The organism is Pseudomonas sp. FIP_A4 (assembly GCF_036701605.1).
In the GTDB taxonomy this organism is placed as follows: domain Bacteria; phylum Pseudomonadota; class Gammaproteobacteria; order Pseudomonadales; family Pseudomonadaceae; genus Stutzerimonas; species Stutzerimonas phenolilytica.
The window spans coordinates 111891-566377 of sequence record NZ_JAYDXP010000127.1 but is presented as its reverse complement, the minus strand read 5'-3'; the positions used below and the strand labels follow the sequence as shown (position 1 = coordinate 566377).

Below are 454487 nucleotides of genomic sequence, written 5' to 3'. Positions count from 1 at the left end.
GGGCATCTTCAGCCTGCTACTGCTGATGCCGCTGGGCATCCTGTTCGCTGCCTGGAGCTGGAGCCGCCTGCCCGAGCGCGTGCGCCTGGGCGTGCCGGAAGGCTGGGAAGCGCTGCTGCTGATTCCGGTGGTGCTGCTGGTGGGTGTCGGCTCGCTGGCGATCAGCGGGCATCTGGAAAACTGGCTGTTCGGCGGCGACATGCGCCTGTGGCTGTCCAATGACCTCGGCATTCCGTTCGACCAGCGCAACGCCCTGGTGGTCGGCCTGGCGATGGGTTTCGCGGTGATCCCGACGATCTATTCGATCGCCGAGGACGCGGTGTTCAGCGTGCCGAAGAGCCTGACCCTGGGTTCGCTGGCGCTCGGCGCCACGCCCTGGCAGACGCTGACCCGCGTCGTGCTGCTGACCGCCAGCCCGGGCATCTTCTCGGCGCTGATGATCGGCATGGGCCGCGCCGTGGGCGAAACCATGATCGTGCTGATGGCCACCGGCAACACGCCGATCATGGAGGCCAACATCTTCGAGGGTATGCGCACCCTGGCGGCCAACGTCGCGGTGGAAATGCCCGAATCCGAGGTCGGTGGCACCCACTACCGCGTGCTGTTCCTCGCCGCGCTGGTGCTGCTGATGTTCACCTTCGTGATGAACACCCTGGCCGAGCTGATCCGTCAGCGCCTGCGCGGCAAGTACGCCAGCCTGTAATGCACGCGCCGCCCGCGGGCGGCTGCGCCGAGATTTTCGAAAAGGTATCGATCCGTGAAAAAGGATTCGTTGAACACCTGGGTCAAGAGTGGCACTCCGTGGATCTGGATGAACGCCGGTGCGGTGGCCATCGCGGTGATCATGACCCTGGGCCTGCTGGCCGTGATTGGCGTGCGCGGCCTGGCGCATTTCTGGCCGGCCGATGTGATGGTCGCCGACTACCAGGTTCCCGGCGAGGCACCGCGCGTGCTAGCCGGCGAGGTGGTGCAAGCCGAGGAAGTGCCGCGCGCGCGGCTGGCGGCCAGCGGCCTGCCGGTCAATGTCGAGGGTGGCGAGTTCATGACCCGCGAACTGCTCAAGGTCGGCAACCGTGAAGTCTACGGTGCGGATTTCTCCTGGGTGGTCGGCGAATGGCTAAGCAACCCGCGCACGCCGCACCACATGGTGGTGCTGGAGCGCCGCGAGTGGGGCAACTTCTACGGCGAGCTGCTCAACGTCAAGGAGGCCGGGCAGCTGGTGGCCGAGGGCGACGCCGCCTGGGCCGAGCTGCAGCACCGCCTCGAACGGGTCGAGCAGTTGCACGGGCAGATCAGTCAGGTGGAGAAGGTCGAGATCGGCCGGATCAACCACGGCCTCGAGCGCCTGCGCCTGAAAACCCGCAAGCTGGAGCTGGACGGTCGTCTGGATGCCGCGGCACAGGCCGAGCTGGACGCCGAGCGCGCCGAATGGGACGCCGAGTACCGCGTGCTGGAGCAGGAGCTGATCGCGCTGCAGCAGCAGTTCAACCGCGACAGTATCACCGTGCGCACCGTCGACGGCCGCGAGCAGCAGATCAGCATGGGCAAGGTGGTGCGCGCCTACCGGCCGAACGCCATGTCCACCACCGACAAGCTGGGCTTCTATGCGGCCAAGCTGTGGGAGTTCGTCAGCGACGAGCCGCGCGAGGCGAACACCGAAGGCGGCATCTTCCCGGCGATCTTCGGTACCGTGCTGATGACCCTGATCATGGCGGTGATCGTCACCCCGTTCGGCGTGATCGCGGCCGTCTACCTGCGCGAATACGCCAAGCAGGGCGTGCTGACCCGCGTGATCCGCATCGCGGTGAACAACCTCGCCGGCGTACCGTCGATCGTCTACGGCGTGTTCGGCCTGGGCTTCTTCGTCTACGTGCTGGGTGGCTCACTGGACCGCATCTTCTACCCCGAAGCCGCACCGGCGCCGGTGTTCGGCACGCCGGGGCTGATGTGGGCCTCGCTGACGCTGGCGATCCTCACCCTGCCGGTGGTGATCGTCGCCACCGAGGAGGGCTTGGCGCGCATCCCGCGGATGATCCGCGAAGGCTCGCTGGCGCTCGGTGCGACCAAGTCCGAGACGCTGTGGCGCGTGGTGCTGCCGATGGCCAGCCCGGCGATGATGACTGGCCTGATCCTCGCCGTGGCGCGGGCCGCCGGTGAAGTGGCGCCGCTGATGCTGGTCGGCGTGGTCAAGCTGGCGCCGAACCTGCCGCTCAACGGCAACTACCCCTATCTGCACCTGGATCAGAAGATCATGCACCTGGGCTTCCACATCTACGATGTCGGCTTCCAGAGCCCCAACGTCGAGGCCGCGCGGCCGCTGGTGTACGCCACCGCGTTCCTGCTGGTGCTGGTCATCGCAGTGCTGAACTTCAGTGCGGTCGTCATCCGCAACCACCTGCGCGAGAAGTACAAGGCGCTCGACCATTAATTGAAGCGGCACGCTTCAGGCCAGCCTCCGGAGGAACGGGGCCGCGGCCGAGGCGTGCGGCGGTAGCTTGCAGCTTGCAGCTGCGAACGGAGTGAGCACATGCAAAGCAACACCCATTCCATCGATATTTCTTCGCTCGGCCGCGACAAGCGCGTGCTGGACCTGGCCACCGAACCAGTGGCCATCGAGGTGCCCGACCTGAGTCTGTTCTACGGGCAGAAGCAGGCGCTGTTCAACGTCAGCATGAACATCCCGCGCCAGCGCGTGACGGCCTTCATCGGCCCGTCCGGGTGCGGCAAGTCCACGCTGCTGCGCTGCTTCAACCGGATGAACGATCTGGTCGACGGCTGCCGCATCGAAGGCGCGATCAACCTCGACGGCCACAACATCTACCGCAAGGGCGAGGATGTCGCCGACCTGCGTCGCCGCGTCGGCATGGTGTTCCAGAAGCCCAACCCGTTCCCCAAGAGCATCTACGAGAACGTGGTCTACGGCCTGCGCATCCAGGGCATCAAGCAGAAGCGCGTGCTCGACGAGACCGTCGAATGGGCGCTCAAGGGGGCGGCGCTGTGGGACGAGGTCAAGGATCGCCTGCACGAGTCGGCGCTCGGCCTGTCCGGTGGTCAGCAGCAGCGTCTGGTGATCGCCCGTACCATCGCCGTGCAGCCGGAAGTGCTGCTGCTCGACGAACCGAGTTCGGCGCTCGACCCGATCTCTTCGCTGAAGGTCGAGGAACTGATCTACGAGCTGAAGTCCAAGTACACCATCGTCATCGTTACCCACAACATGCAGCAGGCCGCGCGCGTCTCCGACTACACGGCATTCATGTACATGGGCAAGCTGATCGAGTACGGCGACACCGATACGCTGTTCACCAACCCGGCGAAGAAGCAGACCGAAGACTACATCACCGGCCGCTACGGCTGAGGCCATGGGGAAATCTCCCCTGGCTTTGTCGGGCGCGCTTGGCGTACTAGATGTACTGTCTGCGCACGCCCTCCGCGCCAGCGAAGATTTCCCAAGGGCCTCAATGTCGACTCGACTATTTCCAGGTGCGCTGCGCACCAGAGCCGCCTAGCGGCAGTCTCCTCGGAGCGAGAACAATGATCAGCAAAGACAACCACACCCAACACATCTCCCAGCAGTTCAACGCCGAGCTGGAGGAAGTGCGCAGCCACTTGCTGGCGATGGGCGGCCTGGTGGAGAAGCAGGTCAACGACGCGGTCACCGCGCTGATCGAGGCCGATTCGGGCCTGGCCCAGCAAGTGCGCGAGGTCGACGACCAGATTAACCAGATGGAGCGCAACATCGATGAGGAGTGCGTGCGCATCCTCGCCCGCCGCCAGCCGGCGGCCTCCGACCTGCGCCTGATCATCAGCATCTCCAAGTCGGTGATCGACCTCGAGCGCATCGGCGACGAGGCGACCAAGATCGCCCGCCGCGCCATTCAGTTGTGCGAGGAAGGCGAGTCGCCCAAGGGCTACGTCGAGGTGCGCCACATCGGCGACCAGGTGCGCAAGATGGTGCAGGAAGCGCTCGACGCCTTCGCCCGCTTCGACGCCGACCTGGCGCTGTCGGTGGCGCAGTACGACAAGACTGTCGACCGCGAGTACAAGACCGCGCTGCGCGAGCTGGTCACCTACATGATGGAAGACCCGCGCTCGATCTCCCGCGTGCTCAGCGTGATCTGGGCGCTGCGCTCGCTGGAACGCATCGGCGACCATGCACGCAACATCGCCGAACTGGTGATCTACCTGGTGCGCGGCACGGACGTGCGGCACCTTGGCCTGGCACGCATGGCCGAGGAAGTGGAAGGCACCAAGGAGCGTTGAGCCGCCGCTCGTAGGGTGGGCTTAAGCGTCTGTCTGCGCACCACTCGGGTGGGCTTCAGCCCACCAGAGGCTTATGCGCAGACCAACAGCCTGCCTGTCTCAGCTGTGTCGTAGCTCGGCTTGCAGCGTGTCCAGCGTCGCCTGGCGCTCGGCATCCTGCAGACGCGCGCCGGGGTTGAGCGACGACCACTCGGGGTGCGCGCGGCAGCGTTGCAGCGCCTCGGGCAGGCGGCCTTCGCGCCAGCCGTGATCCTGCGGGCCGCTCAGACGGATCGCGTCCAGCGCGGCGTGGCCGCGCGCGGCGAGGGCGGCGAGCAGCTGGCGCTGGCGCAGCGCGAGGAGACGCAGCACGGCATCGTCGACGCTCAGTTCGCGCTGGCCCTTGAGCTTGCCCAGCAGGCGGTTGCCATAGTGCCGTGCGGTCTGCGCGCCGCCGCCGGCCAGCGCGCCGAGCAGCGCCGCGGCGCCGAGGGTGATGCCGCCGACCATCAGGTCGACCCCGGCCCCGGCCGCCGCACCGGCCGCCATACCGCCGCCGATCTTCACGCCGAGCTGTTTGAGTGTCTCGGGGTTGAACAGATCGTCGCCCCAGCGGCCGTCGAGCAGCGGCAGTTCGCCGGCGGCCGCGTCGTCTTTGCCGAAGGCGTACAGGCGCAGCAGTGCTTCGACGCAACGTTGTTCGCGGCCTCGCACCGCATCGTGCAGGTCGCGGATGGCGCCGCGCTCCAGTTCCGGCTGCGCCGCCACGCTGCGTCGGCAGGCGGCGACATCCACCAGCAGCTCGGCGATCAGCCGCTCGCCGCTGGCCCGGCGTGCGGCGGCCTGCGCTTCGTGCTCCTCGATCAGCCGCTGCAGGCGCGGCCGCGCCTGCTCCAGCAGCAGCGCCAGGCTTTCGTACAGGCGGCGCTCGCCGTCCACCGGCGGCGCCACGCTGTCGAAGCGCACCAGCGCGTGCAGGCCGAGCCGCGCCAGCGCCTGGCGCCACTCCTCCTCGCGATGCCCTGGCTGGGCGACGAAATTGAGCACCGGCAGCAGCGGCTTGCCGCAACCGGCCAGTACCGCCAGCTCGTCCTTGTACTTGGCCAGCACCGGCTCGCGCGCGTCGATCACGTACAGCCCGGCGTCGCTGGCCAGCAGCTGGCGCAGCACCTTGGCTTCCTGCTCGAAACGCTGGCGCGCCTCGGCGCCGTCGAGAAAACGCGCCGTGCGCGCCGGGCCATCGAGGCGCTCACCGGGGCGCTCCAGCCGCTCGAGGTAGTCGAGCAGGGCGATGGCGTCCTCCAGGCCGGGGGTGTCGTAGAGTTCGAGCAGCGCCTGGCCATCCACCGACAGCCGCGCGCCCTCGACGTGACGGGTGGTGCTGGGGCGGTGCGACACCTCGCCGAAACTGCGGTCGCGAGTCAGCGTACGCAGCAGCGAGGTCTTGCCGACGTTGGTGTGACCGACCACGGCGAGCTTCAGCGCATCAGTCATGTCCGTTCTCCAGCCAGTTCAGCGGCGCAGCGCTCGAATGAGCCAGGCCCAGCGCGTCCAACGCCTGATGCCAGGCGTCCAGCCGGGCGCTGTCCAGCGCCTCGCCGGCCGGCGCCTGCAGCAGCCAGACGCGGGTGGCGGCGGCGCAGCGCGACAGCTCGCCGAGCAGCGCCAGGGTGCCGCGATCCGGCGAACGCCGCGGGTCGCAGGCGATCGCCAGGCGTGCCGGCGGAAAGCGCGTGAGCTGATCGAGCAGGCGCCGCCGGCCTTCGCGATCATCGAGCACGCCGGCATCGGCCACGCCCTTGGGCAGCGGCGGCGGCCACGCGCGGCTGCCGTCCAGCTCGACGGCCACCAGCACGGCGCCGGCGCCGGCATCGAGCTGCGCGCCGGCGCTCGGCGCGTGCAGCTGTGCCGGCGCGGCATCGCGGATGCCGAGGCGTTCGCTGGGTGGCTGCAGACGTTCGCGCAGCAGGCGATAGCTCGGCTGTTCGAGATCGATCGCCAGTGCGGCCCGGCCGCGGTGCCAGCGCCACAGGCACAGCGCGGCGAGCAGCAGGCGCGGCAGCAGGCCATAGACCAGCACCACGCCGACCAGCCAGCCGGCCCATTGCCGACGCGCGCTTTCCAGATCGCCGGCGAGCGTGCCGCTGGCGCGAATCTGCTCGGCATCCGGCACGCCGAAGCCGAGCAGCGCGGGCAGCGCGCCGAGCGCCTGGGTCAGGCCGAGGAAGGCGCTGTCGCCGAGGATGGTGGTTTCCCAGACGAAGCCGTAACGGCGGGTCGCCAGCAGGGCGAGCAGCATGAGCAGCGCGCAGGCCATCGCCAGCAGCCACATCCCATGCACGCCGAGGCCGAGTAGCCAGCGGCCGAGGCGCTGGCGCCGCAGCAGCACCGGCAGCGCCGGCGCCAGCTGAGCGGCGCGCGCATCGCGGGCAAGTTTCTCGCTGAGCCAGAGCCACAGCCGGCCGAGCGCGCCGCCGCTGTCGCCGGCCAGCGTCAGGCCGAGCAGCCAGCCGAGCAGGGTCAGCAGGTTGAGCCCGAGCAGGCTGCCGAGCGCCCAGAACACGTTGACCGGGCGCTGGCCGTCACCCAGCGCGGCGAAGGCCAGGCCGGTGCCGGTGAAGACCGCCAGCACGGCGAGGGCGACGGCGCCGAGCCGTGCGCCCTGGCGCCAGTGGCGCAGCGCTTCGAGCAGGCCGTCGCGGCGGGCCAGCCACAGCGCGCGGCGTTCGATGAGGGTGGGCAGGTCGCCGCCGCCGACGCGCGCCTGGCGGTTGGCTTCCTCGTCGTCCAGCGGGCCGGCGTGTTCCTCGCGCAGGCGCACGGCTTCGGTAAGCCACAGCCGATCGACACGGGACAGCGAGGGGAGGGGAATGCGGGGATCGCTCACCGGGGGCTCCGCGGCCGGGGATGAGCGCAGAGCATAACCGCAGCCGGGCGGGCGGTGCACGGCGCCGCCCGGCCGCTGTGCTCAGCTGCTGCCGGAGCTGGCGGCGTGCATCCGCGGCTGCGCCGGCGGTTCGGGCTGGTGATGGGCATCGACCACCGCCACCTCGTTGCCATCGATGTCGTACAGCTTGCCGTTGCGGAAGTAGTCGCCCTCATGCAGCGCGGCGATGTCGCGGTAGCGCAGGCTGCGCTCGCTGCCGGCGACGAACACCGATTGCTGGTCGGAGTTGCCGGCCTTGAGGTGGTTGAATGCCAGGTTGAGGAGGATCGCCATGATCGCCGCCGAGCTGATGCCGGAGTGGAAGATGGTCTCGAACCAGGCCGGGAAGTGATGGTAGAAGCTCGGCGCGGCGATCGGAATCATGCCGAAGCCGATCGAGGTGGCGACGATGATCAGGTTCATGTTGTTGCGGTAGTCGACCTGCGCCAGGGTGCGGATGCCGCTGGCCGCCACGGTGCCGAACAGCACCACGCCGGCACCGCCGAGCACGGCGGTGGGTACCGCGGCGATCAGCCGGCCCATCACCGGCAGCAGGCCGAGGGTGACCAGGATCAGGCCGGCGGTGGCTACCACGTAGCGACTCTTCACGCCGGTCACCGCGACCAGGCCGACGTTTTGCGCGAAGGCGCTCTGGGTGAAGGAGCCGAACAGCGGCGCCAGCGAGCTGGAGATCATGTCGGCGCGCAGACCGTCGCCCAGGCGTCGGGAGTCGACCTTGGTGTCGATGATCTCGCCGACGGCGAGGATGTCCGCCGAGGTCTCGACCAGGGTGACGATGATCACGATCAGCATCGACAGGATCGCCGCCAGCTGGAACTCCGGCGCACCGAAATGCAGCGGCGAAGGCAGCGCCATCAGCGGACCGTCGAGTACCTGGGAGAAGTCGGCCATGCCGAAGAACACCGCCACCACGGTGCCGATGACCATCGCCAGCAGGATCGACAGGCGCGAGATGCTCGCATTGCCGACCTTGCTCAGTGCCAGCACGGTGAACAGGGTGAAGGCCGCCAGGCAGATGTTGGCCACGCTGCCGAAGTCCGGCGCCTGGCTGTTGCCGCCCATCGCCCAGCGTGCGGCCACCGGCATCAGCGTCAGACCGATGGTGGTGATGACGATGCCGGTGACCAGCGGCGGAAAGAATTTGGTGATGCGGGAGAACACCGGAGTAATGAACAGGCCGATCAGCGAGGCGGCGATCACCGCGCCGAACACCACCGGCAGGCCGCCGGCACCGTCGCTGCCGATGATGGCGATCATGGTCGCCACGCCAGCGAAGGACACGCCCTGTACCAGCGGCAACTGGCAACCGAAGAACGGCAAACCGAGCGTCTGCAGCAGGGTCGCCAGCCCGCCGGCGAACAGCGAGGCGGCGATCAGCAGGCCGATGTCGGCGGGCGACAGGCCGGCGGCCTGGCCGACGATCAGCGGCACGGCGACGATACCGCCGTACATGGTGAGCACGTGTTGCAGGCCGTAGGCCAGGTTGGCGCCGACACCGAGGTTTTCGTCCTCGGGCCGTCTTTCGGGGGCGGACACAGTCATGGGTAGCTTCTCCCGTTCGTTTTTATTGTGTCGGCCACTGTAGACAATTGGATGCGAGTTACGCCAGTGGTTGTATACAACTTTTCTTTTGAGCGCGTCGGATGAGAACCCGAGCTTTCGCCTGGCCCGCGTCGGCACGGCGTTACAGGTAGCTGCGCAGATTCGCCGAGGGCGAGAAAAGCGACGAGCGGTCGGATCGGTTAAGGGCGGCCGCGTGGCCGCCCGTAACGCTTAGCGGGTCTGACGCAGACGCACGGCCACGTCCGGCTGGTCGATGAACAGCCCGTCGATACCGGCGTCGAGGAAGGCGCGGATCTCCGCCTCGACGTCGCCGCGGGCCTGGGGTTGGTCGCTGCTGCGCAGGCTGGTCGGCAGGAAGGCGTTCTCGGCGCGGAAGGTGTACGGGTGCACCTTGAGGCCAGCGGCGTGGGCGTCGGCGACGAAGCGGGTCGGCGCACCGAGGTTGCCGCCGGCGTCGCGCGGGATGATGTAGCCCTTCTCCGGGCCGACGCCGCTGGCGTAGCGGGCAATGGCCTTGAGGCCCGCCGGCGTGGCCATCTGCGCGTAGGTCAGCTGGCTGCCGCGCACCTGCTGGTCGTAGGGCTGACCGGAGCCGAACAGCTGCACCAGGCGCAGGCGGGTGAGGCCGCTCAGCGTCTTGAGGTTGTCCACCTCGAACGACTGGATGTACACCGGCGCCTGCCGGCCGACGTAGCCGTTGCGCGCGAGAATACGTACCAGCGGCTTCTCCATCGCCAGGCCGAGCTGCCGGAAGTGGGTCGGATGCTTGGTTTCCGGGTACAGGCCGATGCGCCGCCCCTGGCTGAGTTGCAGCGTCTTCACCAGATCGATGATCTCTTGCAGCGTCGGAATCTCCAGGCCGCCGTCGAGGCGGGCGTTGCCCGGACGGATCTCTGGTATGCGCTCGATGGCGCGCAGGGTCTTGAGTTCGGCGAGAGTGAAGTCCTCGCTGAACCAGCCGGTGAGCGCCACGCCATCGACCTGCTGGGTGCGCTTACGCGTGGCGAACTCGGGGCGCTGGGAAACATCGGTGGTCAGGCCCAGCTCGTTGTCGTGGCGGGCGACCAGCTGGCCGTCGCGGGTCATCACCAGGTCCGGCTCGATGTAGTCGGCGCCTTGCAGCACCGCCAGCGCATAGGCGGCCAGGGTGTGTTCGGGCACATAGCCGCTGGCACCGCGGTGGGCGATCACCAGCGGTGCCGGTTCGGCGCGTTCGGCATGGCGTTGTGCCTGACGGTCGTCCGGCGCGGCGACGCCGGCGAGCGGCAGCAGCAGGCCGCAGGCGGCCAGCCAGGGGCGAAGGGAAACAATGGTGCGTGCCATGGGTGGCATCTCCTCGGGATGGGAAACCCCAGGCTGCGCGACGCGAATGACCGTAGCTTGACGCTTCGCGGTCGCGCCTGTTGCAGCACCATGAAACCGACAAACGGTTGGCGCTGCAGCGCGCCGGGGCGCTCTGCTATGCTCGCCGCCATGAATCAGACCCGCCTGCCCCTCGCCATGATCGCCGCATTCGCGCACAACCGCGTGATCGGTCTCGACAACCGCATGCCCTGGCACCTGCCCGCCGATCTCAAGCATTTCAAGGCCATGACCCTCGGCAAGCCGATCATCATGGGCCGCAAGACCTGGGATTCGCTCGGTCGGCCGCTGCCGGGACGGCTCAATCTGGTGGTCAGCCGCCAGACGGATCTGCAGCTCGATGGCGCGGAGACTTTCACCGAACTCGAGGCCGCGCTGGTGCGTGCCGAGCAGTGGGCGCGCGAGCAGGGTGTCGACGAGCTGATGCTGATCGGCGGCGCGCAGCTCTACGCGCAGGCGCTGGGCCGGGCGCAGCGGCTCTATCTGACCCGCATCGATGCGCAGCCGGAGGGCGATGCCTTCTTCCCGGCATTCGACGAGAACCAATGGCAATGCGTCGACAGCCAGGCCCATCCGGCCGAAGGCGAGGCGCCGGCCTACCGTTTCGAGACCTGGACGCGGCGCTGACTTTCGGGCTCGCTTGATCGGCGCCAAGGTCCTCGGCCGGCCCAGCTTCTATCCTTGCGCAGCCATCATTGCGAGACCATCCGATGCAGACCCGCGAATCCGACGTACCGCCAGCCGGGCGCGTATCGGCGATCTTCGTTCGCCACCCGCTCTGGGAAGATGCCCTGGCGCTGCTCACCGGCACGGCGCTGGTCGCCCTCGGCATCGCCTTCTACGCCCACGCCGGGCTGCTCACCGGCGGCACGGTGGGGCTGGCCTTCCTGCTCAAATACCTGGCCGACTGGTCGTTCGGCCCGGCGTTCTTTTTGCTCAACCTGCCGTTCTACGCCCTGGCAATCTGGCGCATGGGCTGGAAATTCACCCTGCGCACGGTCTGTGCGGTGGCGCTGGTGTCGCTGTTCGCCGAGCTGACCCCGCAGTGGGTGCGCTTCGCCGAGCTGAATCTGGTCTACGCCGCGGTGTTCGGCGGCTTCGCGATGGGTGTCGGCCTGCTCATCCTGTTCCGTCATCGCGCCAGCCTGGGCGGGGTGAATATCCTTGCGCTGTTCCTGCAGGAACGCTTCGGCCTGCGCGCCGGCAAGGTGCAGATGGCCATCGATGCGCTGATCGTGCTGGCGGCGGTGTTCGTCGTCGCGCCGGAGCGGGTGCTGCTGTCGGTGCTGGGCGCGGTGGCGCTGAATCTGGTGCTGGCGATCAACCACCGCGCCGGTCGCTACATGGGCGTCAGCTGAGGCTGATGAGCTCGACCTGCGCTTGACCGCCGTCCAGCTCCAGCACGGCGAGGCTGATCGGCAGGCTGAAGCGTCGCGGACCGGCGCTGCCCGGGTTGACATAGAGCACGCCGTCGCGCCGCTCGACCTTCGGCTGGTGCGAGTGGCCGGCGATGACTACATCGATGCCGGCGGCGACGGGGTCGCGATCCAGCTGCTTGAGGTCGTGCAGCACGTGGATGGCGAGCCCGGCGATGCGCAGGTCCAGTCGTTCCGGTAGCGCCTGCGCCCAGTCCCCGTGGTCGACGTTGCCGCGAATCGCCGCCAGCGGCGCAACCGCGCGCAGCGCGTCGAGCACCGCGGGCTTGCCGACGTCGCCGGCATGGATGATCTGCGTGCAGCCGCGTAGCGCCGCCAGCGCTTCGGGGCGGAGCAGGCCGTGGGTGTCGGCGATCAGGCCGATGCGCATTGCGGTGCTCCTCGCGGTCGGGCGGCTCAGGGTAGCAGGTCGCGCCAGGCCGGCAGCGTTCCGGCCCGGCTGGACCGGCCTCAGCGCTGCTCGCTCTGCGGCGTCACCCGCAACACTTCCTCGAGGGTGGTGAGGCCGGCGGCGACCTTCTGTGCGCCGGACAGGCGCAGGCTGCGCATGCCGTCCTTGAAGGCCTGGCGGCGCAGGGCGACGAGGTCGGTGTCGGCGGTGATCAGCGGCTTGATCGCATCGTTGAGCAGCATGATTTCGTAGACGCCGGCGCGCCCACGGTAACCGGTGTCGCGGCATTCCAGGCAGCCCACTGCCTGCTGCGCATGGGTGGGCAGCGGCGCGTTCCACGGCTTGGTCAGCGCGGCCCAGTCGTCGGCGTCCAGCTGCGCCGGCGTCTTGCAGTGCGGGCAGAGCGTGCGCACCAGACGCTGGGCCATCACGCCGAGCACGGTGGCCTTGAGCAGATAGTGCGGCACGCCGAGTTCGAGCAGGCGGCTGATGGCGCTGGGCGCGTCGTTGGTGTGCAGCGTGGAGAGCACCAGGTGCCCGGTGAGCGCGGCCTGGATGGCCATCTCGGCGGTTTCCAGGTCGCGGATCTCGCCGACCATGATGATGTCCGGGTCCTGGCGCATCAGCGCACGCACGCCGCTGGCGAAGGTCAGGTCGATGTTGTGCTGCACCTGCATCTGGTTGAAGGCGCCCTCGATCATCTCGATCGGGTCCTCGATGGTGCAGACGTTCACCTCGGGCGTCGCCAGCTGCTTGAGCGTGGTGTAGAGCGTGGTGGTCTTGCCCGAGCCGGTCGGCCCGGTGACCAGAATGATGCCGTTGGGCTGGCAGGTCATGCTCTGCCAGCGGCGCAGGTCGTCGGCGGAAAAGCCCAGCTGGTCGAAGCCCTTGAGCAGCACCTCGGGGTCGAAGATGCGCATCACCATCTTCTCGCCGAAGGCGGTCGGCAGCGTCGACAGGCGCAGCTCCACCTCACCGCCATCCGGGGTCTTGGTCTTGACCCGGCCATCCTGCGGCTTGCGCTTCTCGGCGACGTTCATCCGCCCGAGCGTCTTCAGGCGGCTGACCACTGCCATCGTCACCTGTGGCGGGAACTGGTAGACGTTGTGCAGCACGCCGTCGATGCGAAAGCGCACGGTGCCCTGCTCGCGCCGCGGTTCGATGTGAATGTCGCTGGCGCGTTGCTGGAAGGCGTACTGGAACAGCCAGTCGACGATGTTGACGATGTGCGAGTCGTTGGCGTCCGGTTCCTGGTCGCTGGCGCCGAGGTTGAGCAGCTGCTCGAAGTTGCCGACGCCGCTGATCTTCTGGTCCGTGGCGGTGGCGCCGCTGACCGACTTGGCCAGGCGGTAGAACTCCACGGTGAAGCGCTGGATGTCTGCCGGGTTGGCCACCACGCGCGTGATCGGGCGCTTGAGCACGTGCGTGAGGTTGGCTTCCCAGCCTTTGACGAAGGGCTGGGCGCTGGCGATGGTCACGCTATGACCGTCTACCGCCACGGCGAGAATCTTGTGGCGCTGAGCGAAGGCGTAGGACATCAGCGGGGTGACGGCGGCGACGTCGATCTTCAGCGGGTCGATGCGCAGGTAGGGCTGGCCGGCCAGCTCCGCCAGCCAGGCGGTGAGGGTTTCCAGGTCGAGCTTCTTGCCGGCGCGCTGGCGGTCGTCGAGCTGCTGCGCGGCGAGAAATTCCAGCGGATGCTGCTGGTTGTTCACCGCGCTGCGGCGTACCGCCAGGCACTGCTCGGCGCTTTCCTGGTCGACGCGACCCTGGGCGACCAGCTCGCGCAGCAGGTCGTTGAGGTCGAGCGGTCGGTCGGCGAGGGACGGGGCGAAGGCGGACATGAAAAGCGACTCCTGGGCAAAGGCAGCGGCGGGCCGTGGGCCGACTCCGCTTCGGCGGCGCAGGGTCGGTGGCGCCGTTGGCGCCGGCCTGACCCGCGCTGCGCAGCTTACTTCTCGAGCAGTTTCCAGGCCTTGAGCGTCCACACAATATGCGCCTGCTCGGCACGCAGCTGGCGGGCCTCATCGGTCAGCGGCTGGCGTGCCAGCTCATGGAGCTTGGCCAGTTCGCCATACAGGCGATCGGTTTCCGGCAGTTCCAGCAGCACGCCGCGGGCCAGGTGCAGCCAGACCAGCAGGCGCTCCATGCGCGGGCTCTGCTCGACCAGGTCTTCGGGCTGGCGCTGGTAACGCGGCAATTGCAGCGCCTTGGCTTCCTCGGCGAGCAGGTGCATCAGCCACTTGTCCAGCTCGGCAGCGCCTTGGCGATCGCCCCGTGCATTGCGGCCGACGGTCCAGCCGCGCTGCAGCAGCCATTGCGAGGCCTTCAGCGAGAACAGGCCCCAGCGAGTGCGGCCGAGTTCGGCGGCGAATTCTGCCGGTGCGGCCTGGCGGATCGCCTCGTCATCCTGGCCGGCTTCCAGGCGCGGGCGCCAGTCGCCGATCAAGGCATCGAGCAGCTCGCGCAGCTCGCGGCTGCTGGCGCGCGGCGCGGCCTGGCCGAGGCTGCCGAGCAGCGCGCGCAGCTCGATCAGTTGCGCCAGCCAGTCGTTCAGCAGCTTCCAGTGACCATTGAAGCGGTATTGCTCGGCCAGCCGCTGGCTGTTGCCGAGCAGCTGCCAGCCGAGCGCGGGCACCGCGTCGTCCAGCGGCATGCTGGCGTCCAGCACCGGTGCCGGAAGATTGAGGCCATAGCCTTCGGCATCGTAGAGACGGTAGCCGCGCTCGGCCTTGCTGATGTCGCAGGGCATCAGCGGCAGGTCGGCGGCCAGTTCGATGGCCAGCTCCAGCAGCGCTTCGGGCTCGCCCTGGCGCAGTTCCAGCTCCAGCTCGCAGATTTCCTCGGCGCGCTTGCCGGCCTTGACCTGGCCGAGGTCGAGCGCGGCCTCGATGACCACCTTGGCCTTGCCGCGGCCCCAGGCGATCTCGGCCTTCTCGCGGACGAAGTCGGTGCTGAAGATGGGCTTGAGGGTCTTCTTGTCCAGCTCCGCCAGTTCGGCCGGCCAGCAGTCGTCGGTGAGCTTCTTCAGGTCCAGCTTGGCCTTGTCCAGGTGCCAATCCCACTCGTTACGCTCGGACAGCCCGGCAACGCTCTGGCCGCGGCTCTTGAGCGTCTGGATGATCTGCTCGCCGTCGCGGCGCAGGCGCAGGGCGACCCGGGCGCGCGCGAGGGCGCGGTCGGCGCTGTCGTAGTACTGGTTGAACAGCTCGTGGCTCGCCCAGCCGCTCTTGTTGCGCTTCTTCAGCAGCGGGTGCTCGCGCAGGGCCAGCAGCGTTTCACGGCTGGCGCGCAGCTTGATTTCGGTTTCCTTGGCCATCTTCGACTCGCAATAGGGTGGATTCGGGTGCCGCTGCCAATGGCAGAGGGGACCGAAGTCCCCTCTTTGTAGCACGCACGGGCGGCCGGGTCAGACGAACAGCTTGGTCCCCAGCCAGAACAGGCCGGCGGAAAGCGCGATGGTGGCCGGCAATGTCAGTACCCAGGCCATCAGGATCGTGCGGATGGTGTTGATCTGCAGCCCGCTGTTGTTGGCGACCATCGTACCGGCGACGCCGGAGGAGAGGATGTGCGTGGTGGAAACCGGCAGGCTGTAGAGGTTGGCCATGCCGATGGCGAACACCGCGGTGACCTGCGCGCACATGCCCTGAGCGTAGGTCATGCCCTGCTTGCCGATCTTCTCGCCGACGGTGCGCACCACGCGCCGCCAGCCGACCATCGTGCCGAGGCCGAGCGCCAGAGCCACGGCGAGGATCACGCCGAACGGCGCGTATTCGGTGGTGGCGGTGAGGTCCTTGCGCAGCTTGTCGAGGTCGGCCTGCTCGCGCTTCGGGATGCCCTTCAGCTTGCCGACCTTCTTCGCCGTGTCGTCCAGGCAGAGCAGGTAGCGGCGCACCTCGATGCGGCGTTCGGCCGGCATGTCGCGGTAGTTGGTGATTCCGTCCAGGCTGCCCAGCAGTGCATCGATGGTCGGCTCGGTGAGCTGCGGGTCGCAACGGAAGTGGCGGGGCAGCTCGGTCTGGCCGTTCTTGCCGAGCGCCAGGTAGTCCTGCAGCGCGTCGTGGTTGCGCGCATAGAACTGCTGCAGGTGGACGGCGGCGTGACGGGTCCGTTCGATCTCGTAGCCGGTGCTGGTCTGGTCGAGCACGAACTTGGCCGGGACGATGCCGATCAGCACCAGCATGATCAGGCCGATGCCTTTCTGGCCGTCGTTGGAACCATGCACGAAGCTCATGGCCATGGCCGAGACGATCAGCACCAGGCGGTTCCAGAACGGCGGGTGCTTCTTGCCCTTGTGCTGCGAGCGGATGTGCGGGGTGTCGTGCATCTTGTTGACCGGGAAGCGCTTGCGCAGCAGCCACAGCAGCAGCGCGCCGATCAGGAAACCCGCCAGCGGCGAGAAGATCAGCGACAGGCCGATATCGATGGCCTTCTTCCAGTTGACCCCGTCGGCCACCGAGATATCGGTGAGCATGGCATTGGCCAGCCCGACGCCGAGGATCGAGCCGATCAATGTGTGTGAGCTGGAGGCCGGGATGCCGAAGTACCAGGTGCCGAGGTTCCAGGCGATGGCCGCGGTGAGCAGGGCGAACACCATCACCAGGCCGCGCCCTGTGTCGACATTGATCAGCAGTTCCACCGGCAGCAGGTGGACGATGGCGTAGGCGACCCCGACGCCGCCGAGCAGGACGCCGAGAAAGTTGAAGATGCCGGAGAAGACCACTGCCAGATGCGGCGGCATCGCATTGGTATAGATCACCGTCGCCACCGCGTTGGCGGTGTCGTGGAAGCCGTTGATGAACTCGAAACTGAGGACGAAGAGCAGGGCGAGGACGAGGCTGGCTGCGACCCAGAAGTCGAGTCCGCTGAAGAGATCGAACATGAAAGTGTCCGCGGGGGGTCTTTGGAGGCGCGGGATTATGCCAGAAGGTTCACATCATGGCCTTTTGGATATGTAACCGACGCCCGGCACCCGCCCCGGCCAAGGTTTTTCCGCCAGGCGGTCACATTAGTTTTATAATTGCGGCTTCCTTACCGAAAGGCGCTGTCTATGCCAATCAATCCGTTCGTCAGTCTCTTCGGCCGTTCGCCCATCGGCCCGATGCAGCAGCACATGGCCAAATCCCACGAATGCGCGGCGAACCTGGTGCCGTTCTTCCAGGCGGTGATGGCGCAGGACTGGGAACGCGTCGAACAGATCCAGCAGGAAATGGTTCAGCTGGAGAATGAGGCCGACAAACTGAAGAAGAGCGTCCGCCAGCACCTGCCCAAGAGCCTGTTCCTGCCGGTACCGCGCTCGGACCTGCTCGATCTGCTGAGCGTGCAGGACAAGATTGCCAACCGGGCCAAGGACATCGCCGGCCTGATGCTCGGCCGCTGCATGAACATTCCCGCGCAGCTGCAGCCGCAGATGCTGGCTTATGTGCAGCGTTGCGTCGACGCCAGCACCCAGGCGCTCAAAGCGCTCAAGGAACTCGACGCCCTGCTGGAAACCGGCTTCAGCGGCCGCGAAGCCGTACTCGTGGAAAAAATGGTCGAGGAGCTCGAAGACATCGAGCGCGACACCGACCGCATGCAGGTTGCCGTGCGGCGCGCCCTGTATCAGCTGGAAAAGGACCTTCCGCCCGTGGATGTGATCTTCCTCTACAAGATCATCGAATGGGTCGGCGACATCGCCGACCGTGCCGAACGTGTCGGCAACCGACTGGAACAATTGCTGGCGCGCTGAGCGCCAGCATCCTTTCTGGCTTCAACAGGTAATCCTTATGTCTCTTCTCTCGGAATACGGTTTCGTACTCCTCGTGCTCGCCTGCATGTTCGGTTTTTTCATGGCCTGGGGCGTGGGCGCCAATGACGTGGCCAATGCGATGGGCACCTCGGTCGGCTCCAAGGCACTGACCATCCGCCAAGCGATCTTCATCGCCATGATCTTCGAATTCTGCGGCGCCTACCTGGCCGGTGGCGAAGTGACCGAGACGATCAAGAACGGCATCGTCGATGCGGAGATCATCACGCCGGACCTGATGGTGCTGGGCATGATGTCGGCGCTGCTGGCCGCCGGCACCTGGCTGCTGATCGCGACCTCGCGCGGCTGGCCGGTATCGACCACGCACTCGATCGTCGGCGCGGTGATCGGTTTCGCCGCCGTCGGCATCTCGATGGATGCCGTGCAGTGGGGCGCCATCGGCCCGATCGTCGCCAGCTGGGTGATCACCCCGTTCCTTTCCGGGCTGGTGGCTTTCGGCCTGTTCATGAGTGTGCAGCGGCTGATCATGGATACCGACGAACCGTTCCGTAACGCCAAGCGCTATGTGCCGCTGTACATGTTCGCCACCGGCTTCATGGTCGCGTTGATGACCGTGACCAAGGGCCTTAAGCATGTCGGGCTGCACCTTTCCGGGGCGCAGGGCCTGCTGCTGGCGGTGGCCATCGGTCTGCTGGTGATGTTCGCCGGGATCGCGCTGCTGTCGCGCATCCAGGTCGACGCGGAAGCGGATCGCACCTTCCACTTCGCCAGCGTGGAGAAGGTCTTCGCCGTGCTGATGGTGTTCACCGCCTGCTCGATGGCCTTCGCTCACGGCGCCAACGACGTGGCCAACGCAGTCGGTCCGCTGGCGGCCATCGTCGGCGTGATCGAGTCCGGCGGTGCCGGCGACATCGCCGCCAAGTCCGCCGTGCCGGGCTGGGTGCTGTTGCTGGGTGCGCTGGGGATCGTCATCGGCCTGGCCACCTACGGTTACAAGGTGATCGCCACGGTCGGCAAGGAAATCACCGAGCTGACCCCCAGCCGCGGCTTCGCTGCCGAGCTGGCGACGGCGTCCACCGTGGTCGGCGCCTCGGCCATCGGCCTGCCGGTGTCGACCACCCATACGCTGGTCGGTGCGGTACTCGGCATCGGCATCGCGCGCGGCATCGGCGCGCTGAATCTGGGCGTGATCGGCAAGATCTTCGTTTCCTGGATCGTCACGCTGCCGGCCGGTGCGCTGCTGTCGATCCTGTTCTTCAGCATTCTGCAAGGCCTGTTCGGCTGATTGTGGCGCCGCCCGCTGGTCGCTGGGCGGCGCGATTTCGGCATCGCGACGGGTTTCATGCTTCACTGCACGCGTCGTTCGCCATGCCGAGGAGCCGTCCGTGTCTATCCCTTCTCTCAAGGAGCAGTTCGCCGCGCTGATCGCCGCGTCGTCGGTGAGCTGCACCCAGCCCGTCTGGGACCAGAGCAACCGCGTCGTGATCGAGCTGCTGGCCGGCTGGCTCGGCGAGCTGGGTTTCGCCTGTGAGACTCCCGAAGTCGCTCCCGGCAAGTTCAACCTGCTGGCCGCCTACGGCTCCGGTCCGGGCGGCCTGGTGTTGGCCGGACACAGCGATACCGTGCCCTACGATGCCGGTCTGTGGACGTCCGATCCGCTGCGCCTGCGCGAGGCTGACGACCGCTGGTACGGGCTGGGCAGCTGCGACATGAAGGGCTTCTTCGCACTGGTAATCGAGGCCGTGCGCACGCTGCTCGACCAGCCGTTCCGCCAGCCCCTGCTGATCCTCGCCACTTGCGACGAGGAAAGCTCGATGTCCGGCGCCCGCGCGCTGGCGGCGGCCGGCCAGCCGCTCGGGCGGGCTGCGCTGATCGGCGAGCCCACCGGCCTGCGCCCGGTGCGGCTGCACAAGGGCATCATGATGGAGCGCCTGGAAATCCTCGGGCAGAGCGGCCATTCGTCCAACCCGGCCTACGGCCACAGCGCGCTGGAGGCCATGCACGCGGCGATGGGCGAGCTGCTGGCGCTGCGCCGCGAGTGGCAGGCCGAGTTCAACAATCCGCTGTTCGACGTGCCCGGGCCGACGCTCAATCTCGGCTGTATCCACGGCGGCGACAATCCCAACCGCATTTGCGGCCAGTGCGCGCTGGAATTCGACCTGCGTCCGCTGCCGGGCATGGACCCGGCACAGTTGCGCACGGCGATCCGCCAGCGCCTGCAGCCGCTGGCCGAGCAGCATCGGGTGAGCATCGAGCTGGCGCCGATCTTCCCCAGCGTGCCGGCCTTCGAGCAGGCCGCCGACAGCGAGCTGGTACAGCTTGCCGAACGCCTCACCGGTCACGCCGCCCACGCGGTGGCGTTCGCCACCGAAGCGCCTTATCTTCAGCAGCTCGGCTGCCAGACGCTGATCCTCGGGCCAGGCGACATCGCCTGCGCGCATCAGCCGGACGAGTATCTTGAGCTGGCGCGTATCGAGCCGACCGTGCAGCTGCTGCGGCGGATGATCGCGCACTACTGTCTGCAACCGGCGCGGGCCTGACGCCGCGCCTCTTCGTCAATCCCACGGGTTCATCCATGCACGACTACGTCACCTGGCTTCGCGACTCCTCGCCCTACATCAATTCGCACCGCGACCGCACCTTCGTCGTCATGCTGCCGGGCGACGGCCTGGAGCATGCCAACTTCGCCAACATCGTCCACGACCTGGTGCTGCTGCACAGCCTTGGCGTGCGCCTGGTGCTGGCGTTCGGCTCGCGGCCGCAGATCGAGGCGCGACTGGCGGCGCGCGGCATCGAGCCGCGCTATCACCGCGACCTGCGCATCACCGATGCGGCGACGCTGGAATGCGTGATCGATGCGGTCGGACAGATGCGCATCGCGCTGGAAGCGCGGCTGTCGATGGACATGGCCGCCTCGCCGATGCAGGGCGCGCGGCTGCGCGTGGCCAGCGGCAACTTCGTCACCGCGCGACCGATTGGCGTGCTTGACGGTGTCGACCTGCACCACACCGGCGAGGTGCGGCGCATCGACCGCAAGGGTATCGGCCGCCTGCTCGACGAGCGCACCATCGTGCTGCTGTCGCCGCTGGGCTACTCGCCGACCGGGGAGATCTTCAACCTGGCCTGCGAGGATGTCGCCACCCGGGCCGCCATCGACCTGCAGGCTGACAAGCTGGTGCTCTACGGAGCCGAGACCGGGTTGCTCGACGAGAGCGGCAGGCTGGTGCGCGAGCTGCGCCCGCAGCAGATTCCGGCCTACGTCGAACGCCTCGGCAGCCAGTACCAGGCCGAGCTGCTCGACGCCGCCGCGCAGGCCTGCCGCGGCGGTGTGCGGCGCAGCCACGTGGTCAGCTACGCCGACGACGGCGCGCTGCTCAACGAACTGTTCACCCGCGACGGTGCCGGCACCCTGGTCACTCAGGAGCAGTTCGAGCAGCTGCGCGAGGCGACCATCGAGGACGTCGGTGGGCTGATTGACCTGATCACCCCGCTGGAGGAGCAGGGCATCCTCGTGCGCCGCTCGCGCGAGGTGCTGGAGCGCGAGGTCGAGCAGTTCAGCATCGTCGAGCGCGACGGGCTGATCATCGCGTGCGCGGCGCTCTATCCGATCGCCGATTCGGACGCCGGCGAGCTGGCCTGTCTGGCGGTCAACCCGGAATACCGCCACGGCGGGCGCGGCGACGAACTGCTCGAACGCATCGAGGAGCGTGCGCGCAAGCTCGGACTGAAGAAGCTCATCGTGCTCACCACGCGCACCGCGCACTGGTTCCGCGAGCGTGGCTTCGAGCCGATCGGCGTCGAGCACCTGCCGGCGGCGCGCGCCTCGCTGTACAACTTCCAGCGCAACTCGAAGATCTTCGAAAAGGCGCTCTGAGGCGCTGGCGGCGGGCAGCGCGCCCGCCGCAGACAATGCTCAGGCGTCGAGGCTGCGCTGGTAATCGGCGACGAAACTGTCGAAATCCAGGCGATCGGCCGCTTCCATCGCGGTCTGCTGTTCCAGCGATTGCCGCGCCGCAGTTTCGAAACCGGCCATCACCTCGGCGGGCAGTGGCTCTGCGCGGAAATGCCCGGCATGGAGGAGCGTCTGGCGCATGGCGAACCGGCTGAAGCTCTCGCCGCTGCGGCGCAGCTCGTCGAGCACCCGTGCCGACGGGGTCAGGCGGCTGTCGGCGACCTTGGCCCGCTGTTCGGCGAGCGCCTCGGCATGCCGCGCGTCGCCGTGGCTGCGGTCGAGCAGGGCGGCGACACGGCCAATGCCGTCGAGCAGTTCGCCGGCCCAGACGGTGAGGGGCAGGTTCTCGCCGCGGCGGCGCAGTTCCAGGCCGGGGCGCCGGCCCTCCTTGACCACCTTGAGGAAGTTGTCGGTGGCGGTGCCGCATTCGCCTTCGGCCAGACAGGGGCTGTCATCCAGCGCGCAGAACAGCAGGAAGGCATCGAGGAAGCGTGCCTCGCCGAGGTCGATACCCAGCGGCAGGAACGGATTGATGTCCAGGCAGCGCACTTCGATGTACTGGATGCCGCGCGCCCGCAGCGCCTGCAACGGCCGCTCGCCGACCGCAGTGACGCGCTTGGGGCGGATATTGGAGTAGTACTCGTTTTCTATCTGCAGCACGTTGGTGTTGAGCTGCTGCCAGTTGCCGGCGGCGTCCTTGGTGCCCAGCGCCACGTAGGGTGCATATGGCGTGGAGACCGCGTGATAGAGGCTTTCGGTATAGCTTGGCAGGTCGTCGTAGCAGGGCGTCAGGCCGGCCTGGGCGTTGTTCTGGTAGCCCAGGTCGCTCATGCGCAGGCTGGTCGCCCAGGGCAGGTAGAGCGTGTGCTCATCGAGCTGTTCGAGCTGATGCGCGCGGCCGCGCAGGAAGCCGACATCCAGCGCCGGCGAGGCGCCGAACAGGTACATCAGCAGCCAGCTGTAGCGACGGAAGTTGCGGATCAGGCTGATGTAGCGGCTGGAGCGATAATCCTGCGCGCTGCGCTGATCACCGTCGTCGGCCTGCAGCACCGCCCACAGTTGCTCGGGCAGCGAGAAGTTGTAGTGAATGCCGGCGATGCACTGCATGGTCTTGCCGTAGCGCAGCGCCAGGCCCTGGCGGTAGACGTGCTTGAGCCGGCCGACGTTGGAGCTGCCGTACTCGGCGATGGGAATGTCCGCCTCGTCTGGCAGCGGACAGGGCATCGACGGGCTCCAGAGGAATTCGCCGTCGAGCTTGGCGTAGGTGAACCGGTGGATGGTCTCCAGCTCGGCCAGCGTGTTGCGCGGGTCCTGGTCGGTGCCGGTGATGAACTCCAGCAGCGCCTCGGAATAGTCGGTGGTGATCTGTGGATGCGTCAGCGCCGAGCCGAGGGCACGCGGATGCGGGCTGTGGGCCAGCTGCCCGTGCGCATCGACGCGCAGGCATTCGCGCTCGATCCCGTGCAGGCATTGGCTGAGCAGCGGCAGGTTGGTTTGCTCGGCCAGCAGTGCCAGACGATGAGAGAGAAGATCGCTCAACTTGTGGATTCCTTCACGCGACAGTCGGCCCAATATGGGGACGCAAACGCCGCTGCACAAGAGCGGCGTTTGCGTGCGGACACGATGGGCGCGGCGTTACAGGCAGGCGAAGGTGGCCTGCGCCTTGGCGATCAGCTTGTCGCCCTGGTGCACCTCGGCTTCGAGCACCTGGGTGCGCCGGCCGCCATGCACCACCCACGCCCGGCAGCGTAGCTCGCCGTCGGTGACCGGGCGGATGTAGTTGACCTTGCATTCCAGCGTCACGCTGTTCGGCGAGCCGTCGCCGAGGCTGTGGCTGGCCTGGCCCATGGCGGTGTCGATCAGCGAGAACAGCGCGCCGCCGTGCAGCTTGCCGTGCAGGTTGCGCAGACCGTCGTGCATGGTCAGGCCGAGCACGGCCTCGCCATTACCGACCTGGTGGATTTCCAGGCCGAGCAGACGGCCGAAGGCGCTGGAGTTGCCCACCGCCTCTACTTGCATGCTCATGCTTATTTCCTCAGCTGCTTGGCGTTGGCGAACAGCGCGGCCATCGCCGCGTTGGCCGGCGCGGGCTTGTCTTCCCGGGCGTGGCGTTCGCTGCGCGGGGCGTTGCCGCGTGGCTTGCTGCCGCCGCGCGGGCCGTCGGTCTTCTCGCCTGGGGTATCGCTCATGCGCATGGACAGGCCGACGCGCTGGCGCGGGATGTCCACTTCCATGACCTTGACCTTGACGATGTCACCGGCCTTGACCACCTCATACGGGTCCTTGACGAACTTCTCGGAGAGCGCCGACACGTGCACCAGGCCGTCCTGATGCACGCCGATGTCGACGAAGGCGCCGAAGTTGGTCACGTTGGTCACTACGCCCTCCAGCACCATGCCGGGCTTGAGATCGGCCAGCGTCTCGACGCCGTCCTGGAACTCGGCGGTCTTGAACTCCGGGCGCGGGTCGCGGCCCGGCTTGTCCAGTTCGCTGAGGATGTCGGTGACGGTCGGCAGGCCGAAGGTTTCGTCGGTGAACTTCGCCGGGTCCAGGCGCTTGAGGAACGCCGAATCGCCGATCAGTGAGCGGATGTCGCGGCCGGTGTCGGCGGCGATGCGCTTGACCAGCGGGTAGGTTTCCGGGTGCACCGCGGAGGCGTCCAGCGGGTTGTCACCGTTCATCACGCGCAGGAAGCCGGCGGCCTGCTCGAAGGTCTTGTCGCCCAGGCGCGGCACCTTCTTCAGCTCGCTGCGCGACTTGAACGCACCGTTGGCATCGCGGTAGGCGACGATGTTCTGCGCCAGGGTGCCGTTGAGCCCGGAGATGCGCGCCAGCAGGGCGGCGGAAGCGGTATTCACGTCGACGCCGACGGCGTTCACGCAATCCTCCACCACCGCATCCAGCGAGCGCGCCAGCTTGAGCTGGGACACGTCGTGCTGGTACTGGCCGACGCCGATGGATTTCGGGTCGATCTTCACCAGCTCGGCCAGCGGATCCTGCAGGCGGCGGGCGATGGAGACGGCACCGCGCAGGGACACGTCCAGATCGGGGAATTCCCGGGCGGCGAGCTCCGAGGCCGAATACACCGAGGCGCCGGCTTCGCTGACCATGATCTTGGTGAGCTTGAGACCGGGTACTTTCTTGATCAGCTCGCCGGCCAGCTTGTCCGACTCGCGGCTGGCGGTGCCGTTGCCGATGGCGATCAGGTCGACCGCATGCTTGGCGCACAGCTTGGCGAGGATCGCCAGAGTGCCGTCCCAGTCGTTGCGCGGTGCGTGCGGGTAGACGGTGGCGGTTTCCAGCAGCTTGCCGGTGGCGTCGACCACCGCGACCTTGCAGCCGGTGCGCAGGCCCGGGTCGAGCGCCAGCGTCGCACGCGGGCCGGCCGGGGCGGCGAGCAGAAGGTCGTGCAGGTTGCGGGCGAACACCGAGATGGCCTCGTCTTCGGCTTTGTCGCGCAGCTCACCGAGCAGATCGGTTTCCAGATGGGTGTAGAGCTTGACCTTCCAGGTCCAGCGCACCACTTCGCCCAGCCACTTGTCGGCGGCGCGACCGCGGTTGGCGATGCCGAAGCGCTCGCCGATCATGCCTTCGCCCGGGTGCATGCTGCCCGGGGTCTCGTCACCGACCTTGAGGCTGACGCTGAGGATGCCTTCGTTGCGGCCGCGGAAGATCGCCAGCGCGCGGTGCGACGGGGTGTTCTTCAGCACCTCGTCGTGTTCGAAATAGTCGCTGAACTTGGCGCCTTCGCTTTCCTTGCCCGGCACCACGCGGGCGCTGAGGGTGGCGTTGTGCTTGAGGAACTCGCGCAGCTTGGCCAGCAGGTCGGCGTCTTCGGCGAAGCGCTCCATGAGGATGTACTTGGCGCCTTCGAGCACGGCTTTCACATCGGCAAAGCCCTTCTCGGCGTCGACGAAGCGCTCGGCTTCTTGCTCTGGCGTAAGGTCCGGGTTGCCGAACAGCGCATCGGCCAGTTCGCCGAGACCGGCTTCCAGGGCGATCTGGCCCTTGGTGCGGCGCTTCTGCTTGTAGGGCAGGTAGAGGTCTTCGAGGCGGGTCTTGGTGTCGGCGAGGTCGATCTCGCGCTTGAGCTCGGGGGTCAGCTTGCCTTGTTCCTCGATGCTGGCGAGGATCGAGACGCGACGCTCGTCCAGCTCGCGCAGGTAGCGCAGGCGCTCCTCCAGATTGCGCAGCTGGGTATCGTCGAGGCTGCCGGTGACTTCCTTGCGGTAACGGGCGATGAAGGGCACGGTGGAGCCCTCGTCGAGCAGCGCGACGGCGGCGGCTACTTGTTGCGGGCGCACGCCCAGCTCGTTGGCGATACGGGAGTTAATGCTGTCCATGTGATGTCCTGCGGGCGGGATGACGGCCGGCCGGCCAGAAAAGCGCGCAAGTGTAACTGAGAGCGCTTCAGCTGGGTCGGTCAGCCGACGGCTTCCTCAGCGGAAGTCCGCGTAGGGCGTCAAGGGCTCTACCGGCAGCGGCAGGTCGCCGCGCCACGGCGCCAGGTTGTAGCGCAGGTAGAGCAGCGCGCGGCTTGGCGCATAGTCTTCGCTGTGCAGCAGGCTTACGCCGCCGCCCAGCACGAGATGATCGCTGAGGCGCCGTTCGAACAAACCCTGCAGGCGATAGCTGATGCCGCGACTGGTGGAGCTTTCGCTTGCGCCGTTAGCGATGTCTGCATCGCTCGCTTGCAGCCGGCGCCGTTGCGAACCGAGCGGGTAGTCGGGGCCGCCATCGCTTTGCGACACGGACCAGCCGACGCTGCTTTCCAGCAGTACGGACCAGTCTTCGTTACGCCAGGCGTAGCTCACCGGCACGCCGATGGAGTTGTAGGCCTGCGGGCTCCAGTAGCCGCCCTGGCCGAGGGTGTAGCCGCTCAGGTCCTTGTCGTAACCGAAGTGGATAAGGGTCAGACCGGTGCGCACGCGCTCGCTGGGGGTGTCGGCCAGCTTGTAGTAATAGCCGGTCATCGCCGTGGTGCGATTGTTGCGCGCGACGTTGTCGCCAAGCAGCCAGTGGTAGCCCAGCGAGGCCCAGACGCCATGGGCGCCACCCTGGTCCCAGCTCAAGCCAAGGCTGCTACCGTTTGCGGTCACCGCACCCCATTGTTCGCCGGTCACCGGGTCGCGACTGCCGCCGTAGGACAGCAGCGAGTTGCTCATCGGTCGGCGCGACGCGCTGAGCGACAGACCGAAAGGCCCGGCGTCGCCCCGGCCGGTGATGCCACCGTAGAAGTTGTTGATCTCGAAACCCTGGGTCAGGCCCAGATCGGCTTCCCAGCGTTCGTCACCCCAACCGCCGGCCAGCAGCGCCGCTTCGGCCTGCTGGCGCTTGCCGGCGCATTTGCCATCGACGAACGCGCAGGCGCCAAAGGGGGCATCGTCTTCGAGCGTGCCGGCATCCAGCGCCAGTCGCTCGGCGCGAACAAAGCTGCGCCCATTGGCTGCCGGCCATTCCACGTGTAGCAGCGTCGTGTCGGTCAGCAGTTCGGAGATGCCCGGGGTGCCGTCGTCGTTGCGCCAGCCATGGTCATGCAGCAGCGTCACGGTGACATCCTGCTGCTGGTGCAGGTTCGCCACATCGTTGCGCAGGCTGCGGATCAGCCAGTCGTCCGTCTCGTTCTCACGGGTAGCCTGGGTCAGATCGGCGTCGCTCGCGCCTTCCGGCATCAGTTCGGCATCGACCATGGCCTTGCGGTAGTAAGCCATCGCACGGTCCGGCTCGGTCCTGGCCAGCAGGCGTGCCGTATCGCGGCGCAGCAGCGGGTCCGGCTCCTCGACCTGAGCCTCCAGCTGCTCGAGCATCTGCCGGGCCTTTGCCACTTCGCCGACCGCCGCCCAGCTGTTGGCCAGGCGCCGAATGGCGTTCGGCTCATCGTTGCCGAACTGTGGCGGTGCGTCATGCAGGGCCTGGCTGGCTTCGTTCACCTGTCCCGTGGCGAGCAGCAGCTCGATCTGGGCGAGTCGTGCCGCGGCGTGTTCCGGATCGATGCGCAGCGCGCGTGCCAGATAGGACTGTGCTGCGGCTGGCTCGCCGCGCTCCACCGCCCAGTCGGCCAGCAGCAGGAGGTCGTCCACCGAGTCTCCATGGCTGCGCAGGCGCTGCTGCATCAGATCGGCCGCCGCGGTTTCTCGCCCCGCCGCGCGCAGCTTGGCTACACGCGACATGAATTCGCGCCGCTCGACACGCGCCGCAAGCGTGCGGATGTCATCGTTCCAGTCGCTCGCGGGGATCTGTTGCAGGCTGGTCAGGGCCTGGGCGTCGCGTTCGGCCGCGGCGAGATAGAGCGCATGTGCATAGCGTGTGGTCGGATCAGCGGGCTTGCGCGCGAGCAAGTCATCGAAGGTGCTGTCCGCCTCGTAGAAGGCGCCCTGCGTACGTAGCGAATTGGCCAGCCGGTAGGTCAGCCAGGGGTCGTTCGGGTCGAGCCTGCGAGCCTGGCGCAGTGCCTCGCTCGCTGCAGCCTGGTCGCCGCGCTCCAGTGCCTGGTCGGCCTGGAGCTGATAGCGAGCCAGGAGCAAAGCATTGCGCAGTTCGTTGAATTCCTGGCGCTGGGGCGCAGCAAGGGTTTCGATGAATGCCAGCGCACGCTCCGCGGATTCTGCTCGATAGAGGCGCACCAGCCCGCGGATCGCGCCGCCGTTGGCCGGGTCACGCGCAAGCAGGCGGCGATAGGCGGCTTCGGCTTCGTCGGTGCGGCCTTCGGCTTCGGCGACCTGGGCCAGACCGAGCGCGGCGAAGATGCTATCGGGTTGTTGCCTGAGCGCACGGGTATACAGCGCCGCCGCTTCGCGGGGCCGCTGTTGTTCCAGCGCCTGGTCGGCCTGCTCGAGGGCGAGCCAGTAGCGGGTCGAGTCGATCAGGTCGCTCCACTTGCTCAGGTTGTCGATGTCCGCCTCGTTGTCCTTGGCGCGCTGGAAGTACACCAGGGCTTCCGGGCGGTGACCGGGGCGCATGAGGGCAAGGCCCAGGCCGCCGAGCAGTTCGGGGTCCTTCGGGTAGCCGCGCAAGGCCTGGCGGAGTTTGGCTTCCGCGGCTTCGTCCTGGCCCTGATCGAGCAAGCGCAGGCCCTCTTGGCCAGCCCGCCAGAGCGGGTCGGCGAGCAGCCGCTGCTGCCGCTCCAGGTGTTGCCGGGCGTCACCGGCGAAGCGCCCGTTCGGATAGCGCTCGAGAAAGGCCTTCCAGGCCTTGGGTCCGTTGTCGTCGATCCGCCTGGTAGCCAGGTACTCGAACTCCCGCTGTGCCGCGGCATCGGTCGCCACCGGGTTTCGGCCCAACTCGGCCAGCAATGCCAGCGCCGCCTTGTCCTGCCCATCGGCAAACAGCAGATTCGCCAGCAACTGGCGTAGCTGGGGGTTGCCCGGGTACTCGTCGTCCAGGCGGCGCAACGCACCGATCGCCGACGTGCGCTGCCCCGGCTGGGCGCTGCGCAGGCGCCAGTATTCGACGGCCAGTTCCAGTGTCGGTGGCTGGTCGCCATAGAGGGCTTTGAAGCCCTGCAGCGCGTCATCCGGCCGGCCGGCCAGGGCTGCCAGACGGGCCTGCTGCAGGCGCTGTTGGCCGGCTTCACTGCTCAGTTCGACGAGCACCCGCCCGGTGCGCTCGGCCTCGCTACCGGCAGCGGTCTGCTGCAGGTTCTGCTGCAGCGTCGCCAGCTGCGGCAGGTCGCGCTGGCGCAGGGCGAGCCGCATCTGCGCCAGCGTCGCCTGCGTATGGCCGGGCGCGACACGTTGCAGGCGTGTCAGCGCGTCACGAACCAGCTCGTCACGGTTGACGGCCTCGGCCGCGCGCACCTGGGCGAGCAACCACTGGGTCTGCTCGGCGCGGTCCGTCGGGACCTCGGCGTGACTCAAGATCGGTAGCAGTGCGGCGAGCAGTAGAAGCGGGGCCTTGTGCATCGCGCTTACCCGGCATCGCTCAGGCGGCGCCGGGCAGCCCAGCGCAAGGCTCGCCACAGCACGATGGCGAACAGCACGACACTGGCTGCGGCCAAAAACGCCAGCAGCACCGGGTGCGCGGAAAGGTGGAACCACAGCAGCAGCCACCAGGGCAGCGTGCCCACATAGTAGGGTTTGCCGACGACATGGCTGCTGACGCCGCTGGTGCGAATCAGGGTAACGGCGCCAGCGAAGGCTTCCTGCTTGCCCGAGTCGGTCAGGGCGTCGCGCAACAGGTCGTAATCCGCCGGTGTCGAGGCGAGCAGTGCGACAAGGCTGCGCTGGGCGTGGAACGGAGACTGCTGACCGACGACCGCCGCCAGCGGGCCGTTGGCGCTCATGCCCAGCTTGCCGCCGGCGGATTGCTCGGCCGCACCGTGCTGCAACCAGCTGCGTGGCGATTCGAGCAGGAACGGCAGGGAGGCGTCGTTGACCAGCTCATTGGGCAGAGGGCCCAGCAGCAACAGGTCGGCGTCGGCCTGCGCCGCGGACTTCCAGTTGTCGGTGATGCGCGCGCCGAATGCCGGGTAGCCGGTATGAGAACCGATCAGCGCAAGGGTATCGAGCAGGGTGCCGACCTGCGCCTCGTCGGGCTGGGCCGAGGTCAGCACCAGGGTCTCGGAAAGATCAGCCATCCGGCTGAAGGGGAAGCCGCTGCGCGAGAAGGCCTTCAGGTCGGGCATGGCCATGTAGTGGTGATAGCCCGACAGGTCGATCGTCGATTGCTCGTCGATGGCGGCCTGGATGTTGGTCGGCAGGTAGGTCTGGCAGCGATCGCGCTGGGCATTGCCCAGTTTGCTGGCGAAGTTGAATTCGAAGCGCACTTTGTTGCGCATACCCATCTTCAGCGCAGGCACCAGCAGCTTTTCGCTTTCGGCGGTGGAGTCCGAGGCAAGAACGGTTAGGCGCAGGTTTTCCACGCTGCTGCGGCTGTCGCTGCCCTGCAGGGGGATGCTGCTGATGTACTGGTCGTTGACGCTGATGTTCAGGCGGGACTCGTCCGTCGTCACCGGCGGCGTATAGCGATAGCGCGTCTGCAGCGGGATGCCCTGGTTGCGCCAGACGAACAGGTCCGGCGGCAGGTTGATGTCCAGCGTGATGGGATAAGGCTGAAGGCCGCTGACCTGCAGCTGTTGCGGGTAGTCGATCAGCTCCGAAAGCTGGACTGCGCGGTCGGTGCGAATCCAGTTGGGGGCGTCGTAAGGCTTGCGTGCCGGCGGTTCGACCTGTTCCAGGCGAACCCGATTTCCGCGCAGCTGGCCGCGATCCAGTGCCAGCGCCGTCGCCGCGACCACCAGATCGTCGTCGTTACGGCCGGTAATCAGCAGCAGCTTGCTGTAGCGGTCCTGAGGATGGTCGATCAGTTCGACGGTCGGCCCTTCCGCCGCTGGATGCTCGGCGAGGAACGACGGACGACGGTCGTTGGTGGCGAACACCAGCGCAGGTTGCGGACGCTCCTGCGTCGACGGCAGGGCATCGAACAACACCGGGAAGGTCGCGCTTCGCCAGGCGGCCAGGCTGCCGAAATAGGACGAGAGAATGCCTGCGGCCCGCTGCTCGCCAAGGGTAGGCGTGCCGGTGAAGACGACCGGCAGATTGAGCTGCTGGGTGTCGCGCTCGTCGAAGAAGGGCAGCGGGAACCAGGCCAGGTCGCCGGTGACGTCCAACGCCTGTTCATGCAGGCTGACCCGGCTCTGACGACCCAGGTTCAGCCACAGGCCGCTGTGCGCGGGGTCTTCGCAGACATCGCTGTAGTGGCCGACGAATTCGATTCGCACCCGGTTGAAATCGCCCAGCAGGCGCGGGTCCAGGGCCAGCTCTTGACGAACACGCTGGCCGATCTGCTCCTGGGTGATGGGCAGCGCGCCCATCAGCTCATCGTTCAGGTACACGCGCAGGTGCGACAGCACCGGGATCAGCGCCGGCGATGGCGTGTAGTCCAGGTGCAGGGTGGCGGCGGTGGCGATCCGGTCATGACGCAGGCGGAACTCGACCTGCTCCGCGTTGCGTATGCCAAGCAGCAACTGGTCGCGGGGACGGCCCAGGTCGCTGAAGCTGCGACTGGAGTTCCAGCTCGGCGGCGTGCTGTCGGCGTCGAGGCTCGGCTCAGCGAAGGCGGCAGCGCTGAATGCCCACAGCAAGGCGGTGAGCAGCGTCCGGGAATAGGTTCGGGTGATCATGACGGGGTTACCAGGGATTTAGAGGCTGGAGTACGAGGGCAATAGCTCAGTAGCCAGGCGGCTAACCGAAGAAGCGGGCGAAGGGGTCTGCTCAGGACGCTCGGCAGTTGTTCGTAGAGGCGGTGGTAGCCGCGTCCGCCGATACGCAGCACTTCGATGAAGCTGTGCAGCGGCCGGTCCGTCTCGAAATCCTGATGGCGGTTCAGCCAGACGTCGGCCCGGGCGAAGGTGCACTGGACCAGGTCGATCTGCTGCGCGAGGTCGAGGTTGTCGAGGCGGATACCCAGGCGCTCGCCGATCTGCCGGGAGGCTTGACCAGGAAACATGAACGAGCGATCCCCGCGCTGAAGGATCAGGGAGACCGGCTGATCCATGTCCACCTTCAGCCCCGGCGGGATCTGCAGGCCCGCACCGCCTTCGGCGAAGTCCAGCAGCGTGCAGGGGTAGGCGTGACCGTCGGCGAGCTTGAGCGAGGCCGGCAGCTGGGCCATGACACGGTGGGCGCGACGGATCTGCCGGACTTCGGATGCGACGGCCACCGCGGCGCCGATGATGAGCAGGTTGTAGATGACCCAGGCGGAGCTGACCAGAACCGTGCCGATTTCACTGACCGGACCGGTGAACAGGCGCCAGACAGCGAATCCGAGACCGGCCACGTTCAAGGCCGCCAGAACCAGGTAGGGGCGCGCGATGCGCCAGTCGAACTGATCGTGATCGATCAGCCCGCCTTTGGCCGTGACGTTGAACTTGCCCTTGCCCGGGTTGAACAGCGCCACCGTGGTGGGCCGCGCGATGTACCAGGCCAGTACCGTCTCGTACACCTCGCCCCAGAACGAATGCCGGTACTCGCCCTGCATCCTGGCGTTGGTCAGGCTGGCGTGAATCATGTGCGGCAGCACGTAGAGCACGATCATCAGCGCCGGCGCGTAGATGATGTAGGCGTGCAGCAGGAGAAACGCGAGCGGTGCCGTCAGGTAGATCAGGCGGGGCAGGCCCGCGAGAAAATGCAGCATCGCATTGGCGTAGCAGAGGCGCTGGAAGATCGTCAGGCCCGGACCGAGCAGCGGGTTGTCGGTGCGGAAGATCTGCGCCATGCCGCGTGCCCAGCGTATCCGCTGGCCGATATGCGCCGAAAGGCTCTCGGTGGCCAGGCCCGCCGCCTGCGGCGTGCCCAGGTAGGCGGAATTCCAACCGGCACGATGCAGGCGCAGCGCCGTGTGGGCATCTTCGGTGACGGTTTCCACGGCGAATCCACCGATGCTTTCCACTGCGTCGCGGCGCAGCACGGCGCAGGATCCGCAGAAGAACGAGGCGTTCCACATGTCGTTGCCGTTCTGCACCAGGCCGTAGAACAGCTCGCCTTCGTTGGGCTTGCGGCGGAAGGATCCCAGGTTGCGTTCGAACGGGTCGGGCGAGAAGAAGTGGTGCGGCGTCTGCACCAGCGCCAGTTTCGGGTCGCGCAGGAACCATCCCGTGGTGACTTGGAGAAAGGAACGCACGGGTATGTGGTCGCAGTCGAAGATGGCGATCAGCTCGCTGTGGGTCACGGTCAGCGCATGGTTGAGGTTGCCTGCCTTGGCGTGCTGGTTGTCCGGGCGGACGATGTAGCCCACGCCGACTTCCTCGGCGAACTGCTTGAAACTGTCCCGGCGGCCGTCATCGCAGATGTACACGTGCAGCTTGTCGCGTGGCCAGTCCAGGCCCAGCGCCGCGAGCACCGTGGTGCGCACGACCGAGAGGTCCTCGTTGTAGGTCGGGATGAAAAGGTCGACCGACGGCCAGCTGCTGCTATCTTCCGGCAGTGGCGCAGGCTTGCGATCGAGCGGCCAGCAGGTCTGCACGTAACCGAGGATTAGCACGACCCAGGAGTAGGTTTCCGCCGCGAGCAGGACGATGCCGCAGAAAAGGTCGAAATAGGAATCCCAGTGCAGCGTGGCAGTGTAGCGCCACCACAAATAGCGGCAGGAAATGATCGCCGACAGCACGATTAGCATCAGCACCGCGAAGCGTCCGGGGATGCGCCTGACCAGCAGGGCCAGGCCCCAGAGCAGCAGGACGAAGATGATCTGCGCCGTGTAGCCGAACGGCTCGGTGATGCAGAGGATGCCGAGCAGGATGGCCAGCGCGCCGATGGCGATGCTGAAGGTGTATCGCACGGGTTTCGATAAGGTGGCCAGCCAGCGTTCGACTCGCCCGACGCGGGCCTCGGCGCTGCGTAAGCCGGGCAGTCCGGACACGTGCTGTTGCTTCATGCGCGGCGGCCTGGGCAGCTTTTGCGCGACGCTGCGCAGTCGCTGTGATGCCGAGCGCAGCCTGCTGCTCAGCGAGCGTGCCGGCGTCGCCCTGGGAGCGCGGGCGACGAGCAGCCAGATGCTCTGGATGACGATCCGCAGCGGGTCGCCGGCGCTGGGGCGCTTGCCCGATATGTGCGGATATAGCCTGCGGCGTTCGGCCATCACCCACTGCCAGCCAGGGGCATCCAGGCGCAGCAGCAACCAGGCCGCCATGTAGGCGACCAGCCAGCTCAGCGCGGCGAGAGGGCCCGCGCCACGCTGATAGCGCAGGTACTGGTAGTAGCTCAGCGGATTGGGCATGTCAGCACGTCGCTCGCTGGGCCAGACACCAGATCGCCAGGCTCCGCAGGTCGCTGGCCGCCTGGCTCCGCGGTGCGTAATGGCCGATCGGCAGCTTGTGCGCCAACGCCTCCGGCAATGCTTCGTCCTCATGGATCAGCTGCGGCTGACGGTTGCTCGTCGGCTGGCTGCGCCAGAGCATCAGCAGGTCGCGTTGCAGCTGGCTTGCCGGGTTGAAGCGGTTGACCAACAGCAGATCGGCGTCGGGCCGCGGCCGCTGCTGCAGCAGCACGTGGCAACCCGGGTCCGGTGTGGCCAGGTCGATCAGCACATCGGCCCGCTGCGCTTGCGACACGGCGAAGCGATGGCCGGGCAGACGCTGCGGCAGATCGAACAGCACCCAGTCGTAGGCGTGTGCAATCAGGTCACAGCGCTGCGCCCAGCAGCTCGAATCCGCACAGAGCTGGCCTTCGACGTGGGATATCTCCGTGGCGCGCAACTGGCCGTACGGCAGCAGGTGCAGGCCCGGCAGCAACTCCAGGGCGGTCTCGTACCAGGGCGTGGCATCCAGCTGCGCGCGTGCCCAGCCGGATGCATGGGCGACGTCGACGTTGAAATGCAGGCGCAGCATGTTGTCCGGGCTGAGGTCGACCAGCAGGACCCGCTCGCCCTGGTCATGCAGGGCGAGGCCGAGCCCGGCCAAGAGCGAGGTGGCGCCGATTCCGCCGCGCATGCCGCGCAGCACGAGCTGCTTCATGCCGGACGCCGACTGACGCCGGCCGCGCTGGCGTTCTCGAGCGAGACGCTCTCAAGCGCGCTATTCAGGTGGCTGATGACAGACAGCTCGCTCAGCAGCGGCCAGCGCTGCACGGCCTTGTCCAGCTCCAGCGCCGCGGAGATGTCCTGATAGCCGAGTTTCGGCATGCCCAGGTGGCGTTTCAGGTTGTCGACATCGTCCTGCTGCGACGCCAGGGCCAGCGTTTCCATATGCGTGCTACTCGAACCGATTGGGGTAAGGCAGCCAGATGGTCTGGCCGCTGAGACGTACGTAAGGTTTTCCCGCGCGCTCGATCACCTGCGCGCCAGCGGTTTCGGAGACCAGCTCGGTCTGCGGCAGGTCGGCGATCAGTGCGTTCAGGTCCGGTGTGCTGGCCTGTTGGCGGGCGGCGTAGAGCCGGGAAACCAGCTCGGAAAGCGCGAGGAAACTCGTTGGTTGCTGGATATGCACGGGCTGCGCCTCGCGGGGCGCGCCCATCCCGATCAGCTTCAGCCCGACGGGCACCTGGGTGATGGAGGGACGTGGTATCTCGCGCATGCCGGCGATCTGCATGCGGTCGCCGTGCAGGGCGGCGCCGTGCTCGGGCACCAGCAGCAAGGCAACCGGCCGACCGCTGCGCTCCAGTTCGTCGATGAAGCGGTTGAGGTCATCCAGCAGCCGCTGTGCCCGTGGCCGGTACTCCGCCGATTGGGCATTGCCCTCCGCGCCGACGATGCGGTTACCGTCGTGCAGGCTGATGCTGTTGTAGAAGAGGCTGACCTGGGGCTGCGGCAATGCCTGACGACGCTCCCACCAGCCGTTGAGTACGTCGAAATCCCTGGCGATCGGCGAGCCGTCGAAGCCTGCCAGCGCGCGCGAGAAGTTCTGGCTCGTCAGCGTTGGCTGGGGCATGCCCTGGGCTTCGATTTCCCCGGCGAAGCCGTCGAACTTGCCGTTGTGGTTCATCAGTGTTGCGGCCTGGAAGCCTAGATTGGCCAGGTTCTGGAACAGCAGGCATTGCTCCGGCGCCGGCTCGTACAGCGCCTGATGGCGGGGCTGGCCGCAGCTGGCGCGCAGCAAGCGGATTGCCGCCGGGCCGCTATAGGAGGTGGCGGAGTTGAAGCGATCGAAGATGACGTCCATGCGCTTGAGCAGCGCGTTGTCGCGTAGTTCGACCGCGTCCAGGTCGTCCCAGGCCAGCGAGCAGACATTGATGAACAGCACGTCGAACGCCGCGGTTTGTTCGCTGCGCAGGGGGAACTGCGTCCGGCGCGTGGCCTCGGTGCGGAAGAAGCTGTCCAGCCAGGTGTCCAGGTCGACGTTGTCCTGAACCGGCCGCACCGGGCTGCCGGTTGCTGGCGCCACGGCGCTGGCGGCGTCTGCATTGGGCGGTGCGAACAGCAGCGGTGTGCTGGCCAGATTCAACCAGATCAGGCCGCCCAGGCAGACCGTGGACAGGCGAATCCAGCTCGCTGCATAGCTGTAGCCAATCACCAGCAGCGCGCACAGGCCGAGCACGGTCCAGTCGACGAAGCGCCCGGCGAGATCCAGCAGATAGGCCGGGGTGAAATCCAGCACACCGGGCTGTGCCAGCAGCCGCTCGAAGGGCGGGAGCCAGGTGTCGTGATAGAGCAGCGCAACCCCCAGGGGGATCGCGATCAGCTGGCGCACGATGCGCCACGGAGCACCCGCAAGGGGCACGACGAGAAACGCGGCGAAAACCAGATTCGGCAGCGGCTGCAAGTTCAGCAGGCCAAGGCCCAGCAGCAGGAACTTGAGCAGGAAGTACAGATTCCACACGCCCAGTCCCGGCCAGCAGGCGGCCGTGGGTGCGGATAGGCTGAGTCGCTCCGGCGCATTCATGGCTTGTCTCCCGACCCCATGGCGCGACGACGCACTGCGGTTCTTTTCAGGTAGCGGGGCGGAAGCATCCGGTCGAGTGCGCGCAGGGCCGGACGGCTGTACCGGGTCAGCAGCCAGCCGATACCGATGCCGATCATCAGGAACAGGCTGGCGACCTCGAGAAGCTGCTCCAGCGTCATGGTCGAGCCACCAGTGCAAGGGTCAGGGGGCGCGGTTGCAGCCGGCGGCCCGGCGCAGGTTCGTTGTTCGCCGCCTCATGGCCGGGCGACCACAGGGCCTGTTCCTGGAAGCTGGGGCCGGACAGGGCGTCGAGCTCGGTCAGCTGTTCGAGGCCGAGAAACAGCTCCTGCCAGGCGACGCCGAAGATGTTGTCCAGTGCCGCTTCGAGCGATTCCGCACGGCAGGCGAAGAGAAACAGCAACAGGGCTTTGTCGGCGATGCAGGCGATGTCGCCGTTGCGCCGCAGATGGGTCTGACTGAGCACCTGCTCCAGGCTCAGGCCGGGCACGGGCTGCAGGCGCACCAGCTGGTGAACGATCTCGCCCGTTGCGCTGCCGGCCCACATTTCCCGAACGGCTTCGGCGAAGGCGCGCGGGCTCTGCTGGCCACGCAGGGGGAGCGGTTTGAGCTTGTCCAGGCTGCTGTCGATGTCGCTCAGCTGGCGCTGCCAGATGTGCCCCTGCACGCTCTCGATCATGGTCAAAAAACGGGGCAACAGGGTGCCGAAAGGCACGACCAGCGTGGCACCGCCGGCGAGCAGTAACTGCTCGTCGCGATAGCGCAGACAGGGCGCCATTTCGCGGATGATCAGTTTCAGCTGATTGCCGCAGACGCGGCGCAGGCGGTTGATCCGGTGGGCCAGTTCTTCGACCTGTTCGTTATCGGTGATGGCGAACAGGATGCTGGCAGCCCTGGCGCTTTCGGCATGCTGTACAAGGGCTGCGCTGTTCTCGAACAGCCGCCACTGCGTGGAAAGGTTGTGCGCTCCTTCCAGCACGCTGCGCTCCGCGTAGAAGCGCCCCTGGTCCGGATGCTCGAGCAGCTCGCCGAGCTCCCCGGAGGCGCTCAGTTGGAAACCGTCGTCCCGGTGGCGGAGGGCAAGCTGGCGCGCGCTGGTCATCCCACGTTCGCTCTGCCAGTGGTGCACGTACAGGCGAGTGCCGGAGGGGGTCTGGCTCAGCGAGGCGATGCCGGCCAGACAATGGCTGAGCGTGTGCAACGGCTCGCTCAGCGCGTCGCTGAGGCCGTCGCTGATGATCAGCAGCGTCGCGCGACGCTCGAGCAACCAGGCGCCGACTCGCGCCAGCCAGGCTGCGAGTCTCGGCTGCGCAAGACGCTCCCAGGTCTGGGTGGGAAGATTGAGCAGGATCAGCCGGCCGCGCATGTTGCCTGCGCGATCCAGCTCGGACTCCAGGCGTTTCAGCATTGCGGCGAAGTGCCCGGGTGCCAGGGTCAGGACCAGCAGCTCGGCAGGACCTGCGTCAGCCGGTAGCTCGGTCAGCACTCGCCGCTGGCGGGTGTCGTCCGATATCATCGCTGCCCGCCGGCTGGCTTCCATGTTCCCCACGACCTGACGGGTCAGTAGCGCTGCATCGCTGGCTTTTTCCGCCATGATCCAGTGCAGGCGTCCGTCATTGAGCGCGAGAAACGGCCATTCGATCCCGTCCAGTCCGGGCGAGTCCGGGATCTGTTGGTTTTGGAAGAGAAGCAAGAAGTCACCTGTGGCGGTTTCTGGCGCGATCAGTAGCGTCCGGGAGCAGCGTGTCGGCCAGGTGCTGACGCGCTTTAAACAGCCATCTAACTGTCCGTCGGAAACTGAATCGTCCTTAATTGATATCAATATGATATCAAGGGCCTTTGGGATTCGACAGAAGGTGTCGATGGCCGGTCACGAGCCGGATCAGCACCCCGAACGAGCGGATGGAAAGATGACAATCGAAACGACCAATGACGCGTCTGCCCTCAAGAGCAAATCAGGTCTCGGGCGCGTCGCCAAGGCGGCCGGCTATTCGCTTGCTGGCCTCGCCGCGGCCTGGCGGCATGAGGCGGCTTTTCGTCAGCTGAGCCTTCTTGCCTGCGTGCTTATCCCCGTCGCTTTCATGGTTGGCGGCACGCCGGTGGAGCGCGCCCTGCTGGTCCTTCCTGTGCTGATGTCGCTCGCGATCGAACTGGTGAATTCGGCCATCGAAGCGGTGGTCGATCGGGTTTCGCTGGAAATCCATCCGTTGTCGAAGCGCGCGAAGGATCTGGGCAGTGCCGCTCAGTTGGCCGGGCTGGTTTCCATCGCCGTCGTCTGGCTTGCGGTTCTGCTCTGAAGTGTGTGCGGCGCGCGGGCAGGACGGCCGCGCGAAAAATCTGCTAACAATGGCTGTCAGTAGGGCCGAATCACACTGCGCAATAATGCGCCGTCAATAAATCCGGGAGTTCCCATGAGCAGCACTGCGTCCGCCAACGAAGGTGAAAAGATCCTCATCGTCGATGATGACGCCCGTCTGCGACGCCTGCTCGAGCGCTTTCTCGACGAGCAGGGCTACCGCGTGCGGACCGTGGAGAACACCGAGCAGATGGACCGCCTGCTCAGCCGCGAGCTGTTCCAGCTGGTGGTGCTCGATCTGATGATGCCCGGCGAGGATGGTCTGTCGGCCTGCCAGCGCCTGCGCGAGAGCAACAACCAGATTCCGATCATCATGCTCACCGCCAAGGGCGACGAGGCCAGCCGCATCCAGGGTCTGGAGCAGGGCGCCGACGATTACCTGGCCAAGCCGTTCAATCCGCGCGAGCTGCTGGCGCGCATCCGCGCCGTGCTGCGCCGGCAGACGCCGCAGGTGCCGGGCGCGCCGGGCAGCGAGGAGGAGATCGTCACCTTCGGCGATTACCAGCTGTCGCTGGCGACCCGCGAGCTGACGCGCGGCGATCAGGTGCACATGCTCACCACCGGCGAGTTCGCCGTGCTCAAGGCGCTGGTGCAGCACGCCCGCGAGCCGCTGACACGCGACAAGCTGATGAACCTCGCCCGTGGTCGCGAGTGGGACGCGCTGGAGCGATCCATCGACGTGCAGATCTCGCGCCTGCGTCGGCTGATCGAACCCGATCCGTCCAAGCCGCGCTACATTCAGACCGTGTGGGGCGTGGGCTACGTGTTCGTGCCGGACGGCAACAAGTGACATTCGCGCTTCACGCAGGCGGCAGGCGGCAGGTGACGCGGGCGGCCTGCGCGTCCACTGGCAGCGCGCGGCGCGAGGCTCGTCGCGGGTGAAAGCGCCGCTGTGGTTCCCGCAAAGCTTCTTCGCCCGCACCCTGTGGATGGTGCTGGTGGTGGTGCTGTTCTCCAAGGTGCTGACGCTGTTCTACCTGATGGCCAACGAGGACGTGCTGGTGGACCGCCAGTACAGCCACGGCGCGGCGCTGACGCTGCGAGCCTACTGGGCGGCGGACGCTGCCGACCGCGCACGCATCGGTCGCGCCGCCGGTCTGCAGACGGTGCCGGAGCTGCAGGTACCGCGCGGCGAATACCACTGGCCCTACACCGACATCTTCCAGCGGCAGATGCGCGCCGAGCTGGGCGCCGAGACCGAGGTACGGGTGCGTATCCAGCCGTCCACCGCGATCTGGGTGCGCGCGCCGGAGCTCGGCGCGGACTGGGTGCGGGTGCCGCTGTATGCCTATCCGCTACGCGGCCAGCGCATCTGGAGCGTGCTCGGCTGGTTCCTCGGCATCGGTTTGCTGTCGACGGCGGCGGCGTGGATCTTCGTCAACCAGCTCAACCTGCCGCTCAAGCGGCTGGTCTACGCCGCGCGGCAGATCGGCAAGGGTCGCAGCGTGCGCCTGCCGATCGGCGATACGCCGAGCGAGATGACCGAGGTGTATCGCGCGTTCAACCAGATGGCCGAGGACGTCGAGCAGGCCGGGCGCGAGCGCGAGCTGATGCTCGCCGGGGTGTCGCATGATCTGCGAACGCCGCTGACGCGCCTGCGCCTGTCGCTGGAGCTGATGGCTGGCGACGACGAGCTGACCGAGGACATGATCCGTGACGTCGAGGACATGGACGCGATTCTCGACCAGTTCCTCGCCTTCGTCCGTGACGGCAGCGACGAGCCGGTGGAGAAGCTCGACCTGGGCGAGCTGATCCGCGAGGTAGTAGCGCCATACAACCAGCATGAGGAGTCGGTGCGCCTGTGCGTCGAGCCGATGCCGGAACTGGCGCTGCGCCGCGTGTCGATCAAGCGCCTGCTGGTCAACCTGATCGAGAACGCCCGGCGCTACGGCGGCGAAGGCGTGGAGGTCGCCGCCTCGGTAACCGGTGACAGCAATGCGCCATACGTGGTGCTCAGTGTGCTCGACCGCGGCCCGGGCATCGCGCCCAGCGAGCTGGAAGGTATCTTCAACCCGTTCATCCGCGGCGACCGCGCGCGCGGTGGCAAGGGCTCCGGCCTGGGGTTGGCGATCGTCAAGCGCATCGCCAACCAGCACGGCGGCATCGTCGAGCTGCGCAACCGCGAGGGTGGCGGCCTGGAGGCGCGGGTCAGCCTGCCGCTGGGGCTGCTGCTGCCGAGGGACGCGATAAAAACCTGATGTCGAGTGCGCCGCCGGCTGTCAGCGCGCGGCTTTCAGCCCTTGCCCTTGGTGCGGGTCAGGTGCGGGCCGCCGTTCTTTTCCAGGTACTCGATGATCAGCCCGGCAACGTCCTTGCCGGTGGTTTCCTCGATGCCGGCCAGGCCCGGCGAAGAGTTGACCTCCATCACCAGCGGGCCGTGGTTGGAGCGCAGGATGTCGACGCCGGCCACGTTCAGGCCCATCACCTTGGCGGCGCGGATCGCGGTCATGCGTTCTTCCGGGGTGATCTTGATCAGGCTGGCGGTACCGCCACGATGCAGGTTGGAGCGGAATTCGCCGGGCTTGGCCTGGCGCTTCATCGAGGCGATCACCTTGTCGCCGACGACGAAGCAGCGGATGTCCGCGCCGCCGGCCTCCTTGATGTACTCCTGCACCATGATGTCCTGCTTGAGGCCCATGAACGCCTCGATCACCGATTCGGCGGCCTTCTCGGTCTCGCACAGCACCACGCCGATGCCCTGGGTGCCCTCGAGCACTTTGATCACCAGCGGCGCGCCGTTGACCATCTGGATCAGGTCGGGGATGTCGTCGGGCGAGTGGGCGAAGCCGGTCACCGGCAGGCCGACGCCGCGCCGCGACAGCAGCTGCAGCGCGCGCAGCTTGTCGCGCGAGCGGGCGATGGCCACCGATTCGTTGAGCGGAAACACGCCCTGCATCTCGAACTGGCGCAGCACCGCGCAGCCGTAGAAGGTCACCGAGGCACCGATGCGCGGGATCACCGCGTCGAATCCCTCCAGCGGCTTGCCGCGGTAATGAATCTGCGGTTTGTGGCTGGCGATGTTCATGTAGGCGCGCAGGGTGTCGATCACCACCACCTCATGGCCACGCTGCTGGCCGGCTTCGACCAGGCGATGAGTGGAATACAGGCGCGGATTGCGCGACAGCACGGCGATTTTCATTGGGCACCGGGGGAAGTGAGAACCTGGGGTTTGTCCTGGATGTAAGAGCGCGACGGATCGATCAGCCACTGCCCGTCGACCAGCGCCTTGGAGCCGAGCAGCAGGCGGTAGCGCATGGTCTTGCGGCAGGTCAGGGTGAATTCGACCGGCCAGACATGGTCGCCGAGCGCCAGCAGGGTGCGCACCACGTAACGCGTCTGCGCCTGGCCGTTGGAGCTCTTGATCGTCTTGTGCGCCACCAGCGGCGCCTCGCAGCGATGGCGGCGCTGGACCAGCGTGCCCAGATGCGCGGTGAAACGCACCCAGGGCCGGCCGTCACGCTCGAATTCGCTGATCTCGGTGGCGTGCAGCGCCGAGGTGCTGGCGCCGGTATCGATCTTCGCGCGCAGGCCGACCACGCCCAGTTCGGGCAGGGCGACCCATTCGCGCAGGCCGATCAGCGTGTGGGGATCGAGACAGTCCAAGCGTGGCATCCGTGAGATTTGCGGGCATTCTAGTCGTGGTGCATGACAACTGCACACGGCTGAGACCACAAGGCGAAACGCAGGTTGAACATGAGCGAAAAAGACGACGACAAGGTGCGCCTGGACAAGTGGCTGTGGGCCGCGCGCTTCTTCAAGACCCGCGCGCTGGCCAAGGAAGCCATCGAGGGCGGCAAGGTGCACTGTCGCGGCGAGCGCTGCAAGCCGGGCAAGGAGCCGCGGGTCGGCGACGAGCTGGTGATCCGCATCGGCTTCGACGAGCGCACGGTGATCATTCGCGAGCTGTCGGCGGTGCGCCGTGGCGCGCCCCAGGCCCAGCTGCTCTACGAGGAAACCGCCGACAGCCTGGCGCGCCGCGAAGAAGCGGCGGCGCAGCGCAAGGCCGGCGCGCTCGGCGTGCAGACCGACGGCCGGCCGAGCAAGAAGCAGCGCCGGCAGATCGAGCTGCTGCGCGCGTTCAAGGGCTGAACGGCAAGGGAACGGCGAGCTGCGCGGCCGGTCCACACCGAATCGACGGCGGGTGCCTCGGGGTGCCGGGGCTTCGTGTAAAATGCACGACTTTTTCCGCGGCCACCTTGCGAGCATCCGGCATGTCCGACCAGACCCAACGCTTTCTCTTCGACGACAACGACGTGCGCGGCGAAACCGCCACGCTCGCCGAAAGCTACCAGCACGTGCTGGCTAAGCACGCCTACCCTGAGCCGGTCGCCCAGCTGCTCGGCGAGCTGCTGGCTGCCGCGGCGCTGCTGGTCGGCACGCTGAAGTTCGACGGCCTGCTGTCGCTGCAGGCGCGCTCCGAAGGGCCGGTGCCGCTGCTGATGGTCGAATGCTCCAGCGACCGCGAGGTGCGCGGTATCGCCCGTTACCATGCCGAGCAGATCGCGCCGGACGCAACCCTGCGCGAGCTGATGCCCGAAGGCATGTTGGCGATCACCGTCGATCCGGCCAAGGGCCAGCGCTACCAGGGCATCGTCGGCTTGGAAGGCGTCGACCTGGCCGCATGCCTGTCGGAATACTTCGCCGCCTCCGAGCAGCTGCCGACCCGTTTCTGGCTCGCCGCCGACAGCCGCCGCGCCTGCGGCCTGCTGCTGCAGCAGTTGCCGGCCGACCGCATCCACGATCCGGAAGAGCGCGAAGCCAGCTGGCAGCACCTGCGCACCCTGGCCGATACGCTCAGCGCCGAGGAACTGCTGGGGCTGGATACCGAGACGGTGCTGCATCGGCTCTACCACGAGGAACCGCTGCGGCTGTTCGAGGCGCAGCCGATCCGCTTCCGCTGCAGTTGCTCGCGCGAGCGCTCGGCCAATGCGCTGGTCAGCCTCGGCCAGCACGATGCCGAACAGCTGCTGCAGGAGCAGGGCGGCACCATCACCGTGGATTGCCAGTTCTGCAACGAACGGTACGTCTTCGATGCCGCCGACATCGGCCAGCTGTTCGCCGGTGGTGGCACCCAGCCGGCCTCGGATACCCGTCACTGATGGCGCGATGCCACAGTGAACCTTTTGGCCATCACGGGCTCATACCCAGCGCGCCGTGTTTTCTGGCATAATCGCGCGCACTTTTTTCGATGTAGTTCACCGTTTGGTGCACTACAACAGCATGGAGGAATCGGCCCAGGGCCGACGGGGACACTCATGACGCAAGCGACCAACGCCGTGTACACCGACATCAGCATCGCGCAATTGATTGAAGAAGCCGTTAAGCGCGGTGAGGGTGAGCTGGCTGCCAATGGCTCTCTGGTGGTTAAGACCGGGCACCGCACAGGTCGTTCTCCGGCTGACCGCTTCATCGTCGAGGAGCCGAGCACCCAGCACCACATCGCCTGGGGGCCGATCAACCGCCCGTTCCCGGCCGGCAAGTTCGAGGCGCTGTGGAACCGCGTCGAAGCCTACCTCGGCGAGCGTGACAGCTTCGTTTCCCACGTGCATGTCGGTGCCGATCCCGAGCACTACCTGCCGGTGAAGATGAGCACCGAAACCGCCTGGCACAACCTGTTCGGCCGTTGCCTGTTCATCGAACCGAGCGCTTTCAACCCGGCTGGCAAGAGCGAGTGGCGCATTCTCAACGCACCGTTCTTCCAGTGCGAGCCGGAGCGCGACGGTACCCATTCCGATGGCTGCGTGATCATCAACTTCGCCGAGAAGAAGGTACTGATCGCCGGCATGCAGTACGCCGGTGAAATGAAGAAAGCCATGTTCTCCGTGCAGAACTACCTGCTGCCGGACGTCGACGTGCTACCGATGCACTGCGCTGCCAACATCGGCGAAGACGGCGACACTACCCTGTTCTTCGGCCTGTCCGGCACCGGCAAGACCACCCTGTCGGCCGACGAATCGCGTTACCTGATCGGTGACGACGAGCACGGCTGGGGCGTGGGTCGCGTGTTCAACATCGAAGGCGGCTGCTATGCCAAGTGCATCGACCTGTCCGAGAAGAACGAGCCGGTGATCTGGAAGGCCATCAAGTTCGGCGCCGTGCTGGAGAACGTCGTGCTCAACGAGCAGACCCGCCTGCCCGACTACGCCGATGCCAGCCTGACGCAGAACAGCCGCGCCGCTTACCCGCTGGAGCACGTCGAGAAGCGTTCCGAGAAGAACCTCGGCGGCGAGCCGAAAGCGGTGATCTTCCTGACCTGCGACCTGACCGGCGTATTGCCGCCAGTGTCGATCCTCAACAACGAGCAGGCGGCCTACCACTTCCTGTCCGGCTACACCGCGCTGGTCGGCTCCACCGAAATGGGTTCGGGCAGCGGCATCAAGTCGACCTTCTCCACCTGCTTCGGCGCTCCGTTCTTCCCGCGTCCGGCCGGCGAATACGCTGAGCTGCTGATCAAGCGCATCAACGCGTTCGGCTCCAAGGTCTACCTGGTCAACACCGGCTGGACCGGCGGTGGCTACGGCGTCGGCAAGCGCTTCAACATCCCGACCACCCGTGCGGTGATCGCGGCGATCCAGAGCGGCGCGCTGGTCGGTGCCGAAACCGAGCACCTGCCGATCATCAACCTGGACGTGCCGAAGGCCGTCGCGGGCGTCGAAACTCAGCTGCTCAACCCGCGCAACACCTGGGCCGACCCGAGCGCCTACGATCTGGCGGCCAAGGAGCTGGCCGGCAAGTTCGTCGAGAACTTCAAGAAGTTCGACGTCTCCGACGCCATCAAGAACGCTGGCCCGCAGCTCTAAGCTGCGATCTGCCGTACCAGAAAGCCGCCTGCGGGCGGCTTTTTCGTGAGCGTTCGTTGTGAAAAATATCGTTTTGTTCGATCGGTTTGATCGGAAAGTACCGGTGGTTTCGATCATTCTGCACCGCTAGCATGGCGGCCATTCTTGACTTGGGAGAGGCCCATGACCATCGAAGAAGCCATCCAGAGCCGCCGTGCGATCAAAGCCTACGATCCTGACTTCCAGCTCAGCCGCGAGGAGAAAGACGAGCTGCTGCGCCTGGCGCTGCACGCGCCCTCGGCGTTCAACCTGCAGCACGTGCGACTGGTCGAAGTCAGCGATCCGGCGCTGCGCGCGCAGATCCGCGAAGTGGGCTGGAACCAGGCGCAGATGACCGATGCCTCGATGCTGGTGGTGGTCTGCGCCAAGCTCGACCGCTGGGAAGCGGATGTGCGCCGGGTCTGGGAGGGTGCGCCGGAGCAAGTGCAGGACTATATGGCGGGGGCCATCGACAACTATTACCGCGGCAAGCCGCAGGTGCAGCGCGACGAAACCATGCGCAGTTGCGGCCTGCTGGCGCAGACCCTGATGCTGGCGGCGCGTGGCAAGGGACTGGATTCCTGCCCGATGGACGGCTTCGATTTCGATGCCGTGGCGCGGTTGATCAACCTGCCGCCCAACCATGTGATCGGCCTGATGGTCGCGGTGGGCAAGCGTACGGTCGAACCCAAGCCACGTGTTGGCAAGTTGCCGTTCGACGAGCTGGTGGTGCGCGACCGCTTCTGAGCGGCCGGAAAGTAAAAAAGGGCGTGCCTTGGCACGCCCTTTTTCGTTGCAGAAGGGAAGCTCAGTGGGTGGTCAGGCCGAGCAGATGGTCGGCGACGCCCTTGGTCCGCCGCGACGTGCCGGCGGTCGCCTCGCTGGTGCTCTGCAGCGCCTGGAGTACATCGGTCAGCGAGCCGACGTCCGCCGACTGGCTCTCGATGTGCTGTGCCACCGCACGTATCGCATCGGCCAGGCGGTCGATGTCGGTGCCGATCTCCTCGGCGTTCCGGCGGGTGATCTCGGCCAGCTTGCGCACCTCGTCGGCGACCACGGCAAAGCCGCGGCCCATCTCGCCGGCGCGCGCGGCTTCGATCGCCGCGTTCAGCGCCAGCAGGTTGGTCTGTCCGGCGATCTGCTGGATGGTCTGCACCACCGACTGGATGCGCTGGCTCGACTGCGCGAGGGCGCGTGCGCTGCCGACCACCGCATCGGCCTGGTCGACCATCTGACTGACCGACGTGCCGGCCTGGTCGATCACCTGCGCCTGCTGGTCGATGGTCAGCGCCAATTCGTCCATCGAGCCGTGCAGGTCGGTCGCGCATTGGCTCAACTGGTCGGCCATGTGCTGGCGCTGGCGGTCGGCATCGAGCAGCACCGCGCCGAGATCGGCGAGGCCGCGGAATACCGGGCGGATGTGCTCGTCGAGGCCGTTGATGTCGAGGCTGCTGTGGTAGTCCTGGCGCTTGAACTGGTCGATCTGCTTGACCACCACTTGGCTCAGGCCGGTGAGTTTCTTGATCTGCCGGCGCAGGAAGAACGCCTTGAACTCGCCGTGGTAGGCGATGAAGTTGTCGGTGTATTCGTCGCGAAACGCCGCCTGATCGCTGGTGCGGAAGAAGAATACCGCCGTCAGCGTCTGGTTCAGGTTCAGCCCGAGGATCTCGCCGAAGGTCGAGTAGCCGAGCACCGGCGTGTCGCCGAAGACCGCGTGCATGCCGTCGAGCGCCTGGGCATTGTTCAACCGGCGCAGGATGCAGTCGTTGAGAATGCCGACCAGCGGTCGGCCGGGCTTGTCGCGCATGAAGCGCTGAAAGTCGCGGCGGGTGGCTTCGACCAGTGGTGTGCGCTTGACCATCACCAGTTCCTCGCCGGGGGCGACATCGCAGAACAGGTGCACGCGCTCGTTGGCGAAATCGATTCGCGCGATCGAGCGCACGAACACCTCCTCGCCCACGCGGATGGCGAAGGAGTAATCCGCCAGCCGCGCCTCCAGATCGCTCGGCGCACAGTGCAGCGCCTCGCAGAGTGCGGCGACCATCGATCGGATGTTGCCGCGCGCGTCAACGACCTGGCTGATGTAGCGATCCTCCAGCGATGCGCTGAGGACGCTGAGGCTGAGCGCGGTCGGCTCGAAGTTCTGGCTCTTGAACACGCCGAAGCGCACGTCGCGGGCGCATTTGAGGAAGACGATCTGCGCATGGTTCTGGTAGGCGCGCGTGCCGTCATGCAGCTGGGTGGCTTTGAAGTCGAGCTTGCCGCCGGCCGAACCGCCGACGAACAGGCAAGGGAAACGGCCGGATTCGTAGAGTGCTTCCATGAAGAACGATTCGGACGCCGAGAGGCCGTCGAAGACGATGTTCGCCAGGGTGTCGCGATAGTCGATCGGCATCTTCACCTGCAGCCGCCGCAGCGACTCGGTCAGCCGGGCGATGCGTTGCGCCATGCTCAGGCGCGTGCCCTGGCCGCGGATGTCCTCGCATTCCAGCGGTACGTGGACGATCTCGGCGGCGGCGATCACGCTCGCGTCGAACAGCTGCAGCGCCACGCGATCCCAGTGCGCGCCGGTGCTGCAGTACAGCTGGGTATTCTGGCTCGACAGCTCGCCGGCGGTGGTGCACAGGCTGATGACCGCCTGTGGGAAGCGCTGGCGGATCAGGCGCGCGACCGCATCGAGATCGACATGCGGCGAGACGAAGCCGGCGATGTAGGTCGGCTCCAGGCGCAGTGCCGCGAGTTGCTCGGGCAACTGCGCAGCGCTGCCGAGCAGGCTGGTGACACCATCGCCCTGACGGGCACCGGAGCGGGATCGAAGAATTGACAGCATGACGGCTTCGCTCGTGAGGGCTGCAGGACGGATGCACTGCTTTCAAGGCGACGTTACGAGCATGCGAGGCGGGCGGCTATGCAACTATGTGGCTGCTACCAAAGTAGCTACCGCCGGTCGGGCTCTGCCGGTTCAATTGCCCCAGAGGAGCTTGCCGACCCCGGTGTGTGCCGGCAGCAGATAGAGGCTGAGGCCGAAGACCAGCAGCAGGCCGAGGATATAACCCAGCGAAACCAGCGCGCCCGCACGCGACCGGCGTGGCGGCGAGGCTTCGGAAGTGGCGCAAGGGCGGTGGCGGTCCATGACGGCTGGCGGCTGAGCTCGGGAGCGGCGGGGCCGCGGCGGTGGCAGAGATTAAACAGTGTCAAGGCAAAGTGCCATCACTGGTTTCGACCTCTCGGTCAGGTGCCTCGCGCGAGCAGCTCGCGGCGGATATGACCGATCGCGCCCATCGGATTGAGCCCCTTCGGACAGACCCAGCTGCAATTGCCGATGCTGCGGCAACGAAACACGCTGAACGGATCGTCCAACGCCGCCAGCCGTTCGGTGGCGGCGGTGTCGCGGCTGTCGACGATGAAACGCCAGGCCTGCAGCAGACCGGCCGGGCCGATGTACTTTTCCGGGTTCCACCACCACGACGGGCATTGCGACGAGCAGCAGCCGCAGAGGATGCACTCGTACAGGCCGTCGAGCCGCGCGCGCTCCTGCGGCGATTGCAGACGCTCGATGCTCGGTGCCGGCTGGTTGTTGATCAGCCACGGACGAATGCGCTCGTATTGCCGGAAGAACTGGCTCTGATCGACCACCAGGTCGCGGATCACCGGCATGCCGGGCAAGGGCCGGATCACCAGGCGACCGGCGCCGTCCAGCGCCTCGGGGACCGGAGTGATGCAGGCCAGGCGGTTCTTGCCGCCGATGTTCATGCCATCCGAGCCGCACACGCCTTCGCGGCAGGAACGGCGGTACGCCAGCGACGGGTCCTGCTCGCGCAGATATTCCAGGACATCCAGCACCATGCGCTGGCGTAGCTCGTCCGGTATCTGCAGTGCCTGCATGTAGGGCACCTCGTCGCATTCCGGGTTGTAGCGGTACAGCTGCACATCGAGCATGGCTGGCGTTCCTCCGCGTGCATGTTTTGCCGAACCCTGAGCATAGTCGGCCGCCACGCGACGGGGCGGAAGGAGAATGTCCGGCCACCGAGGCCGGTCCTGACTTCACGAGGAGAGCCCGCGATACGGAACCGATGGTCTGGTGTCGTCTTCGGCGGCCTGGCGCTCCTCTATATCTGTCGGTGACGCGTATAGTCACGCCGCTACTGTCGCCGCGATCTTCCTCACCGCCGCTGATACTCGACGAAGGCCGACGGGGCATTCGAGCCGCTATGGCAAAAGGCTTACACGCCGTCGCGCCGATGGCTGCTTTGTCCGCCCCGGTCGGCGGCTTAATCTATGCCCGTCTCCGCAGCGCAGGACGCGCTCGGGATCATGGAAGATCGGCCACGCCAGGACGGCAGCTCAAGGAATGAAATGGTCAGAGAAAGCCCGCTTCGGCGGGCTTTCTGCTGTCTGCAGCACAGGAAACCGTCGCGGTGGTCAGTGTTGCGCAACCGCCACCATCTGTTCGATCAGCCACTGCAGGGCCGCATCCTTCTCGCGCGGGGCGACGCTGACGATATCCAGCTGGAAGGGGCCGAGATCGAACGGCAGGTCGAACAGCTGCAGCGGCAGCAGCTTGGCGAAATGCTGCGCGAGCTGGGTCGGCAGCACGGCCGCGAGGTCGCTGCTGGCGACGATATGCGCCGCTTGCAGGTAGTTCGGCGTGGTGTAGACCACCTCGCGCTGTAGACCCTGTTCTTCCAGCCACTGATCGACCATGCCGCGGGTCTGCCCACCATGTACCCAGAGATGGCGCAGGCGCAGGAAGCGGTCCAGATCCAGTCGCTCGCCCACCAGCGGATGATCCCGGCGCAGCACGACCTGCAACGTCTCGCTGGTCCAGCGACGACGCTGAAAACGCGTCGGCACTTCGAGAAAGCGGCCCAGCGCCAGATCCAGCTCGCCGTGTTCCAGCGCTTCGGTCGGCAAGGTCGGCGTCAGATACTCGATCGCCAGCTGAATCCCGGGTGCCACTTTGGCCAACTGCGCCATCAGCGCTGGCATGCAGATCAGCTCGACGTAGTCGGTGACGGCAATGGCGAAGCGCTGGCGGCTGGTCGCCGGGTCGAAGAAGTCGCCGGCGTTGAGGGTGTGCTCGATCTGCTGCAACGCCTCGCGGATCGGCGCTTCCAGGCTCAGGGCGCGCGGCGTGGGCTGCATGGTGCGGGCGACACGTACGAGCAGCGGGTCGTCGAGCAATTCGCGCAGACGATTGAGCGCGTTGCTGACCGCCGGCTGGCTGAGCGAAAGCCGTTGCGCGGCACGCGAAACATTGCGTTCGCGCAGCAGGGCGTCGAGCACGCGAAGCAGGTTGAGATCGAAACTGTTGATATTCATTCGGTGAATCCGAAACATCACAAGACTAAATTTCAAAAATAGTAGCGTCTTCGTCTATGGTTGGTCTCCACCTTTTTCCAGCCTGCGACGAGGACCGTTCACATGAGCCAACCCCGCTTCGATATCCAGACCGCCGCCGTGATCGGTGCCGGCACCATGGGCCGCGGCATCGTCATGAGCCTGGCCAATGCCGGTGTGCAGGTGCTGTGGCTGGACAACAATCCCGAGATGCTCGAGCAGGCGCTGGGCGTGGTGGCCGACACCTACGCACACAATGTGCGTCAGGGGCGGATCGACGAGGCCGAAGCGGCGGCGCGCCGGGCCCGCATCAGCAAGGCCGCGGATTACCCGGCGCTGGCCGACGTGGACCTGGTGATCGAGGCGGTCTACGAGAACCTCGAACTCAAGCAGAAGATCTTCCGCGAGCTGGACGGCATCGTGAAGCCGACCGGCATCCTCGCCAGCAACACCTCGGCGCTGGATATCGATGCCATCGCCGCGGTCACCAAGCGCCCGGAGCAGGTCGTGGGCCTGCACTTCTTCAGCCCGGCGCACATCATGAAGCTGCTGGAAATCGTCCGCGGGGCGAAGACTGCGCCAGCAGTGCTCGAGGCTGCCACGGCGCTCGGCAAGCGCATGGGCAAGGTCAGCGTGATCGCCGGCAACTGTCCGGGCTTCATCGGCAACCGCATGCTCGCCACCTACGTGCGCGAGGCTCGGATGATGCTGCTCGAAGGTGCCTATCCGCATCAGGTGGACGCCGCGCTGCAGGGCTTCGGCTTCGCCATGGGCCCGTTCCGCATGTATGACGTGGTGGGTATCGACCTGGAATGGCGCGCCCGCGAGCTGGCCGGCAAGGGCCAGGACGAGCCCGAGGTGCAGGTGGATAACCGTCTCTGCGAACTGGGCCGCTTCGGCCAGAAGTCGCGCATGGGCTACTACCGCTACGCCGAGGGCAGCCGCCAGGCCGAGCACGATCCGGAAGTGGACGCCCTGGTGCAGCGCGAGTCCGAGCGCCTCGGCTATGAGCGCCGCGAGATCGGCAGCGAAGAAATCCTCGAGCGTTGCCTGCTGGCGCTGGTCAATGAGGGCGCCAAGATCCTCGAGGAAGGCATGGCCGAGTCCAGCGCCGATATCGACACCGTCTACCTCTACGGTTACGGCTTCCCGGCCGAAGTCGGCGGGCCGATGACCTGGGCCGACCGTCAGGGTCTGCCGGCCATTCGTGATCGCCTCAACGCGCTGGCCGAGCAGCACGGCGAGCACTGGCAGCCGGCCGGACTGATCGACAGCCTGGCCACGCTCGGCGGGCGTTTCGCCGACTACAAGAAGGAGGCTTGAGCATGGAATACAAGGCCCCCCTGCGTGACATGCGCTTCGTGCTGCACGAGCTGTTCGACGCCACCGGCCATTGCGAGTTGCTCGGCAACGGCCTGGACCGCGAGCTGATCGACGGCGTTTTGGAAGAGGCGGCGCGCTACACCGGCGGCGAGATCGCCCCGCTCAATCGCAACAGCGACGAGGAAGGGGTGACCCTGGAAAACGGGGAAGTCCGCACGCCGCAGGGCTTCGTCGAGGCCTACCAGCAGTACGTCGACAACGGCTGGGCGAGCATGACCGGGCCGAGCGAATACGGCGGCCAGGGCTTCCCGCAGCTGGTGGCGTGCAACTTTCACGAGATGCTGATGGCAGCGTCGCTGTCGTTCCGCATCTATTCGGGGCTGACCGAGGGCGCGGTGCTGGCGCTGTACAAGCACGGCAGCGACGCGTTGAAGAATGCCTATCTGGAGAAGCTGGTCAGCGGCCGCTGGAGCGGCACCATGTGCCTGACCGAGCCGCAGGCCGGCACCGATCTCGCCCTGCTGCGCACCCGCGCCGAGCCGCAGGCGGACGGCAGCTACAAGGTCAGCGGCAGCAAGATCTTCATCTCCGGCGGCGAGCACGACATGAGCGAGAACATCGTGCATCTGGTGCTGGCACGGCTGCCGGATGCGCCGGCCGGGGTGAAAGGCATCAGCCTGCTGCTGGTGCCCAAGTTCATCGCCAATACCGACGGCACGCCGGGCGCGCGCAACGCGCTGAGCTGCGGTGCCATCGAACACAAGATGGGCATCAAGGGCGCGGCGACCTGCGTGATGAACTTCGATGGCGCCACCAGCTGGATCGTCGGCGAGCCCAATCAGGGCCTGGCGTGCATGTTCACCATGATGAACGACGCGCGCTTCCAGGTCGGCTTGCAGGGGCTTGGCATTGCCGAACAGGCTTATCAGGGTTCGCTGGCCTATGCCCGTGAGCGCTTGCAGTCTCGTGGGTTGACAGGCGCGCAGCATCCGGACAAGCCAGCCGACCCGATCATCGTGCACCCCGACGTGCGCCGCATGCTGCTGACGCAAAAGACGCTCGTCGAAGGCAGCCGCATGCTGGCGGCCTACTGCGCCCGCCAGCTGGACCTCGAGCATGGCCATCCCGAGCCGAGCTACCGCAAGGCGGCGAGCAAGCGCGCTGCGCTGCTGATCCCCATCGTCAAGGCGTTCTTCACCGACATGGGCCAGGAGGTGGCGAGCCTCGGCGTGCAGGTCTACGGCGGCCACGGCTATATCCGCGAATGGGGCATGGAACAGCTGATGCGCGACAGCCGCATCACCCAGCTCTACGAGGGCACCAACGGCATTCAGGCGCTGGATTACATCCGCCGCAAGCTGCTCGGTGACGGCGGCGCGGAACTGTCGGCGCTGCAGGCGGAATTCAGCGAGATTTGCGACCGGCAGATCGATCGCCCGGCGCTGCACGCTCTGGCCAGCAAGGTGCAGATGCGTCTCGGTGAGTGGCGCGAGCTGACGGCCGAGATCATCGCTGCCACCGGTCGCGATCCCCAGGAGATCGGCGCGGTGTCGGTGGATTTCCTGCAGTACTCGGCCTATGTGTTGTTGGCCGGTCTCTGGCTGCAGGCCGCGGCGCGTGCACAGGATGCGTTGGAGCAGGGCGCCGGTGAGGAGGCTTTCTATCAGGCCAAGCTGGCCAGTGCGGATTTCTATCTGCGCCGTGTGTTGCCGCGGGCGAGTGCGCATCGGGAAGCCATTCAGGGTGGCGCGGATTGTTTGATGGCGCTGCCGGAAAGCGACTTCGCGTTTTGAGCTAATCGATCACAGGAGGCACCGATGCATCCGTTCAGCTTTGCCACAACCGCTCAATTGATCTGCGAGCCTGGCTCGTCGCGCCGGCTGGCCAGCCTCTGCAAGGAGCGTGGGGCGCGCTCGGTGCTGGTGGTGACCGACCCGGGCATCACCCGTTTCGGCCTGCTCGACGAAGTCCTGCCGGGCTTCGAGACGGAAGGGCTGCAGGTCGCGGTTTACGATCAGGTCGTTGCCGACCCGCCCGAGCACATCGTCCTGGCGGCGGTGGCGCAGGCCAGGGCGTCCCGGGTCGATCTGATCATCGGCTTCGGCGGTGGCAGCTCCATGGACGTGGCCAAGCTGGTCGCGCTGTTGGCACATCCTGATTGCGCGCAATCGCTGCAGGACATCTATGGAGTCGGCAACGCCAAGGGCCAGCGCCTGCCGCTGATCCAGGTGCCGACCACCGCCGGCACCGGCTCGGAAGTCACGCAGATCGCCATCATCACCACCGGTGAGACGACCAAGATGGGCGTGGTCTCGCCCCTGTTGCTGCCGGACCTGGCGTTGCTCGACGCCGATCTCACCCTCGGCCTGCCACCGGCGGTGACCGCGGCCACCGGCATCGACGCCATGGTGCATGCCATCGAGGCGTACACCAGCGCGCTGAAGAAGAACCCCATGTCCGACCTGCTGGCCCGCGAGGCGCTGCGACTCTTGGCGGCCAATCTGGACGAGGCGGTGCACAACGGCAGCAACCGCGAGGCACGCCAGGCCATGCTGCTGGGCGCCTGCCTGGCCGGCCAGGCGTTCGCCAATGCGCCGGTCGCTGCCGTGCACGCGCTGGCCTATCCGCTGGGAGGCAATTTCCACATTCCCCATGGGCTGTCCAACGCCCTGGTGTTGCCGCAGGTGCTGCACTTCAACGTCAGCGCCGCCACCACGCACTACGGTGAGCTGGCGCCCATCGTGTTGGGCGATCGGCTGCGCACGGATGATCCGTCCACCTACGCCGAGCAGCTGATCGAGGAGTTCGAGCAGATGAGCGCCCGCGTCGGCTTGCCGACCCGGCTGCGTGACGCCGGCGTGCCGGAAGAGATGCTGCCGCAACTGGCGAAGGAGGCGATGCTGCAGCAGCGCCTGCTGGTCAACAATCCGCGCGAAGTCACCGAGGCCGACGCGCTGGCCATCTACCGCGCCGCCTACTGAGGAGCCTCTGCATGTCCGAGCAAGCCCGGCATCTGCGCGACGACTACCGGCATTTCCATACCATCAGCACGCGCTGGCACGACAATGACCTCTACGGCCATGTCAACAACGTGACCTACTACAGCTTTTTCGATACGGCAGTGAATGCCTACCTGATCCACCACGGCGGGCTGGATATCCACGACGGCGGGGTGGTCGGCTTCGTGGTCAGCTCCTCGTGCGACTACTTTGCCTCCATCGCCTTCCCGGATGCCCTCGAAGTCGGCCTGCGCGTTGCCCGCCTGGGTAGTTCATCGGTGCAGTACGAGCTGGCGGTGTTTCGCCGTGGCGAAGACGAAGCCTGCGCTGCCGGGCGTTTCGTCCACGTCTTCGTGCGTCGCGCCGACAACCGGCCGACGCCGATCCCGGATAGTCTGCGCCGCGCGCTCGAAGCGCTGGCCTGAACGACGAAGAGGCCGGGGGATCGATGATCCGCCCGGCCTCTTGGTCATGCCCGCGTGGCTGCCCGCTGACAGTGCTTAGTGATGGTGCTTATGCCACTTTTTCTTGTAGTGGCCCTTGCCAGGGTGACGATGTCCGTCGCGGTAATAGCGCCGGTCACGATCACGGTAATCGCGGTCGTCATCGCCGTAGGCGTTGCCCAGCGCGCCGCCGGCACCACCACCGACCGCCGCACCGATCAGGCCGCCGGTGCTGCCGCCGACTCGCTGGCCGATGACGTTGCCGCCGGCCGCGCCCAGGCCGCCGCCGATGGCCGCTTCGGTACGGTTGCGCCGGTCCGCGCCGACTGCACCGCCTGCCGCGCCGCCGACACCGGCTCCGATGGCGGCGCCGGTGGAGCCGCCCAGATGTTCACCGACCACCGAGCCCAGCGCGCCGCCCAGCGCGCCGCCAACGGCCGCTTCGGTATTGCTTCCGGCAAATGCGGCACTGCTGAGCAGGCTCGCGGACAACAGCAGAATCGAGGAATACTTCATTGACGCAACCTCAGAGTGGATGGCGCCGCGATCCTTACCCGCCGAACCGCAGCGGCGCAAGCGCCCTCCGATGAAAGGTGTGAGCTTGCGCAAACTCCGCAAGTATTTGTTTTGAAAAAGGAACTTCAAACAAGCGAAGCGGTCTAGGACTGGTTGTGAAGGGGCTCCGCGCGGTCCGGCTGGCGATCGGTTTCGGCCAGGATGGCGCTGATCTGTTGCACCAACTGGTCGATGGTGAAGGGCTTGCTGATCATGTCCATGCCGCTGTCGAGGAACCCGCTGCTGGCAGCGCGCTCGGCATAACCGGTCATGAACAGCACCGGCAGCTGCGGGCGCTGCTGGCGGGCGATATCGGCCAGCTGCCGGCCGTTCATGCCCGGCAGGCCGACGTCGGTGACCAGTAGATCGATGCGCTGCTCCGATTCCAGGATTGCCACTGCCGCGGTGCCTTCGGCCGCTTCCAGGGCCTGATAACCGAGCATATCCAGCACATCGAGCACCAGCAGGCGTACTGCCGGGTCGTCCTCGACCACCAGCACGCATTCGCCCTGCTGCGCACGCAGCACCGCGGCGGCGGCGCTTGGAGCCGGGGCGCAGGGCACCGCCTCGGCGTGGGTCGGCAGGTACAGGCACACTTCGGTGCCGGCGTCCGGCTCGCTGGTGATCTGCAGATGCCCACCCGCTTGCCGGGCGAAGCCGTAGATCATCGACAGCCCAAGGCCGGTGCCCTGGCCGATGGGTTTAGTGGTGAAGAACGGCTCGAAGGCGCTGGCCAGGACCTTGGGTGTCATGCCGCAGCCGCTGTCGGCGACTGTCAGGGTGACGTAGGCGCCGGGCGCCAGGTCGCCGACCTGGCGGGCGCGCTCGAGCATCACGTTGGCGGTGCCGATGCGCAGCGTGCCGCCGTCGGGCATGGCGTCGCGGGCGTTGATCACCAGGTTGAGCAGCGCGCTTTCCAGCTGGTTGTCGTCGCTGTAGGCCGGCCACAGATCGGCCTGCAGCTGCATTTCAATCTGGATATGACTGCCGAGCGTGCGGATCAGCAGGTCGTGCATCGAGTCGATCAGCGCGTTGAGTTCGACTCGCTTGAGGTTCAGCGGTTGACGGCGCGCGAAGGCCAGCAGCCGATGGGTGAGTGCCGCGGCGCGATTGGCGGAGGTAACCGCGGCGTCGATGAAACGCTGGGTTTCGCCGTGGCGGCCGGACTGAATGTAGCGCTGGATCAGGTCCAGCCCGCCGATGATGCCGGTGAGCATATTGTTGAAATCGTGCGCGATGCCGCCGGTGAGCTGGCCGACGGCCTCCATCTTCTGCGCCTGGCGTAGGGCGTCCTGAGCCTGTTCGCGGCTGGCCATTTCCTTGAGCAGGCGTTCGTAAACCTCGGCCAGCGCCTGGGTGCGCTCCTGAATGCGGCTTTCCAGTGTCTCGTTGAGTTCGCGCAGGGCCTGTTCGGCGCGCCAGCGCTCGGTGACGTCCAGTGCCATGACGAAGAAGCCGATCACCTTGCCGTGGACGTCGACGCGCGGCAGGTAGTGCACCAGCGAGCGCCGCTGCCCGCCGTCGCGGTGCGGGCTGTGGGCCTCGAAGGTCACCGTTTCGCCGTTCAGCGCGGCGCGGATGTTGGCGCGCCGCAGCTGATAACCGGCCTCGCCGAGGATCTCGCGCACGGTCTTGCCGCGCAGCCATTCCGGCGGATAGCCGAACCAATCCTCGTAGTAGCGGTTGTTGAAGCGGAAACGTTCCTGATCATCGATGTAGCCGATCAGCAGCGGCAGTGCGTCGGTGATCATCTTGATCTCCGCCTCGCTCTGGCGCAGGGCCAGTTCGCTGGCGTGCTGACGGCTGATGTCCATCACCGCGCCGGGAAAGCGCAGCACGCGACCGTCTTCACCATAGTGGCAGCGCCCGCGCGCGTAGGCCCAGCGCGGCTGTTCATCGTCAGTGTGCAGCCGGTAACGCTCGGCGAAGGTGCCGTTGCCGGCGACGCATTGCTGCATCGCCGCCAGCACGCGGGCGCGGTCGTCGGGGTGGATGTGTTCGACAAACGGCTGGACCGAGAGGCTCTGCTGGGGCGTCGTATAGTCCTGCTCCGGCACATGGCAGAGCAGCTCGACCTGCTCGCAGGTCGCGCCGCCCTGCACGTCCCAGTCCCAGATGCCGATCAGGTCACTGGCTTCCAGCGCCAACTGCAGGCGTTGTTCGCTGAGGCGGTAGGCCTCGGCGCTGAGCTTGTAGCGCAGCGCCGTCTGCGACAGGCGGGCCTCGCTGCGCATGCGCTCGCTGGTTTCGTTAAGGCACAGCAGCAGGCCGGCGATCTTGCCGCGGCTGTCGCGGATCGGGCTCAGCGCCATGTCGAACCAGGCATCTTCCGCTTCGTCGTGGCGCTCGATCAGCATGTGGCGGTTGTGCAGCAGGCGCGCCTCGCCGCGGCGCGCGCCGTCGCAGGCGGGCTCGAGCAGTTCCCAAGTGGCGCCCCAGGTGCCGCAGGCCGGACTGCCCAGCTCGGCCGGATGGCGTCGGCCGATCAGCCGCGCGTGGGCGTCGTTGTAGAGTTGGATGTTGTCCTCGCCCCAGAGGATGCACATGGGCCCGGGGGCATCGAGGATCGTATCGACCAGCAGGCGCAGGGCCGCCGGCCAGTCCGCGGGCGGACCCAGCGGGGTGACCTGCCAGTCGTATCGGCGAATCCGTTCGCCCATTTCGCTGCTGCTGTGCGGCCAGCGCTCAGCTGTCGGCATAACCTGTTCCATTCCTTGCACCGTGGTCGGCTGTGTGGCCGGAAGATGAGCCTGTGCGCGGGCCGGCCAACGCGCAGGAGGCGCTGCGAGGCGCGTCATGGTCGTGGCGCTCGCAGCGCGACGATTCTACGGGGTTACTCGCGGTAGAAAAGCGCGCTTTGTCAGGCAGCGCGCCCCTGCAAGCTGCGGATCAGCTCCGGATAGCTTTCGACCGCGGCGAACTCCTCGGTGTCCTTGTGGCCGCGCCGGCTGTCCGGTTCGCGCACGGCCAGCAGATGGGCAATGCCGAATGCGCGGGCGCTGCGCAGGATCGGCAGGCTGTCGTCAATGAACAGCGCGCGCTCCGGTGCCAGCTCCAGATCCTGGCGCAGGGCGTGCCAGAACTGCGGGTCTTCCTTGGGGAAGCCATAATCGTGCGAACTGATCAGACGGTCGAACCAGGGTGCCAGTTCGACGCGCTCAAGCTTCAGCGACAGCGAATCGCGATGGGCATTGGTGATCAGGACCACGCGTTTGCCGGCATCGCGCAGTGCGGCGAGAAACTGGTCGGCGGCCGGGCGCAGGGCGATCAGATGGGCGATTTCGCGCTTCATCTCGCGGATCGGCAGGTCGAGCTCGCGGGTCCAGAAGTCCAGGCAGTACCAGGTCAGCTTGCCCTGGTGTTCGTTGAACAGCGGCGTCAACTCCATTTCGGCCATCGTGCGGCTGATGCCGTGGCGCTCGGCGTAGCGCTGCGGCAGGAATTCGAGCCAGAAGTGATTATCGAAATGCAGGTCCAGCAGCGTGCCGTCCATGTCGAGCAGGACGGTATCGATGGTAGACCAGGGCGGGGCGGCGATCATGGCGGGCTCTTGATGGTCGGATAGGGTTGAGACGGTGGCGTGCAGCAAAGCGTTCACGGCTGCCGCCAGAAGCCGGGTTATCATAGCTGCTCGCGTTTGCAGGAGTGTCCCATGCGCCAGAAACCCACCGTGCTTGCCCGTGAGATCGTTGCGAGCAGCCGCCTGTTCCGCGTCGAGGAGCTGCAGCTGCGCTTCTCCAATGGTGTCGAGCGCACCTACGAGCGCCTGGTCGGCAAGGGGACCGGCTACGGCGCGGTGATGATCGTGGCGCTGGCCGATGCGCACAATGTGCTGCTGATCGAGGAATACTGCGGTGGTACCGACAGCTACGAGCTGTCGCTGCCCAAGGGCCTGATCGAACCCGGCGAGGATGTGCTCGAGGCCGCCAACCGCGAGTTGAAGGAAGAAGCCGGTTTCGGCGCGCGACGCCTGGAACTGCTGACCGAGCTGTCGCTGTCGCCGGGTTACATGAGCCAGAAGATCCAGGTGGTGCTGGCGCGCGACCTCTATCCCGAACGCCTCCCGGGCGATGAGCCGGAGCCGATGCGCGTCGAGCAGTATTCGCTGAATGAACTGTCGAGCCTGATCCAGCATCCGCAGTTCAGCGAGGGCCGCGCGCTGGCCGCGCTGTACCTGGCGCGCGATCTGCTGACCCAGCGTGGGGAGTTCGGCCAATGATTCATCGCTACCTGCCGGCGGTGATCGATCTGGTGCGCGCGGCCGGTTCGGCGACCCTGCCGTACTGGCGCCGCGAACTGGCAGTGCAGACCAAGGCCGACGAGTCGCCGGTGACAGCGGCGGACATGGCCGCGCACCGGCTGCTGTTCGACGGCCTGACGGCGCTGGACCCCGGCATTCCGGTACTGTCCGAAGAGGACTGCGCGCTACCGCTGGCCGAGCGTGCCGGCTGGACGCGCTGGTGGCTGGTCGATCCGCTGGACGGCACCAAGGAATTCATCGCCGGCAGCGAGGAGTTCACCGTCAACGTGGCGCTGATCGAGCGCGGCCGGGTGTGCTTCGGCGTAGTGGGCATTCCCGCCGATGGGCGCTGCTATTACGGCGGCGCCGCGCTGGGTGCCTGGTGTGGCGAGGTGGACGGCACGCTCCGCCCACTGCGCACTCGTCCGCAGCCAGTCGGCGCTTTCACCGTGGTGGCCAGCCGGCGGCACAGCAGCCCGGCGCAGGAACAGCTGCTCGAACGCCTGCGGCAGCGCTTCGGCGAACTCGCGCTGGCGAATGTCGGTAGTTCGTTGAAGTTCTGCCTGCTCGCCGAGGGCTCCGCCGACTGCTATCCGCGCCTGGTGCCCACTTCGCAGTGGGATACCGCGGCCGCGCAGGGTGTGCTCGAAGGGGCGGGCGGCGAAGTGCTGGATATCGCCGGCGCGCCGCTGACCTACGAGGCGCGCGAGGGCTATCTCAATCCGTCGTTCCTGGCACTGCCGGCCGGCGCCGACTGGCGTGACGAACTGCTGGACATGGCGCAGCGGCCCTGAGGCCGGCGCTGCGCTAACGGCGGGATGATCGCAAGGCTGCCGGGCGGGGCTATTTGTGCAGCACGAACTGCCCGGTGAAACGCACCGCGTCGCGGCCATCGGCGGCGAGGATGCGGCTGTGCAGTTCCAGGCGCGAGCGGCCGCGGCGGCGGTAGATCGCTTCGAAGCGCTCCCAGGCTTCCGGCGTCGGCGCGGAGCAGATGGCGATCGCATCGTCGACCACCGGCAGCGGGTATTCGATCTGACCTTCATGGATGACGATGTGGCCATCCTCGATGCCGGCTTCGCGCAGACGCAGATGCAGCCAGCCCCAGCCAGCCAACACCGCGGCGCAGTAGAGACTGCCACCGAACATGCTGCTCTTGTGGTTGATGTTCGGCTGCAGCGGCACGTTCAGGCGCAGTTCGTGGTTTTCCCACTGCGCGACGCGCAGGCCCAGCGAGCGCGTCAGCGGAATGTCGTGATGGAGGATGGCTTCCAGGTAGCGGCTATCGCGGCTCATGCCGGGGAGATTCCTAAAACGTGGCGGAGACAGGAAAGACGCCAAGCATGACTGTTGAGTCACGATTTTGCCAGCCTGGTCATGCTTCAGCTCGGCCGGCGATGCTTGGTCCGGCTGTCTGTGCCGGCGGTGATTCGGCGCTGCGACGCAGGTTTCAGCGGCCGGTGCGACGCTCGCTCTTGCGCTGGTAGGCGCAGTAGCCCGGACGCGGGCCGACGTGCGGGTGGTTGCGGCAGGTGTCCGGGCGCTTGGCGTAGACCGTGCACAGGCGCGTCTGGCGGTCGAGGTAGAGGCAGTCGCCGTTGGCCAGGCGGGTCAGGGTGAAGATCTCGCGCTTGTGGTTGAAGTGCTCGACCACCCCTTCGCGGCTCAGGCGCCGGGCGACCTGCTTGGCCGGTTCGTCGCGCTCGAACTCGTCGACCAGCCCCAGACGGATCAGGTCGTCGATGCGCACCTCCACCGGCAGGGTGCAGCAGGTCGCGTGGCAGTCGCGGCACAGCCCGTTGCTGTAGCGGGCCCAGGTTTCCAGGCGTTCAGGGTCGGATGAGGCGATCAGCGAGTGTTTCACGGCGCGCGTTTCGATGAAAAAAGGTGCGCGATCATAACGGGCTGCGCGGCAATTGCCAGCGGCGTACGCCGGACGGGCGGTCGCGCAGATGTAAAGGAAACCTGCAAACCTGTCTGGACTGCCCGATGAGGTGAACCGGCCGCCCCGCCACGAGTCCCTCTTGTATGTTTTCCAGCCGCGAGGACTATCCATGACGCAGGAATCCGGCGTTTCCCCTTCCGACGAAGTCAGCGCATTCCGCGAGAAGGTCTTGCGCAAGCTGACCTATTCGGTCGGCAAGGACTCCGAAAGCGCATCCGACTACGACTGGTTCGAGGCGGTGGCGCTTGCCGCACGCGACCACATCATCGACCACTGGATGGAATGCACCCGGCAAACCTATGAGGGCGGTTGCAAGCGGGTGTACTACCTCTCGCTGGAATTTCTCATCGGCCGTCTGCTGGTCGACAGCCTGAGCAACCTCGGCCTGTTCGAGGTGGCGCGCGAGGCGCTGGCCGAGCTGGACGTCGACATCGAACGCATCCGCCTGCTCGAACCCGATGCGGCGCTGGGCAACGGCGGCCTCGGGCGGCTGGCGGCGTGTTTCATGGAAAGCATGGCGACGCTGCAGGTGGCGGCGCATGGCTACGGCATCCGTTACGACCACGGGCTGTTCCGCCAGGCCATCGTCGACGGCTGGCAGCACGAGCAGACCGAGACCTGGCTCGACTTCGGCAACCCCTGGGAGTTCGAGCGGCCGGAAGTCAGCTACCTGATCGGCTTCGGCGGCCATGTCACGGCGATACCGGGCGAGGGCGGCGGCGAGTCCCGCCACTTCTGGCACTGGGCCGAGGGTGTGCGGGCGATCGCCTACGACACGCCGATCGTCGGCTGGCGCGGCGCCAGCGTGAATACCCTGCGCCTATGGCGCGCGCGGGCTGAGGCGGATTTCCACCTGGAGCGCTTCAACGCCGGCGACCACATCGGCGCGGTGGCCGAGGAGGCCAAGGCGCAGAGCATCTCGCGGGTGCTCTACCCGGCCGACAGCACCGAGGCTGGCCAGGAGCTGCGCCTGCGCCAGGAGTACTTCTTCGTTGCCGCCTCGCTGCAGGACCTGCTGCGCCGCCACCTCGACCAGCGCGGCACGCTGGACAACCTGCCGGACTACGCGGCGATCCAGCTCAACGACACCCACCCGGCAATCGCCGTGGCCGAGCTGATGCGCCTGTTGGTGGACGTGCACGGCCTGCAATGGCCGCACGCCTGGAAGCTGACCACCGCGACGCTGAACTACACCAACCACACGCTGCTGCCCGAAGCGCTGGAAACCTGGCCGGTGGGGCTGATGGAGCGGCTGCTGCCGCGGCACATGCAGATCATCTACCTGATCAACGCCCATCACCTCGACAGCCTGCGCCAGCGCGGCGTGCAGGATGCCGAGCTGCTGCGCTCGGTGTCGCTGATCGAGGAGGACCACGGACGCCGCGTGCGCATGGGCAACCTGGCGTTTCTCGGCTCGTCCAGTGTTAACGGCGTGTCGGCGCTGCACACTGGGCTGATGCGCAAGACGGTGTTCACCGACCTGCATGCGCTGTATCCCGAGCGGATCAACAATAAAACCAACGGCATCACCTTCCGCCGCTGGCTGTACCAGGCCAACCCGCACCTCACCGGGCTGCTGGTGAGCAGCCTCGGCGAAGCGCTGCTGGACGATCCGCAGCATCGCCTGCGCGATCTGGAGCCGTTCGCCGAGCAGGCCGCCTTCCGCCAGCAGTTCGCCGAGCAGCGCATGGCCAACAAGCGTCATCTGGCGGCGTTGATCCAGGAGCGGCTGGGCGTGAGCGTCGATCCGACGGCGCTGTTCGATGTGCACGTCAAGCGCATCCACGAGTACAAGCGTCAGCTGCTCAACCTGCTGCACACCGTGGCGCTGTACCACGCGATCAGCGCCGATCCGGGCGGCGACTGGGTGCCTCGGGTGAAGATATTCGCCGGCAAGGCGGCCGCCAGCTATCACCAGGCCAAGCTGATCATCAAACTGGCCAACGACATCGCCCGCACCATCAACGACGACCCCACCGTGCGCGGCCTGCTCAAGGTGGTGTTCCTGCCCAACTACAACGTCAGCCTGGCCGAGGACATCATCCCGGCGGCCGACCTCTCCGAGCAGATTTCCACCGCCGGACTGGAGGCGTCGGGCACCAGCAACATGAAGTTCGCCCTCAACGGCGCGCTGACCATCGGCACGCTGGACGGCGCCAACGTCGAGATGAGCGAGCAGATCGGTCGCGAGCACATGTTCATCTTTGGCCTCACGGCGCAGCAGGTCGAAGCGCGCAAGCGTGCCGGCGAATTCAACGCCGAGGCCACCATCATCGGCTCGCGGCGCCTCAGCGAGGTGCTTTCGGCGATTCGCGACGGCGCCTTCTCGGCCGACGATCCGGGGCGCTACGTGGGCCTGATCGACGGGCTCTACTGGCACGACACCTACCACGTCTGCGCCGACTTCGAGGCCTACTGGCAGGCGCAGCTGGAGGTCGAGGCGCGCTGGCGCGATCCGGAGCAGTGGTGGCGTTCGGCGGTGCTCAACACCGCACGCACCGGCTGGTTCTCTTCGGACCGCACCATTCGCGAATACGCCAGCGAGATCTGGAAGGTGATGTAGCGCGGCGCCGGAGTGTAGCGCGGCGGCCAATGCCGCTGCGCTGAACTCCACTGCGGCGGTGTCGGTCTGAGGGGAGTTAGTTTTTTGCCGGCCTGCTAAACTGCGCGGGTTTTCTCCCCTCTCTGGAGCCTTTTCCATGTCACGCGTAACCCTGAGTCGCTACCTGATCGAGCAGACCCGCAGCAACAACACTCCCGCGGATCTGCGCTTCCTTGTCGAGGTGGTGGCGCGCGCGTGCAAGGCCATCAGCCATCAGGTGTCCAAGGGCGCGCTGGGCGGCGTGCTCGGCAGCATGGAAACCGAGAACGTGCAGGGCGAGGTGCAGAAGAAGCTCGACGTGCTGTCCAACGAGATCCTGCTGGAAGCCAACGAGTGGGGCGGCACCCTGGCCGGCATGGCGTCCGAGGAAATGGACAAGCCGTACCAGATTCCCGGTCGCTACCCCAAAGGCGCCTACCTGCTGCTGTTCGATCCGCTGGACGGCTCCAGCAACATCGACGTCAACGTCTCGGTCGGCACCATTTTCTCCGTGCTGCGCTGCCCCGGTGACTGCTTCAGCCAGAACGACTCGCTCGGCGAGGAAGCCTTCCTCCAGCCGGGCACCCGCCAGGTGGCCGCGGGTTACGCGATCTACGGTCCGCAGACCATGCTCGTGCTGACGCTCGGCCACGGCGTCATGGGCTTCACCCTCGACCGCGAGCTGGGCAGCTTCGTGCTGACCCACGAACACCTCCGCGTGCCGCAGAGCACTGCCGAATTCGCCATCAACATGTCCAACCAGCGCCATTGGCAGGCGCCGGTCAAGCGCTACGTTGAAGAACTGCTGGCCGGCAAGGAGGGACCGCTGGGCAAGAACTACAACATGCGCTGGATCGCCTCGATGGTGGCCGACGTGCACCGTATCCTCACCCGCGGCGGCCTGTTCATGTATCCGTGGGACGCCCGCGAGCCGGAGAAGCCCGGCAAGCTGCGGCTGATGTACGAAGCCAATCCGATGTCGTTCATCATCGAGCAGGCCGGTGGCGCCGCCACCGATGGCACCCGACGCATCCTCGACATCGAGCCCACCTCGCTGCACCAGCGCGTGCCGGTGTTCCTCGGCTCGAAGGAAGAGGTCGAGCGCGTCACCGGCTATCACCAGGCCTGATGTGATGCCCGTGCCCTGGCAGCAACTGCTGGACTGGTGGTTCGGTCAGGGCACCACGGCGCGCGAGATCTCGGGCGAAAAGCATGCGCTCTGGTTCGGCTACCGGAGTGCGCAGGACGCCCAGGCGCGCGAGCGCTTCGGCCCGCTGTGCGAGCAGGCGCTGCGTGGCGAACTCGATGCCTGGACGGCCAGCCCCGAGGGCTGGCTGGCGCTCATCCTGCTGCTCGATCAGCTGCCGCGGATGATTCACCGCGGTACGCCGCAGGCCTTCGCTGGCGATGCGCGGGCACAGCAACTGGTACGTCAGGGGCTGGCGCACGGTGGCGACGTGCTGCTGGCGCCGATCCAGCGTGTGTTCGTCTACCTGGTGCTGGAACACGCCGAGGACCTGGCGCAGCAGGAGCTGGCCGTCGCGCACTTCGAGCAGCTGCGTGAGATTGCCGCGGCGGATGAACAGCCGCTGTTCGACGACTTTCTCGATTACGCCCGGCGCCACCGCGCTGTGATTGCCCGCTTCGGCCGCTTTCCCCATCGCAATGCATTGCTCGGGCGCGAGTCGAGCGAAGCCGAGCGCGCATTCCTCGCCGAACCGGGATCGCGCTTCTAGCTTCTAAGTAAGTGATCGCACCGTTCGGCCTCTGGCCGGCACGGCTGCCGGCCAGGCGCTAGTCTTTCCGTACCTGACAAGGAGTTTGCTCATGCCGCTGCGCTTTTCCGCCCTGATTGCCATCGCCTTGCTGCTTGGCGCCTGCAGCAAGATCACCCAGGACAATTTCGCCCAGCTCAAGCCCGGCATGCCGCGCGTCGAGGTCGAACAGCTGCTCGGCAAGCCCGAGGAGTGCGCCGGCGCGCTGGGCATGTCCAGCTGCACTTGGGGCGACAAGAATCGCTTCATCAGCATCCAGTTCGCCGGTGACAAGGTGATGATGTTTTCCGGCAAGGGGCTCAAATGATGGTCATGCGCATGCTGGCGGCGCTGTCGTGCGCACTGTTGCTGGGCTGTGCCGGCGCGACGAGTGGCGAGGCGCCTCCGGCGACTGCCGGCCAGGTCGATCTCGAGCGCTACCAGGGCACTTGGTACGAGCTGGCGCGGCTGCCGATGTTCTTTCAGCGCAACTGCGTGGAATCCGAGGCGAATTACCGTTTGCAGGACGACGCCAGCGTCGCGGTCATCAACCGCTGCCGCACCGTCGACGGTGACTGGCAGCAAGCGGTCGGGCAGGCGGTGGCACAGGAGCCAGGGCGCACCGATCGCCTTTGGGTGCGCTTCGATAACTGGTTCAGTCGCCTGTTTCCGCAGCTGACGCGCGGCCACTACTGGATCCTGTTCCTCGACGACGACTACCAGAGCGTGCTGGTGGGCAGCCCCGATCGCGAATACCTCTGGCTGATGGCGCGTACGCCACAGGTTTCCGCGCAGGTACGCGACCGCCTGCTGCAGGAGGCGCAGGCCCGCGGTTACGTCACCGAATCGCTGATCTGGCGCGGCGAACAGCAGTAGCGCGCCTCACGCGCCCCGCCTGCGAGCGTCATGAGGCGAGGCGGGTCAATTTACGCAGCGGCATGCCCGTGCGCGTGATCCTCGCTATGATGCCGGACATATCCAGGGGCCGACCGCCGGCCACGCAGATCGGGAGTGTGCCATGCAAACCTTGTATCCGGAGATCAAACCCTATGCGCGACACGAGCTGGCGGTGGAGGAACCGCATGTGCTCTACGTCGACGAGAGCGGTACTCCGGATGGCCTGCCGGTACTGTTCGTGCACGGTGGCCCCGGCGGCGGCTGCGATGCGCTGAGCCGGCGCTTCTTCGACCCCACGGTCTATCGCATCATCACCTTCGATCAGCGCGGCTGCGGGCGCTCCACACCGCACGCCAGCCTGGAGAACAACACCACCGCCCACCTGATCGCCGACATGCAGCGCATTCGCGAGTTTCTCGGCATCGACAAGTGGGTGCTGTTCGGCGGCTCCTGGGGCTCGACGCTGTCGCTGGCCTACGCCCAGGCGCACCCCGCGCATGTGCATGCGCTTATCCTGCGCGGCATCTTCCTCTGTCGGCCGCACGACCTGAGTTGGTTCTATCAGGAAGGTGCGAGCCGATTGTTCCCCGATTACTGGGAAGACTTCGTCGCACCGATCCCGCCGGAAGAGCGCGGCGATCTGATGCAGGCGTTCTACCAACGCCTGACCGGCACCGACCAGATCGCACAGATGCACGCGGCCAAGGCCTGGTCGTGCTGGGAAGGCCGCACCGCCACGCTGCGGCCCAATCCGCAGGTGGTGGAACGTTTCGGTGATCCCCATCGCGCGCTGTCGATGGCGCGCATCGAATGCCACTACTTCATCAATCAAGCCTTTCTCGAACCGAACCAGCTACTGCGCGACATGCCGCGGATGGCGCATCTGCCTGGCATCATCGTGCATGGCCGCTACGATGCCATCTGCCCGCTGGACAACGCCTGGGCACTGCACCAGGCGTGGCCGGAGAGCGAGCTGCAGATCATCCGCGACGCCGGCCATTCGGCTGCCGAGAGCGGCATCACCGATGCGCTGGTGCGCGCCGCTGCTGACATTGCGCAGCGCCTGACCAACGTACCGCCGGCGGATGACGCCTGATGAAGGCACTGCTGCAGCGTGTACGGCACGCACGGGTCGAGGTGGCGGGTGAGGTGGTCGGCGCGATCGATCAGGGGCTGCTGGTGCTGATCGGCGTGGAGCGCGAGGACGATCAGGCGCGCGCCGACAAGCTCCTGCACAAGCTGCTCAACTACCGCGTTTTCGCCGATGCCGAAGGGCGCATGAACCGCTCGCTGCAGGACGTCGGCGGCGGTCTGCTGCTGGTGTCGCAGTTCACGCTCGCCGCCGATACCCGCAGCGGCCTGCGTCCCAGCTTCTCCAGTGCGGCGCCGCCGTCACAGGGGGAGGCGCTCTATGATTACCTGCTGGCGCAGGCCCGTCGGCAGTACCCACAGGTCGCCTGCGGGCGCTTCGGTGCCGAGATGCAGGTGCATCTGCAGAACGACGGTCCGGTAACCTTTCTGCTGGAGAGCTGAGGGTTCAGGAGCGCGCCGGTTCCAGGTCGTTGTCGCGTAGCCAGCTGACCGCATATTCGCGCAACTGGACTGTCTGGTAGCGCAACCACGCCTCGCGCACCGCGGGAAAGTCCTCGAGCTTGAAGTCGAAGGTGCGCAGCGGCTTGCGCCCCTTCAGTGCATTGCTCAGCACGGCGTGCGCGATAGGGTCGTGCTGGGTGAACAGGAAGGCCTCGCGCATGGCGATGGCCTGCGCCAGTTCCAGCGGCGCGATGTGCAGGTAGCGATCCTGCTGAATGTCGTATTTATCCATGACGCCGGGTGCCGGATCGCCAGGGAAAATTGCGCGAATCTCGCCACTCTCCAGGTCGAGGTAGTACTCGGCGGTGTCGCGCCCATCCAGCGCGAATTCCAGACGGTGCATATCGATGGTCAGTGGTCGCATGAAAAAGGCCGCTCTCGTGCAGTGATCGTGGGACGCGCCGCCGCAACGGCTGGCGCAGCTGAATGCGGTCGAGCCCTGGCGGGCCTGGAAATCAACCGCATGGGAGGGGCGTCATAAACAGCCTGTAGCGTCTGACCACCCGGCACCGGGTGGGTGCGTCACGCTCATCGGAGAATGCGCGCCGAGCGCTGGCGGCGCCGCCAGCGTGGGCTCAGAACAGGCGGGCCAGCAGCGCGCTGACCGCGGTCTCCACCCGCAGGATGCGCTCGCCCAGCTGCACCGGCTGCAGGCCGGCTTCGGCAAGCTTGTCCACCTCGTAGGGGATCCAGCCGCCCTCCGGCCCGATGGCGAGCGTCACCGGTCCCTCGACGGCGCGCGGGCAGGCCGGATAATCGCCGGGATGACCGACCAGCCCGCGGGTGCCGGCAGCCAGCTGCGGCAGGCGGTCCTCGACGAAGGGCTTGAAGCGTTTCTCGATGATGACTTCCGGCAGCACGGTGTCGCGCGCCTGCTCCAGGCCGAGAATCAACTGCTCGCGGATCGCCGCCGGCTCGAGAAAGGGGGTCTGCCAGAAGCTCTTTTCCACCCGATAGCTGTTGAGCAGCACCAGCCGCGGCACGCCCATGCTGGCGACGGTCTGCAGCACGCGCTTGAGCATCTTCGGTCGGGGCAGGGCGAGCAGCAAGGTGAGCGGCAGTTTGGCCGGCGGCGGCTGGTCGAATTCGACCTCGAGTTCGACCTCGGCGGTCGTCAGGCGCAGCAGCCGGCCGCTCCCCATCGCACCGTCCAGCAGGCCGACCCGCAGCGTCGCGCCGGGCTCGGCGCGGTGCACGTCATGCAGGTGGGTCAGGCGCCGGTCGCGTAACGATACGCGGCGCTCGGCGACGAAATCTGCCGGCTCGAGCAGCAGCAGGTTCACGGGCGCGGAGCGGGCGGCTGGCTGCCGGCGTCCGATGGCTGCTCGTCTGCCAGCTCGGCCTCTGCCTGCTCGCGCTTCTTGACCATGCTGCCGCAGATCACGCCGGTCTCGAACAGCAGCCACATCGGTACCGCCAGCAAGGTCTGGGAGAATACGTCCGGCGGGGTCAACACCATGCCGACGACGAAGCAGCCGACGATCACGTAGGGGCGGCTCTTGCGCAGGGTCTCGACGTCGACGATGCCGACCCAGATCAGCAGGAAGGTCGCCACGGGGATCTCGAACGCCACGCCGAAAGCGAAGAACAGCGTGAGGACGAAGTCCAGGTACTGGCCAATGTCGGTCATCATCGCCACGCCTTCTGGCGTCACGCTGGCGAAGAAACCGAACATGATCGGAAACACCACGAAGTAGGCGAAGGCCATGCCAGCGTAGAACAGCAGGATGCTGGAGATCAGCAGCGGCACGGCGATGCGCTTCTCGTGCTTGTACAGGCCAGGCGCGATGAAGCCCCAGATCTGGTGCAGGATGATCGGCATCGAGAGGAACAGCGCAACCATCAGCGTCAGCTTGAACGGCGTCAGGAACGGCGAGGCGACCCCGGTGGCGATCATCGTCGCGCCTTCGGGTAGGTAGGCGCGCAGCGGTGCGGCGACCAGCGAATAGATCTGCTGGGAGAAATAGAACAGGCCGGCGAACAGCACCAGTATCGCAATGACGCAGTGCAGCAGGCGCTTGCGCAGTTCGGTCAGGTGGGCGATCAGCGGCATTTCCTGATCGTCGAGGGAAGGCTTGCTCATGGCTCTGGCGATCTGTCAGGACGGGAATCGGACGCCGGCTCGGCGGGTTTGGCGGGCTCGGGCGCCGGCGCGGTGGCGGGCGCGCTGTCGGCGCTGACGGCTGCCTCGGCTGCGGGAGTGGTCGCCGGTGTGGATGCTGCGGGGCTGCTAGTGGTCGAAGCCGGCGGCATGATGCTCTGCTTCATCTCGCGTTCGAGGTCGAGGATGCGTTCGTTGTGCAGTTGGCGACGAATCTCGTCGGCGCCGATCTCGCGCTCGACCTCGGCCTTGATGTTGTTGAAGCTGCGTTTCAGGCGGCCGACCCACAGGCCGGCGGTGCGAACGGCTCCGGGAAGGCGCTCCGGTCCCAGCACCACCAGGGCCACCAGACCGACCAGAAGCAGTTCGGTAAAACCGATATCGAACATCAGGACGTGCTCATCAACAGGGGAGGTGCGCGCCGACTGCCCGAGCGAAGCTCAGGCTGCCGGTTCGCGGGCAACTAGTCTTTGCGGGTCGGTTCTTCGACCTTGCGCGCCTGGGCATCGATGGTCTGCCCGGGCTTTTCCTCGACGCCTGGCTTGTCGTCGTCGGTGCCCATCGATTTGCGGAAGCCCTTGATCGCATCGCCGAGGTCGGAACCCAGGCCTTTGAGGCGCTTGGTGCCGAACAGCATGATGACGATGAGCAGGATGATCAGGAGTTGCCAGATGCTAATGCCGCCAAGACCCATGATGTGATACTCCGGAGTGGATCAGGTTTGTGGACGCGCGGCTTTTTCCGCGTGTCCGGAGAGGCCGAAGCGCCGGTCCAGCTCGTCCAGCACTGCCTGGGGATGCTGGCCGAGCGCGGCGAGCATGACCAGGCTGTGGAACCACAGGTCGGCGGTTTCGTAGATGAGGTCGCTGCAGTCGCCGCTGCTGGCGGCGTCCTTGGCGGCGAGGATGGTTTCCACCGATTCCTCGCCGACCTTTTCGAGAATCTTGTTCAGCCCCGTGTGATACAGACTGGCCACGTAGGAGCTGTCCGGTGCGGCGTCTTTGCGCGCTTCCAGCACTTCGGCCAGACGGGTGAGGGTGTCACTCATGCTTGTGCTCCGCATAGATGGCGTGCGGGTCTTTCAGGACCGGCTCGACGGCCTTCCAGGCGTCGTTCTCGAAGACCCGGTAGAAGCAGCTCTCGCGGCCGGTATGGCAGGCGATGCCACCGATCTGCTCGACCAGCAGGATGATCACATCGGCATCGCAGTCCAGGCGCAGCTCATGCAGCTTCTGCACATGGCCGGACTCCTCGCCCTTGCGCCACAGCTTGCCGCGCGAGCGTGACCAGTAGATCGCACGCTGCTCGCGGGCGGTCAGCGTCAGCGCCTCGCGGTTCATCCAGGCCATCATCAGCACGCGGCCGGTCTTGTGGTCCTGGGCGATCGCCGGGACCAGCCCGTCACTATTCCAGTTGATCTCGTCCAGCCAGTTCATCGATACCTCCGCTGAGTGCGCCAAGTGTGCCAGCCCCTATCGAGCCTGGCTATCGGCGCACGACGATGTACGTGCCGGCCACAAGCATCACCCAGGCCGGCCAGGTTTGCGGCCCGACGAGGTGCTCGGCGCCGGCGGCGAGCGTGGCGCCGCTACCCAGCAGCAGCGCGCCGATCAGCCGCAGCGGCCAGCCGCGGTTGCGCTCGCGCCAGGGCGGCGGCGGATTGTCGGCGTGCGGATGGGCCATTCGTTCGAGCAGCTCGCGCGTCATGTGTGCCAGGTGCGGAACCTGCTCGATCTGCGCATGCACGTTCTTCAGCAGCTGGCGCGGGCTCATGCGCTCGCGCATCCAGCGTTCCAGATAGGGCTGGCCGGTGGTCCAGAGGTCGAGCTGCGGATACAGCTCGCGGCCCAGGCCCTCGATGTTCAGCAGGGTTTTCTGCAGCAGCACCAGCTGCGGCTGTACTTCCATGTTGAAGCGCCGAGCAACCTGGAACAGGCGCACCAGCAGCTGACCGAAGGAGATGTCCTTGAGCGGCTTCTCGAAGATCGGCTCGCACACCGTGCGGATCGCCGCCTCGAATTCGTTGACCTTGGTTTCCGCCGGCACCCAGCCCGAGTCGATGTGCAGCTGCGCCACCTTGCGGTAGTCGCGCTTGAAGAAGGCCATCAGGTTGCGCGCGAGATAGTCCTGGTCCTCGGGCGTCAGGCTGCCGACGATGCCGAAGTCCACCGCGATGTACTGCGGACTCCACGGCTGATGGGTACTGACGAAGATGTTGCCAGGATGCATGTCGGCGTGGAAAAAACTGTCGCGGAACACCTGGGTGAAGAAGATTTCCACGCCGCGCTCGGCGAGCTGGCGCATGTCGGTATTCTGCCGCGCGAGCGCCGCCATGTCGGTGACCGGCACGCCGTAGATGCGCTCCATCACCAGCACCTGCGGGCGGCAATAGTCCCAATGCACCTGCGGCACGTAGAGCAGCGGCGAGCCCTCGAAGTTGCGCCGCAGCTGACTGGCGTTGGCCGCCTCGCGCAGCAGGTCGAGTTCGTCGTAGATGGTCTTGGCGTAATCCTCGACCACCTCGACCAGATGCAGCCGGCGGGCGTCGATCGAGGCGCGCTCGGCGGTCTTGGCCAGGAGGAAAAGCCAGGCCAGGTCCTGACCGATCACCGGTCGCAGGTTCGGCCGCACCACCTTGACGATGACTTCCTCGCCGCTGTGCAGCCGCGCCGCATGCACCTGGGCTACCGAGGCGGAGGCCAGCGGCGTGCTGTCGAAGCGGGCGAACAGTTCGCCGACCGGCGCGCCGAGCTGCTGCTCGATCAGCTCGGTGGCATGTGCGGAATCGAACGGCGGCACGCGGTCCTGCAGCATGGCCAGCTCGTCGGCGATATCGGCCGGCAGCAGGTCGCGACGGGTGGACAGCAGCTGGCCGAACTTGATGAAGATCGGCCCCAGCCCTTCCAGCGCCAGGCGCAGGCGCGCACCGCGCGACAGCGTGCTGTGGCGGCGCGGAATCCAGCGCCAGGGCAGCAGATAGCTCGTGGTACGCAGCCACCAAGGCATCGGCAGGTCGAGCAGAATGTCATCCAGGCGGTAGCGGATCACCACCAGCAGGATGCGGAACAGGCGGGCAGTGGCAGCGAACAGCTTCATTCGGCTTGATCTGGTTTCAGGTGGAGAGCGAGGCGTTCGACGCGTGCCTCGAGTCGGTCGAGGGCCAGTTTCAGTGCGTCCAGCTCGGCGAAGCGCGCCTCGGCTTCGGCCTGGCCGACCAGTGCGCGACTTTCCTCGCTGAGGTAATCGGCCAGGTCCAGGCGCAGCGAGTCGGCGCTGTCGCGCGCCCAGCGCAACGGCGCGCGCACGCTGGAGCCGAGCACCTGGCTGGCGACCGGGCCGAGCCAGCGCGAGAGTTCGTATTCCCAATCCAGCTCGAGGTCCTGCAGCACCTCGGCGAGATTCATCAGCACGCCGCTGTCGCCGTCGATCTCGACATCCGGGCCGTGCAGCACGGCGGTCTTGTTGCGACTGACGGCGAGCCGGAGCAGGCTGCTCGCCGGGGCGCGCAGGCGGCAATCGGCATCGCTGGCCCAGCTCGAGGCGAGGCGCAGGCCCTCTTCATCGGCAAGGACGAACAGACGCCAGTTCGGCGCCGTGCACTCGATCTCGATGATGCGGCCACTAAGCCGGGCCAGCCGCGGCAGTGCGGCCGGGTCCAGGCGCAGGATGCCGTTGAGGCCGCGCTCGGCGCTGGCCAGCAGGGCTGTGCGCAGCATCAGGGCTTGATGCCCCGGTGCAGCGCGACGATACCGCCGGTCATGTTGTGGTAGGTCACGCGCTCGAAACCGGCGGTCTGCATCATACCCTTGAGGGTTTCCTGATCGGGGTGCATACGGATCGACTCGGCGAGGTAGCGATAGCTCTCGGCGTCATTGGTGATCAGCTTGCCCATCATCGGCAGCAGGCTGAACGAATAGGCGTCGTAAGCCTTGGAGAACAGCTGGTTGGTCGGCTTGGAGAATTCCAGCACCAGCAGGCGGCCACCCGGCTTGAGCACGCGCAGCATGGAGGCGATGGCGTCTTCCTTGTGGGTGACGTTGCGCAGGCCGAAGGCGATGGTGACCACATCGAAGTGGTTGTCCGGGAAGGGCAGCTTCTCGGCGTCGGCCTGAACGAACTTGACGTTGCCGGCCACGCCCTTGTCCAGCAGCTTGTCGCGGCCGACCTTGAGCATCGAGGCGTTGATGTCGGCCAGTACCACTTCCCCGGTGGGGCCGACGATGCGCGAGAACTGGCGGGTCAGATCACCGGTGCCGCCGGCGATATCGAGGATACGATTGCCCGGGCGGGCGCCGGAGAGCTCGATGGTGAAGCGCTTCCACAGCCGGTGAATACCACCGGACATGAGGTCGTTCATCAGGTCGTACTTGGCGGCTACGGAATGGAACACCTCGGCCACCTTCTGTGCCTTCTGGCTTTCTGGCACGCTCTTGTAGCCGAAATGGGTGGTCGGTTCCGCGTCATGCGCTTTGCGTGGATCGGTCATGTCACTGTCACCGGAAGAATGTGCCGCGCATTCTAAACCCAAAAGACCGCACCTCGCTTCACGTGCGAAGCCGCGCCGACGCGCTAATGCAGGAAAACTTGATTACGGTCGGGTCCGGTGCGGGTGCTGCCGTCCGTCGGTGCATTGGCTGCTGTATAGTGCCGGCCGTTCATCGGCCTGCAGTCAGGAGTCGGCATGTCCCGAATCATCGTCGAGCGTTTCCACAGTCTCGGTCGCGAAGCCGCTCGCGCAAAGGCCGAGCAGCTGGCCAGTCGGCTGGCCAGCGAGTACGGCGTCAGCTATCGCTGGCAGGGCGACGTGCTGGCAGTGCGGCGCAGTGGCGCCGATGGGCAGATCGAGGTCGGCGAGGACCGGGTGAAGGTGCAGCTCAACCTGGGCCTGCTGCTGTCGGCGATGGGGGCGAGCATCCAGGGCCAGATCGAGCGGGCGCTGGACAAGGCGCTGGCGTGAGTCGGCGAAACATCCGGGCCTAGAAGGATGCGGCTTGCCACCCTCCACGCCGCGTCCGCCGCGGGTTTGCGAACTCAATTCACCACCCCCTTGGCAGCTGATCCGGCGGGCAGTCGCAGCGGCTGTTACAGCATCAGCTTGACCACCGATTCGTCTGGGTCGCGCGACTTGCCGGCCTTCTCCAGCGCCTGCAGGTAGTCCTCCCACAGCGCTTGCTGGTCGAGCGCCAGGCGCTCCAGGTAATCCCAGGTGAACAGCCCGCTGTCATGGCCGTCGCTGAAGGTCAGCTTCAGCGCGTACTGGCCGGCCGGTTCCAGCTTGTCCAGCCCGACGTTGAGCTTGCCGGTCTGCAGCACCGGATTGCCGTGGCCCTGCACCTCCGCCGAAGGCGAATGCACGCGCAGGAATTCCGCGCTCAACACGTAGCGCTCGTCGGCGCCGTACTCCAGTTCGAGCGTCTTCGAGGCCTTGTGCAGCTTGATGGCGGTGGGGATACGCATGGGTCAGCTCCAAGCGACAAGCCGCGAGCGACCAGCCAAGGCAGTACCTGTCTGCGGCTCGTCGCGGGGCGGCTCGTGGCTGCAGTTAAAGGATGTAGCGCGACAGATCTTCGTCCTGCGCCAGTTCGCCGAGGTGCTGGTTGACGTAGGCGGCATCGATGCGGATCGCCTCGCCGTCCTGCTTGGCCGCCAGGTCGCCTGCGCTGAAGGAGACTTCCTCCAGTAGGCGTTCGAGCAGCGTGTGCAGCCGGCGCGCGCCGATGTTCTCGGTCTTCTCGTTGACCTGCCAGGCAATCTCGGCGATGCGCTTGATGCCGTCGTCGAGAAATTCCACGTGTAGGCCCTCGGTCTTCAGCAGCTCGCGATACTGCTCGGTGAGCGAGGCGTGCGGCTCGGTGAGGATGCGCTCGAAGTCTTCCGGCGACAGCGCCTTGAGCTCGACGCGGATCGGCAGGCGGCCCTGCAGTTCGGGCACCAGGTCGCTGGGCTTGGACAGGTGAAACGCGCCGGAGGCGATGAACAGGATGTGGTCGGTCTTGACCATGCCGAGCTTGGTGTTGACCGTGCTGCCTTCGATCAGCGGCAGCAGGTCGCGCTGTACGCCCTCGCGGGAGACATCGGCGCCGCCGGTATTGCCGCGCTTGGCGACCTTGTCGATCTCGTCGATGAAGACGATGCCGTTCTGTTCCACCGCTTCCAGGGCGCGTGCCTTGAGGTCTTCTTCGTTGACCAGGCGCGCGGCTTCTTCGTCGCGGATCAGCTTGAAGGCTTCCTTGATCTTCAGCTTGCGGCTCTTCTTTTTGCCCTTGCCCATGTTGGCGAAGAGGTTCTGCAGCTGGCTGGTCATCTCTTCCATGCCGGGCGGCGCCATGATTTCCACGCCCGCCGGGTTTTCGGCGACCTCGATGTCGATTTCCTTGTCGTCCAGCTGGCCTTCGCGCAGACGCTTGCGGAACAGCTGGCGGGTGTTGGAATCGGCCGACTGCACCGGCTCCTCGGAGAAGCCCACCGGACGTGCCGGCGGCAGCAGGGCGTCGAGGATGCGCTCTTCGGCGGCGTCCTCGGCGCGGTGGCGCATCTTGTGCACCTCCTGCTCGCGCAGCATCTTCAGCGCGGCGTCGGCCAGGTCGCGGATGATCGATTCGACGTCGCGGCCGACATAGCCGACCTCGGTGAACTTGGTCGCTTCCACCTTCAGGAATGGCGCGTTGGCCAGCTTGGCCAGGCGGCGGGCGATCTCGGTCTTGCCGACGCCGGTCGGGCCGATCATCAGGATGTTTTTCGGCGTGACTTCCTGGCGCAGCTCGGCCGGCAGCTGCATGCGCCGCCAGCGGTTGCGCAGGGCAATGGCCACGGCGCGCTTGGCGTCGTCCTGGCCGATGATGTGGCGGTTGAGTTCGTGGACGATCTCGCGGGGCGTCATGGACATGCGATTACTCCAGCGGCACGGCTCAGATGGCCGAGTCCAGCTCTTCGATGGTCAGATTCTGGTTGGTGAACACGCAGATGCTGCCGGCGATGTTCAGCGCGGTCTCGGCGATTTCGCGGGCGCTCATGTCGTCGCCGGCCTTCTGCAGCAGGGCCATGGCGGCGGCCTGGGCGAAGCCGCCCCCGGACCCCATGGCGATCAGCCCGAGCTCGGGTTCGACCACGTCGCCGTTGCCGGTGATGATCAGCGAGGCGTCCTTGTTGGCCACCGCGAGCATGGCTTCCAGGCGGCTCAGCGAACGGTCGGTGCGCCAGTCTTTGGCCAGCTCGACGGCGGCGCGCACCAGATGGCCCTGATGTTTCTCCAGCTGACCCTCGAAGCGCTCGAAGAGGGTGAAGGCGTCAGCAGTGGCGCCGGCGAAACCGGCCAGCACCTGACCGTGATAGAGGCGGCGGACCTTCTTGGCGTTGCCCTTCATGACGGTATTGCCGAGGGAAACCTGGCCGTCGCCGCCCATGACGACTTTGCCGTTGCGGCGCACTGAAACGATGGTGGTCAAGGGAAATCTCCACGCTGCGGGGCGATGAATGCCCGAATGCAGGGTGATATGGGGCACCGCCGCAGGCTTTTCAACGCCGCTCGACCATCGGTTAGCGCAGCGCTCGCCTCAGTCCAGGGTGAAACCGAGCTGGCGCCAGGCCTCGTAGACGGCGATGGCGACGGTGTTGGACAGATTCAGGCTGCGGCTGTCCGGGCGCATCGGCAGGCGCAGGCGGCGCTCGGCGGGGAAGGCGTCGCGTACCGCGTCCGGCAGGCCACGGCTCTCGGGGCCGAAGAGGAAGGCGTCGCCACGGCGGAATGCGACCTGATGGAACGGCTGCGAACCCTTGGTGGTGAAGGCAAACAGGCGTGGGGCGTCGTCAGCGCCGGACTGCCCGGGCGGCGCAATGCCCAGCTCGGCGAGGCAGGCGTCGAGGCTGGCATGCCGGCGCAGCGGCGCGTATTCGTGGTAATCCAGGCCGGCGCGGCGCAAGCGCTTGTCGTCCAGTTCATAGCCCAGCGGCTCGATCAGGTGCAGGCTGCACCCGGCATTGGCGCAGAGCCTGATAATGTTGCCGGTGTTCGGTGGAATCTCCGGCTGGAAAAGGATCACGTGAAACATGCGCAGCACCCGATTGGACGACGGCGGCGATTCTACTGCGCCGGACCCGCGGCCGCGCCTGCGGCGGCGCTTTTTCGCCTCGCTGGTGCTGATCGGCCTGCTGGTGGGGATGATGATCGGCCGGCTGACGACGCCCGAGCCGGCCCGGCTGCGCGCCGTCGAGAGCATCGGTGAAAGCCTGCTGCTGCGCTTCAGTGCGCCGACGCAGTACCGCGCACAAACGGTCGACGGCGCCTATGCGCTGCTCTTGCAGGCGCGGGGCGGAGAGCGTGACGGGCAGTTGCAAGTGGACGGGCAGCGCGTGCGCTGGCGCATCCAGGCCATCGGGCAGGACCTGCTGCTGAATCTGGTCGCGCTCAGGCCGCTGCGGGTGCAGCCGAGCGAGCGGCAAGAGGAGGCTGACTGGGTGCTGGAGCTGCGGCTGGCGCCCGCGGACGATCTTCCATGAGGGTGTCTCGAATTACGTCTTCGCATCGATCCCGCGGTTGAGCCGCCGAGCGGCGTCGCGCTGGATGTAAAAAGCGACATCCACGCACGACGCTGCCAGATTATTCCTCCTCCTCTTCATCCCGGCCATCACCCATGCCCAGCTCCTTGATCTTGCGGGTCAGGGTGTTGCGTCCCCAGCCCAGCAGCAGCGCGGCGTCGCGGCGGCGACCGGCGGTGTGCTTGAGCGCGGTCTCGATCATGATCCGCTCGAACGCCGGCACGGTGGTTTCCAGCAGGTTCGACTGGCCGAGCGTCAGCGCCTGGTCGGCCCAGCTGCGCAGCGCCTGTTCCCAGTTGTGCGTCGGTTGGGCATCGGCCGGCAGGCTGAGCAGCTCCGGCGGCAGATCGCTGATGTGCACCTCGCGCCCGGACGCCATCACTGTGATCCAGCGACAGGTGTTCTCCAGCTGGCGCACGTTGCCCGGCCACGGCAGCTGCTGCAGGAAGGCCGCCGTTTCGCTCTTGAGCAGCTTGGTCTCGACGGCCAGTTCCTCGGCGGCGGCGGCGAGAAAATGCTGCGCCAGCGCAGGGATGTCCTCGCGGCGATCGGCCAGCCGTGGAATGTGGATGCGGATCACGTTGAGGCGATGGAACAAGTCTTCGCGGAACTTGCCGGCCTGCACCAGCGCCTCGAGGTCTTGGTGGGTGGCGGCGATGATGCGCACGTCCACGCGCACCGGCGTGTGCCCGCCGACGCGGTAGAACTCGCCGTCGGCGAGCACGCGCAGCAGACGCGTCTGGGTGTCGGCGGGCATGTCGCCGATCTCGTCGAGGAACAGCGTGCCGCCGTCGGCCTGCTCGAAGCGCCCGCGGCGCTGGTTCGCCGCGCCGGTGAACGCACCCTTCTCATGGCCGAATAGCTCGGACTCCATCAGGTCCTTGGGGATTGCCGCCATGTTCAGGGCGATGAACGGCGAGGCCGCACGCGGACTGTGACGGTGCAGGGCATGGGCGACCAGCTCCTTGCCGGTGCCGGACTCACCGTTGATCAGCACGGTGATGTTGGAGTGCGAGAGGCGGCCGATGGCGCGGAACACCTCCTGCATCGCCGGCGCTTCGCCGATGATCTCCGGCGTGTGGGCCTGGCTGGCCGGCGCCTGCAGGCCCTGTTGCTCCTGGGCATGCTGGTTGGCGCGCTTGACCAGCGAGACCGCATCGTCGACGTCGAACGGCTTGGGCAGGTACTCGAACGCGCCGCCCTGATAGGAGGCCACGGCGCTGTCGAGGTCCGAGTGCGCGGTCATGATGATCACCGGCAAGCGCGGGTGCCGCTCGCGGATCTGCGCCAGCAGATCGAGGCCGCTGGTGCCGGGCATGCGGATGTCGGAGATGATCACGTCCGGCTGCTGCTGCGTCAGGCGGCCGAGCACGCTGTCGGCGGTTTCGAAGCTCTGCGTGGCGATGCCTTCCTGCTGCAGCGCTTTCTCCAGGACCCAGCGGATGGAGCGGTCGTCGTCGACGATCCAGACGGTTTCGCTTCGGTTCATGGGCAGGGGGCTCCTTGTTCGAGCGGCAGGAAGATCGAGAAGGCGGTATGCCCGGGATGGCTCTCGCACTCGATCAGGCCCTGGTGCTGACTGATGATGTTCTGGGTGATCGCCAGGCCCAGCCCGGTGCCGTCCGGGCGGCCGCTGACCATCGGGTAGAACAGGGTGTTCTGCAGTTCGGCCGGGATGCCGGGGCCGTTGTCGATGATCTCGATGCGTGCCACCAGCCGGTGGCGGATGTGGCCGATGGTGAACTGGCGCACCGTGCGGCTGCGCAGGGTCAGGCGGCCCAGGCCCAGTTCGGTCTGTCCGGCCAGCGCCTGCATGGCATTGCGCATGATGTTGAGCACGGCCTGGATCATCTGCTCGCGATCCATGAGGATCTCGGGGATGCTCGGGTCGTAGTCGCGAACCAGCACCAGGCTGCCCTGACATTCGGCCTCGATCAGGCTGGCGACGTGTTCCAGTACCTCATGGATGTTGGTCATCTCCAGCCGCGGCAGGCGGTTCGAGCCGAGCATGCGGTCGACCAGGTTACGCAGGCGGTCGGCCTCCTCGATGATCACCTCGGTGTAATCCTGCAGGTGTTCGTCCGGCAGTTCGCGGGCCAGCAGTTGCGCGGCGCCGCGGATGCCGCCCAGCGGATTCTTGATCTCGTGGGCCAGGCCGCGTACCAGCATCCGCGTGGTTTCCTGCTTGGACAGCTGCGCCTCCTCCTTGGTGATGCGCAGCAGCCGGTCACGCGGCAGCACTTCGAGCAGCAGCATGGTTTCGCCGCTGCCGAGAATCGGCGTCACCGCGTAGTCGACGGTCAGCGTCTGACCGGTGGCGGAGGTTAGCGTGGCCTCGCGCTTGGTGAACGGGTGTGCCTCGGCTACCGCCTGGCGCAGGGCAGACAGCGCTTCGGGCGACTCGGTGAACAGCTCGCTGATGAATTGGCCGTGGCTGCGCTGGCCGCTGACGGCGAGCAGCATCTCTGCCGCCGGATTCATGTACTCCAGGCGCAACCGCGCATCGAGCAGCAGTGTCGCGGTGGTCAGGTTCTCGATCAGCAGGCGTTGCAGGGCTTCGGTCAGCATGGCGGGTCTGCATCCTTTGGGTAGGCCGGTAAATGCAAGAAGCAAACCAGACGCGCCAAAACGGCGCGTATCGGCGTGCTGGCGGCATCTGGCGCCCGGCCTGCGTGAACCAAAAGGGTGAGCGGTGAAATTATTCGCCACTCATGTGCACCAAAAAGGTGCACATGATGATCATAGGAAAGGAATGAAGGGGATGTCGCGTTTTTCCGCCGGCTTGTCCTTGAGCGGGCATTCGGGGCGTACGCCGTAGTCGTTCTTGCGGCACGGATTGACCATGCGCCGCTGGGCCAGCGAGGTGCGAATCAGATGAAAGGTGCGCGCCGGGCTGCGCGCCAGCTCGCGGCCTTCGGCGTCGATCACGCGCAGCTGTAGTCGATGAGTGCCGCGGTCGACGTTGTGCAGCTCGAAGTGGGTCTCGGGGCCGGCGGCGCTGAGCGCCTCGCCGTCGAGCAGCAGCTGGTAGCCGTGTCCGGCCTGCGGCGCAGGGTTGCCGCTGGCACTGACCAGCAGATCGCCGGCGTTGCTGCGGATGGTCTCGTCCTCGGCTGGACTGACAATTTGCAACTGGTAGCGGATCGCCGCCGTTGCGGCCGGCACTGGCGCCGCGGGCGCGACGGGCGGCAGGGCCGGCATGTCGTTGGTGGGCTTGAGTTCGATCTGCTCGGCGGCCTGACCGGCCGGGCGGTCGGTGAACACCCGGTTACCGTCCGCGTCGATGTAGCTGTAGATCCCCGCGTTCGCCGGTGCCGCCAGCGCCAGCAGCAGTGCGGTCAGCCAGCGGCCGCTGCGGATCATGGCGCCGCCCGGTGGCGCAGGGCGGGGCTGGAGGTATGCACGCGTTGCACCGTGAATACCGCCGGCTCGCTGCGCTGGATCACTCGGCCATTGCTGAGCACCTCGACCTGCAGACGGTGTTCGCCGCGCTCGACGTTGTTCAGTTGCAGCGAGGTGGCCTGGCTGGCGGCGGCCTGGGGAATGCCGTCGAGGACGAAGCGCAGCTGATGGCCGCGTCGTAGCGGCGGGTCCAGCTCGGCACTCACCACGAACGTGCCATTGTTGGCGCGCAGCGCGGCTTCGTCCGGAATGCCGCTGAGCGCGAGCGAGCGGTACGGTTGTCCGGCTTCTGCGTCCGCCGGCAGGGACGCCGGTGCGGAGGGGGTCTGGATGTCGACGGTGTTGGGCGGCGGCAGCTCGACGCGCTCGGCAGCAACGCCTTCCGGTGGCTGGTTGGTGTAGACGGTGTTGCCCTGGGCGTCGGTGTAGGTATAGATCTCGGCGATCGCCGGGGCGCTGAGGATCAGCAGCAGGCCGAACAGTGCGTGGCGCATGGGAAGCTCCGCGTGAAGGACAGCGAGAGCCTTGCACCGCGGGCGGCGCCAGGCAAGCCCGGGCATGCGGATTTGCGAGCCGGCACAAGCTGCGCGCGGTGACGGCGGCGCAAACGACAGAGGCCGCCCGAAGGCGGCCTCTGCGTACAGGCGGTGCTGCTTAGACGCTGTAGTACAGGTCGTATTCCAGCGGATGCACGAAGGTGCGCACCTTGATCTCCTCGGCGGCCTTCAGCTCGATGAAGGCATCGAGGAAGTCCTTGGTGAACACGCCGCCCTTGAGCAGGAAGTCATGATCGGCTTCCAGCGCCTCCAGTGCCTCCTTCAGGCTGCCGCACACCTGCGGGATCAGCTTGGACTCTTCCGGCGGCAGGTCGTACAGGTTCTTGTCCGCGGCGTCGCCTGGGTGAACCTTGTTCTGGATACCGTCCAGGCCGGCCATCAGCAGCGCGGCGAAGGCCAGGTACGGGTTGGCAGCCGGATCCGGGAAGCGTGCCTCGATGCGGCGGCCGCGGGCGCTGGCCACGTACGGAATGCGGATCGACGCGGAGCGGTTGCGTGCCGAGTAGGCCAGCATGACCGGCGCCTCGAAGCCCGGGACCAGACGCTTGTAGGAGTTGGTCGACGGGTTGGTCAGGGCGTTCAGCGCCTTGCCGTGCTTGATGATGCCGCCGATGAAGTACAGGGCGGTATCGGACAGGCCGGCATAGCCTTCACCGGCGAAGGTGTTCTTGCCGTCTTTGGCGATCGACATGTGCACGTGCATGCCCGAACCGTTGTCGCCGTACAGCGGCTTCGGCATGAAGGTAGCGGTCTTGCCATAGGCTTCGGCGACGTTGTGCACGACGTACTTGAGGGTCTGCACTTCATCGGCCTTGGCGACCAGCGTGTTGAACTTCACGCCGATCTCGTTCTGCCCGGCGGCCACTTCGTGGTGGTGCACTTCGACGACCTGGCCCATTTCTTCCAGGGCGTTGCACATGGCGGTACGGATCTCGTGATCCGGATCGCTCGGCGGAGTCGGCAGGTAGCCGCCCTTGACGCTGATGCGGTGGCCGTTGTTGCCCTGGCCGCCGTTCATGTCGGTGTCGCTGTTCCAGGACGCCTGCTCGCAGAAGATCTTGAACATCGAGCCGGACATGTCGGACTTGAACTTCACCGCGTCGAAGATGAAGAACTCCGGCTCCGGGCCGACGAACACGGTGTCGCCGATACCGGTCGACTTCAGGTATTCCTCGGCGCGGCGGGCGATGGCGCGCGGATCGCGCTCGTAGCCCTGCATGGTGGACGGCTCGATCACGTCGCAAACCAGGATCAGGGTCGGCTCTTCGGTGAACGGGTCCAGCACGGCGCTGCCGTCGTCCGGCAGCAGGATCATGTCGGAGGCCTCGATGCCCTTCCAGCCGTCGATGGAGGAGCCGTCGAACATCTTGCCGACTTCGAAGAAGTCGTCATCGGCGTCGCGAGCCGGCATGGTGATGTGATGCTGACGACCCTTCGGGTCGGTGAAGCGCAGATCAATCCACTTCACATCGTAATCTTTGATCAGTTGAAGCGACTTCGACATGGTGTTCTCCAAATGGTGGAAGCGGCCTGTTCGCTTCCGAATCGAGGGCGGAGCCGGCGGCGATGTTCCGCCAAGGCGACCTGCCTCACAAGTGAGCAAATTGCATGCCAGTGCTCCGAAATGGACCTGCAGCCGCCAAATGGCGCGGCGACGCAGTTTGGCTTCGGAGATTGCAGGCAATCCTCCCGGCGGGCGCGCCTGGATGGTGCGCGCACAATAGGCATTGCACTATTTTGGTGCAATAACGCGTCGCGCAGAAAACCGACTAAATGTTGAACAGTTTCCGCTATACTCCGCGCCCCTCTTTTTCCGCCATGTCGGCGCACGCGCTGTTTCCTCATGAAGCTGATCGTCAAGGTTTTCCCCGAAATCACCATCAAGAGCCCGCCGGTGCGCAAGGGCTTCATTCGCCAGTTGGCGAAGAACATCCGCACCGTGCTGCGCGAGCTCGACCCGGAGCTGCGGGTCGAGGGGGTGTGGGACAACATCGAGGTGGAAACCGCGCTGACCGAGCCGAAGCTGCTGCGCGAGATGATCGAGCGCCTGCGCTGCACGCCGGGCATCGCCCATTGCCTGGAAGTGCACGAGTATCCGCTGGGCGATCTCGACGACATCGTCGCCAAATGCAAGGCACATTACGCCGAGCGCCTGCCGGGCAAGATCTTCGCCGTGCGCTGCAAGCGCGCCGGCAAGCACCCGTTCAGCTCCATGGATGTCGAGCGCCATGTCGGCAGCCAGCTGCGCCAGCAGTGCGGTGCCGCCGGCATCTCGCTGAAAGCGCCGGAAATCGAAGTGCGCATGGAAATCCGCGATCAGCGCCTGTTCGTCGTGCACGAGCAGCATGACGGCATCGGCGGCTATCCGCTGGGCGCGCTGGAGCAGACCCTGGTGCTGATGTCCGGCGGTTTCGACTCCACAGTCGCCGCCTACCAGATGATGCGCCGCGGGCTGATGACGCATTTCTGCTTCTTCAACCTCGGCGGCCGCGCCCACGAGCTGGGCGTGATGGAAGTCGCCCATTATCTGTGGAAGAAATACGGCAGCTCGCACCGGGTGCTGTTCATCAGCGTGCCGTTCGAGGAAGTGGTCGGCGAGATTCTCGAGAAGGTCGACAACAGCCAGATGGGCGTGGTGTTGAAGCGCATGATGCTGCGCGCCGCCACGCAGATCGCCGAGCGTCTGCACATCGACGCGCTGGTTACCGGCGAGGCGATCTCCCAAGTGTCCAGCCAGACCCTGCCGAACCTCTCGGTGATCGACTCGGCGACCGACATGCTGGTGCTGCGTCCGCTGGTCGCCAGCCACAAGCAGGACATCATCGACACCGCTTTCGAGATCGGCACCGCCGAGTTCGCCAAGAACATGCCCGAGTACTGCGGCGTGATCTCCAAGAACCCGACCACCAAGGCCAAGCGCTACCGCGTCGAGCATGAAGAGAAGCAGTTCGACATGGCCATCCTCGAGCGCGCTCTGGCCAGCGCGCGCCAGGTGCCGATCGACCGGGTGATCGACGAGCTGGGCGAGGACATCAAGGTCGAGGAGGTCCACGAGGCGATGGCCGGGCAGGTCATCCTCGACATTCGTCACCCGGATGCCGCCGAGGACGAACCGCTCGAACTGACGGGCATCGAAGTACAGACGCTGCCGTTCTACGCGCTGAACAATCGTTTCAAGGAACTGGATGAAAACCGCCAGTACCTGCTGTATTGCGACAAAGGTGTCATGAGCCGCCTGCATGCTCACCATCTGCTGAGCGAGGGGCATGTGAATGTGCGCGTCTATCGTCCGGCCTGACCCTTCGGTGAAGCAGCCGGGGTTGCTGGGCGGCAGCATCCGCCACCGCCCCCCCGACCTGCACTGATCGCAATGCAGTGCCGTTACAACCTCGGACAGACAGCCTTCGTCCGGACTACTTCAAGCTTCCAGCCTCAGCTCGAAGCTCTCTACAGAGAAACGAATCAGTGATCGAGAATCTCCGCAACATCGCCATCATCGCCCACGTCGACCACGGCAAAACCACCCTCGTCGACAAGCTGCTGCGCCTGTCCGGCACCCTGGACCGCAAGGAAGCCGAAAACGAGCGCGTGATGGACTCCAACGACCAGGAAAAGGAACGCGGCATCACCATCCTGGCCAAGAACACCGCGCTGAAGTGGAACGGCTACAACATCAACATCGTCGACACCCCCGGCCACGCCGACTTCGGCGGTGAAGTCGAGCGCGTGATGAGCATGGTCGACTCCGTGCTGCTGGTGGTCGACGCCCAGGACGGCCCGATGCCGCAGACCCGCTTCGTGACCCAGAAGGCGTTCAAGGCCGGCCTGCGTCCGATCGTCGTGGTGAACAAGATCGACCGTCCCGGCGCGCGTCCGGACTGGGTTGTCGACCAGATCTTCGACCTGTTCGACAACCTCGGCGCCACCGACGAGCAGCTCGACTTCCCGATCGTCTACGCCAGCGCCCTGAACGGCATCGCCGGTCTGGACCACGAGAAGCTGGAAGACAACATGGACCCGCTGTTCCAGGCCATCATCGACCACGTGCCGGCGCCCAAGGTCGACCTCGACGGCCCGTTCCAGATGCAGATCTCCCAGCTGGACTACAACAGCTTCCTCGGCGTGATCGGCATCGGCCGCATCGCCCGCGGCACCATCAAGGCCAACAGCCCGGTCACCGCCATCGGCGCCGACGGCAAGAAGCGCAACGGCCGCATCCTGAAGATCATGGGTCACTCCGGCCTGCAGCGCGTCGAAGTCGCCGAAGCCGAAGCCGGTGACATCGTCTGCGTGTCCGGTATGGACGAGCTGTACATCTCCGACACCCTGTGCGACCAGAGCGCCGTCGAGGCGCTGCCGCCGCTGACCGTCGACCAGCCGACCGTGAGCATGACCTTCCAGGTCAACGACTCGCCGTTCGCCGGCAAAGAAGGCAAGTTCGTCACCAGCCGCAACATCAAGGACCGCCTGGACAAGGAGCTGCTGCATAATGTGGCGCTGCGCGTCGAGCCGGGCGAGAGCCCCGAGAAGTTCAAGGTTTCCGGCCGTGGCGAGCTGCACCTGTCGGTGCTGATCGAAACCATGCGTCGCGAAGGCTTCGAGCTGGCCGTCGGCCGTCCGGAAGTGGTGATCATCGAGAACGAGGCCGGCGAGAAGCAGGAACCGTACGAGAACGTCACCATCGACATCGAGGAGCAGCACCAGGGGCCGGTGATGGAGCAGATGGGCCTGCGCAAGGGCGATCTGACCAACATGATCCCGGACGGCAAGGGCCGCGTGCGCCTGGAGTACACCATTCCGGCGCGCGGCCTGATCGGCTTCCGCAACAACTTCCTGACCCTGACCTCCGGCACCGGCATCCTGACCTCGACGTTCAGCCACTACGGCCCGATCAAGGCCGGTGAAGTCACCAATCGCCAGAACGGCGTGCTGGTCTCGATGGCCACCGGCACCGCGCTGACCTACTCGCTGGAAACCCTGCAGGCCCGCGGCAAGCTGTTCCTCGAGCCGGGCCAGGAGATCTACGAAGGCCAGCTGTGCGGTATCAACAGCCGTGACAACGACCTGGTGATCAACCCCACCAAGGGCAAGAAGCTCGACAACATGCGCGCTTCCGGCAAGGACGAGGTCATCGCCCTGGTGCCGCCGATCAAGTTCACCCTCGAGCAGGCGCTGGAATTCATCGCCGACGACGAGCTGGTGGAAGTGACGCCGAAGTCGATCCGTCTGCGCAAAAAGTATCTCAACGAGAACGACCGCAAGCGCTTCGAGCGCAGCAAGGTCTGATCGGCAGGTAGCTGACCGCAATAAAAAAGGCGCCCAAGGGCGCCTTTTTGCTGTCTGCGGGGTGGCTCGGGTGGCTGCTCGCCGGGGTTACTGACGAACCCAGGTCTGGCTGCGTCCCAGCGCCTCGATGCCGATGTAGCCGCGTACTTCGAGCTTGTCGCCGCCATCGAGCAATGTGGCCTTGGACCGGTAGGTCTTGCCATTGGCCGGGTCGAGGATGGTGCCGTTGCTCCAGACCTGCTCACCGTCCGGTTTCAGGTCCCAGAGGATGGTCATGCCGGTGATGGGCTGGTCCTTGCGCTCACCTTCGCACTCGTCGCACAGCGGGTTCGGCCCGTGCTCCGAATGCAGGATTTCCACGACCTTGCCGGTCAGCGAGCCGTCAGCAGTCTGCTGAATCTCGACGATGGACTTGGGCTTGCCGGTTTCGTCGTCGATGGTCTGCCAGCGCCCGGCTGGCGACTCGGCAGCGAAGGCCAGTGACGAGAGCGAAAGGGGCAGGGCCAGCAACAGGGCATTGAACAGTGGACGCATGATTTCTCCAGTGATTGGGAAGGCGCCGCCGACTCTACCAGCGACGATTCCGCCCCGTTGCGCCTGACCGCCTGACCGGTTGGTTCTCGTCACATATGCCCTTCGAGTCGTCCTGTTTCGGGGTTCTGTTGCGGACGCTGTCGGCGGCGATGCGACCGCGATGATCGCGGCATACGTCATGCCGGGAGGATGCTTGGCGAGCACGCCGCGCCTCGTCGGAAGTGTCGTTTCGATCGGCATTCGCCTGTCGGTCGCAGGTCGGCTGTCCGGGCGCCGCGGTACGACCCTTCCGCCGTGCGGGGTGCCAGCGCCTGCTGCGCCGCCTCGCGCTGCACGCAACCTGTACAAGATATTGAGGGCGTAAAGTTTTGTTTCCTTCTGCTTGCCGCCCGCTTGACGGTTTCTGGCGCTATGCGGCTTTTCTTCGTGTGTACGGCGTGCGGAAAACTTGTACAAAGTAGTGGCAAGGTGACAGTATCTTGTACAGGTTTTTTGCCTCAGGGCCGCCGAGCTTCGTTCGGCCGGTAACGATTGAAGTAGCTAACAGGGGAAACAGCGAATGAACAGGCAGATGTCGGTATCCATGCGCCTGGGGCTGGGGTTCTGCGTGATCCTGGCGCTGATGGTCGCGGTGGCGGTCCTCAGTGCCGTGAAGGTCGGCATCATCGACCGCAGCATGAACCAGATCGGCACCCAGGCAGGCCTGAAGCAGCGCTACGCGATCAACTTCCGTGGCAGCGTGCATGACCGGGCAATCGCTGTGCGCGATGCCGTCAGTGCCGCCGATCCGGTTTTCGCGCGTAGCCAGGTGGCCGAGATCGAGCGCCTGGCGCAGCTCTATGCGGACTCGGCGGCGCCGATGAAGGCAATGCTCGCGCAGTCCGCGGCCGATGCTGTGGAGAAGCAGCTGATGGGGCAGATCGAAGCCATCGAGGCGAAAACCAACGCGCTGACGCAACAGGTGGTCGAGCTGCGCTTCGCCGAAGGCTCGGAGCGCGCCCATGCCTTCCTGCTGGATAACGTCGCTGGCGCTTACACCGAGTGGCTGCGCCTGATCAACGCGTTCATCGACCATCAGGAAGTGAGCATCAACGAGGACGTGACCATCGTGCGCGACACCGCCAGCGGCTTCCTCGCCTTGATCGTCGCGGTGACCGGGATCGCCGTGTTGCTCGGCGCGGCCATCGCCCTGGTGATCATCCGCAAGCTGCGCTCGACGCTCGGCGCCGAGCCGGACGAGGTGGCCCGCGTGATCAACAACCTGGCCAGTGGCGACCTCGGACAGGTGATCGTCACGCCGTTCCCCAATAGTGTCATGGGCGCGACGGCGAAGATGGCCACGCAGCTGACGGCGATCATCGCCGAGGTGCGCGCGGCGGCGAGTGGCGTCGGTACGGCGTCGGGCGAATTGCTCAGCTCGTCAGCGAGCAGCAATCAGCAGATCCAGCATCAGTCTGCCGAGGCCGAGCAAGTGGCCACGGCGATCAACCAGATGGCCGCGACGGTGAATGAGGTCGCGAGCTTCGCGGCCCAGGCGGCGGCGGCAGCGAAGAGCGCGGACGAGCAGGTCGAGACTGGCACACGCATCGTGGGCGAGACGGCGTCGTCGATCCACAACCTTGCCCAGGTGCTGGAGACTGCCACCGATACGGTCAACCAGCTGTCGGCCGAAAGCGGCGACATCGAGAAGATCCTGCAGGTCATCACCGCCATCGCCGAGCAGACCAACCTGCTGGCCCTCAATGCGGCCATCGAGGCGGCGCGTGCCGGCGAGCATGGCCGCGGCTTTGCGGTGGTGGCCGACGAGGTGCGCTCGCTGGCCAATCGCACGCAGCAGTCGTCCAGCGAGATCAGCGCCATGATCGCCTCGCTGCAAGCGGGCGCCGGCCGGGCGGTGGAGGTCATGCAGTCGAGCCGGCAGCTGGCGCAACAGACCGTCGAACAGACGCTGCAGGCGGAAAGCGCGCTGGCCAAGATTCGCCAGGAGGTCGGCTCGATCAACGAGATGAATGCGCAGATCGCCACCGCCGCCGAGGAGCAGAGCGCCGTGGCGGAAGAGGTCAACCAGAGCGTGACGCGCATCCATGACTCGACGGTCGCCAGCTCGGCGGCGTCGAACCAGGTCGCTTCCTCCAGCGCGGACCTCACCCAGCTCGCCCAGGAGCTCAACCGCAAGGTTGGCTATTTTCGCGCTGCCTGACCGGGCAGGTCGCAGCCGCATGCGCTGATTGGCGGAGGGGCTGGAACGAAGCGGGCCGAGGCGCCTTCCAAGTTTCATCCCCTTCTGGAATCGAGCCCATGACTTTTTCGATCATCGCCCGCTGCCCGCGCACGGGGCAGTTCGGGGTGGCTGCGGCCACCGCCATGCCGGCGGTCGGCAAGCTGCTCAGCCATGCCGCCGCGCGCGTCGGCGCGGTAGCGACGCAGGCGCAGATCAACCCTTACCTCGGCATCGACGGCCTGCGTCTGTTGCGCGAGGGGTGTGCCGCGGCCGAGGTGATCGAGCGGCTCAGGGACATCGATCCGTGCATGGAGCTGCGCCAGTGCGCGGTGATCGACCGACGCGGCGAGGTGGCCTGCTGGACCGGCGCGAAATGCCCGCCCTGGGCCGGTGCCATCGCCGCCGAACAGTTCTGCGTGCAGGGCAACCGCCTGGCCGGGCGCACGGTGCTGGAGGCGGCGGCCGAGGCCTATCGCCGCGCCAGCGCGCGCCCGCTGGTGGAGCGGCTGATGGAAGCGCTCGCGGCGGGTGACGCCGGTGGTGGCGACCGCTGCGGCGAGTCCTCGGCGACCGTCTATGTGGTGGATCAGGAGGAATATCCGCTGTGGGACATCCGCGTCGATCATCACCGCGAGCCACTGACGGAGCTGCGCCGGCTCCATCGGGTGTTTGCCCGCGAGGTAGTGCCGGAAATCCTCGCCATGCCGACGCGGGCGAACCCGGCGGGCAAGGCCGCCGAGGAGCCGATCTGACGCGCCCGGCAGCCATCGGCGCTAGCACCGCGGTGAGCAAAAAGGGGAGAGATTTATTTTCCGGACGTGTTCGTCACGCGCGCTACAAACCGCTTCGCGCGTCCGACTGAACCCTGTCCGTGCACGCATGGTGGCCGATCCAAGCGACTATCGCTGGTCTAGCTACAACAGCCGCATGGATGCTGGTGATTCGGCGAGATGGCTGGATACCGACCCCTGCTACCCGGCGTTAGGGAACACTGCGCAGCAGCGGAGCGAGCGATATCGAACGTTCGTTCATGGCGCCGTATCGCAAGCGGAGCTATCGCTGATTTGTGAAGGTCTGCAGCGCGGCCAGCCGACGGGGGATAGCCGCTTCTTTTCCCGCTACGTCTACCACCGGGAGACCCGCAATGGCAGCGACTCGCTGCAGTGCCGCTCGCCTGGGCCGCAGAGCGAGCCGGTATGCGAGCAAACGACAGCCGACGCGAGCTGACCAGACTGCGTGTCCGGCTACTTGATGCCCAGGCGCCTTGCCAGGCGATGCAGATTGCCGGTGTCGAGTTGCAGCTCGCGGGCGGTGGCCGACCAGTTGCCGTTGAAGCTCTCCAGCGTCTGGCGAATCAGGCGCGCCTGGAATTCGTCGAGTGCCTCGCGCAAACCAACGCCGGACAGGCCGGCGGGTGCCGGTGGCAGCTGGCTGACGGTGGCAGTCGGCCCTTCCAGGCAGAAATAGGACGGTTTGAGCAGCACCTCCCCCGTGCCCTGTTCGGCCCGCGCCAGTACCGCCGCGCGGTGGATGGCATGCTCCAGTTCGCGCACGTTGCCAGGCCAGGGGTAGCGCTGCAGCAGCGTCAGCGCGGCCTTGCTCAGCGCCAGTCCGCCGAGGCCCAGCTGGCTGCGGCACCGTTCGCAGAAGAAGCCGCTGAGCAGGGCGATGTCTTCCTGCCGCTCGCGCAGTGCCGGCACCCTGATCGGGAACACGCTGAGGCGGTGGTAGAGGTCGGCACGAAACTCCCCGGCCAGCACCGCGCTTTTCAAGTCACGGTTGGTGGCGGCGAGGATGCGCACGTTGACCTTGAGGCTGCGGTCGTCGCCGATGCGCTGCAGGTCGCCGTACTGCAGCACGCGCAGCAGCTTGGCCTGCAAGGTCAGCGACAGCTCGCCGATCTCGTCGAGAAACAGCGTGCCCTTGTCGGCCATCTCGAACTTGCCGGCGCGGTGGTGTATGGCTCCGGTGAAGGCGCCCTTGACGTGGCCGAACAGCTCGCTTTCGGCCACCGACTCGGGCAGTGCGGCACAGTTCAGGTAGACCAGCGGATGGCCGGCGCGCGGCGAGGCGAGGTGGATGGCCTTGGCCACCAGCTCCTTGCCGACCCCAGTCTCGCCGGTGATCAGCACGTTCAGGTCGGAACCGGCGACCACGCCGATCTCCCTCTTCAGCTGCAACATGCTGGTCGACAGCCCGACGATCTCGTCGGCGCCGGGTTTGTTTGCCGGTGCGTTACTGATGGGTGCCACAGTCTGCTGTTCCAGACGCTCGACCAGCAGCGCATTACTCAGCGCCGCCGAGGCTAGCGCGCCGATCAGGCGCAGTTCCTCGTCGTTGAAGTGATCGAACTGGGCGGGGTCGTAACCGTCGATGGTCAGCGCGCCGATCAGCGTCTGGTTGGCGAACAGGGGCAGGCCGATGCAGGCATGCACCTTGAGCTGCTCGCGGCTCGGCAGGATCAAGTTGTCATAGGGGTCGGGCAACTGACTGTCGGCAGGAAAGCGCACCACGTCACCGGCGCGGGCGATGGCCTCCAGGCGCGGATGCTCGCCGAGGCGGAAGCGCCTCCCGAGCACGTCGGGGGCCAGCCCCTCGATCGCCAGCGGGCGGAACATCTGCCCCTCGTAGCGCAGCAGGGCCAGCGCATTGCACAGCAGCAACTGACGCAGGCTGTTGATCAGTTGCTGGAAACGGTCCTGGTTGGAGATGCCCCACTGCAGGTCGAGTGCGATGCGGGCCAGGCTGTCCATCGAAAGCGCCATCTTCTGTCCTTTTGACTCATATATGTCGATCGGACAATACAAGGGCTTTGTCATTAGGACAAATAGAATGCTAAAAATCGATATATATCAATTGGTTAAGTAATGGCACGGCACCTGCAATAGAGGGTGGGCAGGCTTTTTTATCCACCTCTGCAAGGTAATCCTCCGCATGACGATTTTGCTCAAAGAAAACATCCACTGGGTCGGTCAGCGCGATTGGGAGGTTCGTGACTTTCACGGCACCGAATACAAGACCCTCAAGGGCACCAGCTACAACAGTTATCTGATCCGCGAGGAGAAGACCGTACTGATCGACACCGTCGACCATCGCTTCAGCCGCGAGTTCATCCTCAACCTGGCCAGCCAGATCGACCTGGCGAGCATCGATTACATCGTCATCAACCATGCCGAAGAGGACCACGCCGGCGCGCTGTCCGAGCTGATGGCGCACATCCCGGGCACACCGATCTACTGCACCGCCAACGCCATCGATTCGATCACCGGCCATCACCACCAGCCGCACTGGAACTTCATCCCGGTGAAGACCGGCGACAGCCTGGACATCGGCAATGGCAAGCAACTGGTGTTCATCGAAACGCCGATGCTGCACTGGCCCGACAGTATGATGACCTATCTCAGCGGCGACGCCGTGTTGTTCAGCAACGACGCCTTCGGCCAGCACTATTGCGACGAGCACCTGTTCAACGACGAGGTCGATCAGCAGGAGCTGCTGGAGCAGTGCCTGCGTTATTACGCCAACATCCTCACGCCCTTCAGCCCGCTGGTGACCGCCAAGATCAACGAGGTGCTCGGCTTCAATCTGCCGCTGTCGATGATCGCCACCGCTCACGGCGTGGTCTGGCGCACCGATCCGGCACAGATCATCGGAAAGTATCTGGAGTGGGCCGATCACTATCAGGAGAACCGCATCACCCTGTTCTACGACAGCATGTCGAACAACACCCGGATGATGGCCGACGCTCTGGCCCAAGGCATCCACGAGGCCGATCCGAGCGTGGCGGTGAAGATCTTCAACGTCGCCCGCCACGACAAGAACGAGATCCTTACCCAGGTGTTCCGCTCCAAGGCCATCCTGGTCGGATCCTCGACCATGAATAACGTGATGATGCCGAAGATCGCCGGCATGCTGGAGGAGATCACCGGCCTGCGCTTTCGCAACAAGAAGGCGGCCGCCTTCGGCAGCTACGGTTGGAACGGCGGTGCCGTAGACCGCATCCAGACCCGCCTGATGGATGCCGGCTTCAGCACCTCGCTATCGCTCAAGAGCAAATGGCGCCCCGATGGCAGCGCCCTGGAAGCCTGCCGCGCGCATGGCCGGCAACTGGCGCGCGAATGGGCCTTGAACACACCGCCAGGGGTCAACCCGAGCGCCACGCCCGTCACGCCCGAAGCGGCGATCCCGCCGTCCGTGGTGCGTTCGGGCGACGCCGGCCCGGCCATGCAGTGCAGCGTCTGCCAGTGGGTTTACCGACCTGAACTCGGCGAACCAATCCAAGGCGTCGCTGCCGGTACCCCCTGGAGCGAGGTGCCGGACAATTTCCTCTGCCCCGACTGCAGCCTGGGCAAGGATGTCTTCGACGTGCTGCGGGAGAAAGCCGCATGAGCCGCGAAATCCTCATCATCGGCTCGGGGTTCGCCGCCTGCCAACTGGTCAAGAGCCTGCGCAAACTGGACGTGGAGGTGCCCATCCGCATGCTCACCGCCGACAGCGGCGACGAGTACAACAAGCCGGACATCAGCCATGTATTCAGCCAGGGCCGCAGCAGCGCGGACCTGACCCGTCTGAGCGCCGCACGCTTCGCCGAGCAGTACCAGGTGACCGTGCAGCCCTTCACCCGGGTCGAGTCGATCGACCCGCAGACGCGCCGCGTGCATACCGCCGACGCCAGCCATGCCTACGGCCAACTGGTGCTCGCCACCGGCGCCAATGCCGTGGTGCCGCCCGTGCCGGGTCATGAGCTGCTGCTGACGCTCAACAGCCAGGGCGAGTACCAGGCTGCCGAGGCGCAGCTGCGTGACGCCCGTCGCGTGCTGGTGCTGGGCGCCGGGCTGATCGGCAGCGAGCTGGCGATGGACCTGCACAGCAGCGGCAAGCAGGTGGTGCTGGTCGACCAGGCCAGCAGCGTCCTGGCATCGCTGATGCCGGCGACCGTCAGCGCGCGGCTACAGGCCTGCCTGGTCGGCAGCGGTGTTCAGCTGCGCCTGGGCAGCGGCCTGCAGCGCCTCGAGCGAAGCGGCGACGGCATTCGCGCCTACCTGAACGACGGTCATGTGGTCGACTGCGACAGTGCGATCGCCGCCATCGGCCTGCGCCCCAACGTGGATCTGGCGCGCCGCAGCGGGCTAGCAGTGGGCCGCGGCATTCAGGTCGACCGCCTCCTGCGCAGCAGCGTCGAGCATATCCATGCCTTGGGCGACTGCGCCGAGATCGACGGCCGCGTGCTGCCGTTCCTGCAGCCGACGCAACTGGCAGCCAGTGCCCTTGCCAGGAAGTTGCTCGGTCAACCACAGGCGCTGCAGCTGCCGCCCATGCTGATCCGCGTGAAAACCCCGCGCCTGCCGCTGCAACTGGCCGGCGAGACCACCGGCGACCACCTCGACTGGCAGCTCAGTTTCGACGAACTGGGCATGCTTGCCCGCGCCTTCGATGCGCAAGCGCAACTGCGCGGTTTCGTGGTCAGCGAAGGGCGCCTGCAGGATGCGTTCGCCCTGCTGCGCCAGCTGCCTGGCTGAGGCGCGGCCCGGCTGGCTGCACGATCCAAAGTTTTCTCCTGTGTTGTTGTGGTGCTCCTTTTGGCAGGCTCTTTGAGCCTGCCTTTTTTTATTCCAGCTCGACAAACGCCGTGGGTTTCACCCGCGCGGTGACTTCACTACTGTGCGAAATCCTGCGTGCGTCGTGGCTGCGTTGAACATGAAGTCGAGCCGCTCGGCGTCGCGGATCTTCAGCCGCGTGGCGATGGTGGCGCGCAGCGCCTCGGCACGAGGTCGAGCGGCAATTGCAGTTCGGTGATGCGGACATCGCAGGTGGAAACGGCAAGGCGTGCAGGTTAGCGAGCGGTTCGCGGGCGGTCATTGTGCGGCCGGCCGGGGCGAATTCCTGAAACGCACGGCTATCCTTTTTTATACTTGCCGGCTTTTGCGGGCCGCCGCGCTCGCCATTCAACGAACTAGGGATTTTTCATGCTCAACAACGATGTGCTGCGCAGCCTGCGCTACATCCTCAACGCCAGCGATGCGCAGATGAGCGAGATTGCGGCGCTCGGCGGCTGTGCCACGAGTGAAGGCGAGGTGCGCGCCTGGCTCAAGCGCGAAGACGAGGACGGCTACGCCGAATGCCCGGACCCGGCGATGGCGCGTTTTCTGGATGGCCTGGTGTACTTCAAGCGCGGCAAGGACGACAGCCGTCCGACGCCGCCGCTGGAGCTGCCGGTCAGCAACAACCAGATCCTGAAGAAACTGCGCGTGGCTTTTGAGCTGCGCGACGACGATCTGCAGGCGATCCTGCAGGCGGTGGATTTGCCGCTGTCCAAATCCGAGCTGAACGCGCTGTTCCGCAAGCCCGGGCATAGCAACTATCGCGTCTGCGGCGACCAGCTGCTGCGCAACGTCCTTAAGGGACTGGCGCAGCGCGCAGCCTGATCCAGCGCCCGTCGGCCGCCGGTGACGGGCGCGGTCGACGTCCGGCCTGACTGGCCTATGCTGAGAGTTGAACGACTCATCGGGCACCGTCATGCAGACCATCGCGAGCATCTGCACCTTCTGCGGCGTCGGCTGCGGGCTGGGCCTGCGCGTCGAGGACGGCCGCGTGGTCGGCGTCGAGCCACAACCGGGACATCCGGTGAGCGCCGGGCAGCTGTGTGCCAAGGGCTGGGCCAGCGGTTTCGCCATCGACACCGGCAACCGCCTGCGCATGCCGCTGATCAAGGAGCACGGACAGTTTCGCGAAGCCAGCTGGGACGAGGCGCTGGCGCTGGTGGCCAGCGAGTTCCGTGCGGCGCTGGAAGCAGTCGGGCCGGACGGCGTCGGGGTGATCAGCTGCGCCCACGCCACCAACGAGGATAACTACGCCGCGCAGAAATTCGCCCGCGCGGTGCTCGGCACCGCCAACATCGACCACTGCGCGCGTATCTGCCACAGCCCCTCGGTGGCCGGCCTCAGCCGCACGCTGGGCTCCGGGGCGATGACCAATTCCATCGCCGATGTCGACGAGGCTGACTTGATCCTGGTGATCGGCGCCGACGTCACCGAAAACCACGCGATGATCGGCGCGCGCATGCTGCGGGCGCAGGCCCGCGGCGCCCAGCTGATCGTCGTCGACCCGCGACGCACCCGCCTGGCGCGGCTGGCCGACCAGCACGTGCAGCTACGCGTGGGCAGCAACATCGCGCTGCTCAACGGGTTGCTGCACATCATCTTCGCCAACGGCTGGGAGGACCGCGACTTCCTCGCCTGCCGCTGCGACAACGAGGCGGCGTTGCGCGCCCATGTGCGCGACCTCACCCCGGAGATCATCAGCGCGCAGACCGGCGTGCCGGTGCTGGCGCTGATCGAGCTGGCGCGCACCTACAGCCAGGCGCGGCGCGCCTTCATCGCCTACGGCATGGGCATCACCCAGTTCCAGAGCGGCACGCACAACGTCATCGCGGTGGCCAACCTGGCGCTGGTCTGCGGCCAGCTCGGCCGGCCGGGCACCGGGGTCAATCCGTTGCGCGGACAGAACAACGTGCAGGGCGCCTGCGACATGGGCTGCCTGCCGGACGTCTACCCCGGCTACCAGAAGGTCAGCGACCCGGAGGTGCGCGAGAAATTCGCCCGCGCCTGGGGCGTGGAGCAGCCGCCGGCGCCCGGGCTGACCTCGCTGGGCATGAGCGAGGCGGCGCTGCGCGGCGAGTTCCGCGCGCTCATGGTGCTCGGCGAGGAACTGGTGGTCACCGACCCGGACCAGCACAAGCTGGCCCGCGCGCTACAGGCGCTGGATTTCCTGGTGGTGGTCGAGCTGACCCTGAGCGAGACCGCGCGCTTCGCCGACGTGGTGTTGCCCGCCGCGTCGTTCGCCGAGAAGGACGGCACCTTCAGCAACTGCGAGCGGCGCATGCAGCTGCTGCACAAGGCCATCGAACCGCCCGGGCAGGCGCGGGCGGACTGGCAGATCCTCGCCGCGCTGGCCGAGCGCATGGGCTACGCGGGCATGCGCTGGACCAGCGCGGCGGAGGTGTTCGCCGAAATGGCCGCGCTGGCGCCGCTGTTCAGCGCCATCAGCCACGCGCGGCTGGCGCCGGCGGGCGGGCTGCAATGGCCGTGCGACGAGGCGCACCCGGCCGGCACGGCGATCCTCCACCGGCACTGTTTCCCGCGTGGCCGCGCGCAGCTGATCCCGGTGTCGCAGGTCGAACCGGACGAATGCCCGGATGCCGACTACCCATTCTGTTTCACCACCCAGCGTCTGCACTTCCACTACGGCGGCGGGGCGATGACGCGCAAGTCTCCGCTGCTGGAGCGGGAGATTCCCGCCGGCCTGCTGTTCATCCACCCGCAGGACGCCGCGCGGCTGGGCCTGGACGAGGCGCAGGGCGTGCGCGTGGCGTCGCGCCGCGGCGTCTTGGAAACGCGTGCGCACCTGACCGACGACGTGCCGCCGGGCACCGTCGCCATGCCCTATCACTTCCGCGAGGCGCCCTGTAACCGGCTGACCAACAGCGCGCAGGACCCGATCAGCCACATGCCGGAGCTCAAGGCCTGCGCTGTGGCGCTGACGCCGTTGCCGCCCGGCCAGGTGCCGCGCATCGAGCTGGAACGCCCGCAGGAGGCCGCGCATGCACGCCTATGAGCTGGATCGTCCCGAGCGCCTGCGTGCCCATCTGGCGTGCACGCGACAGCTCTACCAACCGCTGGCGGACGGGCAGGGCACGCTGCGCTGGCAACTGCTGAGCGCTGATGACGATCGACCGTTCATGATGCCGGCCGAGCCGCCGGTGTTCTCGGCCAAGGCGTTCTTCTTCGCCGAGCGCGAGGCGCTGTTTCGCTACGAGAATGGCCAGTTCATCGCGCTGCCGCCGGCGGTGCGTCCGCAGGTGCTGTTCGGCCTCGCCGCCTGCGATCTGACGGCGGTGGCCTATCAGGACCGCTTCTTCGCCGCCGACCCGCATTACCAGGCGCGCCGCGCGGCGACCCTGCTGGTCGGAGTGGATTGCGTGCACAGCTGCCGGCACGGCTTCTGCGCGATGATGGACAGCGGCCCTGAGGTGCGGCCACACACCGCCGATCTGATCCTCTGCCCGCTGGAGCAGCGCTGGTTGCTGCTGGTCGCCTCCGAGCAGGGCGAGCGGGCGCTGACGGGCCTGGCGCTTACGCCCGCGCCGGCGGACTGGGCGCAGCAGCGCGACGCCCAGGCGATGCAGGTGGCCGTCGAGCAGGGCGAACAGGCTGAGATCGCGCTCGGCTGCGCGGCGCTCAATGGCGAAACCGCCGATAGCCAGACCTGGGAAGCACTGGGCCTGCGCTGTCTGGGTTGCTCCGGGTGCACCTCGGTGTGCCCGACCTGTTCCTGCTTCGCGCCGCTGCAGCAGCCAAGCGCGGGTGGCGTGGTGCAGGAGCGCGTGTGGGATTCCTGCCTGTATCAGGGCTTCCAGAAGGAGGCTAGCGGGCACAACCCCAGCGCCACACCGGGCCAGCGCGTGCAGCGCTTCTGGTACCACAAGTTCGGCGATGACTTTCGCCAGCGCTTCGGCCGCGACGGCTGTGTCGGTTGCGGACGCTGCGATGCGGTGTGCCCCGGCGGTATCGGCGTGCACCAGGTGATGAAGAGGATCGGCCAGCCATGATCGACCTGACGCCACGGCCCATGCGCCTGCTGGACTGCTACGACGATGGCGAGGCGGCGCGGCACTTCGCCTTCGCCATCGAACCGCTGGCCGACGAGCCGGTGGTGCAGCCCGGGCAGTTCTTCATGCTTGCTTTGCCGGGCGTGGGCGAGGCGGCCTTCACCTATGTCAGCCCGCCGGATGCCGACGGCCGCTTCAGCGCGCTGATCCGCCAGACCGGCACACTTACCGCGGCGCTGTTCGCCCTCGCGCCGGGCGCCGTGCTCGGCTATCGCGGGCCGTTTGGTCGCGGTTGGCCTGCGGTCGAACCGGGCGAGCGGCTGCTGCTGGTGGCCGGCGGCTGCGGGCTGGCGCCATTGGCCGGGTTGATCGACAGTACCGATGGCGAGCTGCAGTTGATCTACGCTGCGCGCAATCGCGCCTATCAGGTGCTGGCGCGCGAACGGGCGCGCTGGCGCGGGCGCCTGAGGCTGGTCGAGACGCTCGACCAGGGCAATGACGGCCTGCCCCAGGGCAGTCCGCTGGAGGCGCTGGCGTGGGCGCTGAATGAAGCCGAGGTGCCGACCAAGGTGCTTTGCTGCGGGCCGGAGCCGCTGATGCTGGCGGTAGCGCGCCGCTGTATCGACCAGGGCCTGGCGGCCAGCCGGATCTGGCTGTCGCTGGAGCGGCGCATGCATTGCGGTGTGGGGCTGTGCGGGCACTGCTACATCGGCAGCAGCTATGCCTGCGTCGACGGGCCGACCTATCGCTACGATGAGTACCTGCGGCTGCTGGCGGCCAGCGGCCAGGCCGCGGCGACCTGCCTGCCGCCGCAGCCCTGCTGAGCGCGCTCAGTCGCGCTGCCAGTGGATGTCGACGTAGTACTCCTCGTGGTTGTAGTGGATTTGCAATTCACCGTCGTAGGCCGCCTCCAGCGCGTGGCCGATGCGCTGAGCCAGGTGCAGGCCGGTGGTGGTCACATCCAGGCCGTCGGCGCTGTCGCTGATGGCGATCAGCCGTTCCAGCGGATGCTCGCTCTTCTCCAGCTCCTCGGTGTTGCGGACCAGCCCGCACAGCTCATCGGCATGCTGCTTGACGAAGGCTCCGCGCAGGCTGACCGTGCCGGCCGGCACGTTCTCGGCGATGCGCTGGCAGGCTGGGCAGGTGGCCTCTTCCGCGTTGCTCGCGTCGACCAGACCGTGCCAGGTCCAGCGCCCGGCCTGGTAGGCCGCGCCGCACTGTGGGCATAGCGTGTCGCTGCGCTGGTGCCAGGGTCTGAGGTAGGGATCGTGGTGTTCGGGTTTGAGCAGCTTGTCGCTGATGCTTTGACGATGCTTGTCCATGTCGAAGTCTCAACACGGTGTGAAAGGGCTATTTCAGCGTAGTCCAGCGGCGCCATCGTGCAGCTCGTCCGTGGCAGATCGCAGGGTGCCGCGGATTTGCCGACAGCCGTGCATTCCTGAGCCAGACTGAATAGGTCTGTCCGCCGAGGAGGTCTGCTTATGTCACCGACCATTCCCTTCCCCGATCGCGTCGAGGCCGGTCGGGCGCTGGCCGAGCAACTGGCGCAATCCGGCGACTGGCCCGACGCGCTGGTACTCGCCCTGCCGCGCGGTGGCGTGCCGGTCGCCTTCGAGGTCGCTGAACGGCTCGGCCTGAAGCTGGACATCCTCGTCGTGCGCAAGCTCGGCGCACCGGGCAATCGCGAACTGGCGATGGGCGCTATCGCCAGCGGCGGCGTGCGGGTGATGAACGAGGACATCGTGCGTTATACCCAGGCCTCGCAGGCCGAAATCGACGGCACCATCGCCCGCGAAAGCCACGAACTGCAGCGTCGCGAACAGGCCTATCGGGGCCAGCATCCGCGCCCGGCGGTGGAGGGGCGCACGGTGATTCTGGTGGACGACGGTCTGGCCACCGGCGCGACCATGCGCGCGGCGGTACGGGCGGTGCGCGCGATGGGTGCCGGGCGCGTGGTGGTGGCCGTGCCGGTGGCGGCACCGGAGAGCGTTGCGCAGCTCGCGCAGCTGGCCGAGCAGGTCGTCTGCGTGCACCAGCCGCACGATCTCTACGCGATCGGCCGCTGGTATGTGAACTTCGACCAGACCTCGGACGCCGAGGTCGTGGAGCTGCTGCAGCGCGCCTGGAACCGGGGAGGGCAGCGCCCATGAATACTGCTGGCGCGATACCCATGCGCTTTACCCTCGGCAAGGCGCGGCTGCACGGTGAGCTCTGCGTGCCGGCGAACGCCGGCGGCCTGGTGGTGTTCGTCCACGGCAGTGGCAGCAGCCGGCACAGCCCGCGCAACCAGCGCGTGGCGCGGGCGTTCAACACGCGCGGGCTGGCGACGCTGCTGTTCGACCTGCTCACCGAGCATGAACAGCCGCTCGACGAGCTCACCCGCCAGCTGCGCTTCGATATTCCGCTGCTCAGCCAGCGCCTGACCGGGGTGATCGACCAGCTGCGTCAGGACGAATCGTTGCGCGCGCTGCGCATCGGCCTGTTCGGTGCCAGTACCGGTGCCGCCGCGGCGCTGATCACCGCGGCGTCGCGCCCGGCGGACATTGCGGCGGTGGTATCGCGTGGCGGCCGGGTCGATCTGGCCGAGCATTCGCTGGCGCAGGTTGGCGTGCCGACGCTGTTCATCGTCGGTGGCCGGGATGGCGAAGTGTTGGCGCTCAACCGGGCAGCGCTCGAATATCTGCCGGGTGTGCGTCGGCTGGAGGTGGTGGCCGGCGCGACGCACCTGTTCGACGAGCCGGGCACGCTGGATGAAGTGACCCGGCTGGCTGGCGACTGGTTCATCGAGCATCTGGCCGGTGGCGCGCCGGCGCCGGGCTGACACTGCCTCAGGCGACCACTTCGCCTTCGCGCGGCGGCAGCGCGGGTGGGGTTTCGTCTTCCTCCTGCGGCCAGCGGCGTTCCAGCAACGGCTGTTCGACATCGTCGATCCACCAGTGCAGTTCGGCGCTGATCTGGCCGTCCTGCGCCACGCCGAGGCGGTTGCGCAGCGGGCACTGACGGGTGGCGCCGGCCACCAGCGCGCCGGCCTGGTCGCTGCGCGAGGTGCCGGCCCGGCTGTGCGAGCGGACCTGCAGCCGGTAGCGCACGCGCTGACCGCTACCCTGGAAGCACAGCGCCAGCTCCACGCGCTGCTCGGCGACGCCGCGCAGCTCCAGGCTGGCATCCACTGCGGGTGCCACTGCGGGCGCCGTGGCGGCGAGCCACTGGGCGAGAATCAGGTCGAGCATCCGTTCTGCCTCCTCGAAAGGCACCGCTCGGCAGTACCGGGCGGTGCGCAGCCAATCCGTGGCGCGGCGGGCGTGGCGTCACTGCTGGACGATGGTCGCCTGGTTGCCGTTGCCGTTCTGCTGGATCAGGGCACTGTGACCAGTGTAGACGCCGGCCGCCATGCTCTGACGGATGACCGCTTCGTTGGCGCTGCCGAGCTGGCTGATCTCAGCCTGATGGTTCTCGTAGCCCTGCTCGATGCGGGCCAGGTTGTCGTCGCCGTTCTGCACCACGCTGGCGCGGTTCAGCGCATGCGACTGGCTGATCTCGACCGCGTTGCGATTGCCGCTCGTGCTGCCCTCGATGCGCGAGCCGTAGCCGGTCTGCGCCACGTCGAGGCGGTTGTCGTTGCCACGCTGGGCGAAGTCGAGTTCGTTGTGGTAGCTGTCCTGGCGGATCGCCGCGCTGTTCAGCACCCCGCTCTGTTCGAGGCGCAGGCGATTGCCATCGCCTTGCTCGATCACCGCCAGGTTGGCATCGCCATCCTGCGCCACCGCCAGCGTCGAACCTTCGTAAAAGCCCTGCTGGGCGACGCTCAGCAGATTGCCGACGCCGATCTGGCTGACCTCGGCGCTGGCGAAGCCGGTCTGCTGCACGCGGATGAGGTTGTCCTCGCCCAGGCTGCGTGCCTGCAGCACGTTGGCCCGCCCGCTCTGCTCTACTTCGATGGTATTGCCGGCGCCCTGCTGGTAGATGGCGGCTTGGTTGAAATGGCTATCGGCGACCTGCTGTACGCGGGCGTCGTTGCCTTCGCCCAGTTGCTGGATCAGCGCACTGTTGCCTTCGCCGCTCTGCTGGAGGTCGCTGGTATTGCCGTCGCCGGACTGCAGCTGCTCGGCGCGTGCGTCTATGGCCTGGCTTTGCGTCACGCTGGCGAGGTTGGCGCTGCCGTCCTGTTCCTGACGCGCGCTGTTTTCGGCGAGCGCAGCGGTGGCACCGAACAACAGGAGCAGGGCGAATGACGAAGTTCTGAACATGGGTGATTCCTCGGGCGACGGGTGGTCAGGCGCGGCATTCGTCCCAGTCGAGGCGGCTGCGCAGCAGGTAGGCCGCCTCGGCCCGGTTGGATGCACCGATCTTGCGCAGCAGGTTGTGGATGTGACTCTTGATGGTGTGCGGGCTCAGGCACAGCTGCTCGGCGATTTCCGCATTCGACAGGCCCTTGCCGGCCAGCGTGAGAATTTCCCGCTCGCGCAGGGTCAGCGTGGCCTTGCTCTCGGCCAGCCGGCGCATCCGCCGCAGCTGGCCGAGCAGGCGCTCCATCAGCAGACGCGGCAGCCAGTCGCCGCCGGCGAGCAGCATGCCGATGCCCTTGAGCAGATGCTCGCGGGTGGCGTGGCTGTAGAACACGCCGCGTATGCCGGGATGTTTGTCGAGCAGCTGCTCGGCCTGCTGCGGAACGATGTTCACCAGCGCCAGCGGCGCCCGCTCGTCGAGCTGATCGATCAGATCGGACAGCTCTTCGGTCTGCGCCTGGCCGGCATCGACGAGGATCAGATCCGCGCGTGCCTCCGGCGCCTGGCGGAAATCGGCCAGACGGACGTTCAGTTGCGCCTGCTCGCCCAGAAAGTGGCGGAAGAACAGCCCCAGCAGTTCATTGCCGGTCAGCAGCGTGACGGTCGGCGCGTGGGCGTCCTGCGTACGATCCTCATCCATGTTCGGTACCTGGTCAGTCGAGCGGGGAGTGGTGGAAAAAGTTAATAAGCGACCAGCACTCTGTGGCGAAGTTCAGTTGTGGTGCGGGAAACGGTCGCCATCGTGATGGCAATCAGTACCAAGATTGCTATCACCGAGAGCGAACGCTTAAGCCGTCCGCAGACCGCCCGGTCGATTCCGGCGCGATGAAACCTTGTGCGTTCGCCGTTGCCCGAACTTAGGCAACCCCCTCACAGAGGTGACGATCATGAAGCTGATTCAGATGACCGCACTGACGCTTGCCGCCCTGCTGGCCGCTGGCGTGCAGGCCGCTCCCGACAACGCCAACAGCCGCTCGGAGAACGGCCAGGAGGCGATGGAGGAAAGCGCCCACGGCGGCGATTACAGCGGCAAGGGCTTTGGCAGCGCAGCGCAGAATTCCGCCACCGGCAAGGGTGGCAGCACCGATACCCAGGGCACCGGCAACGATGGCTCCAAGGCCACGGAAATCGACCAGGGTGCCGACGGCAAGCCGCACGGCGCGCCGGGCAGCACCGGTACGGGCGGCGAAGGCGGCGCGCGCGGCGCCTATTGAGGCGGGAATGAAAAAGCCGCCCGGAGGGGCGGCTTTCGGTGTGGCCTGGATCAGGGCAGGGTGAACAGCACCTTGACCGAGCTGTTGACCGCGGCGCTGTCGACATAGCCGATGGCATCGGCTTCGGCGCCGACCTTGGTCACCACGGCGGCATCGTCGGCGACGCTGGGCAGCGGCTGGCCCTTGCCGGTGAAGATCAGCCCGGACCAGTAGGACTTCAGCTGCGACTCGTTCTTGCTGGTCACACCGGCGTAGAAGGATTCCTTGACCGGATTCCAGCCGGCCTGGTCGACGCCCTTCATGGACTTGTCCTTGCCGAGGAAGATGTTGGCGACGTCCGACTGCGACGGCGTCTTGGCCGCGGCGGAATTGACGATCACCGCGACTTCGGCCTGTGCCAGGGAAACCGCGCCGAGCAGCGCGGCGGCGGTGAGGATGCGAAGGGATGCTTTCATCGGGACGCTCCTCAGAAGACGAAATCGACGCCGACGGAAACGATGTCGCCGTCGTAGTTGCGGGCCGGAGCGCCGCCGAGTGCACCACCGAAGCGGCTGTGGACTTCGTTGTCGAAGACTTCCTGCGCGTTGCGGGTGAACACGCCGTCGTAGCCGTTCTGGGTGTCGACGCGCTTGTACTCGCCCTTGACCACCACAGTCGGCGCCGCCTGGTAGTTCAGGCCCAGCGTCCAGGAACTCTGGCGACCGCCGTTGTCGTCCAGCTGCGCGTAGGTGACGTGCGGCAGGAAATCACCGAAGCGGCGACCACCCATCAGGTAGAACGAGTCGATCGCTTCCATACCGTCGTTCTCGATCATGCGCGAGGTCCACTCGTTGTTGCTGACCCAGGTGCCGTTGTCGTACTGGTAGCCGATCGAGGTGAACTTGCCCTTTTCCTTGTCCAGCACCAGCAGCGAAAGGTTGTCGTTCGGATTGCCGGTGAGGTAGTTGTTCACGGTGCCGTTGATATCGGTGGTGATATCCGCTTCGACGTAACCGATGCGCAGCGTGCCGAACTGGTTGGTGGCCAGGCTGACGCTGGCGCCGAACAGCTTGTCGTAGTCGATATCGAACTGGTCGTCGTAGGCGTAGTAGTCGCGGTTCTTGGCCTGGCCGCCGGCGAGCTGGAAGGTCACCGAGCCGTAGGACAGCGGCACGGTGTAGACCGCGTCGAGACCTTCGTAGTTGGTCACCTGCACCTGGCTGTAGACCTCGTCGGGCAGGCGCAGCCACGGGTAGCTGTAACCCACGTCGAGGCTTTCGGAATACATGTAGACCGGGCTGCGCAGGCGGCCGGCGCGCAGCATCAGCTGGTCGGTGGTCTGCCAGGACAGGTAGGCCCACTCCAGGTTGGCCTTCCACTCGTCCTGCTGCGCCTTGGCGGTGGCCTGTACGGTCACGCCGACGGTGTCGGTGAGGCCATAGCTCAGCTGCGCGCCGAACTTGGACAGCTGATCGCCGCGCCAGGAATCGTTGGTCTGGCCGTTGATGCCGTAGCTGCGGCCGTCATCCTCACCGCCCAGGTGAGTGACGCCGACGGTCCCGAAACCGTTGAAACGGTGTTCACCCTGTTCCAGGGCGAAGGCCGGGGTGGCGGCCAGGCAGATGGCTGCCAGACCGGCGACACGAAGTGCAGTCATGTGATGCTCCAGAAGGTTAAACGCGGAATTGATTGGTGGCGGCGCGCAGGTGGTCTCCGGTCGTCACCAGCTGCTCGCCCAGGCGGGCGGTGGCTTCGGCGCCGTTGGCGGTTGCTTGTGCGTCCTGCTGCAACACTTGGGTTTCTTGTTGGATGGAACTCGACAGGCCGATCTGCTCCTGAGTGAACTGGGCGATGCCGGCGTTGAGTTCGTCGATCTGGTTGACCGTACGGGCGATGGTTTGCAGCAGCTCGGTGGCCTCGACCGAGCGCTGGATGCTGGCGCGGGATTTCTCGCCATTGCTGGTCATCACGTTGAGCACCGTGTTGGCGCTGTTCTGCAGGCGCTGAATGATCTGCTGAATCTCGGCGGTGGACGCGGCGGTTTTCTGCGCCAGGTTGCGCACCTCGTCGGCGACCACGGCGAAACCGCGGCCCTGCTCGCCGGCGCGGGCCGCTTCGATGGCGGCGTTCAGCGCCAGCAGGTTGGTCTGTTCGGCGATGCTGCGGATCACGGTCAGCACCGAGCCGACTTCCTGGGTTTCTTCTTCCAGCTGCTCCATCGCCTTGACCGCGCCCATCACGCTGTCGCCCAGGTCGCTGATGCCGGTCGACAGGCTGCTGACGTGCTCGCGCGCGCTGGCGGTCTGGCGCGCCGCGGCGTTGGCCTGATCGGAGGCCTGCCGCGAACGCTGCGCCACTTCCTGAATGCTGCCGGTCATGGTGAGGATGTCGCGGGTGATCGAGTCGGTGTGGTGCTGCTGCGACTTGGCATTCTCTTCCGCGCCCTGGGTGAGCTGGTACAGCTCCTTGGAAACCTGGCCGAGCGGGTTGGCTGCCTCGATGATCTGGCGGATGGTGCCCTGCAGCTTGTCGAGAAAGCCGTTGAACAGCTCGATCATGGCGCCGATCTCGTCGTTCGACTCGACGTTGACGCGCTGGCTCAGGTCGCCGTCGCCGCGGGCGATCGATTGCAGCGAGGCGATCACGCCGCGCACGTTGGCCATCACGCTGCGGATCACCAGCCAGGCGCCGAGCCCCACCAGCACCACCAGCACCAGGCTGATGACGATGCCCAGGCGCGTGGTGGCCGCATTGGTCTCGCGGGTCTGTGCCAGGGTCTGCTGGAAGTCGCCGTAGGCCTGCGCGCGGAAGGTGCTGCCCAGCTGCTGGGCCTGGGCCAGCTCGCTGGCCATGCGGTCGAGGCTCGGGCGCAGATCGTCGAACGAGGCGCTGCCGTCGATCAGCTTGCCGGAGGCGGCGAGGGCGTTGTCGGCATAGCCGCGCACCGCCGTGCGCCACTCCTCCAGCGCCTGTTGCTGGGCGCGCTGGTCGGCCAGCAGCGTGGCCAGCGACTGCTGTTGCGTGTCGATCTGCTGCAGTACCTGGCGCGCCTCGTCGAGCACGCCGGGTTCGCCGGCGGCCACGGCGTTGTTCAACAACGCCGGCACGCGGGAGAACTGGAAGATCACTGCGTCGGTCTTTTCCAGCGTCGGGTAGCTGCGGGTTTCCAGCCGCTCCAGCCGGGAGTCGGTCGCCGAGAGTTGCAGCGAGGTGTAGAGGACGTACAGCACCAGCCCGAACAGCGCCACGGCGGGGACCAGGGACAATTTGGCGGTCAGCGAGAAATTCTTCAGCATGCGTCGACTCCGGTGCAGGCCGTGGAAAGTGATAGCCAAAAGCCAGCCTGGTCGAGATTGTGACTGAAGAGGCAAGTCGGGTCACGTTACGGATTGTAAAACGCCTGATATTTAACGCCGGGAAACCGACAGGCATAAAAAAACCGCCCCGGGGGGCGGTTCTTGTGTCGCGTTGATGCGGGTTACAGGCCGTTCTTGGCCTTGAACTCGCGACGGCGGCGATGCAGCACTGGCTCGGTGTAGCCGTTGGGCTGCTTGGTGCCTTCGAGGACCAACTCCAGGGCCGCCTGGAAGGCCACGCTGTTGTCGAAGTCCGGCGCCATCGGGCGATACAGCGGGTCGCCTTCGTTCTGGCGGTCAACCACGGCGGCCATGCGCTTGAGGCTCTCGACCACCTGCTCCTGGGTCACCACGCCGTGGCGCATCCAGTTGGCCACGTGCTGGCTGGAAATGCGCAGGGTGGCGCGGTCTTCCATCAGCGCGATGTCGTTGATGTCCGGCACCTTGGAGCAGCCGACGCCCTGTTCGACCCAGCGGACCATGTAGCCGAGGATGCCCTGCGAGTTGTTGTCCAGCTCGTTGCGCTTCTCTTCCTCGCTCCAGTTGGTGTCCTGCGCCAGCGGCAGGGTGAGGATGTCGTCGATGGACGCCTTCTCGCGCTTGGCCAGCTCGGCCTGGCGCGCCTGCACGTCGACCTTGTGGTAGTGCATGGCGTGCAGGGTGGCGGCGGTCGGCGACGGGACCCAGGCGGTGTTGGCGCCGGCCATGGGGTGGCCGACCTTCTGCTCGAGCATCGCCGCCATCAGGTCGGGCATGGCCCACATGCCCTTGCCGATCTGCGCCTTGCCCTGCAGGCCGCAGGCCAGACCGACGTCGACGTTGTTGTTCTCGTAGGCGCTGATCCACTTCTCGGCCTTCATGGCGGCCTTGCGTACCACCGGGCCGGCTTCCATGGAGGTGTGGATTTCGTCGCCGGTGCGGTCGAGGAAGCCGGTGTTGATGAACACCACGCGCTCGCGCGCTTCCTTGATGCAGGCCTTGAGGTTGATCGTGGTACGACGCTCCTCGTCCATGATGCCGACCTTCAGGGTGTTACGCGGCAGGCCGAGGACGTCCTCGACACGGCCGAACAGCTCGGTGGCGAAGGCGACTTCTTCCGGGCCGTGCATCTTCGGCTTGACGATGTAGACCGAGCCGGTGCGGGTGTTCTTGCGGGTGGTGTTGCCCTTGAGGTTGTGCATCGCGCACAGGCTGGTGAAGAGACCGTCGAGGATGCCTTCCGGCACTTCGTTGCCGTCCTTGTCGAGGATGGCGTCGTTGGTCATCAGGTGGCCGACGTTACGCACGAACAGCAGCGAACGGCCGTGCAGGGTCAGCTCGCCGTTGCCGTCGGCCTTGGTGTAGACGCGGTCCGGGTTCATCGCGCGGGTGATGCGCTTGCCGCCCTTTTCCAGCTCCTCGACCAGGTCGCCCTTCATCAGGCCGAGCCAGTTGCGGTAGACGACGGTCTTGTCGTCGGCGTCGACGGCGGCGATGGAGTCTTCGCAGTCCATGATGGTGGTCAGCGCCGCTTCCATCAGGATGTCTTTCACGCCGGCGGCGTCGGTCTGGCCGATCGGGCTGGACGGGTCGATCTGGATCTCGAAGTGGATGCCGTGGTTCTTCAGCAGCACGGCGACCGGTGCGCCGGCCTCGCCCTGGAAGCCCTGCAGCTGCGCCGGGTTCTTCAGGCCGGTGGTGCTGCCGTTCTTCAGTGCGACGACCAGCTTGCCGCCTTCGATGCGGTAGCCGGTGGAATCGACGTGCGAGCCGCTTTCCAGCGGCGCGGCTTCATCGAGGAAGTTGCGCGCGTAGGCGATGACCTTGTTGCCGCGGATCTCGTTGTAGCCCGGGCCCTTGGTCGCGCCGCCTTCTTCGGAGATCGCGTCGGTGCCGTAGAGGGCGTCGTACAGCGAGCCCCAGCGAGCGTTGGCGGCGTTCAGCGCGAAGCGCGCGTTCATGATCGGCACCACCAGCTGCGGGCCGGCCATGGCGGCGATTTCTTCGTCGACGTTCTGCGTGGTGGCCTGGAAGTCTTCGGCTTCCGGCAGCAGGTAGCCGATTTCCTGCAGGAAGGCCTTGTAGGCGACGGCATCGTGAGCCTGACCGGCACGCGCCTGGTGCCAGGCGTCGATCTTGGCCTGCAGTTCGTCACGCTTGGCGAGCAGCGCGCGGTTCTTCGGCGCCAGGTCGTGGATGACGCGATCAGCGCCGGCCCAGAAGGCCGCGGCATCGACGCCAGTACCGGGAATCGCTTCGTTGTTCACGAAGTCGTACAGGACTTTGGCGACCTGCAGGCCACCGACTTGAACGCGCTCAGTCATTACTCGCCTCACTTGGTTCTTCTTTCAAAACTGTCGGATGCAATTTCTTGTAGTCCGGGTCGGCGGATACTACATGAAGCGCCGGGGAAAATCAGTCCGCTGAAAGTGGCGCTTTCCTGCCGCGCGGCGATGGCCGGTTGTGCCCGGCGCCGGCCGCTGCGTCGCTGCCTGCTATACCTAGAAAACGTCTTTTCATGCGAACCGCTTAGCGTCAAAGGAGCAGGCAATGGATCACCTCGTACTCACCGTCATCGCCGAGGATCAGCCCGGGCTGGTCGAGCGGCTGGCTCAGTGCATCGCCGAACATGGCGGTAACTGGCTGGAGAGCCGCATGTCGCGCATGGCCGGGCAGTTCGCCGGAATCCTGCGGGTGGCGGTGCCGAGCGAAGCCCATGCCGCACTCACCGCGGCGCTGCAGGGTTTGCAGGCGCAGGGCATTCGCGTGCTGCTGGCGCACAGCGGCAGCGAGCCGCCGACCAGCTGGCAGGAAATCGAGCTGGAGCTGGTCGGCAACGACCGTCCCGGCATCGTGCGCGACATCACCCGCCTGCTCGCCGAGCATGGCGTCAACCTGGAGAGTCTTGACACCGACGTGCTGTCGGCGCCGATGAGCGGCGAGCCGCTGTTCCGTGCCGAGGCGCGCCTGGCGGTGCCCAGCGAGCTGTCGCTGGAAGTCCTGCAAGGCCGCCTGGAAACCCTGGCCGACGACCTGATGGTGGAACTCAAGCTGCAAGCGCCGGAGTGAGCGGCGCGGTCGCGGTCAGGCCGTTGCGGTCTTGCGCATCAGCCGCCAGGTATCGACGCTGTACACCGCCAGCCCCGCCCAGATGAAAAAGAACGCCAGCTGCTTGTCCGCCGGGAAGGGCTCGTCGAACAGCTGCACGGCGAGAATCAGCAACAGCGTCGGGGTGATGTACTGCAGAAACCCGAGCGTTGAGTAGGGCAGGTGGCGCGCGGCAGCGTTGAAGCACAGCAGCGGGATCAGCGTCACCGGCCCGGCGGCCATCAGCCAGAGCGCTTCGCGGGTGGTCCACAGCGCCGGCTCGGTGCTCGCGCCGTTGCCGAAGAAGAACAGCCAGATCAGCGCCACCGGCAGCAGCAGCCAGGTTTCCACCACCAGCCCGGGCAGCGCCGCCACCGGCGCCTGTTTGCGCAACAGCCCATAGCTGCCGAAGCTCAGCGCCAGCGCGATGGAGATCCACGGAAACTCGCCCAGCGTCAGCAGCTGCAAGGCCACGCCGGCAGCTGCCATCGCCACCGCCAGCCACTGCAGCGGACGCAGCCGCTCGCGCAGCACGATCAGCCCGAGCAGCACGTTGACCAGCGGATTGATGTAGTAGCCCAGGCTGGCCGCGACCATGTGACCGTGGTTCACCGCCCAGACGTAGATCAGCCAGTTGCTGGCGATGAGCAGGCTGGAGATCGCCAGCACGCCGATGCGCCGCGGGTGTTCGAGCAGCTCGCGCAGCCAGCCGGGGTGGCGCCAGACCAGCAGCACCAGCGTGCCGAACAGCGCCGACCAGATCGCGCGCTGGGTGACGATCTCCAGGGCGCCGAACTGTTCGATGGATTTGAAGTACAGCGGGAACATGCCCCAGATGCCGAAGGTGACGAGCCCCAGCAGGTAGCCTTTGCGCAGGTCGGGGGTGGTCATGAAGTCCTTCTTCGGGGCGGCGGAAAGCGCTCTATTGTGCGCTTTTGTCGCAGTTCGAGAAAGCGCAGCGGCCGCCTCTCGCGCGCCGCCTGGCGGGACGGCGGAACATGCCGGGACGGGGCGCGTCAGAACGGCATGGGCGAACGCCCGCGGTGGAGATCACGCATGAATTTGCATGGCAGGGTCGCACTGGTGACCGGCAGTACCCAGGGCATCGGCCGCGGCATCGCCGTGCGTCTGGCGCAGGCCGGCGCCGATGTCGTTATCAACGGTCGCGAAGACGATGCCGACGCCCGCGAAAGCGCGGCGCAGGTCCGCGCCACCGGGCGCCGTGCCTGCATCGTCGCCGCCGACGTGTCCCGCGTGGAGGATTGCCAGCGGCTGGTGCGCGAGAGCGTGGCGCAGCTCGGGCGGCTGGACATCCTGGTCAATAACGCCGGCATCCAGACGCAGGCGGGCTTTCTCGACGCGAGCTTGGAGGATTACGAGCGGGTGCTGGCGGTCAACCTGCGCGGGCCGTTCTTCCTCGCCCAGGCTTTTGCCCGCCATCTGCGCGAGGCCGGCCACGGCGGGCGCATCATCAACAACAGTTCGGTGCACGAGGAGCTGCCGCACCCCAACTTCGCCAGCTACTGCGCCAGCAAGGGCGGGCTGAAGATGCTCATGCGCAACCTCGCCATCGAGCTGGCGCCGCTGGGCATCACCGTCAACAACGTCGCGCCCGGCGCCATCGAAACGCCGATCAACCGCGAGCTGCTGCAGCAGCCGGACAAGCTCGCCGGCCTGCTGCGGGACATTCCCGCACGCCGGCTCGGCCAGCCGCGCGACATCGCCGGCGCGGTGGCCTTTCTCGCCTCGGACGAGGCCGATTACATCACCGGCACGACGCTGGTGGTCGACGGCGGCCTGCTATGGAACTATCACGAGCAATGACCGACATCGCCCCCGCCGTCGAGCTTGCCGGCATGGCCGACAGCCTGACCCCAGCCGAGCGCTACGAGGAGCTGTTCGTCGCGGTGCAGATGCAGCGCGTGTTCGTCGACAGCAAGACCTTCGTTGACTGCGTGCCGTGCCGCGAGCCGCAGGCGATTCTCGACGACTACCGCGCACAGCGCGATGCCGCGAACTTCGACCTCGGCGCATTCGTGCACGCCAACTTCAGCCCGTACGAGTTACCGCCGAAGGCGTTCGTCGCCAACCCGGACGACAGCCTGGCGGCGCACATCGATCGGCTGTGGCCGGTGCTGACCCGCCAGCCGCGCGAGCATCCGCCGTTCTCCTCGCTGCTGCCGTTGCCGCACCCTTACGTGGTGCCGGGCGGACGCTTCACCGAGCTGTACTACTGGGACTCGTACTTCACCATGCTCGGCCTCGACGAGAGCGGCCACTGCGAGCTGCTGCGCTCGATGGCCGATAACTTCGCCTACCTGATCGATACCTACGGCCACGTGCCCAACGGCAATCGCAGCTACTACCTCGGCCGCTCGCAGCCGCCGGTATTCGCCCTGATGACCGAACTGTTCGAGCAGACCGGCGTGCATCCCGCCACCGACTACCTGCCGCAGCTGCGCAAGGAATATGCCTTCTGGATGGACGGCGGCGCCGAGCTGCGTCCGGGCGAGGCGCATCGGCGCTGCGTGCGCCTGGCCGACGGCTGCCTGCTCAACCGCTACTGGGACGAACGCGACACGCCGCGCGAGGAGGCCTATCGCGAGGACGTCGAGACCGCGCGACACTCGTCGCGTCCAGCACATGAGGTGTATCGCCACCTGCGTGCCGCGGCCGAGTCCGGCTGGGATTTCAGTTCGCGCTGGCTGGACGATCCGTGTCGCCTGGCGAGCATCCGCACCACCTGCATCCTGCCGGTCGATCTCAATGCGCTGCTTTACCAGCTGGAGCGGCAGATCGCCCGGCTTTGTGCGGTCGAGGGGTTGCGTCGCGATGCCGGGCAATTCCACGACTATGCCGAGCGGCGGCGGGCGGCGATGCAGCGTCATATGTGGAACGACGTCGGCGGCGCCTACTTCGACTATGACTGGGCGATTCAGCGCCAGCGCGACAACCTCACCGCCGCCACCCTGATGCCGCTGTTCGTCCAGCTGGCCGACCCGCGACAGGCGGCACGTGTGGCCGAGGTGGTGCGCACGCGGCTGCTGGCACCCGGTGGCCTGCGCACGACCGAGGTGTATGGCAGCGGCGAGCAATGGGACTGCCCCAACGGCTGGGCGCCGCTGCAGTGGATTGGCATTCGCGGCCTGCAGCACTACGGCCATCAAGCGCTGGCGCTGGAGATCGAACAGCGCTGGCTGGAGATCGTCAGCTACCTGTTCGAGCGCGAAAACAAGCTGGTGGAAAAGTATGTGCTGCGGCCCTGTACCGAGGCCGCGAGCGGCGGCGAATACCAGCGTCAGGACGGCTTCGGCTGGACCAACGGCGTGACCCGCAAGCTGATGCAGGAAGACCCCGGGCACCAAGCCAACCGCTGCCGCGCCGGCCGTTGTCGGCCGGACTAACCAGCGCTACGGCAGCGGGCGATACGGATTGGCGACGCCGGACAGGTCCAGCGTGCCCTTGTCGGTGAAGCGCCGCGTGCCGAACAGCCCGCCGCCGAGCTTGCCGCGCAGCACGTAGGGCAGCGCATCGAGCCGGCTGCCATCGGCCAGCCCGAGCGCCTGCCGCGCAACCGACAGCGCCGAGATGGTCACCGGCACGCTGACTACGCGCTCGCCGAAGCGTGGCACGCTGCCGCGCTGGTCGCTGACGCCGCTGGCCAGGCGTCGGTCGTTGACCGAGAGGCTCAGCGCCACGCCGTCGTAGTCCACTGCGGCGTCGTTGGGATTCTGCAGGCGCAGCTTGACCAGCAGGCGCAACTCCAGCCCTTCGCCCGGCAGCGGCTGGATGCCGGCGACCTGCACCTCGAGCGGGTCGTGCGAGGGCAGCAGCGCACAGGCGGACAGGCTCAGGGCGAGCAGCGCGAGGGCAAGCAGGCGCAGGCGCGATAGCAGGGGCTTGGGCATGGCGGTTCCTGTGAGATTTCTGGCGCTCGAGCAGATGACTGCCGCCCGGCCCAGACGTTCCGGTATTCCAGCGTCCCGGCAGGATAGACGATGCGCCGCGCAAGCCGGCCGGGATTCGACCTTCCGCCAATGGCCCAGGCAGTTCTTCTTTGAAATAGTTAGCACGCTAAGCGAACCGCTTGGTCGCGCTGTTCGCCCACAAGGCGGATGGCGCCGGACGCAACAGACCGGCTCCACGACTGGCCGGTCGCGTCCACCCTCACTCCTGCGCCTGTTGGCGCACCCTGGCGACCGACCCGGACGCCTCCCGGAGCTGCCAACCGCTGCCAATCGGCGGCGGTTGCCGTTCCCCTTCCGCGCGAAACGGAACCGTCAGACCTCATTCCGGTCGACTGCACAGGCCGCCAGGCCGTCTTGTAGACCCGACGGAGACCCGACATGGACCTGATCCGCATCATTGTTGCCATCCTTCTGCCGCCCCTCGGCGTATTCCTGCAGGTGGGGTTCGCCGGTGCCTTCTGGCTGAACATCCTGCTCACGCTGCTGGGCTACATCCCGGGCATCATCCATGCCGTGTGGATCATCGCCCGACGCTGAGCCGCGCGCGGACCTGACGTCAGCTACTTTTGTGCTGCCAGAACGGGTTGTGTACAGTCCCCAGCTCGCTGCGCGGAAACCTATTAGCGTCGCGCAACACTCAAGAACATGCCGGAAGATCACGGAATTTCGTGACCGATGGGTCACGCGCGGACAGCGGTTGCCGCGCGCGATGCCAGTGGCCGCCGGAAAGGACACCAGATGAGCGATTCCTTCGTCGAGCAGAGCAACTTCAAACGCATCCTCAGCCGCAACGTGACCGTTCCGCTGGGCTTCGGATTTCTCAGCGCGTTCTTCTTCAGCGTCATCGTCTACTACCTGCTCCAGGTGAGCCACTGGGTCGACGAATCGGTGCGCGGCGTCGCCCACGCCCATGAGGCGGCGAAGATGATGGGTGACCTGGAAGCCTCCATGCGTGGCTACCTGATCACCGGCGAGGCGGTTTTCCTGGAGCCCTACAACCGCGAGCTGCCGCTGATGCGCCAGCAGCTGGACGACCTGCAGCGCTACGCCCGTGGCAACCCGATGCAGCTCAGCCGGGTCGAGCAGGCGCGCTCGGTGTTCGCCGAATGGGTGCGGTTCGCCGAGCAGGGCATCGCCGCGCGTGATCATGGCGAATCGATCCAGGAGCTGGTGGCCACGGCGCGCGGGCTGAATCTGTCCGGCAAGATTCGCCAATACCTCAACGATTTCATCGCCACCGAGCGGCAGATTCGCGCCGAACGTACCGACTTCAGCGAGATGACCACCACCGCGCTGATCGGCGGTTTCCTGCTGTTCAGCCTGATCTTCAGCGGCCTGCTGGCCTGGTTCGGCCGCCGCGATCTGCTCGGCCTGTCGAACACCTACAGCACGCTGCTCGCCGGGCAGCAGGCGCACGCCCGTTTGCTTGAACAACAGGCCTGGTACCGCACCGGGCAAAGCCAGCTGGGCGAGGCGATCATCGGCGAGATGGCGCTGCCGGCGCTGGGTCAGAGCATCCTCCAGTTTCTTGCGCGCTATCTCGACATCGCCGTCGGTGCGCTCTACGTGGTGCAGGACGGCAAGCTGCAGCGCGTCGCCGAGTTCGCCTACGATCCGCAGCGGCTGGACGACAACCTTGTGCTCGAATTCGGCGCCGGGCTGGTTGGCCAGGCCGCGCTGGAGCGGCGCGAACTGGCCCTCGAACAGCTGCCGGCCGACTATCTGCGCGTCAGCTCGGCACTGGGCGCGACCGTGCCGAGCTCGGTACTGATCGTGCCGGTGGAAGACAGCGGCATGCTCAACGCGGTGATCGAACTCGGCTTCCTGCGTCCCCTGCGCGAGCAGGATCGCGAGTTGCTGCGCCGGGTCGGCGCGGCCATCGGCGCGGCCATCGAGGCGGCGCGTTATCGTCAGCGGCTGCAGCGCGTGCTCGCCGAAACCCAGCAGCTCAACGAAGAACTGCAGGTGCAACAGGAAGAACTGCGCGCCGCCAACGAGGAACTGGAGGAGCAGTCCAGCGCCCTGCGCGAATCGCAGATGCATCTGGAGGAGCAGCAGGTCGAGCTGGAGCAGACCAATGAGCAGCTGGCCGAGCAGGCCGATACCCTGGCCCGCCAGCGCGACGAGATGGACGAGAAGAACGGGCGTCTGCGCGAGGCGCAGCTGCTGCTCGAGGAGCGCGCCGACGAACTGCAGCGCGCCAGCCGTTACAAGTCCGAATTCCTCGCCAACATGTCGCACGAACTGCGCACGCCGCTGAACAGTTCGCTGATCCTCGCCAAGCTGCTGGCCGACAATCCGCAGGGCAACCTCAGTGACGATCAGGTGCAGTTCGCCCGCTCGATCTATTCGGCCGGCAACGATCTGCTCACGCTGATCAACGATATCCTCGACATCGCCAAGGTCGAAGCCGGCAAGCTCGACGTGCACCCCGAGGCAACTCTTCTGGCCCGGCTGGCCGACGGGCTGAAGAGCCTGTTCCTGGCACAGTCGCTGGAGAAGGCGCTGGAGCTGCGCGTCGAATTGGCCGACGACCTGCCGCCGAGCCTGTACACCGATCGCCAGCGTCTGGAGCAGATTCTCAAGAACCTGCTGGCCAATGCCTTCAAGTTCACCGAGAGCGGCTCGGTGTGCCTGCGCATCGCACCGCACGGCGACGGCCGGATCGCCTTCAGCGTCAGTGACACCGGCATCGGCATCGCGCCGGAGCATCAAGCGGCGATCTTCGAGGCCTTCCGCCAGGCCGACGGCACCACCAACCGACGCTATGGCGGCACCGGGCTGGGGCTGTCGATCTCGCGCGAGCTGGCGCAGTTGCTCGGTGGCTCGCTCGAGGTGCAGAGCGAGGTCGGCATGGGCAGCACCTTCACCCTGCTGCTGCCGGAGCATTACGCCGCTCCCAGCCGCGTGGTGCCGCCTGCGCCACTGCCAGTCGCATCGCCCGTCGTGCCGCGCGCCGAAGCACCGGCACCGGCACCGGCACCGGCGCCCAGGCCGGTCGTCGCGTCGATTGCCGATGATCGCGACGCCTATCCGTTCACCGCCCGCTCGGTGCTGGTCATCGAGGACGAGCCGCAGTTTGCCGGCATCCTGCGCGAGCTGGCGCACGAGCTGCAGTACAGCTGCCTGATCGCGCAGAACGCCGACGACGGTTTCGACACCGCCGTGCAGTACAAGCCAGATGCCATCCTGCTGGACATGCGCCTGCCCGACCATTCCGGGCTGACCGTGCTCGAACGCCTGAAGGAGAACCCGGCGACCCGGCACATCCCGGTGCACGTGGTCTCGGTGGAGGATCGCAAGGAGGCCGCGCTGCAGATGGGCGCGGTGGGCTACGCGCTCAAGCCCACCACCCGCGACGAGCTCAAGGAGGTGTTCAGCCGTCTGGAGGCCAAGCTGGCGCAGAAGGTCAAGCGCATCCTGCTGGTCGAGGACGACGCCCGCCAGCGCGAGAGCGTGTCGCGGCTGATCGAGGATGTGGATATCGAGATCACCGCTGTCGAGTTCGGCGAGCAGGCGCTCGAGCTGCTGCGCAGCACCGCCTTCGATTGCATGATCATCGACCTCAAGCTGCCGGACATGGACGGCAGCGAGCTGCTCGAGCGCATGGCCAAGGAGGACATCTGCTCTTTCCCGCCGGTGATCGTCTACACCGGGCGCAACCTGACCCGCGATGAGGAGGCGGCGCTGCTCAAGTATTCGCGCTCGATCATCATCAAGGGCGCGCGCTCGCCGGAACGGCTGCTCGACGAGGTCACGCTGTTCCTGCACAAGGTCGAGTCGGACATGCCGCCGGAGCGGCAGAGAATGCTCAAGAGCGCGCGCAGCCGCGAGAAGGCCTTCGAGGGACGCAAGCTGCTGGTGGTCGACGACGACGTGCGTAACGTCTTCGCCCTGACCAGCGCGCTGGAACAGAAGGGCGCCGTGGTGGAGATCGCCCGCAACGGCCTGGAAGCCATCGCCAAGCTGCGGCACGACAGCACCATCGATCTGGTGTTGATGGACATCATGATGCCGGAGATGGACGGTTTCACCGCCATGCAGGAAATCCGCAAGGACCCGCGTCTGGCCAAGCTGCCGATCATCGCCGTCACCGCCAAGGCGATGAAAACCGACCAGGACCGCAGCCTGAGCGCCGGTGCCAACGATTACCTGGCCAAGCCGATCGACCTCGACCGGCTGTTCTCGCTGATCCGCGTCTGGCTGCCGAAAGTGGAGCTGCTGTGACATGCCCGAGCGCAGCACCGATATCGAGCTGAAGCTGCTGATCGAGGCGATCTACCTCAGGTACAGCTACGACTTTCGCGACTATTCCGGCGCTTCGCTCAAGCGCCGGGTGGCGCTTGCGCTCAAGCAGCTGGACTGCGAGAACATCTCGGCGCTGCAGCACCGCATTCTCCATGACGCGCGGGCCTTCATGGATCTGCTGCAGTACCTGACCATCCCGGTCAGCGAGATGTTTCGCGACCCCGGATACTTTCGCGCACTGCGCGAGCAGGTGGTGCCGGTACTGCGCACCTACCCGTCGCTGAAGATCTGGATCGCCGGCTGCAGTACCGGCGAGGAGGTCTACTCGATGGCCATCCTGCTCAAGGAGGAAGGCCTGCTGGAGCGCTCGCTGATCTACGCCACCGATATCAACCCGCGCTCGCTGGCGCAGGCGCGCCGGGGCATCTTTCCCGTCCAGCATCTGAACAAGTACGCCGAGAACTACCAGCAGGCCGGTGGCCGGGGCAACTTCGCCGACTACTGCACGGTCGCCTACGACGCCGTGCTGATGGACAAGGCGCTCAAACAGAACGTCACCTTCGCCGATCACAGCCTGGCGACCGACAGCGTGTTTTCCGAAACGCAGCTGATCTCCTGCCGCAACGTGCTGATCTATTTCAACAAGTCGCTGCAGGACCGCGCCTTCGGGCTGTTCTACGAATCGCTCTGTCATCGTGGTTTCCTCGGCCTGGGCGCCAAGGAAACGGTGGAATTCTCCGCCTGCGCCGGGCAGTTCGAGGCCTTCGACAAATCGGAACGGATCTTCCGCAAGCTATGAGCAGCCAGGCACCCCGGCGCATGGCCGGCACGCGGCGGTCGTCTATCGAGGCGGTGGTCATCGGCACCTCGGCCGGTGGTCTGGCCGCGCTCAGCGTGCTGGTCGCCGGGCTGGAGGCGACGTTCCGCCTGCCGCTGCTGGTGGTGCAGCACATCCCTTCAGGCGTGCCGACGCAGCTGGCGGAGATTTTCCAGCGCAAGACCGACCTGCACGTCAAGGAAGCCGACGAGAAGGAGCGGGTGCGCGGCGGAACCCTGTATTTCGCCGCACCCGGCTATCACCTGCTGGTCGAGCAGGACACCAGTCTGTCGCTGAGTCAGGACGACAGCGTGCATTTTTCCCGGCCGTCGATCGACGTGCTGTTCGAATCCGCCGCCGACGCCTGGGGCGAGCGCGTGGCCGGTATCCTGCTGACCGGCGCCAACGAGGACGGCGCCGCCGGCCTCGAAGCGATTCATCGCGCCGGCGGTCTGACCATCGTCCAGGACCCGGACGAGGCAGAAGTCGACAGCATGCCGCGCGCCGCACTCCAGCGCTTCGCGCCGGACTACATTTTGCCCCTGCGTGACATACACCGATTGTTGCGCGAACTGGAGTGAGTCATGCCCTATCAAACCGATGAGGCGAATCTGCTGATCGTCGACGACCTGCCGGAGAACCTGCTGGCGCTCGGCGCGCTGTTGCAGGCGCCGGGCATCCGCGTGCATCAGGCCGAATCGGCCGAGCAGGCGCTGGAGCTGCTGCTGCAGCACGAATTCGCGCTGGCGATCCTCGACGTGCAGATGCCCGGCATGGACGGCTTCCAGCTGGCCGAGCTGATGCGCGGCACCGAGCGCACCAAACACATTCCCATCGTCTTCGTCAGCGCCGCCGGGCGCGAGCTCAACTACGCCTTCAAGGGCTACGAGAGCGGTGCGGTGGACTTTCTGCACAAGCCGCTGGATGCGCACGCGGTGCGCAGCAAGGCCAGCGTGTTCGTCGATCTCTATCGCAACCGCAAGCGCATGGCGCGCCAGCTGGAGGCGCTGGAAAAGAGCCGGCGCGAGCAGGAGGTGCTGCTCGATGAGCTGCGCAGCACCCAGGCCGAGCTGGAGAACGCCGTGCGCATGCGCGACGACTTCATGTCCATCGTTTCTCACGAGCTGAAGACCCCGCTCAACACGCTGATCCTCGAAGTGCAGCTGCGCAAGCTGCAGCTGGCGCGCGGCAATTTCGCCGCCTTCAGCGAGGACCGTTTGCGCAACATGGTCGAGAAGGACGAGCGGCAGGTGCAGAGCCTGATCCGCCTGATCGACGACATGCTGGATGTTTCGCGCATCCGCACCGGCAAGCTGTCGATCCGCCCGAGCCGCATCGACCTGGCCGAGCTGGTCGCGCATGTGCTGGAGAGCTTCGCCGCGCAGATGGAAGGCCGCGGCTGCACGCTGCAACTGCAGCAGGCCGAGTCGGTCGTCGGCGTCTGGGACGCGTTTCGTATCGAGCAGGTGGTGGCCAATCTGCTCACCAACGCCATGCGCTACGGTGCCGGCAACCCGGTGCAGGTGAGCGTCGGGCCTTGCGCCGAGGGCGCGCGGATCGAGGTGCGCGACCATGGTATCGGCATCAAGCCGGAGAGCCTGGCGCGCATCTTCTGCCAGTTCGAGCGCGCGGAGGGTAGCGAGAGCAGCGCCGGGCTGGGGCTCGGCCTGTTCATCGCCGAGCAGATCGTCAAGGCGCATGGTGGGCGTATCCAGGTCGAGAGCGAGGAGGGGCAGGGGGCGTTGTTTCGCGTGCTGCTGCCCTTGAATCCGTAGGGTGCTGTTGCGGACTGGCAGTCAGGCGTGAGCGGTGTGGGTTGCCCTCCGGCCTATGGTTGGTCAGGCTGATCGTGCTGCTTGTACGTTTTGCTGTCATGCGATTGGCGAGTTGCTTGGAAGCTTGGTTTCGCCCTGCTGGGCGAGTCACTTTTGCCAATCGCGGCAAAAGTAACCAAAACCGCTTGCCCCTACATCCGGCCCCGGCTGCACCGGGGTTCGTTCGCTCCATCGCCGCTCCGAGGGGCGTCGTAAAGGGCCATCCTTGGCCCTTTACGACTCTCGCCGCATCCCTGCGGCTCGCCCCTCTACGCAACGATTCCCCTCACCCTCCTGAAAAGGGGCGGTTGGTGTCGCCTGACAGGCCGCGCACAAAAAAGCAAAGCAAAGCCAAAGCAAGCACAGCGAAGCCCGCTGCTCGATCTGCCAGGCGACTCGGACCCCGATCCTGTCAGGAGGCCGAGTGGAGGTGTCACGCAGGGGGACGCGAGGCATGGACGCCGAGCGAGGAGCGAAGGGACAGGGACGTCCCTTCGTGACGGCCCCCGGAGCGGCACCGGAAGGAGGGAAGTCTGGCCGCGAAGCGGTCAGACCCGGATGTCGGGTGCCCTTCTTCTTTGGTTACTTTCTTGTTGGGCAAGCAACAAGAAAGTGACTCGGCCGGGTGGCCGAAACCAGAATCTCCAGCTCCCGCGGAAAGGGCCCTGATCTCCAGACGCAAATCTGAACGAGCTGGCAAACCACCCAAACGCGCCAACCTGCCGCTGCGATGTGGCAGACGCGCCCTACGACGAACAGCTGATTTCCAGATGCTTGCCCCATTCCGGCGGCCGCTCGGCATAGCGCTGCATGCCCGGTTGCTCGTCGAACGGCCGGCCGAGCACCGCGTGCAGCTCACGCACCGGGCCGTAGTCGCCCTGTTCGGCGGCCTCGATGGCCTGCTGCGCCAGGTAGTTGCGCAGGATGTACTTCGGATTCACCGCGTGCATGCGCGCCTGCCGGTCGGTTTCGGTGGCGTCGCGGGCGCTGCGCGCGCAATAGTCGGCGGCCCAGGCGTCGAAGCCGGCCAGGTCGACGAAGTCCTCGCGCAGGCGTTGCACGGCCTGCGGCGCCGGGCTGTCGCCGAGTTCGCGGAAGAAGCGCGTGTAGTCCACGGCGCTGTCCTGCATCAGTTGCAGCAGGCGGCGCACCAGCCGTTCGTCGTCCGCCTCGGCCCGTGTGAAGCCCAGCCGGCGGCGCATCAGGTCCAGCCATTCGGCTTCGTAGAGTGGCAGGAACAGTTCCATCGTCTCGCGCAGGCGCGCCACCTCGACGAACGGCGTGAGTGACTGCGCCAGCGCGGCGAGGTTCCAGTGGGCGATCGGCACCTGGTTCTCGAACGAGTAGCGGCCGCGGTCGTCGGAGTGGTTGCAGATGAAACGTGCGTCGAAATCGTCGAGGAAGGCGTACGGGCCGAAGTCCAGGGTGATGCCCAGCAGCGACATGTTGTCGGTGTTCATCACGCCGTGGCAGAAGCCGTAGGCCTGCCAGCGCGCGACGAGCGCGGCGGTGCGTTCGAGCACCTCGCGGAACAGCGCCAGGTACGGTTCGGGCTGTTCGCGCAGCTGCGCAAAGTGCGCCTCGAGGCTGTAGTCGAGCAGCTGCTTCAACTCGGCGTGCTGGCGCGTGTAGCAGAAAAACTCGAAGTGGCCGAAGCGCAGGTGGCTGGGCGCCAGGCGCAGCAGCATGGCACCGCGCTCCTGGCGCTCGCGGTAGACCGGCGTGGCCGAGGCGGTGACGCACAGCGCGCGCGTGCTGGGGATGCCCAGCGCCGCCAGGTGTTCGCTGGCGAGGAACTCGCGGATCGACGAGCGCAGCACCGCGCGGCCATCGCCCATGCGTGAGTAGGGCGTCTGGCCGGCGCCCTTGAGGTGCAGGTCCCAGTGCTCGCCGGCGGCGTTCCGCACCTCGCCGAGCAGCAGGCCGCGGCCGTCGCCCAGCTGCGGGTTGTAGACGCCGAACTGATGACCGGAATACACCATCGCCCGCGGCTCGGCGGTCGACCAGAGCTTGTGCCCGGAAAACAGCTCGACGAACAGCGGCTGCTCGGCCTCTGCTGGGTCCAGATCGAGCAGCGCCAGGGCGGCTTTGCTGACCACCACCAGGCGCGGATCGGCCAGCGGCTGTGGCTCGACGGCGGTCGAGAATGCGTCGCCGAGGCGGGCGAAGCGATTGTCGAAGTGCAGCTCGGTAAGGGTCTTCAAGATGGCTCCGCAAGTATGCCCGGCAGCGGGGCGGTGAATGTGCGGCGGCAGAGCGGCGCGGCGTTTTGCGGCACGCTGCACCAGCGGCCCGTTCAGTCAGATTAGGCTCTTACCGCGCAGTGGGGTTCAGCTTGGGTCGGGATCCTTGATCAGCGGGCCGCCCGTCACGACCGGCTGGCTCTTCGGCAGCAGCAGCTCACGTCCGGCGTAGTCCTTCAGATGCACGTCCAGCTGGCGGAAGGCGATGACGATGCCGCGCTCGCGGAATTCGCGATCGACGCGACGGTTGATCTCGTCGATCACCGGGTTGCGGTCGCCGAGGTCGCGCACGTGCAGGCGCAGCTCGTGTTCCAGGCGGCTCTCGCCGAAATTGAGGAAGAACACCTGCGGCTCCGGGTCCTTGAGCACGCGCGGATTCTCCCGCGCGGCCTGGAACAGCAGCTCGCGAACCTGCTCCAGGTCCGAGCCGAATTCCACGCCGATGCGGATGGTGACGCGGGTGACCGTGTCGCTCAGCGACCAGTTGAGCAGCTGGTCGGTGACGAAGGTCTTGTTCGGAACGATGATTTCCTTGTGGTCGAAATCGGTGATGGTGGTGGCGCGGATGCGGATGCGGCTGACCGTGCCGGAGAGGTTGCCGATGGTCACCACGTCGCCGATGCGCACCGGTTTCTCGAACAGGATGATCAGGCCGGAGACGAAGTTGGCGAAGATTTCCTGCAGGCCGAAACCCAGGCCCACCGACAGCGCGGCCACCAACCACTGCAGCTTGTCCCAGCTGACGCCGAGGGTCGACAGCGTGGAAACGATGCCGGTGCCCACCAGCGTGTACGACAGCAGCGTGCCGGTGGCGTAGGCGCTGCCGGGCGCCAGGTTCAGCCGCGACAGCACCGCGACCTCCAGTAGGCCGGGCAGGTTGCGCGCCAGCACCAAGGTGATGACGACGATGGCCAGCGCGCCGAGCAGGTCGTTCAGGCTGATCGCCGAGGTGGTCAGCGTATCGCCGCTGCCGCTGGTGAATTCGTAGAGCGCGACGTTATCCAGGTAGGACACCACCGAGATCAGGTCCGACCAGACCCAGTACAGCGCGACGACGAACAGGCCGAAGGTGGCCAGGCGGGTCAGGCGCAGCGACTGCTGGTTGACCTGCTCGATGTCCAGGCCGGGTTCCTCCAGCGTCTCGGTGTCGGCGTTGCCGTTCTCCTCGCTGCTCTGGCGCTTGGCCAGCGCGCGCTGGTAGGCCAGGCGCCGCGCGGCGATGGTCAGCGCGCGGACCAGCGTGGCCTCCAGCGCGACCCAGAGCATCAGCAGATAGAGCGTGTCGATCAGCCGCTCGGTGAGCTTGAGCGCCGTGTAGTAGTAGCCCATGCCGACCACGCCGATCAGCAGCAGCGGCAGCACGCTGAACAGCATGCCGAGCAGCAGCCGTCCGTGCGGCGCATTCTCGCTGGCCGGTCCCTTGCGCAGGATGCGCGCCATGCGCCAGCTCATCAGCGCATAGCAGGCGATGATCACCAGTAGGCCGAGCACGTCGTCGGCGAGATTGGCCGGCTGCTGCTCGGCGATGCTAACCGCCACCACCAGGGTGAGCACCACCAGCCCGAGGCGGCGTAGCTCGTCGCGCAGGAAGGTCACTTGCGGTTTCGACCAGCGAAAGTGCAGCTCCGCCACGCGCCCCGGCGAGAGCATCCGGTAGGCGGTGTAGAACACCAGCCAGGCTTGGGCCATCTCGTACAGCGCGGCACCGAGGCCGAGGTTCTGCCCACGCGCGTCCATCTGCAGCAGATAGCCGCACAGCGCCAGCAGCAGCGCACCGGGCAGCGCCAGCAGCAGGTTGAGCAACAGCGCCAAAGGCGTATGCAGCTGGCTGTCGTTACGGAAATGGCCGACGTCGCGGCTCAGCGCATCGAGCTTGGCGTTGATCGCCGGGCGCCGCCAGAGCAGCACGGCAATTGCCAGCAGCAGCGGCAGGAACAGCAGCGGACGTTCCTTCAGGCCGGCGCCCAGCTCCCCCAACAGCGAGCGCCAGGGAATGCTGGCGAGCTGGCGCTCCAGACGCTGCGGTGCGCTGGCCAGCCAGCTCAGGTCCAGCGGCTTGTTGCTGGGAATCCAGAACATCTGCTCGTCGAGCGTCGCGCTCAGGGCGCTCGCCGTATCGTGCAGCTGCTTCTGGTTCAGCTGCAGGGTGATCGATTCGTTGAGCAGCGCGTTGAGCGTGCGGTTCAGCCGGTCGAGCAGCTCGTTGCGGGTGTTGAGCAGTTCCAGCAGCGCGGCGCGCAGCTCCGCTGTCGCCTGTTCGGCCGGCTGGCTGGCGAGCAGCTGATCGACGTAGCTCTGGGCGTTGCCGGCCTTCTCGCGCGCCTGGTTCAGCTCGAACTGGTAGAGCCGCAGGTCGGCGATCTCGTCGGCGAGGTTCTTGTCCAGCGTCACCTTTGGGAGGGTCAGCTTCTGCTGGTAGAGGATCTTCGACAGCAACAGACTGCCTTCGAGCACGCTGATCTGCTCTTCCAGCGCCTGGTCGGTCTGAGTCAGCGTGTCGAGTTGCTGGCGGGTGCGCAGGTTCTGCTGGTTGAGGTCGTTCAGCCGCTCGGTGGCGCGCAGCAGGTAGTCGGAGAGCTTGAGGTTCTCCGCGCTTTCGGCGGCCAGCAGGGTATCGGAGCCGGCCTGCTCGGCCTTGGCCGACAGCTCCGCGACGGTCTGCTCGGACTCGGCGCGGCGCTTCTCGTTGATCAGCGCCTGCAGCGCCTGGGTTTCCAGCTCGGCGCGGGCGATGCGTTCGGCGAGCAGGTCGCGGCGTGCCTTGCCCAGGTCCTGCATCAGGCTGTTGCCGGCCAGCTCCTGGCGGCGCAGTTCGATCTGTGCGCCGAGGGTTTCGAGTTCCGCGTTGAGCAGGCTGCGCTGCTCGTCGCCGAGGCTCTTGCCGCCGTCGCGCCCGCTCTTGAGCTGCGCGTTGATCTCCTGGATGCGCGCCTGGGCGCTGCCGATGGCGGCCTGCGCACGCTCCGGGCGGGTCTGCGCGGTGATGATCAGGCTGTTGGCGGCGCTGAGCTGTTTCTGCCACTCGGCCAGCTCGTCGATCCGTTCGGCCAGGCGCTGGTCGAGCGCCGCGACGTTCAGGCCGGCGTAGCGCCTGGCCGGGTCTTCGTCCGGCTTGGCCTTGAGCGCATCGAGCGCGCGCCGGGCTTCGACGATCTCCTTGGGCGCCTGCGCGAGTTGCGTCCTGCGCTCCTCGAGTTGCTGGCGTGCGGTCGCGGTTTGTTCGGCCTGCTGCTGAATCTGTTCGGCGAGCGACGGAGCGGCGGGCTTGGCTTCGGCCTCGGCGGCCGGTTTGCTGCCGGTGATATCCAGCGCCTGAGCCAGCGCCGGCGTCGCGTTCAGGGAAAGTGCGGCCAGGGCCGCCAGCAGTAGGGTGCGCACGGAGGACATGGATGCAGCCGCAAACGAAGGGACTGCTGAGTCTACGGTCTGCGCCGGGCGAGTGCGAGTCCGCGAGACGGGCGCACCGGCGCCCGCCGCGGGATCAGAACATCAGCTGCGGGCCGGGCTTGGCGCCTTCGGGAAACTTCAGGCCGACCTTGCGTACTTCGCCGCCTTCCATCGCGGCGATCGTCCATGCCAGGCCGTTCCAGTCGACATGGTCGCCGACCACCGGCTGGCCGCCGAGCTGCTGGGCGAGGAACTGGCCGATCGGCTGGCTGCCGTCGATGCCGTCCAATTTGAGGCCGTAGAGCGCGGCGATCGCGCCCAGCTCGGCTTCGCCTTCGAGGATGAAGTCACCGAAGAAGCGCAGGTCCTGGCCACGCTTGGGCGCCTGGCTGAACAGCTGGCCGAGGGCCGGCAGATCGTCCTCGTGGCCGATCACGCAGAGGATGTCGCCGACCTGCAGCCGCGTGCTACCGGACGGGTGCAGCAGTTCCTTGCCGCGGAACAGCGCGGCGATGCGCGTGCCGGGCGGCATCTTCAGCTCGCGCAGCGCGGCGCCGATGCACCATTTCTTGCTCGACAGGCGGTAGACGAAGATCTCCCACTGGCTGGTGGTATGCACCTGCAGGCCGGTGCGCGAGATCGGCGACGGCGAGGGCGGCACCTCGACGCGGGCCTTCTTCGCTGCCCAGGTGAGCGTGGTGCCCTGCAGCAGCAGCGATACCAGCACAATGAAGAACGCGACGTTGAAGAACAGCTGGGCGTTGTCCAGCCCGGCTACCAGCGGAAACACCGCGAGGATCACCGGCACCGCGCCGCGCAGGCCGATCCAGGAGATGAAGGCGCGCTCGCGCAGATTGAAGCTCTTGAACGGCAGCAGGCCGAGGAATACCGAAATCGGTCGCGCGAAAAGGATCATCCACAGCGACAGCAGCAGCGCCGGCACGGCGATCGGCAGCAGCTCGCTGGGCGTGAGCAGCAGGCCGAGCACGAGGAACATGCCGATCTGGCTGAGCCAGGCCAGGCCGTCGAACATGTGCATGATGCCGTGGCGGTTGCGGATCGGCCGGTTGCCCAGCATCAGTCCGCAGACGTAGACGGCGATGATGCCGCTGCCGCCCACCGCGCCGGACAGCGCGTAGATCATGATGCCGCCGGCCACCGCCAGCAGCGGGTAGAGGCCGTCGGCCACCGACAGCCGGTTGATCAGCTGCAGCAGCAGCCAGCCGCCGCCCAGGCCGAGGGCGATGCCGATGCCGAACTGCTGCACCAGGCTCACCAGCACCATCCAGGTGAACTCGGTCTGGCCCGAGGCGATCATGCCGATCAGGGTCACGGTGAGGAACATCGCCATCGGGTCGTTACTGCCCGACTCGATCTCCAGCGTCGGTCCGACCCGTTCGTTCAGCCCTTTGCCGTTGAGCAGGTTGAATACCACCGCGGCATCGGTGGAGCCGACGATGGCGCCGATCAGCAGACCCTCGATCAGCTCCAGGTCGAACAGCCAGGCGGCGGCGATACCGGTGAGGCCGGCGGTGATGGCGACGCCGAAGGTCGCCAGCGACATCGACGGCCACAGCGCGACGCGGAAGGTGGATTTGCGCGTGCGCATGCCGCCGTCGAGCAGGATCACCGCCAGCGCCAGGTTGCTGATGACGAAGGCGAGCCTGTAGTCCTCGAAGACGATGCCGCCGATGCCATCGACGCCAGCGAGCATGCCGACGCCGAGGAAGATCACCAGAATGGGTACGCCGACACGCGCCGACAACGAACTGACGAGAATGCTAATGGCCACCAGCAAGCCACCAATGAAAAACAGGTGATTGATGTTGCCGACGTCCAAAAGCGTTCTCCTGTAGATGCAGCCGCGATATGCATGGGCTGTGCCAGCAGGATTCTAACCCGAGGTTTTGACGGTCTGTCAAAAATACCCCGCTCGCGCTCGGCGCGCGTTCGCCTCGCTCAGAACCAGTCGCCCTCCATGTTCAGACAGGTGTCGTCGCGTCGCTCCAGCAGCGCCAGCTCGTGCATGCAGCCCGGTAGCTCCCAGGTGAGGAACAGTCGCGCCGCTTGCAGTTTGCCGCGGTAGAAGTCGGCATCGGCCGGCTGCCCTTCGGTCAGTCCGTGCGTGGCGCGCAGCGCCTGTTCCAGCCAGCGCCAGCCGATCACCGCATGGCCGAAGACCTTCAGATACAGCGCCGAGTTGGCCAGCGCCTGGTTCACCTTGCCGGCCGCCAGATCGCCGAGCAGCGCCTGGGTCACGCGGGTGAGGCGGGCGATATGCTGCTCCAGCGGCTGGCGCAGTGCGGTCAGCGAGTCGTATTCGGCGGCGCGTGCGCAGCTGGCCTGGATCAACCCGAGCAGCTGGCGCAGGCCGGCGCCCTTGTTCTGCATCAGCTTGCGGCCGAGCAGGTCCAGCGACTGGATGCCGTGGGTGCCTTCGTGGATCGGATTGAGGCGGTTGTCGCGGTAGTACTGTTCCACCGGGTATTCGCGGGTGTAGCCATGCCCGCCGAGAATCTGGATGGCCAGCTCGTTAGCCTTCAGGCAGTACTCCGATGGCCAGGACTTGACGATCGGCGTCAGCAGGTCGAGCAGTTCGCCGGCGTTGCGCCGCTCCTCGTCGCTCTCGGCGGTGTGCTCGTCGTCCACCAGGCGTGCCGAGTACAGGCCGAGATCGAAGGCGCCTTCGACGTACGCCTTCTGCATCAGCAGCATGCGCTTGACGTCGGTGTGCTCGATGATCGGCACCTGGGTCGACGCCGGGTCCTTGCCATCCGGCAGGCGGCCCTGCGGACGCTCGCGGGCGTAGTTCAGCGAGTAGAGGTAGCCGGCGTAGCCGAGCATGATCGCGCCCATGCCGACGCCGATGCGCGCCTCGTTCATCATCTGGAACATGTAGGCCAGGCCCTTGTGCGGCTCGCCTACCAGATAGCCGACGCAGTTGCCGTTGTCGCCGAAGTTCAGCGCGGTGCTGGTGGTGCCGCGCCAACCCATCTTGTGGAACAGGCCGGCCAGCAGCACGTCATTGCGCTCGCCCAGCGAGCCGTCGTCGTTGACCAAGAACTTCGGCACGATGAACAGGCTGATGCCTTTAACCCCGGGCGGCGCGTCCGGCAGCTTGGCCAGCACCATGTGCACGATGTTTTCCGACAGCGGGTGGTCGCCGCCGGAAATGAAGATTTTGTTGCCCTTGAGCCGGTAGCTGCCGTCACCGGCCGGTTCGGCGCGGGTGCGGATGTCTGACAGCGAGGAGCCGGCATGCGGCTCGGTGAGTGCCATGGTGCCGAAGAAGCGGCCCTCGAGCATCGGCTGCAGGAAGCGCTGCTTCTGCTCCTCGGAACCGAAGGCCTCGATCAGGTGCGAGGCGCCCATGCTCAGCATCGGGTAGGAACTGGTGGCGATGTTGGCCGACTGGAAATGCGCGAAGCAGGCCCGCGACAGCAGGTTCGGCAGCTGCATGCCGCCGTCGTCGAAGCTGCGCTGGGCGTTGTGAAAGCCCGCCTCGATGAAGGCGTCCACCGCCGGCTTGACCTCGGGAATCAGCACCGCTTCGCCGTTGACGTACTGCGGCTCATGCTCGTCGGACTTGCGGTTGTGCGGCGCGAAGTATTTTTCGGCGATGGTGCGCGCGGTACCGAGAGCGGCGTCGAAGGTTTCGCGGCTGTGATCGGCGAAGCGCTCGCGGCGGGTCAGGGCCTCGGCATCCAGCACCTCGTAGAGTTCGAACGCCAGGTTGCGCGGACAGAGCAGGGTTTCGGTCATGGGACGGCCTCCTTGAGATGCAGCCGAGTCTAGGAAGCGCTGCCGGCCGCTGCCTAGCTCCATACAGATGGGTGATGCCTGCATAAAACCGAGCGTCTTCTGGCATCCTGCAGGCACGCGCAGTAGAGGGGCATGCCATGGCCGACAACGAGCTGACCACACGCAAGAACGATCATCTGGATATCGTGCTGGACCCGCTGCGCACGCACACTGGCCAGCGCGCCGGCTTTGCCGCATGGCGCTTCGAGCACTGCGCGCTGCCGGAGCTGCATCTGGATGCGGTGGACCTCTCCGCCAGCCTGTTCGGCCGCCCGCTGGCCGCGCCGCTGCTGATCGGTTCGATGACCGGCGGCGCCCGGCGTGCGGAAACGATCAACCGGCACCTCGCCGAGGCCGCGCAGGAACTGGGGATCGCTCTGGCCGTAGGCTCGCAGCGAGTGGCGCTGGAATCCGGCGCGTCCAGTCACGGCCTCACTGGCGAGCTGCGCCGGCTGGCGCCGGACGTGCCGCTGCTGGGCAACCTCGGCGCCGCGCAGCTGGTGCAGGGCTACGGCGTCGATGAGGCGCGGCGCGCGGTGGAGATGATCGAGGCCGATGCGCTGATTATCCACCTCAATCCGCTGCAGGAGGCCGTGCAGCCGGGCGGCGATCGCGACTGGCGCGGCGTGCTCGCCGCCATCGAACGACTGGCGCACACGCTGGAGGTGCCGCTGGTGGCCAAGGAGGTCGGCGCCGGGCTGTCGGCCGCGGTGGCGCGGCGCTTGCTGGACGCCGGTGTTGCAGTGCTCGACGTGGCCGGCGCCGGCGGCACCAGTTGGGCGGCGGTGGAGGCGGCGCGGGCGACCACGGCGCATCAGCGTGCGGTGGCCGAGGCGTTCGCCGACTGGGGCATTCCCACCGCCGAGGCGATCCAGACGGTACGTCAGGCCTGCCCGCAGGCCACGCTGATCGGTTCCGGCGGCATTCGCGACGGCATCGATGCGGCGAAGGCCATCGCCCTGGGTGCCGATCTGGTGGCGCAGGCCGCCGCCGTACTGGATAGCGCGCTGGCGTCGCCGGAGGCGGTGGTCGCGCACTTTCGCGTGTTGATCGAGCAGCTGCGCATCGCCTGCTTCTGCAGCGGCTCGGCGGACCTCGCCGCGCTGGCACAGGCGCCGCTGGTCCGCATTCCCGCCTGACTCAGGTGCGCCAGCCGGCGGCCAGCGCGCGGGTCAGCTCGGCGGCCGGCACCTCGCGGCACCCGCTGGCATTCTGCCCGGCCCACAGTGGTGTGCAGTGATCCAGATCGAGGCTTTCGGTCTTGGCGCGTAGCGCGCTGATGGCATTGCCGGCCAGCGGGAAGTCCGGCACGCCATGGGGCAGCGGGCCGAGCTCGCGCATGATGCGGTTGACGATGCCGCGCGCCGGGCGGCCGGTGAATAGCGTGGTCAGCGCGGTGTGCCGGGCACGCTCGCTCTTCAGTGCGGCGCGGTGCAGCGGATTGGTGAGGCTCTCCGGGCACAGCAGATAGGCCGTGCCGACCTGTACGCCAGCCGCGCCCAGCGCCTGCGCAGCTGCCACGCCGCGCGCATCGGCGATCCCGCCGGCGGCGATCACCGGCACGTTCAGCGCTTGGACCAGCTGCGGCAGCAGGGCGAAGGTGCCGAGCTGGGTGGTCAGCTCCTCGCCGAGGAAGATGCCGCGATGGCCGCCGGCTTCCAGGCCCTGGGCGATCACCGCGTCGACGCCGTGCTCCTGCAGCCACAGACCTTCTTCGAGGGTCGTGGCGCTGGCGGCGATCTTCGCTCCGCTGGCACGGGCGTGCTTCAGCAGATCGGGCGTGGGCAGGCCGAAATGGAAGCTGACCAGTGCCGGACGGTGCTGTTCCAGTACGGCGGCCATCGTCGCATCGAACGGCTGGCGGGTCGCTCCGCTGGGAATCTGCGCCGGATCGACGCCGAACTCGGCGAAGTACGGCGCCAGCAGCTGGTGCCAGGCGGCGATGTGCGCCGGATCGGCGGTGGGCGTCTGGTGGCAGAAGAAGTTCACGTTGTACGGGCGGTCGGTCAGCGCTTCGATGGCGCTCAGTTCGCGTTCCAGTGCCTGGGCATCGAGCATGCCCGCCGGAATCGAACCCAGCCCGCCGGCACCGCAGACGGCAGCGGCTAGCGCATGATTCTGCGCGCCTGCCATAGGTGCCTGGATGAGTGGGTGTTCGATAGCGAGAAGATCGCGCAGGTCCATGAGCAACTCCATAGAAATCATAGTGGGATAGGTAACTCTAGTCCTCCGGGACGATAACGGGGAAACCTTAGGCCCGGCCGCCGGTGTGCGGCGCCTGCGGCGCGGGTAAACTGCGCGGCTGCCGAGGAGCGATCACATGAACTACCGCCACGCCTTCCACGCCGGCAATCACGCCGACGTGCTCAAACACTTGGTCCTGAGCCGGATCTTCGCTTTGCTGGCGCGCAAGGAGGCGCCGTTCGCCTACCTGGACAGCCACGCGGGCGTCGGGCTGTATGACCTGGCCGGCGATCAGGCCAGCCGCACCGGCGAGTGGCTGCAGGGCATCGCGCGCATCTGGCAGGCCGAGGCGCGCCCGGCGCTGCTCGACGACTACCTCGGCGTGATCCGCGCACTCAACCCGGACGGCACGCTGCGCTACTACCCCGGCTCGCCGGAACTGGCGCGGCAGCTGACCCGCGAGCAGGACCGCCTGCAGCTCAACGAGAAGCATCCCGAGGACGGCGCGCTGCTCAAGGACAATATGGCCGGTGACCGTCGCGTCGCCGTGCATCTGGGCGAGGGCTGGTTCGTGCCGCGTGCGCTGATGCCGACGCAGGAGAAGCGCGTGGTGTTGCTGATCGACCCGCCGTTCGAGCAGGCCGACGAGCTGAGTCGCTGCGTGACGGCGCTCAAGGAGGCGCTGGGGCGTATGCGCCAGACCATCGGCGTGATCTGGTATCCGATCAAGGACGAACGTCAGCTCAAGCGCTTCTATCAGGACCTCACCCGCAGCGGCGCGCCGAAGCTGCTGCGCGCCGAACTGTTCGTCCATCCGGCCGATGACGCCAGTCGCCTGAGCGGCTCGGGCCTGGCCATCGCCAATCCGCCGTGGGGGTTGGCGGACGAGTTGCGCGAGCTGCTGCCGTGGCTGGCCGAGCAGCTGGCGCAGAGCCAGGGCGGCTGGCGGCTGGATTGGCTGATCGAAGAGGCCTGAGCCGCCGAGATCGCCATCCGGTGGACCGCCACCCGGTGCCTCGATAAGGGGCGATCTACCCTGCTGCCCGATCAACCGTAGGGTGGATGTCGCTTTTCACATCCACCGTCACGGGGCCGCCGCCGCACCATGCCTCAGAACAACCTGAGCGGCTCTTCCTGCAACGCCGACAGCTGCTCGCGCAGGATCAGCACCTGATCGCCCCAATAGCGCTCGCTGCCGAACCAGGGAAAGCTCATCGGAAACGCCGGATCGTCCCAGCGCCGCGCCAGCCAGGCGCTGTAGTGCATCAGCCGCAGCGCGCGCAGTGCCTCGATCAGCGGCAGTTCGCGCGGGGCGAAGTCGTGGAACTCGTTGTAGCCGTCCACCAGTTCGGCCAGTTGGCCGAGCCGCTCGTGGCGCTCACCGGCGAGCATCATCCACAGGTCCTGCACGGCCGGGCCCATGCGGCAGTCGTCCAGATCGACCAGATGGAACGCGTCGTCGCGCGCCAGGATGTTGCCCGGGTGGCAGTCGCCATGCAGACGGATGGGCGTGAAGTTCGTGTTGGCGAAAACGTCCTCGACCCGCTTGAGCAGGTCGCGCGCCACCGACTCGTAGGCCGGCAGCAGGCTGCGGGGCACGAAGCCGCCGTCGAGCAGGGTGTTCAGCGAGGCGTGGCCGAAGTTCTGCACCCCGAGCGTTTCCCGGTGCTCGAACGGCCGGCTGGCACCGATTGCGTGCAGGCGCCCGAGCAGTTGGCCGAGGCGATAGAGCTGGTCGAGATTGCCTGGCTCCGGTGCGCGCCCGCCACGCCGCGGAAACAGTGCGAAGCGAAAGCCGGCATGGGCGAACAGCGTCCTGCCCTCGCGCTCCAGCGGCGCCACTACCGGCACCTCGTGTTCGCTCAGCTCCAGGCTGAATTGGTGTTCCTCGAGAATGGCCGCGTCGCTCCAGCGCGCCGGGCGATAGAACTTGGCGATCAACGGCGTTTCGCCCTCGATGCCCACCTGATAGACGCGGTTTTCGTAGCTGTTGAGCGCCAGCACGCGGGCGTCGCTGAGATAGCCGAGGCTTTCCACGGCGTCGAGGACCAGATCCGGCGTGAGGGTATCGAAGGGATGGGACATGACCGGCTCCGCAGGATAGACCGTTCAGTGTATTGCACCCGGGCTTTTAAACAACCGCGGGTCCGCCGCGATCAGGTCGTAGGGTGGAAATCTCGCGCAGCGAATTTCCACCGCGAGTCGAGCCGCTCAGTCGCCGGGCTTCGGCGTGCGCGCCAGGCAGTAGACATCGACCCGCGCCGCGCCCGCGCGTTTGAGCAAGCGGGCGAGCGCTTCGGCGGTGGTGCCGGTGGTCAGGACGTCGTCGATCAGCGCCAGGTGGAGCCCGCGCAAGTCGCGGCCGGGCCTGAGGGCGAACGCCTGGCGCAGGTTGCGTCGGCGCGTGGCGGCGTCCAGCTGCTGTTGCGGCGGTGTGTCGAGCAGCCGTTCCAGCGCGCAGTCATCGAACACGATGGCCAGCTCGCGGCTCAGCCAGCGGGCCAGCATCTGCGCCTGGTTGAAGCCGCGCTGACGCAACCGGCGGCGGGCCAGGGGCACCGGCAACAACAGGTCCGGACGCGGCAGGCCATCGGCGTAGGCGTGGCGCAGATGGTGCGCCAGTCGCTCGCCCAGCAGTCGACCGTACGGCCAGTGCGCCTGGTGCTTGAAGCGCGTGATCAGCGTGTCGACCGGAAAGGCGAAACGCCAGGGCACCTCGACGTGGTCATAGGCAGGCGGTCGCTTCAGGCATTCGCCGCAGACCAGTCCGCGCACCGGCAGCGGCACGGCGCAGACCGTGCAGCGTGCGTCGAGCCAGGGCAGATCGGCTTCGCAGGCACTGCACAGCGGATCGCCCGCGCAGGGTTCGTCGCAGAGCAGACAGTGTTGTTCGATAAATAGCCACTTGTTCACCATGATTCCGTTCCTGGTTGACAGCGTATCGGGCTTGGCTAACCATTCCGCATCCGTGCCAGGCCGCCGAGCCGCTATTTATTACAAGGATCACCCATGAGCGCCACCGCCGCTTCCGTTACCCGCCACGACTGGACGCTCGCCGAGGTCAAGGCACTCTTCACCCAGCCGTTCAACGATCTGCTGTTCCAGGCGCAGACCGTGCACCGCCAGCACTTCGACGCTAACCGCGTGCAGGTTTCCACGCTGCTGTCGATCAAGACCGGCGCCTGCCCGGAAGACTGCAAGTACTGCCCGCAGTCCGGTCACTACAACACCGGTCTGGATAAAGAGAAGCTGATGGAGGTGCAGAAGGTGCTGGAGGCGGCGGCTGAGGCCAAGGCCATCGGTTCGACCCGTTTCTGCATGGGCGCGGCCTGGAAGCATCCGTCCGCGAAGGACATGCCCTACGTGCTGAAGATGGTCGAGGGCGTCAAGGCCATGGGCCTGGAAACCTGCATGACCCTCGGCAAGCTCGATCAGGAGCAGACCCGCGCCCTGGCCGCGGCGGGCCTGGACTACTACAACCACAACCTGGATACCTCGCCGGAGTACTACGGCAACATCATCACCACGCGTACCTACGCCGAGCGTCTGGAGACGCTGAGCTACGTGCGCGAAGCGGGGATGAAGATCTGCTCCGGTGGCATCCTCGGTATGGGCGAGTCGCTGGATGATCGCGCCGGCCTCTTGATCCAGCTGGCCAACCTGCCGGAGCACCCGGAGTCGGTGCCGATCAACATGCTGGTCAAGGTCAAGGGCACGCCGCTGGCCGAGGAGCAGGACGTCGATCCGTTCGACTTCATCCGCATGCTCGCCGTTGCGCGGATCATGATGCCCAAGTCCCATGTGCGTCTGTCGGCCGGCCGCGAGCAGATGAACGAACAGATGCAGGCACTGGCCTTCCTCGCTGGCGCCAACTCGATCTTCTATGGCGAGAAGCTGCTGACCACCGCCAACCCGCAGGCCGATAAGGACATGCAGCTGTTCGCGCGCCTGGGCATCCAGCCGGAAGAGCGCCACGAGCACGCCGACGAGGTGCATCAGGCCGCCATCGAGCAGGCGCTGATCGAGCAGCGCGATTCCAAGCTGTTCTACAACGCGGCTGTTTGATGTGCGGTGCGGTGGATGAGCCGAGCCTCATTCACCGCGAAGCCGACTTATTCGTAGGGTGGATGGCCCGCTTGCGGCCATCCACCGTTACCGGTTCTGCCCATGACCTTCGATCTCGCCTCCCGCCTCGTCGAGCGCCGCGCCGCGCATCTCTATCGCCAACGTCCATTGCTGCAGACCCCGCAGCAGCCTGAAGTGGTCGTCGATGGCGAGCGGCTGCTGGCGTTCTGTTCCAACGACTACCTGGGGCTGGCCAACCATCCCGAGGTGATCGCCGCCATGCAGCAGGGCGCCGCGACCTGGGGTGTCGGCGGCGGCGCCTCGCATCTGGTGATCGGCCACAGCACGCCGCATCACCGGCTGGAAGAAGCGCTCGCCGAATTCACCGGACGACCGCGCGCGCTACTGTTCTCCACCGGCTACATGGCCAACCTGGCGGCGGTCACCGCGCTGCTCGGACAGGGCGACACGGTGCTGGAGGATCGCCTCAACCATGCCTCGCTGCTCGATGCCGGGCTGCTGTCGGGGGCACGCTTCTCGCGCTACCTGCACAGCGATGCTGCCAGCCTTGGCAAGCGCCTGGAGAAAGCCACCGGCAACACCCTGGTGGTCACCGACGGCGTGTTCAGCATGGACGGCGACCTCGCCGACCTGCCGGCGATCTGCGCCACGGCCAGGCAGCACGGCGCCTGGGTGATGGTCGATGATGCGCACGGCTTCGGCCCGCTGGGTGCGAGCGGCGGCGGCATCGTTGAGCAATTCGGTCTGGGCATCGACGATGTGCCGGTGCTGGTCGGCACCCTCGGCAAGGCGTTCGGCACGGCAGGGGCGTTCGTTGCGGGCAGCGAGGAGCTGATCGAGACGCTGATCCAGTTCGCCCGCCCGTACATCTATACCACCAGCCAGCCGCCGGCGGTGGCCTGTGCCACACTGAAAAGCCTGGAACTGCTGCGCAGCGAGGGCTGGCGACGGGAGCATCTGCGGCGTCTGGTGGCGCGTTTCCGCGAGGGCGCCGCGCAGATCGGCCTGACGCTGATGGACAGCCCGACGCCGATCCAGCCAGTGCTGGTCGGCAGCAGCGAGCGGGCGTTGAGGCTATCGGCGTTGCTGCGCGAGCGCGGCATCCTGGTCGGCGCCATCCGCCCGCCGACCGTTCCGGCCGGCAGCGCACGGTTGCGGATCACCTTCACCGCGACCCATAGCGATGCGCAGCTCGAGCGCCTGCTGGAGGCGCTGGCCGACTGCTGGGCACTGCTGCCCGAGGAGCGCGACGATGCGTGAACGACTGATTCTGCTACCGGGCTGGGCATTCGGCCCCGCGGCGCTCGAACCGCTGGCCGGGGTGCTGCGCGAGCGCCAGCCGCATCTGCAGGTGGAGATCGCACCGCTGCCGGCACTGGAGCAGCCGAGCGCCTGGCTCGACGAGCTGGACGCTCGCCTGCCGGCCGACTGCTGGCTGGCCGGCTGGTCGTTGGGCGGCATGCTGGCGACGCAGCTGGCGGCACGCCGCGGCGACAACTGCCCCGGCTTGATGACGCTGTGCAGCAACCCCTGTTTCCGTAGTCGCGACGACTGGGCGGCAGCCATGCCGGCCGAGGTCTTCGATGCCTTCGAGGAAGCTTTCCGCCTGGGGCCGCAGGACACGCTCAAGCGTTTCAGCCTGCTCTGCAGCCGCGGCGCCTACGATCCGCGCACGCTGGCGCGCCAGCTGCAGGTCAGTCTGCTCGACCAGCCGCAGGCGATCGCCTCTGCCGGGCTGCGCCTGCTGGCCGAACTGGACGGTCGCGCCGCGTTGCAGCGCTACGTCGGGCCGCAGCTGCACCTGTTCGCTGGCGGCGATGCGCTGGTGCCTGCGCGCGCTGCCGAGGCGCTGCTGGCCTGGCTGCCGGACGTCGAAGTCGACGTGCTGGCGAATGCCAGTCACGGCCTGCCGCTGGAGCGCGCCGAGGACGTGGCGACGGCGATGCTGGCGTTCATGGATGAGGGCGAGGATGACTGAGTCTTCCCCCGGCCAGCGCCCGACGGGCGTGCTGCCCGACAAGCGCCAGGTGGCGGCGTCCTTTTCCCGTGCCGCCGCCAGCTACGACAGCGTCGCTGCCCTGCAGCGACGGGTCGGCGGCAATCTGCTGGCCGCATTGCCGGACATGCCGTCGCCGACGCGCTGGCTCGACCTGGGCAGCGGGACCGGCTATTTCTCCCGCGCGCTGGCGGCGCGGTTCCCGCAGGCCGACGGCGTGGCGCTGGATATTGCCGAAGGCATGCTGCGCCACGCGCGGCCGGCCGGCGGCGCGCGGCAGTTCGTCGTCGGCGACGCCGAGCATCTGCCGCTGCGCGAGGACAGCGTCGGGCTGGTGTTTTCCAGTCTGGCTTTGCAGTGGTGCGAGGATTTCGCCGGTGTGCTCAGCGAAGTCCGCCGCGTCCTGCAGTCAGGCGGTACGTTTGCCTTCAGCAGCCTGTGCAGCGGCACGCTGCAGGAGCTGCGCGACAGCTGGCAGGCCGTGGATGGCCTGGCCCATGTCAATCGCTTTCGCCCCCTCGCCACCTATCAGGCACTGTGCAATGAAAGCGGTCTGCGCCCGCTGGCGCTGGAGGTGCGTCCAGAAGTGCTGCATTTCGCCGATCTGCGCCAACTGACTCATGAGCTCAAGGCGCTCGGTGCGCATAACCTCAACCCCGGACGGCCCGGCGGGCTGACCGGTCGCGCGCGTTTGCGTGCGCTGGTCGCCGCCTACGAGCAGCTGCGCCAGTCCGCGGGATTGCCGGCGACCTATCAGGTGGTCTACGGCGTGTTACGCAAGGAGTCATGAGTTGAATCGCGCGTTCTTCATTGCCGGCACGGATACCGACGTCGGCAAGACCACCATCGCCGCTGGCCTGCTGCATGCGGCGCGTGCGGCCGGACTGTCGACGGCGGCGGTCAAGCCGATCGCTTCCGGCTGCACGGCGACGCCGCAGGGATTGCGCAATGCCGATGCGCTCGCGCTGCAGGCCGAGTGCTGCCCGGCGCTGGACTATGCACAGGTCAACCCGTTCGCCTTCGCGCCGGCCATCGCCCCGCACATCGCCGCGCGCGAAGCCGGCGTGACACTGAGCACCGAGGCGCTGGCCGACGCCGTACAGGGCGTACTGGAGCGGCGGGCCGACTTCACGCTTGTCGAGGGGGCCGGCGGCTGGCGGGTGCCGCTGAACGCGCGGGAGACGCTGGCCGCCTTGCCGATTCGCCTGCAACTGCCGGTGATTCTGGTGGTAGGCGTGCGGCTGGGTTGCATCAGTCACGCACTGCTGAGCGCCGAGGCGATCGCGCACGACGGTCTGGTGCTGGCCGGCTGGGTCGCCAACATCATCGATCCCGCCATGTCGCGGCTGGAAGAGAATCTCGCGACGCTCGACGAACTGGTGCCGGCGTCCTGCCTGGGCCGCGTGCCGCGCCTGGCGGAGGCGTCGGCCGCGCGGGTTGCCGCATACCTGCGACTGGCCGCGCTGGCGCATTCGCCTTGCCGTTGACGGCACCATCTGCTTGAATGCTGGCAATCCGCCTTCGGAGTCGACCATGCAAATCTCCAACAGTCTTCTTGGTGCTGGCCTGAGCGCCTACCAGGGTGCCCAGCAGCGAGTCGATCAGGCTGCCTCGGCGATCGCCACCGCCAGTCTGCCGACGGTCGACAGCTCCCAGGCGCTGACCGAGATCAGCGAGCAGCTGATCGAGCTGAAGCTTGGCGAGCACAACGCCGCACTCGGCGCCCGTCTGATTCGCAGCGCCGATGAAGTACTCGGCACGCTGATCGATACCCAGGCCTGATTCCGCGCGGCCCGCCGGCCGCGTCGTTTCCCCTCTTCTTGTTTCTTCTGGCGCGGCTGATTTCGCCGCCGAGCCCGCCCCTGCGCGCGCGTCGCGACTGCCGTCGCAACTGTCCGTTTCGTCCCTCTGCACGCGTTGCGGCATCGCCTAGCATGAATTGCCGGCCGATGAGCGGCTGCTTTGCACCGGCTTGACATCGCCTGGGTCGAAACGTATGTTTCAAACGCCTGTTTGACTCTCCGCGCCTGCAATCGGCGGCCGGAATCGAATCCGCGCGGCCGGCCGCTGCCGACCGCCGCAACCAGAACTCACCGCTGAGGTTTACGTTATGCCCGACTACAAGGCCCCCTTGCGCGATATCCGCTTCGTCCGCGACGAGCTGCTCGGTTACGAGGCGCACTACCAGAGCCTGCCGGGATGTGAAGACGCCACCCCGGACATGGTCAATGCCATCCTCGAAGAAGGCGCGAAGTTCTGCGAGCAGGTGCTGGCTCCGTTGAACCGCGTCGGCGACATCGAAGGCTGTACCTGGAGCGAGTCCGGCGTGACCACTCCGACTGGCTTCAAGGAGGCCTACCAGCAGTTCGTCGAAGGCGGCTGGCCGAGCCTGGCCCATGACGTCGAGCACGGCGGTCAGGGTCTGCCCGAGTCGCTGGGCATGGCGATCAGCGAAATGGTCGGCGAGTCCAACTGGTCCTGGGGCATGTACCCGGGCCTGTCGCACGGCGCGATGAACACCCTGCACGCCCACGGCACCAGCGAGCAGCAACAGACCTACCTGACCAAGCTGGTTTCCGGCCAGTGGACCGGCACCATGTGCCTGACCGAGCCGCACTGCGGTACCGATCTGGGCATGTTGCGCACCAAGGCCGAGCCGCAGGCTGACGGCAGCTACAAGGTCACCGGCACCAAAATCTTCATTTCCGCTGGCGAGCATGACATGGCCGAGAACATCGTCCACATCGTGCTGGCCCGTCTGCCCGATGCACCGGAAGGCACCAAGGGCATTTCGCTGTTCATCGTGCCGAAGTTCCTGCCTACGGCCTCGGGTGAGGTTGGCGAACGCAACGGTGTTTCCTGCGGTTCCCTTGAGCACAAGATGGGCATCCACGGCAACGCCACCTGCGTGATGAACTTCGACGCGGCCACCGGCTTCCTGATCGGCCCGCCGAACAAGGGCCTGAACTGCATGTTCACCTTCATGAACACCGCCCGCCTGGGTACCGCGCTGCAGGGCCTGGCCCATGCGGAAGTCGGCTTCCAGGGCGGTATCGCTTATGCCCGCGAGCGGCTGCAGATGCGTTCGCTGACCGGTCCGAAGGCGCCAGAGAAAGCTGCCGACCCGATCATCGTGCATCCAGACGTGCGTCGCATGCTGCTGACCATGAAAGCCTTCGCCGAGGGTAACCGCGCGATGCTGTACTTCGCCGCCAAGCAGGTGGACATCGTTCAGCGCAGCCAGGACGAGGAGCAGAAGAAAGCCGCCGATTCCCTGCTGGCCTTCCTCACCCCGATCGCCAAGGCGTTCATGACCGAAGTGGGTTTCGAGGCCGCCAACCACGGCGTGCAGATCTACGGTGGCCACGGCTTCATCGCCGAATGGGGCATGGAGCAGAACGTGCGTGACAGCCGTATCTCCTGCCTGTACGAAGGCACCACCGGCGTGCAGGCACTCGATCTGCTGGGCCGCAAGGTGCTGATGACCCAGGGCGAGGCGCTCAAGGGCTTCACCAAGATCGTGCACAAGTTCTGCCAGGCCAACGAAGGCAACGACGCGGTCAAGGAATTCGTCGAGCCGCTGGCCAAGCTGAACAAGGAGTGGGGCGAACTGACCATGAAGGTCGGTATGGCCGCCATGAAGAACCGCGAAGAAGTCGGCGCCGCATCGGTGGACTACCTGATGTACTCCGGCTACGCCTGCCTGGCCTACTTCTGGGCCGACATGGCGCGACTGGCTGCCGAGAAACTGGCTGCCGGCACCGAGGAGCAGGCTTTCTACAAGGCCAAGCTGCAGACCGCGCGCTTCTACTTCGCTCGCATCCTGCCGCGCACCCGCATGCATGTGGAAGCCATGCTGTCCGGTGCCGACAATCTGATGGACATGGCCGAAGAAGACTTCGCGCTCGGCTACTGATCGTCCGTGCTGCACCCGAAAGCCGCTGCTCTTGCAGCGGCTTTCTGCATTCTGGAGCTCGAAAAAGGGTATTTCGAATGTGACCAGCCAAAACTTATCGGTCACTAAAAGACGCTTAGTCCGGCATTCGTTATTGGTTTAGACTCGCTGGAAACGGCCCGCCGAGGCCGCCAATCCGTGTCTTGCGAGGATTTGCACATGGCTGATTACCAAGCGCCGCTGCGCGATATGCGTTTCGTCCTGAATGAAGTCTTCGAGGCGCCGAAGCTCTGGCAAACACTGCCGGCGCTCGCCGAGGCGGTGGATGCCGAGACGGCTGAGGCCATTCTCGAAGAAGCCGGCAAGATTACCGCCGGTACCATCGCCCCGCTGAATCGCAGCGGCGACGAGGAAGGCTGTCGCTGGGACGCCGGGCAGGTCAGCACGCCGGCGGGCTACCCCGAGGCCTATCGCCTGTACGCCGAGGGCGGCTGGGTCGGAGTTGGCGGTGATCCGGCCTACGGCGGCATGGGCATGCCCAAGGTCATCTCGGCGCAGGTGGAGGAGATGATGAACTCCGCAAGCCTGGCTTTCGGTCTGTACCCGATGCTGACGTCCGGCGCCTGCCTGTCGATTCACGCGCATGCCAGCGAGGCGCTGAAGCAGAAGTATCTGCCGAACATGTATAGCGGCGTCTGGGCCGGCTCCATGTGTCTGACCGAGCCGCACGCCGGAACCGATCTGGGCATGATCCGCACGCGCGCCGAGCCGCAGGCCGACGGCAGCTACAAGGTCAGTGGCACGAAGATCTTCATCACCGGCGGTGAGCACGACCTGACTGAGAACATCATCCATCTGGTGCTGGCCAAACTGCCGGACGCGCCGGCCGGTTCGCGCGGTATCTCGCTGTTCCTGGTGCCCAAGGTGCTGGTCAACGAGGACGGCTCGCTGGGGACGCGCAACGCCGTGTCCTGTGGTTCCATCGAGCACAAAATGGGTATCCAGGCCTCGGCCACCTGCGTGATGAACTTCGACGGTGCCACCGGCTGGATGGTCGGCGAGCCGAACAAAGGCCTGGCGGCGATGTTCACCATGATGAACTACGAGCGTCTGGGCGTCGGCATCCAGGGCCTGGCCACCGGCGAGCGTTCCTACCAGAGCGCTATCGACTACGCCCGCGAGCGCATCCAGAGCCGCGCACCGAGCGGTCCGGTGGCGCAGGACAAGGCGGCCGACCCGATCATCGTGCATCCGGACGTGCGCCGCATGCTGCTGACCATGAAAGCGTTGAACGAAGGTGGCCGCGCATTCTCCAGCTATGTGGCGCTGCAGCTGGATATCGCCAAGTTCAGCGATGATGCCGAAGCTCGCCAGCGTGCCGATGCGCAGGTCGCCCTGCTGACGCCGGTAGCCAAAGCCTTCCTCACGGATATGGGCCTGGAGGCCACCGTGCATGGCCAGCAGGTGTTCGGCGGTCACGGCTTCATCCGCGAATGGGGGCAGGAGCAGCTGGTGCGAGACTGCCGCATCACGCAAATCTACGAAGGCACCAACGGCATTCAGGCGCTCGATCTGGTCGGCCGCAAGGTGGTGGGCAGCGGTGGCGAGCTGTACCGCAACTTTGCCGACGAGGTGCGTGGTTTCATTGCTTCTGCCGGGCAGGAACTGGCCGAGTTCGTCGAGCCGCTGCAGGCCGCGCTGGACAATCTGGACGACTTGACCGCCTGGGTGCTGGAGCAGGCCAAGCAGAATCCGAACGAAATCGGCGCAGCCTCGGTGGAATACCTGCACGTGTTCGGCTACACCGCCTACGCCTACATGTGGGCGATGATGGCGCGCGCGGCGCTGGGCAAGGACGAAGTCTTCTACCGCAGCAAGCTTGGCACCGCGCGTTTCTTCTTCGCCCGTCTGCTGCCACGCATCCATTCGCTGACCGCCTCGGTACGCGCCGGCAGCGCGTCGCTGTACCTACTGGCGGCCGAGGAGTTCTGAACGCCGGCTTAATCTGGCGGCCTAATGAAATTAATCGGCCATGTGCGTGGAACGTTTGCGCCACTACTTCGGTCCTAGAAAGCACGTCGCTGTAAGCAATCACCTACAAAGCGAATCAAGGATGACTCGCGTGTAGGAAATTGCTTACAGCGCGTGATGCAAAATGGCTACTACTGCCTCGGCGAGGCGGTCAGTACTCTTCTGCACTCGGACCTCGGCGCAGGGTAGCGCAATCGAAAAGAAGGACGAGAACGGAGTGGCGCCAGGATGGCGCACGATCACGGATGTCAGGATTCACAGTCTGCAAAGCCCCGCCTCGGCGGGGTTTTTCTTTTGGCGCGCAACGGTATCCGTGCCGGCGTCAGCCGGGCAGGCGCACACCGGTACCGCCCAGGCCGCAATAGCCGCCAGGGTTTTTTGCCAAGTACTGTTGATGGTAGCCCTCGGCGTAATAGAACGTCGGTGCCTGCGCAATCTCCGTGGTAATCGCGCCATAGCCGGCCTGGCTGAGCTGGCGCTGGAACGCCGCCTGGCTGGTCTGTGCCTGCTCGCGCTGGCTGTCGTCCAGCCAGTAGATTGCCGAGCGATACTGGCTGCCGACATCGTTGCCCTGACGCATGCCCTGAGTGGGATTGTGCGACTCCCAGAACACGGTGAGCAGCGTCCGATAATCAATCTGCTGCGGATCGAACACCACCAGTACGGCTTCGGTGTGTCCGGTCAGACCCGAGCAGACTTCCTCGTAGGTCGGATTCGGCGTGAAGCCACCGGCATAACCCACTGCGGTCGTCCACACCCCAGGCTGTTCCCAGAAGCGCCGCTCGGCACCCCAGAAGCAGCCGAGGGCGAACAACGCCTGCTGCAGGCCGGCGGGAAACGGCGGTTGCAGCGGGTGGCCGTTGACGTGATGGGCCTCAGGCACCGCCATCGGCGTGGAGCGGCCCGGCAGCGCCTGTTCGGCGGTGGGCAGCGCGTTCTGATGCACGAGAATCTGCGAGCGTAGCGGCATGGTGACAACCTCGGCCGGAGCGAAAGACGTCAGTCAGGCTACCGGAGGTCGGCAGCGTCTTGAAGCGTCAGGCGCCGTCCGGTCGCTGCGGCGTTCAGGCCCAGCGCGGATAGCGCTGTAAGGCCTCGAGCAGGCGGGACGACGGGATCGGCTTGTCGAACAGGTAGCCTTGGCCGATATCGCAGCGCTGGCGGCGCAGGAAGGCCAGCTGGGCGGGACTCTCGATGCCTTCAGCGACGACTTTGAGGCGCAGGTTGCGCGCCATCGCGATGACCGCCGAGGTGATCTCCATGTCGTCCTGGTTGTCGGGAATGTCCTTGATGAAGCTGCGATCGATCTTGATCACGTCGATGGGAAATTTCTTCAGGTAGCTGAGCGACGAGTAACCGGTACCGAAATCGTCCATCGCCAGCGTCACGCCCAGCGCCTTGAGGCCGAGCAGCTGCTGGCGAGTCTGTTCGGTCGCATCGAGCAGCAGGCCTTCGGTCAGCTCCAGTTCCAGCTGCGCGGCCGGCAGCTGTTCCTCGCGCAGGGTGGCGGCCAGGGAGGCGATCAGCTCGGGGTCGGAGAACTGCTTGGGTGACAGGTTGATCGCTACCTGCGGCCGGCCCAGCCCCAGCTCGGACAGCCGTACGCCCATGCGGCAGGCTTCGCGGGCGATCCATTTGCCGATCGGGATGATCAGCCCGGTTTCTTCGGCCACGCTGATGAACTGGTCCGGGCTGATCATGCCGCGGGTGGGATGATTCCAGCGCAGCAGCGCCTCGACGCCTTGCAGCCGCCCCGTGCGCAGGCAGAGCTTGGGTTGGTAGAACAGCTCCAGCTCGTCGTGGGTGAGCGCGCGACGCAGGTTGTTTTCGACGAACAGCTTGTTGTTGGCCTCGGTGTGCAGTGCGTCGGTGAACACCTGGAGCTGGTTCTTGCCGTTGGCCTTGGCCTTGTGCAGCGCCTGGCCGGCATGCTTCATCAGCGTCTCCGGGTCGTTGCCGTGCAGCGGCGCGCAGGCCAGGCCGATCGAGCCGCTGACGCTGATCAGCTGCTTGTCGACGAACAGCGGCTTGTCGAGTGTGCGCAGGACCTGCTGCGCCAGGCGCTGGCCGGCCTCGAGGTCCATGTCGTCGAGCAGCAGGGCGAACTCGTTGCTGGCGAAGCGCGCCAGCACGCCGTCGCGACTGAGGCCGTTGCGCAGGCGCTGTGCCAGGCTGGTCAGCAGTCGGTCGCCGGTCTGGTGTCCCAGGCTGTCGTTGATCCGCTTGAAGTTGTCGATGTCCACCAGCAGCAGGCACAGCTGGGGTGAGCGGTCGCTGGCGAAGCGCTCTTCCAGGCTGCGGATGAAGTACGGGCGGTTGCCCAGACTGGTCAGGTTGTCGGTGTAGGCCAGGCGCTCGATGTGCTGCTGCACCAGCTTGCTCTGGGTGACGTCCTCGTAGATGCCGATGTAGTGCGTCAGCTCGCCGGCATCGTTGAGTACCTTGGAGATCGACAGCTGGCCCCAGTACGGCTCCAGATTCTTGCGTCGGCTGCGGAATTCGCCTTGCCAGCTGTTGCCATGCGCCAGCGAGGAGGCCGTATCCGACAGCAGCGCCCCGAGGTTCTCCAGGCTGGTGAGCTCGGTCAGCAGCTGCCCGCGCACCTCCTCGGCGGAGAACTGGGTGATCGCGCTGAAACTCGGGTTGACGTATTCCACCCGGCCCTCGCGGTCGACCAGGATGAAGGCGCTGGCGCTTTGCTCCACCGCGCGCTGGAACAGATGCAGCATGTGGGTTGCGCTGACCCGCTGCTGGTTGGCCAGGACCTGCGCGTACTGGTCGGCAAGCTCGCCGGCAAACGCCACTTCGTCAGGCTGCCAGCGGCGCGGCGGACCGTCGTGCTGCAGGCAGAGCAGGCCGATCATCTCACCGCCGATACGGATCGTTGCGCTGAGGATGGAGCTGACCCCGCGCGGAATCAGCAGGTTCTGCGCCAGTTCATGTGTGCGCGGGTCGTGCGCGACGTCGCTGACATCGAGGGTGCGACTGCTGTGCAGCGTCTCGAGGTAATGCGGATACGGGGCCAGATCGACCACGGCGGGATACTCGTAGCCGTCGTCGTCGCGACGGAAGGCGGCGACTGCCTCCAGCTGCGTGCCGTTGAGCTGCCAGATAGCGGCCCGGCAGACCTCGTAGGCCTCGCAGGCGGCCTGGGTGATGAGTTCGGCGGCTTCGAGTTGCGGGTTGTCGGAGGCGTAGCGATGACGGGCCAGGCGCACGATCAGCTGCTGCTGCGCGCGCGAGCGCACCAGCTGTTCCAGCTGCTTATCGCGTGCGGGCGGGTCGAGCAGGGTGTGCATGCCGGAGGTGGTGCCATTGAGCGGCGCGGCAGCGGCCGATTTGCCGACGATCAGGTAGCCGGCCAGCAGTTCGCGTCCGTATTTGCGGCAGCGCTCGCCCACTTCGGTCAGCGCGAGCGTGCCACGCGGAGTGTGCAGCTGATATTCGACGCAATAGTGCGGCTGGTTCAGGAGCTGCTGCTGGATATCGTCGTGCAGCTGGTGCCGGGCGTACGGCTCCATCAGGCTCGCGTAGGGCGAGTCGATCAGAGAACACAGCTCGTTGGCCGCCACGTCGAAGTGGCGCTCGCAGGCAGGATCCAGATAGAGCAGCAGCCAGCTGGCCTCGTTCAGGCGCTCGAAACGCAGCATTCCAAGCCGGGAGGGCACTGGCAACTGCATCACAACCTCGGGCGCCAGGCGGCTGGCGGCATCGGGATGTATTTTCATCGAGCGCTTGGCTTCCAGTATGCTGGCCGGACCGGCTGGTTGCGCTGTTGCACTGCTACAGCGGACTTCAAGGATGGCGAAATAATATTAACTTCGGGCAAGGGTGCATCATGCGACAGAGGCTGACAAGTCGGTGGTTGAAGTTATTGGCGGCGTCGATCTGCAGCTATGTCGCACTGCATGCACACGCTGTCGAACCGGCGCAGTTCAATGGCGGCGAAGCCGAGCGCTACCTCTCCGAACTGAAGTCTCGCTACGGTCTTTCCGGTGAGCGCGAAGCGCTGCTGGCGCATGGCAACGGCCTGCTCGACCGCTACGCATTGCGGGTTGCCTATCAGGTCGGTGTCGCCAATCCGCAGGATCTCAGCTATCGCCTGAGCGTCGGCGAATCTGGCGAACTGCAGGTTCGCGAAGAGGTGCGTGGCCCGGGCAACGGCATCGCGGTACACAATCGCAATCTGTCGGTCTTCGGTCTCGATCCCTATCTGAGCTACCGCTGTCCGCCGCAAGGGCGGGTGTGCATCATCGACAGTCCTGCCGACGGCACGCCGCTGGTCACGATCCTGCGCGATCCCGCGGGCGCCGAAGAACTGGCCAAGGCGCTGTCGTTCCTCATCCGCAATCTGCAGAAGGGTTAGCGGCGGCGGCAGAGCCATCGGACGGCAAACAAAAACGCCGCATCCTTGTGAGGGATGCGGCGTTTTTCGTTCCGCGAGTTACAGCAGCAGCGTGCGGATATCCGCCAGCAGTTCCGACAGGCGCTTGGTGAAGCGCGCGGCGGCGGCGCCGTTGATCACCCGGTGATCGTAGGACAGCGATAGCGGCAGCATCAGGCGCGGCTGGAAGGCCGAACCATCCCACACCGGCTGCATGGTGGCCTTGCTGACACCGAGGATCGCCACCTCCGGCGCATTGACGATCGGCGTGAAGCCGGTACCGCCGATGTGGCCGAGGCTGGAGATGGTGAAGCAGGCTCCCTGCATGGCATCCGGCGAGAGCTTCTTGGTGCGCGCCTTCTCGGCCAGCTCGGCGGCCTCGCCGGCCAGCTGCAGCAAGCTCTTCTGGTCGACGTTGCGGATCACCGGGACCATCAGGCCGTCCGGGGTATCCACCGCGAAGCCCACGTGCACGTACTTCTTGCGGATCAGCGCCTTGCCGCTGGGGGCCAGGGAGCTGTTGAAGTCCGGCAGTTCACGCAGTAGGTGCGCACAGGCTTTGAGCAGCAGTGGCAGCACGGTCAGCTTGACGCCGGCCTTCTCCGCAGCAGCCTTCTGCGCCACGCGGAAGGCTTCCAGCTCGGTGATGTCGGCCGACTCGAACTGTGTCACGTGCGGCACGTTCAGCCAGCTGCGATGCAGGTTTGCCGCGCCGATCTGCATCAGGCGGCTCATCTCGACTTCTTCGATCTCGCCGAACTTGCTGAAGTCCACCGCCGGAATCGGCGGAATGCCGGCGCCACCGCTCGCGGCCGCGGTCTGCGGCCCCTGCTGCATCATGCTCTTGACGTACTGCTGCACGTCTTCCTTGAGGATGCGTCCTTTCGGACCGCTGCCGGTGACCGCCGCCAGCTCGACGCCGAACTCACGCGCCAGTTGACGCACGGCCGGTCCGGCATGGACCTTGGTGCCGTCGCGGCTGGGTGCACCAACCGGCTTGGCCGCTTCGGTCTGCGCGGTGGGGGCCGGCTTGCGATCGGCTTCGGCAGGCGTGGCGGCCTTGGTCGGCTCGGTCGGGGTGGTCGGTGCCGCTGCCGGAGCGGGCGCGGCCGCTACGGCGCCCTGGACCTTGAGGGTCAGGATCAGGTCACCGGTGCCGACTTCGTCGTTCAGCTTGATCGCCACGCTTTCCACCACGCCGGTGGCCGGCGAGGGGATTTCCATGCTTGCCTTGTCGGACTCCAGGGTCAGCAGGCTCTGATCGGCTTCGATGTGGTCGCCGGCCTTGACGTACAGCTCGATCACGCGGGCCTTGCCCGACGAGCCGATGTCCGGCACATGGACCTGCTGGCTCTGCTCTGCACCGCCAGCCGCTACCGGCGCCGGTTCGGCACTGGCGGTCGGGGCGCTGGCTGCGGCGGTATCGGGTGCCTGGGCCGGTTGTGCGGCCGGTTCGGCGGGCGCCTCGGCACTGGCTTCGCCGCCGTCGCTTTCCAGCTCGAGCAGCTCATCGCCTTCCTTCAGGCGATCGCCCAGCTTGACCTTCAGCGCCTTGATCACCCCGGCCTTGGGTGCCGGGATCTCCATGCTGGCCTTGTCCGACTCGAGCGTCAGCAGGCTCTGCTCGGCCTCGATGCGGTCGCCGACCTTGACGAACAGTTCGATGACTTCGCCTTCGCCGCTGCCGATATCGGGTACGCGAATCAATTCACTCATGGCTTCGCTCCTCAGCAGTCCAGCGGATTGGGTTTATCGGCATCGATGCCGAACTTGACGATGGCTTCGGCCAGTACCTTGGCTTCCATCTCGCCGCGTGCGACCAGCTGTTCCAGCGTGGCCAGCACGACCCAGTTGCGATCCACTTCGAAGTGATGGCGCAGCTTCTTGCGCGTGTCGCTGCGGCCGAAGCCGTCGGTGCCGAGCACGCGGAATTCCTTGCACGGAACCCACTGGCGGATCTGGTCGGCGAACAGCTTCATGTAGTCGGTGGAGGCCACCACCGGACCCTTGCGGCCGGTCAGGCACTGCTCGACGTACGACTGGCGCGGCTTCTCGTGCGGGTGCAGGAGGTTCCAGCGATCCACGGCGAGGCCTTCGCGGCGCAGTTCGTTGAAGCTCGGTACGCTCCAGACGTCGGCGGCGACGCCGTAGTCTTCGCGCAGCATCTTCGCTGCCTCGCGCACTTCGCGCAGGATGGTGCCCGAGCCGAGCAGCTGGACGTGATGCGCGGCGTCCATCTTGTCTTCTTCGAGCAGGTACATGCCCTTGATGATGCCTTCCTCGACACCCTCAGGCATGGCTGGCTGCTGGTAGGCCTCGTTCATCACGGTGATGTAATAGAAGATGTTCTGCTGCTCTTCGGTCATCTGCCGGATGCCTTCACGGATGATCACCGCCAGCTCGTAGCCGTAGGTGGGGTCATAGGTGCGGCAGTTGGGGATGGTCGACGCGAGAATGTGGCTGTGGCCATCCTCATGCTGCAGACCTTCGCCGTTGAGCGTGGTGCGACCGGCGGTTCCGCCGATCAGGAAGCCGCGCGCCTGGCTGTCGCCGGCCGCCCAGGCGAGGTCGCCGATGCGCTGGAAGCCGAACATCGAGTAGAACACGTAGAACGGCAGCATCGGCTGGTTGTGGTTGCTGTAGGCGGTCGCCGCCGCGATCCAGCTGGACATGGCGCCGGCTTCGTTGATGCCTTCCTCGAGGATCTGACCCTTCTTGTCCTCGCGGTAAAACATCACCTGATCCTTGTCCACCGGCTGATACAGCTGGCCGACCGAGGAGTAGATGCCGAGCTGGCGGAACATGCCCTCCATGCCGAAGGTGCGCGCCTCGTCGGGAATGATCGGGACGATGCGCTTGCCCAGGTCCTTGTCCTTGATCAGCTGCGCCAGCACGCGGACGAAGGCCATGGTGGTGGAGATTTCGCGATCGCCGGAACCGTCGAGGATCGCCTTGAGGGTTTCCAGCGGCGGCGTCGGGATGCTGAAGCTCTTGGTGCGCCGCTGCGGTACGAAGCCGCCGAGCGCCTCGCGCTTCTTCTGCAGGTACTTGGCTTCCGGGCTGTCCGGCTCCGGCTTGTAGAACGGCAGGTCCTTGAGCTGATCGTCGGCGATCGGTACACCGAAGCGGTCGCGGAAGATCTTCAGGCTCTCGACGTCGACCTTCTTGACGTTGTGCGCGATGTTCTGCGCTTCGCCCGAGCCGGTGCCGTAGCCCTTGATGGTCTTGGCCAGGATGACGGTCGGCTGGCCCTTGTGGTGGACCGCCTGGTGGTAGGCTGCGTACACCTTGAACGGATCATGGCCGCCGCGGTTGAGCTTCCAGACCTCGTCATCGGACATGTCGCTGACCATTTCCAACAGCTCGGGGCGTGCACCGAAGAAGTGCTTGCGCACGAACGCGCCGTTGTTGGCCTTGTAGTTCTGGTAGTCGCCGTCGACCACTTCGTCCATCCGCGCCTGCAGCAGGCCGGCTTCGTCCTTGGCGAACAGCGGGTCCCACAGGCGACCCCAGATGACCTTGATGACGTTCCAGTCGGCACCGCGGAAGTTGCCTTCCAGCTCCTGGATGATCTTGCCGTTGCCGCGCACCGGGCCATCGAGGCGTTGCAGGTTGCAGTTGATGACGAAGATGAGGTTGTCCAGCTTCTCGCGGCCGGCCAGGGAGATGGCGCCGAGCGATTCCGGCTCGTCGGTCTCGCCGTCGCCGAGGAAGCACCAGACCTTCTGCTTGCCGGCCGGGATGAAGCCGCGGCTTTCCAGGTACTTCATGAAGCGGGCCTGGTAGATCGCCTGGATCGGGCCTAGGCCCATCGACACGGTGGGGAACTGCCAGAAGTCCGGCATCAGCCACGGGTGCGGGTAGGAAGGCAGGCCGCCGCCGTCGGTTTCGCGACGGAAGTTGTTCAGCTGTTCCTCACTGATGCGGCCTTCGAGGAAGGCGCGGGCGTAGATGCCGGGCGAGGCGTGGCCTTGGAAGTAGATAAGGTCGCCGCCGTGTTCTTCGGTCGGGGCCTGGAAGAAGTAGTTGAAGCCGATGTCATACAGCGTCGCGCTGGAGGCGAAGGTGGAAATGTGGCCGCCCAGATCCGGGTCGGCGACGTTGGCGCGCATCACCATCGCCAGGGCGTTCCAGCGTACCAGCGAGCGGATGCGGCGTTCCATGAACAGGTCGCCGGGCATGCGTGCTTCGTGGGTGACGGGGATGGTGTTGCGGTACGGCGTGGTGATCGCGTAGGGCAGCTGGGTACCACTGCGGGTGGCCAGCTCGCCCATCCGGGTCATCAGGTAATGGGCGCGTTGTTCGCCCTCACGGTCGAGGACGGACTCCAAGGCGTCCAGCCATTCCTGGGTTTCGACGGGATCGAGATCTTGCATGGCTTGCTCCAGGGCGGAAAGGCTTCCAGAATCGGTTGCCTGCTGCGCACCCGCTTTGTGGGCGGGGGCGTATATATGTTCTTGGATATGCCGGGGTAGGCCGGTCGTCTGTAGTTTTACTACAAAACTGCGCGGCGATCAGCCCCCTGCAGCATTCTTTAGTAGTAAAACTACAATCACAGGGTGCGGCCATACTTCCAAAGTGGCGCTTGCGCGGCTCTAGCTCGCGCGATCCGGCTGTTCCGACGTGACAAAAGGAAACGACCTACATGAGCCTGCCTCCACTGGCTGCATTGCCTGTTTCACTTCAGCCTTTTGTCAGCCGGGCGCAGGAGACGTTCCGGCGCGCCCTTGGCGAATCGTCCGAACAGGTGCTGGCGGCGTGGCCCGCTGCCCGGCGCGAAACGTTCGGTCGCGTTTGTGCCGCCAGCGATTTTGTCAGCGAACAGGTTAGCCGAGATCCGCAGATGCTGCTGGAGCTGGCCGAAACCGGGCTGCTGGAGCGCGCCCTGGCGCCCGGCGAGATGCGCGACCTGCTGACGGCGGCGCTGGCCGAGTGCGACAGCGAGGATGCGCTGGCCGTATCGCTGCGCCGCTTTCGCAATCGCCATCAGGTACGCATCGTCTGGCGTGATCTGGCGCGCCAGGCGGACCTGGCGCAAACCTGCCGCGAGCTGTCGGACATGGCCGACGCCTGTGTCGACCTCGCTTACCAGTGGCTCTACGCCCGCCATTGCGAGCAGTTCGGCGTGCCGACCGGAAACCGCTCCGGCCGACAGCAACATCTCGTCGTGCTCGGCATGGGCAAGCTGGGCGCGCACGAACTCAATCTGTCGTCGGACATCGACCTGATCTTCGGTTATCCGGAAGGCGGTGAAACCGTCGGGGCCAAGCGTTCGCTGGACAATCAGGAGTTCTTCGTGCGGCTCGGCCAGCGCCTGATCAAAGCCCTGGATGCCATCACCGTCGACGGCTTCGCCTTCCGCGTCGACATGCGCCTGCGCCCCTACGGTTCGTCCGGGCCGCTGGTGTTCAGCTTCAACGCGCTGGAACAGTATTACCAGGATCAGGGGCGCGACTGGGAACGCTACGCGATGATCAAGGCGCGCGTGGTCGCCGGCGATCAGCAGGCGGGCCGGGAGCTGCTGAAAATGCTGCGGCCGTTCGTCTACCGGCGCTACCTGGATTTCTCCGCGATCGAAGCGCTGCGCGGCATGAAGCAACTGATCCAGCAGGAAGTCCGCCGCAAGGGTATGGCCGGCAATATCAAGCTGGGAGCTGGCGGTATCCGCGAAGTGGAGTTCGTCGCCCAGGCCTTCCAGCTGATCCACGGCGGTCGTGATCTCAGCCTGCAGCAGCGGCCGTTGCTGGATGTGCTGGCGACGCTGGCCGCGCAGGGTTACCTGCCGCCGGCTGCGGTCGACGAGCTGCGCGAGGGATATGAGTTCCTGCGCTACACCGAGCATGCGCTGCAGGCGATCGCCGACCGGCAGACGCAGATGCTGCCGGAGAATGATGTCGACTGTGAGCGTGTCGCCTTCATGCTCGGCTTCGACAGCTGGACGGCGTTCCATGAACGCCTGCTGCACTGGCGCGGGCGTATCGACTGGCATTTCCGCCAGGTCATCGCCGACCCCGACGAGGACGACAGCGAGGATGGCGAGCTGCCCGACGGCGGCGAATGGCTGGCGCTGTGGCAGCAGGACTGGGACGAGGACTTCGCCGCCGGTCAGCTGAGCGAGGCCGGTTTTCGCGACGGCCCGACGGCCTGTCAGCGTCTGGCGCTGCTGCGCAACGGCAAGCAGGTGCGCACCATGCAGCGGCTCGGGCGCGAGCGGCTGGATGCCTTCATTCCGCGCCTGCTGGGGCTGGTCGTCGAGCAGGACGATCCCGATCTGGTGCTCGAGCGCGTGCTGCCGCTGGTCGAGGCGGTCGCCCGGCGTTCGGCGTATCTGGTACTGCTCAGCGAGAACCCGCACGCGCTGCGGCGTCTGCTCGAACTGTGCGCCGCGAGCCCCTGGATCGCCGAACAGATCGCGCGCTTTCCGTCGCTGCTCGATGAGCTGCTCAACGCCGGACGCCTGTACAGCCCGCCGCAGGCGCCGGAGCTGGCGGCCGAGCTGCGCGAGCGGCTGATGCGCATCCCCGAGGACGATCTGGAGCAGCAGATGGAAGCGCTGCGCCACTTCAAGCTGGCGCATCGGCTGCGCGTCGCGGCCTCGGAGATCGCCGGCACTCTGCCGCTGATGAAGGTCAGCGACTACCTCACCTGGCTGGCCGAGGCGGTGCTGAAGGAGGTGCTGATGCTCGCCTGGCGCTACATGGTCGCCCGTCATGGCGTACCGCGGCGCAGCGACGGCACGCCATGCGATCCGGGATTCGTCATCGTCGGCTACGGCAAGGTCGGCGGGATCGAGCTGGGGCATGGCTCCGACCTCGATCTGGTGTTCATCCACGACGGCGATCCGGCGGTCGAAACCGATGGCGCCAAGCCCATCGACAGCGCGCAGTTCTTCACTCGCCTGGGCCAGCGCATCATTCATCTGCTGACCACCCAGACCACCTCCGGCCAGCTGTATGAAGTGGACATGCGCCTGCGGCCGTCCGGCGCGGCGGGCCTGCTGGTCGGCTCGCTGGCCGCCTTCGAGCGCTACCAGAGCCAAGAGGCCTGGACCTGGGAACATCAGGCGCTGGTGCGCGCGCGCGTGCTGGCCGGCTGTGCGCGGCTGACCGCCGACTTCGAGCGGGTGCGTGCCGCGGTGTTGGGGCGTGCGCGTGATCTCGACGCGTTGCGCCGCGAAGTCAGCGAGATGCGCGCCAAAATGCGCGACAACCTCGGCACCCGCTCCAGCCACGCCGGCGTGGATGACAACGCATTCGAGGCAGCGGCCGAGTTCAATCTCAAGCAGGATGCCGGTGGTATCGTGGATATCGAATTTATGGTGCAATACGCCGCTTTGGCGTGGTCGCACCAGCATCCTGAACTGCTGCGCTATACCGATAACATCCGCATTCTCGATGGGTTGGAGCAGGCCGGGTTGATGACCGGCGATGAGGTCCGGCTGCTGCAGGACGCCTACAAGGCCTACCGTGCGGCTGCCCACCGGCAATCACTGCAGAAGCAGCCCGGAGTGGTGAGTGGGGATCAATTCCACGACGAGCGCCGCGCGGTCATGCGTATCTGGCGCGAGCTGGGGCTCGAGTGAAGCCCTTCGTCGGGCTACCAAGCAATTTCGAATTCTGAGGAGCTGGCAACGATGTCGATGGCCGATCGTGATGGCGTGATCTGGTATGACGGTGAACTGGTGCAGTGGCGCAACGCGACAACCCACGTGCTGACCCACAGCCTGCACTACGGCATGGGCGTGTTCGAGGGCGTGCGTGCCTACAACACGCCGCAGGGCACCGCGATCTTCCGTCTGGAAGCGCACACCGACCGCCTGTTCGACTCCGCCCACATCATGGGCATGAAGATTCCGTTCACCAAGGCCGAGATCAACGAAGCCACCCGCGCCGCGGTGCGCGAGAACGGCCTGGAGAGCGCCTACATTCGCCCGCTGGCCTTCTACGGTTCGGAAGGCATGGGCATCCGCGCCGACAACCTGAAGGTGCACGTGATCGTCGCCGCCTGGCACTGGGGCGCGTACATGGGTGACGAGGCGCTGGAGAACGGCATCAAGATCCGCACCAGCTCGTTCACCCGTCACCACGTCAACATCACCATGACCCGCGCCAAGTCCAGCGGCAGCTACGTCAACTCGATGCTGGCGCTGCAGGAAGCGGTCTCCGGCGGTGCCGACGAGGCGCTGCTGCTGGATCCGGAAGGCTACGTGGCCGAGGGCTCGGGCGAGAACATCTTCATCGTTAAGAATGGCGTGATCTACACCCCGGAAGTCACCGCGTGCCTGAACGGCATCACCCGTGGCACCGTGCTGACTCTGGCGCGCGAGATGGGCATCGAGATCGTCGAGAAGCGCATCACCCGCGACGAGGTGTACATCGCCGACGAGGCCTTCTTCACCGGCACCGCCGCCGAAGTCACGCCGATCCGCGAAGTCGACGGCCGCCAGATCGGCATCGGCCGCCGCGGCCCGGTGACCGAGAAGCTGCAGAAGGCCTACTTCGACCTGGTCACCGGCAAGACCGATGCCCACGCCGAATGGCGCACGCTGGTCAAATAAGCCAAGGGCTGGCAGCCGGAAGCTGGACGTGACCAACACTCCGGCGCCGGCTTCCAGCTTCACGCTGATGACTCCCCGCTTATGAATATTCTGATCGTAGGTCCCAGCTGGGTCGGCGACATGGTGATGGCGCAGACGCTGTTCGTCTGCCTCAAACAGCGCCACCCCGACTGCCAGATCGACGTGCTGGCGCCCGAGTGGAGCCGGCCGATCCTCGAACGCATGCCCGAAGTGCGCCAGGCGCTGAGCTTTCCGCTCGGCCACGGCGTGCTCGACCTGGCGACCCGGCGCAAGGTCGCGCAGGGCCTGCGTGGCCAGTATCAGCAGGCCATCCTGCTGCCCAACTCGCTGAAGTCCGCGCTGGTGCCATTCTTCGCCGGGATTCCCAAGCGCACCGGCTGGCGCGGCGAAATGCGCTTCGGCCTGCTCAACGATATCCGCAAGCTCGACAAGCAGCGCTATCCGCTGATGATCGAGCGTTTCATGGCGCTGGCGTTCGAGCCGGATGCCGAACTGCCCCGGCCCTATCCGCACCCGTCGCTGCGTATCGATGCGACAAGCCGCGCGGCGGCGCTGGCGCGCTTCGGCCTGAACGTCGAACAGCCGGTGCTGGCGCTGTGTCCCGGTGCCGAGTTCGGCGAATCCAAGCGCTGGCCAGCCGAGCACTTCGCCCAGGTTGCCGAGGCGAAGATCCGCGAAGGCTGGCAGGTCTGGCTGTTCGGCTCGAAGAACGACCATGCGGTGGGCGAAGACATCCGCGCGCGGCTGATCCCCGGCCTGCGCGAGGAGGCCGTGAACCTGGCCGGCGAGACCAGCCTGGCCGAGGCGATCGACCTGCTCTCTTGCGCCGAGGCGGTGGTGTCCAACGACTCGGGATTGATGCACGTATCCGCCGCGCTTGGCCGTCCGCTGGTGGCGGTGTACGGCTCGACTTCACCGGCGTTCACCCCGCCGTTGTCCGAGCAGGTCGAGGTCGTGCGTCTGGGTCTTGAGTGCAGCCCGTGCTTCGAGCGCACCTGCCGCTTCGGCCATACCAACTGCCTGCGCGAGCTGGACCCGGCTCGCGTGATCGAGGCGCTGGGGCGGCTGTTGCCGCAGCCGGTCGAGGTACGCTGATTGAAGGTGCTGCTGGTCAAGACCTCTTCGTTGGGCGACGTCGTGCATACGCTACCGGCGCTCACCGACGCACAGCGGGCCATACCCGGCATCCGCTTCGACTGGGTGGTGGAGGAAGGCTTCGCCGAGATTCCCACCTGGCATCCGGCGGTGGATCAGGTGATTCCGGTGGCCATCCGTCGCTGGCGCAAGAGCCCGTGGCAGACCCTGCGTTCCGGTGAATGGCGGCGCTTCAAGGCGCGCCTGCGCGAAACGCGCTACGACCTGGTGATCGACGCCCAGGGGCTGCTGAAAAGCGCCTGGCTGACCCGCTACGTCAAGGCACCGGTGGCTGGCCTGGACCGTGATTCGGCCCGCGAGCCGCTGGCCGCGCGCTTCTATGACCGGTGTTACGCCGTGCCGCGCGAGCAGCACGCGCTGGAGCGGGTGCGCCAGCTGTTCGCCCAGGCGCTCGGTTATCCGCTGCCGGCCGGCATTGGCGACTACGGGCTGGACCGCGCGCGGATGGCCGCGCCGGGCGAGCAGCCGTACCTGCTGTTCCTCCACGGCACCACCTGGCCGAGCAAACATTGGCCGGAAGCCTACTGGCGCGCGCTGGCCGAGCGCATGAGCGGTGCCGGCTGGGCGATCCGCCTGCCGTGGGGCAGCGCCGAGGAGAAGGCTCGCGCCGAGCGCATCGCCGACGGCATTGGCAACGCGGCGGTGCTGCCGAAACTGAATCTGGCGGGTATCGCCCGGGTGATCGCCGGCGCGCGCGCGTGCGTGGCGGTGGATACCGGCCTCGGTCATCTGGCGGCGGCGCTGGATGTGCCGAGCATTTCGCTCTATGGTCCGACGCTGCCCGGGCGCGTTGGCGCCTACGGGTGCTCGCAGGTGCACCTTTGCGCCAGCGGGCCGAACGCCGGCAGCGGCGACCGGCACCGGCCCTGTTTCGACGAGTTGCGCCCCGAGCGCGTCGTCGCTGAATTGAATGCCCTGCTGCGGGCCACGGAGTCCGACTGATGCAACTGGCGTTCATCCTCTACAAATACTTCCCCTTCGGCGGGCTGCAGCGCGATTTCATGCGCATCGCCCTGGAATGCCAGCGTCGCGGCCATGCCATCCGCGTCTACGCGATGATCTGGGAAGGCGAGGTGCCGGCCGGTTTCGACGTGCTGATTGCGCCGGTCAGGGCGTTGTTCAACCACACCCGTAACGAGCGCTTCACCGCGTGGGTCGAGGCCGATCTGGCGCGTCGTCCCGTGGACCGCGTGATCGGTTTCAACAAGATGCCGGGGCTCGACGTCTATTACGCCGCCGATCCTTGCTTCGAGGATAAGGCGCAGACGCTGCGCAACCCGATCTACCGCCGTTGGGGCCGCTACAAGCACTTCGCCGAGTACGAGCGCGCGGTGTTCGCGCCCCAGGCGAAGACCGAGATCCTGATGATCTCCGAGGTGCAGCAGCCGTTGTTCGTCAAGCACTACGGCACACCGGCCGAGCGTTTTCACCTGCTGCCACCGGGCATCGCCGCGGATCGCCGCGCGCCGGCCAATGCCGCAGCGATCCGCGCCGAGTTTCGCGAGGAGTTCGAGCTGCGCCCCGACGAGCTGCTGCTCGTGCAGATCGGCTCCGGCTTCAAGACCAAGGGCGTCGACCGCAGCCTCAAGGCGCTCGCCGCATTGCCGCGCGAGCTGAAGCAGCGCACGCGGCTACTGGTGATCGGCCAGGACGATCCCAAGCCGTTCAAGCTGCAGGCCAAGACGCTGGGCGTTTCCAGCATGGTCGAGTTCCTCAAGGGGCGCAGCGACATCCCGCGCTTCCTGCTCGGCGCCGACCTGCTGATCCACCCGGCTTACAACGAGAACACCGGCACTGTGCTGCTGGAAGCGTTGGTCGCCGGATTGCCGGTGCTGGTTACCGACGTCTGTGGCTACGCGCACTACATCGAAGACGCCGCCTGCGGCTGCGTGGTGCCCAGCCCGTTCGAGCAGGCGACGCTCGATCAACTGTTGGCGCAGACGCTCGCGGACGACGAGCAGCGTGCCCGCTGGCGGCGCAACGCACTGGCTTATGCCGAGACTGCGGATCTGTATTCCATGCCGCAGAAGGCGGCCGACGTGATCCTCGGGGAGGGTGCATGATCCAGCCTCGCTGCCTGTCCCGCAGGCTGGATGAGACCCGTAGCGCTTATCTGTCGGCGCTGTCGCACCGCGCCTGCGGTGGACAAGGCTACGTCGTTACCCGTCCGGCGGAGGGGCCGCCATGCAACTGATCCTCGCCGAACCCTTCAAGACCCTGTGGCGGGGCAAGGATGCCTTCGCGGAGGTCGAGCGCCTCGAAGGCCAGGTCTACCGCGAACTGGAAGGCCGCCGCACGCTGCGCACCGAGGTCGAGGGGCGCGGCTACTTCGTCAAGATTCACCGCGGTATCGGCTGGGGCGAGATAGTCAAGAATCTGCTCACCGTCAAGGCTCCGGTACTCGGTGCAGGCCAGGAGTGGCGGGCGATCCAGCGCCTGCACGAAGTCGGCGTACCGACCATGACCGCCGTGGCCTACGGCGAGCGCGGCGCCAATCCAGCCAGTCAGCATTCGTTCATCATCACCGAAGAGCTGGCACCGACCGTCAGCCTTGAGGATTTCTCGGCGAACTGGCGCGAGCAGCCGCCGGCGCCGACCCTCAAGCGTGCGCTGATTGCCGAGGTGGCGCGCATGGCTGGCACCATGCACCGCGCAGGGGTCAACCATCGCGACTTCTATATCTGCCATTTCCTGCTGCACACCGAGCGTCCGGTATCTGCCAACGACCTGCGCCTGTCGCTGATCGACCTGCACCGTGCCCAGACCCGAGCGCAGACACCGCGCCGCTGGCGCGACAAGGATCTGGCCGGGCTGTACTTCTCGGCGCTGGGCATCGGCCTGACGCGCGGCGATAGGCTGCGCTTTCTGCGCGGCTATTTTCAGCGGCCCTTGCGCGACATCCTGCACGACGAGGCGCGTCTGCTCGCCTGGCTGCAGCGCAAGGCCGAGCGGCTATCCAGTCGCTATGCGCGCAAGTACGCACCGGGCGCACAGGCGTGAGTGGCTGGCAGCTCGCATCCGGCATGCCCGTCGAGGCAGCCTCGGCGTTCGCCGATCTGCCGACGGTGTTCGCGCTGACCGGCGAGGCGATTGCCCGCGATCCGTTATCCGAGGTGATTCGCGTCGAGTGCGGCGGCTTGCGCTATTACGTCAAACGTTATTGGGCGGCTGGGAAAGGTTTGCGGCGCTTTCTCGGACGTCCGCGGGTCAAGGCCGAATGGCAGAACCTGCGGCACTTTGCGCGCTGGGGTATTCCCGTCGCGCCAGTCGTGGCCTGGGGGATGGAGCGCCGTGGAGGTGCATTCCTGCGCGGGGCGCTGATCACGCTGGAGGTGCCCAATACCGTCGACATGGCGGCAATGGCGACGAACAACGACCCGCGTCTTGGCGATCGCCACTGGGTCGCGCGCATCAGTCGCCAACTGGCGCATGCCACCCGCACCCTGCATGACCATCATTTCGCCCACAACGACCTGAAATGGCGCAACCTGCTGATCAATGAGGACGGCGAGCTGTTCCTGATTGACTGCCCCTCGGGCAACTTCTGGTGGGGGCCTTTCTTGCGTCGACGCATCATCAAGGACCTGGCCTGCCTGGATAAGGTCGCCAAGTACCATCTGAGTCGCACTCAGCGCCTGCGCTTCTACCTGCAGTACCAGCGGCGTGGGCGGCTGATACCGGCCGATCGAGCGCTGATCGGGCAGGTGCTTGAGTATTTTGAGGGACGCGAATGAGCGAGTTTTTTTCCGTCGCCGATCGGCTCTTGCTCGACATGCACGGGCTGGCTAGCTTCGATGCGCTCTGGGCCGTGCAGCTCGATTCGGTCGATATGCCCAATACCAGTCGCGGCGGCTGGAGTAGCGTGTTCCGCTTGGAATTGGGCGATACGACCTATTACCTGAAGCGACAGAGCAACTACTTGACCCACAGCCTGCGCCATCCGTTCGGCGAGCCGACATTCGCTTGCGAGTTTCGCAACATTCAGCGCTACCAGCGCCTGGGTATACCGGCGCTGCAGGCCGCGTACTTCGGCGCGCGGCGAGTCGCCGGCGAGCATCGTGCCATCCTGCTCACCCGCGCGCTTGATGGCTGGCGGGACCTCGACAGCTGGCTGATCGGTTGGAGTGAGCAACCTTTGGCAACTCGGGCGGCCGTGCTGCGAGCCTGTGCTGAACTCGCCCGCACACTGCATGCGGCCGGTCAGCGCCATGGCTGTTTCTATCCCAAGCACATCTTTCTGCGTCCGGTCGGAGAGCGCTACGAAGCCTGCCTTATCGATCTGGAAAAGACCCGGCTGCTGCTGCCCGGGCGTAATGATCGTATCGTCGATCTCGAAGCGCTGTTGCGCCGTGCCGCGACCTGGAGCCAGAACGAGATGCGGCAGCTGTTGGCGGGCTATCTGCAACGAGATGAGGATGATCCGCTTATCGACACTTGGCTGGAAAGGATCGCCGGCCGCCGACGCAGCAAGCAGGCGCTTGCATGAAACTGAACGAACTCACCCGTGGCGGCCGCTCGCCAACATTACCTCTGACGCTTCTGCTCCCCGTCGGCGAACTGCGCGTGCTGCAGTGGCTGCGTGTACTGCCGGGGCAGCGATATGTAGGTCGGGCCGAATGGCAGGGGCGTACTGTGCTGGCCAAGCTGCTGGTCGGCGCTAAGGCCGAGCGCCATTTCCAGCGCGAGCGCCAGGGCGCTCGCTTATTGGCCGAGCAGGGCATGAGCACCCCGGCGTTGCTCGCTGAGGGCTTCGAGGCCGGGCAGGGTGGCTGGCTGCTCTTCGACTTCCTCGTCGGCGCCGAAAGTCTGGAGCAGGCCTGGCGGGCAGTGGAGCACGAACCGCCGTTGTCCGATCTCCAGCAGACGGTACTGGGCGCCGCGCTGGGCGCCATCGCGCAATTACACGCGCGCGGCCTGTGGCAGGATGATCTCCACCTGGACAACCTGCTGCGACATGATGGCCATCTCTTCATCATCGATGGCGGCGGCATTCAGGCGCAGACTCCGGGCCAACCGCTGGCACGCGATAAGGTACTGGCTAACCTCGGCGTGTTCTTCGCGCAGCTGCCGGCAGGCCTGGAACCGTACATCGAAGAGCTGCTGGTGCACTACATCTTGGTCAATGGTGAGCATGCTCTGCCGTTGGAAGCTCTGCTGCGGGAGATCGCGGGCGTACGTCGCTGGCGACTAAGCGACTATCTCGGCAAGCTTGGCCGCGACTGCTCGCTGTTCAGCGCAAGGCGCAGCCTGAGTGAGCTACGCATCGTTCGTCGCAGTGAGGCGACTGTACTGGAGAGTTTGCTGGACGCGCCGGATATGGCGCTCGAGTCCGGGCGTGCAATGAAGCGGGGCGGCAGTGCCAGCGTGGCGCTGATCGAGACAGCCGGCCGGCCGCTGGTGATCAAGCGCTACAACATCAAGGGCCTGGGCCACTGGCTGCGTCGCTGCTGGCGGCCCAGTCGTGCCTGGCACAGCTGGGTCGAGGGAAATCGCCTGGATTTTCTCGGCATCGCCACGCCACGACCGCTGGCCATGCTGGAGCGCCGTTGGCTGGGCCTGCGCCAACGCAGCTATCTGATTACCGAATACAGCGGCGGCGAGGATATAATTGCGCGTTTCCAGCCATACCTCGCCGGTTCGCCGCCCGAAATCGAGTTGCTGGCGCTTGATCAGTTGTTCGCCGCGCTACGTCGCGAGCGCATCAGCCACGGTGATCTTAAGGGCACCAACCTGCTCTGGAATCAGGGGCGTTGGACGCTGATCGATCTGGATGCTGCGCAGCAGCACCGCAGCGAGGCGGGCTTCAGGCGCGCCTATACGCGTGATCGCGCACGTTTTCTGCGCAACTGGCCGTCAGATTCTGCGCTGCATCGGCTACTGGCCGAACGAATACCGAAGGACAGCTTGGAGCCCGATGCTTGAAGCTGGAAGAACACGCTCTGCGGAGCTGAACTAAACATCCGCTGTTGCTTCAAGCCTCCGGCTTCAGGCGTTCAGCTCGCTTTTCAAGAGGCTTTCATCCGTGGCATTGACGATTCTCGGCCTTTCCGGCGCCCTCAGCCATGATCCTTCCGCTGCCCTCTACATCGACGGCAAGCTCATCGCTGCTGCCGAGGAGGAGCGCTTCGTGCGTGACAAGCATGCCAAGAACCGCATGCCTTACGAATCCGCCAAGTTCTGCCTGGAGCAGGCCGGTATCAAGCCGAGCGACGTCGACGTGGTGGCGATTCCCTTCGCGCCCATCAGCATTTTCGAGAAAGCCCGCTGGCACTATGCCAAGCGCTACTGGTACGCCCCGGACCGCGCGCTCGACGCCATTCTCATGGGCAACCGTCGCTATTATCGCTACAAGAAGCGCATCCAGTGGTGCCTGCAGCAGCTTGGCTTCGATCTGAAAAAGGTCAAGCTGCAGCCGGTCGAGCACCACTTGGCCCACGCCTCTAGTGCCTACCACTGCTCCGGCTTCACCGAGAAGACCGCGATCATGGGCATCGACGGCAAGGGTGAGTACGCCACCACGTTCTTCGGCTGGGGCGAGAACGGCAGGATCCACAAGATCAAGGAATTCTACGATCCGGACTCGCTGGGCGGTCTGTACGGAGCGATCACCGAATACCTCGGCTTCGAGATGCTCGATGGCGAATTCAAAGTCATGGGCATGGCGCCCTACGGCGACGCGGCCAAGTACGATTTCTCTCGCTTGGCGAAATTTGAGAGCGGCGAGCTGATCATCAACACCGATTACGCCAACGTTATCGGTTTCCGTCGCTACAAGGAAAACGGCAAGGGCTACTACTTCTCGCCCAAGCTGATCGACTGGCTCGGTCCCAAGCGCGAAGGCGACATCGCTGACGATCCTTACATCCACTACGCCGCCAGCATGCAGGCGCTGTTCGAGAAGCTGGCGCTGGAGATGATGGACTACTACCTGGGCGACATCATCCGCGAAACCGGCAAGATCGCTTTCGCTGGCGGCTGCGCGCTGAACGTCAAGCTGAACCAGAAGATCATTGCCCGCCCCGAAGTGAAGGAGCTGTTCGTCCAGCCTGCCTCTGGCGACGCTGGTACTGCGGTCGGTGCTGCTGCCTACATCTCCCATCAGCGCGGCGTGCCGGTGGAAAAGATGGAGCACGTCTATCTCGGTCCGAGCTTCAGCAACGAGGACATTATCGCGGCCTGCGCGCGCCACCCTAACAAGCCCGTATGGCAGAAGATCGACAACGTGCCCGAGCGCATCGCCAAGATCATGGTCGACGGCAATCCGGTCGCCTGGTTCCAAGGCCGCATGGAGTTTGGCCCGCGTGCCCTCGGCGGTCGCTCCATAATCGGCTGTCCCAGCGTGCCGGGCGTGGCCGACCGGATCAACGAGCAAATCAAGTTCCGCGAACGCTGGCGGCCGTTCTGCCCGTCGATGCTCGACACCGTCGCGCCGCAGATGCTCAAGGTCGACCACCCGAGCCCGTTCATGACCTTTACCTTCGAAGTCAACGAAGGCTGGAAAGAGCGCGTCGGCGAAGTCGTCCACGAGGACGGCACCTCCCGCGCCCAAGTCCTGAAGCGCGAATACAATCCGCGTTGGTATGACCTGATGCTCGAACTGGAAAAGCTCACCGGCAACGGCGTGTCTTTGAATACTTCCCTCAATCGCCGCGGCGAACCGATGATCTGCTCGCCGACCGATGCGCTGAATATGTTCTATGGGTCGGATCTGCAGTATCTGATCATGGAGGATGTGTTGGTGGTAAAGGATGGGATGAGTCGGTATGAGTCCAGCTGAGCCGCTTATTAGCGTTGTCATTCCAGCTTATAACTATGCTCTGACTCTGCCGCGGGCGGTGGAATCGGTATTGCGGCAGCTGGACACAGCCGTTGCTGAACTGATCGTCATTGATGATGGCTCGATTGATGACACGCCGCAGGCAATCGAAGCGCTTTTAGCCAGCCAGCCCGGGCGGTTCCGCGCGTTGCGCAAGGAAAACGGTGGAGCGGCCTCGGTGCGCAATAGGGGAATTCGTGAGGCCCGCGGTACCTACTTAATCTTTCTCGACGCTGATGACGAGATGGCACCAGGGGCGCTGGAGGCACTGGCGCAGCACATTGCGCAGCACCCCGAGACGCGTATGGTCATCGGTGGTCACGATGCGATCTTGAGCAATGGCAAGCGCCGCTCCTATACCCCTCCCGCTCTGCCGGTTTCCCGTCTGGACAGGCTGCGAGGGTATCTCTTGGACAAGCGGTTCGCATTGTCCAACGGAGCTTGTGCAATGCATCGCGAGGTTTTTTCGCGCGGTGGCTATCCCGAGCAATTCCGTAGTGCAGAAGATATCCCGGTATTCAGTCAAGTGCTGGCCAATTATCAGTGCACAGTGCTGGCCCAGCCTCTAGCTGTTATTCACAAACATCACGACAGCCTTCGGCATCAGTTCAGTCATGCCAAGGCGGGGGGAGTGGCGTTAGTGGATGAGGTTTTTTCACCGCAGCGGTTGGGTAAAGAATTTCAGGGGTTGAAGAAAGAGTTCCTTGTGCAGCGATATCTTTCGTTGTTTCGCAGCGCTTATTTGGTGGGCGATGATAAAGGGGCAAATGAGTACTTTTTCGCGGCGCTCAAACAAGACTGGCGAGTGCTGTTGAAGGGGAGCTATTTGCGCAAAGCAGTTCGTGCTTGGTTGAGGCAGCGCCGCTGAATGAAATCTGCTGTTCATAAAAGAGATAGCTCCGCTGATCAGAAAGCACTGTACAGATTTATTTTGGATGGTGACCCCCGTAAGAAAAAAAAGTTACTTAATTACATCGCCGTACGCACCAAGCTGCTATGGAAAGCGTTATTGTCTGTGATCTTCCAGCAACGTGGGTTGATTGAGCCTGTCGTCTGCGACGTTTTGTTGATTCATCCATCTCAGAAATCTTTTCTGCAGGGGCGTAAAAAGCCCTTGATTGCGGCGCTGAAAGCTCGGGGTCTCAATGTCGAAGAATATGTCGAAATTGATGATCGTGATCTAATCTTGCACCGTAGCTTTTATTCACCTTGCCGGTCCGTGCCATTCTTATTTCGCTGGCACGCGGCACATGCCGAATATCTCCTTAGGCGTTTCGAAACAAAGGTAATGCTGACCGAGCGAAACGGCTGGGTTTTGCCGAGCTTTATCAAGATGTTGCGCCGTGACGGTGCGATAGTCGTGCATCTGGCTCATTCAGTGATAACGAGCCAGTCGAGTCGCTATCGTTATTTTGATTACGACTATTACTTTCTATATGGGCGGAGTTCTCTTGAATATTTGAAGCGTCTTCCTAATACATTTGGACAATGCGTAGCGTGCTATTGCGGGCCTTATTTTTGGGCGGATAAGGATAATTTTTCTAAGCCAACAGTCCCTAGTGAAAATATAGAATGCCTTTTCCTCGCGCCAGGGCCGGCTTACGAGACGCGCTGTGGTTACTTGGAGGTTTGCTCTTGGGTTATGGAGTGGTTGGCTGAAAATGAGTCGATCCATCTCTCGGTCAAGCTGCATCCCCGAGGCGCAGGTAATTGGTGGAGAAGTCACCTGGTGGACAACGAGCGGATATCAATAGTGCCGGAGCATACTTCGCTAGATGATTGCGCGGCTCGATTCGATATAGTGTTGTCTGACTACACGAATGCAATTGTGGATGTGGCTAGATACGCAACGCCATTTGTCTTGCTTGGCTCCAATAAGGATTACTTTTCCGTTGAGAGATTTGGTATTCCTCGTGCCCGTTCGGCTATACAGTTACGGGACGAAGTCGATGCGATATTGGCGGACCCTTCGGCGTATGCGGCGAGATCTTTGAGTTTTTTTGAGTTTCACGTGGAAAATCGCAGGTTTCCATTGGGTTCGATCGTGGACTCTGTGGTTTCTTTGGCTAATAAAAAAGCGCTTCCCGGTATTCGCCTGAAATCCGCTTTGGATGATTTTGATGACGCCTGAGGCGATGTAGGAAGAATTGCATATGTGGATTTTTGCGCTATGAACGTTCAGGTTTGCGCGAGGCTTTGGGCGGTTATTGGGTTTTTTATTTATTTAATATCCATTTACTTTTTAGATTCAAGCCAGCAGAAAACAATTTTCTACCTGGTATGCGCCTTGCCCGGATTGCTTTTGTTTCCACGCTTTTTGGTGCTGCTGCGCCAGCTGCGCTGGCCTGTTTTGTCGGTTTTTGCCTTCTTGATATATTTTTCACTATCGGCGCTTTGGTCGGGGAGTGAGGCTGTCAAGGATGCGGTAAAGTTCTCGCTGTATATACTCTGCTTACTGCTTTGTATTGAGGCGGTGATGCGTTCGGGAGAGCGAAGCGCAGAGCGTGTTATTTGCTTCTTCATAATTTTGGGGGGCATTTCCGCGATTTTTTATTTCGCCGTATTGATGTTGCGTGGGTCGGATTTTTCTCTCCTTTTGGCAGGGCGCTTTTCTTTAAAAGAACTCAGTGGTTGGGGGGAGGATAATCCTATTTCCTCTGCGGTTTATTTTGGTGTTCCGGTGTTGGCAGCGTGGTGGATGTTGCCTGATGTAAGATGGCCGAAAAGAATTGCTTTGGCTTGCGTGATAGTACTTTGTGTGGCGTTGATGTTTATCAGCAAAAGCAGAGGGCCGATGTTGTCGTTGTGGATTACCCTTGGTGCGATATCGCTATATCGCAGAGATAAAGGTGATCTATATTTATGGGGCTCTGTACTACTGTTTTCCTTCGGCCTGCTCATTTTTACCGACGTATGGTCAATTCTTCACGCCAGGCTGGAGCAGCCGAACTATCGCTCAGGAATATGGATGAATGCCTTATCGATCATTCAGGAAAATTTTTGGTTGGGGCAGGGCTTTGGGCGTTCGGTAGAGATCCCTATGTCGAACGGCTCAACGGTCACCCACTCTCATTCCAGCGTCATTGAGGTCTTTCGGGTCGGTGGCGTCATTGGTGGCTGCCTATTCGGGGTGATGCTGCTGCTCTGTCTGGGCAGGTTGTTTCCAAAAGATAGTGCAGGCTGGTTTTTTGCGTCGTGGATACTGTTTGGGCTCCTGTGTTTATCTACCAACGGGCGCCTGCCGCTAGGACGGCCAGCGATTGAATGGTTCTGTTTCTGGATTCCCCTTTTTTTCACGCTTTTCTGCTCTCACCTGAGCCGGAATAGAGAAAGCCAGGAGATGGCTGATAATAGACAATGATATTTCGATAGTGCCGCCAGACTAATTGGTATCAAGTTAAACCGATGTTTTAATGTTTTGCGAGAAAACAATTGTTTAATAACAAGCAGAATAATTATCGTATAGATATCAACGGACTGAGGGCGTGGGCCGTTTTGTCCGTGGTGCTATATCATTTTTCTGTGCCAGGTTTCGATGGTGGATTCGTCGGGGTTGACGTGTTTTTCGTCATTTCCGGTTTCCTCATGGCTAAGATTATTCAGACGGGGCTTGCTTCAGGCAGTTTTTCACTGTGGAGCTTCTATTTCTCGAGAGCGCGGCGGATATGGCCAGCCCTGATCGTGCTTTGTGCTGTTGTGCTGCTCGTTGGCTGGTTAATACTGATGCCGCTGGAATATCGGGCGCTGGGAAAGCATGCACGAGACAGCCTTTTATTTTCTTCCAATCTCCGCTACCTAGAAGAGGCGGGTTATTTCGATGTGGTTTCGAGCGGGAAATGGTTGCTGCATACCTGGTCGTTATCCGTTGAATGGCAATTCTACCTTGTGTTCCCGTTGTTATTGATGTTGTTGCGCCGGATTGGGTCGAGCTGGGCAATAGTATGTTTAACGCTGGGGGCTATTTTATTGGTATCCCTGTTCTGGAGTGTCTGGTTGAGTCTGTCGCAGCCGGAAGAAGCATTTTTTACCCTGAAAAGCCGAATGTGGGAGATGCTTGCAGGGTGTTTAGTATTTTTTTTCTGCGATCGTATCCGACCTATTCGGTCGTTCTGGGCTAGTGTACTGTCTGGCCTGGGTTTCTTGCTTATTCTTGTATCTATCATCCTCCTCGATTCTCGTTTCGCATGGCCTGGTGGTTGGGCCTTGCTCCCGGTGCTGGGCGCCTGCCTCGTTATTTTGGCTGAGAAACAAACCTCGCCATTAATACGGGGCGCTGTTTTCCAGTGGCTAGGTGACCGGTCTTATTCGATTTACCTTTGGCATTGGCCAATCATGGTAGGTCTGGTTTTTCTGGAAAAGCAGGATAACGTGCTCTGGTGGCTGCCGGGCATCTTGCTGTCATTGTATCTGGGGCACCTGTCTTATCTTTACGTAGAGGGCCCGGCGCGTAAGTGCCTTTCCCGCTGGCGGCCGTTCAAGGCCGGTGCAATACTCTTCTTACTGTTGGCGATTGTGCTGGGTGCTGCACAGATCATTCGCAAGAACGACTTTTCGGGGCGTTTGCCGGATGCGGTGGCGGCTATGGAAAGCGAAAGTCGGAAAACCCCGCCGCGGCTCAATGAATGTACCGCTCAACGTGAAGAGTGCGTTTTTGGGACAGGTCCTGTGCGGGGGATCATCATTGGTGACAGCCATGCGGGAACATTGGCAAGCGTAGTCCAGCAAAGTATGGATGATGCTTCCGCGTCGCTGTACATGCGTGCCCGTGCAGGCTGTTTACCGGTTTTTGGAGCGAGGAAAATGAATGGCCGCGGCACCGAGTGCTTGGCCTTACAGAAGTGGGTCCGAACAGAGTTGCCGAATTTGTATCCGGGGCAACCAGTGATCTTGATCAATCGGACGACCGCTTACGTTATGGGTGGCATGCCTGGAGAGGCGGATCAGCAAGAAAATAAGCCTGAATATTTTTTTTCACGCGGATACAACTCGCCCGAGCCGGCATACCTTGAAGAGTTTCGGCGCCACTACATCGATACCGTTTGCGAAATTGCTTCGCATCATCCGCTGTATATAGTGCGGAACTTACCTGAAATGAAGGTTAATGTTCCTTATGCGTTGGCGCGCGACATGCTGCTGAATCGATACAGAAATCTTTCGTTGCCGTTAGATGAGTATCATCATCGGCATGGATTTATGTGGTCCGTGCAGGATGAGGCGAGTGCGCGCTGTGGTGTGAGGATATTGAATCCGCTGCCCTATCTCTGCTCTGCGACGGACTGTCCAGCGACCGAAGATGGTTATCCTCTTTACTACGATGATGATCACTTAGGCGTGCGAGGGAGTTCCAAGCTTTTGCCCATGTTCCAGTCGATATTTAGGGCAGAAGTGCAGAATTAGTATGGTTGGTTCGATCAGGGGGTTCGGCGATACAGTTCGATCAGCTTTCGCAATGGAAATTCGGTGAGTTTTCTTCGGTTGAGGTAGCTCTGGAGGTGACGTAAGTTGCGTTGAACCAGCCAGCGATTGATTTTGCGTCCCTTGAATTGCAAATCAAGAATATCGATCAACCCGAACCGCTCTTGAGTTAGCTGGATAATATTGCCTAGGTGAAGCGAGCGAAAGTAAATCCCGCGCTCATGTAGGGTTCGAATAAACTTGGCGAGTGCCGGAAGCAGAGTGGCTATGTTGTCCGGATTCTGGACATAAATTTCCTCGACTGAGGTGCCGGGAAGTGGCTGGTAAAGGCATGCGCTGATCCCCTTTTTTTTATCAATCCAAAGTAGTTCCTGAACTACTGGTGCTGAGATTTCTAGCAGTTGGAGTCGATGAGCGTTTTCGGCGAAGCGCTTTGCCGCAGGCTGCAAGCGTGCAAGTAATGGGTGCCGCCGGTGTTGGAAGACCTTAAGGAACAAGCCATTTTCTAACGCTACCACCTTCGGTCCCCGGGCATCCTTTTCCAGAACCCTGCCACTGGCCAACCAATCTTCCAGCTCCTGCGCTGATACAATCCGCATCTTGTTCCTCTAGCCATTTCATGGGGCTTGCCGAATGGCCAATTCTACCCAGCAATCCAGCGTAAAGGTGTATCTGAGGTTGCTGCGCTACGTACTCCCCTATTCGGGCCTGTTCGCAATCAGCATCCTCGGCTTCCTGCTCTTCGCCTCCACCCAGCCCATGCTGGGCTACATCCTCAAGTTCTTCGTCGATGGGCTGAACAACCCGGACGCCAGTTTTTTTGCCCAGGTACCTCATCTCAACGAGCTGGAGTGGCTGGCCGGGCTGAAGCTGCTGCAGGCGGTGCCCTTGCTGATCGTGGTCATCGCGCTGTTGCAGGGTGTCGGTTCGTTTCTTGGCAACTATTTCCTCGCCCGCGTCTCGCTGGGATTGGTACATGACCTGCGTGTAGCGCTGTTCAACAACCTGCTGACGCTCCCCAATCGCTACTTCGACAGCCACAACTCCGGGCATCTGATCTCGCGCATCACCTACAACGTGACCATGGTCACCGGAGCGGCGACCGATGCGATCAAGGTGGTGGTGCGCGAGGGTATGACGGTGATCTTTCTGTTCGCGACGCTGCTGTGGATGAACTGGAAGCTGACGCTGGTGATGGTGGCGATCCTGCCGGTGATTGGTGTGATGGTGTCCAGTGCCAGCAAGAAATTTCGCAAGCAGAGCAAGAAAATCCAGGTCGCGATGGGCGATGTCACCCATGTGGCCTCGGAGACCATTCAAGGTTACCGGGTAGTGCGCAGTTTCGGTGGCGAGGCCTACGAGCAGGCGCGTTTTCTCGGGGCGAGTCAGGACAACACCGGCAAGCAGCTGCGCATGGTCAAGACCAACGCAGTTTATACGCCGACGCTGCAGCTGGTGATCTACAGCGCGATGGCAGTGCTGATGTTTCTGGTGCTGTACATGCGCGGCGATGCTTCTGCCGGCGATCTGGTTGCTTACATCACCCTGGCCGGCCTGCTGCCGAAACCGATCCGGCAGCTCTCCGAGGTCAGTTCCACCATACAAAAGGGTGTTTCCGGTGCCGAAAGCATCTTCGAGCAGCTGGACGAGGCCTCGGAAGTCGATGGCGGTACGTTGGAGCGTGAGCGAGTGGCGGGGCGCCTGGAAATCACCGGGCTGAGCTTCATCTATCCGGGCACCGACAAGCAGGTGCTGCACGACATCAGCTTCAATGTCGAGCCGGGGCAGATGGTTGCGCTGGTCGGCCGTTCGGGCAGTGGCAAATCCACCCTGGCCAATCTTATTCCGCGGTTCTACCACCACGATCAAGGGCAGATTCTGCTCGACGGTGTGGATATTGAGGACTACACGCTGCGCAACCTGCGCCGGCATATCGCTCTGGTGACTCAGCAGGTGACCTTGTTCAACGACACTGTCGCTAACAACATCGCCTACGGCGATCTGGCTGGTGCCCCGTTGGAAAACATCCAGCGCGCTGCTCGCGATGCGTATGCGGACGAGTTCATCCAGCAGATGCCGCAAGGCTACCAGACGCTGGTTGGCGAGAATGGTGTGTTGCTTTCCGGCGGTCAGCGCCAGCGTCTGGCGATCGCCCGCGCGCTGTTGAAGAACGCGCCGGTACTGATCCTCGACGAGGCGACTTCGGCGCTGGACACCGAATCCGAGCGGCATATCCAGAGCGCGTTGGACCACGCCATGAGTGGCCGGACCACGCTGGTCATCGCCCATCGTCTAAGCACCATCGAGAAAGCTGATCTGATTCTGGTGATGGAGCAGGGGCGTATCGTCGAGCGCGGCAACCATGCGCAGCTGCTGGCGGCCAACGGTGCTTATGCTCGTTTGCACGAGAAGCAGTTCAAGGACGACGAGCCGGCGTGATCCGCGTGTATGCTGGGCCGCGCGAGCCGCGGCGCGCCGGCATGCTATGATCCGCGGCGTTTTCCAGCGCCCCGGAGCCCTCTCAATGAAGCTGTCCATGCCCCGTTTCGACCAAGCCCCCGTCCTGGTGGTGGGTGACGTCATGCTCGATCGCTACTGGCATGGCGGCACGTCGCGCATCTCGCCGGAGGCGCCGGTGCCGGTGGTCAAGGTCGAGCAGATCGAGGATCGCCCCGGTGGTGCGGCGAACGTTGCGTTGAACATCGCCGCGCTGGGCGCGCCTGCCCGGCTGATCGGCGTGACCGGCCAGGATGAAGCGCGTCAGAGCCTGGTCGACAGCCTCGCTGCCGCCGGCGTTGAAGCGCATTTCCAATGCATCGAGCACCAGCCGACCATCGTCAAGCTGCGCGTCATGAGCCGCCATCAGCAATTGCTGCGCATGGATTTCGAGGAACCGTTCGATACCGATCCGGCCGCGATCCTGGCCGAGGTCGAGGCGCTGCTGGCCGGGGTCAAGGTGCTGGTGCTGTCCGACTACGGCAAGGGCGCGCTGAAGAATCATCAGGCGCTGATCCAGGCCGCTCGGCGGCGCGGGATTCCAGTATTGGCCGATCCCAAGGGCAAGGATTTCGAGATCTATCGTGGCGCGTCGCTGATCACGCCGAACCTCGGCGAATTCGAGGCGATCGTCGGGCATTGCGCCGATGAGGCCGAGCTGGTCGCCAAGGGCGCCGAGCTGATGCGCCGCCTGCAGCTGGACGCCCTGCTGGTGACCCGCGGCGAGCATGGCATGACCCTGCTGCGTCCCGACCACGCCGCGCTGCATCTGCCGGCGCGGGCGCGCGAGGTGTTCGATGTGACCGGCGCCGGCGATACCGTGATTTCCACACTGGCCGCTGCGCTGGCCGCCGGTGCCGAGCTGCCGCAGGCCGTTGCGTTGGCCAACCTGGCCGCCAGCATCGTGGTCGCCAAGCTGGGCACCGCCTGTGTCAGCGCGCCTGAGCTACGCCGCGCGATCCAGCGCGAGGAAGGCTCCGGGCGCGGCATGATGACGGTGGAGCAACTGCTCACCGTGGTCGAGGATGCCCGCGCCCAGGGCGAGAAGATCGTCTTCACCAACGGCTGCTTCGACATCCTGCACGCCGGTCACGTGACCTATCTGGAGCAGGCGCGTGCCCAGGGCGACCGGCTGATCGTCGCGGTCAACGACGACGCCTCGGTCAGCCGCCTGAAGGGGCCGGGCCGGCCGATCAACAGCGTCGACCGGCGCATGGCGGTGCTCGCCGGTCTGGAGGCGGTGGATTGGGTGGTGTGCTTCGCTGAGGACACCCCCGAGGCGCTGCTGGCTCAGGTACGCCCCGATGTGCTGGTCAAGGGGGGCGACTACGGTGTCGATCAGGTGGTCGGCGCCGAGCTGGTCCGTGCCTATGGCGGCGAGGTGCGTGTGCTGGGGCTGGTAGAGAACAGCTCGACCACCGCCATCGTCGAGAAGATCCGCAAGGCCTAGCTGCCGCGCCCGGCCGTCGCCACTCAGCGCGCGACGGCCAGGGCGCGGCCGATCCACCAGTCCTTCCAGCGAATGCGCTCGTCGCGCACCACCCAGCCGTCCTGCGGCGCGAAACTTTCCGACAGCCACAGTCCGCGGGTCGCCACCGGGCTCAGACGGCCGTTGTGCAGCTGTAGCAGCTGCTCCTGCGGCTCGCCATGCTGCAGCGGAATCAGGTAGAGATCGGCCTGACTGCGATCCAGTCGGGCGACCAGTTCGCCGTCCTCGAGGCGCTCGTCGACATGGAACAGGCTTGGCCGATGCACGTCCTTCGGCACTTCCAGACGCATGTCGTAAACCAGCTGCAATGAGGCCGTGGGCAAGTGCACATAGGCACGTGGGCGCTCCATCAGCACCCGCTCGCTGCAGTGCACGGGTCGTGTGGCGCCGGTCAGCGAGGCGAGTGAGAAGTGCGGTGTTTCGCGGTACTGCAGCGGGCCTTCGTATGGCGCCGGCAGCCAGGTATCGCCGAAGCGGCCGCTCAGCCAACCCTCCGGGGTTTCCAGCAGGCACTCCTCGGCAATTTCCTGGATGGCGGTGAGCAGCGGAAGATTGAGTTCGTGAGCCGGCACGTAGCCGGAGATCAGTTTGAGCACCACGTCGCCGCGATCCAGCCGCTGCTGGCGTACCAGCACCCAGTATTCGCGATCCTGCCAGCCGAGGGTGAGGCGCACCGAAACGCCGAGATTGGCCAGCTCGAGGGCGAAGCGGTGGGTGTTGGGGACCTCGACCGGGCGCCGACGCTCGATGACTTCGCCGAAGCTCAGCGGCCGGCCCAGGCTCTGGTAATTGAGGCGGTCCGGGTTGGCCTCGACGTACAGCGGCAGCGTCTTGAAGGCGGTGGGGCTCTTGCGCAGCAGAACGGTCGGCATGCGGTTCCTCCTGGCGGCGAATTCGGCAGTAGCAGCCTTGGGCGGAGGAAACAGCCTAGCCCAGGCGTGCCTCAGTTGCCCGTCAGTACGGCGGCGGCGGTGCGCACGTTGTCGATCAGATGCTGCGGGTTGATGGTACCGATGATCGCCGCGCCGACGCCGGGGTGGCCGAGCAGCAGCTCGAAGCTGCGTCGCACCGGGTCCTCGCCTGGCCGTAGGCAGGCGTGGCCGCTGGCCAGCGCCTTCTTGATCAGGATGCCCTTGGCGTGGGCGGCGGCGTAGTCGAGCACCGGGCGTTCGGCCTGCTCGTTAAGGTTGTAGGTGACCATCGCGCAATCGCCGTCCTGCAGCGCCAGCAGGCCGCCCTCGACGGTCTTGCCGGAGAGCCCGTAGGCGAGAATCTTGCCCTCGCGCTTGAGCTCGGCGAGTGTCTGGTAGACCTCGGCGTGGCGCAGGATATCCACGTCGTTGCCGTCCGAGTGCACCAGCACCAGATCGATGCGGTCGGTGCGCAGGCGCGCGAGGCTGCGATCCACCGAGAAGCGCGTGTGCGCGGCGGAGAAATCGAAGCGCGACTGGCCGTTGTCGAACTCCTCGCCGACCTTGCTGACGATCACCCAGTCGTCGCGCTGGCCGGCCAGCAACGGGCCCAGGCGCTCCTCGCTGACGCCATAGGCCGGAGCGGTGTCGATCAGGTTGATGCCCAGCTCGCGAGCGAGCGCCAGCAGTCGGCGCGCCTGCGCGTCGTCGGGAATGGCGAAGCCGCTGGGGTATTTCACGCCCTGGTCGCGGCCCAGCTTGACCGTGCCGAGGCCCAGCGGGGAGATCGTCAGCCCGGTGCTGCCGAGCGGCCGATGCAGGTCATGCAGCGTCGTGCTCATAGCAGACCTTCCCAGAACGGGCCGCTGACCGGCGGTCGCGGCAGCGCCGGCAGTGGCGGATGGTTGCCCGGGCGGATGCCGTCGCGGGCGAGGGCAGCTTCGACGCGGTCGGAGAAGTCCGGTGACAGTGCCAGCTTGGTCGGCCAGCCGACCAAAAGTCGGCCCTGTTCGGCAAGGAAGGCATTGTCCGGGCGCGCCAGACTGGACTGTGCCGGTTCGGCGCGATCGATCCGCAGCGTAGCCCAGCGCGCGACGGACAGGTCGATCCACGGTACCAGCGCGGCCAGTTCCTGCTGCGCCGCGGCAATCTGCGCGGTCTCGTCGCGCGCCACACCGGCGGCTTCGGCCAGGTCGCCGCCGAGGTACCAGACCCACTCGCCGTCCGCGGCCGGATGGCTGGTCACCGTGATCCGTGGCTTGCTGCCGCCGCCCAGGCAGTGCGCGTAGAGCGGTTTAAGCGTCGGCGCCTTGAGCATGACCATGTGCAGCGGTCGGCGCTGCATGGCCGGCTGCTGCAGGCCGACGGCGGCGAGCAGTTCGGCGGTGCCGCCGCCGGCGCTGAAGACGAGGCGTTGCGCGCAGATGGCGCGGCCGTCGACGCGCAGGCCGACCAGCTCGCCGCCCTCTTGCAGCGGCTCGATCCGCTCACCGGCCAGCAGGCTGTCGCCGGCCAGTTCCGCCAGGCGCGCGATCAGGCTCGGCACGTCGAGCACCAGCTCGCTGAGGCGGTACACCTTGCCCTTGAACTGCGCATGCTGCAGTGCCGGCGGCAGCGCATCGCCCTTGACCTGGCCGACCCGCGAGCGCACCGCCTTGCTGGCGAAGAAGCTGGTGAGATTGCCGGCCAGCGTGCCCGGCGACCACAGGTAGTGCGCATCGGACAGCAGCCGCACGCCGGTCAGATCCAGCTCGCCCTGGCCGTCGAGCGCCTCGCGCCAGCGGCGTGGCATGTCGGCGATGGCTTCCGAGGCGCCGGTCAGCGCGCCGTGCAGCGCATACTTGGTGCCGCCGTGGATGATGCCCTGGGATTTCACGCTCTGCCCGCCGCCCAGTGCGCCTTTGTCGACGAGCAGAGTGGCGAAGCCCAGGCGGCGCAGGCGGGCATTGAGCCAGAGACCGGCGACACCGCCGCCGACGATGAGGACGTCGGTGCTGAGGGATTCGGACATGGCGCGACCTCGCAGGAAAACAGGGCGGCAGTATAACTGGCGACGGCATTGGCGCAGCCATCGGCTGGGTACTGCCGTGCCCGCCGGCCGGATTTGCCGCGCCGGGGCATGCGCGCCGCAATCGCCGCCGTGACGGGCGTTTGCGCTACCGCCGCCTCCGTTTTGCGGCGGTTTCCGCTACCATGCCGCTTTCGTTGCGCCGGGACAGAAGCGATGGAGTTTCTGCTGTATCTGCTGTTGGGAAGCGGTGCCGGCGTGCTGGCCGGGCTGTTCGGCGTGGGCGGCGGGCTGATCATCGTGCCGGTGCTGGTGCTCAGCTTCGGTGCCCAGGGGTTCTCGCCGGAGGTGCTGACGCATCTGGCGGTCGGCACGTCGCTGGCCACCATCGTCTTTACCTCGATCAATTCGATTCTCACCCACCACCGCAAGGGCGCGGTGCGCTGGCCGATGGTGCTGTGGATGACCGTCGGCATCCTGCTCGGCGCGGCGCTCGGCAGCCTGACGGCCGCGGCGCTGCAGGGCGCGATGCTGCAGCGCATCATCGGCATCTTTGCCATCGTGATGGCGGTGCAGATGGCCTTCGACCTGCGTCCCAAGGCCAGCACCGGCCAGCCCGGCAAGCCCGGGTTGTCGCTCGCCGGCGTGGTGATCGGCTGGGCGTCGGCGATCTTCGGTATCGGTGGCGGTTCGCTGTCGGTGCCCTACCTGTCCTGGCGCGGCCTGCCGATGCAGCAGGCGGTGGCGACCTCGGCGGCCTGCGGCCTGCCGATCGCACTGGCTGGGGCTGTGAGTTTCATCGTTGTTGGCTGGCAGACGCCCGACCTTCCCGAGTGGAGTCTGGGCTTCGTCTATCTGCCGGCCGTGCTCGGTATTGCAGCGACGAGCATGTTCTTCGCCCGCCTCGGTGCTCGGCTGGCGCATCGCCTTTCGCCGCGCGTGTTGCGGCTGCTGTTCGCGCTGCTGCTGCTGAGTGTCGGTACCCATTTCTTGATTTGAGGAATCACCATGCTGGCTTACCCGCAGATTGATCCGGTGGCGGTTGCCATCGGCCCGTTGCAGATTCACTGGTACGGGCTGATGTATCTGATCGGCATCGGCGGCGCCTGGTGGCTGGCCTCCGGGCGCGTCGCGCGCTTCGCCCCCGAATGGCCGAAGGACAAGCTTTCCGACCTGGTGTTCTGGGTGGCGATGGGGGTGATCGTCGGTGGCCGCCTGGGTTATGTGCTGTTCTACGACCTGGCCGCTTACCTCAATCAGCCAAGCCTGATTCTGCAAGTATGGAAGGGCGGCATGTCGTTCCACGGCGGGTTGCTCGGCGTGCTGTTGTGCACCTGGTTCTTTGCCCGGCGCAACGGCAAGAGCTTCTTCGAGCTGATGGACTTCATCGCGCCGCTGGTGCCGATCGGCCTGGGCGCCGGGCGCATCGGCAACTTCATCAACGCCGAGCTGTGGGGCAAGGCGACCGACGTGCCCTGGGCGATGGTCTTCCCGACCGATCCGCAACAGCTGGCGCGGCACCCATCGCAGCTCTACCAGTTCGCCCTGGAGGGCGTGGCGCTGTTCGTCATCCTCTGGGTCTACTCGCGCAAGCCGCGCCCGACCATGGCGGTGTCCGGCCTGTTCGCAGTGTGCTACGGCATCTTCCGTTTCATCGTCGAGTTCGTCCGCGTGCCGGATGCGCAGCTGGGCTACCTGGCCTTCGGCTGGCTGACGATGGGGCAGGTGCTCTGCGTGCCGATGATTCTGCTGGGCGTCGGCATGATTGCCTGGGCCTACAAGCACAACCCGCGCAAGGCCATCGCCTGACCGTCCGGCTCCGCCGGCGCGACAAGCGCGGCGGGGCCTCTTACCATTGCCCCTTTTTCTAGTTCCGAGCCCGCGATGAAACAGTACCTCGACCTCATGCGCCACGTGCGCGAGCACGGCACCTTCAAGAGCGACCGCACCGGCACCGGCACCTATTCGGTGTTCGGCTACCAGATGCGTTTCAATCTGGCCGACGGCTTCCCGCTGGTGACCACCAAGAAGTGCCACCTGCGCTCGATCATTCACGAACTGCTGTGGTTCCTGAAGGGCGACACCAACATCGGCTACCTGAAGGAAAACGGCGTATCGATCTGGGACGAGTGGGCCGACGAGAACGGCGACCTCGGCCCGGTCTACGGTTATCAGTGGCGCAGCTGGCCGGGGCCGAACGGCGAGTCGGTCGACCAGATCGCCAACCTGCTGCAGATGATCAAAAAGAATCCGGATTCGCGCCGGCTGATCGTCTCGGCCTGGAACCCGGCCCTGGTCGAGCAGGCCGCGCTGCCGCCCTGTCATGCGCTGTTCCAGTTCTACGTCGCCGACGGCAAGTTGAGCTGCCAGCTGTACCAGCGCTCGGCGGACATCTTCCTCGGCGTGCCCTTCAACATCGCCAGCTACGCGCTGCTGACGCTGATGATTGCCCAGGTCTGTGGTCTGCAGCCCGGCGAGTTCATCTGGAGCGGCGGCGACTGCCACCTCTACGCCAACCATCTGGAGCAGGCCGACCTGCAGCTGTCGCGCGAGCCGCTGCCGTTGCCGACGATGAAGCTCAACCCCGCCGTACAGGACCTGTTCGCCTTCCGCTTCGAGGATTTCGAGCTGGTCGGCTACCAGAGCCATCCGCACATCAAGGCGCCAGTCGCCGTCTGACGTGCGTGGCGGACGCCTCAGTCCTCGTCGTCGCGCCGGGTTAGCCGGCGGCCGAAGCGCGAGGCATAGAACTCGCCGATCATGCCGCGGCGGAACACCAGCACGCAGATCATGAAGATGACCCCGGTGACCAGCGTCACCGGTAGCTCCGACGTGGCGAAGTAGTTGCCCAGCCCCGTGACCAGCGCCGCGCCGAATGCCGGGCCGATCAGCGTGCCGATGCCGCCGAGCAGGGTCATCAGCACCACCTCGCCGGACATCTGCCAGCTGACGTCGGTGAGCGTGGCGAACTGGAACACCAGCGCCTTGAGCCCGCCGGCCAGCCCCGCCAGCGTCGCCGACATGACGAACGCGCCGAGCTTGTAGCGCGCCACCGAGTAGCCGAGCGAGATCGCGCGGTTCTCGTTCTCGCGGATCGAGCGCAGGATCATGCCGTACGGCGAGTGGATCACCCGCCAGATCACCAGCAGGCCGGCGAGGAACACCGTCAGCACGAAGAAGTACATGTACAGCGGCTCGGCGAGATCGAGCAGGCCGAACAGCCGGCCGCGGGGGATGTTCTGGATGCCGTCCTCGCCGTGGGTGAACGGCGCCTGCAGGCAGAAGAAGAAAAACATCTGCGACAGCGCCAGGGTGATCATCGTCGAGTAGATGCCCTGGCGGCGAATCGCCAGGAAGCCGATCACCACCCCGAGCAGCGCGGCGCCGGCAACGCCGACCAGGATGCCCAGTTCCGGCGTCAGCCCCCACTCCTTCACCGCATGAGCGGTGAAATACGCTCCGCCGCCGAAGAACGCCGCGTGCCCGAACGAGAGGATGCCGGTATAGCCGAGCAGCAGGTTGAAGGCGCAGGCGAACAGCGCGAAGCACAGCACCTTCATGATGAAGATCGGATAGAAATAGAACGGCGCCAGCACCAGCGCCAGCACCCCGACGCCGATCAGCAGGGTTTCCAGACGCAGCGCCGGGCGCTTGGTCGTGACGATGCGGGTTTGACTGTTCATCCGGCGTCCCTCCCCATCAGGCCGGCGGGGCGGACCAGCAGTACGATCGCCATGATCACGAAGATCACGATGTTGGAGGCTTCGGGGTAGAACACCTTGGTCAGCCCCTCGAGGATGCCGAGCATGTAGCCGGTAAGGATCGCGCCGAGGATCGAGCCCATGCCGCCGACCACCACCACGGCGAACACCACGATGATCAGGTTCGAGCCCATCAGCGGGCTGACCTGGTAGATCGGCGCGGCGAGCATGCCCGCGAGGCCGGCCAGCGCCGCGCCCATGCCGTAGGTGAAGGTCAGCAACAGCGGCACGTTGATGCCGAAGGTGCGCACCAGCGTCGGGTTCTCGGTGGCGGCACGCAGGTAGGCGCCCAGCTTGGTCTTCTCGATCAGCAGCCAGCTGGCGATACAGATCACCAAGGATGCCAGCACGACCCAGGCGCGGTACTTGGGCAGGAACATGAAGCCCAGGTTGTAGCCACCGGCCAGTTCCTTTGGTACCGCATAGGGTTGCCCGGACGAGCCGTAGAAGTAGCGGAACGCACCTTCCAGCGCCAGCGCCAGACCGAAAGTGAAGAGCAGCCCGTAGAGGTGATCGAGGTTGTACAGCCGCGACAGTGCCAGCCGTTCGACCAGCGCGCTGCCCAGGCCGACGATCAGCGGCGCGAGGATCAATGCCGGCCAGTAGCCGATGCCCAGCGTGGCCAACAGCAGGTAGCCGGCGAAGGCGCCGATCATGTACTGCGCGCCGTGGGCGAAGTTGATGATCTTCAGCATGCCGAAGATGATCGCCAGGCCGAGGCTGAGCATGGCGTAGAACGAACCGTTGATCAGGCCGATCAGCAGCTGGCCGAGAAACGCCTGGATCGGTACATCGAAGATCGTCGTCATCAGACCCCCAGGGCGTCGTTGAGCGTCGCCATGCGGCCGGGCAGTTCGGCGACGGCGAAGCGGTCGATCACCGTGCCGTGGTCGACCACGTAGAAGCGATCGGCGACCTTGCTGGCGAAGCGAAAATTCTGTTCCACCAGCAGGATGGTCATGCCGCGCTGCTTGAGCGTCTGCAGCACCTCGCCGATGCGCTGGACAATCACCGGCGCCAGGCCTTCGGTGGGCTCGTCGAGCAGCAACAGGCGCGCGCCGGTGCGCAGGATGCGCGCCATCGCCAGCATCTGCTGCTCACCGCCGGAGAGCTTGGTGCCGGGGCTCTTGCGGCGCTCCTCGAGGTTGGGGAACAACTGGTAGATCTCCGCCAGCGTCATGCCGCCCTTGGCGATAACCGGCGGCAGGGTGAGGTTCTCCTCCACCGTCAGCGTGGAAAAGATGCCGCGCTCCTCCGGCACGTAGCCGATGCCGTGGCGCGCGGTGCGATGCAGCGGCACGTGCAGCATGTCCTTGCCGTCGAAGCGGATGCTGCCGCTGCGCTTGCGGATAATGCCGACGATGGCGCGCAGCGCGGTGGTCTTGCCCACACCGTTGCGCCCGAGCAGGGTCACGGTTTCGCCCTGCTGCACGTCCAGGTCGATGCCGTGCAGCGCATGGCTCTCGCCATACCAGGCGTTGAGATCGCGCACGCTGAGCAGCGCTTCAGTCATCTTCGGTCCCCATGTAGGCCACCCGCACGCGCTCGTCCTGACTGACGCTGCGGTAATCGCCGGAGGTGAGAATTTCGCCGCGTTGCAGCACGGTCACCTGATGGCAGAGATCGGCAACCACCTTGAGGTTGTGCTCGACCATCAGCACCGCGCGCTCGGTGGCCACCTCGCGGATGATGTCGGCGACCACGTGCACATCCTCGTGGCCCATGCCGGCCAGCGGCTCGTCGAGCAGCAGCACCTTGGGCTCCAGCGCCAGCGTGGTGGCCAGCTCCAGCACCCGTTTGCGCCCGTAGGACAGATCGGCCGCCGGCTCGTGACGGCGGTCAGCCAGTCCCACGGATTCGAGCAGCTGCATGGCGCGGCCGTTGAGCCGGTTGAGCGAGCGCAGCGGCAGCCAGCACTGGCTGGCCAGCCCGTTTGGGCGCTGCAACGCCACGCGCACGTTGTCCAGCACCGAGAGGTGCGGGAACACCGCGGAGATCTGGAACGAGCGCACCAGCCCCATGCGCGCCACCTTGGCCGGATCGGTGCGGGTGATGTCCTGATCGAGCAGATGGATGCTGCCGGCGGTGGGCTGCAGGAACTTGGTCAGCAGGTTGAACACCGTGGTCTTGCCCGCGCCGTTGGGGCCGATCAGCGCATGCACCCGCGCGTGGCGCACGTCGAGGTCGACGTTGTTGACCGCGACGAAACCGCCGAACTCCTTGCGCAGGCCACGCGCCGCAAGCAGCACCGGATGCGCTTGCGGCGTCGCGGGCGCCTCTGGCCGTGCCGCCGCTGCGCTCATTGCCCGACCAACTCGCAGCCGCTGTCGGCCGGCTTGAGGTAGGCCTCGTCGCCCGGCACGGTGGCCAGCACCTTGTAGTAGTCCCAGTCGCGCTTGCTTTCCTCCGGCTTTTTCACCTCCATCAGGTAGACGTCGCTGATCAGCCGGCCGTTGGCGCCGACCTTGGCGTTGCGTGCGAAGACGTCGTCCACCGGCATCTCGTGCATCGCCTTGGCCACCGGCTCGGTGGCGTCGCTGCCGACCTTGTCGATCGCCTTGAGATACTGCATGACCCCGGAGTAGGTGCCGGCATGGATCATGTTCGGCATGCGCCCGGTGCGCTTGAAGAAACGCTCGCCGAACTCGCGGGATTGGTCGTCACGGTCCCAGTAGAAGCTCTCGGTAAGGGTCAGCCCCTGCGCGGCGTCGAGGCCCAGGCCGTGTACCTCGGCGAGGGTGAAGAGCAGCGCGGCGAGGCGCTGGCCGCCGGCGACGATGCCGAACTCCGCGGCCTGCTTGATGCTGTTGGCGGTATCCAGGCCGGCGTTGGCCAGACCGATGACCTTGGCGCCGGACGACTGCGCCTGCAGCAGGAAGGACGAATAATCTGTGGTGGCCAGCGGGTGGCGCACTGCGCCCTTGACCTCGCCGCCCTTGGATTTGACGAACTTGGAGGTCTGCTCCTCCAACGAGTAGCCGAAGGCGTAGTCGGCGGTGAGGAAGTACCAGCTGTCGCCGCCCTGGGATACCAGCGCGCCGCCGGTGCCGACCGCCAGCGCATGGGTGTCGTAGGCCCAGTGGAAGCCGTAGGGCGAGCACTGCTTGCCGGTCAGCTCGGTGGTGGCGGCGCCGGTGACCAGGTTGATCTTCTTCTTGCTCTTGGAAATGCCCTGCACCGCCAGCGCCACGGAGGAGGTGGTCAGCTCCATGATCGCGTCCACCTGCTCGCGGTCGTACCACTGTCGCGCGATGTTGGAGGCGATGTCCGGCTTGTTCTGGTGGTCGGCGGTGACGATCTCGATCGGCATGCCCTGCACCTTGCCGCCGAAGTCCTCGGCGGCCATCTTCGCCGCCTCGTACGACCATTTGCCGCCGAAGTCGGCATACACCCCCGACTGGTCGTTGAGAATGCCGATTTTCACCTTGCCGTCGGAAATCTCGGCGGCGGATGCCGGGGTGGCGAGCGCGGCCGCGAGGGTTGCTGTTGCGATGGCGGAAAGTCTCATGCAGGTCTCCTTACGTGCGGAGCCGCGGCGCAGTGGTTCACTGGCCCGGCAGGGAAGAGAATCGAAGCGGCAAGCGGACGGGTGCCCAGCGGCGGCCGCGCAGGTCCACGGAGGACGGCGCGAGTGGGGCGCAGGCTGGCACGGGTGGGTGACGTAATAGCGCGGCAGCGCTCGCTCGGAGGCGGCGCGTCGGTGCGGCGCGTCGGCATTCGCGACGCTGCGCAGGGGGTGGCGGTGCCGGCCCTGACGAGGCGCATCGGCGATCCCTTGTTGTTCTTATTCGGTAGAGCTAACCGTAGCAGGGGATCGCACGGGCGCAACCGGGCAGGACGTGTGGCGCGTATCGCGCCGCCACCGGCTAGGGTTTTTTCCGAACGCTCATCTGTTTGTCATCTTTGCCGTATAGACTCGACCGGTCAGGTTAGGGAGGTGCGACATGCGCAGGGTGGTGTTCAATCAGAAAGGCGGCGTCGGCAAATCCAGCATCGCCTGCAATCTGGCGGCGGTGAGCGCGGCCCAGGGTTATCGCACGCTGCTGGTGGATCTCGATGCACAGGGCAATTCGACGCACTACCTGACGGGCCTGACGGGCGAGGACGTGCCGACCGGGATCGCCGATTTCTTCAAGCAGGTGCTGGCCAGCGGCCCGGCCGGCAAGAAGGCGCGACCGCCCATCTTCGAAACGCCGTTCGACAACTTGCACCTGATCACCGCGACCGCCGAGCTGGCCGACCTGCAACCTAAGCTGGAGGCCAAGCACAAGATCAACAAGCTGCGCAAACTGCTCGACAACCTCGCCGACGACTACGAGCGGATTTATCTCGATACGCCGCCGGCCCTGAACTTCTACACGGTTTCGGCGCTGATCGCCGCCGACCGCTGCCTGATTCCCTTCGACTGCGACAGTTTCTCGCGCCAGGCGCTGTACGGCCTGCTGGAGGAGATCGAAGACCTGCGTGAGGACCACAACGAGGCGCTGGAGGTCGAAGGCATCGTGGTCAATCAGTTCCAGCCGCGTGCCGCGCTGCCGCAGCAGATGATCGCCGAGCTGCTGGAAGAGGGCCTGCCGGTGCTACCGGTCAACCTGATGAGTTCGGTGCGCATGCGCGAATCGCACCAGGCGTGCATGCCGCTGATCCACTTCGACCCGCGGCACAAGCTAAGCCTGCAGTTCGTCGAGCTGCATGATCTGATCGAAAGCTAGCGCGCCACCAGCACGTCGCACGGCGGTTGGTCGAGGAACTGCCGCGTCAGGCTGCCGAGCAGGGCGCTGCTGAGTTCGCCGCGACTGTGCCCGCCCAGCGCCAGCAACTGCGGATGCAGTTCGTCCAGTGCCGCCTCCAGGCAGTTGTTGCGCTCGCCCTGATGCAGGCTGTAGCTCAGCGTGGCGCCGCTGTCCGGCAGCGTGGCCTGAACATCCTCGACCAGTTGCTCGAACAGTTCGTGCTCCAGCGCCAGCGCATCGGCATCCGCACCGTGAATCTCGGCCACTTCGTGGATATGCAGGGCGTGCAGCTCGCCGCTGGCCGGCAGCAGTCGCCAGGCGATCTGCAGCGCGCGGTTGGCGCAGGGTGAGAAGTCCAGCGCGGCGAGCGCGCAACTGTACGGTTCGACTGCCGGATGGGCTGCCAGCAGCAGCGGCGCCGGGCTGGCCAGCAGGATGCGTTCCAGCGTGGTGCCGGCGAAGCCCAGGCTGGAGTGGCGATGGTGGCGGCCCAGGACCAGCAGGTCGGCTTCCAACCCCTGTGCCTGGGTCAGTACCTCTTCCACCGGCTGGCCGTGTCGCAGCCACAGTTGCGCCGTCGCCGCGCCATTGGCTTGCAGGCGCGCCTGCAGATCGGCGCGCACGAGGGCTTCGTCCTGCGGCTCGCCCCGACTGTCGAGCACATGCAGCAGGCTCAGCCGGGCACCGCTCTGCTGCGCCAGCTGCGCGGCACGGCGCAGGGCGAGGTCGGCTTCGGGGCTGAGATCGTGGGCGACGAGAATGTGCTGAACCATGCTGGCCTCGCGGTGACGGAAAGCCCGAGTATGCCGCGCCCGGCGGGCGCTGTCCCGCGGTGCGCTGCGTCAATCGCGGTGCCTCGCTCGCTGATCCGGCGCAACGGACAGGTGCGGCGAAGGACGCCGTGCTTTTGTTGGTAGGTACGCTGCGGCTATGCTTGCCGGCATTCGCAGGAGGGGATGGATGAGCAAGGTCAGTGTGTTGATAGTGGATGATGCGCCGTTCATTCGCGATCTGGTGAAGAAGGGGCTGCGCGGACACTTTCCCGGCATCGGCATCGAGGAGGCCGTCAACGGCCGCAAGGCGCAGCAGATGCTCGGTCGCGAGCGCTTCGACCTGATCCTCTGTGATTGGGAAATGCCGGAAATGTCCGGCCTCGAGCTGCTCACCTGGTGCCGCGCGCAGGAGGCACTGAAGACCACTCCGTTCATCATGGTGACCAGCCGCGGCGACAAGGAGAACGTCGTGCAGGCGATCCAGGCCGGGGTTTCGGACTACATCGGCAAGCCGTTCACCAACGAGCAACTGACCAGCAAGGTGCGCAAGGCACTCGGCCGCGCCGGCAAGCTCGACGCGCTGGCCGCCAGTGCGCCGGTGCGCGCCCTGTCGCCCGGGATGGCCAATGATTCGCTGGCCGCGCTGACCGGCGGCAAGGCCGAGGTGGTACGTCCCGCATCGGTCGCTGCGCCGGTTGCCGCTTCCCCGCTGCTGCAGCCTGCCGCCGCGCCAGCCGCGAGCAAGCCGGCCGCGGCAACCGGCGGCCGCGGGCAAGGCCAACTGCGTCTGGCGGCCGGTACGCTGGCGTGCGTGATCAAGGCGCTGAGCTTGAAGGAGGCGCTGCTGGTGGTGCGTCGCGGCGAGCTGCTGCCGCAGGTGCTGGAAAGCGCCGTGCTCGATCTGGAGCAGGGCGTGGGCGGCGAGATCGCTCGGTTGAACGGCTACCTGCACGCAGTGGCCGCGCTGGAGCCCAAGCCCGACAGCGAGTGGCTGCAGCTGTCGTTCCGCTTCGTCGACCGCGATGCGCAGAAGCTCGATTACCTGTCGCGACTGATCGCGCGCGGCACCGCGCAGAAGCACTTCGTGCCCGGCGCCTGAGCACGTCGCGCACAGTTCGTCGGCAGGCGCCGTGCACAAGCTGACCGGCTTCACACCCCGACGGTCGGTGGCTCGCGGCGTCCTGGCGGCGCTGCTAGTCTTCGCCCTCCAACAGACTTCACGACTAGAACTGCCGTTATGCTGGGGCGTCTTCTTCCTTTGCTCGGGCTGTCGCTGCTGGCCTCGCCCGCACTGGCTCTGACCATCTACAAGTACACCGATGCCAATGGTGTGGTGACCTACAGCGACCAGGCTGCGCCCGGTTCGCAGGTGTTCGTCTTCCGCGACCGCATGGTGGAGAAGCTCGACAATCAGGTGAAGCTGGAAACCCGCAAGCATGCGGCCGGTGAAACGCTGGTGGTGCGCAACGACCTGTTCGCCCCGGTGGATATCGAGCTGAAGCTGGAGGGGGTCAGCAATGCGGTGGGTGCCCCGGCCGAGCCGATCCGCTGGGTGCTGCCGCCGCGCAGCCAGATTCGCCTGGCCACGCTGGCGCCGCGCGATGCCAGCAAGCCGCTCCGCTACACACCCAAGCTGCGTCATGCGCTGGGCGATCCGCGACTGCTGCCCAAGCCGTACAAATATCCGCTGCCCTGGCGTGGCGGGCCGTTCCGCCTGACCCAGGGCGCCAACGGCCAGTACAGCCACTTCACTCCCAAGGGGCGGCATGCGGTGGATATCGCCATGCCCGAGGGCACGCCGATCATCGCGGCGCGTGGCGGCATGGTGGTGAAGGTGGAAAATCAGCAGAGCGGGCGTGGTACCAACCCGGCCGGCAACTTCGTGCGCATCCTGCACGACGACGGCACGATGGGCGTCTACCTGCACCTGATGAAGGGCTCGGTGACGGTGCAGGAAGGTCAGCGGGTGGCCACCGGCACGCGCCTGGCACGCTCCGGCAATACCGGCAACAGCACCGGGCCGCACCTGCATTTCGTCGTGCAACGCAACGTCGGCCTGGCGGTCGAGTCGATTCCCTTCGCCTTCTCCCAGCCGGTCGACAGCCTGCCGAATTTCGCGGTGGGCGGCGAGTAACCGACGCCGCTGCGGTTGCTAGGACTCCTGGCGAAGTACCTTGGCCAGCACGATCTTCGGCCCGCGCATCTTCTTGACCACGATCTGCAGGCCTTCGACCTGCAGCTCCTCGTTTTCCTCGGGAACCCGCTTGAGGGTTTCGTAGATCAGGCCAGCCAGCGTTTCGGCCTCGACATGGTCGAGGTCGACATTCAGCAGGCGCTCGACCTTGAACAGCGGCGTGTCGCCGCGCACCAGCAGCTTGCCGGGCTGGTAGGCGAGGATGCCGCGCTCGGTCTTGCGGTGCTCGTCCTGGATGTCGCCGACCAGCACCTCAAGCACGTCTTCCATGGTCAGGAAGCCGATCACCTTGTGGTCGCCTTCCTCCACCAGCACGAAATGCGCGCCGCCCTGGCGAAACTGGTTGAGCAGCACGTTGAGCGGCATGTGCTTGGAAACGCGTTCCAGCGGCCGCAGCAGATCGTGCAGGTCGAAGTGCTCGGCCAGTCGTTCGTCCTCGGCCAGCGCCAGCAGCAGGTCCTTGATGTGCAGCAGGCCGACATACTCGCCCTGGCTGCTGTCGTACACCGGGTAGCGGCTGTACTTGTGGCGGCGGATGGTGTCGAGGATGTCGCCGAGCGGTGCGTCGTGCTCCAGCTGCAGCAGATCCTCGCGGGAGTTGGCCCAGTCGACCACCTCCAGCTCGCTCATCTCCACCGCCGAAGCCAGTACCTGAATCTGCTGGTCGCTCGGGTTCAGCGCGCGGTTGGAGTGCAGGATCAGCTTCAGCTCCTCGCGGCTGTAGTGGTGCTCGTGGTGCGCGCCCGGCTCGCCCTGGCCGGCCAGGCGCAGGATGGCATTGGCGCTGGCGTTGAGCAGGTAGATCGCCGGGTACATCAGCCAGTAGAACAGGTACAGCGGCACGGCCGTCCACAGCGACAGCAGTTCAGGCTTGCGGATTGCCCAGGACTTGGGCGCAAGCTCGCCGACCACGATGTGCAGGTAGGAGATGATGAAGAACGCGGTGAAGAAGGCAATGCCGTGCACCAGCGCTTGGTTGTCGATGCCGACCAGCGCCAGCAGCGGTTCGAGCAGGTGGGCAAATGCCGGCTCGCCCACCCAGCCAAGCCCCAGCGACGCCAGGGTGATACCCAGCTGGCAGGCCGACAGGTAGGCATCCAGCTGGTTATGTACGGTGCGCAGGATGTGCCCGCGCCAGCCGTGCTGACTGGCGATCGCCTCTACCTTGGTGGCGCGCAGCTTGACCATGGCGAACTCGGCGGCGACGAAGAAGCCGTTGAGCAGGACGAGGAAAAGGGCAAACAGAATCAGGCCGAAATCAGCGAAATAGGAGGGTGCAACGTAACTGGGGGAAGGGTCCATGGGGTGTTCTGGATGGCAATGGAGCGCTCAGAATGGGGGCGGCGCGCGGGCTTTTCAAGCAACCATCCGACGATCGCGTGGTTGCGCCGTGGGATCCGCCGGCGCCCCGGTCGTCAGCGCTGCGCGATCTGTGACGTCGGAAAATGGCAAGTAAAGGTGCTGCCTTTGCCCGGCGAGCTGTTGATGTCCAGCCGACCCTGATGGCGCAGCAGCACGTGCTTGACGATCGCCAGGCCGAGACCGGTGCCGCCGGTATTGCTCGCGCGGCTGGAGTCGACGCGATAGAAGCGCTCGGTCAGCCGCGGCAGGTGCTTGGGCTCGATACCCAGGCCGGAATCCTCCACGCTCAGGTGCGCGCCGGCCTCGTTGCTCCACCAGCGGATGTGAATATCGCCGCCGCCGGGTGTGTATTTCACCGCGTTGAAGACCAGATTGGAGAACGCACTGCGCAGCTCGGTCTCGCTGCCCTTGAGCCACAGCGCGGCGTCGGCGTCGAGGCTGATGCGGTGCGCGTGGCTGCCGGAAAGGGCGCGCGCGTCGCTGGTTATCGATTGCAGCAGCGGCGCGACGGCGATCGGCTGGTTGTCGGTCGGCCGGTTGCTGGCTTCGAGCTTGGCCAGCAGCAGCAGGTCATTGATCAGGTGTTGCATGCGATCGGTCTGCTGGTTCATCTGCTGCAGCGCGCGCAGCAGGCGCGGATTGATCTGCTCCGGGTTGTCCAGCAACGTCTCCAGATAGCCGGCGATCACCGTCAGCGGCGTGCGCAGCTCATGGGAAACGTTGGCGACGAAGTCCTTGCGCATCTGCTCGAGCTGATGCACCCGCGTGACGTCACGCACCACCAGCAGGCGTTCGCTGTTGCCGTAGCGGGTGATGGTGATCTGCAGGCGCAGGCGGTCGTTGACCGGCGCCGGCAGCTCCAGCGGCTCGTCGTACTGGCCGCCCTCGAAGTAGTCCTTGAAGCGCGGATGGCGTACCAGGTTGGTGATCGGGTGGCCGATGTCCTGCGGTTTCTTCAGGCCGAGCAGGCGGTCGGCGGCGATGTTCCACCATTCCAGATTGCCGTCGCTGTCGAGCATGATCACCGCGTCCTTGAGTGCCGCGGTGGAGCCCTGCACGCGGTCGATCACCGCCTGCAGCTGGCCGCGCAGGCGCAGGTCGCGGCGTTGCAGCTGGTAGAGGTTGTCGAACACCTCGCCCCAGACACCAGCAGCATCGGGGGGCGGCTGGTCGGCATCCTTGCGCTGCAGCCAGTGCTGCAGGCGGCGCAGCTGGTGGAAGGTCCAGCCCAGATAACCGCCCAGGCCGAGCACGAGCATCCAGGCGTATTCGCCAGTGACCAGCCCGAGCAGCAGGCAGGCGCCCAGCAGGAGCAGGAGACGGCGGACGAGGGTGCCTTGCCAGTTCTGGTTCAACCGAGAAGCTCCATGCGGACGGTAGGGTGGCGGTGAGGTGTCAGACCTTGCTGGAGAAGCGATAGCCCGTGCCGCGCACGGTCTGGACCAGGTTCTCGTAAGCCTCGCCGAGCGCCTTGCGCAGTCGACGGATATGCACGTCGACGGTGCGCTCTTCGACGTAGACGTTGCCGCCCCAGACCTGATCCAGCAGCTGACCGCGAGTATAGGCGCGCTCCTGGTGCGTCATGAAGAACTGCAGCAGACGGTACTCGGTCGGGCCCATCTCGGCCGGCTTGCCGTCGATGGTGACGCGATGGCTGATCGGGTCCAGCAGCAGGCCGCCGACCTCGATGGGGGCCTCGCTGTCGGTCGGCGCGGCGCGGCGCAGCACGGCTTTCAGGCGCGCCACCAGCTCGCGCGGGGAGAACGGCTTGGTGATGTAGTCGTCGGCGCCGACCTCCAAGCCCTGGATCTTGTTGTCCTCTTCGCCCTTGGCGGTGAGCATGATGATCGGGGTGTCGGCGGTCAGCTCGTCGCGCTTCAGGCGCCGCGCCAGCTCGATGCCGGAGGTGCCGGGCAGCATCCAGTCGAGCAGGATCAGGTCGGGCTGGCGATCGATGATCAGCGCATGGGCCTGCTGACTGTTCTCCGCCTCCAGGCATTCGTAGCCGGCCATTTCCAGGGCGACGACGATCATCTCGCGGATCGGCGCTTCGTCGTCGACGATCAGTATGCTCTTGCCGTTCATGGTCACGCCTCGGTCATTCTGTCGCTCGGCATTAGATAACGGAATTATTGCAGCGATGTGACAGCGCGAGGGCAGGGGCCGGCGGCGTGCGCCGGCGTGCCATCAAAGCGCTATTGGTTGGCTATTTTTTGCGCGATAGCGGCCTGTTTGCCGCACAATCACGCACGTTGACTCAGCGCAGTTCAGCTCGCCTTGAGCGCGTAATCCGCCACGATGCCGGCGAAGATCGCCAGACCGGCCCAGTGGTTGTGCAGGAAGGCAGCAAAACAGCGTTGGCGGTCGCGCGAACGGGTGTAATGGAATTCCCACAGGTAGCAGGCGGCGGCGAGTGCCAGGCCGAGGTGGAACCACTGCCCCAGCTCGAAGCGCGCGCCAGCCAGCAACAGACAGAACAGCATCAGGCCCTGCAGGCCGAGGATGATCACCCGGTCGGCATCGCCGAACAGGATGGCGGTGGAGCGGATACCGATCTTCAGGTCGTCCTCGCGGTCGGCCATGGCGTAGTAGGTGTCGTAGGCCACCGTCCACACCACGTTGGCGACGAACAGCAGCCAGGCCTCCGGCGGCAGCGTGCCGCGGGTGGCGGTGAAGCACATCAGGATGCCCCACGAGTACGCCGCACCGAGCACCACCTGCGGGTAGTAGGTGTAGCGCTTCATGAACGGATACAGCGAGGCGACCGCCAGCGCGCCGAACGACAGCCAGACCGTGAGTGCATTGGTCAGCAGCACCAGGCCGAAGGCCAGTGCCACCAGCACGGCGAACAGTATCCAGGCCTCGCGCACGCGGATGCGCCCGGTAGCCAGTGGGCGATTGCTGGTGCGTTGCACGTGGCCGTCGAAATTGCGGTCGGCGAAATCGTTGATCACGCAGCCGGCGGCGCGCATCAGCACCACGCCGGCGCTGAAGATGAACAGGTGCGCGAGACTCGGCACGCCCTCGGCGGCGATCCACAGCGCGGTGAGCGTTGGCCACAGCAGCAGGTAGATGCCGATGGGCTTGTCCATGCGCGTCAGCTGGATGAAGTCCCAGGCGCGCGGGTGCAGACGATTGCACGATTGCAGGAGTTTCAGATACATCGGCGGTCTCCGTGCGGAAGATGACGAATCAGGCGCGGGCAGCGCGGCTCATGGCGCGATGCCGGCGGCCTGCCAGAGTTCGGGCAGGAATACTTCCGCCACCAGCACGCCGAGGTGCTCGCGGCTGAAGCGCGAGCGGCGCGCCCACAGGTCAGGCTGGCGATGCTCCGGCGGCAGCCAGGCGGCGGGGTAGCGGCAGGCCTCTAGCGTGCCGCGGGCGAACGCCGGGTCGCTGAACAGCAGTTCGCCGAGCGAGCGACTGCCGAGGCCCTGCAGGTCCATGCCGGAACGCTCCAGCGCGGCGCGCGCGGCGACGCTGCGGGCGAACACCCAGGGCCGGCCGTGGCCGCATAGGTAGACTTCGCGCACCCAGCCCTGGCTGCCGGACGCCACCCCGAGCGCGACGCACTCGTCGTCGCGCAACGGCTCCCAGGCCTGATGCAGCGGGATCACGCTGAAGGCGCCGGCGGCCAGCTCGGTCAGGCGACGGGTCAGCGAGCCCTTGTCGACATAGAGCCAGTCATGCTGCAGCGGATCGAGCGGCGTCGGCAATTGGTTGGCGGTCAGCCAGGTGTGGAGTTCAGGCACGGGCGATAGAGGGAGCGATTCAGGAAAGGCGGGGAGTCTAACAAGAAAGCCGGCAAGCGCGCTGGCTGCGCCGGTTGCGCGGGTTGTCGATCTTGGTTACAACCCTGCGCATGCCCAGCACGGATTGACCGCCATGCACGACTCGATGATGAACGGCTCGATGATGAACGATAGTGCGGTGTACAAGACACTGCTCGAATCGACCAAGGCCATTCCCTGGAAGATCGACTGGGCCACCATGACGTTTGCCTACATCGGCCCGCAGATCGAAACCCTGCTGGGCTGGCCGCAGGGCAGTTGGCTGAGCGCCAATGACTGGGCCGAGCGCATGCACCCGGAAGACCGCGAGTGGGTGGTGAATTTCTGTGTGGCGCAGTCCCAGTCAGGCCTCGACCACGAGGCCGACTATCGCGCTCTGACCCGCGACGGCCGCTATGTGTGGATTCGCGATGTGGTGCATGTGCTGCGCAATGCCGCGGGCGAGGTCGAAGCGCTGGTCGGCTTCATGTTCGATATCAGCGAGCGCAAGCAGACCGAGCAACAGCTGTTGCAGCTGCAGAAGCAGCTGGAAGAACTCTCCTATCAGGACGGCCTTACCGGTGTGGCCAACCGGCGCATGTTCGACAACCGCTTGCAGATGGAATGGAGCAATGCCCAGCGCAACAGCCTGCCGCTATCGCTGATCCTGCTGGATATCGACTATTTCAAGCAGTACAACGATCACTATGGTCATGTGCGCGGCGACGATTGCCTGAAAAGCGTTGGCCAGGCCCTGAGCGGGGCCGCCGTGCGCCCGCGCGATCTGCTGGCCCGTTATGGCGGTGAAGAGTTTGTCCTGTTGCTGCCGGAGACCGATGCCCAGGCCGCGGCCCAGGTTGCCGAGCGCTGTCGCCAGCTGATTCGCGGGCAGAACATCCAGCACGCCCACTCCCAGGTCGCACCGCTGCTGACGATCAGTCTCGGCGTGAGTACCCTCATCCCGGGCCCGCTCGACCAGCCCCAGGCCTTTCTCGAAAGGGTGGATCGCCTGCTCTACAAGGCCAAGCATCAGGGGCGCAACCAGGCGGTACTGGCGTAGCCCGAAGGCGACTCGCCCAGCGCGCCAGGGTGGATGTAAAACGACATTCACCCTACGTCCATCCGTTCCAGTTCGGGTTTACGCCCAGCCTTCCAGGCGCATGGTGGCGCGCACCAGGCGTTGTTCTTCCTGTTCGATCTCCCGCAGGTTGTCGCGAATGCCGTGCACGTGGTCGCGCGCGGCGCGTTGCGCCTGGTCGGGCAGGCGTTCGGTGACCGCGTGGAACAGCCGCGAGTGCTGGCGGTCGATCTGCCGCTTCTGCACCGGGCGGTGATAGAGGTTGTTCACCGAGGCGAACACGGTGGACAGCATCAGGTCCGTGAGCGACTGCAGGGTGTGTACCAGCACCGGATTGTGCGAGGCCTCGCAGATGGCCAGGTGAAAGGCGTGGTCCAGGCGCGCGTGCTCGCGCGGGTCGGCGTCCTGCACGTCGGAATGGGCGGCGAGCATTTCCTCGTAGCGCCGGCGCAGCAGCACGAAATCGGCATCGGTGCCGCGCAGCGCGGCGAGTCGCGCCGATTCGCCTTCCAGTAGCGCGCGCACTTCCAGCAGGTCGTACAACGTGCGCGGCTGCGAATTGAACAGGTGCATCAGCGGACTGGCATCGCGCTTGTCCGACAGCTGCGCAACGAAGGAGCCGCGACCCTGCGCCGTCTCGATGATCCCGCGCCCGCGCAGCACGCGCAGGCCCTCGCGCAGGGCCGAGCGTGAGATGCCGAGTTTCTCGCACAGGCGCCGCTCCGAAGGCAGTGCCTGGCCGGCTTTGAGCACGCCATCGACGATCAGGCGCTCGATCCGCTCGGCGACCACGTCAGCGACTTGACGACGGTCATTGTTCTTTTCGCTCAACATGCAGGCTCTCACTGCTGGTAGGACCAGTTTGCGGACAGTTTACCCCGAGTAGCTTCCTGCGTGCAGAAATGGCGGCTTGCCTGGTATTCAGGTAGTGCTTGAGCGGCTATCACTACAGAAACTGGTAGGACCAGTTGGCGCCGGCATGGACGTGTCGGCGTCGCGCAGGCTAAACATGCGGCATCTCACCGCAGCGGCCGTGCTGGGGTGACCGTACGAGAGCGGCGAATCTGCATGAATATCCTCTACGACGAACGCGTCGACGGCGCGTTGCCCAAGGTCGACAAGGCCGCCCTGCTGGCCGAGCTGCAGCGCACGCTGCCGGACCTGGAAATCCTCCATCGCGGCGAAGACCTCAAGCCGTACGAATGCGACGGCCTGTCGGCGTACCGCACCACGCCGATGCTGGTGGTACTGCCCGAGCGCGTCGAGCAGGTCGAGACGCTGCTCAAGCTCTGCCACCAGCGCGGCGTGCCAGTGGTCGCGCGCGGCGCCGGCACCGGCCTGTCCGGCGGCGCGCTGCCGCTGGAGCAGGGCATCCTGCTGGTGATGGCGCGCTTCAACAAGATTCTCGAAGTGGACCCGGCCGGCCGTTTCGCCCGCGTTCAGCCCGGCGTGCGCAACCTGGCAATTTCCCAGGCCGCCGCGCCCTATGAGCTGTACTACGCGCCGGACCCGTCCTCGCAGATCGCCTGCTCGATCGGCGGCAACGTTGCCGAGAACGCCGGCGGCGTGCACTGCCTGAAATACGGGCTGACCGTGCACAACCTGCTCAAGGTGGAAATCCTTACCGTCGAGGGCGAGCGCATGGTGCTAGGCTCCGACGCCCTGGATTCGCCGGGCTTCGACCTGCTGGCGCTGTTCACCGGCTCCGAGGGCATGCTCGGCATCGTCACCGAGGTGACGGTCAAGCTGCTGCCCAAGCCGCAGGTGGCCAAGGTGCTGCTGGCCGCGTTCGACTCGGTGGAGAAGGCCGGGCGCGCGGTCGGCGACATCATTGCCGCCGGCATCATCCCCGGCGGGCTGGAGATGATGGACAACCTGTCGATCCGCGCCGCCGAAGATTTCATTCACGCCGGTTACCCGGTGGATGCCGAAGCGATCCTGCTCTGCGAACTGGATGGCGTGGAAGCCGACGTGCACGACGACTGCGCGCGCGTCAGCGAAGTGCTGAAGCTGGCCGGCGCCACCGACGTGCGCTTGGCGAAAGACGAAGCCGAACGCGTGCGCTTCTGGGCCGGGCGCAAGAACGCCTTCCCGGCGGTCGGGCGCATCTCGCCGGACTACTACTGCATGGACGGCACCATCCCGCGCCGCGAGCTGCCGGGCGTGCTGCGCGGCATCGCCGAGCTGTCCGAGCAGTTCGGCCTGCGCGTGGCCAACGTGTTTCACGCCGGCGACGGCAACATGCACCCGCTGATCCTCTTCGATGCCAACCAGCCCGGTGAGCTGGAGCGCGCCGAGGACCTCGGCGGCAAGATTCTCGAACTCTGCGTCAAGGTCGGCGGCAGCATCACCGGCGAGCACGGCGTGGGCCGCGAGAAGATCAACCAGATGTGCGCGCAGTTCAACAGCGACGAACTGACCCTGTTCCACGCGGTGAAGGCGGCCTTCGACCCGAGCGGCCTGCTCAACCCCGGCAAGAACATCCCGACCCTGCATCGCTGCGCCGAATTCGGCCGCATGCATATCCACAACGGCGAACTGCCCTTCCCCGAACTGGAGCGCTTTTGATGACGGTTTCATTCGATGCCAGCGAGCAGTTGCTGGAACAGGTCAACCAGGCGCTGGCGAGCAAGACCCCGCTGCGCATCCAGGGCAGCGGCAGCAAGGCCTTCCTCGGCCGCGCGGTCGAGGGCCAGTTGCTGGACGTGCGCGCCCATCGCGGCATCGTCAGCTACGACCCCACCGAACTGGTGATCACCGCGCGCGCCGGCACCCCGCTGGCCGAGCTGGAAGCCGCGTTGGATGCCGCCGGGCAGATGCTGCCCTGCGAGCCGCCGCACTTCGGCGAGGGCGCCACCGTCGGCGGCATGATTGCCGCCGGGCTGTCCGGCCCGCGCCGGCCGTGGAGCGGCTCGGTGCGTGATTTCGTGCTCGGCACGCGAATCATCACCGGCCAGGGCAAGCACCTGCGCTTCGGTGGCGAGGTGATGAAGAACGTCGCCGGCTACGATCTTTCGCGCCTGATGGCCGGCAGCTTCGGCTGCCTCGGCGTGCTCACCGAGGTCTCGCTCAAGGTGCTGCCCAAGCCGCGCCAGTGCACCAGCCTGCGCCTGGAGATCGATCTGGAACGCGCCCTGCTCAAGCTCGCCGAGTGGGGCCAGCAGCCGGTGCCGATCAGCGCCGCCAGCCATGACGGGCGATTCCTCAACCTGCGCCTGGAAGGTGGCGAAGGTTCGGTCAACGCCGCGCGCGAGCGTATCGGTGGCGATGATCTGCAGGCCAGCTACTGGAGCGAGCTGCGCGAGCAGCGCCTGGCGTTCTTCGCCGATCCGCGGCCGCTGTGGCGGCTGTCGCTGCCGAACAACACGCCGGCGCTCAACCTGCCGGGCGAGCAGCTGGTGGACTGGGCCGGCGCCCAGCGCTGGCTGAAGACCGATGCCGATGCGGTGACCGTACGCGGCATCGCCGTCGAGGTCGGCGGCCACGCCAGCTGCTTCACCGCGGGCGCGGCGGCCAATCCGTTCCAGCCGCTGTCCGCACCGCTGCTGCGCTACCACCGCCAGCTCAAGGCCGCGCTCGACCCGCAGGGGATCTTCAACCCCGGCCGCATGTATTCCGAGGTCTGACGACGTATGCAAACGAATCTGAGCGAAGCCGCCAAGCAACTGCCGCGCGCCGAGGAAGCCGAAAGCATCCTGCGCTCCTGCGTGCACTGCGGTTTCTGCAACGCCACCTGCCCGACCTACCAGCTGCTCGGCGACGAGTTGGACGGTCCGCGCGGGCGGATCTACCTGATGAAGCAGATGCTCGAGGGCGGTGAGGTGACCGAGAGCACCCAGCTGCACCTGGACCGCTGCCTGACCTGCCGCAACTGCGAGACCACCTGCCCGTCCGGGGTGAAGTACCACAACCTGCTGGACATCGGCCGCGACTTCATCGAGCGCCAGGTGCCGCGTTCCACCGGTGAGCGCCTGCTGCGCGGCGGTCTGCGCACGGTGATCCCGCGTCCGGGCCTGTTCAAGGCGCTGCTCAGTGCCGGCAATGCGCTGAAACCGCTGATGCCGGCCTCGCTGAAGGACCACCTGCCGCGCGAGATCCGCCCGGCCAAGCCGCGCCCGCAGGTGATGCACAGCCGTCGCGTGCTGATGCTCGAAGGCTGCGTGCAGCCGAGCCTGTCGCCGGCCACCAACGCCGCCGCCGCGCGGGTGCTCGATCGCCTCGGCATCAGCGTCAGTCCGGCGCGTGAGGCCGGTTGCTGCGGCGCGGTGGATTACCACCTCAATGCCCAGGACGCCGGTCTGGACCGCGCGCGGCGCAACATCGACGCCTGGTGGCCGGCCATCGAAGCCGGTGCCGAAGCCATCGTGCAGACCGCCAGCGGCTGTGGCGCCTTCGTCAAGGAATACGGCCACCTGCTCAAGGATGACCCGGCCTACGCCGCCAAGGCCGCGCGTGTCAGCGAACTGGCCAAGGATCTGGTCGAGGTGCTGCGCAGCGCCGAGCTGGAAAAGCTCGATGTGCGCGCCGACAAGCGCATGGCCTTCCACTGCCCGTGCACCCTGCAGCACGCGCAGAAGCTCGGCGGCGCGGTCGAAGACGTGCTCACCCGCCTGGGCTTCCAGCTCACCGCGGTGCCCGATGCGCACCTGTGCTGTGGCTCGGCCGGCAGCTATTCGATCACCCAGCCGGAGATTTCCCACCAGCTGCGCGACAACAAACTCAATGCACTGGAGAGCGGCAAGCCGGAGGTGATCGTCACCGCCAACATCGGCTGCCAGACCCACCTGGATGGCGCCGGCCGCACGCCGGTCAAGCACTGGATCGAAGTGGTCGAGGAATCGATGGGGTGACGCTGGAAAAGGCTGCGCCGTTTTCCACCCTACGACGCGCGAGCCGTAGGGTGGACATCTCGCGCAGCGCATGTCCACCGAGCCACTCCGGCCATCCCGCCGCGCGCCAACCGAACAACCGAAATACGCAGACAGGAGAATCGAGATGAAAAGCAAAGCCGTACTGAGCCAGACCGAAGTGACCGCCATCCTCGCCGCCGCCCGTGCCGAAGCGCAGGCCAACGGCTGGGCCGTGACCATCGTCGTCGCCGACGACGGCGGCCATCCGCTGGCGCTGGAGCGTCTGGACGGCTGCGCGCCGATCGCCTCCTACATCGCTACCGAGAAGGCCCGCAGCGCGGCCGTCGGTCGCCGCGAAACCAAGGGCTACGAGGACATGGTCAACAACGGCCGCAATGCTTTCCTCTCCGCGCCGGTGGTTTGCTCGCTGGAAGGCGGCGTGCCGCTGGTGGTCGACGGCCAGGTCATCGGTTCGGTTGGCGTGTCCGGCGTGACTGCCGCGCAGGACGCGCAGATCGCCAAGGCGGGCGTTGCCGCCCTCGCTCACTGATTCAGGCACAAGGAGAACAATAGATGTCCGAGCGTGTAACCCTGGGCCGCCTGCAGGTCGCGGCCAACCTCAAGCGTTTTGTCGAAGACGAAGTCCTGCCGGGCACCGGTATCGACGCCACCGCGTTCTGGCGGGGCCTGGACCAGCTGGCCCACGACCTGGCGCCGAAGAACCGCGCCCTGCTCGCCGAGCGCGATCGGCTGCAGCTCGAACTGGACGCCTGGCACAAGGCCAACCCGGGCCCGATCAAGGACATGGCCGCCTACCGCGCCTTCCTCGAATCCATCGGCTACCTGCTGCCGGTGCCGGGCGAGGTGAAGATCGACACCGCCAACGTCGATAGCGAGATCGCTACTCAGGCCGGCCCGCAGCTGGTGGTGCCGATCATGAACGCCCGCTACGCGCTGAACGCCGCCAACGCCCGTTGGGGCTCGCTGTACGACGCGCTGTACGGCACCGACGCCATCTCTGAAGAGGGGGGCGCGCAGAAGGGCCCGGGCTACAACGAAGTCCGTGGCGCCAAGGTCATCGCCTACGCGCGCAATGTGCTCGACCAGGCCGCGCCGCTGGCTGAAGGCAGCCACGCCGACGCCACCGCCTACCGCGTGCAGGACGGCCAGCTCAAGGTGACCCTGGAAAACGGCACCGTCACCGGCCTCAAGCAACCGGAGAAGTTCGTCGGCTTCCAGGGCGAAGCGGTCGAGCCCAAGGCTGTACTGCTGAAGAACAATGGCCTGCACATCGAGATCCAGATCGACCCGAACAGCCCGATCGGCCAGACCGATGCCGCCGGCGTGAAAGACCTGCTGATCGAAGCCGCGGTTTCCACCATCCTCGACTGCGAGGACTCGGTCGCCGCGGTGGATGCCGACGACAAGGTGCTGGCCTACCGCAACTGGCTGGGCATCGTGCAGGGCACCCTCAGCGAGGAAGTCGCCAAGGGCAATTCCAGCTTCGTCCGCCGCCTCAACCCGGACCGCGAGTACAGCGCGCCGAACGGCGGCACGCTGAAGCTGCACGGCCGTTCGCTGCTGTTCATCCGCAACGTCGGCCACCTGATGACCAACCCGGCGATCCTGCTCGAAGACGGCAGCGAGATCCCCGAAGGCATCATGGACGGCGTGTTCACCAGCCTGATCGCCAAGCATGACCTGGCGCGCAAGGGCAACTCGCGCACCGGCAGCTTCTACATCGTCAAGCCTAAGATGCACGGCCCGGCCGAAGTCGCCTTCGCCGACGAGCTGTTCGGCCGCGTCGAGGACCTGATCGGCGTGCCGCGCTTCACCCTGAAGATGGGCATCATGGACGAGGAGCGCCGCACCAGCGCCAACCTCAAGGCCTGCATCGCCGCCGCCAAGAGCCGCGTGGCGTTCATCAACACCGGCTTCCTCGACCGCACCGGCGACGAGATGCACACCTGCATGGAAGCCGGCCCGGTGCTGCGCAAGGGCGACATGAAGAACACCCCGTGGATCAAGTCCTACGAGCGCAACAACGTGCTGGTCGGCCTGGCCTGCGGTCTCGCCGGGCGCGCGCAGATCGGCAAGGGCATGTGGGCCATGCCGGACCTGATGGCCGCCATGCTCGAACAGAAGATCGGCCATCCGAAATCCGGCGCCAACACCGCCTGGGTCCCGTCGCCCACCGGCGCGACCCTGCACGCACTGCACTACCATCAGGTAGACGTGCAGGCGGTGCAGCGCGAACTGCAGAAGGTCGACCTGGCCGCCGAGCGCGAGCAGCTGCTCAATGACCTGCTGACCATCCCGGTGGTCGCCGCGGACAAGTGGAGCGCCGAAGAGAAGCAACAGGAGCTGGACAACAACTGCCAGGGCATCCTCGGTTACGTGGTGCGCTGGGTGGAGCAGGGCGTCGGTTGCTCCAAGGTGCCGGACATCCACGATGTCGGCCTGATGGAAGACCGCGCCACCCTGCGTATCTCCAGCCAGCACATCGCGAACTGGCTGCACCACGGTGTGGTGACCTGCGAGCAGGTGCAGGAAACCCTGGAGCGCATGGCCAAGGTGGTCGACCAGCAGAACGCCGGCGACCCGCTGTACCGCCCGATGGCGCCGGACTACGCCAAGTCCATCGCCTTCCAGGCGGCCAGCGACCTGGTGTTCAAGGGCCGCGAGCAGCCGGCTGGCTATACCGAGCCGCTGCTGCACCAGTGGCGCCAGCGCTTCAAGGCGGCCAACCCGGCCTGAAGCGAGCCATGAACGGCAAGGCGGGAGCCTGTCTCCCGCCGGTACCAGACAGGAGCCCCGGACGCCGATTTTTGCGTTCGGGGCTTTCGAGCATGGGGATCTGCCAGGCAGTTCGGCAGGCACCCGGGGGGTCCGCAACTGCGACGGCCGTAGGCTGTGACGGCGCGGGGTTCCATGCAAGGCACCGGGCTTGCCCGGACATAAGAAAAGCGGTTCACAACAAAAACAGGGACTACTAATGAGTCAAACACTACTGTCCATACTGGCCTTCGTGCCGCTGGTGCTGGCGGGTGTCCTGCTGATCGGCTTTCGTTGGCCGGCCAAGTACGCGATGCCGCTGGTTTTCGTCCTCACTGCGCTGATCGGCCTGCTGGCCTGGGACATGACCCTCAACCGGGTCATCGCTTCTACCTTGCAAGGGTTGATCCTCACCGCGGCGATCCTCTGGATCATCTTCGGTGCGATTCTGCTGCTGAACACGCTCAAGCACTCGGGAGGCATCTCGGCGATCCGTCGCGGCTTCTCTAACGTCAGTCCCGACCGCCGCGTGCAGGCGCTGATCGTGGCCTGGCTGTTCGGATGCTTCATCGAAGGGGCCTCCGGCTTCGGTACGCCGGCGGCGGTGGCGGCGCCGTTGCTGGTGGCGCTGGGCTTCCCGGCCTTGGCCGCGGTGGTGCTGGGGATGATCGTGCAGTCCACGCCGGTGTCCTTCGGCGCGGTGGGCACGCCGATTCTGGTCGGCGTCGGTGCCGGTCTGGACAAGAGTGGTATCAGCGCGCAGCTGGCGAGCGTCGGCAGCAACTGGGACGTGTTCTTCCACCTGATCTTCTCACGGGTGGCGATCATCCACGGCCTGTGCGGGATTCTCATGCCGCTGATCATGATCAGCATCATGACGCGCTTCTTCGGCCGCAATAAGTCCTGGTCGGAAGGGCTGGTGGTGGCGCCGTTCGCCATCTTCACCGGCCTGAGCTTCGTAATTCCGTACGCCGCTGCCGGCGTGTTCCTCGGTCCGGAGTTCCCCTCGATCATCGGTGCTCTGGTCGGTCTGGCCATCGTCGTACCGGCGGCCAAGGCCGGCTTCCTGCTGCCCAAGCAGAGCTGGGACTTTGCCCCGGCCAGCGAGTGGCCGGCGGAGTGGATGGGCAAGATCGAGATGAAGATCGAGGACGTGGCCGGCAAGACGCCGGTCTCCGTGCCGATGGCCTGGGCGCCGTACCTGCTGCTGGCGGCGTTCCTGGTGATCTCGCGGGTGTTCCCGGACGTCAAGGCCGCGCTGGTGGGCATCAGCTTCGGCTGGAAGGACATCCTCGGCGAGGCTGGCGTTTCCGGTGCCATCGAACCGATCTACCTGCCGGGCGGGATCCTCTGCATCGTCGTGGCGATCACCTTCTTCCTGCATCGCATGAGCGCGCGCGAGCTGGGTGCGGCGATCAACGAGTCGAGCCGGACGCTGCTCGGCGCGGGCTTCGTGCTGATCTTCACCATTCCGATGGTGCGTATCCTGATCAACTCGGGGGTCAACGGCTCCGATCTGGTGTCGATGCCGGTGGCGATGGCGCAGCTGGTGGCCGACAGCGTGGGTTCGGTGTATCCGTTCTTCGCGCCGGCCGTGGGTGCGCTGGGCGCGTTCATCGCCGGTTCCAACACCGTGTCGAACCTGATGCTCTCGCAGTTCCAGTTCAACACCGCGGGCCTGCTGGGTCTGTCCGGTGCGCTGATGGTGGCGCTGCAGTCGGTGGGCGCGGCGGCGGGCAACATGATCGCCATCCACAACGTGGTCGCGGCTTCGGCTACCGTGGGCCTGCTCGGGCGCGAAGGCATCACCCTGCGCAAGACCATGCTGCCGACGCTGTATTACCTCGTCCTGGCTGGCAGCATCGGCCTGCTAGGCTTCTACGTACTGGGTATCACCGATCCGCTGGTGGGCGTCGCCCGCTGAGTACGCAGCAACCCTGAGCGACGGGCGGCCTTGGCCGCCCGTTTCGTTCGTGGCATGGCAAGTCCGCGCGTGCTCGTATAGCGTGCGGTTCGATGAATACAGTATCGAGGTCCGGAATGAACAAATGGCAGTGCGTGGTGTGCGGATTCATCTATGACGAAGCGGCCGGGTTGCCCGAGGAGGGCATCGCGCCGGGCACCCGCTGGGAAGACGTACCGGAAGACTGGACCTGCCCCGACTGCGGCGTCGGCAAGGTGGATTTCGAGATGGTCGTGGTCGCCTGAGCCACGCTTCGCACTACAACGAGGAGGACAACGTGACAGCACCTATCGTGATCATCGGCACCGGCCTGGCCGGCTACAACCTGGCGCGCGAGCTGCGCAAGCTCGACAGCGCGACGCCGCTGCTGCTGATCACCAGCGATGACGGGCGATCCTATTCCAAACCGCTGCTGTCCACCGGCTTCGCCATGGGCAAGGACGCCGACGGCCTGGGCCAGGCCGATGCCGGCGAGATGGCCGAGAAGCTCAATGCCGAAATCCGCACCCACACCCGGGTCACCCGCCTCGAGCCCGCGGCGCGCCGCATCTGGATCGACAACGAGCCGGTGGCCTATCGCGATCTGGTGCTGGCCTGGGGCGCGCAGACCATTCGCGTGCCGGTCGAGGGCGATGCGCAGGACGCGATCTTCCCTATCAACGACCTGCACGATTACCGCCGTTTCCGCACGGCGGCGCAGGGCAAGCGGCGTGTGCTGATTCTCGGCGCCGGGCTGATCGGCTGCGAATTCGCCAACGACCTGCTGACCGGCGGCTATCAGGTCGACGTGGTCGCGCCGAGCACACAGATCATGCCCGGGCTGCTGCCGCTCGAGGCCGCCACCGCGGTGCAGGGCGGGCTGCAGCAGCTCGGCGCGCGCTTTCACCTGGGGCCGGTACTGCAACGCCTCGATCGCACGGGCGACGGCCTGCAAGCGCGTCTCTCGGATGGGCAGACGCTGAGCTGCGACCTGGTGGTGAGCGCCGTCGGCCTGCGACCGCGCACCGAACTGGCCGCCCAGGCCGGTCTGCAGGTGGCGCGCGGCATCGTCGTCGATCGGCTGCTGCAGACCTCGCAGCCGCACATCTACGCACTGGGCGACTGCGCCGAAGTGGAAGGGCTCAGCCTGCTCTACGTGATGCCGCTGATGAGCGGCGTGCGCGCACTGGCCAGGACGCTGGCGGGCACCCCGACGATGGTCAGCTACGGTGCCATGCCGGTCACGGTCAAGACGCCGGTATGCCCGCTGGTGGTCTCGCCGCCGGCCGTTGGCGCCGACGGCCACTGGTCCGTGGAGGCCCAGGGCGCCGACGTGCGTGCACGCTATCTGGGGCCCTCCGGCCAGCTGCTCGGCTATGCTCTGACAGGCGCGGCAACGCAGGAGCGGATGGCGCTGAATCGGCAGCTTCCTCCGGTATTGGCGGAACTGCCGCAAGTTCTGTCGCTAAAGGCCTGAGCCGGGATCGGACTTGAGTCGTAGAAGACTGGCGCAGGTGCTAGCAGCATGCCATTCTCGACGCGTCTGCCCGGTCTAGAGCCGTCGCAGCGCCTTAGAACGCTGTTCCTCGGAGCAGCAGGACACAACAACAACAAAGTCTCAGAGGCTTCCAATGCGCAAACCGGAACTCGCCGCAGCCATCGCCGAGAAGGCCGACCTTTCCAGGGATCAGGCCAATCGTGTACTCAACGCCGTGCTCGATGAAATCACCAATGCGCTGCACCGCAAGGACAGCGTGACCCTGGTCGGCTTCGGCACCTTCGTACCACGCCATCGCGGCGCCCGCACCGGCAAGAACCCGCAGACCGGCGAGCCGGTCACCATCAAGGCCAGCAACACCGTGGCATTCAAGCCCGGCAAGATGCTCAAGGACGCCGTCAGCTGACGTGCGCCACCCGGAGCCCCAGCGGCTCCGGGTCAACTGACCGTCCGGTCGCTCACCGACCCCGCCGTACCCGCACTTTCGCCTGCCGATCCAGCCTCTACAATGCGGCCTTTTCCTCGTATCGGTCGGACGTCACCATGAAATTCCGTTTCCTGCTTTGGATGCTGGGCCGCCTGATGGCCAAGGCCAGCCGTACCAACCCCGAGTTCCAGCAGCAGCTGGGCGACAAGGACCTGACCTTCCAGCTGCATACCCTCGACGGCAAGGTGGCGCGGCATTTCGTCGTGCGCGACCAGCGCGTCACCAGCAAAAGCGGCCCGGCGAGCGAGCCGGCGTTTTCGCTGGGCTTCAGGGATGCGGACTATGGGTTCGAGACCATGACGGCGAAGAACAAGCAGCTGGCGTTCATGCAGGGGATTCAGGACAAGAACATCCAGATTCAGGGGAATCCGGCGCTGGTGATGTGGTTTCAGGGGCTGACCAAATACCTGAAGCCTCGTAAGAAGAAGTAACCCTGCCGCGGCACCTTCAAGAACCGTAGGGTGGAGAACCGCGTAGCGTTTTCCACCTCGTAGGGCGTCCCTGCCGGCGAACGACGCCGCGCTTTCCTCGGCACGGCCGAGGCACAGGCTCCAGCATTCGCCGATAAGTCGGTCTGCGGCACTATGCCCCGTCCTGCTCCCGCCAAACCCTCGCTTCATCCGTCAACCAGTCCCGAAACGCCACCAAACTCGCCGACTCCACCTTGCGCTCCGGAACCATCAGGTAATAGGCCCGCGTCTCGCTGCGGTAGGCGTGCGGGTGCGCCAGCACCAAGCGCCTCTCGGCCAGCTCGCGCTGGATCAGGAACTGCGGAATCAGCGCCACGCCCATGCCATGCTCGGCCGCCTGCGCCAGCATGGAGAACAGCTCCAGCCGCGGGCCGGTCATGTCGCGGGCGACTTTAAGCCCCAGCGAATCGAACCACTGGCGCCAGGCGTAGGGCCGGGTGGTCTGCTGCAGCAGCGGCAGTTCGGCCAGGGCCTGGGGCGTGAACGGCTGACCGTCGCGCAGCAGGGCGGGGCTGCAGACTGGCTGCAGGTCCTCGGGCATCAGGTAGTACGCCTCGGTACCGGACCAGTCGGCATCGCCGAAATAGATGGCAGCATCGAACTCGGTATCGGCAAAGAGAAAGGGCCGGGTGCGGTTGGTCAGGTTCACCGTGATTTCCGGATGCAGCGCCTGGAAATGCCTGAGGCGCGGCACCAGCCACTGAGTGCCGAAGGTCGGCACCACGGCCAGCTCCAGGCTCATGGCGCCCTGCTGGCCCATCACCGACAGCGTGTCGCGCTCCACCGCGTCCAGCTGCGCGGCGATGCGGCGGGCGTAGGACTGGCCGGCGGCGGTGAGCTTCACGCCGCGCCGCGAACGGCGGAACAGCGCCAGGCCGAGGAATTCCTCCAGCCCGCCGATCTGCCGGCAGATGGCGCTCTGGGTCAGCGCCAGCTCGTCGGCCGCGCGGGTGAAGCTCTCGTGGCGGGCGGCGGCCTCGAAGGCGATCAGCGCGGCGGTACTAGGGATCTTGCGGCGCATTATGCAAAGACCTCACGGGATAAGCCTGATAATGGACCCGGAGCTTATCTCGGAGTGATCAAAACGCACAGCTTGGTGCGAAATCCTCGTTTGCGACGCACCGTCGCGGCGCCTAGGATCAGCTCATCCCGCCCGCGCGCCCGCGGTGCCGAAGACAACAAGAGGAGCCCCCGAATGGCCGGCAAAGCAAGCTTCAACTGGATCGACCCGCTGCTGCTCGACCAGCAGCTGACCGAAGAAGAGCGCATGGTGCAGGCCAGCGCCGCGCAGTTCGCCGCCGACAAGCTGGCGCCGCGGGTGCTGGAAGCCTTCCGCCATGAGCGCACCGATCCGGCGATCTTTCGCGAGATGGGCGAGACCGGCCTGCTCGGCGCGACCATTCCCGAAGCCTACGGCGGCAGCGGGCTGAACTACGTGTGCTACGGCCTGATCGCCCGCGAGGTCGAGCGCATCGATTCGGGCTACCGCTCGATGATGAGCGTGCAGTCCTCGCTGGTGATGGTGCCGATCCATGAGTTCGGCAGCGAGGCGACCAGGCAGAAGTACCTGCCCAAGCTGGCCAGCGGCGAATACATCGGCTGCTTCGGCCTCACCGAGCCGAACCACGGCTCCGACCCTGGCTCGATGGTCACCCGGGCGAAAAAGGTCGACGGCGGCTATCGCCTGTCCGGCAGCAAGATGTGGATCACCAACAGCCCGATCGCCGATGTCTTCGTGGTCTGGGCCAAGGATGACGCCGGCGAGATTCGCGGCTTCGTGCTGGAAAAGGGCTGGGAAGGGCTGTCCGCCCCGACGATTCACGGAAAAGTCGGCCTGCGCGCCTCGATCACCGGCGAGATCGTCATGGACAACGTGTTCTGCCCGGAAGAGAACGCCTTCCCCGATGTGCGCGGGCTGAAGGGGCCGTTCACCTGCCTGAACAGTGCCCGCTACGGCATCAGCTGGGGTGCACTGGGCGCCGCCGAGTTCTGCTGGTACACCGCGCGCCAGTACGTGCTCGACCGCCAGCAGTTCGGTCGGCCGCTGGCGGCCAACCAGCTGATCCAGAAGAAGCTGGCCGACATGCAGACCGAGATCACCCTGGCCCTGCAGGGTTGCCTGCGCCTCGGCCGCATGAAGGACGAGGGCACCGCCGCGGTGGAAATCACCTCGATCATGAAGCGCAACAGCTGCGGCAAGGCACTCGACGTGGCGCGCATGGCGCGCGACATGATGGGCGGCAATGGCATCAGCGACGAGTTCGGCGTGGCCCGGCACCTGGTCAACCTGGAGGTGGTGAACACCTACGAGGGCACCCACGATGTGCATGCACTGATCCTCGGCCGCGCGCAGACCGGCATCCAGGCGTTCTTCTGAAACTGCACCCCTCTCCCAGAAGGAGAGGGTGCTTGCTCCGTCCAATAGCCTTCGAGGTTTCGTCCATGCCCGGCGCCTTGTCCCATATCCGTGTTCTCGACCTGTCGCGCGTGCTCGCCGGGCCCTGGTGCGGGCAGATCCTCGGTGATCTCGGCGCCGAGGTGATCAAGGTCGAGCGCCCTGGCACGGGCGACGATACCCGCCATTGGGGCCCGCCCTATCTCCAGGACCAACACGGCGAGAACACCTCGGAGGCGGCCTATTACCTGACCGCCAACCGCAACAAGCAGTCGCTGACCGTCGACTTCACCCGGCCCGAGGGCCAGCGCATCATCCGCGAGCTGGTGGCGCAGTGCGATGTGCTGCTGGAGAACTTCAAGGTCGGCGGGCTGGCCGCCTACGGGTTGGATTACGAAAGCCTGAAGGCGATCAATCCGCGGCTGATCTATTGCTCGATCACCGGTTTCGGCCAGGACGGCCCCTACGCCACACGCGCCGGTTACGACTTCATGATCCAGGGCCTCGGCGGGCTGATGAGCCTGACCGGCCGCAGCGATGCGGAGGAGGGCGCCGGGCCGGTGAAGGTCGGCGTGGCGCTGACCGATATCCTCACCGGCCTGTACGCCACCGTTGGCGTGCTCGCTGCGCTGGCACATCGCGAACGCAGCGGCGAGGGCCAGCATATCGACACGGCGCTGCTCGACGTGCAGGTCGCCTGCCTCGGCAACCAGGCGCTCAACTACCTCACCACCGGCGTGGCGCCCAGGCGCATGGGCAATGCCCATCCGAACATCGTGCCCTATCAGGATTTCCCCACTGCCGACGGCGACATCATCCTCACCGTCGGCAACGACGGTCAGTTTCGCAAGTTCTGCGAGGTGGCCGGGCGTCCCGAGTGGGCGGCCGATGCCCGCTTCGCCACCAATCGCGCGCGGGTCGCCCATCGCGCCGAGCTGATTCCGCTGATCCGCCAGGTCACGGTGTTCCGCACCACGGCCGAATGGGTCGGTGCGCTCGAGCAGGCCGGCGTGCCCTGCGGGCCGATCAACGACCTGGCCCAGGTATTCGCCGACCCGCAGGTGCAGCATCGCGGGCTGAACGTCGAGATGCCGCACCCGCTGGCCGGGCGTGTGCCGCAGGTGGCCAGCCCGCTGCGGCTGTCCGCTTCGCCAGTGGCGTACCGCAACCCGCCACCACTGCTCGGCGAGCACAGCGAGGCGCTGTTGCAGCGGCTGCTGGGCATGAACGACGAGCAGATCGCCGGCCTGCGCGCGGCCGGAGTGATCTAGCCTGGAGGCTATCTAGCTCAGAAGCCTTCCAGCACGATCTTGCCCTTGGCCTTGCCGCTTTCCAGCAGGGCATGGGCGCGGCGCAGGTTGGCCGCATTGATGGTGCCGAAGTGCTCGCCGAGGGTGGTGCGCAGCACGCCCAGATCGACCAGCTGGCTGACGCGCTGCAGCAGGTGGTGCTGCTCGATCATGTCCGGGGTCTCGAACAGCGAACGGGTGAACATCAGCTCCCAGTGCAGCGACAGGCTTTTGCGCTTGAGCTTCATCACGTCCAGCGGCTGGGCCGGATCGTCGATGAGCGCCAGGCGGCCCTGCGGCGTCAGTGCCTCGACCAGCTGGTCGAAATGCTGATCGGTCTGGGTCAGGCTGGCGACATGGCTGACGCTGGCGAAACCGGCGCGCTGCAGCTCGGTGTGCAGCGGCTGGCTATGGTCGATGACATGATGGGCGCCGAGTTCGCGGGCCCAGGCCTGGGTTTCCGGGCGCGAGGCAGTGGCGATCACGCTGACCTTCGTGAGCTGACGGGCCAGCTGCAGCATGATCGAACCGACGCCGCCGGCGGCACCGACGATCAGCAACTGCTGCCCGGCGCCCTGGCCTTCCACCAGTTGCAGGCGTTCGAATAGTAGCTCCCAGGCGGTGATGGCAGTCAGCGGCAGTGCGGCGGCCTCGGCAAAGCTCAGGCTCCGCGGCTTGCGCCCGGCGATGCGCTCGTCCACCAGATGGCGTTCGCTGTTGCCACCGGCGCGAGCGATGGAGCCGGCGTAGAACACCTCGTCGCCGACCTTGAACAGGCTGACTTCGCTGCCCACCCCGACGACCACGCCGGCGACGTCCCAGCCCAGCACCTTCGGCTGACCGGCCTCGGGCTGGGTGTTGCGGCGTACCTTGGTATCCACCGGATTGACCGAAACGGCGCGCACCTCCACCAGCAGATCGCGCGGGCCGGGCACCGGCTCGGGCAGTTCCACGTCCTGCAGCGCGCGGGGATCGTCGATGGCGAGGGATTCAGAGTAGGCGACCGCTTTCATGCTGTTGCTCCGTATGGATTCGGTGGAGGGGCATGCTCAGCTATTTGACGCGGCGGAAAAACGGGGCGATAAGCGAGGCTCTTTCAACAGGATTTTGAAAATGCTGCGTATCGACGACCTGCAGCTGTTCGTCCGTACCGCCGACAGTGGCAGCCTTTCCGCCGCCGCGCGCGGGCTCGACGTGTCGCCGGCGGTGGCCAGTGCGGCCTTGAAGCGCCTGGAGGCGAGCCTGGGCGCGCGACTGTTCGTGCGCTCCACCCGCAGCCTGCGTCTGACCGCCGAGGGAGAGGCGTATCTGCTGCATGCCCGGGCAGCACTGGCCAGCCTGCACGAGGGCGCCCAGGCGCTCGCTGGCGGGCGTGAGGCGATCAGTGGTGTGCTGCAGCTGTCGGCGCCGTCCGACTTCGGGCGCAACGTGCTGCTGCCCTGGCTCGACGAATTCCAGGCGCGCCATCCGCAGTTGCAGCTGCGCCTACTGCTGGGCGACGGGTTGACCGATCTGTTCCGCCAGCCGGTGGACCTGGTCCTGCGTTACGGCGAACCGCAGGATTCGAACCTGGTGGCGCTGCCGGTGGCGGCTGGCAATCGCCGTGTGCTGTGCGCTGCGCCGGCCTACCTGCGGCGCCACGGCGCGCCGCAGCGGCTTGACGAACTGGCCGGGCACAACTGCCTGCGCTTCATGCTCGCCGGACGTGTGCACGACCGCTGGTGCTTTCAGGAGGGACGGCGGGCGCTCACCGTGCAGGTCAGCGGTGATCGGGTCAGCGACGATGCCGACGTGGTGCGGCGCTGGGCGCTGGCCGGCGGTGGGCTGGCCTACAAGTCCTGGCTGGATATCGCCGACGACGTGGCCGCGGGCCGTCTACAGGTGCTGTTGCCAGACTGTCTCGGCGAGGCGGCGCCGCTCAGCCTGCTCTGCGCCCATCGCGCGCAGCTCGGCAAGCCGGTACGGCTGCTGCACGACTATCTGCAAACGCGCTGTTCGGCACTGCTGGCGCAGGCGCCCTGGCGCAATGGTGCTTACGTTCTGGCTGGTGCCTAGGCGCAGCGGCAATCGGTCCGCCTGAACTCTGCCGGCGCTTGGTTATCCTTATGCAGTAACCCACCACTGAAATGGACGAGCGGATCATGCAGACGCAGCGCTTCAGATCTACCTGGCAACTGGCGATTTTGCTGTTTTTCTCCGCGCTGCTCAGCGGCTGCGGCATCAACAACATTCCGCAGTACGACGAGCAGGTGAAATCCGCCTGGGCGCAGGTGGAGAACCAGTATCAGCGCCGCGCCGACCTGATCCCCAACCTGGTGGAGACAGTCAAGGGCTTCGCCCGCCAGGAGCAGGAAACCCTGACCGCAGTGATCGAGGCGCGGGCCAAGGCCACCTCCATCCAGGTGGACGCCAGCACCCTGGACAATCCCGAGCAGCTGCAGCAGTTCCAGCAGGCGCAGAACCAGCTGACCGGTGCGCTGAGTCGCCTGATGGTGGTCTCCGAGCGCTACCCGGAGCTGAAATCCAACCAGAACTTCCTCGCCTTGCAATCGCAGCTCGAAGGCACCGAGAACCGCATCGCCGTGGCACGGCGTGACTTCATTGCCGCGGTCGAACGCTACAACACCGAGATTCGCACCTTCCCCGGGCGCATCTGGCACACGCTGATGTACAGCGACATGCCGATCCGCGAAACCTTCGAGGCCACCGCCCAGAACGCCGAACAGGCGCCGCAAGTGAAGTTCCAGTGAGATTCGCGTCGGTTCTGCTGCTCGGCCTGCTGTTCTGGGCGGCGGGCGTCGCCGCGCAGCCGCTGGCGTTGCCGGGGCTGAGCGGTCGGGTGGTGGATGGCGCCGAGCTGCTCGACGCCGCGACCGAGGCGCGCCTGACGCGCATGCTCGCCGCGCACGAGCAGGCCACCACCGAGCAGGTGGTGGTCGTGACCGTGCCGGATCTGCAGGGCCGCAGTATCGAGGAGTTTGGCGTGGCGCTGGGACGCGCCTGGGGGATCGGTCAGCGCGGCGAGGATAACGGCGCGCTGCTGATCGTGGCGCGCGACGAACGGCGAGTGCGCATCGAGGTCGGCTATGGCCTGGAAGGGCGGCTGACCGATGCGCAATCTTCGCTGATCATCAACGGCATCATCGTGCCGGCCTTTCGCGAGGGCGATTTTGCGCGAGGCATCAGCGCCGGCGCCGAGGCGATGATCCAGGTGCTCGGCGGCGATCCGCTGCAAAGCGCGGCACTGCGCCCGGCAATGCCGATGGGTTCGCAGGAGCCCGGCGGCCTGGGCATCCTCGGATTCTTCCTGATGCTGGTGGCGATCTTCCTCATCGGCGGCGGTCGTGGCGGGCGCGGTGGTCGCCGCGCGCTGCTGCTCGGCGCGTTGCTGGGTGGCATGGGTCGCGGCGGTGGGGGCGGCTTCGGCGGCGGTGGAGGTTTTGGCGGAGGGGGCGGCGGCTTCGGCGGCGGCGGTGCCTCTGGTGGCTGGTAATCAACGATGGACGCGTAATGACCTTACTGAGCGAGAGCGAGCTGCAACAGGTAGCCGCGGCGATCGAGCGCATCGAGCGCGACACCGATGCCGAGGTGGTGACTGTGCTGGCCGCCCAGGCCGACGACTACCGCTACATTCCGCTGCTCTGGGCAAGCCTGATCGCCTTGCTGCTGCCCGGCGCGTTGCTGTTCTTCGGCGGCTGGCTGAATGCCTGGCAGCAGCTGCTGGTGCAATGGGCGACGTTTCTCGTGCTGGCCGTGGCGTTCCGCGCGCCGGCGCTGACCAGTCGGCTGATTCCGCGCGCCGTGCGCAACTGGCGGGCCTGCAACCTGGCGCGACGGCAGTTCATCGAGCTGAACCTGCATCACACCGAGGCCGATACCGGCGTGCTGATCTTCGTCAGCGAGGCGGAGCGTTATGTGGAGATCCTCGTCGACCGCGGCATCGCCAGCCGTATCGACAATGCCGCCTGGGAGACGATTGTCGCCGCCTTCACCGAACGGGTGAAGCAGGGCCGGGTGCTCGAGGGCTTCCTCGGCTGCATCGAGTCGGCCGGCGCGCTGCTGGCGCGGCATGTGCCGGCCACCCATGCGCGCAACGAGCTGCCCAATCGGCTGGTGGTGCTGGACTAGCGGCGTTCGAGGGGGCCACCGCAGCCATTGCCGCGATGGGCAAGGCTGCGCCGCCGTTGCCCACCCTACGTCCAGGCACAGGTTGCGTAGGGTGGAAAGCGCGCGCAGCGCTTTTCCACCGAACCCGTTCCCGAGGTGCGCCTCGCGCCGGCCTCAGGCCATCCCCGGCCCGTCGTCGCACGGCTTGTCCTGTGGCGCAGGCGAGAGCTCGAAGTGCTCAGCATGCTCCAGCGTGCTGGCGGCGACGCGATCGAGGGTGCCGATCTGGCCGCCGATGCTGCTGATGCTGGCGTCGCGGTGATGCGCGGGCAGCCGCTCGATAGCCGCCAGCACCTCTTCGCCGGGCACGGTTTCGCTGGCCAGCAGCCGCGCGGACACCTCGTCCAGCGCCGGCCGCAGCCGCTGCAGCAGTGCCTGGCAGTCACGTTCGAGCTGGCGGAGCAGATCATCGGCGGCGCGGATGGTGTCGCCCGAGTCGAACTCGATGTGCGCATCACGCACCGCCTGCAGGCTGAGCAGCGAGCCTTTCGGCCCCATGCCCAGCGCGCCGACCATCGACAGGGCGATCTTCGAGGCCTCCTGCAGGTCCTGCCCGGCACCGGACGAGACCTCATGGAAGTACAGCTGCTCGGCGCAGCGCCCGGCCAGCAGCATCTGGATGCGCGCGCGCAGCTCGGACTCCATGTGCAGGCGCTTGTCCTCCACCGGCGTCACCAGGGTCACGCCCAGCGCCTGGCCGCGCGGCAGGATGGTGACCTTCTCTACCCGGCCGACCTTGAGTTCGGCTGCCACCAGCGCGTGGCCGGCCTCGTGCACGGCGATGCGCTTGCGGTCGGTCGGCGACATCGGCGTCACGCCCGACGGCTGTTCGCCGATGCGGCAGGTTTCGACGGCATCGACGAAGTGGCCCATGTCGACCTGCGTGGCGCCCGTGCGGGCCGCCAGCAGAGCGGCATGGTTGACGATGTAGGCGATGGCCGCTGGCGTCAGCCCTACGCTGTTGCGTGCCAACTGGGGGAAGTCCAGATCGCTGGCGGCGCTGATCCGCCCGGCGTACAGGCGAAACAGCGCCTCGCGGTCGTCCAGCCCCGGCAGACCGACAGCGATGCTGCGGTCGAAACGGCCCTCGCGCACCAGCGCCGGGTCGAGCGAGTTGGGGAAGTTGGTCGCGCCCAGCACCAGCACGCCGCTGGCGCCGTCGAAGCCGTCCAGCTCGGCGAGGAACTGGTTGATGATGCGGTTGCTCTCGGCATCGCTGGAGCGTTGCTGTTCGGCGCGCTTGCCGATGCCGTCGATCTCGTCGATGAAGATGATGCACGGCGCCTGCTTGCGCGCGGTGCGGAACAACGCCTTGACTTTCTGGATGCCGACGCCGAAGTACATCGAGGAAAAGTCGCTGCCGGTCACCTGGATGAAACTGGCATTCGATTCGCTGGCCAGTGCCTTGGCCAGCTGGGTCTTGCCGGTGCCGGGCTCGCCGGTCAGCAGCACGCCCTTGGGCGGCCGTGCACCGAGGCGCGCGTAGGCGGCCGGATCGCGCAGGTAAGCGGTGACATCGGCGAGCGCCTGCTTGGCCTCCGCGGCGCCGATGACATCGGCGAAGGTCACGCCGCTGCCCTTGCGCTGTACCTCGAAGCCGCGGGTCTTGAGGATGAAGAACAGCGCGCCGCCGAGCAGCAGCAGGACCATGGGCGAGTAGGGCAGCAGGGACAGGTAGAACGGCTTGTCCGCCGCGGTTTCGAACAGCGTCAACGGAAACAGCTCGCCGCTGCTGGCGTAGTGGTCGAGCAGCAGTGCGGCGACCTGCCCGGACTGCTCCGGCACCCAGTAGCGCTGGCCGTCGCGGGCGCTGATGTAAACCGCGTCGGCGCCCAGTGCGGCGCTGGCGATGGCGCCGTCGCGCAGGTCGGCGAGCAGTCGGGAGAGGTCGCCGCGATGGGCTTCCCAGCTTTCGCGCGAGGTCTGCAGTTCGGCCAGCATGGCGGCCGCGGAACCGGCGGCCGGCGGTTGCACGGGTGTGGCGGGACGAGTCGCCCAGAAAGCCAGCACTGCGAGCAGCAGCAGGGCGAACATGGACAGCGCAAGACCCGGACGGCCCTGGTGCAAACGTGGTTTCTTCATTTCACATCCAATCGGGGCAGGCCCGACGCGTCGATAAAAACACTGCCCGACAGGGCAGACCACAGTTTTCTGATGCGGGCGAAACCCGCCGGCGCACAGCACGCTGTGCGTGCGGTCGCTAGCTTATGGATGCTGTTCTGTGCCAGACCGCTGGTCGGTTTTTAATCAACCGCCAGCGGCGAGGATACGGCAAGCGAGGTCGCCCGGACCGTCACGCGACGAACGGACGGCAGGTTTGCGACGAATGACAGGTCGTCGACGGAACCCTTTCGTGCTCTTGGGAGCAAGAGCGTATGCAGACCCGACACCGCTCGCGCCGGTGCGATTGCATGCGGCGCTGCGGAATCTTTTGCCGATTTCGACTGCCTTAGTGGTTCGGCTTAATCATTGCCGTTCCGCTAGCTGTCGATTCGAGAGACCGATGAACGATCCGCACCTGAAGCTGTTGCGCTGCGTGGCCGGTTTGCCGGCGTTGTGGCTGGCTACGGCCGCTGCAACCGACCTGCCCGAGCCCAGCGGGCATGTGGCCCGCGTCGAGGGCGCGGCCTATGTCAGTAGCCGTGGTTATACCAATGCTGCCCGGGTCGGCCAGGCGATCATCCCCGGGGTAACGCTGAGCACCGGCGAAGGCGGCGCGCTGGGCGTGATCCTCAGCGACGGCAGTGTGCTTTCGTTCGGTCCGCACAGCGAGCTGGTGCTGGACGACTATCGCTTCGCCCCGGCCGAGGATCAGTTGCGGTTCGATGCGCGCCTGCAGCGTGGCACGTTGAATCTGCTCGGCGGCGATATAGCCCGTCTGGCACCGGGCGCCATTGCCGTGGACACCCCAGACGGCCGTGTGCGGCTGCACGGCGGCCAGATGTTGCTGAAGGTGGTGGAACGATGACCGGCTGGCGTGGGTGGGGCTTGGTCCTGCTGGCGGCGGTGCTCGCCGGTTGCAGTGGACGCTCCTACGTGATGCTGCCTGGCGCCGGCAGCGTGGCGCTCGCCGATCAGGAGCCACCGCAGCTGACGCAAGCCGGGCAGGGCATGACGCTGGCCGATGCGCGCCCGTTCAGCGTGAGCGCGTTGCGTCGCGAGCGGGACTTCCAGCGGACACTGGCGGCGCAACCGGCACTGCCGGAGCGCCACATGCTCCAGCTGCGCGCCGACGGCCAAGTCGACGCCGCCGCCGAGGCGGTCGTGCAGCAGATTCTGGAAGCCGTACGGCGTCGCGATTACCCGGTGGTTACGGTGATCGGCCATACCGATACGCTCGGCGCCGAGGCGGCCAATGTGCGGGTCGGCCTGCGTCGCGCGCAGGCGGTTGCCGAGCTGTTGAAGGCCCGTGGGCTGGAGACGATGGAGTTGCGGGTGACCAGTCACGGCGAGCGCAATCTGCTGGTGGCGACGCCGGATGCGACCGCCGAGCCGCGCAATCGTCGGGTCGAGGTCTTGATTCGCTGAGCGCGGTCTGCGCTGAAGAAGGGGGCGCACCGGCTGGCGGTGCGCCAATCAGGTCAGTCGATGACCAGGATCGCGTCCATTTCCACCTGCGAACCCTTGGGCAGCGCAGCGATGCCAATGGCGGCGCGCGCCGGATAGGGTTGCTGGAAGTAACGGCCCATTACCTCGTTGACGGTCGCGAAGTTGCCCAGATCAGTGAGGAAGATGTTGAGCTTGACGACATCCTTCAGCGAACCGCCAGCGGCTTCGGCCACGGCCTTGAGGTTCTCGAAGACCTGCACCGCCTGGGCCTCGAAGCCCTCGACCAGCTCCATCGTCTTGGGGTCCAGCGGAATCTGGCCGGACAGGTAAACGGTATTGCCGGCCTTGATCGCCTGGGAGTAGGTGCCGATGGCAGCGGGGGCCTTGTCGGTGTTGATGACGGTCTTGCTCATGGAAACTCCTCTGCGGAATAGGCAATTGGCCGGTCAGCATAATGGCTTGTGACAACCGCAGCCACCGTCGGCGATGACGTGCGAGTTGGCGGCTCCGGTGCCTTGCGGGACGAAACTCAGGCCCTGAGTCGCGTGATCCGGGTGACGCCCTTGATTGCGCGCAGTTTCTTGATCACCCGCGCGAGGTGCACGCGATCGTGCACGCTGACCACCAGCTGGACCACGCTGACACGCCCGTCGCGCTCGTCCATGCCGATCTTCTCAATGTTGCCGTCGGCGGCGTTGACGCTGCCGGCGAGCAGGGCGATTAGGCCACGCTGGTGCTCCAGCTCGATGCGCAGCTCGACGTTGAATTCGCCGGTGACGTCCTTGGCCCAGGACAGCTGGATGCATTTGTCTGGGTTGTGGCGGAATTCGGCGATGTTCCGGCAGGTGTCCAGATGCACCACCATGCCTTTGCCGGCGGACAGGTGGCCGACGATCGGGTCGCCCGGGATCGGCGTGCAGCACTTGGCGTAGCTGAGTACCAGGCCCTCGGTGCCGCGAATCGCCAGCGGGCCTTCGGCGCTGGGGGCCTGCTCGCCGTCGCTGGCCAGCAGGCGCCGGGCGATCACGTAGGCCATGCGATTGCCCAGGCCGATGTCCTCGAGCAGATCCTCGATGAATTCGACGTGGTACTCGGCGAGAACCTGGCGGATGCGTTCGGCGCTGATCTTGTCCAGGCTGGTCTCGAAGCCGGTGAGTGCCTTGTTCAGCAGGCGTTCACCGAGGCTGATGGATTCCGAGCGACGCTGGAGTTTGAGCGCATGGCGGATATGGGTGCGCGCCTTGCCGGTGACCACGAAGTTCAGCCAGGCCGGATTCGGCCGTGCGCCCGGCGCGGTGACAATTTCCACCGTCGAGCCGCTTTCCAGCGCCTGCGACAGCGGCGCCAGGCGCCGGTTGACGCGGCAGGCGATGCAAGTGTTGCCGACGTCGGTGTGCACCGCGTAGGCGAAGTCCACCGCGGTGGAGCCCTTGGGCAGCTCCATGATGCGACCCTTGGGCGTGAAGACGTAGACCTCGTCCGGGAAGAGGTCGATCTTCACGCTCTCGATGAATTCCAGCGAGTTGCCGGCGCGCTGCTGCAGTTCCAGCACGCCCTTGACCCACTGCCGGGCGCGGGCATGGGTACCCTTGGGCACGTCGTTCTCGTCGGATTTGTACAGCCAGTGCGCGGCGATGCCGTTGTTGGCCATCTCTTCCATCTCGCGGGTGCGGATCTGGATTTCGATGGGCACGCCGTGCATGCCGAACAGCGTGGTGTGCAGCGACTGGTAGCCGTTGGCCTTGGGAATCGCGATGTAATCCTTGAAGCGGCCGGGCAGCGGCTTGTACAGGCTGTGCACGGCGCCGAGCACGCGGTAGCAGGTATCGACCTTGTCGACCACGATGCGGAAGGCGTAGACGTCCATGATCTCGTTGAATGCCTTGCGCTTGCCGCGCATCTTCTTGTAGATGCTGAACAGGTGCTTCTCGCGGCCCATCACCTCGCCTTCCAGGCCATCGCGCGCGAGGCAGTGAATCAACGACTGCTCGATCTTCTCGACGATCTCGTTGCGGTTGCCGCGGGCGCGCCGCACCGCGGCGCGAATGCGCTCGGAGCGCATCGGATGCATGGCCTTGAAGCCGAGGTCCTCGAACTCCACGCGCATCGAGTGCATGCCCAGGCGGTTGGCGATGGGCGCGTAGATTTCCAGGGTTTCCTTGGCGATGCGCCGGCGTTTCTCGCCGGCCAGCACTTCGAGGGTGCGCATGTTGTGCAGGCGATCGGCGAGCTTGACCAGGATGACGCGGATGTCGCGCGCCATGGCCATGGCCATCTTCTGGAAGTTTTCGGCCTGCGCCTCGGCCTTGGTTTCGAAGTTCATCTGGGTCAGCTTGCTGACCCCGTCGACCAGTTCGGCAACGGTTTCGCCGAATTGCGCAACCAGCGCTTCCTTGGGAATGCCGGTGTCCTCGATGACGTCGTGCAGCATTGCGGCCATCAGGCTCTGATGGTCCATGTGCATGTCGGCGAGGATGTTGGCTACCGCGAGGGGATGGGTGACGTACGCTTCACCGCTGCGCCGGCGCTGCCCGTCGTGGGCCTGCTCGGCGTAGAAGTAGGCCCGGCGGACCAGGTTGACCTGGTCCGGGCCGAGGTAGGTCGACAGGCGATCGGCAAGCGTATCTATGGCTGGCAAGGCTGTGCTCCTTGCCGGCGCGATGTAGGCTCGGCGGTTCGACTTCGACCTGGCATTTAATCAGATGGCCTCGTTGGGCTCTTCCTCGTACTGGATGAAGAGCGGCTCGTCGTCGACGATTTCATCCTGTGCAATGACATCGTAGTCGACCAGGCCGGAAGCGATCTCGCGCAGGGCGACGACGGTCGGCTTGTCGTTTTCCCAGGCCACCTTCGGCTCCTTGCCGCCGGTCGCCAGCTGGCGTGCACGCTTGGTGGCCAGCATGACCAACTCGAAGCGGTTATCGACGTTGTCCAGGCAATCTTCAACGGTAACGCGGGCCATGGTGTTCCTCGTGAGCAATAGCGGTATAGCGGGCCCGGATGGGCGAGCGGACGGAATAGTCTAAAAAATCACCATCGCGAATGGAAGCGCTGTTTGGGCGTGGGAGCGGGCGCGGATGCCCGTCGGCGCACGCTCAAAGGTATTCCGGCTTGAGAATGCCCTGGAGTTGCGCATGCGGAATGAACAGCTCCGGATGCCCGCTGGAGTAAGGCGCGATGCTGTAGACGTCATACTTGAGCAGCACGCCGTCCTCGAGCAGGGCGATATGCGCGGTCTGCTGGAACGGCCACTGCTCGCGGAAGTCGGAGTTCTGTGCCTGGTCGTTCTGCGTCAACCAGCGCTGGTGGGCCTGGCGGGCGGCGCGCCAGAAATTGCCTTCCTGGCCGGGGATCAGCAGGTCTTCCAGGCGCAGTTCGCGGTGCCGTGCGCTGTCGTAATTGATGAAGCCGCGCCCCGGCATGCCGTGGGCGCCTCCGGTATAGAGGTAGCTGGACAGCTCGATCACCGTGATGTCGCCATGTTGCTCACGCACCTTGGCCTGCAGATAGCTGGCCCAGCCAGGTTCGGCGTCGCGCAGGAACTCGGTCTGGTAGGCGTCCAGCGACGCCGGCAGCCGTGCATCCGGTGCGTTGAGCGTCATGCGACGCAGGCGCTCGTCGATCAGACGGTCGAGTTGCGGCTCGTCGGCAAAGTGCAGCGTGTCGATATTGACCAGCGGACAATCCTCGCCTTCGCAACCGTGCGGACGTTCCTCGGTGAGGCGCTGCGTGGCCTGCGGCGCTTGTTGTAATGGGCTGTGCTGGCAGGCGCCGAGCAACAGCAGGCTGGCCAGCAGGGCGTAGACGGGAAAACGTGCGGTAGCGGTCGGATGGCTCATGGTTCGCCTGTCGGGGTGAGGTGCCGTTTCGAGTTCGTCGGGTGTCTGAAGTTCGGCCGTGAGCGAATCCGGGCGCCTTGCATCGGTCAGCTGAGGGCTGCGGCGGTGTTGACGGCGCGCTAGGATGATCACGGAGACGGCTCACGATGTGCGGCTGTAGTCATGCCAGTGCCGGCGCAGTGCGGATCATGTCAGCCGCTGCGCGGGTGCGGTCCAACCGAATGTGAGTGATGTCCAGATGAGCGAGACTTTCAAGCCCGGCCCGGATGATGTCCAGATCCTGCGACGCGAGCAATGCTTCAGCGGTTTTTACCGCCTGGAGCGCCTGCACCTGCGTCATCGCCAGTTCAACGGTGCGATGGGCGCGGAGCTGAGTCGTGAGCTGTTCGTGCGTCATGATGCGGTGTGCGTGCTGCCCTATGATCCATGCCTGGACCGGGTGGTGCTGATCGAGCAGTTCCGCGTCGGCGCGCTGGGCAAGGCGAGCAATCCCTGGTTGATCGAGCTGGTCGCCGGGCTAATCGATACGGATGAACAGCCGGAGGAGGTGGCGCGCCGCGAGGCCATCGAGGAGGCCGGGCTGGAGCTGGGCGAGCTGTGGCCGGTGACCCGCTACTTTCCGTCGCCGGGCGGCAGCGACGAGCAGGTCCACCTGTTCGTCGGTCGGTGCGACAGCCAAAACGCTGAAGGTATATTCGGCCTGGCCGAGGAGGGCGAGGACATTCGTGTGCACGTCTGGACGCTGCAGCAGGCGCTGCAGGCCGTGCGTGACGGGCGCATCGACAACGCTGCGAGCATCATCGCCCTGCAATGGCTGGCGCTGAACCGCGATGACGTGCGGGGAGCCTGGCAATGAACCGGCGCCGCGAGCGCTACCGGGTCGACCTGCCCGAGCTGCAGGCGACCTGCGAGGCCAATTACCTGCGCCTGCTGCGTCTGCTGCCGGAGATGCGCCAGCCCGGCCGTACCCGGCGCATCGCCATCAGCCAGGGCGATCAGCTGCTCGGCGTGCTGGTGCTGCAGGTGCTGGAAAACTGCCCCTACACCACCACCGTGCAGGTCAGCCAGGAGCACTGCCTGAGCTGGCTGCCGGTGCCGAGGATGGAGGTGCGCGTGTATCACGACGCGCGCATGGCCGAAGTGGTTCGCGCGGAGAATGCCCGGCGCCTGCGTGGCATCTACCATTACCCCAACGCACAGATGCATCAGCCGGACGAAAAGAGCCAGCTCAACCTGTTCCTCGGCGAGTGGCTCAGCCATTGCCAGGCGTGCGGCCACGAACTCGAGCCGGTGCTCTGAGCGTCCGTCGCCGGCGCCGTTCTGTGATCCACGCCCACTTCCCGCGGTTTCCCTCCCGTGTGGAGCCAACCATAATTCGGTTGCGATTTTCCCGAGGAGAAGGGCCTTGCTTGGTGCATCCCTGACCGCTGCTGAAGAGTCGGTGCTGCTGGTGCAGCTGACCGATAGCCATTTGTTCGCGCCGGCGCAGGGCACCCTGCTGGGCATGGACACCTGCGACAGCCTGCAGCGGGTGATCGATCTGGTGCTCGAGGAGCAACCGCATATTGACCTGCTGCTGGCCACTGGCGATCTCTCGCAGGACGGCTCGCTCGAGTCGTACCAGCGCTTTCGCGAACTGTCGACGCGCATCGCCGCGCCTGCGCGCTGGTGCCCGGGCAACCATGACGAGCGCGAAGCCATGCGCGAGGCGACCCGTGGGACCAGTCTGATGGAGCCGGTGTTCGAGTGCGGCAACTGGCGGGTGATCCTGCTCGATACCCTGCAATCCGGCGAAGTGTTCGGCGTGCTGGACGAGCCGCAGCTCGAGTGGCTCGACGCGACGCTGCGTGCTGCGCCCGAGCAGCACCACCTGATCTGCCTGCACCACCATCCGGTGACGATCGGCAGTCGCTGGATGGACAGCATCGGCCTGCGTGAGCCCGAACGCTTGTTCGAGGTGCTCGACCGCCATCGCAACGTCCGTGCACTGCTCTGGGGGCACATTCATCAGGAATTCGAGCAGGTGCGCAACGGCGTGCGGCTGCTCGCCTCGCCCTCCACCGGCGTGCAGTTCGCGCCGCGTAGCGAGCGCTTCAAGGTCGATAGCCTGGCGCCTGGGTATCGCTGGCTGCGCCTGCACGGCGACGGTCGTCTGGACACTGGCGTGTCGCGCGTCAGCGGCATCGACTTCGAGGTGGACTACAGCGTCAAGGGCTACTGAGCCGCGCCGGCAGGCAGCTTGCACCGTGCGGCGTCCGCCTTGTAGCCTTCCCCGTCCCTTGCCTGCCAGCGAATCGAATGACCAGCGATCGTCCCGCCATCCTCTATATACACGGGCTCAACAGCTCGCCATTGTCCCAGAAGGCCCGTCAGCTCAGTGCCGCGCTCACGCGCATCGGCCTGGCCGGCTGCCTGCGGGTGCCGGCGTTGCACCATCATCCGCGTCAGGCCATCGCCCAGCTGGAAACGGAGCTGGCCGCGCTGGGCCGGCCGCTGCTGGTCGGCAGCTCGCTCGGCGGCTACTATGCGACCCACCTCGCCGAGCGCCATGGTCTGCGTGCGCTGCTGATCAATCCGGCGGTGCTGCCGCATCGGCGTTTCGATGGCTACCTGGGGCCGCAGACCAATCTCTACAGCGGCGAAGTCTGGGAACTCACCCATGACCATGTCGCGGCGCTGGCAGAGCTGGAAGTGCCGCCGCCGCAGGATGCCGGGCGCTATCAGGTCTGGCTGCAGACCGGCGATGAAACGCTGGACTATCGCCAGGCCGTCGACTTCTACCGTGGCTGCGCGCTGCGGATCCAGGCTGGGGGTGACCACGGTTTTCAGGGCTTCGCCGAGCGTCTGCCGGCGCTGCTGGCGTTCGCCGGGTTCGCTCCGACGCTCTGGCTCGAGACCGATTTTTCCGATTCATAAGCTATCGAGACGCCCATGTCTTACACCGCAGAAGCCATCGAAGTCCTTTCCGGCCTCGATCCGGTGCGCAAGCGCCCGGGCATGTATACCGATACCTCGCGGCCCAATCACCTTGCCCAGGAAGTCATCGACAACAGCGTCGACGAGGCGCTGGCCGGCCATGCCCGTTCGGTGCAGGTGATCCTGCACGCCGACAATTCGCTGGAAGTCATCGACGATGGCCGCGGCATGCCGGTGGATATCCATCCCGAGGAAGGCGTTCCTGGTGTCGAACTGATCCTCACCAAGCTGCACGCTGGCGGCAAGTTCTCCAACAAGAACTACCAGTTCTCCGGCGGCCTGCATGGCGTGGGCATTTCGGTGGTCAACGCATTGTCGACGCAGGTGGTGGTCACCGTCCGCCGCGACGGCAACGAGTACCGCATGAGCTTCGCCGACGGCTACAAGGCCAGCGACCTGCAGGTCATCGGCACGGTCGGCAAGCGCAACACCGGCACCAGCGTGCACTTCTGGCCGGATGCCAAGTACTTCGACTCGCCGAAGTTCTCCATCAGCCGGCTCAAGCACGTGCTCAAGGCCAAGGCGGTGCTGTGTCCGGGGCTGAACGTCAGCTTCGAGGACAAGGCCAGCGGCGAGAAGGTCGAATGGCATTACGAGGACGGCCTGCGTTCCTATCTGGTCGATGCTGTCAGCGAGTTCGCCCGCCTGCCTGACGAGCCCTTCGTCGGCACGCTTTCCGGCAATACCGAGGCGGTCGACTGGGCGCTGCTGTGGTTGCCCGAGGGCGGCGACAGCGTGCAGGAAAGCTACGTCAACCTGATTCCCACCGCGCAGGGCGGCACCCACGTCAACGGTCTTCGCCAGGGCCTGCTCGATGCCATGCGCGAGTTCTGCGAGTTTCGCAGCCTGCTGCCGCGCGGCGTAAAGCTGGCGCCGGAGGATGTCTGGGAACGTATCGCTTTCGTGCTCTCAATGAAGCTGCAGGAACCGCAGTTCTCCGGGCAGACCAAGGAACGGCTGTCCTCGCGTGAGGCTGCCGCGTTCGTCTCCGGGGTGGTCAAGGATGCCTTCAGTCTGTGGCTCAACGCCAACCCCGAGCTGGGCCTGCAGCTCGCCGAACTGGCGATCAACAACGCCGGCCGGCGGTTGAAGGCGAGCAAGAAGATCGAGCGCAAGAAGATCACCCAGGGCCCGGCGCTGCCGGGCAAGCTGGCCGACTGTGCCGGACAGGACCCGGCACGCGCCGAGCTGTTCCTGGTGGAAGGTGATTCCGCCGGCGGCAGCGCCAAGCAGGCGCGCGACAAGGAATTCCAGGCGATCCTGCCGCTGCGCGGGAAGATCCTCAACACCTGGGAAGTGGACGGCGGCGAGGTGCTGGCCAGTCAGGAAGTGCACAACATCGCCGTGGCGGTGGGGCTCGACCCCGGCTCCAGCGATCTGTCGCAGCTGCGCTACGGCAAGATCTGCATCCTCGCCGACGCCGACTCCGACGGTCTGCACATCGCCACGCTGCTCTGCGCGCTGTTCGTCCAGCATTTCCGCCCGCTGGTGGAAGCCGGCCACGTCTACGTCGCGATGCCGCCGCTGTATCGCATCGACCTGGGCAAGGACATCTTCTACGCCCTCGACGAGGCCGAGCGCGACGGCATCCTCGAACGCCTGGTGGCCGAGAAGCGTCGCGGCAAGCCACAGGTCACGCGCTTCAAGGGTCTCGGCGAGATGAACCCGCCGCAGCTGCGCGAAACCACCATGGATCCGAACACCCGTCGGCTGGTCCAGCTGACTCTCGATGACTTCGACGGCACCCGCGAAATCATGGACATGCTGCTGGCCAAGAAGCGTGCCGGCGACCGCAAGAACTGGCTGGAGTCGAAGGGCAACCTGGCCGAGGTGCTGGTTTGATTCGCCGCTGCCTGGTGCTGCTCGGCCTGCTCGGTGCGGCCGTGCCGGCCAGCGCGGCGCCGGTCGAGCTGCCGCTGGTCAGCGAGCATGTGGTCGCCGGCTTGAGCGGTGGCAACCTTTCCGGCCTGGCCTGGTGCGGCGATGCGCTGTGGGCCGTATCCGATCGCGACGACGACCGCCTCTACCGACTCTCCGGCGGCGCCGGCGAATGGCAGGCGGAGGCGGAGCGTTTCGATCTGCCTCCGCCACCGGCCAGCGGCCTGCCCTGGGGTATGCGTATGCGTACCTGGGTCAGCGGCCAGCTGCGCGGCGGCCAGATGGATTTCGAAGGCCTGAGCTGCGACAGCCTGGGCAATCGTTACCTGGTCAGCGAGGCGCACGCCAGCGTGCTGCGGGTCAATCCGGCGGGCAGCGCCGAATGGCTGCGCCTGCCATCGTCGCTGGTACGCCAGGCGCGGGCCAGCGGCATGCTGCTGCATTTCAATGCGATGTTCGAAGGCATCGCTGTCGATCCGGCTGCCGAGCGCATGTGGCTGGCGGCCGAGCGTGAGCGCCGCGGGCTGCTGGTGCTGCATCGCCAGCAGAACAGTTGGCACTGCACCGGCGGTTGTGTGCTGCTGGCCGAGGGCGGTCAGGAACTGCCGCCGCCAGCGCTCGGGCAACAGCCCACGGCGCCTGGTTTCACCGCCGTGGCTTTCCATCAGGACAAGCTGTTCACCCTGGAGCCGCTGGCGCATCAGGTCTGCCGTCGCGCGCCAGCGACCGGTGCTGTGGAACGTTGCTGGTCGTTCGTCGCGACGGCATTGAGCGAGGCGCGGCGCTACCCGACGCGCTTCGGTACCGCCGAAGCGCTGTGGCTCGACGCCGAAGGCGCCTGGATCGGCGTCGACAACAATGACATGCGCCGTGCCGATGGCGAGCAGCGCCCGATCGTCTGGCGTTTCGCCGCGCCGGCCGGCGGCTGGAACGCGCCGTGAGCCAGACGGCCGGTCGCCGCGCCGGGCGGGTGATGCTGGTGCTCGCCTGGGCTGCCGGCCTGTTTCTCGCCACGCGTTTCTTCGCCGATTGGGAAGGTGAGCGTACCAATCCCAATCGCGAGCCAGTCTCGCGCGTCGAGAACGGCCAGATCGAGGTGCAGCTGGCGGGCAACCGCAGCGGGCACTTCGTCGCCGATGGTCGAATCAACGATGCGCCCGTCACCTTTCTGCTCGACACCGGCGCCACCGACGTGGCGGTACCGGTTGAACTGGCCGGGCGTCTGCAGCTCGAGCGCGGCGCGCCGGTTCAGCTGCAGACCGCCAATGGCCGCACCACCGGCTATCGCACGCAGATCGAGCGCCTGCAGCTGGGCGACATCATCCTGCGCGACGTACGCGCGGTCATCGCTCCGGGCTTCGACAGCGAGCAGGTTCTGCTCGGCATGAGTGCCCTGAAACGTCTCGAATTCACCCAGCGCGCCGGCACCCTGGTGCTGCGCCAACACGCCACGGATCGACCATGAGCGAAACTCTCGACCTGAGCCTGGACGGCGTGGAGCGCCGCTCCCTTGCCGACTTCACCGAGCAGGCCTATCTCAACTACTCCATGTACGTGATCATGGATCGCGCGCTGCCGCACATCGGCGACGGCCTCAAGCCTGTGCAGCGGCGCATCGTCTATGCCATGAGCGAGCTCGGCCTGAACGCCGACGCCAAGCACAAGAAGTCCGCGCGCACCGTCGGCGACGTGCTCGGCAAGTTCCACCCGCACGGCGACAGCGCCTGCTACGAGGCGATGGTGCTGATGGCCCAGCCGTTCAGCTACCGCTACACACTGGTCGACGGCCAGGGCAACTGGGGGGCGCCGGACGATCCCAAGTCCTTCGCCGCCATGCGCTACACCGAGGCGCGGCTGTCGCGCTATTCCGAGGTGCTGCTGTCCGAGCTGGGACAGGGTACGGTGGATTGGGTGCCGAACTTCGACGGCACCCTCGACGAGCCGGCGACGCTGCCGGCGCGCCTGCCCAACCTGCTGCTCAATGGCACCACCGGCATTGCCGTGGGCATGGCCACCGATGTGCCGCCGCACAACCTGCGTGAGGTCGCGGCCGCCTGCGTGCGTCTGCTCGACGAGCCGAACGCCACCGTCGAGCAGCTCTGCGAGCACATCCTCGGCCCGGATTTTCCCACCGAGGCGGAAGTCATCACGCCGCGTGCGGAATTGCTGAAGATTTACGAAAGTGGCCGTGGCTCGGTGCGCATGCGCGCCGTGTATCGCGTCGAGGACGGCGATATCGTGGTCACCGCGCTGCCGCACCAGGTGTCCGGCGCCAAGGTGCTGGAGCAGATCGCCGCGCAGATGCAGGCCAAGAAGCTGCCGATGGTCGCCGACCTGCGCGACGAATCGGACCATGAGAATCCCTGCCGTATCGTCATCATCCCGCGTTCCAACCGCGTGGATGCCGACGAGCTGATGACCCACCTGTTCGCCACCACCGAGCTGGAGTCGAGCTACCGGGTCAACACTAACGTGATCGGCCTGGACGGCAAGCCGCAGGTGAAAAACCTGCGTGTGCTGCTGGGCGAGTGGCTGACCTATCGCATCGGCACGGTGCGTCGCCGTCTGCAGTTCCGCCTGGACAAGGTGGAGAAGCGCCTGCACCTGTTGGACGGTTTGCTGGTCGCCTTCCTCAATCTCGACGAGGTGATTCACATCATCCGTACGGAGGACCAGCCCAAGCCGGTGCTGATGGCGCGCTTCGAGCTGTCCGAGCTGCAGGCCGACTACATCCTCGATACGCGTCTGCGCCAGCTGGCACGCCTCGAGGAGATGAAGATCCGTGCCGAGCAGGACGAGCTGATGAAGGAGCGCGAGCAGCTGCTGGCACTGCTCGGCAGTGAGACCAAGCTGAAGAAGCTGGTGCGTAAGGAGTTGCTGACCGACGCCGAGACCTACGGTGATGCGCGGCGCTCGCCGATCATCGAGCGCGCCGAAGCCCGTGCGCTGTCGGAAAACGAACTGCTGCCCTCCGAGCCGGTCACCGTGGTGATTTCCGAGAAAGGCTGGGTGCGTTGCGCCAAGGGTCACGACATCGACGCGACCGGGCTCTCCTACAAGGCCGGCGACGGCTTCAAGGCCGCCGCTGGCGGGCGCTCGAACCAGTACGCGGTGTTCATCGACAGCACCGGGCGCAGCTATTCGCTGGCGGCACATTCGCTGCCCTCGGCGCGTGGCCAGGGCGAACCGCTCACCGGCCGCCTGACGCCACCGCCAGGCGCGAGTTTCGAATGCGTGCTGCTGCCCGATGACGATGCGCTGTACGTGATTGCCTCGGACGCCGGCTACGGCTTCGTCGTCAAGGGTGATGACCTGCAGGCCAAGAACAAGGCCGGCAAGACACTGCTGTCGCTGCCGGCCGGTGCGAAAGTGGTGGCACCGCGGCCGCTGCACAGCCGCGACGACGACTGGCTGGCGGCGGTGACGACCGAAGGGCGTCTGCTGGTGTTCCCCGTGCGTGACCTGCCGCAGCTGGGCAAGGGCAAGGGCAACAAGATCATCGGCATTCCTGGCGAACGTGTGGCCAGCCGCGAGGAGTACCTGGTCGATCTGGCGGTGCTTCCAGCGGGCGCGACGCTGACGCTGCAGGCCGGCAAGCGCACGCTGTCGCTCAAGGCCGACGACCTGGAACATTACAAGGGCGAGCGTGGGCGACGTGGCAACAAGCTGCCGCGTGGCTTCCAGCGAGTCGATGGCTTGCAGGTCGAGCGCCAGGGCTGAGTGGCACGCTTCAGTGCTGGCGTCCGGGGTCGGATTCACGGAAGATAGCCACCTTTCAAACCGGCGACGCTCTGTCGATCCGACTTTCGGACCGTCCAGCAGTCGCATGGCTGGCCGTCACCGACGATCGGGGTGGCCGGCGTCTACCGCGGCATAGCCTGGATCATGGTGTAAGAGGGTAATGAACAAGTTGCTGCGTCTTTCGACTGTCTTGCTGGTACTCAGCGCCAGCTTGTCTGGCTGCATGCTGCAGCAGCCGCTGCCCATGTACCGCCTGGAGAATGGTTCGGCCACCATGCCGGAACGGATCGATGGCCCGGCGGTGCTGCTGGGGCCGGTGACCCTCGCCGATTATCTGCAGCGTGATGCCATGCTGCAGCGCCTGCCCGACGGCAGCCTGGCGGCCGATGCGCAGCACGCGCGCTGGGCCGGCAGCCTGCAGGGTGACATCGAACAGCTGCTGTTGCGCCAGCTCGCCGCCGGGCTCGAGACCCAGCGTGTGCAGTTGAGTCCGGCCGCCGCTGGATTCACCCCGGATGTTCAGGTTGAACTGGCCATTACCCGGCTGGATTCCGGCCCGGCGCATCCAGCGGTGCTGGAGGCGCAATGGCGACTGCTGGATAAGCAGGGCAAGCTGCAGGGCAGTCGTCTGGTTCGCCTGCAGGAGGAGCATCAGGGCACGCCGGCCAACCAGGTGCATGCGCAGAGCGTGCTGCTACAGCGTCTCGGTGAAATGCTGGCGACCGCGGCAAAGCCGCTGGCTGTCGCCAAGCCGGCTGCACCCAAGCGCGAACCGGCCAGGCCGAACAAGGCCGCCGAGGCGAAGGTGCCGCGCATCCCCGCACTGGAGCCGATCCGTACCGATATGGAAGTATTCCGCTTCTGATAATCGCCCACGAGCCGGCCCTGAAAGACGCTGGCCGGCTCGTCAGCTTCCCGATTCCTCATGTTTCGTGCAGCCGCGGCCGGCTCTGGCTCTGTGTGGCCAGGCTCCGTGTGGCCATCTGTCGGTACGGAAGCGCCGGCTAGCGGCGCGAGGGGAGGGATGAAGGGCACGCAGCGACTCAGCTGCGCTGGCGCAGCTCGTGCATACGGGTCAGCTGGCGCTCCAGCAGCGACGGGTACGGCTCCAGCAGGCGCTCCACGCAGCAGGCACCTTCCGGGCTGGCGATCGGGCGGATGCGCGCGCGCTGCCTGATCAGCGGGTCGTCGCCGATGCTGCGCTCGACCAGCAGCAGGTTGCGGCTGTGCAGCGACATCGCCAATGCCGCCTGAGCGGCATCGCTGAGCAGCAGATCGCCCTGACTGAGTTCGTACAGACCTTCGCCTTCGGTCAGGCCCAGTTGCAGCTGCAGGGTCAGCCCGCTGTCGGCGACCTCGATCTGCAGCGCGTGGCTCAGCGCGCGCATCAGCTCGCCGCAGCAGATCGCGTGGGTGAGGTAGTTCTGTTCATCGTCCTGGCTATGAAACAGCATCAGGCTGCTGCCGTCGTTGAGCGTCTGCAGTTCCGCCTGATAGAGCGTTGCCGCTTGCTGCAGGGAGTCACGATAGCGCTGCAGCAGATCGGTCAGGCGTTCGCGCGGCAGGCGCCGCAGCTGTTCCTGGCCGCCGAGCTGAATGGCCAGCACTGCGCTCTTGCGCGGTGCGACCGGTGGTGTCGGGACCGGCGGCGCCGGGGCGGCGAAAGGCGGATCTTCGTCGTCGAAGGCGCCGAACGGTTCGAAATCATCGTCGGCGCGTAGGGCCGACGGCGCGCCGAATGACGGCTCGATCGACTGTGTCGGCGCCACCGCCGGCGGTTCGCCGACGTAACGCGGGTCGGGCTGATCGAAATAGCCATCGTCGAGCATTTCGCCGAGATCCAGTTCCGGCTCGGGTTTTTCCGGCACCAGACGCGCCTGCAGTTGACGCGCGAGGTCGCCGATCTCGTCCTGGCGCCCGGCGCCCGGTGCCGGATCGTCCGGATCGCGCAGCCACAGGCGCAGCTGCAACAGCGGCGTGGACAGCTGGCGGCCCAGGCGCATGCTCAGCACCAGTGCGAGCGCCAGCAGGATCAGGCTGAGCAGCCCCATGCTCTGCAGGCTGATGGTCATCGGTTGCTGGAACTGCTGCATGTCCAGGCTGATGCGCAGATGGCCAGCGATCACTTCCTGGAAGCTGATCGGCGTGGAATACAGGCCTTTGTCGTCACCCAGCAGGCTGTGCTGCGGCCGCGTACCGGATTCGGCCAGCACGCGGTTGTCCACGCTGTAGATGGCGGCATGGGCGACCAGCGGATTCTTCACCAGATTGCTGAGCAGCACGTTGAGGCTGAGGATGTCGTTGGCCACCAGCAGATCGGTAGCCGAGGCGGCCGTCTGCGTGACCAGGCTCTGGCCGAGCGCATCGGCCTGCTGCTCCATCGCCTGCTTGAACTGCATGCCGATCACCCACGCATAGATGACCAATGCCAGGGCGACCAGCAGCAGCGTGTGGCTGGCGATGCGCAGCACCAGTGGGACGCGGTGCTGGCGCACGGCACGGTAGAGCATGAGGAAGAAATTGTCTGGCTTGACGGATGCGGGCCGGTTCACAGAGCGCGGCTCTTCTCGAAGGAAATTGGCGGGCAGTATACGGAAAGCGCGATGGCGGCTGAAGGTCTGCGCGGTAAAGCGGACGAAACGTCGACGTCCCGTGCGTACCGGATAGCCCGGCGTGGATGTTGTAGAATGCGCGCCTTCTTTGTCATGGGAGTTGCGCCTTGCGCGAAATCGTCCTGATCAACATCACCGGGGAAGATCGTCCCGGTCTGACTGCGGCCATCACAGGCGTCCTGGCGCAGGGTGGCGTGAACATCCTCGACATCGGTCAGGCGGTGATCCATGACACGCTGTCCTTTGGCATCCTGGTCGAGCTGCCCGATAGCGAAGGCGCTTCGGCGGTGCTCAAGGACGTGCTGTTCATGGGCTACAAGCACGACCAGCAGGTGCGCTTCACGCCGGTGTCCGAAGACGACTACCAGCACTGGGTGGCCGGTCAGGGCAAGTCGCGGCATATCGTGACCCTGCTGACGCGCAAGGTCACCGCCGAGCAGCTGCACCGGGTCAGCTCGATCACCGCGAAGTTCGGCCTGAACATCGACCACATCGACCGCCTCTCGGGGCGCATGCCGCTGGACGTGCCCGAGGAGCTGGGCAAGGGCTGCATCGAATTCTCCGTGCGCGGCGAGCCGGAGGACACCGCGGCGCTGCGTGCCGAATTCCTCAGCGTGGCGCAGGAGCTGAATGTCGATATCGCCTTCCAGCGCGACTCGATCTTCCGCCGCAATCGGCGTCTGGCGGTGTTCGACATGGATTCGACGCTGATCGAGGCGGAGGTCATCGACGAGCTGGCCAAGGCCGCCGGCGTCGGCGAGCAGGTGGCGGAGATCACCGAGCGCGCCATGCGCGGCGAGCTGGATTTTCGCGCCAGTTTCAAGGAGCGCCTGGCGCTGCTCGAAGGGCTCTCGGAGGACGTGCTGGCGGACATCAGTGCCAGCTTGCGCCTGACCGAGGGCGCCGAGCTGCTGTTCGCCGAGCTCAAGCGGCTCGGCTACAAGACCGCAATCCTCTCCGGTGGTTTCAGCTACTTCGCCCGGCAGCTGCAGGCCAAGCTGGGCATCGACTACGTGTTCGCCAACGAACTGCAGATCGTCAACGGCAAGGTCACCGGCGTGGCAGTCGAGCCGATCGTCGATGCCCAGCGCAAGGCTGATCTGCTGCGCCAGCTGGCGGAGCAGGAAGGGCTGCGCCTGGAGCAGACCATCGCGGTCGGCGACGGCGCCAACGACCTGCCGATGCTCGGTCTGGCCGGGCTCGGCGTGGCGTTCCGCGCCAAACCGCTGGTCAAGCAGTCGGCCAAGCAGGCAATTTCCACCCTGGGGCTGGACGGTATCCTCTACCTGCTCGGCTATCGCGACCGGGAAGGCGCGGAGTAGCACGGTCGCCGTCAGGCATAGCGGCAGAAACGACAAGCCCCGAGTCGATCCCGACTCGGGGCTTGTCGTTTCCGGGGGCTGGCTGCTTCAGGGCTTGATTGCGACCTTGAGCACGCCGTCACGCTGGTTGGCGAACAGATCGTAGGCCGTTTCGATGTCCTTCAGCGCGTACTGGTGGGTCACCAGCGGGCCGAGGTCGACGCGCCCGGATGCCACCACGTTGAGCAGCCGGCGCATGCGTTCCTTGCCTCCGGGGCACAGCGAGGTGACGATCTTGTTGTCGCCGAGGCCAGCATGGAACGCGCCCAGCGGAATGGTCAGATCGCTGGAATAGACGCCCAGGCTCGACAGTGTGCCGCCGGGCTTGAGCGCGCGCAGCGCCTGCTCGAAGGTGGTCTGGGTGCCGAGTGCTTCGATGGCGGCATCGACGCCACGGCCGCCGGTCAGCTTCATGATTTCGTCTACGACGTCGACGCTGCGGAAGTTCAGCGTCACGTCGGCGCCCATGCGCCGCGCGATATCCAGCCGTGCATCGACGCCATCCACCGCGATGATGGTGCTCGCGCCGCGCAGCTTGGCGCCGGCGGTGGCGCAGAGGCCGATCGGCCCTTGGGCGAAAATCACCACGATGTCGCCGATCTTGATGTTGGCCGCCTCGGCGCCAGCGAAGCCGGTGGACATGATGTCCGGGCACATCAGCACTTGTTCGTCGGTCAGTCCGTCAGGCACCGGCGCCAGGTTGGCCTGAGCGTCGGGCACCAGCACGTATTCGGCCTGGGTGCCGTCGATGGTGTTGCCGAAGCGCCAGCCGCCCATCGGCTTGTAGCCGTGGCAGCTGCAGCCGCCATCCTGCGAGGAGAGGCCGTCCTGGCTGGCGTAGGAGGAGAAGTTCGGGCAGATGGCGCCGGCGATGACCCGCTGGCCTTCCTGGTAGCCCTGCACGTTGCTGCCGAGTTTCTCGATGATGCCCACCGGCTCGTGGCCGATGGTCAGGCCGCGGGCGACCGGGTATTCGCCCTTGAGGATGTGGACATCGGTGCCGCAGATGGTGGTGGTGGTGATGCGCAGCAGCGCGTCGTTGGGGCCGATCTCGGGAATCGGCTTGTCCTGCAGTTCGATACGGCCCGGTTCGACGAACACCGCGGCTTTCATCATGGCCATGATGGCGACTCCTCTCGGATCAAAAGAACGTCAGCGCACTCTAGTCGAGTGGTGTGACGCCTCGCTGATCCCGATCAAGGTCGTGCCTGATGCCGGGGGGTGGTCACTCCTCGTCCGAGGAGAAGTTGTAGTCCATCGACTGGCTGGGGCCTTGCAGATAGTGGCCCTGGATATAGTTGACGCCCGCCTGCCAGAGTGTCGCCAGCACCGTGGCGCTTTCGACGAAGGGCACGATGCTCAGGCGCTTGTGTTCGTGCAGATCGGCGAGCAGCTGCTTGAGCGCTTCCTGATTTTCCTGGCGGCTCAGATCCTGGGTGTAGGAGCCGTCGACCTTGACGAACAGCGCGTTCAGGTGGCGCAGCGTGTTGAACGGATTGAGCGCGCAGCCGAAGTTGCTCAGCGCCAGATGGCAACCCAGCTCGCCGAGGCCCTGGCCCAGCGCCTTGGCGGGTTTGAGATAGGCCACCGCATCCGGTTCGTTGAGTTCGAACACCAGCGCGTCGCCCGGCAGGCGGGCGGCCTTCAGCACGACGCCGAGCCAGGGCAAGAGGCCGGCATCCTGCAGACTGGCGCTGGACAGGTGCAGGAACAGCCGCGTGCTGTGGCCCTTGGTGCGATGTTCGGCGAGCAGCTTGATCGAGTTGAGGATCACCCAACGGTCGATCTTGCCCGCCAGGCCGGCGTCGCTGGCGGCGCTGAGGAACTGGGCCGGCGGGACTTCGACGCCTTGTGGGTCGAGCAGGCGCAGCAGCACCTCGTAGTGCTCGTGACTGTCGCCGCGCAGGCTGATGATCGGCTGGAACAGCAGGCGGAAACTGTTGGTGTCCAGCGCCTGCTGCAGCATGGCGGCGAGATTGCCGCGACTTGCCGCCGCCGCCAGTTCGTCGGCCGGGTCATAGCGCTTGAGCGCGTTGCCGTCGGTGAGTTCGTCGGCACAGCGATGGGCGCGCTCGATGACGTCCTGCGCGCGCGCGGTCTTCTCGTCCAAGCCAGCGACGCCAATGCTCAGGGTGGTCTGCACGGTGCGACCGCCGATGTCGAACAGGTGACCCTCGATGCGAGTCAGCAGCTTGCGCAGCGAAGCTTCGGCCTGGTCCGGTGCGATACCTGGCTGCAGCGCGGTGAACACATCGTCGGCGAAGCGGGCCAGCGGCGTCTGGGCGTCGAAGTGCGCGCGCAGCACGTCGGCCAGCTGGCGCAGCAGCTGATCGGCATCGCTCAGGCCGATTTCGGCCTGCAGGCTGGCAAAGCGGTCCACTCGAATATAGGCCAGACTGGCGATCTGGCCGGCATTGACCGCACGCTCGACGGCGCTGTCGACCAGTTCGGTGAAATGGTTGCGGTTGTGCAGGCCGGTAATCGGGTCCTGCGTGCTGATTTCGCGCAGCTTCTGCAGCTCGGCGCTGTCGCTTTCGGCGCGGATCACGACCTGGATGCACGGCTCGCCATCGTAGGTGGCCGGCGAGAAGTGCATGCGAGCCTTGAAGCTATCGCCATCGGCGCGCACGCCACTGCAGGTCAGCTCGCAGTGGCCTTCCATCGTCTGGTAGTTCTTCAGGAAGGTCTTGAAACTGCCCTGATCGCAGGCTTCGATCAGGTCGATCATCGGCATGCCTTCCAGGTCTTCGACGTCGGCGTAGCCGAACAGCTCCAGGTAGGCGCGGTTGGCATAGATGTGCATGCCGTCGTGCACGTAGGCAATGGCGTCCACCGAGCTGTCGAGCAGCAGCTGACAGCGTTTCTCCGCCTCGCGCAGCGCCACCTCCGCTGAGCGCCGAGCGCGCCGCTGCTCGAGGTTGGCCAGCTCGCGGTTAGCCACCAATAGCAGCCACTCGTCCTCGCCTTGCGGCAGCGCATCCTGGGCGCCGAGCGTCAGCGCATCGATGATCGCTTCGGCGTCGTTGCTCGCGGTGAGCTGGATGATCGGAATGTCCTTGGCCTGCCGGCGGATGGTGGCGATGGCCTCGCTCGGCTCGAGATTTTCGCTGCTCGGCGCGGCGATCAGCAGGTCCCAGGTCTGTTGCAGCGCGCTCGCGAGGTCGTCGCTGGACGTGAGTCGATGCACCCGGGTGGCCTGTCCGGCATTGCGGAACAGACTGACCAGACGCTCGGCTTCGTTCTGCGAATCTTCGAGAATCAACAGGCGGATGGTTTTCTTTTGCAGGGCCATGACGACAGATCAGAAGCGCGCCGAAGGTGCGCGGGCGGGCGAAAATACGGGTGCCGGCAATCTACAGCGACTTCCAGAGTGAGTCAAAATCTGCGTCCCCATTGACTCCGCGGGTTCCCCAGGCTGTGACCGGCATCTCCGGCTCGGCCGGCGGCTGGCCGAGGAGCTGGTACTCGAACTGGTTGTAGTTGCCGGTATGGCTCTGGCGGCGCTGCAGCACGGCGCGCTGTTCATTGCCTTCCTGATTGATCAGCACCTTGTGGCCCTGCTGAAACGGCAGGCATGGAGCGATCAGGGTCGCCGCCTGGCCGATGGCCGGGATTGCCGGCAGCAGCAGCGCGCGCAGGTATTCGCTGCCCAGTTCGGTCTTGCGCAGCAGACGCAGGCCGCAGGGTTGCGCTTGCGGCGCGATCAGCTCGACGCCCATCTGCGTGCCGCCGCCGCGCACCTGGCGAACCCAGCGCACCACGGCGACGCTCCAGCCGTTGTCGCCGTCGCGCAGTCCCAGCAGCTCGCCGGTCTGCAGTTGTGCGGGAACCTCCGCCGGCCAGGCCAGGCAGTAGCCGCCGGGGCTGTGGTTGACCAGGCGAACCTCGAACTCGGGATAGGTCTGCTCGCTGGCTTGCGTGGCCGCCGGGGCCTGGCTGGGACTGGTCGGGCGAACGAACTCGATGTGTTCGTCAGGCAGCAGTCCGTCGCTGTTGAGGCTTTGCGCGTCGAAGGCGTTCGCCCAGATGTCGGGGGCGCCGTTGTTGGCCTTGAACACCGCCGAGTTGGGCTCCTCGTGGCGCTCCAGCACGGCGTTGAACGGGCGCCGGCCGGCGAGCTGGTAGTGCAGGGCGGTCATGCCGATGCACAGGTGCAGGGTGCCGTTGGCCGGAGTGCGCTGGAAGGAGCGCTCGGACATGTCGCCCCAGGCCGCGCTCAGGTGCAGCAGCAGGTCGTCGCCGATGCCGCTGGCGTCCGGCAGCGACGAGCGCTCGCGATGCTCTTGCGGCAGGCGCAGGTGCTCGGCGAGCGCTGCGACCAGCCGGCTGGTGTCGACGCCGCACATGCTTGGCAGCGCGTCGCGGGCGAACAGCGAGCGATAACGCGGCGCACTGTCCTGCTGCGGCGAGAAGACGAACAGGCTGGACGGTGCGCTGGCCGGCTGAAGGACCGCCAGCGTGCTCCAGGCCTCCAGGGCCTTGGCCAGCCGGGCGATGCCGGACTGGCGCAGTTGGTTGCAGCGCGCGCAGCCCAGCAGCAGGGCGGCGAGGTAGCACTGTTCGGTGCTCAGGCCCGGGCCGTGGTGCGCCAGCGGGTCGCGCACCGCAGTACCCTGCACGGCGTACTGCGCGGCGAGCTGATAGAGCTGGTGCAGCTCGAGCCAGAGGCTCTCGGCGGCTGGGCTGTAGAGCTGGGCAGAGCGCGTCAGCAGCGCGCCGAGGCTGTGCACCGCGCGCTGCAGGGCGATCGTCAGAAGCTGCCGGCGATCCTGCTCGGGGCGTGCAAGGGCGCGCACGACGATCAGCTTGTAGCCGGTGGCCAGGTGATTCTGCAGCGCTTGGCAGAGACCGGCGACCTTGCGTGGTCGCTCGTCGAGCACGATCGGTTGATTCAGGTAGTGCCGCTCGAGGTGCCCGCAGACGTAGTGCACCTCGGGGCGTAGCAGTTCCAGCAGTTGCAGACGGGTTTGCGACGGCACACGCAGCTGGTTGATTTCCACCAGCGCCTGGTAGAGCTGGCGTGCCATTTCTCCCAGATTGGCCTTGGGCAGGCCAGCGAGCCACACCTGCAGTGCGCGCACGCTCGCCTCGCAGAAGCTCAGGCTCTGCTGGGTCGGCGTGGGTACGCGCAATGGCAAATGAAGACTCTGCAACCGGAAACTCCCGCAGCACCGACCATCGGTGCCTTGTCAGCGAACTCTATCAGCTGCGCTTCGTCGTGTTGATGGTCGACGATGGCATTTTGATATTATCCGATGATTGGTCGTTCCGGTACGCGGGGTTGTCGCAGGGCGTGTCGGGTGCGGCGCCGCGCGCGGGTTGGCCTGCTCATTCTGCAGGCCCTGCCGGCATCATTCTGTCTGCGCCTGGCCGAGCGCTTCGCCCATGCACACCGGGCTCAGCGGGCCCAGTTGCTCCGCCCAGCGAACCTGCTCCGGTCCGAACAGCAGGATCACCGTGGAGCCGAGCTTGAAGCGGCCCATTTCCGCGCCTTTTTCCAGCCGGATCGGTGCGCGCGCGGATTCGTCGTACAGGAACGTCTTCAGCGTGCGCTTGGGTGGCGTGACAAGGCCGGCCCAGACGGTTTCGATGCTGGCGACGATCATCGCGCCGACCAGCACCATCGCCATCGGTCCGCGTTCAGTGTCGAAAATGCACACCACGCGCTCGTTGCGTGCGAACAGTTCCGGCACGCCCTGGGCGGTTACCGTGTTCACCGAGAAAATGCGTCCCGGTACGTAGACCATCTCGCGCAGGGTGCCCGTGATCGGCATGTGCACCCGGTGGTAATCCTTGGGCGACAGGTAGACGGTGGCGAAGTCGCCGCCCATGAACGGTGCGGCGCGCTGGTGATCGCCGCCGAGCAGCTCCGTGACGCTGTAGCTGTGGCCCTTGGCCTGGAAGATGCGGCCCTGCTCGATCTTGCCGAGCTGGCTGATGGCGCCGTCGCAGGGATTGAGAATGGCGCCGGGCGTCGGGTCCAGCGGGCGGGCGCCATCTCTCAGTGCGCGGGTGAAGAACGCGTTAAAGTGCTCGTAGGCGCTCAGGTCTTCGATCTGTGCCTGGCTCATGTCCACCTGGAAATGCCGGGCGAAACACTTGATGAAGGCGTTCTTCAGCCAGGGAATGCGGCATTCGGCCAGGCAGCCGGCCAGGCGCGAAATCAGGTGATGCGGCAGCAAGTACTGGCTGATGACGAACAAGCGATCTTTCATGGATGACCTTTTCATGACTGGATCGGCGTATCGGGCAGGTTGCCCCATTCGCCCCAGGAACCGGCGTAGCCCTTGACTCTGGGGTAGCCCAGAGCCTTGGCCAGGAGGTAGGTGAAGCCGGAGCGGTGATGCGTCTGGCAGTGGGTGATGATTTCCTTCTCCGCCACGATGCCGATTGCCTGGAGCTGTTCGGCGATGTCGCTGCGGATGCGCAGCGCGCGTGCCGGGTCCATGCCGGCGGTCCATTCGAAATTTACGGCGCCGGGAATGTGCCCACCGCGAGCGGCGAGCACCTTCTCGCCGCGGTATTCCTGCGGCGAGCGGGCGTCCCAGACCACCAGGTCATCCGCGCCGAGGCGGCTTTCGAGGTACTCGCGCGTGGCGATGGGTGCGCTGTCGAGGTGCAATGCGACCGGGCCGCCAGCGGCGGCCGGCACTTCGCGCGACAGCGGGCGGCGTTCGGCCAGCCAGGCGTGCAGGCCGCCGTCGAGGTAGTGGTAGTGGCGATGGCCGATCACGTCGAGCAGCCAGATGAAGCGTCCGGCCCAGCCGCCGCCCTCGTCGTCATAGACCACATAGACCGCATCGGCGCGATGACCGAGGAGGCCGAACAGCGCTTCGAGTTGCGCCTTGGGTGGTAGCAATCCCGGCGCCGGTGGCTGGCCCAGCTGGGTCTGCTTGGGGTCGACGAAGCGCGCGCCGGGCAGGTGGCCTTCGGCATAGCGGGCGGCGCTGGTGAGGTCGACCAGGATCAGTTCGGGGGCGTGCAGGCGCTCGGCCAGATCGGCAGGCTCGATTACCAGTGGCAGGTTTGCGAAGACGGACACGGCAGGTCTCGGCGAGTCGGTGAAGGCGCAGTCTAGCGAAAAACCTCAGCTGCCGCGCTTGCTGAAATTGCCCAGCGCCCGCTCGATGCACTGCGCGGTCTTGTCGAACGCCTGCAGTGTCGGGGCACTGAGTGCGGCGTTGTCCTGGTCGGCGATCAGCAGCATCAGCACACGACCGTTGCTGCCCAGCGAGCGCAGCAGCAGATGCTCGCCGGCGAACAGCGCCTTGAGCGTGCCGGGCAGCAGCGCCGAGAAGGTCGCGATGTTGTCTGGCTGCAGGTGCAGCTGCGCCGGCTTGTCCAGCAACCGGCGCAGCACCTGGCTGTGCTGCGGATTGAGGATCAGGTTCGCGGCATGCTCCGGCAGGCCGACGTCCTGCTGCGCGACCAGCCGCTGATTCTTGCGATCCAGCAGCATCAGCAGCACGCGCTGCATGCCGATGCTGACCAGCGCGGTGCGCGCGCAGGCGGTCAGTTGATGCACGTTGGTGAAGGGGCTGGGCGCGCTCAGCAGCTCACGGCAGCAGTCACGCCAGCGCGCCAGCGCCTCGGCGTCGGGTACGCTGGCCGTGCCGGTCTTCTTGTGCTGGAAGCGGCTGTCCCACGGCCACAGCAGTCCTTGCGCCGGGTGCCAGAGGTCGGTCGGGCCGATGGCTCGCGCACTGTCGACGGCCTGCTGGTGGACCAGCTGCTGCACCTGCGCCATCGGCAGTTGCAGGTACAGGCCGATCAACTGCTGCCAGCGCAGGCTGTGCACGCCACTCCAGCTGTGATGCGCGGCGAGCGCCAGGCCGTTGGCCAGCACGATGGTGTTGCTCGGCAGGGTCAGCCAGCGACGCAGTTCGGGGTCGGCGTCCAGCCGTTGCTGCTGCTGCAAGGGGTGAGCATTGTCGCGGGCGATGTGCAGCGCCTTGACCAGCAGGCGACGATTGCCGCCGAGCAGTCGGTAGCCCTGGATGATCCAGTCGGGCAGATGCCAGTGCTCGGCGATTCTCAGGCACAGCTCCAGCAGCGGCACGCCGAGCAGTTGCTGTTCGACGCGCCGCAGCGGCTCGCCGCTGACCAGCACGCGCTGTTCCCAGGCCTCGAACAGCTGCGGGCGCGCGGCCAGCAGTGCCCAAACCGGCGAGAGAAACAACAGGCTACCCCAGTGGATGTCCTGCCACAGACGTGCCAGACGGCCGGCGAACAGGCCGCTGGCCTGCTGGCTGGCGTGCCGGCTGATCAGCACCATCTGCCGCAGCGCCGGCGGCATGTCGGCGGTTGCCGTGGCGGGAATGCGGTCGAGGAGGCGTTCGGCGCGCTCCACGCCGATGCGGCTGAGCGCGGTTTCGAGATTCTCCGCAGGCTGGCCATCGCCGCCATGCCGGTTGGCTTCGCGGATAAAACTCAGCGCCAGTACCGGGCTGGGCTGCACCCGCTCGGCAATCTGGCGCATGGACTGGCTGTTGTCGCGCAGCGCCCGGCGCACGCTTTCGTGCACCGCGGCGAATGCCGGCAGCGGAGAATCGTCGAGAAGCTTGATCCAGGCGGGGATACTGCGAGGGAGCGAAGTCGTTGTGGTCATGGCGCCGAACTGGCTTTTCGTCGGGATGCTCTTTAGTCTGGCGCAAAAGTTCCGATAACCCGAACAATTCTTTCAGATACCCCTCCTTGACGGAGCGCCGAGCCGCTGTGCGAACGTGCTTCGATTCGTTTCGAGCGGTTGGTAATCAGGCTTCCCAGACGTACCTATGGTCAAGATTCTCGGCATCCTCGTGGTAATCGGCAGCGTGCTCGGCGGCTTCATGCTCTCCGGCGGCGCCCTGGCGGCACTCATGCATCCGTTCGAAGTGCTGATCATCGGTGGCGCCGCGCTTGGCGCGTTCCTGCAGGCCAATCCGGGCAGCACGACGAAGATCGTGTTTCAGAAGTCGCTGAAGATGTTCAGCAGCCGCTTCACCCAGACCTATTACCTGGAAGTGCTCGGTCTGCTCTATTCGGTGCTCAACAAAAGCCGTCGCGAAGGCATGATGGCGATCGAGGCCGACCTCGAGGACCCCGCCGCCAGCCCGCTGTTCAGCAAGTATCCTGGTGTGCTCAAGGACGAGCGCATGACGGCGTTCATCTGCGATTACCTGCGCATCATGTCCACGGGCAATATGGCCCCGCACGAACTCGAAGGGCTGTTCGACATGGAGCTGGCCAGCCTCAAGGAAGAGCTGGAGCATCCCTCGCATGCGGTGAATCGCATTGCCGACGGCCTGCCAGCGATGGGTATTGTTGCTGCGGTGCTCGGCATCGTGCTGACCATGTCGGTGCTGGCCGATGCCAACAACGCCGAAATCGGGGAGAAGGTCGGCGCCGCACTGGTCGGTACCTTCCTCGGCATCCTTGCCGCCTACGGCTTCTTCGGCCCGCTGTCCGCCTCGCTCGAGCACGACGCGCGCGAGGAGCTGAATCTCTACGAGGCAATCAAGGCCACTCTGGTCGCCTCGGCTTCCGGCATGCCGCCGACGCTGGCCGTCGAGTTCGGCCGCAAGGTGTTGTTCCACGCCCACCGCCCGAGCTTCACCGAGCTTGAGCAAGCCATGCGTGGCGGCTAAGCGCGGCTATGGATAACAATCAACCGATCATCGTCAAGCGGGTCAAGAAGACCGCCGGCGGCCATCATGGCGGTGCCTGGAAGATCGCCTTCGCCGACTTCATGACCGCGATGATGGCGTTTTTCCTGGTGATGTGGTTGATGAGCTCGGCGACGCCGGAGCAGAAGCGCGCCATTTCCGGCTATTTCCAAGACCCCATCGGCTTCACCGAAAGCGCCAGCCCGCACGTGATCGACCTGGGCGGCACGCCGACGCCGTCGCCGGACCGCACGCTCAATCCGGAGATCGACCCCACGGTGCCGCAGGCGGATGTGCAGATCGACGGCGATCAGGTGGAAACCCTCGCCGAACAGATCGAACGCGAGCGCCTGGAGCTGCTGCTGCAGGAGCTGCAGAACAAGGTCGACGAGAACCCCGAACTGGAGCGCTTCAAGGACCAGATCCTGTTCGAGATCACCAAGGACGGGCTGCGCATCCAGATCATGGATGACGAAAACCGCCCGATGTTCGCCCTCGGCAGCGCGCAGCTGCAGCCGTATTTCGAGGACATCTTGCTGGCGATGGGCGACACCATTCGCGCGGTGCCGAACAAGATCAGCATCAGCGGGCATACCGACGCCAAGCCGTACGCCGGCAATGGCGATTTCGGCAACTGGGAACTGTCCGCCAGTCGCGCCAACGCCGCGCGTCGCACGCTCGTCGCCGGGCGTTACCCTGAGGAGCAGATCGCGCGTGTCGTCGGCTACGCCTCCTCGGCGCTGTTCGACCGCAAGAATCCGCTCAACCCGATCAACCGGCGCATCGACATTCTGGTGCTGACCAAGAAGGCGCAGCGCAACATCGAGAACGAGCAGTTCGTGCCGGCTGATGGCGACGAGGCGAACAAGGCACCAGCGGCGCCATCGAACCCGTCCGCTCCGGCGGGCGCCGCGGGCGAGCCGCTGCAGCCGGGGCAGTTGCGCGAGCGGTTGAACATCTTCGATGAAGGCGTGCTCAAGCTCGACCAGCCGCTGCCCGCCGGCGGCGACGATCAGTAGTCGGGGTCGGGCAGGCTGCTGAGGATGTGCCGGTAGCTGTTCATCCGCTGCGGCTGGATGCGCCCGTCCTCGAGTGCCTTTAGCAGCGCGCAGCCCGGCTCACGATCATGCTTGCAGTCGCGGAAGCGGCAATGCCCGAGCAGCTCGGCGAACTCGATGAAACCGGCTTCGACATCGTCGCGGCTGACATGACCGAGGCCGAATTCGCGAATGCCGGGCGAATCGATCAGCTCGCCGCCGCCGGGGAAATGGAACAGCCGCGCCGTGGTGGTGGTGTGGGTGCCTTTGCCGGTCTGCTCCGAGAGCGCGCCGACGCGGGTGTCCACGCCTGGCAGCAGGCTGTTAACCAGCGACGACTTGCCCACCCCGGATTGGCCGACGAACACGCTGACGTGGCCGTCCAGCGCCGCACGCAGTTCGTCCATGCCGGCGCCGCCGTGGGCCGACACCTCCAGCAGCGGATAGCCAAGCGTGCGGTAGACCGCCAGCAGCGCGTTGAGCGCGCCCTCGTTGTGCTCGTCGATCAGGTCCGCCTTGTTCAGCAGCAGCAGCGGCCGGATGCCGGCATGTTCGGCGGCGACCAGGTAGCGGTCGATCAGGTTGGCGTGCGGTTCGGGCAGCGGCGCGAAGACGATGACGATCAGGTCGACGTTGGCCGCCACCGGCTTGAGCTGGCCGCGGGTGTCGGGACGACACAGTTCGGAGTGGCGCGGCAGCTGCGCGACGATCACGCCGATGCCCTGGTTGCCCGGGCGCCATACCACGCGGTCGCCGGTGACCAGCGCCGGCAGGTTGGCGCGCAGGTGGCAGCGGAAGACCTGGCCACTGTGCTCGCCTTCCTGTGCTTCGACCTCGACCTGCACGCCGAAGTGCGCGATCACCAGGCCGAACTGCTCCGGCCCCAGATCGCCGCCTTCCAGTTCTTCCAGCGCGCGAGATTCGCGGCGTGCCGCGCGGGCGGCGCGTTCTTCCTGGATTTTCTCGATGCGCCAGTTCTGGCGGCGGTTGAGTTGGCGTTTGGCCATGTGCGGGGCGTCGGTCGATAAAGGTGCGCGAGTCTAGCACGGCCGGCCGGCGCCGCTGACCGCCTGTTTCGGCGCGCAGGCGGCAGGTAGACTGGCCTGCCGTTCCGTCTTCGTGTTCGTCATGTCCGACTCGCCGCGCTTTCGTCCGCCGATCTTGCTCGCCCTGGGTACGCAGCTGGCGGCGCTGCTGCTGACCTGGTTGATGCTGCTGGCCGCGGCGCGCCTGCTGGGTCTGCACGTCTCGCTGCTGCAGGCGGCCGTCATGCAGGGTGCGCTTGCTGCGTTGCTGGGCGCACGGCTGGGCCTGTCGCGCTGGTGGTGGCCGATCAACCTGGCCTTCGTGCCCGCGCTGGTTGCGCTGCGTGATCACAGCCTGCCGGGATGGCTGCCGCTGGCGGTCTTCGCCGCGCTGTTATTGCTGAACTGGAACGTCTTTTTCGAGCGTGTGCCGTTGTATCTGACCGGTCGGGCGGCCGAGCGGCGCCTGGCCGAGCGCCTGGCCGGGCTGCCGGCGGACTTCCGTTTCGTCGATCTGGGCTGTGGTCTGGCCGGTAGTCTGTCGCGCCTGGCGCGGATCTATCCGCAGGCGCGCTTCGTCGGCGTGGAGACCGCGCCGCTGGCGTTCATCATCGCCTGGCTGCGCTGCCTGCCGCGGCGCAATTGCCACATCGTCCTGCGCAGCCTGTGGCGCGTCGATCTGGCGCAGTACGAGGTGGTCTACTGCTTTCTCTCGCCGGCCCCGATGCCGGCGCTGTGGCGCAAGGCCAGCGCGCAGATGCGGCCGGACGCGCTGCTGATCAGCAACAGCTTCGCGGTGCCGGACGTCGAGCCCGAAGAGCGGCTGGCGGTCGACGACTGGCGGCAATCACAACTGCTGCTCTGGCGCCCCGGTGTGCCCCGGCCTGACGACCCGCAGACGAGCGGCTAAACTGCGCGCCACAGCCAAGGAGCCCATCATGCAGAACCCGCAGAACCTGATCTGGATCGACCTGGAAATGACCGGTCTGGACCCGGATACCGACGTCATCATCGAAATGGCCACCATCGTCACCGACAGTCAGCTCAACGTGCTGGCCGAGGGACCGGTGATCGCCGTGCATCAGAGCGACGAGGTGCTGGCACGCATGGACGAGTGGAACACCCGTCAGCACGGCGGTTCGGGCCTGACCCAGCGGGTGCGTGAGAGCCGCATCGGCACCGCCGAGGCAGAGGCCCAGACCCTGGCGTTTCTCGAACAGTGGGTACCGAAGGGCAAGTCGCCGATCTGCGGCAACAGCATCTGCCAGGATCGGCGCTTCCTCTATCGGCAGATGCCGGAGCTGGAGCGCTACTTCCACTACCGCAATCTGGACGTCTCGACACTCAAGGAGCTGGCCGCGCGCTGGGCGCCGCAGATCATGCAGGGGTTCAGCAAGAGCGGTACGCACCTGGCGCTGGATGACATCCGCGACTCCATCGCCGAGCTGCGGCATTACCGCGAGCATTTCATCAAGGTGTGATCCTGTCGGCGGCGTCCGTGCTGCCGGGGCGCCGCTATTTGCCGAGCTTGCGCAGCTCGTCGGACTCGACGATGCGCACGCCGTCGCCTTCCTCCAGCGCCAGACGCCACAGCGCGCGGGCCAGCGTACAGGCCTCGATGCCGTGGTACTTCCCCGGCAGCAGTTGCGACAGCGGCGCGGCGATCCGCTCGCTCAGGCGCAACTCCAGGCGCGGGCCGAGCAGCTGTGACGGCCGCGCGATGGTCAGCTGCGGCCAGTCCTGGGCCTCGAGCGCTGCCTCCATCTCGCCCTTCACCCGGCAGTAGAAGATCGGGCTGTCCGGGCTGGCGCCCAGCGAACTGATCACCAGCAGGTGCCGCGCGCCCAGCTCGCGTGCGCGGCGGGCGAAGGCCAGCACCAGATCGAAATCGATGGCACGGAACGCGTCCTGGGTGCCGGCCTGCTTGAGCGTGCTGCCCAGGCAGCAGAACGCGGTATCGACCGGACCGTTGAGCTGTCCGAGCAGCGACTGCAACGGCCCGACCGGGTTTTCCAGGCGCGGGTGCGCCGCCAGCGGCTTGCGCGTCGGCGCCAGCACGCGTTCGACGGTGGGTTCGTTGAGCAGTCGGTCGAGCAGGTGTTCGCCGGTCAGTCCGGTGGCGCCGGCAAGCAGAATGCGCTGGGGCGTCAGATACATGGTCATGCTCCTTGGCGAATCAGTGTGAGGCGGCGCGTCGTTGCTGCAGGCTGCGCCAGTGTTCGACGACCGGCTCGGGCGCCCATATCTGGGGTTCCGATGCCTGATAGTCGTCGGCCTGCTCGCGTTCGGCAACCCTCGCCTGCGCCAGCGTGAAGGCGTGCACGATGTCGTCGGTCTGCTGCAGCGCCTCGGCGAACAGCGCGCGGCCGAAATAGGTGAAATCGCTTTCCTCCGAGCAGCCAAACGACACGCGGTCGGCGCGCGCGGCGGTCATCACCAGCCGCCTCGGGTCTTTCAGCGGTTCGATGAAGCCGCCGGAATAGCAGGCGGAGATCACCACCACCTGGTTGCGCTCGGCCAGCGGGGCGAGCAGATCGGCCAGCTCCGGCGCGCTCAAGTCGTCCAGCCCCAGGCGTGGCTGCTGCAGGATCAAGTGGTGATCGGCCGTGCCGTGGCTGGTGAGGTAGATGAACACCAGATCTTCCGGCCCGCTGCGTTCGGCCAGGGTGGCGGCGGCACGCGCCAGGTTCTCGCGGGTCGCCAGCGGGCGATCGCCGAGGTGATCGCGGTGGTTGACCAGACTGACCTGTCCGCGCGCGGCGAAGCGCTCGGCCAGCAGGCGCTGCACATAGTCGGCCTCGCGCAGGAACACGCTCTGGCGACCGTCGCCGGCGAGCACCAGGCTGTACAGCTCTGCAGCGGGCGTGGAAGCCGGAACTGCGGTGAGCGCCAGGTCGAGCAGCGCGCCCTGGCGCAGCAGGCCGATTTCCAGCGGGTCCGGCAGCCGCCTGCCGTGCTCGTCGCGCACGCGGCGCCCGTTGCGCCAGCTGCCGCGCTGCACGCTGCCGTTGGCGAGGGTCAGCTGGCCGTCGCCGCTGAATTTGCCGTGTCGAAACCCGCCGCGGTAGACGCTGCCGTCGGCACGTTCCAGCACGCCGCTACCGTGGTACTGCCAGCGGCGGAATTCACCGCGATACTGGCTGCCATCGGCGCTGGCGTGGCGGCCGGCGCCGGTGAGTTCGCCGTGAACGAACTGGCCCTCCCAGACATCGCCGCCGCCATCTTCATAGCGGCCCGCGCCGTGGAAACTGTCGTCGGCGAAGCCACCGCGATAGCGTTCGCCGTCCTCGGAAAGGTAGACGCCGTCGCCGTTGAGCAAACCGTCGCGGAATTGCCCGCTGTACGAGCCGCCTGCATCGCTGCGCGTGCCGGTGCCGTCTGGCTGGCCGTTGGCGAAGCGCCCCTGATAGCGCGCACCGTCGGCATATTCGAGGACACCTTCGCCGTGATAGAGGTCGTTCTGGAATTCGCCGCTGTAGCGGGCGCCGTCCTGGCTGAAGGTGCCCAGCCCGTGCATGCGGCCCTGGCGGAACTGGCCTGCATAGACGCCACCGGCGGCGTAGCTGAAGCGTCCCTCGCCGTGGAACAGGCCGTGTTCGAAGGCGCCTTCGTAGCGGTCGCCGTTGGCGCCGGTCCAACTGCCCTGGCCGTGCCACTGGCCTTCCTTGAACTGCCCGCGGTAGCTGCTGCCGTTGGGGTAGTCGATGCGTCCCTGCCCCTGCAGCAGGCCATTTACCAGCGTGCCGCGGTAACGCCCGCCATCGGGCAGCACGGCGTCCGGCGGCAGCAGCGGTTCGCCGTCGCCGCAGGCGGCGAGCAGGCAGGCAAGGAGCAGGGGAGTCAGGTGACGCATGCGGGCATCCAGACGACGGAACACCCGCAGTATGCCGCATCGCCTCAGACGAAGCAGAGTGCCAGCGACTGCGCGATATAGGCAGGTTTCTCCGCGCCTTCGATCTGCATCTCGGCGCGGGTCTTGAGCAGCCACTGGCCGGGGTTCTTCTCGTGGGCGTCGAGCAGCGTGGCGTGCAGGCGCACCCGCGAGCCGACCCGCACCGGCTGGATGAAGCGCAGGCTGTCCAGCCCGTAGTTGACTGCCATCTTGGTGCCCTGCGGCACCACCATGAGGTCTTCCATGAGCAGCGGCAGCAGCGAGAGCGACAGGAAACCGTGCGCGATAGTGCCGCCGAACGGCGTCTGCCGGGCTTTCTCCGGATCGACATGAATGAACTGGTGATCGCCGGTGCACTCGGCGAAGTGGTCGACGCGGCTCTGGTCAATGGTCAGCCAGTCGGAGTGGCCGAGTTCCTTGCCGATGTAGTCCTTGAGTTCATCGAGCGGTACCTGGGGCATGGGGCGGTTCCTCTGCGGGGCGTGGATGTCCTTGAAGATCAGCACGCACCCTTTGCCCGCGCAATCACCCATGACCGGGCGAATGGCGCGTCATAGCGAAGCCGCCGCTGCGTGAGGCGCGCCGTTGCGGCTTATAATCGCTGACATTTGCCGGAGGGGGCTCCCATGCTGCTGCGCGGTCTGACCTGGCTGGTGCTGTTCCAGTTGCTCGGCACGGTACTTAATGTGTTGCTGGTGCCGATGCTGCCGGGGCCGATCATCGGCCTGTTGCTGTTGTTCGCGGCGCTGCTGCTGCGCGGCAGCGCGAGCGAGTCGCTGCAGGTGGCGGCGAGCAGCCTGCTGCGTTATCTGCCGCTGCTGCTGGTGCCGCCTGCCGTCGGCGTGATGGTCTATACCGAGGCGATCCTGCAGGACTTCTGGGCGATCGTCGGTGTGCTGGTGATTTCCCTGCTGCTCTCGCTGGTGTTCACCGGCTGGTTGATGCAGGCGCTGATCCAGCGGCAGACCCGCCGGCGGGAGGACGCATGACGACGATGCTCGACTGGCATGCCGCCTGGCAGGCGCTGATCCATCACCCGCTATTCGGTGTCGGCGTCACGCTCGCCGCGTTCCAGCTGTCGTTTGCCGCCTACGAGAAGACTCGCTGGGTATTTCTGCAGCCGGTCCTGCTCTCGGCGCTGCTGGTCATCGGCGTGCTGCTGCTGTGCGGGCTCAGCTATGCCGATTACGCCGACAGCGCGCAGCTGCTGACGGTCATGCTCGGCCCGGCGACGGTGGCGCTGGCGGTGCCGTTGTATCTGAATCTGCGGCGAATCCGCGAACTGTTCGCGCCGATCGTGATCACTCTGTTGGTAGCCGGCGTCACCGCCACCGCGCTGGGCATGGCGCTGGCGTGGCTGTTCGGCGCCGAGCGGATGATCCTCATGACCCTGGCGCCGAAGTCGGTGACATCGCCCATCGCCATGCTGGTGGCCGAGCAGATCGGCGGGGTGGTCGCGCTGGCGGCCGTGTTCGTGATGATCACCGGCGTGCTCGGGGCGATCTTCGGCCCCGCGCTGCTGCGCCGCTGTGGTGTGCGCCATCCGGCGGCCCGCGGCATGGCCCTCGGCCTGACCGCCCACGCGGTAGGTACCGCCCAGGCGCTGCAGGAGAGTGACGAGTGCGGCGCCTTCGCCGCGCTGGCAATGAGCCTGATGGGCGTGATGACGGCGGTGCTGCTGCCGCTGGTGGTGACCCTGTTGCTGTGATGGAGCCTGCATGAAGCTGCCGCTGTTTCCGCTCGATACCGTGTTGTTTCCTGGCTGCACGCTGGATCTGCAGGTTTTCGAACCGCGCTACCTGGACATGCTCAGCGGCTGCTTGAAGGCCGGTCATGGGTTCGGTGTGGTGCATATTCTTGAGGGCAGTGAAGTCGGTCCGGCGCCGGCGGCGTTCGCCCGGATTGGCTGCGAGGCGCTGATCCGCGACTGGCAGCAGCAGCCCAACGGCCTGTTGGGTATTCGCGTCGAGGGCGGGCGGCGCTTCTGCGTGGAGTCTTCCGAGGTCCAGCGCGATCAGCTCAGCATTGCCCACGTCCGCTGGCTCGGTGAGTTAGCCGAGCGGCCGCTGGACGACAGCCATGCCGATCTGCTGGTGCTGCTGCAGGCGCTGGGTCGCCATCCGATGGTCGAAAGCCTGGGCATGGGCGGCACGCCGGCCGGGCAGCGCGATCTCGCCGCACAGCTGGCCTATCTGCTGCCGTTCCAGCCCCGGCAGAAGCTCGACCTGCTGGCACTGGAGGCGCCGCAGGCGCAGCTCGAGCTGATCCAGTCCCTGCTGGAAGCGCTGCAGGGCGAGCTGGCCGGCTAGGAGTACCGATACATCAGCATCGCCGTTGGCAGTGCCCAGAGCGAGAAGGCGCCCAGCAGGCCGAGGCACGCCGGCAGAATCAGCCACCATGCGCGCGGCGACAGCGCCGGCAGCGGTGTGCGCCATTGCACCAGCGTCAGGCTGAGCGAACAGAACGTGGCGGCGAGCAGCGCGCCGGCCAGTACGTCGGTGCTCCAGTGCACCCCCAGATAGACCCGCGACAGGGCGATGGCGGTGGCCGGCAGCCCCGCCAGCAGCAGCCATGCCAGGCGTAGGCGTGGCGGCTGCTCGCGGCTGGCCAGCACGCCGAGGGTGAGGAACAGGGCGAACGCCGCCGAGCTGTGTCCGCTGGGGAAGCTGTAGCTGCCCAGCGGTTCGAGCAGCACTTCCGGCCGCACGCGGGCGAAGGTCGCCTTCAGCGCGCCGTTGGCCAGTGCTGTGCCGAGCAGCGTGGCGATGGCGAACAGCGCGGCGCGCCACTGGCGCAGCAACAGCAGCAGCAGGCTCAGCAGCACCGCGGCCCACAGCTGCGTGTGGAAATCGCCCAGGCGGGTGATCAGCACCATGACACGGTCCATCGGTGCGCTGCGTTCGGCCTGGATCACCGTCAGCAGCCCTTCGTCGAACTCGCGCAGGTGCGGCCAGCCAAAGAACAGTCCTAACAGGATCAGCGTGCTCAGCCCGGCGGCGACGGCGCTGACCCAGCGCTGGTGGCGGAAACTGCCGTGAATGATCGCACCGATCAGCAGTACGATCGCGCCGACGACCGCCCCCGCTTCGCCCCAGAAACCCTCGGCCAGCGGCAGGCGCAGCGCCGCACCGGCGGTCCAGCCGGGCAGCAGGTAGGCCATCGACCAGCCGGCCGCTGCCACCAGACTGACCAGCAGGAAGCGGCCGAACGGCATGTCGAGCATCCCCGCGGTCATCGGCAGCATCGGTCGCAGCGGGCCGATGAAGCGGCCGACCAGCAGGCTGGCGACGCCATAGCGGGCGAAGTAGTGTTCGGCGCGTAGCAGCCATTCGGGATGGTGGCGCAGCCCCGGCAGACGGCGGATGCCCTGGTGGTAACGGCGCCCGAGGCCGTAGGAAATCAGATCGCCGAGCAGGCCGCCGGAGAAGCCCAGCAGCAGCGTCTCGCTCAACGTCAGCGCGCCGCTGCCGGCGAGCATGGCGACGGCGAACAGCAGCACGGTACCGGGGACCAGCAACCCGACCACCGCCAGGCATTCGACGCAGGCGGCGATCAACAGCACCAGACCGAGCCATTGCGGATGGGCGCCAAGCCAGGCGGTGAACGGATCGAGCCACTGGCTCATGCGCGATTCCTTGTTCGGGTGAGGCCTTTTCGACCCGTCGCTGACGGCGCGGGTTTCACCGCGCGGATGATAGCGATGCCACTGCGCGCCGACGAGGCCGGCCCGTTCGCCCGACGCGGCTGTGCGGCACGGGCTGGGGTGGCTATAATCAGCCGCTTTCCCTTTCGTCAGGCCAGCAAGACCATGACCGAGTCCGTGCTCGACTACATGACCCGCCTGGGCCGCGCCGCGCGCGACGCCTCGCGGGTGCTCGCGCGCGCCAGCACCGCGCAGAAGAACCGTGCCCTGCAGGCCGCCGCCGCCGCGCTCGATGCCGCGCGTGCCGAGCTGGTCGCCGCCAATGAACTGGATCTGGCCGGCGGCCGTGCCAATGGCCTGGACGCGGCAATGCTCGACCGCCTGGCGCTCACGCCCAAGGTGATCGACAGCATGATCGAGGGCCTGCGCCAGGTCGCCGCGCTGCCCGATCCGATCGGTGAAATCCGCGACATGCGCTACATGCCCTCGGGCATCCAGGTCGGCAAGATGCGCGTGCCGCTGGGCGTGGTCGGCATCATCTACGAGTCGCGGCCCAACGTGACCATCGACGCTGCCAGCCTGTGCCTGAAGTCGGGCAACGCCACCATCTTGCGTGGCGGTTCCGAGGCCATTCATTCCAACCAGGCCATCGCTCGCTGCATCCAGCTCGGTCTGGCCGAGGCCGGCCTGCCCGCCGCTGCCGTGCAGGTGGTGGAGACCACCGACCGCGCGGCCGTCGGCGCGCTGATCGCGATGCCCGAATACGTCGACGTGATCGTGCCGCGCGGCGGCAAGGGGCTGATCGAACGCATCAGCCGCGATGCCCGAGTGCCGGTGATCAAGCACCTGGATGGCATCTGCCATGTGTATGTCGATATCGCTGCGGACGTCGACAAGGCAATCCGCGTCGCCGACAACGCCAAGACCCAGCGCTACGCGCCGTGCAATGCGATGGAGACGCTGCTGGTACACCAGGGCATCGCCGAGCGTGTGCTGCCACCGCTGGCGGCGATCTACCGCGAAAAGGGTGTCGAGCTGCGCGGTTGCGAGCGCACCCGGGCGCTGCTCGGTGGCGACGTGCTGGCGGCCAGCGAAGAAGACTGGTCCACCGAGTACAATGCGCCGATTCTGTCGATCCGCATCCTCGATTCGCTGGATGAGGCCATCGAGCACATCAATCGCTACGGCTCGCAGCACACCGATGCGATCGTCACCGAGAACTTTACCGATGCGCGGCGCTTCCTCACCGAAGTCGATTCCAGTTCGGTGATGGTCAACGCCTCGACGCGTTTCGCCGACGGCTTCGAGTACGGTCTGGGCGCGGAGATTGGCATCTCCACCGACAAGCTGCACGCCCGCGGGCCGGTCGGTCTGCACGGGCTGACCAGCGAGAAGTATGTGGTCTTCGGCGACGGTCACGTCCGCACCTGATGCGCCACGGCAGCGGCGCACGGCGCATCGGCATCCTCGGCGGTACCTTCGATCCGGTACACATCGGTCACCTGCGCGGCGCGCTGGAGGTGGCCGAGATGTTCGGTCTCGACGAGTTGCGGCTGATCCCCAATGCGCGCCCGCCGCACCGCGAAACGCCGAGCTGTTCGGCTGAGGACCGTCTGGCGATGGTCCGTCTGGCGGTGGCCGACCTGCCGCCGCTGTGCGTCGATGCCCGTGAGCTGGAACGGGCGAAGCCGTCCTACACCATCGAGACGCTGATCTCGCTGCGTGAGGAGTTGGCGGCCGACGACCAGCTGCTGCTGATCGTCGGCTGGGATGCGTTCTGTGGGCTGCCGACCTGGCATCGCTGGGAGGAGCTGCTCGACTATTGCCACATCCTCGTGCTGCAGCGGCCGGATGCCGGCAGCGAGGCGCCGCAGGCGTTGCGCGATCTGCTGGCCGCGCGCAGTGTTTCCGATCCACAGGCACTGGCCGGCGCTGCCGGGCAGATCGCCTTCGTCTGGCAGACACCGCTGGAGGTGTCCGCCACGCAGATTCGTCAATTGCTGGCCAGCGGCAAGTCGGTGCGTTTTCTGGTGCCCGACGCCGTTCTGGCTTACATCAACGCGCACGGACTCTACCGGGCGTCGAACTGAGGTTGTTTTCACGTTATGCAAACTGAAGCTTTGGTCCAGTTGGCGGTCGCCGCGCTGGAAGATTTGAAGGCCCAGGACATCGTCACCATCGATGTGCGCGGTAAGACCAGCGTCACCGACTACATGGTGATCGCCAGCGGCGGCTCCAGTCGCCAGGTCAAGGCGCTGGCCGACAACGTGCTGGAGAAGGTCAAGGAACAGGGCGTGCGCCCGCTGGGCAGTGAAGGCCTGGAAGGCGGCGAGTGGGCCCTGCTCGACCTGGGCGACGTGGTGGTGCACGTCATGCAGGTGCCGACTCGCCAGTTCTACGATCTCGAACGCCTCTGGCAGGGCGCCGAACAGAGCCGCGCGCAGCACAGCCACGATCCGGAGTAACCCGTGCGGATCAAGCTGATCGCCGTCGGCTCGAAGATGCCGCGCTGGGTGGAGGAGGGCTGGCAGGAATATGCCCGCCGCTTGCCATCCGAGCTGCCGCTCGATCTGGTGGAGATTGCGCTCAACACCCGTGGCAAGAACGCCGATGTGGCGCGCCTGATCCGCCAGGAAGGCGAGGCGATGCTGGCCAGAGTGCAGCCGGGCGAGCGCATCGTCACGCTGGAGGTACACGGCAAGCCGTGGAGCACCGAGCAACTGGCGGCAGAGCTGGAGCGCTGGCGGCTGGATGCGCGCAACGTCAACCTCATGGTCGGCGGCCCGGAAGGGCTGGCGCCGGAGGTCTGCGCGCGCAGCGAGCAGCGCTGGTCGCTGTCGCCACTGACGCTGCCGCATCCGCTGGTGCGGATTCTGGTGGGTGAGCAGATCTATCGTGCCTGGACGCTGCTGTCCGGCCACCCCTATCACAAGTAGTCCGACGACCGATCCATGCCGCAACCGATCCCCCTCAAGGACCACGAAAAGGATGCCCTGCTGGTGCGCAGTCGCGCGCTGGTCGGCATTGTCGTGGTGGTGCTGCTGATCGGTGTGCTGGTGGCGCGCATGTACTACCTGCAGGTAGTGCAGTTCGAGCACCATTCGACGCTGTCGGAAAACAACCGTGTGCACGTGCAGCCGATCCCGCCCAACCGCGGGCTGATCTTCGATCGCAACGGCCGGGTGATCGCCGACAACCGCCCGAGTTTCAGTCTGACGGTCACCCGCGAGCGCGCCGGGCAGGACTGGCGCGGCGTGCTTGACCGGGTCGTCGAGGTGCTGGAGCTGCCGGCCGAGGAGCGCGAGCTGTTCGAGAAGCGCGTATTGCAGGGGCGCCGGCCGTTCGAACCGGTGCCGATCATGTACGAGCTGTCGGAGGAGCAGATCGCCCGCATCGCGGTGAATCAGTTCCGTCTGCCCGGTATCGAGGTGTCGGCGCAGCTGGTACGGCACTATCCGCAGGGGCCGCACTTCGCCCACTCGGTCGGTTACGTCGGGCGGATCAACGAAAAGGAGCTGCAGTCGCTCGACCCGGTGAACTACAGCGGCACCCATCACATGGGCAAGACCGGCATCGAAAAATTCTACGAGGACGTGCTGCACGGCCAGGTCGGCTACGAAGAAGTCGAGACCAACGCCCGCGGCCGCGTGCTGCGCGTGCTCAAACGCACCGACCCGATTCCCGGCAAGGACCTGACGCTGACCCTTGACCTCAAACTGCAGGAGGCCGCCGAGGCCGCGCTGGGCGGCCGGCGTGGGGCGATCGTCGCGCTGCTGCCGGATACCGGTGAGGTGGTGGCGATGGTCAGCCAGCCGAGCTTCGATCCCAACCTGTTCGTCACCGGCATCAGCTTCAAGGCGTATGGCGAGCTGCGCGACTCGATCGATCGGCCGCTGTACAACCGCGTACTGCGCGGTCTCTATCCGCCCGGCTCGACGATCAAGCCGATGATGGCGATCGCCGGGCTGGATGCCGGGGTCATCACGCCGACCAGCCGGGTGTACGACCCGGGCTACTACCAGCTACCCAACGTGAAACACAAATACCGCAACTGGAATCGCGGCGGCGATGGCCCGGTGGATCTGGAAGTGGCGATCATGCGTTCCAACGACACCTACTTTTACGACATGGCGCACAAGCTGGGCGTGGATCGCATGCACGACTACATGACCCGTTTCGGCCTCGGCCAGCGCGTGGCGCTGGACATGTACGAGGAAACCGCCGGGCTGATGCCGTCGCGCGAGTGGAAGCGTGCGCGCTATCGCCAGGCCTGGTATCCCGGCGAGACGGTCATTCTCGGCATCGGCCAGGGCTACATGCAGGCCACGCCGCTGCAGCTGGCGCAGGCGACCGCGCTGATGGCCACGCGCGGCAAATGGATTCGCCCGCACCTGGCCAAGCGCATCGGCGACCAGCCGCCGGTCGATCCGAATCCGCTGCCGGACATCGAGCTGCGCGATCCGAAGTTCTGGGACTATTCGATCCGCGGCATGGAGCAGGTGCTGCACGGTGCCCGCGGCACCGCGCGCAAGGTCGGCGACAGCGCCGCCTATCGTATCGCCGGCAAGAGCGGCACGGCACAGGTGGTGGCGATCAAGCAGGGCGAGCGCTACGACAGCGGCAAGCTCAACGAGCGTCACCGCGACCACGCGCTGTTCGTCGCCTTCGCCCCGGTCCATGATCCGCAGATTGCCGTGGCGGTGATGGTGGAGAATGGCGAGTCGGGCTCGGGCGTCGCCGCGCCGGTGGCCAAACAGGTCATGGATGCCTGGCTGCTGGATGAGAATGGCCAGCTGAAGGCCGAGTACGCCGCGCCGACCACCACGGGCGCCAAAAAGCCATGAACAGCAATTTCGACCGTACCCTGTCTCGCGAAGACGTCATGCGCCGCCGCGCCAGCCTGCTGCAGCGGTTGCACATCGATGCGCAGCTGCTGTTGCTGTTGCTGCTGCTGGCCGCCGGCAGTCTGTTCATCCTCTATTCGGCCAGCGGCAAGAACTGGGATCTGCTGCTCAAGCAGGCGTCATCCTTTGGCCTGGGGCTCGGCGCCATGCTGGTCATCGCCCAGCTGGAGCCGCGCTTCATGGCGCGCTGGGTGCCGCTGGGCTATCTCGCGGTGGTGGGGTTGCTGCTGGCGGTGGAGTTCATGGGGCACACCGCGATGGGCGCTACGCGCTGGATCAACATCCCCGGGGTGATCCGCTTCCAGCCTTCGGAATTCATGAAGATCATCATGCCGATGACCATCGCCTGGTACCTGGCGGCACGCCCGCTGCCGCCGCGCTTCAAGCACACCCTGGTGAGTCTGGCGCTGATCGTGGTGCCGTTCGTGCTGATCGTGAAGCAGCCGGACCTCGGCACCGCGCTGCTGATCCTCGCCTCCGGCGCCTTCGTGCTGTTCGTCGCCGGCCTGCGCTGGAGCTGGATCATGGGCGCGGCCGCGGCCGTGGTGCCGATTGCCGTGGCGATGTGGTACTTCGTGCTGCACGATTACCAGAAGCAGCGGGTGCTGACTTTCCTCGACCCGGAGAGCGATCCGCTGGGTACCGGCTGGAACATCATCCAGTCCAAGGCCGCCATCGGCTCGGGCGGTGTGTTCGGCAAAGGCTGGCTGCTGGGCACGCAGTCGCACCTGGATTTTTTGCCGGAAAGCCACACGGACTTTATCATTGCGGTCCTCGCCGAGGAGTTCGGCATGGTCGGCGTCTGCTTGCTGCTGCTGGTGTATTTGCTGCTGATTACCCGCGGTCTGGTGATCACCGTGCAGGCGCAGACGTTGTTCGGCAAACTGCTGGCTGGTGCGCTGACGATGACCTTTTTCGTTTACGTCTTCGTCAATATCGGTATGGTCAGCGGGTTGCTGCCGGTGGTGGGCGTGCCGTTACCCTTCATTAGCTACGGCGGAACTTCACTGGTGACCCTGCTGTCAGGGTTCGGGGTTTTGATGTCGATCCACACCCATCGCAAGTGGATCGCCCAGGTTTGACGAGAGTGTATTTCTTGATTTCATTACGGCGTGGCTGGACGGCGCGAATCCTCTGCATGGCAGGAATCCTTGGGGCTGCGGGCGGGCAGACAGCCCTCGCCGCCGATTACCAGGGGCCGAACGTGGACGAGTTCGTCGCCGAGATGACCCGCGATTACGGTTTCGCCAGCGAGCAGCTGCTCGACCTGTTCGCCCAGGCCGAGCGCAAGCAGGCGATCCTCGATGCCATCTCGCGTCCGGCCGAGCGGGTCAAGCCATGGAAGGAGTACCGGCCGATCTTCATCACCGACTCGCGGATCGCCCAGGGCGTGGACTTCTGGCGGCAGAACGAGGAGGCGCTGGCCCGCGCCGAGCAGGTCTACGGCGTACCGGCCGAGGTGATCGTGGCGATCATCGGCGTGGAAACCTTCTACGGCCGCAATACCGGCAATTACCGGGTCATCGACGCGCTGTCGACGCTGGGCTTCGATTATCCGCCGCGCCAGCCGTTCTTCCGCCAGCAGCTCAAGGAGTTCCTCCTGCTTGCGCGTGAGGAGCAGGTCGATCCGCTCACACTCAAGGGCTCCTACGCCGGCGCGATGGGCCTGCCGCAGTTCATGCCGAGCAGCTTTCGCGCCTATGCGGTGGATTTCGACGACGACGGACGCATCGACATCTGGAACAACCCCGTGGATGCCATCGGCAGCGCGGCCAGCTACTTCAAGCAGCACGGCTGGACCAGTGGCGAGCCGGTGGTGGCACGCGCCGAGGTCGACGGCGAACGCGTCGCCGAGGGTCTGAGTCCGGGTCTCGATCCGGTGAAAAGCGTGGCCGAGCTGCGCGAGCTGGGCTGGAACGTTAATTCTCCGGTCGCCGACGATACGGCGGTCACCGCCTTCCGCCTGGAGGGTGCCGACGGCGAGGAATACTGGCTGGGGCTGCCCAACTTCTACGTCATCACCCGTTACAACCGCAGCGTGATGTACGCGATGGCCGTGCATCAGCTGTCCGAGGCGTTGGCAGCGGCGCGAGGGCAACAACCATGACGCGTACCACAGCGCTACTGGCGCTCGGTCTCGCCGGCGTGCTGCTCGCCGGCTGCTCGTCGTCGCCGACGACGCAGGCGCCCGCGCGCAAGCCAGGCATCAGTGGTCCGGGCGATTTCACCCGGCCGAGCAAGGACGGCGCGCCCTGGTGGGATGTCGACGTCTCGCAGATTCCCGATGCGACGCCGATGCCGCACTACGGGCCGGTCAAGGCCAATCCCTATACAGTGCTGGGCAAGACCTATTTCCCGATGAGCGACGGTCGCCGCTATTCCGCGGTCGGTACCGCCTCTTGGTACGGCACCAAGTTTCATGGCCAGCCGACCGCCAATGGTGAAAAGTACGACCTGTATGGCATGAGCGCGGCGCACAAGACCCTGCCGCTGCCCAGCTACGTCAAGGTCACCAATCTGGACAACGGCCGCAGCGTGACGCTGCGGGTCAACGATCGCGGGCCGTTCTACTCCGATCGGGTCATCGACCTGTCCTTCGCCGCGGCGAAGAAGCTCGGCTATGCCGAGACCGGCACGGCACGGGTCAAGGTCGAGGGAATCGACCCGCAGCAATGGTGGGCCGCACAGGGCAAGCCAGTGCCGCTGGTCATGGCGCAGGCTCAGACAGCCGCGCCCAAGCCCGCCAGCAGCACCCTGGCGCAACCCATCGAGCAGTACACGCCGCCGCCGCAACAGCATGCAGCCGCGGTGCTGCCGGTCGAGCTGGAGCGCTCGCCTGACGCGGTGCAGTCATCGGGACTGTTCCTCCAGGTCGGTGCGTTCGCCAACCCGGACGCCGCCGAACTGCTCAAGGACAAGCTGAGCGGCGTGGTCTCCGCGCCGGTGTTCATCAGCTCGGTGGTGCACAACCAGCAGACCCTGCACCGTGTCCGTCTCGGCCCCATCGGCAGCGCCGACGAGGCGTCGCAGCTGGAGCAAAGCGTGCGCCTGGCCAATCTCGGACAGCCCCGCCGGGTGCAGGCCGATTGATCCGCCGTCGCAGCGCGAACCCCTGTCTTACCTGAAACCAATTCGAGAAACGGATGAACATCAAGACTTGCATGCCTCGCTTCATAGTTTTCGCCTTGCTGGCGATCGTCACCACTGCCACCCCAGTGGCCTGGGCGGCTCCCGCCATCCCGTCGCCGCCGCAGCTGGCGGCCAAATCCTACATGCTGATGGACGCGGCCAGCGGCAAGGTGCTGATTGAAAGCAACAGCGACGAGCGCCTGCCGCCCGCCAGCCTGACCAAGCTGATGACCGCCTACATCGCCACGCTGGAGATCCAGAAAGGGCAGATCAGCGACAGCGACATGGTGACCGTCAGCGAGAAGGCGTGGCGCACCGGCGGTTCGCGCATGTTCATTCAGGTCAATACCCAGGTCTCGGTGGACGACCTGCTGCACGGCATCATCATCCAGTCGGGCAACGATGCGAGCGTGGCGATGGCCGAGCACATCGCCGGCAGCGAAGAAGCCTTCGCCGACATGATGAACACCACGGCGCAGCGCCTGGGCATGAGCAACACCCACTTCATGAACGCCACCGGCCTGCCGGACCCGGATCACTACTCCTCCGCCCATGACATGGCCAAGCTGGCGCGCGCGATCATCTACCAAGACCCGGCGCACTACGCCATCTACGCGCAGAAGGAATTCTTCTGGAACAACATCAAGCAGCCCAACCGTAACCTGCTGCTGTGGCGCGACAAGACCGTCGACGGCCTGAAGACCGGCCATACCGAAGAGGCTGGCTACTGCCTGGTTGCCTCGGCCGTGCGCGATGGCATGCGCCTGATTTCGGTGGTGTTCGGCACTGACAGCGAGCAGGCGCGCGCTGCCGAAACGCAAAAGTTGCTGACCTACGGCTTCCGTTTCTTCGAGACCCGGACCTTCTACCAGAAAGGTGTCGAACTGGCTCAGCAGCAGGTCTGGAAAGGGCAGCAGAGCCAGGTCAAGGCCGGCCTCGCCGAGGATCTGACGCTGACTCTGCCGCGTGGCCAACTGGACAAGCTCCAGGCCAGCATGAGCTTCAGCGACACGCTGATTGCACCGATCAGCCAGGGCCAGGTAGTCGGCAAGGTCGAGGTCAAGCTCGGCGAGGAAGTGCTGCACAGCGCCGATCTGGTCGCGCTGGAAGCGGTAGAAGAAGGTGGGCTGTTCCGCCGTCTTTGGGATAGCATTCGCCTGTTCTTCTACAGCCTGTTCAACTGACAACGCGTCGGCACGTCAGCGCCTATCCCGCGCCGGCGTGCCTGCGGATCACGAGTCCGTCGCCATGACCGATAACCACAGCGAACCTACTGCGCCGAAAATCGAATTTCCCTGCGAGCGTTATCCGATCAAGGTGATCGGCGAGGCCGGCGAGGGCTTTCGCGAGCTGGTGCTCGAAGTCATCCAGCGCCATGCGCCGGATTGCGACGAGACCACACTGGTCACCCGTGACAGCCGCAACGGGCGCTTTCTCTCCGTACAGGTGCTGATCACCGCCACCGGCGTCGAGCAATTGCAGGCGATCCACGTCGATTTGCGCGCCACCGGCCGCGTCCACATGGTGCTGTGATGGATGCCGAGGTGCTCGGCATCCGCGAGCTTGGGCTGATCGACTACCAGACGGCCTGGCAGGCCATGCAGCGGTTCACCAATCAGCGCGGTCCGCAAACCGGCGACGAGCTCTGGTTGCTGCAGCATCCCCCGGTGTTCACCCAGGGCCAGGCCGGTAAGGCCGAGCACGTGCTGTTTCCCGGCGACATCCCGGTGGTGCAGGTCGATCGCGGCGGTCAGGTGACCTATCACGGCCCGGGGCAGCTGGTCTGCTACCTGCTGATCGATGTCCGTCGGCGCGGTATCGGCGTACGCGCGCTGGTCAGTCATATCGAACAGAGCCTGGTCGATCTCCTCGCCAGCTACGACGTCGCCGCGCTGGCCAAACCGGATGCGCCGGGTGTATATGTCGACGGCGCCAAGATCGCCTCGCTCGGCCTGCGCATTCGCAACGGTCGCTCCTTCCACGGCCTGGCGCTGAACGTGGACATGGACCTGGAACCTTTCCGGCGCATCAATCCCTGCGGTTATGCGGGGCTGGCGATGACACAGCTGCGCGATCTGATCGGTCCGGTGGACTTCTCCGAAGTCGTCGGTCGACTGCGCACGCAACTGGCCCGGCACCTCGGATACGCGCAACAGAAGACCCTCGCGGGCGGAATCGAAAACATATGAGTACTGTTGATACGGCCGGCAAGCGCCCGGCGAAGGTTGAGGCCGGGGTCAAGCTGCGTGGCGCGGACAAGGTCGCGCGCATTCCGGTGAAGATCATCCCCACCGACGAGCTGCCGAAGAAGCCCGACTGGATCCGCGTGCGCATCCCGGTCTCGCCAGAGGTGGACCAGATCAAGAACACCCTGCGCAAGCACAAGCTGCACAGCGTCTGCGAAGAGGCCTCCTGCCCGAACCTGGGCGAGTGCTTCTCCAGCGGCACCGCGACGTTCATGATCATGGGCGATATCTGCACGCGGCGCTGTCCGTTCTGCGACGTCGGCCACGGCCGGCCCAACGCCCTGGACCCCGACGAGCCGAAGAACCTGGCCCAGGCCATCGCCGACATGCGCCTTAAGTATGTGGTGATCACCTCGGTGGATCGCGATGACCTGCGCGACGGTGGCGCTCAGCATTTTGCCGACTGTCTGCGCGAAATCCGCAAGCTGTCGCCGAACATCCAGCTGGAAACGCTGGTGCCGGACTACCGCGGGCGTATGGACATCGCCCTCGACATCACTGCCAGCGAGCCGCCGGATGTCTTCAACCACAACCTGGAAACCGTGCCGCGGCTGTACAAGTCGTCCCGTCCCGGTTCGGATTTCGAGTGGTCGCTGGATCTGCTGGAGAAGTTCAAGCAGCGCGTGCCGGGCGTGCCGACCAAGTCGGGACTGATGCTCGGCCTCGGCGAGACCGACGAGGAGGTCATCGAGGTCATGCAGCGCATGCGCGAGCATGACATCGACATGCTGACCCTCGGTCAGTACCTGCAACCGTCGCGCAGCCACCTGCCGGTGCAGCGCTTCGTCCATCCGGACACCTTCGCCTGGTTCGCCGAGGAAGGCATGAAGATGGGCTTCAAGAACATCGCTTCCGGCCCGCTGGTGCGCTCGTCGTACCATGCCGATCAGCAAGCGCACGCCGCCAAGGACTAATGCGCTCCGAGCCGTCCCGGCGCAACGCCGGGCGGTTCGCCCGTCTACGGCCCTCGCGCGAGTCCTCCACGCGGTTTCGCATAGTCTTCCCCGTCGCGTTGGCAACCTGTTTGTGTTTCCCGTTGCGCTTGGCAAGAAAATTGCGCCATTTCGCCGCATTAGACTTTGGTCTATAGTGCCCCGCGTCTGACATCACAAGGCCGAGGGCCACCGCACATGAGTTATCCCCAGCTGAAGAACCTGCTCGATGATCTGGACGCCGCCAAGGTTGAATGCGACGCCATGAGCCGTCTCGTGGTGACACGCCTGGCGCGTCAGCACATCCCCTATCAGGCGATGCTGGGGCAGGTCGAGCTGGACGGCAAGGTGCTGTCGCCACACTTCTGGGTCGAAGCCGATGGGTGTGTGATCGATTACCGTGCCCGCCAGCGCCTCGGTGGCGATGAACGCGCGCCGCACGGTGTGGTGCCGCGCGAAGCAGTGCAGGCACATTACGTCGGCCACCAGGTGGTGATCGATCCGCTGCCGGACTACCTCTACGAAGTGGCCGTCAAGCACTGAACCCGATTGCCGAAACGCAAAAACCCTGCTCCGGCAGGGTTTTTTTGTGGCTTGAATTCGCCGGTTAGCCAGTCGATCGGTGGCCTTGAGGCTACCGCAGACATTATGGCCGGTCGCGCAAGCGCCCCAGCAGCTCCTGACTGGGATGGCCGTCCGCCGGCCAGCCCAGCTGTTGCTGGAAGCCACGGATGGCCTTGCGGGTATTGGCGCCGATGATGCCGTCCGGGGTGCCGGGATTGAAGCCCTGGCGATCCAGTCGCTCCTGCAACTCCAGCCGCTCGGAGCGGCTCAGCGGCTGCTCGCCGCGCGGCCAAGAGGCTGCAATCTGGCCGCTGCCCTGGAAGCGCTCGCCGAGCAGACCGATGGCCAGCGCATAAGCCGAGGAGTTGTTGTAGCGCAGGATGGCGCGGAAATTATCCAGCACCAGGAATGCCGGCCCGCGATGGCCGGCTGGCAGCAGTAGGCTCGCGCTGCGCTCATCGGAGCCTGTCGGCAGGCCGCGCAGGCCCAGGCGGCGCCATTCGGCGAGCGATTTGCGCAGCTCCATGTCGGCCAGCGCATAGTCGAACGGTTCCGGCAGGCGCACCTCGAAACCCCAAGGCTGGCCCTGCTGCCAGCCGGACGCCTGCAAGTAATGCGCGGCCGAGGCCAGAGCATCGGCCGGGCTGTTCCAGATGTCGCGGCGGCCGTCGCCGTCGAAATCCACCGCGTGGGTGTTGTAGGTGGTCGGAATGAACTGGGTCTGGCCCATCGCGCCGGCCCAGGAGCCACGCAGTTGTTCGAGCGGGATGTCGCCGGTCTCCAGGATCTGCAGCGCCGCGATCAGCTGGCTCTTGGCGAACTGCGGCCGGCGGCCTTCATGCGCCAGGGTGGCCAACGAGCGGATCACCGATTTGTCGCCCTGGATCTGGCCGAAGCTGCTTTCCAGCCCCCAGATCGCGACCAGTGCCTGGCGGTCCACACCATAGCGCGCCTCAATGCCCTGCAGCGTCGCGGCATGTTCGGCGAGCAGCCGCTGGCCGTTGCGCACGCGTTGGTCGGAGAGCGCGCCATCGAGGTATTGCCAGACCGGCCGGGTGAATTCGGGTTGGCTGCGATCGGCGGCTATAACGCTGGCGTCGGGCGTCACTCCGACAAATGCGCGATCGAACAGCTCCGGCGAGATGCCGGCGGCGAGCGCCTCGGTGCGAAAGGCCTCGCGCCATTCGCTGAAGCTGAGCGGCGTGGTGACGATATTCGCCGCGCTGGCCTCCGACGCGGCGATCGTCCGGGGACTGGTTCCCGAGGCGGCGCGGGCCAGTGGTTCGGCGGCGCAGGCAACGATCAGGCTCATGCCGGCTGCGGTGACCAGCGTGCGCAACAGCAGGACGGGAACGAAGGGGTAAAACATGCACAACTCTCGGACCGTGTCGTAGGTCGCAAACCTTAACACGCTTTGCTGGGCTTGGTTTTTCAGCCTGCCAGAAGGACCGAAGCCTCCCAGTGGGAGGCTTCGCGGCGGTAGCTGCCTTTGCCTTTCTTCGGCGTTTCCTGGCGGCTGCGGAACAGCGGTTGGGCAATCAGGCGCTTGGCCTTGTTGGTGTGCTTCGTGCTTTTGCTCATGGTATGCCCTCGTGTCGTGGGAGCAGGCGAGCGCATCATAGGCGTTGTGCAAAAAATGTCCAGTGGCTGGGCTGGCGAACGCTCAGGCGAGCCCGAAGCGCTTGCCGGCCAGGCGCAGGCACAGTTGGGAAAGGCCGATCCAGGGATCGCCCTCGGCTTGCCCCTTGACCTGAGCATCGATCTGCTGCGCCTCCACCAGCATCTGGTTCCAGGCGGTTGCGCTGTGGCGTTGCAGCGCTTTGCTCAGCAGCGGACGGCGCTTGTCCCACACAGGCGGGCGGGCCTGCGCGAAGGCGCGTTCCAGCGGCGTGCCCTGGCTGTACTGCATGGCGAGGTTGGCCAGCAAACGCAACTCGCGAGCCAGCGCCCAGAGAATCACCGGCGCCTCCACGCCTTCACTGCGCAGACCTTCGAGCACGTGTAACGCGTGGGCAGCCTGGCCGTGCAGTGCCGCGTCGATCAGGCCGAAGACGTCATAGCGGGCGCTGTCGGCGACAGCGGCCTGCACGGTCGCAGCACTGATCTGGCCACTTTCGGCCAACAGCTTGAGCTTCTCGACCTCCTGCGCGGCAGCCAGCAGATTGCCTTCGACCCGCGCGGCGATCAGCTCGATGGCGTCTTGGTCGGCGGATAGGCCGGCCTGCGCCAGTCGCTGGCGAATCCATTGCGGCAGCTGCGTCGCTTCCACCGGCCAGATCTGCAGGAACTGGACCTCCTTGCCGTCGATCAGCGCCTTGGCCCACTTGGTCTTCTGCGTGCTGCCGTCGAGCTTGGGCAGGCTGATCAGCAATACGGTGTCGTCGGCCGGGCGGGCAAGGTATTCGAGCAGTGCTGCAGCCCCCTTGTCGCCGGGCTTGCCGTTGGCGATGCGTAATTCGAGCAGACGCTTTTCGGCAAACAGCGAAAGACTGGCGCCGGCTTCGATCAGCTGGCTCCAATCGAAGCCGCTTTCAGCGTGGAATACCTGACGCTCGCTGAAACCCTGGGCCCGAGTTGCCGCACGGATGGCATCGGCGGCTTCCTGGCAGAGCAGGTGCTCGTCGCCGCTGACCACGTAGACCGGGGCCAGCGGGCCTTGCAGATGCTTGGCGAGCTGCGCGGGGGCGAGTTTCATGCGGGCAGGCGCGGGGACGTCGCCGTCCCCATGGGCATTACTGGATGGGCAGTTCGATGGGCGATTGCTGCGGCCGCGCATCCTGCGCGCGCCGCGCCGCTTCGAGGGCTTCGGCTTCGGCACGTGCTCTGGTTTCGGCCTCCTGCTGCAGGCGGTCGAGTTCGTCTGGGGTGATGCGCTGGATGCGCATGACCAGTTGCTGCAGCAGCTCGCGGCGCATTTCCTGGCGCAGCTGGTCGCCTTCCTGGCTGGAGCCGATCAGGTTGTTGCTGTCGTGCACATAAACCTTCTGCACCTCGACGCGGTCCTCCAGCAGCAGGCGATCCTGCGGTCCGCGGAACTGATAGTCGAGGGTGCTGGTGAGCTCGTACTCGGCGCTGCGTGCCGAGCTGGTATAGCTGGCGGTGCGCTGGCGGGTCTGCTCGTTGGCCAGGTTGAGGCTGTACTTGGCGCCCGGATGGACGCGAACGTCGTTGCGCTCGAGCAGCGTCTCCAGCTCGCGAACGGTGTCGCCGTAGCTGTTGCGTGCCTGCAGGTCGAGTTCCTTCAGGCCGAACTCCACATCGCCGGTGCCGCGAAGCTGGAAGCCGCAGGCGCTCAATAGCAGCGTCAGGCCCAGCACTACCAGATTGCCCTTGTTCATCTTGTATCCCCATTGCAGGCCAGGCGCAGGCGCCTGGACCGGATCAGTTTGCGACGATATTGACCAGCTTGCCCGGCACCACGATGACCTTGCGGATGGTCAGGCCTTCGGTGAAGCGCAGCACGTTTTCGTTATCGCGTGCGGCGGTCTCCACCTCTTCGCGGCTGGCGCTGGCCGGTACTTCGATTTGGCCGCGCAGCTTGCCGTTGACCTGCACCACCAAGGTCAGGCTGTCCTGTATCAGGGCCGACTCGTCGACCGTGGGCCACTGCGCATCGATGATCGCGCCGGTGTTGCCCAGCTGCTGCCAGAGTTCGTGGCAGATGTGCGGGGTGATCGGCGCGAGCAGCAGGGCGACGGCCTCCAGGCCTTCCTGCAGCAGGGCACGGTCCTGTTCGCTGACGGTCGACGCCTTCTCCAGTACGTTCATCAGCGTCATCACCTGGGCGATGGCGGTGTTGAACTTGTGGTGCTGGCCGACATCGGTGCTGGCCTGCTTGATCGCCAGATGAATCGCGCGGCGCACGGCCTTCTGCTCATCGTTAAGTGCGGCCACATCCAGCGCGCCCGGCAGTCCGGCGCTGACATGCGCGTGGGCCAGGCGCCAGACGCGGCGCAGGAAGCGGCTGGCGCCCTCGACGCCGGAGTCGGACCACTCCAGGCTCATGTCCGGCGGCGAGGCGAACATCATGAACAGACGGCAGGTGTCGGCGCCGTAAGCATCGATCATCGCCTGTGGGTCGACGCCGTTGTTCTTCGACTTGGACATCTTCTCGGTGCCGCCGATTTCCACCGGCAGGCCGTCAGTCTTCAGCTTGGCGCCGATGACCTTGGCCTTGGCGTCACGCTCGACCTCGACGTCGGCGGGGTTGAACCAGTCCTTGCCGCCGTTCTCCAGGGTGCGGTAGTAGGTCTCGGCGACCACCATGCCCTGGGTCAGCAGGTTTTTGAACGGCTCGTTGGACGACACCAGGCCTTCGTCGCGCATCAGCTTGTGGAAGAAGCGCGCATACAACAGGTGCAGGATGGCGTGCTCGATGCCGCCGATGTACTGATCCACCGGCAGCCAGTGGTTGGCCGCTTGCGGGTCGACCATGCCCTTGTCGTAGTTCGGGCTGGCGTAGCGGGCGAAGTACCAGGACGACTCGACGAAGGTGTCCATGGTGTCGGTTTCGCGCTTGGCCGCGGCGCCGCACTTCGGGCAGTTGCACTGGTAGAACTCGGGCATCTTCGCCAGCGGGCTGCCGGCACCGTCCGGTACCACGTCTTCGGGCAGCACCACCGGCAGCTGGTCTTCCGGCACTGGCACGTCGCCGCAGCTGTCGCAATGGATGATCGGGATCGGGCAGCCCCAGTAGCGCTGGCGGCTGATGCCCCAGTCGCGCAGGCGGAACTGGGTGCGGGCCTGGCCAAGGCCTTTCTTCTGCAGCGCCACTTCGATGGCGTCGAAGGCGCCTTCGAAATCCAGGCCGTCGAAGATGCCGGAATTGATCAGCTGGCCATGCTCGCCGTAGGCGTCCTGCCAGGGGGCTGGCGTCTCGTCGCCGGCGCGGGTGCGGATTACCGGCTTGATCGGCAGGCCGTACTTGCTGGCGAACTCGAAGTCGCGCTCGTCGTGCGCCGGCACGGCCATGACCGCGCCTTCGCCGTAGTTCATCAGCACGTAGTTGGCGACCCATACCGGCAGCAGCTCGCCGGTCAGCGGGTGCTGCACACGCAGGGTAGTGGCCAGGCCCTTCTTCTCCTGGGTGGCGATGTCGGCTTCGGCGACGCCGCCGCGCTTGCATTCGTCGATGAAGGCCTGCAGTTCGGGGTTGTTCTGCGCGGCGAGAGTGGCCAGCGGATGTTCAGCGGCCACGGCCACGTAGGTGGCGCCCATCAGGGTGTCGGGGCGGGTGGTGAAGACCTTCATCGCGCCTTCGCTGCCGATGCTGGCGACATCGTAGGGGAAGCTGATCTCCATGCCGCGCGACTTGCCGATCCAGTTGCGCTGCATGGTCTTGACCTGTTCCGGCCAACCGTCCAGCTCGTCGAGGCTGTTCAGCAGCTCATCGGCGTAAGCGGTGATCTTGAAGTAGTACATCGGGATTTCGCGCTTCTCGATCAGCGCGCCCGAGCGCCAGCCACGGCCGTCGATGACCTGCTCGTTGGCCAGTACGGTCTGGTCGACCGGATCCCAGTTCACCGTGCCGTTCTTGCGGTAGATCACGCCCTTCTCGAACAGACGGGTGAACAGCCACTGCTCCCAGCGGTAGTAGTCCGGCTTGCAGGTGGTGACTTCGCGCGACCAGTCGATGGCCAGGCCCAGCGATTTCAGCTGGGTCTTCATGTAGGCGATGTTCTCGTAGGTCCACTTGGCCGGCGCGACGTTGTTCTTCATCGCGGCGTTCTCGGCCGGCATGCCGAAGGCGTCCCAGCCCATCGGCTGCAGCACGTTCTTGCCCTGCATGCGCTGGTAGCGGGCGATCACGTCGCCGATGGTGTAGTTGCGCACGTGGCCCATGTGCAGCTTGCCGCTGGGATAGGGGAACATCGACAGGCAATAGAAGGTGTCCTTGCCGGGCTGCTCACTCACTTCAAAGGATTTCTGCGCGTCCCAGTGAGACTGCGCGGCGGCTTCGATTTCGCGGGGCTGATACTGTTCGTGCATGGCTACTGGCGTTGGGAATGGGGGCTGGCTCTCCGCAAATGCACAGGCTCGGCTGGCAGGTCCAGCGGGGCGGGACAGCAGCCGCGAGGCGGTTGCAGGCGGAGGGCATGGAAGCGCCGTAGCATACATGACCCCCCGCAGCCTAGGGAAACCGGATTTGCCGCCAGTCGCGTACTGCCGTCTGTCGTCCGCGACGCCTGCGCTCAACTCTCGTCTACGCTTGGATTGGGGGCGGGAAGAAGGCGAGGTGAATCATGGGTAAAGAGCCCTCGGAAGAAAGCAGTCTCTACGGCCGCGTGCTGCGACGCCTGACACAGGCCCTGGAAGAGGCGGAGCGTAATGCGGTGGCAGGGGAAACCGGGAATACCGAGCTGGAGGTCAGGGGGCTGACACCAGCCGAATTCGAGTTGATTCGTGCATATCTGCAGCGCGACGCGCAATGGCTCTCGGGCTGGCATGCGGCCGCCGAGGAGCAGGAGCTGCTGACGCGCCAGGCCCAGCGGCCGTCGTTGCGTAGCGTTTCGCGTGGACGTCATAGCGGACATGGCAAGCATGTGCCGCTGTCGCTGCAGCAGTCGATGAGCTGCGCGCTGTGCAGTAGCGAGGTGCACTGGCCTGATGGTCCTGGGCCGGCGATCTGCCCAGTGTGCGGTTCGCAGCTGCTGCGCGCGCGTCAGCGGCTGTTTTCCTACCGACGCCATTGAGCACGGCATAGCGGCACGGGCGCCGGCCACGTAGAGTTGCCGGCGGTCGACTCGGAGATGCCGCATGCCCCTTCGTTATATCTTCAAACAGCTGATGCTGCCGCCGGGCGGCCTGCTGCTGCTGTTGCTGCTGGGCTGGTGGCTGCGCCGGCGCGCACCGCGGCTGGCGGCGCTGTTTTTCATCGGTGGCTTCGGCGGGCTCTGGCTGATGAGCCTGCCGATCGTGGTCGAGTGGACGGCGCGCGCGGTCGAGCGCGAGCCGGCGCTGGAAGCGGCGCAGTGGCCGGACTTGGCGGCGCGAGCCGGCGCCATCGTGATCCTCGGCGCGGGGCGTGAACAGGCCGATCCGGCCTGGGGTGGCGATCAGCCGGGTTACATCGCGCTCGAGCGCCTGCGCTATGCGGCGCGGGTGGCGAAGGCGTCCGGCCTGCCGATTCTCGCCAGCGGCGGTCTGCACTACGGTCAGCCGCCGAGCGAAGCGGCGATCGGGGCCCAGGTGCTGCAGGAGGATTTCGGCGTGGCGACCCGTTGGCTCGAGGAGCGCAGCCGTACCACCTGGGAAAATGCTGTCTACAGCGCTCGCATGCTCAAGGCCGAAGGCATCGAGCGGGTGGTGCTGGTGACTTCCGCGGCGCACATGCCGCGTTCGCGCTGGTGCTTCGAGCAGAACGGCATCGAGGTGATCGCCGCGCCGGTGGGCTTCGTCGGGGTGCCCAACGGCCGGCCGCTGGGTGGCTGGCTGCCGGAGGTGAAGGCGTACTGGCAGAACGGCATGCTGCTCAACGAGATCGTCGGGATGGCGGTCTACCCGCTGGTGTACCGCTCGGCGAACGACTGAGCGGTACAGGTTGTCTGGGGCGTAGGGTCGCGGTGTGCACGTTCAGCCCTCTGGTAATGGGCGTGCGCAGGATGGTGGTGGGCTGAAGCCCACCCTACAGCCTGAATGTCCTCACGCAAACTTGCGCCTGAGCAGCGCAAAGCCGAGCAGCAGCGTGCAGACCACGATCAGCGGCCATGAGCGCCAGCGCAGATAGGGCGTTAGCCCCTGCATCGGCGTGACCTCGCCGTAGAGCACCGCTTCCTCGAACTGCGGCACCTGCTCGGTGATGCGCCCGCGCGGGTCGATCAGCACGGTGATGCCGTTGTTGGTGGCGCGGATCATCCAGCGTCCGGCTTCCAGTGCGCGCATCTGCGCCATTTGCAGATGCTGCAGCGGGCCGATGGAGCGGCCGAACCAGGCATCGTTACTCACCGTCAGCAGCAGATCGCTCTGCGCCGCGAGGCCGGCGGCGAACTCCGGATAGACCACTTCGTAGCAGATGTACGGGGCGATCTGCAGGCCCTTGGCCTGCAGCAGCGGCTGGCCCGGCTCGCCGCGGGCAAAATCGGACATCGGCAGGTCGAAGAAAGCGATCAGCCCGCGCAGCACCTCCTGCAGCGGCACGTACTCGCCGAACGGCACCAGCTTCTGCTTGAGGTAGGTGCCAGCGCCTGCGCCAACCGTGGTCAGGCCGTTGTAGTAGCGCATCTCGCCTGCGGCGTTGGGCTGGCGCACCGGCACACCGGTGATGAGCGCGGCGTCACGCTGCTGGCTGAAGCCCGCCATCATGTCCAGATAACCCGCGGCGTGTTCCTTGAGGATCGGTACGGCGGTTTCCGGCCAGACGATCAGGTCGGCCGGGCGGCTGCGGAAGGTCATGTCGCGATACAGCAGCAACTGCATCTCGAGCTTTTTCGGGTCCCACTTCATGCTCTGGGCGACGTTGCCCTGTACCGCGGCGACGGTTAGCGGTGCGCCCTTGTCCTGCGTCCAGGCATGCCCGGCGAGCCACCAACCGGCCAACCACGGTGCGGCCAGCAGCGCCAGGGCGATCACCAACTGCGTGCGCGCTGCCAGCAGGCGCGGCAGATTCACCAGCAGTGCGGCACTCAGCGCAATGGCGAAGCTCAGCAGCCACACGCCGCCGAGCGGTGCCAGCCCGGCCAGCGGCCCGTGCAGCTGGCTGTAGCCGACATACAGCCAGGGAAAGCCAGTGAGCAGCCAACCGCGCAGCGCATCGAGCGCCAGCCATAGCGCGGCGAAGGCCAGGGCATCGGTCAGCGGCACCTGCTCGCGGCGCAGCACGCGCGCCCAGAGCCAGCCGAGGAGCGCGAAGAACAGCGCCAGCCCGGCGACGAAACCGAGCGTCAGCAGCCCGGCCAGCGCCGGCGAGGCGGCACCGAAGTCGTGGATACTGACGTAGACCCAACTGACGCCCGAGGCGAACAGGCCGAAGCCGTAGCACCAGCCGCGCCCCGCGGCGGCCTTGGGCGTCAATCGCCGCAGACCGAGATAGAGCAGGGCGATCGACAGCAACGCCAGTGGCCAGAGATCGAACGGCGCCAGCGCCAGCGTGGTCAGCGCGCCGGCCGCCAGCGCCAGCAGGTTGCCCGGCCAGCCGGGACGGGTGATCCAGAGCATCGGAAACCTCGAAAGGACAATGGGGGCGGCGCGCGGCGGGCGAATGCCGCGGCACTCGCCAACCGCAGGCCTGCCGCGATCAGGCGTTCAGTCGGCTGACTCGCAGCATGTGCACGCGACGGCTGTCGGCGTTCAGCACGCGGATGCGGAAGCCGTCGATCTCGGTGATCTCGTTGCGTTTGGGCAGGTGGCCGAAGGTGCTCATCACCAGCCCGGCGACGGTGTCGAATTCGTCGTCCGGGAATTCGCTGCCGAAGAACTCGTTGAAGCTGTCGATCGGCGTCAGCGCCTTGACCAGGAAGTCGCCGCTGGGCAGCGGGCGGATGTAGCTGTCTTCCTCGACGTCGTGCTCGTCCTCGATGTCGCCGACGATCTGCTCCAGCACGTCCTCGATGGTCACCAGGCCGGCCACGCCGCCGTACTCGTCGATGACAATGGCCATGTGGTTGTGATTGGCGCGGAACTCGCGCAGCAGCACGTTGAGACGCTTGGATTCCGGGACGAAGGTCGCCGGCCGCAGCAGTTCCTTGATGTCGAAACCGTGCTGCTCTTCGCGAAGGATCAGCGGCAGCAGATCCTTGGCCAGCAGCACGCCGATGATTTCATCGAGGCTTTCGCCAACGACCGGGTAACGCGAGTGCGCGGCCGAAATCACCGCTGGCAGGAACTCCCGGGGCGACTGATCGGCGCGGATGCTGATCACCTGCGAGCGCGGCACCATGATGTCGCGCACCTGCAGGTCGGCGACCTGGATGGCGCCTTCGACGATGGCCAGCGCCTCGTTGTCGAGCAGCTTGTTCTGATGGGCTTCGCGCAGGATATCCAGCAGGTCCTGACGCGTCTTCGGCTCATGGACAAAAGCCTGGGTGAGTTTTTCCAGCCAGGACTTCTGCCCGCTGGTCGATCGATCTTCGCTCATGGTGTACGACTCAAGAGTCCTTGTCGGTGCCCGTCTCGGGCGAAAGTTCGGCGTAAGGGTCGGGATGGCCGAGTTCGGCCAGGAGTTGACGCTCCAGTGCTTCCATTTCCTCGGCCTCGGCATCCTCGATGTGGTCGTAACCGAGCAGATGCAGACAGCCGTGGATGACCAGATGCGCCCAGTGCGCGGCCAGCGGCTTGCCTTGTTCGGCGGCCTCACGCTCGACCACCGGCACGCAGATCACCAGGTCGCCGAGCAGCGGGATATCGAGCAAACCGTCCGGCACGTCGGCGGGGAACGACAGCACGTTGGTCGGGTAGTCCTTGTGCCGCCAAGTGCGGTTCAGCTCGCGGCCTTCGTCCTCGTCGACCAGACGGATGGTCAGTTCGGAGGCGCCGCTGCGCTGGCGCAGCGCCAGTTCGCACCAGCGCTGCAGTTCCGCGGTCGCCGGCACCGTACCGCTGCTGGCCAGCTGCAGATCCAGCTCGATCATGAGGCTTGTCCCGGACGACTCGCCTGGCGGTCCTCGAACGACTCGTAGGCCTCGACGATGCGCTGCACCAGCGGATGGCGTACCACGTCCTTGGGCTGGAAGTGGGTGAAGCTGATGCCGTTGACGCCCTTGAGCACCTCGATCACGTGAGCCAGGCCGCTCTTGGTGCCGCGCGGCAGGTCGACCTGGGTGATGTCGCCGGTGATCACCGCGGTGGAGCCGAAGCCGATGCGGGTCAGGAACATCTTCATCTGCTCCTGGGTGGTGTTCTGGCTTTCGTCGAGGATGATGAAACTGTTGTTCAGCGTACGGCCGCGCATGTAGGCCAGCGGAGCGATCTCGATCACCTGTTTCTCGATCAGCCGCGCCACGTTCTCGAAGCCGAGCATCTCGTAGAGCGCGTCGTACAGCGGGCGCAGGTAGGGATCGATCTTCTGCGCGAGATCGCCGGGCAGGAAGCCGAGTTTCTCGCCCGCTTCCACCGCCGGGCGCACCAGCAGGATACGGCGAATCTGTTCGCGCTCCAGCGCGTCCACCGCAGCGGCCACCGCCAGGTACGTCTTGCCGGTACCGGCCGGGCCGATGCCGAAGTTGATGTCGTTGTCGAGGATCGCCTTGACGTAGCGCTGCTGGTTGGCGCCGCGCGGGCGGATCATGCCCTTCTTGGTGCGCAGGGCCACGCCTTGATGGGCGCTTGGGTTGGCCAGCTCTTCCAGACCCGATTCCTGCAGGTACAGATGCACCATGTCCGGCGACAGCTCGGTGGTCTTGGTTTCGCGGTACAGACGGCGCAACAGGTTCTCGGCGGACTTGGCCGCGTCGGTCGGGCCGACCAGCTCGAACTGGTTGCCGCGGTTGCGGATTTCCAGCGCGAGGCGCTGTTCGATCAGGCGCAGGTGCTCGTCGAACTGGCCGCAGAGATTGGCGAAGCGGCGGGCTTCAAAGGGTTCGAGGGTGAAGCGATGAGGTTCTATGGGTGCGTTCAAGGGCTTGTAGGTATGGCCGGACTCGGCGGATAGATGAATGGAGGATAGCGCTGCGCGCGCGATGCGAAAAGCGCAGTTGCGTGGGCGGCACGGCCCCCGCTGCGTTCACATGGGGGCGTGCGGCGCGCGACTCAAGACAGCAAAGTGCCACGCAACGAATGGGGCAGGGCGTCGTCGATGTGAACGTCGACGAACTGCCCGATCAGCCGCGGATTGTCGCAGCGGAAATTGACGATGCGGTTGTGCTCGGTGCGGCCCTGGAGCATGCCCGGGTCCTTCTTCGAGTAATCGCTGACGAGGATGCGCTGGGTAGTACCCACCATCCGCCGGCTGTTCTCGAAACCAAGCTCGTTGATGCGGTGCTGGAGTCTGGCCAGGCGCTGCTTCTTTACCTCGTCCGGGGTGTCGTCGGCCATGTCGGCGGCCGGCGTGCCCGGGCGTGCGCTGTAGACGAAGGAGTAGGAGAAGTCGAAGCCGACCTCTTCGATCAGCTTCATGGTCTGCTCGAAGTCCTTCTCGGTCTCGCCGGGGAAGCCGACGATGAAATCCGAGCTGATCAGAATGCCCGGCACCGCCGCCTTGAGCTTGCGGATGCGCGATTTGTACTCCAGCGCCGTGTGGTTGCGCTTCATCGCCGCAAGAACGCGGTCGGCGCCGGACTGCACCGGCAGGTGCAGATAGCGCACCAGCTGCGGGATGTCGGCATGGGCCTGGATGATGGCGTCGGAGAATTCCAGCGGGTGGCTGGTGGTGTAGCGAATGCGCTCGATGCCCTCGACCGCCGCCACCGCATGCAGCAGATCGGCGAAATCGTGGCCGTCGTGGCGGTAGCCGTTGACGTTCTGCCCGAGCAGGGTGACTTCTTTCACGCCGTTTTCGGTCAGGTGAATGATCTCGGCGAGCACATCGGCCATCGGCCGGCTGACTTCCTCGCCGCGGGTGTAGGGCACCACGCAGAACGAGCAGTATTTGCTGCAGCCTTCCATCACCGAGACGAAGGCGCTGGGGCCGTCGACGCGTGGCTCGGGCAGGCGGTCGAACTTCTCGATCTCGGGGAAGGAAATGTCCACTTGCGGCTGCTGGGTGGTGCGCGCGGCGTCGATCATTTCCGGCAGGCGATGCAGCGTCTGCGGGCCGAACACGACGTCGACGTAGGGCGCGCGATCGCGGATCGCTGCGCCTTCCTGGCTGGCCACGCAGCCGCCGACGCCGATCACCAGCTGCGGGTTGTCTTGCTTCAGCTCGCGCCAGCGGCCCAGTTGGGAAAAGACCTTCTCCTGCGCCTTCTCGCGAATCGAGCAGGTGTTGAGCAGGATCACATCGGCTTCGGCCGGATTCTCGGTGATTTCCAAGGCCTGGTGTTCGCCCAGCAGGTCGACCATGCGCGAGCTGTCGTACTCGTTCATCTGGCAGCCGTGGGTTTCGATGAAAAGCTTGCGGGTCATGTTACGGGCCGGCGTTGTGCAAAAAATGACCGGCGATTATAGGCGCAGCGCAAGAGCGATAAAAGTATGGCGGTCAAGAAAGCCGGCCGCCGGTCAGGGGCGCAGCGGCTCGCGGCCTTCGGCGGCCTGCAGCTCCAGCAGATAGTCGCGGAAGATCTGGCCGAGCACCTGGGTGGCGATCTCCAGCTCGTCGCGGCGCATCTGCTCGGCGACCCGGTCGGCGGTGTCGAGGGCATCCTCGTCGCCGTTGACCGCGGCCATCTTGAGCACGACATAGGCTTGCACGTTGTTCGCGCGCACGCCTTCGCCGCGGAAGAACATCACGCCGAGCCGATGCTGGGCGGTCGCGTGCCCCTGCAGGGAGGCCTGCTCGAACCAGTGCAGCGCCTTGGCTAGGTCGCGCGGCGCGCGGCGGCCGTCGTAATAGAACTCGCCCAGCTCGAACGCCGCCTGCAGGTCGCCCTCGCTGGCCGCCTGCTGACACGCGCGCAGGGCTGCCGGCAACTCTTCGGGTACGGTGTTCAGCGCACAGCGCGCCGTCGCCGGAATCAGCAGCGAATTGCCACCGGCGTCAGCCAGCAGTGGCGAAAGCAGCAGACAGCCCAAAGACAGGATGCGGCCGGTGCGGGTCATGGATCGGGGCGCCTCGAGAAGCAGGGCGTTTACGGACGTGGCCGGCGCAAACGCGTCGGCGGTCACATTATGGATAAGTGACCGCGGGCTTACAAAGCCTTTCCGCCCGCCGCGACGCTTTATCCGTCGCATGTCGCCGCGACGGGCGACGAGGAGCACGCGATCGTGTGGGCGGGGAACGGTCCTGCCCACACGCGGAGGCTCACTTGAGGTTGGCGAAGGCCCGCTCGGCGGCGTCCAGGGTGATCTTCAGCTCGGCATCGCCGTGGGCGATGGAAGTGAAGCCGGCTTCAAAGGCGCTGGGCGCCAGATAGACGCCGCCCTCGAGCATCAGATGGAAGAAGCGCTTGAAGCGCTCGGCATCGCTGGCCATCACGTCGGCGAAGGTGACGATGTCGTCGGCGCCGCTGAAGTACAGGCCGAACATGCCTCCCACCTGGGTGGTGACGAACGGGACGCCGGCGGCATCGGCGCGATCCTGCAGGCCCTGCAGCATGCGGCTGGTGTAGTCGCTCAGCTCGGCGTGAAAGCCCGGGCGGCTGATCAGCTTCAGCGTGGTCAGGCCGGCGGCCATGGCCAGCGGATTACCCGACAGCGTGCCGGCCTGGTAGACCGGGCCGAGCGGCGCGACGCATTCCATGATGGCGCGCTTGCCGCCGAAGCAGCCGACCGGCATGCCGCCGCCAATGATCTTGCCGAAGGTGGACAGGTCCGGGGTTACGCCGAAGTGCGCCTGAGCGCCGCCGAGGGCGACGCGGAAACCGGTCATCACCTCGTCGAAGATCAGCACCACGCCGTGCTCGTCGCACAGCCGGCGCAGGCCGTCGAGGAAGCCCGGCGCCGGCGGCACGCAGTTCATGTTGCCGGCCACCGGCTCGACGATGATGCAGGCGACCTGCTCGCCCTTTTCCTTCAGCGTGGCCTCGACTTCGGCGAGGTCGTTGTAGGCCAGCGTCAAGGTGTGCTTGGCGAAATCCGCCGGCACGCCGGCGGAGCTGGGCACGCCCTGGGTCAGCGCGCCGGAGCCGGCCTTGACCAGCAGGCTGTCGGAGTGGCCGTGGTAGCAGCCCTCGAACTTGATGATCGCGTCGCGCCCGGTGTAACCACGGGCCAGACGAATCGCGCTCATGGTCGCCTCGGTGCCGGAGCTGACCATGCGCACCATCTCCATCGACGGCACGAGACTGCAGACCAGCTCGGCCATCTGGGTTTCCATGGCCGTCGGCGCACCATAGGACAGCCCGTGGTCGAGCTGGCGGCGTACCGCGTCGAGCACTTCGGGATGGCTGTGGCCAAGGATCATCGGGCCCCAGGAGCCGACGTAGTCGACATAGCGCTTGTCGTCCTCGTCGATCACATAGGCGCCTTCAGCGTGCTTGAGGAACAGCGGTGTGCCGCCGACGCTGCGAAAGGCGCGTACCGGCGAGTTGACGCCGCCGGGAATGTGGGTCTGGGCGCTGGCGAACAGGGTTTCGGAACGGGACATGCGGGGCCTCGCGAATGGCAGGGCGGGCCGGCGTGGTGCGGCTCGCCGTTGGGAGTCAGGATGGGCTGAACAGTTGGCTGAACGCCTCGGCGCGACGCTGCACCTCGGCGGCGGAGTCGGCGGCGAACAGCGCATGGATCACCGCGATCAGATTGGCGCCGGCGGCGATCAGTTGTGGCGCGGTCTGCAGCGTAATGCCGCCGATCGCGGCGATCGGCACGCCGAAGCGCTTGCGGGCCGCGTGCAGCAGTCCGACATCCGCGGCCGGCGCGCCGGGCTTGGTGCTGGAGTTGAAGAAGCGGCCGAATGCAACGTAGCTGGCACCTTCGGCGACGGCCTGCTCGGCGAGCGGCAACTGCGCGTGGCAGGTGGCGCCGATGATCGTGCGCGGACCCAGCAGTGCGCGCGCGGCGGCCAGCGAGCCGTCTTCCTGGCCCAGGTGCAGGCCGACGCCCAGCCGTGCCGCCAGCTCGGCGTCGTCGTTGATGATCAGCTGCGCACCGTGGCGAGCGCATAGCTCGCGCAACGCCTCGGCCTCGCGCAGGCGACGGGCCTGCTCAGCGGACTTGTCGCGGTACTGCAGCAGCCGCGCGCCGCCTTTGAGTGCGGCTTCGACATAGGGCAGCAGGCGGCCGTCGGCCAGCAGCTGGCTGTCGGTGATGGCGTAGAGGCCGCGAAGTGCGGTGGTGGTGCCCGTCATGCGCAGCGCTCCCCTCAGGCCAGGTCCAGCGGCAGGCGCCGCGGAATGTACTGACCGTGGCCCGGGGCCTCGGCGTCGCGCAGGGTGCGCCAGGTGTAATCGAGCGCGGACTGCACCGCGCTGCTCAGGCCTTCGCCGAGCGCCAGGCGGCCGGCGAGGGTGCTGGCCAGGGTGCAACCGGACCCGTGATAGCTGCCCGGCAGGCGTGCGCAGGTGAATTCATGGCGACTGCCGTCGCGGCTGTACAGCCGGTTGTGCACTTCGCGCTCGTCACCGTGGCCGCCGGTAATCAGCAGGTGACGGATGTGCGGCAGCAGGCGTTCGGCGCATTCGTCGGCGCTGCCGTCGGGCAGGTCGGCGAGAATGCGTGCTTCGGGCAGGTTTGGCGTGGCGATGGAGGCGACCGGAAACAGCCGTTCGCGCATGGCGTAACCGACGTCGTCCTTGCCCAGCGCGCCGCCGCCGCCAGCACGCAGCACCGGGTCGCAGATCAGCGGCACGCCGGGCAGCTTGCTCATGATCTCGAGCACGGTGTCGACCATCTCCACCGAGCCGAGCATGCCCAGCTTGACGGCCGCGATCGGCACGTCGGCGATTACCGCGTGCGCCTGGGCGAGCACCCACTCGCGATCGAGCACACGAAAGTCGCTGACATCGACGGTGTCCTGCACGGTGAGTGCGGTAACGGTCGGCGCGGCATGGCAGCCCTGGGCGAGCAGGGCCTCGATATCGGCCTGCAGGCCGGCACCGCCGACTGGGTCGTGGCCGGAGAGACAGAGGACGATGGGGCGGGAAGTATGCGTTTTCATGGCCGGCGAGCTTATCACCAAACCATGCGTGCGGGGCGCAGGGCGTGCCGTCGTGGCGGTGCGCCGGGGCACGGTCGATCATGGTGGCGGTTTACTGTCGCAGTGCTGTGCTAGATTGTCGGCACTTCAATTTCTCTCCGACCGCCGCGCCGATACCCGCGCGCCGGGTCGGTGGTGTCCTCGATCTGCGTCAGCGAGGCGACATGCGGTTCCTTCTTCTGTTGTTGCTCGCGCTGTCGCCGCTGCTGGCGGGGGCCGCCGAATTCGACGAGCACGCCCACCGCGTGCCGCTGGGCTCGCTCATGGATATCTATGAGGATCCGCGCGGTACGGCGACTATCGAGCAGGTCAGTGCGGTCGACTTCGCCGGGCCGTTTCGCCGGCACGAAGACGCCGTATTCAACGGCGGCTATTCGCGCGCGGCCTACTGGATCCGCGTCGATCTGAACTACCGACCAACGAACCCGGGACAGTCGCAGCGCTGGCTGCTGGAGCTGGGCTATCCACCGCTGGATCGTGTCGAGCTCTACCGTCCCGATGGCAACGGCGAATACCGTGCCGCGCAGCCCACTGGCGACACGCTGCCGTGGGCCAGCCGGGAAATCGGGCAGGGCAACTACCTGTTCGAGCTGGAACTGCCGCCGAACCAGCCGCAGCGCTTCTACCTGCGGGTGCAGAGTCAGGGTTCGATCCAGGTTCCGCTGACGCTGTGGAGCGTGCATGCGTATATCGAAGAGCGCCCCGGGCACATCTATGCGCTGGGACTCATCTATGGCGTGCTGCTGGCGATGCTGGTCTACAACCTGCTCATCTACGTCAGCATCCGCGATCGCAGCTACCTGTACTACATCCTCTATATCGCCTCGTTCGGTCTCTACCAGCTGTCGGTCAACGGCGCTGCGGTGCAGTACTTCTGGCCGGGCCATCCCTGGTGGGCGAACGTCGCCACGCCCTTGCTGATCGGCGCAGCCGGCCTGTTCGGCTGCCAGTTCACGCGCAGCTTCCTGCGTACGGCCGAGCACAGCCCCTGGGTCGACCGCCTGCTGTGGCTGATGATGGGGCTCGGTGCGCTGGTGATGACGCTGGCGCTGTTGACCGACTATGGGGTATCGCTGCGCCTGGCGACGATCATGGCGTTGCTGTTCACCCTGGCGGTGTTCGCCGCGGGCATAGCGGCGTGGTGGCGCGGCATGCGCATGGCGCGCTACTTCATCTTCGCCTGGAGCGCGCTGCTGATCGGCGGGCAGATCAACACGCTGATGGTGCTGGGCTATCTGCCCAACACCTTCCTGACGATGTACGCCAGCCAGATCGGCGCGGCGCTGGAAGTGGTGCTGCTGTCCATGGCGCTGGCCGACCGCATCAATGTGCTCAAGGACGAACGCGCCAGCCTGCTCGAAGCCTCGCGCGCCGGGCTTGAACAACTCAACCGCGAGCTGGCGGAAAGCAACCGCTTCAAGGACGAATTCCTCTCCAACATCAGCCACGAGCTGCGCACGCCGATGATCGGCGTGATGGGCGCACTGGAGCTGCTGCCGGGCTCGCAGACGCCCGAAGAGCGCGACGAATACCAGCGCATCGCCACCGAGTCGTCGCGCGACATGCTGCGCCTGGTCAACGATATCCTGCTGCTCAGCGAGCTGCGTGCCGGCAAGCTGCAGCCCGCCTGGGCGCCGTTCAGTCTGCATGAGTGGAGCCAAGCCCTGAAGCAGCGCTTCGCCGCGAGGGCCGGCGAGAAGGGATTGGCGTTTGCCGTCGAGCTGGACGGCGCGCTGCCCGATCGGTTGCTCGGCGATGCGCAGAAGCTCGCGCTGATCATCGGTCATCTGTTGGACAACGCGATCAAGTTCACCAGCGCCGGGAGCGTCACCTTGCGCGTCAGTCCGGCCGGCGAGGCTACGTTGCAACTGCCGCTGCAGTTCGAGGTGATCGACACCGGCATCGGTTTCGGGGCGGCTGCCGATGCGTCGCTGTATCAGCAGTTTCGCCAGCTGGACGCCTCGCTGACGCGCCGTTACGGCGGCCTCGGCATCGGTCTGGCGATCAGCCGGCGGCTGGCCGCGCTGCTCGATGGTCAGCTCGACCACCGGTCGCAGCCGGGCTGCGGCAGCTGTTTCCGTCTGCGCCTGGAGCTGGGTCTGCCGACATCGCACCACAGCCCGGTCGCGCCGTCCGGCTCGATTGCCTGAGACGCGGTGCTTTTGGCCGATACCGCGCCTCGGCTTTGCTGGCGGCGTGCTTCACTGTCCGCTGAGTCGGATCGAGGAATGCACGATGAACCTGCCGCCAGCCGAAACCCATGATGTGACCAACCAGGTGCCGCCGCTCGACGGCGCCAATCTCTATCGCATCGACCTGCCGCTGCGACAGTGGCTGCGGCGTTTCGAGGCCGGCTGGGCCGATGCCCGGCTGGACGCCTACGGCGCGCTTGCCGGCGGGCCGTTGATGGCGGCGGGCTTTCTCGCCAACGAGAACCGGCCGGTGCTGCGCACGCACGACCGCTATGGGCATCGCATCGATGTGGTGGATTTCCATCCGGCCTATCACGAGCTGATGCGCACCGCGATCGAGCACGGCATCCCCTCGCTGCCCTGGACCGCTCCGCAGCCCGGTGCGCAGGTAGCGCGGGCCGCGCTGATGTACCTGCACAACCAGGCCGAAGCCGGCAGCAGCTGCCCGTTGACCATGACCTACGCCAGCGTACCGGCGCTGCGCCTGCAGCCGGATCTCGCCGAACGCTGGTTGCCGAAAATTCTCGCCACCGCGTACGACCCGCGCAACCTGCCGATGGAGCAGAAGGCCGGCGTCACCATCGGCATGGCCATGACCGAGAAACAGGGCGGTACCGACGTGCGCGCCAACAGCACCCGCGCCTTTCCGGTCGGTGCCGGCGGCCCCGGCCAGCCCTACGAACTGGTCGGTCACAAGTGGTTCTGTTCGGCACCGATGTGCGATGCCTTCCTCACCCTGGCGCAGACCGACAAGGGGTTGTCGTGCTTCCTGTTGCCACGCCATCGCCCGGATGGCACGCGCAACCAGTTCTATATCCAGCGACTGAAGAACAAGCTGGGTAACTGGGCCAACGCCTCCAGCGAGGTGGAGTACCGCGGCGCGCTGGCGTGGATGGTCGGCGAGGACGGTCGCGGCGTGCCGACCATCATCGAGATGGTCGCCTCGACCCGTTTCGATTGCATGATCGGCTCCAGCTCGCTGATGCGTCAGGCGCTGACCCAGGCCTTGCACCACTGCACCTACCGCCAGGTCGGCGGACGCGCGCTGCTCGAGCAGCCGCTGATGCGCAACGTGCTGGCCGACCTGGCGCTGGAGAGCGAGGCCGCGCTGGCGCTGACCCTGCGCATGGGCCGCGCGCAGGACAATCGGCATGATGAGCGCGAAGGCAAGTTCGCCCGCCTGGTCACCGCCATCGGCAAGTACTGGATCTGCAAGCGCGCCCCGGAAATGATCGCCGAGGCCAGCGAATGCCTCGGCGGCGCCGGCTACGTCGAGGAAACCATCCTGCCACGCCTGTACCGCGAAGCGCCGGTCAACTCTATTTGGGAAGGCTCCGGCAATGTGCAGTGCCTGGATGTGCTGCGCGCGCTCTCCAGAGAGGCGGGCGTGCTCGATGCGCTGTTCGACGAACTCGGCGACGGCCACGGCGACGCGCGCCTGTCCGCGCATATCCAGCGCTTGAAACGCGACCTCCACGATCCCGATGACATCCAGTATCGCGCTCGCCAGCTCACCGAAGACATGGCGGTCGCCCTGCAGGCCAAACTACTGCTCGAGGCCGGCAACAACGCAGTGAGCGATGCCTTCATCGCCAGCCGGCTGGAGGGTCGCGGGCGCGTCGTCTATGGCACCTTGCCGCGCGGATTGCAGATCGATGCCGTGCTGCGGCGCAGTGCAGCGCAGGCGGACTAGGCTGCCTGCGGCGCGCGTTCTGCTGGATCGCACTGCCGTTACCGAACGCCGTTTGCAGACCGGCGCGTTCTGTTTAAGCTGCAGGCCCCTGCGGCCGCCGAATATCCGACTTGAAGAGTCGACCTTGGTATAGCTGCCAAAAAAGCAGAGCGGCCTAGAATAGGAGCGTTAAAGTGCGGCGTTAGGCCGCGGCAGGGTTTCCTTGGGGCTTTTGCACGGAGTCGGCCGGAGTGGTCGGCGTTCGCGCGAAGCAGCTGCACCAGGCCTGGCCCGTCGGATGTTATGTGAGCAGTTTGCAGAACCATCACGGACGAGCATTAGACAAATTCAGAGGTGATTTTTCATGGCAACGGATTTGAACAAGTACATTCGCAATGCGGCTTTTCTGGATAAGGTCGTTTCCGCAGAAGAGGCCGCGTCGTGGATCGAAGACGGCATGACGCTGGGTATGAGCGGTTTCACCCTGTTCGGTGAGCCCAAGGAATTCCCGCGCGCCCTGTCCGCGCGTGGCCAGAACGAGAAGTTCAAGGTCAACCTGTTCACCGGTGCCTCGATGGGTCCGGCTGCCGACCAGGCCATGGCTGAAGCCGGCATCATCAACAAGCGTATTCCGTACCAGGGCAACCCGGTGCAGCGCAAAAAGATCAACGCCGGCGAAATCCTCTACATCGATCAGCACCTGTCGCACACTGCCGAACTGATCCGCCAGGGCGTGCTGCCGCAGGTCGACTACGCGATCATCGAAGCCGCTGCCATCACCGAAGACGGCCAGATCATCCCGACCGGTTCGGTGGGCAACTCGCCGATCTTCGTCCAGACCGCCAAGCACGTGATCATCGAGCTGAACACCTCCGCTCCGCGTGAATACGAAGGCATGCACGACATCTACATCCCGGGGCCTGCCGGCGAGAACACTCGCGAAGCCATCCCGGTGTTCGACGTCAGCACCCGTATCGGCACCGTCGGCATTCCGGTCGACCCGGCCAAGGTGCGCGGCATCGTGCTGTCCAGCCAGCCGGACATCCCATCGCCGCTGTTCGAGCCGAACGAAGAAACCCAGAAGATCGCCGACAATCTGTTGGACTTCCTGCGTGCCGAAGTCAAATCCGGCCGCCTGACCAACAGCCTGGCGCCGCTGCAGTCCGGTGTGGGTTCCGTGGCCAACGCCGTGCTGAACGGCATGAAGACGTCCGAGTTCAAGGACCTGGTCGTGGCCTCCGAAGTGCTGCAGGACGGCGTGTTCGACCTGATCGATGCCGGCGTGGTGAAGTTCGCTGCCGGTACCGCGTTCTCCCTGTCGAAGAAGCGCGTGGAAAACCTCGCCTCGGACATGGCCAAGTACGCCGGCAAGGTGGTGTTCCGTCCGCAGGAGATCTCCAACCACCCGGAAGTCATCCGTCGCCTGGGCATCATCTCCTTCAACACCGCGCTGGAAGTGGACATTTACGGCAACGTGAACTCCACCCACGTCAGCGGCACCCACATGATGAACGGCATCGGCGGCTCGGGTGACTTCGCCCGTAACGCACGCATCACCATCTTCGTGACTGCCTCCACCGCGAAGAACGGCAACGTCTCGTCGGTCGTGCCGTTCGTGACTCATGTCGACCACACCAACCACGACGTCGATGTGATCATCACCGAGCAGGGTTATGCCGATCTGCGTGGCCTGGCACCGACCGAGGCGGCCCAGCGCATCATCGCTAACTGCATGCACCCCGATTACAAGCAGCAGGCGCTGGACTATCTGGAAGAGGCCAAGGTGCGCGGCGGTCATACCCCGCACGTGCTGGAGAAGGCGTTCTCCTGGCACACCCACCTGGCCGAGCACGGCACCATGAAGCTGAACAAGTAATTGTCAGCTGAGTGACGGGACCGGCCGCCCGACTTTTCGAGCGCCGTCGGAACCCTCCGAAGAAACCGATGCCGGGCAGCCGGCGTCGGTTTTTTTATGCCTGCGCGCAGGCGCCGTGGCGGTCGTGCGGCATGTACATTCGTAAAGGATTCCGGCCAAGATACCGCCATTCGCACAGACAGGACCTTACCGCATGACTCCCGATACCCAGCGTTTCACCGTCGCCAGCTCTGCCGAGGCTGCGGTCGATCACCTGGCCGAGCTTCACCAGCGCGCCACGGCTGCGCTCAACCGGGCACTCAAGCGTTACGTCGCCGACCGCACCGAGCCCAGCGCGGAGGAGCGCGATCTGTTCCGCTACCCGGAACTGCGTCTGACCTACGAATGCCACGGCGAGGTCCCGGCTTCCACCCGCGCCTACGCCAAGGTGCAGGCGCCCGGCGTCTACAGCGTCACCGTGACCCATCCAGCGGCATTCCGCGCCTACCTGCTCGACCAGCTGCGGCCGTTGATGCACGACTTCAACGTCAAGATCGAGGTTGGCATCAGCGAGCGCAACATTCCCTATCCGTACGTCATCGAACAGGGCGACGAGCTGGCCGGCAGCGGCGTGACTGCGGCCGAGCTGGCGCGGGTGTTTCCCAGCACCGATCTGTCGGCGGCGACCGACGACATCGCCGACGGTCTCTACGACTGGGAGCATGCCGATCCGTATCCGCTGGCGCTGTTCGACGGCGCGCGGGTGGATTTCTCCCTGCGTCGGCTGGTGCACTACACCGGCAGCGACTGGCGCCACGTGCAACCGTGGATCTTGCTGACCAACTATCACCGCTACGTCGACCAGTTCATCCGCCACGGTCTCGACATGCTGCGCGACGACACCCGCTTCATGCGCATGGTCTTGCCGGGCAACGTCGTCATCGAGCGCGGCATGGAGGAGGGCGAGGCGCAGGCGATCATTGGCGGCGTGCTGTGGCACCGCTACCAGATGCCGGCCTACCACCTGATCGCCAAGGACGGTCACGGCGTCACCCTGATCAATATCGGCGTCGGCCCGTCCAACGCCAAGAACATCACCGATCACCTGGCCGTGCTGCGTCCGCACTGCTGGCTGATGATCGGCCACTGCGGCGGGCTGCGGCAGTCGCAGTCCATTGGCGACTACGTGCTGGCGCACGCCTACATGCGCCGCGACGGCATCCTCGACCGCGTGTTGCCGCCGCACATTCCGTTGCCGGCGTTGGCCGAGGTGCAGCAGGCACTGCAGGAAGCTGCGGCGCAGGTCACCGGCGAAAAGGGCGATGCGCTGAAGAAACGCCTGCGTACCGGCACCGTGCTGACTTACGACGACCGCAACTGGGAGCTGCGCTGGGCGCAGGAACGGCCGCTGATCAACCTGTCGCGCGCGGTGGCGGTGGACATGGAAAGCGGTACCATCGCCGCCCAGGGCTATCGCCTGCGGGTGCCCTACGGCACCTTGCTCTGCGTGTCGGACAAGCCGCTGCACAGCGAGATCAAACTGCCCGGTTCGGCCAACGCGTTCTACGAGCGTGCCGTGACCCAGCACCTGAAGATCGGCATCACCGCGCTGGACCTGCTGCGCAGCCAGCAGCACTCGCTGCATTCGCGCAAGTTGCGCAGCTTCGACGAGCCGCCGTTCCGCTGAGCCGTGCGCAGAGGCGGGAATGGACGATACTCAAGATCGTCGCATTCCTGCTTCAGCCATCGGAGGTTCACATGGAACAGTCGATCCACGCCTTCCACAACCTGTTCGAGCAGTTGGGCTTGCCCCATGACGATGCCTCGATCCGCCGCTTCATCGACACGCACGCGCCATTGCCGGAGGGCATGCGCCTGGCCGACGCGCCGTTCTGGAACCCGGCCCAGGCGGCGTTTCTGCGTGACGAACTGCTCGAGGATGCCGACTGGGCCGAGGTGGTCGACCGGCTCAGCCTGGCGCTGCGCGGCGCCAGCGCCTGACGCCGCTCAAGGGTGCAGGTTGCGCACCATGTACAGCGCCGGAATCGGGTAGCTGGCGAGGTTGTCGGCCTGCTGCGGCTCCAGCCCATCGTGGGCGCGATAGCCCTGACGCGACCAGAATTCGGCGGAGTCCTGTACCGAGACCAGCGCCGAGTAGCGCAGCCGGGCGGCGTGCGCCTGCTGCAGGTTGCGCCGCACCAGCGCCGGGCCGATGCCGCGGCCGCCGGCGCGGCGCGCCACGGCGAGGTCGTGCAGATACAGACAGTCGGCCTCGGCGTGCGGCTCGAACTCACCGTCCAGCGGGGTGATTCTGCCCAGTCGCGACTGGTAGGCGAACAGGTAGGCGCACACGCCCTCGGCGTCTTCGGCAACCCAGGCCAGCTCCGGGCAGGCCGCCAGCCGCGAACGGATCACCGCCTCGTCTTCCAGCACCGCGGCGGCATAGGACTCTTCCTGGATCGCCAGGACGGCAGGGATATCGCGCTCCTGCATCGCTCTCAACTGATACATCTCGACTACGCTCAAACACCGCGAAACGCCGTGCGGCCCGGCAAAAGGCCGCGAGCATAACGCAAAAGTCCGGCGTTTCGGCCGCCAAGCGACCGCCAGCGGCGCGCCGGTCGAATTCCGCCTGCGCGCGGAGGCCGAGGCAGGCATAATGCTTAGCCTGCTAACAGGTGCTCGGAAGTTGCCTTGAACGATGGTCGTCACCCGCTCTACGGGGTTCTGCTGATTCTGCTCTCGGGCCTGCTGCTGGCCAGCCATGACGGCCTGGCCAAGCACCTGTCCGGGCTGTACCCGGTGTTTCTGGTGATCTGGGCGCGCTACATCGCGCAGACCGTGCTGATGACGCTGCTGTTCGTGCCGCGCATGGGGCCGCGCGTGCTGCGCACCCGGCGGCCCGGGGCGCAGTTGCTGCGCGGGCTGAGCCTGGTCGGTGTAAGCCTGCTGTTCATCAACGGCCTGCACTACATCCCGCTGGCCGAGGCCACCGCAGTGATCTTCCTCACGCCGGTGCTGGTCACCATCGCTTCGGCGCTGCTCGGCGAGCGGATCGGCCGCAGCCAGTGGATCGCCGTCGGCTTCGGCCTGCTCGGCGTGCTGATCATCGTGCGACCGGGCTCGGCGCTGTTTACGCCGGCCGCGCTGCTGCCGCTCGGCGCCGCGCTGTCGTTCACGCTCTACCAGCTGGTGACCCGTCGCCTCGCCGGCACGGAGCACCCGGTCACCAGCAACTACCTCACCAGCCTGGTTGGTTGCGTGGTGCTGAGCGGGCTGGCGCTGTTCAACTGGCGCACGCCGACCGTGCACGACGCCGCGCTGATGGCCGCGCTCGGTGGCATGGCGATGCTCGGCCACCTGTTGTTGACGCAGGCGTTCCGCTACGCCAGCGCCGCGATGCTGGCGCCGTTCACCTACGGGCAGATCGTCTTCGCCGGCATCGTCGGCTTCTTCGCCTTCGGCCATGCACCGGACGGCGGCGCGCTGCTGGGCATGGCGATCATCATCGCCAGCGGGCTGGGCATGGCCTATGTACAACGGCGGCGGGTACCAGCCTGAGCGGTTTTTCCGCAGGGTTCAGCGAATGTGTCGTTTGACCCCGCGGACAGCTTCCAACAAGGTGTTTCGACAGGGGCAATCCGACCCCTTTGCGTGCTGTTTGACCAGGTGACCAACAATGCTACGAATCTCGCACCACGATCTGCGCAAGAACTTCCGCCAGCTGCTCGCGGCTGACCGCTGCTTCCACACCGCCTCGGTATTCGATCCGATGTCGGCGCGTATCGCCGCCGACCTCGGCTTCGAGGTGGGCATCCTCGGTGGCTCGGTGGCTTCGCTGCAGGTGCTGGCGGCTCCGGACTTCAACCTCATCACCCTCAGCGAGTTCGTCGAGCAGGCCACGCGCATCTGCCGGGTCGCCCAGTTGCCGGTGCTGGCCGACGCCGACCATGGCTACGGCAACGCGCTCAACGTCATGCGCACGGTGACCGAGCTGGAGCGTGCCGGCATCTCTGCGCTGACCATCGAGGACACCCTGCTGCCGGCTAAATTCGGCCGCAAGTCTACCGACCTGATCGGCATGTTCGAGGCGGTCGGCAAGATCCGCGCGGCGCTGGAGGCGCGGGTCGATCCGCAGATGGCGATCATCGCGCGCACCAACGCCGGCGTGATCGGTTTCGAGGAAGTGATCGCCCGTGCCCAGGCCTACGAGAAGGCCGGCGCCGACGCGATCTGTCTGGTCGGCATCGAGGACTTCGACCACCTGCAAAGCATCGCCAGCCAGTTGACCCGGCCGTTGATGCTGGTCACCTACGGCAACCCCAACCTGCGTGACAACGCGCGCCTGGCCGCGCTCGGCGTGCGCATCGTGGTCAACGGCCACGCCGCCTACTTCGCCGCGATCAAGGCCACCTACGACTGCCTGCGCGAGCAGCGTCAGATCGATGCGCTGGACCTCAACGCCTCGCAGCTGTCGGTCAAGTACTCGACCGCCGACGAATACGTGGTCTGGGCCGAGGAGTACATGCAGGTCAAGGAATGAGCCGCGCTCAGAACAGCCGGCGCTCGGCGCGCAGGGTCAGCAGGCCGTCGCAGCGCGGGTTGCGCCCGGAATAGGCGCCACACTCGGTGCGCTCCAGATTCGAATCGCTGTAGGAGAGATCGAACTGCAGGCCGAGCCAGGGTCGCGACAGGTTGAGCGACCAGTCGCTGAACAGGCTGACGCTACCGTCGGCGAACCGGCGTGGCGTGGCCAGCGCATGGCTGGAGTAGCTCAGGCGCACCCCGACACCGAATGGCGTCACCCGGCCCAGATCGAGATACAGCGTGCTGTCGCGGCGCTCGGCCGTGCTGTTCAGCGCCGCGCCGAGGCTGCGGCTGCCCAGCGTGAGGCCGCCGTAATACTGCAGACGCCCCCAGTCGTCGCTCTCGGGGAAGCTGTAGCGCATCAGGCCGACTTCGTAGCCGAGCTGGCCGTCCACCGCGTGCTGCAGATAGCCGAGGTAGGAATTGACCTCCAGCTGGCGGCCCTCGCTGAGGCCGACGCTCGGCGTCCACTGGCCGACATACAGGCCGCTGGCGTGGCTGAGGTCGAGGCCGCCGTGGAACGCGCCGCTCGCGCCCGGCTGCACCAGGCCCTGGGCCATGCTGCGCGCGGGTTCGGTGCCGAGCCTGAGATCGAACGCGCCAAGGTCGCGCTCGAGCGTGCCTGGCTGACCGGCGCAGCCCGTCATCAGCAGCAGGCCGGTGAGGAGTGGAGTGAAGCGGTACATGGGCTTTGACGCAGATTTTGCAACCGGCGCAGGATAGGCGCTGGCGACGCGGCGGCGGCACCATCCGTCGGCCGCGCGGCAGTCATCGACCGGCGGTCGTGCCGGTGATGAGCACCGTCGCCGGGCGGGCGTCAAAACTCAGAGCAGCAACCGCGCGCTGCGGGAGGTGATCATGGCAACAGGTTGGGCCGGCGACGGCGCCGTCCAGGAGCAGATCGACAGCACCATCGAGGACGCGGTGCAGCGTGCACGCAGCAAACTGGCGCGTGGCGAAAGCCTGAAACACTGTGAGGAATGCGGCGTGGCGATACCCGAGGCACGCCGCCAGGCCGTGCCCGGCGTGCGTCTGTGCATTGCCTGCCAGGCCGAGGCGGACAAGCAGGAAGCCGCCTTCAGCGGCTACAACCGTCGAGGCAGCAAGGACAGTCAGCTGCGCTGATCGAGCGGCACGTGGTCACGGCGCGCGGCGTGCCGTATCGAGGATCAGTTGCATGAGCGTCAGGTCCAGCCAGCGGCCGAACTTACAGCCGACCTGGCGCATCTGCCCGACATGGATGAACCCCAGCTGCTGGTGCATGTGCACCGAGGCGCGATTCTCGCTTTCGATGGCGCCGACCATCACGTGCTGCCCGGCGCGGCGGGCGCGTTCGATCAGCTCGCGCATCAAGCCGCGACCGATGCCGCCACCGCGCTGGCCATCGCGCACGTAGACCGAATGCTCGACGGTGTGGCGAAACCCCTCGTGCGGCCGCCACGGGCCGTAGCTGGCATACCCGACCACCTGCTGGGCATCGTCCAGCGCCACCAGCACCGGATGCCCCTGTGCCTCTCGCTCGGCGAACCAGGCCTGGCGGTTGGCCAGATCGACCGGCGTGTCGTTCCAGATCGCCGTGCTGTTCAGCACGGCGTCGTTGTAGATGAAGAGGATGCCTTCCAGATCGGTTTCACGGGCGTCGCGTATCAGCACGTTGCAGTCCTTGGGAAATGGGCCGGAGAACACATTGACCAGTCTCTCAGACAATTGGTTGAGCGATGGCGACACGCTGCGCTGCGCTGCGGAAAAAAGGCGCGGCCGTCCGCGCGGCGCGAACGGCGCTCCAGGCACGGGGCGTCACGGCTGTCTGGAGCCGCTGAGCCGGGCGAAGAAGCGCTGCTTGGCCCATTCCGAACAGGCCGCGTAAAGCAGCGTGATCAGCAGCACCGCGATAAGCACCGTGGCCGGCAGCGGTTGCAGGGCGAACCAGCCGCCCACCGGCGTATAGGGCAGCAGCACGGTCAGCAGCGCGATGAGCAGCGAGCTGGCCAGCAGGAAGCGGCCCGGGCGGCTGCGGTAGAACGGTTTGTGCGTGCGCACGACGAAGATGATCACCAGCTCGGTGATCAGCGACTCGACGAACCAGCCGCTGCGAAACAGCTCCGGCTGCTCGCCCACCAGATACAGCAGCAGGCCGAAGGTCAGCAGATCGAAGGCCGAGCTGATCAGCCCGAACAGGATCATGAAGCGCCTCACCTCGCCGATGTCCCAGCGGTGCGGCGTGCGCGACCAGTCGGCATCGACACGGTCGCCGGCGATGCCGATGGCCGGGATGTCGGAGAGGAAATTGTTCAGCAGGATCTGCTTGGCCAGCAGCGGCAGGAACGGCAGGAAGAACGACGCCACAGCCATGCTGATCATGTTGCCGAAGTTGGCGCTGGTGGTCAGGTAGATGTACTTGAGCGTGTTGGCGAAGGTGCGCCGGCCTTCGTCGATGCCCTGGCGGACCAGCGCCAGTTCGTGGCGCAGCAGCACGAAGTCGGCGGCCTCCTTGGCCACATCCACCGCGGTGTCCACGGAAATGCCGATATCCGCCGCATGCAGCGCCGGCGCGTCGTTGATCCCGTCGCCAAGAAAGCCCACCACATGGCCGGTCTTCTGCAGCGCACGGATGATGCGCTCCTTCTGGTTGGGATCGACCTCGGCGAACAAGCTGATGCGCGGCGCCAGGTTGATCAGCGCCTCGTCGCGCATCTGCCCCAGCTCGCTGCCGGTGATGACGCGTTCGACCGGGATGCCGACGCTCTCGGCGACCTGCCGCGCGATCAGGCGGTTGTCGCCGCTGATGATCTTCACCGCCACGCCCAGCTCGCGCAGTGCGTCCAGCTCTTCGCGCACGCCTGGCTCGGGCGGATCGAAGAACAACAGGAAGCCGGCGAAGGTCAGGCCCTGTTCGTCATCGGCGCTGCAGTTCGGCTGCTCGAGCCAGCGGTAGGCGATACCCAGCACGCGGTAGCCGGCTGCGCTCCAGGTGGCGAAGCGTTCGCCAAGCGCTGCGCGCAGCGGCGCGCTCAGCGGCAGCACGGCATCGCCCTGCTGCACGGACTGCGATGCCTGCAGAATGGTTTCCAGCGCGCCCTTGCAGATCAGCCGGGGCGCGGCCTGCCCGGCCTCGCGCACCAGCACGCTCAAGCGCTTGCGGGTGAAGTCATAGGGCACCTCGTCGAGCTTTTCGGCAGCGGCCGGCGCCTGTGGCAGGCCGCGGGCATGTTCGCAGATCGCCTCGTCCAGCGGATTGCGCAACCCGGTCTGCAGCGCGGCGTTGAGCCAGGCCAGGCGCAGCACCGCAGCGCTGGCCTGGCCGTCGGCGTCGACCGCGCCGTCGAGCGCCACCACGCCGCGGGTCAGGGTGCCGGTCTTGTCGGTGCACAGGGTGTCCATCGCGCCGAGGTTCTCGATCGCATTGAGGTGGCGCACGATCACCCCGCGCGCGGCCATCCGCCGGGCGCCGGCCGAGAGGGTCGCGCTGAGAATCGCCGGCAGCAGCTCGGGCGACAGCCCGACGGCCAGCGCGATGGCGAACATCAGCGTGTCCAGCGGCGGGCGGTCGAGGAACAGGTTGAGGCCGAGCACCGCGGTGATCATCACCAGCATGACCCGCAACAGCAGCGCGCCGAAATGGCGCAGGCCGCGCTCGAACTCGGTTTCCGGCGGGCGCAGCACCAGCGAGCGCTCGATATGTCCCAGCTCGGTGTGCATGCCGCAGTTCACCGCCAGCAGGCGTGCCGTGCCGCTGCGCAGCGAGGTGCCGCGGAACAGGCAGTTGTCTCGCTGCGCGAGGCCGGCGGCGGCCTCCACCTGACCGGCCTGTTTGTGGACCGGAAAGGTTTCGCCGGTCAGCAGCGCCTGATTGACGTAGCAGTCGCGCGCCTCGACCAGCCGGCCATCGGTGGGAATCAGGCTGCCGGCGGAAAGTTCGACGATGTCGCCGGGGACGACTTCGCTGGCTGGCAGGTTCTGCAGGCGGCCGTCGCGCCAGACGTCGGCGCGACTGGCCACCTGCTTGCGCAGACGCTCGATCGCCCGGTTCGAGCGGATTTCGTGCAGGCTGCCGACCAGCGCACTGGCCAGCACGATGCTCAGCACGATCAGCGCGTCCAGCCAGTCGTGCGCCGCCAGCGCCACCAGCGCGCCGATCAGCAGGATCAGCACCAGCGGACTGGACAGCTGGCGCACCAGCGAGGCGCCGATCTGCCGCGCCAGGCTCGGCCGGTACGCGCGCCGCACGGATGGCTGGCGCATCGTCGCCGCCGCGCCGACGAGTCCGTCGGGGCCGCTCTGCAGCCCGGTGTACAGCGTCTCCAGTGGCACGCTCCAGTAATCCGTCGCCGCCGCCTCGGCAGCATCGATCGGGCCGCCGTGCAGTGCGTGGCGGGTGAGCCAGAGGCCGGGCAGCATCGGCAGCCAGAAGCTCAGCACGCGAAACAGCAAGGTTGCCGACAGCCCCGCCGCCAGCGGCACGCCGACCCAGCTGAGAGTGGCCACTGCCGCGGCCTCGAACGCGCCGAGGCCGCCCGGCACGATGCCGACGCTACGCAGCACGCTAGCCAGCATGAAGCTGGCGAAGATGCCGGCGAACGGCGCACTGTGCCCCACTGCGTGCAGCAGCGCCCACAGGGTCAGGGCATCGAACAGCACGATGGCCAGCGAGTAGCCGCTTGCCTTCAACAACAGGCGCGGGTCACGGGTCAGGCGCGGCTGCGCGGCAAACACCATCGCCAGCAATCGCTGCATCCAGCGCACCCGTTGCAGACGTCCGACCAGGCGGCTCTGCGGCAATCCGGCCATCAGCGGCGCGGCGACGGCCATCAGGCAGCAGAACAGCATGAACACGATGCTGGTCGAGATCACGGCCAGGCTCCCATGACCATTGCCGATCGCAATGACAAGCGCGGCGGCCAGGGCCAGCAGATAAGCGGCGAAGTAGCCCGAAAGGCTGATGATGAAGCAGCTGGAAACCTGTGACAGGCCGATGCCGCGGCGCTGCAGCAGCGCGCCCACTGCTACCGCGCCGCTGAAACCGGACGATGGCAGCGCCTGGTCGATGAACAGCTTGCTCAGGCTGAGCTTGGTGGCGTCCCACAGCGGCAGCGCGGCGCCGGCGGCGCTGAGGACCATGCGGTACAGCAGACCCTGGGCCAGGTAGGTCGCACACTGCAGGGCAATAGCGACGAGCAGCCAGCCGGGCTCGGCCTGACGAAAAATCGCCGCGAAATGGCTGGCATCCGACAGCTGCAAGACGCCGAGTACCAGCGCGCCCAGCAGCGCCGCGCCCAGCAGCCAGGACAGCCAGACCAGCGGCTTGGCATTCTCGGGTGGCTCGTGAAAGCCGGGCGCTTCGTGCATGCGTTAGATCCTGATGTGGATTGAGCCGGTGACGATGTTCCGCCTGGCCGTGCGCTGCGGCATTGACACTGATCAGGCGTCTCCCGCGCACCTCTTCAGCAATGCTAGATGGCGGTCACGCCCTGCACACGCTCGTTCATGCGTCCGGCGTGTGGCTTCGCACTGCGGGCCGCTTGCAGCCGCGGGCAGCGACTTCTAGCATGGCCGGCCCCTATCGGACCGAATCGTCATGCCTCGTCCCCCGCGTCCCCGTGCGCCCCATTCGCCGGCGCGCGCTGCCCGACCCGCCGCGCCGCGCCGTGTCGCCAAGGCGCCGCCGGCCGAGCCGCGCCTGCTGCTGCTGAACAAGCCATTCGACGTGCTGACCCAGTTCGCCGATGCCGATGGGCGTGCCACGCTGAAGGATTTCGTCGACGTGCCCGGCGTCTATCCCGCCGGGCGCCTCGATCGCGACAGCGAGGGCCTGCTGCTGCTGACCAACGACGGCCGCCTGCAGGCGCGCATTGCCGATCCCAGGCACAAGCTGCCCAAGACCTACTGGGTGCAGGTAGAGGGAGAGGTCAGCGAAGAGCAGCTGGAACGCTTGCGCAGGGGCGTCGAGCTGAACGATGGCCTGACGTTGCCGGCCGAGGCACGGCAGCTGGATGAACCCGAGCTGTGGCCACGCAACCCGCCGGTGCGCTTTCGCAAGAGCGTGCCGACCGCCTGGCTGGAACTGGTGATCCGCGAGGGGCGCAACCGTCAGGTGCGGCGCATGACGGCGGCGGTCGGGCTGCCGACGTTGCGGCTGGTGCGCGTGCGCATCGGACCGTGGTCGCTCGATGGGCTGCAGCCCGGCGAATGGCGGGAAGTGCCGGCGCGGCTGTAGCGCACCGGCTGCGGCGTCAGTAGTAGGACTTGATCACGTCGATGCCCTTGCCCAGCACCTCGCGCCAGGCTTGCAGGTCTTCCTTGCCAGCCGCCTCGTCGTGCTCGCCGACCGTGCGCAGCAGCGCCGCCAGCCAGAGATCGTACAGCTCGGGGCGAATGTCGAAGCCGCTGCGCGAATGGCTCTGGCCGAGCGCCTTGAGCTTGGTGTCCGGCATGCCGCGGGCGAACAGCACCAGATTGAGGATGCCGGCACGCAGCAGATGCTTCTGCGCGGCCATGTCGGTCTGCACGAACTTTTCGCGCACCATCGGCGAGCTGGCGAGGAAGTTGACGTAGAAGTCGTCGAAGAAGCTTGCGCTGGCGCAGCAGCGACCATAGCTCTGCATAACCCGATCAGTGGGTTTCATGGCTTTTCCTTGGCAAATAGCGACCCGGACCGCATCGGCATGACGCGGCCGCAGGTTCGGATGGGGAGGGCGATCAGATGCCTTCGAGGCTACCGATCACCAGGGTCTTGATGACGAAACCGAGTACGCCCAGCCCGAGCGCGCCGAACAGCACCAGCGTGCCGTAGCGTCCGGCCTTCGACTTTTTGGCGAGATCCCAGACGATGAAGGCCATGAAGGCCACCAGGCCACCGACCAGGATGATCATCATCCATTCTTCGAAAACAGCTGGATCCATCGAATCCTCCGCATGACTAGGTCTGAAAACAGACGACGAGAGCTATGACAGCGGCAGGCGGATAGTTGTCGAGCGGGGCTCTTATTGGATTGCGTGCGGGGCATAGCAAGGCGGCGCGGATTATACGCAATCACCTCGGCCGGTGGGGCGCGGGTTCGTGAGCGGTGTCTCAGCCGCGCAGGTGCTCCAGCGGCAGTTCGGTGCTAGAGGCCACCTGGCGCAGCACGAAGCTCGAACGCACGCTCGACACACCTTCAATGCGTGTCAGCGTGCCGAGCAGGAATTGCTGGTAATGCTCCATGTCCGGCACCACCACCTTGAGCTGGTAGTCGGCATCCATCCCGGTGACCAGGCTGCATTCGAGCACCTGCGGGCACTTGCCGATCACGCCCTCGAAGTGCTCGAAGCGTTCCGGGGTGTGCCGATCCATGCCGATCAGCACGTAGGCGGTGAGCGTCAGACCGAGCTTCTTGCGGTCGAGCAGGGCGACCTGGCGGGCGATGTAGCCGTCGTCCTCGAGCTGCTTGACCCGCCGTGAACAGGGCGAGGGCGACAGGCCGATGCGTTCGGCCAGCTCTTGGTTGGAGATGCGCGCGTCGTGCTGCAGCTCGGCGAGGATGCGCAGGTCGTAACGATCGAGTTTGCTCATTTTTGCTGTCGCCAACTGTGATATTGCGCCAAAGGATGATCCAGTTGCAGTTCGTTGCGCAAGAGGGGCTTATTTGAGCAATCTTCGCAAACATCTTTCGCCGCAGGGCGCGTAACCTGATCACAACTTCCGCTCCCGGCAGTAACGGTACCGGTCAACCGGCTGGTGCATCCCCGCTGCGCTTACCCTGCGTAGCGGTCCGGGACCCCACCGCCCACAAGGCGCTGGATGAAGATGCCGTTACCATCGGCCCGCCAGATGATCAGAGACCACGCTTCGGCGTGGTCTTTTTTTTGCCCGCTAACGTGCCTCGGGCTTCACCACTTCCTGGGGATCGGCGTGCACCAGCACTTCGGCGCGCGGGTAGCGTTGGTGAATGATCGCCTCGACCTCGTCGCACAGCGCATGCGCGCGCGACAGCGACAGCTCGCCGGGCAGCTCCAGATGCAACTGGACGAACCAGCGCGTGCCGGAAACCCGCGTGCGCAGGTCGTGGCAGCCGAGCACGCCGGGCACGCTGCAGACCAGCCGGTGCATGTCTTCGCTGATCTCCGGGGATACCTCGGTGTCCATCAGCACCGCACCGGCCTCGCGCAGGATGCTCGCCGCGCTCCACAGGATGTAGAACGCAATGGCGATGCCGAAGAGGGCGTCCAGCTGCTCCCAGCCGTAGCTGGCCAGCACCAGCGCCAGCAGGATGCTGCTGTTGAGCAGCAGGTCCGAACGGTAATGCAGCGAGTCGGCGCGGATCGCTGTCGAGCCGGTGACGCGCACCACATGCCGCTGATAGGCCAGCAGCGCCACGGTCAGCACCAGCGAAACGACGATCACCACGATACCCAGCAGCGGCGCGCCCAACGGTTGCGGATGCAGCAGGCGGTCGACGCCCTGGGCGCCAACCAGCAGCGCACTGACGCCGATGAACGCCGCCTGCCCGAGCCCGGCGAGTGCCTCCGCCTTGCCGTGGCCGTAACGGTGATCGTCGTCGGCCGGACGCAGCGAGTAGTGCACCGCCAGCAGGTTGAGCAGCGAGGCGGCGCCGTCGAGCAGCGAGTCGGTCAGCCCCGCCAGCAGGCTCACCGAACCGCTCAACCACCAGGCCACCGCTTTGCTCACGGCCAAAAACAGCGCCACCGCCAGCGCGGCGCCGGTGGCGCGGCGCAGCAGGCGAGCGTGCTCGGCGCTGATGTTACGGCTGCCCGCTGCCATCAGGCCGCAGTCCGCAGGCCGTAGGTGGCGAGCTGTTCGTGGCTGCCGTGCTGCTCGATCAGGCGCGGATCATCCAGCGGCAGGCTGCGGCCGATTTCCTGTTCGAGGATGGCCTTGAGGCGCGTCGGGTCGACCTGCCCGTCAGCGCCGAGGGCATCCTGCAGCTTGTTCGGCGCGACCGAATACTGGCCTTCGGGCAGGTAGATGGCGCCGGTGGCGAAATCGATGCCGAAGGCGATCAGCCCGGGGATCACATAGAACAGCAGGCCGATGGCGTTCAGTGCGGCAATCGCCGGGTCGATGCGACCCTCGATCTGGCCGCGACGGTCCGGATAGAACAGCGTGCCGCAGGCGGCCAGCTGGGTCAGCAGGGAGACGGCCAGCAGGCCGCCGATGACGCGGGAACGAGTACGCATGGGGACCTCCGCAGAAAGTGGCGCAACTATACAAGGGCTGCGTGATGTTTTCCTGATATCGGACCGCCGCGCGGGCATCGCTGTTCGCGAGGATGAGTGCCCGGCAATGCCGCTTACGTGCAGCCGTTCGGTGCGTGCCCGTTTGCTCTTACAATCGTGCGCCTTGAATGGAGCCGCCCATGACCCCGCTACCCATCGACGAAGCGCTGCCCGCGCTGCGCCAGGCCCTGCTACAGCGCGACGAAGCGGTGCTCGAAGCACCGCCGGGCGCCGGCAAGACCACCCGTGTGCCGCTGGCGCTGCTCGACGAGCCGTGGCTGGCCGGACAGAAGCTCATCATGCTCGAACCGCGGCGTCTGGCCGCGCGCGCGGCAGCCGAGCGGCTGGCCAGCGAGCTGGGCGAGCGGGTTGGCGAAACCGTTGGCTATCGCATCCGCCTGGACAGCAAGGTCGGGCCGCAAACGCGCATCGAGGTGGTCACCGAGGGCATTCTCGCGCGGCGCCTGCAGGACGATCCGGCGCTGGAAGGCGTCGGCCTGGTGATCTTCGACGAGTTTCACGAGCGCAGCCTGGACGCCGATCTGGCGCTGGCGCTGACGCTCAATGCGCGGGTGCTGCTGCGCGACGAGCCGCTCAAGTTGCTGCTGATGTCGGCCACGCTGGAGGGCGCGCGGCTTTCCAGTCTGCTCGCCGAGGCGCCGGTGGTGCGCAGCGAGGGGCGCATGCATCCGGTGACGTTGCGCTGGGGGCGACCATACCAGGCCGGCGAACGCATCGAGGCGCGGGTGGTGCAGACCGTGTTGCAAGCGCTGGAGGAGCAGCATGGCAGCCTGCTGGTGTTCCTCCCCGGCCAGGCGGAGATTCGCCGCGTCAACGAGGCGCTGGCCGAGCAACTGGGCGAGCGCGGCGACGTGCTGCTCTGCCCGCTGCACGGCGAGCTGGAGCTGGCCGCCCAGCGCGCGGCGATCGAGCCGGCGCCGACCGGCAAGCGCAAGGTGGTGCTGGCGACCAATATCGCCGAGACCAGCCTGACCATCGAGGGCGTGCGCGTGGTGGTGGACGCCGGTCTGGCGCGGGTGCCGCGCTTCGACCCCGGCAGCGGCATGACGCGCCTGGAGACGCGGCGCATCGCGCGCGCCTCGGCGACCCAGCGCGCCGGACGCGCCGGTCGCCTGGAGCCCGGCGTCTGCTACCGGCTGTGGTCCGAGGAGCAGCACGCCCAGCTGGCGGCCTATGGCGAGGCGGAAATCCTTCAGGCCGATCTGGCTGGCGTCGCCCTGCAGCTGGCGCGCTGGGGCGCCGAGCCGGATGAACTGGTCTGGCTCGATGCGCCACCGGCCGCCGCCTACGCCCAGGCGCAGGCGCTGCTGGAGCGCCTCGGGGCGTTGCGCCACGGTCCGCAAGGCAGCTGGCAATTGACCGGCCACGGCCAGGCGATGGCCGAACTGCCGGTACATCCACGGCTGGCGCATCTGCTGTTGCGCGGCCAGGCGCTGGGACAGGCGGCGCTGGCGGCGGACATCGCCGCACTGCTCAGCGAACGCGATACCCAGCGTGGCGGCGGCGCCGACCTTGCCCTGCGCCTGCATCAGCTGCAGGACGGCCGTGGCGCCAGCGTGCAGCGCGTGCGCCAGCTGGCCCGGCAGTTCCGCGGTCTGCTGCGTGGCAGCGGGGTGATGCCGGCCAGATTGGACGAGGCGCATGCCATCGCCGCGCTGCTGGCGTTCGCCTACCCCGACCGTGTTGCCCGCCAGCGCCGTGACGGCGGCGGTGCCTATCGCCTGGCCAACGGCCGCGCGGCGCAGTTCGACGAGCCCGATGCGCTGATGAAGGAACCCTGGCTGGTGATCGCCGAACTCGGCAGCCATCAGGGCCGGCGCGAGGAGCGCATTTACCGTGCCGTCGCGCTCGACCCGGCGCTGTTCGACGACGTGCTTGCGGAGCAGGTCAGCCTGCACGACGAGCTGGAGTGGGACGAGCGCGAGGGCGTGCTGCGCGCCGAGCGTCAGCGCCGCGTCGGTGAGCTGGTGCTTGGCCGTGAGCCGCTGCCGCAGCTGGACGACGACGCACGCGGGCGGGCGCTGCTCGGCCTGGTGCGGCGCAAGGGCCTGGAATTGCTGCCGTGGACGCCCGAGCTGCGCCAGTGGCAGGCGCGCATCGCCCTGCTGCGGCAGCTCGATCGGGATCGCGACGGCGACAGCGAATGGCCGGACGTCAGCGATGCCGCGCTGCTCGCACGCCTGGAAGACTGGCTGCTGCCCTATCTGGGCAAGGTGTCGCGGTTGGCGCACTTCGCCCAGCTCGACCTCGCGGCCATGCTCGCCACGCTGCTGCCCTGGCCGTTGCCGCAGCGCCTGGAAGAGCAGGCACCGCAGGCGCTTGCGGTGCCCTCCGGTTCGCGCATCCGCCTGGACTACAGCGAGCGGCCGCCGGTGCTGGCAGTGCGTCTGCAGGAGCTGTTCGGCCTGGCCGAGACGCCGCGCATCGCCGGCGGCCGCCAGCCGGTCAAACTGCATCTGCTGTCGCCGGCGCGGCGCCCGGTGCAGGTGACGCAGGACCTGGCGAGTTTCTGGGCCAACACCTATGCCGAGGTGAAGAAGGACCTCAAGGGGCGTTATCCCAAGCACTACTGGCCGGACGACCCGCTGATCGCCGAGCCTACCGCGCGGGCAAAGCCACGCGGGCAGTAGCGGGTGCACTCGCCGCGCCGGTCACGCTGACATCTTCACCGGCGTCGCGCAGTTCGGCATAGGCCTTGTCCAGGGCGGCGAGCACCGCCGCGCTGTCGCGGGTATGGCGCGAGACGATGAAGTGGATCGGTGTAGCGCCGATCGGCAGGAAGGGCAGTTCGTCCAGCTGCAGCCGCTCGCGCATCAGGTCTACCGACAGGCCGTAGTCGAGCAGGAAATCGGCGCGCCGGTAACGCAGCATCCGCAGGGCCGATTCGTGGTTGCTGGTGCGCAGCAAGCGCACCTTCAGCGCCGGATCGTGCAGCAACTGGGTGACGGCGGGCCAGTAACTGTGGCCGCCGATGACGATCACCCCCTGCCCGGTCAGCCCCTCGGGAAGGCGCGGCGCCGGCGTGTCTGGGCGGAAGTAGAGATTGAGCTGCGCATGCCCGAGCGTCTGCTGGCTTTCCAGCGTATGCGCCGCCAGCTCGGGTTTGCCCGGGGTGCCGACCCACAGATCGATGTTGCCGTTCTGCAACGCGGCGTACAGGCGAGCGCTGGGTAAGGCGCGAAACTGCGCACGGTAGCCGGCTCGCTGCGCGACCCGGCGAGTCAGATCAGCCATCGGCCCGCGGGCACGCTGCTGGGCGTCGCTGTAGATCACCGGGGCGAATTCGGCATAGCCGACGATCAGTCGCGGCTGCACGAGCGCATCGGCATGCGCCGGGAAATGGCTGACCAGCAACAGGGCGATGAACAGGAAAGAAACTTTCAAGGTGAAAAAACGCCATCCGTGGTGTGTCGCGGGGGGCAGAATGCGCACTCCTTCGGGGTTTGTCCATGCGCCGAATGTCAGCGGCGCAGGAAAGCCGCTTCCGCGGCGCCTATGCTCAAGGCGCACGAGCCGGATCGAGGAGACGCCTATGCGGCGCAAGGTTTTCACCAGCAGAGTGTTCGAGCGCAAGGTGGTGTTGATTACCGGCGGTTGCGCCGGCATCGGTCGCGCGCTGGCGGTGCGCATGGCGCAGGCGGGTGCGCGGCTGGTGATCTTCGATCTCGATCAGGTCGCGCTCGACAGTCTGGTGCAGCATCTGGCCGATCATCACAATGCCCAGGCACTGGGACTGCGCTGCGATGTCAGCGACCGCGAGGCGGTGCAGCAGGCGATCACACTGGTCATCGAGCGCTACGGCGGCATCGACGTGCTGGTCAACAACGCCGGCATCACCCATCGCAGCCGCGTGGCGGACACCAGCCTGGCGGTGTTCCAGCGGGTCATGGCGGTGAACTTCTACGGCGCGCTGCATTGCACCCAGGCGGCGCTGCCGAGCCTGCTCGCCCGTGGTGGGCAGATCATCGTGCTCAGTTCGCTGTCGCAGTACGCCCCGGTGCCGGACCGCGCCGCCTACAACGCCAGCAAGCACGCACTGCATGGACTGTTCGAAACCCTGCGCGGTGAACTGCAGGGCAGCGACGTCAACGTGATGCTGGTGTGTCCGGGCTATACCGCCACCGATCTGCGCAAGAACGTGCTGGTCGGCGACGGCTCCACTGCGCCGCAGCCGGTGCTGACCCTGGGGCGGGTGGCGTCGCCGCAGGATGTGGCCGAGGCGATTTACCGCGGCGCCCTCCGGCGTCGCAAGCTGCTGGTGCTATCCAACCTCGACTGGCGAGCGCAACTGCTGGCGCGTTGCTTCCCGCGTCTGTACCAGAGCCTGTTGTTGCCGCGCCTGCTCGGCGCGCGCGCGCGCTGAATGGCCCGGCCTCACCGCTAGGCCGGCGTGCCGTAGAGGCTGTGCATCAGGGCCTCGTCCCAGTAGGCTGCCTCGATCTTGTGGCCGTCGAGGTCGCGTACGAAGCAGCCGTAATAGGGTTCGCCATACTCCTGGCGGGGCCCCGGGGCGCCTTCATCGCGGCCGCCGGCGGCGAGCGCGGCGCGATGGAAGGCATCCACCGTCGCCCGGTCGGCAGCGAAGAAGCCGACGTGGCTGCCATTGCCCACCGAGGCGGGGGCGCCGTCGATCGGTGTCTGGATCCAGAACTCCGGGTATTCGCGGCCCCAGGCCACCGCGCCGGGATGCTCGAGGATGCGCTTGCAGCCGAGCGTGGCGAGTACCTGGTCGTAGAACGCAACCGCGGCGTCGAACTGCGCGGTGCCGAGCGAGATGTGCGAGAGGATGCTGGGGTTGGTTACGGTCATGGCGGTGCTCACATGGCGAGTGACGGAGCAAGCCTAGCAGGCCCCGGCGGTGCTGCCGGGGCGTCGGGCGAACGGTCAGATGTGGCCGCGATCGCCCGCCGGCGTATCGCTGCAGAGCATGAAGCAGCGGAACAGCATGATGGTCGGCAGCAGCTGCAGCACGCCCACCAGCGCATCGAGCGCCAGCCGCGGCAGCGGCTCGACCGCACCGTCGCCGACCAGCGCACCGGCCAGCCAGGCCTCGATCAGCCACAGCGGCAGCAGCACGCTCAGCACGCAGCCGAGCACCAGCAGGAAGCGTCCGCGGGTGAGCGCGAAGCTCGCCTTGATCGCCGCCAGCGGCGACAACCCGCGCAGCACCAGGAGGAATTCGGCGAAGGCGATCCTCACCATCACCCAGATGCCCGGCAGCACGAACAGCGAGGCGCCGAGCATGATCAGCAGCGTACCGAGTCCGGTGAGCACCGCCAGCGCCGGCCACAGCGGCAGCGCGCGTGCCAGCACGGCGCGCGGGCCGGGCGCATGGCCACGGCTGCGGGCGTCGAGAAAAAGGATCAGTGCGCCGGTGTAGAGCGGATAGAACAGCATGCCCACCAGCAGCTCCTGCGCCGGCAGCGAATCCTTGCCCAGCCAATGGTCCACCGCCAGCCGCGCGCCGCTCTCGAGCAGGATCAGCGGCAGGCACAGGCGCACGATCGCGCCGAAGTGGCGGGTATAGAAGAACCAGGCGTCACGCAGGATGGCTAGAACGTTCATCGCATCGAAGGCTGAGCAGCAAATCGGGGCGCCACTGTAGCCGATGCGCCGCGGGCAGGACATGTGCGATGTAGCCGTCCATACTGGCGGCCCCGTACCCAACGAGTCGCCGCGTGAAGAAGATCGCCCTGTTCGCCGATGTGCAGAACCTCTACTACACGGTACGCCAGGCCTATGGCTGCCACTTCGACTACGCCGCGCTGTGGGCCGACGTCAGCCGGCATGGCCGTATCGTCGAGGCTTATGCCTACGCCATCGACCGCGGTGATGCGCGCCAGCAGCAGTTCCAGCAGATCCTGCGTAACCTCGGTTTCACGGTGAAACTCAAGCCCTACATCCAGCGCAGCGACGGCTCGGCCAAGGGCGACTGGGACGTGGGCATCACCATCGACGTGCTGGACGCCGCGGCGCGGGTCGACGAGGTGGTGCTGGCCTCCGGTGACGGCGATTTCGATCTGCTGCTCGAACGCGTGCGCGCCGGCGGCGGCGAAGCGACTGCTTATGGCGTGCCTGGGCTGACGGCGCAGTCGCTGATCCGCGCGGCGACGCGTTATGTGCCGGTCGAGGGCGAGTTACTGCTGCGTGGCTGAATGCAGCGTGGATGGCGCTTTGTCCATCCACCGCAACGCCCGTCAGGCTTCGCCGAGAGCTGCCAGGCGCTTGCGCACGGCAGCTTCGATGCCGACGGCATCCAGGCCGCATTCGGCGAGCATTTCGCTCGGTTTGGCGTGTTCGACGTAGCTGTCCGGCAGGCCGAGGTGCAGCAGCGGCATGACGATGGCCTCGGCCGCGAGGAATTCGGCAACCGCACTGCCAGCGCCGCCCATGATGCTGTTCTCCTCAACCGTCACCAAGAGCTCGTGCTCGGCGGCCAGCTGGCGCAGCAGCGCCTCGTCCAGCGGCTTGACGAAGCGCATGTCGACCACGGTGGCGTCCAGCGCTTCACCGACCTGCAGCGCCTCGGGCAGCTGCACGCCAAATACCAGCAGAGCGACGCGTTCGCCCTGACGGCGCACCACGCCCTTGCCAATTTCCAGCGGCGCCAGGCCCGGCTCGATGGTCGCGTTCGGCCCGCTGCCGCGCGGGTAGCGCACCGCTGCCGGGCCCTCGAACAGATAGCCGGTGGTGAGCATGCGGCGCATCTCGTTCTCGTCGCTCGGCGTCATGATCAGCATGCCGGGGATGCAGCGCAGGTAGGACAGATCAAAGCTGCCGGCGTGGGTCGGCCCGTCTTCGCCGACCAGACCGGCGCGGTCGATGGCGAACAGCACGTCGAGATTCTGCACTGCGACGTCGTGGATCAGCTGGTCATAGGCGCGCTGGAGGAACGTCGAATAGATCGCCACCACTGGCTTCATGCCCTCGCAGGCCATGCCGGCGGCGAGCGTCACGGCGTGCTGTTCGGCGATGGCGACGTCGAAGTAGCGATCCGGGTAGCGTTCGCTGAAGGCCACCAGATCGGAGCCTTCCTTCATCGCTGGGGTGATGCCGGTCAGGCGCGGGTCCGCGGCGGCCATGTCGCACAGCCACTGGCCGAACACGTTGGAGTACTTCGGCCCGGAAGGTTGCTTCGGCTTGGCGGGCGCGCCGACCGGCTCCAGCTTGCTGATCGCATGCCAGGTGATCGGATCGGCCTCGGCCGGGGCGAAGCCCTTGCCTTTCTTGGTGACCACGTGGAGAAACTGTGGGCCATCGAGGTCGCGCATGTTGCGCAGGGTGGCGATCAGCGTCGGCAGGTCGTGGCCGTCGATCGGGCCGATGTAGTTCCAGCCGAGTTCCTCGAACAGCGTGCCGGGCACCAGCATGCCCTTGGCGTACTCCTCGGTGCGACGGGCGATTTCCCAGGCGCCGGGCAGGCGCGACAGCACCTTCTTGCTGCCCTCGCGCATGCTCGCGTAGGTGCGACTGGAGAGGATCTTGGCCAGGTAGTTGGACATGCCGCCGACGTTGCGCGAGATCGACATGTCGTTGTCGTTGAGTACGACGAGCATGTTGGCGCCGACTTCCGGCGCGTGGTTGAGCGCCTCGAAGGCCATGCCGGCGGTCAGCGCGCCGTCGCCGATCACCGCGATGGCCTTGCGCTTCTCACCCTTGAGGCGGGCGGCGATGGCCATGCCCAGCGCGGCGCCGATCGAAGTGCTGGAATGGCCGACGCCGAAGGTGTCGTATTCGCTCTCGCTGCGCCGCGGGAAGGCGGCCAGGCCGTCCTTCTGGCGCAGTGTGCCCATACGCTGGCGCCGCCCGGTGAGGATCTTGTGCGGGTAGGCCTGATGGCCGACATCCCAGACCAGACGGTCGTCAGGGGTGTCGAAGACGTAGTGCAGCGCGATGGTCAGCTCGATCACGCCGAGGCCGGCGCCGAAGTGGCCGCCTGTCTGGCCGACGCTGAACAACAGATCCTGGCGCAGTTCGTTGGCGAGCTCGTCGAGTTCCGCCTCGCCCAGTCGGCGCAGCTGCTCGGGCGTCGCCGCTCGGTCAAGAACGGGCGTCGCAGGGCGCACCCGAGGAATCTCATGGAACGTCTTGGGCATCAGGCGGATCGTTTTGTCGTTGAAAAAAGAGCGGCAGTTTACCCGATGGGGGCGACGATAAGAACGGCCGCGCGCTCGGTGGGGCTTCGTCGCGGCCGCGCTGCCTGCGGCCGGACGCTTCAGCTGCGGCGCTCGACGATGAAACGCGCCAGCTCGCGCAGCGGTTCGGCGGCGATATCGAAGGGGCGCAGCGCATGCAGGGCCTGATCGCGCAGCTCGATGGCGTAGGCCTTGGCCTCATCCAGTCCGAGCAACGCCGGGTAGGTCGGCTTGTCGCGGGCGATATCGGCGCCCTGGTGTTTGCCGAGCGTGGCGGTGTCGCTCTCGACGTCGAGGATGTCGTCCTGCACCTGGAATGCCAGGCCAATCGACCGGGCGTAGTGGCTCAGCGCGCCGAGGCTGTCGGCGTCGGCATGGCCGCTGGCCAGTGCGCCGAGCTGCACGCTGGCTTCGATCAGCGCGCCGGTCTTGTGCCGGTGCATCAGCTCCAGCGCGGCGCGATCGAGTTTCAGCCCGACCGAACCGAGGTCGATGGCCTGCCCGCCGACCATGCCGGCCGGACCTGCGGCACGCGCCAGCACGGCGAACATGCGCAGGCGCAATGCGGCATCGGCAGGATTGTGCTTTTCCTCGGCCATCGCCTCGAAGGCCAGGCTCTGCAGGCCATCGCCGGCGAGAATCGCGCAGGCTTCGCCGAAGGCCTTGTGGGTGGTCGGCTGGCCGCGACGCAGGTCGTCGTCGTCCATCGCCGGCAGGTCGTCGTGCACCAGCGAGTAGGCGTGGATCAGCTCGACCGCGCAGGCGGCGCCATCGGCCGTCGCGCGGTCGCCGCGCAGCGCTTCGCAGGCGGCGTACACCAGCAGCGGGCGCACGCGCTTGCCGCCGTTCATCACGCTGTAGCGCATGGCCTGGTAGAGGCGTTCGAGTTGCGGGCGCGGGGGGGCGAAGAGCGCTTCGAGACAGCTGTCGACGCGTTGCTGACAGTCTTTCTGGTAGTCGACGATGATCATGCCTGGGCGTCCGGCTCGAAGGGCGCTTCCTGCAGCGCGCCGTCGCGTTCGAGCAGGATCTGCACCTTCTGTTCGGCCTGGCTCAGCGCCGCCTGGCAGTCGCGGGTCAGGCCGATGCCCTGTTCGAAGCAGGTCAGCGAGTCCTCCAGCGACAGCTCGCCGCTTTCCAGGCGTTCGACCAGTTGCTGCAGTTCGGCGAGGGATTGTTCGAAGTCGAGGGCGGCTTTCTTGCGGGCCATGCGGGCACCTGTCGGCGGCGGGTCGGAAACGGGCGCGACATTAGCAAAGAAGCCCTGTCGCAGCCACCCGTTTGCCGGTATCCACTCAAGCGAGGTAGATGGCCCAGAAGTAGTAAAGCGTCATGCCGCTGCCGACCAGGATCACCAGCGCGCGCAGCCAGCTCGCCGGCAGTTTCTGGCTCAGCGCCCCGCCGGCGTGACCGCCGAGCGTCGCGCCGCCGAGCAGGATCAGCAGTTCGAACCAGCTGACCCGCCCGGCGAAGATGAAGGTCAGGCTGGCGACGCTGTAGATCACCGCCGAGATCAGGTTCTTCAGCGCGTTGGCGCGCACCAGCGCATGCCCCTCGATGGAGAACGCCGCCAGCTGCAGGATGCCCATGCCGGCGCCGAAGTAGCCGCCGTAGATCGACACCAGACCATGAGCGCCGAGCGACAGCGGCGAATGCGGTGGCACGGCACTTTCCTTGCGGCGCGCGGCCAGCCAGCGGCTGAGTCGCGGACTGGCGGCGAACAGCGCGGTGGCGGCGAGCAGCAGCCAGGGGATCAGCAGGCTGAAGACGTCATCGCCGCCGGCCAGCAGCAGCAAGCCGCCGAGCAGGCCGCCGGCCAGACCGGCCAGCAGCAACGGCAGCAGGTAGCGGCCGAGCGGCCGCAGGCTCGCACGTGCTGCCCAGGCGCCGGCCAGGCTGGCGGGCCAGAGCGCCACGGCATTGGTGGCGTTGGCGGTCACCGGCGGCAGGCCGATGGCCAGCAGTGCCGGAAAGGAAAAGAAGGTGCCGCCGCCTGCCAGTGCGTTCATCCCGCCGGCGGCGAAACCGGCGGCGACCAGCAGCAGAATCTCGAGGATCGACATGGGGCAGGGTCCTTGGCCAAAACGGCCAGGGTAGCCAGCCCGTCGCGCCAAGGCCAGCTGCACATGCTGCGGCTCAGCCGTCCAGCGGCAATAACAGCGCCGGCGTCGGCGGGATGACACCGCCCAGCAGGCACTCCCGCGCGGCGAGCGGGCGCGCGTAGTGGTAGCCCTGCAGGCTCGGGCAGTTGTTCAGCCGCAGAAACGCCGCCTGCCGCTCGTTCTCCACACCCTCGGCGACCACATGCAGGCCCAGGTGCGCAGCCATCGTCAGGATGCCGCGCACCAGCGCCACCGAGTGCTCGCTGTCGGGCAGGCCGGCGACGAATTCGCGGTCGATCTTGATGCCGTCGAAGGGGAAGCGCTGCAGGTAGGTCAGCGAGGCGTAGCCGGTGCCGAAGTCGTCGAGCAGCAGCGGCAGGCCGGCGGCCTTGAGGCGTGTCAGGGTCTGCTGCACATGCTCGTCGGCCTCCAGCAGCGCGCTTTCGGTGATCTCCAGCTCCAGCAGTTCCGCCGGAGTATCTTCCTCGGCGAGGATGGCGAGCAGACTGCCGGCCAGATCGGCCTGACGGAAATCCAGCGGCGAAAGGTTCACCGCGATCCGCAGTCGGTGACCCTGCTCACGCCACTGGCGCGCCTGCCGGCAGGCCTGGCGGAACACCCAGCGGGTGGTTTCGATGATCAGGCCGCTGTCTTCGAGCACCGGGATGAATTCGCCCGGCGGCACCAGACCGCGCTCGGGTGAGTTCCAGCGCAGCAGCGCTTCCATCACCTCGGGTTCGCCCGCGGCGTTCACCTGTGCCTGGTAATGCAGCACGAACTGCTCTTCGTCCAGCGCGCGGCGCAACGCCTGCTCGAGCTGGCGCCGGCGCTCGGCCGCGGCGCTGAGCTCCTGGCTGAAGAAGCGCGTGCAGTTGCGCCCGGCATCCTTGGCGGCATACAGCGCCAGGTCGACCTGCTTGAGCAGCTCGCTGGCGCTGCCGCGACCGTCGCTGCTGGCGATGCCGATGCTGGGGCTGACGAAGCATTCGTACTGGTTGATGCGGATGGGCGGCTGGAAGCCTTCGATCAGATGCTCGGCCAGTTGCCCGGCCTGCTGGGCGTCGCTGTGTTCGAGCAGCAGCATGAACTCGTCGCCGCCGGTGCGCGCCAGCAGCGCCGGCTCCGGCGCCAGCTGACGCAGGCGCTCGCCGACCTGGACCAGCAGGCGGTCGCCGATCTCGTGGCTGAGGGCGTCGTTGATACGCTTGAAGTGATCCAGGTCGAGGTACAACAGGCTCAGCGCCACGCGCTCGCTGAGCAGTTGCTCGAGTCGCTGGACCAGGAAGTTGCGGTTGGCCAGCTGTGTCAGCGGGTCGAAATGCGCGAGGAAGCGCAGACGCTGCTCGGCACGCAGATGGTCGCCGATGTCACGCAGCAGCATCAGCGCGTGCGTTTCACCGTTGCGCAGGAACGGCGTGCAGGTGATTTCCAGCGGCACCTGCTGGCCGTGCCGGTGCCCGGTCAGCTGCAGCACGCTGTTGGCCGGTGCGCGCTGCAGCCGCTCGGTGGCGTCCGGCTCGAGCAGACGGTCGGCCGGAACATTGCCCACCAGCTCGTCCGGTGCGCAGTCGAACAGGGCGGCGGCGGCCGGGTTGGCCTGTTGCACGCGCAGCTCGCCGTCGACCACCAGCATGCCGATCGGCGCCGTGTCGATGAGGTTGCGCATCAGCTGCTCGCTTTCCTGCTGGGCGAGCCGGCGCTGGTGCAGCTGGTTCATCATCTGGCTGAAAGTGGTGGCGAGCTGACCGATCTCGTCCTGGCCGCTGACGGCTGGCGGCTGCGGCTGCTGATCCTGGGCGAAGGTCCGTGCGGCCCGGTCGATGCGGGCCAGGCGGCGGGTGATCAGGTGGTTGTAGAGCAGGTTGAGCGCCAGGCCGAGCAATACCAGCAGGCTCAGCGTCTGCGCCAGGTAGAACCAGCCGTCGCGGCGGGTTTGCGCCACGACCGGCGCGAAATCGAACTCCACCAGCAGCGCTTCGCGCAGCGGCGCGCCTGTTTGGGTGGTACGGTCCAGCGGGTAGATGACCAGCTGCCGCGCCGACGAATCGCCCAGCCAGCCGACGCGACCACTGCGCACATACTCGGCGAGCGCGTCCGGGTCGATCAGCGCCAGCTTCGTCGGGTCCAGCCCCAGTCGGGTGCTGCCGATGACGCGCAGCTGCTGGTCGATGACCATCGCCCAGCGCACCCCCTGCAGGCTGGCGACATCGGCCAGCTCGGTCTGCAGCTCGGCGGTACGGCCCATGCGCTGGTGATCGCTGAGGCTGCTCTGCAGCAGCGCCAGGTGCTGGCGGGTATGGACGCGCCAGTGCTGCAGCGTCTCCTCGACGCGGCCCGGCAGGTGCCAGGCAGTCAGCAGCAGGGTGAACGTCAGGGCGAACAGGCCGAGCAGCAGCGGCAGCGACAGACGCAGGGAATAGCGGGTCAGCATTTCCTACCTCGGCATTCGGCAAGCAACTGGTGTGCGGGGCGCGGATTGGCGAGCAGGCCGCGCTCGTTCAGATAATCGCTCAGATGCTGGATGCTGCGCAGCAGCTGGCCGCTGTCGAGCCATTGGCGGTTGAGCGCGGCGTCGCCCATCACCACCCCGGCCAGCGTGACCTGCATCGCCTCGGCGCTGAGCCCGAGGCGCGCCTGCAGGCGCGGATCGGTTTCCGCACGGTTTTCCTGCCAGGTGCGCAGCGAGGTGAGCCACAGCGCCTTGAGCTGCAGGCGCCGCTCGGTGCTGACGTGCCGGCGGTCGACCACCAGCACGTCGACGATCTCGCCGGGTAGCTGGCGGCTGTCGAACAGCCGTCGCGCGCCGTGGCGCTCAAGGGCCGGTCCCTCCGAGGCGAAGGTGATGACTGCATCGACCTTGCCCTCGCGGAAAGCCCCGACGTGCTCGTGCACCGGCAGGCTGACCACGGTCACGTCGTCGATGCTCAGCTGCGCCTGGTCGAGCAGGCGCTCCAGGAAGAATGCGCCGAGCGCCGTGTTCTCGACGCCGATGCGCTGTTCCTTCAGCGCGTCCAGCGAGGCGATCGGGGCACGCGCGAACAGCACATCGGCACCCGCGGAGACGTTGGCGACCAGCACGATTTCCAAGTCGAGTTCCGGCGCGCGGTCTTGCAACAACAGCACTTCGTCCAGTGTCAGCAGCGCGGCGTCCAGCATGCCGTTGCGAAAGCCGCGCAGCACGCCGGTGGTCGTCGGGTACTCGACCAGGCGCACGCCGCCGGATTCGGTCCAGCGCAGATCGTCGGCCAGGTAGAGCGGGCCATAGCCCAGCCAGCGATTGCTGCCGACGCGGGTCGGTTCGGTGTTCGGCTGGCAACCGAGCACAATCAGTCCAAGCAGCAACAGAAGTGTCAGGCGCATCCTGCGACCTCGTGATGGTTGAGTGCCACCATAGCGGAGTCGCACAGTCGCGTGAATCCCGCAAAAAGTCTAGGGCCAATTCAGCTTCCGCGCAGGTGTCGGCGACGCCGGTCCGCCGGAGAGCCACAGCGTTTCGCAGGCAATAAAAAAGCCGGCTTGTGGCCGGCTTTCAGGGGTGGCGCTGGCTTACTTCTGATAAGCCTCCGCCGCCTTGATAATTGCCGCGCGGGCTGCGTCGGCGCCTTCCCAGCCTTCGACCTTGACCCACTTGCCCTTCTCGAGATCCTTGTAGTTCTCGAAGAAGTGCTTGATCTGCTCGATCAGCAGCGGCGGCAGGTCGGTGTATTCCTTCACGTCCTTGTACAGCTGGGTCAGCTTGTCGTGCGGGACGGCGATCAGCTTGGCGTCACCGCCGGCTTCGTCGGTCATGTTCAGCACGCCGACCGGACGGCAGCGGATGACCGAGCCCGGTGCGACCGGATAGGGGGTCACGACCAGCACGTCCAGCGGGTCGCCGTCGTCAGCCAGGGTGTGCGGGATGAAACCGTAGTTGGCCGGGTAGAACATCGGGGTGGCCATGAAACGGTCGACGAACAGGCAGTCGGTGTCGTGATCGATCTCGTACTTGATCGGCGCATGGTTGGCCGGGATCTCGATGGCGACGTAGATGTCGTTCGGCAGATCTTTGCCGGCCGGGACTTTGCTGTAGCTCATGAAGGAAAGGCTCCGTGATCGGCCAGCGTGGCCGGGGGGGCGGAAAAAAGTGGGCGCGATTATAGGCGCAATGTCGCGCGCAATGCACGCCGGGTTCGACGCGTACGGCCTAGGCAGGTTCCCGGTAGGCCGGGTGTTCGGCCTGCAGTCGTTGCAAGCGTTGTAGCGGGTTTTGGCGATAGAAATCGGCGAGCTGGGCGTAGACCTCGGGGAAGGCGGCGTGCAGCACGTCTGGCGCGCTGAAGAAGTATTCGCTGGTGACGGCGAAGAACTCCGCCGGGTTTTCCGCGGCGTAGGGATCGATCGGGGTTTCGGCGTCCGGATCGGCGTCGAGGGTGGCGTTCAGCTGGTCGTAGGCCTGCTGCATGGCCGTCGCCCAGGCGTCGATGCGCATGGACCGGTGCAGCGGCGGCAGGCCATTGGCGTCGCCGTTGAGCATGTCCAGCTTGTGCGCCAGCTCGTGGATCACCAGGTTGTAGGCCTCCCAGCCACCGCTCTGCTGCACGCCAGGCCAGGCGAGGATCACCGGGCCCTGCAGCCAGGCCTCGCCGCTGTGTTCGGCGTCCCACTCATGCTCGACGCCGGCGGCGTCGCGGTGCTTCTGCGGGCTGAGGAAGTCGTCCGGATAGATGACGATCTCGTGGAAGCCGCGATACCAGCCCAGATCGGCCAGATGCAGCAGCGGCAGCTGGGCCTGCAGTGCCAGGCGCAGGCGATCCTCGGCCTGCAGCTCGACGCCCGGCAGGGCGGTCAGACGCTTATCGTGCAGGAACAGCACGGCGCGTTCGCGCAAGCGGGCGAGTTCGTCGTCGCCGAGGCCATCGAGAATCGGCAGGCTGTCGAGCACCTGCTGCCACAGCTCCGGGGCCACCGGGTTGCGGGCGAGGATGCGTTTGCGCTGCCAGGCGCGAAAGGACCACATGCGTGCAGGTTCCAGCGAGGCGGGCGCTCACCATAAGCGCGGCGGCGATGTGCGGCAAGCCGCGCGCAGGCGCTCAGGTCGCCGCGTCCGGCGACGTCTGTCCGAGCTTGTGTGGGTTGAGCACTGCATAGATGCGGCGGATCTGCTGGCCATCGCTGACCAGCGTCATCGCCGCGTGGAGGTGCTCGCCGTGCAGCACCAGCACGCCGGGCTCGCCATTGATCCAGGCGACGCGTGCCTGCCATTGACCCGCCGCGCGACGAGCGATGCCGCGGGCCAGGCGCGTCGAAGCCCGCACGCCGTGCAGCGTCTTCGAGGCGGCCGAGACCAGACCACCACCGTCGGCCATCCAGCTCACGTCTTCGGCGAGCAGCTCGGCGAAGGCCGTGCTGTCCGATTCCAGCAGCGTGGCGGCGAAGCGCTCCACCAGCCGTCGATGCGCCTCGCCATCGACTGCGAAGCGCGGCCGCTCCTCGCGCACCCGGCGCCGTGCGCGGCTGATGATCTGCCGGCAGGCGGCCGCGTTCTTGCCGAGGGTCGCGGCGATCTGTTCGTAGGAATGTTCGAGCACCTCGCGCAGCAGCAGGGCTGCACGTTCCTCGGCGCCGAGGCGTTCGAGCAGCACCATGAAGGCCATCGAGATGTCCGCGCCGAGGTCGGCCAGCCGCTCGCCTTCGTGGCCGCCGAGGCCGAGCAGCGGTTCCGGCAGCCAGGGGCCGAGGTACTCCTCGCGGCGTGCGCGTCGCTGGCGCAGCTGGTCGATGCCCAGCCGCGTCACCACGGTGACCAGCCAGGCCTCGGCGTCGCGAATCGTCGCCGCATCCGCGCCGCTCCACTTGAGCCAGGCGTCCTGCAGCAGATCCTCGGCGTCGGCGCGGCTGCCCAGCAGCCGGTAGGCCAGGCCGAACAGCTTCGGTCGCAGCGTCTGAAAAAAATCGGTCCGGTCCTGCACGTCAGCTCCTCACGATGACCCGTCCAGTATGGACGGATCGGTCGTGCTCGCTGTGACAGCCGATCTTTTCGGCGCGGCGCTGTCACAACCTTGCGCGCGGCTGCGTCCTGGCTGGGTCATTACCGACAAACCGACTGGAGATCGCCATGACCGTTCGCCTCGACTACTTCAAGCACGCTGACGCACTGCCGCTGCAGGCGCTGACCGCGATCAGCGGCTACCTGCACGAATCCGACCTGGACCCGCAGCTGCTGGCACTGATCGAGTTGCGCGCCTCGCAGCTCAACAGCTGCGCCTACTGCATCGACATGCACAGCAAAGACCTGCTGGCGCTGGAGACGCCGCTGCCGCGCATCCTGCTGCTGTCGGCCTGGCGTGAAGCCAGCGTATACAGCCCGGCCGAACGCGCGGCGCTGGCCTGGACCGAGGCGGTGACCCGATTGCCCGACGGCGAAACCCTGGACCGCTGCTACGGTGAGCTGACCGCGCATTTTTCGCCGCGGGCGATCACTCGGCTGACCTTTGCCATCATCGCCATCAACAGCTGGAACCGCCTGAACGTCGTCTTCGGCCAAGAGCCGGGCCAGTACCGATCGGGCGACCTCAAGGGCGCGATGAACCGCGCACTGGAGCGTTTTGCCGATCTGCGTCCCACCACCAAAAGGAATATTGCATGAGCGAACAAACCGAGCGCAGCGGGCTGCGACTGATCAACCCGCCGGGTCTGTACGACCCGTCGCCCAACGGTTACTCGCACGTCGCGCTGTTGCCGGCCGGCGCGCGGCTGGCATTCATCGCCGGGCAGGGCGGCGAGACGGCCGACGGCAGCCTGTCGGCCGATTTCCGCCAGCAGGTGCGCCAGGCGCTGCGCAACCTGTGTGTCGCCATCGAGGCGGCGGGCGGCTCGCCAGCGCAGATCGCCAAGCTCGGCGTTCTGATCGTCGAGCACAGCGAGGCTCGGCTGCACGTGTTCGGCGAGGAGCTGGCGCGCGCACTGGGGCCGGGGCCGAAACCGGCCTGCACGCTGATCCCGGTGCCGCGCCTGGCGCTCGACGGCATGCTGTTCGAGATCGAAGCCGTGCTGGTGCTGACCGCCGAATAGGCGTGCCGCCGGTCGGCGCGTCACGGGACTGTCAAGCACGGTGGGTAGACCGGAACAAACCCACCCGCAAGGAGACCCCCGTCATGACCGCACCGGACCACAACCGCCGCCTGCTGCTGCAGGGCATCGGCGCCGGCCTCGCCCTGCCGGCCCTGGGCATCGCGCCCGCCATCATCGCCGCGCCGCGCGCGCGGCCACAGATGCTCGACGGTGTGCAGTCCGGCGAGGTCGAGGGCAACCGTGCGCTGGTCTGGAGCCGCTGCGACCGCCCCGGCCGGCTGATCGTCGAGTGGGATACGCGCAGTCGCTTCGGCAATCCGCGGCGCATGGTTTCGCCGGTCACCGACGCCAGCCTGGACTTCACCGCCCGCGTGGACCTGCGCGGGCTGCCGGCGGATCAGTCGATCTTCTACCGCGCGCGTTTCGAGGATGCCCGTAGCGGCCTGCTCAGCGAGCCCTGGTTCGGCCACCTGCGCAGCGCGCCGAAGCGTCCGCGCGACATTCGCTTCGTCTGGGGCGGCGACACCTGCGGGCAGGGCTATGGCATCAACCCCGACTTCGGCGGCATGCGCATCTACGAAACCATGCGCCAGCGTCGGCCGGACTTCTTCCTGCACAGCGGCGATGTGATCTACGCCGATGGACCGATTCCCGCCGAAGTGACCGCCGAGGACGGCAGCACCTGGCGCAACCTGGTCACCGAAGAGAAGAGCAAGGTCGCCGAGACGCTCGACGAGTTCCGCGGCAACTACCGCTACAACCTGCTGGACGAGAACCTGCGCGCCTTCAATGCCGAGGTGCCGCAGATCTGGCAGTGGGACGACCATGAAGTGACCAACAACTGGTCGCCGAGCAAGGTGCTGGATGACCGTTATCAGCAGGTGCGCGATATCGATACGCTGGTGCGGCGCGCGCGGCAGGCCTATCTGGAATACGCGCCGATGCGCATCGCGCGTGGCGACCGGCTCGGGCGCATTTGCCGCAAGGTCAGCTACGGGCCGCTGCTGGAGGTGTTCGTGCTGGACATGCGCAGCTACCGCGGGCCGAACACGCACAACCTGCAGGCCGAGCAGGGCGCGGATACGGCGTTTCTCGGCCGCGAGCAGCTGGACTGGCTCAAGCGCGAACTGCGCGCCTCGCACGCGACCTGGAAGGTCATCGCCGCCGACATGCCCATCGGCCTGCATGTGCCGGATGGCCCGCGCTGGGAGGCGATTGCCAATGGCAACGATGGTCCGGCGCTGGGCCGCGAGCTGGAAATCGCCGAGCTGCTGACCTTCATCCAGCGCGCGCGGGTGCGCAACACCGTGTGGCTGACGGCCGACGTGCACTACTGCGCGGCGCATCACTATCACCCAAATCGCGCCGCGTTCCAGCAGTTCGAGCCGTTCTGGGAGTTCGTCGCCGGCCCGCTGAATGCCGGCAGCTTCGGGCCGAATCCGCTGGATGCCACCTTCGGCCCCGAGGTGGTGTTCCACAAGGCCGCGCCGGTGGCCAACAGCTCGCCGCGCGCGGGCTTCCAGTTCTTCGGCGAGGTGGAGATCGATGCGCAGACAGGTGCGTTCGACGTCAGCCTGCGCGGCCTCGACGGCGCGGTGGTCTACCGCCAGACGCTGGAGCCCTGGCAGCCTGCCTGAGTCAGCCGAGGAGAAAATTGCCGGCGCGCGGTGCGCCTTCCAGCGCCGGCACTTCCGCTTCGTCCTTGAGCTGCACGCCGGAGAGCTGGCGACGGCTGGCTTCGCGCAGCAGATAAAGCAGGCGGTGCGCGGCGAGGTTGTAGCTCAGGCCTTCCGGGCGGATGTTGGAGATGCAGTTGCGCTGCGCGTCGTGACGGCCGACCTGCGGCGCCCAGGTGAAATACAGCCCGAGGCTGTCCGGCGAGCTGAGGCCCGGGCGCTCGCCGAGCAGGATCACCACCATGCGCGCCTTCAGCCGCTGGCCGATTTCGTCGGCAATCGCGACGCGGCCTTGCTCGACCAGGCCGATCGGCCCGAGGGACCACCCTTCGGTGCGGGCCTGTTCGGCGATTTTCAGGGCCATCGGCACGGCATGGCGCTGCACGGCAAGGGCGGAGAGGCCGTCGGCAATCACCAGCGTGAGGTCGCAGCCTTCCTTCGCGTGCGCATCGAGGATGGCGGCGCTGGCTTCGTCGAGTCGGCGGCCGAGGTCCGGGCGCTGCAGATAGGTTTGCCGATCGGTGGCGGCGCTGTGCAGCTGCAGATGGGCGAGGCCGTGCTTGTCCAGTTCGGCGGCCAGCGCTTCGCAGTCCAGCGGCAGGTGCACGGCATCGCGGGCCTGCGCATGGGCGAACTGGAAGTCCAGCTGCGCGCCGGTGGGCAGGCTGACGCCAGCCCGGCCAAGGGCGATGCGTGCCGGGGTCAGCTGACGCAGGTGCTGCCAGGGGTTGTCGATGGTGGGCGAGCGGTCGGGCATGGCTACCTCGGAGCGTGGCGGTCAGGCGCGTGAACAGACGCGTGAACAGACGCGTGGAAAAGACCTGCGGTCGTTTTCCACTCTACGGGGCCGGGCGAGGGCTTCGGCGTAGGGTGGAAAGCCGCGCAGCGTTTTCCACCTGGGGCTGGCCGAGACAGCAAGAGCGGCTTCATGCCTGCTGCTCCAGCGCCCGGCGGAAGGCTTCGGGCAGCTCGCGGCCGAGCTGCAGGCGATTGCCGTCCTGTCGGAGGATCTGCATCTTCGCCAGCCATTCCTCGAACTCCGGCGCGGGCCTGAGGCCGAGCACTTGGCGCACGTAGAGGGCGTCATGGAACGAGGTGGTCTGGTAGTTGAGCATCACGTCATCCGAGCCGGGAATGCCCATGATGAAGTTGATGCCCGCCGTGCCCAGCAGGGTGAGCAGCATGTCCATGTCGTCCTGGTCGGCTTCGGCGTGGTTGGTGTAGCAGATGTCGCAACCCATGGGCACGCCGAGCAGCTTGCCGCAGAAGTGGTCCTCCAGCCCGGCGCGGATGATCTGCTTGCCGTTGTAGAGGTATTCCGGGCCGATGAAGCCGACCACGGTGTTCACCAGCAGCGGCTTGTAGCGGCGCGCGACGGCGTAGGCGCGGGCTTCGCAGGTCTGCTGATCGACACCGTGATGGGCGTTGGCCGAGAGCGCGCTGCCCTGGCCGGTCTCGAAATACATGAGGTTGTCGCCGAGGGTGCCGCGCTTCTGCGACAGGCCGGCCTCGTAGCCTTCTTGCAGCGTTGCCAGGTTGATGCCGAAGCTGGCGTTGGCCGCCTCGGTGCCGGCGATGGACTGGAACACCAGGTCCAGCGGTGCGCCGCGGTTGATCGCCTCGATGGAGGTGGTGACGTGGGTGAGGATGCAGCCCTGGGTCGGGATCTTGTAGCGGCTGATCACCGCGTCGAGCATTTTCAGCAGCTCGCAGATGCCGGCGGTGCTGTCGGTGGCCGGGTTGATGCCGATCACCGCGTCGCCGTTGCCGTAGAGCAGGCCGTCGAGGATGCTCGCGGCGATGCCGGCGCCGTCGTCGGTGGGATGGTTCGGCTGCAGCCGGGTGGACATGCGGCCGGCCAGGCCGACGGTGTTGCGAAAGCGGGTGACGACGCGAACCTTCTGCGCCACCAGGATCAGGTCCTGCACGCGCATGATCTTCGACACCGCGGCGACCATCTCCGGCGTCAGCCCCGGTGCGAGGGCTGTCAGCGACGACTCGTCCGCCTCCTCGCCGAGCAGCCAGTTGCGGAAATCGCCCACGGTCAGGTGGCTGACCGGGGCGAAGGCGACGGCGTCGTGGCTGTCGATGATCAGCCGGGTGACTTCATCGCTCTCGTAGGGGATCAGGGCTTCTTCGAGAAAGCGCTTGAGCGGCACGGCGGCCAGGCACATCTGCGCCGCCACGCGCTCGGCGTCGCTGCCCGCCGCGACCCCGGCGAGCAGGTCGCCGGAGCGCGCCGGACTGGCCTTGGCCATCACCTCGCGCAGATCGTCGAAGCGCCAGGTAGTGCCGCCCACGCCGTGCGAGTACGCCATGTCAGCCTCCTTCTTCAGTGCAACGACGCTTCGGCTTTCTCGATCGCCGCGAATTCCTCTTCCGGCGTACCGGCCACCAGGTGATGCCGGCTGTAGAGCGCGAAGTAGGCGATGAAGACGCCGTAGATGATCACAGCGCCGATGACCACCCGCGGGTCGACCAGGAAGCCCGCCACCACCGCGACGCACGCCAGAATCAGCGCCACGCCCGAGGTAAAGATGCCGCCGGGCGTGCGGTATGGGCGATGCAGGTCCGGCCGGCGCAGGCGCAGGGTGATGTGCGAGGCCATCATCAGCACGTAGGAGATGGTCGCGCCGAACACCGCGACGAGAATCAGCAGATCGCCCTGACCGGTCAGCGACAGGGCGAAACCGATGATGCCCGGGATCACCAGTGCCAGCACCGGCACCTTCTTGCTGTTGGTCAGCGACAGGTTGCGCGGCAGGTAGCCGGCCCGCGACAGCGCGAAGATCTGCCGCGAGTAGGCGAAGATGATCGAGAAGAAGCTGGCGATCAGCCCGGCCAGACCGACCAGGTTGACGAAGCCGCTCATCCAGGTCGACGCGCCGTAGGCACTGGTCAGCGCCTCCACCAGCGGGTTGCCGGATTCCACCAGGGTGCTGGAGCCAGCGCCGCCAGGGCCGACCAAGAGGATCAGCGCGGCGAACGCGGCGAGGATCAGCATGGCGCCGATCAGTCCGCGTGGCATGTCGCGCTGCGGGTTTTTGGTTTCCTCGGCGGCCAGCGGTACGCCCTCGACAGCGAGGAAGAACCAGATCGCGTAGGGAATCGCCGCCCAGATGCCGACGTAACCATAGGGCAGGAAGGCGCTGGCGCCGGCTGCGGTGGTCGGCGCGATGTCCAGCAGCTTGTCGACGGAGAAGTGCGGCACCATCGCCAGGATGAACACCGCTAGCGCCAGCGCGGCGATGGCAGTGATGATGAACATCAGCTTCAGCGCCTCGCCGACGCCGAAGATGTGGATGCCGATGAAGATGATGTAGAAGGCCAGGTACACCATCCAGCCGCCGATGCCGAACAGCGATTCGCAGTAGGCACCTATGAACACGGCGATGGCCGCCGGCGCGATGGCGTATTCGATGAGGATCGCCGTGCCGGTGAGAAAGCCGCCCAGCGGGCCGAACGCGGTACGCGCGAAGCCGTAGCCGCCGCCGGCGGTGGGCACCATCGAGGACAACTCGGCCAGCGAGAAGCACATGCACAGGTACATGGTCGCCATCAGCAGCGTGGCGACGAACAGTCCGCCCCAGCCGCCCTGGGCGAGGCCGAAGTTCCAGCCGGCGTAGTCGCCGGAAATCACGTAGGCGACGCCGAGACCGACCAGCAGCACCCAGCCGGCGGCGCCTTTCTTCAGTTCGCGTTCCTGGAAATAGCTGCTGCCGACGGTTTCGAAATCGACGGTGTGTTGCGGGGGCGTTGAACTGCTGTGTTCGAGAGCCATGATTGTTCCTCGCAGGTGGTTGGCAACTCTCCCTAGCAAGCGTCATGCCCCGCGCCGCAAACCTGACGGTTGCGGTGTTTTGTCAGCCAAGTCTGGCAGAAACGCACCTTTATCGAGCTTCACGGCACCACGGCGGCGCTCGCAGGCGTCTTGTTCGAATCGGCGGCGGGCACGTTGCCCGCCGCCTTCAGCCCATCAGAAGAAGCCCAGCGGATTGATGTCGTAGCTCACCAGCAGGTTCTTGGTCTGCTGGTAGTGGTCGAGAATCATCTTGTGCGTCTCGCGGCCGACGCCGGACTTCTTGTAGCCGCCAAACGCCGCATGCGCGGGGTAGAGGTGGTAGCAGTTGGTCCACACCCGGCCCGCCTTGATGCCGCGGCCCATGCGGTAGGCGCGGTTGATGTCGCGTGTCCAGACGCCGGCGCCGAGGCCGAACTCGGTGTCGTTGGCCATCGCCAGCGCCTCGGCTTCATCCTTGAAGGTGGTGACGCCAATTACCGGGCCGAAGATTTCCTCCTGGAACACGCGCATCTTGTTGTTGCCCTTGAGCAGCGTCGGCTGGATGTAATAGCCGGTCGCCAGCGAGCCTTCCAGGTGTTCCACGTCGCCACCAGTGAGTACCTCGGCGCCTTCCTCGCGGGCGATCTTGAGGTACGACATGATCTTGTCGAACTGCTGCTGGCTGGCCTGCGCGCCGACCATGGTCTCGGTGTCCAGCGGGTCGCCGCGCTTGATCTGCGCGACCTTCTTCATCACTGCTTCCATGAACGGCGCGTAGATCGATTCCTGCACCAGCGCGCGTGACGGGCAGGTGCAGACTTCGCCCTGGTTGAAAAAGCCCAGCACCAGCCCTTCGGCGGCCTTCTCGATGAAGGTCGGCTCGGCCTGCATGATGTCCTCGAAGTAGATGTTCGGGCTCTTGCCGCCCAGCTCCACGGTGCTCGGGATGATGCTCTCGGCGGCGCGCTTCATGATGTGCGAGCCGACCGGCGTGGAGCCGGTGAAGGCGATCTTGGCGATGCGCTTGCTCGAGGCCAGCGCCTCGCCGGCCTCGCGGCCGAAGCCCTGCACGATGTTGAGCACGCCCGGCGGCAGCAGGTCGCCGATGCATTCGAGCAGCACGGTGATGCCCAGCGGCGTCTGCTCGGCGGGCTTCAAGACCACGCAGTTGCCGGCGGCCAGCGCCGGGGCGAGTTTCCAGGCGGCCATCAGGATCGGGAAGTTCCACGGAATGATCTGCCCGACCACGCCCAACGGTTCATGGAAGTGGTAGGCCGCGGTGTGCTCGTCGATCTCCGCCGCGGTGCCTTCCTGGGCGCGGATGCAGCCAGCGAAGTAGCGGAAATGGTCGGCCGCCAGCGGGATGTCGGCATTCAGCGTCTCGCGCACCGCTTTGCCGTTGTCCCAGGTTTCGGTGATGGCGAGCTTTTCCAGATTGGCTTCGATGCGGTCGGCGATCTTCAGCAGGATCAGTGCGCGCGCCTGCACGCTGGTCTTGCCCCAGGCGTCGGCGGCGGCATGCGCGGCGTCCAGCGCCCTTTCGATATCGGCGGCGTCGGAGCGCGGGAACTCGGCGATCGGCTGGCCATTGACCGGCGACAGGTTGGTGAAGTACTGACCGCCGACCGGCTCGACGAACTGACCGTTGATGTAGTTGCCGTAGCGGGGTTTGAATGTGACCAGGGCACCCTCGGTGCCGGGATGGGCGTAACGCATGGTGAGTCTCCGGTTCTTGCAAGGGTCGTGAAAACGGCGGTCGTTTCAGCGTAGATCAGCTTCAGGCAGTCTGCGACCGAGCCGACATTCGGGTGCGGCGCCGCCGTCGAGCGGCCGATGCGACGCGGCGCTGTGCTAATCTGCCGCGCAGTTTCCGGCCCCTGCCGGCCGCCCCCGACGGGCGTCGCGCAGGCATTGCAGAGGTCTTCAATGCACATCCATATTCTCGGCATCTGCGGCACCTTCATGGGTTCGCTTGCGGTGCTGGCCAAGGAGCTTGGCCATCGCGTCACCGGCTCCGATGCCAACGTCTATCCGCCGATGAGCACGCAGCTCGAAGCCCAGGGCATCGAGCTGATGCAGGGTTACGAACCGGCGCATCTGCAACCCGCGCCCGATCTGGTGGTGGTGGGTAACGCGCTGTCGCGCGGCAACCCGGCGGTCGAGTACGTGCTGAACAAGGGCATGCCCTATGTCTCCGGCCCGCAGTGGCTGGCCGATCACGTGCTGCAGGGCCGTTGGGTGCTGGCCGCCGCCGGCACCCATGGCAAGACCACCACCAGCAGCATGCTGGCCTGGGTGCTGGAGCATGCCGGCATGAGTCCGGGCTTCCTCATCGGTGGGGTGCCGCAGAACTTCGGCATCTCGGCGCGGCTGGGCGACACGCCGTTCTTCGTGGTCGAGGCCGACGAGTACGACAGCGCCTTCTTCGACAAGCGCAGCAAGTTCGTTCATTACCGCCCGCGCACCGCGATCCTGAACAATCTGGAATTCGACCACGCAGATATCTTCCCGGATCTCGCCGCCATCGAGCGGCAGTTCCATCACCTGGTGCGTACCGTGCCGGGCGAGGGGCTGATCATCCATCCCGAGTCGGAAACGGCGCTCAAGCGCGTGATCGGCATGGGCTGCTGGACGCCGGTGCAGACCACCGGCGAGGGCGGCCAGTGGCAGGCCCGGCTGCTCCGCGAGGACGGTTCGCGCTTCGAGGTGAGCTTCGACGGCGCCGTGCAGGGCGTGGTGGGCTGGCAGCTGACCGGCCGGCACAACGTCAACAATGCGCTGGCCACGCTGGCGGCGGCGCGGCATGTCGGCGTGGTGCCGGAGCTGGCGATTGCCGGGCTTTCCACCTTCAAGAGCGTCAAGCGGCGCATGGAGAAGGTCGTCGAAGTCAACGGCGTGACCATCTACGACGACTTTGCCCATCACCCGACCGCCATCGCCACCACCCTCGACGGCCTGCGCAAGCAGGTCGGCACGACGCCGATCATCGCCATCATCGAGCCACGTTCGAACTCGATGAAGCTTGGCGCGCACCGCGAAGGGCTGGCCGAGTCGGTGGCGCTGGCCGACCAGGCGATCTGGTATGCACCGCCGAACCTCGGCTGGGACCTGGCCGCGACGGTGGCCGATTCGCCGGTGCCGACCACGGTCTGCGACTCGCTGGAGGCGATCATCGCCAAGGTCAAGGCCGACGCCACGCCGGGTACGCAGGTGGTGGTCATGAGCAACGGCGGGTTTGGCGGGCTGCACGGCAAGTTGGCCGCGGCGTTGAGCTGATTGCTCAAGGTGGAAAACGCTTCGCGGTTTTCCACCCTACGATGACCGTGGGTAGGGTGGAAATCGCCGCAGGCATTTCCACGCGGATCGCACGAGGAGCAGATTGAATGAACGGACCGGAACGCATCACCCTGGCCATGACCGGCGCCTCCGGCGCGCAGTACGGCCTGCGCCTGCTCGACTGCCTGGTGCAGGAAGACCGTGAGGTGCACTTCCTGATCTCCAAGGCCGCGCAGCTGGTGATGGCCACCGAAACCGATGTGGTGCTGCCGGCCAAGCCGCAGGCGATGCAGGCGTTCCTTTCGGAATACACCGGCGCCGCGGCCGGGCAGATTCGCGTGTTCGCCAAGGAAGACTGGATGGCCCCACCGGCTTCCGGCTCGGGCGCGCCGACCGCCATGGTGGTCGTGCCCTGTTCCACCGGCACGCTGTCGGCAATCGCCACCGGCGCCTGCAACAACCTGATCGAGCGCGCCGCCGACGTCACCCTCAAGGAGCGCCGTCAGCTGATTCTGGTGCCGCGCGAGGCACCGTATTCGAGCATCCATCTGGAGAACATGCTCAAGCTGTCGAACCTGGGCGCGGTGATCCTGCCGGCCTCGCCGGGCTTCTATCATCAGCCGCAGACGATCGACGATCTGGTGGATTTCGTCGTCGCGCGCATCCTCAATCTGCTCAACATCCCGCAGGACATGCTGCCGCGCTGGGGCGAGCACCACATCGTCAGTGATGACTGAGATGCTCGGTCGGGCGCTGCTGTCCTTGCTCACCCTGACGCTGCTCGGCGGCTGCGCGACCGTGCGCACGCTGGATGCCGCCAAGCCCGGCGCGCCGATCATCTATTCCGGCACCCGCCTGGATTGGTACAGCCTTCACGGCGGCTGTTGCCCGCTGGAGCGCTTCGGCGCCGAGGCGCCACGGCATGCGGCGCTCGACCTGCCGGCCAGCGCGGTGCTGGACACGCTGCTGCTGCCATTTGCGGTGGCGGCCGAGCTGGGTGTCGGCCTGGGCGTGCGTGGCGGTCTCTGAGGCGTAACTGATCCAGGTCCAGGCCGGTTGATGGCGCGACAGGCATAATCCGGCCGAAGCCCTTGGCGCAAGGAGAGCAGGAGTGAAAGAGCAGGCCCAGTTCCACATGAGCTACTGGTTGATCGCCATCCTGGCTTTCATCGGTATCCAGTACCTGCTGTCGGCGCAGCAGGAGATCGCCACCATCCCCTACAGCGAATTCGAGCAGCATCTCAAGGACGGCCGCGTGGAGTCGCTGGCGATTACCGAGCGGCGCATCGAGGGCACGCTCAAGGAGCCGCTGCCGGGCGGCCAGCGCCGCTTCATCGCCAATCGCGTCGAGCCGCAGCTGGCCGAGCACCTGCAGCAGTTTCCGGTGCGCTACACCGGCAAGGTGGAAAGCACGCTGATGCGCGACCTGCTGTCGTGGATCGTCCCGGCGGCGCTGTTCTTCGGTATCTGGCTGTTCCTGCTGCGGCGCATTGGCAGCGGCATCGGCGGTGGCGGCATGATGCAGATCGGCAAGAGCAAGGCGCGGGTCTACGTCGAGACCGACATGAAGGTGAGTTTCGCCGATGTCGCCGGCGTCGACGAGGCCAAGGACGAACTGAAGGAGATCATCGATTTCCTGCGCGATCCGCAGAGCTACGGGCGCCTGGGCGGCCGCATGCCCAAGGGGGTGCTGCTGGTCGGCCCGCCCGGCACCGGCAAGACGCTGCTGGCGCGCGCGGTGGCCGGCGAGGCGCGGGTGCCGTTCTTCTCCATTTCCGGTTCGGAGTTCGTCGAGCTGTTCGTCGGCGTCGGTGCCGCGCGCGTGCGCGACCTGTTCGAGCAGGCGCGCGCCCAGGCGCCGGCGATCATCTTCATCGACGAGCTGGATGCCCTCGGCCGCGCCCGCGGTGCCGGGCCGCTGTCCGGCGGGCACGACGAGAAGGAACAGACGCTCAACCAGCTGCTGGTGGAGATGGACGGCTTCGACACGTCCAGCGGCCTGGTGCTGCTGGCGGCCACCAACCGCCCGGAAATCCTCGACCCGGCGCTGCTGCGTGCCGGGCGTTTCGACCGTCAGGTGCTGGTGGACCGGCCGGACAAGGTCGGGCGGGTGCAGATTCTCCACGTGCACCTGAAGAAGTCGAAGCTGGGCGCCGATGTCGATCCGCAGGCCATCGCCGCGCTGACGCCGGGCTTCACTGGCGCCGATCTGGCCAACCTGGTCAACGAAGCGACGCTGCTGGCCACCCGGCGCAATGCCGAGGCGGTAGGCATGGAGGATTTCAACGCCGCCATCGAGCGCATCGTCGCCGGCCTGGAGAAGCGCAACCGCCTGCTCAACCCGCGCGAGCGCGAGATCGTCGCCTACCACGAGATGGGCCACGCGCTGGTGGCCATGGCGTTACCGGGCGTCGATCCGGTGCATAAGGTGTCGATCATCCCGCGCGGCATGGGCGCGCTGGGCTACACCATCCAGCGACCCACCGAGGATCGCTTCCTGATGACCCGCGAGGAGCTGGAAAACAAGATGGCGGTGCTGCTCGGCGGGCGCGCCGCCGAGTGGCTGGTATTCGGTCATCTGTCCACTGGCGCGGCGGACGATCTGGCGCGCGTCGCCGACATCGCCCGCGCGATGGTCACGCGCTACGGCATGTCCAGGCGCCTCGGCCATCTTGCACTGGAGCGCGAGCCCAATTCGTTTCTCGGTAGCGAGGCGCTGCTCGGCTTGAAACCGCAGCACGATTACGCGGAAAGCACCGCGACGGCGATCGATGAGGAGGTGCAGGAGCTGGTGCAGTCCGCCTTCCAGCGCAGCCTGACGTTGCTCGAGGCGCGGCGCGAACTGCTCGAACGCTGCGCCCGCCAGCTGCTGCAGCAGGAAACGCTGGATGCCGAGGCACTGCGCGCGCTGAGCGCAGCGCAGCCGGCGCCGCACGTCTAGCGGTGGTCGGGCGCTAGCGCTCAGCCGCCTGACGCTGAGCATGTTGCGCCAGCGCCCACTCGACATGCTCGCGCACCAGCTCGGAAGGATCGTCACGCCGCGCCGCGAGTGCTTCCAGAACCGGAATGCTCGACGGTGCGTTGCCCAGGCCTACGGCCAGGTTGCGCAGCCAGCGCTCGTAGCCGGCGCGGCGCAACGGCGAGCCTTCGGTACGGCTGAGAAATTCCTCTTCGCTCCAGCGAAACAGCGCCGCCAGGTCGGCGTTGTCCAGGCTGTGGCGCGGTTGGAAATCATGCTGCTCGGTCGGCCGCGCGAAGCGGTTCCACGGACACACGATCTGGCAGTCGTCGCAGCCGAACACACGGTTGCCGATCTTGTTGCGCAGCTCGACCGGGATCGGCCCTTTCAGCTCGATGGTCAGGTAGGAGATGCAGCGCCGCGCATCCAGCAGCCGCTCGCCGACGAAGGCCTCGGTCGGGCAGACATCGAGGCAGGCGTGGCAGCTGCCGCAGTGGTCGCGCGTCACCGGCTCGTCGACCGGCAGGGCGATGTCGACGAACAGCTCGCCGAGGAAGAACCAGCTGCCGGCCTTGCGGTTCAGCAGCAGGGTGTTCTTGCCGATCCAGCCGAGCCCGGCCTGTTGCCCGGCGGCCTTTTCCAGCACCGGTGCGCTGTCGACGAACGCGCGAAAGCCCAGCGGGCCGACCACCTGCTGGATGCGCTCGGCCAGTTGCTGGATGCGTTTGCGGATCAGCTTGTGGTAGTCGCGGCCCAGTGCGTAGCGCGAGACATAGGCCTTCTCCGGATTGGCCAGCTGCTGGGTCATGCGCGTGTCGCCGGGCAGGTAATCCATGCGCAGCGAGATCACCCGTAGCGTGCCCGGCACCAGCTCGTCCGGTCGCGAGCGCTTGCTGCCGTGCGCGGCCATGTAATCCATCTCGCCCTGATAACCGGCCGCCAGCCAGGCATCCAGGTGCGCTTCATGCTCGCCGAGATCGACGCCGGTGATGCCGACCTGCTGGAAGCCGAGCTCGCGGCCCCACTCCTTGATGGACTGGGCGAGGGCGGCGGCGTCGAGGGCGGGGCTGGGCATCGGAGAGTACGGCGGCGTGGCGGGCGGGTGCGTATAATTCTGCCAGACATTCCGCCGCGATGATCCCAGCACCGATGACCGATTCCCTGCCCGTCGCCCTGTACACCGCCGCCCAGGTGCGCGAACTCGATGCGCGCCTGATCGCTGCCGGCACTCCCGGTTTCGAGCTGATGCAGCGTGCCGCCCATGCCGCCTGGCGCGCCCTGCGTCGGCGCTGGCCGGATGCCGGGGCGGTCACCGTCCTGGCCGGGCGTGGCAACAATGCCGGCGACGGCTATCTCGTCGCAGCCTTGGCGCATCGCGCCGGCTGGCAAGTCCGGGTGCTGGCGGTGGGGGATCCGCAAGCGCTGCAGGGCGATGCCGCGAAGGCGCTGGCCGAAGCGCAGGCGTGCGGCGCGAGCATCGAGGCCTGGCATGCCGCGGCGGCATTGCAGGGCGTGTTGGTGGATGCGCTGCTCGGAACGGGTATTTCCGGTGCTGTGCGTGAGTCCTATGCCGGAGCGATCACGACGATCAACGCCAGCGGCCTGCCGGTGCTGGCCATTGATCTGCCCAGCGGACTGTGCGCCGATACCGGACAGGTGCTCGGGCAGGCGGTGCGTGCCGATCTGAGTGTCACCTTCATCGGCCTCAAGCTCGGCTTGTTCACCGCCGACGGCCCTGATCGCGTCGGCACGCTGGTGTTCGATGATCTGCAGGCCGATCCGGGAATCGTCGCGCAGGTGGCGAGCGAGGCCGTGCGCCTCGATCACGGCTCGCTGGCGCGGATCGCGCCCCGTTCGCCGACCGCGCACAAGGGCAGCTTCGGGCAGGTGCTGGTGATCGGTGGCGATCTGGGCACTGGCGGCGCGGCATTGCTCAGCGCCGAGGCGGCATTGCGTGGCGGCGCCGGCATGGTGAGCCTGGCGACCCGGCCGGAGCATGTCACCGCTTCGCTGGTGCGTCGTCCGGAGATCATGTGCAGCGGCGTGGAGTCGACCTACAGCCTGACGACGCTCGTCGAGCGCGCCGATGTGTTGGTGGTCGGCCCCGGGCTTGGTCAGGCCCCTTGGGGACGCAGCCTGCTGTCGCTGGCGGCGCAGAGCGGACTGCCGCAGGTATGGGACGCCGATGCGCTGAACCTGCTGGCGGCCGGCGGCGTCCAATTGCCGACTGGGTGCGTGATCACGCCGCATCCGGGCGAGGCGGCGCGGTTGCTGCGATGCACGGTCGCCGAGGTGCAGGCCGATCGTTCTGCGGCAGCTCGCGAGCTGGCCCGGCGCTATGCCTGCGTGGCGCTGCTCAAGGGTGCCGGCACGCTGATCGCCGCACCGGATGGGCGGCTGGCGCTGTGCGACCGCGGTCATCCGGCGATGGCCAGTGCCGGCCTCGGCGACGTGCTGGCCGGGCTGATCGGCGCGCTGCTGGCGCAGGAACTGGCGCCCTTCGACGCGGCCTGCCTGGGCGCCTGGCTGCATGCTGCGGCCGGCGAGCGCCTCGGTGAGCAGGGCCGGGGGCTCGCCGCCGCCGATCTGATTCCCGTGATCCGTCAGTTGCTCGAGGAGCAGTCGCCATGCCTGAAGTGACGCTGTACGCCGAAGACGAGTCGGCCATGCTCGCCTTGGGCGCGCGGATCGCGCAGGCGACCGGTGGGCGCGGAGTGATATATCTGCATGGCGATCTCGGCGCCGGCAAGACCACGCTGTCGCGCGGGCTGATCCGCGGCTTCGGCCACGAGGGCAAGGTCAAGAGTCCGACCTTCACCCTGGTCGAACCTTACGAGATTGGCGACGTGCGGGTGTTCCACTTCGATCTGTACCGCCTGGTCGATCCCGAGGAGCTGGAGTTTCTCGGTATTCGCGACTATTTCGAAGGGAGCGCGCTGTGCCTGGTCGAGTGGCCGGAACGCGGTGCCGGCGTTTTGCCAAAGGCCGACCTTGACATTACCATTACGCCGCATGGGGCCGGCCGTACGCTGCGCCTGTCGCCGCGGGGCGAACGCGGTGACGCCTGGTGCGTCGTCCTGAGCGCCGGAAATCAATGAAACGCATGAGGTTGGGTATGCGCATACGCGCGCTGGTTAGCGGTTTGGCGGTCCTGCTGGCTGCCGTGCAGGTTTTTGCCGCCACCGACGTGCAAAGCGTGCGTCTGTGGCGGGCACCGGACAATACGCGGCTGGTGTTCGACCTGTCGGGCCCGGTGAAGCACAACGTCTTCACGCTCGAGGCGCCACACCGCATCGTCATCGATGTCACCGGCGCTACGCTCAAAGCACAGCTCGACCAACTGGCACTGCAGAACACGCCGGTCGCCGCCTTGCGCGCCGGGCAGCACGACGCGAACACGCTGCGCGTGGTGATCGACCTCAAGGCGCCCGTCGCGCCGAAGAGCTTCAGCTTGGCGCCGAATCAGCAGTACGGGCATCGCCTGGTAGTCGACCTGTTCGACCAGGGCGCCGCCGCGCCCGTCGCCCAGGTGCCGGTCAACAGCGCACCAGCGAAACCGGTGCCTCCGGTGTCGCCGACGCTGCCCGCGGTCAAGCTGCCGGTGTCGCCGGGCGGCAAGCGTGACGTGGTCATTGCCATTGATGCCGGTCACGGCGGCGAGGACCCGGGTGCCATCGGTCCGGGCAAGATCTACGAGAAGACCGTGGTGCTGCAGATTGCCAAGGAGCTGCAACGGCAGATCAATGCCGAGAAGGGCTTCCGTGCCGAGCTGGTACGCACCGGCGACTACTTCATTCCGCTGCGTAAGCGCACCGAAATCGCCCGCCAGAAGGGGGCTGACCTGTTCGTGTCGGTGCATGCCGACGCCGCGCCGCGCTCGTCGGCATACGGCGCTTCGGTCTTCGCCCTCTCCGACCGCGGCGCCACCTCCGAGACGGCACGCTGGCTGGCCGACAGCGAGAACCGTTCCGACCTGATCGGCGGTGCCGGCAACGTGAGTCTCGACGACAAGGATCAGATGCTTGCCGGCGTGCTGCTGGATCTGTCGATGACCGCCTCGCTGTCCTCCAGCCTCAACGTCGGGCAGAAGGTGCTGAGCAACATGGGACGCATCACGCCGCTGCACAAGCGCCGCGTCGAACAGGCCGGTTTCATGGTGCTGAAATCGCCGGACATTCCCTCGATCCTGGTCGAGACCGGCTTCATTTCCAACCCGTCCGAGGCGCGCAAGCTGCAGACAGCCAGCCATCAGCAGTCGCTGGCGCGCTCGATCCACAGCGGCGTGCGGCAGTTCTTCCACGAAAATCCGCCGCCGGGCACCTATGTCGCCTGGCTGCGCGATGCCGGCAAGCTCGCCATCGGGCCGCGCGAGCATCTGGTGCGTTCCGGCGAGAGCCTGGCGCTGCTCGCCGAGCGCTATCAGGTCAGTCTGACCTCGCTGCGTAGCGCCAATCAGCTGCGCAACGACACCATCAAGGTCGGCCAGACTCTCAGCATCCCGGCCACCACGCTGGCCTCCCAACCATGAGCGAGTTGCGCCGCATCCAGCTGCTGAGTCCGCGGCTGGCGAACCAGATTGCCGCCGGGGAAGTGGTCGAGCGGCCAGCCTCGGTGATCAAGGAGTTGCTGGAGAACAGCCTGGATTCCGGCGCAACGCGCATCGAGGTGGATATCGAGCAGGGCGGGGTCAAGCTGCTGCGCGTGCGCGACGACGGCTGCGGTATTCCGGCGGACGATCTGCCGTTGGCTCTGGCGCGCCATGCGACCAGCAAGATCCGTGACCTAGAAGACCTCGAGCGGGTGATGAGCCTGGGTTTTCGTGGCGAGGCGCTGGCGTCGATCAGCTCCGTCTCGCGCCTGACGCTGACCTCGCGCACGGTCGAAGCCGCTGAGGCCTGGCAGGTGGAAACCGAAGGCCGCGAGATGGAGGCGCGGGTGCAGCCGGCGGCGCATCCGGTCGGCACCTCGGTGGAAGTGCGCGACCTGTTCTTCAATACGCCGGCGCGGCGCAAGTTCCTGCGTACCGAGAAGACCGAGTTCGACCATCTGCAGGAAGTGATCAAGCGTCTGGCGCTGGCGCGTTTCGACGTCGCCTTTCACTTGCGGCACAACGGCAAGGGCGTGCTGGCGCTGCATCAGGCGAGCGACGATGCGGCGCGGGCGCGGCGAGTGGCGGCCGTCTGCGGACCGGCGTTTCTCGAGCAGGCGCTGCCGATCGAAGTCGAGCGCAATGGGCTGCGTCTGTGGGGCTGGGTCGGCCTACCGACCTTCTCGCGCAGCCAGGCCGACCTGCAGTACTTCTACGTCAACGGGCGCATGGTGCGTGACAAGCTGGTTGCCCACGCGGTGCGCCAGGCCTATCGCGATGTGCTGTTCAACGGTCGGCATCCGACGTTCGTGCTGTTCCTCGACGTCGATCCGGCGGTGGTGGACGTCAATGTGCACCCGACCAAGCACGAGGTGCGCTTTCGCGACAGTCGCATGGTGCATGACTTCCTCTATGGCACGCTGCACCGCGCGCTGGGCGACGTGCGTCCCGAAGACCAGTTGGCGGCGCCGGCGAGCGTGACATCGGTGAGCCCGCTCAGCGGTGTGGCTGCGGGCGAGTTCGCAGGGCAGAACGAAATGAGCCTGTCGACCAGCGTGCCTGAGCGCGCGGCGGGCGAAGCGCCAGCGTGGCGCGGTGCCGGGGTTGGCTATCAGATGCAGCGTCCAGCCTCCGGCGGCCACGTCGCCGAGGCGCAGGGCGCTTATCGGGAATTCTTCGCCCCGTTACCGGAAGCCGGCCCCGCGCCATTGCCTGCCAGTCAGGACGATGTGCCGCCGCTGGGCTATGCGCTGGCGCAGCTCAAGGGCATCTACATCCTTGCGGAGAATGCCCAGGGCATGGTGCTGGTGGACATGCATGCCGCCCATGAACGCATCACCTACGAGCGCCTGAAAACCGCGATGGCCAGCGAAGGCCTGCGTGGTCAGCCGCTGCTGGTGCCCGAATCCATCGCCGTGAGTCAGCGCGAGGCTGATTGCGCCGAGGAACACGCGCAGTGGTTCCAGAAACTCGGCTTCGAGTTGCAGCGCCTGGGCCCCGAAACCTTGGCGATTCGCCAGACGCCTGCGCTGCTCAAGCAGGCCGAGGCGACTCGGCTGGTGACCGATGTGCTGGCCGATCTGCTCGAATACGGCACCAGCGATCGCATTCAGGCCCATCTGAACGAGCTGCTGGCGACGATGGCCTGCCACGGTGCGGTGCGTGCCAATCGTCGCCTGACGCTGCCGGAGATGAACGCACTGCTGCGTGACATGGAGCAGACTGAGCGCAGTGGCCAGTGCAATCACGGCCGCCCGACCTGGACGCAGCTGGGCATGGATGAGCTGGACCGGCTGTTCCTGCGCGGGCGCTAGCCCTGGCTACACGCGGCGACGGCGAACCGATCGCGCAGCTTGCAGCTTCTGGCTGGCAGCTTGAAACTATGCCGCCCCTCGCCGCGAGCCCACCGATGTCCCGCCTGCCTCCCGCCATCTTTCTGATGGGCCCCACCGCCTCCGGCAAGACCGATCTTGCACTGGAGCTGGCGCGCGTGCTGCCCTGCGAGCTGATCAGTGTCGACTCGGCGCTGGTCTATCGCGGCATGGACATCGGTACCGCCAAGCCTTCCCGTGAGGTGCTGGCCGCTTATCCGCATCGCCTGGTGGATATTCTTGACCCCGCGCAGAGCTATTCGGCGGCGGAATTCAGCGCCGACGCGTTGGCGGCGATGGCGGAAATCACGGCGGCGGGCCGCATTCCGCTGCTGGTCGGCGGCACCATGCTGTATTTCAAGGCGCTGCGCGATGGCCTTGCGGACATGCCGTCGGCCGATGCGCAGGTGCGTGCCGAATTGGAGGCGCTGGCCGCGCAGGAGGGATTACCGGCGCTGCATCGCATGCTTGCCGAAATCGATCCGCAGTCGGCGGCGCGCATCCATCCCAACGATCCGCAACGGCTGGTGCGTGCGCTGGAGGTCTATCGCGTCAGCGGATTGACCATGAGCGAACATCGCGCCCGACAATGGTCGCAAAAAGCTGCCGCGGGCGCGCCTGGCTCGGGCGTCTTGCCTTATACTGTCGCGCACTTGTCCATCGCTCCGGCACAGCGGTCGGTTCTGCATCAGCGCATCGAGCAACGCTTTCTTCACATGGTTGAACAGGGCTTTATCGAAGAGGTCGAAGCCCTGCGTTGTCGTGGCGACTTGCACTCCGGAATGCCGTCGATCCGGGCGGTGGGCTATCGGCAGGTGTGGGACTACCTGGCTGGAAACCTGTCCAGGGAAGAGATGATTCAGCGCGGCATCATTGCAACCCGGCAGCTGGCCAAACGACAGTTCACCTGGCTGCGTGGCTGGGGGGAAGTTGACTGGTTGGACAGTCTGTCCCGCGACAATCTGCCGCGAGCATTGAAATACCTGCAATCGCTCTCCATATTGAGCTGACACTGCAAATTGACCGTCTATTCTCAGACAAGTGGATCGTCGGTTTACCCAGAAATTATTGAATAAAGATCCTCTAAGGAGTGCGGCACATGTCAAAAGGGCATTCGCTACAAGACCCTTACCTCAACACACTGCGTAAGGAACGCGTTCCGGTTTCCATCTATCTGGTCAACGGCATCAAGTTGCAGGGCCAGATCGAATCCTTCGACCAGTTCGTCATTCTTCTCAAGAACACTGTTAGTCAGATGGTCTACAAGCATGCGATCTCGACGGTCGTGCCGGGTCGTCCGGTTCGCCTGCCGACCGCAGGTGACGCCGAGCAATCCGAGTCGGGCAACGACTAAGGTAGGCGTCTTTGTTCTTCGAACGTCCCGGTGGCGGGGAGCGGGCCATTCTGGTTCATCTGGAAGGCCAGGACCCCGCGGCGCGCGAGGACCCTCAGGAGTTTCAGGAACTGGCCCGCTCGGCTGGTGCCGAGCAGGTCGGGTTCGTCACGGTGAGCCGACATCAGCCGTCGGCGAAGTTTCTGATCGGCACCGGCAAGGTCGAAGAGCTGCGCGATCTCGTCCATGAGGGCGAGGTTGAACTGGTGATCTTCAATCACACGCTGACTCCCAGTCAGGAGCGCAACCTCGAGCGCGTCCTGGAGTGCCGGGTGCTCGATCGCACCGGTCTGATTCTCGATATCTTCGCTCAGCGTGCGCGTACCCACGAAGGCAAGCTGCAGGTCGAACTGGCGCAGCTTGAGCATATGAGCACGCGCCTGGTGCGCGGCTGGACTCACCTTGAACGGCAGAAAGGCGGTATCGGTCTGCGCGGTCCTGGCGAGACCCAGCTCGAAACCGACCGGCGTCTGCTGCGGGTGCGCATTCGCCAGATCAAGCAGCGCCTGGAAAAGGTCCGCGGGCAGCGCGAGCAGGCGCGTCGCGGGCGCAAGCGTGCCGACATCCCTTCAGTCTCGCTGGTCGGTTACACCAACGCCGGCAAGTCCACGTTGTTCAACACGCTCACGGAAGCCGACGTCTACGCGGCCAACCAATTGTTCGCCACGCTGGATCCGACGTTGCGGCGCCTGGAGCTGCCGGATATCGGACCGGTGGTCCTGGCGGATACGGTGGGTTTCATTCGTCACCTGCCGCACAAGCTGGTCGAGTCGTTTCGCGCGACGCTGGAGGAATCCAGCAATGCCGATCTGCTGCTGCACGTGATCGACGCCCATGAGCCCGAGCGCGATCAGCAGATCGAACAGGTCCTGGCCGTGCTGGCGGAGATCGGTGCGGACGAGCTGCCTGTCCTGGAGGTCTACAACAAGGTCGATCTCATGGAGGGCATCGAACCGCAGATTCAGCGCGATGCCGATGGCAAGCCAGAGCGCGTCTGGGTATCGGCGCGTGATGGGCTAGGGCTGGACCTGCTGCGCCAGGCAATCGCCGAACTGCTCGGCAACGATCTGTTTGTCGGCACGCTCCGACTACCGCAGCGCCTCGGCCGCATGCGTGCTCAGCTGTTCGAGCTTGGCGCTGTGCAGCGCGAGAGCCACGACGAGGAGGGCGGTAGTCTCCTTGAGGTGCGCCTGCCGCGGGTGGAGCTGCATCGGCTGCTCAGTCGCGAAGGGCAGCAGCCGGCTGAGTTTCTGGAGCAACACACTTTGCAATAAAGCCCGGGCGGCGATCTGGCCGCTTGTTACAGGCTTTCGGTAGCATTGGTGGGTGCGCCACGGGGCGCGTCTTTAGCTTTATCTGAATGGAGAGCGCTATGGCTTGGAATGAGCCGGGTGGCAACTCGAACAACCAGGATCCCTGGGGCGGCGGTGGCGGTGGTCGTCGCGGCGGCGATCAAAAGGGACCGCCCGATCTCGACGAGGCCTTCCGCAAGCTGCAGGACAGCCTCAACGGCATGTTCGGTGGCAAGAAGCGCGGTAGTAGTGGTGGCAGCAGCGGTGGCAGTCGCCGCGGCGGCTTCGGTCTTGTCTGGATTTCGCTCGTGGTCCTGCTGGCGGTGTGGCTGTTCAATGCCATCTATATCGTCGACGAGCAGGAGCAGGCGGTGGTACTGCGCTTCGGCAAATATCATGAAACTGTCGGGCCGGGTCTGAATCTCTACTTCCCGCCGATCGACCGTAAATTCCAGGAAAACGTCACGCGCGAGCGCTCCTACAGCAAGCAGGGGCAGATGCTCACCGAGGATGAGAACATCATCGAGGTGCCGTTGACCGTTCAGTACAAGATCAGTGACCTGCAGTCGTTCGTCCTCAACGTCGATCAGCCGGAGATAAGCCTGCAGCACGCCACCGACAGCGCGGTGCGCCATGTGGTCGGTTCGACGGCGATGGATCAGGTGCTGACCGAGGGCCGCGAGGCCATGGCTGGCGAAGTGAAGGAGCGTCTGCAGCGTTTCCTCGATAACTACGGCACTGGTATCACCGTGACGCAGGTGAACCTGCAGAGTGCGGCTGCGCCGCGAGAAGTTCAGGAAGCCTTCGATGACGTGATCCGCGCCCGCGAAGACGAGCAGCGCGAGAAGAACCAAGCCGAATCCTATGCCAACGGCGTGATTCCCGAAGCGCGCGGCCAGGCCCAGCGCATGCTGGAGGAGGCCAGTGGTTATCGTGATGCGGTGATTTCTCGTGCCGAGGGTGAGGCCGATCGCTTCACCAAACTGCTGACTGAGTACAGCAAGGCGCCGGAGGTCACGCGCGAGCGCCTGTATCTGGAAACCATGCAGGAAGTCATGAGCAACACCAGCAAGGTCATGGTGACTGGCGAGAGTGGCCAGAACAATCTGCTTTATCTACCGCTGGACAAGATGATCAACGGCCGTGGCGCCGCTAGCAGCAACGCCGCGTCGGCCGGAACGGGATCAGGCGCGGCCAGCCAGACCACGCGGCTGCCGCCGGAGCTGGATCCGCGTGAAGTTCGTACGAGGGAGAGTCGCTGATGAGCAATAAATCCCTTACGGCACTGATCGTGGGTGTAGTGCTGGCGCTGGTGCTGTGGAACAGCTTCTATATCGTCTCGCAGACCGAGCGTGCAGTGCTGCTGCGTTTCGGTCGTATTGTCGAGCCCGACGTGAAGCCCGGTCTGCACATGAAGATCCCGTACGTGAACAGTGTGCGCAAGTTTGACGCGCGCCTGATGACGCTGGATTCGACGACTTCACGCTTCCTGACCCTGGAGAAGAAAGCGCTGATGGTCGACGCCTACGCAAAGTGGCGGGTCGCCGATGCCGAGCTGTTCTATACCGCAACGTCCGGCATGAAGCAGATCGCCGATGAGCGGCTGGCTCGTCGATTGGAAGCGGCATTACGCGACCAATTCGGCAAGCGCACCTTGCATGAGGCGGTATCCGGCCAGCGCGACGAGCTGATGGGGCAGGTGACCAACAGCCTCAATCGCGCCGTGCAGAAGGAGCTGGGCATCGAAGTGGTGGACGTGCGGGTCAAGGGTATCGATCTGCCGCGCGAGGTGAATCGCAGCGTGTTCGAGCGCATGAGCTCCGAGCGAGAGCGCGAGGCGCGCGAGCACCGCGCGAAGGGCAAGGAGCTGGCCGAAGGTATTCGCGCCGACGCCGATCGCCAGCGCCGCGTCTTGCTTGCCGAAGCGTTCCGCGAGGCGGAAGAGCTGCGCGGTGATGGCGATGCGCGTGCAGCGTCGATCTACGCGGCTGCTTATGGTCAGGACAAGGAGTTCTATTCCTTCTACCGCAGTCTGCAAGCGTACCGCGAAAGCTTCTCCAGCAAGGAAGACGTGCTGGTGCTGGATCCCAAGAGCGATTTCTTCCGCTATCTGGAGCAGTCCCGCTAAGCGCTTCGCAAGGTTCGACCGGCGGCCAATGTTGGCCGCCGGGTGACCCACCGGGAAAACATTGCTATGATCCGCCAGCCGGGAAAACCCCGGCTTTTTTGCGTCTGCGCCCACGGGAGCAGGCGATCTCCGAGCATGGGCAACCATGCCGCTCCCCTTGCGGGGCCTGGCGCTGATGTCAGGGTTTGAACAGAACTGCACGCGACCGATGGCCAGCCTCGACGGCAGCCCGGTTCTCGTCCGCTTGACTAGGCTTGCCGTATCGAGAGGTGATTGGCGAAATGGCAACGGTAGACCGCTGGCTGCTGCCAGATGGCATCGAAGAGGTGCTGCCGCCCGAGGCTGCACGTATCGAGACTGCACGGCGTCGCGTGCTGGACCTGTTCCAGCGCTGGGGTTACGAGCTGGTCATAACGCCTCATGTTGAATTCCTCGAATCGCTACTGACCGGTTCCGGTCAGGATCTCGATCTGCGTACCTTCAAGGTCACCGATCCGCTGTCGGGGAGACAGATGGGCCTGCGCGCCGATATCACACCGCAGGTGGCGCGGGTTGATGCGCATACGCTGCGTCGCGAAGGGCCGAGCCGCCTGTGCTACGCGGGTAGTGTGCTACACGCCAAGCCGCAGGCGTTGGCGACGTCGCGTAGCCCGATCCAGCTCGGGGCCGAGCTGTATGGCGACGGCAGTGCCTCGAGCGACATCGAGGTGATCAGCCTGATGCTGGAAATGCTGGAGCTTGCTGATGTGCCTGATGTGCACATGGATCTCGGGCATGTCGGCATCTACCGCGGCCTTGCTCGCGCGGCTGGGCTGATGGGTGAGGCTGAGCAGCGGCTGTTCGATGCGCTGCAGCGCAAGGCGATGGACGAGATCGAGTGCCTGACCGCTGCCTTGGAGCCGACGATGGCCGGAATGCTGCGCGCGCTCGCACGGCTGTGTGGCGGTCGCGAGGCATTAGATGAGGCGCAGGTCGCGCTGGTGGAGGCGCCAGTCGAGGTTCGTCTGGCGCTGCAGACGTTGATTCGTATTGCCGACCAGCTGGCCGCGCGTTATCCGCAAATGCCGCTTTACTTCGATCTGGGCGAGCTGCGCGGATACCACTACCACACCGGTGTCGTCTTCGCGGTGTTCGTTCCTGGCGTCGGTCAGTCGATCGCCCAGGGTGGGCGTTATGACGACATCGGCGCTGACTTCGGGCGAGCGCGCCCGGCCACCGGCTTCTCGACCGATCTGAAGACGCTGGTGAGTCTCGGTAACGCCGATCTGTCGACTCCGGTCGGCGGCATCTGGGCGCCGTACGGCGACGACCCTGCGCTATGGCAGGCGATCTGCCGCCTGCGTCGTGACGGTGAGCGCGTGGTGCAGGCCCTCGATGGTCAGACGGCTGGCGCTGCCGCGGGGCTTGGCTGTGATCGGCAGCTGCTGGCTCAAGACAATTCCTGGATCGTGGCGCCGCTGGCGTCCTGAGATTTGCCGCGATGCGGCCCAGGCTGGTTTCGATTTCTGCCGGTCAATGCCGGTACGCTTCTCCGAAGAGGACAGAGGGTTATGGGTAAGAATGTCGTGGTCCTGGGCACCCAGTGGGGTGATGAGGGCAAGGGCAAGATCGTCGATCTGCTGACTGACCAGGCGGCCGCGGTGGTGCGCTACCAAGGTGGTCACAACGCCGGTCATACCTTGGTGATCGACGGTGAGAAGACCGTGCTGCACCTGATTCCGTCCGGCATCCTGCGCGACAACGTGCAGTGCCTGATCGGCAATGGAGTGGTGGTTGCTCCCGATGCGCTGCTGCGGGAAATTACCAAGCTCGAGGAAAAGGGCGTGCCGGTGCGCGAGCGCCTGCGTATCAGCCCGTCCTGCACTCTGATCCTTCCGTATCACGTCGCGCTGGATCAGGCGCGCGAGGCGTCGCGTTCGGAAGGCAAGATCGGCACTACTGGTCGTGGCATCGGTCCGGCCTATGAAGACAAGGTCGCGCGTCGTGGCCTGCGCATCGGTGATCTGTTCAATCCGGAGCGTTTTGCGGTCAAGCTGCGCGAGTTGCTGGAGTACCACAACTTCGTTTTGCAGAATTTCTACAAGGTCGAGCCGGTCGATTTCCAGAAGACGCTGGACGAGGCGCTGGGCTACGCCCAGGTCCTCAAGCCGCTGATCACCGACGTTACTGCGCGCCTGCACGAGCTGCGCAAGGAGGGCGCGTGCATCATGTTCGAAGGCGCGCAGGGGTCGCTGCTGGATATTGACCACGGCACCTACCCGTACGTGACCAGCTCCAGCACCACTGCCGGCGGTACTGCGACCGGTTCTGGCTTCGGTCCGCTGTATCTGGACTACATCCTCGGAATCACCAAGGCCTATACCACGCGAGTGGGTTCCGGTCCGTTCCCCACCGAGCTGTTCGATGAGATTGGCGCGCGCCTGGCCGAGCGTGGTCACGAATTCGGCTCGACCACCGGTCGTGCGCGTCGTTGCGGCTGGTTCGATGCGGTGATTCTGCGGCGTGCCATTGAGATCAACAGCATCTCCGGCATCTGCCTGACCAAGCTGGACGTGCTCGACGGCCTGGAGACCATCCGTATCTGCGTCGGTTACAAGGACCGCAACGGTCAGGTGCTGGTTGATGCGCCGACCGATGCCGACAGCTACGACGGCCTGCAGCCGGTATACGAGGAGGTGCTGGGCTGGAGCGAGTCGACCCTCGGTGCCAAGAGCCTTGACGAGCTGCCGGCCAATGCGCGGGCCTACATCAAGCGTCTGGAGGAATTGATCGAGGCGCCGGTTGACATCATCTCCACCGGTCCGGACCGCAACGAAACCATCGTGCTGCGTCATCCGTACGCCTGATCGGGTGCGATGCTGAAAAAGGCCGCCGTCGGGCGGCCTTTTGCTGTCTGGCGGCCGGCTGCGGGTAAGTCTGCTCGGGCTGGTGGAAAGCTTTATGGCGCTGAAAACGAAAAAACCGAGCATAAGCTCGGTTTTTTCTTGAAGAGTGGTGCCCAGGAGAAGACTCGAACTTCCACGGTGTTGCCACCGCTAGGACCTGAACCTAGTGCGTCTACCAATTCCGCCACCTGGGCACATTGCGATGATTGCTCACCGGCTTTGCTGTCGTTTGTACCGAATCATCGGTCGAAGTCGACAATCTTCGTTACTACTTGAGACTCGCATCGATGATGCGGGTTTCATTTGAAGAGTGGTGCCCAGGAGAAGACTCGAACTTCCACGGTGTTGCCACCGCTAGGACCTGAACCTAGTGCGTCTACCAATTCCGCCACCTGGGCACGGAAACAGTATTGCTTGAGCGTTTCCGTGATACAACGTCTGTTGGACATTGTGGGCGCGAACTATACGGGCGAGGTTCGGGGTTGTAAACCCCTGATCCCGAAAAATAATTCAGCGTAAAGGTGCCGCCCGTGGGCATTTCGCGCTTCAATACACTTATGACGTTCCGTCTCGATAATTGAATAGAAAGGTGACACTTCTTAATGGCCGATTGGCAATCCCTCGATCCCGAGGCCGCCCGTGAAGCGGAAAAGTACGATAACCCCATTCCCAGCCGCGAACTGATCCTCCGGCACCTGTCTGAGCGTGGCTCACCGGCCGCGCGCGAACAGCTGGTCGAAGAGTTCGGCCTGGTTTCCGATGAGGACGTCGAGGCACTGCGTCGTCGACTGCGCGCGATGGAGCGCGACGGTCAGCTTATCTACACCCGACGCGGAACCTACGCGCCAGTGGACAAGCTCGATCTGGTCTGTGGCCGAGTCAGCGGTCATCGCGATGGCTTCGGATTCCTGATTCCCGATGACGGTAGCGATGACCTCTTTCTCGGGCCGGCGCAGATGCGCCTGGTTTTCGATGGCGATCGCTGCCTGGCGCGGGTGTCCGGGCTGGATCGGCGTGGACGTCGCGAGGGGGCGATTGTCGAGGTCATCAGTCGAGCCCATGAAACCATCGTCGGGCGCTATCAGATCGAGAGCGACGTCGGCTTCGTGGTTGCCGACAACCCCAAGATCCAGCAGGAGGTCCTGGTCACACCGGGTCGTGCGCTGAATGCCAAACCCGGTCAGTTCGTCGAAGTGAAGATCACCCACTGGCCCACCCCGCGCTTCCAGCCGCAGGGGGACATCATCGAGGTGATCGGCAACTATATGGCGCCGGGGATGGAAATCGACGTGGCGTTGCGCAGCTTCGATATCCCCCATGTCTGGCCCGAGGCGGTGCTCAAGGAAGCGGCGCGGCTCAAGCCCGAGGTCGAAGAGAAGGACAAGCTCAAGCGCGTAGACCTGCGGCATCTGCCATTCGTCACCATCGACGGCGAGGATGCGCGGGACTTCGACGACGCGGTCTACTGCGAAAGGCCCGGTGGTTGGAAGCTGCTGACCGGCGGGTTCCGTCTGTACGTCGCGATCGCCGACGTCTCGCACTATGTGAAGGTCGGTTCGGCGCTGGATCGCGAAGCCGAGGTGCGCGGCAACTCGGTGTATTTTCCCGAACGGGTGGTGCCGATGCTGCCCGAGCAGCTGTCCAACGGTCTGTGCTCGCTGAATCCTGGCGTGGACCGTCTGGCGATGGTCTGCGAGATCACCCTCAATAAGTCGGGCAAGATGACCGACTACCAGTTCTACGAGGCGGTGATCCACTCCCATGCGCGGCTGACCTACAACAAGGTCAGCGATATGCTCGAGCGGCCCAAGTCTCCCGAGGGCAAGCGGCTGAGCGAGGAGTACGCCGAGGTGCTGCCGCATCTCAAGCAGCTTTATGCGCTGTACAAGTTGCTGCTCAAGGCACGTCACACTCGGGGGGCGATCGATTTCGAGACCCAGGAGACTCGTATCGTTTTCGGCGCCGGGCGCAAGATCGCCGAGATCAAGCCGACCGAGCGCAACGACGCTCACAAGCTGATCGAGGAGTGCATGCTGTGCGCCAACGTGGCCACTGCCGCGTTCCTGCAAAAGCACGACATCCCCGCGCTGTATCGCGTGCACGACGGTCCGCCGCTGGAACGTCAGGAGAAGCTGCGCGCTTTCCTCGGCGAACTGGGCTTGAGTCTGCACAAGGGCAAGGAAGGGCCGACGCCGAAGGATTATCAGGCTCTGCTGGAGCGCATTCAGGATCGTCCGGATTTCCACGTGATCCAGACGGTCATGCTGCGTTCGTTGAGCCAGGCGGTCTACAGCGTCGACAATCATGGCCACTTCGGTCTGAACTACGAAGCCTACGCTCACTTCACTTCGCCGATCCGGCGCTATCCGGACCTGCTGGTACACCGCGCGATTCGCAGCGTGATCCGTTCGCGGCGTGACACGCCGCACGTGCGACGCGAGGGTGCGGCGAGCATGCCCAAGGCGCGTATCTACCCCTACGACGAGGCGGCGCTGGAACAGCTTGGCGAGCAGTGCTCAATGACCGAGCGACGCGCCGACGAGGCTACCCGCGATGTCGTCAACTGGCTCAAGTGCGAGTTCATGCGCGATCGCGTCGGCGAAACGTTCCCCGGCGTGATCACCGCAGTGACCGGGTTCGGTCTGTTCGTCGAGTTGACCGATATCTATGTCGAAGGGCTGGTGCACGTCACGGCGATGCCGGGCGACTACTACCACTTCGATCCTCTGCATCATCGCCTCTCCGGCGAGCGGAGCGGGCGCAGCTTCCGTCTCGGCGACAGCGTCGAGGTGCGGGTGATGCGCGTGGATCTGGACGAACGCAAGATCGACTTCGAGCTGATCAGTGGCGGCAGCAAGGTCGCCGGTGTGGGCGAAGGCGGTGCGCGCAAGGGTGGAGCGGGACGCGGCAAGGCCGATGACCGGCGTCCGGCGCGCAGCCAGGAGCCGGCCGATGCCAGCGTACGCAAGAGCCGCGAGCTGAAGAAGGCACTGCTGACCGAAGCCAAGGGCAAGAGCGGGCGCGACCATAGCGCGGAAAAACCCAAGCGCGGCGGGTCGAAACGCAAGGCTGACGGCAAGCCGGCTCCCGGCGGATCGAGCCCTGCCGGTGCGAGAAAACGCAAGGCCAAATCATGAGCGACTTGGAGAAAATCTACGGCCTGCACGCGGTCGAGGCGCTGCTGCGTCATCATCCCCGGCGGGTCAAGCAGGTTTGGCTGGCCGAAGGACGTGGCGATCCGCGTGTGCAGACGCTGATCGAGCTGGCCGGCCAGGCGCGCGTGCGCATCGGTCAATGCGAGCGCCGCGAAATGGACGCCTGGGTCGAAGGCGTGCATCAGGGCGTGGTCGCCGAAGTAAGTCCCAGCCAGGTCTGGGGCGAGGCGATGCTCGATGAGCTGCTTGATCGCGCCGAAGTTGCGCCGTTGCTGCTGGTGCTCGATGGGGTGACCGATCCGCATAACCTGGGCGCTTGCCTGCGCACGGCCGACGCCGCCGGGGCACTGGCGGTGATCGTGCCGAAGGACAAGTCGGCGACGCTCAACGCTACGGTGCGCAAGGTGGCCTGCGGTGCCGCCGAGGTGATTCCGCTGGTAGCGGTGACCAATCTCGCGCGCTCACTGGAAAAACTGCAGCAGCGTGGCATCTGGATCGTCGGTACTGCTGGCGAGGCAGAGCAGGAACTTTACGCGCAGGATCTGACCGGGCCAATTGCGCTGGTGATGGGCGCCGAAGGCAAGGGTATGCGCCGGCTGACCCGTGAGCATTGCGATTATCTGGTGCGGTTGCCGATGGCAGGCAGCGTGAGCAGCCTCAACGTGTCGGTCGCCACCGGCGTCTGTCTGTTCGAGGCGCTGCGCCAGCGCAGCGCGGTCGCGACACGCGGCTGACCAGCGGCGGCTGTCTGCAGAGATGGCTGCCGTACGCTTTTTCCACTGCAGGGAAACGCTTTGCCCGTTTCGCGGTCAATGGCTGACCTGTGCCTGACGACAGTCAGCGCCTTCTTCCGATCCGCTTGCATCCTGTGACGGCCGCCCGGCCAGGGAATGTCGTACGAGCAATCTAGACAATGGCGTCAGGCTCGTATCATGGAGGTTGTATGCAACGCCTGTCTTTTGAAAGCCTGTTCCGGGCTTCTCCGAATGCCTACCTATTGTTCGATCCGCAGCTGTGGGTGGTGGATGTCAATCCGGCCGCCCTGGCGCTGCTCGGGCGGGCGGACCACGAGCTGATTGGCCACCGCCTGGACGACGCGTTCGCCGATGACGTGCGCTTCGATGTTGCTGCAATGCTCGCATCCTGCACGCGGGCGCTCGACAGTGGGACCAGCGATACGCTGCCGCCGGTAGGCGAGGGGGCGCTTGGTGCAAGACTGGTGCATACACCGCTGCTGGACGAGCGTGGCGAGGCTGTGGCGCTGCTGCAGTGCCTCGCGCTGCAAGGGGCTTCGGAGCGTGACGAGGACCGGTATCGCTACCGCCGGCATCTAGAAGAACTCGTGGGAGCCACGACCGAGGAGCTGTCGCGCAGCGAAATGCAGCGCCAGGCTGCGGAATCGGCTTTGTTGCAGGCACAGAAGCTGGAGGCGATAGGCAAACTGACCGGCGGCATCGCGCACGACTTCAATAATATGCTGCAGGTCATCGGCGGCAACCTGCAACTGCTGCGCCGCAGTCTGGGCAACGACGAATCTGCGCTGCGTCGCCTGGATTCGGCGGTTGGCGGGGTCGAGAAAGGCGCCCGCCTGGCCTCGCAGCTGCTGGCCTTTGCCAGCCGCCAACCGCAGCGGCCGCAGCCGGTGCAGCTCGGTCAGCTTGTTGCGCAGATGCGCGAATTGCTTGAGGGCGCTCTTGGTGCCGGGGTGCGTGTCGAGCTCGATACCGACGAGGCACTATGGCCGGTATCGGTCGATATCGGCCACCTGCAGAGCGCGCTCATCCATCTGGCCACCAATGCCCGCGACGCCATGAGCGGAAGCGGGCGGCTGCTGGTGCGCTTGCGCAACCGCAAGCTGCAGGCCCAGCCGGCGACAGGCGAGTTCGTACAGCTGAGCGTGATCGATGAGGGGGGGGGCATGGAGCCTGAGGTCAGTCAGCGGGCCTTCGAGCCCTTCTTCACGACCAAGCAGGCCAGCAGCGCCTCGGGACTGGGGCTGAGCATGGTCTACGGCTTCGTCAAGCAGAGCGGCGGCTTCGTCACGCTGGATAGTGCGGCGGGCAGCGGCACGGCGGTGCATCTGTATCTGCCGCGTAGCTCGGAGGCCGATGCCGATGCCGGTGCTACGGCAAGCGTGCCGGCGGCGAAGGAGATAGATAGGGTGCTGAAAGTGCTTTTCGTCGAGGATGACCCGACGCTGCGCATGCTTACCGGCGAGGTGATCGCTGAGCTCGGCCATCAGGTCGTGCTCAGCGAGTCGGCCGAGGATGCGCTCGAGCAGCTGGCGGCGCAGCCCTTCGATGTTCTGCTCACCGACGTTGGTTTGGCCGGCATGAGCGGCATCGAGCTGGTCCGTCAGGCGCAGCAGCGACACCCGGGGCTGGCCCTGGTGATCGCCTCCGGCTATGCGGTGGATGCGCGTGAGGAGGGTATCGACTCGCTGCGGGTCATGCTCAAGCCCTACGACATCCATCAGGTGCGCGAGCTACTGGACACGATCGCGCACGAACGGGGCCGCGACCATGCGGGAGAGGGTGGTTAAAATTTCACCACTTCGCCTTGCGCCGGTCCAGGCCCTTCTCTAGAATGGCGCCCCTTGCCTGCATGGCAGGCGCTCGCGCGCCTTCGTGCCGGCAAGGTCAACAAGTCATTCACTCCTTGCCTGACCGCATTGTCGGCAGGCTGCAACCCGTAAGGAGCAGTTATGCGTCATTACGAAATCATCTTTCTGGTGCACCCGGACCAGAGCGAGCAGGTCGGCGGCATGGTGGAGCGTTACACCAAGCTGATCGAAGAAGATGGTGGCAAGGTCCACCGCCTGGAAGACTGGGGCCGTCGTCAGCTGGCTTACGCCATCAACAACGTGCACAAGGCTCACTACGTGATGCTGAACGTCGAGTGCAGCGGCAAGGCACTGGCCGAGCTGGAAGACAACTTCCGCTACAACGACGCCGTCATCCGTAACCTGGTCATCCGTCGCGACGAAGCCGTGACCGAACAGTCCGAGATGCTCAAGGCTGAGGAAAACCGTAGCGAGCGCCGCGAGCGTCGTGATCGTCCTGAAAACACCGACGGCTCCGCCGACAGTGACAGCGACAGCGACAACAGCGCTGACGAGTAATCCACGGATCTATTGAGGAGCCTATTTCATGGCACGTTTTTTCCGTCGTCGTAAGTTCTGCCGTTTCACCGCCGAAGGCGTGAAAGAGATCGATTACAAGGATCTCAACACCCTGAAGGCCTACATCTCCGAGACCGGCAAGATCGTTCCTAGCCGCATCACCGGAACCAAAGCCCGCTATCAGCGTCAGCTGGCCACCGCTATCAAGCGCGCCCGCTACCTGGCCCTGCTGCCCTACACCGACAGCCACGGCCGTTGATCGGGCTGGTCGACGAACGTAAGGGATAGATAGAGCGTATGCGTGCGCTGGCCGAATTCATCATGCGTGGCCGTATGCAGGCCATCCTGGTGGTTGGTGTTGCCGCCGCGCTGCCAATGCTGTTCTGGCTCAGTGCCGCCGCGGGCAGCCTGGTGCTGCTTCGCAGAGGGCTCAACGACGCGCTGAGCGTACTGGTCTGGGCGATTGTGCCGGCGCTGGCGTGGTGGTACTTCGGTGATCCGCGCACGCTGCTGGTGCTGCTCGGTTCGCTGGGACTGGCGCTTCTGCTGCGCAACCAGGCGTCCTGGGCGCGGGTGATGTTGTGCAGCGTGGGCCTCGGACTGCTGTATGTCTGGGGGCTCGCAGCGGTATTCGGCGAGCCCATCGCGGCGCTGGCCGGGGAGTTGCAGAAGGTATTGCCCGAGACGTTGTCGGGCGCCTACGAGCAGTTCTCTGACGAGGAGCGTGCGCGTTTGGGCGCGCTGCTGGCTCCGGTGCTGACCGGCCTGCTGGCGGCGCTGCTGCAAATCGTCACGCTGCTCAGCCTGATGCTGGCGCGTTACTGGCAAGCGGCGCTGTACAACCCGGGCGGATTCGGGGGCGAGTTTCGAGCGCTGCGTTTTCCGCCGGTGGTGGCAATCATGCTGCTGGTGGGCATGTTGCTCGGCCCGAGTCTCGGTGCGCAGTTCGCGGTGCTGACGCCGCTGTGCAGCGTGCCGCTGGTGTTCGCCGGGGTTGCGCTGATGCACGGTCTGGTGGCACAGGGGCGTCTGCCGCGGTTCTGGCTGGTGGGGCTGTACGTTACGCTGGTGCTGTTCATGCAGTTGATCTATCCGTTGCTGGCCGTGTTGGCCATCGTCGACAGTCTGTTTGATTTTCGTGGTCGCGCGGCCGGCAAGAACGGCGCGGGACCTGCGAACGGTGAAGGTTAAAAGTTAAGAGGTAAGACTCAAATGGAAGTCATCCTGCTGGAAAAGATCGCCAACCTGGGCAACCTGGGCGACAAGGTAAACGTCAAATCCGGTTACGGCCGTAACTACCTGCTGCCGCAAGGCAAGGCCACTGCCGCGACCGCTGCCAACATCGCAGCGTTCGAAGCACGCCGCGCCGAGCTGGAAAAGGCTGCTGCCGAGAAGAAGGCTTCGGCCGAAGCTCGCGCTGCGCAGCTTGCCGAACTGGAAGTCACCATCACCGCAACCGCGGGCGATGAAGGCAAGCTGTTCGGTTCCATCGGTACCCACGACATCGCCGATGCCCTGACCGCCTCCGGCGTTGAAGTGGCCAAGAGCGAAGTTCGCCTGCCGAACGGCACCATCCGCCAGACCGGCGAATACGACGTGGCCGTGCACCTGCACACCGACGTCGAAGCGACCGTCAAGCTGATCGTCGTCGCCGCCTAAGGTGTCGTCTGGCACCTCCGGTGCCTGACGCGTAACATCGGGCACGTTTCCGCGCGAGCGGGACGTGCCCTTTGTTTTTCTGCTGTTTCGAATCGCGAAAGAATCATGAACGACATCAGTGTGCCCCAGCAGTACGACTTGGAAACCGCCGCGCTCAAGGTGCCGCCGCACTCCATCGAGGCCGAGCAGGCCGTGCTGGGCGGTCTGATGCTGGACAACAACGCCTGGGAGCGCGTACTCGACCAGGTCTCCGATGGCGATTTCTACCGCCACGATCATCGTCTGATCTTCCGGGCCATCTACAAGCTGGCCGAGCGCAACTCGCCGTTCGACGTGGTGACGCTGTCCGAGCAGCTGGACAAGGAAGGGCAACTGCCGCAGGTCGGTGGTCTGGCCTATCTGGGCGAGCTGGCGAAGAACACGCCGTCGGTGGCGAACATCAAGGCCTACGCGCAGATCATCCGCGAACGCGCCACGTTGCGGCAGCTGATCGGTATCAGCAACGAGATCGCCGACAGCGCCTACGCACCGCAAGGGCGCACCGGCGAGGAAATTCTCGATGAAGCCGAGCGGCTGATCTTTCAGATCGCCGAGGCGCGGCCGAAAACCGGCGGCCCGGTGGGCATCAACGACATCCTAGTCAAGGCCATCGACCGCATCGATACGCTGTTCAATGCCGGCGAGGCGATCACCGGCCTGTCCACCGGCTTCACCGATCTGGACGAAGCCACCAGCGGCCTGCAGCCCGCCGATCTGATCATCGTTGCCGGCCGTCCGTCGATGGGTAAGACCACCTTCGCGATGAACCTCGTGGAGAACGCCGTGCTGCGTACCGACAAGGCTGTGCTGGTGTTTTCCCTGGAGATGCCCGCTGACTCCATTGTCATTCGTATGCTCGCCTCGCTCGGGCGTATCGACCAGACCAAGGTCCGCGCGGGCAAGCTGGATGATGACGACTGGCCGCGGCTGACCTCGGCAGTGAACCTGCTCAACGACCGCAAGCTGTTCATCGACGATACCGCGGGTATCAGCCCCTCCGAGATGCGGGCGCGTACCCGCCGGCTGGCGCGCGAGCACGGTGAGATCGCCATGATCATGGTCGACTACCTGCAGCTGATGCAGATTCCGGGTTCCAGCGGTGACAACCGGGTCAACGAGATTTCCGAGATTTCCCGCTCGCTCAAAGGCCTGGCGAAGGAATTCAACTGTCCGGTCATCGCGCTGTCGCAGCTCAACCGTTCGCTGGAGCAGCGCCCCAACAAGCGTCCGGTGAACTCCGACCTGCGCGAGTCGGGCGCCATCGAGCAGGACGCCGACATCATCATGTTCGTCTACCGGGACGAGGTGTATCACCCGGAAACCGAATACAAGGGCGTCGCCGAGATCATCATCGGCAAGCAGCGGAACGGTCCGATCGGCACCACCCGCTTGGCCTTCCTCGGCAAGTATTCGCGCTTCGAGAACCTCGCGCCGGGCAGCTATCAGTTCGACGACGAGTAAGCGCAGCGCGCGGACGGCAGTCCGCGCGCTTCCCGCGTCCGGCGGATCGGCCTAAGATTTGCGCCTCACCTTCGCCGACAGGAAAATCCCATGCGTCCGCTGGTTGCCACGGTCGATCTGACTGCGCTTCGCCACAACTATCTGCTCGCCAGGCAATGCGCGCCGCAGCGCAAGGCTTTCGCCGTGGTCAAGGCCAATGCCTACGGACATGGCGCGCACGAAGTGGTGACAGCGCTGCGCGATGTGGCCGATGGTTTCGCCGTGGCCTGTCTGGAAGAGGCCGAAGTGGTGCGCGCTGGTGCCCCGGACGCGCGCATCCTGCTGCTCGAAGGCTGTTTCGAACCTTGCGAGTACCGACGTGCCGCCGAGCTCGGTCTGGATGTCGCCGTGCAGGATCGGCGTCAGTCCGACTGGTTGCTGGATGCCGAGCTTGAGCGGCCGCTGAATGTCTGGATGAAGCTCGACTCGGGCATGCACCGGCTCGGTTTCACGGTCGATGGTCTGCGAGAGTGTTATGCCCGACTGAAGGGCGCCGCGCAGGTCGGCGAACTGAACCTGATCAGCCATTTCGCCTGCGCCGACGAGCGTGGCCATTCTCTGAACGAGAGTCAGCTCGAGCGCTACGGCCGGCTGCTGGAGCTGGCATTCGACCACTGCTCGCTGGCCAACTCCGCCGCGGTGCTCACGCTGCCACAGGCGCACATGGCCTGGATTCGTCCCGGCATCATGCTCTACGGTGCCACGCCGTTCGCCACGCTGAGCGCGCAGGAGCTCGGCCTCAAGCCGGTGATGACGCTGACCGGCGCGCTGATCGCTATTCGCGACGTGCCGGCCGGTGACAGCGTCGGCTATGGCGCCAGCTGGGTGGCGCAGCGCCCGTCGCGCATCGGCACCGTCAGTTGTGGTTATGCCGACGGTTATCCGCGCAGCGCACCGTCCGGTACCTCGGTGGTCATCTGCGGGCAGCGCGTGCCGCTGGCCGGGCGCGTATCGATGGACATGCTTGCGGTCGATCTGACCGACCTGCCGCAAGCGCAGCTTGGCGACGCGGTGGAGCTGTGGGGCGCACAGTTGCCGATCGATGAACTGGCGACGGCCTGCGGCACCATCGGCTACGAGCTGCTGACCAAGGTCACCGGCCGCGTGCCGCGTCGCTACATCGGCGGCTGACCGCCGGAGCAAATTTCCCTTCGTCCGCCAGGCAAAGGCCGAGTTGTGCACTCGGCCTTCCTGATCATTTTTTGTGCTATATTCCGCGCCCGTTTTCGTAGCCCGGTTTCCCGCCATGCCTGCCGCCAAGCCGCTGTTCGACTATCCCAAGTACTGGGCCGAGTGTTTCGGTCCGGCGCCGTTCCTGCCGATGAGCAGGGAGGAGATGGATCAGCTCGGCTGGGATTCGTGCGACGTGATCATCGTCACCGGCGATGCCTACGTCGACCATCCGTCGTTCGGCATGGCGATCATCGGCCGTCTGCTGGAGGCCCAGGGCTTTCGTGTCGGCATCATCAGCCAGCCGGACTGGCACAGCAAAGACGACTTCATGAAGCTCGGCGAGCCGAACCTGTTCTTCGGCATCGCCGCCGGCAACATGGACTCGATGATCAATCGCTACACCGCTGACCGCAAGGTGCGTTCGGATGATGCCTATACCGCCGGCGCACTGGCCGGCAAGCGGCCGGATCGCGCCAGTCTGGTGTACAGCCAGCGCTGCAAGGAGGCCTACAAGCATGTGCCGGTGGTGCTTGGCGGCATTGAGGCGTCGTTGCGGCGCATCGCGCACTACGACTACTGGTCGGACAAGGTGCGCCGCTCGATCCTGATGGACGCCACCGCCGACATCCTGCTCTACGGCAATGCCGAGCGTGCCATCGTCGAAGTGGCGCAGCGGCTCGCGCGTGGTGAGCCGATCGAGAGCATCACTGACGTGCGCGGCACTGCCTTCATCCGTAAGGACACGCCGGAAGGCTGGTTCGAGATCGACTCCACGCGCATCGATCGGCCCGGCAAGATCGATCAGATCATCAATCCCTACGTCAACACGCAGGACCTGTCCGCCTGTTCCATCGAACAGCAGAAGGGGCCGCAGGACGATCCCGAGGAAGCCAAGCCGGTCGAGCTGTTGCCGCATCCCAAGCTCACGCGCGAGCGCACGGTGATCCGTCTGCCGTCCTTCGAGAAGGTCCGCAACGACCCGGCGCTGTACGCCCACGCCAACCGCGTGCTGCATCTGGAAACCAATCCCGGCAACGCGCGCGCGCTGGTGCAGCGCCACGACGACCGCGAGCTGTGGCTCAACCCGCCGCCGATTCCGCTGACCACCGAGGAGATGGATTACGTGTTCGCCGCGCCTTTCCAGCGCGTGCCGCACCCGGTGTACGGTGGGGCGAAGATTCCGGCGTACGAGATGATTCGTTTCTCGGTCAACATCATGCGCGGCTGTTTCGGCGGCTGTACCTTCTGCTCGATCACCGAGCACGAGGGACGCATCATCCAGAGCCGCTCGCACGAATCGATCCTCCACGAAATCGAGGAAATGAAGAAGGTGCGCGGCTTCACCGGTGTGGTGTCCGATTTGGGCGGGCCGACCGCCAACATGTATCGCTTGGCCTGCAAGAGCCATGACATCGAAAAGCACTGCCGCAAGCCGTCCTGTGTATTCCCCGGTATCTGCGAGAACCTCAACACCGACCACAGCTCGCTGATCGAGCTGTACCGCAAGGCGCGCGCGCTGCCGGGCGTGAAAAAGATTTTGATCGCCTCCGGCCTGCGCTACGACCTCGCCGTGGAGTCGCCCGAATACGTCAAGGAACTGGTCACCCATCATGTCGGTGGCTATCTGAAGATCGCCCCGGAGCACACCGAGCGTGGCCCGCTGGACAAAATGATGAAGCCGGGCATCGGCACCTACGACAAGTTCAAGCGGATGTTCGACAAGTTCTCCAAGGAGGCGGGCAAGGAGCAGTACCTGATCCCGTACTTCATCGCCGCGCATCCGGGCACCACCGACGAGGACATGATGAACCTCGCCCTGTGGCTGAAGGCCAATGGCTTCCGCGCCGATCAGGTCCAGGCCTTCTATCCGTCGCCGATGGCCTCGGCGACCGCCATGTATCACACCGGCAAGAACCCGCTGCGCAAGGTGACCTACAAGAGCGAGGGCGTCACCATCGTCAAGAGCGAGGAGCAGCGCCGTCTGCACAAGGCGTTCCTGCGCTACCACGATCCCAAGGGCTGGCCGCTGCTGCGCGAAGCGCTGATCCGCATGGGCCGCGCCGACCTGATCGGCAGTGGCAAGCACCAGCTGATTCCGGCGCATCAGCCGGCGGTGGACGGTTATCAGAGCGCACGACGCAAGAACTCGACGCCGGCGGGCAGCAAGAAGGCCGGGCAGGGCGGCAAGATTCTTACCCAGCACACCGGCCTGCCGCCGCGCAGTCACGACGGCAATGCCTGGGACAAGCGCGAGCAGGCCAAGGCCGCCGCTGAGGCGCGGCGCAAGGCGGCCAATGGCAGCGGCAAGCCGGCCGGCAAGGGGCGCAAACCGCAACGGCCGGTGGCGCCGCGCTGATCGCGTATTGCTGACGCGCGAGCGTGCCGCATCGCGCCGGTACGCCCGCCGTCAGCCGCTTCCCCGAGCGCTCAGTCGCTCCGGCGTGATGGCCGCTGTGCGGCGGTGCGCCCGTCGAAACTAGAACCTGAACGCCTGAGTCGCCTGATCCAGCTCGCCCCCCAGACGCAGCATCTGCGCGCTCTGTTCGCGGCCGCGGCTGATGTGCGTCAGGTTGGCATCGCCGAGCTGGTGGATGCGCTCACTGTGCCCGCGAATCTCGCTGACGGCCTCGCCCTGCTGCGCGGTGGCCTGGGCGATCTGCTCGGCCATGCGGCTGATGGTGGCGATGGTGGCGACGATTTCGCCCAGCGCTTGGTCGGCGCTCTGCGCCAGGCTGGCGGTGCCTTCGGCGTGGGCGACCTGGCTGCGCATGGCTTCGACCGAGTGCGTGGCTGCCTGCTGCAGGTCGCCGATCAGCTGTTGGATTTCCGCGGTGGCGCCGCTGGTGCGCTGCGCCAGCGACCGCACTTCGTCGGCCACCACGGCGAAGCCGCGGCCGTGCTCGCCGGCGCGGGCCGCTTCGATGGCGGCGTTGAGCGCCAGCAGATTGGTCTGCTCGGCGATGGAACGAATCACCGTCAGCACGTTGCCGATGGTGGTGGTTTCGGCGGCCAGGCGTTCGATGGCCACGGCGTTGCCCTGCACCTCGCTGACCAGATCATGCAGCCCGGTCAGACTCTGGGCGATCACCCGTTGGCCCTGCTGCACGGCGTGCGCTGCGGCGCGGCTGGCCTCGGCCGCTTCGCCGGCACCGTCGGCCACCTGCTGGATGGTGGCTTCCAGCTCGCCGAGCGAATCGCGGATCTGTGCCGTGTCGCCGGTCTGACGTTGCGCGCCGTCGTGCAGGTCGCTGCTCATTTCGTCCAGATCGCGACTGCTGGCGGCGACCTGTTCGGCCTGCTGGCGCAGGGTGCCGACCAGCTGCAGCAGGTAGCTGCGCAGACGGTTGAGCGAGGTCTCGATATCGATGATTTCGCGAATCTTCGAGTCGATCCGCGCGTCCCGGCTGAAGTCGCCTTCGGCCCATGCCGACAGGGCCGGTACCAGCTGCCCGAGGGTGCGGGTGAGCTGGCGCTGCAGGCGGTCGACGGCCAGGGCGATGAGCAGGATCAGCGCGATGATCGCGCCCTGGATCAGCCGCACCTCGCTCTGGATGCGCCCATGTTCGGCGCGCACCGCCGGCTCCAGCTCGGCCAGCGCCTGTTGCACGGCGGCGACTTTGCGCGCGCTGCTGTCGTGCAGCTCGCTGCGCTGGCGGATCAGTTCGCGGGTGCGCTGCAGCTCGGCCGGGTAACGTTTGGTCAGGCTGGCCAGTTCGCGCTTGAGCGCGATGCCGCGGTCTTCGGCCTGCTGCTGGTTCGCCGAACCGTCGAGTTCGAGTAGCGCGGCGAAGCTGCTGGCGGCGGATTTCTGTTCGGCGGCGACGTCCAGCAGCGGCAGCGCGTCAAGGCGGCCGACCTCCTGCTGCAAGCCCTGCAATGCCTGTTCGACCTCGCCGGCCAGTTCGTCGCGACCGCTGCCGACCAGCTTGCCGCGGGCGTGGCTGAGGCGCAGCAGCTGCTGGCTGGCGGCAAACAACGGCGGCTGATAGTCCGCGGCGTTCGGATGGTTGGCGACGCTGCGGTACTGATCGAGCTGCGATAGTGCGCCGGCCATCTCGCGCTCGGCCTGCAGCAGCAAACCCTGTGGATCGCCCGCCAGCTTGCCAGCGGCGAGCAGATCGCTGGAGGTGAAACGACTCAGCTCGTCCAGACTGGGCTGCAGCCGCTCGGCGAACCCGGCCGGTAATCCGGCGATGTCCTGCTGCAGCGTTTCCAGTGCTTTTTGCGCCTGGCTGTGGCGCAGGGCATCGCCGCTGGCCAGGTAGGCGCTAATGTTCTCCGCGGCTTGGTGCTGGAACTGCTGGGACAATCCCAGGTAACGCGCCATGAGCTGGTAGGGTCGCTCCATTGCCCGCTCTGACCACCAGAGCGTCGCTCCGAGAGCCAGACAAACCGCGATGAGCAGGAGGGTGTTGAGCGTGGTGAGCGACTTCAGGCGCATCATCGCCTCTTCGAGCAGGCCAGGAAGGCTAGCAAGATATGGCGATTTGATGTCATTCGCGTGACAGCCGCGCCCGCCTCGTGATTTTGTGAACCGGTAGGCGCGGCTGGTCGGTTAGAAGCGTTCGACCCGGTTTCGGCCGCCGCGTTTGGCGCGGTATAGCGCCTCGTCCGCCTGCTGGGTGAGCGTCTTGACGTCGGTGTCGGCGCTCAGTTCGCTGATTCCGCAGCTGAAGGTGCAGCTCAGGTCTTGCGGCTGTGCGGGAAAGCGCAGCTCGGCGAAGCGCTGGCGAATGTCGTTGAGCACCTTGCACGCCGCTTCCACCGGCGTATCCGGCAACACTACGGCGAACTCCTCGCCACCATAGCGGCCGATGTGGTCGGTCTTGCGCAGGCGCTGCTTGAGAAACAGCGCCAGGCTGCGGATCACCCGGTCGCCCATCGGGTGGCCGTAGGTGTCGTTGACCCGTTTGAAGTGGTCGATGTCGAGCATGGCGAAGCTCAACGGGCGATTGTCGCGGCGGGCTTGGAAGCGCGCGTCTTCCAGCAGTTGCAGGCTGTGGGTGTGGTTGTATAGGCCGGTCAGGCTGTCGCGCACGATGCGTGCCTTGAGGCTGCGGGCACGAGCGGCGCGGGTGCGCACGGTGGCGATCAGATGGCTCGGCTTGATCGGCTTGGTAAGAAAGTCGTCGCCGCCTTCGCCCATCGCATCGAGCTGCTTATCCAGATCGTCCTCGGCCGACAGGTAGATGATCGGCACGCTGACGTAGCGTTCATGCTGGCGAATCACCTTGGCCAGTTCGGTGCCCATGCAGTCGGGCATGTACATGTCGAGGATGATCAGGTCCGGCTGAAACTCCGCTAGTGCGCCGATGGCCTGGATCGGCTCGATCAGCATGCGCGTGATGATGCCGGCGTTGTTCAGCACCCGTTCGGTGTGCGTGGCCTGGGCGCGGGAGTCGTCGACGATCAGTACGCGGATCGGTTCGCTGTGCGCGGTGCGGGTGAAGATTTCGATCTTCTCCAGCAGGGTCGAGGCGTCCAGCGTGCCGGTAAAGAATTCCAGGCCGCCGGCGCGCACGGCCGCCAGGCGGGTCGGGGTATCGGTTTCGCTGTGGCTGAAGAACAGGATCGGCAGCTTGTCTTCCAGCCCCTGCTGGACCTGCTCGGCCAGTCGCAGTCCGGCGCCGGGGCCGGTGAAGTCGACGTCCATGACGATCGCGGCGGGATGGCGCTGGTGCATGGCGGCGCGAAACGCCGCCTCGCTGTCGAAAGCCTGGGCCGACATGCTGAAGAACTCCAGCTGACGCATCAGGTAGTCCGCTCGCTGGCCGTTCTGCAGCGCCAGGTAGACCGGTTTGCTCAGCGGTGGCAGGAAAGGCTGTGTCAGCGGGTCATTGTGGCGCAGACCGGTGCGCGCCAGGCGGTAGATCAGCTGACTGAGCGTCGCGATGGTCTCGCTGGACAGCCGGCCGCGATTGTCGCGGATATCGCCCAGACAATCTTCGATGCCGATCGCCAGGGCGCTGTGCTCGGGCTGCTCGAAACGCTCGGCGAAGCGGCGTAGGCGTTGCGTGGCGTCGTCGAGCGCGCTGTGGTGCCGCTCGCTCCATTCGCCGCGCTGCAATTGCTGCCAGACGTCGAGCACTTCGCGAGCCTGATGAATCACGCGCTGGGCAAAGTGTTGCTTGAGTTCTTCCTGGTCCGCCATGAGCCTTTCCGTTGCGCTGGCCATTCGGGGGCGGCGCCGTTTTGTGGTGGCGCCATGCTATCACCGGTGTGCGGGTCTGGAGGCTGCCGCAGGCGGTAGTGGTTCGCAAATTGCGGCAGAGGATGCCTGGGAGCTACGTTATAGTGAGCATCCTTACCGCAACGCGGCCCGCCTCAGGCGGTCAGACCCTCTGAATCCAAGAGAAGGACATTTTGCCCATGCTGGACTGGAAGAACCGCTTTGCCCGTTTCGGCCGCTCGAGCGGCGGTGCGACGGCAACCGCTTCGCGCGCGGGAAGCCCGCTGTGGTCGGCACTTGCCGTAGTGGTCGGGCTGCTTCTGCTGGCGGCGCTGATCGTGGGCTGGTACTGGAGCCGCGAGCCCGCATTGTTCCAGGTCCCGCAGCACGCACGCGAGGCGGCGGCGAACTCGCAACGCCAGCTGGTCAATGGCTATACCACCGTCGAAACCCTCAAGCGTGTGGCCAGCACCTTGCTGGACAAGCCGGGTGGCTACCTGAGCAACGACGTCGCGCCGCCGGGACTCTGGCTGGACAACATGCCGAGTTGGGAATACGGCGTGCTGGTTCAGGTACGCGACCTGAGCCGCGCGCTGCGCAAGGACTTCACCCGCTCGCAGTCGCAGTCCACCGAAGACCCTGATCTGTCGAAGAGCGAGCCGCTGTTCAATTTCGACAATCGTAGCTGGGCATTGCCGGCGTCCGAGTCCGAATACCGCAACGGCATCCGCGCGCTGGATCGTTATCTGGCGCGCCTGAGCGATCCGGCGCCGAAAGCGCTGTTCTATACCCGCGCCGACAATCTGAACAACTGGCTGGGCGATGTCGCGACACGACTTGGCTCGCTGTCGCAGCGTCTGTCCGCCAGCGTCGGTCGCGTGCGTCTGGATACCAACCTGGCGCCCGAGCAGGAGCGCGCCGGCGTCGTGCCCGAGGTCCGCGAGCAGGTGGTCGAGACGCCCTGGCTGCAGATCGACAACGTGTTCTACGAGGCGCGTGGTCAGGCCTGGGCGCTGTCGCACTTGCTGCGGGCCATCGAGGTGGATTTTGCCGACGTGCTGGCCAAGAAAAACGCCACCGTCAGCGTCCGGCAGATCATTCGCGAACTGGAGGCGGTGCAGGAGCCGCTGTGGAGTCCGATGGTGCTCAATGGCAGCGGCTACGGGATGCTCGCCAACCACTCGCTGGTGATGGCCAACTACATCTCGCGTGCCAACGCGGCGATCATCGATCTGCGCAACCTGCTCTCGCAGGGGTAAGGCCTACGGCAGGCGGCATCGCGCCGGAGGATGGGCGCGATGCGTGACCTGCTGGCGGCTCAATCCAGGCCGAGCTTCTTCAGTCGATAACGCATCGAGCGGAAGGTCAGCCCCAGGCGCTGTGCCGCGGCGGTGCGGTTCCAGCGGGTTTCCTCGAGCGCCTGCATGATCAGCTTGCGTTCGATTTCTTCCAGATGGTCTTCCAGACTGTCGATCTGCGCCAGGCTGACTTCTCCGCTTTCTCCTGGGCCGGGGCTGTCGGCCAGGCGCAGGTCCGCAGCCTTGATCTCGTCGCCGTCGCACAGGGTGTAGGCTCGTTCGAGCATGTTCTCCAGTTCGCGCACGTTGCCTGGAAAGCGGTAGGCCAGCAATTTTGCCAAGGCGTCGGGGTGCAGGTGCGCCGGGCTGTCGCCGCATTCCTGCGCCAGGCGGCGCAACATCGCATCGGCCAGCAGGGCGATGTCTTCGCGACGCTCGCGCAACGGCGGCACGCGCAGTTCGATGACGTTGAGGCGGTAGTACAGGTCCTGACGGAAGCGCCCGGCGGCGACTTCGCCGGCGAGATCCTTGTGGGTGGCGCAGAGGATGCGCACATCGACCAGCACTTCCTGAGTGCCACCAACCGCGCGCACGGCCTTTTCCTGGATGGCGCGCAGGAGCTTGACCTGCATCGGCAGCGGCAGGTCGGCTACTTCGTCGAGGAACAGGGTGCCGCCATTGGCTACCTGGAACAGCCCGGGCTTGTCTTCGATGGCGCCGCTGAAGCTGCCTTTCTTGTGGCCGAAGAATTCGCTCTCCATCAGCTCCGACGGAATCGCTCCGCAGTTGACCGGTACGAACGGCCGCTCGCTGCGCGGACCCTGTTCGTGAATCAGCCGCGCCACCAGCTCCTTGCCGCTGCCGGATTCGCCGCTGATGTAGACCGGCGCCTGGCTGCGGGCGAGCTTGTCGATCTGCTTGCGCAGCACCTTCATCGGCGGCGAACTGCCGAGCAGGCGGCTGTCCACCGGTGCCGCTTCGGTGGTGGTGCTGCGTACGCGCAGTGCGGTGCTGACCAGCTCGCGCAGACGGTTGAGGTCGACGGGCTTGGTGAGGAAGTCGAAAGCGCCGGCCTTGAGTGCGCTGATCGCGGTATCCAGGCTGCCGTAGGCGGTGATCATCGCGACCGGCAGTTGCGGATGCTGTTGCTGAATGAGCTGCACCAGCTCCAGTCCGCTGCCGTCGGGCAGGCGCATGTCGGTCAGGCACAGGTCATAGTGCTCGCGTGCCAGCCACTCGCGGGCCTCCTTGAGGTTGCGGGCGCTGCGGGTGTCGAGCTTCATGCGCCCCAGGGTGATTTCCAGGAGTTCGCGAATGTCGGGCTCGTCATCGATGATCAGTGCTTTCTGGCGGGCGCTCATGGGTCCTGCTTCGTTGGTTCGGTTCGCCGATGGCGACGGTGGGGCATGTTAACGCCCCAGCTCGGCCTGGCGGATACCGGGTTGGTCGTTGTGTGATCGGGTACGCCCGGGATCGGCGCGTTCAGCCGGTCTTGCTCGCATGCGCAAAGACGATATGAAAGCAGCTGCCACCCTCCGGGCGCTCGCGGTAATCCAGGCGTGCCTGGTTGCTTTCGCACAGCTCGCGGGAAATATACAGGCCCAGCCCGGTGCCCTTGCTCTCGGTGGTGAAGAAGGGTTCGAAAATATTCTGCAGCTGCTCGGCGGCCACTCCGTCGCCATCGTCGAGGACTTCAACCACCGGCAGGTCGCTGGCCGGGTCGCGATACAGGCGCAACCATACCTGGGCGCGCGCATGGCGCAAGCCGCTGTAGCGCAGGCCGTTCTGCACGAGGTTGGTCAGCACCTGGGTGAGCTGGTTGGGGTCCATGCGTGTCTGCAGGGAGCTGCCGATGACTTCCAGGTGCACGCTCTGCTGCGGTGCCAGGGTGTTGCGCAGCTCGCTGACGAAGCGGTGCAGCCAGTACTTGAGATCCAGTAGCTGCGGTTCGGCCTGGCGTCGGCGTGAGAGCTGCAGGACGTTCTCGATGACCAGATTCATGCGCCGCGAATGATCCTGGATGATCTGCGCCAGACGGCGGTCCGCCGCATCCAGGGATTCGGACTCGTGCAGCAGCTGGGCCGCGTGGCTGATGGCACCAAGCGGGTTGCGGATCTCGTGGGCGATGCTGGCAGTCAGGCGGCCGAGCGAGGCGAGCTTGAGCTGCTGGGCTTTCTGCGCGATGTGCGAGCTGTCCTCGAGAAACACCAGCGTATTGCGTTTCTCGCCATGCTGCAGCGAGGCGAAACTCGGCTGCACGATCGGGCCGCTCTGGCCGATCTTCAGCGGCTCCGGGCGCAGGGTCGGGTTGCTCTGCCATTGCTGCAGGCGATTCAGCAGGTCCGGGCAATATTCGGCGAGCGGCAGCCCGCCGGTCTCCGGCTGCTCGAGCAGCTGTTGCGCGCCCTGGTTGGCCAGCAGCACCTGTCGTTGCGGGTCGAGTACCAGGATGCCGGTGCGCATGCGTTGCAGAATCAGCGCGTTCAGTGCTTCCAGGTTGGCGACATCCTCGGCACGCTGCCGTGCCAGGTGTTCGCTGGCCTGCAGGCGGCGGGTTAGCCCCTGAACCAGCAGGGCGGCGGCGAAGCACAGGGTGCCCAGCGCTGCGGCCTGGACGAACTGGCGCGCGGCTTCCGGTCTGCTCAGGCTGAGATAGAAGGTCAGGTAGATCAGGCCGATGGCCGCGACCGCCGCGACGAAGAAGCCCACCCGACCGCGCAGCAGAATGTTGGCGATGGCGACGGCGACGATCAGCAGATTGCCGATGCCGCTGGGGGTGCCGCCGGCGAAATAGAACAGGCCCGATAGCAGGATCACATCCATCAGCGCCAGGCCCAGCACCGGCATATCCCGTTTCGGATTCTGCACCAGCACGGACACGACGATGTTAAGGATCAGGTAGAGCCAGGCGCCGTTGCTGAACATCGCCGGGTTGCTCATCTGCAGCAGGCTGTCGTGCAGATCGCTGCTAATCAGCAGCACCAGCGCCAGACCAATGGTCAGGCGATAAAGATGATACAGCCGCAGGATGCGCCGGCCCTGGTCGCCCAGGAAGGCCAGGTTCTCAGTGCCCACCAGCCTCGCCATCCTGCAGATGCGCTTGGCTGCAGTACCAGCGCTCCTTGCCCTGTACCGCCTGCGAGCGCGGTAGGTGCACTCCGCAATGAGCGCAGCGCACCATCGGCTGCGCGCTCGGCTCGGGGCTGCGCTTGGGCTTGCGCGTCATGCGTCGCCACAGCCAGAAGGCCGCAGCGATCAGAGCGATCCAGAACAGTAGACGAATCAGGCCCATTTATCTCTTCCTGACAGGCGCAACAAGATTGCATAACGCCCGGCGGCGTTGGGGCTCACCGGGCCTGACGGTTGCTGACGCGGGTGTCAGTCGAACAGGCCGAAGGTCAGGTAGCTCCACCAGGAGCGTTCTTCACTCGGTTGTTCGGCTTCCTTGAGTACGGGGCGCAGCTCTTCTGGCAGGTCCTGCGCGGCGGCTTCGTACTGCCGAATCACGTCCCGATTGGCGCGCGAAGTGTCCGGACGCGGCGCTTCGCTTTCGATCAGGCCGAGGGTGGCCTGGCTCAACCAGCCGCGGGTGTCGGCCTCGGTTTCGCGTGGGGTGAAGGTGCCGTCTTCCAGGGTCTCGTGGTCCGGGTAGTTGGCCTCGAGGGTCTGCAGGCTGGTCGCCGCCAGCTCCTCGAGGCCCAGACGCTGATAGGCCTCGGTCATCACTGCCAGGCCGTCGGCGACTGCCGGCGTGCCCTGGAAATTTTCCACCACGTAGCGGCCACGGTTGGCAGCGGCGACGTAGGCCTGGCGCTTGAGGTAGTAGTGCGCCACGTGGATCTCGTTGGCCGCCAGCAGGTTGCGCAGGTAGATCATGCGCGCCTTGGCGTCCGGGGCATAGCGGCTGTTGGGGTAGCGGCTGGTAAGCTGGGCGAACTCGTTGAACGAATCGCGGGCGGCACCAGGGTCGCGCTTGGTCATGTCCAGCGGCAGGAAGCGGGCGAGCAGGCCGCGATCCTGGTCGAACGAGGCCAGGCCCTTGAGGTAGTAGGCATAGTCGACGTTCGGATGCTGCGGGTGCAGGCGGATGAAGCGTTCCGCCGAGGAGCGTGCGGCTTCCGGTTCGAGGTTGCGATAGTAGGCGTAGATCAGTTCCAGCTGGGCCTGCTCGGCGAAGCGGCCGAACGGATAGCGCGATTCCAGGGCCTTGAGCTTGCTGATCGCACTGGTATAAGCCTTGTTGTCCAGGTCGGCTTGGGCCTGCTGATACAGTTCGACTTCACCCAGGTTTTCGTCGACGGTCTCGGTGGAGGAGCAGGCGGCGGTAAGGGCGAGGATGGCGATCAGCAGCAGGTGTTTCACTTGCATGGCGGCTTGCGTCCCTGTGACGGCTGGCTGTCTCGCACGGAGCCGTCCTGTTATGATGAGCGCCCCGGTCAGCCGGGACAAAGACGCCGTATTTAAACACAAGCGTGCAGGCGAAACCAAAGCCTGCGCCCCCGCCGCAGTGCCCCTATGTCCGAGATTTCCAAACAGGCTATTCATATGCGTGCCGAGGTGCCGTTCGACCTCGGCGGCCAACGTCTCGACCAGATCGCGGCACAGTTGTTTTCCGAGCATTCGCGTTCGCGCCTGGCTGCCTGGATCAAGGACGGCCTGCTGAGGGTCGACGGCGCCGTGCTGCGCCCGCGCGATACGGTGCACGCCGGCGCGATACTCGAACTGAACGCCGAGCAGCAGGCGCAGGGCGAGTGGCTGGCGCAGGAGATTCCGCTCGATATCGTCTACGAGGACGAGCACATCCTGGTCATCGACAAACCGGCCGGCTTGGTTGTGCATCCGGCCGCCGGGCATGCCGATGGCACGCTGCTCAATGCTTTGCTGCACCACGTGCCTGACCTGATCAACGTGCCGCGCGCCGGCATCGTGCATCGTCTGGACAAGGACACCACCGGCCTTATGGTAGTCGCCAAGACGTTGCAGGCGCAGACGCGGCTGGTCGAGCAGTTGCAGGCGCGCAGCGTCAGCCGCATCTATGAGGCGATCGTGGTCGGGGTGGTCATCACCGGCGGCACCGTCGATGCGCCGATCGGTCGCCACGGCCAGCAACGCCAGCGCATGGCGGTGGTGGAGGGCGGTAAGCCGGCAGTCAGCCATTTCCGCGTGCTTGAACGCTTCCGTGCGCATACCCATGTGCGGGTCAAGCTGGAAACCGGGCGCACCCATCAGATTCGCGTGCATATGACCCACATCGGCTATCCGCTGGTGGGCGATCCGCTGTATGCCGGACGCTTCCGCATTCCGCCGGCGGCCAATCCGACGCTGGTGCAGACCCTGCGCGAGTTCCCGCGCCAGGCGCTGCACGCGCGTTTCCTCGAGCTGGATCATCCGGCCACCGGCGAGCGGATGAAGTGGGAGTCGCCGCTGCCGGATGACTTCGTCTGGCTGTTGACGCTGCTGCAGCAGGATCGCGAGGCGTTCGTCGGGTGAGCGGCTGGCCGCACGGCTGGCTGATGCCGGACTGGCCGGCCCCGGCGACGGTCCGTGCCTGCGTGACCACCCGCACGGGCGGTATGAGCGTGCCGCCGTTCGACAGCTTCAACCTTGGCGATCATGTTGGCGACGATCCGTCGGCGGTCGCCTGGAATCGCCAGCATTTGCAGGGTCTGCTTGGTTGTCGGCCGGTCTGGCTGAACCAAGTGCATTCGAGTACGGCGATCAAGGCCGACGCGGGCAGTTGCGCGACGGCTGATGCCAGCTGGAGCGATGTGCCGGGTGAGGCCTGCGCAGTGCTGACTGCGGATTGCCTGCCGGTGCTGTTCTGCAACCGCGCCGGTACGCGTGTCGCGGCGGCGCATGCGGGCTGGCGAGGCCTGGCTGGTGGCGTACTCGAGGCGACACTGGATGCGCTGGCGGTACCGGCTGAAGACCTGCTGGTCTGGCTCGGGCCGGCCATCGGCCCGGCGGCGTTCGAGGTCGGCCCGGAAGTGCGCGAGGCATTCGTGGCGCAGCATGTCGATGCGGCCGGGGCGTTTACGCCAAGCCGCAACGCCGGGCGTTTCATGGCCGATCTGTACCAGCTGGCCCGCATTCGACTGGCTGCAGTCGGCGTCGACGCCGTTTATGGTGGTGGGCTGTGTACGTTCAGCGACGCGCGCTTCTATTCGTACCGCCGGGCCGCGCGTACCGGCCGCTTCGCCAGCCTGGTGTGGATCGGCGGCTGAGCGACGCGCTGAGGCCGGTCGCGCTGGCCTGTCGCCGGTTCGCCCTGCCGCATGACATGCATCAATGCCGTCTGGCTTGAATCGCCAACAATCATCCTCATCTATTCTGCATCTCGCGGGCTTTTCTCATGGCGCGATTCGGTGTGCCGGCCCGCTTCACTTGAGGATGAACGTTCATGCGTATCGATCGTCTGACCAGCAAGCTCCAGCTTGCGCTCTCCGATGCACAATCCATTGCGGTTGGCCTGGATCATCCGGCCATCGAACCGCTGCACCTGATGCAGGCCCTGCTGGAGCAGCAGGGCGGCTCGATCAGGCCATTGCTGATGCAGGTGGGCTTCGATATCGCCGCGCTGCGTCAGGCGCTGACCAAAGAACTCGATCAGTTGCCCAAGCTGCAGAACCCGACTGGCGACATGAATATGTCCCAGGATTTGGCGCGCCTGCTCAACCAGGCTGATCGCCTGGCGCAACAGAAGGGCGACCAGTACATCTCCAGCGAACTGGTGCTGCTGGCTGCTCTCGATGCGAACACCCGTCTCGGCAAACTGTTGCTGGCACAAGGCGTATCGAAGAAGGCGCTGGAAAACGCCATCGCCAACCTTCGCGGTGGCGAGGCGGTCAACGACCCCAACGCCGAGGAGTCACGTCAGGCGCTGGACAAGTACACGGTGGACATGACCAAGCGTGCCGAGGACGGCAAGCTCGATCCGGTGATCGGCCGTGACGACGAGATCCGCCGCACCATCCAGGTTCTGCAGCGGCGCACCAAGAACAACCCGGTACTGATCGGCGAGCCGGGCGTGGGCAAGACCGCCATCGTCGAGGGCCTGGCCCAGCGCATCGTCAATGGCGAGGTCCCTGATGGCCTGAAGGACAAGCGCCTGCTGGCGCTCGACATGGGCGCGCTGATCGCCGGTGCCAAGTTCCGCGGCGAGTTCGAGGAGCGCCTCAAGGCGGTGCTCAACGAGCTGTCCAAGCAGGAAGGGCGGGTGATCCTGTTCATCGACGAGCTGCACACGATGGTCGGCGCCGGCAAGGCCGAGGGGGCGATGGACGCCGGTAACATGCTCAAACCAGCCCTGGCGCGCGGTGAGCTGCATTGCGTGGGCGCCACCACGCTGGATGAGTACCGCCAGTACATCGAGAAGGACGCCGCGCTGGAGCGGCGCTTCCAGAAGGTGCTGGTGGACGAGCCGAGCGAGGAGGACACCATCGCCATCCTGCGTGGCCTGAAGGAACGCTACGAAGTGCACCACGGTGTGACCATCACCGACGGAGCGATCATCGCCGCGGCCAAGCTCAGCCATCGCTACATCACCGACCGCCAGCTGCCGGACAAGGCCATCGATCTGATCGACGAGGCGGCCAGCCGCATCCGCATGGAAATCGATTCCAAGCCCGAGGCGCTGGATCGTCTGGACCGCCGGCTGATCCAGCTGAAGATCGAGCGCGAGGCGCTGAAGAAGGAAGACGATGAGGCGACCCGCAAGCGCCTGGCCAAGCTGGAAGACGATATCGCCAAGCTGGAGAAGGAGTACGCCGACCTCGAGGAAATCTGGAAGTCAGAGAAGGCAGAGGTGCAGGGCTCGGCGCAGCTGCAGCAGAAGATCGAGCAGGCCAAGGCCGATCTCGAGGCGGCGCGGCGCAAGGGCGACTTGGCGCGCATGGCCGAGCTGCAGTACGGGATCATTCCCGACCTGGAGCGCAGCCTGCAGATGGTCGATCAGCACGGCAAGACCGAGAATCAGCTGCTGCGCAACAAGGTGACCGACGAAGAGATCGCTGAGGTGGTCTCGAAGTGGACCGGCATCCCCGTGTCGAAAATGCTCGAGGGAGAACGCGAAAAGCTGCTGCGCATGGAGGATATGTTGCACCAGCGCGTCATTGGTCAGCACGAGGCGGTGGTCGCGGTGGCCAATGCGGTGCGCCGCTCGCGCGCCGGTCTGGCCGATCCGAATCGGCCGAGCGGCTCGTTCCTCTTTCTCGGTCCGACCGGTGTGGGTAAGACCGAGCTGTGCAAGGCGCTGGCCGAGTTCCTTTTCGATACCGAGGAGGCAATGATCCGCATCGACATGTCCGAGTTCATGGAGAAGCACTCGGTGGCGCGGCTGATCGGTGCACCGCCGGGCTACGTCGGCTACGAGGAGGGCGGCTACCTGACCGAGGCGGTGCGGCGCAAGCCATACTCCGTGGTGCTGATGGATGAGGTGGAAAAGGCCCATCCGGACGTGTTCAACGTCTTGCTGCAGGTGCTGGAGGATGGCCGCCTGACCGATAGCCACGGGCGTACCGTGGACTTCAAGAACACCGTGATCGTGATGACCTCCAACCTCGGTTCGATGCAGATCCAGGAGTTGGTCGGCGATCCCGACGCCCAGCGTGCGGCGGTGATGGATGCGGTGGGGCATCATTTCCGTCCGGAGTTCATCAACCGTATCGATGAGGTCGTGGTATTCGATCCGCTGGCGCGCGAACAGATCGCCGGTATCGCCGAAATTCAGCTGGCGCGCCTGCGCAAGCGTCTGGCGGAGCGCGAGCTGAGCCTGGAGCTGACGCAGGAGGCGATGGACAAGCTGATTGCCGTCGGTTACGACCCGGTATACGGTGCGCGGCCGCTTAAGCGTGCGATCCAGCGCTGGATCGAGAACCCGCTGGCGCAGCAGATCCTGGCCGGCCAGTTCGCGCCGGGCAGCACGATCAAGGCGCGGGTGGAGGGGGATCAGGTGGTTTTCGCCTGAGGTGATGGAACAGGCCTGCGCGGTGCCTCGGAGGTGCTGCGCGGGCGTATGAGTCGTCGAGCGACGCTTGGGCCAGTTCGTGTGAGTGCAACACATTGTCCTGAATCGCATTTCCAGGCTTGACAGCGTTATCGGGAACCGTAAAATGGCGCGCCTCTGAAGCGGGAACATAAGTACCGCCGAAGAGCTGGAATGTAAGTTGTTCCGCGATAGCTCAGTCGGTAGAGCAAATGACTGTTAATCATTGGGTCCCTGGTTCGAGTCCAGGTCGCGGAGCCAAATTCCAATCGGGGTATAGCGCAGTCCGGTAGCGCGCCTGCTTTGGGAGCAGGATGTCGGGAGTTCGAATCCCCCTACCCCGACCATTTTTGGGTCGTTAGCTCAGTTGGTAGAGCAGTTGGCTTTTAACCAATTGGTCGTAGGTTCGAATCCTACACGACCCACCATACAAGGCTTCGCGAGAAGTTATAGAAAGCTGGATGTCAGAAATGGCATCCGGCTTTTTTTATGGCTCGTTTTTGTGAAGACGGATCGCGCTCGCGCTAGTGCCTTGCCTCATGTCACCAGACGGCCCAGCAGGCGGCTCAGCAGGCCGAGGCCGAGAACCGCGCTCAGTACCAATGCGAGCAGGAGCCACGGGCGGAACGGCTGACGCTCGACCTGATGCTGTGGTGCGCTGAGATAGTCGTCTACGCGCTGCTGGTCTTCAGGATTCAGGCGGCTGGACATAAGCACCTCGAATGGCATGCGCTGAGTCTAGTCGTACCGGGTGAAATGCCAAGCGCGTGGCCGCGAGGCCCGCAAAGGGCTCGCGTCGCGGGGGAGGAGGGTCAGTTGTTCTTCAATTTGCGCAGGTTGCCGATCACGGACTCCAGCGCGCGGTCGAACAGCAGCGTGTCGTTGAGGAGGCGGATGGCGCCGCGCTGGAACTCGCTGGCCAGGCCCATGCGGGTTTTCTCCAGGACCTTCATGCCGGTGCGGTTGACGAAGATGTAGCGGCCGGTCGGTTTGATCACCGCAGCCAATTTGCAGCGCAGCTTGTGCTCTTCATCTTCCTGGAACTCCACCCAGCTACCCACACGCAGGTTGTCGACCTGGTTCAGTGCCTCGTCGTGCTCGGGCAGGCAGGCCTCGGGCTGGCGCTCGCGACTTTCGCCGGGCGTCAGCAGCTGAATCTCCTCGACCACTTCAACCATGACAGGCGTTGGCGGAGTGGTGGTTTCCGGTAGGGTCGCGGGCTGGGCAGCGTCCATGCTCACGGCCGCTTCGGTTACAGGCTGCTCAAAACGTTGCAGCGTCTGAACGTGCAGAGCCTCCAGCTGGGTGAAGAACTCTCCGGTGGAGAACGGATCGAATGCAGCGCTGGTCAGACCTTCGCGCAGGGACTTGAGCAGGTTAGGCACCAGCTGCATGAGCTGCTCGCGCGACTGTTCGTCGGCATGCGGCGTCACGCTCCAGATCAGTTCATCCATCGTCATCAGCGCATCGTCCCACTGCGTCGACTGCGTGCCATGTTTCAGGCAAATCAGCAGCAGGACTTTGCTCCAGGCCTCCTGTAGCAGGCGTACCACCACTTCAGGCAGGGTCTTGCCGAGAAGTCGCTGATTGAGTGCCTGTTCAACGGCCTGGCGGGCGATCTCGGCCTTGGCGCGTCCTTCCTCTGCATCGCGGGTGCGTTGCTCGAGCAGTTCACTGCGCCGGCGCTCGTCGCCGATGAAGGCGAGGAAGTCCGCCAGCAACTCGGAGAAAATGCTCGGGTCGTCGGTGAAATCGTTCAGCAGGCGCGCCACGATCTGCTCGATCTTCTGATACAGACTATCGCGCTGCGCTTCATCCTGGTCGCTCCAGCCCAAAGCTGCCGAGGCGATCTCGTTGAGCAGGCGGCGAGCCGGGTGACTGCCGCGGCTGAAGAACGTCTTGTCCAGTACCGCTACTTTGAGCAGCGGTATCTGCAGGCGGCCAATCAGCGCCTTGAGCGAATCCGGCAAATTGCGGTCGTCGAGAATGAACTCGAACAACATCGACACGAGATTGATCACGTCTTCGTCGACTTCGCCGACCACGCGCGATCTGCCGCTTTTGGCGCTCACGCGCTGGAGTAGCTGATCGAGCTGTCCCTGCAGGTTGTGCTCGTCAACGGTTTGCGGTGCGCGCGCCTGCATGTGCGATAGCAGGCGCAGCAGGTCGTTGCTGGAAATCGGGATCGCATCGCTGGGCGCGCTGCGTGGGGTCAGTGCGCTGCTGTTGCGAGCTTCGGAAAGCAGGTCAAGCAGTGCACTGAAGACGGCTTCCTGCTGGCCGCTCTCGTGCACGTTCGTCTGGCTGGCATGCGTGCTTGCGGAGCTGCTGGTGCTGGCGCCAGTGCTCGGCCGGTGAGAGCGATGTGGAGCGGTCGACTGCAGTTCGGGCAGGATGCCGGCTGCTGCGAGCGTTAGATTGGCTTCGGTGTAGAGTTGATCCAGTTCGGTCAGTACGTACTTTTCGAAGAGTTTGAGAATGATCAGCTTGACCTTGATCGGCACGCCGAGACTGCTGCAGGCGGCGAGGAAGTAGTCGCAGATCGCGCTCGGGCCGAGCGGGTTGGACTTGTCGTCGAGCTTTCTGCTGACCAGCGCGTTCATGCGCGTCGTCAGGTGGCCGAGCGCAGGAATGGTGCGCCCGGTCACTTTGGTCACCATCGTGTCGATCGCAACGGACTCTTCCAGTTCGTCATTCTGCACCAGGCTAAGGCTGTCGAAGGACACACCTTCCAGCGGCTGGGGCTTGCCGATCTCGTACTGGTTGAGCGTGGCGAAGGCTTCGAACAGCTGATGCAGGAAGCTGCGCTCGATGGTGCGTCGCTTCATGCGCAGGTCGCGCATGGCTTCGAAGAACGCGCTTTGTTCGGTGTTGCTGGTGGCGCGATCGGCGATCTCGAACAGCGAATCGTCGGCATTGTCGAACAGCGTTTGCAACGCCTGACGCAGTTGCTGGGCGGCCTTGTCGCGCACGCTGATCAGCGCCACCGGCAGCTTGGCGGCCGGTGACGTTGGTCTGAGCTCAGGGGTGGCCTTGTTCAGGTGCACCACTTTGGCATCGGTTCGCATCGAGACTCTCCTGTGGTCGCCGGCCGGTCGGGCGGTCACGTACGCTTCGTGGGCGTCAAGGGTAACAAAAGGAGCTGAATGGCGTCATTTATGTGGCGCCAGAATAATTAAGCCGATTATCGACCACCATTGTGGCTAATCGAATCCGGATTTTTGTCCGGCATGATCCAGGTCACAGATCCCCGGCGAGTTTCTGCCGAACGGTCAGCGCAGGCGGTCTATGTCGGAGGTCGCGCTACTTTGCGGGCCGCCTTTATACTTCGGATCAAACCATGTGGAGTCTGCCATGCCTAACCTGACACTTGCCGATCTTTCCGCTGAAATTGATGCCACCGTTCGTCGGGCTCTTGCGGAAGATGTCGGTAGCGGCGACATCACCGCGCAGCTGATCCCGGCGGAGCGCCTCGCGCACGCCTCGGTCATTACCCGGGAAGCGGCGGTAATCAGCGGTGTGGCATGGGTCGATGCGGTGTTCCGCCAGCTTGATCCGCGGGTCGCGGTGCACTGGCAAGTGGCCGATGGCGAGCGAGTCGAGGCCGATCAGGTGCTGTTTAATCTCGAAGGACCGGCGCGCGCGCTGTTGACCGGCGAGCGCACGGCGTTGAATTTTCTACAGACGTTGTCCGGCGTCGCAACGAATTGCCGGCACTATGCCGATCTGGTCGAGGGTACCGGCGTGAAACTGCTCGACACCCGCAAGACGCTGCCTGGCCTGCGTCTTGCGCAGAAGTACGCGGTGACCTGTGGTGGCTGCCATAACCATCGTATCGGCCTCTACGATGCGTTCCTGATCAAGGAGAACCACATTGCTGCCTGCGGCAGTATCGCTCAGGCGATCGTGGCGGCGCATCGTATTGCCCCGGGCAAGCCGGTCGAGGTCGAGGTCGAAAGTCTCGACGAACTGGAGCAGGCGCTGCAGGCTGGCGCCGATATCGTCATGCTGGACGAGCTGAGTCTCGACGACATGCGCACGGCGGTCGACCTGGCGCGTGGTCGCGCCAAGCTGGAGGCGTCTGGCGGTATCGGCGAGGAGACGCTGCTTGCGGTGGCGCAGACTGGAGTGGATTACATCTCCATCGGTGCGCTGACCAAGCACGTGCGCGCGGTGGATCTGTCGATGCGTCTGCGGCAGTAAAAAAAGGAGGGATGCGGGAACGCCATGGCGCTCCCGCCAACGCCTCAGTGGCGCTGCTTGAAACCAAAGTTCTCGTGCAGCGTGCCCGGCGCGTCGTCGTCCTTGGGCGCATAGTCCTTCGGTGGTTCGGTGAACGCCGGCGAGCTCAGGCGTTCGCGCGGGCTGGAATGGTCATCATTGCGCAGCGCGGCGAGCAGGCGTTCGCGGGTCTGCTCGTCGAGTGCCAGGCGGTCGGCGCCTTCGCTCAGGTGGTCCTGAATGTCCTGGTAGCTGCTGGTGAGCTTGCGCAGCAGGGCAGCAGTCGTGTTGAAGTGGGTAACCACTTCGCTCTGGTAGGTATCGAAACGCTCCTGCAGGTCGTCCACTTGGCGTTGCGTACGGTTGGGCGCGCTGTTGCGGGCCACCAGGTAGCCAATGGCGATGCCGGCGATGAGGCCGACGATCGGGAGCAACCAGGTCGCGAGGGTCTGTTCCACGAGTCCTTCCTTCTATGTAAAACGGCTGTGCTTACGTTAACTTCTCATACCTGCGCTGTACACCGTGGCAAGCCCGCGGCATTCGGCAACTGGTAAAGCAAGACGAGTCGACTCGTCCCAAGGTCACGGAGTTCCTTCCCTTGCTGAAACGCGAAACCCCCCTCTCTCTCGACGGCCCATGCGGTGCGCTCGAGGCCCTGTACTTCGATCAACCGCAGGCCCGGGGGCTGGCGCTGATCTGCCATCCCAACCCGGTCAAGGGCGGCACGATGCTGAACAAGGTTGTCTCGACCTTGCAGCGTACGGCGCGCGACCAGGGCTACAGCACGCTGCGGTTCAACTATCGCGGGGTCGGCGGCAGCGCCGGCGAGCACGACATGCAGGAAGGGGAGGTGGACGACGCCGAAGCCGCATTGCGCTGGCTGGCGGCGCAGCGTCCCGATCTGCCGCTCTGCCTGCTGGGGTTTTCCTTCGGTGGGTTCGTCGCAGCTGCTCTGGCTGTACGCCTCGAGGCACAGGGCAGGGCGCCGGATAAGCTGTTTCTGGTGGCGCCAGCGGTGTCGCGCCTGGCCGGCCAGGCACAGCCCGCGCAGGGCTCGCTGACCATCATCCAGCCGGAGCAGGACGAAGTGATCGACCCCGCCTCGGTGTACGCCTATTCGGCCGCGCTTACGCGCCCCCATGAGCTGCTGAAAGTGGCAGAATGCGGCCACTTTTTCCACGCCAAGCTGGTGGAGCTGAAGGAGCTGGTGGCACCCCGCCTGTAGCTTTTCGCCCGCCACGCGCAGGCACGTCCTTGTCCGTGCCTGCATCGCATCGATACGAGATCAACGCGATGAAGACCCGAATTCTCACCGGCATCACCACCACCGGCACGCCTCACTTGGGCAACTACGCCGGCGCCATCCGCCCGGCCGTGATCGCCAGCCGTGCGGCCTCGGCCGACTCGTTCTATTTCCTCGCGGACTACCACGCGCTGATCAAGTGCGACGACCCGCTGCGCATCCAACGCTCGCGTCTGGAAATCGCCGCGACCTGGCTGGCCTGCGGTCTGGACGCCGAGCGCGTGACCTTCTACCGGCAGTCCGACGTGCCGGAAATCCCCGAGCTGACCTGGCTGCTCACCTGTGTCACCGCCAAAGGTCTGCTCAACCGCGCGCACGCCTACAAGGCTTCGGTGGACAAGAATGTCGAGAACGGCGAAGACCCGGACGCCGGCGTGACGATGGGGCTGTACAGCTACCCGGTGCTGATGGCGGCGGACATCCTCATGTTCAACGCGCACAAGGTGCCGGTCGGTCGCGACCAGATCCAGCATGTCGAGATGGCGCGTGACATCGCCCAGCGCTTCAACCACCTGTTTGGCCAGGGCCGCGAGCTGTTCACGCTGCCCGAGGCCGTGATCGAAGAGAGCGTGGCAACGCTGCCGGGCCTTGACGGACGCAAGATGTCCAAGAGCTACGACAACACCATCCCGCTGTTCGGCAGCGCCAAGGAGCTGAAGGCTGCGGTAGCGCGCATCGTCACCGACTCCAAGCTGCCGGGCGAGCCGAAGGATCCGGACAGCTCGCACCTGTTCACGCTCTACCAGGCCTTCGCCACCCCGGCGCAACTGGCCACGTTCAGGGCCGAGCTGAGTGACGGTCTGGCTTGGGGCGAGGCCAAACAGCGACTGTTCGAGCTGCTCGACAATGAACTGAGCGAGCCGCGCGAGCTCTATCGTCAGCTGATCGCCAAGCCCGCCGAGCTCGAGGAAATTCTCCAGGCCGGCGCCGCCAAGGCGCGCCGGATCGCTACGCCGTTCCTCGGCGAGCTGCGCGAGGCAGTAGGCCTGCGCAATTTCTCCAGCCAAACGCAGAGCGCGGCACCGGCGAAGAAAAAAGCCGGCAAGGTCGCGCGTTTCGCCAGTTTTCGCGAGGCCGACGGCGCCTTCCGCTTCCGCTTCTTCGCAGCCGATGGCGAGGAGCTGCTGTTGTCGCGGCCGCTGAGCAATCCGAAGGCGATCGGCCAGTTGACGCAGCGATTGATCGCCGGTGGGCCGGATGCGCTGGAGCTGCGGGAGGACGAAGGCAGTCAGTTCACCCTGTGGCTGGACGACGAGTGCATCGCCGATAGCCCCAGCTACGACACCGCCGAGGCCATGGATGCAGCCATGCTGCGCGTGCGTGCGGCGCTGGCGACACTGGCCGAGTAAGCGGGACCACGCGGCGTTCGGCCGGTGCGTTGTGAGACCGATTCATAGAGGAGGGCGAGAGGTTTGACGAAGCTGAGCAAATTGCCAACGACCGAGGGCGCCGCTAAAGTGTCGGCCCCGTTTCACTACCCAGACTCCGCCATGACTCCTCTTGAGCGCTATCGGGCCGACCTGCAACGTCCTGACTTTTTCCACGATGCCGCCCAGGAAAATGCGGTGCGCCATTTGCAGCGGCTGTACGACGACCTGGTGGCCGACGAGCGTGGCGGCAGTGGATTGTTCGGCAAGCTCTTCGGCAAGAAACCGCAGGGGCCGATCAAGGGCATCTATTTTTGGGGTGGCGTCGGTCGCGGCAAGACCTACCTGGTCGATACGTTCTTCGATGCGCTGCCGTTCAAGCAGAAGATGCGCACGCACTTCCACCGCTTCATGAAGCGCGTGCACGAGGAAATGCGCACGCTCAAGGGCGAGAAGAACCCGCTGACCATCATCGGCAAGCGTTTTGCCGATGAGGCACGAGTGATCTGCTTCGACGAGTTCTTCGTCTCCGACATCACCGACGCGATGATCCTCGCGACCCTGCTCGACGAGCTGTTCAAGAACGGTGTGAGTCTGGTCGCGACTTCCAACATCGTCCCGGACGGCCTGTACAAGGACGGTTTGCAGCGCGCGCGCTTCCTGCCGGCCATCGAGCTGTTGAAGAAGCACACCGAGATCGTCAACGTCGACAGCGGCATCGACTACCGCCTGCGCGCGCTGGAACAGGCGGAGCTGTATCACTTCCCGCTGGATGCCGAGGCCGAGCTGAGTCTGGAAAAGAGCTTCCGCAGCTTGCTGACGGAAAACTGTACGGTGCTGGAAAACGAGGCGTTGCTGATCGAGAACCGCGAGATCATGGCGCGCCGCGTAGCCAATGATGTTGCCTGGTTCGAGTTCCGTGCCCTGTGCGACGGTCCGCGTAGCCAGAACGACTACATCGAGCTGGGCAAGATCTTCGAGGCGGTGCTGGTATCCAACATCGAGCAGATGAACGTGGCCAAGGACGACATGGCGCGGCGCTTCATCAACATGGTCGACGAGTTCTACGACCGTAACGTCAAGCTGATCCTTTCCGCCGAGGTCGAACTCAAGGACCTGTATGCCGGCGGACGTCTGGAGTTCGAGTTCCAGCGCACCCTCAGCCGTTTGCTGGAGATGCAGTCGCACGAATACCTCGCGCGGCCGCACAAGCCCTAACGCGATCGGGCGTTCCTTGCGCGGGAGGCGGACCGCTCGGACAGCCTCCCGACGTCAGCTGCTCTTGTGCCGATACTGCTGCCGATACTGGTTCGGCGACACATCGGTGTGCTGGCGGAACAGGCGGGCGAAGAAGCTGGCGTCGTCGTAGCCCACCTCATAGCTGATGGTCTTGATGCTCTTGCGCGTCGTCGACAGCAGGCTCTTGGCTGTCTCGATGCGCAGACGCTGCAGGTAATGCAACGGCTTGTCGCCGGTGGCGGCCTGGAATCGCCGCATGAAATTGCGGATGCTCATGCCGTGCTGCAGCGCGACGTCCTCGAAGCGGAATTTCTCGGCGAAGTGGTCTTCCAGCCATTCCTGAATTTGCAGCACGCGGCTGTCCAGATGCAGCTTCTGGCCGCCGAAGCCGAGCCGCCCCGGCCGGTAGCTGCGCTGCACCTCGAACAGCACATCGCGCGCCATGCCTTGCGCGACGGCAGCTCCGCAGAAGCGCTCGACCAGGTACAGATACAGATCGCACGACGACGTGGTGCCGCCGGCACAGTAGAGGTTATCGCTGTCGGTCAGGTGCTTGTCCGGGCTCAGCTGTACCTGCGGGAAACGCTCGGCGAACTCGCTGGCGAAGCGCCAGTGGGTCGTCGCCTCGCGATGATCCAGCAGCCCGGCCTGAGCCATCCAGAACGCCCCGGTGGCCTCGCCACAGATCGTGCTGCCGGCCGCATGGCGATGCCGCAGCCACGTCAGCACCTGCGGATAACGCGCGCAGAGTGCATCGAAGTCGCCCCAGAAGGCGGGCAGGATCACCACGTCGGCGTCTTCCAGCGCGCCATCGACGGCTATAGTGGTGCCGCTGAAAGTGGTCACCGGCTGGCCGTCGGGGCTGACCAGGCGGGTTTCGAAGGCGGGCGCGAGGTCCGCACCGCGCTGCCGGCCGCGGCGCAGGCTGGCCATGTGAAAGAAATCCTTGGCGTGCATGAGGGTCGAAGCGAAGACCCCTTCGGTGGCCAGGATGCTGATGCGACTGAGGGCGGGCGAGTTCATGGGCGTTTCTGATTGTTGTGTGGTAAACCGGCTGTAGGATGAAACTGCCGTTGTGCGGCGCAAGCGTCGTCTGTTTTTCCCTGACTGTCCAGCCGCCATTGCCGTCCGTCGCCCGATCGAGCGCACGATTTTCACCGAGGAGAAAACGATGAGCAGCCCCTATCCGTCGCAACCGTTCGCCGATTGGGATGGCACGCCCGCCGCCGCGCGCGCGCTGCAGCAGACGCTGGCGGCGCAGGTGCGGCTGGTGGACGACTTCCCGCCACTACGGCTAATCGCCGGTGTCGACGTGGGCTTCGAGGAGCAGGGACAGATCACCCGGGCGGCCGTCGTGCTGCTCGATGCGCAGACGCTGGAGGTGGTCGCGCAGAGCCTGACGCGCATTCCCACCTCGATGCCCTACATACCTGGGCTGCTGTCGTTTCGCGAACTGCCGGCAGTCTTGCAGGCACTGCAAGCGCTGCCGGCGGTACCCGACCTGATCTTCTCCGACGGCCACGGCATCGCTCATCCACGCCGGCTGGGGATCGCCGCGCATCTGGGCGTGGTGACCGGGCTGCCGACCATCGGCGTGGCGAAGAAGATTCTCACTGGCGAACACGAGGAGCTGGGCGAGGCGCGCGGCGCGCAGGTGCCGTTGCGCGATCGCAAGACCGGCGAGGTGCTGGGTACGGTGCTGCGCAGCAAGGAGCGCGTGCGTCCGCTGATCGTGTCGCCCGGCAACCGCGTCAGCCTGGCCAGTGCACCGCGGCTGGTGATGCAGTATGTCACCCGCTACCGGCTGCCCGAACCCACCCGGTTGGCCGATCGGCTGGCCTCGCGCAGGGATGAGAAGGCGGCTGCTGCGCGGCTGCGACGGTAGCAGGCCGACTTGCGGCGGCGGGGCCGCTGCGGCTAGCCTGCCAGCCTGCCGTCAACCAAGGTCACCCCATGTATCTGGATCGCGCGACCGGCTGGTGCGAGGGCGTTCGCCATTGCCCATCGCCGAACTTCAACGAGCGCCCGGACGGCGAGATCTCGCTGCTGGTCATTCACAACATCAGCCTGCCGCCCGGCCAGTTCGGCACCGGCCGTGTCCAGCAGTTTTTCCAGAACTGCCTGCCGTGCGGCGAGCATCCGTTCTTCGCCGAGATCGCCGAGCTGCGTGTGTCGGCGCATTTCCTCATCGAGCGCGACGGCACGATCACCCAATTCGTCTCCTGCCTCGATCGCGCCTGGCACGCCGGGGTGTCGCGCTTCGGCGAGCGCGAGGGCTGCAACGATTTTTCCCTCGGTATCGAGCTGGAGGGTACCGATTTTCAGCCGTACAGCGAGGCGCAGTACGTTGCGCTGATCGAGCTGTGCCGGCTGCTGCAGCGAGCCTATCCAGCGATCACCGGCGAACGGATCTGCGGCCACAGCGACATCGCACCGGGACGCAAGACCGATCCCGGTCCCGCATTCGACTGGCTGCGGCTGCGTGCCGCCGCCATCACCTGTTAACGAGGAAGCGAAGACGTGACGATGAGTTTTCTGGTGATTCTGCTGGTGCTGCTGATCGAGAAATTCTCGGATTGGCGGCATCGGCTGCAGCACGATGGCGCCTGGCTCACCCAGCTGCGTCGGCTCGAGGCGCGGCCACCGCAGGCCGCGTCGCCCTGGCTGGCACTCGCCCTGCTGGTGCTGCTGCCGGTACTGCTGCTGGGCGGCGTGCTGTGGCTGCTCGAACCGCTGGCCTATGGCTGGCTGAGCCTGCCGCTGCATGTGCTGGTGGTGCTGTACAGCCTCGGACGCGGTGCGGTAAAGCGCGAGCTCGGGCCGTTCCGCGATGCCTGGCGGCGTGGCGACGAGGAGGCCGCGGCGCTGGTGGCCGAGCGCGATCTGAAGCTGCGCGAGGCGCAACCGGCGAGCCTGCTGCAGGCGGCGCAGGGCCTGCTGCTGTGGCGCAGCTACGAGGGTTTTTTTGCGGTGATCTTCTGGTATGTGCTGCTCGGACCGATGGCGGCACTGGCCTATCGGCTGCTGGCGCTGACCGTCGAGCATACCCAGCTGGAGCCGCTGCGCGAACGCGCCGCGCAGGTGCGTCACGCCTTCGACTGGCTGGCGGTACGGGTGCTGCTGGCCACCTTCGCCCTGGTGGGCAATTTCGTCGCGCTCAACCGTGCGCTGTTGCACCGGCTGCTCGACTGGGACATGCCGGCGCGTCAGCTGCTCGCCGAGGTCGGCCCACAGGCGGCCGACCTCGAGCCGCAGATTGCCGGTGAAGCGGGGGTCGCCCGGCTCGATGCCCTCGGCGCGCTGCTGGTGCGCACGCGCATGCTCTGGTACGCGGCGCTCGCACTGTGGACGTTGCTTGCCTGAACCTTCACGCCCGGCTGAATGATGCGCCATAACCGCCTGCGGATACGCACGGGCCGGCGCACCGCAGGCTGGTAGCGGCGCGATGCCATATCGCCATTACCTTAAGTTACAAAAGCGCTTACCGATATCCCGTATAACTCGATCCGCTACTTCTCTCTGACGAGCCCCGCTGCGGCTGCAACAGCCGCAAGCACATACCAATAAGATTGGGAGACGTCGTGTGAAAACTCTGTTGTATCCCGCAGTCGCGTTCATGAACCGGCTGAGCTTCGGCATGAAGTTCAGTCTTGTCAGCCTGTTGTTCTTCGTCCCCATGCTGCTGACCAACTTCTACCTGGTGCGTGATTCGTACCGGGAGTTCGTCGGTACCCGCAACGAACTGCAGAGCCTTGCGCTGCTCGGCTCCGCGCTGCAGCTGCGGCGCGACGTGGAGGACTGGCACGACCTGGTGCAGATCGAGGCGATCATCGGCCAGACCGGCAATGCCGCGGTACTCGACGAGCGTCGCGGCCAGGTCGAATCCCAGCTGTCGGCGCGCCTGCAGGCGCTGCAACCGGTGAGCGACGATCCTGAGCAGATCGCCGAATTCAGCGCCCGCCGCGATGAGCTGAGCACGGCGCTAGGCCGCGCGCAGGCGGAGCAGTCGCTGCAGTCCAAGGCCGCGATGGCGGCGAGCCTGCTGGGGCGCGTGCAGGTGATGATCCGGCTGATCGCCGGGCAGTCCGGCCTCAGCCAGGACGCCCAGCGCGAAGTGCGCCAGCTGGCCGAACTGCTGACCAGCGTGACGCCGACCATCACCGCGACGCTCGGGCAGGGGCGCGCGGTGGGCTCCTACACTTTCGGCCAGGGCTACCTGAACTCCGATGCCAGCAACACGCTGGATAATCTGGTGCTCGAGCTGGAGCGGCTGCAGGCGCAGTACGCCGCGCAGCTTCAGGACAGCCTCGCCGGCAGCGCCGAGGCCCGCGCGCAGCTCGACCAGTACGCCAGTGCCAGTCGCGATTCGCTGGGGCTTGCCAGCGAGATCCTGCAGGACGAGGTGATCATGGCCGACGCCTTCGATCGCCCCTGGGCGCAGTTCTACGACCGGATCGGCGCCGAGATGGCGAAGACCTACCAGTTCAATGACCGGATCCTGCAGCTGCTCGAAGGCGACCTCGCCGAGCGGCTGGCGCAGAAGCGCCTGCTGATGACCCTGCTGCTGAGCGCGCTGGGCGTCGTGCTGCTGCTGGTGGCCTATCTCTACGGCGGCTTCTACGTTTCGACGCGGGCCTCGCTGCGGGGGCTCGGGCGGGTCATGGAGTGCGTCGCCGAGGGCGACATGACCGCGCGTTACACGGTGCAGAGCCGCGACGAGCTGGGTGAGCTGGGCCAGCTGTTCAACGACGGTGTGGCACGGATTCGCGAGCTGATCGAGCGGGTCGGCCTGACGGTCGGCGAAGTCGAGCGTCAGGCCGGGCGCGTGGAGAACGTCTCCGGCGAGAGCAACCAGACGGTCTCCGAGCAGCGCAGCCAGATCGAACAGGTCGCCACAGCGATGAACCAGATGTCCGCCACCGCCCAGGCGGTGGCCACCAGCGCCGAGGCGGCGGTGGGCAGTGCGCAGGATGTCAACGCCGAAACCGTCAGCGGTCGTGGCCTGGTCAGCGCGCAGGTCAGCGGGATCCAGCGGCTGGCCGAGGAAATCGAGCAGTCGGTGCAGGTTATCAACCGCCTGGCCGACGACAGCGCGGCGATCAGCCAGGTGCTCGACGTGATCAAGGGCATCGCCGAACAGACCAACCTGCTCGCCCTCAACGCCGCGATCGAGGCGGCGCGCGCCGGCGAGCAGGGCCGCGGCTTCGCCGTGGTCGCCGACGAGGTGCGCAACCTGGCGCGGCGCACGCAGCAGTCCACCGAGGAGATCGAGCAGATGATCGCGCGCCTGCAGGGCGGCGTCGGCGCAGCGGTGAAGACCATGCACGCCAGCCATGCGCTGGCTGAGGGCACGGTCAGCCAGTCGGCGCAGGTGGAGCAGGCGCTGGAGCACATCCTCGGCGCGGTCGGCAGCATCGTCGACCAGAGCCAGCAGATCGCCGCGGCGGCCGAGCAGCAGACGGCCGTGGCGCACGACATCGACCGCAACATCGTGGCGATCAACGAAGCCGGCAAGCGCACCGCCGAGGGCGCCGGGCATACCGAGCAGGCCAGCCGCGAACTGACTCAGCTGGTGGGCCAGTTGCAGCGGCTGATTGGCGCCTTCCGCGTCTAGCGGGGCGCTAGGACTCGCCGAGCGGCCAACCGAACAGTTCGTAGCTGTTGCGATAGCTGGCGGCGGCGAGTTCTGCGGCGCTGATGCCCTTGAGTTCGGCCAGCCGCTGGCAGATTTCCGGCAGCAGCTCCGGGCTGTTGCGCTCGCCGGCGTGGCCCGCCGGAGGCATGTCTGGCGCGTCGGTTTCCAGCACGATGCCGTGCAGCGGCAACTGTTCGAGCACGCGCTGCATGCGCCGGGCCTGTGGCCAGGTACCGGCGCCGCCGAGGCCCAGCCTGAAACCCAGCTTCAGATATTCGCGCGCTTCCTCCCAGCTGCCGCTGAAGGCATGCACGATGCCGCCGCGGCGCAGCCGATGGCGCTTGAGCGTGGCGATCATCGCCGCATGGGCGCGGCGCACGTGCAGCAGCACCGGCAGTTCGAAGTCGCTGGCCAGCTGGAGCTGGCGCTCGAGAAGGTACTGCTGACGTTCGTGGTCCGGCGCGTCGATGTAGTAGTCCAGGCCGATCTCGCCGATGGCGCACAGTTTCGCTTCGCCGCGCAGGCGCTGCAGCCATTCGCCCAGCGCCGCGAGGTGCTCGTCGCGGTGCTGCCGCTGGTACACCGGATGCAGCCCGAGCGCGGCGTAGACGGCGGGCTGCTCGACGGCCAGCTGCCAGACGCGCTGCCAGTTCTGCGCGTGCACGCCGAGCACGACGATGCGCTCGACACCCAGCGCCGCGCAGCGCGCCAGCACGGCCTGGCGGTCGGCGTCGAAGTCCTCGAAGTCCAGATGGGTGTGGGTGTCGATCAGTGGCACGGACGGTCTGCGCTCGATGGAGTCGGGTTCGGCGCTCATGCTAACGCTCAGCGGCACTCTTCTTCGATCTGGATATCGCTGACGCCCAGCTCGGCCATGCGGCTGTGCTCACTGGCGCGCAGCGGCGATTCCCACGGCGCGTCGACCGCCGCCTGCGGGTTGCGTACGTGCGCCAGGAGGATTTCCAGTTCGGCTTGTTCCAGGCTCGGTTCCTCGAAGGCACTCAGCAGCAGCGAGGCGGGCGCGCCGTTGATGCGGTAATGGATGCGGTAGCGTTTAAGGTCGGTCATGGCGCGGGTCCGGTGCGGCGGCGAGAAGCCTCGACACAACATCGGACCGCAAATACGCCGTCAGTCTCCCGGCTTCTCCCGCGCTTCGCCGGCGAGCAGCGCGGCCTTGCGCGCCAGCCCCCAGCGGTAGCCGGTCAGCGCCTGCTGTGCGCCGACCACACGATGACAGGGCACCAGCAGGCCAACCGGATTACTCGCGCAGGCGCGGGCGACGGCGCGGGCATGACTGTCGAGTGCGTTGGCGAGTTCTCCGTAGCGCCGCGTCTGCCCCGGCGGAATGGCCTGCAAGGCCTGCCAGACCCGCTGCTGGAAGGCACTGCCACGCAGATCCAGCGGCAGCTTGGCCGCGCGCGCCGGCTCTTCGAGCTGGCCGACCACGGCCTGCAGCCAGTCACCGAGACCGGCCTGATCGCGCTGCAGCCGTGCGGCGGCGAAACGTTCGCGCAGCTCCTGTTCCAGCGTCGGCTCGTCGTCGCCGAACAGCAACGCGCAGACGCCGCGCTCGCTCGCGGCGAGCAGCAGCAGGCCCAGCGGGCAAGGGGCGATGGCGTAGCGCAAGGTCTCGCCGGCTCCCTTGCGCAGGCGCTGTGCCGGGCTGAGCGCCTGCGCTTCGGCATACAGCGCGCGGGTGCTCGGGTAGCCGGCGGCCAGCGCCGCATCGAGCACGTTAGCGGCGGCGGGCAGTTGTGCCTGCAGGCGTTCGCGCCGGCGCGCGGCGGCCCAGGTGCGAGGTGTGAGGCCGGTGCGTGCCTTGAACGCACGCGCCAGGTGCGAAGGCGACAGGCCGATGCGCGCCGCCAGCTGGGCGAGCGTCAGCGCCTCGGGCGCTTCGTCCAGCAGGCGACAGGCGGCGGCGACCAGCGTATCGAGCTGCTCGGCCGGGCTTTGCGCCTGTGGCCAGCAGCGCCGGCAGGGGCGGAAACCGGCAGTTTCTGCCTGCTCGGCGTTGCCGAAGAACTGCACACGATCGCGTCGCGGCCGACGCGCCGGACAGCTGGGGCGGCAGTAGATGCCGGTCGAGCGTACGGCGAAGACGAACTCGCCGTCACAGCTGGCGTCGCGCGCGCAGAGTGCTTCCCAGCAGCGGTCATGGTCGAGCATGGCGGTGCTCCGATGAGAGTTGGGGTGATTGTCCGCCTTCGCTGTGCGAGCGCCAATCCGCAGCGCGCTTTCAAACTGCCGGGCGAGCATGGAAGCCCGCCGGGGTTTACCGTAACCTGCAGCCCCGCATTCACCGAGAAGGACCTGCAAGCCGCTGATGAAAACGCCTAAACGACTCGAACCGCTGATCGAGGATGGCCTGATCGACGAGGTGCTGCGGCCGCTGATGAGCGGCAAGGAAGCAGCGGTATATGTGGTGCGCTGTGGCGATGAACTGCGCTGCGCCAAGGTCTACAAGGAAGCCAACAAGCGCAGCTTCCGCCAGGCCGTGAAGTATCAGGAAGGCCGCAAGGTGCGCAGCAGCCGTGATGCGCGGGCGATGGCCAAGGGCTCCAAACACGGCCGCAAGGAGAAGGAAGAGAACTGGCAGAACGCCGAGGTGGCGGCGCTGTTCCGTCTCGCCGATGCCGGCGTGCGGGTGCCCAAGCCGTATGACTTTCTCGACGGCGTGCTGCTGATGGAGATGATCGCCGGCGAGGATGGCGATGCGGCGCCGCGTCTCAACGACGTCGAGCTGCACCCGGATGATGCCCGCGAGTATCACGCCTTCATGATCCACGAGATCGTCAAGATGCTCTGTGCCGGGCTGGTGCATGGCGACTTGTCGGAGTTCAACGTGCTGCTCGACGAGCACGGCCCGGTGATCATCGACCTGCCGCAGGCGGTGGACGCCGCCGGCAACAATCACGCCTTCGAGATGCTCGAGCGGGATGTCGGCAACATGGCGGCCTATTTCGGGCGTTTCGCGCCGGAGCTGAAATTCACCCGCTACGCCAAGGAGATGTGGGCGCTCTACCAGCAGGGCAAGCTGACCCCGGAGAGCGAGCTGACCGGCGAGTTCGCCGAGCCGGAAGACGCCGCCGATCTGGATGCGGTGATGCGTGAGATCAAGGCCACGCTGGCCGAGCAGGCGCGTCGCGAAGCGCTGCGCAATGCCGACGATGCGCCGCACGATGAGCCGCCGCCTCCGCCGTGGCTGCGCCAGTAGCGGCGAGCTTCATTCCAGACCGAACTGTCGCCAGGCCTGCGCTGCACTGATGTGCAGCTGCGCGTGGCGGCGGGCGAGCCGGGCGCGGTCCTTGTCGTAGCCGCCGCCGATCAGCCCGGCCACCGGAATGTCGCGCCCTAGGCAATGCTCGAGCACCGCACTGTCGCGCGCCGCCAGCCCGGCATCGCTGAGATCGAGCAGGCCGAGGGCATCGTCACGGTGCACGTCGACGCCGGCGTCGTACAGCACCAGGTCCGGTTGATACAGCGGCAGCAGGTAGTTCAGCGTGTCGTCGACGATGCGCAGGTATTCCGCATCGCCCAGTCCCGCTGCCAGCGGGATGTCCCAGTCGCTGGTGGCCTTGCGTGCCGGAAAGTTCTTCTCGCAGTGCAACGACACCGTCACCGCGTCCGCCACGCCGTCGAGGATGCGTGCCGTGCCGTCGCCCTGATGCACGTCGCAGTCGAAGATCAGCACGCGGCCGACTCGCCCGCTTTCCAGCAGATAGAGCGCCACCACCGCCAGATCGTTGAAGATGCAGAAGCCAGAGGCATGGTCGCGATGGGCGTGGTGGGTGCCGCCGGCCAGATGACAGGCCAGTCCATGCTGCAGCGCCAGCTCGGCGGTGAGCAGCGAACCGCCCACGGCGCGCACGGTGCGCTGCGCCAGAGCCGGGCTCCATGGCAGGCCGAGCCGGCGCAGCTCCGCCGGGCTCATGTCGCCGCTGCAGTAGCGCGCGACGTAATCGGCGTCGTGGGCGAGGTTGAGCACGTCATGGCGGCACAGCATCGGGCGCCGCAGCGCAGCGTCGGTGGTCAGGCCGCTGTCGACCAGGTGATCGCGCAGCAGGCGAAACTTTTCCATCGGGAAGCGATGCCCGGGTGGCAGCGGCGGGCTGTAGTCGTCGTGAAAGACCAGCGGGAGCGACATGGACGATGCAATCGGGCGGCGGTGGCGAATGAGTATGCGTGGCACCCGGTGCGTTGCTCAAGGATTGCGCGGCGCGCGACAGGTCGTTGCGATGGGCGTAGATGTCGGCTATTGGTGGAGCGTTGACGGCGAAGTCCGTAATATCGCCGACCCGCATCAACGCATATCCAGGACCCGCCATGACCCAGACACTCGATACCCTGGTCAACCTGCTGACGCTGGAACGCATCGAGGAGAATCTGTTCCGTGGCGCCAGCCAGGATCTGGGGTTTCCTCAGCTGTTCGGCGGTCAGGTACTCGGTCAGGTGATTTCCGCCGCCAGCCAGACGGTCGACGCCGCGCGCCACGTGCACTCGCTGCACGGCTACTTCCTGCGCCCGGGCGACTCGCATCAGCCGGTGGTCTACGACGTTGACCGCGTGCGTGACGGCGGCAGCTTTTCGACCCGCCGCGTCAGCGCGATCCAGAAAGGCCAGACCATCTTCACCGGCATCGCTTCGTTCCAGGCCGACGAGCACGGCTACGAACACCAGCTGGCGATGCCCGACGTGGTCGGCCCGGACGAGCTGCCCAGCGAGTGGGACCTGCTGCACAAGCTCTCGCCGCTGGTGCCCGAGCGGGTGATGGAAAAGCTGCGCCGGCCCAAGCCGATCGAGATCCGCCCGGTTACCGTGCAGGACCCGGCCAACCCGCAGCCGATCGAGCCGGTGCGCCATCTGTGGTTCCGTGCCGACGGCGCGCTGCCGGCCAACCCGGCGCTGCACAAGTACCTGCTGGCCTATGCCTCGGACTTCAGCTTCATCGGCACCGCGCTGCAGCCGCACGGGGTCAGTTCGTGGAGCAAGTTCATCCAGCTGGCCAGCCTCGATCATGCGATCTGGTTCCACCGCGAGGTGAAGATCGACGACTGGCTGCTGTATTCCATCGATAGCCCCTGGGCCGGTAATGCCCGTGGCTTCGCCCGCGGCAGTATCTTCAACCGTCAGGGCCAGCTGGTCGCCTCGGTGGCGCAGGAAGGCTTGATCCGCGTGCGCGAGGATTGGATGTGAACCTCGCCGGTGCGCGCCACTGGGTGTTCGACATGGACGGCACGCTGACCATCGCCGTGCACGATTTCGCCGCGATCCGCCGCGCGCTGCAGATTCCCGAGAGCGACGACATCCTCCATCATCTCGCTGCGCTGCCGCCGGAGCAGGCCGCGCCCAAGCGCGCCTGGCTGCTCGCGCACGAGCGCGAGCTGGCCTGCGCGGCGCGTCCGGCCACGGGTGCGTTCGAGTTGTTGCAGGCACTGCGCGAGCGCGATTGCCGCCTCGGCGTGCTCACCCGCAATGCCCACGAGCTGGCGCTGGTGACGCTGGAAACGGTCGGCCTGGGCGATTTTTTCAGCGCCGAAGACATCCTCGGCCGCGACGAGGCGCCGCCCAAGCCGCATCCCGGCGGCCTGCTGCAGCTGGCCGCGCGCTGGGGTATAGAGCCGTGCGCGATGATGATGGTTGGCGACTATCGCTTCGATCTGGAGTGTGCCCGCGCCGCGGGGGCGCGCAGCGTGCTGGTCAACCTGCCGGAGAACCCCTGGCCGGAGCTGGCCGACCTGTACGCGCGCGACTGCCGCGCGCTGCATGGGCTGCTGGAAACCGCCAGCCGCTAGTTCTGCCAGCGGTTCGCACTACAGGCGCGCCGCCTTGAAGGTGTCGCAGCGTCCCGGTTCGCCGTGCTCGAAGCCGGCGCGGAACCAGCGCACGCGCTGCGCCGAGGTGCCGTGGGTGAAGGCGTCGGGCACCACGCGACCCTGGCTCTGCTGCTGCAGGCGATCGTCGCCGATGGCGTTGGCGGCGTTCAGTGCCTCCTCCAGGTCGCCTTGCTCCAGCCAGTCCAGGCGTTGCTGCGCATGGTAGGCCCAGACACCGGCGAAGCAGTCGGCCTGCAGCTCCTGGCGCACCAGCAGGCCACTGTCGCCTTCCATCTGCGCGCCGCGCTGGCGGGCCGTCTGCATCCGTTGCGAGACGCCGAGCAGCGTCTGCACATGGTGACCGACCTCATGGGCGATCACGTAGGCCTGGGCGAAATCGCCGGCGGCGGCGAAGCGCCGGGCCATGTCGTCGAAGAACTGCAGGTCGAGATAGACCTGCTGGTCGCCGGGGCAGTAGAACGGGCCGACCGCCGAGCTGGCGAAACCGCAGGCCGAGTTCACCCCGCCGCGAAACAGCACCAGGGTCGGATCGCGGTACTGCGCGCCGCTCTGCTGGAACAGCGCGCGCCAAGTGTCCTCGGTGTCGCCGAGCACGGCGCGGACGAATTCCACCTGTGGATCGTCGCCGGCGGGTCGCTCGCCCTGCTGCGACACCGCCGGACCGCCCTGACTGGCCAACTGGCCGAGAATCTGCAACGGGTCCTGCCCGGAGAGCAGGCCGAGCACCACCACGATGGCGATGCCGCCCAGCCCCAGCCCACCGCCGAGGCGCATCCCGCTGCGGCCTCTGGCATCCACTACGTTGTCGCTGCGACGAGCCCGGTTCCAGCGCATGGTGGTGTTTCCTCTATTGAACGACTACCGGCATCAGACCGGCCGGACTAGAGAATAGCTGCACGCGGACGCCAGGCCTGCCACGCTTCGCTCATGCGCCAGCCGGCGACGCACGGCGAACGAAAGGCCCGATGAACGGTCCGATGGCGACCGGGAGTCCAAGTCGCACAGCAGGAGTTTTCGATGCGTTTTGCCCGTTTGGTTCTGGCGATCCAGGCGCTGATCATGTTCGCGCTCAGCCTGGCGTACTGGCTGCGTCCCTACGAAATGGCCAATCTCAACGGCATGCTGCTGATGGAGTCGGCGTCGATCAGCCATATGCGGGTGTACTACGGTGGCTTGCAGCTAGGGCTGGCGCTGTTCCTGTTCTGGGCCATGCGCGGGCCCGAGCGAGCGCGGGCGGCACTGGTGATGCTGGTGATCACCATGCTGGCGCTGGCGGGGGGACGCCTCGGTGCGCTGGCACTGGATGGCGGCGAGCTGATTGGCTTCGACCTGGCCTCGTTGCTCTACCGTCTCCTGGCTGCTGCCCTGGCGGCGCTGGCCCTGTGGTTGCTGCGCGAGCCGGCCGCGGTCGAGGCCGGCGAGGCACCGGCGCAACGGGTCGAGCCGCCGACGCGGCGGCTGGTCGACGAGCCGCCGCAGCCGTTCCGTGTGGGCGATGCGCGACCCGAGCCGCCGGCGGCGGACGCCGCGGCGCCGCAAGCGTTCCGCCGCGGCGATCCCCAGCCCTGAGTCAGCGCGTCGCCTGGGCCAGCTGGGCGTAGTCGGCGGTCAACGCTTCCAGCTTCTGCAGCAGCGATTCGGCGGTGGTGACGATCACCGTCGGCACGTAGCGACCGTCTTCCGTCAGCTTGAAACCGACGCGGGCGAAACGCCATTGGTTGCTGATGTGTTCGAGGCGATCGTTGATCTGCTCGGTGTTCTGCTTGGCCGCGTGCAGTTCGTCCAGGCCCCGGTCGAATTCCTCCACCGCCGTATCGAATTTGCTCCGCAGTTCGGCGTCCGGCAGGTTCCAGCTCAGTGCCAGGTAGAGCATGGCGATGCGCTGGCTGAGCATGCGCAGCCGGCCGCTGCGGTTGACCAGATGCGCGGGCTGGCTGCCGTTGTGCTGTTCGATCCGCAGCGCCAGCGTCTCGCTCTGTGCGAGGAAGCGTTCGGCCAGCTTGAGCATCTCCAGCGAGCGCGGCTTGTCCGGCGCGGCAAGCGCCTGTTCGCGCAGCTGCTGCCAAGTCAGCCCGGCCTCGTCGACTGCCCCGCGGATCGCGGCGCTGGGGGCGTAGTCGCCGAGCAGCTGGCTGTTTTCCTCGACACTGGCGACGCTGGCATCGAGCTGCGCCTGCGCAAGTTCGCTGCGGGTCTGGGTGCCGATCATCAGGTAGCTCTTGGCGATGCGCTGGCCGAGCATGCGTTGCTGGCCGGCGCGGTTGATGGCTTCAGCATCGCTGATGGCGGCTTGGCCGGGCAGGGCGCCGAGCAGCAGGCCGAGCAGCAGCGTGCCGCGAAGCAGGTGTTGAAACATGTGGACTCCTTCCATGTGGATTCGGCTGTCGCTGCCGTATCCGCGACAGCGGACCGGCGTGCGAGACGGCGCGAACGATAGGAGCCTTTGCCCGTTGGCCAATGATGCGAGTCAAGCGGTACGGGGTCGAAGGAGGTATTCCCCGGTGCGGCGGAGACGGGCGCGACAAGCGCCTGCGCGTCCTGCCTGTCGCGCTGCGAGGCAGGGCTGGCGGGCCTTGCGCGGCTGCCGGGCGACTATGTCTTTGGGGATACGCCGGGGCAGCCGGCGTGCGACGCCGTGTCAGCCGCGCTGGCGCTCGTTTTCCAGCGCCCACACGGCGGCCTCGACCCGCGAGCGCAGCCCGAGCTTGTGCAGCAGGTTCTTCACGTGGACCTTCACCGTGCCCTCGGTGATGCCCAGCTTGCGGCCGATCATCTTGTTGCTGTTACCGCCGGCGATCATCTTCAGCACCTGACGCTCGCGCTCGGTCAACTCCACCTCCGGCGCAACCGGCTGGCCGACGCGCAGCGCCTGCGCCATGACCCGCGCCAGTGCCGGGCTGACCACCAGGTCGCCTTGCAGCACCTCACGGATCTGCTGGATCAGTTTCTCCGGCTCCATGTCCTTGAGCAGGTAGCCGTCGGCGCCGAAGCGCAGCGCGTCGCGCACGTCTTCTTCGGCATCGGACACCGTGAACAGCAGCACCTTGCCGTCGTAGCCATCCTGGCGCAGGCGCTTGAGCGTCTCGATGCCGTTGAGCGTGGGCATGTTGTTGTCCAGCAGGATCAGCGCCGGCTGCAGTTCCGGCACCCGGCGCAGGGCCTCCTCGCCATCGCTGGCTTCGCCGACGATGACGAAGTCGTCTTCCAGTTCGAGCAGCTGGCGCATGCCGCGACGCATCATGGGGTGGTCGTCGACGAGCAGGATGCTGTGGCGGGAGTCGTTCATGCAGTGTCTCTCTCGAGATCGCGGCCGAGGAACTGCGGCGCGAAGTTCAGTTGCACGCGAGTGCCGTTGGGCTCGCGTTGTTCGATGCGCAGGCGCCCGTGCAAATTGCGGGCGCGCTCGAGCATGATGGTCAGGCCGTGGTGCAGGCGCGGGTCGAAATCCAGGGAAACCCCGCAACCGTCGTCCTCGATGAGCATTTCCACTTCCGAGCCGATCTGCTGCACGGTGAGCCAGACATGGCTGGCGCCGGAGTGACGGGCGCAGTTGGACAGCGCCTCGCGGGCGATCTGCAGCAGGTGGATCTGCTCGCTGGCCGACAGGCCGAACGGCAGCGTCTTGACGTTCAGCTGCACCGGGAATTGGCCGCGCTCGGAGAATTCGCGCGCGGTGTCGTCCAGCGCCTTGCGCAGCCCGCCTTCCTGGATCTTCAGACGGAAGGTGGTGAGCAGCTCGCGCAACTGGCGGTAGGCGTTGTTCAGCCCGTCGCGGATTTCCTCGGTGACCTTTTCCAGCTGCTCCGGCGGCTCACCGCGGTGCATCAGCGTCTGCAGGCGGCTGACCTGCAGCTTCATGTACGACAGCGCCTGGGCCAGCGAATCGTGCAGTTCGCGGGCGATGATGGCGCGCTCCTCGAACAGCAGCAGGCGGTGGTCTTGCTCGCGGCGACGCTCCAGCGACAGCGCGGTGCCGATCAGGTTAGCCAGTGCTTCGATCAGCTCCAGCTCCCATTGCTGCGGTGGCCGGCCGTCGGCGAAGGCGGCGCGCAGCTCGCCCAGCTCGCTGCCCTGGTTGACCACCGGGCTGGCCACGATATTGCGCCGCTGGTGCAGGGTGCAGGTGGCGCAGTCGCCCGGCGAGCAGATTTCGCGCAGCTCGCTGCCGTGCAGGGCGATCAGTTGCTCGGCCGGTTCGCGCGGATCGCCGTGCAGGCACAGGGTCAGGCGCAGGCCCGGCAGGCGGTTCTGGAAACTGTCGATCAGCTTGTCCAGCGATTCGGCGCTGGCCGGCCCGCTGGCCAGGCTGCGGCTGCCTTGATAGAGCAGTTGCAGCGCGGCGTTGGCCTGGGCGAGGTGCGCGGTTTTCTGGGCGACGCGGCTCTCAAGGGTGTGATGCGATTGCTCCAGCGCCTCGGCCATCGCGTTAAAGCTGTTGGCCATGTGCCCCAGTTCGTCCTCCGAGCGGTACTGCACGCGCGCGCTGAGATCGCCGGCTCGGAAGCGCTCGGTGGCGCGCACCAGCTCCTGCAGCGGGCTGAGCACGCTGCTCTGCAGGCTGTACATGCCGACCATCAGCACCATCACCGTGACGAACAGCGCGGTGCCCTGGATCGCCAGCTGCCAGCTCTGCTTGCGCTCGCTCTGGCGCTGCAGCAGCAGGACGAACTGGTTGAGTTGTTCGACGAAATCGTCGGCATTGGCATGGAAGACCGCGACATCGCCACGCTCGAGCGCGGGCGCGAGCTGGTTGTGCCAGCGCTCGCGCAGGCCGGCATAGGCCTGATTGAGCGGCGACTGCTGATCGCTGCGCAGGATGCGGGTCAGGTTGATGCTTTCCAGGCGGTGGCGGAAGTTGTCGCCCTGGCGCTGGATTTCCGCGTTGTCGGTGCCAGCCTGCAGCCGCCAGCTCAGTTTGTATACCGACATGCGCAGCGAACCGGCGGTATTGATCGCGGCGGCATCGTCCTCGCTCAGCCAGGCGATCAGCCCGGCGCTGACGGCGCTGCCCAGCGCGAGGGTGCCGATCAGCAGGACCGCGACCCCGGCCCTTGCCGGCAGCGACCCACGGAACCAGTGGAATATCCGCACGCTACCTCCAAAGAGTTCCAGGACCGCCGCTTCGCCTGCCGGTTCGGGCTCTGATTGAATAACTAGCTGAATTTGAAAGGAAAAAAACCAAAAAAACTAACTACCTCCAAGGTGGTAGCGGGCAAATCATACTCTTTTGGTCGGGAATTTCGTCTTGATCCAAGTCAACGGAATCCGGCCCGCGCGTTAATAGCTTGCAAGCCAGGTCGAGCGTTCGGGGGAGTCCGACAATGGCTAAGTTGAACATGCAACAGGGGCTGGTGCTGGGGATGAGCACCGTCGCATTCACGATCTGCTTCATGATCTGGATGATGTTTGCCGTGCTCGGGGTGCCGATCAAGGAGATCTTCCAGCTCAACGAAACGCAGTTCGGCCTGCTCGCCGCGACGCCGGTGCTTACCGGTTCGCTGGTGCGTCTGCCGCTGGGCATGCTCACCGACAAGTTCGGCGGGCGCATCGTGTTCTTCATGCTGATGCTGATCTGCGTGCTGCCGATCTACCTGATCAGCGAAGCGACCGCCTACTGGCACTTCCTCGTGCTGGGCCTGTTCGTCGGCCTGGCCGGCGGCTCCTTCTCGGTCGGCATCGCCTACGTCGCCAAATGGTTCGACAAGAGCAACCAGGGCCTGGCGATGGGCATCTTCGGCGCCGGCAACGCCGGTTCGGCGCTGACCAAGTTCATCGCCCCGGCGATCATCGCCGCTGGCAGCTGGCAGATGGTGCCCAAGGTCTACTCGGCGATCATGTTCATCACCGCGCTGCTGTTCTGGTTCCTGACCAGCGAGAACAAGGCGCACCGCGTGGCCAGCACCGTCACCCTCAAGAGCCAGTTGCAGGCGCTGAAGGATCCGGCCGTGTGGCGCTACTGCCAGTACTACTCAATCGTCTTCGGCGGCTACGTCGCGCTGGCGCTGTGGATGACCAAGTACTACGTGCAGGAGTATGGCTTCAGCCTGCAGGCCGCCGCGCTGCTGGCCGCCTGCTTCTCGCTGCCCGGCGGCGTGCTGCGCGCCGTGGGCGGCTGGATGTCGGACAAATGGGGCGCGCAGAGCGTGACCTGGTGGGTGATGTGGGTGAGCTGGGTGTGCCTGTTCCTGCTGTCCTACCCGCAGACCGATTTCACCATCCAGACCGTCGAGGGCTCGCGCACCTTCCACATCGGGCTCAACGCCTGGGTGTTCACCGCGCTGATGTTCATCGTCGGCATCGCCTTCGCTTTCGGCAAGGCCTCGGTGTTCAAGTACATCTCCGATGACTACCCCGAAAACATGGGCGTCATCTCCGGCATCGTCGGCCTGGCCGGCGGCCTGGGCGGCTTCGTGCTGCCGATCATGTTCGGCGCCCTGGTGGACCTCACCGGCGTGCGTTCCTCCGCCTTCATGCTGCTGTACGGCGTGGTCTGGGTCTCCCTGATCTGGATGTACTTCAGCGAAGTGCGCAAAACCCCTCTGATGGGCAAGGCCGGCCAAGGCCAGCAGCCCTCCGCGTCCTGATCCCACCTGGAGCATGTCCATGACAGCCATCGATTCATCCGCGGCCAAACGGCCGCCCAAACAGGGACCGGTCATCCATGACTGGCGCCCGGAAGACGCTCAGTTCTGGGCCGCCACCGGCAAGGCCATCGCCACGCGCAACCTGTGGATATCGATCCCCGCGCTGCTGCTGGCGTTTGCCGTTTGGATGGTCTGGAGCACGGTTATCGTGCGGCTGAATGCCATCGGTTTCGGCTTCAGCACCGACCAGCTGTTCTGGCTGGCGGCGCTGCCGGGGCTGTCTGGCGCGACGCTGCGCATCTTCTACTCGTTCATGGTGCCGGTGTTCGGCGGCCGCCGCTGGACCGCGATCAGCACCGCGTCGCTGGCCATCCCGGCGCTGTGGATGGGCTTCGCCGTACAGAACCCGGAGACGCCCTACAGCGTGTTCGTGATCATCGCGCTGCTGTGCGGCTTCGGTGGCGGCAACTTCGCCTCGTCGATGTCCAACATCAGCTTCTTCTATCCCAAGGCGCAGCAGGGCACCGCGCTCGGCCTGAACGCCGGCCTGGGCAACCTTGGCGTGTCGGTGATGCAGTTCAGCGTGCCGCTGCTGATCGGCATGGGCCTGTTCGGCGCCGCCGGTGGCCAGCCGCAGGAACTGGCCGATGGCGGCCAGCTGTGGCTGCAGAATGCCGGTTTCATCTGGGTGCCGTTCATCCTCGCGGTGACCGTTGCGGCCTGGTTCGGCATGAACGACCTGTCGTCCGCACGCGCCTCGTTCAGCGAGCAGGCAGTGATCTTCAAGCGCAAGCACAACTGGCTGATGTGCTGGCTGTACCTGGCCACCTTCGGCTCGTTCATCGGCTTCGCCGCCGCGTTCCCGATGCTGATCAAGACCTCCTTCCCGGAAGTCAACGCACTGAGCTTCGCCTTCCTCGGTCCGCTGGTCGGCGCCCTGGTGCGTCCGCTGGGCGGCTTCGTGGCGGACAAGCTGGGCGGCGCGCGCGTCACCCTGTGGAACTTCGTGGTGATGATCGCTGCGGTGTTCGGCGTGCTGCAGTTCCTGCCCGAGGCCGGACAGAGCGGCAACTTCTACGGCTTTCTCGCCATGTTCATGCTGCTGTTCGTTACCACCGGCATCGGCAACGGCTCCACCTTCCGCATGATCCCGGTGATCTTCCGCACGCTGCACGAGCGCCGTGCCGGCAAGAACGCCGCCGCCCGTGAGGAAGCGCTGCGTGCCGCCGGCAAGGAATCGGCCGCGGTGCTGGGCTTCAGCTCGGCGATCGGCGCCTTCGGTGCGTTCTTCATTCCCAAGTCGTTCGGCTCCTCCATCGCCCTCACCGGCGGCCCGGAGATGGCCATGTACGGCTTCGTTGCCTACTACGTGACCTGCATTCTGGTGACCTGGTGGTGGTACTCGCGCAAAGGCGCCGAGACCCCCTGCTGAGTCGACTTCGAGATTAAAAGTAGAGCGCAGGCACGACCTGCGCTCAGTCTGAGAGGAAAGAAACGATGAGTTACCTACTCGACCAGCTGCGCTTTTTCAATCGCAAGCAAGGAGAGTTCGCTGACGGACACGGCGAAACCCGCATCGAATCGCGTGATTGGGAAAACGTCTACCGCTCGCGCTGGCAGTACGACAAGATCGTGCGTTCCACCCACGGGGTGAACTGCACCGGTTCGTGCTCCTGGAAAATCTACGTGAAGAACGGCCTGATCACCTGGGAAACCCAGCAGACCGACTACCCGCGCACCCGTAACGACCTGCCCAACCACGAGCCGCGTGGCTGCCCGCGTGGCGCGAGCTACAGCTGGTACATCTACAGCGCCAACCGCCTGAAGTACCCCAAGGTGCGCAAGCCGCTGCTGAAACTCTGGCGCGAGGCACGCCGCAACATGGCGCCGGTGGATGCCTGGGCCAGCATCGTCGAGGACAAGGCCAAGGCTGAATCGTACAAGAGCAAGCGCGGCATGGGCGGCTTCATCCGCTCCAGCTGGGACGAGGTCAACGAGATCATCGCCGCGGCCAACGTCTACACCGTCAAGCAGTACGGCCCGGACCGCGTGGTCGGCTTCTCGCCGATCCCGGCGATGTCGATGGTTTCCTACGCTGCCGGTAGCCGTTACCTGTCGCTGATCGGTGGCGTGTGCCTGTCGTTCTACGACTGGTACTGCGACCTGCCGCCGTCCTCGCCGCAGGTATGGGGCGAGCAGACCGACGTGCCGGAATCGGCCGACTGGTACAACTCCAACTACATCATCGCCTGGGGCTCCAACGTCCCGCAGACGCGTACCCCGGACGCGCACTTCTTCACCGAAGTCCGCTACAAGGGCACCAAGACCGTGTCGATCACCCCGGACTACTCCGAGGTGGCCAAGCTCACCGACCAGTGGCTGAACCCCAAGCAGGGCACTGACGCCGCGCTGGCACAGGCCTTCGCCCACGTCATCTTCAAGGAATTCCACCTCGAGAAGCCGAGCGCCTACTTCACCGACTACGCCAAGCGCTACACCGACATGCCGATGCTGGTGCTGCTCAACGAGAAGGACGGCAGCTTCATCGCCGACCGCTTCCTGCGCGCCTCCGACCTGACCGGCAACCTCGGCCAGGACAACAACCCCGAGTGGAAGACCATTGCCGTCGACGCCAACGGCGAGCTGGTGTCGCCGCAGGGTTCGATCGGCTATCGCTGGGGCGAGAAGGGCAAGTGGAACATCGAGGCGCGTGAGGGCGGCGCCGGTCGTGACGTCGATCTGCGACTCAGCCAGATCGACAGCGGCGAAACCGCCGAGATTGCCTTCCCCTACTTCGGCGGGCAGGTTCACGAGCACTTCACCGCGGTCGAGGGCGACGAAATCCAGCTGCGCCGCGTGCCGGTACTCAGCGTCACCCTGGCCGACGGCCGCAGCGCCAAGGTCGCCAGCGTGTTCGACCTGATGGCCGCCAACCTGGGTATCGCCCGTGGCCTGGGCGGCGCCAACGTCGCTGCCAGCTACGACGACGCCAGCGTGCCGGGCACTCCGGCCTGGCAGGAGAAGATCACCGGCGTGGCGCGCGAGAAGGCGATCCAGATCGCCCGCGAGTTCGCCGACAACGCCGACAAGACCAAGGGTCGTTCCATGATCATCGTCGGTGCGGCGATGAACCACTGGTACCACATGGACATGAACTACCGCGGCCTGATCAACATGCTGATGTTGTGTGGCTGCGTGGGTCAGACCGGTGGCGGCTGGGCCCACTACGTCGGTCAGGAAAAGCTGCGTCCGCAGTGCGGCTGGCTGCCGCTGGCCTTCGGCCTCGACTGGAGCCGTCCGCCGCGCCAGATGAACGGCACCAGCTTCTTCTACAACCACAGCTCGCAGTGGCGTCACGAGAAGATGAGCATCCACGAAGTGCTCTCGCCGCTGGCCGACAAGTCGCAGTTCCCCGAGCACATGCTCGACTACAACATCCGCGCCGAACGTGCCGGCTGGCTGCCGAGCGCCCCGCAGCTCAACCGCAACCCGCTGCAGATCTGCCGTGACGCCAAGGCCGCCGGCATGTCGCCGGTCGACTACGTCACCAAGTCGCTGAAGGACGGCACGCTGCGCTTCTCCTGCGAGCAGCCGGACAGCCCGGAAAACTTCCCGCGCAACATGTTCGTCTGGCGTTCCAACCTGCTGGGTTCCTCCGGCAAGGGCCACGAGTACATGCTCAAGTACCTGCTGGGGACCAAGAACGGCGTGATGAACGAAGACCTTGGCAAGCGCGCCGACGGCTTCAAGCCGACCGAGGCCGAGTGGGTCGACAACGGTGCCATCGGCAAGCTCGACCTGGTCACCACCCTCGACTTCCGCATGTCCTCCACCTGTGTGTACTCCGACATCGTCCTGCCGACCGCGACCTGGTACGAGAAGGACGACATGAACACCTCGGACATGCACCCGTTCATCCACCCGCTGTCCGCGGCGATCGACCCGGCCTGGGAAGCCAAGTCCGACTGGGAGATCTACAAGGGCATCGCCAAGGCCTTCTCGAAGATGGCCGAAGGGCAGCTGGGCGTCGAACAGGATCTGGTCACCGTGCCGCTGCTGCACGACACCCCCGGTGAGCTGGCGCAGCCGTTCGGCGGCACCGACTGGAAGACCGAGGGCAAGGACCCGGTGCCGGGCAAGAACTGCCCGAACATCACCGTGGTTGAGCGCGACTACCCGAACACCTACAAGAAGTTCACCTCGCTCGGCCCGCTGCTCGACAAGCTGGGCAACGGCGGCAAGGGCATCAACTGGAACACCGAGCACGAGGTCGAGTTCCTCGGCGAGCTGAACTACAAGGTGCGCGAGGAGGGTGTCAGCCAGGGCCGGCCGAAGATCGAAACGGCCATCGACGCGGCGGAAGTGATCCTCTCGCTGGCGCCGGAAACCAACGGCCACGTCGCCGTCAAGGCCTGGGCCGCGCTGTCGGAATTCACCGGCCGCGACCACAGCCACCTGGCGCTGCCCAAGGAGCATGAGGCGATCCGCTTCCGTGACATCCAGGCGCAGCCGCGCAAGATCATCTCCAGCCCGACCTGGTCCGGCCTGGAAGACGAGCACGTCAGCTACAACGCCGGCTACACCAACGTTCACGAGCTGATCCCATGGCGCACCATCACCGGCCGCCAGCAGTTCTATCAGGATCACCCGTGGATGCTGGCGTTCGGCGAGGGGCTGATGAGCTACCGGCCGCCGATCAACACCCGTTCCACCGGCTACGTGCAGGGCAAGAAGTCCAACGGCAACCCGGAGATCGCGCTGAACTGGATCACCCCGCACCAGAAGTGGGGCATCCACTCCACCTACACCGACAACCTGATCATGCTGACCCTCAGCCGTGGCGGCCCGATCGTGTGGATGAGCGAGATCGACGCGAAGAAGGTCGGCATCGAGGACAACGACTGGATCGAGTGCTTCAACGCCAACGGCGCCCTGACCGCCCGTGCGGTGGTCAGCCAGCGCGTGATGGAAGGCATGGTGATGATGTACCACGCCCAGGAACGCATCGTGAACGTGCCCGGCTCCGAGACCACCAAGACCCGCGGCGGCCACCACAACTCGGTGACCCGCGTGGTGCTCAAGCCCACCCACATGATCGGCGGCTACGCCCAGCTGGCGTACGGCTTCAACTACTACGGCACGGTCGGTTGCAACCGCGATGAATTCGTCGTGGTACGCAAGATGAAGAACGTCGACTGGCTCGACGGCCCGAACGGCGATGCACTGCCGCAACCCCTGCCGCAAGATATCTGAGGAAAAAGGCCATGAAGATTCGTTCACAAGTAGGCATGGTCCTGAACCTGGACAAGTGCATCGGCTGCCACACCTGCTCGATCACCTGCAAGAACGTCTGGACCAGCCGCGAAGGCATGGAGTACGCCTGGTTCAACAACGTCGAGACCAAGCCCGGTATCGGCTACCCGAAAGAATGGGAAAACCAGGACAAGTGGAAGGGCGGCTGGGTACGCAACGGCGACGGCAGCATCAACCCGCGCATCGGTGGCAAGTTCCGCGTGCTGGCGAACATCTTCGCCAACCCGGACCTGCCCTCGATCGACGACTACTACGAGCCGTTCGACTTCGACTACCAGAACCTGCACACCGCGCCGATCTCCGATCACCAGCCGGTGGCACGCCCGCGCTCGCTGATCTCCGGCCAGCGCATGGAGAAGATCGAGTGGGGTCCCAACTGGGAAGAGATTCTCGGCACCGAGTTCGCCAAGCGCCGCAAGGACAAGAACTTCGACAAGGTGCAGGCCGACATCTACGGCCAGTACGAGAACACCTTCATGATGTACCTGCCGCGCCTGTGCGAGCACTGCCTCAACCCGGCGTGCGCGGCGGCCTGCCCGAGCGGTGCGATCTACAAGCGCGAGGAGGACGGCATCGTCCTCATCGACCAGGAGAAGTGCCGCGGCTGGCGCATGTGCATCAGCGGCTGCCCGTACAAGAAGATCTACTTCAACTGGAAGAGCGGCAAATCCGAGAAGTGCATCTTCTGCTTCCCGCGCATCGAGGCCGGCATGCCGACCGTCTGCGCCGAGACCTGCGTGGGCCGCATCCGCTACCTCGGCGTGCTGCTGTATGACGCCGACCGCATCCTCGAAGTGGCCAGCACGCCCAACGAGCAGGACCTCTACCAGAAGCAGCTGGACATCTTCCTCGACCCGTTCGATCCGAAGGTCATCGCCCAGGCCCAGGCCGACGGCGTGCCGATGTCGGTGATCGAGGCCGCGCAGAAGTCGCCGGTGTACAAGATGGCGGTGGACTGGAAGCTGGCCCTGCCGCTGCATCCGGAATACCGCACGCTGCCGATGGTCTGGTACGTGCCGCCGCTGTCGCCGATCCAGAACGCCGCCAGTGCCGGCCACGTCAGCATGGATGGCGTACTGCCGGACGTCGACAGCCTGCGCATTCCGCTGCGCTACCTGGCCAACCTGCTCACCGCCGGTGACGAGAAGCCGGTCAAGCTGGCGCTCAAGCGCATGCTCGCCATGCGCGCCTACAAGCGCGCCGAGCAGGTCGACGGCGTGCAGGACCTCAAGGTGCTGGAGAGCGTCGGCCTGTCGGTCGCCCAGGTCGAGGACATGTACCGCTACCTGGCCATCGCCAACTATGAAGACCGCTACGTGATCCCGTCGGCACACCGCGAGGAAGCCATGAGCGACGCCTTCGCCGAGCGTTCCGGCTGTGGCTTCAGCTTCGGCAGCGGCTGCTCCGGCGCCTCGGACACCAACATGTTCGGTGCGAAGAAGGCCAACCGTCGCGACGTGATCAAGACCGTCCAGTTGTGGGAGGACTGAGCATGCGCATCCTCAAGGTGATTTCCCTGCTGCTCGACTACCCCGAGCAGGCGCTGCGCGATGGCCATGCCGAGCTGGCCGAGGCCATCGCCGCGGCTCGCGAGATCAGCCCGGCGCAGCGCGCCGCGCTGCGCAGCCTGCTCGACGAGCTGGCTGCCGGCGATCTGATGGACGTGCAGGAGCGCTACACCGAGCTGTTCGACCGCGGTCGCACGCTGTCGCTGCTGCTGTTCGAGCACGTGCACGGCGAGTCGCGTGATCGTGGCCAGGCGATGGTCGATCTGATGGCGCAGTACGAGGCCGCCGGGTTCGCCATCGGTGTGCGCGAGCTGCCCGACTACATCCCGCTGTACCTCGAGTACCTCGCCACCCGCGAGGACCTCGAGGCCCGCGAGGGGCTGGCCGACGTGGCGCACCTGCTGGCGCTGCTGGCCGCGCGTCTGGAAGAACGCCAAAGCCCGCACGCGGCGTGCTTCCACGCGCTGCTGCAGATCGCCGGCGAGACCGTCGAACAGGCCGTCGGCGAGCTGCGCGAGCAGGTCGCCGCGGAGGAGCGCGACGACTCGCTGGAAGCGCTGGACAAGGTCTGGGAGGAGGAGCAGGTCAACTTCCTCCAGGCCGAGCAGCAGGACCGGTGTCCATCCATGCCGAGCGGGCCGGGCAAGGTTCGCGAGGAAAGCCCGGTGCCGCTGCACTGGACCGATTTCAAGCATGACGGGCAAGCCGCGCTGGCCCAGGAGGTGCGTTAATGTCTAACTTCAATTTCCTGCTGTTCGGGGTCTATCCCTACATCGCTCTGGCGATCTGCCTGATCGGCAGCTGGGCGCGTTTCGATCTGTCGCAGTACAGCTGGAAGGCCGGCTCCAGCCAGATGCTCCAGCCCAAGGGCATGCGTCTGGCGAGCAACCTGTTCCACGTCGGGGTGATCTTCATCCTCTGCGGCCACTTCGTCGGCCTGCTGATGCCTGAAGCGCTGTACCACTCCTTCATCACCAGCGGTCAGAAGCAGGTGGTGGCGATGGTTTCCGGTGGCTTCTTCGGCATCCTCTGCCTGATCGGCCTGGTCCTGCTGATCCAGCGCCGCCTCGGCGATCCGCGCGTGCGCGCCTCGTCCAGCCGTTCTGACATCGCGATCCTCTTCGTGCTGCTGGCCCAGCTGGTACTCGGCCTGCTGACCATCGTTGCCTCGCTCGGCCACCTCGACGGCTCGGTGATGGTGCTGCTGGGCACCTGGGCGCAGAGCATCGTCACCCTGCAGCCGCTCAAGGCCGCGGGCGCCATCGAGACGGTCAACGTGGTGTACAAGCTGCACGTGTTCCTCGGCCTGACCCTGTTCGTGCTGTTCCCCTTCACCCGCCTGGTACACATCGTCAGTGCGCCGGTGTGGTACCTGGGCCGGCGCTACCAGATCGTCCGGCAGAAGGGCGTCAAGCCGGCCATGCCGCGCCCGCAGCGGCCGCGTGGCTATGAGGCTCCGGCAGCAACCAGCGGTGTGGCTGTTCCGCAGCCGGGCTTCGCCGCGGGCAAACTCAAGGATGGCGTGAACTGAGTCGATGGGCGGCCGGTGCCGAAACCGGCCGCCGCGGCTGAACCGAATTTCGAGCTTGAGTGAGGTAACCATCATGGGTTGTGGATGCGGCGGTACGGGTGGTGGCGGTGGCTGCGGCGGTGAAACGCGGCCGGCGGTAGAGCTGCCGGTGGAGGCGCCCCTGTTCGAGGAGCTGCCCAACGAGAGCGACGAACAGGCCGATGAGGTGCAGCAAGCCGCGCCGGTGCTGATCGCCACCAGCGAACAGGAGTGGCCGCGGGCCAAGGTCAACGGCGTGGCGATCAGCCCCGAGGCGATTGCCCGCGAACTGCAGTACCACCCGGCCGATACGCGCAACGAAGCGGTATTCCTCGCCACCCAGGCGCTGGTGCTGCGCGAGCTGCTGCAGCAACGCATCGCCGAGCTGGGCCTGCAGGTGACTGCGGAGAACGGCGAGAGCGAAGAAGAAGCCGCTACCCGTGCGTTGATCGAAAAAGAGATTCCGCTGCCGCTGGCCGATGACGCGACCTGCCAGCAGTATTACCAGAGCAACCAGTCGCGCTTCTTCAGCGCCCCCCTGCTGGCCGTGCGGCACATCCTGCTCGCCTGCCCGGCGGATGACGACGAAGCCCGCAGCCTGGCGCGCGAACAGGCGCAGGCACTGCTCGACCAACTGGCGCAGGCGCCGCAGCGCTTCGCCGAACTGGCCGAGGCGCACTCGGCCTGCCCATCCAAGGCTCAGGGCGGTGCGCTCGGTCAGATCAGCAAAGGCCAGACCGTGCCCGAGTTCGAGCGCCAGCTGTTCCGCCTGCCGCAGGGGCTGTGCGGTCAGCCGCTGGAGAGCCGCTACGGCTTCCATCTGGTGTTCGTCGACCAGCGCATCGAGGGCCAGCAACTGCCTTACGAGGCGGTAGCCGGCACCATCCGCGCGGAGCTCAACCAGCGCGTCTGGCAGATCGGCGTCAGCCAATACCTGCAGAACCTGGTGGCCGCGGCGAACATCGAAGGCATTCGCATCCAGGGTGCGGAAACGCCGTTGATGCAGTAACGGCGGGTAGGGTGGATGGCGTTTCGACCATCCACCGTCTCGCGACGCGCCATCCCCCACGACGTACAGAGAGCTTGGCGATGACTCAACTACGCGATGCCCACGACCGCCAGATCGACTACCTGCGCATGTCGGTGACCGATCGTTGCGACTTTCGCTGCGTCTACTGCATGGCCGAGGACATGACCTTCCTGCCGCGCCAGCAGGTGCTCGGCCTGGAGGAACTGGAGCGCATCGCGCGCATCTTCGTCGGCCTGGGGGTGAAGAAGATTCGCCTCACCGGCGGCGAGCCGCTGGTGCGCCAGGGCATCGTCGGCCTCTGCGAACGCATCGCGGCCTTGCCCGGCCTGCGTGAACTGGTGATGACCACCAACGGCTCGCAGCTGGTCAAGCTCGCCGAACCACTGGCCCGCGCCGGGGTCAAGCGGCTGAATATCAGCCTGGATAGCCTGGATGCCGACAAATTCCACGCCATCACCCGCACCGGCGAACTGCAGCCGGTGCTCGACGGCATCAATGCAGCGCGTGCCGCCGGCTTCGAGCGGATCAAGCTCAACGCCGTGGTGATGAAGGGCCGCAACGCCGAAGAAGTCGCCGATCTGGTCGATTTCGCCATCGCCAGCGGGCTGGACCTGAGCTTCATCGAGGAAATGCCGCTGGGCGACGTCGGTCGCTCGCGCGGCGAGAGCTTCTGCTCCAGCGACGAGGTGCGCGCGCTGATCGCCGAACGCCACGCGCTGATCGACTCGGCCGAGCAGAGCGGCGGGCCGGCGCGTTACGTGCGCCTGCCGGCGCATCCGCAGACGCGCATCGGCTTCATTTCGCCGCATTCGCACAACTTCTGCGCCACCTGCAATCGCGTGCGGCTGACCGTCGAAGGCCGCCTGCTGCTGTGCCTCGGCCACGAGAATTCCATCGACCTGCGCGGTTTGCTGCGGCGCCATCCGACCAGCGACCAGCCGATCATCGACGCCATCCACGCCGCGCTGCAGCGCAAACCGCTGCGCCACGAGTTCGCCAGCAGCGGCGAGGTGCAGGTGCTGCGCTTCATGAACGCCAGCGGCGGCTGAGGGTGCCATGCTGCGCATCAGCTACTTCGCCCGTTATCGTGAGTTGCTTGGCTGCGAGTTCGAACGTTTGCCCTGGCGGCCGGAGTTCGCCACCATCGACGACCTGCGTCGCTACCTGCAGCGTCGCGGGCACGCCTGGGCGCTGCTCGCCGAACGCAATCTGCTGTGTGCGCGCAATCAGGCGCTGTGCAGCAGCGCCGAGACGTTGCACGATGGCGATGAGATCGCCTTCTTTCCGCCGGTCACTGGCGGCTGAGCGACACCTCGCGTGGCCCGCGAACGAGGCCGGCGACACGAACCACCCGCCACGGGGAACGGTCCCCGGGCAGCCGCAGGCCTGGCCTGCGCCACCTCTTCTTTTATGGAGTTTCGAGCAATGGCTCACCTGTCCAACACCGAGTTTCAGTCGCTGAACATCGCCGTGCTCACGGTGAGCGACACCCGCGACATCGATTCCGATACCTCCGGCCAAGCGCTGATCGACGGCCTCACGAGCGCTGGCCACACCCTGGCCGAACGCGCCATCGTCAAGGACGACATCTGGCAGATTCGTGCCCGCGTCTGCAGCTGGATCGCCAGCGAGAACGTGCAGGTCGTGCTGATCACCGGCGGCACCGGCTTCACCGCCCGCGACAACACCCCGCAGGCGGTGCAGCCGCTGCTGGACAAGTCCGTCGATGGTTTCGGCGAGCTGTTCCGCCACTTCTCGCTGGGTGAGATCGGCACCTCCACCGTGCAGTCGCGCGCGCTGGCCGGCATGAGCAACGGCACGCTGGTCTGCTGCCTGCCGGGTTCGACCAACGCCTGCCGCACCGCCTGGAACAAGATTCTCGTCGAGCAGCTGGACAGTCGGACCAAGCCGTGCAACTTCGTGCCGCACCTCAAGGCCTCGGCGGTCGCCTACTGCGGGCCACGCTCATGAGCGCCTGCGGCTGCGACACCAGCGGACTGAAGCCGGTCGACGAGGCCATCGAGGCGCTGCTGGCGCGGGTGCCGGCGCTGCCGGCGGTGGAGCACGTGGCGCTTTCCGATGCGCTCGGTCGGGTGCTGGCCGAGCCGCTCGCCGCTCCGTTCCCGGTGCCGGCGTGGGACAACAGCGCGATGGACGGTTACGCCCTGCGCGCCGCCGATCTGCCGGCCGAAGGTGGCTGGCTGCCGCTCGCCGGGCGCATCGCCGCGGGTGATGCCGCCGACCAGCAACTGCCGGCCGGCCACGCGGTGCGTATCTTCACCGGCGCGCCGCTGCCGCCGGGTGCCGACACTGTGGTGGCGCAGGAGGATTGCCAGATCGAGGCCGAGCGCGTGCATTTCCCCGGCGTCAGCCTCGGCGCCCATGTACGGCGCCAGGGCGAGGAACTGCAAGCCGGTGCGCCGGTGCTGGAAGCCGGCAAACGCCTGCGTCCGCAGGAGCTGGGGCTGCTGGCGAGCTTCGGCGTCGCCCGCGTGGCGGTCTACCGGCGCCTGCTTGTCGGCCTGCTGTCCAGCGGCAACGAACTGCGCGAACCCGGCCAGCCGTTGGCACCGGGGCAGATCTACAACTCCAACCGCTACTGCCTGCTCGGCGTGCTGCGCAGCCTCGGGCTGGAAGTGCACGACTACGAAGTGCTGGTCGACGACCTCGACGCCAGTCGCAAGGCCCTGGCGCAGGCGGCAGCCGAGTGGGACATCCTGATCACCTCCGGCGGCGTTTCGGTGGGCGAGGAGGATCACCTCAAGCAGGCGATCCGCGAACTCGGCGAGCTGCACCTGTGGCGCCTGGCGATCCAGCCGGGCAAGCCGCTGGCCTTCGGTGAAGTCAACGGCAAGCCGTGGATCGGCCTGCCGGGCAATCCGGCGGCGGCGCTGATCACCTCGCTGGTGGTGGCGCGGCCGTTCCTGCTGCGTGCGCAGGGCTGCCGCGATGCGCTGCCGACCCCGCTGCGCCTGACCGCCGGCTTCGCCTGGCGCAAGCGCAACAACCGTCGCCAGTACCTGCGCGCGCGGCTGGAGCAGGTCGATGGCGAGCTGCGCGTCTGCCTGCATCCGCGTCAGGGCTCGGCGATGCTGACCTCCGCCAGCTGGGCGGATGGCCTGGCCATCGTCGAGCGCGAGCGCACGCTGGAGGAGGGCGAAACCGTCGAGTACCTGCCGTTCAGCGCACTGCTCGGCTGAGACACGAAAACGCCCGGTCGATGACGAGTCGACCGGGCGTTTTGGCGTCGGCGGGTCAGGCCCGGTGGCGCTGCGGCAGCATCCGCTGCAGGGTGCCGTCGCGGCGCACGTACTGGTGGAACAGCGCGGCGGCGGCGTGCAGGCCGATCAGCCAGTAGCCGGCAACCGCCAGGGTTTCATGCAGCTCCTTGAACTGACCGGCGAGGTCCTTGTTGGCGTCGATCAGCGCCGGCAGCTCGAGGCCAAAGAACGGAATCGGCTTGCCGGCCGCGCTCAGCGTCAGCCAGCCCAGCAGCGGCAGGCCGATCATCAATGCGTACAGCGCCAGGTGCATCAGCTTCGCCAGCGCCTGTTCCCAGCCGGCGCCCGGTACTGCTTTCGGCGCCGGGTGCAGCCAGCGCGCCAGCAGGCGCAGCCAGACCAGCGCAAACACCGCCATGCCGAGCATGAAGTGCCAGTGCTTGAGCAACTCGCGCGGCTCGCTGCCCTTGGCGAAGTTGACCCGCAACTCGATGGTCGCATAGACCGCCGCGATCAACAGCAGCATCAACCAGTGCAAGCCGATGGACAGCCGTCCGTAGCTTGCCACACCCGTTTTACCGTTCATTTCACCTGCTCCACGTAGGGGTAACGGAGGGTGATTCTAGACGGCGAAACTTAAGCGAAACTTAGCCGGCCTGCCGCGCCAGCGCACCTCAACCGACGATCTTCAGCGCGCTCTGGCCGTTGCCCTGGCGCTGCACCTGGATCTGTACCGGAATGCGCTCGTGCATCTCCGCGACGTGGCTGATCACCGCCACCTTGCGGCCCTGGGCCTGCAGCGAATCCAGTGCGTCCATGGCTATCTGCAGCGACTCGGGGTCAAGGCTGCCGAAGCCTTCGTCGATGAACAGCGACTCGATCCTGAGCTTGCTCGAGGCCATCGAGGCCAGGCCCAGCGCCAGCGCCAGCGAGACGAGGAAGGTCTCGCCGCCGGACAGTGAATGCACCGAGCGCAGCTCGTCGCCCATCTCGGTATCCATCACCAGCAACCCCAGCGGGCTGCCGCCGCGCTTGAGCCGGTAGCGCCGCGCCAGCTGGCGCAACTGCACGTTGGCGTGCTGCACCAGCAGGTCGAGGTTGTAGGCCTGGGCGATCTTGCGGAAGGCGCCGCCGTCGCTCGAGCCGATCAAGGCGGCGATGCGGCCCCAGCGCTGATGCTCGGCCCGCGCGGCGTCGATCTGCGCCAGCAGCGCCCGGCTTTGGCTACGACGCTTGTCGTCGTCGAGCAGCGCGGCCCGGGTTTCGGCGCAGCGCTGCTCGGCCTGTTCGCAGCGCTGCAGCTGTTCGGCATGTGCCTGTTGCAGCTGCTCGGCTTCCGGCGCCTCGGCCTGTTGCTGCTGGTGGCTGGCCAGCCGATTGAGGCAGCCATCCAGCCGTTCGCGGCAGCGGGTCAGGGTTTCGGCGTTCTGCTGCAGGCGCTGGCGCGCCTCGGCCAGCAGCGCGTCGTCCATCTGCAGCAGCTGGGCGAGGGTGGTGTCGTCCAGCGCCGGATGGGCGGCGCGCCAGGCGTCCAGTTCCGCGTTCAGCGCGTCGCGTTCCTGCTGCAATTCGGCGTGGCGCTGGCGACAGTTCTGTTGCTCGCTGTGCAGGCGCGTCAGGCCAAGTTTGCTCTCGTTGAGTTGCTGGTCGATCTCGGCCTGGGTTTGCCGCGCAGCCTGGATGGTTGCGTCCAGCTGCTGTTGCCAGGCGCTGGCGCTGCCATGCTCGCCAAGGCTGGTCCGCAGCGCCTGCTGGCAGGCGAGCAGAAGCTTTTCGCGCTCAGCCAGCCGCGCGCTGCAGCCTGCCTGTTTCTCCTGACGATGGCGCTGCTGCAGCTGTTCGTCGCTGCGGCGCTGCTCGCACTGGCGTAGCTCCTCGGCCAGCTCGGCTTGCGTCTGCAGTTGCTGCAATCGCGTGGCGATGCTGGCGTCCAGCTGCATAAAGGTCTGCGCCGGATCTTCGCGCCAGCGCTGCAGTTGCTCGACGGGCAGCAGTTCGGCAAAGGCCGCCAGCTCCTCGTCGAGTTGTAGGCTGTCGCGGGCCAAGGTATCGCGCTGGCGCGCGAGCTGTTGAGTCGCCTCGACACAGGCCTCGCGCGCGGTCTGCCAGGCTTGCTGCAGGGTTTCGCTGCGCTGTTGCAGGGCGAGCAATTGCTGCTGACGCTGGCTGGCGCTGGTGATCTGGCCTTTGAGTGTCGTCAGCTGCGTTTCCAACCATGGCGAACGCTCGGCTTCAGGCTGCTCAAGCAATCGTGCGTGCGCAGGCAGGGCGAGCAGGTGCGGCGCCAGGGCCTGCAGCTGCGCGTCGACTTCGCTCTGGCGCTGCTGGGTCTGGCGCAACTGGGTGCTGAGCGCGACATGGCGATCGCGCAGCTCCTGCAGGCGCTGGTCCTGTTCTTGTAGTGCCTGACGCGCGCGCTCGGCCTCGCTGTCATCGTGCCGAGCAAGGCTGGCGACCAGCGCATCGGTCTGTTGCCAGGGATGCTCGTGGCTGCCGCAGACCGGGCAGGGCTCGCCGGGGATCAGCGCCGCGCGCAGCGCCTCGACATTCTCGCTGCGTGCCAGACGCTGGCGTTCGAGCAGCGCAAGGGTGACCGTGAGCGCCTGCTCGGCCGCATCTCGATCGATGCGGACCTGTTTGCCCAGCGGGACAAGGTTGTCCAGCTCGGTCTGCTGGACGGTGGCGGCGTCGGCCAGTTCGCGCTGGCTGGCGACGAGCGTCAGCTGCTGCGCCCAGAGCTGCTGTAGCGCATCGGTTTCGCGCTCGGCCTGGCGCCAGTCGTCGAGCTGTCGATGCAGCCGGGCCAGCTGTTCGGCCAGCCCGACGTCGCTGTCGCGCTCGCGTTGCAAGTTGTCCAGTGCCTCGCGGGCCACATTCTGCTGGGTTTCGGCGGCCTGGGCCTGCGCTTCCAGCGCGGGGAGCTCGCGCTGGCCTTGCTGCAAGCGTGCCGCCAGCTGGACGGCCTGTTGCAGACGCGGACGGTAACCGTCCCATGCCGCACAGAGTGGTTGCAGGGCTGCACTCGTTTCGAGTGGCTGTGCCAGCGCCGCGAGCTGTTCGGCGGTGCGCTGTTGCTGCTGCTCGAGCTGTTTGAGCGTTGCCGCGCCGGCGCTGGCCGCGGCATCGGCCTGTACGCTTTCTTCGCGGATCGCGGCAAGGTCGGCGTTCAAATGCTGCAGGCGTTCTTCTTCACGGCGCGCCTGGACGAGCCGCGGCTCGGCATCCTGGCGCGCCTGTTCGGCCGAACGCAGTTGCTCGCTGGCGGCGCTGCATTGGCTCTGCAGCTCGGCCAGGCGCTGCTGCACGGCCTGTTCCTCATGCTGCAGGCGCGCCAGGCTGTCGGCGGCCTTGTCCAGCAGCGGGCCGAGATCCTGCAGTCGCAGGAAACGATGGCGTTGCGGCGCCAGTTGCTCGAACAGGTCGAGGATGCGCCGGGCCTCGGCGAGGTTTTCGCGCTCGTCTTCGGCGTCCTGTAGCTGCTGCTGAGCGGCATCGCGCTCGGCTTGCAACCGCTGCAGTTCGGCCAGCCATTGCCGCTGGGCTTCGAGCGCCTTGAGCTGCTGTTGCAGCGCTTTCAGCGCATCGAGCTGCGCCTGGTGTTCCTTCTCCAGACCCTCGCGCTGCTCGGGCTCCAATGGCTGCAAGCCGCCGGCTTGCTGCTCCAAGCGGGCGAGGCCTTCCTTCGTCTCTTTGGCGGCCTCGAAGGCGGCCTGGCCCAGGCGGCTGTAGAGACCGGTATCGGTGAGCTTTTCCAGGAGAGTGCCGCGCTCGTTGTCGTCGGCCTTGAGGAAGGCGGAAAACTCGCTCTGGGCCAGCAGCACGGCGCGGGTGAACTGGGCCAGGGTCAGCCCAAGGCGGGCTTCGAGCAGCTCCTTGAATTCGCGTTTCTTGCCGCTGGCCAGGAGCGTGCCGCTGTCGATATCCGTAAGGCTCTGGCTGCTGGCCTGCAGGCGGCCGTCGATCTTCTCGCGGGCGCGCTTGACCTCCCAGCGTGCGCGGTAGCGGTGGTCGTCGACGCCGACGAAATCGACCTCGGCGTAACCGCTGCCGCAGCCGCGGCGCAGCAGGTTGCGCTCGTCGCCACCGCCGATCTCGGCTTCCACGTCGGGCACCTTGTTCAGCGGCGAAACGCTGTCGAGTCGCGGCGTGCTGCCGAACAGCGCCAGGCACAGGGCGTCGAGAATGGTGCTCTTGCCGGCGCCGGTGGGCCCGGTGATGGCGAACAGCCCGGCGCTGGCCAGGGGTTCCGCGGTGAAATCGATGACCTGCTCACCGGCCAGCGACGCGAGGTTCTTCAGGCGGATGGCGAGGATTCTCATCGGTCGTCCTCCGCATGGGCGAACTCGACCCGTTGCAGCAGGGTGGCGAAATCGTCCAGCGCCTGCTCGTCTGCCGGGTTGCCGTACTGTTCTTCCCAGGCGCGGGCGAACAGCTCCTGCGGGGTGATCTGGTCGAGGCCGAGCAGCACGTCCGATTCCGTCTCGCCGCGTTTGCCGGCGTACTCGCTGGCGATGCGCACCAGTCGGCAGGCCTTGCCGGTTATCGCAGTTTCGATGCGCTGGCGCAGGTCCGGCAGCGGCTCGTCGAGCAGCACGCGTACCTCCAGCCAGGGCAGGTTGTCGTCGAACAGCCCGGTGGGCGGCAGCGCCTCCAGCGCGGCGATCACCTCGGCCAGCGGGGCGCGGCCGATGCGGATCATCTCCACCGCACGCGGCACCGCCAGGCTTTCGACCTGTTTCAGGGCCTCGCCATCGAGCTCGACGAGCAGCACTTGGTGCGGGTAATTGACCTCCGCGAAGGACAGCGGCAGCGGCGAGCCGCTATAGCGGATGCGGGCCTGCCCGGCGACCTGCTGCGGCTTGTGCAGGTGGCCGAGGGCGACGTAGGCGACGGACTCGGGAAACAGGCTGGCCGGCAGGGCCTCGGCATTGCCGATGACGATATTGCGCTCGGACTCTTCCGACACCGCGCCGCCGGCCATATGCGCATGGCTCATGGCAACCAGCGCCTGGCCGGGCTGGCGCACGGCCTCGGCGGCGGCGATGAGGCGTTCATGCACCTGACGAATGCCGGCCATGTAGTCGTCGCCCAGCGCCATTCCGGTGACCTCGGCCGGGCGCAGGAAGGGCAGGGTGAGACACCAGGCGGCGGTGTTGCCAGCGGCGTCGTGCAGCGGCACCAGCAGCCGCCGGTGGTCCAGCTGGCCCTCGGCGACCCAGCTGATGCGGCCGACGGCATGGGCATTGAGGCGTTTCATCAGCGGCGCCGGCAGCTCGATGCGCCCGCCCGAGTCGTGGTTGCCGGCGATCATCATGATGTCCAGCTGCGGGAGCTTTTCGTGGGCGCGGACGATGAAGTCGTAGAGGCGCTCCTGGGCCTTGAGTGGCGGGTTGACCGTGTCGAACACGTCGCCGGCGATCAACAGGGCGTCGGCGCGGTGGGCTACCAGCTGGTCGAGCAGCCAGGCGAGGAACTGCACGTGTTCGTGGTCGCGGTCCTGGCCGTGGAGGGTCTGGCCGAGGTGCCAGTCGGAGGTGTGGATCAGGCGCATGGGCTCTGGGCTCTTGCTGAGCGAAGGGGGAGCGCCGCGGCGTTGGGCCGGGGCGTGATTTGGTTGTGGAGTGCGGTGGGGCACTTTCCTACGGCCACTTTCACGACAGGAAAAAATGACGCGCCGTCCAGGGCGCACTTTGTGGCCGCTGCCGAGCCAAGCCAGCCCCTCACGAGTACAACCACCCCTTCAACGCCTGCAGATTCCCCACCTGCAGCTGCTGCGCCGCCGCATTCGCCTGCACCGTATTCGGATCGATTCCGAAGCGCTGCAGCACGTACTGCACCAGCGCGCCGCGCGTCTCCACCGGCAGTTGGCCGTCGGCCATGCCGTAGTCAACCTCGATGATTGCCTTCTGTGCCGGGCTCAGGCGCGCATCCGGCTCGATCAGCACCGTCACCGGCGTGTTCCACGCCTCGTCCTGCTCGCGGGTGTGTTCGCTTGCGTCCATCAGGTCCGGCTCGCCGCGAAAGCGGCTGAGGACGAAGTCGCGGTATTCGCGGTTCTTCTCGCAGTAGGCGCGCACGTGCCAGCGCATGCCGGTGTACACCAGCGTGTGTGGCGCCATCACGCGGATTTCCACCGCCGGGTTGGCCAGCGATACATATTCGGTCTCCAGCCGCAGGCCTTCGCGGCAGGCCTGCAGGATCGGCCGCAGCACTTCCGGGCGAATGCTGCGGTCGGGCACCTGCAGGACCTCGGTATGCGCATAGGCCAGCGCCAGGCCTTCGATGTGCGGCGCGCGCATGCGGTTCTGGTCGAGCAGGTGCAGGTAGGCGCTGGCGCTGGCATCGATGAAGCGTGGGCGGAAGTTCTTCGCCGGCTTGTAGCCCTTCAGGTGACGGTCATATGTCAGGTTTTTCGGCGCATGCTCGTTCAGATAAGTGTTGATGTCCTTCGACGCCTGCTGCCGGCTGATGCCGAAGCTCTGCATCAGATGGCCCGTGGTCAGGCGGCCTTCCCACCAGGCGACCGTCTCGATCAGGCGGTAGCGCAGGGCGAGGTCCCAGCGGATATGGCTGAGCGATTGTTCCCTTTTCATGGCGGCGGTTCCGTTCGAAAACTTTACATGCCTATGTCTGCATGCTCGACGTGTCGTCGGACGCTACATATATTCGGGGCGTGATTCAAGCCGATTCAGCCGAGGAGGTCGCGATGAGTCTGTTGTGGCAAGCCGTGGGAATGTCATCCGTCGCCTTGGTCGCGATGGTGCTTCTGGCCTGGCTGGCATATGCCGAGCGCGAGGGCGGATAGCACCCGCCTAGAGCCGTTAGGTGACAGTTGAACGAGTGGTCGCGGCTTCCCGATGAGTGGCGGGAGATTCCGAGTAGAACACGTGGTCTTTGTCTGCAGGCTACCCGTGTCGAGATGCTGCATGAAAACGATGTCGCGCCACCTGGCAGAGAATTTTTCCGCGCAATACCGCACGCGCGTGGAGCCGCAATCCGATGGACAACTGCTGGTACGGGTGTCCTATCCCATCAATGGCGTCGAGGCGATCCGCGTGATTGCCGGGCGGCAGGTGCAGAACACTCTGCTGGTCGAGACGCTGCTCGAAGACATTCGCAACGAGCTGGCCCGCTCGGGCTGAGGTGCGCCGTCAGCCGCTACGGCCCGGTGGCTGCGCGGCCGGCAGACGAATCGTCACCCGCAGGCCACCCAACGGGCTTTCGCCCAGCTCCCAGCTGCCGCGCCAGGCGGCGATGATGTCGCCGACGATATCCAATCCCAGACCATGCCCTTGTGCTGCTTCGTCCAGCCGCATGCCGCGGCTCATTGCCTTGGAGCGCAGCGGCGCGGGAATGCCGGGGCCGTCGTCGTTCACTTCGATCTGCCAGTCGCTGGCGCTGCGCGTGATGTTCAGCGTGACGGTGTGGCCGGCCCATTTGCAGGCGTTGTCCAGCAGATTGCCGAGCAGTTCCAGCATGTCCTCGCGGTCCCACGGCAGGCGGCAGCTTGCCGGTGCCTGCCAGCGCAGGTCGAGATCGGCGCGGTGGATGGTCGCCAGGGTGTCGAACAGCGCGGGCAACTCGACGTCGCAATCGAAATGCGCGCCGGGTAGTACGTCGCCGGCCAGGCGTGCACGGCCCAATTCGCGGCTGACGCGCTGCTGGATCTGCGCGAGCTGTTCCTGCAGCGCCGCCTGCAGTTCGGGATGCGCGCCGAGTTCATTGCGCTGGGCCAGGCTACCGAGCACCGCCAGCGGTGTTTTCAGCGCATGGCCGAGGTTGCCCAGGGCGTTGCGTGAGCGTTTGAGGGTGTCGTCGGTGTGCTGCAGCAGATGGTTGATCTGCTCGACCAGCGGTTGCAGCTCCAGTGGCACGTTGCCTTCGAGCTGCTGACGCTGGCCTTGTTGCAGCTGGGCGATCTGCTGGCGGGCGCGCTCCAGCGGCCGCAGTGCCAGGCTCACCGCGTAGCGTTGCAGCAGCAGGAACACCAGCAGCGCCACGCCGACCAGGCCCAGGCCGCTCAGGCGCACGCGGGCGAAGCTGTCGAGGATCGGCGTGTAGTCCTGCGCCACGGCGATGACGATCGGCTGGCCGTCGCGCTGATACTCGGCGCGGTAGGCGAGCAGGCGCTGCTCCTGCGGGCCGTCGAGCAGGTCCGCGGCCATGCCGGGCTCGGTTGGCCATGCCGGAGCGGCGTCCCACAGCGAGCGCGAGCGCCACAAGCGACCCGGCAGTTCGATCTGGAAGTAGTGCCCGGAGAAGGCCCGGTGGTAGCGTGGGTTGAGCCGCTTGGTGTCGAGCTGAATGCCGTCGGGGCCGCGCACCACGGCGATCAGCAGCCCTTCGGCCTCCTCGCGCAGGTCGGTTTCCAAGCTGCGCTTGAGGCCGGCCTCGAACAGCCACAGGCTGGTCTGCAACAGCAGCAGACCGACGATCACCAGGATCGCCACCAGACCGAAGCTGAGACTGCGCTGAATCGATTTCAAGGCGCACTGCCGAAGCGGTAGCCCTGGCCGCGGCGGGTTTCGATCAGCTCGCGGCCGAGTTTGCCGCGCAGCCGGTTGATGTGCACCTCGATGACGTTCGAGTCACGCTCGGTTTCACCGTCGTATAGGTGCTCGGTCAGCTGCGTCTTGGACAGCAGCTGGCCGGGATGCAGCATGAAATAACGCAGCAGGCGGAATTCGCCGGCAGTCAGCTCAATCTCCTGGCCATCCTTGCGACAGCTCTGGCGCGCTTCGTCCAGCGCCAGGCCGCCGGCCTGTAGCAGCGGTTGGTTGGCCACGCCATGCGCGCGGCGCAGCAGCGCCTGGATGCGCAGCAGCAGTTCCTCGGGGTGAAAGGGCTTGGTCAGGTAGTCGTCGGCGCCGGCTTTCAACCCTTCGATGCGCTCGGCCCAGGAGCCGCGCGCGGTGAGGATCAGCACCGGTGTGGCGAGGCCGCGTGCGCGCCAGTCGCGCAGCACCTCCAGCCCCGGCTTGCCGGGCAAGCCGAGGTCGAGAATGATCAGGTCGTAGGGTTCGCTGGTGCCCTGGTAGTCGGCGTCGCGACCGTCCGCCAGCCAGTCGATGGCATAGCCCTGACGGGTGAGGCTGGCGGTCAGTTCGTCGGCCAGCGGTACGCTGTCTTCGACCAATAGCAGGCGCATCAGTCCACCTCATCCTTGAGCAGCGTGCCGTCGCGCGCATCGAGTTCCAGTTCGCGAGCCACGCCGTCGCGGGTCAGCAGTTCGATTTCGTAGACATAGCGGCCGTCCTCTTCCTCCAGTTCGGCTTCCAGCAGGCTGGCGCCGGGATGCCGCTGCAACGCCTGCTGCAGAAGGTTTTCCAGCGGCTGGATCAGGCCGTCCCGACGCAAGCGCAGGGCTTCGTCCTGATCCAGGTCGCGGCTCGCCGCCGGGTTGGCGGCGAGCAGCAGTGCCAAGGGGAGCGTCATGAGGAGAGGGGCACGCATGGCTGGCTTCAGTCGTCCTGTTGGTCCTGCAGTACTTCGCCGGTCTTGGCGTCGAGTTCTACGTCCCATTGCACACCTTTGTCGTCGCGCAGTTCAAGCTGATAGACGTAGCGGCCGTAGGCTTCTTCCAGTTCGGTGTCCTCGATGGTAGCGCCCGGGTGCTTGGCCAGCGCCGCTTCGTTGAGCTTCTCGAACGACTGGATGGTGCCGGCGTCGCGCAGTTTCAGGGCTTCGTCCGGGCCCAGGTCCTTGGCCATGGCCAGGTTGGCGCCGAAGACGAGGGTGGCAGCGGTGAACAGAGTAGTCAGGGTTTTCATGTCTGGATTCCTGTGGTTGGTTTCGACGGTTCACAGGTTATGCGCCCTGGCTTAAATGAAACTGAATGTCATCCACGGCGGTTTTTTGCATCGTTCGGGCGAGGGCGGGCGCAGGCGCAAGGACTAGGCTTGCTGTTGCCTCGGTCACTGGAGCCCGATCATGAACTACCTCGTCGCGACCCTCGCCGCCCTCTGCCTGACGCAGCCGGCGCTGGCCGAAGACCTGCTCAAACCCGAGACCGTGCCGCCGCCCATCGACGACAGCGCCGCGAGCGGCAGCCTGGAAGCCGAAGTCACGCACCACGCCAGCGGCACGCTGCGCGCCATCTACGCGACGCAGGGCAGCGTGACCATCGCCCTCGGCCCGGTGGTCGAGCTGAAGTGGCCGGCGATGGTCATGCCGTTTCGCATCGACGCGCAGCAGCTCGAGGGCCTGGCCGTCGGCGATGCGGTGGAATTCGAGTTCACCAACGGCGAGATGGACCCGCGCATCGTCACGATTCGCAAACGCTAGCCGGGCGCGCCGGTTGAACTTCGGCGCGGCGGTTGGGCTCGGATTCAGTGTCCGTCACTACTGAAGGAAGAGCGCCATGTACAACAAAAAACTCACCGCCGCCCTGGCCATCGCCGTTCTCGGTTCGGGTTCCGCCGTCGCGATTGCCGCCGACAAGCCGGGCGCCGACTGGATCACCCTCGAGCAGGCTGTGGAGAAGGCCAAGGCCGCCGGCTACACCGAGCTGTACGGCATCGAGGCCGACGACGATGGCTGGGAAGGCGAGGGCATGAAGCAGGATGGCAAGAAGTACGAGTTCAGCATCGACGGCAAGACCGGCGAAGTGACTCGCGACAAGCAGGAGTGATTCCAGCCGCATCCAGCCATCGCGCGGCGCGCGCAGCGGGTATCATCTGCACCCCCGACTACCGCGCCGCGCATCATGTCCGCCTCCCATTCCCGACCGAGCACGCTGCACCTGCCCCAGGGCGACTGGCGCAGCGTGCTCGATTGTCTGTGCGCGCACTTCCCGGCCATCGACCGTGAAATCTGGGTCGACCGCATAAACCGCCAGCGCGTGCTGGACGCCGCCATGCAGCCGATTATGCTCGACCAGCCTTACCGGGCCGGCCTGCGCATCCACTACTTCCGCGAGGTGCCGAACGAGACGCCGGTGCCGTTCGAGGAGCGCATCCTGCACGTCGACGAGCATCTGGTGGTGGCCGACAAGCCGCATTTTCTCTCGGTGATGCCGGCCGGCGAATACGTCAACGAAACCCTGCTGGCGCGTCTGTGCAAGCGCCTGGGCAACGATGAGCTGGTGCCGATTCATCGCATCGACCGCCTCACCGCCGGGCTGGTGCTGTTCTCCGCCAATCGCGACAGCCGCGGCGCCTATCAGGCGCTGTTCCGTGAGCGCGAGATCGCCAAGCGCTACGAGGCGATCTGCCCGGCGCTACCGCAGGTGGAGTTTCCGCTGCGTCGGCGCCTGCGCATGGTGCCCGGCGAGCCGTTCTTCCTCATGCGCGAAGGCGAGGGCGAGCCCAACAGCGAAACGCTGATCGAGGTGCTCGAGCGCCGCGGCGATCTCTGGCGCTACGGGCTGACGCCGATCAGCGGGCGCAAGCATCAGCTGCGTCTGCACATGGCGACCCTCGGTGCCGGTATCTGCAACGATCCGTTCTATCCCGAGTTGCTCGAACGCTGCGCGCGCGAGGCCGACGACTACGCGCGGCCGCTCAAGCTACTGGCGCGCGGATTGCGCTTTCGCGATCCACTGAGTGGTGAACCTCGCGAGTTCGAGAGCACCCTGCAGCTGGAGTGGTGACGGCGGCGGACGCACCTTCAGCGCCGGGGCGAGTCTCAACCGAGACAGGCCAGCCACTGGTGCCTCCATGCCCGAAGGTCCATCCATCGTCATTCTCCGCGAGCAAGTCGCGGCGTTCACCGGTCAACGCATCGAGCGCGCCGAAGGCAGTGCCAAGGTGGACAAGGCACGGCTGGCCGGCCAGGTGGTGCGTGGCTTTCACAGCTGGGGCAAGCATCTGCTGATCGAACTGGAGGATGTGTCCGTGCGCATCCATCTGCTGCTGTTCGGCAGCTACCGCATCAACGAGCGCAAGGACTCCACGCCGCGCCTGAGCCTCGGCTTCGCCAACGGCGAGCTGAACTTCTATGCCTGTTCGGTGCAGTTCATCGACGGGCCGCTGGATGCGACGTACGACTGGAGCATGGATGTGATGAGCGAGGCCTGGAGCCCGCGCACGACGCTCAAGCGCTTGCGCGAACGCCCGCGGTTGCTGGCCTGTGATGCGCTGCTGGACCAGACGCTGTTCGCCGGCTCCGGCAACATCATCAAGAACGAGGTGCTCTACCGCATCCGCGTGCACCCGCTGTCGCTGATCGGCGAACTGCCGCCGGCCAAGCTACGCGAACTGGTGCGCGAGGCGCGTACCTACAGCTTCCAGTTCCTCGACTGGAAGCGGGCCGGCGTGCTCAAGGCCAACTGGCTGGCGCACGGCAAGCGCACCTGCGTGCGCTGCCGGATTGCGCTGGTGAAGGTGAAAGAACTGGGGCGCAGCCGGCGCCGGGCGTTCTTCTGCGAGCGCTGCCAGAAGCGCTACGGCGATTCCGCGCAGGTCGGCGCCGACGAACCGAGGGCCTTGGATGAGGCGTAGGGTGGACAACGGCGCAGCCTTGTCCACGCGGTTGATCCGCCGCCGAGGTGGTTAGCCGGGTTCCGGTGGAAAAGCGCTGCGCGCGTTTTCCACCCTGCGTCAGCGCAGCAGCGGCCTGAGCGCCTCGGCCAGCTGCGGTGCCATGCACACCGCGTTGCTTTCATGGGCGATGCAATCGGTGCTCCAGACGTGCCCGACACCGGCGGCGCGGATCACCTGCAGCGCATCGCCGGCGAACAGCGCGTGGGTCACGGCCACGTCCACCGAGGCGGCGCCGGCGGCCAGCAGTTTCTGCGCGGCCTCGGCAAGGGTGCGCCCGGAGCTGGCGACGTCATCGAGCAGCACCACGGGGCGTCCGGCGAACGTCAGATCGGGCAGGGCGATGTCCACCTGATGATCGCCGTGGCGTACCTTGCGGCACACGCCGTAGTCGAAACCATGTTCGGCGGCCGCCGCTTCGATCCATTGCAGCGCCTCGGCATCCGGGCCGATCAGCAGGGCATCGGGATGCCGCTCGGCGATCAGTCGCGCCAGCGCCGGGGCCGCGCAGAGGGTGACGGCATCGGCCAGCGGCACCGCTTCCTGCAGGGTGGCGACGCGGTGTAGGTGCGGGTCGACGGTGATCAGACCATCGAACTGGCCGGCCAGCAGCTGGCCAATCACCCGCTGGCTGACCACCTCGCCCGGATTGAAGGCGATGTCCTGGCGCATGTAGGCGAGGTAAGGCGTGACCAGGATCAGCCGCTTGGCGCCGAGGCGGCGAGCCTCGCCGGCGACCAGCAGCAGCTCGACGAGCTTCTCGTTGGGATGATCGAGGCCGCGGTAGAGCACCAGCTGTTCGGCGATGGTGTCGCCTTCGGCCAGCGGCAGGCGCAGGCGCAGCTCGTCATCGGGGAAACGGTGGCGTTCGATCTGCGCCGCAGGCAGGCCACAGGCTTCGGCCAGGCGCAGGGCGGCGGCGCGCTCGTCATCGAAATACAGCAGCTGGCTTTGCATCAGAACTCCACGAATACGGTTGGGACCTGCTCGGCGCTGCCGAGGCTGACGCCGCTGGCGCGTTCGGTGGCCTGACGGGCGAAGGCGAGGTCGGCGGGAAAATCCGCGTAAACGCGATACAGACAGTCACCGGCCTGCACCGGTTCGCCGAGCTTGCGCAGGATGTCGACGCCGGCGCCCTGTACCTTCGGCGCGCCAGCCAGCCGGGCGATGCGCGCCAGCTGCAGGTTGTCGATGCCGGTGACCACGGCGTCGCGGTCGGCGAGCACGTCGAAGCTGAGCCGTGCCAGCGGCGGCTGGTTGTGGTCGAAGGGTTTGGCGCCCTGCGCGGCGATGATCGAGTGCATCTTCTTCAGCGCCCGCCCCGAGTCGAGGATGTCACGGGCAATGGCATAACCGTCGCCGCCGCGCACATCGGGATCGAACTCGAGCATGCGTCCGGCCAGGCGCAGCGCCTTCTGACGCAGGTCGATCGGCGCCGCCGGGTCGTTCTGCAGCACCTGCATCACGTCGCGCGCTTCCAGCACCGGGCCGATGCCATTGCCGATCGGCTGGCGACCGTCGGTGATGACCACGTCCAGGGTCAGGCCCAGGCGCGTGGCCACGAACTCGAACAGCTTGCGCAGGCGCTGCGCCTCGGCCATCGAGCGCACCTTGGCGGTCGGGCCGATGGGAATGTCCAGCAGCAGATGGGTGGAACCGGCGGCGATCTTCTTCGACAGGATCGAGGCGACCATCTGTCCCGGCGAGTCGATCGACAGCGGCCGCTCGACGGCGATCAGCACGTCATCGGCCGGGGAGAGATCGCTGCTGCCGCCCCAGGCCAGGCAGCCGCGTTCCTCGCGGACCATCTCGCAGAGGCGCTCGAAGGGCAGCTCGACGTTGGCCAGTACTTCCATGGTGTCGGCGGTGCCGGCCGGCGAGGTGATGGCCCGGGAGCTGGTCTTCGGGCAGAGCATGCCGTGGGCGGCGACGATCGGCACCACCAGCATCGAGGTGCGGTTGCCGGGGATGCCGCCGATGCAGTGCTTGTCCACCACCGGATGCTCGCGCCAGTCGAGGCGGCGGCCGACCTGGATCATCGCGTCGGTGAGGAAGTACACCTCCTCGCGGTCCAGCTCACCCTGGTTGCAGGCGACGACGAAGGCGGTCAGTTCGATCTTCGAGTAACGGTGCTCGGCGATGTCGCGGATGATCGCGTGGAAGTCCTCGCGGCGCAGGCGCTCGCCGGCGATCTTGCGGTGCAGCGCGGGGATCGAGGGTGCCGGCTCGGCCTGGGAGATCGACGCGGGCACGCCGGGCTCCGCGCCGAGCTGGGCGAAGGCGTCCTCGGACAGCCCGAGTTCGTTGCAGCCGACGATGGTGGAGTCGTCCACCACGTTGAGGCTGGCGAGGATGCGCTTGCCGTTGACGCGGATCTCGACCTTGGCCAGCGCCTGGAAACCTTCGGCGCGGCAGGCCGCGCAATCGCGGTGCAGGTAGGCGACGTTCTCACGGTAGGTGTCGATGGCGACCCGGCGCAGTGCCAGGTGCACCGGAGCTTTGCCGCTGTTCGGCGTTTCGCTGGTAATGGTGGTCATGCGCGGACTTTCGCTGGGAGATGCTGGCTATCTAGCCTCAGCCGCCGGGCGCTTGCCAAGCCGCAGCGGGCCTGGCCCGCCACGACGTTGTCGCAGGTCAGCGAAAAGCGGCTATTGCGCGGCCCAGCCGCCGTCCATGTTCCACGCCGCGCCGCGCACCTGCTCGCCGGCTTCGCTGCAGAGGAACAGCACCAGTGCGCCGAGCTGCGCAGGGGTGACGAAATCCAGCGACGGCTGCTTCTCGGCCAGCAGGTCGTGGCGCGCGCGCTGGGTGTCGCCATCGGCGCGGGCGCGTTCGTCGATCTGCTGCTGCACCAGCGGCGTGAGCACCCAGCCGGGGCAGATGGCGTTGCAGGTGATCGCCGTGGTGGCGGTTTCCAGCGCCACCACCTTGGTCAGGCCGACCAGCCCGTGCTTGGCCGCCACGTAGGCGGCCTTCTGCGCCGACCCCACCAGACCGTGCACCGAGGCGAGGTTGATGATGCGCCCCCAGCCGCGCTGGCGCATGCCCGGCAGCGCCAGCCGCGTGGTATGGAAGGCCGACGACAGGTTGATGGCGATGATCGCGTCCCAGCGCTCGACCGGGAACTGCTCCACCGGTGCGACGTGCTGGATGCCGGCGTTGTTGACCAGAATGTCGACGCCACCGAACTGCTGCTCGGCCGCGGCGAACATTGCGGCGATCTGTTCGGGATCGCTCACGTCGGCCGGCTGGTGGATGGCCTGCCCGCCGCATGCGCGGACCGCCGCCAGCGCCGCGTCGACGTCGCCGAAGCCGTTGAGGACCAGGTTGGCGCCGGCCTCGGCCAGCTTGAGGGCGATGCCCAGGCCGATCCCGCTGGTGGAGCCGGTGACCAGGGCGGTCTTGCCTTGCAGATTCATGTGTTGTTCTCCTCGCCGCGCGGGCTCAAACGATTCCGGTGGCGTAGAACACGCCGATCACTACGAACACCGCCAGGGTCTTGATCAGGGTGATGCCGAAGATGTCCTTGTAGGCCTCGCGGTGGGTCAGGCCGGTCACCGCCAGCAGGGTGATCACCGCGCCGTTGTGCGGCAGGGTGTCCATGCCGCCGGACGCCATCGACGCTATTCGGTGTAGCACCTCCAGCGGGATGTTGGCGGCATTGGCGGCGGCGATGAAGGTGTCGGACATGGCCGCCAGGGCGATGCTCATGCCGCCCGAGGCCGAGCCGGTGATGCCGGCCAGCAGGGTGACGGTGACCGCTTCGTTGACCAGCGGGTTAGGGATGCTCTTCAGCGCGTCGGCCAGCACCAGGAAGCCTGGCAGCGAGGCGATCACCGCGCCGAAGCCGTATTCCGACGCGGTGTTCATCGACGCCAGCAGGGCGCCGCCGACCGCGGTCCTGGTGCCTTCGGCGAGCTTGGCCTTGATCGCGCGAAAGCCGCAGATCAACACCAGCAGAATGCCCAGCAGCAACGCCGCCTGCACCGCCCAGATGCCGGTCAGCTTGGCCACTTCGCTGGTCACCGGCTGCGCCATGCCGGCCAGTTGCAGGCTGTGGGTCTTGCCGTAGACCTCGGGAATCCAGCGGGTGAACAGCAGGTTGGCCACGCCCACCAGAATCAGCGGTGACAGTGCCAGCCAGGGATTGGGCAGGGCGATGTCCTCGGCGGTCTCCGGCTCGTTGCGCAGCTCCGTGCCGTAGCCTTCGCCGCGCGCCTTGGCTTTGCGCAGCTGGCGATGCAGATAGAACATGCCGACGCTGAACACGAACAGCGTGCCGATCACACCCAGCCAGGGCGCCGCCCACGACGTGGTGCCGAAGAAGGTGGTGGGAATGATGTTCTGGATCTGCGGGGTGCCGGGCAGGGCATCCATCGTGAAACTGAACGCACCGAGCGCGATGGTCGCCGGGATCAGCCGCTTGGGCATGTCGCTCTGGCGGAACATCTCGGCGGCGAACGGGTACACGGCGAACACCACGACGAACAGCGAAACCCCACCGTAGGTCAGCAGCGCGCAGACCAGCACGATCACCAGCATGGCCTGACGCGTGCCGAGCAGGCGGATCGCCGCGGCGACGATCGAGCGCGAGAAACCGGACAGCTCGATCAACTTGCCGAACACGGCACCGAGCAGGAATACCGGGAAGTACAGCTTGATGAAGCCGACCATCTTCTCCATGAACACGCCGGTGAAGGCCGGGGCCACGGCGGATGGATCGGTGAGCAGCACCGCACCGAGGGCGGCGATGGGGGCGAAGAGGATGACGCTGTAGCCGCGGTATGCAGCCAGCATCAGCAGAGCCAGTGCGGCAAGGGCGATGACGACGCTCATCGGGACGATCTCCTGACCTGTTGCCGTGCGATCGGATGCTGCCGGGGCATTCGGGAGTCTCGCGGCGGTGACAGGCATGTTGTTGTTATTGTTCGGCGTGCGGACGATGCCGCCCGGACGGTTTAGCGAGTTCCGTGCCAGATCGCTAACTGTTTGATCCGGCTGGCTTTTCAGTCAAGTGTTCAGTTATCCGGACAGGTCTTGATGTCCGCCGGGCTGGACCCATGTGTCCGCCGTGATGGACATGCGCTGGCCGGTGCGGGCGGCGCAGGGCGTCTGCGCACTGGCTATGCTGGCCATTATCGGCCGCGCTGCGATGGATGCTGGCGTCGGCAGGCACGGCCGATTCGTTACGGGTTTGGGAGGATGTTCGATGCGTGTTGCGCTTGTGTTGTCGCTGCTGGCGCCGCTGGTACAGGCGGCCGAACCGCTGGCATTGCGCCTGGGGGAACATGAGTTGTCTGCCGAGTACGCGGTGACCGCCGAGCAGCGCCATCTCGGCCTGATGGGGCGCCGCGAGCTGGCCACCGACAGCGGCATGCTGTTCCGCTTCGACGAGGTGCGGCACAACTGCCTGTGGATGAAGGACACGCCGCTGCCGCTGTCCGCGGCGTTCCTCGATGAGCGGGGGGTGATCGTCGACCTGATCGACCTCGAGCCGTTCAGCCGGGAGATGCGTTGCGCCCAGGCACCGGCGCGCTACGCGCTGGAAACCAACCGCGGTTGGTTCACCGAGCGGGCGCTGGGGCTCGGCACGCCGGTGCAGGGCATTCCTGGCAACGCGCCGCTGTCGGGGCGCTGAGCCGGATGCCGGTCGCGCGTCTCAGTTCCAGCCCCAGAACTGCAGCCACCAGCCATAGCCGATCAACGCGGCGGCGCCGCTCATGCAGCTGAATGCCAGCAGCCGGCGCAGGCCGTTGGCGCCGTGGCGGCCGATGACCTTCCAGGCCAGGTACAGGCTCCAGATGATCGCGCCGACCAGCAGCGCCGCGCGTGCCAGCGGCACCCAGCTCAGCAGCAGGCCTTCGTAGCGCAGCAGCTTGACCGTGGTCGCGGAAAGACCGAGGAACAGCCCCGCGCCGCCCAGCGGCGTCAGGCTCAGCGCCAGATGGTGGAACACGTTGCCGCTGCGTCCCATCAGTCGCACGGCCGCCTGCACCAGCAGCCACAGTGCGCCGCCGAGCAGCACGGCGCTGCCGCCGATGTAGGCCAGGATCGCCGCGCCGTCGAGCCAGCTGAACGCGTCGTTGACCTGCGGATAGTGCGTCAGCAGCCACCAGGGCGCATCGGCTTCCAGCGGCCAGAACAGATCGTGATCGACCAGCCATTCGGCGGCGGCCTGCTTGAGGGCGATGAACCACGGGCTGACTGTCCACTGGAAGGCGCCCATCGCCAGGCCGAGCATGCCGAACAGCAGCAGGGTGCTGTCCCAGTGGCTGTGCTGCGGCTGGTTGCCGACGATGAGGATTTCCTGGTTCGGCGAGCGGGCGCTGAGCTGCACCGCACCGCGCTGGCCGCTGCACCGGCCGCAGGCGTGGCAGTCGCTGGCGCCCTGCATGCGACGGATGTCCAGCAGCGGCGCGCAGTTGGGGGTAGGCAGGTGCGGACCGCTGTTTTCCAGCCAGCGCTGTTCATCGACTTTGTAATGCAGCGGTGCGAGGCGCGCGAGCAGCGAGAACACGCCGCTGACCGGGCACAGGTAGCGGCACCAGACGCGTTTGCCGCGTCCGTAGAGGTAGCCCACCAGCATCGCCGCGACGGTGGAACCACCGAGGATCAGCAGCGCGGCCTGGGCGTAGTCGTAGACGCTGATCAGCTGGCCATAGACGGTGGTGAGAATGAACGCCACGGTCGGCCAGCCGCCCCAGCGTATCCAGCGCGGCGTGCCGCGGCCCAGCCCGCGCCAGCTGATCCACTCGCTCAGCGAGCCTTCCGGGCAGAGCACGCCGCACCACATGCGACCGAACAGCACCATCGACAGCAGCACGAACGGCCACCACAGGCCCCAGAAGACGAACTGCGCCAGCAGCGTGAGGTTGTCGAGCATGCCCGCCTGGGCGGGCGGCAGCGGCAGCACGGCGGGGATCACCAGCAGCACCAGGTAGAACCCCACCACCAGCCACTGCACCGCGCGGATGATTCTGGCGTGCTCACGCAGCCAGTCACCGACGCGCGCCAGCCAGGGCGCCTGGGCGATCATGCCGGCCTCGTCGCCAGCGCCACCGGCCGCGCCGGGCGCAGCCAGGTCCACACCGCCAGCCAGTACAGCAGCAGCGTCAGCGCCGCGGCCAGCGACGGCATCGCACGGTAACCGGTGAGGCCGGCGATGGTGCTGCCCAACGCGCTGCCGTCGTCCAGCCACGCCGAGGTGTCCCACAGCGGATCGCCGAAGAAGCTGTAGAACTGCTCCGGCACGTCCATGCCCATCAGCTGGCCGCTGAAACGATCCAGTCCGGCCATCAACAGCGCGCTGCCGAGCAACAGCAGGAGCACTTCGCTGACCTGGAAGAAGCGCCGCCAGCTGAAGAAACGGCTACCGGCCTGCAGCGCCGCGTAGCTGAGCAGCGCGAGGACGAAGCCCAGCACGCCGCCGATGACGAAGCCGGTGAGGTCGTGGCCCTGCTGCTGGTTGCCGATGCCGTAGAGGAACACCACCGTCTCGCTGCCCTCGCGCCCGACGGCGAGCATGGCGAGCAGCAGCAGGCCGAAGCCGCTGCCCTGGCTGAGCTGCTGCGCCGCGCTGTTCTGCAGGCTGCTCTTGAGGGTGCGACCGTGGTGATGCATCCAGCCGACCATGTGCAGGATCAGCATGCTCGCCACCAGCAGCATGCCGCACTGGAACCACTCGCCGCCGCTGCCGGCCAGCCAGTCGCCGGCGCGCAGCACGCCCCAGCCCAGCGCGCCCGCCAGGCCCAGGCCGGCTGCGACGCCGCCCCAGAGCATGCGCAGCGCGTGGCCCGCGCCCGGCTGCTGGCGCAGCCAGGCATGCAGGATGCCGATCACCAGCAGTGCCTCGACGCTCTCGCGCCAGACGATGAACATGGATTGGCCCATGACTAGCTCCTGCGAACTACTTGGCGACGATCTCGCCTTCGGGAAGGTCCAGATGGAATTCGTCGAAGAACGGGTAGCGCCCCGGCTTCAACGGATGGATCACGACGAACGAGGTCACCCCCGGCGACAGCACCTTCTCCACCCGCAGCGGCGTGCTCTCGAACTCGGTCGGGCCGCTGCCGGCGTTGTGCACCACGATCTTGAAGCGCTGGCGCGCCGGCACTTCGATCGAGGCCGGTTCGAAGTGGCCGTCGCGGATGGTCAGCTCGTAAGTCGGCAGTGCCGCCTGGGCGCTGCCGGCAGCGCCGGTCAGCAGCAGGGCGCCGAGCAGGAATGTACGCATGGGCCTTCTCCGCCTCAGTAACCGCCTTTCTTGCCGATGCCGGCGTAGGTGAACTCGTAGTTCAGCTCGCAGCCTTCGAACCACGGGGCGACGCCGGTTTCCTTGTCGACGTGGCGGCCGAACATGGCGTGGCCCGAACCCGGCGGCAGGATCTTGTAGGTCAGCTGATACTTGCCCGGGCCGAGCAGCTTGACGTTGTCGCCGTAGTGCGGACCGTCGTTGGCGACCATCGGATGGAAGTCGCCTTCGATGACTTCGCTCGAGCCCTTCTTGCGCAGCGTGTAGTGGATGCTCAGGTACGGCACGAAACTGCCTTCCTGCCAGCCGTTGCGGTTGTTTTCGGTGGCGGAGATGTCCGCTTCCAGGTGCACGTCGGATTTGGCCGCCGCGAGCATCATGCCGGCCGGGTCCATTTCCACCGGCTGCAGATAGACCGCGCCGACTTCCATGCCACCGCATTGCTGCGGCTCGCCGATGGGATACTCCTTGGCCTGGGCGAGCGGGGTGAGCAGCAGGGTGGTGATCGCGAGGGTGGCGGGGATACGCATGGAAGCCTCCGGTAGGGATAAGTACGGAAACAGACTCGCACTTGCGGCTTCTAATGATAATGATTCGTGTCAATTTCCGAAGAAATATTTTGTTACTGGCGCGCTCGGCGAGCTGCTGCCAGCCTGGATCCCAGCAGCGGCGGGTGCTGGCGCCGGTCCGCGTCCGGTTGTCGCAGCGCCGCGCGGGTGACCGCGTTGCGGCCGTCGGGCGCCGGTCGCGGCGCACCTTGCCCGGACGAATCCTCTAAGATGACGAACCCTTCGCCCTAGAGCCCGCCATGCTGCCGACCTCCGTTCTGGACGCCCGCACCGCCCGTGTCCTGCCCTGGCTGGTTGCCATCGCCTTCTTCATGCAGACGCTGGATGGCACCATCCTCAACACCGCGCTGCCGGCAATGGCACGTGATCTGGCCGAGGACCCGCTGCGCATGCAGGGCGTGGTGATCGCCTACATGCTCACCGTGGCGCTGCTGATTCCGGCATCCGGCTGGATCGCCGACCGCTTCGGCACGCGCAAGACGTTCTTCTCTGCGGTGGTGTTGTTCACTTTCGGCTCATTGCTCTGCGCATTGTCGGTGAGCCTCGATCAGTTGATCGGCGCCCGCGTCGTGCAGGCCATCGGCGGCGCGCTGATGTTGCCGGTCGGACGGCTGGTGGTGCTGCGGGCCTTCCCGCGCAGCGAGTTCGTGCGGGTGATGACCTTCATCGCGCTGCCCGGCATGGTCGGGCCGCTGCTCGGGCCGACGCTCGGCGGCTGGCTGGTGCAGTACGCCTCCTGGCACTGGATCTTCCTGATCAACCTGCCGGTCGGGGTGATCGGCTGCATCGCGGCGTTCCGCTTCATGCCTGATTTCCGCGCGGACAAGCGGATGCGCTTCGATACCCTCGGTTTCATCCTGTTCGGCGCGGCGATGCTGCTGATCACCATCGCCCTGGAAGGGCTCGGCGAGCTGCACATGCCGCACGCACGGGTGCTGGTGCTGCTGTTCGCCGGCGCTGCCTGCCTGGTGGCGTACTGGCTGCGTGCCGCACGCATCCCGGCGCCGCTGTTCAGCCCGCGGCTGTTCCATACGCGCAGCTTCGCGGTGGGCATCTGCGGCAATCTGTTCGCCCGCCTGGGCAGCGGTGCATTGCCGTTCCTGCTGCCGCTGCTGCTGCAGGTCGCGCTGGGCTACTCGCCGGCGCAGGCGGGGATGAGCATGATTCCGCTGGCGGTGGGCGCGATGCTGGTCAAGCCGCTGGCCAAGGGGCTGCTCGACCGCCTGGGCTACCGCAACCTGCTGATCGGCAACACCGCGCTGCTCGGCATGCTGATCGCCGGGCTGGCGACGGTGGATGCCGATACGCCCTACCTGTTGCTGCTGGCGCACCTGGGGCTGATCGGTGTGGGTAACTCGTTGCAGTTCACCGCGATGAACACCGTGACGTTGATCGGCCTCAGCAACGCCAACGCCAGCAGCGGCAACAGCCTGCTTTCGGTGGTGGTGCAGTTGTCGATGAGTCTCGGGGTCGCGACCGCAGGCGCGCTGCTGGGCGGTTTCACCGTGCCGGGTGCGCAGGGCGCCGAGGTGCTGCATGCCTTCGAGCTGACGTTCCTCTGCCTCGGCGGCATGAGCCTGGCGGGCGCGGGCATTTTCCTGCAGTTGAAGCGGCATGACGGCAGCCAGCCCCGCGAGGGGCGCGGCGCGCTGCCGATGGGCGACTAGGCACGGCACTGCGGCGGTCAATCATCTGTCCGGTTTCCTGACATATCCGTGCGTATGCCGACGCGTGGGCGTTGATGCCGGCAGCCGGCGCCGTCCGCCGGCCGGCGACTTCCAGGGTTGGGCCTGATGGCACGCCAGGGCCTGGCTAACCTGCTGCATTCCTTTACCTGTGCAAGTAAACATTATCGACCTGTCTTGTGAGACTACATATCGTCTCGCTCGAAGATGGCGTTTTGCCAATGCACAAGGAGTGGAGAGATGGAAGCGCTGAGCATGTCCTGGCTGGTGATGGGAGTGTCGCTGTGTGTCGTTCTGGTAGTGCTGATCGCGCTTTGCGCACTCGGGTTCGGCTATCGCCGGCAGCAGAGCGAGTTGCGTGTGTTGCGCGAACTGCTGATGAACGTTGGCGCAATCATCGAGCGCCTTGAGCGGGAGAAGGCCGAGTTCTTCGCGGGGCTGCGTGCGGAAAAGGCCCACGCGGCGCAGCTGCGTCGAAAGCTCGAACTGCTGAACCGGTGATCTTGTTATAAAAACAATATATTTACTTTTTTATGCGCTAGATCGTTGTTGAATACGGCTTATATTGGTATAAAACCAACAAAAATGATCTGGAGTCAGCCGCATGCACCCTCGTGTCCTCGCCGTTACCGAGCGCTTGATCGCCCGCAGTCGCCCAACCCGTGAGCGCTATCTGGCGCTGATTCGTGGGACGGCGGAGGCGGGGCCGGCGCGCAGCGGCGCCCAGTGCGCGAACTTCGCCCACGGCGTCGCCGGTTGCGGCGCGCAGGACAAGCAGCGCCTGCGCCTGCCCGATGCCGCCAACATCGCCATCGTCACCGCCTACAACGACATGCTCTCGGCGCACCAGCCCTACGAAGACTATCCCGAACGTCTGCGCCAGGCGCTGCGCGAGATCGGCTCGGTGGGGCAGGTGGCCGGCGGCGTGCCGGCGATGTGTGACGGTGTTACCCAGGGCGAGCCGGGCATGGAGCTAGCCATCGCCAGTCGCGAGGTGATCGCCATGAGCACCGCGGTGGCGCTGTCGCACAATCTGTTCGATGGGGCGCTGCTGCTCGGCATCTGCGACAAGATCGTCCCCGGATTGTTGATCGGTGCGCTGCGCTTCGGTCATCTGCCCGCTGTGTTCGTGCCGGCCGGGCCGATGCCCTCCGGCCTGGCCAACAAGGACAAGGCCGCGGTGCGCCAGCGCTACGCCGAAGGCAAGGCTGGTCGCGACGAGCTGCTCGCTGCCGAGATGCAGGCCTATCACAGTCCCGGAACCTGCACCTTCTACGGCACCGCCAACACCAATCAGATGCTGATGGAAGTGATGGGCCTGCACCTGCCGGGTTCCTCCTTCGTCAATCCGGGCACGCCGCTGCGCGATGCGCTGACCATCGAGGCGGCGCGCCAGGTCACGCGGCTCACGCCTCAGGGGGGCTGCCACACGTCCCTCGGCGAGCTGGTCGACGAGCGCGTGCTGGTCAACGCCATCGTCGCGCTGCATGCCACCGGCGGCTCGACCAACCACACCCTGCACATGCCGGCCATCGCCCAGGCGGCGGGCATTCAGCTGACCTGGCAGGACATGGCCGACCTCTCCGAGGTGGTGCCGACGCTGGCCCGCGTCTATCCCAACGGCTCGGCGGACATCAATCACTTCCATGCCGCTGGCGGCGTCGCACTGCTGGTACGCGAGCTGCTCGACGCCGGCCTGCTACACGAGGATGTGCATACCGTGATGGGGCGAGGCCTCTATCGCTATACCCAGGAGCCCTTCCTCGAAGATGGCCGGCTGACCTGGCGTGAAGGGGCTGCGGCGAGTCTGGACGAAAGCATCCTGCGGCCGGTGGCGCGGCCGTTCTCCGCCGAGGGCGGATTGCGGCTGATGAGCGGCAACCTCGGACGTGGGGTGATGAAGGTCTCCGCCGTGGCGCCGGAGCATCGCGTGGTCGAGGCGCCGGCGCGGATCTTCTCCGATCAGCTGGAACTGGTGGAGGCGTTCAAGGCTGGCGAGCTGGAGCGTGATTTCGTCGCCGTGGTGCGCTTCCAGGGGCCGCGCGCCAACGGCATGCCGGAGCTGCACAAGCTGACGCCCTATCTCGGCGTGCTGCAGGATCGCGGCTTCAAGGTCGCGCTGGTCACCGACGGGCGCATGTCCGGTGCGTCGGGCAAGGTGCCGGCGGCGATCCATGTCTGCCCGGAGGCAATCGATGGCGGGCCGCTGGCGCGGCTGCGCGATGGCGATCTGCTGCGCGTCGATGGCCAGGGCGGCGTGCTCGAGGTGCTGGTGGATGCCGCCGAGCTGGCCGATCGCTTGCCGGCAGCGGCGCCGGCGGCGAACGTGCAGGGTTGCGGCCGCGAGCTGTTCGGCTTTATGCGTGCGGCGTTCAGTTCGGCGGAACAGGGTGCCAGTGTGTTCACCGCCGGGCTGGAGGTGCTGCGATGAGGCTGGCGCTGGTCGGTGACATCGGTGGCACCAATGCGCGCTTCGCGTTGTGGCGCGACTCGCGGCTGGAGTCGGTGCGGGTCCTGGCGACGGCGGATTTCGCCACGCCCGAGCTGGCGGTCGAGTACTACCTGGCGTCGCTCGGTCTTGCGCCGGGCAGCGTCGGTGCGGCCTGCCTGGCCTGTGCCGGGCCGGTCAAGGGCGAGCAGTTCGTGTTCACCAACAACCACTGGCGGTTGGGGCGCAGGGATTTCTGTGGTGCCCTGCAGCTGGATGAGCTGCTGCTGATCAACGACTTCGCGGCCATGGCGCTGGGCATGACGCGGATAGGCGAGGCGGGGCGGCGCGTAATCTGTGCTGGCGAGGCAGAGCCGGATGCGCCAGCGCTGGTGATCGGGCCCGGCACCGGGCTAGGCGTCGCCGCGTTGATGCCCTTGGGCAGTGGCAGCTGGCGTGCATTGCCGGGGGAGGGCGGGCACGTCGACCTGCCCGTGGCGGATACGCATGAGACGGCGCTGTGGCAGATGCTCTTCGCCCAGCTTGGCCATGTGCGTGCCGAAGACGTGCTCAGTGGCGGTGGCCTGTTGCTGCTCTACCGCGCGGTCTGCGCCCTGGCCGGTTTGACGCCGCGACTGGCGTCGCCGGCCGAGGTCACCGCGGCCGCGCTCGCGGGTGATCATGTGGCGGTGGCGACGTTGGAACAGTTCTGCGTGTGGCTCGGGCGGGTTGCCGGCAACAACGTGCTCACGCTCGGTGCGCGCGGTGGGGTGTATATCGTCGGTGGTGTGGTGCCGCGTTTCGCCGATTTCTTCGCGGCCAGTGGTTTCGCCCGCGGCTTTACCAGCAAGGGCTGCATGAGCGGCTATCTCGGCGATGTGCCGGTGTGGCTGGTGACTGCGGACTATCCGGGGCTGGAGGGTGCCGGTGTGGCGCTGGAACAGGCGCTGGCACGCTGATCGGGTGTGTTGGCGGGATGTTGTTATAGCAACATCCCGCGTTCGCGCCGGTTCCGTTCTCTTAGTCCGGCTCTTCATCTGCCGGATAACGGCTGGCATTGAGGCTTTCCTTCACCTTGCGCAGGTGTGGCTGGAAATCCACGCCGCGGCGCAGGGTCATGCCGGTGGCGAGCACGTCGAGCACCGTCAGCTGGATGATGCGCGAGGTCATCGGCATGTAGATGTCGGTGTCCTCGGGCAGCGGAATGTTCAGGCTCAGCGTGCTGGCCTGGGCCAGCGGCGAGCCGGCGGCGGTCAGGCCGAGCACCGAGGCACCGTTCTGGCGGGCGATGCGCGCCACTTCCACCAGCTCGCGGGTGCGCCCGGTGTAGGAAATGATCACGAACAGCTCGCCGGTATGCGCCACCGAGGCCAGCATGCGCTGCATCAGTACGTCCGAATGCGCGGTTACCGCCAGGTTGAAGCGGAAGAACTTGTGCTGCGCATCCAGCGCCACCGAGGCCGAGGCGCCAAGGCCGAAGAAGTGGATCTGGCGGGCCTGGATCATCAGGTCCACGGCGCGGCTGACCAGCTGCGGGTCGAGGCTCTGGCAGGCGCTGTCCAGCGAGGCGATGGCCGAGCCGAAGATCTTGCGTGTGTATTCCGCCGGGCCGTCGTCGGGCTCTACCGCCTGGCTGACATAGGCGGCGCCGCTGGCCAGGCTCTGCGCCAGCTGCATCTTCAGTTCCGGATAGCCGCTGACGCCGAACGAGCGGCAGAAGCGATTCACCGTCGGCTCGCTGACCTGTGCGGTCTGCGCCAACGCGGCGATGCTGAAACGGGTGGCCTGCTGAGGGTTGCGCAGGATGACTTCGGCCACCTTGCGCTCGGCCTTGTTGAGGTCTTCGATGCGACGCTGGATCTGCTCGAGCAGGTTGTGTACGCGGTCCATGACGATCCTGATGCGGCGGGTCAGAGGTGCCCTATGCTACTGAGCGGGCTGCGGAGCGACCACCGGAATCTCCTTTTCTGACTAAATGTTGTTTTTATTACTACATCATCCTTGAATAAACGCAGCTTCGCGTGTATTCATAAGGCAGTGTTAGTAGAAGAACAAACATCATGACGCCATTATCTGTCGAACCCTGCACCCTGGCGCTGTTCGGCGCCCTCGGTGATCTGGCCCTGCGCAAGCTGTTTCCCGCGCTTTATCAGCTCGACCGTGCCGGCCTGCTGCCGGCGGACACCCGCATTCTCGGCCTCGCCCGCGACGGCGGCGAGCCGGCTTCGCATCTGGCGCTGATCGCCGAGCACCTGCGTCGCCATGTGGCCGAGCGCGAACTCGAGGAAAGCGTTCTGCAGCGTTTCCTGGCCCGTCTGGACTACCTGAGCATGGAGTTCGGCCGCCGCGAGGATTACGCCGCGCTGGCGGACAAGGCCGGCCAGGCCGAGCGTATCGTCGCCTTCTTCGCCACGCCGGCTTCCGTCTACGGCGCGATCTGCGCCGGGCTGGCGGAGGCGGGGCTGGCCGAGCGCACCCGCGTCGTGCTGGAAAAGCCCATCGGCCATGACCTGGGGTCGTCCCGCGAGGTGAATGACGCGGTGGCGCGTTTCTTCCCGGAAGACCGCACCTATCGCATCGATCATTACCTGGGCAAGGACACGGTGCAGAACCTCATCGCCCTGCGCTTTGCCAACAGCCTGTTCGAGACGCAGTGGAACCAGAACCACATTTCCCATGTGGAGATCACCGTCGCCGAAACCGTCGGCATCGAGGGCCGCTGGGGCTACTTCGACCAGGCCGGCCAGCTGCGCGACATGATCCAGAACCACCTGCTGCAGCTGCTCTGCCTGATCGCCATGGACCCGCCCAGCGACCTCTCGGCCGACAGCATCCGCGACGAGAAGGTCAAGGTGCTCAAGGCGCTGGCGCCGATTGCGCCGGAGCACCTCGGTCAGCAGCTGGTGCGCGGCCAGTACGTGGCCGGCAGCATCCTCGGGCGCCAGGTGCCGGGCTATCTGGAGGAGGAAAACTCCAATACCCAGAGCGACACCGAGACCTTCGTCGCCCTGCGCGCGGAGATCTGCAACTGGCGCTGGGCGGGTGTGCCCTTCTATCTGCGGACCGGCAAGCGCATGCCGCAGAAGCTGTCGCAGATCGTCATCCACTTCAAGGCGCCGCCGCATTACATCTTCGCCCCCGAGCAGCGCCAGCTGATCGGCAACAAGCTGATCATCCGCCTGCAGCCGCAGGAGGGCATTTCGTTGCTGGTGATGACCAAGGACCAGGGCCTGGACAAGGGCATGCAGCTGCGCAGCGGCCCGCTGCAGCTGAACTTCTCGGAAACCTACAAGAGCCCGCGCATCCCCGACGCCTACGAGCGTCTGCTGCTGGAAGTGATGAAGGGCAACCAGAACCTCTTCGTGCGCAAGGACGAAATCGAATACGCCTGGAAGTGGTGCGACCAGCTGATCGACGGCTGGCAACGCGTCGGCGCGCCTCCCAAACCCTACGCAGCAGGCAGCTGGGGACCGGCTGCCTCGATTGCCCTGATCAGCCGTGACGGCAGGAGTTGGTATGACGATCTCTAATCTCGATCTGCCTGTGCAGACCCTCGGTTTCAGCCTCGGCAACGCCGACCAGCTGGCCGGCGAACTGGCGTTGACGGTGAGCAACGCCCTGCGCAGTGCGATCGCCGAGCGCGGTGCGGCGACCCTGGTGGTGTCCGGCGGCCGCAGCCCGATCGCGTTCTTCGATCGCCTGGCGCAGCAGGAACTGGACTGGAGCAAGGTCACCATCAGCCTCGCCGACGAGCGCTGGGTGCCGGTCAGCCATCCCGACAGCAACGAAGGCCTGTTGCGCCGCCATCTGCTGCAGGGGCCGGCCGCTGCGGCGCGCCTGGTTGGCCTGTACCAGAGCGCGGCCAGCCTGGAGCAGGCCGCCGAACGCGCCGACGCCGTATTGGCCGAACTGCCGCCGATCGACGTGTTGGTGCTGGGCATGGGCGAGGACGGCCACACCGCCTCGCTGTTTCCCGACAGCCCGAACCTGGAAGCGGCGCTCGACCCGCGTGGTGCGCGGCGCTGCCTGCCGATGCAGGCGCCGAGCGTCCCGCGCCAGCGCCTGAGCATGTCCCTGGCGCTGCTGGCCAGCGCGCGGCTGACCCTGCTTGCCCTGCACGGCCCGGGCAAGCTGGCCACGCTCAACCAGGCCCTGGCCGGCGAATCCTATGAAGCGATGCCGATCCGCGCCTTCCTCGCCCGTCCCCTCGAAATCTACTGGTGCCCCTGAGGCCGCAAGGAATCTTTTATGACATCTACCCAAACCCGCGCGGTCAGCATGACCGACAAGATCGCCCTGATCGACCAGTGGTGCAGTGCCGCACGCATCCTGCCGGTGATCACCATCGAGCGCGAGGCGGACATCCTGCCGCTGGCCGACGCCCTGGCCGCCGGTGGCCTCAAGGTGCTGGAAATCACCCTGCGCTCGGCGCTGGGTCTGAGTGCCATCCGCCTGCTGCGTGAGCAGCGCCCCGAACTTATCGTCGGTGCCGGTACCGTGCTGGATGCCGCCATGCTGGCCCAGGCCGAGGCGGCCGGTGCGCAATTCATCGTCTCTCCGGGCAGCACTGGCGAGCTGCTGGATGCCGCGTTGCACAGCCCGTTGCCGCTGCTGCCGGGCGTGGCCAGCGCCTCGGAAATCATGCTCGGTTACGCCCTGGGTTACCGCCGCTTCAAGCTGTTCCCGGCCGAAGTCTGTGGCGGCGTCGCCGCACTCAAGGCGCTGGGCGGGCCGTTCGGCAATATCCGTTTCTGCCCGACCGGTGGCGTCAACGCGCGCAACGCCAGGGACTACCTGGCGCAGTCCAATGTGATGTGCGTCGGTGGCACCTGGATGGTCGACGCCAAGGCCGTGCGTGCCGGCGACTGGGCCGCCATCGAAAGCGCCACGCGCCAGGCCCTGCAGGCGCTGGACAGCGCAGCGCCTGCCGAACTGCCGCGCGACTTCGATCTGCGTGCCGAGCGCGCCGAACAGCGCGAGCTGTAATCCGTCCGACCCATCGCGGTGGGCGTGGGGCCTGCCGTGATCGCCCCGATTCGCTACCTGGAGGTTCCATGACTACTGCGCGCCCGCTTGCCGACCTGTTTCCCCGTCTCGATGAGATTCCCGCTGCCTATCAGCCGGATGCTCCGGTCGAGCAGCGCGACTATCTGGTCGATGGCGAGTTGATGCACTGGGACGGCCCGCTGGCGGAAGTTCGCAGCCCGGTGTTTCTGCGCGAGGCCGATGGCAGCGAGCGCCAGGTGGTGCTGGGCAGCACGCCGCTGCTGGATGCCGACGCCGCGCTGCGTGCACTGGACGCCGCCGTTGCCGCCTATGACTACGGCCGCGGAGCCTGGCCGACCATGCGTGTGGCCGAGCGTATCGCCCATGTCGAGGCCTTCCTGGCGCGTATGCGCGAGCAGCGCGAGGCGGTGGTCAAGTTGCTGATGTGGGAGATCGGCAAGAACCTCAAGGATTCGGAGAAGGAATTCGACCGCACCTGCGACTACATCGTCGACACCATCCACGCGCTGAAGGAACTGGACCGCAGCTCCAGCCGCTTCGAGCTGGAGCAGGGCACCCTCGGGCAGATCCGCCGCGTGCCCATGGGCGTGGCGCTGTGCATGGGCCCGTACAACTATCCGCTGAACGAAACCTTCACCACGCTGATTCCGGCGCTGATCATGGGCAACACCGTGGTGTTCAAGCCGGCCAAATTCGGCGTACTGCTGATCCGCCCGCTGCTCGAAGCCTTCCGCGACAGCTTCCCGGCCGGGGTCATCAACGTCATCTACGGCCGCGGTCGCGAGACGGTTAGCGCGCTGATGGCCAGCGGCAAGATCGACGTGTTCGCCTTTATCGGCACGCACAAGGGCGCCGCCGATTTGAAGAAACTGCACCCGCGTCCGCACCGTCTGCGCGCCGCGCTGGGACTGGACGCGAAGAACCCGGGCATCGTCCTGCCGCAGGTCGATCTGGACAACGCGGTGGAGGAGGCGGTGACCGGCGCGCTGTCGTTCAACGGCCAGCGCTGCACGGCGCTGAAGATCCTCTTCGTGCACGAAACGGTACTCGATGATTTCCTCGAACGCCTTGCTGCGCGGGTCAATGCGCTCAAGCCGGGCATGCCCTGGGAGCCGGGCGTGGCGCTGACGCCGTTGCCGGAGCCGGGCAAGACCGATTACCTGCATGCCGTACTCGAAGACGCCGTAGCCAAGGGCGCGCGGGTGATCAACGCCGGCGGTGGCCAATCGCACCAGAGCTTCTTCCAGCCAGCCGTGCTGAGCCCGGTGGATTCGACGATGCGCGTCTACCACGAAGAGCAGTTCGGCCCGCTGGTGCCGGTGGTGCCGTACCGCGACCTGCAGGAGGTGATCGACTACGTCACCGCCTCCGACTATGGCCAGCAGTTGTCGATCTTCGGCAGCGACCCGGCGCAGGTGGGCCGGCTGGTGGATGCCTTCGTCAACCAGGTCGGCCGCATCAACATCAACGCCCAGTGCCAGCGCGGGCCGGACAGCTATCCGTTCAATGGTCGCAAGAATTCCGCCGAAGGCACGCTGTCGGTACATGACGCCCTGCGTGTGTTCTCCATCCGCACCCTGGTGGCGACGCGCTTCAACGAGGCCAACAAGGAGCTGGTCGACCGGATCATTCGTGACCGCCAGTCGAGCTTCCTGACCACCGACTACATCTTCTGACGGAGCGCCACGATGGCCGCACCCGTGCTCGCCCAGCCGCTGTTGCTGGGCATGATGCGCCTGCTGGAATACCCCGAGCTGGGTGAGCCCCAGGCGTTGCTGGGCTTTATCGAACGCTGTGTCGAGCGCGGGCTGAACGGCTTCGACCATGCCGACATCTATGCCGGCGGGCGCTGTGAGGCGCACTTCGGTGCGGCCCTGCGCCAGGCACCCGGGTTGCGCCAGCGCCTGCAGATCATTGGCAAGGCCGATATCGTGCCGGCGGGGCAGGACTGCTCGCGCTGGCGGGTCAAGCACTACGACTCCAGTGCCGGCTACCTGCGCCGGGCGGTGGACGACAGCCTGGCGCGACTGGGCGTGGAACGACTCGATGGTTTCCTGCTGCATCGCCCGGACCCGCTGCTGCAGGTCGACGAGGTGGCCGAGACGCTGAACGGACTGGTCGCCAGCGGCAAGGTGGGATGGGTGGGGCTGTCCAACGCCGGCATCCTGCATTGCCAGGCACTGGCGCAGTGCGTGCCGCTGCGCTGCAACCAGATCGAGCTGTCACTGCAGGCCCAGCACTGGGTGTGGGATGGCAGCCTGCATGCGTTGCAGACAGCCGGCCTGCAGGCGCTGGCCTGGTCGCCCATGGGCGGTGGACGCTTCGGTGAGCGCTTGTGCAGCGCACTCAGTGAGGTCGCCGCCGACCGGGGCGCCACGGCCAATCAGGTGGCGCTGGCCTGGCTGCGGCAGCTGCCCGGCCGGCCGTTGCCGATCCTCGGCAGCCTGCGCTGGGAGCGAATCGAGGAGGCGCTGCTGGGCGCTGAACTGGAGCTGGAGCGTCCCGCCTGGTTCTACCTCAGCGAAGCGGCCCGCGGGCATGCTGTGGCCTGAGACTGTTTGCGGAGAGGGCGTCCCTCTGCTGGCGAGGGCGGAACGGTGGAAAATGCTTCGCAGTTTTCCACCCTACGCGAGCGGTTCGTAGGGTGGATGACGCTCCACCCATCCACCGCATGGCATTTGCGCCGGGATGAGAGTCGGCGTTTACCCGATCCAAAAGTACCATCCATCGATGTTCGTTCGTGCCCGTGCTTTCGCAGTCACGCCGCTAATGCCAACGGTCAACGGCCGCTTTGAACGGCCCAACACCGTGCGCCGCTGTGCTAGGGTCGCATTCGCCGCGGGACGACCCGCCGGTGTGTCGGATCATGCGGGGACGACCCTGCCGTTTTGATGGAGTCATCCTCATGCATTCGGCCTGGATCATGCTGATCATTGCCGGCCTTCTGGAAGTAGGCTGGGCCATTGGCCTCAAGGCTTCCGAAGGGTTCACCCGTCCGCTGCCCAGTGTGCTCACCGTCTTGGCCATGGCTGGCAGCTTCTTCCTCCTCGCCCGCGCCATGCAGGTGCTGCCGGTTGGTACGGCCTACGCGATATGGGTCGGCATCGGTGCGTTGGGCACCGTAGCGTTGGGCATTGTCATCTTTGGCGAGAGTGCTTCGCCGGCGCGACTGCTCAGCGCGCTGTTGCTGCTCGCCGGACTGGTCGGCCTGAAGCTGAGCGCCTGACTCGGCGGAAGCATTTGCATACAGGCTTGCCGCGGCGCGAGCGGAAACGCTTTGCCGCGCTCGCGGCCACGCTATATGTTCTGTCTCAGGCTTGCTCGAAGCGGGGATGCATGGGCCGCATTTCCGCCAAAACCAACAGGAAGGAGCTGTCCCATGAAAACGGTTGCGCAGGTGATTGGTGCCAAGCAGACACAAGGCATCGTGATGATCGCCCCCGAGGATTCGGTATTCGACGCGCTCAAGCTGATGGCCGAGAAGAACGTCGGTGCCCTGCCGGTTGCCGATGCTTCGGGGCGGTTGGTGGGGATCGTCAGCGAGCGCGACTACGCGCGCAAGATCGTGCTCCAGGGGCGCTCCTCGTTCGTCACCCCGGTCAGCGCCATCATGACCAGCAAGGTCATCACCGTGGAGCCGCGCCAGAGCATCCGCGAGTGCATGGAGATCATGACCGAGAAGCACCTGCGCCACCTGCCGGTGCTGGACGAGGGCCGCACCGTCGGCCTGCTGTCGATCGGTGACGTGGTCAAGGAAACCATGGCCGAACAGGACAGCCTGATCCAGCAGCTCGAACAGTACATCCGCGGCGAATGAACGTCAGGCCACAGCCACCGGCGGCTGTGGCTCTTGTACGGTTGCTACCCCGGCCGGTCCGGCGACGCCTGACCGATCAGCGAATCTCGATGCGTTCGAGCAGGTGCTGCTTCGCCGTGCTGTCGCCTACCCGTGCCGCTTCGTCGGCCAGACGCAGTGCGCGCTCCAGATCTTTCTGCACCAGCGCCGCATCGATGGCCTGGCGGTAGTAGGCCGAGGTCTCCGGCAGTACCGCCGGTGCCGGCGCGGCGGGCAGTTCGTTACCCATCTCCTGGCCGATGCTGTAGCCCGGCACATAGCCCTTGGCGCTCGAGCCGGCGGCACTGTCGGGGATCATCACCAGCTTGATCACACCCACCGGCGAGTGCTGCGCCACCGGATCGGGGATGCTCGGCGGCTCGTTGCCCAGCGCCTTGGCGTAGGCCTTGGCCGGGTGTTGCAGGACGGTCTGCCCGGCCATCTGCGCGTCGCTGGTGTAGAGGATCAGGTAGCGCTCGTTGCCCGGATGCTCGGGCTGCGAGCGATCGATGCGCAGGCGCGCGTCCAGACTGTCGCCCTTGAGCCCGGTTGGCGGAACGTAGACGAAGTCGTCGGCATCCAGCAGGCGGGTCGGGCGCATGCGGCTGTCGAGCAGCATGGCATTGGGTGCCAGCACGCTGCTGCCGGCCTGGCTGTACAGGCGCAGCTCGAACGACGGGCCGCCGGCCGGCAGTTTGAAGGCGCGCAGGAAACTCTTGCCGGTCTCAAAGCGGTAGGCCGGCGCCTGGCTGTCGATCAGTACGTCACCGGCGAAACCGGCTTCGAGCGGCTCGTACGGCAGCTGGTCGAGGCCGCTGCAGCAGGACGGCGCGGCGGCCAGTGCGGCACGGGCCTGTTCGATCGGTCGTTCCAGTGGCTTGGGGCTGGTGGTGAGGGCGTCGACCCGGCGCAGCGGTTCGCTGCCGCAGCCGGCGAGCGCCAGGGCGATCAGCCCGGCGGTGAGAAGAGATAACGGGTGCATGGCGATTCTCCGGATAAAAAATGCCCCGACCTGCCAGAGCCGGGGCAAAAGGCACCGTCTGGACGGTGGGAGCGGAAAGGCTGCCGTTGCCTGCAACGGCGTTCAGCCGGCGCGGGTTACCACCAGGCCTCGGCCTGGATGCCGAAGGTGATGCCGTCGTCGTCACCGGCGTCGATGGATTCGCTGGCGGCCTGATAGCGGCCGCCGTCCCACTGCGCATAGGTGGCGAACACGCGGATCTGCGGACGCGCCCAGAAGCTGTTGCCGGCTGACCACTGCTGGGCGAGGGTGAGCTTCTTCAGGTCGCGGGTGCGTTCGCCGTCGGCCTGCGGATCGACCCGGTCGTAGCCGAACTCCAGCGCGGTGCTCATCACGTCGCTCCACTTGTACACCGGGCGCACGCCGAAGCTGGCCCAGGTCTGCCCGGAGTCGTTGTCGAAGTCGCGGTCCTCGTAGATCTGCACGTACATCATCTCGATGTTGTCGCTCAGGCCGACCACGCCCTGGTTGACCAGGCGGAACATCTTGCCGTCGCTGTTACCGGTGCTGTTGCGCCCGCTGCTGCCTATGATGCCGTCGGTGCCGTATTGCAGGGCGAGCTTGTTGTAGCCGCCGAACCAGTTGCTCTGGGTGTGCTCGAGGGTGACCAGATGGCCCTTTTGGTCCTCGTAGCCGGGGTCGCGTTCCTGCTCGTCGGTGAGGTTGGCCTTGCCGTAGTCGTAGCCGATCTCCAGCTTGCCGCCCGGGTTGACGTCGATCCCGCCGAGGCGGAAGTCGAGGGTGTCGTTGGCCAGGTTGGTGCCGGTGCCCGAGCCCTGGTAGACCCAGTCGCCGTCGGTGTTGCGAATCCACGCCACGCTGGCCTTGGCGAAGCCCAGGTCGATGTCTTCGATGCCGGCGCCGGGGCCGGAGACATCCCAGTAGTAGTAGTCGTTGATGTGCACGTCGTGGCGCTTGTAGTAGCGCTTGCCGGCCCAGATCGCCGCGCCCGGCAGGCTCGGGATGAGGTTCTTGCCGATCACGTGGAACTGGCGGATGGAGGTGGTGCCGGCCTCGTCGAACGGGTTGTTCTCGTCGCCATCGGTATCGGTGCCGCCGGCTTCCCAGTCGTTACCCTGATCGGAGCGGTAGGCGATCATGCTGTCGACGTAGAAGCTGCGGTTGCCTTCGCTCCACACCTCCTGGCCGAGGCCGATCTCGGCGTAGGTTTCGCATTCGTTGCCCAGGCGATATTTCGCCGGTGCGCCAGCGGCCTGGAAGCAGGCCTGATCGCCGCCGCCGGCCGTGGCGCCGACGCCCGAACGCAGGTAACCGTGGAAATCGACCGCCAGGGCCGGGCCGCCGACCAGCAGGGCGGCGAGCAGGCAGGCGGGTTTGAGAACAAAGCTGGGGTGCGCGGTGTGCTTCATGACGAGGTCCTTGTTTTTCTTGTTAATGCCGAACGTTCACGCCTTCGCTGTCGGCCGGTGGCGGTGCAGCGCGGTGGCGAAAGCCTCGGGGATGGCACCGGGGGCGGCATCCTCCGCGGCGCGGATTTCGCTGGCGCAGCGCCAGGGCGTAATCAGGATGAGAGCGGCGTAATCCCCGGGGCGGGGCTGGGACGAGAGGGGCGCAGATGATTGCCAGCCGCCTTCGGCCTGGCCACTACGCCGCCGGCAACTGGGCGGGGGAGGTTGGTGACGGTGGCGTGCAGGAGCAGCCTGCGCGGGCCGGTCGATGCTCCGACCGGCGTTCATCCTCGTCCGGCGGCTCTGCCGTCGGCTACCCGTACAAGCACAAGAACCGGAGTATTGCGATGAGCCACATCCTGCGTGCCGCCGTATTGGCGGCAATCCTGCTGCCGTTGCCGGCAATGGCCGACCAGGCCGGCAAAAGCCCCAACGCCGTGCGCTACCACGGCGGCGACGAAATCATCCTCCAGGGCTTCCACTGGAACGTCGTCCGCGAGGCGCCGAACGACTGGTACAACATCCTCCGCCACCAGGCCGCGACCATCGCCGCCGACGGCTTCTCGGCAATCTGGATGCCGGTGCCCTGGCGTGACTTCTCCAGCTGGACCGACGGCGGCAAGTCCGGCGGCGGTGAGGGCTACTTCTGGCACGACTTCAACAAGAACGGCCGCTACGGCAGCGACGTCCAGCTGCGCCAGGCCGCCGGCGCGCTCGGCGGTGCCGGGGTGAAGGTGCTCTACGACGTGGTGCCCAACCACATGAACCGCGGCTACCCGAACAAGGAAATCAACCTGCCGGCCGGCCAGGGCTTCTGGCGCAACGACTGCGCCGACCCGGGCAACTACCCCAATGACTGCGACGACGGCGACCGCTTCATCGGCGGCGATGCGGACCTCAATACCAGTCATCCGCAGGTCTACGGCATGTTCCGCGACGAACTCGCCAACCTGCGCGGTCAGTACGGCGCTGGCGGCTTCCGTTTCGATTTCGTGCGCGGCTACGCGCCCGAGCGGGTCGACAGCTGGATGAGCGACAGCGCCGACAGCAGCTTCTGCGTCGGCGAGCTGTGGAAAGGCCCCTCTGAATATCCGAGCTGGGACTGGCGCAACACCGCCAGTTGGCAGCAGATCATCAAGGACTGGTCCGACCGGGCCAAATGCCCGGTGTTCGACTTCGCCCTCAAGGAGCGCATGCAGAACGGCTCGGTCGCCGACTGGAAGCACGGCCTGAACGGCAACCCCGATCCGCGCTGGCGCGAGGTGGCGGTGACCTTCGTCGACAACCACGACACCGGCTACTCGCCCGGGCAGAACGGTGGCCAGCATCACTGGCCGCTGCAGGACGGGCTGATCCGCCAGGCCTAC

Annotated in this window: 405 protein-coding genes, 5 tRNA genes and 2 pseudogenes (2 of these 412 cut by a window edge); 226 read left to right on the top strand and 186 right to left on the bottom strand. The window is 66.1% G+C overall.

Annotated features, from left to right (window positions below; all coding sequences use genetic code 11):
- The 4 genes from U8L64_RS17990 to phoU all read left to right on the top strand — a co-directional run.
- Positions 1–703 carry the final stretch of an ABC transporter permease subunit gene (locus U8L64_RS17990; protein ID WP_156715667.1) on the top strand. Its footprint begins 1574 nt before the window's first position, so 703 of the gene's 2277 nt are visible here — the last part of the coding sequence; its start codon lies beyond the left edge, outside the window; its stop codon occupies positions 701–703.
- Between the two features lie 108 nt (positions 704–811).
- A complete protein-coding gene (gene pstA / locus U8L64_RS17985) occupies positions 812–2428 on the top strand; it encodes a phosphate ABC transporter permease PstA (protein ID WP_175415108.1) in 1617 nt (538 codons plus the stop codon).
- A gap of 99 nt (positions 2429–2527) precedes the next feature.
- Positions 2528–3355 carry a phosphate ABC transporter ATP-binding protein PstB gene (pstB, locus tag U8L64_RS17980; RefSeq protein ID WP_003286776.1) on the top strand — a complete coding sequence of 276 codons (828 nt, stop codon included), beginning with the start codon at positions 2528–2530 and terminating at the stop codon, positions 3353–3355.
- 176 nt (positions 3356–3531) lie between these two features.
- Positions 3532–4260: a phosphate signaling complex protein PhoU gene (gene phoU, locus U8L64_RS17975; RefSeq protein WP_043295305.1), complete on the top strand. Its 729-nt coding sequence runs from the start codon at positions 3532–3534 to the stop codon at positions 4258–4260.
- A 99-nt stretch (positions 4261–4359) separates the two neighbouring features.
- On the opposite strand, the gene U8L64_RS17970 is transcribed toward phoU, so the two are convergent.
- From U8L64_RS17970 to U8L64_RS17955, 4 genes are all read right to left on the bottom strand, one after another.
- Complete coding sequence (locus U8L64_RS17970) at positions 4360–5733, bottom strand: GTPase/DUF3482 domain-containing protein (protein ID WP_043295307.1); 1374 nt, start codon at positions 5731–5733, stop codon at positions 4360–4362.
- A complete protein-coding gene (locus U8L64_RS17965) occupies positions 5726–7126 on the bottom strand; it encodes a DUF2868 domain-containing protein (RefSeq protein WP_333398419.1) in 1401 nt (466 codons plus the stop codon). Before U8L64_RS17965 ends, U8L64_RS17970 begins: the two co-directional genes overlap by 8 nt.
- Before the next feature lie 81 nt (positions 7127–7207).
- Positions 7208–8728, bottom strand: coding sequence for a nucleobase:cation symporter-2 family protein (locus tag U8L64_RS17960; protein WP_043295310.1), 1521 nt, complete (start codon positions 8726–8728; stop codon positions 7208–7210).
- Positions 8729–8959: 231 nt separating this feature from the next.
- Positions 8960–10072 (bottom strand): glycerophosphodiester phosphodiesterase, encoded by a 1113-nt coding sequence (locus U8L64_RS17955; protein ID WP_333398418.1) that lies wholly within the window; start codon positions 10070–10072, stop codon positions 8960–8962.
- 150 nt (positions 10073–10222) lie between these two features.
- Here U8L64_RS17955 and U8L64_RS17950 point away from each other — a divergent pair, with 150 nt between their 5' ends.
- Positions 10223–10738 (top strand): dihydrofolate reductase, encoded by a 516-nt coding sequence (locus U8L64_RS17950; RefSeq protein ID WP_223249975.1) that lies wholly within the window; start codon positions 10223–10225, stop codon positions 10736–10738.
- 83 nt (positions 10739–10821) lie between these two features.
- Entirely contained in the window at positions 10822–11469 is a 648-nt protein-coding gene (locus U8L64_RS17945) for a YitT family protein (RefSeq protein ID WP_043295313.1), read from the top strand.
- On the opposite strand, the gene U8L64_RS17940 is transcribed toward U8L64_RS17945, so the two are convergent.
- From U8L64_RS17940 to U8L64_RS17925, 4 genes are all read right to left on the bottom strand, one after another.
- Positions 11462–11917, bottom strand: coding sequence for a metallophosphoesterase family protein (locus U8L64_RS17940; protein WP_054093967.1), 456 nt, complete (start codon positions 11915–11917; stop codon positions 11462–11464). The two genes, U8L64_RS17945 and U8L64_RS17940, sit on opposite strands and share 8 nt — an antisense overlap.
- Before the next feature lie 80 nt (positions 11918–11997).
- Complete coding sequence (locus U8L64_RS17935; protein ID WP_333398417.1) at positions 11998–13782, bottom strand: GspE/PulE family protein; 1785 nt, start codon at positions 13780–13782, stop codon at positions 11998–12000.
- 107 nt (positions 13783–13889) lie between these two features.
- Positions 13890–15257: a CYTH domain-containing protein gene (locus tag U8L64_RS17930; protein ID WP_333398416.1), complete on the bottom strand. Its 1368-nt coding sequence runs from the start codon at positions 15255–15257 to the stop codon at positions 13890–13892.
- 90 nt (positions 15258–15347) lie between these two features.
- Positions 15348–16820, bottom strand: coding sequence for an inorganic phosphate transporter (locus U8L64_RS17925; protein WP_043295320.1), 1473 nt, complete (start codon positions 16818–16820; stop codon positions 15348–15350).
- A gap of 168 nt (positions 16821–16988) precedes the next feature.
- Here U8L64_RS17925 and U8L64_RS17920 point away from each other — a divergent pair, with 168 nt between their 5' ends.
- The 4 genes from U8L64_RS17920 to argA all read left to right on the top strand — a co-directional run bounded on the left by U8L64_RS17920 (position 16989) and on the right by argA (position 21558).
- A complete protein-coding gene (locus tag U8L64_RS17920) occupies positions 16989–17666 on the top strand; it encodes a TIGR00153 family protein (RefSeq protein ID WP_043295322.1) in 678 nt (225 codons plus the stop codon).
- Between the two features lie 37 nt (positions 17667–17703).
- Positions 17704–18969, top strand: coding sequence for an inorganic phosphate transporter (locus tag U8L64_RS17915; protein ID WP_043295323.1), 1266 nt, complete (start codon positions 17704–17706; stop codon positions 18967–18969).
- 100 nt (positions 18970–19069) lie between these two features.
- Complete coding sequence (gene argE, locus U8L64_RS17910; RefSeq protein ID WP_333398415.1) at positions 19070–20224, top strand: acetylornithine deacetylase; 1155 nt, start codon at positions 19070–19072, stop codon at positions 20222–20224.
- Positions 20225–20259: 35 nt separating this feature from the next.
- Positions 20260–21558, top strand: coding sequence for an amino-acid N-acetyltransferase (gene argA / locus U8L64_RS17905; RefSeq protein WP_008569410.1), 1299 nt, complete (start codon positions 20260–20262; stop codon positions 21556–21558).
- Positions 21559–21597: 39 nt separating this feature from the next.
- Here the strand turns inward: argA and gshA are convergent, their stop codons facing one another.
- The 11 genes from gshA to bcsE form a co-directional block, all read right to left on the bottom strand.
- Positions 21598–23175, bottom strand: coding sequence for a glutamate--cysteine ligase (gene gshA / locus U8L64_RS17900; RefSeq protein ID WP_333398414.1), 1578 nt, complete (start codon positions 23173–23175; stop codon positions 21598–21600).
- A gap of 96 nt (positions 23176–23271) precedes the next feature.
- Positions 23272–23661: a PaaI family thioesterase gene (locus U8L64_RS17895; RefSeq protein ID WP_008569412.1), complete on the bottom strand. Its 390-nt coding sequence runs from the start codon at positions 23659–23661 to the stop codon at positions 23272–23274.
- Positions 23662–23663: 2 nt separating this feature from the next.
- Positions 23664–25979 (bottom strand): Tex family protein, encoded by a 2316-nt coding sequence (locus U8L64_RS17890; protein WP_043295329.1) that lies wholly within the window; start codon positions 25977–25979, stop codon positions 23664–23666.
- Positions 25980–26075: 96 nt separating this feature from the next.
- A complete protein-coding gene (bcsC, locus tag U8L64_RS17885) occupies positions 26076–29537 on the bottom strand; it encodes a cellulose synthase complex outer membrane protein BcsC (RefSeq protein WP_333398413.1) in 3462 nt (1153 codons plus the stop codon).
- 5 nt (positions 29538–29542) lie between these two features.
- The gene (gene bcsB, locus U8L64_RS17880; protein WP_333398412.1) at positions 29543–31756 is read right to left on the bottom strand and encodes a cellulose biosynthesis cyclic di-GMP-binding regulatory protein BcsB; all 2214 of its coding nucleotides are present in this window, start codon (positions 31754–31756) and stop codon (positions 29543–29545) included.
- Positions 31753–34350: a UDP-forming cellulose synthase catalytic subunit gene (gene bcsA, locus U8L64_RS17875; RefSeq protein ID WP_333398411.1), complete on the bottom strand. Its 2598-nt coding sequence runs from the start codon at positions 34348–34350 to the stop codon at positions 31753–31755. Before bcsA ends, bcsB begins: the two co-directional genes overlap by 4 nt.
- Position 34351: 1 nt before the next feature.
- Positions 34352–35086, bottom strand: coding sequence for a cellulose biosynthesis protein BcsQ (gene bcsQ / locus U8L64_RS17870; RefSeq protein ID WP_333398410.1), 735 nt, complete (start codon positions 35084–35086; stop codon positions 34352–34354).
- Complete coding sequence (gene bcsR / locus U8L64_RS17865) at positions 35083–35316, bottom strand: cellulose biosynthesis protein BcsR (RefSeq protein ID WP_167134215.1); 234 nt, start codon at positions 35314–35316, stop codon at positions 35083–35085. Before bcsR ends, bcsQ begins: the two co-directional genes overlap by 4 nt.
- Before the next feature lie 7 nt (positions 35317–35323).
- A complete protein-coding gene (gene bcsG, locus U8L64_RS17860) occupies positions 35324–36949 on the bottom strand; it encodes a cellulose biosynthesis protein BcsG (RefSeq protein ID WP_333398409.1) in 1626 nt (541 codons plus the stop codon).
- Positions 36946–37128: a cellulose biosynthesis protein BcsF gene (gene bcsF, locus U8L64_RS17855; RefSeq protein ID WP_333398408.1), complete on the bottom strand. Its 183-nt coding sequence runs from the start codon at positions 37126–37128 to the stop codon at positions 36946–36948. The genes bcsG and bcsF overlap by 4 nt, the downstream gene beginning before the upstream one ends.
- Positions 37125–38660 carry a cellulose biosynthesis protein BcsE gene (gene bcsE / locus U8L64_RS17850; protein ID WP_333398407.1) on the bottom strand — a complete coding sequence of 512 codons (1536 nt, stop codon included), beginning with the start codon at positions 38658–38660 and terminating at the stop codon, positions 37125–37127. Before bcsE ends, bcsF begins: the two co-directional genes overlap by 4 nt.
- A gap of 217 nt (positions 38661–38877) precedes the next feature.
- Here bcsE and U8L64_RS17845 point away from each other — a divergent pair, with 217 nt between their 5' ends.
- The 3 genes from U8L64_RS17845 (at position 38878) to U8L64_RS17835 (ending at position 41521) form a co-directional block, all read left to right on the top strand.
- Positions 38878–39264: a diacylglycerol kinase gene (locus tag U8L64_RS17845; RefSeq protein ID WP_333398638.1), complete on the top strand. Its 387-nt coding sequence runs from the start codon at positions 38878–38880 to the stop codon at positions 39262–39264.
- Between the two features lie 114 nt (positions 39265–39378).
- Positions 39379–40113 (top strand): osmolarity response regulator transcription factor OmpR, encoded by a 735-nt coding sequence (gene ompR / locus U8L64_RS17840; RefSeq protein ID WP_043295331.1) that lies wholly within the window; start codon positions 39379–39381, stop codon positions 40111–40113.
- An 88-nt stretch (positions 40114–40201) separates the two neighbouring features.
- A complete protein-coding gene (locus tag U8L64_RS17835; RefSeq protein WP_054093975.1) occupies positions 40202–41521 on the top strand; it encodes an ATP-binding protein in 1320 nt (439 codons plus the stop codon).
- Positions 41522–41556: 35 nt separating this feature from the next.
- On the opposite strand, the gene rimK is transcribed toward U8L64_RS17835, so the two are convergent.
- Together rimK and rimB are read right to left on the bottom strand one after the other, a co-directional pair.
- Entirely contained in the window at positions 41557–42462 is a 906-nt protein-coding gene (gene rimK / locus U8L64_RS17830; RefSeq protein ID WP_008569430.1) for a 30S ribosomal protein S6--L-glutamate ligase, read from the bottom strand.
- Positions 42459–42926 carry a retropepsin-like aspartic endopeptidase RimB gene (rimB, locus tag U8L64_RS17825; RefSeq protein ID WP_043295333.1) on the bottom strand — a complete coding sequence of 156 codons (468 nt, stop codon included), beginning with the start codon at positions 42924–42926 and terminating at the stop codon, positions 42459–42461. Before rimB ends, rimK begins: the two co-directional genes overlap by 4 nt.
- A gap of 90 nt (positions 42927–43016) precedes the next feature.
- On the opposite strand from rimB, the gene U8L64_RS17820 reads away from it, so the two are divergent.
- The 4 genes from U8L64_RS17820 (at position 43017) to U8L64_RS17805 (ending at position 46888) form a co-directional block, all read left to right on the top strand.
- Positions 43017–43412 (top strand): RNA-binding S4 domain-containing protein, encoded by a 396-nt coding sequence (locus U8L64_RS17820; RefSeq protein WP_008569433.1) that lies wholly within the window; start codon positions 43017–43019, stop codon positions 43410–43412.
- A gap of 122 nt (positions 43413–43534) precedes the next feature.
- Positions 43535–44422 (top strand): Hsp33 family molecular chaperone HslO, encoded by an 888-nt coding sequence (hslO, locus tag U8L64_RS17815; protein ID WP_043295335.1) that lies wholly within the window; start codon positions 43535–43537, stop codon positions 44420–44422.
- Positions 44423–44578: 156 nt separating this feature from the next.
- On the top strand, positions 44579–46123 hold the full coding sequence (locus tag U8L64_RS17810) for a phosphoenolpyruvate carboxykinase (RefSeq protein ID WP_077682247.1): 1545 nt from the start codon (positions 44579–44581) through the stop codon (positions 46121–46123).
- 162 nt (positions 46124–46285) lie between these two features.
- Complete coding sequence (locus U8L64_RS17805; RefSeq protein ID WP_333398406.1) at positions 46286–46888, top strand: nitroreductase family protein; 603 nt, start codon at positions 46286–46288, stop codon at positions 46886–46888.
- A 61-nt stretch (positions 46889–46949) separates the two neighbouring features.
- Here the strand turns inward: U8L64_RS17805 and U8L64_RS17800 are convergent, their stop codons facing one another.
- The 4 genes from U8L64_RS17800 to U8L64_RS17785 all read right to left on the bottom strand — a co-directional run bounded on the left by U8L64_RS17800 (position 46950) and on the right by U8L64_RS17785 (position 51463).
- Positions 46950–48971, bottom strand: a complete 2022-nt coding sequence (locus tag U8L64_RS17800; protein WP_138300592.1) for a methyl-accepting chemotaxis protein — start codon at positions 48969–48971, stop codon at positions 46950–46952.
- Positions 48972–49103: 132 nt separating this feature from the next.
- Positions 49104–49274 carry a hypothetical protein gene (locus U8L64_RS17795; RefSeq protein ID WP_175415056.1) on the bottom strand — a complete coding sequence of 57 codons (171 nt, stop codon included), beginning with the start codon at positions 49272–49274 and terminating at the stop codon, positions 49104–49106.
- A gap of 98 nt (positions 49275–49372) precedes the next feature.
- Positions 49373–50080: a succinate dehydrogenase iron-sulfur subunit gene (locus U8L64_RS17790; RefSeq protein ID WP_333398405.1), complete on the bottom strand. Its 708-nt coding sequence runs from the start codon at positions 50078–50080 to the stop codon at positions 49373–49375.
- Between the two features lie 483 nt (positions 50081–50563).
- The gene (locus U8L64_RS17785) at positions 50564–51463 is read right to left on the bottom strand and encodes a LysR family transcriptional regulator (protein ID WP_333398404.1); all 900 of its coding nucleotides are present in this window, start codon (positions 51461–51463) and stop codon (positions 50564–50566) included.
- Positions 51464–51565: 102 nt separating this feature from the next.
- Between U8L64_RS17785 and U8L64_RS17780 the strand changes: the two genes are divergently transcribed.
- From U8L64_RS17780 to U8L64_RS17765, 4 genes are read left to right on the top strand one after another with little or no spacing between them, the layout of a single operon-like run.
- Positions 51566–52804: a 3-hydroxyacyl-CoA dehydrogenase gene (locus U8L64_RS17780; protein ID WP_333398403.1), complete on the top strand. Its 1239-nt coding sequence runs from the start codon at positions 51566–51568 to the stop codon at positions 52802–52804.
- A gap of 2 nt (positions 52805–52806) precedes the next feature.
- Positions 52807–54597, top strand: coding sequence for an acyl-CoA dehydrogenase C-terminal domain-containing protein (locus tag U8L64_RS17775; protein ID WP_333398402.1), 1791 nt, complete (start codon positions 52807–52809; stop codon positions 54595–54597).
- A 24-nt stretch (positions 54598–54621) separates the two neighbouring features.
- Positions 54622–55785 carry an iron-containing alcohol dehydrogenase gene (locus U8L64_RS17770; RefSeq protein ID WP_333398401.1) on the top strand — a complete coding sequence of 388 codons (1164 nt, stop codon included), beginning with the start codon at positions 54622–54624 and terminating at the stop codon, positions 55783–55785.
- A gap of 11 nt (positions 55786–55796) precedes the next feature.
- The gene (locus U8L64_RS17765) at positions 55797–56228 is read left to right on the top strand and encodes an acyl-CoA thioesterase (RefSeq protein WP_333398400.1); all 432 of its coding nucleotides are present in this window, start codon (positions 55797–55799) and stop codon (positions 56226–56228) included.
- Between the two features lie 75 nt (positions 56229–56303).
- On the opposite strand, the gene U8L64_RS17760 is transcribed toward U8L64_RS17765, so the two are convergent.
- The 3 genes from U8L64_RS17760 to yrfG form a co-directional block, all read right to left on the bottom strand.
- The gene (locus tag U8L64_RS17760) at positions 56304–56762 is read right to left on the bottom strand and encodes a glycine zipper domain-containing protein (RefSeq protein ID WP_043295351.1); all 459 of its coding nucleotides are present in this window, start codon (positions 56760–56762) and stop codon (positions 56304–56306) included.
- A gap of 143 nt (positions 56763–56905) precedes the next feature.
- Entirely contained in the window at positions 56906–59500 is a 2595-nt protein-coding gene (locus tag U8L64_RS17755) for a PAS domain-containing hybrid sensor histidine kinase/response regulator (protein WP_333398399.1), read from the bottom strand.
- A 161-nt stretch (positions 59501–59661) separates the two neighbouring features.
- On the bottom strand, positions 59662–60342 hold the full coding sequence (gene yrfG, locus U8L64_RS17750; RefSeq protein WP_043295354.1) for a GMP/IMP nucleotidase: 681 nt from the start codon (positions 60340–60342) through the stop codon (positions 59662–59664).
- A gap of 111 nt (positions 60343–60453) precedes the next feature.
- On the opposite strand from yrfG, the gene nudE reads away from it, so the two are divergent.
- Both nudE and cysQ read left to right on the top strand, forming a co-directional pair.
- Positions 60454–61020, top strand: a complete 567-nt coding sequence (gene nudE, locus U8L64_RS17745) for an ADP compounds hydrolase NudE (protein WP_043295356.1) — start codon at positions 60454–60456, stop codon at positions 61018–61020.
- Positions 61017–61835, top strand: coding sequence for a 3'(2'),5'-bisphosphate nucleotidase CysQ (gene cysQ / locus U8L64_RS17740; protein ID WP_333398398.1), 819 nt, complete (start codon positions 61017–61019; stop codon positions 61833–61835). Before nudE ends, cysQ begins: the two co-directional genes overlap by 4 nt.
- A 49-nt stretch (positions 61836–61884) precedes the next feature.
- On the opposite strand, the gene U8L64_RS17735 is transcribed toward cysQ, so the two are convergent.
- Both U8L64_RS17735 and U8L64_RS17730 read right to left on the bottom strand, forming a co-directional pair.
- Entirely contained in the window at positions 61885–62337 is a 453-nt protein-coding gene (locus U8L64_RS17735) for a thioesterase domain-containing protein (RefSeq protein WP_008569457.1), read from the bottom strand.
- Positions 62338–62491: 154 nt separating this feature from the next.
- Positions 62492–62905, bottom strand: coding sequence for a YkgJ family cysteine cluster protein (locus U8L64_RS17730; RefSeq protein ID WP_043295496.1), 414 nt, complete (start codon positions 62903–62905; stop codon positions 62492–62494).
- Between the two features lie 190 nt (positions 62906–63095).
- On the opposite strand from U8L64_RS17730, the gene U8L64_RS17725 reads away from it, so the two are divergent.
- From U8L64_RS17725 to dtd, 7 genes are all read left to right on the top strand, one after another.
- On the top strand, positions 63096–65549 hold the full coding sequence (locus U8L64_RS17725) for a glycogen/starch/alpha-glucan phosphorylase (RefSeq protein WP_333398397.1): 2454 nt from the start codon (positions 63096–63098) through the stop codon (positions 65547–65549).
- A gap of 136 nt (positions 65550–65685) precedes the next feature.
- A complete protein-coding gene (locus tag U8L64_RS17720) occupies positions 65686–66696 on the top strand; it encodes a class 1 fructose-bisphosphatase (RefSeq protein ID WP_043295362.1) in 1011 nt (336 codons plus the stop codon).
- A 4-nt stretch (positions 66697–66700) separates the two neighbouring features.
- Positions 66701–67303 (top strand): DUF924 family protein, encoded by a 603-nt coding sequence (locus U8L64_RS17715; protein ID WP_333398396.1) that lies wholly within the window; start codon positions 66701–66703, stop codon positions 67301–67303.
- A gap of 91 nt (positions 67304–67394) precedes the next feature.
- On the top strand, positions 67395–67649 hold the full coding sequence (locus tag U8L64_RS17710; RefSeq protein WP_043295364.1) for a lipoprotein: 255 nt from the start codon (positions 67395–67397) through the stop codon (positions 67647–67649).
- Positions 67650–67654: 5 nt separating this feature from the next.
- On the top strand, positions 67655–68197 hold the full coding sequence (locus U8L64_RS17705; RefSeq protein ID WP_431978460.1) for a lipocalin family protein: 543 nt from the start codon (positions 67655–67657) through the stop codon (positions 68195–68197).
- 142 nt (positions 68198–68339) lie between these two features.
- The gene (gene pip, locus U8L64_RS17700) at positions 68340–69314 is read left to right on the top strand and encodes a prolyl aminopeptidase (RefSeq protein WP_077682235.1); all 975 of its coding nucleotides are present in this window, start codon (positions 68340–68342) and stop codon (positions 69312–69314) included.
- On the top strand, positions 69314–69751 hold the full coding sequence (dtd, locus tag U8L64_RS17695; protein WP_333398395.1) for a D-aminoacyl-tRNA deacylase: 438 nt from the start codon (positions 69314–69316) through the stop codon (positions 69749–69751). The genes pip and dtd overlap by 1 nt, the downstream gene beginning before the upstream one ends.
- A gap of 4 nt (positions 69752–69755) precedes the next feature.
- On the opposite strand, the gene U8L64_RS17690 is transcribed toward dtd, so the two are convergent.
- The 10 genes from U8L64_RS17690 to ubiE all read right to left on the bottom strand — a co-directional run bounded on the left by U8L64_RS17690 (position 69756) and on the right by ubiE (position 76398).
- Positions 69756–70175 (bottom strand): UPF0158 family protein, encoded by a 420-nt coding sequence (locus U8L64_RS17690; RefSeq protein WP_156715631.1) that lies wholly within the window; start codon positions 70173–70175, stop codon positions 69756–69758.
- A gap of 211 nt (positions 70176–70386) precedes the next feature.
- Positions 70387–71094 carry a 16S rRNA (uracil(1498)-N(3))-methyltransferase gene (locus tag U8L64_RS17685; RefSeq protein ID WP_333398394.1) on the bottom strand — a complete coding sequence of 236 codons (708 nt, stop codon included), beginning with the start codon at positions 71092–71094 and terminating at the stop codon, positions 70387–70389.
- Positions 71091–71894: a twin-arginine translocase subunit TatC gene (gene tatC / locus U8L64_RS17680; protein ID WP_043295372.1), complete on the bottom strand. Its 804-nt coding sequence runs from the start codon at positions 71892–71894 to the stop codon at positions 71091–71093. Before tatC ends, U8L64_RS17685 begins: the two co-directional genes overlap by 4 nt.
- Entirely contained in the window at positions 71891–72301 is a 411-nt protein-coding gene (tatB, locus tag U8L64_RS17675) for a Sec-independent protein translocase protein TatB (RefSeq protein ID WP_333398393.1), read from the bottom strand. The genes tatC and tatB overlap by 4 nt, the downstream gene beginning before the upstream one ends.
- A 74-nt stretch (positions 72302–72375) precedes the next feature.
- Positions 72376–72606, bottom strand: coding sequence for a twin-arginine translocase TatA/TatE family subunit (tatA, locus tag U8L64_RS17670; RefSeq protein ID WP_003286709.1), 231 nt, complete (start codon positions 72604–72606; stop codon positions 72376–72378).
- A 21-nt stretch (positions 72607–72627) separates the two neighbouring features.
- Positions 72628–72960 (bottom strand): phosphoribosyl-ATP diphosphatase, encoded by a 333-nt coding sequence (locus tag U8L64_RS17665; RefSeq protein ID WP_333398392.1) that lies wholly within the window; start codon positions 72958–72960, stop codon positions 72628–72630.
- Positions 72953–73372 (bottom strand): phosphoribosyl-AMP cyclohydrolase, encoded by a 420-nt coding sequence (hisI, locus tag U8L64_RS17660; protein WP_273528139.1) that lies wholly within the window; start codon positions 73370–73372, stop codon positions 72953–72955. The genes U8L64_RS17665 and hisI overlap by 8 nt, the downstream gene beginning before the upstream one ends.
- 25 nt (positions 73373–73397) lie before the next feature.
- Complete coding sequence (ubiB, locus tag U8L64_RS17655; RefSeq protein ID WP_138300581.1) at positions 73398–75008, bottom strand: ubiquinone biosynthesis regulatory protein kinase UbiB; 1611 nt, start codon at positions 75006–75008, stop codon at positions 73398–73400.
- Positions 75005–75628: a ubiquinone biosynthesis accessory factor UbiJ gene (locus U8L64_RS17650; RefSeq protein WP_333398391.1), complete on the bottom strand. Its 624-nt coding sequence runs from the start codon at positions 75626–75628 to the stop codon at positions 75005–75007. Before U8L64_RS17650 ends, ubiB begins: the two co-directional genes overlap by 4 nt.
- The gene (gene ubiE / locus U8L64_RS17645; protein ID WP_043295383.1) at positions 75628–76398 is read right to left on the bottom strand and encodes a bifunctional demethylmenaquinone methyltransferase/2-methoxy-6-polyprenyl-1,4-benzoquinol methylase UbiE; all 771 of its coding nucleotides are present in this window, start codon (positions 76396–76398) and stop codon (positions 75628–75630) included. Before ubiE ends, U8L64_RS17650 begins: the two co-directional genes overlap by 1 nt.
- Positions 76399–76593: 195 nt before the next feature.
- Between ubiE and U8L64_RS17640 the strand changes: the two genes are divergently transcribed.
- A complete protein-coding gene (locus U8L64_RS17640; RefSeq protein ID WP_054093997.1) occupies positions 76594–76869 on the top strand; it encodes a polyhydroxyalkanoic acid system family protein in 276 nt (91 codons plus the stop codon).
- Between the two features lie 125 nt (positions 76870–76994).
- Here U8L64_RS17640 and U8L64_RS17635 read toward each other — a convergent pair whose 3' ends face one another.
- The 4 genes from U8L64_RS17635 to U8L64_RS17620 form a co-directional block, all read right to left on the bottom strand.
- The gene (locus U8L64_RS17635; RefSeq protein ID WP_008567082.1) at positions 76995–77369 is read right to left on the bottom strand and encodes a gamma-butyrobetaine hydroxylase-like domain-containing protein; all 375 of its coding nucleotides are present in this window, start codon (positions 77367–77369) and stop codon (positions 76995–76997) included.
- Positions 77370–77454: 85 nt separating this feature from the next.
- Entirely contained in the window at positions 77455–78798 is a 1344-nt protein-coding gene (gene hslU / locus U8L64_RS17630) for an ATP-dependent protease ATPase subunit HslU (protein WP_102827990.1), read from the bottom strand.
- 22 nt (positions 78799–78820) lie between these two features.
- A complete protein-coding gene (hslV, locus tag U8L64_RS17625; RefSeq protein ID WP_043295390.1) occupies positions 78821–79357 on the bottom strand; it encodes an ATP-dependent protease subunit HslV in 537 nt (178 codons plus the stop codon).
- A 108-nt stretch (positions 79358–79465) separates the two neighbouring features.
- Complete coding sequence (locus tag U8L64_RS17620; protein WP_333398390.1) at positions 79466–79960, bottom strand: tRNA (cytidine(34)-2'-O)-methyltransferase; 495 nt, start codon at positions 79958–79960, stop codon at positions 79466–79468.
- Between U8L64_RS17620 and U8L64_RS17615 the strand changes: the two genes are divergently transcribed.
- On the top strand, positions 79959–80408 hold the full coding sequence (locus U8L64_RS17615) for a hypothetical protein (RefSeq protein ID WP_333398389.1): 450 nt from the start codon (positions 79959–79961) through the stop codon (positions 80406–80408). The two genes, U8L64_RS17620 and U8L64_RS17615, sit on opposite strands and share 2 nt — an antisense overlap.
- A 100-nt stretch (positions 80409–80508) precedes the next feature.
- Here the strand turns inward: U8L64_RS17615 and ntrC are convergent, their stop codons facing one another.
- The 5 genes from ntrC to glnA all read right to left on the bottom strand — a co-directional run bounded on the left by ntrC (position 80509) and on the right by glnA (position 85910).
- Complete coding sequence (ntrC, locus tag U8L64_RS17610; protein ID WP_043295397.1) at positions 80509–81936, bottom strand: nitrogen regulation protein NR(I); 1428 nt, start codon at positions 81934–81936, stop codon at positions 80509–80511.
- Positions 81933–83015 (bottom strand): nitrogen regulation protein NR(II), encoded by a 1083-nt coding sequence (gene glnL / locus U8L64_RS17605; RefSeq protein ID WP_043295399.1) that lies wholly within the window; start codon positions 83013–83015, stop codon positions 81933–81935. The genes ntrC and glnL overlap by 4 nt, the downstream gene beginning before the upstream one ends.
- A 171-nt stretch (positions 83016–83186) precedes the next feature.
- Positions 83187–83810: a DUF4124 domain-containing protein gene (locus U8L64_RS17600; RefSeq protein WP_333398388.1), complete on the bottom strand. Its 624-nt coding sequence runs from the start codon at positions 83808–83810 to the stop codon at positions 83187–83189.
- The gene (locus U8L64_RS17595; RefSeq protein WP_077682227.1) at positions 83807–84343 is read right to left on the bottom strand and encodes a DUF4124 domain-containing protein; all 537 of its coding nucleotides are present in this window, start codon (positions 84341–84343) and stop codon (positions 83807–83809) included. The genes U8L64_RS17600 and U8L64_RS17595 overlap by 4 nt, the downstream gene beginning before the upstream one ends.
- A gap of 160 nt (positions 84344–84503) precedes the next feature.
- Positions 84504–85910, bottom strand: a complete 1407-nt coding sequence (gene glnA, locus U8L64_RS17590) for a type I glutamate--ammonia ligase (protein WP_043295404.1) — start codon at positions 85908–85910, stop codon at positions 84504–84506.
- A 339-nt stretch (positions 85911–86249) separates the two neighbouring features.
- On the opposite strand from glnA, the gene thiI reads away from it, so the two are divergent.
- Both thiI and typA read left to right on the top strand, forming a co-directional pair.
- Positions 86250–87704 carry a tRNA uracil 4-sulfurtransferase ThiI gene (thiI, locus tag U8L64_RS17585; protein WP_043295406.1) on the top strand — a complete coding sequence of 485 codons (1455 nt, stop codon included), beginning with the start codon at positions 86250–86252 and terminating at the stop codon, positions 87702–87704.
- 167 nt (positions 87705–87871) lie between these two features.
- A complete protein-coding gene (gene typA / locus U8L64_RS17580; protein WP_333398387.1) occupies positions 87872–89692 on the top strand; it encodes a translational GTPase TypA in 1821 nt (606 codons plus the stop codon).
- Between the two features lie 87 nt (positions 89693–89779).
- Here the strand turns inward: typA and U8L64_RS17575 are convergent, their stop codons facing one another.
- Positions 89780–90226: a DUF2147 domain-containing protein gene (locus tag U8L64_RS17575; protein WP_054094001.1), complete on the bottom strand. Its 447-nt coding sequence runs from the start codon at positions 90224–90226 to the stop codon at positions 89780–89782.
- Positions 90227–90785: 559 nt separating this feature from the next.
- Between U8L64_RS17575 and U8L64_RS17570 the strand changes: the two genes are divergently transcribed.
- Both U8L64_RS17570 and U8L64_RS17565 read left to right on the top strand, forming a co-directional pair.
- Complete coding sequence (locus U8L64_RS17570) at positions 90786–92426, top strand: methyl-accepting chemotaxis protein (RefSeq protein WP_333398386.1); 1641 nt, start codon at positions 90786–90788, stop codon at positions 92424–92426.
- Between the two features lie 98 nt (positions 92427–92524).
- The gene (locus U8L64_RS17565; protein ID WP_043295414.1) at positions 92525–93199 is read left to right on the top strand and encodes a DUF1028 domain-containing protein; all 675 of its coding nucleotides are present in this window, start codon (positions 92525–92527) and stop codon (positions 93197–93199) included.
- A gap of 492 nt (positions 93200–93691) precedes the next feature.
- Here U8L64_RS17565 and norR read toward each other — a convergent pair whose 3' ends face one another.
- Positions 93692–95212, bottom strand: coding sequence for a nitric oxide reductase transcriptional regulator NorR (gene norR, locus U8L64_RS17560; protein WP_043295415.1), 1521 nt, complete (start codon positions 95210–95212; stop codon positions 93692–93694).
- Between the two features lie 169 nt (positions 95213–95381).
- Here norR and norV point away from each other — a divergent pair, with 169 nt between their 5' ends.
- From norV to U8L64_RS17530, 6 genes are all read left to right on the top strand, one after another.
- Entirely contained in the window at positions 95382–96836 is a 1455-nt protein-coding gene (norV, locus tag U8L64_RS17555) for an anaerobic nitric oxide reductase flavorubredoxin (protein WP_333398385.1), read from the top strand.
- Positions 96833–97966, top strand: coding sequence for an NADH:flavorubredoxin reductase NorW (norW, locus tag U8L64_RS17550; protein ID WP_333398384.1), 1134 nt, complete (start codon positions 96833–96835; stop codon positions 97964–97966). Before norV ends, norW begins: the two co-directional genes overlap by 4 nt.
- 447 nt (positions 97967–98413) lie before the next feature.
- Positions 98414–98872, top strand: coding sequence for a DUF1456 family protein (locus tag U8L64_RS17545; RefSeq protein ID WP_043295418.1), 459 nt, complete (start codon positions 98414–98416; stop codon positions 98870–98872).
- Between the two features lie 91 nt (positions 98873–98963).
- Positions 98964–101060 (top strand): formate dehydrogenase subunit alpha, encoded by a 2097-nt coding sequence (fdhF, locus tag U8L64_RS17540; RefSeq protein ID WP_333398383.1) that lies wholly within the window; start codon positions 98964–98966, stop codon positions 101058–101060.
- Entirely contained in the window at positions 101047–102054 is a 1008-nt protein-coding gene (locus tag U8L64_RS17535) for a 4Fe-4S dicluster domain-containing protein (RefSeq protein ID WP_333398382.1), read from the top strand. The genes fdhF and U8L64_RS17535 overlap by 14 nt, the downstream gene beginning before the upstream one ends.
- Positions 102051–102878, top strand: coding sequence for an FAD/NAD(P)-binding protein (locus U8L64_RS17530; protein WP_333398381.1), 828 nt, complete (start codon positions 102051–102053; stop codon positions 102876–102878). The genes U8L64_RS17535 and U8L64_RS17530 overlap by 4 nt, the downstream gene beginning before the upstream one ends.
- Before the next feature lie 6 nt (positions 102879–102884).
- On the opposite strand, the gene U8L64_RS17525 is transcribed toward U8L64_RS17530, so the two are convergent.
- The gene (locus tag U8L64_RS17525) at positions 102885–103376 is read right to left on the bottom strand and encodes a BCAM0308 family protein (protein WP_008569490.1); all 492 of its coding nucleotides are present in this window, start codon (positions 103374–103376) and stop codon (positions 102885–102887) included.
- 159 nt (positions 103377–103535) lie between these two features.
- Between U8L64_RS17525 and U8L64_RS17520 the strand changes: the two genes are divergently transcribed.
- Positions 103536–104204: a phosphoribosyltransferase gene (locus U8L64_RS17520; RefSeq protein WP_333398380.1), complete on the top strand. Its 669-nt coding sequence runs from the start codon at positions 103536–103538 to the stop codon at positions 104202–104204.
- Positions 104201–104875, top strand: coding sequence for a dienelactone hydrolase family protein (locus U8L64_RS17515; protein ID WP_081002754.1), 675 nt, complete (start codon positions 104201–104203; stop codon positions 104873–104875). Before U8L64_RS17520 ends, U8L64_RS17515 begins: the two co-directional genes overlap by 4 nt.
- 7 nt (positions 104876–104882) lie before the next feature.
- Here U8L64_RS17515 and U8L64_RS17510 read toward each other — a convergent pair whose 3' ends face one another.
- The 3 genes from U8L64_RS17510 to U8L64_RS17500 form a co-directional block, all read right to left on the bottom strand.
- Positions 104883–105284, bottom strand: coding sequence for a hypothetical protein (locus U8L64_RS17510; RefSeq protein ID WP_333398379.1), 402 nt, complete (start codon positions 105282–105284; stop codon positions 104883–104885).
- 78 nt (positions 105285–105362) lie between these two features.
- Entirely contained in the window at positions 105363–106301 is a 939-nt protein-coding gene (locus tag U8L64_RS17505) for a hypothetical protein (protein ID WP_333398378.1), read from the bottom strand.
- 25 nt (positions 106302–106326) lie between these two features.
- Positions 106327–106908, bottom strand: a complete 582-nt coding sequence (locus tag U8L64_RS17500) for a helix-turn-helix transcriptional regulator (RefSeq protein ID WP_333398635.1) — start codon at positions 106906–106908, stop codon at positions 106327–106329.
- A 319-nt stretch (positions 106909–107227) separates the two neighbouring features.
- On the opposite strand from U8L64_RS17500, the gene U8L64_RS17495 reads away from it, so the two are divergent.
- Positions 107228–107554: a hypothetical protein gene (locus U8L64_RS17495; RefSeq protein WP_333398377.1), complete on the top strand. Its 327-nt coding sequence runs from the start codon at positions 107228–107230 to the stop codon at positions 107552–107554.
- 50 nt (positions 107555–107604) lie between these two features.
- On the opposite strand, the gene U8L64_RS17490 is transcribed toward U8L64_RS17495, so the two are convergent.
- The 4 genes from U8L64_RS17490 to U8L64_RS17475 form a co-directional block, all read right to left on the bottom strand.
- The gene (locus U8L64_RS17490; RefSeq protein WP_333398376.1) at positions 107605–108009 is read right to left on the bottom strand and encodes a phosphate ABC transporter substrate-binding protein; all 405 of its coding nucleotides are present in this window, start codon (positions 108007–108009) and stop codon (positions 107605–107607) included.
- Between the two features lie 11 nt (positions 108010–108020).
- Entirely contained in the window at positions 108021–109190 is a 1170-nt protein-coding gene (locus tag U8L64_RS17485; RefSeq protein ID WP_333398375.1) for a hypothetical protein, read from the bottom strand.
- A 16-nt stretch (positions 109191–109206) separates the two neighbouring features.
- Positions 109207–110829, bottom strand: coding sequence for a methyl-accepting chemotaxis protein (locus U8L64_RS17480; RefSeq protein WP_054094013.1), 1623 nt, complete (start codon positions 110827–110829; stop codon positions 109207–109209).
- Between the two features lie 182 nt (positions 110830–111011).
- Positions 111012–113192: a malate synthase G gene (locus U8L64_RS17475; protein ID WP_138300560.1), complete on the bottom strand. Its 2181-nt coding sequence runs from the start codon at positions 113190–113192 to the stop codon at positions 111012–111014.
- Positions 113193–113418: 226 nt separating this feature from the next.
- Here U8L64_RS17475 and U8L64_RS17470 point away from each other — a divergent pair, with 226 nt between their 5' ends.
- Complete coding sequence (locus U8L64_RS17470; RefSeq protein WP_003286668.1) at positions 113419–113937, top strand: glycine cleavage system protein R; 519 nt, start codon at positions 113419–113421, stop codon at positions 113935–113937.
- Between the two features lie 15 nt (positions 113938–113952).
- Here U8L64_RS17470 and rarD read toward each other — a convergent pair whose 3' ends face one another.
- On the bottom strand, positions 113953–114846 hold the full coding sequence (gene rarD / locus U8L64_RS17465; RefSeq protein WP_054094015.1) for an EamA family transporter RarD: 894 nt from the start codon (positions 114844–114846) through the stop codon (positions 113953–113955).
- Positions 114847–115011: 165 nt separating this feature from the next.
- On the opposite strand from rarD, the gene U8L64_RS17460 reads away from it, so the two are divergent.
- Positions 115012–115779, top strand: coding sequence for an SDR family oxidoreductase (locus tag U8L64_RS17460; RefSeq protein ID WP_054094016.1), 768 nt, complete (start codon positions 115012–115014; stop codon positions 115777–115779).
- Positions 115776–117359, top strand: coding sequence for an alpha,alpha-trehalase TreF (gene treF, locus U8L64_RS17455; RefSeq protein ID WP_333398374.1), 1584 nt, complete (start codon positions 115776–115778; stop codon positions 117357–117359). The genes U8L64_RS17460 and treF overlap by 4 nt, the downstream gene beginning before the upstream one ends.
- Positions 117360–117365: 6 nt before the next feature.
- On the opposite strand, the gene U8L64_RS17450 is transcribed toward treF, so the two are convergent.
- A complete protein-coding gene (locus U8L64_RS17450; RefSeq protein ID WP_003286663.1) occupies positions 117366–117863 on the bottom strand; it encodes an LEA type 2 family protein in 498 nt (165 codons plus the stop codon).
- Positions 117864–118301: 438 nt separating this feature from the next.
- On the opposite strand from U8L64_RS17450, the gene U8L64_RS17445 reads away from it, so the two are divergent.
- The 5 genes from U8L64_RS17445 to U8L64_RS17425 all read left to right on the top strand — a co-directional run bounded on the left by U8L64_RS17445 (position 118302) and on the right by U8L64_RS17425 (position 124763).
- Positions 118302–118460, top strand: coding sequence for a YqaE/Pmp3 family membrane protein (locus U8L64_RS17445; RefSeq protein ID WP_015275395.1), 159 nt, complete (start codon positions 118302–118304; stop codon positions 118458–118460).
- A gap of 201 nt (positions 118461–118661) precedes the next feature.
- Positions 118662–122150, top strand: coding sequence for a response regulator (locus U8L64_RS17440; protein ID WP_054094018.1), 3489 nt, complete (start codon positions 118662–118664; stop codon positions 122148–122150).
- A 1-nt stretch (position 122151) separates the two neighbouring features.
- Entirely contained in the window at positions 122152–122970 is an 819-nt protein-coding gene (locus U8L64_RS17435; RefSeq protein ID WP_333398373.1) for a CheR family methyltransferase, read from the top strand.
- A complete protein-coding gene (locus U8L64_RS17430) occupies positions 122967–123569 on the top strand; it encodes a chemotaxis protein CheB (RefSeq protein ID WP_333398372.1) in 603 nt (200 codons plus the stop codon). The genes U8L64_RS17435 and U8L64_RS17430 overlap by 4 nt, the downstream gene beginning before the upstream one ends.
- Before the next feature lie 3 nt (positions 123570–123572).
- Positions 123573–124763: a hybrid sensor histidine kinase/response regulator gene (locus U8L64_RS17425; protein ID WP_333398371.1), complete on the top strand. Its 1191-nt coding sequence runs from the start codon at positions 123573–123575 to the stop codon at positions 124761–124763.
- Between the two features lie 785 nt (positions 124764–125548).
- On the opposite strand, the gene selO is transcribed toward U8L64_RS17425, so the two are convergent.
- From selO to U8L64_RS17405, 4 genes are all read right to left on the bottom strand, one after another.
- Positions 125549–127006 (bottom strand): protein adenylyltransferase SelO, encoded by a 1458-nt coding sequence (gene selO / locus U8L64_RS17420; RefSeq protein ID WP_333398370.1) that lies wholly within the window; start codon positions 127004–127006, stop codon positions 125549–125551.
- Between the two features lie 126 nt (positions 127007–127132).
- Positions 127133–130432 carry a mechanosensitive channel MscK gene (gene mscK, locus U8L64_RS17415; protein ID WP_333398369.1) on the bottom strand — a complete coding sequence of 1100 codons (3300 nt, stop codon included), beginning with the start codon at positions 130430–130432 and terminating at the stop codon, positions 127133–127135.
- A 94-nt stretch (positions 130433–130526) separates the two neighbouring features.
- Positions 130527–132272: a potassium/proton antiporter gene (locus U8L64_RS17410; protein WP_333398368.1), complete on the bottom strand. Its 1746-nt coding sequence runs from the start codon at positions 132270–132272 to the stop codon at positions 130527–130529.
- 119 nt (positions 132273–132391) lie between these two features.
- Entirely contained in the window at positions 132392–134194 is a 1803-nt protein-coding gene (locus U8L64_RS17405; RefSeq protein ID WP_333398367.1) for an acyl-CoA dehydrogenase, read from the bottom strand.
- Positions 134195–134331: 137 nt separating this feature from the next.
- Between U8L64_RS17405 and fni the strand changes: the two genes are divergently transcribed.
- Positions 134332–135372, top strand: coding sequence for a type 2 isopentenyl-diphosphate Delta-isomerase (gene fni, locus U8L64_RS17400; RefSeq protein ID WP_333398366.1), 1041 nt, complete (start codon positions 134332–134334; stop codon positions 135370–135372).
- A gap of 1 nt (position 135373) precedes the next feature.
- Here fni and U8L64_RS17395 read toward each other — a convergent pair whose 3' ends face one another.
- Positions 135374–136417: an NAD(P)H-dependent flavin oxidoreductase gene (locus U8L64_RS17395; protein WP_043295443.1), complete on the bottom strand. Its 1044-nt coding sequence runs from the start codon at positions 136415–136417 to the stop codon at positions 135374–135376.
- Between the two features lie 136 nt (positions 136418–136553).
- Between U8L64_RS17395 and U8L64_RS17390 the strand changes: the two genes are divergently transcribed.
- On the top strand, positions 136554–137393 hold the full coding sequence (locus U8L64_RS17390; protein WP_333398365.1) for a 23S rRNA (adenine(2030)-N(6))-methyltransferase RlmJ: 840 nt from the start codon (positions 136554–136556) through the stop codon (positions 137391–137393).
- Positions 137394–137527: 134 nt separating this feature from the next.
- On the opposite strand, the gene U8L64_RS17385 is transcribed toward U8L64_RS17390, so the two are convergent.
- Complete coding sequence (locus tag U8L64_RS17385) at positions 137528–138502, bottom strand: serine/threonine protein kinase (RefSeq protein ID WP_333398364.1); 975 nt, start codon at positions 138500–138502, stop codon at positions 137528–137530.
- A gap of 126 nt (positions 138503–138628) precedes the next feature.
- Positions 138629–139333, bottom strand: a complete 705-nt coding sequence (locus tag U8L64_RS17380; RefSeq protein ID WP_333398363.1) for a ComF family protein — start codon at positions 139331–139333, stop codon at positions 138629–138631.
- A gap of 93 nt (positions 139334–139426) precedes the next feature.
- On the opposite strand from U8L64_RS17380, the gene bioB reads away from it, so the two are divergent.
- The 8 genes from bioB to U8L64_RS17340 all read left to right on the top strand — a co-directional run bounded on the left by bioB (position 139427) and on the right by U8L64_RS17340 (position 148386).
- Complete coding sequence (gene bioB, locus U8L64_RS17375) at positions 139427–140482, top strand: biotin synthase BioB (RefSeq protein WP_167134320.1); 1056 nt, start codon at positions 139427–139429, stop codon at positions 140480–140482.
- 102 nt (positions 140483–140584) lie between these two features.
- Positions 140585–141763, top strand: a complete 1179-nt coding sequence (bioF, locus tag U8L64_RS17370; protein ID WP_043295448.1) for an 8-amino-7-oxononanoate synthase — start codon at positions 140585–140587, stop codon at positions 141761–141763.
- A complete protein-coding gene (locus U8L64_RS17365; protein WP_273525881.1) occupies positions 141756–142481 on the top strand; it encodes an alpha/beta fold hydrolase in 726 nt (241 codons plus the stop codon). The genes bioF and U8L64_RS17365 overlap by 8 nt, the downstream gene beginning before the upstream one ends.
- Positions 142474–143289, top strand: a complete 816-nt coding sequence (gene bioC, locus U8L64_RS17360) for a malonyl-ACP O-methyltransferase BioC (protein ID WP_333398362.1) — start codon at positions 142474–142476, stop codon at positions 143287–143289. The genes U8L64_RS17365 and bioC overlap by 8 nt, the downstream gene beginning before the upstream one ends.
- A 1-nt stretch (position 143290) precedes the next feature.
- The gene (bioD, locus tag U8L64_RS17355) at positions 143291–143986 is read left to right on the top strand and encodes a dethiobiotin synthase (RefSeq protein WP_333398361.1); all 696 of its coding nucleotides are present in this window, start codon (positions 143291–143293) and stop codon (positions 143984–143986) included.
- Between the two features lie 46 nt (positions 143987–144032).
- Positions 144033–144281 (top strand): hypothetical protein, encoded by a 249-nt coding sequence (locus U8L64_RS17350; protein ID WP_043295452.1) that lies wholly within the window; start codon positions 144033–144035, stop codon positions 144279–144281.
- A gap of 328 nt (positions 144282–144609) precedes the next feature.
- Positions 144610–146415 (top strand): phenylacyl-CoA dehydrogenase, encoded by a 1806-nt coding sequence (locus tag U8L64_RS17345; RefSeq protein WP_043295453.1) that lies wholly within the window; start codon positions 144610–144612, stop codon positions 146413–146415.
- Between the two features lie 198 nt (positions 146416–146613).
- Positions 146614–148386: an acyl-CoA dehydrogenase C-terminal domain-containing protein gene (locus tag U8L64_RS17340; protein ID WP_043295454.1), complete on the top strand. Its 1773-nt coding sequence runs from the start codon at positions 146614–146616 to the stop codon at positions 148384–148386.
- Between the two features lie 361 nt (positions 148387–148747).
- Here U8L64_RS17340 and msrA read toward each other — a convergent pair whose 3' ends face one another.
- Together msrA and U8L64_RS17330 are read right to left on the bottom strand one after the other, a co-directional pair.
- On the bottom strand, positions 148748–149395 hold the full coding sequence (gene msrA / locus U8L64_RS17335) for a peptide-methionine (S)-S-oxide reductase MsrA (protein WP_043295455.1): 648 nt from the start codon (positions 149393–149395) through the stop codon (positions 148748–148750).
- A gap of 94 nt (positions 149396–149489) precedes the next feature.
- Positions 149490–152153 carry a putative bifunctional diguanylate cyclase/phosphodiesterase gene (locus U8L64_RS17330; RefSeq protein ID WP_333398360.1) on the bottom strand — a complete coding sequence of 888 codons (2664 nt, stop codon included), beginning with the start codon at positions 152151–152153 and terminating at the stop codon, positions 149490–149492.
- Between the two features lie 146 nt (positions 152154–152299).
- Here U8L64_RS17330 and U8L64_RS17325 point away from each other — a divergent pair, with 146 nt between their 5' ends.
- A complete protein-coding gene (locus U8L64_RS17325) occupies positions 152300–152791 on the top strand; it encodes a hypothetical protein (protein ID WP_081973302.1) in 492 nt (163 codons plus the stop codon).
- 78 nt (positions 152792–152869) lie between these two features.
- On the opposite strand, the gene aceF is transcribed toward U8L64_RS17325, so the two are convergent.
- Both aceF and aceE read right to left on the bottom strand, forming a co-directional pair.
- Entirely contained in the window at positions 152870–154525 is a 1656-nt protein-coding gene (gene aceF, locus U8L64_RS17320) for a dihydrolipoyllysine-residue acetyltransferase (RefSeq protein WP_043295457.1), read from the bottom strand.
- Positions 154526–154536: 11 nt separating this feature from the next.
- Positions 154537–157185 carry a pyruvate dehydrogenase (acetyl-transferring), homodimeric type gene (gene aceE / locus U8L64_RS17315; protein ID WP_043295458.1) on the bottom strand — a complete coding sequence of 883 codons (2649 nt, stop codon included), beginning with the start codon at positions 157183–157185 and terminating at the stop codon, positions 154537–154539.
- 269 nt (positions 157186–157454) lie between these two features.
- On the opposite strand from aceE, the gene glnE reads away from it, so the two are divergent.
- The 14 genes from glnE (at position 157455) to U8L64_RS17245 (ending at position 175755) form a co-directional block, all read left to right on the top strand.
- A complete protein-coding gene (glnE, locus tag U8L64_RS17310) occupies positions 157455–160391 on the top strand; it encodes a bifunctional [glutamate--ammonia ligase]-adenylyl-L-tyrosine phosphorylase/[glutamate--ammonia-ligase] adenylyltransferase (RefSeq protein ID WP_333398359.1) in 2937 nt (978 codons plus the stop codon).
- A 51-nt stretch (positions 160392–160442) separates the two neighbouring features.
- The gene (locus U8L64_RS17305; RefSeq protein ID WP_043295460.1) at positions 160443–161366 is read left to right on the top strand and encodes a branched-chain amino acid transaminase; all 924 of its coding nucleotides are present in this window, start codon (positions 160443–160445) and stop codon (positions 161364–161366) included.
- 81 nt (positions 161367–161447) lie between these two features.
- Positions 161448–162482 carry a lipopolysaccharide heptosyltransferase II gene (gene waaF, locus U8L64_RS17300; RefSeq protein ID WP_155550803.1) on the top strand — a complete coding sequence of 345 codons (1035 nt, stop codon included), beginning with the start codon at positions 161448–161450 and terminating at the stop codon, positions 162480–162482.
- Entirely contained in the window at positions 162483–163484 is a 1002-nt protein-coding gene (waaC, locus tag U8L64_RS17295; protein WP_333398358.1) for a lipopolysaccharide heptosyltransferase I, read from the top strand.
- A complete protein-coding gene (locus U8L64_RS17290) occupies positions 163484–164605 on the top strand; it encodes a glycosyltransferase family 4 protein (protein WP_333398357.1) in 1122 nt (373 codons plus the stop codon). Before waaC ends, U8L64_RS17290 begins: the two co-directional genes overlap by 1 nt.
- 121 nt (positions 164606–164726) lie before the next feature.
- Positions 164727–165542: a lipopolysaccharide core heptose(I) kinase RfaP gene (rfaP, locus tag U8L64_RS17285; protein ID WP_054094039.1), complete on the top strand. Its 816-nt coding sequence runs from the start codon at positions 164727–164729 to the stop codon at positions 165540–165542.
- Positions 165539–166276 carry a lipopolysaccharide kinase InaA family protein gene (locus U8L64_RS17280; protein WP_234302894.1) on the top strand — a complete coding sequence of 246 codons (738 nt, stop codon included), beginning with the start codon at positions 165539–165541 and terminating at the stop codon, positions 166274–166276. Before rfaP ends, U8L64_RS17280 begins: the two co-directional genes overlap by 4 nt.
- Positions 166273–167028, top strand: coding sequence for a lipopolysaccharide kinase InaA family protein (locus tag U8L64_RS17275; protein WP_138300539.1), 756 nt, complete (start codon positions 166273–166275; stop codon positions 167026–167028). The genes U8L64_RS17280 and U8L64_RS17275 overlap by 4 nt, the downstream gene beginning before the upstream one ends.
- Positions 167025–168464, top strand: a complete 1440-nt coding sequence (locus U8L64_RS17270; RefSeq protein ID WP_333398356.1) for a lipopolysaccharide kinase InaA family protein — start codon at positions 167025–167027, stop codon at positions 168462–168464. The genes U8L64_RS17275 and U8L64_RS17270 overlap by 4 nt, the downstream gene beginning before the upstream one ends.
- 100 nt (positions 168465–168564) lie before the next feature.
- A complete protein-coding gene (locus U8L64_RS17265) occupies positions 168565–170319 on the top strand; it encodes a carbamoyltransferase family protein (RefSeq protein WP_333398355.1) in 1755 nt (584 codons plus the stop codon).
- Positions 170306–171226 carry a glycosyltransferase family 2 protein gene (locus U8L64_RS17260; RefSeq protein WP_333398354.1) on the top strand — a complete coding sequence of 307 codons (921 nt, stop codon included), beginning with the start codon at positions 170306–170308 and terminating at the stop codon, positions 171224–171226. The genes U8L64_RS17265 and U8L64_RS17260 overlap by 14 nt, the downstream gene beginning before the upstream one ends.
- Entirely contained in the window at positions 171227–172489 is a 1263-nt protein-coding gene (locus tag U8L64_RS17255; RefSeq protein WP_333398353.1) for a hypothetical protein, read from the top strand.
- Positions 172490–172528: 39 nt separating this feature from the next.
- On the top strand, positions 172529–173719 hold the full coding sequence (locus U8L64_RS17250) for an O-antigen ligase family protein (protein WP_333398352.1): 1191 nt from the start codon (positions 172529–172531) through the stop codon (positions 173717–173719).
- Between the two features lie 71 nt (positions 173720–173790).
- Entirely contained in the window at positions 173791–175755 is a 1965-nt protein-coding gene (locus U8L64_RS17245; RefSeq protein ID WP_333398351.1) for an acyltransferase family protein, read from the top strand.
- Between the two features lie 14 nt (positions 175756–175769).
- Here the strand turns inward: U8L64_RS17245 and U8L64_RS17240 are convergent, their stop codons facing one another.
- Positions 175770–176372 carry a toluene tolerance protein gene (locus tag U8L64_RS17240; protein ID WP_213661965.1) on the bottom strand — a complete coding sequence of 201 codons (603 nt, stop codon included), beginning with the start codon at positions 176370–176372 and terminating at the stop codon, positions 175770–175772.
- Positions 176373–176406: 34 nt separating this feature from the next.
- On the opposite strand from U8L64_RS17240, the gene msbA reads away from it, so the two are divergent.
- Together msbA and hldE are read left to right on the top strand one after the other, a co-directional pair.
- A complete protein-coding gene (msbA, locus tag U8L64_RS17235) occupies positions 176407–178212 on the top strand; it encodes a lipid A export permease/ATP-binding protein MsbA (RefSeq protein ID WP_333398350.1) in 1806 nt (601 codons plus the stop codon).
- 85 nt (positions 178213–178297) lie between these two features.
- Entirely contained in the window at positions 178298–179719 is a 1422-nt protein-coding gene (gene hldE / locus U8L64_RS17230; protein ID WP_077682186.1) for a bifunctional D-glycero-beta-D-manno-heptose-7-phosphate kinase/D-glycero-beta-D-manno-heptose 1-phosphate adenylyltransferase HldE, read from the top strand.
- Between the two features lie 23 nt (positions 179720–179742).
- Here the strand turns inward: hldE and U8L64_RS17225 are convergent, their stop codons facing one another.
- The 3 genes from U8L64_RS17225 to U8L64_RS17215 form a co-directional block, all read right to left on the bottom strand.
- Entirely contained in the window at positions 179743–180630 is an 888-nt protein-coding gene (locus U8L64_RS17225) for a metal ABC transporter ATPase (RefSeq protein ID WP_333398349.1), read from the bottom strand.
- 71 nt (positions 180631–180701) lie between these two features.
- Positions 180702–181511: an aldo/keto reductase gene (locus U8L64_RS17220; protein ID WP_333398348.1), complete on the bottom strand. Its 810-nt coding sequence runs from the start codon at positions 181509–181511 to the stop codon at positions 180702–180704.
- On the bottom strand, positions 181508–182680 hold the full coding sequence (locus U8L64_RS17215) for an NAD(P)/FAD-dependent oxidoreductase (protein ID WP_333398347.1): 1173 nt from the start codon (positions 182678–182680) through the stop codon (positions 181508–181510). Before U8L64_RS17215 ends, U8L64_RS17220 begins: the two co-directional genes overlap by 4 nt.
- A 213-nt stretch (positions 182681–182893) precedes the next feature.
- On the opposite strand from U8L64_RS17215, the gene U8L64_RS17210 reads away from it, so the two are divergent.
- From U8L64_RS17210 to U8L64_RS17200, 3 genes are all read left to right on the top strand, one after another.
- Positions 182894–183676, top strand: a complete 783-nt coding sequence (locus tag U8L64_RS17210; protein WP_043295478.1) for a sulfite exporter TauE/SafE family protein — start codon at positions 182894–182896, stop codon at positions 183674–183676.
- Positions 183677–183685: 9 nt separating this feature from the next.
- A complete protein-coding gene (gene lgt / locus U8L64_RS17205; protein ID WP_333398346.1) occupies positions 183686–184486 on the top strand; it encodes a prolipoprotein diacylglyceryl transferase in 801 nt (266 codons plus the stop codon).
- A 75-nt stretch (positions 184487–184561) separates the two neighbouring features.
- A complete protein-coding gene (locus U8L64_RS17200) occupies positions 184562–185356 on the top strand; it encodes a thymidylate synthase (protein WP_043295480.1) in 795 nt (264 codons plus the stop codon).
- 17 nt (positions 185357–185373) lie between these two features.
- Here the strand turns inward: U8L64_RS17200 and U8L64_RS17195 are convergent, their stop codons facing one another.
- Genes U8L64_RS17195 through U8L64_RS17175 form a run of 5 tightly spaced genes read right to left on the bottom strand, consistent with a single transcriptional unit; the run spans position 185374 to position 189946 of the window.
- Positions 185374–186360, bottom strand: coding sequence for a branched-chain amino acid ABC transporter permease (locus U8L64_RS17195; protein ID WP_333398345.1), 987 nt, complete (start codon positions 186358–186360; stop codon positions 185374–185376).
- Complete coding sequence (locus U8L64_RS17190) at positions 186357–187247, bottom strand: branched-chain amino acid ABC transporter permease (RefSeq protein ID WP_008569569.1); 891 nt, start codon at positions 187245–187247, stop codon at positions 186357–186359. The genes U8L64_RS17195 and U8L64_RS17190 overlap by 4 nt, the downstream gene beginning before the upstream one ends.
- Positions 187247–187951: an ABC transporter ATP-binding protein gene (locus U8L64_RS17185; protein ID WP_008569570.1), complete on the bottom strand. Its 705-nt coding sequence runs from the start codon at positions 187949–187951 to the stop codon at positions 187247–187249. The genes U8L64_RS17190 and U8L64_RS17185 overlap by 1 nt, the downstream gene beginning before the upstream one ends.
- Positions 187944–188741: an ABC transporter ATP-binding protein gene (locus U8L64_RS17180; protein ID WP_008569572.1), complete on the bottom strand. Its 798-nt coding sequence runs from the start codon at positions 188739–188741 to the stop codon at positions 187944–187946. The genes U8L64_RS17185 and U8L64_RS17180 overlap by 8 nt, the downstream gene beginning before the upstream one ends.
- The gene (locus U8L64_RS17175; protein ID WP_333398344.1) at positions 188738–189946 is read right to left on the bottom strand and encodes an ABC transporter substrate-binding protein; all 1209 of its coding nucleotides are present in this window, start codon (positions 189944–189946) and stop codon (positions 188738–188740) included. The genes U8L64_RS17180 and U8L64_RS17175 overlap by 4 nt, the downstream gene beginning before the upstream one ends.
- A 436-nt stretch (positions 189947–190382) precedes the next feature.
- On the opposite strand from U8L64_RS17175, the gene U8L64_RS17170 reads away from it, so the two are divergent.
- Positions 190383–191150 (top strand): ParA family protein, encoded by a 768-nt coding sequence (locus tag U8L64_RS17170; protein WP_043295484.1) that lies wholly within the window; start codon positions 190383–190385, stop codon positions 191148–191150.
- On the opposite strand, the gene U8L64_RS17165 is transcribed toward U8L64_RS17170, so the two are convergent.
- A complete protein-coding gene (locus U8L64_RS17165; RefSeq protein ID WP_043295485.1) occupies positions 191147–191944 on the bottom strand; it encodes a universal stress protein in 798 nt (265 codons plus the stop codon). The genes U8L64_RS17170 and U8L64_RS17165 overlap by 4 nt on opposite strands.
- A 187-nt stretch (positions 191945–192131) precedes the next feature.
- Between U8L64_RS17165 and U8L64_RS17160 the strand changes: the two genes are divergently transcribed.
- Together U8L64_RS17160 and U8L64_RS17155 are read left to right on the top strand one after the other, a co-directional pair.
- Entirely contained in the window at positions 192132–193043 is a 912-nt protein-coding gene (locus tag U8L64_RS17160) for a response regulator (protein WP_333398343.1), read from the top strand.
- Positions 193044–193181: 138 nt separating this feature from the next.
- Positions 193182–194078, top strand: coding sequence for a peptidoglycan DD-metalloendopeptidase family protein (locus U8L64_RS17155; RefSeq protein ID WP_077682178.1), 897 nt, complete (start codon positions 193182–193184; stop codon positions 194076–194078).
- Positions 194079–194096: 18 nt separating this feature from the next.
- On the opposite strand, the gene U8L64_RS17150 is transcribed toward U8L64_RS17155, so the two are convergent.
- The 5 genes from U8L64_RS17150 to U8L64_RS17130 form a co-directional block, all read right to left on the bottom strand.
- Entirely contained in the window at positions 194097–195440 is a 1344-nt protein-coding gene (locus U8L64_RS17150) for a hemolysin family protein (protein WP_043295488.1), read from the bottom strand.
- A 113-nt stretch (positions 195441–195553) separates the two neighbouring features.
- Positions 195554–196855, bottom strand: a complete 1302-nt coding sequence (phoR, locus tag U8L64_RS17145; protein ID WP_043295489.1) for a phosphate regulon sensor histidine kinase PhoR — start codon at positions 196853–196855, stop codon at positions 195554–195556.
- A 40-nt stretch (positions 196856–196895) separates the two neighbouring features.
- Entirely contained in the window at positions 196896–197585 is a 690-nt protein-coding gene (gene phoB, locus U8L64_RS17140) for a phosphate regulon transcriptional regulator PhoB (protein ID WP_008569580.1), read from the bottom strand.
- 182 nt (positions 197586–197767) lie between these two features.
- Positions 197768–198664 (bottom strand): 4-hydroxybenzoate octaprenyltransferase, encoded by an 897-nt coding sequence (gene ubiA / locus U8L64_RS17135; RefSeq protein ID WP_333398342.1) that lies wholly within the window; start codon positions 198662–198664, stop codon positions 197768–197770.
- A gap of 48 nt (positions 198665–198712) precedes the next feature.
- The gene (locus tag U8L64_RS17130; RefSeq protein ID WP_043295491.1) at positions 198713–199252 is read right to left on the bottom strand and encodes a chorismate--pyruvate lyase family protein; all 540 of its coding nucleotides are present in this window, start codon (positions 199250–199252) and stop codon (positions 198713–198715) included.
- Between the two features lie 133 nt (positions 199253–199385).
- On the opposite strand from U8L64_RS17130, the gene U8L64_RS17125 reads away from it, so the two are divergent.
- A complete protein-coding gene (locus U8L64_RS17125) occupies positions 199386–200330 on the top strand; it encodes a sensor domain-containing diguanylate cyclase (RefSeq protein WP_333398341.1) in 945 nt (314 codons plus the stop codon).
- 78 nt (positions 200331–200408) lie between these two features.
- On the opposite strand, the gene glcC is transcribed toward U8L64_RS17125, so the two are convergent.
- Positions 200409–201182 carry a transcriptional regulator GlcC gene (gene glcC / locus U8L64_RS17120; protein WP_043299576.1) on the bottom strand — a complete coding sequence of 258 codons (774 nt, stop codon included), beginning with the start codon at positions 201180–201182 and terminating at the stop codon, positions 200409–200411.
- A 234-nt stretch (positions 201183–201416) separates the two neighbouring features.
- On the opposite strand from glcC, the gene glcD reads away from it, so the two are divergent.
- From glcD to U8L64_RS17070, 10 genes are all read left to right on the top strand, one after another.
- Positions 201417–202916, top strand: coding sequence for a glycolate oxidase subunit GlcD (gene glcD, locus U8L64_RS17115; RefSeq protein ID WP_333398340.1), 1500 nt, complete (start codon positions 201417–201419; stop codon positions 202914–202916).
- Positions 202916–203974, top strand: a complete 1059-nt coding sequence (gene glcE, locus U8L64_RS17110; RefSeq protein ID WP_077682174.1) for a glycolate oxidase subunit GlcE — start codon at positions 202916–202918, stop codon at positions 203972–203974. The genes glcD and glcE overlap by 1 nt, the downstream gene beginning before the upstream one ends.
- A gap of 6 nt (positions 203975–203980) precedes the next feature.
- Positions 203981–205198, top strand: a complete 1218-nt coding sequence (glcF, locus tag U8L64_RS17105; RefSeq protein ID WP_054094064.1) for a glycolate oxidase subunit GlcF — start codon at positions 203981–203983, stop codon at positions 205196–205198.
- Positions 205199–205343: 145 nt separating this feature from the next.
- Positions 205344–205748 (top strand): heme-binding protein, encoded by a 405-nt coding sequence (locus U8L64_RS17100; protein WP_043299583.1) that lies wholly within the window; start codon positions 205344–205346, stop codon positions 205746–205748.
- A 23-nt stretch (positions 205749–205771) separates the two neighbouring features.
- The gene (locus U8L64_RS17095; protein ID WP_333398339.1) at positions 205772–207955 is read left to right on the top strand and encodes a malate synthase G; all 2184 of its coding nucleotides are present in this window, start codon (positions 205772–205774) and stop codon (positions 207953–207955) included.
- Positions 207956–208193: 238 nt separating this feature from the next.
- The gene (locus tag U8L64_RS17090; RefSeq protein ID WP_333398338.1) at positions 208194–209897 is read left to right on the top strand and encodes an L-lactate permease; all 1704 of its coding nucleotides are present in this window, start codon (positions 208194–208196) and stop codon (positions 209895–209897) included.
- A 116-nt stretch (positions 209898–210013) separates the two neighbouring features.
- Positions 210014–210181, top strand: coding sequence for a rubredoxin (locus U8L64_RS17085; protein WP_234302873.1), 168 nt, complete (start codon positions 210014–210016; stop codon positions 210179–210181).
- A gap of 32 nt (positions 210182–210213) precedes the next feature.
- Positions 210214–211392: an FAD-dependent oxidoreductase gene (locus U8L64_RS17080; protein ID WP_333398337.1), complete on the top strand. Its 1179-nt coding sequence runs from the start codon at positions 210214–210216 to the stop codon at positions 211390–211392.
- Positions 211393–211546: 154 nt separating this feature from the next.
- A complete protein-coding gene (locus U8L64_RS17075) occupies positions 211547–211819 on the top strand; it encodes an HU family DNA-binding protein (RefSeq protein ID WP_043299591.1) in 273 nt (90 codons plus the stop codon).
- Positions 211820–211956: 137 nt separating this feature from the next.
- Positions 211957–212331, top strand: a complete 375-nt coding sequence (locus U8L64_RS17070; RefSeq protein ID WP_008569595.1) for a helicase — start codon at positions 211957–211959, stop codon at positions 212329–212331.
- Between the two features lie 151 nt (positions 212332–212482).
- On the opposite strand, the gene U8L64_RS17065 is transcribed toward U8L64_RS17070, so the two are convergent.
- Complete coding sequence (locus U8L64_RS17065) at positions 212483–213391, bottom strand: LysR family transcriptional regulator (RefSeq protein ID WP_333398336.1); 909 nt, start codon at positions 213389–213391, stop codon at positions 212483–212485.
- A 174-nt stretch (positions 213392–213565) separates the two neighbouring features.
- Between U8L64_RS17065 and U8L64_RS17060 the strand changes: the two genes are divergently transcribed.
- Both U8L64_RS17060 and U8L64_RS17055 read left to right on the top strand, forming a co-directional pair.
- On the top strand, positions 213566–214747 hold the full coding sequence (locus U8L64_RS17060; protein WP_333398335.1) for an acyl-CoA dehydrogenase: 1182 nt from the start codon (positions 213566–213568) through the stop codon (positions 214745–214747).
- Between the two features lie 65 nt (positions 214748–214812).
- The gene (locus U8L64_RS17055) at positions 214813–216036 is read left to right on the top strand and encodes a CaiB/BaiF CoA transferase family protein (protein WP_333398633.1); all 1224 of its coding nucleotides are present in this window, start codon (positions 214813–214815) and stop codon (positions 216034–216036) included.
- A gap of 17 nt (positions 216037–216053) precedes the next feature.
- Here U8L64_RS17055 and U8L64_RS17050 read toward each other — a convergent pair whose 3' ends face one another.
- Positions 216054–217067: a zinc-binding alcohol dehydrogenase family protein gene (locus U8L64_RS17050; protein ID WP_333398334.1), complete on the bottom strand. Its 1014-nt coding sequence runs from the start codon at positions 217065–217067 to the stop codon at positions 216054–216056.
- A 100-nt stretch (positions 217068–217167) separates the two neighbouring features.
- On the opposite strand from U8L64_RS17050, the gene U8L64_RS17045 reads away from it, so the two are divergent.
- The 4 genes from U8L64_RS17045 (at position 217168) to U8L64_RS17030 (ending at position 220182) form a co-directional block, all read left to right on the top strand.
- A complete protein-coding gene (locus U8L64_RS17045) occupies positions 217168–218109 on the top strand; it encodes a LysR family transcriptional regulator (protein ID WP_333398333.1) in 942 nt (313 codons plus the stop codon).
- Positions 218110–218180: 71 nt separating this feature from the next.
- Positions 218181–218804 (top strand): LemA family protein, encoded by a 624-nt coding sequence (locus U8L64_RS17040; protein WP_175415054.1) that lies wholly within the window; start codon positions 218181–218183, stop codon positions 218802–218804.
- Positions 218801–219547 (top strand): TPM domain-containing protein, encoded by a 747-nt coding sequence (locus U8L64_RS17035; RefSeq protein ID WP_333398332.1) that lies wholly within the window; start codon positions 218801–218803, stop codon positions 219545–219547. Before U8L64_RS17040 ends, U8L64_RS17035 begins: the two co-directional genes overlap by 4 nt.
- 17 nt (positions 219548–219564) lie before the next feature.
- Entirely contained in the window at positions 219565–220182 is a 618-nt protein-coding gene (locus tag U8L64_RS17030; protein WP_077682165.1) for a TPM domain-containing protein, read from the top strand.
- A 153-nt stretch (positions 220183–220335) separates the two neighbouring features.
- Here the strand turns inward: U8L64_RS17030 and U8L64_RS17025 are convergent, their stop codons facing one another.
- Positions 220336–222303, bottom strand: a complete 1968-nt coding sequence (locus U8L64_RS17025) for an AAA family ATPase (RefSeq protein WP_234302864.1) — start codon at positions 222301–222303, stop codon at positions 220336–220338.
- A gap of 421 nt (positions 222304–222724) precedes the next feature.
- Between U8L64_RS17025 and U8L64_RS17020 the strand changes: the two genes are divergently transcribed.
- Complete coding sequence (locus U8L64_RS17020) at positions 222725–223189, top strand: FecR domain-containing protein (RefSeq protein ID WP_043297769.1); 465 nt, start codon at positions 222725–222727, stop codon at positions 223187–223189.
- On the top strand, positions 223186–223749 hold the full coding sequence (locus tag U8L64_RS17015) for an OmpA family protein (RefSeq protein ID WP_138300509.1): 564 nt from the start codon (positions 223186–223188) through the stop codon (positions 223747–223749). Before U8L64_RS17020 ends, U8L64_RS17015 begins: the two co-directional genes overlap by 4 nt.
- Before the next feature lie 53 nt (positions 223750–223802).
- Here U8L64_RS17015 and U8L64_RS17010 read toward each other — a convergent pair whose 3' ends face one another.
- The 4 genes from U8L64_RS17010 to U8L64_RS16995 form a co-directional block, all read right to left on the bottom strand.
- Positions 223803–224183 carry a RidA family protein gene (locus tag U8L64_RS17010; RefSeq protein WP_043297766.1) on the bottom strand — a complete coding sequence of 127 codons (381 nt, stop codon included), beginning with the start codon at positions 224181–224183 and terminating at the stop codon, positions 223803–223805.
- Positions 224184–224299: 116 nt separating this feature from the next.
- Positions 224300–226408, bottom strand: coding sequence for a bifunctional GTP diphosphokinase/guanosine-3',5'-bis pyrophosphate 3'-pyrophosphohydrolase (gene spoT, locus U8L64_RS17005; RefSeq protein WP_043297765.1), 2109 nt, complete (start codon positions 226406–226408; stop codon positions 224300–224302).
- A gap of 60 nt (positions 226409–226468) precedes the next feature.
- Positions 226469–226732 (bottom strand): DNA-directed RNA polymerase subunit omega, encoded by a 264-nt coding sequence (gene rpoZ / locus U8L64_RS17000; protein WP_043297764.1) that lies wholly within the window; start codon positions 226730–226732, stop codon positions 226469–226471.
- A gap of 133 nt (positions 226733–226865) precedes the next feature.
- A complete protein-coding gene (locus U8L64_RS16995) occupies positions 226866–227609 on the bottom strand; it encodes an RsiV family protein (protein ID WP_077682162.1) in 744 nt (247 codons plus the stop codon).
- Between the two features lie 238 nt (positions 227610–227847).
- Between U8L64_RS16995 and U8L64_RS16990 the strand changes: the two genes are divergently transcribed.
- The 9 genes from U8L64_RS16990 (at position 227848) to U8L64_RS16950 (ending at position 237069) form a co-directional block, all read left to right on the top strand.
- Positions 227848–228465, top strand: a complete 618-nt coding sequence (locus U8L64_RS16990) for an NUDIX domain-containing protein (RefSeq protein WP_054094080.1) — start codon at positions 227848–227850, stop codon at positions 228463–228465.
- A complete protein-coding gene (locus tag U8L64_RS16985) occupies positions 228462–228908 on the top strand; it encodes a DUF1249 domain-containing protein (protein ID WP_043297760.1) in 447 nt (148 codons plus the stop codon). Before U8L64_RS16990 ends, U8L64_RS16985 begins: the two co-directional genes overlap by 4 nt.
- A 106-nt stretch (positions 228909–229014) precedes the next feature.
- Positions 229015–229830, top strand: a complete 816-nt coding sequence (gene cpdA / locus U8L64_RS16980; RefSeq protein WP_165593743.1) for a 3',5'-cyclic-AMP phosphodiesterase — start codon at positions 229015–229017, stop codon at positions 229828–229830.
- 77 nt (positions 229831–229907) lie between these two features.
- A complete protein-coding gene (locus U8L64_RS16975; RefSeq protein WP_314018085.1) occupies positions 229908–230525 on the top strand; it encodes a YqiA/YcfP family alpha/beta fold hydrolase in 618 nt (205 codons plus the stop codon).
- A 15-nt stretch (positions 230526–230540) separates the two neighbouring features.
- Positions 230541–232427, top strand: coding sequence for a DNA topoisomerase IV subunit B (gene parE / locus U8L64_RS16970; RefSeq protein WP_333398331.1), 1887 nt, complete (start codon positions 230541–230543; stop codon positions 232425–232427).
- Positions 232424–233404 carry an esterase-like activity of phytase family protein gene (locus tag U8L64_RS16965; protein WP_333398330.1) on the top strand — a complete coding sequence of 327 codons (981 nt, stop codon included), beginning with the start codon at positions 232424–232426 and terminating at the stop codon, positions 233402–233404. Before parE ends, U8L64_RS16965 begins: the two co-directional genes overlap by 4 nt.
- Positions 233401–233928, top strand: a complete 528-nt coding sequence (locus U8L64_RS16960) for a retropepsin-like aspartic protease family protein (RefSeq protein ID WP_167134410.1) — start codon at positions 233401–233403, stop codon at positions 233926–233928. The genes U8L64_RS16965 and U8L64_RS16960 overlap by 4 nt, the downstream gene beginning before the upstream one ends.
- Entirely contained in the window at positions 233925–236183 is a 2259-nt protein-coding gene (parC, locus tag U8L64_RS16955) for a DNA topoisomerase IV subunit A (protein ID WP_333398329.1), read from the top strand. Before U8L64_RS16960 ends, parC begins: the two co-directional genes overlap by 4 nt.
- 181 nt (positions 236184–236364) lie before the next feature.
- On the top strand, positions 236365–237069 hold the full coding sequence (locus U8L64_RS16950; protein ID WP_138300502.1) for a PqiC family protein: 705 nt from the start codon (positions 236365–236367) through the stop codon (positions 237067–237069).
- 178 nt (positions 237070–237247) lie between these two features.
- Here U8L64_RS16950 and U8L64_RS16945 read toward each other — a convergent pair whose 3' ends face one another.
- The gene (locus U8L64_RS16945; RefSeq protein WP_138300501.1) at positions 237248–238756 is read right to left on the bottom strand and encodes an AhpA/YtjB family protein; all 1509 of its coding nucleotides are present in this window, start codon (positions 238754–238756) and stop codon (positions 237248–237250) included.
- Between the two features lie 167 nt (positions 238757–238923).
- On the opposite strand from U8L64_RS16945, the gene serB reads away from it, so the two are divergent.
- A complete protein-coding gene (serB, locus tag U8L64_RS16940; RefSeq protein WP_043297748.1) occupies positions 238924–240138 on the top strand; it encodes a phosphoserine phosphatase SerB in 1215 nt (404 codons plus the stop codon).
- 87 nt (positions 240139–240225) lie between these two features.
- On the opposite strand, the gene U8L64_RS16935 is transcribed toward serB, so the two are convergent.
- From U8L64_RS16935 to U8L64_RS16910, 6 genes are all read right to left on the bottom strand, one after another.
- Complete coding sequence (locus tag U8L64_RS16935) at positions 240226–241302, bottom strand: NAD(P)-dependent alcohol dehydrogenase (protein WP_273526340.1); 1077 nt, start codon at positions 241300–241302, stop codon at positions 240226–240228.
- A 100-nt stretch (positions 241303–241402) separates the two neighbouring features.
- Complete coding sequence (locus U8L64_RS16930; protein WP_333398328.1) at positions 241403–243469, bottom strand: EAL domain-containing response regulator; 2067 nt, start codon at positions 243467–243469, stop codon at positions 241403–241405.
- Between the two features lie 61 nt (positions 243470–243530).
- Positions 243531–245330 carry a molecular chaperone gene (locus tag U8L64_RS16925; protein ID WP_234302858.1) on the bottom strand — a complete coding sequence of 600 codons (1800 nt, stop codon included), beginning with the start codon at positions 245328–245330 and terminating at the stop codon, positions 243531–243533.
- A 198-nt stretch (positions 245331–245528) separates the two neighbouring features.
- On the bottom strand, positions 245529–246392 hold the full coding sequence (gene asd / locus U8L64_RS16920) for an archaetidylserine decarboxylase (protein ID WP_234302857.1): 864 nt from the start codon (positions 246390–246392) through the stop codon (positions 245529–245531).
- An 11-nt stretch (positions 246393–246403) separates the two neighbouring features.
- The gene (locus tag U8L64_RS16915) at positions 246404–247219 is read right to left on the bottom strand and encodes a rhodanese-like domain-containing protein (protein ID WP_165593731.1); all 816 of its coding nucleotides are present in this window, start codon (positions 247217–247219) and stop codon (positions 246404–246406) included.
- A gap of 45 nt (positions 247220–247264) precedes the next feature.
- Entirely contained in the window at positions 247265–248785 is a 1521-nt protein-coding gene (locus tag U8L64_RS16910; RefSeq protein ID WP_333398327.1) for an HDOD domain-containing protein, read from the bottom strand.
- Positions 248786–248951: 166 nt separating this feature from the next.
- Between U8L64_RS16910 and motA the strand changes: the two genes are divergently transcribed.
- Together motA and motB are read left to right on the top strand one after the other, a co-directional pair.
- Entirely contained in the window at positions 248952–249803 is an 852-nt protein-coding gene (gene motA / locus U8L64_RS16905; protein WP_043297740.1) for a flagellar motor stator protein MotA, read from the top strand.
- Between the two features lie 8 nt (positions 249804–249811).
- Entirely contained in the window at positions 249812–250840 is a 1029-nt protein-coding gene (motB, locus tag U8L64_RS16900) for a flagellar motor protein MotB (protein ID WP_043297739.1), read from the top strand.
- Here motB and rsgA read toward each other — a convergent pair.
- Positions 250834–251865, bottom strand: coding sequence for a small ribosomal subunit biogenesis GTPase RsgA (gene rsgA, locus U8L64_RS16895; protein ID WP_054094512.1), 1032 nt, complete (start codon positions 251863–251865; stop codon positions 250834–250836). The genes motB and rsgA overlap by 7 nt on opposite strands.
- A gap of 121 nt (positions 251866–251986) precedes the next feature.
- Here rsgA and U8L64_RS16890 point away from each other — a divergent pair, with 121 nt between their 5' ends.
- Positions 251987–252793 (top strand): class I SAM-dependent methyltransferase, encoded by an 807-nt coding sequence (locus tag U8L64_RS16890; RefSeq protein ID WP_333398326.1) that lies wholly within the window; start codon positions 251987–251989, stop codon positions 252791–252793.
- 28 nt (positions 252794–252821) lie between these two features.
- Positions 252822–253364 carry an oligoribonuclease gene (gene orn, locus U8L64_RS16885; protein ID WP_043297737.1) on the top strand — a complete coding sequence of 181 codons (543 nt, stop codon included), beginning with the start codon at positions 252822–252824 and terminating at the stop codon, positions 253362–253364.
- Positions 253365–253398: 34 nt separating this feature from the next.
- On the opposite strand, the gene U8L64_RS16880 is transcribed toward orn, so the two are convergent.
- Genes U8L64_RS16880 through U8L64_RS16870 form a run of 3 tightly spaced genes read right to left on the bottom strand, consistent with a single transcriptional unit; the run spans position 253399 to position 256236 of the window.
- A complete protein-coding gene (locus U8L64_RS16880) occupies positions 253399–254040 on the bottom strand; it encodes an oxidoreductase (RefSeq protein WP_333398325.1) in 642 nt (213 codons plus the stop codon).
- A 19-nt stretch (positions 254041–254059) separates the two neighbouring features.
- Positions 254060–255736: a C13 family peptidase gene (locus U8L64_RS16875; protein WP_333398324.1), complete on the bottom strand. Its 1677-nt coding sequence runs from the start codon at positions 255734–255736 to the stop codon at positions 254060–254062.
- Between the two features lie 44 nt (positions 255737–255780).
- Positions 255781–256236 carry a MaoC family dehydratase gene (locus tag U8L64_RS16870; protein WP_054094516.1) on the bottom strand — a complete coding sequence of 152 codons (456 nt, stop codon included), beginning with the start codon at positions 256234–256236 and terminating at the stop codon, positions 255781–255783.
- 165 nt (positions 256237–256401) lie between these two features.
- Here U8L64_RS16870 and U8L64_RS16865 point away from each other — a divergent pair, with 165 nt between their 5' ends.
- The 3 genes from U8L64_RS16865 to U8L64_RS16855 are packed head-to-tail and all read left to right on the top strand — an operon-like array spanning position 256402 to position 258084.
- Complete coding sequence (locus U8L64_RS16865; RefSeq protein WP_234302853.1) at positions 256402–256764, top strand: CidA/LrgA family protein; 363 nt, start codon at positions 256402–256404, stop codon at positions 256762–256764.
- A gap of 5 nt (positions 256765–256769) precedes the next feature.
- Positions 256770–257483, top strand: coding sequence for an LrgB family protein (locus U8L64_RS16860; RefSeq protein ID WP_431978459.1), 714 nt, complete (start codon positions 256770–256772; stop codon positions 257481–257483).
- Positions 257484–257493: 10 nt separating this feature from the next.
- Positions 257494–258084, top strand: coding sequence for an LON peptidase substrate-binding domain-containing protein (locus U8L64_RS16855; RefSeq protein WP_043297731.1), 591 nt, complete (start codon positions 257494–257496; stop codon positions 258082–258084).
- On the opposite strand, the gene U8L64_RS16850 is transcribed toward U8L64_RS16855, so the two are convergent.
- Positions 258081–259400 carry a bifunctional DedA family/phosphatase PAP2 family protein gene (locus tag U8L64_RS16850; protein WP_043297730.1) on the bottom strand — a complete coding sequence of 440 codons (1320 nt, stop codon included), beginning with the start codon at positions 259398–259400 and terminating at the stop codon, positions 258081–258083. The genes U8L64_RS16855 and U8L64_RS16850 overlap by 4 nt on opposite strands.
- 183 nt (positions 259401–259583) lie before the next feature.
- Here U8L64_RS16850 and U8L64_RS16845 point away from each other — a divergent pair, with 183 nt between their 5' ends.
- From U8L64_RS16845 to U8L64_RS16785, 13 genes are all read left to right on the top strand, one after another.
- Complete coding sequence (locus U8L64_RS16845) at positions 259584–260849, top strand: glutamate-5-semialdehyde dehydrogenase (protein ID WP_043297792.1); 1266 nt, start codon at positions 259584–259586, stop codon at positions 260847–260849.
- Entirely contained in the window at positions 260849–261508 is a 660-nt protein-coding gene (gene nadD / locus U8L64_RS16840; protein WP_008569641.1) for a nicotinate-nucleotide adenylyltransferase, read from the top strand. The genes U8L64_RS16845 and nadD overlap by 1 nt, the downstream gene beginning before the upstream one ends.
- A 15-nt stretch (positions 261509–261523) precedes the next feature.
- Positions 261524–261883 (top strand): ribosome silencing factor, encoded by a 360-nt coding sequence (gene rsfS / locus U8L64_RS16835; protein WP_003286539.1) that lies wholly within the window; start codon positions 261524–261526, stop codon positions 261881–261883.
- 3 nt (positions 261884–261886) lie between these two features.
- The gene (gene rlmH / locus U8L64_RS16830; protein ID WP_043297728.1) at positions 261887–262354 is read left to right on the top strand and encodes a 23S rRNA (pseudouridine(1915)-N(3))-methyltransferase RlmH; all 468 of its coding nucleotides are present in this window, start codon (positions 261887–261889) and stop codon (positions 262352–262354) included.
- A 15-nt stretch (positions 262355–262369) separates the two neighbouring features.
- Positions 262370–264262 carry a penicillin-binding protein 2 gene (mrdA, locus tag U8L64_RS16825; protein ID WP_054094520.1) on the top strand — a complete coding sequence of 631 codons (1893 nt, stop codon included), beginning with the start codon at positions 262370–262372 and terminating at the stop codon, positions 264260–264262.
- Positions 264263–264300: 38 nt separating this feature from the next.
- On the top strand, positions 264301–265404 hold the full coding sequence (gene rodA / locus U8L64_RS16820) for a rod shape-determining protein RodA (RefSeq protein ID WP_175415105.1): 1104 nt from the start codon (positions 264301–264303) through the stop codon (positions 265402–265404).
- Positions 265405–265460: 56 nt separating this feature from the next.
- Positions 265461–266429 (top strand): lytic murein transglycosylase B, encoded by a 969-nt coding sequence (gene mltB, locus U8L64_RS16815; protein WP_138300494.1) that lies wholly within the window; start codon positions 265461–265463, stop codon positions 266427–266429.
- The gene (locus U8L64_RS16810; protein ID WP_043297725.1) at positions 266426–267412 is read left to right on the top strand and encodes a septal ring lytic transglycosylase RlpA family protein; all 987 of its coding nucleotides are present in this window, start codon (positions 266426–266428) and stop codon (positions 267410–267412) included. The genes mltB and U8L64_RS16810 overlap by 4 nt, the downstream gene beginning before the upstream one ends.
- A gap of 53 nt (positions 267413–267465) precedes the next feature.
- Positions 267466–268635: a D-alanyl-D-alanine carboxypeptidase family protein gene (locus tag U8L64_RS16805; RefSeq protein WP_043297724.1), complete on the top strand. Its 1170-nt coding sequence runs from the start codon at positions 267466–267468 to the stop codon at positions 268633–268635.
- A 64-nt stretch (positions 268636–268699) separates the two neighbouring features.
- The gene (locus U8L64_RS16800; protein WP_008569648.1) at positions 268700–268984 is read left to right on the top strand and encodes a DUF493 domain-containing protein; all 285 of its coding nucleotides are present in this window, start codon (positions 268700–268702) and stop codon (positions 268982–268984) included.
- Positions 268984–269640: a lipoyl(octanoyl) transferase LipB gene (lipB, locus tag U8L64_RS16795; RefSeq protein ID WP_043297722.1), complete on the top strand. Its 657-nt coding sequence runs from the start codon at positions 268984–268986 to the stop codon at positions 269638–269640. The genes U8L64_RS16800 and lipB overlap by 1 nt, the downstream gene beginning before the upstream one ends.
- Complete coding sequence (lipA, locus tag U8L64_RS16790; RefSeq protein ID WP_043297721.1) at positions 269637–270611, top strand: lipoyl synthase; 975 nt, start codon at positions 269637–269639, stop codon at positions 270609–270611. Before lipB ends, lipA begins: the two co-directional genes overlap by 4 nt.
- A 216-nt stretch (positions 270612–270827) precedes the next feature.
- The gene (locus tag U8L64_RS16785) at positions 270828–271172 is read left to right on the top strand and encodes a hypothetical protein (protein ID WP_333398323.1); all 345 of its coding nucleotides are present in this window, start codon (positions 270828–270830) and stop codon (positions 271170–271172) included.
- A gap of 103 nt (positions 271173–271275) precedes the next feature.
- Here the strand turns inward: U8L64_RS16785 and U8L64_RS16780 are convergent, their stop codons facing one another.
- From U8L64_RS16780 to leuS, 5 genes are all read right to left on the bottom strand, one after another.
- The gene (locus tag U8L64_RS16780) at positions 271276–272562 is read right to left on the bottom strand and encodes a lytic murein transglycosylase (protein WP_054094523.1); all 1287 of its coding nucleotides are present in this window, start codon (positions 272560–272562) and stop codon (positions 271276–271278) included.
- Between the two features lie 62 nt (positions 272563–272624).
- Positions 272625–272774, bottom strand: coding sequence for an alternative ribosome rescue factor ArfA (arfA, locus tag U8L64_RS16775; RefSeq protein ID WP_008569653.1), 150 nt, complete (start codon positions 272772–272774; stop codon positions 272625–272627).
- 82 nt (positions 272775–272856) lie between these two features.
- On the bottom strand, positions 272857–273888 hold the full coding sequence (gene holA / locus U8L64_RS16770) for a DNA polymerase III subunit delta (RefSeq protein WP_333398322.1): 1032 nt from the start codon (positions 273886–273888) through the stop codon (positions 272857–272859).
- Between the two features lie 37 nt (positions 273889–273925).
- Positions 273926–274531 carry an LPS-assembly lipoprotein LptE gene (locus U8L64_RS16765; protein ID WP_333398321.1) on the bottom strand — a complete coding sequence of 202 codons (606 nt, stop codon included), beginning with the start codon at positions 274529–274531 and terminating at the stop codon, positions 273926–273928.
- 43 nt (positions 274532–274574) lie between these two features.
- A complete protein-coding gene (leuS, locus tag U8L64_RS16760; protein WP_333398320.1) occupies positions 274575–277181 on the bottom strand; it encodes a leucine--tRNA ligase in 2607 nt (868 codons plus the stop codon).
- Positions 277182–277435: 254 nt separating this feature from the next.
- Here leuS and U8L64_RS16755 point away from each other — a divergent pair, with 254 nt between their 5' ends.
- Together U8L64_RS16755 and U8L64_RS16750 are read left to right on the top strand one after the other, a co-directional pair.
- The gene (locus tag U8L64_RS16755) at positions 277436–277885 is read left to right on the top strand and encodes a hypothetical protein (RefSeq protein ID WP_175415052.1); all 450 of its coding nucleotides are present in this window, start codon (positions 277436–277438) and stop codon (positions 277883–277885) included.
- A gap of 64 nt (positions 277886–277949) precedes the next feature.
- On the top strand, positions 277950–278723 hold the full coding sequence (locus tag U8L64_RS16750; RefSeq protein WP_333398319.1) for a YdcF family protein: 774 nt from the start codon (positions 277950–277952) through the stop codon (positions 278721–278723).
- Between the two features lie 111 nt (positions 278724–278834).
- On the opposite strand, the gene lnt is transcribed toward U8L64_RS16750, so the two are convergent.
- The 9 genes from lnt to U8L64_RS16705 form a co-directional block, all read right to left on the bottom strand.
- On the bottom strand, positions 278835–280346 hold the full coding sequence (gene lnt / locus U8L64_RS16745; protein ID WP_333398318.1) for an apolipoprotein N-acyltransferase: 1512 nt from the start codon (positions 280344–280346) through the stop codon (positions 278835–278837).
- A gap of 79 nt (positions 280347–280425) precedes the next feature.
- Positions 280426–281265 (bottom strand): HlyC/CorC family transporter, encoded by an 840-nt coding sequence (locus U8L64_RS16740; RefSeq protein WP_043297711.1) that lies wholly within the window; start codon positions 281263–281265, stop codon positions 280426–280428.
- A gap of 10 nt (positions 281266–281275) precedes the next feature.
- Positions 281276–281758: an rRNA maturation RNase YbeY gene (gene ybeY, locus U8L64_RS16735; protein WP_054094529.1), complete on the bottom strand. Its 483-nt coding sequence runs from the start codon at positions 281756–281758 to the stop codon at positions 281276–281278.
- On the bottom strand, positions 281755–282744 hold the full coding sequence (locus U8L64_RS16730; protein ID WP_054094530.1) for a PhoH family protein: 990 nt from the start codon (positions 282742–282744) through the stop codon (positions 281755–281757). The genes ybeY and U8L64_RS16730 overlap by 4 nt, the downstream gene beginning before the upstream one ends.
- Before the next feature lie 131 nt (positions 282745–282875).
- Positions 282876–284189: a tRNA (N6-isopentenyl adenosine(37)-C2)-methylthiotransferase MiaB gene (miaB, locus tag U8L64_RS16725; protein WP_043297708.1), complete on the bottom strand. Its 1314-nt coding sequence runs from the start codon at positions 284187–284189 to the stop codon at positions 282876–282878.
- Positions 284190–284282: 93 nt separating this feature from the next.
- The gene (locus U8L64_RS16720) at positions 284283–284822 is read right to left on the bottom strand and encodes a tetratricopeptide repeat protein (RefSeq protein ID WP_008569664.1); all 540 of its coding nucleotides are present in this window, start codon (positions 284820–284822) and stop codon (positions 284283–284285) included.
- A 202-nt stretch (positions 284823–285024) separates the two neighbouring features.
- Positions 285025–286308 carry a glutamate-1-semialdehyde 2,1-aminomutase gene (gene hemL, locus U8L64_RS16715; protein WP_077682137.1) on the bottom strand — a complete coding sequence of 428 codons (1284 nt, stop codon included), beginning with the start codon at positions 286306–286308 and terminating at the stop codon, positions 285025–285027.
- A gap of 55 nt (positions 286309–286363) precedes the next feature.
- Positions 286364–287008 carry a thiamine phosphate synthase gene (gene thiE / locus U8L64_RS16710; protein WP_156715478.1) on the bottom strand — a complete coding sequence of 215 codons (645 nt, stop codon included), beginning with the start codon at positions 287006–287008 and terminating at the stop codon, positions 286364–286366.
- Between the two features lie 14 nt (positions 287009–287022).
- Positions 287023–287817 (bottom strand): bifunctional hydroxymethylpyrimidine kinase/phosphomethylpyrimidine kinase, encoded by a 795-nt coding sequence (locus U8L64_RS16705; protein ID WP_054094533.1) that lies wholly within the window; start codon positions 287815–287817, stop codon positions 287023–287025.
- Between the two features lie 203 nt (positions 287818–288020).
- On the opposite strand from U8L64_RS16705, the gene U8L64_RS16700 reads away from it, so the two are divergent.
- The 5 genes and pseudogenes from U8L64_RS16700 to U8L64_RS16680 all read left to right on the top strand — a co-directional run bounded on the left by U8L64_RS16700 (position 288021) and on the right by U8L64_RS16680 (position 295576).
- On the top strand, positions 288021–290006 hold the full coding sequence (locus U8L64_RS16700; RefSeq protein ID WP_054094534.1) for a sensor histidine kinase: 1986 nt from the start codon (positions 288021–288023) through the stop codon (positions 290004–290006).
- Between the two features lie 85 nt (positions 290007–290091).
- Complete coding sequence (locus U8L64_RS16695; RefSeq protein WP_333398317.1) at positions 290092–291741, top strand: acyl-CoA dehydrogenase family protein; 1650 nt, start codon at positions 290092–290094, stop codon at positions 291739–291741.
- Positions 291742–292084: 343 nt separating this feature from the next.
- Positions 292085–293596, top strand: a complete 1512-nt coding sequence (locus U8L64_RS16690) for a succinate CoA transferase (RefSeq protein WP_054094536.1) — start codon at positions 292085–292087, stop codon at positions 293594–293596.
- A gap of 168 nt (positions 293597–293764) precedes the next feature.
- Positions 293765–295262 (top strand): annotated as a pseudogene (amn, locus tag U8L64_RS16685) (AMP nucleosidase).
- 71 nt (positions 295263–295333) lie between these two features.
- On the top strand, positions 295334–295576 hold the full coding sequence (locus tag U8L64_RS16680) for a DUF2789 domain-containing protein (protein ID WP_043297697.1): 243 nt from the start codon (positions 295334–295336) through the stop codon (positions 295574–295576).
- A gap of 6 nt (positions 295577–295582) precedes the next feature.
- Here U8L64_RS16680 and U8L64_RS16675 read toward each other — a convergent pair whose 3' ends face one another.
- The gene (locus U8L64_RS16675) at positions 295583–296068 is read right to left on the bottom strand and encodes a GNAT family N-acetyltransferase (RefSeq protein ID WP_333398629.1); all 486 of its coding nucleotides are present in this window, start codon (positions 296066–296068) and stop codon (positions 295583–295585) included.
- Between the two features lie 201 nt (positions 296069–296269).
- On the opposite strand from U8L64_RS16675, the gene U8L64_RS16670 reads away from it, so the two are divergent.
- Together U8L64_RS16670 and U8L64_RS16665 are read left to right on the top strand one after the other, a co-directional pair.
- Positions 296270–297136 carry a DMT family transporter gene (locus tag U8L64_RS16670; RefSeq protein ID WP_333398316.1) on the top strand — a complete coding sequence of 289 codons (867 nt, stop codon included), beginning with the start codon at positions 296270–296272 and terminating at the stop codon, positions 297134–297136.
- 118 nt (positions 297137–297254) lie between these two features.
- Positions 297255–298118 carry an isocitrate lyase/PEP mutase family protein gene (locus U8L64_RS16665; protein ID WP_043297694.1) on the top strand — a complete coding sequence of 288 codons (864 nt, stop codon included), beginning with the start codon at positions 297255–297257 and terminating at the stop codon, positions 298116–298118.
- A 7-nt stretch (positions 298119–298125) separates the two neighbouring features.
- Here the strand turns inward: U8L64_RS16665 and U8L64_RS16660 are convergent, their stop codons facing one another.
- A complete protein-coding gene (locus U8L64_RS16660) occupies positions 298126–298848 on the bottom strand; it encodes a TorF family putative porin (protein WP_333398315.1) in 723 nt (240 codons plus the stop codon).
- A 172-nt stretch (positions 298849–299020) separates the two neighbouring features.
- Here U8L64_RS16660 and U8L64_RS16655 point away from each other — a divergent pair, with 172 nt between their 5' ends.
- Positions 299021–299287 carry a DksA/TraR family C4-type zinc finger protein gene (locus U8L64_RS16655; protein WP_043297692.1) on the top strand — a complete coding sequence of 89 codons (267 nt, stop codon included), beginning with the start codon at positions 299021–299023 and terminating at the stop codon, positions 299285–299287.
- A 15-nt stretch (positions 299288–299302) separates the two neighbouring features.
- Here U8L64_RS16655 and U8L64_RS16650 read toward each other — a convergent pair whose 3' ends face one another.
- Positions 299303–299815: a GNAT family N-acetyltransferase gene (locus tag U8L64_RS16650; protein WP_054094539.1), complete on the bottom strand. Its 513-nt coding sequence runs from the start codon at positions 299813–299815 to the stop codon at positions 299303–299305.
- A gap of 144 nt (positions 299816–299959) precedes the next feature.
- Positions 299960–303508 (bottom strand): magnesium-translocating P-type ATPase, encoded by a 3549-nt coding sequence (gene mgtA / locus U8L64_RS16645; RefSeq protein ID WP_333398314.1) that lies wholly within the window; start codon positions 303506–303508, stop codon positions 299960–299962.
- Between the two features lie 229 nt (positions 303509–303737).
- Here mgtA and U8L64_RS16640 point away from each other — a divergent pair, with 229 nt between their 5' ends.
- Entirely contained in the window at positions 303738–304376 is a 639-nt protein-coding gene (locus U8L64_RS16640) for a pseudouridine synthase (protein ID WP_054094541.1), read from the top strand.
- A gap of 16 nt (positions 304377–304392) precedes the next feature.
- Here the strand turns inward: U8L64_RS16640 and U8L64_RS16635 are convergent, their stop codons facing one another.
- The 5 genes from U8L64_RS16635 to U8L64_RS16615 all read right to left on the bottom strand — a co-directional run bounded on the left by U8L64_RS16635 (position 304393) and on the right by U8L64_RS16615 (position 307336).
- Positions 304393–304785, bottom strand: a complete 393-nt coding sequence (locus U8L64_RS16635) for a globin (RefSeq protein ID WP_043297686.1) — start codon at positions 304783–304785, stop codon at positions 304393–304395.
- Positions 304786–304858: 73 nt separating this feature from the next.
- A complete protein-coding gene (locus tag U8L64_RS16630; RefSeq protein WP_003290551.1) occupies positions 304859–305062 on the bottom strand; it encodes a DUF2788 domain-containing protein in 204 nt (67 codons plus the stop codon).
- A gap of 169 nt (positions 305063–305231) precedes the next feature.
- Entirely contained in the window at positions 305232–305711 is a 480-nt protein-coding gene (locus U8L64_RS16625; RefSeq protein ID WP_054094542.1) for an Lrp/AsnC family transcriptional regulator, read from the bottom strand.
- 300 nt (positions 305712–306011) lie between these two features.
- Positions 306012–306920 carry a cation diffusion facilitator family transporter gene (locus U8L64_RS16620; RefSeq protein ID WP_043297683.1) on the bottom strand — a complete coding sequence of 303 codons (909 nt, stop codon included), beginning with the start codon at positions 306918–306920 and terminating at the stop codon, positions 306012–306014.
- On the bottom strand, positions 306920–307336 hold the full coding sequence (locus tag U8L64_RS16615; protein ID WP_102827843.1) for a polyribonucleotide nucleotidyltransferase: 417 nt from the start codon (positions 307334–307336) through the stop codon (positions 306920–306922). The genes U8L64_RS16620 and U8L64_RS16615 overlap by 1 nt, the downstream gene beginning before the upstream one ends.
- Positions 307337–307515: 179 nt before the next feature.
- Between U8L64_RS16615 and hrpB the strand changes: the two genes are divergently transcribed.
- The gene (gene hrpB, locus U8L64_RS16610) at positions 307516–310026 is read left to right on the top strand and encodes an ATP-dependent helicase HrpB (RefSeq protein WP_333398313.1); all 2511 of its coding nucleotides are present in this window, start codon (positions 307516–307518) and stop codon (positions 310024–310026) included.
- On the opposite strand, the gene U8L64_RS16605 is transcribed toward hrpB, so the two are convergent.
- Positions 309995–310780, bottom strand: a complete 786-nt coding sequence (locus U8L64_RS16605; RefSeq protein WP_333398312.1) for a substrate-binding periplasmic protein — start codon at positions 310778–310780, stop codon at positions 309995–309997. The genes hrpB and U8L64_RS16605 overlap by 32 nt on opposite strands.
- Before the next feature lie 148 nt (positions 310781–310928).
- Between U8L64_RS16605 and U8L64_RS16600 the strand changes: the two genes are divergently transcribed.
- Entirely contained in the window at positions 310929–311759 is an 831-nt protein-coding gene (locus U8L64_RS16600; protein ID WP_156715461.1) for an SDR family oxidoreductase, read from the top strand.
- Positions 311760–311776: 17 nt separating this feature from the next.
- Here U8L64_RS16600 and U8L64_RS16595 read toward each other — a convergent pair whose 3' ends face one another.
- Together U8L64_RS16595 and U8L64_RS16590 are read right to left on the bottom strand one after the other, a co-directional pair.
- The gene (locus U8L64_RS16595) at positions 311777–312205 is read right to left on the bottom strand and encodes a VOC family protein (RefSeq protein WP_333398311.1); all 429 of its coding nucleotides are present in this window, start codon (positions 312203–312205) and stop codon (positions 311777–311779) included.
- 75 nt (positions 312206–312280) lie between these two features.
- Complete coding sequence (locus tag U8L64_RS16590; RefSeq protein ID WP_333398310.1) at positions 312281–312961, bottom strand: YciC family protein; 681 nt, start codon at positions 312959–312961, stop codon at positions 312281–312283.
- An 83-nt stretch (positions 312962–313044) separates the two neighbouring features.
- On the opposite strand from U8L64_RS16590, the gene U8L64_RS16585 reads away from it, so the two are divergent.
- Entirely contained in the window at positions 313045–313551 is a 507-nt protein-coding gene (locus U8L64_RS16585; protein ID WP_305128078.1) for a LabA-like NYN domain-containing protein, read from the top strand.
- Between the two features lie 42 nt (positions 313552–313593).
- Here U8L64_RS16585 and dxs read toward each other — a convergent pair whose 3' ends face one another.
- From dxs to sigJ, 9 genes are all read right to left on the bottom strand, one after another.
- The gene (gene dxs, locus U8L64_RS16580; protein WP_273526333.1) at positions 313594–315492 is read right to left on the bottom strand and encodes a 1-deoxy-D-xylulose-5-phosphate synthase; all 1899 of its coding nucleotides are present in this window, start codon (positions 315490–315492) and stop codon (positions 313594–313596) included.
- 119 nt (positions 315493–315611) lie between these two features.
- A complete protein-coding gene (ispA, locus tag U8L64_RS16575; RefSeq protein ID WP_333398309.1) occupies positions 315612–316502 on the bottom strand; it encodes a (2E,6E)-farnesyl diphosphate synthase in 891 nt (296 codons plus the stop codon).
- The gene (locus tag U8L64_RS16570) at positions 316499–316741 is read right to left on the bottom strand and encodes an exodeoxyribonuclease VII small subunit (protein ID WP_043297667.1); all 243 of its coding nucleotides are present in this window, start codon (positions 316739–316741) and stop codon (positions 316499–316501) included. Before U8L64_RS16570 ends, ispA begins: the two co-directional genes overlap by 4 nt.
- 85 nt (positions 316742–316826) lie before the next feature.
- Positions 316827–317594 (bottom strand): sulfite exporter TauE/SafE family protein, encoded by a 768-nt coding sequence (locus tag U8L64_RS16565; protein WP_333398308.1) that lies wholly within the window; start codon positions 317592–317594, stop codon positions 316827–316829.
- 73 nt (positions 317595–317667) lie between these two features.
- A complete protein-coding gene (locus tag U8L64_RS16560) occupies positions 317668–320064 on the bottom strand; it encodes a putative bifunctional diguanylate cyclase/phosphodiesterase (RefSeq protein ID WP_333398307.1) in 2397 nt (798 codons plus the stop codon).
- The gene (locus U8L64_RS16555; RefSeq protein WP_156715449.1) at positions 320058–320993 is read right to left on the bottom strand and encodes an ABC transporter substrate-binding protein; all 936 of its coding nucleotides are present in this window, start codon (positions 320991–320993) and stop codon (positions 320058–320060) included. Before U8L64_RS16555 ends, U8L64_RS16560 begins: the two co-directional genes overlap by 7 nt.
- Before the next feature lie 186 nt (positions 320994–321179).
- Complete coding sequence (gene ppa / locus U8L64_RS16550) at positions 321180–321707, bottom strand: inorganic diphosphatase (RefSeq protein ID WP_003290517.1); 528 nt, start codon at positions 321705–321707, stop codon at positions 321180–321182.
- Positions 321708–321816: 109 nt separating this feature from the next.
- Entirely contained in the window at positions 321817–322629 is an 813-nt protein-coding gene (locus U8L64_RS16545; RefSeq protein ID WP_234302828.1) for a zinc-dependent peptidase, read from the bottom strand.
- A 73-nt stretch (positions 322630–322702) separates the two neighbouring features.
- Complete coding sequence (gene sigJ, locus U8L64_RS16540; RefSeq protein WP_333398306.1) at positions 322703–323581, bottom strand: RNA polymerase sigma factor SigJ; 879 nt, start codon at positions 323579–323581, stop codon at positions 322703–322705.
- Positions 323582–323727: 146 nt separating this feature from the next.
- Between sigJ and U8L64_RS16535 the strand changes: the two genes are divergently transcribed.
- From U8L64_RS16535 to U8L64_RS16525, 3 genes are all read left to right on the top strand, one after another.
- On the top strand, positions 323728–324258 hold the full coding sequence (locus U8L64_RS16535; RefSeq protein WP_333398305.1) for a carboxymuconolactone decarboxylase family protein: 531 nt from the start codon (positions 323728–323730) through the stop codon (positions 324256–324258).
- Positions 324255–324683 carry a RidA family protein gene (locus U8L64_RS16530; RefSeq protein ID WP_054094553.1) on the top strand — a complete coding sequence of 143 codons (429 nt, stop codon included), beginning with the start codon at positions 324255–324257 and terminating at the stop codon, positions 324681–324683. Before U8L64_RS16535 ends, U8L64_RS16530 begins: the two co-directional genes overlap by 4 nt.
- A gap of 83 nt (positions 324684–324766) precedes the next feature.
- Positions 324767–326320 (top strand): alkaline phosphatase D family protein, encoded by a 1554-nt coding sequence (locus tag U8L64_RS16525; RefSeq protein ID WP_333398304.1) that lies wholly within the window; start codon positions 324767–324769, stop codon positions 326318–326320.
- 1 nt (position 326321) lies between these two features.
- On the opposite strand, the gene eutC is transcribed toward U8L64_RS16525, so the two are convergent.
- The 4 genes from eutC to exaC form a co-directional block, all read right to left on the bottom strand.
- Positions 326322–327116, bottom strand: a complete 795-nt coding sequence (gene eutC, locus U8L64_RS16520; protein ID WP_333398303.1) for an ethanolamine ammonia-lyase subunit EutC — start codon at positions 327114–327116, stop codon at positions 326322–326324.
- A 169-nt stretch (positions 327117–327285) separates the two neighbouring features.
- Positions 327286–328677: an ethanolamine ammonia-lyase subunit EutB gene (locus tag U8L64_RS16515; protein ID WP_333398302.1), complete on the bottom strand. Its 1392-nt coding sequence runs from the start codon at positions 328675–328677 to the stop codon at positions 327286–327288.
- Positions 328678–328691: 14 nt separating this feature from the next.
- Positions 328692–330140, bottom strand: coding sequence for an ethanolamine permease (eat, locus tag U8L64_RS16510; protein ID WP_333398301.1), 1449 nt, complete (start codon positions 330138–330140; stop codon positions 328692–328694).
- Positions 330141–330335: 195 nt separating this feature from the next.
- On the bottom strand, positions 330336–331856 hold the full coding sequence (exaC, locus tag U8L64_RS16505) for an acetaldehyde dehydrogenase ExaC (protein WP_043297654.1): 1521 nt from the start codon (positions 331854–331856) through the stop codon (positions 330336–330338).
- A gap of 210 nt (positions 331857–332066) precedes the next feature.
- Between exaC and mpl the strand changes: the two genes are divergently transcribed.
- The 4 genes from mpl to ftsH all read left to right on the top strand — a co-directional run bounded on the left by mpl (position 332067) and on the right by ftsH (position 336357).
- Positions 332067–333416, top strand: coding sequence for a UDP-N-acetylmuramate:L-alanyl-gamma-D-glutamyl-meso-diaminopimelate ligase (gene mpl / locus U8L64_RS16500; RefSeq protein WP_333398300.1), 1350 nt, complete (start codon positions 332067–332069; stop codon positions 333414–333416).
- 107 nt (positions 333417–333523) lie between these two features.
- Entirely contained in the window at positions 333524–334153 is a 630-nt protein-coding gene (gene ubiX / locus U8L64_RS16495) for a flavin prenyltransferase UbiX (protein ID WP_003290511.1), read from the top strand.
- A gap of 1 nt (position 334154) precedes the next feature.
- Positions 334155–334445, top strand: coding sequence for a YceK/YidQ family lipoprotein (locus U8L64_RS16490; RefSeq protein WP_333398627.1), 291 nt, complete (start codon positions 334155–334157; stop codon positions 334443–334445).
- 82 nt (positions 334446–334527) lie between these two features.
- Complete coding sequence (ftsH, locus tag U8L64_RS16485; protein WP_054094558.1) at positions 334528–336357, top strand: ATP-dependent zinc metalloprotease FtsH; 1830 nt, start codon at positions 334528–334530, stop codon at positions 336355–336357.
- Positions 336358–336370: 13 nt separating this feature from the next.
- Here the strand turns inward: ftsH and queG are convergent, their stop codons facing one another.
- Positions 336371–337450, bottom strand: a complete 1080-nt coding sequence (queG, locus tag U8L64_RS16480; RefSeq protein ID WP_077682114.1) for a tRNA epoxyqueuosine(34) reductase QueG — start codon at positions 337448–337450, stop codon at positions 336371–336373.
- A gap of 74 nt (positions 337451–337524) precedes the next feature.
- Between queG and U8L64_RS16475 the strand changes: the two genes are divergently transcribed.
- From U8L64_RS16475 to U8L64_RS16425, 11 genes are all read left to right on the top strand, one after another.
- A complete protein-coding gene (locus tag U8L64_RS16475) occupies positions 337525–339015 on the top strand; it encodes an NAD(P)H-hydrate dehydratase (protein ID WP_333398299.1) in 1491 nt (496 codons plus the stop codon).
- Entirely contained in the window at positions 339003–339473 is a 471-nt protein-coding gene (gene tsaE, locus U8L64_RS16470; protein ID WP_043297645.1) for a tRNA (adenosine(37)-N6)-threonylcarbamoyltransferase complex ATPase subunit type 1 TsaE, read from the top strand. The genes U8L64_RS16475 and tsaE overlap by 13 nt, the downstream gene beginning before the upstream one ends.
- Positions 339474–339490: 17 nt before the next feature.
- Positions 339491–340903 (top strand): N-acetylmuramoyl-L-alanine amidase, encoded by a 1413-nt coding sequence (locus U8L64_RS16465; protein WP_333398298.1) that lies wholly within the window; start codon positions 339491–339493, stop codon positions 340901–340903.
- Positions 340900–342777, top strand: coding sequence for a DNA mismatch repair endonuclease MutL (gene mutL, locus U8L64_RS16460; protein WP_333398297.1), 1878 nt, complete (start codon positions 340900–340902; stop codon positions 342775–342777). Before U8L64_RS16465 ends, mutL begins: the two co-directional genes overlap by 4 nt.
- Positions 342778–342872: 95 nt before the next feature.
- Positions 342873–343844: a tRNA (adenosine(37)-N6)-dimethylallyltransferase MiaA gene (gene miaA / locus U8L64_RS16455; RefSeq protein ID WP_155550700.1), complete on the top strand. Its 972-nt coding sequence runs from the start codon at positions 342873–342875 to the stop codon at positions 343842–343844.
- An 89-nt stretch (positions 343845–343933) separates the two neighbouring features.
- Positions 343934–344188: an RNA chaperone Hfq gene (hfq, locus tag U8L64_RS16450; protein WP_003283098.1), complete on the top strand. Its 255-nt coding sequence runs from the start codon at positions 343934–343936 to the stop codon at positions 344186–344188.
- A gap of 11 nt (positions 344189–344199) precedes the next feature.
- Positions 344200–345501: a ribosome rescue GTPase HflX gene (gene hflX, locus U8L64_RS16445; RefSeq protein WP_165593691.1), complete on the top strand. Its 1302-nt coding sequence runs from the start codon at positions 344200–344202 to the stop codon at positions 345499–345501.
- A 98-nt stretch (positions 345502–345599) separates the two neighbouring features.
- Complete coding sequence (hflK, locus tag U8L64_RS16440; RefSeq protein ID WP_333398296.1) at positions 345600–346781, top strand: FtsH protease activity modulator HflK; 1182 nt, start codon at positions 345600–345602, stop codon at positions 346779–346781.
- Complete coding sequence (hflC, locus tag U8L64_RS16435) at positions 346781–347647, top strand: protease modulator HflC (protein ID WP_008569719.1); 867 nt, start codon at positions 346781–346783, stop codon at positions 347645–347647. Before hflK ends, hflC begins: the two co-directional genes overlap by 1 nt.
- A gap of 281 nt (positions 347648–347928) precedes the next feature.
- A complete protein-coding gene (locus tag U8L64_RS16430) occupies positions 347929–349116 on the top strand; it encodes an ATP phosphoribosyltransferase regulatory subunit (protein ID WP_043297638.1) in 1188 nt (395 codons plus the stop codon).
- 81 nt (positions 349117–349197) lie between these two features.
- The gene (locus U8L64_RS16425; RefSeq protein WP_333398295.1) at positions 349198–350493 is read left to right on the top strand and encodes an adenylosuccinate synthase; all 1296 of its coding nucleotides are present in this window, start codon (positions 349198–349200) and stop codon (positions 350491–350493) included.
- A 146-nt stretch (positions 350494–350639) separates the two neighbouring features.
- On the opposite strand, the gene U8L64_RS16420 is transcribed toward U8L64_RS16425, so the two are convergent.
- Positions 350640–350726: transfer RNA gene (locus U8L64_RS16420), tRNA-Leu, on the bottom strand.
- Between the two features lie 117 nt (positions 350727–350843).
- Positions 350844–350930 (bottom strand) — tRNA-Leu (locus tag U8L64_RS16415).
- Positions 350931–351134: 204 nt separating this feature from the next.
- Here U8L64_RS16415 and rnr point away from each other — a divergent pair.
- The 10 genes from rnr (at position 351135) to U8L64_RS16365 (ending at position 363535) form a co-directional block, all read left to right on the top strand.
- Complete coding sequence (gene rnr, locus U8L64_RS16410) at positions 351135–353669, top strand: ribonuclease R (protein WP_333398294.1); 2535 nt, start codon at positions 351135–351137, stop codon at positions 353667–353669.
- Positions 353666–354421 (top strand): 23S rRNA (guanosine(2251)-2'-O)-methyltransferase RlmB, encoded by a 756-nt coding sequence (gene rlmB, locus U8L64_RS16405; RefSeq protein WP_333398293.1) that lies wholly within the window; start codon positions 353666–353668, stop codon positions 354419–354421. The genes rnr and rlmB overlap by 4 nt, the downstream gene beginning before the upstream one ends.
- 209 nt (positions 354422–354630) lie before the next feature.
- A complete protein-coding gene (locus U8L64_RS16400) occupies positions 354631–356229 on the top strand; it encodes an ATP-binding protein (protein ID WP_333398292.1) in 1599 nt (532 codons plus the stop codon).
- Between the two features lie 162 nt (positions 356230–356391).
- On the top strand, positions 356392–356808 hold the full coding sequence (rpsF, locus tag U8L64_RS16395; protein WP_008569726.1) for a 30S ribosomal protein S6: 417 nt from the start codon (positions 356392–356394) through the stop codon (positions 356806–356808).
- Between the two features lie 28 nt (positions 356809–356836).
- Complete coding sequence (gene rpsR, locus U8L64_RS16390; RefSeq protein ID WP_003283112.1) at positions 356837–357067, top strand: 30S ribosomal protein S18; 231 nt, start codon at positions 356837–356839, stop codon at positions 357065–357067.
- Positions 357068–357105: 38 nt separating this feature from the next.
- Entirely contained in the window at positions 357106–357999 is an 894-nt protein-coding gene (locus U8L64_RS16385) for a hypothetical protein (protein WP_043297632.1), read from the top strand.
- Positions 358000–358020: 21 nt separating this feature from the next.
- A complete protein-coding gene (rplI, locus tag U8L64_RS16380; protein WP_003288134.1) occupies positions 358021–358467 on the top strand; it encodes a 50S ribosomal protein L9 in 447 nt (148 codons plus the stop codon).
- A gap of 105 nt (positions 358468–358572) precedes the next feature.
- Positions 358573–359967: a replicative DNA helicase gene (gene dnaB, locus U8L64_RS16375; RefSeq protein ID WP_008569729.1), complete on the top strand. Its 1395-nt coding sequence runs from the start codon at positions 358573–358575 to the stop codon at positions 359965–359967.
- Between the two features lie 90 nt (positions 359968–360057).
- A complete protein-coding gene (gene alr / locus U8L64_RS16370) occupies positions 360058–361137 on the top strand; it encodes an alanine racemase (protein ID WP_333398291.1) in 1080 nt (359 codons plus the stop codon).
- Positions 361138–361252: 115 nt separating this feature from the next.
- On the top strand, positions 361253–363535 hold the full coding sequence (locus tag U8L64_RS16365; RefSeq protein WP_054094570.1) for a YgiQ family radical SAM protein: 2283 nt from the start codon (positions 361253–361255) through the stop codon (positions 363533–363535).
- Positions 363536–363655: 120 nt separating this feature from the next.
- On the opposite strand, the gene U8L64_RS20430 is transcribed toward U8L64_RS16365, so the two are convergent.
- Entirely contained in the window at positions 363656–364435 is a 780-nt protein-coding gene (locus U8L64_RS20430; protein WP_442965299.1) for a methyl-accepting chemotaxis protein, read from the bottom strand.
- A 1299-nt stretch (positions 364436–365734) separates the two neighbouring features.
- Entirely contained in the window at positions 365735–367330 is a 1596-nt protein-coding gene (locus tag U8L64_RS16355; RefSeq protein ID WP_043297629.1) for a response regulator, read from the bottom strand.
- A gap of 218 nt (positions 367331–367548) precedes the next feature.
- On the opposite strand from U8L64_RS16355, the gene U8L64_RS16350 reads away from it, so the two are divergent.
- Complete coding sequence (locus U8L64_RS16350) at positions 367549–368607, top strand: DUF2333 family protein (protein ID WP_043297628.1); 1059 nt, start codon at positions 367549–367551, stop codon at positions 368605–368607.
- A gap of 59 nt (positions 368608–368666) precedes the next feature.
- On the opposite strand, the gene U8L64_RS16345 is transcribed toward U8L64_RS16350, so the two are convergent.
- The 4 genes from U8L64_RS16345 to U8L64_RS16330 form a co-directional block, all read right to left on the bottom strand.
- A complete protein-coding gene (locus U8L64_RS16345) occupies positions 368667–370007 on the bottom strand; it encodes a sigma-54-dependent transcriptional regulator (protein ID WP_333398289.1) in 1341 nt (446 codons plus the stop codon).
- Positions 370008–370128: 121 nt separating this feature from the next.
- On the bottom strand, positions 370129–371721 hold the full coding sequence (locus U8L64_RS16340; RefSeq protein WP_333398288.1) for a sensor histidine kinase: 1593 nt from the start codon (positions 371719–371721) through the stop codon (positions 370129–370131).
- Entirely contained in the window at positions 371711–371938 is a 228-nt protein-coding gene (locus U8L64_RS16335) for a PP0621 family protein (RefSeq protein WP_043297626.1), read from the bottom strand. Before U8L64_RS16335 ends, U8L64_RS16340 begins: the two co-directional genes overlap by 11 nt.
- Positions 371939–372024: 86 nt before the next feature.
- Positions 372025–373014, bottom strand: coding sequence for an outer membrane protein assembly factor BamD (locus U8L64_RS16330; protein WP_077682101.1), 990 nt, complete (start codon positions 373012–373014; stop codon positions 372025–372027).
- Positions 373015–373161: 147 nt separating this feature from the next.
- Here U8L64_RS16330 and rluD point away from each other — a divergent pair, with 147 nt between their 5' ends.
- The 6 genes from rluD to U8L64_RS16300 all read left to right on the top strand — a co-directional run bounded on the left by rluD (position 373162) and on the right by U8L64_RS16300 (position 378057).
- Positions 373162–374136: a 23S rRNA pseudouridine(1911/1915/1917) synthase RluD gene (gene rluD / locus U8L64_RS16325; protein WP_008569739.1), complete on the top strand. Its 975-nt coding sequence runs from the start codon at positions 373162–373164 to the stop codon at positions 374134–374136.
- 23 nt (positions 374137–374159) lie between these two features.
- The gene (pgeF, locus tag U8L64_RS16320) at positions 374160–374870 is read left to right on the top strand and encodes a peptidoglycan editing factor PgeF (RefSeq protein ID WP_333398625.1); all 711 of its coding nucleotides are present in this window, start codon (positions 374160–374162) and stop codon (positions 374868–374870) included.
- Positions 374871–375046: 176 nt separating this feature from the next.
- Positions 375047–377611, top strand: coding sequence for an ATP-dependent chaperone ClpB (clpB, locus tag U8L64_RS16315; protein WP_043297622.1), 2565 nt, complete (start codon positions 375047–375049; stop codon positions 377609–377611).
- Between the two features lie 203 nt (positions 377612–377814).
- Positions 377815–377890: transfer RNA gene (locus U8L64_RS16310), tRNA-Asn, on the top strand.
- A gap of 9 nt (positions 377891–377899) precedes the next feature.
- Positions 377900–377976, top strand: a tRNA-Pro gene (locus U8L64_RS16305).
- A gap of 5 nt (positions 377977–377981) precedes the next feature.
- Positions 377982–378057: transfer RNA gene (locus U8L64_RS16300), tRNA-Lys, on the top strand.
- A 109-nt stretch (positions 378058–378166) separates the two neighbouring features.
- Here the strand turns inward: U8L64_RS16300 and U8L64_RS16295 are convergent.
- Positions 378167–378340 carry a DUF3094 family protein gene (locus U8L64_RS16295; protein ID WP_333398287.1) on the bottom strand — a complete coding sequence of 58 codons (174 nt, stop codon included), beginning with the start codon at positions 378338–378340 and terminating at the stop codon, positions 378167–378169.
- 101 nt (positions 378341–378441) lie between these two features.
- Complete coding sequence (locus tag U8L64_RS16290; RefSeq protein ID WP_333398286.1) at positions 378442–380697, bottom strand: DUF1631 domain-containing protein; 2256 nt, start codon at positions 380695–380697, stop codon at positions 378442–378444.
- Positions 380698–380983: 286 nt separating this feature from the next.
- Between U8L64_RS16290 and nadC the strand changes: the two genes are divergently transcribed.
- The gene (gene nadC, locus U8L64_RS16285; protein WP_234302814.1) at positions 380984–381832 is read left to right on the top strand and encodes a carboxylating nicotinate-nucleotide diphosphorylase; all 849 of its coding nucleotides are present in this window, start codon (positions 380984–380986) and stop codon (positions 381830–381832) included.
- A gap of 44 nt (positions 381833–381876) precedes the next feature.
- Here nadC and U8L64_RS16280 read toward each other — a convergent pair whose 3' ends face one another.
- Complete coding sequence (locus tag U8L64_RS16280) at positions 381877–382308, bottom strand: YhcB family protein (RefSeq protein WP_008569745.1); 432 nt, start codon at positions 382306–382308, stop codon at positions 381877–381879.
- A gap of 140 nt (positions 382309–382448) precedes the next feature.
- Here U8L64_RS16280 and U8L64_RS16275 point away from each other — a divergent pair, with 140 nt between their 5' ends.
- The 3 genes from U8L64_RS16275 to zapE all read left to right on the top strand — a co-directional run bounded on the left by U8L64_RS16275 (position 382449) and on the right by zapE (position 385738).
- Positions 382449–383075, top strand: a complete 627-nt coding sequence (locus U8L64_RS16275) for an alpha/beta hydrolase (RefSeq protein ID WP_043299168.1) — start codon at positions 382449–382451, stop codon at positions 383073–383075.
- A 68-nt stretch (positions 383076–383143) separates the two neighbouring features.
- Positions 383144–384502, top strand: coding sequence for a tryptophan--tRNA ligase (locus U8L64_RS16270; RefSeq protein WP_043299166.1), 1359 nt, complete (start codon positions 383144–383146; stop codon positions 384500–384502).
- 141 nt (positions 384503–384643) lie between these two features.
- Positions 384644–385738 carry a cell division protein ZapE gene (zapE, locus tag U8L64_RS16265; protein WP_138300445.1) on the top strand — a complete coding sequence of 365 codons (1095 nt, stop codon included), beginning with the start codon at positions 384644–384646 and terminating at the stop codon, positions 385736–385738.
- A 54-nt stretch (positions 385739–385792) separates the two neighbouring features.
- On the opposite strand, the gene U8L64_RS16260 is transcribed toward zapE, so the two are convergent.
- The gene (locus U8L64_RS16260; RefSeq protein WP_077682094.1) at positions 385793–386782 is read right to left on the bottom strand and encodes a GlxA family transcriptional regulator; all 990 of its coding nucleotides are present in this window, start codon (positions 386780–386782) and stop codon (positions 385793–385795) included.
- A 148-nt stretch (positions 386783–386930) separates the two neighbouring features.
- Between U8L64_RS16260 and nfi the strand changes: the two genes are divergently transcribed.
- From nfi to U8L64_RS20420, 5 genes and pseudogenes are all read left to right on the top strand, one after another.
- Complete coding sequence (nfi, locus tag U8L64_RS16255) at positions 386931–387644, top strand: deoxyribonuclease V (protein WP_102828255.1); 714 nt, start codon at positions 386931–386933, stop codon at positions 387642–387644.
- A gap of 68 nt (positions 387645–387712) precedes the next feature.
- On the top strand, positions 387713–388264 hold the full coding sequence (gene ampD / locus U8L64_RS16250; protein WP_333398285.1) for a 1,6-anhydro-N-acetylmuramyl-L-alanine amidase AmpD: 552 nt from the start codon (positions 387713–387715) through the stop codon (positions 388262–388264).
- Between the two features lie 21 nt (positions 388265–388285).
- Positions 388286–389122 (top strand): regulatory signaling modulator protein AmpE, encoded by an 837-nt coding sequence (ampE, locus tag U8L64_RS16245; RefSeq protein WP_333398623.1) that lies wholly within the window; start codon positions 388286–388288, stop codon positions 389120–389122.
- A 253-nt stretch (positions 389123–389375) separates the two neighbouring features.
- Positions 389376–390497, top strand: a pseudogene (locus tag U8L64_RS20425) (methyl-accepting chemotaxis protein); the annotation flags it as partial.
- Between the two features lie 162 nt (positions 390498–390659).
- A complete protein-coding gene (locus U8L64_RS20420; protein ID WP_442965298.1) occupies positions 390660–391373 on the top strand; it encodes a methyl-accepting chemotaxis protein in 714 nt (237 codons plus the stop codon).
- Between the two features lie 7 nt (positions 391374–391380).
- On the opposite strand, the gene U8L64_RS16235 is transcribed toward U8L64_RS20420, so the two are convergent.
- Genes U8L64_RS16235 through ada form a run of 3 tightly spaced genes read right to left on the bottom strand, consistent with a single transcriptional unit; the run spans position 391381 to position 393563 of the window.
- Positions 391381–392211 carry a TatD family hydrolase gene (locus U8L64_RS16235; protein ID WP_077682092.1) on the bottom strand — a complete coding sequence of 277 codons (831 nt, stop codon included), beginning with the start codon at positions 392209–392211 and terminating at the stop codon, positions 391381–391383.
- Between the two features lie 8 nt (positions 392212–392219).
- Positions 392220–392462, bottom strand: a complete 243-nt coding sequence (locus U8L64_RS16230) for a hypothetical protein (protein ID WP_008569756.1) — start codon at positions 392460–392462, stop codon at positions 392220–392222.
- A 60-nt stretch (positions 392463–392522) separates the two neighbouring features.
- Positions 392523–393563: a bifunctional DNA-binding transcriptional regulator/O6-methylguanine-DNA methyltransferase Ada gene (ada, locus tag U8L64_RS16225; protein WP_333398284.1), complete on the bottom strand. Its 1041-nt coding sequence runs from the start codon at positions 393561–393563 to the stop codon at positions 392523–392525.
- Between the two features lie 157 nt (positions 393564–393720).
- Here ada and U8L64_RS16220 point away from each other — a divergent pair, with 157 nt between their 5' ends.
- Positions 393721–394611 (top strand): PA4780 family RIO1-like protein kinase, encoded by an 891-nt coding sequence (locus tag U8L64_RS16220; protein ID WP_333398283.1) that lies wholly within the window; start codon positions 393721–393723, stop codon positions 394609–394611.
- Between the two features lie 9 nt (positions 394612–394620).
- Here U8L64_RS16220 and U8L64_RS16215 read toward each other — a convergent pair whose 3' ends face one another.
- Positions 394621–395541 (bottom strand): histone deacetylase family protein, encoded by a 921-nt coding sequence (locus U8L64_RS16215; RefSeq protein ID WP_333398282.1) that lies wholly within the window; start codon positions 395539–395541, stop codon positions 394621–394623.
- Between the two features lie 179 nt (positions 395542–395720).
- Here U8L64_RS16215 and tesB point away from each other — a divergent pair, with 179 nt between their 5' ends.
- Together tesB and U8L64_RS16205 are read left to right on the top strand one after the other, a co-directional pair.
- Entirely contained in the window at positions 395721–396590 is an 870-nt protein-coding gene (tesB, locus tag U8L64_RS16210; protein WP_043299150.1) for an acyl-CoA thioesterase II, read from the top strand.
- Between the two features lie 32 nt (positions 396591–396622).
- Complete coding sequence (locus U8L64_RS16205) at positions 396623–397189, top strand: HAD family hydrolase (protein WP_418652741.1); 567 nt, start codon at positions 396623–396625, stop codon at positions 397187–397189.
- 18 nt (positions 397190–397207) lie between these two features.
- On the opposite strand, the gene ypfJ is transcribed toward U8L64_RS16205, so the two are convergent.
- Positions 397208–398065 (bottom strand): KPN_02809 family neutral zinc metallopeptidase, encoded by an 858-nt coding sequence (gene ypfJ / locus U8L64_RS16200; protein WP_043299146.1) that lies wholly within the window; start codon positions 398063–398065, stop codon positions 397208–397210.
- 183 nt (positions 398066–398248) lie between these two features.
- Here ypfJ and U8L64_RS16195 point away from each other — a divergent pair, with 183 nt between their 5' ends.
- Positions 398249–398800: a DUF4345 domain-containing protein gene (locus tag U8L64_RS16195; RefSeq protein WP_043299144.1), complete on the top strand. Its 552-nt coding sequence runs from the start codon at positions 398249–398251 to the stop codon at positions 398798–398800.
- A 1-nt stretch (position 398801) separates the two neighbouring features.
- Here U8L64_RS16195 and U8L64_RS16190 read toward each other — a convergent pair whose 3' ends face one another.
- The 3 genes from U8L64_RS16190 to U8L64_RS16180 form a co-directional block, all read right to left on the bottom strand.
- A complete protein-coding gene (locus tag U8L64_RS16190) occupies positions 398802–399587 on the bottom strand; it encodes a type IV pili methyl-accepting chemotaxis transducer N-terminal domain-containing protein (RefSeq protein ID WP_054094586.1) in 786 nt (261 codons plus the stop codon).
- Positions 399588–399869: 282 nt separating this feature from the next.
- A complete protein-coding gene (gene narL / locus U8L64_RS16185) occupies positions 399870–400517 on the bottom strand; it encodes a two-component system response regulator NarL (RefSeq protein WP_156715381.1) in 648 nt (215 codons plus the stop codon).
- Entirely contained in the window at positions 400514–402316 is a 1803-nt protein-coding gene (locus tag U8L64_RS16180; RefSeq protein WP_234303363.1) for a histidine kinase, read from the bottom strand. The genes narL and U8L64_RS16180 overlap by 4 nt, the downstream gene beginning before the upstream one ends.
- Positions 402317–402552: 236 nt before the next feature.
- Here U8L64_RS16180 and U8L64_RS16175 point away from each other — a divergent pair, with 236 nt between their 5' ends.
- From U8L64_RS16175 to U8L64_RS16125, 11 genes are all read left to right on the top strand, one after another.
- Positions 402553–403815: an MFS transporter gene (locus tag U8L64_RS16175; protein ID WP_043299139.1), complete on the top strand. Its 1263-nt coding sequence runs from the start codon at positions 402553–402555 to the stop codon at positions 403813–403815.
- 19 nt (positions 403816–403834) lie between these two features.
- Positions 403835–405247: a NarK family nitrate/nitrite MFS transporter gene (locus U8L64_RS16170; protein WP_333398281.1), complete on the top strand. Its 1413-nt coding sequence runs from the start codon at positions 403835–403837 to the stop codon at positions 405245–405247.
- A 65-nt stretch (positions 405248–405312) separates the two neighbouring features.
- Complete coding sequence (locus tag U8L64_RS16165) at positions 405313–409068, top strand: nitrate reductase subunit alpha (RefSeq protein WP_273525700.1); 3756 nt, start codon at positions 405313–405315, stop codon at positions 409066–409068.
- A gap of 11 nt (positions 409069–409079) precedes the next feature.
- Complete coding sequence (gene narH / locus U8L64_RS16160; RefSeq protein WP_054094591.1) at positions 409080–410618, top strand: nitrate reductase subunit beta; 1539 nt, start codon at positions 409080–409082, stop codon at positions 410616–410618.
- Positions 410619–410620: 2 nt separating this feature from the next.
- Positions 410621–411367 carry a nitrate reductase molybdenum cofactor assembly chaperone gene (gene narJ, locus U8L64_RS16155; RefSeq protein ID WP_043299133.1) on the top strand — a complete coding sequence of 249 codons (747 nt, stop codon included), beginning with the start codon at positions 410621–410623 and terminating at the stop codon, positions 411365–411367.
- The gene (gene narI, locus U8L64_RS16150; protein WP_043299131.1) at positions 411367–412167 is read left to right on the top strand and encodes a respiratory nitrate reductase subunit gamma; all 801 of its coding nucleotides are present in this window, start codon (positions 411367–411369) and stop codon (positions 412165–412167) included. Before narJ ends, narI begins: the two co-directional genes overlap by 1 nt.
- Positions 412168–412240: 73 nt before the next feature.
- Positions 412241–413194: a peptidylprolyl isomerase gene (locus U8L64_RS16145; RefSeq protein ID WP_054094592.1), complete on the top strand. Its 954-nt coding sequence runs from the start codon at positions 412241–412243 to the stop codon at positions 413192–413194.
- Between the two features lie 80 nt (positions 413195–413274).
- The gene (gene moaA, locus U8L64_RS16140) at positions 413275–414264 is read left to right on the top strand and encodes a GTP 3',8-cyclase MoaA (protein ID WP_043299127.1); all 990 of its coding nucleotides are present in this window, start codon (positions 413275–413277) and stop codon (positions 414262–414264) included.
- 7 nt (positions 414265–414271) lie between these two features.
- Entirely contained in the window at positions 414272–414520 is a 249-nt protein-coding gene (locus U8L64_RS16135) for a MoaD/ThiS family protein (protein WP_043299124.1), read from the top strand.
- Between the two features lie 120 nt (positions 414521–414640).
- Positions 414641–415186: a molybdenum cofactor biosynthesis protein B gene (gene moaB / locus U8L64_RS16130; RefSeq protein ID WP_333398280.1), complete on the top strand. Its 546-nt coding sequence runs from the start codon at positions 414641–414643 to the stop codon at positions 415184–415186.
- The gene (locus U8L64_RS16125) at positions 415183–416415 is read left to right on the top strand and encodes a molybdopterin molybdotransferase MoeA (RefSeq protein WP_333398618.1); all 1233 of its coding nucleotides are present in this window, start codon (positions 415183–415185) and stop codon (positions 416413–416415) included. Before moaB ends, U8L64_RS16125 begins: the two co-directional genes overlap by 4 nt.
- Positions 416416–416470: 55 nt before the next feature.
- Here U8L64_RS16125 and U8L64_RS16120 read toward each other — a convergent pair whose 3' ends face one another.
- The 4 genes from U8L64_RS16120 to U8L64_RS16105 all read right to left on the bottom strand — a co-directional run bounded on the left by U8L64_RS16120 (position 416471) and on the right by U8L64_RS16105 (position 423029).
- Positions 416471–417022, bottom strand: a complete 552-nt coding sequence (locus tag U8L64_RS16120; protein WP_102827784.1) for a cytochrome b — start codon at positions 417020–417022, stop codon at positions 416471–416473.
- An 88-nt stretch (positions 417023–417110) separates the two neighbouring features.
- Complete coding sequence (locus U8L64_RS16115) at positions 417111–420755, bottom strand: SbcC/MukB-like Walker B domain-containing protein (RefSeq protein WP_333398279.1); 3645 nt, start codon at positions 420753–420755, stop codon at positions 417111–417113.
- Positions 420752–421987 carry an exonuclease SbcCD subunit D C-terminal domain-containing protein gene (locus U8L64_RS16110; protein WP_333398278.1) on the bottom strand — a complete coding sequence of 412 codons (1236 nt, stop codon included), beginning with the start codon at positions 421985–421987 and terminating at the stop codon, positions 420752–420754. Before U8L64_RS16110 ends, U8L64_RS16115 begins: the two co-directional genes overlap by 4 nt.
- 169 nt (positions 421988–422156) lie before the next feature.
- Positions 422157–423029: a helix-turn-helix transcriptional regulator gene (locus U8L64_RS16105; protein WP_054094596.1), complete on the bottom strand. Its 873-nt coding sequence runs from the start codon at positions 423027–423029 to the stop codon at positions 422157–422159.
- A gap of 333 nt (positions 423030–423362) precedes the next feature.
- Here U8L64_RS16105 and U8L64_RS16100 point away from each other — a divergent pair, with 333 nt between their 5' ends.
- Positions 423363–423578: a DUF3509 domain-containing protein gene (locus U8L64_RS16100; protein WP_043298258.1), complete on the top strand. Its 216-nt coding sequence runs from the start codon at positions 423363–423365 to the stop codon at positions 423576–423578.
- Between the two features lie 9 nt (positions 423579–423587).
- Here U8L64_RS16100 and U8L64_RS16095 read toward each other — a convergent pair whose 3' ends face one another.
- Genes U8L64_RS16095 through U8L64_RS16080 form a run of 4 tightly spaced genes read right to left on the bottom strand, consistent with a single transcriptional unit; the run spans position 423588 to position 426206 of the window.
- Positions 423588–424922, bottom strand: coding sequence for a sensor histidine kinase (locus tag U8L64_RS16095; protein WP_043298256.1), 1335 nt, complete (start codon positions 424920–424922; stop codon positions 423588–423590).
- Positions 424919–425584 (bottom strand): response regulator transcription factor, encoded by a 666-nt coding sequence (locus tag U8L64_RS16090; protein WP_043298254.1) that lies wholly within the window; start codon positions 425582–425584, stop codon positions 424919–424921. The genes U8L64_RS16095 and U8L64_RS16090 overlap by 4 nt, the downstream gene beginning before the upstream one ends.
- Positions 425584–425889: a PepSY domain-containing protein gene (locus tag U8L64_RS16085; RefSeq protein ID WP_333398277.1), complete on the bottom strand. Its 306-nt coding sequence runs from the start codon at positions 425887–425889 to the stop codon at positions 425584–425586. The genes U8L64_RS16090 and U8L64_RS16085 overlap by 1 nt, the downstream gene beginning before the upstream one ends.
- A gap of 8 nt (positions 425890–425897) precedes the next feature.
- Positions 425898–426206, bottom strand: coding sequence for a PepSY domain-containing protein (locus U8L64_RS16080; RefSeq protein WP_008569787.1), 309 nt, complete (start codon positions 426204–426206; stop codon positions 425898–425900).
- Positions 426207–426366: 160 nt separating this feature from the next.
- Here U8L64_RS16080 and U8L64_RS16075 point away from each other — a divergent pair, with 160 nt between their 5' ends.
- From U8L64_RS16075 to U8L64_RS16060, 4 genes are all read left to right on the top strand, one after another.
- Positions 426367–426720, top strand: a complete 354-nt coding sequence (locus U8L64_RS16075; protein ID WP_333398276.1) for a copper-binding protein — start codon at positions 426367–426369, stop codon at positions 426718–426720.
- A 76-nt stretch (positions 426721–426796) separates the two neighbouring features.
- Positions 426797–427066 (top strand): PepSY domain-containing protein, encoded by a 270-nt coding sequence (locus tag U8L64_RS16070; RefSeq protein ID WP_333398275.1) that lies wholly within the window; start codon positions 426797–426799, stop codon positions 427064–427066.
- A 75-nt stretch (positions 427067–427141) separates the two neighbouring features.
- Complete coding sequence (locus U8L64_RS16065) at positions 427142–428026, top strand: RluA family pseudouridine synthase (protein WP_333398274.1); 885 nt, start codon at positions 427142–427144, stop codon at positions 428024–428026.
- 67 nt (positions 428027–428093) lie between these two features.
- Positions 428094–428876: a DNA-formamidopyrimidine glycosylase family protein gene (locus tag U8L64_RS16060; RefSeq protein WP_234302799.1), complete on the top strand. Its 783-nt coding sequence runs from the start codon at positions 428094–428096 to the stop codon at positions 428874–428876.
- A gap of 99 nt (positions 428877–428975) precedes the next feature.
- On the opposite strand, the gene U8L64_RS16055 is transcribed toward U8L64_RS16060, so the two are convergent.
- The 4 genes from U8L64_RS16055 to U8L64_RS16040 form a co-directional block, all read right to left on the bottom strand.
- Positions 428976–429872 (bottom strand): ribose-phosphate pyrophosphokinase, encoded by an 897-nt coding sequence (locus U8L64_RS16055; RefSeq protein ID WP_333398273.1) that lies wholly within the window; start codon positions 429870–429872, stop codon positions 428976–428978.
- On the bottom strand, positions 429872–431452 hold the full coding sequence (locus U8L64_RS16050) for a thymidine phosphorylase family protein (protein ID WP_333398272.1): 1581 nt from the start codon (positions 431450–431452) through the stop codon (positions 429872–429874). Before U8L64_RS16050 ends, U8L64_RS16055 begins: the two co-directional genes overlap by 1 nt.
- Before the next feature lie 111 nt (positions 431453–431563).
- Positions 431564–432334 (bottom strand): 3-hydroxybutyrate dehydrogenase, encoded by a 771-nt coding sequence (locus U8L64_RS16045; protein WP_138300426.1) that lies wholly within the window; start codon positions 432332–432334, stop codon positions 431564–431566.
- Between the two features lie 25 nt (positions 432335–432359).
- Complete coding sequence (locus U8L64_RS16040; RefSeq protein ID WP_156715343.1) at positions 432360–433751, bottom strand: GntP family permease; 1392 nt, start codon at positions 433749–433751, stop codon at positions 432360–432362.
- A gap of 373 nt (positions 433752–434124) precedes the next feature.
- Here U8L64_RS16040 and U8L64_RS16035 point away from each other — a divergent pair, with 373 nt between their 5' ends.
- Entirely contained in the window at positions 434125–434553 is a 429-nt protein-coding gene (locus U8L64_RS16035; RefSeq protein ID WP_333398271.1) for a DUF192 domain-containing protein, read from the top strand.
- 21 nt (positions 434554–434574) lie between these two features.
- Here the strand turns inward: U8L64_RS16035 and U8L64_RS16030 are convergent, their stop codons facing one another.
- From U8L64_RS16030 to U8L64_RS16015, 4 genes are read right to left on the bottom strand one after another with little or no spacing between them, the layout of a single operon-like run.
- A complete protein-coding gene (locus U8L64_RS16030) occupies positions 434575–435951 on the bottom strand; it encodes a 4Fe-4S binding protein (protein WP_333398616.1) in 1377 nt (458 codons plus the stop codon).
- Positions 435948–436805, bottom strand: coding sequence for an FTR1 family iron permease (locus tag U8L64_RS16025; protein WP_077682069.1), 858 nt, complete (start codon positions 436803–436805; stop codon positions 435948–435950). Before U8L64_RS16025 ends, U8L64_RS16030 begins: the two co-directional genes overlap by 4 nt.
- 16 nt (positions 436806–436821) lie before the next feature.
- The gene (locus U8L64_RS16020) at positions 436822–437148 is read right to left on the bottom strand and encodes a cupredoxin domain-containing protein (RefSeq protein WP_003289033.1); all 327 of its coding nucleotides are present in this window, start codon (positions 437146–437148) and stop codon (positions 436822–436824) included.
- A gap of 14 nt (positions 437149–437162) precedes the next feature.
- Positions 437163–437696, bottom strand: coding sequence for an iron transporter (locus U8L64_RS16015; protein WP_003289031.1), 534 nt, complete (start codon positions 437694–437696; stop codon positions 437163–437165).
- Between the two features lie 278 nt (positions 437697–437974).
- Here U8L64_RS16015 and mdtD point away from each other — a divergent pair, with 278 nt between their 5' ends.
- The 4 genes from mdtD (at position 437975) to U8L64_RS15995 (ending at position 442807) form a co-directional block, all read left to right on the top strand.
- The gene (gene mdtD / locus U8L64_RS16010) at positions 437975–439402 is read left to right on the top strand and encodes a multidrug transporter subunit MdtD (protein WP_333398270.1); all 1428 of its coding nucleotides are present in this window, start codon (positions 437975–437977) and stop codon (positions 439400–439402) included.
- 258 nt (positions 439403–439660) lie between these two features.
- Complete coding sequence (locus U8L64_RS16005; protein ID WP_054094607.1) at positions 439661–439921, top strand: hypothetical protein; 261 nt, start codon at positions 439661–439663, stop codon at positions 439919–439921.
- A 103-nt stretch (positions 439922–440024) separates the two neighbouring features.
- On the top strand, positions 440025–441851 hold the full coding sequence (edd, locus tag U8L64_RS16000) for a phosphogluconate dehydratase (protein WP_333398269.1): 1827 nt from the start codon (positions 440025–440027) through the stop codon (positions 441849–441851).
- Positions 441848–442807: a glucokinase gene (locus tag U8L64_RS15995; protein ID WP_054094609.1), complete on the top strand. Its 960-nt coding sequence runs from the start codon at positions 441848–441850 to the stop codon at positions 442805–442807. Before edd ends, U8L64_RS15995 begins: the two co-directional genes overlap by 4 nt.
- Positions 442808–442868: 61 nt before the next feature.
- Here the strand turns inward: U8L64_RS15995 and U8L64_RS15990 are convergent, their stop codons facing one another.
- On the bottom strand, positions 442869–443738 hold the full coding sequence (locus tag U8L64_RS15990) for a MurR/RpiR family transcriptional regulator (RefSeq protein ID WP_333398268.1): 870 nt from the start codon (positions 443736–443738) through the stop codon (positions 442869–442871).
- Between the two features lie 170 nt (positions 443739–443908).
- Between U8L64_RS15990 and zwf the strand changes: the two genes are divergently transcribed.
- The 7 genes from zwf to U8L64_RS15955 all read left to right on the top strand — a co-directional run bounded on the left by zwf (position 443909) and on the right by U8L64_RS15955 (position 450672).
- On the top strand, positions 443909–445378 hold the full coding sequence (gene zwf / locus U8L64_RS15985; RefSeq protein WP_011914520.1) for a glucose-6-phosphate dehydrogenase: 1470 nt from the start codon (positions 443909–443911) through the stop codon (positions 445376–445378).
- Positions 445365–446078, top strand: a complete 714-nt coding sequence (pgl, locus tag U8L64_RS15980) for a 6-phosphogluconolactonase (protein ID WP_333398267.1) — start codon at positions 445365–445367, stop codon at positions 446076–446078. Before zwf ends, pgl begins: the two co-directional genes overlap by 14 nt.
- Before the next feature lie 18 nt (positions 446079–446096).
- Positions 446097–446834, top strand: a complete 738-nt coding sequence (locus U8L64_RS15975) for a bifunctional 4-hydroxy-2-oxoglutarate aldolase/2-dehydro-3-deoxy-phosphogluconate aldolase (RefSeq protein ID WP_014597657.1) — start codon at positions 446097–446099, stop codon at positions 446832–446834.
- 68 nt (positions 446835–446902) lie between these two features.
- On the top strand, positions 446903–448531 hold the full coding sequence (locus U8L64_RS15970; RefSeq protein WP_156715332.1) for an NADP-dependent glyceraldehyde-3-phosphate dehydrogenase: 1629 nt from the start codon (positions 446903–446905) through the stop codon (positions 448529–448531).
- A 12-nt stretch (positions 448532–448543) separates the two neighbouring features.
- Complete coding sequence (locus U8L64_RS15965; protein ID WP_333398266.1) at positions 448544–449407, top strand: aldo/keto reductase; 864 nt, start codon at positions 448544–448546, stop codon at positions 449405–449407.
- 353 nt (positions 449408–449760) lie between these two features.
- The gene (sugE, locus tag U8L64_RS15960; protein ID WP_102827762.1) at positions 449761–450081 is read left to right on the top strand and encodes a quaternary ammonium compound efflux SMR transporter SugE; all 321 of its coding nucleotides are present in this window, start codon (positions 449761–449763) and stop codon (positions 450079–450081) included.
- A 153-nt stretch (positions 450082–450234) separates the two neighbouring features.
- Entirely contained in the window at positions 450235–450672 is a 438-nt protein-coding gene (locus U8L64_RS15955; protein WP_043298204.1) for a CBS domain-containing protein, read from the top strand.
- A gap of 76 nt (positions 450673–450748) precedes the next feature.
- On the opposite strand, the gene U8L64_RS15950 is transcribed toward U8L64_RS15955, so the two are convergent.
- Both U8L64_RS15950 and U8L64_RS15945 read right to left on the bottom strand, forming a co-directional pair.
- Entirely contained in the window at positions 450749–451672 is a 924-nt protein-coding gene (locus U8L64_RS15950) for a MalM family protein (RefSeq protein ID WP_333398265.1), read from the bottom strand.
- 116 nt (positions 451673–451788) lie between these two features.
- Positions 451789–453081 (bottom strand): maltoporin, encoded by a 1293-nt coding sequence (locus tag U8L64_RS15945; RefSeq protein ID WP_043298200.1) that lies wholly within the window; start codon positions 453079–453081, stop codon positions 451789–451791.
- Positions 453082–453467: 386 nt separating this feature from the next.
- Between U8L64_RS15945 and mta the strand changes: the two genes are divergently transcribed.
- Positions 453468–454487, top strand: partial view of a glucan 1,4-alpha-maltotetraohydrolase gene (gene mta, locus U8L64_RS15940; protein WP_333398264.1) — the 5' portion only. It continues 636 nt past the right edge of the window; 1020 of the gene's 1656 nt are visible here — the first part of the coding sequence; the start codon lies at positions 453468–453470; the stop codon falls past the right edge of the window.

Coding starts and splice junctions, on each gene's coding strand:
- pstA (WP_175415108.1), top strand. CDS start 812: ATGAACGCCGGTGCGGTGGCCATCGCGGTGATCATGACCCTGGGCCTG.
- pstB (WP_003286776.1), top strand. CDS start 2,528: ATGCAAAGCAACACCCATTCCATCGATATTTCTTCGCTCGGCCGCGAC.
- phoU (WP_043295305.1), top strand. CDS start 3,532: ATGATCAGCAAAGACAACCACACCCAACACATCTCCCAGCAGTTCAAC.
- U8L64_RS17970 (WP_043295307.1), bottom strand. CDS start 5,733: ATGACTGATGCGCTGAAGCTCGCCGTGGTCGGTCACACCAACGTCGGC.
- U8L64_RS17960 (WP_043295310.1), bottom strand. CDS start 8,728: ATGACTGTGTCCGCCCCCGAAAGACGGCCCGAGGACGAAAACCTCGGT.
- U8L64_RS17955 (WP_333398418.1), bottom strand. CDS start 10,072: ATGGCACGCACCATTGTTTCCCTTCGCCCCTGGCTGGCCGCCTGCGGC.
- U8L64_RS17950 (WP_223249975.1), top strand. CDS start 10,223: ATGAATCAGACCCGCCTGCCCCTCGCCATGATCGCCGCATTCGCGCAC.
- U8L64_RS17945 (WP_043295313.1), top strand. CDS start 10,822: ATGCAGACCCGCGAATCCGACGTACCGCCAGCCGGGCGCGTATCGGCG.
- U8L64_RS17940 (WP_054093967.1), bottom strand. CDS start 11,917: ATGCGCATCGGCCTGATCGCCGACACCCACGGCCTGCTCCGCCCCGAA.
- U8L64_RS17935 (WP_333398417.1), bottom strand. CDS start 13,782: ATGTCCGCCTTCGCCCCGTCCCTCGCCGACCGACCGCTCGACCTCAAC.
- U8L64_RS17930 (WP_333398416.1), bottom strand. CDS start 15,257: ATGGCCAAGGAAACCGAAATCAAGCTGCGCGCCAGCCGTGAAACGCTG.
- U8L64_RS17925 (WP_043295320.1), bottom strand. CDS start 16,820: ATGTTCGATCTCTTCAGCGGACTCGACTTCTGGGTCGCAGCCAGCCTC.
- U8L64_RS17920 (WP_043295322.1), top strand. CDS start 16,989: ATGCCAATCAATCCGTTCGTCAGTCTCTTCGGCCGTTCGCCCATCGGC.
- U8L64_RS17915 (WP_043295323.1), top strand. CDS start 17,704: ATGTCTCTTCTCTCGGAATACGGTTTCGTACTCCTCGTGCTCGCCTGC.
- argA (WP_008569410.1), top strand. CDS start 20,260: ATGCACGACTACGTCACCTGGCTTCGCGACTCCTCGCCCTACATCAAT.
- U8L64_RS17895 (WP_008569412.1), bottom strand. CDS start 23,661: ATGAGCATGCAAGTAGAGGCGGTGGGCAACTCCAGCGCCTTCGGCCGT.
- U8L64_RS17890 (WP_043295329.1), bottom strand. CDS start 25,979: ATGGACAGCATTAACTCCCGTATCGCCAACGAGCTGGGCGTGCGCCCG.
- bcsC (WP_333398413.1), bottom strand. CDS start 29,537: ATGCACAAGGCCCCGCTTCTACTGCTCGCCGCACTGCTACCGATCTTG.
- bcsB (WP_333398412.1), bottom strand. CDS start 31,756: ATGATCACCCGAACCTATTCCCGGACGCTGCTCACCGCCTTGCTGTGG.
- bcsA (WP_333398411.1), bottom strand. CDS start 34,350: ATGCCCAATCCGCTGAGCTACTACCAGTACCTGCGCTATCAGCGTGGC.
- bcsQ (WP_333398410.1), bottom strand. CDS start 35,086: ATGAAGCAGCTCGTGCTGCGCGGCATGCGCGGCGGAATCGGCGCCACC.
- bcsR (WP_167134215.1), bottom strand. CDS start 35,316: ATGGAAACGCTGGCCCTGGCGTCGCAGCAGGACGATGTCGACAACCTG.
- bcsG (WP_333398409.1), bottom strand. CDS start 36,949: ATGAATGCGCCGGAGCGACTCAGCCTATCCGCACCCACGGCCGCCTGC.
- bcsF (WP_333398408.1), bottom strand. CDS start 37,128: ATGACGCTGGAGCAGCTTCTCGAGGTCGCCAGCCTGTTCCTGATGATC.
- U8L64_RS17845 (WP_333398638.1), top strand. CDS start 38,878: ATGACAATCGAAACGACCAATGACGCGTCTGCCCTCAAGAGCAAATCA.
- ompR (WP_043295331.1), top strand. CDS start 39,379: ATGAGCAGCACTGCGTCCGCCAACGAAGGTGAAAAGATCCTCATCGTC.
- rimK (WP_008569430.1), bottom strand. CDS start 42,462: ATGAAAATCGCCGTGCTGTCGCGCAATCCGCGCCTGTATTCCACTCAT.
- U8L64_RS17820 (WP_008569433.1), top strand. CDS start 43,017: ATGAGCGAAAAAGACGACGACAAGGTGCGCCTGGACAAGTGGCTGTGG.
- hslO (WP_043295335.1), top strand. CDS start 43,535: ATGTCCGACCAGACCCAACGCTTTCTCTTCGACGACAACGACGTGCGC.
- U8L64_RS17810 (WP_077682247.1), top strand. CDS start 44,579: ATGACGCAAGCGACCAACGCCGTGTACACCGACATCAGCATCGCGCAA.
- U8L64_RS17805 (WP_333398406.1), top strand. CDS start 46,286: ATGACCATCGAAGAAGCCATCCAGAGCCGCCGTGCGATCAAAGCCTAC.
- U8L64_RS17800 (WP_138300592.1), bottom strand. CDS start 48,971: ATGCTGTCAATTCTTCGATCCCGCTCCGGTGCCCGTCAGGGCGATGGT.
- U8L64_RS17795 (WP_175415056.1), bottom strand. CDS start 49,274: ATGGACCGCCACCGCCCTTGCGCCACTTCCGAAGCCTCGCCGCCACGC.
- U8L64_RS17790 (WP_333398405.1), bottom strand. CDS start 50,080: ATGCTCGATGTGCAGCTGTACCGCTACAACCCGGAATGCGACGAGGTG.
- U8L64_RS17785 (WP_333398404.1), bottom strand. CDS start 51,463: ATGAATATCAACAGTTTCGATCTCAACCTGCTTCGCGTGCTCGACGCC.
- U8L64_RS17780 (WP_333398403.1), top strand. CDS start 51,566: ATGAGCCAACCCCGCTTCGATATCCAGACCGCCGCCGTGATCGGTGCC.
- U8L64_RS17775 (WP_333398402.1), top strand. CDS start 52,807: ATGGAATACAAGGCCCCCCTGCGTGACATGCGCTTCGTGCTGCACGAG.
- U8L64_RS17770 (WP_333398401.1), top strand. CDS start 54,622: ATGCATCCGTTCAGCTTTGCCACAACCGCTCAATTGATCTGCGAGCCT.
- U8L64_RS17765 (WP_333398400.1), top strand. CDS start 55,797: ATGTCCGAGCAAGCCCGGCATCTGCGCGACGACTACCGGCATTTCCAT.
- U8L64_RS17760 (WP_043295351.1), bottom strand. CDS start 56,762: ATGAAGTATTCCTCGATTCTGCTGTTGTCCGCGAGCCTGCTCAGCAGT.
- U8L64_RS17755 (WP_333398399.1), bottom strand. CDS start 59,500: ATGCCGACAGCTGAGCGCTGGCCGCACAGCAGCAGCGAAATGGGCGAA.
- yrfG (WP_043295354.1), bottom strand. CDS start 60,342: ATGATCGCCGCCCCGCCCTGGTCTACCATCGATACCGTCCTGCTCGAC.
- nudE (WP_043295356.1), top strand. CDS start 60,454: ATGCGCCAGAAACCCACCGTGCTTGCCCGTGAGATCGTTGCGAGCAGC.
- cysQ (WP_333398398.1), top strand. CDS start 61,017: ATGATTCATCGCTACCTGCCGGCGGTGATCGATCTGGTGCGCGCGGCC.
- U8L64_RS17735 (WP_008569457.1), bottom strand. CDS start 62,337: ATGAGCCGCGATAGCCGCTACCTGGAAGCCATCCTCCATCACGACATT.
- U8L64_RS17725 (WP_333398397.1), top strand. CDS start 63,096: ATGACGCAGGAATCCGGCGTTTCCCCTTCCGACGAAGTCAGCGCATTC.
- U8L64_RS17720 (WP_043295362.1), top strand. CDS start 65,686: ATGTCACGCGTAACCCTGAGTCGCTACCTGATCGAGCAGACCCGCAGC.
- U8L64_RS17715 (WP_333398396.1), top strand. CDS start 66,701: ATGCCCGTGCCCTGGCAGCAACTGCTGGACTGGTGGTTCGGTCAGGGC.
- U8L64_RS17710 (WP_043295364.1), top strand. CDS start 67,395: ATGCCGCTGCGCTTTTCCGCCCTGATTGCCATCGCCTTGCTGCTTGGC.
- U8L64_RS17705 (WP_431978460.1), top strand. CDS start 67,655: ATGCGCATGCTGGCGGCGCTGTCGTGCGCACTGTTGCTGGGCTGTGCC.
- pip (WP_077682235.1), top strand. CDS start 68,340: ATGCAAACCTTGTATCCGGAGATCAAACCCTATGCGCGACACGAGCTG.
- dtd (WP_333398395.1), top strand. CDS start 69,314: ATGAAGGCACTGCTGCAGCGTGTACGGCACGCACGGGTCGAGGTGGCG.
- U8L64_RS17690 (WP_156715631.1), bottom strand. CDS start 70,175: ATGCGACCACTGACCATCGATATGCACCGTCTGGAATTCGCGCTGGAT.
- tatC (WP_043295372.1), bottom strand. CDS start 71,894: ATGAGCAAGCCTTCCCTCGACGATCAGGAAATGCCGCTGATCGCCCAC.
- tatB (WP_333398393.1), bottom strand. CDS start 72,301: ATGTTCGATATCGGTTTTACCGAACTGCTTCTGGTCGGTCTGGTGGCC.
- tatA (WP_003286709.1), bottom strand. CDS start 72,606: ATGGGTCTTGGCGGCATTAGCATCTGGCAACTCCTGATCATCCTGCTC.
- U8L64_RS17665 (WP_333398392.1), bottom strand. CDS start 72,960: ATGAGTGACACCCTCACCCGTCTGGCCGAAGTGCTGGAAGCGCGCAAA.
- ubiB (WP_138300581.1), bottom strand. CDS start 75,008: ATGAAGCTGTTCGCTGCCACTGCCCGCCTGTTCCGCATCCTGCTGGTG.
- U8L64_RS17650 (WP_333398391.1), bottom strand. CDS start 75,628: ATGCTGCGCACAGCCCTGCTGGCCAGCGCCGAGCGCGGCCTCAACGGC.
- ubiE (WP_043295383.1), bottom strand. CDS start 76,398: ATGACCGATCCACGCAAAGCGCATGACGCGGAACCGACCACCCATTTC.
- U8L64_RS17640 (WP_054093997.1), top strand. CDS start 76,594: ATGTCCCGAATCATCGTCGAGCGTTTCCACAGTCTCGGTCGCGAAGCC.
- U8L64_RS17635 (WP_008567082.1), bottom strand. CDS start 77,369: ATGCGTATCCCCACCGCCATCAAGCTGCACAAGGCCTCGAAGACGCTC.
- hslU (WP_102827990.1), bottom strand. CDS start 78,798: ATGTCCATGACGCCCCGCGAGATCGTCCACGAACTCAACCGCCACATC.
- U8L64_RS17615 (WP_333398389.1), top strand. CDS start 79,959: ATGCGCAGCACCCGATTGGACGACGGCGGCGATTCTACTGCGCCGGAC.
- U8L64_RS17620 (WP_333398390.1), bottom strand. CDS start 79,960: ATGTTTCACGTGATCCTTTTCCAGCCGGAGATTCCACCGAACACCGGC.
- ntrC (WP_043295397.1), bottom strand. CDS start 81,936: ATGAACCGAAGCGAAACCGTCTGGATCGTCGACGACGACCGCTCCATC.
- glnL (WP_043295399.1), bottom strand. CDS start 83,015: ATGCTGACCGAAGCCCTGCAACGCCTGCTGATCGAGAACCTGACCACC.
- U8L64_RS17600 (WP_333398388.1), bottom strand. CDS start 83,810: ATGATCCGCAGCGGCCGCTGGCTGACCGCACTGCTGCTGGCGCTGGCG.
- U8L64_RS17595 (WP_077682227.1), bottom strand. CDS start 84,343: ATGCGCCACGCACTGTTCGGCCTGCTGCTGATCCTCAGCGCCCCGGCG.
- glnA (WP_043295404.1), bottom strand. CDS start 85,910: ATGTCGAAGTCGCTTCAACTGATCAAAGATTACGATGTGAAGTGGATT.
- thiI (WP_043295406.1), top strand. CDS start 86,250: ATGAAGCTGATCGTCAAGGTTTTCCCCGAAATCACCATCAAGAGCCCG.
- U8L64_RS17575 (WP_054094001.1), bottom strand. CDS start 90,226: ATGCGTCCACTGTTCAATGCCCTGTTGCTGGCCCTGCCCCTTTCGCTC.
- U8L64_RS17570 (WP_333398386.1), top strand. CDS start 90,786: ATGAACAGGCAGATGTCGGTATCCATGCGCCTGGGGCTGGGGTTCTGC.
- U8L64_RS17565 (WP_043295414.1), top strand. CDS start 92,525: ATGACTTTTTCGATCATCGCCCGCTGCCCGCGCACGGGGCAGTTCGGG.
- norR (WP_043295415.1), bottom strand. CDS start 95,212: ATGGCGCTTTCGATGGACAGCCTGGCCCGCATCGCACTCGACCTGCAG.
- norV (WP_333398385.1), top strand. CDS start 95,382: ATGACGATTTTGCTCAAAGAAAACATCCACTGGGTCGGTCAGCGCGAT.
- norW (WP_333398384.1), top strand. CDS start 96,833: ATGAGCCGCGAAATCCTCATCATCGGCTCGGGGTTCGCCGCCTGCCAA.
- U8L64_RS17545 (WP_043295418.1), top strand. CDS start 98,414: ATGCTCAACAACGATGTGCTGCGCAGCCTGCGCTACATCCTCAACGCC.
- fdhF (WP_333398383.1), top strand. CDS start 98,964: ATGCAGACCATCGCGAGCATCTGCACCTTCTGCGGCGTCGGCTGCGGG.
- U8L64_RS17535 (WP_333398382.1), top strand. CDS start 101,047: ATGCACGCCTATGAGCTGGATCGTCCCGAGCGCCTGCGTGCCCATCTG.
- U8L64_RS17530 (WP_333398381.1), top strand. CDS start 102,051: ATGATCGACCTGACGCCACGGCCCATGCGCCTGCTGGACTGCTACGAC.
- U8L64_RS17525 (WP_008569490.1), bottom strand. CDS start 103,376: ATGGACAAGCATCGTCAAAGCATCAGCGACAAGCTGCTCAAACCCGAA.
- U8L64_RS17520 (WP_333398380.1), top strand. CDS start 103,536: ATGTCACCGACCATTCCCTTCCCCGATCGCGTCGAGGCCGGTCGGGCG.
- U8L64_RS17515 (WP_081002754.1), top strand. CDS start 104,201: ATGAATACTGCTGGCGCGATACCCATGCGCTTTACCCTCGGCAAGGCG.
- U8L64_RS17510 (WP_333398379.1), bottom strand. CDS start 105,284: ATGCTCGACCTGATTCTCGCCCAGTGGCTCGCCGCCACGGCGCCCGCA.
- U8L64_RS17505 (WP_333398378.1), bottom strand. CDS start 106,301: ATGTTCAGAACTTCGTCATTCGCCCTGCTCCTGTTGTTCGGTGCCACC.
- U8L64_RS17495 (WP_333398377.1), top strand. CDS start 107,228: ATGAAGCTGATTCAGATGACCGCACTGACGCTTGCCGCCCTGCTGGCC.
- U8L64_RS17490 (WP_333398376.1), bottom strand. CDS start 108,009: ATGAAAGCATCCCTTCGCATCCTCACCGCCGCCGCGCTGCTCGGCGCG.
- U8L64_RS17485 (WP_333398375.1), bottom strand. CDS start 109,190: ATGACTGCACTTCGTGTCGCCGGTCTGGCAGCCATCTGCCTGGCCGCC.
- U8L64_RS17480 (WP_054094013.1), bottom strand. CDS start 110,829: ATGCTGAAGAATTTCTCGCTGACCGCCAAATTGTCCCTGGTCCCCGCC.
- U8L64_RS17475 (WP_138300560.1), bottom strand. CDS start 113,192: ATGACTGAGCGCGTTCAAGTCGGTGGCCTGCAGGTCGCCAAAGTCCTG.
- U8L64_RS17470 (WP_003286668.1), top strand. CDS start 113,419: ATGGATCACCTCGTACTCACCGTCATCGCCGAGGATCAGCCCGGGCTG.
- rarD (WP_054094015.1), bottom strand. CDS start 114,846: ATGACCACCCCCGACCTGCGCAAAGGCTACCTGCTGGGGCTCGTCACC.
- U8L64_RS17460 (WP_054094016.1), top strand. CDS start 115,012: ATGAATTTGCATGGCAGGGTCGCACTGGTGACCGGCAGTACCCAGGGC.
- treF (WP_333398374.1), top strand. CDS start 115,776: ATGACCGACATCGCCCCCGCCGTCGAGCTTGCCGGCATGGCCGACAGC.
- U8L64_RS17450 (WP_003286663.1), bottom strand. CDS start 117,863: ATGCCCAAGCCCCTGCTATCGCGCCTGCGCCTGCTTGCCCTCGCGCTG.
- U8L64_RS17445 (WP_015275395.1), top strand. CDS start 118,302: ATGGACCTGATCCGCATCATTGTTGCCATCCTTCTGCCGCCCCTCGGC.
- U8L64_RS17440 (WP_054094018.1), top strand. CDS start 118,662: ATGAGCGATTCCTTCGTCGAGCAGAGCAACTTCAAACGCATCCTCAGC.
- U8L64_RS17435 (WP_333398373.1), top strand. CDS start 122,152: ATGCCCGAGCGCAGCACCGATATCGAGCTGAAGCTGCTGATCGAGGCG.
- U8L64_RS17430 (WP_333398372.1), top strand. CDS start 122,967: ATGAGCAGCCAGGCACCCCGGCGCATGGCCGGCACGCGGCGGTCGTCT.
- U8L64_RS17425 (WP_333398371.1), top strand. CDS start 123,573: ATGCCCTATCAAACCGATGAGGCGAATCTGCTGATCGTCGACGACCTG.
- mscK (WP_333398369.1), bottom strand. CDS start 130,432: ATGTCCTCCGTGCGCACCCTACTGCTGGCGGCCCTGGCCGCACTTTCC.
- U8L64_RS17405 (WP_333398367.1), bottom strand. CDS start 134,194: ATGACCGAAACCCTGCTCTGTCCGCGCAACCTGGCGTTCGAACTCTAC.
- fni (WP_333398366.1), top strand. CDS start 134,332: ATGGCCGACAACGAGCTGACCACACGCAAGAACGATCATCTGGATATC.
- U8L64_RS17395 (WP_043295443.1), bottom strand. CDS start 136,417: ATGGACCTGCGCGATCTTCTCGCTATCGAACACCCACTCATCCAGGCA.
- U8L64_RS17390 (WP_333398365.1), top strand. CDS start 136,554: ATGAACTACCGCCACGCCTTCCACGCCGGCAATCACGCCGACGTGCTC.
- U8L64_RS17385 (WP_333398364.1), bottom strand. CDS start 138,502: ATGTCCCATCCCTTCGATACCCTCACGCCGGATCTGGTCCTCGACGCC.
- U8L64_RS17380 (WP_333398363.1), bottom strand. CDS start 139,333: ATGGTGAACAAGTGGCTATTTATCGAACAACACTGTCTGCTCTGCGAC.
- bioB (WP_167134320.1), top strand. CDS start 139,427: ATGAGCGCCACCGCCGCTTCCGTTACCCGCCACGACTGGACGCTCGCC.
- bioF (WP_043295448.1), top strand. CDS start 140,585: ATGACCTTCGATCTCGCCTCCCGCCTCGTCGAGCGCCGCGCCGCGCAT.
- U8L64_RS17365 (WP_273525881.1), top strand. CDS start 141,756: ATGCGTGAACGACTGATTCTGCTACCGGGCTGGGCATTCGGCCCCGCG.
- bioC (WP_333398362.1), top strand. CDS start 142,474: ATGACTGAGTCTTCCCCCGGCCAGCGCCCGACGGGCGTGCTGCCCGAC.
- U8L64_RS17350 (WP_043295452.1), top strand. CDS start 144,033: ATGCAAATCTCCAACAGTCTTCTTGGTGCTGGCCTGAGCGCCTACCAG.
- U8L64_RS17345 (WP_043295453.1), top strand. CDS start 144,610: ATGCCCGACTACAAGGCCCCCTTGCGCGATATCCGCTTCGTCCGCGAC.
- U8L64_RS17340 (WP_043295454.1), top strand. CDS start 146,614: ATGGCTGATTACCAAGCGCCGCTGCGCGATATGCGTTTCGTCCTGAAT.
- msrA (WP_043295455.1), bottom strand. CDS start 149,395: ATGCCGCTACGCTCGCAGATTCTCGTGCATCAGAACGCGCTGCCCACC.
- U8L64_RS17330 (WP_333398360.1), bottom strand. CDS start 152,153: ATGAAAATACATCCCGATGCCGCCAGCCGCCTGGCGCCCGAGGTTGTG.
- aceF (WP_043295457.1), bottom strand. CDS start 154,525: ATGAGTGAATTGATTCGCGTACCCGATATCGGCAGCGGCGAAGGCGAA.
- aceE (WP_043295458.1), bottom strand. CDS start 157,185: ATGCAAGATCTCGATCCCGTCGAAACCCAGGAATGGCTGGACGCCTTG.
- glnE (WP_333398359.1), top strand. CDS start 157,455: ATGAGCCTGCCTCCACTGGCTGCATTGCCTGTTTCACTTCAGCCTTTT.
- U8L64_RS17305 (WP_043295460.1), top strand. CDS start 160,443: ATGTCGATGGCCGATCGTGATGGCGTGATCTGGTATGACGGTGAACTG.
- waaF (WP_155550803.1), top strand. CDS start 161,448: ATGAATATTCTGATCGTAGGTCCCAGCTGGGTCGGCGACATGGTGATG.
- U8L64_RS17290 (WP_333398357.1), top strand. CDS start 163,484: ATGCAACTGGCGTTCATCCTCTACAAATACTTCCCCTTCGGCGGGCTG.
- rfaP (WP_054094039.1), top strand. CDS start 164,727: ATGCAACTGATCCTCGCCGAACCCTTCAAGACCCTGTGGCGGGGCAAG.
- U8L64_RS17275 (WP_138300539.1), top strand. CDS start 166,273: ATGAGCGAGTTTTTTTCCGTCGCCGATCGGCTCTTGCTCGACATGCAC.
- U8L64_RS17270 (WP_333398356.1), top strand. CDS start 167,025: ATGAAACTGAACGAACTCACCCGTGGCGGCCGCTCGCCAACATTACCT.
- U8L64_RS17260 (WP_333398354.1), top strand. CDS start 170,306: ATGAGTCCAGCTGAGCCGCTTATTAGCGTTGTCATTCCAGCTTATAAC.
- U8L64_RS17255 (WP_333398353.1), top strand. CDS start 171,227: ATGAAATCTGCTGTTCATAAAAGAGATAGCTCCGCTGATCAGAAAGCA.
- U8L64_RS17250 (WP_333398352.1), top strand. CDS start 172,529: ATGAACGTTCAGGTTTGCGCGAGGCTTTGGGCGGTTATTGGGTTTTTT.
- U8L64_RS17240 (WP_213661965.1), bottom strand. CDS start 176,372: ATGCGGATTGTATCAGCGCAGGAGCTGGAAGATTGGTTGGCCAGTGGC.
- msbA (WP_333398350.1), top strand. CDS start 176,407: ATGGCCAATTCTACCCAGCAATCCAGCGTAAAGGTGTATCTGAGGTTG.
- hldE (WP_077682186.1), top strand. CDS start 178,298: ATGAAGCTGTCCATGCCCCGTTTCGACCAAGCCCCCGTCCTGGTGGTG.
- U8L64_RS17225 (WP_333398349.1), bottom strand. CDS start 180,630: ATGCCGACCGTTCTGCTGCGCAAGAGCCCCACCGCCTTCAAGACGCTG.
- U8L64_RS17220 (WP_333398348.1), bottom strand. CDS start 181,511: ATGAGCACGACGCTGCATGACCTGCATCGGCCGCTCGGCAGCACCGGG.
- U8L64_RS17215 (WP_333398347.1), bottom strand. CDS start 182,680: ATGTCCGAATCCCTCAGCACCGACGTCCTCATCGTCGGCGGCGGTGTC.
- U8L64_RS17210 (WP_043295478.1), top strand. CDS start 182,894: ATGGAGTTTCTGCTGTATCTGCTGTTGGGAAGCGGTGCCGGCGTGCTG.
- lgt (WP_333398346.1), top strand. CDS start 183,686: ATGCTGGCTTACCCGCAGATTGATCCGGTGGCGGTTGCCATCGGCCCG.
- U8L64_RS17200 (WP_043295480.1), top strand. CDS start 184,562: ATGAAACAGTACCTCGACCTCATGCGCCACGTGCGCGAGCACGGCACC.
- U8L64_RS17195 (WP_333398345.1), bottom strand. CDS start 186,360: ATGAACAGTCAAACCCGCATCGTCACGACCAAGCGCCCGGCGCTGCGT.
- U8L64_RS17190 (WP_008569569.1), bottom strand. CDS start 187,247: ATGACGACGATCTTCGATGTACCGATCCAGGCGTTTCTCGGCCAGCTG.
- U8L64_RS17185 (WP_008569570.1), bottom strand. CDS start 187,951: ATGACTGAAGCGCTGCTCAGCGTGCGCGATCTCAACGCCTGGTATGGC.
- U8L64_RS17180 (WP_008569572.1), bottom strand. CDS start 188,741: ATGAGCGCAGCGGCGGCACGGCCAGAGGCGCCCGCGACGCCGCAAGCG.
- U8L64_RS17175 (WP_333398344.1), bottom strand. CDS start 189,946: ATGAGACTTTCCGCCATCGCAACAGCAACCCTCGCGGCCGCGCTCGCC.
- U8L64_RS17170 (WP_043295484.1), top strand. CDS start 190,383: ATGCGCAGGGTGGTGTTCAATCAGAAAGGCGGCGTCGGCAAATCCAGC.
- U8L64_RS17165 (WP_043295485.1), bottom strand. CDS start 191,944: ATGGTTCAGCACATTCTCGTCGCCCACGATCTCAGCCCCGAAGCCGAC.
- U8L64_RS17160 (WP_333398343.1), top strand. CDS start 192,132: ATGAGCAAGGTCAGTGTGTTGATAGTGGATGATGCGCCGTTCATTCGC.
- U8L64_RS17155 (WP_077682178.1), top strand. CDS start 193,182: ATGCTGGGGCGTCTTCTTCCTTTGCTCGGGCTGTCGCTGCTGGCCTCG.
- U8L64_RS17150 (WP_043295488.1), bottom strand. CDS start 195,440: ATGGACCCTTCCCCCAGTTACGTTGCACCCTCCTATTTCGCTGATTTC.
- phoB (WP_008569580.1), bottom strand. CDS start 197,585: ATGAACGGCAAGAGCATACTGATCGTCGACGACGAAGCGCCGATCCGC.
- ubiA (WP_333398342.1), bottom strand. CDS start 198,664: ATGTATCTGAAACTCCTGCAATCGTGCAATCGTCTGCACCCGCGCGCC.
- U8L64_RS17125 (WP_333398341.1), top strand. CDS start 199,386: ATGCACGACTCGATGATGAACGGCTCGATGATGAACGATAGTGCGGTG.
- glcC (WP_043299576.1), bottom strand. CDS start 201,182: ATGTTGAGCGAAAAGAACAATGACCGTCGTCAAGTCGCTGACGTGGTC.
- glcD (WP_333398340.1), top strand. CDS start 201,417: ATGAATATCCTCTACGACGAACGCGTCGACGGCGCGTTGCCCAAGGTC.
- glcE (WP_077682174.1), top strand. CDS start 202,916: ATGACGGTTTCATTCGATGCCAGCGAGCAGTTGCTGGAACAGGTCAAC.
- glcF (WP_054094064.1), top strand. CDS start 203,981: ATGCAAACGAATCTGAGCGAAGCCGCCAAGCAACTGCCGCGCGCCGAG.
- U8L64_RS17100 (WP_043299583.1), top strand. CDS start 205,344: ATGAAAAGCAAAGCCGTACTGAGCCAGACCGAAGTGACCGCCATCCTC.
- U8L64_RS17095 (WP_333398339.1), top strand. CDS start 205,772: ATGTCCGAGCGTGTAACCCTGGGCCGCCTGCAGGTCGCGGCCAACCTC.
- U8L64_RS17090 (WP_333398338.1), top strand. CDS start 208,194: ATGAGTCAAACACTACTGTCCATACTGGCCTTCGTGCCGCTGGTGCTG.
- U8L64_RS17085 (WP_234302873.1), top strand. CDS start 210,014: ATGAACAAATGGCAGTGCGTGGTGTGCGGATTCATCTATGACGAAGCG.
- U8L64_RS17075 (WP_043299591.1), top strand. CDS start 211,547: ATGCGCAAACCGGAACTCGCCGCAGCCATCGCCGAGAAGGCCGACCTT.
- U8L64_RS17070 (WP_008569595.1), top strand. CDS start 211,957: ATGAAATTCCGTTTCCTGCTTTGGATGCTGGGCCGCCTGATGGCCAAG.
- U8L64_RS17065 (WP_333398336.1), bottom strand. CDS start 213,391: ATGCGCCGCAAGATCCCTAGTACCGCCGCGCTGATCGCCTTCGAGGCC.
- U8L64_RS17060 (WP_333398335.1), top strand. CDS start 213,566: ATGGCCGGCAAAGCAAGCTTCAACTGGATCGACCCGCTGCTGCTCGAC.
- U8L64_RS17055 (WP_333398633.1), top strand. CDS start 214,813: ATGCCCGGCGCCTTGTCCCATATCCGTGTTCTCGACCTGTCGCGCGTG.
- U8L64_RS17050 (WP_333398334.1), bottom strand. CDS start 217,067: ATGAAAGCGGTCGCCTACTCTGAATCCCTCGCCATCGACGATCCCCGC.
- U8L64_RS17045 (WP_333398333.1), top strand. CDS start 217,168: ATGCTGCGTATCGACGACCTGCAGCTGTTCGTCCGTACCGCCGACAGT.
- U8L64_RS17040 (WP_175415054.1), top strand. CDS start 218,181: ATGGACGAGCGGATCATGCAGACGCAGCGCTTCAGATCTACCTGGCAA.
- U8L64_RS17030 (WP_077682165.1), top strand. CDS start 219,565: ATGACCTTACTGAGCGAGAGCGAGCTGCAACAGGTAGCCGCGGCGATC.
- U8L64_RS17025 (WP_234302864.1), bottom strand. CDS start 222,303: ATGAAGAAACCACGTTTGCACCAGGGCCGTCCGGGTCTTGCGCTGTCC.
- U8L64_RS17020 (WP_043297769.1), top strand. CDS start 222,725: ATGAACGATCCGCACCTGAAGCTGTTGCGCTGCGTGGCCGGTTTGCCG.
- U8L64_RS17015 (WP_138300509.1), top strand. CDS start 223,186: ATGACCGGCTGGCGTGGGTGGGGCTTGGTCCTGCTGGCGGCGGTGCTC.
- U8L64_RS17010 (WP_043297766.1), bottom strand. CDS start 224,183: ATGAGCAAGACCGTCATCAACACCGACAAGGCCCCCGCTGCCATCGGC.
- rpoZ (WP_043297764.1), bottom strand. CDS start 226,732: ATGGCCCGCGTTACCGTTGAAGATTGCCTGGACAACGTCGATAACCGC.
- U8L64_RS16995 (WP_077682162.1), bottom strand. CDS start 227,609: ATGAGCCATCCGACCGCTACCGCACGTTTTCCCGTCTACGCCCTGCTG.
- U8L64_RS16990 (WP_054094080.1), top strand. CDS start 227,848: ATGAGCGAGACTTTCAAGCCCGGCCCGGATGATGTCCAGATCCTGCGA.
- U8L64_RS16985 (WP_043297760.1), top strand. CDS start 228,462: ATGAACCGGCGCCGCGAGCGCTACCGGGTCGACCTGCCCGAGCTGCAG.
- U8L64_RS16975 (WP_314018085.1), top strand. CDS start 229,908: ATGACCAGCGATCGTCCCGCCATCCTCTATATACACGGGCTCAACAGC.
- parE (WP_333398331.1), top strand. CDS start 230,541: ATGTCTTACACCGCAGAAGCCATCGAAGTCCTTTCCGGCCTCGATCCG.
- parC (WP_333398329.1), top strand. CDS start 233,925: ATGAGCGAAACTCTCGACCTGAGCCTGGACGGCGTGGAGCGCCGCTCC.
- U8L64_RS16950 (WP_138300502.1), top strand. CDS start 236,365: ATGAACAAGTTGCTGCGTCTTTCGACTGTCTTGCTGGTACTCAGCGCC.
- U8L64_RS16930 (WP_333398328.1), bottom strand. CDS start 243,469: ATGGCCCTGCAAAAGAAAACCATCCGCCTGTTGATTCTCGAAGATTCG.
- asd (WP_234302857.1), bottom strand. CDS start 246,392: ATGAAAGATCGCTTGTTCGTCATCAGCCAGTACTTGCTGCCGCATCAC.
- U8L64_RS16910 (WP_333398327.1), bottom strand. CDS start 248,785: ATGACCACAACGACTTCGCTCCCTCGCAGTATCCCCGCCTGGATCAAG.
- motA (WP_043297740.1), top strand. CDS start 248,952: ATGGTCAAGATTCTCGGCATCCTCGTGGTAATCGGCAGCGTGCTCGGC.
- motB (WP_043297739.1), top strand. CDS start 249,812: ATGGATAACAATCAACCGATCATCGTCAAGCGGGTCAAGAAGACCGCC.
- rsgA (WP_054094512.1), bottom strand. CDS start 251,865: ATGGCCAAACGCCAACTCAACCGCCGCCAGAACTGGCGCATCGAGAAA.
- U8L64_RS16890 (WP_333398326.1), top strand. CDS start 251,987: ATGTCCGACTCGCCGCGCTTTCGTCCGCCGATCTTGCTCGCCCTGGGT.
- orn (WP_043297737.1), top strand. CDS start 252,822: ATGCAGAACCCGCAGAACCTGATCTGGATCGACCTGGAAATGACCGGT.
- U8L64_RS16880 (WP_333398325.1), bottom strand. CDS start 254,040: ATGTATCTGACGCCCCAGCGCATTCTGCTTGCCGGCGCCACCGGACTG.
- U8L64_RS16875 (WP_333398324.1), bottom strand. CDS start 255,736: ATGCGTCACCTGACTCCCCTGCTCCTTGCCTGCCTGCTCGCCGCCTGC.
- U8L64_RS16870 (WP_054094516.1), bottom strand. CDS start 256,236: ATGCCCCAGGTACCGCTCGATGAACTCAAGGACTACATCGGCAAGGAA.
- U8L64_RS16865 (WP_234302853.1), top strand. CDS start 256,402: ATGCTGCTGCGCGGTCTGACCTGGCTGGTGCTGTTCCAGTTGCTCGGC.
- U8L64_RS16860 (WP_431978459.1), top strand. CDS start 256,770: ATGCTCGACTGGCATGCCGCCTGGCAGGCGCTGATCCATCACCCGCTA.
- U8L64_RS16855 (WP_043297731.1), top strand. CDS start 257,494: ATGAAGCTGCCGCTGTTTCCGCTCGATACCGTGTTGTTTCCTGGCTGC.
- U8L64_RS16850 (WP_043297730.1), bottom strand. CDS start 259,400: ATGAGCCAGTGGCTCGATCCGTTCACCGCCTGGCTTGGCGCCCATCCG.
- U8L64_RS16845 (WP_043297792.1), top strand. CDS start 259,584: ATGACCGAGTCCGTGCTCGACTACATGACCCGCCTGGGCCGCGCCGCG.
- nadD (WP_008569641.1), top strand. CDS start 260,849: ATGCGCCACGGCAGCGGCGCACGGCGCATCGGCATCCTCGGCGGTACC.
- rsfS (WP_003286539.1), top strand. CDS start 261,524: ATGCAAACTGAAGCTTTGGTCCAGTTGGCGGTCGCCGCGCTGGAAGAT.
- mrdA (WP_054094520.1), top strand. CDS start 262,370: ATGCCGCAACCGATCCCCCTCAAGGACCACGAAAAGGATGCCCTGCTG.
- rodA (WP_175415105.1), top strand. CDS start 264,301: ATGCGCCGCCGCGCCAGCCTGCTGCAGCGGTTGCACATCGATGCGCAG.
- mltB (WP_138300494.1), top strand. CDS start 265,461: ATGGCAGGAATCCTTGGGGCTGCGGGCGGGCAGACAGCCCTCGCCGCC.
- U8L64_RS16810 (WP_043297725.1), top strand. CDS start 266,426: ATGACGCGTACCACAGCGCTACTGGCGCTCGGTCTCGCCGGCGTGCTG.
- U8L64_RS16805 (WP_043297724.1), top strand. CDS start 267,466: ATGAACATCAAGACTTGCATGCCTCGCTTCATAGTTTTCGCCTTGCTG.
- U8L64_RS16800 (WP_008569648.1), top strand. CDS start 268,700: ATGACCGATAACCACAGCGAACCTACTGCGCCGAAAATCGAATTTCCC.
- lipB (WP_043297722.1), top strand. CDS start 268,984: ATGGATGCCGAGGTGCTCGGCATCCGCGAGCTTGGGCTGATCGACTAC.
- lipA (WP_043297721.1), top strand. CDS start 269,637: ATGAGTACTGTTGATACGGCCGGCAAGCGCCCGGCGAAGGTTGAGGCC.
- U8L64_RS16785 (WP_333398323.1), top strand. CDS start 270,828: ATGAGTTATCCCCAGCTGAAGAACCTGCTCGATGATCTGGACGCCGCC.
- U8L64_RS16780 (WP_054094523.1), bottom strand. CDS start 272,562: ATGTTTTACCCCTTCGTTCCCGTCCTGCTGTTGCGCACGCTGGTCACC.
- arfA (WP_008569653.1), bottom strand. CDS start 272,774: ATGAGCAAAAGCACGAAGCACACCAACAAGGCCAAGCGCCTGATTGCC.
- holA (WP_333398322.1), bottom strand. CDS start 273,888: ATGAAACTCGCCCCCGCGCAGCTCGCCAAGCATCTGCAAGGCCCGCTG.
- U8L64_RS16765 (WP_333398321.1), bottom strand. CDS start 274,531: ATGAACAAGGGCAATCTGGTAGTGCTGGGCCTGACGCTGCTATTGAGC.
- leuS (WP_333398320.1), bottom strand. CDS start 277,181: ATGCACGAACAGTATCAGCCCCGCGAAATCGAAGCCGCCGCGCAGTCT.
- U8L64_RS16755 (WP_175415052.1), top strand. CDS start 277,436: ATGGGTAAAGAGCCCTCGGAAGAAAGCAGTCTCTACGGCCGCGTGCTG.
- U8L64_RS16750 (WP_333398319.1), top strand. CDS start 277,950: ATGCCCCTTCGTTATATCTTCAAACAGCTGATGCTGCCGCCGGGCGGC.
- lnt (WP_333398318.1), bottom strand. CDS start 280,346: ATGCTCTGGATCACCCGTCCCGGCTGGCCGGGCAACCTGCTGGCGCTG.
- U8L64_RS16740 (WP_043297711.1), bottom strand. CDS start 281,265: ATGAGCGAAGATCGATCGACCAGCGGGCAGAAGTCCTGGCTGGAAAAA.
- ybeY (WP_054094529.1), bottom strand. CDS start 281,758: ATGATCGAGCTGGATCTGCAGCTGGCCAGCAGCGGTACGGTGCCGGCG.
- miaB (WP_043297708.1), bottom strand. CDS start 284,189: ATGACCCGCAAGCTTTTCATCGAAACCCACGGCTGCCAGATGAACGAG.
- U8L64_RS16720 (WP_008569664.1), bottom strand. CDS start 284,822: ATGACCCGCACCGGCCGCATCCTGTCTTTGGGCTGTCTGCTGCTTTCG.
- hemL (WP_077682137.1), bottom strand. CDS start 286,308: ATGTCCCGTTCCGAAACCCTGTTCGCCAGCGCCCAGACCCACATTCCC.
- thiE (WP_156715478.1), bottom strand. CDS start 287,008: ATGACGGGCACCACCACCGCACTTCGCGGCCTCTACGCCATCACCGAC.
- U8L64_RS16705 (WP_054094533.1), bottom strand. CDS start 287,817: ATGAAAACGCATACTTCCCGCCCCATCGTCCTCTGTCTCTCCGGCCAC.
- U8L64_RS16700 (WP_054094534.1), top strand. CDS start 288,021: ATGCGGTTCCTTCTTCTGTTGTTGCTCGCGCTGTCGCCGCTGCTGGCG.
- U8L64_RS16695 (WP_333398317.1), top strand. CDS start 290,092: ATGAACCTGCCGCCAGCCGAAACCCATGATGTGACCAACCAGGTGCCG.
- U8L64_RS16690 (WP_054094536.1), top strand. CDS start 292,085: ATGGCAACGGATTTGAACAAGTACATTCGCAATGCGGCTTTTCTGGAT.
- U8L64_RS16680 (WP_043297697.1), top strand. CDS start 295,334: ATGGAACAGTCGATCCACGCCTTCCACAACCTGTTCGAGCAGTTGGGC.
- U8L64_RS16675 (WP_333398629.1), bottom strand. CDS start 296,068: ATGCAGGAGCGCGATATCCCTGCCGTCCTGGCGATCCAGGAAGAGTCC.
- U8L64_RS16665 (WP_043297694.1), top strand. CDS start 297,255: ATGCTACGAATCTCGCACCACGATCTGCGCAAGAACTTCCGCCAGCTG.
- U8L64_RS16660 (WP_333398315.1), bottom strand. CDS start 298,848: ATGTACCGCTTCACTCCACTCCTCACCGGCCTGCTGCTGATGACGGGC.
- U8L64_RS16655 (WP_043297692.1), top strand. CDS start 299,021: ATGGCAACAGGTTGGGCCGGCGACGGCGCCGTCCAGGAGCAGATCGAC.
- mgtA (WP_333398314.1), bottom strand. CDS start 303,508: ATGCACGAAGCGCCCGGCTTTCACGAGCCACCCGAGAATGCCAAGCCG.
- U8L64_RS16640 (WP_054094541.1), top strand. CDS start 303,738: ATGCCTCGTCCCCCGCGTCCCCGTGCGCCCCATTCGCCGGCGCGCGCT.
- U8L64_RS16635 (WP_043297686.1), bottom strand. CDS start 304,785: ATGAAACCCACTGATCGGGTTATGCAGAGCTATGGTCGCTGCTGCGCC.
- U8L64_RS16630 (WP_003290551.1), bottom strand. CDS start 305,062: ATGGATCCAGCTGTTTTCGAAGAATGGATGATGATCATCCTGGTCGGT.
- U8L64_RS16625 (WP_054094542.1), bottom strand. CDS start 305,711: ATGAGCAAACTCGATCGTTACGACCTGCGCATCCTCGCCGAGCTGCAG.
- U8L64_RS16620 (WP_043297683.1), bottom strand. CDS start 306,920: ATGGCAGCGGGCAGCCGTAACATCAGCGCCGAGCACGCTCGCCTGCTG.
- U8L64_RS16615 (WP_102827843.1), bottom strand. CDS start 307,336: ATGCGTACTCGTTCCCGCGTCATCGGCGGCCTGCTGGCCGTCTCCCTG.
- hrpB (WP_333398313.1), top strand. CDS start 307,516: ATGACCCCGCTACCCATCGACGAAGCGCTGCCCGCGCTGCGCCAGGCC.
- U8L64_RS16600 (WP_156715461.1), top strand. CDS start 310,929: ATGCGGCGCAAGGTTTTCACCAGCAGAGTGTTCGAGCGCAAGGTGGTG.
- U8L64_RS16595 (WP_333398311.1), bottom strand. CDS start 312,205: ATGACCGTAACCAACCCCAGCATCCTCTCGCACATCTCGCTCGGCACC.
- U8L64_RS16590 (WP_333398310.1), bottom strand. CDS start 312,961: ATGAACGTTCTAGCCATCCTGCGTGACGCCTGGTTCTTCTATACCCGC.
- dxs (WP_273526333.1), bottom strand. CDS start 315,492: ATGCCCAAGACGTTCCATGAGATTCCTCGGGTGCGCCCTGCGACGCCC.
- ispA (WP_333398309.1), bottom strand. CDS start 316,502: ATGATCATCGTCGACTACCAGAAAGACTGTCAGCAACGCGTCGACAGC.
- U8L64_RS16570 (WP_043297667.1), bottom strand. CDS start 316,741: ATGGCCCGCAAGAAAGCCGCCCTCGACTTCGAACAATCCCTCGCCGAA.
- U8L64_RS16565 (WP_333398308.1), bottom strand. CDS start 317,594: ATGTCGATCCTCGAGATTCTGCTGCTGGTCGCCGCCGGTTTCGCCGCC.
- U8L64_RS16560 (WP_333398307.1), bottom strand. CDS start 320,064: ATGCTGACCCGCTATTCCCTGCGTCTGTCGCTGCCGCTGCTGCTCGGC.
- U8L64_RS16555 (WP_156715449.1), bottom strand. CDS start 320,993: ATGCGCCTGACACTTCTGTTGCTGCTTGGACTGATTGTGCTCGGTTGC.
- ppa (WP_003290517.1), bottom strand. CDS start 321,707: ATGAGCTACAGCAAAGTCCCGGCCGGCAAAGATCTGCCGAACGACATC.
- U8L64_RS16545 (WP_234302828.1), bottom strand. CDS start 322,629: ATGTGGTCCTTTCGCGCCTGGCAGCGCAAACGCATCCTCGCCCGCAAC.
- U8L64_RS16535 (WP_333398305.1), top strand. CDS start 323,728: ATGACCGTTCGCCTCGACTACTTCAAGCACGCTGACGCACTGCCGCTG.
- U8L64_RS16530 (WP_054094553.1), top strand. CDS start 324,255: ATGAGCGAACAAACCGAGCGCAGCGGGCTGCGACTGATCAACCCGCCG.
- U8L64_RS16525 (WP_333398304.1), top strand. CDS start 324,767: ATGACCGCACCGGACCACAACCGCCGCCTGCTGCTGCAGGGCATCGGC.
- eutC (WP_333398303.1), bottom strand. CDS start 327,116: ATGCCCGACCGCTCGCCCACCATCGACAACCCCTGGCAGCACCTGCGT.
- U8L64_RS16515 (WP_333398302.1), bottom strand. CDS start 328,677: ATGGCGTACTCGCACGGCGTGGGCGGCACTACCTGGCGCTTCGACGAT.
- eat (WP_333398301.1), bottom strand. CDS start 330,140: ATGGCTCTCGAACACAGCAGTTCAACGCCCCCGCAACACACCGTCGAT.
- exaC (WP_043297654.1), bottom strand. CDS start 331,856: ATGCGTTACGCCCATCCCGGCACCGAGGGTGCCCTGGTCACATTCAAA.
- mpl (WP_333398300.1), top strand. CDS start 332,067: ATGCACATCCATATTCTCGGCATCTGCGGCACCTTCATGGGTTCGCTT.
- ubiX (WP_003290511.1), top strand. CDS start 333,524: ATGAACGGACCGGAACGCATCACCCTGGCCATGACCGGCGCCTCCGGC.
- U8L64_RS16490 (WP_333398627.1), top strand. CDS start 334,155: ATGCTCGGTCGGGCGCTGCTGTCCTTGCTCACCCTGACGCTGCTCGGC.
- queG (WP_077682114.1), bottom strand. CDS start 337,450: ATGCCCAGCCCCGCCCTCGACGCCGCCGCCCTCGCCCAGTCCATCAAG.
- U8L64_RS16475 (WP_333398299.1), top strand. CDS start 337,525: ATGACCGATTCCCTGCCCGTCGCCCTGTACACCGCCGCCCAGGTGCGC.
- tsaE (WP_043297645.1), top strand. CDS start 339,003: ATGCCTGAAGTGACGCTGTACGCCGAAGACGAGTCGGCCATGCTCGCC.
- U8L64_RS16465 (WP_333398298.1), top strand. CDS start 339,491: ATGCGCATACGCGCGCTGGTTAGCGGTTTGGCGGTCCTGCTGGCTGCC.
- mutL (WP_333398297.1), top strand. CDS start 340,900: ATGAGCGAGTTGCGCCGCATCCAGCTGCTGAGTCCGCGGCTGGCGAAC.
- miaA (WP_155550700.1), top strand. CDS start 342,873: ATGTCCCGCCTGCCTCCCGCCATCTTTCTGATGGGCCCCACCGCCTCC.
- hfq (WP_003283098.1), top strand. CDS start 343,934: ATGTCAAAAGGGCATTCGCTACAAGACCCTTACCTCAACACACTGCGT.
- hflK (WP_333398296.1), top strand. CDS start 345,600: ATGGCTTGGAATGAGCCGGGTGGCAACTCGAACAACCAGGATCCCTGG.
- hflC (WP_008569719.1), top strand. CDS start 346,781: ATGAGCAATAAATCCCTTACGGCACTGATCGTGGGTGTAGTGCTGGCG.
- U8L64_RS16430 (WP_043297638.1), top strand. CDS start 347,929: ATGGCAACGGTAGACCGCTGGCTGCTGCCAGATGGCATCGAAGAGGTG.
- U8L64_RS16425 (WP_333398295.1), top strand. CDS start 349,198: ATGGGTAAGAATGTCGTGGTCCTGGGCACCCAGTGGGGTGATGAGGGC.
- rnr (WP_333398294.1), top strand. CDS start 351,135: ATGGCCGATTGGCAATCCCTCGATCCCGAGGCCGCCCGTGAAGCGGAA.
- rlmB (WP_333398293.1), top strand. CDS start 353,666: ATGAGCGACTTGGAGAAAATCTACGGCCTGCACGCGGTCGAGGCGCTG.
- U8L64_RS16400 (WP_333398292.1), top strand. CDS start 354,631: ATGCAACGCCTGTCTTTTGAAAGCCTGTTCCGGGCTTCTCCGAATGCC.
- rpsF (WP_008569726.1), top strand. CDS start 356,392: ATGCGTCATTACGAAATCATCTTTCTGGTGCACCCGGACCAGAGCGAG.
- rpsR (WP_003283112.1), top strand. CDS start 356,837: ATGGCACGTTTTTTCCGTCGTCGTAAGTTCTGCCGTTTCACCGCCGAA.
- U8L64_RS16385 (WP_043297632.1), top strand. CDS start 357,106: ATGCGTGCGCTGGCCGAATTCATCATGCGTGGCCGTATGCAGGCCATC.
- rplI (WP_003288134.1), top strand. CDS start 358,021: ATGGAAGTCATCCTGCTGGAAAAGATCGCCAACCTGGGCAACCTGGGC.
- dnaB (WP_008569729.1), top strand. CDS start 358,573: ATGAACGACATCAGTGTGCCCCAGCAGTACGACTTGGAAACCGCCGCG.
- alr (WP_333398291.1), top strand. CDS start 360,058: ATGCGTCCGCTGGTTGCCACGGTCGATCTGACTGCGCTTCGCCACAAC.
- U8L64_RS16365 (WP_054094570.1), top strand. CDS start 361,253: ATGCCTGCCGCCAAGCCGCTGTTCGACTATCCCAAGTACTGGGCCGAG.
- U8L64_RS20430 (WP_442965299.1), bottom strand. CDS start 364,435: ATGAGCAGCGACCTGCACGACGGCGCGCAACGTCAGACCGGCGACACG.
- U8L64_RS16355 (WP_043297629.1), bottom strand. CDS start 367,330: ATGGCGGACCAGGAAGAACTCAAGCAACACTTTGCCCAGCGCGTGATT.
- U8L64_RS16350 (WP_043297628.1), top strand. CDS start 367,549: ATGCTGGACTGGAAGAACCGCTTTGCCCGTTTCGGCCGCTCGAGCGGC.
- U8L64_RS16345 (WP_333398289.1), bottom strand. CDS start 370,007: ATGAGCGCCCGCCAGAAAGCACTGATCATCGATGACGAGCCCGACATT.
- U8L64_RS16335 (WP_043297626.1), bottom strand. CDS start 371,938: ATGGGCCTGATTCGTCTACTGTTCTGGATCGCTCTGATCGCTGCGGCC.
- U8L64_RS16330 (WP_077682101.1), bottom strand. CDS start 373,014: ATGCAAGTGAAACACCTGCTGCTGATCGCCATCCTCGCCCTTACCGCC.
- rluD (WP_008569739.1), top strand. CDS start 373,162: ATGTCCGAGATTTCCAAACAGGCTATTCATATGCGTGCCGAGGTGCCG.
- pgeF (WP_333398625.1), top strand. CDS start 374,160: ATGCCGGACTGGCCGGCCCCGGCGACGGTCCGTGCCTGCGTGACCACC.
- clpB (WP_043297622.1), top strand. CDS start 375,047: ATGCGTATCGATCGTCTGACCAGCAAGCTCCAGCTTGCGCTCTCCGAT.
- U8L64_RS16295 (WP_333398287.1), bottom strand. CDS start 378,340: ATGTCCAGCCGCCTGAATCCTGAAGACCAGCAGCGCGTAGACGACTAT.
- U8L64_RS16290 (WP_333398286.1), bottom strand. CDS start 380,697: ATGCGAACCGATGCCAAAGTGGTGCACCTGAACAAGGCCACCCCTGAG.
- nadC (WP_234302814.1), top strand. CDS start 380,984: ATGCCTAACCTGACACTTGCCGATCTTTCCGCTGAAATTGATGCCACC.
- U8L64_RS16270 (WP_043299166.1), top strand. CDS start 383,144: ATGAAGACCCGAATTCTCACCGGCATCACCACCACCGGCACGCCTCAC.
- zapE (WP_138300445.1), top strand. CDS start 384,644: ATGACTCCTCTTGAGCGCTATCGGGCCGACCTGCAACGTCCTGACTTT.
- U8L64_RS16260 (WP_077682094.1), bottom strand. CDS start 386,782: ATGAACTCGCCCGCCCTCAGTCGCATCAGCATCCTGGCCACCGAAGGG.
- nfi (WP_102828255.1), top strand. CDS start 386,931: ATGAGCAGCCCCTATCCGTCGCAACCGTTCGCCGATTGGGATGGCACG.
- ampD (WP_333398285.1), top strand. CDS start 387,713: ATGTATCTGGATCGCGCGACCGGCTGGTGCGAGGGCGTTCGCCATTGC.
- ampE (WP_333398623.1), top strand. CDS start 388,286: ATGAGTTTTCTGGTGATTCTGCTGGTGCTGCTGATCGAGAAATTCTCG.
- U8L64_RS20420 (WP_442965298.1), top strand. CDS start 390,660: ATGAACCAGATGTCCGCCACCGCCCAGGCGGTGGCCACCAGCGCCGAG.
- U8L64_RS16235 (WP_077682092.1), bottom strand. CDS start 392,211: ATGAGCGCCGAACCCGACTCCATCGAGCGCAGACCGTCCGTGCCACTG.
- U8L64_RS16230 (WP_008569756.1), bottom strand. CDS start 392,462: ATGACCGACCTTAAACGCTACCGCATCCATTACCGCATCAACGGCGCG.
- ada (WP_333398284.1), bottom strand. CDS start 393,563: ATGCTCGACCATGACCGCTGCTGGGAAGCACTCTGCGCGCGCGACGCC.
- U8L64_RS16220 (WP_333398283.1), top strand. CDS start 393,721: ATGAAAACGCCTAAACGACTCGAACCGCTGATCGAGGATGGCCTGATC.
- U8L64_RS16215 (WP_333398282.1), bottom strand. CDS start 395,541: ATGTCGCTCCCGCTGGTCTTTCACGACGACTACAGCCCGCCGCTGCCA.
- tesB (WP_043299150.1), top strand. CDS start 395,721: ATGACCCAGACACTCGATACCCTGGTCAACCTGCTGACGCTGGAACGC.
- U8L64_RS16205 (WP_418652741.1), top strand. CDS start 396,623: ATGGACGGCACGCTGACCATCGCCGTGCACGATTTCGCCGCGATCCGC.
- ypfJ (WP_043299146.1), bottom strand. CDS start 398,065: ATGCGCTGGAACCGGGCTCGTCGCAGCGACAACGTAGTGGATGCCAGA.
- U8L64_RS16195 (WP_043299144.1), top strand. CDS start 398,249: ATGCGTTTTGCCCGTTTGGTTCTGGCGATCCAGGCGCTGATCATGTTC.
- U8L64_RS16190 (WP_054094586.1), bottom strand. CDS start 399,587: ATGTTTCAACACCTGCTTCGCGGCACGCTGCTGCTCGGCCTGCTGCTC.
- narL (WP_156715381.1), bottom strand. CDS start 400,517: ATGAACGACTCCCGCCACAGCATCCTGCTCGTCGACGACCACCCCATG.
- U8L64_RS16175 (WP_043299139.1), top strand. CDS start 402,553: ATGGCTAAGTTGAACATGCAACAGGGGCTGGTGCTGGGGATGAGCACC.
- U8L64_RS16170 (WP_333398281.1), top strand. CDS start 403,835: ATGACAGCCATCGATTCATCCGCGGCCAAACGGCCGCCCAAACAGGGA.
- U8L64_RS16165 (WP_273525700.1), top strand. CDS start 405,313: ATGAGTTACCTACTCGACCAGCTGCGCTTTTTCAATCGCAAGCAAGGA.
- narH (WP_054094591.1), top strand. CDS start 409,080: ATGAAGATTCGTTCACAAGTAGGCATGGTCCTGAACCTGGACAAGTGC.
- narJ (WP_043299133.1), top strand. CDS start 410,621: ATGCGCATCCTCAAGGTGATTTCCCTGCTGCTCGACTACCCCGAGCAG.
- narI (WP_043299131.1), top strand. CDS start 411,367: ATGTCTAACTTCAATTTCCTGCTGTTCGGGGTCTATCCCTACATCGCT.
- U8L64_RS16145 (WP_054094592.1), top strand. CDS start 412,241: ATGGGTTGTGGATGCGGCGGTACGGGTGGTGGCGGTGGCTGCGGCGGT.
- moaA (WP_043299127.1), top strand. CDS start 413,275: ATGACTCAACTACGCGATGCCCACGACCGCCAGATCGACTACCTGCGC.
- U8L64_RS16135 (WP_043299124.1), top strand. CDS start 414,272: ATGCTGCGCATCAGCTACTTCGCCCGTTATCGTGAGTTGCTTGGCTGC.
- moaB (WP_333398280.1), top strand. CDS start 414,641: ATGGCTCACCTGTCCAACACCGAGTTTCAGTCGCTGAACATCGCCGTG.
- U8L64_RS16125 (WP_333398618.1), top strand. CDS start 415,183: ATGAGCGCCTGCGGCTGCGACACCAGCGGACTGAAGCCGGTCGACGAG.
- U8L64_RS16120 (WP_102827784.1), bottom strand. CDS start 417,022: ATGAACGGTAAAACGGGTGTGGCAAGCTACGGACGGCTGTCCATCGGC.
- U8L64_RS16115 (WP_333398279.1), bottom strand. CDS start 420,755: ATGAGAATCCTCGCCATCCGCCTGAAGAACCTCGCGTCGCTGGCCGGT.
- U8L64_RS16110 (WP_333398278.1), bottom strand. CDS start 421,987: ATGCGCCTGATCCACACCTCCGACTGGCACCTCGGCCAGACCCTCCAC.
- U8L64_RS16105 (WP_054094596.1), bottom strand. CDS start 423,029: ATGAAAAGGGAACAATCGCTCAGCCATATCCGCTGGGACCTCGCCCTG.
- U8L64_RS16100 (WP_043298258.1), top strand. CDS start 423,363: ATGAAAACGATGTCGCGCCACCTGGCAGAGAATTTTTCCGCGCAATAC.
- U8L64_RS16090 (WP_043298254.1), bottom strand. CDS start 425,584: ATGCGCCTGCTATTGGTCGAAGACAGCGTACCGCTGGCCGACGAACTG.
- U8L64_RS16085 (WP_333398277.1), bottom strand. CDS start 425,889: ATGCGTGCCCCTCTCCTCATGACGCTCCCCTTGGCACTGCTGCTCGCC.
- U8L64_RS16080 (WP_008569787.1), bottom strand. CDS start 426,206: ATGAAAACCCTGACTACTCTGTTCACCGCTGCCACCCTCGTCTTCGGC.
- U8L64_RS16075 (WP_333398276.1), top strand. CDS start 426,367: ATGAACTACCTCGTCGCGACCCTCGCCGCCCTCTGCCTGACGCAGCCG.
- U8L64_RS16070 (WP_333398275.1), top strand. CDS start 426,797: ATGTACAACAAAAAACTCACCGCCGCCCTGGCCATCGCCGTTCTCGGT.
- U8L64_RS16065 (WP_333398274.1), top strand. CDS start 427,142: ATGTCCGCCTCCCATTCCCGACCGAGCACGCTGCACCTGCCCCAGGGC.
- U8L64_RS16060 (WP_234302799.1), top strand. CDS start 428,094: ATGCCCGAAGGTCCATCCATCGTCATTCTCCGCGAGCAAGTCGCGGCG.
- U8L64_RS16055 (WP_333398273.1), bottom strand. CDS start 429,872: ATGCAAAGCCAGCTGCTGTATTTCGATGACGAGCGCGCCGCCGCCCTG.
- U8L64_RS16050 (WP_333398272.1), bottom strand. CDS start 431,452: ATGACCACCATTACCAGCGAAACGCCGAACAGCGGCAAAGCTCCGGTG.
- U8L64_RS16045 (WP_138300426.1), bottom strand. CDS start 432,334: ATGAATCTGCAAGGCAAGACCGCCCTGGTCACCGGCTCCACCAGCGGG.
- U8L64_RS16040 (WP_156715343.1), bottom strand. CDS start 433,751: ATGAGCGTCGTCATCGCCCTTGCCGCACTGGCTCTGCTGATGCTGGCT.
- U8L64_RS16035 (WP_333398271.1), top strand. CDS start 434,125: ATGCGTGTTGCGCTTGTGTTGTCGCTGCTGGCGCCGCTGGTACAGGCG.
- U8L64_RS16030 (WP_333398616.1), bottom strand. CDS start 435,951: ATGATCGCCCAGGCGCCCTGGCTGGCGCGCGTCGGTGACTGGCTGCGT.
- U8L64_RS16025 (WP_077682069.1), bottom strand. CDS start 436,805: ATGGGCCAATCCATGTTCATCGTCTGGCGCGAGAGCGTCGAGGCACTG.
- U8L64_RS16020 (WP_003289033.1), bottom strand. CDS start 437,148: ATGCGTACATTCCTGCTCGGCGCCCTGCTGCTGACCGGCGCTGCCGGC.
- U8L64_RS16015 (WP_003289031.1), bottom strand. CDS start 437,696: ATGCGTATCCCCGCCACCCTCGCGATCACCACCCTGCTGCTCACCCCG.
- mdtD (WP_333398270.1), top strand. CDS start 437,975: ATGCTGCCGACCTCCGTTCTGGACGCCCGCACCGCCCGTGTCCTGCCC.
- U8L64_RS16005 (WP_054094607.1), top strand. CDS start 439,661: ATGGAAGCGCTGAGCATGTCCTGGCTGGTGATGGGAGTGTCGCTGTGT.
- edd (WP_333398269.1), top strand. CDS start 440,025: ATGCACCCTCGTGTCCTCGCCGTTACCGAGCGCTTGATCGCCCGCAGT.
- U8L64_RS15995 (WP_054094609.1), top strand. CDS start 441,848: ATGAGGCTGGCGCTGGTCGGTGACATCGGTGGCACCAATGCGCGCTTC.
- U8L64_RS15990 (WP_333398268.1), bottom strand. CDS start 443,738: ATGGACCGCGTACACAACCTGCTCGAGCAGATCCAGCGTCGCATCGAA.
- zwf (WP_011914520.1), top strand. CDS start 443,909: ATGACGCCATTATCTGTCGAACCCTGCACCCTGGCGCTGTTCGGCGCC.
- pgl (WP_333398267.1), top strand. CDS start 445,365: ATGACGATCTCTAATCTCGATCTGCCTGTGCAGACCCTCGGTTTCAGC.
- U8L64_RS15975 (WP_014597657.1), top strand. CDS start 446,097: ATGACATCTACCCAAACCCGCGCGGTCAGCATGACCGACAAGATCGCC.
- U8L64_RS15970 (WP_156715332.1), top strand. CDS start 446,903: ATGACTACTGCGCGCCCGCTTGCCGACCTGTTTCCCCGTCTCGATGAG.
- U8L64_RS15965 (WP_333398266.1), top strand. CDS start 448,544: ATGGCCGCACCCGTGCTCGCCCAGCCGCTGTTGCTGGGCATGATGCGC.
- sugE (WP_102827762.1), top strand. CDS start 449,761: ATGCATTCGGCCTGGATCATGCTGATCATTGCCGGCCTTCTGGAAGTA.
- U8L64_RS15955 (WP_043298204.1), top strand. CDS start 450,235: ATGAAAACGGTTGCGCAGGTGATTGGTGCCAAGCAGACACAAGGCATC.
- U8L64_RS15950 (WP_333398265.1), bottom strand. CDS start 451,672: ATGCACCCGTTATCTCTTCTCACCGCCGGGCTGATCGCCCTGGCGCTC.
- U8L64_RS15945 (WP_043298200.1), bottom strand. CDS start 453,081: ATGAAGCACACCGCGCACCCCAGCTTTGTTCTCAAACCCGCCTGCCTG.